The 408,423-nt window shown below is 41.2% G+C and carries 361 protein-coding genes, 3 tRNA genes, 1 other RNA gene, 8 pseudogenes, 1 riboswitch and 2 other annotated features; of the genes and pseudogenes, 208 read left to right on the forward strand and 165 right to left on the reverse strand.

Annotation, left to right across the window (positions count from 1 at the left end; genetic code table 11):
• The 4 genes from LG003_RS00005 to LG003_RS00020 all read left to right on the forward strand — a co-directional run.
• On the forward strand, window positions 1-1,762 hold a 1,762-nt coding region (locus LG003_RS00005), incomplete at its 5' end, for a VENN motif pre-toxin domain-containing protein (RefSeq protein WP_262979908.1).
• The gene (locus tag LG003_RS00010) at window positions 1,752-1,991 is read left to right on the forward strand and encodes a hypothetical protein (protein ID WP_262979909.1); all 240 of its coding nucleotides are present in this window, start codon (window positions 1,752-1,754) and stop codon (window positions 1,989-1,991) included. The genes LG003_RS00005 and LG003_RS00010, both read left to right, overlap by 11 nt.
• Before the next feature lie 57 nt (window positions 1,992-2,048).
• The gene (locus LG003_RS00015; protein WP_112879549.1) at window positions 2,049-2,246 is read left to right on the forward strand and encodes a polymorphic toxin type 25 domain-containing protein; all 198 of its coding nucleotides are present in this window, start codon (window positions 2,049-2,051) and stop codon (window positions 2,244-2,246) included.
• A gap of 2 nt (window positions 2,247-2,248) precedes the next feature.
• A complete protein-coding gene (locus LG003_RS00020; RefSeq protein ID WP_112879550.1) occupies window positions 2,249-2,638 on the forward strand; it encodes a hypothetical protein in 390 nt (129 codons plus the stop codon).
• A gap of 93 nt (window positions 2,639-2,731) precedes the next feature.
• Here the strand turns inward: LG003_RS00020 and LG003_RS00025 are convergent, their stop codons facing one another.
• Both LG003_RS00025 and pvcA read right to left on the reverse strand, forming a co-directional pair.
• Complete coding sequence (locus LG003_RS00025) at window positions 2,732-3,577, reverse strand: TauD/TfdA family dioxygenase (protein ID WP_112879551.1); 846 nt, start codon at window positions 3,575-3,577, stop codon at window positions 2,732-2,734.
• Between the two features lie 12 nt (window positions 3,578-3,589).
• Window positions 3,590-4,567 carry an L-tyrosine isonitrile synthase gene (gene pvcA, locus LG003_RS00030; RefSeq protein ID WP_112879563.1) on the reverse strand — a complete coding sequence of 326 codons (978 nt, stop codon included), beginning with the start codon at window positions 4,565-4,567 and terminating at the stop codon, window positions 3,590-3,592.
• A 439-nt stretch (window positions 4,568-5,006) separates the two neighbouring features.
• Here pvcA and LG003_RS00035 point away from each other — a divergent pair, with 439 nt between their 5' ends.
• A complete protein-coding gene (locus LG003_RS00035) occupies window positions 5,007-5,135 on the forward strand; it encodes a hypothetical protein (protein ID WP_262979910.1) in 129 nt (42 codons plus the stop codon).
• A gap of 100 nt (window positions 5,136-5,235) precedes the next feature.
• Here LG003_RS00035 and mfd read toward each other — a convergent pair whose 3' ends face one another.
• Window positions 5,236-8,682 carry a transcription-repair coupling factor gene (gene mfd / locus LG003_RS00040; RefSeq protein WP_262979911.1) on the reverse strand — a complete coding sequence of 1,149 codons (3,447 nt, stop codon included), beginning with the start codon at window positions 8,680-8,682 and terminating at the stop codon, window positions 5,236-5,238.
• 197 nt (window positions 8,683-8,879) lie between these two features.
• Here mfd and lolC point away from each other — a divergent pair, with 197 nt between their 5' ends.
• The 5 genes from lolC (at window position 8,880) to pepT (ending at window position 14,290) form a co-directional block, all read left to right on the forward strand.
• A complete protein-coding gene (lolC, locus tag LG003_RS00045; protein WP_262979912.1) occupies window positions 8,880-10,082 on the forward strand; it encodes a lipoprotein-releasing ABC transporter permease subunit LolC in 1,203 nt (400 codons plus the stop codon).
• A complete protein-coding gene (gene lolD, locus LG003_RS00050; protein WP_112879554.1) occupies window positions 10,075-10,779 on the forward strand; it encodes a lipoprotein-releasing ABC transporter ATP-binding protein LolD in 705 nt (234 codons plus the stop codon). Before lolC ends, lolD begins: the two co-directional genes overlap by 8 nt.
• Window positions 10,779-12,026, forward strand: a complete 1,248-nt coding sequence (lolE, locus tag LG003_RS00055) for a lipoprotein-releasing ABC transporter permease subunit LolE (protein WP_262979913.1) — start codon at window positions 10,779-10,781, stop codon at window positions 12,024-12,026. Before lolD ends, lolE begins: the two co-directional genes overlap by 1 nt.
• Window positions 12,027-12,117: 91 nt before the next feature.
• Window positions 12,118-12,969 carry a Sir2 family NAD+-dependent deacetylase gene (cobB, locus tag LG003_RS00060; protein ID WP_112879556.1) on the forward strand — a complete coding sequence of 284 codons (852 nt, stop codon included), beginning with the start codon at window positions 12,118-12,120 and terminating at the stop codon, window positions 12,967-12,969.
• Between the two features lie 55 nt (window positions 12,970-13,024).
• A complete protein-coding gene (gene pepT, locus LG003_RS00065; RefSeq protein ID WP_112879558.1) occupies window positions 13,025-14,290 on the forward strand; it encodes a peptidase T in 1,266 nt (421 codons plus the stop codon).
• A 265-nt stretch (window positions 14,291-14,555) separates the two neighbouring features.
• On the opposite strand, the gene LG003_RS00070 is transcribed toward pepT, so the two are convergent.
• The 8 genes from LG003_RS00070 to rluE form a co-directional block, all read right to left on the reverse strand.
• Window positions 14,556-15,677 (reverse strand): ribosomal protein uL16 3-hydroxylase, encoded by a 1,122-nt coding sequence (locus tag LG003_RS00070; RefSeq protein WP_112879559.1) that lies wholly within the window; start codon window positions 15,675-15,677, stop codon window positions 14,556-14,558.
• Between the two features lie 83 nt (window positions 15,678-15,760).
• Window positions 15,761-17,224, reverse strand: a complete 1,464-nt coding sequence (gene phoQ / locus LG003_RS00075; protein WP_262979914.1) for a two-component system sensor histidine kinase PhoQ — start codon at window positions 17,222-17,224, stop codon at window positions 15,761-15,763.
• Window positions 17,225-17,243: 19 nt separating this feature from the next.
• The gene (gene phoP, locus LG003_RS00080; protein WP_011147027.1) at window positions 17,244-17,912 is read right to left on the reverse strand and encodes a two-component system response regulator PhoP; all 669 of its coding nucleotides are present in this window, start codon (window positions 17,910-17,912) and stop codon (window positions 17,244-17,246) included.
• A gap of 243 nt (window positions 17,913-18,155) precedes the next feature.
• A complete protein-coding gene (purB, locus tag LG003_RS00085) occupies window positions 18,156-19,526 on the reverse strand; it encodes an adenylosuccinate lyase (RefSeq protein ID WP_112879560.1) in 1,371 nt (456 codons plus the stop codon).
• A 23-nt stretch (window positions 19,527-19,549) separates the two neighbouring features.
• On the reverse strand, window positions 19,550-20,176 hold the full coding sequence (gene hflD / locus LG003_RS00090; RefSeq protein WP_112879561.1) for a high frequency lysogenization protein HflD: 627 nt from the start codon (window positions 20,174-20,176) through the stop codon (window positions 19,550-19,552).
• 2 nt (window positions 20,177-20,178) lie between these two features.
• On the reverse strand, window positions 20,179-21,282 hold the full coding sequence (gene mnmA, locus LG003_RS00095) for a tRNA 2-thiouridine(34) synthase MnmA (protein WP_262979915.1): 1,104 nt from the start codon (window positions 21,280-21,282) through the stop codon (window positions 20,179-20,181).
• 84 nt (window positions 21,283-21,366) lie between these two features.
• Window positions 21,367-21,816: an NUDIX hydrolase gene (locus tag LG003_RS00100; protein ID WP_262979916.1), complete on the reverse strand. Its 450-nt coding sequence runs from the start codon at window positions 21,814-21,816 to the stop codon at window positions 21,367-21,369.
• Window positions 21,809-22,438: a 23S rRNA pseudouridine(2457) synthase RluE gene (gene rluE / locus LG003_RS00105; protein ID WP_112877756.1), complete on the reverse strand. Its 630-nt coding sequence runs from the start codon at window positions 22,436-22,438 to the stop codon at window positions 21,809-21,811. Before rluE ends, LG003_RS00100 begins: the two co-directional genes overlap by 8 nt.
• Window positions 22,439-22,577: 139 nt before the next feature.
• Between rluE and icd the strand changes: the two genes are divergently transcribed.
• From icd to LG003_RS00125, 4 genes are all read left to right on the forward strand, one after another.
• Window positions 22,578-23,831, forward strand: coding sequence for an NADP-dependent isocitrate dehydrogenase (gene icd / locus LG003_RS00110; RefSeq protein ID WP_112877755.1), 1,254 nt, complete (start codon window positions 22,578-22,580; stop codon window positions 23,829-23,831).
• 467 nt (window positions 23,832-24,298) lie between these two features.
• Window positions 24,299-24,694 carry a hypothetical protein gene (locus tag LG003_RS00115; RefSeq protein WP_112877754.1) on the forward strand — a complete coding sequence of 132 codons (396 nt, stop codon included), beginning with the start codon at window positions 24,299-24,301 and terminating at the stop codon, window positions 24,692-24,694.
• Between the two features lie 2,543 nt (window positions 24,695-27,237).
• The gene (locus LG003_RS00120; RefSeq protein WP_112877753.1) at window positions 27,238-28,701 is read left to right on the forward strand and encodes an alanine/glycine:cation symporter family protein; all 1,464 of its coding nucleotides are present in this window, start codon (window positions 27,238-27,240) and stop codon (window positions 28,699-28,701) included.
• 376 nt (window positions 28,702-29,077) lie between these two features.
• Window positions 29,078-29,896 (forward strand): N-acetylmuramoyl-L-alanine amidase, encoded by an 819-nt coding sequence (locus LG003_RS00125; protein WP_112877768.1) that lies wholly within the window; start codon window positions 29,078-29,080, stop codon window positions 29,894-29,896.
• Window positions 29,897-30,366: 470 nt separating this feature from the next.
• Here the strand turns inward: LG003_RS00125 and LG003_RS00130 are convergent, their stop codons facing one another.
• The gene (locus LG003_RS00130) at window positions 30,367-30,795 is read right to left on the reverse strand and encodes a DUF805 domain-containing protein (protein WP_112877752.1); all 429 of its coding nucleotides are present in this window, start codon (window positions 30,793-30,795) and stop codon (window positions 30,367-30,369) included.
• A 136-nt stretch (window positions 30,796-30,931) separates the two neighbouring features.
• Between LG003_RS00130 and LG003_RS00135 the strand changes: the two genes are divergently transcribed.
• The 3 genes from LG003_RS00135 (at window position 30,932) to yddG (ending at window position 32,561) form a co-directional block, all read left to right on the forward strand.
• Window positions 30,932-31,081: a hypothetical protein gene (locus LG003_RS00135; protein ID WP_262979917.1), complete on the forward strand. Its 150-nt coding sequence runs from the start codon at window positions 30,932-30,934 to the stop codon at window positions 31,079-31,081.
• A gap of 71 nt (window positions 31,082-31,152) precedes the next feature.
• On the forward strand, window positions 31,153-31,647 hold the full coding sequence (locus tag LG003_RS00140; protein WP_112877751.1) for a DUF2165 family protein: 495 nt from the start codon (window positions 31,153-31,155) through the stop codon (window positions 31,645-31,647).
• Window positions 31,648-31,655: 8 nt separating this feature from the next.
• Complete coding sequence (gene yddG, locus LG003_RS00145) at window positions 31,656-32,561, forward strand: aromatic amino acid DMT transporter YddG (RefSeq protein WP_315903367.1); 906 nt, start codon at window positions 31,656-31,658, stop codon at window positions 32,559-32,561.
• A 115-nt stretch (window positions 32,562-32,676) separates the two neighbouring features.
• On the opposite strand, the gene LG003_RS00150 is transcribed toward yddG, so the two are convergent.
• Window positions 32,677-33,060: a helix-turn-helix domain-containing protein gene (locus LG003_RS00150; RefSeq protein ID WP_262979918.1), complete on the reverse strand. Its 384-nt coding sequence runs from the start codon at window positions 33,058-33,060 to the stop codon at window positions 32,677-32,679.
• A 316-nt stretch (window positions 33,061-33,376) separates the two neighbouring features.
• On the opposite strand from LG003_RS00150, the gene LG003_RS23595 reads away from it, so the two are divergent.
• On the forward strand, window positions 33,377-33,520 hold the full coding sequence (locus LG003_RS23595; RefSeq protein WP_112877748.1) for a PhoP/PhoQ regulator MgrB: 144 nt from the start codon (window positions 33,377-33,379) through the stop codon (window positions 33,518-33,520).
• Between the two features lie 169 nt (window positions 33,521-33,689).
• Window positions 33,690-35,069, forward strand: a complete 1,380-nt coding sequence (locus LG003_RS00160) for an amino acid permease (protein ID WP_112877747.1) — start codon at window positions 33,690-33,692, stop codon at window positions 35,067-35,069.
• A gap of 147 nt (window positions 35,070-35,216) precedes the next feature.
• Here LG003_RS00160 and pagP read toward each other — a convergent pair whose 3' ends face one another.
• On the reverse strand, window positions 35,217-35,840 hold the full coding sequence (gene pagP / locus LG003_RS00165) for a lipid IV(A) palmitoyltransferase PagP (protein ID WP_112877746.1): 624 nt from the start codon (window positions 35,838-35,840) through the stop codon (window positions 35,217-35,219).
• Between the two features lie 600 nt (window positions 35,841-36,440).
• On the opposite strand from pagP, the gene cspE reads away from it, so the two are divergent.
• Both cspE and thiD read left to right on the forward strand, forming a co-directional pair.
• Window positions 36,441-36,650, forward strand: coding sequence for a transcription antiterminator/RNA stability regulator CspE (gene cspE / locus LG003_RS00170; RefSeq protein ID WP_036781809.1), 210 nt, complete (start codon window positions 36,441-36,443; stop codon window positions 36,648-36,650).
• 114 nt (window positions 36,651-36,764) lie between these two features.
• A riboswitch (TPP riboswitch) is annotated at window positions 36,765-36,857 on the forward strand.
• 164 nt (window positions 36,858-37,021) lie between these two features.
• On the forward strand, window positions 37,022-37,822 hold the full coding sequence (gene thiD / locus LG003_RS00175) for a bifunctional hydroxymethylpyrimidine kinase/phosphomethylpyrimidine kinase (RefSeq protein ID WP_167405256.1): 801 nt from the start codon (window positions 37,022-37,024) through the stop codon (window positions 37,820-37,822).
• A 258-nt stretch (window positions 37,823-38,080) separates the two neighbouring features.
• On the opposite strand, the gene fbaB is transcribed toward thiD, so the two are convergent.
• From fbaB to LG003_RS00215, 8 genes are all read right to left on the reverse strand, one after another.
• A complete protein-coding gene (fbaB, locus tag LG003_RS00180; protein ID WP_112877745.1) occupies window positions 38,081-39,130 on the reverse strand; it encodes a class I fructose-bisphosphate aldolase in 1,050 nt (349 codons plus the stop codon).
• A gap of 2,017 nt (window positions 39,131-41,147) precedes the next feature.
• Window positions 41,148-42,524 carry a prephenate-dependent tRNA uridine(34) hydroxylase TrhP gene (gene trhP / locus LG003_RS00185; RefSeq protein WP_262977844.1) on the reverse strand — a complete coding sequence of 459 codons (1,377 nt, stop codon included), beginning with the start codon at window positions 42,522-42,524 and terminating at the stop codon, window positions 41,148-41,150.
• Window positions 42,525-42,722: 198 nt separating this feature from the next.
• Entirely contained in the window at window positions 42,723-43,067 is a 345-nt protein-coding gene (locus tag LG003_RS00190; RefSeq protein WP_011146999.1) for a YegP family protein, read from the reverse strand.
• A 97-nt stretch (window positions 43,068-43,164) separates the two neighbouring features.
• Window positions 43,165-43,869, reverse strand: coding sequence for an envelope stress response regulator BaeR (gene baeR / locus LG003_RS00195; RefSeq protein WP_262979919.1), 705 nt, complete (start codon window positions 43,867-43,869; stop codon window positions 43,165-43,167).
• The gene (baeS, locus tag LG003_RS00200) at window positions 43,866-45,254 is read right to left on the reverse strand and encodes an envelope stress sensor histidine kinase BaeS (RefSeq protein ID WP_112877742.1); all 1,389 of its coding nucleotides are present in this window, start codon (window positions 45,252-45,254) and stop codon (window positions 43,866-43,868) included. The genes baeR and baeS overlap by 4 nt, the downstream gene beginning before the upstream one ends.
• A complete protein-coding gene (gene mdtC, locus LG003_RS00205; RefSeq protein WP_262979920.1) occupies window positions 45,251-48,337 on the reverse strand; it encodes a multidrug efflux RND transporter permease subunit MdtC in 3,087 nt (1,028 codons plus the stop codon). The genes baeS and mdtC overlap by 4 nt, the downstream gene beginning before the upstream one ends.
• Entirely contained in the window at window positions 48,334-51,480 is a 3,147-nt protein-coding gene (locus LG003_RS00210; RefSeq protein ID WP_262979921.1) for an MdtB/MuxB family multidrug efflux RND transporter permease subunit, read from the reverse strand. The genes mdtC and LG003_RS00210 overlap by 4 nt, the downstream gene beginning before the upstream one ends.
• Window positions 51,480-52,685, reverse strand: a complete 1,206-nt coding sequence (locus LG003_RS00215; protein ID WP_112877739.1) for an MdtA/MuxA family multidrug efflux RND transporter periplasmic adaptor subunit — start codon at window positions 52,683-52,685, stop codon at window positions 51,480-51,482. The genes LG003_RS00210 and LG003_RS00215 overlap by 1 nt, the downstream gene beginning before the upstream one ends.
• A 477-nt stretch (window positions 52,686-53,162) precedes the next feature.
• On the opposite strand from LG003_RS00215, the gene LG003_RS00220 reads away from it, so the two are divergent.
• From LG003_RS00220 to LG003_RS00230, 3 genes are all read left to right on the forward strand, one after another.
• Window positions 53,163-54,092, forward strand: a complete 930-nt coding sequence (locus LG003_RS00220) for a nucleoside hydrolase (protein WP_262979922.1) — start codon at window positions 53,163-53,165, stop codon at window positions 54,090-54,092.
• Window positions 54,093-54,117: 25 nt separating this feature from the next.
• Window positions 54,118-55,107: an adenosine deaminase gene (gene add / locus LG003_RS00225; RefSeq protein WP_262979923.1), complete on the forward strand. Its 990-nt coding sequence runs from the start codon at window positions 54,118-54,120 to the stop codon at window positions 55,105-55,107.
• Between the two features lie 143 nt (window positions 55,108-55,250).
• Window positions 55,251-55,859: a Crp/Fnr family transcriptional regulator gene (locus LG003_RS00230; RefSeq protein WP_262979924.1), complete on the forward strand. Its 609-nt coding sequence runs from the start codon at window positions 55,251-55,253 to the stop codon at window positions 55,857-55,859.
• A gap of 85 nt (window positions 55,860-55,944) precedes the next feature.
• On the opposite strand, the gene LG003_RS00235 is transcribed toward LG003_RS00230, so the two are convergent.
• From LG003_RS00235 to LG003_RS00250, 4 genes are read right to left on the reverse strand one after another with little or no spacing between them, the layout of a single operon-like run.
• Window positions 55,945-57,477 (reverse strand): asparagine synthetase B family protein, encoded by a 1,533-nt coding sequence (locus LG003_RS00235; protein WP_112877735.1) that lies wholly within the window; start codon window positions 57,475-57,477, stop codon window positions 55,945-55,947.
• A 35-nt stretch (window positions 57,478-57,512) separates the two neighbouring features.
• Window positions 57,513-58,868, reverse strand: coding sequence for a 3-phosphoshikimate 1-carboxyvinyltransferase (gene aroA, locus LG003_RS00240; RefSeq protein ID WP_262979925.1), 1,356 nt, complete (start codon window positions 58,866-58,868; stop codon window positions 57,513-57,515).
• 27 nt (window positions 58,869-58,895) lie between these two features.
• Entirely contained in the window at window positions 58,896-60,200 is a 1,305-nt protein-coding gene (locus LG003_RS00245; protein WP_262979926.1) for a 3-phosphoshikimate 1-carboxyvinyltransferase, read from the reverse strand.
• Between the two features lie 50 nt (window positions 60,201-60,250).
• On the reverse strand, window positions 60,251-60,649 hold the full coding sequence (locus tag LG003_RS00250; RefSeq protein WP_112877732.1) for a RidA family protein: 399 nt from the start codon (window positions 60,647-60,649) through the stop codon (window positions 60,251-60,253).
• Window positions 60,650-61,100: 451 nt separating this feature from the next.
• Between LG003_RS00250 and LG003_RS00255 the strand changes: the two genes are divergently transcribed.
• Entirely contained in the window at window positions 61,101-62,339 is a 1,239-nt protein-coding gene (locus LG003_RS00255; protein ID WP_262979927.1) for an ATP-grasp domain-containing protein, read from the forward strand.
• Between the two features lie 15 nt (window positions 62,340-62,354).
• Window positions 62,355-63,200, forward strand: a complete 846-nt coding sequence (locus LG003_RS00260; protein WP_262979928.1) for a DMT family transporter — start codon at window positions 62,355-62,357, stop codon at window positions 63,198-63,200.
• A 258-nt stretch (window positions 63,201-63,458) separates the two neighbouring features.
• On the opposite strand, the gene ppx is transcribed toward LG003_RS00260, so the two are convergent.
• From ppx to purM, 5 genes are all read right to left on the reverse strand, one after another.
• The gene (gene ppx / locus LG003_RS00265) at window positions 63,459-64,991 is read right to left on the reverse strand and encodes an exopolyphosphatase (RefSeq protein WP_112877728.1); all 1,533 of its coding nucleotides are present in this window, start codon (window positions 64,989-64,991) and stop codon (window positions 63,459-63,461) included.
• A gap of 3 nt (window positions 64,992-64,994) precedes the next feature.
• Window positions 64,995-67,064, reverse strand: coding sequence for a polyphosphate kinase 1 (gene ppk1 / locus LG003_RS00270; RefSeq protein ID WP_262979929.1), 2,070 nt, complete (start codon window positions 67,062-67,064; stop codon window positions 64,995-64,997).
• Between the two features lie 63 nt (window positions 67,065-67,127).
• The gene (gene speG / locus LG003_RS00275) at window positions 67,128-67,697 is read right to left on the reverse strand and encodes a spermidine N1-acetyltransferase (protein WP_262979930.1); all 570 of its coding nucleotides are present in this window, start codon (window positions 67,695-67,697) and stop codon (window positions 67,128-67,130) included.
• 225 nt (window positions 67,698-67,922) lie between these two features.
• Window positions 67,923-68,561, reverse strand: a complete 639-nt coding sequence (gene purN / locus LG003_RS00280; RefSeq protein ID WP_112877725.1) for a phosphoribosylglycinamide formyltransferase — start codon at window positions 68,559-68,561, stop codon at window positions 67,923-67,925.
• Window positions 68,558-69,598, reverse strand: a complete 1,041-nt coding sequence (gene purM, locus LG003_RS00285) for a phosphoribosylformylglycinamidine cyclo-ligase (protein ID WP_112877724.1) — start codon at window positions 69,596-69,598, stop codon at window positions 68,558-68,560. The genes purN and purM overlap by 4 nt, the downstream gene beginning before the upstream one ends.
• 226 nt (window positions 69,599-69,824) lie before the next feature.
• Between purM and upp the strand changes: the two genes are divergently transcribed.
• Entirely contained in the window at window positions 69,825-70,451 is a 627-nt protein-coding gene (gene upp, locus LG003_RS00290) for a uracil phosphoribosyltransferase (protein WP_011146979.1), read from the forward strand.
• Window positions 70,452-70,518: 67 nt separating this feature from the next.
• Complete coding sequence (gene uraA / locus LG003_RS00295) at window positions 70,519-71,811, forward strand: uracil permease (protein ID WP_262979931.1); 1,293 nt, start codon at window positions 70,519-70,521, stop codon at window positions 71,809-71,811.
• Window positions 71,812-71,888: 77 nt separating this feature from the next.
• On the opposite strand, the gene LG003_RS00300 is transcribed toward uraA, so the two are convergent.
• The 8 genes from LG003_RS00300 to LG003_RS00335 form a co-directional block, all read right to left on the reverse strand.
• Entirely contained in the window at window positions 71,889-72,248 is a 360-nt protein-coding gene (locus LG003_RS00300; protein WP_262979932.1) for a type II toxin-antitoxin system PemK/MazF family toxin, read from the reverse strand.
• Entirely contained in the window at window positions 72,248-72,496 is a 249-nt protein-coding gene (locus LG003_RS00305) for an AbrB/MazE/SpoVT family DNA-binding domain-containing protein (protein WP_262979933.1), read from the reverse strand. Before LG003_RS00305 ends, LG003_RS00300 begins: the two co-directional genes overlap by 1 nt.
• A 160-nt stretch (window positions 72,497-72,656) precedes the next feature.
• Window positions 72,657-73,061 (reverse strand): hypothetical protein, encoded by a 405-nt coding sequence (locus LG003_RS00310; protein WP_262979934.1) that lies wholly within the window; start codon window positions 73,059-73,061, stop codon window positions 72,657-72,659.
• Window positions 73,058-73,366: a hypothetical protein gene (locus LG003_RS00315; protein ID WP_146747895.1), complete on the reverse strand. Its 309-nt coding sequence runs from the start codon at window positions 73,364-73,366 to the stop codon at window positions 73,058-73,060. The genes LG003_RS00310 and LG003_RS00315 overlap by 4 nt, the downstream gene beginning before the upstream one ends.
• A 243-nt stretch (window positions 73,367-73,609) precedes the next feature.
• Window positions 73,610-74,917: a 6-phospho-beta-glucosidase gene (locus tag LG003_RS00320; protein WP_112877719.1), complete on the reverse strand. Its 1,308-nt coding sequence runs from the start codon at window positions 74,915-74,917 to the stop codon at window positions 73,610-73,612.
• Window positions 74,914-75,237 (reverse strand): PTS lactose/cellobiose transporter subunit IIA, encoded by a 324-nt coding sequence (locus LG003_RS00325; RefSeq protein WP_112877717.1) that lies wholly within the window; start codon window positions 75,235-75,237, stop codon window positions 74,914-74,916. Before LG003_RS00325 ends, LG003_RS00320 begins: the two co-directional genes overlap by 4 nt.
• Before the next feature lie 18 nt (window positions 75,238-75,255).
• Window positions 75,256-76,584 (reverse strand): PTS sugar transporter subunit IIC, encoded by a 1,329-nt coding sequence (locus LG003_RS00330; protein WP_262979935.1) that lies wholly within the window; start codon window positions 76,582-76,584, stop codon window positions 75,256-75,258.
• 29 nt (window positions 76,585-76,613) lie between these two features.
• Window positions 76,614-76,919 (reverse strand): PTS sugar transporter subunit IIB, encoded by a 306-nt coding sequence (locus tag LG003_RS00335; protein ID WP_112877714.1) that lies wholly within the window; start codon window positions 76,917-76,919, stop codon window positions 76,614-76,616.
• Window positions 76,920-77,290: 371 nt separating this feature from the next.
• On the opposite strand from LG003_RS00335, the gene LG003_RS00340 reads away from it, so the two are divergent.
• The 3 genes from LG003_RS00340 to hda all read left to right on the forward strand — a co-directional run bounded on the left by LG003_RS00340 (window position 77,291) and on the right by hda (window position 79,567).
• Window positions 77,291-77,968: a DUF2384 domain-containing protein gene (locus LG003_RS00340; protein ID WP_112877712.1), complete on the forward strand. Its 678-nt coding sequence runs from the start codon at window positions 77,291-77,293 to the stop codon at window positions 77,966-77,968.
• 66 nt (window positions 77,969-78,034) lie between these two features.
• Window positions 78,035-78,625 (forward strand): RES family NAD+ phosphorylase, encoded by a 591-nt coding sequence (locus LG003_RS00345; protein WP_262979936.1) that lies wholly within the window; start codon window positions 78,035-78,037, stop codon window positions 78,623-78,625.
• Between the two features lie 234 nt (window positions 78,626-78,859).
• Window positions 78,860-79,567 carry a DnaA inactivator Hda gene (hda, locus tag LG003_RS00350; protein WP_011146972.1) on the forward strand — a complete coding sequence of 236 codons (708 nt, stop codon included), beginning with the start codon at window positions 78,860-78,862 and terminating at the stop codon, window positions 79,565-79,567.
• 39 nt (window positions 79,568-79,606) lie between these two features.
• Here hda and arsC read toward each other — a convergent pair whose 3' ends face one another.
• The gene (arsC, locus tag LG003_RS00355; RefSeq protein WP_112877710.1) at window positions 79,607-79,963 is read right to left on the reverse strand and encodes an arsenate reductase (glutaredoxin); all 357 of its coding nucleotides are present in this window, start codon (window positions 79,961-79,963) and stop codon (window positions 79,607-79,609) included.
• A 9-nt stretch (window positions 79,964-79,972) separates the two neighbouring features.
• A complete protein-coding gene (gene bepA / locus LG003_RS00360; protein WP_112877708.1) occupies window positions 79,973-81,436 on the reverse strand; it encodes a beta-barrel assembly-enhancing protease in 1,464 nt (487 codons plus the stop codon).
• 128 nt (window positions 81,437-81,564) lie between these two features.
• Here bepA and LG003_RS00365 point away from each other — a divergent pair, with 128 nt between their 5' ends.
• The gene (locus LG003_RS00365) at window positions 81,565-82,644 is read left to right on the forward strand and encodes an AI-2E family transporter (RefSeq protein ID WP_112877706.1); all 1,080 of its coding nucleotides are present in this window, start codon (window positions 81,565-81,567) and stop codon (window positions 82,642-82,644) included.
• Window positions 82,645-82,770: 126 nt separating this feature from the next.
• Here LG003_RS00365 and bcp read toward each other — a convergent pair whose 3' ends face one another.
• Both bcp and LG003_RS00375 read right to left on the reverse strand, forming a co-directional pair.
• The gene (gene bcp / locus LG003_RS00370) at window positions 82,771-83,241 is read right to left on the reverse strand and encodes a thioredoxin-dependent thiol peroxidase (protein WP_112877704.1); all 471 of its coding nucleotides are present in this window, start codon (window positions 83,239-83,241) and stop codon (window positions 82,771-82,773) included.
• 26 nt (window positions 83,242-83,267) lie between these two features.
• Complete coding sequence (locus tag LG003_RS00375) at window positions 83,268-83,810, reverse strand: glycine cleavage system transcriptional repressor (RefSeq protein WP_112877702.1); 543 nt, start codon at window positions 83,808-83,810, stop codon at window positions 83,268-83,270.
• A 258-nt stretch (window positions 83,811-84,068) separates the two neighbouring features.
• Here LG003_RS00375 and dapA point away from each other — a divergent pair, with 258 nt between their 5' ends.
• From dapA to LG003_RS00425, 10 genes are all read left to right on the forward strand, one after another.
• Window positions 84,069-84,968: a 4-hydroxy-tetrahydrodipicolinate synthase gene (dapA, locus tag LG003_RS00380; RefSeq protein ID WP_112877700.1), complete on the forward strand. Its 900-nt coding sequence runs from the start codon at window positions 84,069-84,071 to the stop codon at window positions 84,966-84,968.
• Between the two features lie 16 nt (window positions 84,969-84,984).
• A complete protein-coding gene (gene bamC, locus LG003_RS00385) occupies window positions 84,985-86,034 on the forward strand; it encodes an outer membrane protein assembly factor BamC (protein ID WP_112877698.1) in 1,050 nt (349 codons plus the stop codon).
• A 476-nt stretch (window positions 86,035-86,510) separates the two neighbouring features.
• Window positions 86,511-86,954, forward strand: coding sequence for a type III secretion system chaperone (locus LG003_RS00390; protein WP_158537769.1), 444 nt, complete (start codon window positions 86,511-86,513; stop codon window positions 86,952-86,954).
• On the forward strand, window positions 86,941-88,107 hold the full coding sequence (locus LG003_RS00395) for a VopS family T3SS effector adenosine monophosphate-protein transferase (RefSeq protein WP_112877694.1): 1,167 nt from the start codon (window positions 86,941-86,943) through the stop codon (window positions 88,105-88,107). The genes LG003_RS00390 and LG003_RS00395 overlap by 14 nt, the downstream gene beginning before the upstream one ends.
• 431 nt (window positions 88,108-88,538) lie before the next feature.
• Window positions 88,539-89,252 carry a phosphoribosylaminoimidazolesuccinocarboxamide synthase gene (gene purC, locus LG003_RS00400; protein ID WP_262979937.1) on the forward strand — a complete coding sequence of 238 codons (714 nt, stop codon included), beginning with the start codon at window positions 88,539-88,541 and terminating at the stop codon, window positions 89,250-89,252.
• 752 nt (window positions 89,253-90,004) lie between these two features.
• Window positions 90,005-91,720 carry an ABC transporter ATP-binding protein gene (locus LG003_RS00405; RefSeq protein WP_262979938.1) on the forward strand — a complete coding sequence of 572 codons (1,716 nt, stop codon included), beginning with the start codon at window positions 90,005-90,007 and terminating at the stop codon, window positions 91,718-91,720.
• Window positions 91,717-93,369 (forward strand): ATP-binding cassette domain-containing protein, encoded by a 1,653-nt coding sequence (locus LG003_RS00410; RefSeq protein WP_112877690.1) that lies wholly within the window; start codon window positions 91,717-91,719, stop codon window positions 93,367-93,369. Before LG003_RS00405 ends, LG003_RS00410 begins: the two co-directional genes overlap by 4 nt.
• A 242-nt stretch (window positions 93,370-93,611) precedes the next feature.
• A complete protein-coding gene (locus LG003_RS00415) occupies window positions 93,612-93,812 on the forward strand; it encodes a hypothetical protein (protein WP_262979939.1) in 201 nt (66 codons plus the stop codon).
• Window positions 93,805-94,524 carry a nucleotidyl transferase AbiEii/AbiGii toxin family protein gene (locus tag LG003_RS00420; protein WP_262979940.1) on the forward strand — a complete coding sequence of 240 codons (720 nt, stop codon included), beginning with the start codon at window positions 93,805-93,807 and terminating at the stop codon, window positions 94,522-94,524. The genes LG003_RS00415 and LG003_RS00420 overlap by 8 nt, the downstream gene beginning before the upstream one ends.
• Before the next feature lie 71 nt (window positions 94,525-94,595).
• Window positions 94,596-95,771: an alpha/beta hydrolase gene (locus LG003_RS00425; RefSeq protein WP_262979941.1), complete on the forward strand. Its 1,176-nt coding sequence runs from the start codon at window positions 94,596-94,598 to the stop codon at window positions 95,769-95,771.
• A 13-nt stretch (window positions 95,772-95,784) separates the two neighbouring features.
• Here the strand turns inward: LG003_RS00425 and LG003_RS00430 are convergent, their stop codons facing one another.
• The 8 genes from LG003_RS00430 to LG003_RS00465 all read right to left on the reverse strand — a co-directional run bounded on the left by LG003_RS00430 (window position 95,785) and on the right by LG003_RS00465 (window position 106,860).
• Window positions 95,785-96,015 (reverse strand): phosphopantetheine-binding protein, encoded by a 231-nt coding sequence (locus LG003_RS00430; RefSeq protein WP_262979942.1) that lies wholly within the window; start codon window positions 96,013-96,015, stop codon window positions 95,785-95,787.
• A gap of 34 nt (window positions 96,016-96,049) precedes the next feature.
• Window positions 96,050-97,273 (reverse strand): ABC transporter permease, encoded by a 1,224-nt coding sequence (locus LG003_RS00435; protein WP_262979943.1) that lies wholly within the window; start codon window positions 97,271-97,273, stop codon window positions 96,050-96,052.
• A gap of 2 nt (window positions 97,274-97,275) precedes the next feature.
• Window positions 97,276-97,941, reverse strand: coding sequence for an ABC transporter ATP-binding protein (locus tag LG003_RS00440; protein WP_262979944.1), 666 nt, complete (start codon window positions 97,939-97,941; stop codon window positions 97,276-97,278).
• Complete coding sequence (locus tag LG003_RS00445) at window positions 97,925-99,082, reverse strand: efflux RND transporter periplasmic adaptor subunit (protein ID WP_262979945.1); 1,158 nt, start codon at window positions 99,080-99,082, stop codon at window positions 97,925-97,927. Before LG003_RS00445 ends, LG003_RS00440 begins: the two co-directional genes overlap by 17 nt.
• Before the next feature lie 24 nt (window positions 99,083-99,106).
• Window positions 99,107-103,498 (reverse strand): condensation domain-containing protein, encoded by a 4,392-nt coding sequence (locus LG003_RS00450; protein WP_262979946.1) that lies wholly within the window; start codon window positions 103,496-103,498, stop codon window positions 99,107-99,109.
• A gap of 17 nt (window positions 103,499-103,515) precedes the next feature.
• Window positions 103,516-104,010 carry a hypothetical protein gene (locus tag LG003_RS00455; RefSeq protein ID WP_112877677.1) on the reverse strand — a complete coding sequence of 165 codons (495 nt, stop codon included), beginning with the start codon at window positions 104,008-104,010 and terminating at the stop codon, window positions 103,516-103,518.
• Entirely contained in the window at window positions 104,007-105,017 is a 1,011-nt protein-coding gene (locus LG003_RS00460) for a hypothetical protein (protein ID WP_112877675.1), read from the reverse strand. Before LG003_RS00460 ends, LG003_RS00455 begins: the two co-directional genes overlap by 4 nt.
• Window positions 105,018-105,795: 778 nt before the next feature.
• On the reverse strand, window positions 105,796-106,860 hold the full coding sequence (locus LG003_RS00465) for a radical SAM protein (RefSeq protein ID WP_262979947.1): 1,065 nt from the start codon (window positions 106,858-106,860) through the stop codon (window positions 105,796-105,798).
• Between the two features lie 253 nt (window positions 106,861-107,113).
• Here LG003_RS00465 and LG003_RS00470 point away from each other — a divergent pair, with 253 nt between their 5' ends.
• From LG003_RS00470 to LG003_RS00490, 5 genes and pseudogenes are all read left to right on the forward strand, one after another.
• A complete protein-coding gene (locus tag LG003_RS00470) occupies window positions 107,114-108,748 on the forward strand; it encodes a (2,3-dihydroxybenzoyl)adenylate synthase (protein WP_112877671.1) in 1,635 nt (544 codons plus the stop codon).
• A 22-nt stretch (window positions 108,749-108,770) separates the two neighbouring features.
• Window positions 108,771-109,391 (forward strand): annotated as a pseudogene (locus LG003_RS00475) (isochorismatase family protein); the annotation flags it as partial.
• 70 nt (window positions 109,392-109,461) lie between these two features.
• Window positions 109,462-110,232: a 2,3-dihydro-2,3-dihydroxybenzoate dehydrogenase gene (gene dhbA / locus LG003_RS00480; protein ID WP_262979948.1), complete on the forward strand. Its 771-nt coding sequence runs from the start codon at window positions 109,462-109,464 to the stop codon at window positions 110,230-110,232.
• A gap of 103 nt (window positions 110,233-110,335) precedes the next feature.
• Window positions 110,336-110,788: a DUF441 domain-containing protein gene (locus tag LG003_RS00485; RefSeq protein ID WP_011146947.1), complete on the forward strand. Its 453-nt coding sequence runs from the start codon at window positions 110,336-110,338 to the stop codon at window positions 110,786-110,788.
• A gap of 5 nt (window positions 110,789-110,793) precedes the next feature.
• Window positions 110,794-112,857: a tRNA(Met) cytidine acetyltransferase TmcA gene (locus LG003_RS00490; RefSeq protein ID WP_262979949.1), complete on the forward strand. Its 2,064-nt coding sequence runs from the start codon at window positions 110,794-110,796 to the stop codon at window positions 112,855-112,857.
• On the opposite strand, the gene LG003_RS00495 is transcribed toward LG003_RS00490, so the two are convergent.
• The 5 genes from LG003_RS00495 to LG003_RS00515 all read right to left on the reverse strand — a co-directional run bounded on the left by LG003_RS00495 (window position 112,808) and on the right by LG003_RS00515 (window position 116,029).
• A complete protein-coding gene (locus LG003_RS00495; protein ID WP_112877663.1) occupies window positions 112,808-112,996 on the reverse strand; it encodes a YpfN family protein in 189 nt (62 codons plus the stop codon). The two genes, LG003_RS00490 and LG003_RS00495, sit on opposite strands and share 50 nt — an antisense overlap.
• A complete protein-coding gene (locus tag LG003_RS00500) occupies window positions 112,984-113,673 on the reverse strand; it encodes a M15 family metallopeptidase (protein WP_112877661.1) in 690 nt (229 codons plus the stop codon). The genes LG003_RS00495 and LG003_RS00500 overlap by 13 nt, the downstream gene beginning before the upstream one ends.
• Window positions 113,670-114,797: a succinyl-diaminopimelate desuccinylase gene (gene dapE / locus LG003_RS00505; RefSeq protein ID WP_112877659.1), complete on the reverse strand. Its 1,128-nt coding sequence runs from the start codon at window positions 114,795-114,797 to the stop codon at window positions 113,670-113,672. Before dapE ends, LG003_RS00500 begins: the two co-directional genes overlap by 4 nt.
• A 1-nt stretch (window position 114,798) precedes the next feature.
• Entirely contained in the window at window positions 114,799-115,182 is a 384-nt protein-coding gene (locus tag LG003_RS00510; RefSeq protein WP_112896356.1) for an ArsC family reductase, read from the reverse strand.
• A gap of 211 nt (window positions 115,183-115,393) precedes the next feature.
• Entirely contained in the window at window positions 115,394-116,029 is a 636-nt protein-coding gene (locus LG003_RS00515; RefSeq protein WP_011146941.1) for a response regulator, read from the reverse strand.
• 584 nt (window positions 116,030-116,613) lie between these two features.
• Between LG003_RS00515 and maeB the strand changes: the two genes are divergently transcribed.
• The 5 genes from maeB (at window position 116,614) to LG003_RS00540 (ending at window position 125,428) form a co-directional block, all read left to right on the forward strand.
• Complete coding sequence (gene maeB, locus LG003_RS00520) at window positions 116,614-118,893, forward strand: NADP-dependent oxaloacetate-decarboxylating malate dehydrogenase (protein WP_112877657.1); 2,280 nt, start codon at window positions 116,614-116,616, stop codon at window positions 118,891-118,893.
• Between the two features lie 99 nt (window positions 118,894-118,992).
• The gene (locus tag LG003_RS00525; RefSeq protein WP_262979950.1) at window positions 118,993-119,868 is read left to right on the forward strand and encodes a ChaN family lipoprotein; all 876 of its coding nucleotides are present in this window, start codon (window positions 118,993-118,995) and stop codon (window positions 119,866-119,868) included.
• Between the two features lie 153 nt (window positions 119,869-120,021).
• Window positions 120,022-120,822 carry an energy transducer TonB gene (locus tag LG003_RS00530; protein WP_112877655.1) on the forward strand — a complete coding sequence of 267 codons (801 nt, stop codon included), beginning with the start codon at window positions 120,022-120,024 and terminating at the stop codon, window positions 120,820-120,822.
• A gap of 79 nt (window positions 120,823-120,901) precedes the next feature.
• A complete protein-coding gene (locus LG003_RS00535) occupies window positions 120,902-123,010 on the forward strand; it encodes a S9 family peptidase (protein ID WP_390894085.1) in 2,109 nt (702 codons plus the stop codon).
• Between the two features lie 129 nt (window positions 123,011-123,139).
• Window positions 123,140-125,428 carry a TonB-dependent receptor domain-containing protein gene (locus LG003_RS00540; protein WP_262979951.1) on the forward strand — a complete coding sequence of 763 codons (2,289 nt, stop codon included), beginning with the start codon at window positions 123,140-123,142 and terminating at the stop codon, window positions 125,426-125,428.
• 33 nt (window positions 125,429-125,461) lie between these two features.
• On the opposite strand, the gene xseA is transcribed toward LG003_RS00540, so the two are convergent.
• The gene (xseA, locus tag LG003_RS00545; RefSeq protein WP_262979952.1) at window positions 125,462-126,835 is read right to left on the reverse strand and encodes an exodeoxyribonuclease VII large subunit; all 1,374 of its coding nucleotides are present in this window, start codon (window positions 126,833-126,835) and stop codon (window positions 125,462-125,464) included.
• Between the two features lie 172 nt (window positions 126,836-127,007).
• Between xseA and guaB the strand changes: the two genes are divergently transcribed.
• The 9 genes and pseudogenes from guaB to LG003_RS00590 all read left to right on the forward strand — a co-directional run.
• Window positions 127,008-128,474, forward strand: a complete 1,467-nt coding sequence (gene guaB, locus LG003_RS00550; protein WP_262979953.1) for an IMP dehydrogenase — start codon at window positions 127,008-127,010, stop codon at window positions 128,472-128,474.
• Window positions 128,475-128,548: 74 nt separating this feature from the next.
• Window positions 128,549-130,126, forward strand: coding sequence for a glutamine-hydrolyzing GMP synthase (guaA, locus tag LG003_RS00555; protein ID WP_262979954.1), 1,578 nt, complete (start codon window positions 128,549-128,551; stop codon window positions 130,124-130,126).
• Entirely contained in the window at window positions 130,113-130,361 is a 249-nt protein-coding gene (locus LG003_RS00560) for a helix-turn-helix domain-containing protein (RefSeq protein WP_262979955.1), read from the forward strand. Before guaA ends, LG003_RS00560 begins: the two co-directional genes overlap by 14 nt.
• Before the next feature lie 9 nt (window positions 130,362-130,370).
• Window positions 130,371-131,549 (forward strand): Eco57I restriction-modification methylase domain-containing protein, encoded by a 1,179-nt coding sequence (locus tag LG003_RS00565; protein ID WP_262979956.1) that lies wholly within the window; start codon window positions 130,371-130,373, stop codon window positions 131,547-131,549.
• Window positions 131,546-132,013: a TaqI-like C-terminal specificity domain-containing protein gene (locus tag LG003_RS00570; protein WP_262979957.1), complete on the forward strand. Its 468-nt coding sequence runs from the start codon at window positions 131,546-131,548 to the stop codon at window positions 132,011-132,013. The genes LG003_RS00565 and LG003_RS00570 overlap by 4 nt, the downstream gene beginning before the upstream one ends.
• Window positions 132,014-132,496, forward strand: a pseudogene (locus tag LG003_RS00575) (PaeR7I family type II restriction endonuclease).
• A gap of 750 nt (window positions 132,497-133,246) precedes the next feature.
• Complete coding sequence (locus LG003_RS00580; protein ID WP_112875898.1) at window positions 133,247-133,558, forward strand: type II toxin-antitoxin system RelE/ParE family toxin; 312 nt, start codon at window positions 133,247-133,249, stop codon at window positions 133,556-133,558.
• Window positions 133,559-133,560: 2 nt separating this feature from the next.
• On the forward strand, window positions 133,561-133,851 hold the full coding sequence (locus LG003_RS00585) for a helix-turn-helix domain-containing protein (RefSeq protein WP_112875692.1): 291 nt from the start codon (window positions 133,561-133,563) through the stop codon (window positions 133,849-133,851).
• 166 nt (window positions 133,852-134,017) lie between these two features.
• Window positions 134,018-134,167 (forward strand): annotated as a pseudogene (locus LG003_RS00590) (phage tail protein); the annotation flags it as partial.
• 6 nt (window positions 134,168-134,173) lie between these two features.
• Here LG003_RS00590 and LG003_RS00595 read toward each other — a convergent pair.
• Window positions 134,174-134,338 (reverse strand): hypothetical protein, encoded by a 165-nt coding sequence (locus LG003_RS00595; protein WP_158537742.1) that lies wholly within the window; start codon window positions 134,336-134,338, stop codon window positions 134,174-134,176.
• Window positions 134,339-134,430: 92 nt separating this feature from the next.
• Entirely contained in the window at window positions 134,431-134,682 is a 252-nt protein-coding gene (locus tag LG003_RS00600) for a hypothetical protein (RefSeq protein WP_240000658.1), read from the reverse strand.
• Window positions 134,683-134,961: 279 nt separating this feature from the next.
• Between LG003_RS00600 and rlmA the strand changes: the two genes are divergently transcribed.
• Complete coding sequence (gene rlmA, locus LG003_RS00605) at window positions 134,962-135,780, forward strand: 23S rRNA (guanine(745)-N(1))-methyltransferase (protein ID WP_262979958.1); 819 nt, start codon at window positions 134,962-134,964, stop codon at window positions 135,778-135,780.
• Between the two features lie 57 nt (window positions 135,781-135,837).
• Here rlmA and mntP read toward each other — a convergent pair whose 3' ends face one another.
• From mntP to pabB, 8 genes and pseudogenes are all read right to left on the reverse strand, one after another.
• Window positions 135,838-136,419, reverse strand: a complete 582-nt coding sequence (mntP, locus tag LG003_RS00610; protein ID WP_146747879.1) for a manganese efflux pump MntP — start codon at window positions 136,417-136,419, stop codon at window positions 135,838-135,840.
• A gap of 424 nt (window positions 136,420-136,843) precedes the next feature.
• Window positions 136,844-137,302 (reverse strand): DUF986 family protein, encoded by a 459-nt coding sequence (locus tag LG003_RS00615; protein WP_112875695.1) that lies wholly within the window; start codon window positions 137,300-137,302, stop codon window positions 136,844-136,846.
• A 66-nt stretch (window positions 137,303-137,368) separates the two neighbouring features.
• Window positions 137,369-138,235: a PTS mannose transporter subunit IID gene (locus LG003_RS00620; protein ID WP_192880952.1), complete on the reverse strand. Its 867-nt coding sequence runs from the start codon at window positions 138,233-138,235 to the stop codon at window positions 137,369-137,371.
• A 13-nt stretch (window positions 138,236-138,248) separates the two neighbouring features.
• Window positions 138,249-139,049, reverse strand: a complete 801-nt coding sequence (locus LG003_RS00625; RefSeq protein ID WP_112894000.1) for a PTS mannose/fructose/sorbose transporter subunit IIC — start codon at window positions 139,047-139,049, stop codon at window positions 138,249-138,251.
• Between the two features lie 75 nt (window positions 139,050-139,124).
• Entirely contained in the window at window positions 139,125-140,108 is a 984-nt protein-coding gene (gene manX, locus LG003_RS00630; RefSeq protein WP_262979959.1) for a PTS mannose transporter subunit IIAB, read from the reverse strand.
• Between the two features lie 497 nt (window positions 140,109-140,605).
• Window positions 140,606-141,970, reverse strand: coding sequence for an L-serine ammonia-lyase (locus LG003_RS00635; RefSeq protein WP_112875699.1), 1,365 nt, complete (start codon window positions 141,968-141,970; stop codon window positions 140,606-140,608).
• A 171-nt stretch (window positions 141,971-142,141) separates the two neighbouring features.
• Window positions 142,142-142,705 (reverse strand): CoA pyrophosphatase, encoded by a 564-nt coding sequence (locus tag LG003_RS00640; RefSeq protein WP_112875700.1) that lies wholly within the window; start codon window positions 142,703-142,705, stop codon window positions 142,142-142,144.
• Window positions 142,702-144,074, reverse strand: a pseudogene (gene pabB / locus LG003_RS00645) (aminodeoxychorismate synthase component 1). Before pabB ends, LG003_RS00640 begins: the two are co-directional and overlap by 4 nt.
• Before the next feature lie 264 nt (window positions 144,075-144,338).
• Here pabB and LG003_RS00650 point away from each other — a divergent pair.
• The 3 genes from LG003_RS00650 (at window position 144,339) to pip (ending at window position 146,027) form a co-directional block, all read left to right on the forward strand.
• Entirely contained in the window at window positions 144,339-144,524 is a 186-nt protein-coding gene (locus LG003_RS00650) for a YoaH family protein (protein ID WP_112875701.1), read from the forward strand.
• A gap of 101 nt (window positions 144,525-144,625) precedes the next feature.
• The gene (gene yebF / locus LG003_RS00655; RefSeq protein WP_112875702.1) at window positions 144,626-145,000 is read left to right on the forward strand and encodes a protein YebF; all 375 of its coding nucleotides are present in this window, start codon (window positions 144,626-144,628) and stop codon (window positions 144,998-145,000) included.
• A 73-nt stretch (window positions 145,001-145,073) separates the two neighbouring features.
• Window positions 145,074-146,027, forward strand: coding sequence for a prolyl aminopeptidase (gene pip, locus LG003_RS00660; RefSeq protein ID WP_262979960.1), 954 nt, complete (start codon window positions 145,074-145,076; stop codon window positions 146,025-146,027).
• A 174-nt stretch (window positions 146,028-146,201) separates the two neighbouring features.
• Here the strand turns inward: pip and LG003_RS00665 are convergent, their stop codons facing one another.
• The gene (locus tag LG003_RS00665; RefSeq protein WP_262979961.1) at window positions 146,202-146,432 is read right to left on the reverse strand and encodes a DNA polymerase III subunit theta; all 231 of its coding nucleotides are present in this window, start codon (window positions 146,430-146,432) and stop codon (window positions 146,202-146,204) included.
• 313 nt (window positions 146,433-146,745) lie between these two features.
• Between LG003_RS00665 and ftnA the strand changes: the two genes are divergently transcribed.
• The 4 genes from ftnA to LG003_RS00685 all read left to right on the forward strand — a co-directional run bounded on the left by ftnA (window position 146,746) and on the right by LG003_RS00685 (window position 149,469).
• Window positions 146,746-147,249, forward strand: a complete 504-nt coding sequence (gene ftnA, locus LG003_RS00670) for a non-heme ferritin (protein ID WP_112875705.1) — start codon at window positions 146,746-146,748, stop codon at window positions 147,247-147,249.
• 319 nt (window positions 147,250-147,568) lie between these two features.
• Entirely contained in the window at window positions 147,569-147,955 is a 387-nt protein-coding gene (yobA, locus tag LG003_RS00675; protein ID WP_112875706.1) for a CopC domain-containing protein YobA, read from the forward strand.
• A gap of 2 nt (window positions 147,956-147,957) precedes the next feature.
• On the forward strand, window positions 147,958-148,851 hold the full coding sequence (gene copD, locus LG003_RS00680) for a copper homeostasis membrane protein CopD (protein ID WP_112875707.1): 894 nt from the start codon (window positions 147,958-147,960) through the stop codon (window positions 148,849-148,851).
• A 276-nt stretch (window positions 148,852-149,127) separates the two neighbouring features.
• Window positions 149,128-149,469 (forward strand): YebY family protein, encoded by a 342-nt coding sequence (locus LG003_RS00685; protein WP_262979962.1) that lies wholly within the window; start codon window positions 149,128-149,130, stop codon window positions 149,467-149,469.
• A gap of 226 nt (window positions 149,470-149,695) precedes the next feature.
• On the opposite strand, the gene LG003_RS00690 is transcribed toward LG003_RS00685, so the two are convergent.
• Window positions 149,696-149,938, reverse strand: coding sequence for a DUF1480 family protein (locus LG003_RS00690; protein WP_112875709.1), 243 nt, complete (start codon window positions 149,936-149,938; stop codon window positions 149,696-149,698).
• Between the two features lie 667 nt (window positions 149,939-150,605).
• Between LG003_RS00690 and LG003_RS00695 the strand changes: the two genes are divergently transcribed.
• From LG003_RS00695 to htpX, 4 genes are all read left to right on the forward strand, one after another.
• A complete protein-coding gene (locus tag LG003_RS00695; RefSeq protein WP_112875710.1) occupies window positions 150,606-151,103 on the forward strand; it encodes a GAF domain-containing protein in 498 nt (165 codons plus the stop codon).
• A gap of 95 nt (window positions 151,104-151,198) precedes the next feature.
• Window positions 151,199-151,903 carry an RNA chaperone ProQ gene (gene proQ, locus LG003_RS00700; RefSeq protein ID WP_112875711.1) on the forward strand — a complete coding sequence of 235 codons (705 nt, stop codon included), beginning with the start codon at window positions 151,199-151,201 and terminating at the stop codon, window positions 151,901-151,903.
• A 19-nt stretch (window positions 151,904-151,922) separates the two neighbouring features.
• On the forward strand, window positions 151,923-153,974 hold the full coding sequence (prc, locus tag LG003_RS00705; protein WP_262979963.1) for a carboxy terminal-processing peptidase: 2,052 nt from the start codon (window positions 151,923-151,925) through the stop codon (window positions 153,972-153,974).
• Window positions 153,975-154,316: 342 nt separating this feature from the next.
• The gene (htpX, locus tag LG003_RS00710) at window positions 154,317-155,204 is read left to right on the forward strand and encodes a protease HtpX (protein ID WP_262979964.1); all 888 of its coding nucleotides are present in this window, start codon (window positions 154,317-154,319) and stop codon (window positions 155,202-155,204) included.
• A gap of 65 nt (window positions 155,205-155,269) precedes the next feature.
• Here the strand turns inward: htpX and LG003_RS00715 are convergent, their stop codons facing one another.
• The 3 genes from LG003_RS00715 to hxpB all read right to left on the reverse strand — a co-directional run bounded on the left by LG003_RS00715 (window position 155,270) and on the right by hxpB (window position 158,286).
• Window positions 155,270-156,661: an L-cystine transporter gene (locus tag LG003_RS00715; protein WP_262979965.1), complete on the reverse strand. Its 1,392-nt coding sequence runs from the start codon at window positions 156,659-156,661 to the stop codon at window positions 155,270-155,272.
• A gap of 187 nt (window positions 156,662-156,848) precedes the next feature.
• On the reverse strand, window positions 156,849-157,397 hold the full coding sequence (locus LG003_RS00720; RefSeq protein WP_262979966.1) for a metal-dependent hydrolase: 549 nt from the start codon (window positions 157,395-157,397) through the stop codon (window positions 156,849-156,851).
• Window positions 157,398-157,620: 223 nt separating this feature from the next.
• Window positions 157,621-158,286, reverse strand: coding sequence for a hexitol phosphatase HxpB (hxpB, locus tag LG003_RS00725; RefSeq protein ID WP_112875716.1), 666 nt, complete (start codon window positions 158,284-158,286; stop codon window positions 157,621-157,623).
• 186 nt (window positions 158,287-158,472) lie between these two features.
• Here hxpB and LG003_RS00730 point away from each other — a divergent pair, with 186 nt between their 5' ends.
• The gene (locus LG003_RS00730) at window positions 158,473-159,015 is read left to right on the forward strand and encodes a YniB family protein (RefSeq protein ID WP_262979967.1); all 543 of its coding nucleotides are present in this window, start codon (window positions 158,473-158,475) and stop codon (window positions 159,013-159,015) included.
• 55 nt (window positions 159,016-159,070) lie between these two features.
• Here LG003_RS00730 and LG003_RS00735 read toward each other — a convergent pair whose 3' ends face one another.
• The 5 genes from LG003_RS00735 to LG003_RS00755 form a co-directional block, all read right to left on the reverse strand.
• The gene (locus tag LG003_RS00735; RefSeq protein ID WP_112875718.1) at window positions 159,071-159,940 is read right to left on the reverse strand and encodes a fructosamine kinase family protein; all 870 of its coding nucleotides are present in this window, start codon (window positions 159,938-159,940) and stop codon (window positions 159,071-159,073) included.
• 118 nt (window positions 159,941-160,058) lie between these two features.
• Entirely contained in the window at window positions 160,059-160,946 is an 888-nt protein-coding gene (locus tag LG003_RS00740) for a metal ABC transporter permease (protein WP_262979968.1), read from the reverse strand.
• Window positions 160,943-161,821, reverse strand: coding sequence for a metal ABC transporter permease (locus LG003_RS00745; protein ID WP_112875720.1), 879 nt, complete (start codon window positions 161,819-161,821; stop codon window positions 160,943-160,945). The genes LG003_RS00740 and LG003_RS00745 overlap by 4 nt, the downstream gene beginning before the upstream one ends.
• Entirely contained in the window at window positions 161,818-162,714 is an 897-nt protein-coding gene (locus LG003_RS00750) for a manganese/iron ABC transporter ATP-binding protein (protein ID WP_112893985.1), read from the reverse strand. Before LG003_RS00750 ends, LG003_RS00745 begins: the two co-directional genes overlap by 4 nt.
• Window positions 162,711-163,631, reverse strand: a complete 921-nt coding sequence (locus tag LG003_RS00755) for a metal ABC transporter substrate-binding protein (RefSeq protein WP_315903368.1) — start codon at window positions 163,629-163,631, stop codon at window positions 162,711-162,713. Before LG003_RS00755 ends, LG003_RS00750 begins: the two co-directional genes overlap by 4 nt.
• 238 nt (window positions 163,632-163,869) lie before the next feature.
• On the opposite strand from LG003_RS00755, the gene LG003_RS00760 reads away from it, so the two are divergent.
• The 20 genes from LG003_RS00760 (at window position 163,870) to LG003_RS00850 (ending at window position 183,151) form a co-directional block, all read left to right on the forward strand.
• A complete protein-coding gene (locus tag LG003_RS00760) occupies window positions 163,870-164,502 on the forward strand; it encodes a transglycosylase SLT domain-containing protein (RefSeq protein ID WP_112875900.1) in 633 nt (210 codons plus the stop codon).
• Window positions 164,503-164,523: 21 nt separating this feature from the next.
• The gene (locus LG003_RS23305) at window positions 164,524-164,637 is read left to right on the forward strand and encodes an AMP-binding protein (protein ID WP_112875723.1); all 114 of its coding nucleotides are present in this window, start codon (window positions 164,524-164,526) and stop codon (window positions 164,635-164,637) included.
• Between the two features lie 444 nt (window positions 164,638-165,081).
• The gene (gene thrS, locus LG003_RS00765; RefSeq protein WP_112875724.1) at window positions 165,082-167,010 is read left to right on the forward strand and encodes a threonine--tRNA ligase; all 1,929 of its coding nucleotides are present in this window, start codon (window positions 165,082-165,084) and stop codon (window positions 167,008-167,010) included.
• Between the two features lie 3 nt (window positions 167,011-167,013).
• Window positions 167,014-167,553 (forward strand): translation initiation factor IF-3, encoded by a 540-nt coding sequence (gene infC / locus LG003_RS00770; RefSeq protein ID WP_112875725.1) that lies wholly within the window; start codon window positions 167,014-167,016, stop codon window positions 167,551-167,553.
• 97 nt (window positions 167,554-167,650) lie between these two features.
• The gene (gene rpmI / locus LG003_RS00775; protein ID WP_011146889.1) at window positions 167,651-167,848 is read left to right on the forward strand and encodes a 50S ribosomal protein L35; all 198 of its coding nucleotides are present in this window, start codon (window positions 167,651-167,653) and stop codon (window positions 167,846-167,848) included.
• 41 nt (window positions 167,849-167,889) lie between these two features.
• Window positions 167,890-168,246, forward strand: a complete 357-nt coding sequence (rplT, locus tag LG003_RS00780) for a 50S ribosomal protein L20 (RefSeq protein WP_011146888.1) — start codon at window positions 167,890-167,892, stop codon at window positions 168,244-168,246.
• A gap of 104 nt (window positions 168,247-168,350) precedes the next feature.
• Window positions 168,351-168,475 (forward strand) — a sequence feature (Phe leader region).
• Between the two features lie 212 nt (window positions 168,476-168,687).
• Complete coding sequence (gene pheS, locus LG003_RS00785; RefSeq protein WP_262979969.1) at window positions 168,688-169,671, forward strand: phenylalanine--tRNA ligase subunit alpha; 984 nt, start codon at window positions 168,688-168,690, stop codon at window positions 169,669-169,671.
• A 15-nt stretch (window positions 169,672-169,686) separates the two neighbouring features.
• Window positions 169,687-172,074: a phenylalanine--tRNA ligase subunit beta gene (gene pheT / locus LG003_RS00790; protein WP_262979970.1), complete on the forward strand. Its 2,388-nt coding sequence runs from the start codon at window positions 169,687-169,689 to the stop codon at window positions 172,072-172,074.
• 4 nt (window positions 172,075-172,078) lie between these two features.
• Window positions 172,079-172,375, forward strand: coding sequence for an integration host factor subunit alpha (ihfA, locus tag LG003_RS00795; RefSeq protein ID WP_011146885.1), 297 nt, complete (start codon window positions 172,079-172,081; stop codon window positions 172,373-172,375).
• 65 nt (window positions 172,376-172,440) lie between these two features.
• Window positions 172,441-173,448 (forward strand): vitamin B12 ABC transporter permease BtuC, encoded by a 1,008-nt coding sequence (gene btuC / locus LG003_RS00800; protein ID WP_262979971.1) that lies wholly within the window; start codon window positions 172,441-172,443, stop codon window positions 173,446-173,448.
• A gap of 34 nt (window positions 173,449-173,482) precedes the next feature.
• Window positions 173,483-174,235 (forward strand): vitamin B12 ABC transporter ATP-binding protein BtuD, encoded by a 753-nt coding sequence (btuD, locus tag LG003_RS00805; protein ID WP_112875901.1) that lies wholly within the window; start codon window positions 173,483-173,485, stop codon window positions 174,233-174,235.
• Window positions 174,236-174,372: 137 nt separating this feature from the next.
• Window positions 174,373-175,518, forward strand: a complete 1,146-nt coding sequence (arnB, locus tag LG003_RS00810) for a UDP-4-amino-4-deoxy-L-arabinose aminotransferase (RefSeq protein ID WP_262979972.1) — start codon at window positions 174,373-174,375, stop codon at window positions 175,516-175,518.
• The gene (gene arnC, locus LG003_RS00815; RefSeq protein ID WP_262979973.1) at window positions 175,519-176,496 is read left to right on the forward strand and encodes an undecaprenyl-phosphate 4-deoxy-4-formamido-L-arabinose transferase; all 978 of its coding nucleotides are present in this window, start codon (window positions 175,519-175,521) and stop codon (window positions 176,494-176,496) included.
• Window positions 176,497-178,479: a bifunctional UDP-4-amino-4-deoxy-L-arabinose formyltransferase/UDP-glucuronic acid oxidase ArnA gene (gene arnA / locus LG003_RS00820; RefSeq protein ID WP_262979974.1), complete on the forward strand. Its 1,983-nt coding sequence runs from the start codon at window positions 176,497-176,499 to the stop codon at window positions 178,477-178,479.
• The gene (arnD, locus tag LG003_RS00825) at window positions 178,479-179,372 is read left to right on the forward strand and encodes a 4-deoxy-4-formamido-L-arabinose-phosphoundecaprenol deformylase (protein WP_112875732.1); all 894 of its coding nucleotides are present in this window, start codon (window positions 178,479-178,481) and stop codon (window positions 179,370-179,372) included. The genes arnA and arnD overlap by 1 nt, the downstream gene beginning before the upstream one ends.
• A gap of 7 nt (window positions 179,373-179,379) precedes the next feature.
• Entirely contained in the window at window positions 179,380-181,041 is a 1,662-nt protein-coding gene (gene arnT / locus LG003_RS00830) for a lipid IV(A) 4-amino-4-deoxy-L-arabinosyltransferase (protein WP_112875733.1), read from the forward strand.
• Complete coding sequence (gene arnE, locus LG003_RS00835) at window positions 181,038-181,379, forward strand: 4-amino-4-deoxy-L-arabinose-phosphoundecaprenol flippase subunit ArnE (RefSeq protein WP_112875734.1); 342 nt, start codon at window positions 181,038-181,040, stop codon at window positions 181,377-181,379. Before arnT ends, arnE begins: the two co-directional genes overlap by 4 nt.
• Window positions 181,376-181,756 carry a 4-amino-4-deoxy-L-arabinose-phosphoundecaprenol flippase subunit ArnF gene (arnF, locus tag LG003_RS00840; protein ID WP_112875735.1) on the forward strand — a complete coding sequence of 127 codons (381 nt, stop codon included), beginning with the start codon at window positions 181,376-181,378 and terminating at the stop codon, window positions 181,754-181,756. Before arnE ends, arnF begins: the two co-directional genes overlap by 4 nt.
• 105 nt (window positions 181,757-181,861) lie before the next feature.
• Window positions 181,862-182,347 (forward strand): C40 family peptidase, encoded by a 486-nt coding sequence (locus tag LG003_RS00845; protein WP_112875736.1) that lies wholly within the window; start codon window positions 181,862-181,864, stop codon window positions 182,345-182,347.
• Window positions 182,348-182,938: 591 nt separating this feature from the next.
• Window positions 182,939-183,151, forward strand: a complete 213-nt coding sequence (locus LG003_RS00850) for a hypothetical protein (protein WP_240000661.1) — start codon at window positions 182,939-182,941, stop codon at window positions 183,149-183,151.
• 349 nt (window positions 183,152-183,500) lie between these two features.
• Here the strand turns inward: LG003_RS00850 and LG003_RS00855 are convergent, their stop codons facing one another.
• The gene (locus tag LG003_RS00855) at window positions 183,501-183,917 is read right to left on the reverse strand and encodes a flagellar protein FlhE (protein WP_240000662.1); all 417 of its coding nucleotides are present in this window, start codon (window positions 183,915-183,917) and stop codon (window positions 183,501-183,503) included.
• 315 nt (window positions 183,918-184,232) lie between these two features.
• Between LG003_RS00855 and LG003_RS00860 the strand changes: the two genes are divergently transcribed.
• Genes LG003_RS00860 through LG003_RS00875 form a run of 4 tightly spaced genes read left to right on the forward strand, consistent with a single transcriptional unit; the run spans window position 184,233 to window position 188,924 of the window.
• Window positions 184,233-184,976 carry an ABC transporter ATP-binding protein gene (locus LG003_RS00860; protein ID WP_240000663.1) on the forward strand — a complete coding sequence of 248 codons (744 nt, stop codon included), beginning with the start codon at window positions 184,233-184,235 and terminating at the stop codon, window positions 184,974-184,976.
• Window positions 184,969-186,183 carry an ABC transporter permease gene (locus LG003_RS00865; RefSeq protein WP_112875738.1) on the forward strand — a complete coding sequence of 405 codons (1,215 nt, stop codon included), beginning with the start codon at window positions 184,969-184,971 and terminating at the stop codon, window positions 186,181-186,183. The genes LG003_RS00860 and LG003_RS00865 overlap by 8 nt, the downstream gene beginning before the upstream one ends.
• Window positions 186,176-187,654, forward strand: coding sequence for a TolC family protein (locus LG003_RS00870; RefSeq protein ID WP_112875739.1), 1,479 nt, complete (start codon window positions 186,176-186,178; stop codon window positions 187,652-187,654). Before LG003_RS00865 ends, LG003_RS00870 begins: the two co-directional genes overlap by 8 nt.
• Window positions 187,638-188,924 (forward strand): efflux RND transporter periplasmic adaptor subunit, encoded by a 1,287-nt coding sequence (locus LG003_RS00875; protein WP_262979975.1) that lies wholly within the window; start codon window positions 187,638-187,640, stop codon window positions 188,922-188,924. Before LG003_RS00870 ends, LG003_RS00875 begins: the two co-directional genes overlap by 17 nt.
• Window positions 188,925-189,008: 84 nt before the next feature.
• Here the strand turns inward: LG003_RS00875 and LG003_RS00880 are convergent, their stop codons facing one another.
• The 3 genes from LG003_RS00880 to LG003_RS00890 all read right to left on the reverse strand — a co-directional run bounded on the left by LG003_RS00880 (window position 189,009) and on the right by LG003_RS00890 (window position 194,911).
• Window positions 189,009-190,808, reverse strand: coding sequence for a formyltransferase family protein (locus LG003_RS00880; protein ID WP_262979976.1), 1,800 nt, complete (start codon window positions 190,806-190,808; stop codon window positions 189,009-189,011).
• Between the two features lie 108 nt (window positions 190,809-190,916).
• Window positions 190,917-192,116, reverse strand: coding sequence for an MFS transporter (locus tag LG003_RS00885; protein ID WP_112875742.1), 1,200 nt, complete (start codon window positions 192,114-192,116; stop codon window positions 190,917-190,919).
• A 44-nt stretch (window positions 192,117-192,160) separates the two neighbouring features.
• Window positions 192,161-194,911, reverse strand: a complete 2,751-nt coding sequence (locus tag LG003_RS00890; protein WP_262979977.1) for a non-ribosomal peptide synthetase — start codon at window positions 194,909-194,911, stop codon at window positions 192,161-192,163.
• 408 nt (window positions 194,912-195,319) lie between these two features.
• Between LG003_RS00890 and LG003_RS00895 the strand changes: the two genes are divergently transcribed.
• From LG003_RS00895 to LG003_RS00905, 3 genes are all read left to right on the forward strand, one after another.
• Window positions 195,320-196,207, forward strand: a complete 888-nt coding sequence (locus tag LG003_RS00895) for a LysR family transcriptional regulator (RefSeq protein WP_262979978.1) — start codon at window positions 195,320-195,322, stop codon at window positions 196,205-196,207.
• Window positions 196,208-196,379: 172 nt separating this feature from the next.
• Complete coding sequence (locus tag LG003_RS00900) at window positions 196,380-196,835, forward strand: hypothetical protein (RefSeq protein WP_112875745.1); 456 nt, start codon at window positions 196,380-196,382, stop codon at window positions 196,833-196,835.
• Between the two features lie 611 nt (window positions 196,836-197,446).
• Window positions 197,447-197,851, forward strand: a complete 405-nt coding sequence (locus tag LG003_RS00905) for a hypothetical protein (protein WP_262979979.1) — start codon at window positions 197,447-197,449, stop codon at window positions 197,849-197,851.
• Between the two features lie 678 nt (window positions 197,852-198,529).
• Here LG003_RS00905 and LG003_RS00910 read toward each other — a convergent pair.
• A complete protein-coding gene (locus LG003_RS00910) occupies window positions 198,530-198,895 on the reverse strand; it encodes a helix-turn-helix domain-containing protein (RefSeq protein WP_112875747.1) in 366 nt (121 codons plus the stop codon).
• Window positions 198,896-199,158: 263 nt separating this feature from the next.
• On the opposite strand from LG003_RS00910, the gene LG003_RS00915 reads away from it, so the two are divergent.
• Entirely contained in the window at window positions 199,159-199,773 is a 615-nt protein-coding gene (locus tag LG003_RS00915) for a hypothetical protein (RefSeq protein ID WP_112875748.1), read from the forward strand.
• Between the two features lie 49 nt (window positions 199,774-199,822).
• Here LG003_RS00915 and LG003_RS00920 read toward each other — a convergent pair whose 3' ends face one another.
• The 8 genes from LG003_RS00920 to ppsR all read right to left on the reverse strand — a co-directional run bounded on the left by LG003_RS00920 (window position 199,823) and on the right by ppsR (window position 208,090).
• Complete coding sequence (locus LG003_RS00920) at window positions 199,823-200,617, reverse strand: heme ABC transporter ATP-binding protein (protein ID WP_112875749.1); 795 nt, start codon at window positions 200,615-200,617, stop codon at window positions 199,823-199,825.
• On the reverse strand, window positions 200,617-201,624 hold the full coding sequence (locus LG003_RS00925) for a FecCD family ABC transporter permease (protein ID WP_112875750.1): 1,008 nt from the start codon (window positions 201,622-201,624) through the stop codon (window positions 200,617-200,619). The genes LG003_RS00920 and LG003_RS00925 overlap by 1 nt, the downstream gene beginning before the upstream one ends.
• Complete coding sequence (locus LG003_RS00930) at window positions 201,621-202,439, reverse strand: heme/hemin ABC transporter substrate-binding protein (RefSeq protein ID WP_262979980.1); 819 nt, start codon at window positions 202,437-202,439, stop codon at window positions 201,621-201,623. Before LG003_RS00930 ends, LG003_RS00925 begins: the two co-directional genes overlap by 4 nt.
• Window positions 202,436-203,509 carry a hemin-degrading factor gene (locus tag LG003_RS00935; protein WP_112875752.1) on the reverse strand — a complete coding sequence of 358 codons (1,074 nt, stop codon included), beginning with the start codon at window positions 203,507-203,509 and terminating at the stop codon, window positions 202,436-202,438. Before LG003_RS00935 ends, LG003_RS00930 begins: the two co-directional genes overlap by 4 nt.
• 30 nt (window positions 203,510-203,539) lie before the next feature.
• The gene (locus LG003_RS00940; protein WP_262979981.1) at window positions 203,540-205,561 is read right to left on the reverse strand and encodes a TonB-dependent hemoglobin/transferrin/lactoferrin family receptor; all 2,022 of its coding nucleotides are present in this window, start codon (window positions 205,559-205,561) and stop codon (window positions 203,540-203,542) included.
• A gap of 89 nt (window positions 205,562-205,650) precedes the next feature.
• A complete protein-coding gene (gene hemP / locus LG003_RS00945) occupies window positions 205,651-205,848 on the reverse strand; it encodes a hemin uptake protein HemP (RefSeq protein WP_112875754.1) in 198 nt (65 codons plus the stop codon).
• 172 nt (window positions 205,849-206,020) lie between these two features.
• The gene (locus LG003_RS00950; RefSeq protein WP_112875755.1) at window positions 206,021-207,067 is read right to left on the reverse strand and encodes a 3-deoxy-7-phosphoheptulonate synthase; all 1,047 of its coding nucleotides are present in this window, start codon (window positions 207,065-207,067) and stop codon (window positions 206,021-206,023) included.
• Window positions 207,068-207,208: 141 nt separating this feature from the next.
• Complete coding sequence (gene ppsR, locus LG003_RS00955; protein WP_112875756.1) at window positions 207,209-208,090, reverse strand: posphoenolpyruvate synthetase regulatory kinase/phosphorylase PpsR; 882 nt, start codon at window positions 208,088-208,090, stop codon at window positions 207,209-207,211.
• Between the two features lie 340 nt (window positions 208,091-208,430).
• On the opposite strand from ppsR, the gene ppsA reads away from it, so the two are divergent.
• Window positions 208,431-210,809 carry a phosphoenolpyruvate synthase gene (ppsA, locus tag LG003_RS00960; RefSeq protein WP_112875757.1) on the forward strand — a complete coding sequence of 793 codons (2,379 nt, stop codon included), beginning with the start codon at window positions 208,431-208,433 and terminating at the stop codon, window positions 210,807-210,809.
• 444 nt (window positions 210,810-211,253) lie between these two features.
• Here ppsA and ydiK read toward each other — a convergent pair whose 3' ends face one another.
• Window positions 211,254-212,363, reverse strand: a complete 1,110-nt coding sequence (ydiK, locus tag LG003_RS00970) for an AI-2E family transporter YdiK (RefSeq protein WP_112875758.1) — start codon at window positions 212,361-212,363, stop codon at window positions 211,254-211,256.
• Between the two features lie 223 nt (window positions 212,364-212,586).
• Here ydiK and ydiJ point away from each other — a divergent pair, with 223 nt between their 5' ends.
• Window positions 212,587-215,646 (forward strand): D-2-hydroxyglutarate dehydrogenase YdiJ, encoded by a 3,060-nt coding sequence (gene ydiJ, locus LG003_RS00975; protein WP_262979982.1) that lies wholly within the window; start codon window positions 212,587-212,589, stop codon window positions 215,644-215,646.
• A complete protein-coding gene (locus LG003_RS00980) occupies window positions 215,643-216,059 on the forward strand; it encodes a hotdog fold thioesterase (protein WP_112893949.1) in 417 nt (138 codons plus the stop codon). Before ydiJ ends, LG003_RS00980 begins: the two co-directional genes overlap by 4 nt.
• Window positions 216,060-216,484: 425 nt before the next feature.
• On the opposite strand, the gene LG003_RS00985 is transcribed toward LG003_RS00980, so the two are convergent.
• Entirely contained in the window at window positions 216,485-216,643 is a 159-nt protein-coding gene (locus tag LG003_RS00985) for a Hok/Gef family protein (RefSeq protein WP_112875903.1), read from the reverse strand.
• An 883-nt stretch (window positions 216,644-217,526) separates the two neighbouring features.
• Here LG003_RS00985 and sufA point away from each other — a divergent pair.
• From sufA to LG003_RS01020, 7 genes are all read left to right on the forward strand, one after another.
• Window positions 217,527-217,895 carry a Fe-S cluster assembly scaffold SufA gene (gene sufA / locus LG003_RS00990; protein WP_262979983.1) on the forward strand — a complete coding sequence of 123 codons (369 nt, stop codon included), beginning with the start codon at window positions 217,527-217,529 and terminating at the stop codon, window positions 217,893-217,895.
• Between the two features lie 12 nt (window positions 217,896-217,907).
• The gene (gene sufB / locus LG003_RS00995) at window positions 217,908-219,404 is read left to right on the forward strand and encodes a Fe-S cluster assembly protein SufB (RefSeq protein WP_262979984.1); all 1,497 of its coding nucleotides are present in this window, start codon (window positions 217,908-217,910) and stop codon (window positions 219,402-219,404) included.
• 57 nt (window positions 219,405-219,461) lie between these two features.
• Window positions 219,462-220,208 carry a Fe-S cluster assembly ATPase SufC gene (gene sufC / locus LG003_RS01000; protein ID WP_262979985.1) on the forward strand — a complete coding sequence of 249 codons (747 nt, stop codon included), beginning with the start codon at window positions 219,462-219,464 and terminating at the stop codon, window positions 220,206-220,208.
• Complete coding sequence (sufD, locus tag LG003_RS01005) at window positions 220,183-221,496, forward strand: Fe-S cluster assembly protein SufD (RefSeq protein WP_262979986.1); 1,314 nt, start codon at window positions 220,183-220,185, stop codon at window positions 221,494-221,496. Before sufC ends, sufD begins: the two co-directional genes overlap by 26 nt.
• The gene (gene sufS, locus LG003_RS01010) at window positions 221,493-222,731 is read left to right on the forward strand and encodes a cysteine desulfurase SufS (RefSeq protein ID WP_262979987.1); all 1,239 of its coding nucleotides are present in this window, start codon (window positions 221,493-221,495) and stop codon (window positions 222,729-222,731) included. Before sufD ends, sufS begins: the two co-directional genes overlap by 4 nt.
• Window positions 222,732-222,768: 37 nt before the next feature.
• A complete protein-coding gene (sufE, locus tag LG003_RS01015; RefSeq protein ID WP_112875766.1) occupies window positions 222,769-223,185 on the forward strand; it encodes a cysteine desulfuration protein SufE in 417 nt (138 codons plus the stop codon).
• Between the two features lie 239 nt (window positions 223,186-223,424).
• Complete coding sequence (locus LG003_RS01020) at window positions 223,425-224,501, forward strand: L,D-transpeptidase family protein (protein ID WP_262979988.1); 1,077 nt, start codon at window positions 223,425-223,427, stop codon at window positions 224,499-224,501.
• 109 nt (window positions 224,502-224,610) lie between these two features.
• Here LG003_RS01020 and LG003_RS01025 read toward each other — a convergent pair whose 3' ends face one another.
• Window positions 224,611-224,847 carry a major outer membrane lipoprotein gene (locus LG003_RS01025; RefSeq protein WP_036805405.1) on the reverse strand — a complete coding sequence of 79 codons (237 nt, stop codon included), beginning with the start codon at window positions 224,845-224,847 and terminating at the stop codon, window positions 224,611-224,613.
• Window positions 224,848-225,287: 440 nt separating this feature from the next.
• Between LG003_RS01025 and LG003_RS01030 the strand changes: the two genes are divergently transcribed.
• A complete protein-coding gene (locus LG003_RS01030; protein WP_262979989.1) occupies window positions 225,288-226,139 on the forward strand; it encodes an enoyl-CoA hydratase-related protein in 852 nt (283 codons plus the stop codon).
• 282 nt (window positions 226,140-226,421) lie between these two features.
• Here LG003_RS01030 and pykF read toward each other — a convergent pair whose 3' ends face one another.
• The 4 genes from pykF to LG003_RS01050 all read right to left on the reverse strand — a co-directional run bounded on the left by pykF (window position 226,422) and on the right by LG003_RS01050 (window position 230,147).
• Window positions 226,422-227,831, reverse strand: coding sequence for a pyruvate kinase PykF (pykF, locus tag LG003_RS01035; protein ID WP_262979990.1), 1,410 nt, complete (start codon window positions 227,829-227,831; stop codon window positions 226,422-226,424).
• A gap of 588 nt (window positions 227,832-228,419) precedes the next feature.
• Window positions 228,420-228,496 (reverse strand) — tRNA-Val (locus tag LG003_RS01040).
• A gap of 29 nt (window positions 228,497-228,525) precedes the next feature.
• Window positions 228,526-228,602 (reverse strand) — tRNA-Val (locus LG003_RS01045).
• Between the two features lie 171 nt (window positions 228,603-228,773).
• Complete coding sequence (locus tag LG003_RS01050) at window positions 228,774-230,147, reverse strand: MATE family efflux transporter (RefSeq protein WP_112875770.1); 1,374 nt, start codon at window positions 230,145-230,147, stop codon at window positions 228,774-228,776.
• A gap of 225 nt (window positions 230,148-230,372) precedes the next feature.
• On the opposite strand from LG003_RS01050, the gene LG003_RS01055 reads away from it, so the two are divergent.
• Together LG003_RS01055 and LG003_RS01060 are read left to right on the forward strand one after the other, a co-directional pair.
• Window positions 230,373-231,050, forward strand: coding sequence for a riboflavin synthase subunit alpha (locus LG003_RS01055; RefSeq protein ID WP_112875771.1), 678 nt, complete (start codon window positions 230,373-230,375; stop codon window positions 231,048-231,050).
• A gap of 532 nt (window positions 231,051-231,582) precedes the next feature.
• Window positions 231,583-232,560, forward strand: coding sequence for a leucyl aminopeptidase (locus tag LG003_RS01060; RefSeq protein ID WP_262979991.1), 978 nt, complete (start codon window positions 231,583-231,585; stop codon window positions 232,558-232,560).
• Window positions 232,561-232,809: 249 nt separating this feature from the next.
• On the opposite strand, the gene cfa is transcribed toward LG003_RS01060, so the two are convergent.
• The gene (gene cfa / locus LG003_RS01065) at window positions 232,810-233,961 is read right to left on the reverse strand and encodes a cyclopropane fatty acyl phospholipid synthase (protein WP_112875773.1); all 1,152 of its coding nucleotides are present in this window, start codon (window positions 233,959-233,961) and stop codon (window positions 232,810-232,812) included.
• A 296-nt stretch (window positions 233,962-234,257) separates the two neighbouring features.
• Complete coding sequence (punC, locus tag LG003_RS01070; protein ID WP_112875774.1) at window positions 234,258-235,454, reverse strand: purine nucleoside transporter PunC; 1,197 nt, start codon at window positions 235,452-235,454, stop codon at window positions 234,258-234,260.
• A 148-nt stretch (window positions 235,455-235,602) separates the two neighbouring features.
• On the opposite strand from punC, the gene punR reads away from it, so the two are divergent.
• Window positions 235,603-236,511 (forward strand): DNA-binding transcriptional activator PunR, encoded by a 909-nt coding sequence (gene punR / locus LG003_RS01075; protein WP_112893934.1) that lies wholly within the window; start codon window positions 235,603-235,605, stop codon window positions 236,509-236,511.
• Window positions 236,512-236,517: 6 nt separating this feature from the next.
• On the opposite strand, the gene purR is transcribed toward punR, so the two are convergent.
• Window positions 236,518-237,543, reverse strand: coding sequence for an HTH-type transcriptional repressor PurR (purR, locus tag LG003_RS01080; protein ID WP_262979992.1), 1,026 nt, complete (start codon window positions 237,541-237,543; stop codon window positions 236,518-236,520).
• Between the two features lie 185 nt (window positions 237,544-237,728).
• Complete coding sequence (locus tag LG003_RS01085) at window positions 237,729-238,004, reverse strand: hypothetical protein (RefSeq protein WP_262979993.1); 276 nt, start codon at window positions 238,002-238,004, stop codon at window positions 237,729-237,731.
• 155 nt (window positions 238,005-238,159) lie between these two features.
• Between LG003_RS01085 and LG003_RS01090 the strand changes: the two genes are divergently transcribed.
• Window positions 238,160-238,510 carry a Grx4 family monothiol glutaredoxin gene (locus LG003_RS01090; protein WP_112875778.1) on the forward strand — a complete coding sequence of 117 codons (351 nt, stop codon included), beginning with the start codon at window positions 238,160-238,162 and terminating at the stop codon, window positions 238,508-238,510.
• 227 nt (window positions 238,511-238,737) lie between these two features.
• Here LG003_RS01090 and rnt read toward each other — a convergent pair whose 3' ends face one another.
• Together rnt and gloA are read right to left on the reverse strand one after the other, a co-directional pair.
• Window positions 238,738-239,391 (reverse strand): ribonuclease T, encoded by a 654-nt coding sequence (gene rnt, locus LG003_RS01095; RefSeq protein WP_112875779.1) that lies wholly within the window; start codon window positions 239,389-239,391, stop codon window positions 238,738-238,740.
• Window positions 239,391-239,804, reverse strand: a complete 414-nt coding sequence (gene gloA, locus LG003_RS01100; RefSeq protein WP_112875780.1) for a lactoylglutathione lyase — start codon at window positions 239,802-239,804, stop codon at window positions 239,391-239,393. The genes rnt and gloA overlap by 1 nt, the downstream gene beginning before the upstream one ends.
• A gap of 172 nt (window positions 239,805-239,976) precedes the next feature.
• On the opposite strand from gloA, the gene LG003_RS01105 reads away from it, so the two are divergent.
• Window positions 239,977-240,216: a DUF1289 domain-containing protein gene (locus LG003_RS01105; protein WP_112875781.1), complete on the forward strand. Its 240-nt coding sequence runs from the start codon at window positions 239,977-239,979 to the stop codon at window positions 240,214-240,216.
• Between the two features lie 556 nt (window positions 240,217-240,772).
• Entirely contained in the window at window positions 240,773-241,204 is a 432-nt protein-coding gene (gene slyA / locus LG003_RS01110) for a transcriptional regulator SlyA (RefSeq protein ID WP_112875782.1), read from the forward strand.
• Window positions 241,205-241,288: 84 nt separating this feature from the next.
• On the opposite strand, the gene LG003_RS01115 is transcribed toward slyA, so the two are convergent.
• On the reverse strand, window positions 241,289-241,759 hold the full coding sequence (locus LG003_RS01115) for an outer membrane lipoprotein (RefSeq protein ID WP_112893930.1): 471 nt from the start codon (window positions 241,757-241,759) through the stop codon (window positions 241,289-241,291).
• 347 nt (window positions 241,760-242,106) lie between these two features.
• On the opposite strand from LG003_RS01115, the gene anmK reads away from it, so the two are divergent.
• The 3 genes from anmK (at window position 242,107) to tyrS (ending at window position 245,316) form a co-directional block, all read left to right on the forward strand.
• Window positions 242,107-243,219, forward strand: a complete 1,113-nt coding sequence (gene anmK, locus LG003_RS01120) for an anhydro-N-acetylmuramic acid kinase (protein ID WP_112875904.1) — start codon at window positions 242,107-242,109, stop codon at window positions 243,217-243,219.
• Window positions 243,220-243,268: 49 nt separating this feature from the next.
• On the forward strand, window positions 243,269-243,922 hold the full coding sequence (pdxH, locus tag LG003_RS01125) for a pyridoxamine 5'-phosphate oxidase (protein WP_112875784.1): 654 nt from the start codon (window positions 243,269-243,271) through the stop codon (window positions 243,920-243,922).
• Between the two features lie 119 nt (window positions 243,923-244,041).
• Entirely contained in the window at window positions 244,042-245,316 is a 1,275-nt protein-coding gene (gene tyrS, locus LG003_RS01130) for a tyrosine--tRNA ligase (RefSeq protein ID WP_112875785.1), read from the forward strand.
• A 26-nt stretch (window positions 245,317-245,342) separates the two neighbouring features.
• On the opposite strand, the gene LG003_RS01135 is transcribed toward tyrS, so the two are convergent.
• Entirely contained in the window at window positions 245,343-245,540 is a 198-nt protein-coding gene (locus LG003_RS01135) for a hypothetical protein (RefSeq protein WP_112875786.1), read from the reverse strand.
• Between the two features lies 1 nt (window position 245,541).
• Between LG003_RS01135 and pdxY the strand changes: the two genes are divergently transcribed.
• Window positions 245,542-246,405, forward strand: a complete 864-nt coding sequence (gene pdxY / locus LG003_RS01140) for a pyridoxal kinase PdxY (RefSeq protein WP_262979994.1) — start codon at window positions 245,542-245,544, stop codon at window positions 246,403-246,405.
• A gap of 46 nt (window positions 246,406-246,451) precedes the next feature.
• Here pdxY and gstA read toward each other — a convergent pair whose 3' ends face one another.
• From gstA to pspF, 9 genes are all read right to left on the reverse strand, one after another.
• Window positions 246,452-247,057: a glutathione transferase GstA gene (gene gstA / locus LG003_RS01145; protein WP_262979995.1), complete on the reverse strand. Its 606-nt coding sequence runs from the start codon at window positions 247,055-247,057 to the stop codon at window positions 246,452-246,454.
• Window positions 247,058-247,568: 511 nt separating this feature from the next.
• Window positions 247,569-248,327 (reverse strand): hypothetical protein, encoded by a 759-nt coding sequence (locus LG003_RS01150; protein WP_112875789.1) that lies wholly within the window; start codon window positions 248,325-248,327, stop codon window positions 247,569-247,571.
• A 543-nt stretch (window positions 248,328-248,870) separates the two neighbouring features.
• Complete coding sequence (gene fabI, locus LG003_RS01155; protein WP_011146814.1) at window positions 248,871-249,659, reverse strand: enoyl-ACP reductase FabI; 789 nt, start codon at window positions 249,657-249,659, stop codon at window positions 248,871-248,873.
• Between the two features lie 174 nt (window positions 249,660-249,833).
• Complete coding sequence (gene sapF, locus LG003_RS01160; protein WP_112875790.1) at window positions 249,834-250,643, reverse strand: putrescine export ABC transporter ATP-binding protein SapF; 810 nt, start codon at window positions 250,641-250,643, stop codon at window positions 249,834-249,836.
• Window positions 250,644-251,636 (reverse strand): putrescine export ABC transporter ATP-binding protein SapD, encoded by a 993-nt coding sequence (gene sapD, locus LG003_RS01165; RefSeq protein ID WP_112893926.1) that lies wholly within the window; start codon window positions 251,634-251,636, stop codon window positions 250,644-250,646. It lies immediately after the preceding gene.
• The gene (gene sapC, locus LG003_RS01170) at window positions 251,636-252,526 is read right to left on the reverse strand and encodes a putrescine export ABC transporter permease SapC (protein WP_262979996.1); all 891 of its coding nucleotides are present in this window, start codon (window positions 252,524-252,526) and stop codon (window positions 251,636-251,638) included. The genes sapD and sapC overlap by 1 nt, the downstream gene beginning before the upstream one ends.
• Complete coding sequence (gene sapB, locus LG003_RS01175; protein ID WP_112875793.1) at window positions 252,513-253,478, reverse strand: putrescine export ABC transporter permease SapB; 966 nt, start codon at window positions 253,476-253,478, stop codon at window positions 252,513-252,515. The genes sapC and sapB overlap by 14 nt, the downstream gene beginning before the upstream one ends.
• Complete coding sequence (sapA, locus tag LG003_RS01180) at window positions 253,475-255,139, reverse strand: ABC transporter substrate-binding protein SapA (protein WP_262979997.1); 1,665 nt, start codon at window positions 255,137-255,139, stop codon at window positions 253,475-253,477. The genes sapB and sapA overlap by 4 nt, the downstream gene beginning before the upstream one ends.
• A 256-nt stretch (window positions 255,140-255,395) precedes the next feature.
• Window positions 255,396-256,397, reverse strand: coding sequence for a phage shock protein operon transcriptional activator (pspF, locus tag LG003_RS01185; protein ID WP_112893924.1), 1,002 nt, complete (start codon window positions 256,395-256,397; stop codon window positions 255,396-255,398).
• A 181-nt stretch (window positions 256,398-256,578) separates the two neighbouring features.
• Between pspF and pspA the strand changes: the two genes are divergently transcribed.
• The 7 genes from pspA to tyrR all read left to right on the forward strand — a co-directional run bounded on the left by pspA (window position 256,579) and on the right by tyrR (window position 262,426).
• The gene (gene pspA, locus LG003_RS01190) at window positions 256,579-257,253 is read left to right on the forward strand and encodes a phage shock protein PspA (RefSeq protein WP_228901936.1); all 675 of its coding nucleotides are present in this window, start codon (window positions 256,579-256,581) and stop codon (window positions 257,251-257,253) included.
• Between the two features lie 37 nt (window positions 257,254-257,290).
• On the forward strand, window positions 257,291-257,509 hold the full coding sequence (gene pspB, locus LG003_RS01195) for an envelope stress response membrane protein PspB (RefSeq protein ID WP_011146806.1): 219 nt from the start codon (window positions 257,291-257,293) through the stop codon (window positions 257,507-257,509).
• The gene (pspC, locus tag LG003_RS01200) at window positions 257,509-257,862 is read left to right on the forward strand and encodes an envelope stress response membrane protein PspC (RefSeq protein ID WP_112875796.1); all 354 of its coding nucleotides are present in this window, start codon (window positions 257,509-257,511) and stop codon (window positions 257,860-257,862) included. The genes pspB and pspC overlap by 1 nt, the downstream gene beginning before the upstream one ends.
• A 41-nt stretch (window positions 257,863-257,903) precedes the next feature.
• Window positions 257,904-258,035 carry a hypothetical protein gene (locus LG003_RS01205; protein WP_255566824.1) on the forward strand — a complete coding sequence of 44 codons (132 nt, stop codon included), beginning with the start codon at window positions 257,904-257,906 and terminating at the stop codon, window positions 258,033-258,035.
• 92 nt (window positions 258,036-258,127) lie between these two features.
• Entirely contained in the window at window positions 258,128-259,525 is a 1,398-nt protein-coding gene (locus LG003_RS01210) for a YcjX family GTP-binding protein (RefSeq protein ID WP_112875906.1), read from the forward strand.
• Entirely contained in the window at window positions 259,522-260,586 is a 1,065-nt protein-coding gene (locus tag LG003_RS01215; RefSeq protein ID WP_112875797.1) for a YcjF family protein, read from the forward strand. Before LG003_RS01210 ends, LG003_RS01215 begins: the two co-directional genes overlap by 4 nt.
• Window positions 260,587-260,842: 256 nt before the next feature.
• Window positions 260,843-262,426 carry a transcriptional regulator TyrR gene (gene tyrR, locus LG003_RS01220; RefSeq protein ID WP_112875798.1) on the forward strand — a complete coding sequence of 528 codons (1,584 nt, stop codon included), beginning with the start codon at window positions 260,843-260,845 and terminating at the stop codon, window positions 262,424-262,426.
• Window positions 262,427-262,468: 42 nt separating this feature from the next.
• Here tyrR and tpx read toward each other — a convergent pair whose 3' ends face one another.
• The gene (tpx, locus tag LG003_RS01225) at window positions 262,469-262,972 is read right to left on the reverse strand and encodes a thiol peroxidase (protein ID WP_112875799.1); all 504 of its coding nucleotides are present in this window, start codon (window positions 262,970-262,972) and stop codon (window positions 262,469-262,471) included.
• Window positions 262,973-263,145: 173 nt separating this feature from the next.
• Here tpx and LG003_RS01230 point away from each other — a divergent pair, with 173 nt between their 5' ends.
• On the forward strand, window positions 263,146-264,768 hold the full coding sequence (locus LG003_RS01230) for a peptide ABC transporter substrate-binding protein (protein ID WP_262979998.1): 1,623 nt from the start codon (window positions 263,146-263,148) through the stop codon (window positions 264,766-264,768).
• Between the two features lie 16 nt (window positions 264,769-264,784).
• A complete protein-coding gene (gene zntB / locus LG003_RS01235) occupies window positions 264,785-265,768 on the forward strand; it encodes a zinc transporter ZntB (protein ID WP_262979999.1) in 984 nt (327 codons plus the stop codon).
• Between the two features lie 476 nt (window positions 265,769-266,244).
• Here the strand turns inward: zntB and ttcA are convergent, their stop codons facing one another.
• The 4 genes from ttcA to LG003_RS01255 form a co-directional block, all read right to left on the reverse strand.
• A complete protein-coding gene (gene ttcA / locus LG003_RS01240) occupies window positions 266,245-267,174 on the reverse strand; it encodes a tRNA 2-thiocytidine(32) synthetase TtcA (RefSeq protein WP_262980047.1) in 930 nt (309 codons plus the stop codon).
• Between the two features lie 1,392 nt (window positions 267,175-268,566).
• Entirely contained in the window at window positions 268,567-268,971 is a 405-nt protein-coding gene (locus tag LG003_RS01245) for a hypothetical protein (protein ID WP_112875802.1), read from the reverse strand.
• Between the two features lie 371 nt (window positions 268,972-269,342).
• On the reverse strand, window positions 269,343-269,750 hold the full coding sequence (locus tag LG003_RS01250) for a hypothetical protein (RefSeq protein ID WP_262980000.1): 408 nt from the start codon (window positions 269,748-269,750) through the stop codon (window positions 269,343-269,345).
• A 1-nt stretch (window position 269,751) separates the two neighbouring features.
• Window positions 269,752-270,753 carry a hypothetical protein gene (locus LG003_RS01255; RefSeq protein WP_262980001.1) on the reverse strand — a complete coding sequence of 334 codons (1,002 nt, stop codon included), beginning with the start codon at window positions 270,751-270,753 and terminating at the stop codon, window positions 269,752-269,754.
• 378 nt (window positions 270,754-271,131) lie between these two features.
• Here LG003_RS01255 and tssD (LG003_RS01260) point away from each other — a divergent pair, with 378 nt between their 5' ends.
• Window positions 271,132-271,371, forward strand: coding sequence for a type VI secretion system tube protein TssD (tssD, locus tag LG003_RS01260; protein ID WP_112875805.1), 240 nt, complete (start codon window positions 271,132-271,134; stop codon window positions 271,369-271,371).
• A 46-nt stretch (window positions 271,372-271,417) separates the two neighbouring features.
• On the opposite strand, the gene LG003_RS01265 is transcribed toward tssD (LG003_RS01260), so the two are convergent.
• From LG003_RS01265 to LG003_RS01275, 3 genes are all read right to left on the reverse strand, one after another.
• Complete coding sequence (locus tag LG003_RS01265) at window positions 271,418-271,831, reverse strand: hypothetical protein (protein ID WP_112875806.1); 414 nt, start codon at window positions 271,829-271,831, stop codon at window positions 271,418-271,420.
• A 314-nt stretch (window positions 271,832-272,145) separates the two neighbouring features.
• Window positions 272,146-272,565 (reverse strand): hypothetical protein, encoded by a 420-nt coding sequence (locus LG003_RS01270; RefSeq protein ID WP_262980002.1) that lies wholly within the window; start codon window positions 272,563-272,565, stop codon window positions 272,146-272,148.
• A 1-nt stretch (window position 272,566) separates the two neighbouring features.
• Window positions 272,567-273,568, reverse strand: coding sequence for a hypothetical protein (locus LG003_RS01275; protein WP_262980003.1), 1,002 nt, complete (start codon window positions 273,566-273,568; stop codon window positions 272,567-272,569).
• A gap of 378 nt (window positions 273,569-273,946) precedes the next feature.
• On the opposite strand from LG003_RS01275, the pseudogene tssD (LG003_RS01280) reads away from it, so the two are divergent.
• Window positions 273,947-274,215, forward strand: a pseudogene (gene tssD, locus LG003_RS01280) (type VI secretion system tube protein TssD); the annotation flags it as partial.
• Between the two features lie 197 nt (window positions 274,216-274,412).
• On the opposite strand, the gene LG003_RS01285 reads toward tssD (LG003_RS01280), so the two are convergent.
• Together LG003_RS01285 and LG003_RS01290 are read right to left on the reverse strand one after the other, a co-directional pair.
• Window positions 274,413-274,649: a hypothetical protein gene (locus LG003_RS01285; protein ID WP_112875809.1), complete on the reverse strand. Its 237-nt coding sequence runs from the start codon at window positions 274,647-274,649 to the stop codon at window positions 274,413-274,415.
• A 469-nt stretch (window positions 274,650-275,118) separates the two neighbouring features.
• Window positions 275,119-276,006, reverse strand: a complete 888-nt coding sequence (locus LG003_RS01290) for a hypothetical protein (protein ID WP_146748303.1) — start codon at window positions 276,004-276,006, stop codon at window positions 275,119-275,121.
• Window positions 276,007-276,511: 505 nt separating this feature from the next.
• Between LG003_RS01290 and LG003_RS01295 the strand changes: the two genes are divergently transcribed.
• From LG003_RS01295 to LG003_RS01305, 3 genes are all read left to right on the forward strand, one after another.
• Window positions 276,512-276,991 carry an Hcp family type VI secretion system effector gene (locus tag LG003_RS01295; protein ID WP_112875811.1) on the forward strand — a complete coding sequence of 160 codons (480 nt, stop codon included), beginning with the start codon at window positions 276,512-276,514 and terminating at the stop codon, window positions 276,989-276,991.
• Between the two features lie 767 nt (window positions 276,992-277,758).
• Window positions 277,759-278,091: a DMT family transporter gene (locus LG003_RS01300; protein ID WP_049581354.1), complete on the forward strand. Its 333-nt coding sequence runs from the start codon at window positions 277,759-277,761 to the stop codon at window positions 278,089-278,091.
• 53 nt (window positions 278,092-278,144) lie between these two features.
• Window positions 278,145-278,447, forward strand: coding sequence for a putative hemolysin (locus tag LG003_RS01305; RefSeq protein ID WP_112875812.1), 303 nt, complete (start codon window positions 278,145-278,147; stop codon window positions 278,445-278,447).
• A gap of 246 nt (window positions 278,448-278,693) precedes the next feature.
• Here LG003_RS01305 and dsbB read toward each other — a convergent pair whose 3' ends face one another.
• Both dsbB and nhaB read right to left on the reverse strand, forming a co-directional pair.
• Window positions 278,694-279,203: a disulfide bond formation protein DsbB gene (gene dsbB / locus LG003_RS01310; protein ID WP_112875813.1), complete on the reverse strand. Its 510-nt coding sequence runs from the start codon at window positions 279,201-279,203 to the stop codon at window positions 278,694-278,696.
• 153 nt (window positions 279,204-279,356) lie between these two features.
• Entirely contained in the window at window positions 279,357-280,904 is a 1,548-nt protein-coding gene (gene nhaB, locus LG003_RS01315) for a sodium/proton antiporter NhaB (RefSeq protein ID WP_112875814.1), read from the reverse strand.
• Between the two features lie 347 nt (window positions 280,905-281,251).
• Between nhaB and fadR the strand changes: the two genes are divergently transcribed.
• From fadR to LG003_RS01335, 4 genes are all read left to right on the forward strand, one after another.
• Window positions 281,252-281,971 carry a fatty acid metabolism transcriptional regulator FadR gene (gene fadR, locus LG003_RS01320; RefSeq protein ID WP_112875815.1) on the forward strand — a complete coding sequence of 240 codons (720 nt, stop codon included), beginning with the start codon at window positions 281,252-281,254 and terminating at the stop codon, window positions 281,969-281,971.
• A 523-nt stretch (window positions 281,972-282,494) separates the two neighbouring features.
• A complete protein-coding gene (locus LG003_RS01325; RefSeq protein WP_112875816.1) occupies window positions 282,495-283,805 on the forward strand; it encodes a D-amino acid dehydrogenase in 1,311 nt (436 codons plus the stop codon).
• Between the two features lie 6 nt (window positions 283,806-283,811).
• Window positions 283,812-284,936, forward strand: a complete 1,125-nt coding sequence (gene dadX, locus LG003_RS01330) for a catabolic alanine racemase DadX (RefSeq protein ID WP_262980004.1) — start codon at window positions 283,812-283,814, stop codon at window positions 284,934-284,936.
• Between the two features lie 325 nt (window positions 284,937-285,261).
• Complete coding sequence (locus tag LG003_RS01335) at window positions 285,262-286,014, forward strand: MipA/OmpV family protein (RefSeq protein ID WP_262980005.1); 753 nt, start codon at window positions 285,262-285,264, stop codon at window positions 286,012-286,014.
• Window positions 286,015-286,094: 80 nt separating this feature from the next.
• On the opposite strand, the gene LG003_RS01340 is transcribed toward LG003_RS01335, so the two are convergent.
• Window positions 286,095-286,973 carry a D-hexose-6-phosphate mutarotase gene (locus LG003_RS01340; RefSeq protein ID WP_112875819.1) on the reverse strand — a complete coding sequence of 293 codons (879 nt, stop codon included), beginning with the start codon at window positions 286,971-286,973 and terminating at the stop codon, window positions 286,095-286,097.
• Between the two features lie 128 nt (window positions 286,974-287,101).
• Window positions 287,102-288,097 (reverse strand): glyceraldehyde-3-phosphate dehydrogenase, encoded by a 996-nt coding sequence (gapA, locus tag LG003_RS01345; RefSeq protein ID WP_112875820.1) that lies wholly within the window; start codon window positions 288,095-288,097, stop codon window positions 287,102-287,104.
• Window positions 288,098-288,565: 468 nt separating this feature from the next.
• Here gapA and msrB point away from each other — a divergent pair, with 468 nt between their 5' ends.
• Window positions 288,566-288,976 carry a peptide-methionine (R)-S-oxide reductase MsrB gene (gene msrB / locus LG003_RS01350; protein WP_112875821.1) on the forward strand — a complete coding sequence of 137 codons (411 nt, stop codon included), beginning with the start codon at window positions 288,566-288,568 and terminating at the stop codon, window positions 288,974-288,976.
• An 82-nt stretch (window positions 288,977-289,058) separates the two neighbouring features.
• Window positions 289,059-289,328, forward strand: a complete 270-nt coding sequence (locus tag LG003_RS01355; protein WP_112875822.1) for a YeaC family protein — start codon at window positions 289,059-289,061, stop codon at window positions 289,326-289,328.
• A gap of 63 nt (window positions 289,329-289,391) precedes the next feature.
• Here the strand turns inward: LG003_RS01355 and pncA are convergent, their stop codons facing one another.
• The 3 genes from pncA to sppA all read right to left on the reverse strand — a co-directional run bounded on the left by pncA (window position 289,392) and on the right by sppA (window position 293,176).
• On the reverse strand, window positions 289,392-290,030 hold the full coding sequence (gene pncA / locus LG003_RS01360; RefSeq protein ID WP_112875823.1) for a bifunctional nicotinamidase/pyrazinamidase: 639 nt from the start codon (window positions 290,028-290,030) through the stop codon (window positions 289,392-289,394).
• A 12-nt stretch (window positions 290,031-290,042) separates the two neighbouring features.
• The gene (gene ansA / locus LG003_RS01365; RefSeq protein WP_262980006.1) at window positions 290,043-291,062 is read right to left on the reverse strand and encodes an asparaginase; all 1,020 of its coding nucleotides are present in this window, start codon (window positions 291,060-291,062) and stop codon (window positions 290,043-290,045) included.
• A 248-nt stretch (window positions 291,063-291,310) separates the two neighbouring features.
• Window positions 291,311-293,176, reverse strand: coding sequence for a signal peptide peptidase SppA (gene sppA / locus LG003_RS01370; RefSeq protein ID WP_262980007.1), 1,866 nt, complete (start codon window positions 293,174-293,176; stop codon window positions 291,311-291,313).
• Between the two features lie 170 nt (window positions 293,177-293,346).
• Here sppA and LG003_RS01375 point away from each other — a divergent pair, with 170 nt between their 5' ends.
• The 3 genes from LG003_RS01375 to LG003_RS01385 are packed head-to-tail and all read left to right on the forward strand — an operon-like array spanning window position 293,347 to window position 296,888.
• A complete protein-coding gene (locus LG003_RS01375) occupies window positions 293,347-293,898 on the forward strand; it encodes an NAD(P)H nitroreductase (RefSeq protein ID WP_262980008.1) in 552 nt (183 codons plus the stop codon).
• A gap of 12 nt (window positions 293,899-293,910) precedes the next feature.
• Window positions 293,911-294,954 (forward strand): selenide, water dikinase SelD, encoded by a 1,044-nt coding sequence (gene selD / locus LG003_RS01380; protein WP_262980009.1) that lies wholly within the window; start codon window positions 293,911-293,913, stop codon window positions 294,952-294,954.
• Window positions 294,955-294,959: 5 nt separating this feature from the next.
• Entirely contained in the window at window positions 294,960-296,888 is a 1,929-nt protein-coding gene (locus tag LG003_RS01385) for a DNA topoisomerase III (protein WP_262980010.1), read from the forward strand.
• A 59-nt stretch (window positions 296,889-296,947) separates the two neighbouring features.
• Here LG003_RS01385 and xthA read toward each other — a convergent pair whose 3' ends face one another.
• On the reverse strand, window positions 296,948-297,754 hold the full coding sequence (gene xthA, locus LG003_RS01390) for an exodeoxyribonuclease III (RefSeq protein ID WP_112875829.1): 807 nt from the start codon (window positions 297,752-297,754) through the stop codon (window positions 296,948-296,950).
• Between the two features lie 502 nt (window positions 297,755-298,256).
• Between xthA and LG003_RS01395 the strand changes: the two genes are divergently transcribed.
• Window positions 298,257-299,120 (forward strand): helix-turn-helix domain-containing protein, encoded by an 864-nt coding sequence (locus LG003_RS01395; protein WP_112875830.1) that lies wholly within the window; start codon window positions 298,257-298,259, stop codon window positions 299,118-299,120.
• A 395-nt stretch (window positions 299,121-299,515) separates the two neighbouring features.
• Here LG003_RS01395 and LG003_RS01400 read toward each other — a convergent pair whose 3' ends face one another.
• A complete protein-coding gene (locus tag LG003_RS01400) occupies window positions 299,516-300,472 on the reverse strand; it encodes a hypothetical protein (protein WP_112875831.1) in 957 nt (318 codons plus the stop codon).
• A gap of 346 nt (window positions 300,473-300,818) precedes the next feature.
• Entirely contained in the window at window positions 300,819-301,301 is a 483-nt protein-coding gene (locus LG003_RS01405) for a winged helix-turn-helix domain-containing protein (protein WP_240000664.1), read from the reverse strand.
• A 681-nt stretch (window positions 301,302-301,982) separates the two neighbouring features.
• On the opposite strand from LG003_RS01405, the gene LG003_RS01410 reads away from it, so the two are divergent.
• The 18 genes from LG003_RS01410 (at window position 301,983) to LG003_RS01495 (ending at window position 324,268) form a co-directional block, all read left to right on the forward strand.
• Window positions 301,983-302,432, forward strand: a complete 450-nt coding sequence (locus tag LG003_RS01410) for a phage tail protein (RefSeq protein ID WP_112875832.1) — start codon at window positions 301,983-301,985, stop codon at window positions 302,430-302,432.
• 68 nt (window positions 302,433-302,500) lie between these two features.
• Window positions 302,501-303,634: a phage tail sheath family protein gene (locus tag LG003_RS01415; RefSeq protein ID WP_112875833.1), complete on the forward strand. Its 1,134-nt coding sequence runs from the start codon at window positions 302,501-302,503 to the stop codon at window positions 303,632-303,634.
• 11 nt (window positions 303,635-303,645) lie between these two features.
• A complete protein-coding gene (locus tag LG003_RS01420; RefSeq protein WP_112875834.1) occupies window positions 303,646-305,031 on the forward strand; it encodes a phage tail sheath family protein in 1,386 nt (461 codons plus the stop codon).
• Between the two features lie 48 nt (window positions 305,032-305,079).
• Window positions 305,080-306,255, forward strand: coding sequence for a phage tail sheath family protein (locus LG003_RS01425; protein ID WP_112875835.1), 1,176 nt, complete (start codon window positions 305,080-305,082; stop codon window positions 306,253-306,255).
• Window positions 306,256-306,268: 13 nt separating this feature from the next.
• Complete coding sequence (locus LG003_RS01430) at window positions 306,269-306,727, forward strand: phage tail protein (protein ID WP_112875836.1); 459 nt, start codon at window positions 306,269-306,271, stop codon at window positions 306,725-306,727.
• Window positions 306,724-306,903: a DUF5908 family protein gene (locus LG003_RS01435; RefSeq protein ID WP_112875837.1), complete on the forward strand. Its 180-nt coding sequence runs from the start codon at window positions 306,724-306,726 to the stop codon at window positions 306,901-306,903. Before LG003_RS01430 ends, LG003_RS01435 begins: the two co-directional genes overlap by 4 nt.
• A complete protein-coding gene (locus LG003_RS01440) occupies window positions 306,890-307,573 on the forward strand; it encodes a CIS tube protein (RefSeq protein ID WP_262980011.1) in 684 nt (227 codons plus the stop codon). The genes LG003_RS01435 and LG003_RS01440 overlap by 14 nt, the downstream gene beginning before the upstream one ends.
• Window positions 307,570-309,171, forward strand: a complete 1,602-nt coding sequence (locus LG003_RS01445) for a phage baseplate assembly protein V (protein WP_262980012.1) — start codon at window positions 307,570-307,572, stop codon at window positions 309,169-309,171. The genes LG003_RS01440 and LG003_RS01445 overlap by 4 nt, the downstream gene beginning before the upstream one ends.
• A gap of 12 nt (window positions 309,172-309,183) precedes the next feature.
• Window positions 309,184-309,600 (forward strand): GPW/gp25 family protein, encoded by a 417-nt coding sequence (locus LG003_RS01450; RefSeq protein WP_112875840.1) that lies wholly within the window; start codon window positions 309,184-309,186, stop codon window positions 309,598-309,600.
• Window positions 309,597-310,013, forward strand: coding sequence for a hypothetical protein (locus LG003_RS01455; RefSeq protein WP_112875841.1), 417 nt, complete (start codon window positions 309,597-309,599; stop codon window positions 310,011-310,013). The genes LG003_RS01450 and LG003_RS01455 overlap by 4 nt, the downstream gene beginning before the upstream one ends.
• Before the next feature lie 70 nt (window positions 310,014-310,083).
• Window positions 310,084-312,846: a hypothetical protein gene (locus LG003_RS01460; protein ID WP_262980013.1), complete on the forward strand. Its 2,763-nt coding sequence runs from the start codon at window positions 310,084-310,086 to the stop codon at window positions 312,844-312,846.
• Window positions 312,812-315,724 carry a hypothetical protein gene (locus LG003_RS01465; protein WP_112875843.1) on the forward strand — a complete coding sequence of 971 codons (2,913 nt, stop codon included), beginning with the start codon at window positions 312,812-312,814 and terminating at the stop codon, window positions 315,722-315,724. Before LG003_RS01460 ends, LG003_RS01465 begins: the two co-directional genes overlap by 35 nt.
• 221 nt (window positions 315,725-315,945) lie before the next feature.
• Entirely contained in the window at window positions 315,946-316,941 is a 996-nt protein-coding gene (locus tag LG003_RS01470; RefSeq protein WP_262980014.1) for a tail fiber protein, read from the forward strand.
• Between the two features lie 224 nt (window positions 316,942-317,165).
• On the forward strand, window positions 317,166-319,052 hold the full coding sequence (locus tag LG003_RS01475) for a contractile injection system tape measure protein (RefSeq protein ID WP_262980015.1): 1,887 nt from the start codon (window positions 317,166-317,168) through the stop codon (window positions 319,050-319,052).
• 9 nt (window positions 319,053-319,061) lie between these two features.
• A complete protein-coding gene (locus LG003_RS01480) occupies window positions 319,062-321,146 on the forward strand; it encodes an ATP-binding protein (RefSeq protein ID WP_262980016.1) in 2,085 nt (694 codons plus the stop codon).
• Between the two features lie 24 nt (window positions 321,147-321,170).
• On the forward strand, window positions 321,171-322,088 hold the full coding sequence (locus LG003_RS01485) for a DUF4255 domain-containing protein (RefSeq protein ID WP_262980017.1): 918 nt from the start codon (window positions 321,171-321,173) through the stop codon (window positions 322,086-322,088).
• A 131-nt stretch (window positions 322,089-322,219) separates the two neighbouring features.
• Window positions 322,220-323,122, forward strand: coding sequence for a cycle-inhibiting factor (locus tag LG003_RS01490; protein WP_262980018.1), 903 nt, complete (start codon window positions 322,220-322,222; stop codon window positions 323,120-323,122).
• Window positions 323,123-323,248: 126 nt separating this feature from the next.
• On the forward strand, window positions 323,249-324,268 hold the full coding sequence (locus LG003_RS01495) for a cytotoxic necrotizing factor Rho-activating domain-containing protein (protein ID WP_112875849.1): 1,020 nt from the start codon (window positions 323,249-323,251) through the stop codon (window positions 324,266-324,268).
• A 21-nt stretch (window positions 324,269-324,289) separates the two neighbouring features.
• On the opposite strand, the gene LG003_RS01500 is transcribed toward LG003_RS01495, so the two are convergent.
• Window positions 324,290-324,439, reverse strand: coding sequence for a hypothetical protein (locus LG003_RS01500; protein WP_262980019.1), 150 nt, complete (start codon window positions 324,437-324,439; stop codon window positions 324,290-324,292).
• Between the two features lie 109 nt (window positions 324,440-324,548).
• On the opposite strand from LG003_RS01500, the gene LG003_RS01505 reads away from it, so the two are divergent.
• The 4 genes and pseudogenes from LG003_RS01505 to LG003_RS01515 form a co-directional block, all read left to right on the forward strand.
• Window positions 324,549-325,517: a hypothetical protein gene (locus LG003_RS01505; RefSeq protein ID WP_112875850.1), complete on the forward strand. Its 969-nt coding sequence runs from the start codon at window positions 324,549-324,551 to the stop codon at window positions 325,515-325,517.
• A 46-nt stretch (window positions 325,518-325,563) separates the two neighbouring features.
• Window positions 325,564-326,499 carry a YwqJ-related putative deaminase gene (locus LG003_RS01510; RefSeq protein WP_112875851.1) on the forward strand — a complete coding sequence of 312 codons (936 nt, stop codon included), beginning with the start codon at window positions 325,564-325,566 and terminating at the stop codon, window positions 326,497-326,499.
• Between the two features lie 62 nt (window positions 326,500-326,561).
• Window positions 326,562-326,689 (forward strand): annotated as a pseudogene (locus LG003_RS23310) (RNA-guided endonuclease TnpB family protein); the annotation flags it as partial.
• Window positions 326,685-326,838, forward strand: a pseudogene (locus LG003_RS01515) (RNA-guided endonuclease InsQ/TnpB family protein); the annotation flags it as partial. The pseudogenes LG003_RS23310 and LG003_RS01515, both read left to right, overlap by 5 nt.
• 93 nt (window positions 326,839-326,931) lie before the next feature.
• Here the strand turns inward: LG003_RS01515 and LG003_RS01520 are convergent.
• The 11 genes from LG003_RS01520 to LG003_RS01570 form a co-directional block, all read right to left on the reverse strand.
• The gene (locus tag LG003_RS01520; protein ID WP_262980020.1) at window positions 326,932-328,317 is read right to left on the reverse strand and encodes a GntP family permease; all 1,386 of its coding nucleotides are present in this window, start codon (window positions 328,315-328,317) and stop codon (window positions 326,932-326,934) included.
• A gap of 2 nt (window positions 328,318-328,319) precedes the next feature.
• Window positions 328,320-329,285, reverse strand: coding sequence for a D-erythronate dehydrogenase (gene denD / locus LG003_RS01525; protein ID WP_262980021.1), 966 nt, complete (start codon window positions 329,283-329,285; stop codon window positions 328,320-328,322).
• A gap of 65 nt (window positions 329,286-329,350) precedes the next feature.
• Complete coding sequence (locus LG003_RS01530) at window positions 329,351-330,118, reverse strand: DeoR/GlpR family DNA-binding transcription regulator (protein ID WP_112875854.1); 768 nt, start codon at window positions 330,116-330,118, stop codon at window positions 329,351-329,353.
• A 12-nt stretch (window positions 330,119-330,130) separates the two neighbouring features.
• Complete coding sequence (gene otnI / locus LG003_RS01535; RefSeq protein WP_262980022.1) at window positions 330,131-330,910, reverse strand: 2-oxo-tetronate isomerase; 780 nt, start codon at window positions 330,908-330,910, stop codon at window positions 330,131-330,133.
• Window positions 330,911-330,928: 18 nt separating this feature from the next.
• A complete protein-coding gene (gene otnC, locus LG003_RS01540; RefSeq protein WP_112875856.1) occupies window positions 330,929-331,570 on the reverse strand; it encodes a 3-oxo-tetronate 4-phosphate decarboxylase in 642 nt (213 codons plus the stop codon).
• Window positions 331,563-332,840 carry a 3-oxo-tetronate kinase gene (gene otnK / locus LG003_RS01545; RefSeq protein WP_262980023.1) on the reverse strand — a complete coding sequence of 426 codons (1,278 nt, stop codon included), beginning with the start codon at window positions 332,838-332,840 and terminating at the stop codon, window positions 331,563-331,565. The genes otnC and otnK overlap by 8 nt, the downstream gene beginning before the upstream one ends.
• Complete coding sequence (gene ltnD, locus LG003_RS01550) at window positions 332,840-333,745, reverse strand: L-threonate dehydrogenase (RefSeq protein WP_262980024.1); 906 nt, start codon at window positions 333,743-333,745, stop codon at window positions 332,840-332,842. Before ltnD ends, otnK begins: the two co-directional genes overlap by 1 nt.
• Before the next feature lie 391 nt (window positions 333,746-334,136).
• Window positions 334,137-334,272: non-coding RNA, RtT sRNA (locus LG003_RS01555), on the reverse strand.
• Between the two features lie 43 nt (window positions 334,273-334,315).
• A tRNA-Tyr gene (locus LG003_RS01560) sits at window positions 334,316-334,400 on the reverse strand.
• 250 nt (window positions 334,401-334,650) lie between these two features.
• The gene (purU, locus tag LG003_RS01565; RefSeq protein ID WP_112875859.1) at window positions 334,651-335,499 is read right to left on the reverse strand and encodes a formyltetrahydrofolate deformylase; all 849 of its coding nucleotides are present in this window, start codon (window positions 335,497-335,499) and stop codon (window positions 334,651-334,653) included.
• A 45-nt stretch (window positions 335,500-335,544) separates the two neighbouring features.
• Window positions 335,545-336,024: a YchJ family protein gene (locus LG003_RS01570; protein WP_112875860.1), complete on the reverse strand. Its 480-nt coding sequence runs from the start codon at window positions 336,022-336,024 to the stop codon at window positions 335,545-335,547.
• 157 nt (window positions 336,025-336,181) lie between these two features.
• Between LG003_RS01570 and rssB the strand changes: the two genes are divergently transcribed.
• The 4 genes from rssB to LG003_RS01590 all read left to right on the forward strand — a co-directional run bounded on the left by rssB (window position 336,182) and on the right by LG003_RS01590 (window position 340,939).
• Entirely contained in the window at window positions 336,182-337,207 is a 1,026-nt protein-coding gene (gene rssB / locus LG003_RS01575) for a two-component system response regulator RssB (RefSeq protein ID WP_112875861.1), read from the forward strand.
• A 393-nt stretch (window positions 337,208-337,600) separates the two neighbouring features.
• Window positions 337,601-338,548 carry a UTP--glucose-1-phosphate uridylyltransferase GalU gene (gene galU / locus LG003_RS01580; protein ID WP_112875862.1) on the forward strand — a complete coding sequence of 316 codons (948 nt, stop codon included), beginning with the start codon at window positions 337,601-337,603 and terminating at the stop codon, window positions 338,546-338,548.
• A gap of 25 nt (window positions 338,549-338,573) precedes the next feature.
• Window positions 338,574-339,917, forward strand: coding sequence for a UDP-glucose dehydrogenase family protein (locus LG003_RS01585; protein WP_262980025.1), 1,344 nt, complete (start codon window positions 338,574-338,576; stop codon window positions 339,915-339,917).
• 8 nt (window positions 339,918-339,925) lie between these two features.
• On the forward strand, window positions 339,926-340,939 hold the full coding sequence (locus LG003_RS01590; protein WP_112875864.1) for an NAD-dependent epimerase: 1,014 nt from the start codon (window positions 339,926-339,928) through the stop codon (window positions 340,937-340,939).
• Window positions 340,940-341,237: 298 nt separating this feature from the next.
• On the opposite strand, the gene hns is transcribed toward LG003_RS01590, so the two are convergent.
• Window positions 341,238-341,642, reverse strand: a complete 405-nt coding sequence (gene hns / locus LG003_RS01595; protein ID WP_112875865.1) for a histone-like nucleoid-structuring protein H-NS — start codon at window positions 341,640-341,642, stop codon at window positions 341,238-341,240.
• 644 nt (window positions 341,643-342,286) lie between these two features.
• Between hns and LG003_RS01600 the strand changes: the two genes are divergently transcribed.
• The gene (locus LG003_RS01600) at window positions 342,287-342,892 is read left to right on the forward strand and encodes a thymidine kinase (protein ID WP_112875866.1); all 606 of its coding nucleotides are present in this window, start codon (window positions 342,287-342,289) and stop codon (window positions 342,890-342,892) included.
• Between the two features lie 130 nt (window positions 342,893-343,022).
• On the opposite strand, the gene adhE is transcribed toward LG003_RS01600, so the two are convergent.
• Entirely contained in the window at window positions 343,023-345,656 is a 2,634-nt protein-coding gene (gene adhE / locus LG003_RS01605; protein WP_112875867.1) for a bifunctional acetaldehyde-CoA/alcohol dehydrogenase, read from the reverse strand.
• Between the two features lie 411 nt (window positions 345,657-346,067).
• Here adhE and LG003_RS01610 point away from each other — a divergent pair, with 411 nt between their 5' ends.
• From LG003_RS01610 to oppF, 7 genes are all read left to right on the forward strand, one after another.
• Window positions 346,068-346,712: a YchE family NAAT transporter gene (locus LG003_RS01610; protein ID WP_112875868.1), complete on the forward strand. Its 645-nt coding sequence runs from the start codon at window positions 346,068-346,070 to the stop codon at window positions 346,710-346,712.
• Between the two features lie 554 nt (window positions 346,713-347,266).
• The gene (locus tag LG003_RS01615; protein ID WP_112875869.1) at window positions 347,267-348,904 is read left to right on the forward strand and encodes an ABC transporter substrate-binding protein; all 1,638 of its coding nucleotides are present in this window, start codon (window positions 347,267-347,269) and stop codon (window positions 348,902-348,904) included.
• 138 nt (window positions 348,905-349,042) lie between these two features.
• On the forward strand, window positions 349,043-350,683 hold the full coding sequence (gene oppA / locus LG003_RS01620) for an oligopeptide ABC transporter substrate-binding protein OppA (protein WP_112875870.1): 1,641 nt from the start codon (window positions 349,043-349,045) through the stop codon (window positions 350,681-350,683).
• A gap of 85 nt (window positions 350,684-350,768) precedes the next feature.
• A complete protein-coding gene (gene oppB / locus LG003_RS01625) occupies window positions 350,769-351,689 on the forward strand; it encodes an oligopeptide ABC transporter permease OppB (RefSeq protein ID WP_112875871.1) in 921 nt (306 codons plus the stop codon).
• 14 nt (window positions 351,690-351,703) lie between these two features.
• On the forward strand, window positions 351,704-352,612 hold the full coding sequence (gene oppC / locus LG003_RS01630; protein WP_112875872.1) for an oligopeptide ABC transporter permease OppC: 909 nt from the start codon (window positions 351,704-351,706) through the stop codon (window positions 352,610-352,612).
• 9 nt (window positions 352,613-352,621) lie between these two features.
• The gene (oppD, locus tag LG003_RS01635; RefSeq protein WP_112875873.1) at window positions 352,622-353,620 is read left to right on the forward strand and encodes an ABC transporter ATP-binding protein; all 999 of its coding nucleotides are present in this window, start codon (window positions 352,622-352,624) and stop codon (window positions 353,618-353,620) included.
• Complete coding sequence (gene oppF, locus LG003_RS01640) at window positions 353,617-354,618, forward strand: murein tripeptide/oligopeptide ABC transporter ATP binding protein OppF (protein WP_112875874.1); 1,002 nt, start codon at window positions 353,617-353,619, stop codon at window positions 354,616-354,618. Before oppD ends, oppF begins: the two co-directional genes overlap by 4 nt.
• A gap of 178 nt (window positions 354,619-354,796) precedes the next feature.
• Here the strand turns inward: oppF and LG003_RS01645 are convergent, their stop codons facing one another.
• Window positions 354,797-355,126, reverse strand: a complete 330-nt coding sequence (locus tag LG003_RS01645) for an HI1450 family dsDNA-mimic protein (RefSeq protein WP_112875875.1) — start codon at window positions 355,124-355,126, stop codon at window positions 354,797-354,799.
• Window positions 355,127-355,237: 111 nt separating this feature from the next.
• On the reverse strand, window positions 355,238-356,698 hold the full coding sequence (gene cls / locus LG003_RS01650; protein WP_112875876.1) for a cardiolipin synthase: 1,461 nt from the start codon (window positions 356,696-356,698) through the stop codon (window positions 355,238-355,240).
• A 371-nt stretch (window positions 356,699-357,069) separates the two neighbouring features.
• Here cls and LG003_RS01655 point away from each other — a divergent pair, with 371 nt between their 5' ends.
• Window positions 357,070-357,252, forward strand: coding sequence for a YciY family protein (locus LG003_RS01655; RefSeq protein WP_112875877.1), 183 nt, complete (start codon window positions 357,070-357,072; stop codon window positions 357,250-357,252).
• Between the two features lie 102 nt (window positions 357,253-357,354).
• Entirely contained in the window at window positions 357,355-358,035 is a 681-nt protein-coding gene (gene tonB / locus LG003_RS01660) for a TonB system transport protein TonB (protein WP_112875878.1), read from the forward strand.
• Window positions 358,036-358,096: 61 nt separating this feature from the next.
• Here the strand turns inward: tonB and yciA are convergent, their stop codons facing one another.
• Window positions 358,097-358,528, reverse strand: coding sequence for an acyl-CoA thioester hydrolase YciA (yciA, locus tag LG003_RS01665; RefSeq protein ID WP_112875879.1), 432 nt, complete (start codon window positions 358,526-358,528; stop codon window positions 358,097-358,099).
• Between the two features lie 77 nt (window positions 358,529-358,605).
• Entirely contained in the window at window positions 358,606-359,142 is a 537-nt protein-coding gene (locus LG003_RS01670) for a septation protein A (RefSeq protein ID WP_112875880.1), read from the reverse strand.
• Window positions 359,143-359,491: 349 nt separating this feature from the next.
• Here LG003_RS01670 and LG003_RS01675 point away from each other — a divergent pair, with 349 nt between their 5' ends.
• The 4 genes from LG003_RS01675 (at window position 359,492) to LG003_RS01690 (ending at window position 363,683) form a co-directional block, all read left to right on the forward strand.
• Window positions 359,492-361,222: a SulP family inorganic anion transporter gene (locus tag LG003_RS01675; RefSeq protein ID WP_262980026.1), complete on the forward strand. Its 1,731-nt coding sequence runs from the start codon at window positions 359,492-359,494 to the stop codon at window positions 361,220-361,222.
• A 16-nt stretch (window positions 361,223-361,238) separates the two neighbouring features.
• On the forward strand, window positions 361,239-361,541 hold the full coding sequence (locus tag LG003_RS01680; RefSeq protein WP_445260522.1) for an HVO_A0114 family putative DNA-binding protein: 303 nt from the start codon (window positions 361,239-361,241) through the stop codon (window positions 361,539-361,541).
• 409 nt (window positions 361,542-361,950) lie between these two features.
• On the forward strand, window positions 361,951-362,502 hold the full coding sequence (locus LG003_RS01685) for an Ail/Lom family outer membrane beta-barrel protein (protein ID WP_112875883.1): 552 nt from the start codon (window positions 361,951-361,953) through the stop codon (window positions 362,500-362,502).
• A 605-nt stretch (window positions 362,503-363,107) separates the two neighbouring features.
• Window positions 363,108-363,683 carry an Ail/Lom family outer membrane beta-barrel protein gene (locus LG003_RS01690; RefSeq protein ID WP_262980027.1) on the forward strand — a complete coding sequence of 192 codons (576 nt, stop codon included), beginning with the start codon at window positions 363,108-363,110 and terminating at the stop codon, window positions 363,681-363,683.
• Between the two features lie 286 nt (window positions 363,684-363,969).
• On the opposite strand, the gene LG003_RS01695 is transcribed toward LG003_RS01690, so the two are convergent.
• Window positions 363,970-364,740: a YciC family protein gene (locus tag LG003_RS01695; protein ID WP_262980028.1), complete on the reverse strand. Its 771-nt coding sequence runs from the start codon at window positions 364,738-364,740 to the stop codon at window positions 363,970-363,972.
• A gap of 438 nt (window positions 364,741-365,178) precedes the next feature.
• Between LG003_RS01695 and ompW the strand changes: the two genes are divergently transcribed.
• Window positions 365,179-365,820: an outer membrane protein OmpW gene (gene ompW, locus LG003_RS01700; RefSeq protein ID WP_112875886.1), complete on the forward strand. Its 642-nt coding sequence runs from the start codon at window positions 365,179-365,181 to the stop codon at window positions 365,818-365,820.
• Between the two features lie 93 nt (window positions 365,821-365,913).
• On the opposite strand, the gene trpA is transcribed toward ompW, so the two are convergent.
• From trpA to LG003_RS01730, 6 genes are read right to left on the reverse strand one after another with little or no spacing between them, the layout of a single operon-like run.
• A complete protein-coding gene (gene trpA / locus LG003_RS01705; RefSeq protein WP_262980029.1) occupies window positions 365,914-366,720 on the reverse strand; it encodes a tryptophan synthase subunit alpha in 807 nt (268 codons plus the stop codon).
• Window positions 366,720-367,910 (reverse strand): tryptophan synthase subunit beta, encoded by a 1,191-nt coding sequence (gene trpB / locus LG003_RS01710; RefSeq protein ID WP_262980030.1) that lies wholly within the window; start codon window positions 367,908-367,910, stop codon window positions 366,720-366,722. Before trpB ends, trpA begins: the two co-directional genes overlap by 1 nt.
• Window positions 367,911-367,968: 58 nt before the next feature.
• Window positions 367,969-369,333 (reverse strand): bifunctional indole-3-glycerol-phosphate synthase TrpC/phosphoribosylanthranilate isomerase TrpF, encoded by a 1,365-nt coding sequence (trpCF, locus tag LG003_RS01715; protein WP_262980031.1) that lies wholly within the window; start codon window positions 369,331-369,333, stop codon window positions 367,969-367,971.
• A gap of 2 nt (window positions 369,334-369,335) precedes the next feature.
• The gene (gene trpD / locus LG003_RS01720; RefSeq protein WP_262980032.1) at window positions 369,336-370,334 is read right to left on the reverse strand and encodes an anthranilate phosphoribosyltransferase; all 999 of its coding nucleotides are present in this window, start codon (window positions 370,332-370,334) and stop codon (window positions 369,336-369,338) included.
• A 13-nt stretch (window positions 370,335-370,347) separates the two neighbouring features.
• On the reverse strand, window positions 370,348-370,926 hold the full coding sequence (locus tag LG003_RS01725; protein ID WP_262980033.1) for a glutamine amidotransferase-related protein: 579 nt from the start codon (window positions 370,924-370,926) through the stop codon (window positions 370,348-370,350).
• Window positions 370,926-372,500, reverse strand: a complete 1,575-nt coding sequence (locus tag LG003_RS01730; protein ID WP_262980034.1) for an anthranilate synthase component 1 — start codon at window positions 372,498-372,500, stop codon at window positions 370,926-370,928. Before LG003_RS01730 ends, LG003_RS01725 begins: the two co-directional genes overlap by 1 nt.
• Before the next feature lie 28 nt (window positions 372,501-372,528).
• Window positions 372,529-372,629, reverse strand: a sequence feature (Trp leader region).
• Window positions 372,630-373,421: 792 nt separating this feature from the next.
• On the opposite strand from LG003_RS01730, the gene LG003_RS01735 reads away from it, so the two are divergent.
• The 8 genes from LG003_RS01735 (at window position 373,422) to rluB (ending at window position 388,792) form a co-directional block, all read left to right on the forward strand.
• The gene (locus tag LG003_RS01735) at window positions 373,422-375,056 is read left to right on the forward strand and encodes a glycoside hydrolase family 18 protein (protein ID WP_262980035.1); all 1,635 of its coding nucleotides are present in this window, start codon (window positions 373,422-373,424) and stop codon (window positions 375,054-375,056) included.
• Window positions 375,057-375,152: 96 nt separating this feature from the next.
• Entirely contained in the window at window positions 375,153-378,674 is a 3,522-nt protein-coding gene (locus LG003_RS01740) for a Tc toxin subunit A (RefSeq protein ID WP_112875893.1), read from the forward strand.
• On the forward strand, window positions 378,667-382,758 hold the full coding sequence (locus LG003_RS01745) for a Tc toxin subunit A-related protein (RefSeq protein ID WP_262980036.1): 4,092 nt from the start codon (window positions 378,667-378,669) through the stop codon (window positions 382,756-382,758). The genes LG003_RS01740 and LG003_RS01745 overlap by 8 nt, the downstream gene beginning before the upstream one ends.
• A 127-nt stretch (window positions 382,759-382,885) precedes the next feature.
• A complete protein-coding gene (locus LG003_RS01750) occupies window positions 382,886-384,754 on the forward strand; it encodes a glycoside hydrolase family 18 protein (protein ID WP_112875895.1) in 1,869 nt (622 codons plus the stop codon).
• Between the two features lie 201 nt (window positions 384,755-384,955).
• Window positions 384,956-385,816, forward strand: a complete 861-nt coding sequence (rnm, locus tag LG003_RS01755; protein ID WP_112875896.1) for an RNase RNM — start codon at window positions 384,956-384,958, stop codon at window positions 385,814-385,816.
• Window positions 385,817-385,845: 29 nt separating this feature from the next.
• The gene (locus LG003_RS01760; RefSeq protein ID WP_112875897.1) at window positions 385,846-386,466 is read left to right on the forward strand and encodes an L-threonylcarbamoyladenylate synthase; all 621 of its coding nucleotides are present in this window, start codon (window positions 385,846-385,848) and stop codon (window positions 386,464-386,466) included.
• Window positions 386,467-386,909: 443 nt separating this feature from the next.
• Window positions 386,910-387,497: a C2 family cysteine protease gene (locus LG003_RS01765; protein WP_262980037.1), complete on the forward strand. Its 588-nt coding sequence runs from the start codon at window positions 386,910-386,912 to the stop codon at window positions 387,495-387,497.
• A 362-nt stretch (window positions 387,498-387,859) separates the two neighbouring features.
• The gene (rluB, locus tag LG003_RS01770) at window positions 387,860-388,792 is read left to right on the forward strand and encodes a 23S rRNA pseudouridine(2605) synthase RluB (protein ID WP_112879405.1); all 933 of its coding nucleotides are present in this window, start codon (window positions 387,860-387,862) and stop codon (window positions 388,790-388,792) included.
• A 36-nt stretch (window positions 388,793-388,828) separates the two neighbouring features.
• On the opposite strand, the gene cobO is transcribed toward rluB, so the two are convergent.
• The gene (gene cobO, locus LG003_RS01775; protein WP_370446080.1) at window positions 388,829-389,425 is read right to left on the reverse strand and encodes a cob(I)yrinic acid a,c-diamide adenosyltransferase; all 597 of its coding nucleotides are present in this window, start codon (window positions 389,423-389,425) and stop codon (window positions 388,829-388,831) included.
• Window positions 389,425-390,189 carry a YciK family oxidoreductase gene (locus LG003_RS01780; RefSeq protein ID WP_262980038.1) on the reverse strand — a complete coding sequence of 255 codons (765 nt, stop codon included), beginning with the start codon at window positions 390,187-390,189 and terminating at the stop codon, window positions 389,425-389,427. The genes cobO and LG003_RS01780 overlap by 1 nt, the downstream gene beginning before the upstream one ends.
• A gap of 297 nt (window positions 390,190-390,486) precedes the next feature.
• Between LG003_RS01780 and catA the strand changes: the two genes are divergently transcribed.
• A complete protein-coding gene (gene catA, locus LG003_RS01785; protein WP_262980039.1) occupies window positions 390,487-391,125 on the forward strand; it encodes a type A chloramphenicol O-acetyltransferase in 639 nt (212 codons plus the stop codon).
• Window positions 391,126-392,046: 921 nt separating this feature from the next.
• Window positions 392,047-393,093, forward strand: coding sequence for a protease SohB (gene sohB, locus LG003_RS01790; RefSeq protein ID WP_112879402.1), 1,047 nt, complete (start codon window positions 392,047-392,049; stop codon window positions 393,091-393,093).
• A 165-nt stretch (window positions 393,094-393,258) separates the two neighbouring features.
• On the opposite strand, the gene LG003_RS01795 is transcribed toward sohB, so the two are convergent.
• Complete coding sequence (locus tag LG003_RS01795) at window positions 393,259-393,438, reverse strand: hypothetical protein (RefSeq protein WP_262980040.1); 180 nt, start codon at window positions 393,436-393,438, stop codon at window positions 393,259-393,261.
• Window positions 393,439-393,496: 58 nt separating this feature from the next.
• Here LG003_RS01795 and LG003_RS01800 point away from each other — a divergent pair, with 58 nt between their 5' ends.
• The gene (locus LG003_RS01800) at window positions 393,497-394,327 is read left to right on the forward strand and encodes an alpha/beta fold hydrolase (RefSeq protein ID WP_112879401.1); all 831 of its coding nucleotides are present in this window, start codon (window positions 393,497-393,499) and stop codon (window positions 394,325-394,327) included.
• Between the two features lie 103 nt (window positions 394,328-394,430).
• Here the strand turns inward: LG003_RS01800 and LG003_RS01805 are convergent.
• Window positions 394,431-394,630: pseudogene (locus LG003_RS01805) on the reverse strand (DUF2498 family protein); the annotation flags it as partial.
• A gap of 351 nt (window positions 394,631-394,981) precedes the next feature.
• Between LG003_RS01805 and topA the strand changes: the two are divergent.
• Window positions 394,982-397,582, forward strand: a complete 2,601-nt coding sequence (gene topA, locus LG003_RS01810; RefSeq protein ID WP_112879400.1) for a type I DNA topoisomerase — start codon at window positions 394,982-394,984, stop codon at window positions 397,580-397,582.
• A 304-nt stretch (window positions 397,583-397,886) separates the two neighbouring features.
• Window positions 397,887-398,861: an HTH-type transcriptional regulator CysB gene (gene cysB, locus LG003_RS01815; RefSeq protein WP_112879399.1), complete on the forward strand. Its 975-nt coding sequence runs from the start codon at window positions 397,887-397,889 to the stop codon at window positions 398,859-398,861.
• A gap of 49 nt (window positions 398,862-398,910) precedes the next feature.
• Here the strand turns inward: cysB and LG003_RS01820 are convergent, their stop codons facing one another.
• Window positions 398,911-399,738, reverse strand: a complete 828-nt coding sequence (locus tag LG003_RS01820) for a hypothetical protein (RefSeq protein WP_112879398.1) — start codon at window positions 399,736-399,738, stop codon at window positions 398,911-398,913.
• Between the two features lie 266 nt (window positions 399,739-400,004).
• Between LG003_RS01820 and acnA the strand changes: the two genes are divergently transcribed.
• A complete protein-coding gene (gene acnA / locus LG003_RS01825; protein ID WP_262980041.1) occupies window positions 400,005-402,680 on the forward strand; it encodes an aconitate hydratase AcnA in 2,676 nt (891 codons plus the stop codon).
• 195 nt (window positions 402,681-402,875) lie between these two features.
• On the opposite strand, the gene ribA is transcribed toward acnA, so the two are convergent.
• Window positions 402,876-403,472 (reverse strand): GTP cyclohydrolase II, encoded by a 597-nt coding sequence (gene ribA, locus LG003_RS01830; RefSeq protein WP_112879396.1) that lies wholly within the window; start codon window positions 403,470-403,472, stop codon window positions 402,876-402,878.
• A gap of 637 nt (window positions 403,473-404,109) precedes the next feature.
• On the opposite strand from ribA, the gene LG003_RS01835 reads away from it, so the two are divergent.
• The 6 genes from LG003_RS01835 to LG003_RS01860 all read left to right on the forward strand — a co-directional run bounded on the left by LG003_RS01835 (window position 404,110) and on the right by LG003_RS01860 (window position 408,214).
• Complete coding sequence (locus LG003_RS01835; RefSeq protein WP_112879395.1) at window positions 404,110-404,421, forward strand: LapA family protein; 312 nt, start codon at window positions 404,110-404,112, stop codon at window positions 404,419-404,421.
• Between the two features lie 6 nt (window positions 404,422-404,427).
• Window positions 404,428-405,597 (forward strand): lipopolysaccharide assembly protein LapB, encoded by a 1,170-nt coding sequence (lapB, locus tag LG003_RS01840; RefSeq protein WP_112879394.1) that lies wholly within the window; start codon window positions 404,428-404,430, stop codon window positions 405,595-405,597.
• A gap of 44 nt (window positions 405,598-405,641) precedes the next feature.
• The gene (gene pyrF / locus LG003_RS01845) at window positions 405,642-406,388 is read left to right on the forward strand and encodes an orotidine-5'-phosphate decarboxylase (protein WP_262980042.1); all 747 of its coding nucleotides are present in this window, start codon (window positions 405,642-405,644) and stop codon (window positions 406,386-406,388) included.
• The gene (yciH, locus tag LG003_RS01850; protein WP_112879392.1) at window positions 406,378-406,704 is read left to right on the forward strand and encodes a stress response translation initiation inhibitor YciH; all 327 of its coding nucleotides are present in this window, start codon (window positions 406,378-406,380) and stop codon (window positions 406,702-406,704) included. Before pyrF ends, yciH begins: the two co-directional genes overlap by 11 nt.
• A 400-nt stretch (window positions 406,705-407,104) precedes the next feature.
• Entirely contained in the window at window positions 407,105-407,710 is a 606-nt protein-coding gene (locus LG003_RS01855) for a TetR/AcrR family transcriptional regulator (protein ID WP_112879391.1), read from the forward strand.
• Window positions 407,711-407,734: 24 nt separating this feature from the next.
• Window positions 407,735-408,214: a nuclear transport factor 2 family protein gene (locus tag LG003_RS01860; protein ID WP_112879390.1), complete on the forward strand. Its 480-nt coding sequence runs from the start codon at window positions 407,735-407,737 to the stop codon at window positions 408,212-408,214.
• The last annotated feature ends 209 nt before the right edge of the window (window positions 408,215-408,423 follow it).

The raw sequence follows: 408,423 nt of genomic DNA on the forward strand, positions 1-408,423 counted from the left end.
GACCGGGCTGTTTGCCGGCAAAGGCGGCTATCAGGTTAACGTCGGCGACCACACCCAACTGGACGGTGCGGTGATAGCGAGTCAAGCTGACAAAGCCAAAAACACCCTCAACACCGGAACACTGGGTTTTAAAGATATTCAAAATAAAGCGGACTTTACTGTCGAACAGCAGAGTGCGGGCGTCAGCCTCGGTCAACCAACCACCGGTCAGGTGCTGAATAATCTGGCGGTCAATGCGCTGACAGGCTCAAATAATCAGGGCCATGACAGCAGTATCACGCATGCCGCGGTCAGTGACGGCAACCTGATTATTCGGGACAAAGCGCACCAAACGCAGGATATCGCGAACTTAAGCCGTGATACCGATAATGCGGCCAATGTCTTGAGTCCGATATTTGATAAGGAAAAAGAACAGCAGCGGCTGAAACAGGCGCAACTGATTGGCGAACTCAGCGCCCAGATGACCGAGATAGCCGGGACGGAAGGGAAAATTATCGCCACCCAGGCGGCGAAAGCGAAACTCAATCATATCAGTGAACAGGACAAAGCCGATGCCAGAGAAAAGTTGGTTAACCGGGGCAATAAACACCCAACGCCGGCGGATATCAACCAACAAATTTATGACACGGCTTACACGCAAGCGCTGAATGACTCCGGCCTGGGGACCGGCGGCAAATATCAGAAAGCGTTACAGGCGGCCACGGCAGCGATTCAGGGCCTGGCGGGGAATAATCTCGGTCAGGCGCTGGCCGGCGGCGCGTCGCCGTATCTGGCCGGGGTGATAAAAGCGCTGACCACCGACCCACAAACCCATCAGGTGGATATCGCCACCAATACGCTGGCCCATGCGATTTTAGGCGCGGTAGCGGCGGAAGTCAGTGGTAACAACGCTTTGGCGGGAGCAGCCGGTGCCGCTTCCGGTGAACTGGCCGCACAGGTACTGATTAAGCAACTTTATGGCGACGGGGCCAAAGTCAGTGAGTTAACGGAGGAGCAGAAGCAAACTATCAGCACCCTTTCTACCCTGGCAGCCGGGCTGGCAGGCGGCATTGCCGGTGACTCTACCGGGAGCGCCGTTACCGGGGCCCAGGCAGGGAAGAATGCGACGGACAATAATGCACTGAGTTTGCCAAAAGGGATGGCGGATTACGGTCGGTCAGCATCAAGTCTGGCTACCGCTATGTCAAATAAAGGTCAATCCTCTCAAGAGATTTCAGCGGCATTGTCAAAACATGCCAAAGGGGATCACCCGGAAGGACAAGATCCAGTAAGAGGGTTGGTAACGGCATGGGGAGTTGGTGCTTCTGCTGTAGGAGGGACTATAGTTGCCCCTATTGCTGGGGCTGCGGCAGTAATTGGTGGCGGCATTTTAGGAGGAGCAACAGATGCCACCAAACAGCTTTTAACGTTGAAGCCAGGAGAAAATTATAGTGCAACAGATACACTGATAGCGGTAGGAACAGGCGCATTAACTCAAGGTAAAGGAACACTATTTAGCACTCTTGTTAATACAGGAGGCGCTTATTTAGGAAGTAAAGTTAAAGGAGAAGATCCTACAACCTCAATGTTAAGTAATGCAGTTGGTACTGTAATTGGTAATAAAGTGGGGGGTAAGTTTACCAATGCAATGCTTTCTAAAGGTTATTCTAATAAAGCTTCCGAGGTTGGTGGGACAATTATCGGAAATTATGCTGGAACTGCAACAGATTACATTGCAGAAGAAGGAGCAAAGAAAACACAAGGAAGAAAAAATGGACAATAAAAGGGGCATTATTTTTAGACTAAAACAATTTATCTATCTAGTATTGGGGTGGGGAATGATTTTTTCAGTATGTTGTATGATTAGTATTCCTTTAACGTACCTTATTATCTTTTTTAAAGAAGGGTATTTTCTTTTAGATATTCAACCAGCTATTAATGGATTAAAATTCAGTATAAAAGTAGGCGGTAGTGGTGGGGCAATATTTGGATTTTTTATTTATTTAGTCTAATACAAGAATTTTGCAAGAAAATTTCTTCATTAAACAAAAACAAGGAGGAGAAATAAAATGTCTATTGTGGAAAATAATGCTCTTGGCGATGGTTCATTTGGAATATCAGCAGGAAAAGATGGAATAGGTGTATCACTTGGTGTAGGGCCTTCAATTGGCTGGGGTGGTATTTCAAGGGAAACTCCATTAGGTGAAACAGACATGAATGGCAAAGTTGGCACTGAAATATATAAACATGAGTTTAAGGATAAATGAGCATGATTGTATATATTCCGTTTATTTTGATGGTTTTGAGTCTGTTGGGGTTTCTTGCCTGCTTCATCTATTTTGGCTTGAGCAGAAAAGTTTCACTAAGAAGTGTAAAATCTCCATTGCTATTTTTTGATTTTTGTTTTTTTAATAAAAACAAACTTGCTAATTTTTCCATGATGATATTATTTATTGTTTATATATCTGGAATTTGGTTTGAATTTATTAAAAATGGAAGCTTAATTTCCTTTACTGGCTATTTTATTGGAGTATTTGCAATTCTTGTTTTTTTTATTCATTGCAGATTTTTCTCAAAAATAAAATTTGCACATAGAAATAATATTGAATTCATAAAAGAGTTTGTTTTTGAAATTGAAATAAGTGGTGGATTCGATTAATAAATGCAATTTTCCGTAAAGATAGTCATTTGACTTCCAATATATTGCAGTGGAAGTCAAATAATCTTTCTGGTTCTTCGTTGTATAATAATACTATGATCTTAACGCCTGATTATTAAATACCGGATTAGATTGAATATGGATTCTCTGTAAATGCCGTTCTGATTTGGAAGTAAATCCTTCACGTCCATGTAGCAGAGAGAAATTATCCACAATCACCAGATCACCTTTTTTCCATGCATGAGCATATAAATGGCGCTTATCATATAATATATTGATAAAATCTTGTTGAAATTCTGCTACTTGATCAGGGCTGATATTATGATATTCAATAGCATGTTTATTTAGGAATTTTTCTCCATCTACTGCCGGTTCGTTATATCTGATAACGAATCCGTTTCTGTCCGGATGTTCTTCCACTAAAGGAGAGTGAACTTCCCCACCATAATGAGTGACTTTATTAATGCGGTAAGTAATCGATATATTCTTCCACTGTTCTAATTGCTGTTGAGTAGCATTAGCAACAACACGACGAGTATTGACAAAGGTTGTCCTGCCCCCTTGGTCGCTTTCAGGTGCGTGGGCGCAATGGAACATAATAAATTCGGGAATTGTTGGTTTATACATGCCATCCCAGTGCAACGGCATATAGCTGTTATCAAAAACGTGATCGGTAGCATCTTGATGTTCACGAACATCTAAAATAGCACCAAACGGCCACATCATTATTTCTCCCCAATTACGGGCATATTCTTCATATTTTTCGTGATCAGATAAATCAGATTTAAAACCACGTAATATAAGCAGATGGTGTTTTCTAGCCAGTTCTTTCAGTTGTTCCACTGATAAAGTATCAATATGTTGATCGGAAAATTGAGGCGTAATTTTTAAACCAAAAGGGGTTATTTCTTCTGTCTGAAAGCTATTTAATTCTGTCATCGCTATTTTCCTTCAAATTACATAGTGACTGGGTTTTCCATGAATATTTACTAATTTTCCGCCCATCATCTGAACTTCTTTATGTTTCATAAGTATAAATTGCCCATTTACATTGGCTGCGACACCATGCCAAGGGGTTAACCAATCATCCCGGGTTGGCATCATATGAATACCAAATTTAATACTGTCTGCTGGCTGAGGATGAATAGATAAACGTATGGCTTTTGGAAAATGAGTATCTAATAAACTTCCCCACGCCCAACTTCGTTGAATAACACCGATGGCTCTTTGTTTGGCATCTTTTTGTAGGGCATTATTTGATCCGGTATAGCCGGGTAATAAGCTGTCTTCATATAAGAAACGGGTGACTGCGCGATATAGTTGTAATCCATCACTATTTTGCAACAGTTCATCTTTGATAGATTCTTCCGAACGGGCATAATGTCTGACTAACATCTGTCTCTGTAAATTGAAATCATCACTATGTTCGCAGAGTTCTTTATCGTCGTTAAGGTTAAATGTGCTTAAATTGATAGCACCCACTTCATGAAGTAATTGTTTAATATCTTCATGATATTGACTGATAACATTATCACTGACACGAATCAGATCACCAAAGACATGACCATCAGAGCAAATAATAATGCGAGCGCCTGGCGGATAATAAAGCTGAATACGCTGGCAAAGAGAATTAAGAAAAATCAAAGACAAGCGTTCTGCCATATCAGGGGAAGTACCAAGTACTTTATTTCTGTTTGGTGACTTGGTTGGGAATGCCGGTAAAATGAATTCGATAGGTTTATTATTCCTGATGAAGTATTCAATTCTAGGTAATTGTACAGATTTAATAATATTTTCTTCTTTAACGGAATCTCTCCCTAGATCAGTAAGACGCCTGCGATATTGCAACAGTTCGTGCAGAATCTGCATAGAAATATTATTAAAGGAAATACTCTCGGAAGTAATATTATTATCGGTAACACTTTGCATCATTATGGTTTCCATACTTGTTGTCATATCTATTCTTTGATTTCTTTAAAAATAGATAAACAGCATTTTCACTAATTGGTATAGGCGAAGTGTAGAATAATGCAATTAAAAAATAATATAATATTTGAGAATATCTAATAATCTATTTAACAATAAACAATATGTTTGAATATGATTTATATAGTTAATCAATATATTTGATTGATTGTTACATTAAGGTACTGTTTGGCAAGACTATTAGGATATAAGGGATCTGGTACGACCACTATAGTAAAATATCCTTAAAACTAAATTAGTGTAGGTAAAATGGATCGGTTGATAATTTCATATTGGCAATTTTTTCTGAAATTTATCTTAAATAAAGTGGGTAAGGCCTTTTCCTTTACTTACTAATATATTTATGAAAATTATAAAACCTAGTATTTTATAAGGAAAAATTATGACTTTAATGAAAGAAGAGATCATTAAAGTAAAAGGTAAATTACTGCATGAGGTTGATAATAAAGGCTATTATTATAATTATGATCATATCCGGTTATTATTTTACGAAAACCAAGTTTACCCTTAATTACCTATGCTCCCGGGGATTCACTCCCATGCCATCGCGATGCATCTTCAAATCTACTCCCCCACAGACTGACAATCAATCATAGGGGAAGTGAAGTGACTTAAGAGCAGATTGGATGATGTTCAAAAGTATCAAGTAATTGCTGAATGAATTCTAGGCGTGTCGTTCTTTCGTTCAGGTCAGTAATGAATTTCAGTTTAGCGGGGCCGTCCAAGCGATAAATTTCAGGTTGTTTTTGTAACAGGCCGATAAGATAAGTTGGATCAACTTTATTTTCCTCACTAAACTCGATAAACCCTCCTTTTTCATGGGCTTCTATTCGTTTAATACCTAATTTCTGAGCTAACAGGCGAATGGCTGCTGATTGTAATAAGTGGCGCCCCGGATCAGGTAATATGCCGAACCGGTCTATCAATTCAACCTTCAATTCTGCTAATTCTGATGCGTTTTTGGCGCTGGCAATACGTTTATAAAAAGACAAACGCATATTGACATCAGGAATATAATCATCAGGTAACAAAATAGGCATCCGCAATTCAACGTCAGTTTGACTATTGCTTAAGTCTTCAAGTGAAGGTTCACGACCTGCTTTTAATGCATTGACTGCACTTTCCAGTAGCTCCATATAGAGTGTGAAGCCAATAGTTGTCATCTGACCACTTTGTTCTTCACCGAGAAGTTCACCGGCTCCGCGGATCTCAAGGTCATGAGTTGCCAGTGCAAAACCCGCACCTAAATCTTCAAGGGAGGCGATAGCTTCCAGACGTTTGTGTGCATCGGCTGTCATTGCTTTCGGATGTGGTGTCAGCAGGTAAGCATAAGCCTGATGGTGAGAACGTCCGACACGCCCCCGCAATTGATGCAGTTGGGCTAGGCCAAAATGGTCAGCACGTTCAATAATGATGGTATTGGCGCTTGGAATATCGATGCCTGTCTCAATAATGGTGGTACAAATCAGAACATTAAATCGTTGATGATGGAAATCGGTCATCACCCGTTCCAAATCCCGTTCACGCATCTGCCCATGCCCAATGGCGATCCGTGCTTCTGGTACTAATTCTTCAAGACGCAGCTTCGCTTTCTCAATATTTTCAACATCATTATAGAGGTAGTAGACTTGACCACCGCGCAAAACTTCACGCAGTATGGCTTCTCGTACCACCAAACTGTCATACTCGCGCACGAAAGTTTTGACGGCCAGACGGCGAGCGGGCGGGGTCGAAATAATTGAGAGATCCCGCATACTACTCATTGCCATATTGAGCGTTCGTGGAATTGGGGTTGCGGTGAGGGTCAGAATATCGACATCGGCACGCATGGCTTTGATCTGCTCTTTGTGGCGAACACCAAACCGGTGCTCTTCATCGACAATTAACAAACCAAGGTCTTTCCAGCGCAAGTCGCTTTGTAGCAGTTTATGTGTACCAATAATAATATCGACTTTACCTTCGGCTGCCATTTCAACGATTTGTTGCTGTTCCTTGGCGCTGCGGAAACGGGATATCATCTCAATACGTACAGGCCAATTAGCAAAACGGTCGCGGAAATTATCAAAATGTTGCTGAGCCAGCAGTGTTGTCGGAACCAGGACTGCCACTTGCTTGTCATTATGGACTGCCAGAAATGCGGAGCGCATTGCAACTTCGGTTTTGCCAAAGCCTACATCACCGCAAATTAAGCGATCCATAGCGACTGGCTGACACATATCATTCAGAACTGCGTTAATTGCCTGTTCCTGATCTGGAGTCGTTTCAAATGGAAAGCTTTGACAGAATAATTGATATTGTTCCCAATCATGTTTAAACGCAAATCCTGGTTTTACGGCGCGGTGAGCATAAATGTCAAGCAACTCCGCAGCCACATCGCGTACTTTTTCGGCAGCTTTCTGGCGGGCTTTGTTCCATGCCTCTCCGCCCAATTTATGTAATGGGGCATTTTCATCAGCACCACCTGCGTAGCGGCTGATCAAATGCAGGGAAGAGACCGGAACATAAAGTTTGTCGTTACCAGCATAACTTAAGATCAGATATTCAGCTTTGATACCACCTGCTTCTAGCGTAGTTAGCCCTTGGTAACGGCCAACGCCATGTTCCAAATGGACCACTGGCTGGCTGGGGCGTAATTCTGCAAGGTTACGGATCAGGGTATCGGTGTTAATCGTGCGGCGGGTATCTTGACGGCGGCGAACAACACGTTCACCAAGCATGTCGCTTTCACAGATTAGAGCCAGCTCATTCTTTGTATCGATAAAACCATGTTCAGCGGCACCAATCATCAAAAAGTGACCTGGCTGTTGTGCTTGATGCAATTTGCTGATTTTAATGGGTTTAATCTTTATTCGTGACAATAATTCCTGTAACGTTTCTTTCCGTCCTTCACTCTCAACAGAGAAAATAACGCGGCCACTGAATTGTTCAAGGAAACGGCGAAGCTTATCCAGAGGTGCTTTATTTTGCGCAACAACGGAGAGATCAGGCAGCAGTTGATAATCAAGATTTACGTGACTCGCTTTTTTGCTCAATTCTTCTGCTTTAAGTTGAATGCGGGGCCAGTTTTTTAGCGCTGAGAATAAATTATCAGCCGGAAGCCAAAGCTCTTCTGGGGGTAAGAGAGGGCGCATTGGGTCAATTTTACGGCTCTCAAAGCGTTGTTGGATGTCCTGCCAAAAACGTTCAGCGGAATGGTTTATTTCTTGACTGATAAGCAAGGTGTTGTCGGGTAGATAATCAAACAATGAAGGCAAGGGTTGGCTAAAAAACAACGGTTGCCAGTATTCTATCCCGGCCGGTAACGTACCTTTACTGACTTGCTGATAAATATGCTCATTGTCACGACGGACTTCAAAACGTTCCCGCCACTGGCTGCGAAACAGTTCAATAGTCTCTTTATCTGTTGGGAATTCATGAGCAGGCAGTAGGTTGATTTGTTTAACCTCAGTCAGCGTACGTTGGCTGTCAACATCGAAAATGCGTAAGCTATCGATTTCATCATCGAAAAAATCAATACGATAGGGATGCTCACTTCCCATTGGGAAAAGATCAAGTAATGAGCCACGAGTAGCAAATTCGCCGTGTTCAAGAACTTGTTCGACACTACGATAGCCAGCTTGTTCTAATTCAGTACGGAGTTTATCTCGTGAGAGCCTCTGATCTTTGTGCATGACTAGTGCATGCCCGTTAAGGTACTCATGAGGGCAAACCCGTTGCATTAAGGTATTTATCGGCAGGATTAAAACACCTTTGGTCATCGTCGGCAGACGGTAAAGTGTAGACAGACGGTTGGAAATGATTTCCTGATGAGGAGAGAAGCTGTCATATGGCAGTGTTTCCCAATCGGAAAGGAGATCAACAGAGCAGTCGGTAAACTGATGGATTTCATCATGCAGACGTAAGGCGTTTTGCATATCCTTGGTTATCAGTACGACAGGGCCTGGATGGCGTTCGACAATTTCAGCACACTCTACAGCGCAAGCAGCACCAGTAAGTTGGCCTAATTGACGGTTATCACCGCGACGTTCGGGAAGTTTATAACGATATTTTGAGGACATAGGCGTAAATGTGTTCTCTATGATTCAGTCCATTCCCAACAGGCTTTCGACACATAATGGTCTTCGAGTAAACACGCTGGCTGGTTGAGAGAAAATAAAAAAACCACAGAATCTGGATGTTGGTGGTTCCATAAAATATAACTACCCTTTATTATCCCCGAACACTTTGCTTTGGCAACAGGGGCGTAACAGATTTCATGTTTCAATCTGTCTCATTATTTATAGGTTTGCGGTATATGCGTGGTCGGGCGGCTGATAAATTTGGTCGGTTTGTTTCCTGGCTGTCAGCAATTGGCATTACTCTCGGTGTTGCCGCATTAATTACAGTATTGTCCGTGATGAATGGTTTTGAGCGTTCGCTGGAAACCAGTATTCTTGGCTTTATGCCACAGGCGGTTGTGACGTCGGTAAATGGCTCGCTAGACCCAAAAACACATCCTGCCAGTGAACTTGCGGATCTAAAGCAGGTTAACAGGATTACGCCATTGGTGATGGGTGATGTGGTATTGCAAAGCGCCCGGAATGTCGGTGTTGGTGTAATGTTGGGTATCGCTTTTGATGAATATGAACCGCTGACTGAATATTTAACCGGCGCTTATCGTCATCAACTTGCACCCGGTAGCTACAATGCTATTTTGGGCGAAAGAGTCGCCGGGGAGCTTGGAGTAAAACGCGGTGATCGCATTCGCCTGATGGTACCTGGCGCAAGTCAGTTGACACCAATGGGGCGTATTCCCAGTCAGCGTCTATTTACTGTTATTGGCACTTTTGCGTCTAATAGCGAAGTCGATGGCACACAGATTCTGGTTAATCAGCAAGATGCTGCCCGTCTGATGCGCTATCCGCCAGGTCACATTACTGGCTGGCGTCTCTATCTCTCAGAACCATTGGCTGTAGATAGTTTGAGCTTACAAACCCTACCAGAAGGGTTGTTGTGGAAGGATTGGCGCGAACGTAAAGGTGAGTTTTTCCAAGCGGTCAGGATGGAAAAAAATATGATGGGCTTATTGTTAAGCCTGATTATTGCCGTGGCTGCATTCAATATCATCACTTCGCTTGGTTTACTGGTAATGGAAAAACAGGGAGAAGTGGCGATTTTGCAGACACAGGGACTGGTACGTCGTCAGGTTATGGCGATTTTTATGATCCAGGGAGCGGGAGCCGGGATCATCGGCACTTTACTGGGAACTGGGCTTGGTGTTCTGCTTTCCAGTCAGCTTAATAACTTAATGCCACTTATTGGCTTATTGACCTCAGGTGTTGAGTTGCCTGTTGCCATTGAGCCGCTACAGGTTGCTACAATCGCAATTTCAGCGATGGCGATTGCCCTATTGTCTACGTTATATCCTTCCTGGCGTGCTGCTGCCATCCAACCTGCTGAGGCTTTGCGTTATGAATAATCAACCACTATTGTTGTGTAATAATCTGTGTAAAAAATACCAGGAAGGTCAAGTACTGACTGAAGTGCTGAAAAATGTCACTTTTGCTATCAATCAGAGTGAAATGATGGCGATTGTGGGAAGTTCCGGCTCAGGTAAGAGTACGCTTCTGCATTTGCTTGGTGGGTTGGATACACCGACTTCTGGTGAAGTCCTTTTTAAAGGGCGCTCGTTGAATAAAATGTCCTCCGGAGCCAGGGCAGAACTGCGAAATCATGAATTGGGCTTTATTTATCAGTTTCACCATCTGTTGCCAGATTTTAATGCGATCGAGAATGTCGCTATGCCACTGTTAATTGGCGGTAAAAATCGCAGTCAGGTACAGAAGAAAGCATTCGAAATGCTGGCGGCTGTTGGTTTGGAGAAGCGCGCTCATCACCGTCCATCAGAATTGTCAGGGGGGGAACGCCAGCGTGTGGCAATTGCCAGAGCGTTGGTTAATGAACCTTCTTTAGTTTTAGCGGATGAACCTACCGGTAACCTCGATTTACGTAATGCAGATAGTATCTTTGCATTACTGGGTGAGCTTAACCGGCAGCAAGGCACGGCATTTCTGGTTGTCACCCATGATTTGAATCTTGCCGGCAGATTAAATCGTCAGGTGGAGATGCGTGATGGTTATTTACAGGATGAATTGACCGTGACGGGAGCGTTGTAATGGCGAATTTGCCTCTCTCTTTGATCACTGCCTTGCGATTTAGTCGCGGGCGTCGCCGGGGCGGTATGGTCTCTCTGATTTCTGTGATTTCTACGCTAGGGATTATGCTTGGTGTCGCTGTTCTCATTATTGGTCTAAGTGCCATGAATGGTTTTGAACGAGAATTGAGAAACCGCATCCTTTCTGTTGTTCCTCATGGTGAAATTTATACGGTTCATCAGCCTTTTGAACAGTGGCAGCCTGCATTGGAACGGGTAAAAAACACTATCGGTGTGGTTGCTGCTTCACCTTATATTACTTTCACTGGATTGATGGAAAAAGGCGTCAGCTTGCATGCGGTTCAGGTGAAAGGGGTTGATTTAACCACTGAGGCTCAGGTCAGCTCATTACCTCAATTTGTACAAGATAATGCTTGGCAAAATTTTCAGGCGGGTCATCAACAGGTCATTCTGGGGCAGGGAGTCGCTAATGCCTTGAAGGTTAAACAGGGTGACTGGCTGACTGTTATGATCCCGAACAATGATCCCGAAATGAAATTGTTGCAACCAAAACGGATTCGTTTACAAGTTAGCGGAATTTTTCGATTGAGTGGTTTGCTTGATCATAGTTTGGCTTTGGTCCCTTTGGCCGATGCTCAACAATATTTGGATTATGGGCAAGGGATCACTGGCATTGCGATCAAGGTTGATGATGTGTTTGCCGCTGATCAACGAGTAAGGCTTGCCGGGGAAGCATCACAGGAATATGTCTATATCAGCAGTTGGATAAGAAATTATGGCTATATGTATCATGATATTCAGATGGTACGTAGCATTATGTATCTGGCGATGATTCTGGTGATTGGCGTGGCGTGTTTTAATATCGTTTCTACCCTGATTATGGCGGTAAAAGATAAAAGCAGTGATATTGCTATCCTGCGAACCCTCGGCGCTAAGGATAGGCAAATTAGAGCAGTTTTTCTCTGGTATGGGTTACTGACGGGGATGACGGGCAGTATTGCCGGTGCTATAGCTGGCGTGTTGGCATCACTGAATCTGACGGCGCTTATTCATGGGCTGGAAAAGCTGATCGGGCATCAATTTCTTTCCGGTGATGTTTACTTCATTGATTTCCTGCCATCTGAGTTACATGGCATGGATGTTCTGTATGTTCTGGCGACGGCTCTGATTCTGAGTTTATTAGCCAGTTGGTATCCGGCGAGACGAGCAAGTAGACTTGATCCGGCACGAATTTTAAGTGGAAAATAATTAATCTATTATTGGCATGAGCTAATCAAAACGTTATGGTATAAAAAATAGAAACCTAAGCAATATTTAAGAAATCTTGAAGGAAATCAGTATGCGAATTTGTCGTCGGCTTAGTCGGCTTGGTCGGCTTCGTAAGGTTAAGCGTTTGAGACAGCAGAGATTTCGTAGCCGGATTTTTTATAGGGATAATCGTTTGGCGATTAATATGAAAAAACCTTACATCGTGGTATTGACAGGAGCCGGTATTTCGGCTGAATCGGGTATTCGGACTTTCCGCTCCTCTGATGGGTTGTGGGAAGAACATCGGGTGGAAGATGTTGCTACACCTGAGGGATTTCAGAAGGATCCAGAATTGGTGCAGGCATTTTATAATGCCCGGCGTCATCAACTTCAGCAATCAGAAATAAAACCGAACGCAGCGCATTATGCTTTAGCCGCGCTGGAGCATGAGCTTGGCGATAATTTTTTGTTGATTACTCAGAATATCGATAATCTTCATGAGCGGGCGGGCAGCTATCGCACGGTGCATATGCATGGTGAGTTGTTCAAAATTCGTTGTTGCCAATCTGGGCAATTGTTTGAGTGGACAGACGATTTGACGATAGATGAACGTTGCCATTGTTGTCAGTTCCCCTCGCCATTGCGTCCACATGTTGTTTGGTTTGGTGAAATGCCTTTGGAGATGGAACGGATTTATTCTGCACTGGCTCAGGCAGATATTTTTATCGCTATCGGCACCTCTGGTCATGTTTATCCTGCGGCTGGATTTGTACATGAAGCTAAACTGGCAGGGGCGCACACGGTAGAGCTGAACCTGGAACCGAGTCAAGTAGAAAGTTTATTTGATGAAAAGCATTATGGACCAGCCAGTAAGATAGTAGATGAGTATGCTCGAAGGTTAATTGAGAGTATTAAAGAATTTAAAGCTGATTTGACGCAATAATTATTGTGTTTCTCTTCCTCATAATGGGTAACAAAATCCCCGGGGGAAGAGAATAATGGACAGATTACTAGAACGTTTTTTTAAATACATATCTTTTGATACTCAGTCAAAGCCGTCAGCAAAGACGATTCCCAGTAGTCATGGGCAGCTCGAACTCGCCAAAGCGCTGAAACAGGAGTTGATCGAATTAGGTTTTTCTAATGTGGTACAGGATGCTCATGGCTGTGTTATGGCAACATTACCTGCCAATACATCTTGGCCTGTACCTGCTATCGGTTTTATTGCTCACCTTGATACTTCACCTGATTTTTCTGGAAAAAATATAAGTCCACAAATGTTGGAAAATTATCGAGGTGGTGAAATTGCTCTGGGTGCGGGTAATGAAGTGTTATCGCCGGTTATGTTTCCTATCTTGCATAATATGTTGGGGAAAACCTTGATTACCACCGATGGTAAAACGCTGCTTGGTGCCGATGATAAAGCGGGTATTGCAGAAATCATTACTGCAATGGTTCGTCTGAAAAATAGCAATATCTTACATGGTGATATTCGAATTGCGTTTACGCCTGATGAGGAGATAGGTAAGGGAGCACGCTATTTTGATATTAATTCATTTGATGCTGAGTGGGCATACACCGTAGATGGTGGTGGTGTAGGTGAACTGGCATTTGAAAATTTCAATGCAGCGGTAGTAACCGTTAAGATTGTTGGTAATAATGTTCACTCTGGTAGTGCTAAAAATGTGATGATCAATGCCTTATCACTGGCGATCCATATCCATCAAGCATTGCCATCGGAAGAGACACCGGAACATACCGATGGATATGAAGGTTTCTATCATTTGCAACGTATTAAAGGCACGGTTGAGTGTGCTGAAATGCACTATATCATTCGTGATTTTGATCGGAATAACTTCGAAAAACGTAAAAAGAAGATGATTAAAATTGCTGAAAAAGTCGGTGAGGGGCTGCATCCGGGTTGTTATATCGAACTGACTATCGATGACAATTATTACAATATGCATGATGAAGTTATCAAATATCCGCATGTTATTGAGATTGCCAAACAAGCAATGCTGGATTGTAATATTGAACCCGTTATTAAACCGATTCGTGGTGGTACTAATGGCGCACAATTGTCGTTTCGTGGTTTACCTTGCCCGAATATATTCATGGGGGGGTATAATTATCATGGCAAACATGAATTTGTTTCGTTGGAAGGAATGGAGCAGGCTGTAAGTGTTGTCATACGTATTGCTGAATTAACCGCACTGTTGTCTAAAAAGTCGGAAATGAGTCAGGCGTTTTGCAGCACTAGTTAATTTGATCGGATATTAACGGCAAATCCGGGCGCTACAAGTTCTTAACAAACTGTGCGGAATTCTCCTTCCTGAATGCTAATTGAGAGCGAAGCGAACTTAAGAAGCCCCACTATAATCACTTGTGATTTAGTGGGGAGAGTTAGTCACCAGGCCGTGAGTTAATAACGAGTTTAGACGTTGAACAAATTAATGGCCTTTGATAACTATATTGAAATCAACATTATTGAAATCAACCTTATTGAAATTAACCTCTTGAGGTGAGGTATCAATCATTAAAGTACCAGTAACCACTATTGACCAATGCAGTGAGCAGTCTGATAAAACGAGCATCATCTATCGCTTCACCAAGCATTTCTGCATTAATTTCATAATGGCAGCAAAGAACATCAGCCGCTTTAATATGAGGTGTATCTATTAATTCACCGTTAACAAAGCACTGATCACCAACCCGGATAACCCGTAATCCGTTAAGGCGGTGGAGATTTTCACCTTGTTTCATTAATTCATAAATTTCATCACTTTCATAAGGTGGCTCTGGTGGAGCAATATCAAGTTCATGCCGTGACTGAGAGATGAATTCACCAAACCATTGCTGGAAAGTGTCAGGCTGTGCTAATAACTCGTTCATCATGGTGTGTAGCGCTGATAGTTCATGCGGTTGGACCAACGCTGGATTTTCTCGGAAAGTCAGATCGGGATCGCTATAACGATAGCTGCCTAAATCACTAGCCAGCACATAATCGGCGAAGCTACTGAACAGTTCACGGGAATTGGGGGCGCGGAAACCAACTGAATAATTTAGTGAATCTTCGATGGAATAACCTTCATGAGGAAATCCTGGTGGGATATAGAGAATATCACCTGGTTCCATCTCTTCGTCAATAACGGCATTAAAGGGATCGACCTGTAATAGATCGGGGTGAGGGCAGCGTTGTTCCATTGGTAGCTTTTTCCCAACGCGCCAGCGACGGCGGCCCATTCCTTGAATGATAAACACATCGTATTGATCTAGATGCGGACCAACACCACCACCGGGAACGGAGAAGGAGACCATCAGATCATCTATCCGCCAGTCAGATAATACGCGGAATGGTTGCATTAATGCGGCGGAAGGATGGTGCCAGTGATTAACCGCTTGTACCAGCAGCGACCACTCTTTTTCACCTAAATGATCGTAACTTTCGAATGGACCATGAGAGACATCCCAACGGCCATTTTTCTGGCTGACCAGACGGCAGTCAACTTCATTTTCCATAGCCAGCCCCGCGAGTTCATCGGGAGTGAGGGGATCAATGAATTGACGGAAGCCTTGTTTAATCAGTAAAGGCCGTTTTTGCCAATGATTATGCAAAAATGCCTGCCAGTCCAGATTCAACTGATAGTCCATAGTGACATCCTGAGTGTGAAGTGAATTTCAAGGTATTATAACGAATAGTTAAACTCAGTATCAGACTACACTGGCATATTTAACTAATCATCGTCATTAATTTGCTGGCATCGGAACATAACGCAAATTCTGGCACCACCAAGTGGACTGTCACTGATACTGATATCGCCTTTATATTGTTCGATAATTTCAGAAGCAATTGACAATCCAAGCCCTTGACCAGGCTTCAAAGTATCAACACGTTGACCTCGCTGGAAAATCATGTCCCATTTTTCAATTGGCACCCCTGGACCATCGTCATCGACAATAATCATTACCGAATCGTGATCAATCGTCACAGAGATCTCAACAAATTTAAGGCAGTACTTACAGGCGTTTTCCAACACATTACCCATGACTTCCATAAAATCATTTTTCTCACCAAGCCAAGTGATCTCCGGTGAGACATCTAACGTGAGACTGACACCTTTACGCTGATAGACTTTTGTTAAAGCGCTGCACAGGCTATCTAGTAAAGCAGGAACAGAAGAGACTTTCCGCATAATAGTGCTGTGTTCACTGCGCATACTGGCACGATGCAGATAATAGCCTATCTGCTGAGAAATACGGCTAATTTGCTCAAGCATGATAGGTTCTGCCTGTTGAATAGTCATTTGTTTGCTGTCACGCAAAGAACGGAGAGTTGATTGTAAAACAGCCAGTGGCGTTTTCAAGCTGTGTGTCAGATCAGCCAGTGTTGTTCGGTATTTTGTATAGCGATTGCGTTCATTATTGAGCAACACATTAAGGTTACGAACTAGCCCCCGCAGCTCTGTCGGTGGATTTTCATCCAGTTTTTCCCGTTCACCTTTTTCTAATGAACTGATCTGATGAATAAGCGATTTAATTGGCCGTAAACTCCAGTGTGCTGCCAGCCAGATTAATGGGATAACCAGAATAAGATTGGCAATCAATACATAACCGAACCATTCCCACACCAGAACCGATTTTTGTAAATCCTGTGGAATGGTATCGATGACTACAATCGTTAACGCTGGCAAATGAGCTGTCGCACTATATCTGTTGACAGAAACGGAGTGAGTTAGCTCATTATCTTCATTTTCGTCAAGTGAATTAAGTTTACCTAATTGTCCTTGTGTGTTAGCCGAGTTTTTTAGCAAATCCCGGCTGCTTTTTAGATCAGTATCCAGTTCATATAAACCGTCTTCTTTTAACCATTCACTAGGAATAGAGTTTTCGACTTTTGGGATATGGTGTTGACGCCAGAGGATGGTACCTTTGTTGTTATAAATCAGAACCAATGATGGGTTATTCAGTGTGAAATTGGGGGGTACTGAAATATCCAGCTGATTGTTATTCCACTGAGCAAGGCTGAAAAATAGATTACTCTGACTGCGTAGCAGTGTATAAGCGGTTTTATCAAAACTGACCAGGTAACCGACAATGGCAACAATACCGTAAGACATGGTAAGAGCAAGAATAACCGCAGCTGTTGCCATTAAAAACCGGGTACGGAGTGAGAAAGGCTGCTTTTTGTGCTTAAGCACTTTTTTACCCATGAAAGTTTTACACATCAAAGCGATAGCCTTGGCCCCGGACAGTCACGATAGCTTCATAAGGCCAAATATCTAATATTTTTTTTCTTAGTCGGCCGATTAAGACATCGATGGAGTGACCTTCGCGTAGTTCAGCATCGGGATATAATTGACGCATTAATGACTCTTTAGTGACAACTTTGTCACTATTACACATCAGTATTTCAATGATTCGGTATTCAAACGCCGTTAGTTTGACGCTCTCCCCGTAAACTGTAAATTCCTTGCGTGACAGATCAATTTTGAAAGGTGGGAATTCAATAATCTGAGAAACCAGCCCATTATTACGGCGTAGGAGTGCCTGCATACGGGCAATAATTTCCTCAAGATGAAAGGGCTTGGTAACATAATCATCTGCTCCTGCATCAAGAACCGTGACTTTTTCTTGCCAGCTTTCGCGGGCGGTCAAAACAAGAATGGGGAGTTTTTCATCTTTTTGGCGCCAGCGACGGATCAAACTCAAACCATCTTCTCCGGGCAAACCAAGATCAACAATGGCAATATCGGGTTCGCTCTCGACCAGATAGTAATCGGCTTCTTTGGCGTTTGCAGCGGCATCAACTAGATGACCGGTGTCGCGAAGCTGTACCGTTAAATGGTGACGCAGTAACATGTTGTCTTCAACGATCAATATCCGCATGGAATAATCCTTCTCAACTCCAGCAGGCAGTTATTGTAATAATCAATTCATTCGGACTGTTATATAGACAAAACTGCCGGTAAAAAATTCAATGTCATGGTTCTGGCTGAATATGTTAGATACATGGATCTGTAACAGCAAGACGTTAAGTGGAAATAGAGAATATAACTTTAAAGTATGTTTGGGATTGGTTTATATAAGAGTAGCAACAGACGGATGTTTTATCCGTCTGTTGAATATCAACTACTTCAATTCATCAACCAGTGTAATTGCACGGCCAATATAATTTGCCGGCGTCATGGCTTTCAGTCGTATTTTCTCTTCTTCCGGTAAATCCAGCCCATCGATAAAGGTTTTCATTCCTTCACTATTGACGCGTTTGCCACGGGTAAGTTCTTTGAGTTTTTCATAAGGCTTTTCGATACCATAGCGACGCATTACTGTCTGGATAGGTTCAGCAAGCACTTCCCAGTTTTGATCTAGCTCATCCAGTAAGTGCTGCTCATTGACTTCCAACTTATTTAAGCCTTTCATCGTAGCTTGATAAGCGATCAGAGCATATCCCAGGCCAACACCAAGGTTACGTAATACGGTTGAATCAGTCAGATCTCGTTGCCAGCGGGAAATCGGTAACTTGCTTGCCAGATGACCAAATACCGCATTTGCCAGCCCCAAATTGCCTTCCGAGTTTTCAAAATCAATTGGATTGACTTTGTGTGGCATAGTGGAAGAACCGATTTCACCGGCAACTGTTTTCTGTTTGAAATGGTTAAGTGCGATGTAACCCCAAATGTCACGGTCAAAATCGATCAGAATCGTGTTGAAACGGGCGATGGTATCGAACAATTCAGCAATATAATCATGGGGTTCGATTTGGGTCGTGTATGGATTCCATGTGATGCCGAGTGAAGTCACAAAAGTTTCACTAAACTGATGCCAATCAACCTGTGGGTAAGCGGCTATATGGGCATTATAGTTACCCACGGCGCCATTAATTTTGCCGAGTATTTCGGATTGTTCCAGTTGACGATACTGGCGTTCCATTCGGTGAGCAACATTGGCAAACTCTTTACCAACCGTGGAAGGTGTGGCTGGTTGGCCGTGAGTGCGAGATAACAGGGGTAAGTCTCGATATTCACTCGCCATTTTTTTGATGGTATCAATCATCTGGCGCCATTGAGGTAAAAGTACTTCTTCACGGGCTGTTTGTAGCATCAGCGCATAAGCTAGATTGTTAATATCTTCAGAAGTACAGGCAAAGTGAATAAACTCAGAAACTTGATGTAGTGCAGGAATATGCGCAACTTTCTCTTTCAGAAAATATTCCACTGCTTTGACATCGTGGTTAGTGGTGCGTTCGATAGTTTTAATACGCATTGCATCCTGTTCATTGAAATTTGCGATGATTTCATTCAGGTAAGCGTTTGCGTCTGTATCAAAAGCGGGAACTTCTTTAATTTCAGCACATTCTGCCAGTTTTTGCAGCCAACGTACTTCAACCTGCACGCGGAATTTCAGTAAGCCAAACTCACTAAAAATGGTACGTAATGCGCTGACTTTATCGCCGTAACGGCCATCGATTGGAGAAACAGCAGTCAGTGAGGATAATTCCATTGGTAGCAACTCCCGGATTTTATTTAACAATGAGAAAGAATATCTTTCGCCTGTTGGATCAGGCGTTGACGAGAAAACATTAATTGCAAGCGACCGCCGCCAACTTGTTGCCATAAGACCGCGCAACGGACGCCAGCCAGTAGAATAGTCCGGACTTTCGCTTGTACAAGTGGATTGCGCAGAATATCAGGGGAACCAGTCACTTGGATACGTGGACCTAATGGGCTGATAACATCGACATAAATACCGGCCAACGCGTTGAACATCCCTTCTGACATGGGTTCGAAATATGCCTGTTGACGTTCTAGTAAACTGATACGGTTACCCAATGCATCGGAAGCTGCCTGATTTTTAATTAGCCGGCGCTCCAATGCTATCAGACTCAAGATATAGCGGGTAAGATCGGCAGAAATACCATTGTTAGAACTATTAAACATCCCTAGCATTGCGTTCAGCCCAATTTTCAGATTGCGTTCATGATTGCCGAACACATCTAAAACAGATGCCGGGTTGGTGTTTAAAATGCTGTTAACCATAGTGGCAACAGCATCAGTATCACACTGGTTTTCATGAGAAAGTTGTTGTACCAAGCGACTTGACTGGCAAATTCCCGCCAGCGCTAGTGTAATGTTGTAATAATTCTTTGCCACAATTACTCCTGCAAACGTTGTTCGATCACTCCACCGCCAAGACAAACTTCACCCTGATAAAAGACGGCTGATTGGCCGGGGGTGACTGCGGCGACAGGGTTAGCAAAACGGACTGCTATTTTATCTTCGTTTATGGGGGTGACAGTGCAAGGAATATCTTGCTGACGATAACGTGTTTTGACGACGCAATGGATTTCTTCAGTTAATGTCTGTCTGTCAACCCAGTGAAGTTGCTGAGCAATAAGGCCGGTAGACATTAAACGGGGGTGTTCATGCCCTTGTGCCACGATCAGGATGTTGTTCTGAACGTCTTTATCTATGACATACCACGGCTCTTCGCTGCCTTCTTTCGTTCCACCGATTCCCAGACCTTTACGTTGACCCAGCGTGTGGTACATCAGCCCCTGATGTTCACCAAGGGATTCTCCATCTACTGTCATAATCGGGCCAGGTTTGGCTGGTAAATAACGGCCAAGGAAGTCACGGAATTTGCGCTCGCCAATAAAACAGATACCGGTGGAATCTTTTTTCTTTGCCGTCACCAGACCAATTTTTTCAGCGATACGACGGACCTCCGGTTTTTCCAGTTCACCGACCGGAAATAGGCTTTGAGCAATTTGCTGGTGGCTCAACGTGTATAAGAAGTAGCTTTGGTCTTTATTACTATCCAGCCCCCGTAATAATTGGCTTTTACCGTTAATATCTCTGCGGCGAACATAATGACCTGTTGCGATGTAATCCGCGCCTAAATCCTCAGCAGCAAATTCCAGAAATGCTTTAAACTTAATTTCTTTGTTGCATAGAATATCTGGGTTAGGTGTTCTGCCTGCTCTATATTCAGAGAGAAAATGTTCGAAAACATTATCCCAATATTCGGCAGCAAAATTGACGGTATGAAGTTCGATGCCTAAATTATCACAAACGGATTGGGCATCAGCCAGATCAGTCGTGGCTGAACAGTACTCTTCATCATCATCTTCTTCCCAATTCTTCATGAACAAGCCAGCCACTTGATAACCTTGCTGTTGTAGCAAATAGGCGGAAACGGAGGAATCTACACCGCCGGACATGCCGACAATGACTTTTTTCTGGCTGTTATCTGACATGGGAATCTCACTGGAGAAAAAAACAAGCGCCGTACTTTAACACGTTGCAAATCGGGGTGCATCAAACGTATCACTGTTTTGTTATTAAATAAACGGAGAAACATAACTATCCAGTAGGGTGAGAGGATGCTTTTCGTTTTGCAGGTAACAGCGAATACTTTCTGCGACGAGTGGAGAACGAAGATAATGGCTACTGAATATTTGCTCTGCTGTAACCCAATGGCAACAGTCAATATCATGGTCTTGTGGATGGGTTACTGTTTGTTGTTCCATTTCAACTAGAAACAGAAAACGGATAAAGGAGGTGCCGTCTGGTGCAACCCACTGATGAACTTTCAGCAGTGCTTGCGGCTTAGCCTGAATACCGGTTTCTTCCCATAATTCGCGTTCCGCCGCTTGTAACAATGTTTCACCAGCCTCAAGATGACCAGCGGGTTGATTCCATACTGCTTTGCCATTAATTGTCTCTTCAACTACCAGGAATTTATTCTGGGCATGGACAACACAGGCAACTGTGATGTGGGGGCTAAACAAAATTGATCTCCTTCCATTCACCGGGTTTCATCTTGCCTAATTGTAAGTTTCCCATACTAGAACGAATCAGCCGAAGTGTAGGAAAACCGATATGTGCTGTCATTCTGCGCACTTGACGATTTCGGCCTTCATAAAGTGTTATTTTTAACCAGCTTACCGGAATATTTTTACGTTCACGAATCGGTGGATGGCGATTCCAGAGCCATGTCGGTTCATGAACTAACTCGACACCTGCGGGTAGGGTAGGCCCATCTTTTAATATGATGCCATTGCGTAACTTATTGAGAGAGATTTCATCTGGAACGCCTTCAACTTGCACATAATAAACTTTGGCTGTTTTTTTATTCGGTTGGGTTAGCTGTGCTTGAAGTTTACCGTCATTCGTCAGAATTAATAATCCTTCACTGTCACGATCTAAACGCCCGGCAGCATACACATTAGGGAACGGGATAAAATCTTTTAACGTTGTTCTGCCCATTTCATCAGTGAATTGGGGTAAAACATCATAGGGTTTGTTAAATATCAACACTCGACGAGGTACTGTTGGTTTTTTGACAGAATGCGATATTTTTCTTTGGCTGAATCGGTTAAGTTTGTGTTTTTTAATAGCGAAATTTGTCATCATAGATCACTGAATAAAATGGAAGGGGTATTATACATTAGTCTGCTATCAATTGGCGTTCGCAGAATATTCAAGTAGTATTGACACGTCCCTTACAAAAAATTAACAAGGTATTACGCTTACTTGAAAGGAGAGGTTAATGGAAAGCAAAGTAGTTATTCCGGCGGAAGGTAAAAAAATAACAGTCGACGCTAAAGGTAAACTGATTGTTCCGAATAACCCGGTCATCCCTTATATCGAAGGGGATGGGATTGGTGTCGATGTTACCCCTGCAATGTTGAAAGTTGTTGATGCAGCGGTTCAGAAAGCTTATCAGGGTGAGCGTAAAATTTCCTGGATGGAAATCTACACCGGTGAAAAATCGACTCATGTATACGGTAAAGATGTTTGGTTGCCGGATGAAACGTTGGATCTGATCCGTGAATATCGCGTCGCCATTAAAGGTCCTCTGACGACGCCGGTTGGTGGCGGTATTCGTTCTCTGAACGTAGCATTGCGCCAGCAATTAGATCTGTATGTTTGCCTTCGTCCTATTCGTTATTACCAGGGAACGCCAAGCCCGGTCAAACAACCTGAATTGACCGATATGGTTATTTTCCGTGAAAACGCGGAAGATATTTACGCTGGTATTGAATGGAAAGCGGGGTCTGCCGAAGCGGATAAAGTGATTAAATTCCTGCAAGAAGAGATGGGCGTCAATAAAATCCGTTTCCCACAGCAATGTGGTATCGGTGTGAAACCCTGTTCTGAAGAGGGTACTAAACGCTTAGTTCGTGCTGCCATCGAATACGCAATTGATAATGACCGTGAATCTGTCACTCTGGTTCACAAAGGCAACATTATGAAGTTCACCGAAGGTGCTTTCAAAGACTGGGGTTATCAGCTTGCTCGTGAAGAGTTCGGCGGTGAACTGTTGGATGGCGGTCCTTGGGTGAAAATTAAAAATCCGAAAAACGGTAAAGAGATCATTGTCAAAGATGTTATCGCAGATGCGTTTCTACAACAGATTCTGTTGCGCCCTGCCGAATATGATGTTATCGCCTGTATGAACCTGAATGGTGACTATATTTCTGATGCACTAGCTGCTCAGGTTGGTGGTATTGGTATCGCTCCGGGAGCAAACATCGGTGATGAATGTGCTCTGTTTGAAGCAACTCATGGTACAGCACCTAAATATGCCGGTCAGGATAAGGTGAATCCAGGTTCTGTGATTCTTTCCGCTGAAATGATGCTGCGTCACATGGGGTGGACAGAAGCCGCAGATCTGATCGTTAAAGGTATGGAAGGCGCGATTGCCGCGAAGACCGTGACTTATGATTTCGAACGTCTGATGGAAGGTGCTAAGTTGCTGAAATGTAGCGAATTTGGTGACGCGATTATCCAGCATATGTAATCTTATCATCTTGCAAAAACTTCACGGTAGCTAATGCTTCCGTGAGGTTTTCTAACTGCTATAGAGGGTCACTTCACTACGGAGCTTTCTGTATAACTGCCATAAAGGCAATTTTATGTATTTTTTTTCCTAAATAGAGCTTTAGCTGGTTTTTTTATCCTATTTTCAGGTGGTTATCTGTCGTTTTTACCTTTTTATGCTTTATAGCCTTAATTGGAAAATCTCAAGTACTTAAAGGTATATACCCAATGGATTTCAAGATGGATCGCGACGGCAAGGGAGCGAATCCCCGGGAGCATAGGTAACTATGTGACCGGGGTGAGTGAGTGCAGCCAACAAAGAGGCAACTTGAAAGATGACGGGTATATATTGTTGTTTTATTAAGCGTAAAATTTTGCAAGTCATGTATGGCAGAGTGTATACTGAGGTTAATATTCGTTCTGTCTGATAGGGAGAGGGGGTAAAAGATGAGTAGCTCAGATGATAAAAAAATAGAGTTTAGTACGAGTGATGTACTGAATGCTCTCTTACATCGCGGGCAGAATATGCAACATCTTGCAACTCAGGAAAGTGTGGATAATCTGCGCCGTGAGACCGAGGTTAACTTTGCATCACTTGATAAACGCTTTGAATCTATTGATAAACGCTTTGAATCTATTGATAAGCGATTCGAATTAATAGATAGACGCTTCGAATCTATTGATAAACGTTTTGATGTTATGGATAAGCGTTTTGAATCCATAGATAAGCGTTTTGATAAACTTGAAGGTAAATTTGATCGACTTCAATGGTTTATTGTTGCTGCGGCGCTGGCGTTGCTATTCAAAGAATATATTTTTAAGGCGGTGGCTGTTATCCAGTAACTTGCAACCTCTTGCAAGCAAGTTACTGCTAACTCATTCTTCTATCCATTATTTCCTCCCTTTTTCATTGCCTTTTGCTACGGTGTTTTCCAGCTCATACTGAAATGGTCTGAGCTATGCTGAATTCCTTTGCTCGGATGATCAACTTTTGGGGCAGTGCAGAACCGCGCGAAAGCTCGTTTAAAGCTTGAATATAAGGCAGCGTGGAGGCATATCATGGATCCGTATTGGATCCTACTTCTCATTGGCTAAATGCTGCTCGTGCTAGTTCTCATCGAGTGCAATTCGCAATCTTCTAAATTTGTAGAGAATTGCGAACTTATGGCAAATATTTGGCCATTTTTTTCCAATAATCCGATGAGAGTTTTCATGCCAACCAAAGTAGGAGACTTAAGATTTCTATCTTGAGAAGGAGTTGGATGATTAGCTTGGTTTGATGAACGATAAGTAGATATGAGAAGTTAAAACTGGATAGTTAATTTAATAGCGTGTAAAAATCTTTATTATTGGTGTATTTAGGCAAAACCGCTAACGGGAGTTTGTTCTCCCGCTGGTTTTATAACTGTAAATAAAGTACTTACTGTATAATATTTGAAATATTATTATTTAGTTATTGTTTTTCCTTATTAAGAATTTTTTCATATTCCTCCCAAACGACAGATAATGGTGAACTTAAACAACAAATGGATATTGAACCTCCTGATGGAGGGTGATATTCATATTTAGATCTCCCACGATAGACTCTTATAGGTAAATTGTTATCAGTGGGATTCTTCCTTTTTCTTCTTAACATCATTCATAACCTCAACGTATATTGTTTAAATTATGCATTTAGAATAAAAGTGAGATATTTATACAATATTAACTTCATAAACATATTTTTTTTGTAAAAGATAACAAATGAAAATATTAGCAGTAGATAATAAAAGATCCAGTTTTATGTTGCATATGAGAGAAGTTTTTTCATATTTTTCACAATATAGTTTTAATATGAAATAATATTTTAATGGAATTAAAACATAATGTTAATATAATGTAAAGTAAAAGTTGGTTTTAACTATGTATAGTTGGGTTAAGCCTGTTGTTTTTATAGTCTAATGAGATGGCGATTTATCATGTAACTGTGTTGAGAGGATTTTGATGTTTATACCCGTTATCTTTCAAGTTGCTTCTTTGTTGGCTGCACTCGCTCACCCCGGTCACATAGTTCGCTATGCTCCCGGGGATTTACTTCCTTGCCGTCGCGATGCATCTTGAAATCCATAGGATATATAGGTATTCAATGAGTTATTGTAACAAAATGATAGGCGTGATTTGGGTTAAACTGTCTCTAACTGACCATCACGGTAAATTGTCAAAGTTAAGCCTTGCGTTTTTGTGATTTATCCAAGACATCTGTGCTTGTAGTATCCGGTCTTAGGGAAATTTAAAGTGGTAATATCATTGTAATGATTTTAGTTTGCAGTGTACCCGATTTTACTTAGAATTCTGTTGCTCATTCAGCAAATTTTCTACAAATTTTGTTAAAGGTTTGGCCTATCTGGCAGGTAATCAAAGTACTGCTCGATCTTTTATAAAAAAGGATCTTATTATCTCGGTTTTATTGTTGTTTTATTTTAATCCGCTTGTGGAAATATTAGACAATCATCTTATAGAGAATAAAATAATGAGAACGATTAGATATATATTTGAATATATTCAGAGAATAGATAAATAAGTAGAAATGTATTCGTTATAATAAAATAAAGAAGTAGTGAACATTCGTTAAAAACTTTTAATGTTAATGATAACTTAACACAAATAGCTAAGAGAAAAATATCATTTGTTCTTGTGACTGAGGAAGCCTACAGATAAATGTCAGATATAGGTTGAGATGTTTATTCGTTTTTTGCATGTTATGTTATTTATTGGGATGATATTTTCTACATTGAGTATACGTGTTGGTATTTCATTGTGATCCGATAAGAGAGTTTTTTTATCTTTTTGATTTTTAATGTTTTATGTGATAAATGTCACTATGCGAAATTTTCTAAATTAATGAGGTTTTTTTTGTTAAAGCTGATAATCTGCTCACAAAATTAATCACAATATCTTATTTTTGAATTTTTTTTCTTGATATTAATGGGTTGTTGATTTAATTAACAAGCGGTTCATTGGTAGAACTTCTTTTACTTGTGTGAGGGCTAGAGTAACGGGTTTCATATATGCAGTTGTTGTGAATCACTGATAGGAGGCATAGCCAAAAGTGTATGAAGTGACTGACGGGCAATAGTCGATTGAATGACATATCTATTAACTATCAGTCAAAAACAGTACACCAAACATTCATTTAATCTGATGGATAATGTAAAAAGGTCAGTAAACATTACACATTAATTTCAAACTTGTGTTACATTCATAGCGTTTTTCTGACCAGTATCTCTGTGTTTTTTTATACAGCATTGTGTTACTTGTTAATTATAAAGGCATATTAAGCGCAATGAATTCTGCCGGATACGATTTTATGGTCAGACTGGGTTTACTAATTTAAGGGGAAAAATATCTTGACGGAACTAATTAGCTTTTTTAACAGTATCCTTTGGGGCTCCGTATTGATTTATCTTCTTCTTGGGGCTGGTATTTACTTCACTATACGCACAGGTTTTATACAGATTCGTCATTTTGGGCACATGTTTTCAGTATTGAAAAACAGTAAAAAATCTGACAGTGCGGGTATTTCATCATTCCAGGCTCTGTGTACCAGCTTAGCTGCACGGGTTGGTACCGGTAACCTTACTGGTGTGGCAATCGCCTTAACGGCTGGTGGGCCTGGTGCCATTTTTTGGATGTGGATGGTTGCTCTGATTGGAATGGCAACCTCTTTTATTGAGAGTACACTTGCCCAGCTGTACAAGACAAAAGACGATAAGGGGAATTACCGCGGTGGTCCGGCCTACTATATGGAAAAGGGGCTTGGAGTACGCTGGATGGGCGTTATGTTCTCCATATTTCTTATTATTGCTTTTGGTCTGGTATTTAATGCTGTTCAGGCAAATTCCATTGTTCAGGCTGCTGCTTTTGCATTTAATTTTGATCCTTTGTATGTCGGCATCGGTTTGGTGATTCTTAGCGGGGCCATTATTTTTGGTGGCTTGCGCTCTATTGCTCGGGTTGCAGAATTAGTTGTCCCTTTTATGGCGATAGCTTATCTGATTTTGGCGTTCTGGGTCGTCGGGCATAACTTTGAACGAATGCCGGAAGTGTTTGCATTGATTTTCAAAAGCGCATTCGGTTTGCAGGAAGCAGTTGCAGGAACCGTTGGTTATGGTGTTGCTCAGGCGATGACACAAGGTGTTCAACGCGGGTTGTTTTCAAATGAAGCCGGGATGGGGTCAGCACCCAATGCTGCTGCTTCTGCTTCTCCATATCCTCCTCATCCAGCATCTCAGGGTTATGTGCAAATGCTGGGTGTTTTTATGGATACTCTGGTTATCTGTAGCGCTACTGCTGTTATCATCCTGTCATCGGGTGTGCTTGATGGCAATATTTCAGGAATAAGTGGAATAGAATTGACTCAGCGGGCATTGTCTTCCGCTGTCGGTGATTGGGGATCTGAATTTATTGCACTGGCTATCTTCTTTTTCGCATTCACATCAATCATTGCGAATTATGCTTATGCTGAAAGCAATATCGTATTCCTTGAACGTAATCATACTGCGGGCTTGATGATCTTACGTCTGGCGGCGTTGGGTATGGTAATGTTTGGTGCGTTGGCTGAATTGCCTTTAGTTTGGAAAATGGCTGATTTGTCTATGGCATTGATGGCAATTACCAATCTGACCGCTATCTTGTTGCTTTCTGGCGTCGCATTTAAACTCGCAAAAGATTACAACCAACAGAGACGTGTCGGTAAGTTACCGACATTTGATATTAATCAGTATCCTGAAATTCAGAAAAAGGTCGAAGTCGGTATTTGGGAAGAAACGGCAAATCTTGCTAAATCGAACCAAGCGGCTGGTCACAAGTGAAATGCTAGAACAAAGTATATACCCTATGGATTTCAAGATGGATCGCGACGGCAAGGGAGAGAATCCCCGGGAGCATAGGTAACTATGTGACCGGGGTGAGCGAGTGCAGCCAACAAAGAGGCAACTTGAAAGATGACGGGTATAGTTAGTACTATTTAACAACATAGCGGCTAATAGCCTTTCACGTTTCATTTGTTATTTTTGCCTTATTTCCATCTAAGTTATGGGAATAAGGCATCTTCATTTGTGCTTTATGTCAAGAACAAAACCGATAGTTTTATGAAAAAATCATGTAAAATATAAATTTTATTTTGTATTCATTTGATTTCTTTGTGTTATTATATTGCTTTCAATTAATAGGTGGGACAGGGAAATGATGAAGAAGATCATATTGGTTGGCTTATTTATGCTATTGGCGGGGTGTTCCAACCTGGAAGATCGGGGCGCTTATAAAGTTGATAGCTCTTTTCCTTCGCAAGGTCAAAATGACAGAGTAAGGTTTTTGGTGTTCCACTATACCGCTGTTGATGATAAAGATTCTTTACGTATACTCACTCAGGGTGGTGTTAGTGCTCATTATTTGATCCCATCGTTACCGAATTATGTGAGAGGAAAGCCTGTTATTCTACAACTGGTTCCTGAAGATAAGAGGGCATGGCATGCTGGTGTTAGTGGATGGAATGGTCGGAAAGACTTGAATGACACTTCGATTGGCATTGAAATTGTTAATAAAGGATTTACGGAAATGCTACTTGAGAAAGAGTGGTATCCGTTTAATGAGCAACAGATCGATCTATTAACGCGTTTGGCGAAAGATATTATTCAACGCTATGGCATTGAACCTATTAATGTCGTTGGTCACAGTGATATTGCACCTTTGAGAAAATATGATCCAGGCAAACTTTTCCCTTGGAAGAATTTGGCAGAGCAAGGTATTGGTGCATGGCCTGAAGATGCAACCGTTGAAAAATATATGGCTGGCAGAAAATGGCATGATGGTGCTTCTGTTGAGTTAATCCAGAAGACATTGGCTAAATATGGCTACACCATTCCACAAACGGGTGTGCTTGATGAAGATACCCGTAAGACCATCAGTGCATTCCAGATGCATTTCAGGCCAGATGACATCAGTGGTAATCCTGATGCACAAACTGAATCAATAGCTCTGGCTCTGGTTGAGAAATATAAAAAATAGTTTTCACTATCTTGTGAGATCGTGCCATAGAAAGAACTTTATTGGAGTGACTTTTATGGCATGGTTTTTCTCATAAACTCTATAAATTTTCATGATCTATTCTTCGAACTTTTCTTCACTTTGTTTTAACTGTAGTAACAGCCTTACCTCGGCAGTTGTTGATCATATCTTTCCAACTGTTGCTATTTTAACGCACGATTGCTTTCGATATATACCCAATGGATTTCAAGATGCATCGCGACGGCAAAGGAGTGAATCCCCGGGAGATGTTACCGGGATGAGCGAGTGCAGCCAACATGAAAGATAACGGGTATAGTAGATTGTGGTGAGAAATAGCAATAGAAGTAAGGTGATGGCTAAGTAATAAAATATCCAATGTATATAAATAATCGTCGCTTTATTTTATAATGACTATTACTATTTTAAGTAATAGTCAGATTAAATGAAATTTTTGCGATATGGAGAAAATATTACTCTTTATTATGATTTTTTCCTCCTGGCAGAATAAATGCAAGAATAATCCCAATTAGGCTGATAAAGGGTGAATACATTATTATTTTGTCGGGAAAATAGTTTGGTAACACACTGCACAGGTAAATAAAAATAGAGATTAGCCAGCCATATAACCCCACGTCATTGAATCTGTAAGCTGTTTTTATGATTAAATAGTAAACCGTAGCGAAGGAGCACATTGCCCATAGGCCAATAGAGATCATATACAACCACACTGATAACTCATATTTCATGTGGGTGGCATAATTGTTTTCTGCTAGGTAACCAGAGAGAAAGATTAATATTCCGAAAATAATCGCTATTTTAATAAAACTAATAATATAATCTTTTCTACTCAATTTTTGGCTGAAATAGCTTTTTATTGAACCAGCTAGAGAATCGTTCATAAATAATAGTCAGGTAAATAATAATGGATCAGATAATAACTGATCTAATGATAGTATGAACAGAAAAATATCAGTCAGATTTTAGATGAAAATATTTTAAACGTAATTCTATGATTAAATATGTGGAAATAGGGTGATGATTGTTAGATTATATGATATAGCCGTTATCTTTCAAGTTGCCTCTTTGTTGGCTGCACTCACTTATCCCGGTCACTCCGGTCACTCCGGTCACATAGTTATCTATGCTCCCGGGGATTCGCTCCCTTGCCGTCGCGATGCACCTTGAAATCCATAGGGTATAGTTTGTGTTCTTTATGATCTTTTCGGCGCTAAAACCATTCTTTGAGGACTTGACAAATGATTATTCGCTTATCTAAGACTTTGATGATTTTTGCAATAGCTTTGTTTGCGACATTAGCGGCTTTTGGCAATATCACAGACTATGCGACTAATTTCGCATTTGTACAGCACGTATTTATGATGGATACCATTTTCCCAGATACGACTATTACCTATCGTGCAATTCATTCACCAGTGCTACATCACATTGGCTATATTATGATTATTTCTTTAGAAAGTTTAATGGCAGTGTTATGTTGGATTGGCGGTATCTATTTACTGGCGAATTTAAAATCTAATGCTGCCATTTTTAATAAAAAGAAAGCTGTTGCAATAGCGGGTCTGACCTTGGGATTCTTGACTTGGCAGGTGGCATTTATGTCAATTGGTGGTGAATGGTTTGGGATGTGGATGTCTAAACAGTGGAATGGTGTATCTAGTGCTTTCCATTTTTTTATCACTATCATTCTGGTACTGATTTATTTGATTCAGTATGACAGAGAACTAGAATAAGAATAAATATGGGGATAGATGTGAAAGCAAGGATAGAACAACACAAAGCGACCCTGTACGGAATATTGGCGATTGTATTGTGGAGTACAATCGTTGGGTTGATAAGAAGTGTGAGTGAAGATTTTGGGCCTGTAGGTGGCGCAGCGCTGATTTATACAGTTGGATCGATTTTTCTGATTCTGCTAATCGGCTTCCCAAAAATTAGCGCCTTTCCCAGAATCTATTTGTGGCTTGGGAGTCTATTGTTTGTCAGTTATGAAATCTGTTTATCGCTTGCATTAGGTTTTGCCAATAATCGTGCTCAAGCAATTGAATTGGGTATGGTTAACTACCTGTGGCCAGGTTTTACTGTTTTACTTGCCGTGATTATTAATAAGCAGAATGTGAACTGGTGGTTATATCCTAGTTTATTATTGTCTATTCTGGGGATCGGTTGGGTGATGAGTGGTAATAATGGCTGGTCACTCAGACAGATGGTAGGAAATATCCAGAGCAATCCATTAAGTTATGGTTTGGCTTTTGCGGGGGCAATTATTTGGGCGGTGTATTGTAACATTACAAAAATAATGGCGGCAGGTAAGAATGGCATGTCGTTGTTTTTTATCCTGACGGCTTTCGCATTATGGGTGCAATATTTCTTCACATCACCTCCTGAAATGGCGATAAGTCTGCGTAGTGTCAGCATATTATTGTTTGCTGGCGCGGTTATGGGGGTGGCGAATGCCGCCTGGACCTTTGCGATCATCAGAGGACATGTTGCATTATTGGCTACACTATCTTATTTCACGCCGATTATATCGACGGCTTTTTCATCATTGCTTCTTAGCACCGCACTCTCTTTTTCATTCTGGCAAGGGGTGCTAATGGTTACCATAGGATCAATTATCTGTTGGTTAGCGACTAAAGCCAGATGATACCTGTTAAGTGAAGGTATCAAGGATGAGTGTGAGATGGCGTCCTTTGTGGCAACGCCATCGTTGTTTATTCCTAAATATTTGAGGGGGCATTTAAGGTTCTCTGGTTACCGTGTCACGAACAGTTAGTCGTGAAATGAAGAGGTAATTTAATTTCGAGCTCAATCTCTGGATTCTGCCGGAAATCATAGGGAGTTATGCCATACTCTTTGCGGAACATATAAGTGAAATGAGACTGAGAGCCAAAGCCGAAATCTAAGGCGATATCAAAAATAGGCAAAGCGCTGTTTCTTAAAAGATGAACAGCGCCGGCCAGGCGTCGCTGGCGGATATATTTACCAAGAGAAATTCCGGTGACTTCCTTGAATATTTTCTGCATGTGCCAAAGCGAGTAACCGGAGTAAGTTGCCAGTTCTTCCAGATGGATTACCCGGCCAAGGTGATTCTCAATCCATTTGCTGAGAGCACATACAAGTGCTAAGTGATTATCCTGTGGCATTAACAATTTTGTTCTGGTTGAAAGTGAAAGGAAGTATACACAACTTTTTCTAAAGATGACAAAGCCTTGACATAACGATTTAAATTGTAACTGAATGTGACAATTGATTTTTTTGTTATAATGAATAGAATCCACATGGTTAGTATTTGTTTAAATGCGTTCTGATTACATTGTTAGCATGCATACTGTTGCCGGTTCGATTTTTTCACAATGAAAGCACAGGATGAATATTTTTCTTGTTTCATTGTTGTAAAATATCATTTTTCAACTTTATTCTTAACGTATTGCGTTCTGACCGAACTTGAAGGAAATAGAATTGGACATAAAAAAAACCATTGCAATCTTAGTATTACTTGGAATATGTCTGTTCTTGTACCTGTTAGCTTTGGATAGCTATTGTGATCAGGGGGAACAGTTTGATTCAGGTATTTGTTCTGTGACTCGATATCTGCCTTTCTGATTAGTTGTTGATACTCATCAGCCATTTTCCCATCATATATCTGTGCTAACATATGTCTTCGATATCCACCCTTTAAAGCTAGTGTTTTGTTTGCTTTGAATAAAGCAGATAAGGGGAAGCGGTTGTTTTCCCACTAATAACAAGATAGAAGTTGTATCAAGAGGACAAGATGGCAGGACAATCGCAGCGGTCAACACTTAAACGCGGTTTAAAAAACCGGCATATTCAACTTATTGCTTTGGGGGGGTCTGTCGGGACTGGGTTGTTTCTCGGTATTGCACAAACTATAAAAATGGCAGGTCCCTCCGTAATTTTAGGATACGCTATCGCAGGCTTTATTGCATTTCTGATTATGCGTCAGCTAGGAGAGATGGTAGTCGAGGAGCCAGTAGCGGGGTCGTTTAGTCATTTTGCGTATAAATATTGGGGCGATTTTCCCGGGTTTTTATCAGGCTGGAATTATTGGGCGATGTTTACTCTGGTCGGAATGGCTGAATTAACGGCTGTGGGAATGTACATCCACTATTGGTGGCCTGATATTCCAACCTGGGTTTCTGCAACCGTCTTCTTTGTTTTAATCAATACGGTAAATTTAATTAATGTCCGGTTATATGGTGAAACAGAATTTTGGTTTTCCATCATTAAAGTGACCGCAATTATCTGTATGATTGTTTTTGGTTCTTACCTGTTAGTCAGCGGAAATGGCGGGCCTCAGGCCAGCATTACTAACCTTTGGCAGCATGGTGGCTTTATGCCTAATGGGATCTTCAGCCTTATTATGGCAATGGCTGTAATCATGTTCTCTTTTGGTGGATTGGAACTGGTGGGTATTACCGCAGCAGAAGCGGAAAATCCACGTATCAGCATTCCTAAGGCCACCAATCAGGTGGTATACAGAATATTGATTTTCTATATTGGTTCTCTGACTGTGTTATTGTCGCTTTATCCGTGGGGCAATGTCGTTGAAGGTGAAAGCCCATTTGTTATGATTTTTCATAACCTGGATAGTTTCTGGGTGGCTAACATTCTGAATATTGTTGTCCTAACAGCCGCATTGTCCGTTTATAACAGCGGTGTGTATTGCAACAGTCGGATGCTGTATGGTTTAGCAAAACAAGGCAATGCTCCTGGAATGTTGACAAAAGTTAATGAAAGTGGTGTTCCTATCAGAGCCATTGTCATGTCTGCTTTGGCAACATCCATTGGCGTATTGATTAATTATGTGATGCCGGGCAAAGCATTTGAGTTATTAATGGCGTTAGTGGTAACAACGTTGGTGATTAATTGGGTCATGATCTGTATGGCGCATTTAAAATTCCGGGCAGAAAAAGTTAAACAGGGGATAGAGCCGTCATTTAAGGCGTTTTGGTATCCATTTGGTAATTATCTGTGTCTGGTTTTCCTTGCTTTTATACTTGTCATTATTTTGATGATGGATAGCATCCGTATTTCAGTTATCTTGATGCCATTCTGGGTGGGGGTGTTATGGATCGGGTTTTTAATGTCCCATTCTCGCCGTAATAAAATGAAAACAGAGGATCAGGGATAATATCTATACCCTATGGATTTCAAGATGCATCGCGACGGCAAGGGAGTGCAGCCAACAAAGAGGCAACTTGAAAGATAACGGGTATACTTGGATTATCACTATAAAAATACCAGGCTGATGTCACGCAGCCTGGTATTTTTTATCCGGTTACCACTGCCAACGTAACCAGGCGAAGAGTACATTACCGTTGTTATATGTGCCGGGAATATACGTTCCTTGAAACGATAACCGATCATATTCTATGGAGAATAACGGTAATGGGAGTGGAATAGGGACATAATAATAATCATGACGAGCTGTAACGCTCAGAGTGAAACCAATTCCCATTCGGAAACCATCTAAATCACCGGGTATCCACATCTTCTGAAATCCATAGCCAACGATGGGTTCCAAACGGTTATGAGAATCCATAAAAGCCATTGCATAAAGGGAATGCCAATCGTTGTCTTCGTCGTAACGATATTTACCATAGCCGAAACCCCAGGGCCGCTCATTATATTTATCGGTTTTCTCTTTATCGTAGGTATGTCTGTTATGCCAAGTAATTACCGGCAGATAAAGTTCATTGTTGGGTGCATCCCAGGTGAGAGCGACATTATTGTTGAATTTTTCCCATAAACTGCTCGAATTGTTGCCATAACTGATCGGAGTGTGAGATTCAGTGGTTGCTAATGATTTGTTAGCAGTATCTGCCGTTGTTGCAAACACTGTCCCTGATGAGACTAAAAGAGTGGCTGATAGGGTACAGGCTGCGGTTAAATCAAATTTCATTATTTATTGCTCCAATTTCCCGACAACATAAATTGGGAAGATCCTTTGTATCACGTAAAATATGACAAACGTCTAAATTCAGGAATTCTACTCTTGCTATTTTCAATAAAAGTTAAACAAAAAATTAATATTAAGATGTAATAGGTATTAACTGGGTATATTTAATACTAATATTTTAGTTAACTAATATTGGGAATGTGTTGATTTTTTCTTTCACTCAAACAGTAGAGATTGGTCTCTATGACCGTACTATAGATATAAAAAATCTAATAATAAGACAGGCAAAATAAATTAGGATTATTTATGTTATCTGGGGTTTTGTTGAGTGGATAAACTGTAAGCTAATTAGGATAACCTTGGTTTTTCAAATTTTTGCAGCTATGTTAAACAATAATTGTTGTTAAGAATTTTAAATATGTGCGTTAGCTCCATAGCTGATAAAAAATGGCTTGCCATCATATTAAGAATATGTGATAAATCGTTCGGGTAAACGAGGTATGGTTCTGTTATACAGCTCTGTTAATAGCAGCAACTTGCTCTAGTTTTTATGTTGCGCCGAACGGCGAATTAGAATTAAGTGATCCGAAGGAAATTCTTAAAATGGCAAAAATCACTGGTACTGTAAAGTGGTTCAACGAATCTAAAGGTTTTGGTTTTATTACTCCGGCTGATGGTAGCAAAGATGTGTTTGTACATTTTAGCGCTATTCAGAGCGAGGGTTTCAAGACTCTGGCCGAAGGTCAAAAAGTTGAGTTTGAAATTCAGGACGGTCAGAAAGGTCCTTCTGCGGCAAACGTTACTACAGCATAACTTCTTTTTGTCAATCATTTTGGATTGACGAAGTAAATTTGTTGTCTGTTTGATTTTTTATTGGCAACAATGATATACCGATATCACCCTGTTAGTTATCTGATAGGGTGTTTTTGTTTTGACTCGGGGTGCTCTTCACAGAGCTGAGATGAACCCGTAATACCTGATCTGGATAATGCCAGCGTAGGGAAGTCGAGGTGTCTTTTCCTGATATACCCTATGGATTTCAAGATGCATCGCGCGGCAAGGGAGTGAATCCCCGGGAGCATAGGTAACTATGTGACCGGGGTGAGCGAGTGCCGCCAACAAAGAGGCAACTTGAAAGATAACGGATATACTTGCTTTCCTTTTGCTGGTTGGAAGGGGTACCTATGATGAGAATCAATTCACTGACAATTGCCGGTACTGATCCTAGTGGCGGTGCTGGCATTCAAGCCGACTTAAAAACTTTCTCCGCACTTGGTGCTTATGGCACAACAGTAATGACCGCGCTTGTTGCGCAAAACACCTGTGGTGTGCAATCTGTTTATGATATCGATCCTACTTTTGTTGCGGCACAGCTTGAATCTGTGTTGTCAGATATCAGAATTGATAGCGCTAAGATAGGCATGTTATCCAATGCGGCCAATGTTGCCGTCGTTGCCGACACAATAAGCCGTTATGCCGTTCCTTATGTTGTATTGGATACGGTAATGATTGCGAAAAGTGGCGATCCGTTGTTGGCGCCGGAAGCGGTTTCCGAGGTTGTTGAACGATTGTTACCGAAGGTTTCGTTGATTACCCCAAATTTGCCGGAAGCCGCAGCGATATTGAAATGCTCTGTAGCAAAAACCGAAATGGACATGCAAAAACAAGGGCGTGAACTATTATCGCTAGGATGCGAAGCCGTTTTACTGAAAGGCGGGCACCTTACAGAACATGAAAGCCCTGATTGGCTATTTACTGTTGAGGGAGAATGGCGTTTTACTGCACCCAGAATCAATACTCGTCATACTCATGGAACAGGATGTACGCTCTCCGCTGCACTGGCTGCTTTGCGTCCGCGTTATTCGAATTGGCAGACAACACTGCCTGTTGCCAAAGCATACCTCCAGGCGGCGTTAGAACAGGCGGACTCGTTAGATGTAGGAAAAGGAATCGGGCCTGTGCACCATTTTCATCAGTGGTGGTGAGAGTAGCTGATTGGTGTTTTCAGGATTTGGTGAGAAAGTGATAATGAATTAGGTGATTATGCTGTGAGAACAGGATAACTCAACGTTGGTAGCGACTTACTATCTATACCCTATGGATTTCAAGATGCATCGCGACGGCAAGGGAGCGAATTCCCGGGAGCATAGATAACTATGTGACCGGGGTGAGCGAGTGCAGCCAACAAAGAGGCAACTTGAAAGATAACGGGTATATTCATTATCACCGGCGACAAGCTTTATTTACGCGATAGTCACTTGCTTATCCAGATAGACATCTTGAACCGCATTAATCAGCTCAATACCCTCTTTCATGGATTTTTTGAAAGCTTTACGGCCGAGGATTAACCCCATGCCGCCTGCGCGTTTATTAATGACGGCAGTACGAACGGAGTCACTTAAATCATTATTACCGGATGCACCACCTGAGTTAATCATACCGGCGCGACCCATGTAGCAGTTAGCTATCTGATAACGGACCAGATCGATAGGATGATCGGTAGTCAAATTAGTGTAAACACGTTTATCGGTATGACCAAAGCCAATCGCCGTATAGCCGCTGTTATTTTCGGCCATTTTTTGTTTAACGATATCGGCACCGATAGTGGCTGCTAAATGGTTAGCCTGGCCTGTGAGGTCTGCACTGGAGTGATAATCTACCCCCTCTTTTTTGAAGGCAGAATTACGTAGGTAGGCCCACAATACCGTTACCATGCCCAATTCATGCGCCCGTTTAAAGGCGGCTGAAATTTCCTCAATTTGACGCCGTGATTCGATAGAGCCAAAGTAAATTGTTGCTCCAACGGCAACAGCACCCATCTCGAATGCTTGTTCAACACTAGCATATAAAGTTTGATCATATTGAGCGGGATAGCTCAGTGTTTCATTGTGGTTCAGTTTAACCAGAAATGGGATCTTATGAGCATAACGACGAGAAACAGCGGATAACACGCCATAAGTAGAGGCAACACAGTTACAGCCGGCTTCAATAGCCAGTTCAACGATATTTTTTGGATCGAAATAGAGCGGGTTTGCTGCAAAAGAAGCGGCAGCAGAATGTTCTACACCTTGATCCACCGGCAAAATAGACAAATAACCCGTACCTGCAAGGCGACCATGATTTAACAATGTTTGCATGGAGCGCAGAACCGTATTGGGTCGGTTATTGTCGATCATTACGCGATCAACAAAGTCGGCGCCTGGCAGATAAAGATTTTCACTCGGAATGGTATTGCAACGATGTTGCAATAAACTGTCCGCATCTTTGCCTAACAACTTAGCGATATCAGTCATGTCTTACTCCAGTTATGAAAAGATGCTATCGATTGTCATTTATCCTTTTTAGGATAACAAGTTATATTGGGAGGGAAGTGGTAGTGGATCGCTTCAGGTAGGATTTTAAAGAGAATTTTATTACCAGGAAAGTGGCTATTTAGTGTAAGAGTGACATAACCATTCTTTAGATGATTGATATGGGTGTGAAATAGTTAGCTATGCTCCCGGGGATTCACTCCCTTGCCGTCGTGATGCATCTTGAAATCCATAGGGTATATACCCGTTATCTTTCAAGTTGCCTCTTTGTTGGCTGCACTCGCTCACCCCAGTCACATAGTTATCTATGCTCCCGGGGATTCACTCCCTTGCCGTCGCGATGCATCTTGAAATCCATAGGGTATATATATGGATATTTTTCTTTCAATTATGATCAGATTGTCTGAATTACTTTAAATTCATATAAGTAACGGTTATTATTTGTAATAAATAACCTATTGATTAATATTGAATTATAATATTATTTCTATAACTTAATTAACCGATAAATAAGAGTGTTATTTATAGCTTTCTCTTTCTATCGTTAAACTGATTATTTTATTATATGAGTTTTTTGTAAAGATTTAATATGTTTTTATATCGTTTAAATAAGTTTTATACCCGTTATCTTTCAAGTTGCCTCTTTGTTGGTTGCACTCACTCACCCCGGTCACATAGTTATCTATGCTCCCGGGGATTCACTCCCTTGCCGTCGCGATGCATCTTGAAATCCATGGGGTATATAAGGCTGAGTATTCATATTTTTTGAACGCTATTAGATATAAATTTTATTGATTTTAATTATTTATGTGAATAATTTTTTATTTTGTCAATTTATTTATAACTATGTTGCGCCATTATATGGTAAATAGCCATTTTTGACGTCAATATTTTTAAATTTATATAATCCTGTAAGCAACAGTCAATATAGTTATTTATTCTTTCGTAAAAGTGATAATAATACAAAATAATAATTATACTAAATTTTTAGTTTTGATTGTATTCATCAATCAATTAGCTGATTGAGAAATACATCAATATAGTTTGATTTTTTCACGGACGAAAAATTTCTCATGTTTCTATTGCGAATGGTGATATTTTGGTTTTCTTCCATTTACCAAAAGTAATTTATTATTACGTTTTCTCTTTAGTAACTTGTTTGCAAACGATTTTTTATAAAGTCATTGGACCTGTTGATGTAAGCTGAGTTTGATAGATGAAAGTTGACTGTTTATTACTGTTATTTGCTAAGCTGATTTTTCTTGATGTTATTGTTAGATGATATTTTTCACGCTGATCCGGTGTAAAAATGCGTTTCTATTGTCTTTTGGTTTACTAAGCAGCTCCTATTGCGGGATTAAACTTCATTTCTATGAGGGGGTAACAGGTACTGCGCTGTCGTTTATCAGCTTTGGGGTGATTTGGCTATTTTACCCTTATTTATATTGTGGGTATATGAAACAAAAGCCGTTTTTTTGGGTTATTAAGTCGATATAGTCAGATAAATGTTGAACTAATAGTTTTAACAATAAGTAAATTGTAATTATCTGTTTTCATAATCTTTACCTGATTAATTCTATCAAATTGTATAATATTTGGTCTAAATATGATGGGTTTCCTGAATTATTAAACAGTGGAAAATTTTAATTACATTTCTTTAGATAGTGTGATATTTCAATAAGTAGAAATATTTTCTTATTAATATTCAGGGTATCAGAAACACATGAATATAAACATTCATTGATTTAATAGTTAAATTTATCTATTTAATTAATCGTGTGAATGAATTCTGTAACTTGTTGATTTTATTTCCCGGAGCGAAAAAGAAAAGGCCAGCTCAAGGGAGATTGAGCCGGCCAAGGAGGTGGTTCCTAGTCTTACTGTAAAACTTTTTTAATTTTTTATTTTTCACCAACAATACTACGGTAAATAAAATAGTATTGATGTGATCTGTTTCTAAAAAAAGAAATATATCATCGTGAAGAGGGGATATTGATGATTATTTGTCTGAGTCTCGGTTCGTTTGAGGATATTGAGAATTAATACCATTTAGATTACGTATTAATAAGGCGTAATTAATATCAATTTGTTTAGGAATTGGTAAATAGGCAATATACCCATCCCCAGGCGCAACTTCCATTGGTTGGCCTTTTTTATCCTGCATTGCTTCCAGTGTAAACTGGATATTGCCTGATGGTGTCATTAATTCGAGACGGTCTCCGATCATGAATTTATTCTTGACAGCAACTTCAGCCAATCCGTTGACTCGCTCACCTGTAAATTCACCAACAAATTGTTGGGTATCGGATATCGAGTAACCGTATTCATAAGTCTGATAGGCATCATGGGTATGACGGCGCAAAAATCCTTCGGTATAGCCGCGATGAGCAAGTCCTTCTAACGTTGTTAGCAGCGTTGGATCAAAAGGTTTCCCTGCAACGGCATCATCAATGGCTCGGCGGTAAACTTGTGCTGTGCGAGCGCAGTAATAGAAGGATTTTGTTCGTCCTTCGATTTTCAGAGAGTGAACGCCCATTTTAGTTAATCGCTCAACATGTTCAACTGCACGTAAGTCTTTGGAATTCATGATGTAAGTACCATGTTCATCTTCGAAAGCTGACATATATTCACCAGGGCGTTTTGCTTCTTCGAACGTAAATACTTTATCTGTTGGAGTGCCTTTTCCCAATGTTGGCTCGATACTTTTTGTCGGTATCGGTTCATGCATATGCACAATATTACCGATATCATCTTCTTTGCCTTCTTGGACATGATATTCCCAACGGCAGGCATTAGTGCAGGTTCCCTGATTGGGATCTCGTTTATTAATATAGCCGGATAATAGGCAACGACCGGAATAAGCCATACACAACGCGCCATGTACGAAAACTTCCAGTTCCATATCGGGAACCTGCTGGCGAATCTCGTTAATTTCATCCAGTGAAAGTTCACGGGAAAGAATGACCCGTGTTAGTCCCATTTGTTGCCAGAATTTTACTGTCGCCCAGTTAACCGCGTTAGCTTGAACGGAAAGATGAATTTCCATTTCAGGAAAAGCTTCACGAACCATCATAATCAGTCCGGGATCAGACATAATGAGGGCATCAGGTCCCATATCAATGACAGGCTTTAGATCACGGATAAAAGTTTTCAATTTGGCATTGTGAGGAGCAATATTGACCACAACGTAAAAACGCTTACCAAGTTCATGAGCTTCTTTAATGCCGAGTGCCAGATTTTCGTGATTAAATTCATTATTGCGAACACGCAGGCTGTAACGTGGTTGACCAGCATATACGGCATCTGCGCCATAGGCAAAAGCATAGCGCATATTTTTCAGTGAACCGGCAGGGGAAAGTAATTCTGGAGTAAACATGGTTAAAAAATTCTCGGTTTGAGTTGAGATGAGTTTTCACTATAAAAAGTAAGGATAAGGCCGGGGATTCTAACGCTTAATTTGTTGGGGATACAAATTTATTAGCACGAAACGTTCTGTTCTGTTGATCGATGAAGAGCGCCTTATCAATTGACGATAGTTTTCAACTGATAAGGTGCGGTTTATCATGAAAAAATATTATTCTGACTTTGTCAGATCTCGAACATTGACGCTAGAGCCATGTTTAATTGCAGATTGAATGCCTTTTTTGACTGCCACTTCGTTATCGTAAGACTCGCTGATGCCGATAACTTGGTAGTTTCTCGCTTTCAGCACGAAATAGGACTTGCCAGATTTGTTTTCTCTGATTTCGAAGTTTTTTTCTGCCGGTGAATTTGCTTGGACAGAACGAATTCCTTTATTCGCTGCTGCCTTGGTAGTATACATTTCACTGGTAAGGATAACTTCACCGTTCGATGCTTTTAAATTGAAGTAATACTGCTTGTTTTTTGTTCTCTTAAGATCATAATGACCTACAGCCATAAGAAATTCCTCCAATTAAAGGTAAGTATTTTTAATATAGCTGAATTTCTGACCGGTGAAAGGTTGAAAGAAATTTAATTCAGTTAAAGTGTGACAGTTATAACAAACGGCATATATCCGCTTCCCATCGGTAACCAAGTCCATAAATAGAACGAATGAATGTTTTACTGTTATCCAATTGTTCCAGTTTACGGCGTAAATTTTTAATGTGGCTATCAATGGTACGGTCTGTCACGATTCGGTGATCGTCATATAGATTATTCAATAGCTTATCGCGGGAAAATACTTGCCCAGGGCGACTTGCCATCGTTTTTAATAACCGGAATTCAACTGGGGTCAAATCCAATATTTTATCGCGGTAACGTGCTTGGAAACAGGCTTCGTCAATTTGTAGATCGCTTTGCTTGACAATATCTTGCGGTCGGTAACAGCGACGAAGAATTGTTTTAACTCGCGCGACAATTTCACGCGGGCTGTAAGGTTTACAAATATAATCATCTGCCCCGATTTCCAATCCAAGTAAACGGTCAATTTCTTCCGTCTTGGCGGTGACCATAATAATCGGTACGTCAGAGAAGCGGCGAATTTCCCGACAAATAGAGATGCCATCACAACCTGGAAGCATTAAATCCAGCAAAATAATATCTGGATTGTGTTGCTGTACATGGGAGACCGCTTCATCACCTCGCAGTAGCCATTGGGTTTCGTAATCAGCCGCCCGCAAGTAATCAACCAGCAATTGCCCAAGCTTTGGCTCATCTTCAACAATCAAAACAGTATAATGCCCAAATTTTGTACTCATAACGTTTCGTCGTCGAGGGATTCAGTTAGCGGCAATTCTACGATAATTCTCAGGCCGCCTAAAGGTGAGGGTTCGGCATGGATCGTACCGTTATGTGCTTCAACGATGTTATTGCAAATGGCTAACCCAAGTCCTGATCCACCACTGGCACGGTTTCGTGAGGATTCACTGCGGTAGAATCGTTCAAAAACCTGTTGGCATTGCTCTGGTGACAAGCCGGGCTTGCTGTCCTCCCAATTCAGAATGAAGTGGTTATCGTCAGAACAACCTTTAATGATCAATTTTCCATTATCAGCGGTATAGCGAAGACTATTTTCCAGTAAATTATGAAATAGCTGAGTCAATCTGCTTGGGTCAGCAAACACCATAATAATTTCAGGAAGTTTAACATCCACTTGGATTTGTTTATCAAGGAAACGTCCATGATAAGATGCGATAGCAACCTGAATTAACTCACTGATGTTGATAAATTCTTTCCGGTATGCCAGCGCCCCGCGATCGGATAGAGATAGCTGGTGTAGATCATCAACCAGTTTGGTCAATGTGGTAATTTCAGCCAATAACGAATTGAGTGTTTCTGGCGTTGGTTTGTGAACACCATCCTGTAACGCTTCTAATTCACCACGCAATATAGAAAGAGGAGTGCGCAGTTCATGAGAAATATCCGCCATATAATCGCGACGCATCTGCTCGTTTTTTTCCAGGGTACTGGCGAGCTGGTTAAAATTGTGGGCAAGCTGACCAATTTCATCTTTACTTGATGGTGTGACTCGGGCACTGAAATCACCGGCTGCCAGTTTATGCGTCCCTTCAACCAAACGTTTAACGGGTTTTAACATACCGCGGGATAATAATAGCGTGGCTATCATTGCTAGCAAGGTAGATAAACCGGCAATTATCCAGCTTGTCAGTTGTTGTTGGCGATCAAAACTGATATCCGCTTGACGGGTAATTTTATCTGATGTGCTAACAATGACCCAGCCAACGACTTGATGATGATAGATGATCGGTTTGCGATAAGTCTCTGACGGGATTTTACCTTCGTGACCGACCAGCGGTTTCATGTCACTGTCCACCACCCAAAATTGAGTTCGCCAACCGCGAGGTGGTGGACCTTGATGGCTTTCACTGGTTTGCTCAATGGAGCGGATGATTTGAAAAATTACCCGGTCATTCCTTTTTAAGAATTTCCAGCTGCCATATTGTTGATATTGTTCGGCCAGTGCTTCGGCTAACATGGCAGTACGTAACTGGATATTTTGTTTTATATAACCAATAAAACCATACTGGAAGCTGCTTCTTACGCCCCAGTGCATGGTGATGAGTACTAGCATGCAAGTGGCGAAAATGGCCATAAACAGTTTACCACTGATGCTAAGTTTCATGATTGCTCCATAATTTGCCTGGTGGTACGCCGTTGTTGCCATTTTTCCCTTAGTCGATCAAAACAGAGATAGACAACCGGTGTGGTATACAGTGTTAAAAGCTGGCTCATAACCAAACCACCCACAATGGTTATTCCTAAGGGTTGGCGTAATTCCGTACCGTCGCCACTACTCAAAACCAGTGGCAGGGCACCAAACAAGGCGGCCAGTGTGGTCATCAGAATCGGACGGAAACGTAACAGGCTGGCTTGGAATATCGCATCACGGGCGTGAATATTATCGTTACGTTGAGCTTCAATAGCAAAGTCCACCATAATAATGGCGTTCTTTTTCACGATACCAATCAATAACATGATGCCTATTAATGCTATCAGGCTGAATGGTGTGTCAAACAGTTCCAATGCCAGCAGGGCACCAATACCGGCGGAAGGCAGGGTAGAGAGAATAGTCAATGGATGGATATAACTTTCATACAGGATCCCTAGCACCAGATAGACGGTAATAATGGCAGCCAGAATCAAGAATAATTGTGATTTCAGGGTTTCCTGGAAAATCTGGGCGGTGCCTGCAAAAGTGCCACGAACCGTTGAAGGTACGCCAAGTTCGGTTATGGTTCTTTCAATCGCATTGATAGCATCAGAGAGGGTATAGCCTTCGGATATATTGAAAGCAATGGTTGAAGCAGCAGAAAGCCCCTGATGATTTACACTGAGTGGCGCGTTAGCCGGTTGCCAGTGAGCAAAATAGGAGAGCGGAATGGCTTTTCCTTGATTGTTAATCACAAACATTTTTTCCAGTGCGCTGACATCCTGTGTATATTCTGGTGCAACTTCCATCACCACCTTGTACTGATTAAGTGGTTGATAAATAGTGGATATTTGTCGCTGACCAAAAGCATTATTTAGCAAATTATTGGCTTCACTGACATTAATGCCCAGACGAGACATGGTATCGCGGTCATAGATTATTGCCATTTCAGCTCCTTTATCCTCCTTATCTGAATTCACGTCGACCAGTTGTGGCAATTGCCCTAATGCTTTACGTATAACAGGCTCCCATTTGCGAAGATCATTCAAATCATCTGCCAGCAATGTGAATTGATAGCTGGCATTAGCCTGGCGGCCGCCAGCCCTGATATCCTGTACCGGAATGAGAAATAGATTTGCTCCCGGCTCATTAGCAAGTTTAATTCTCAGGCGTGAAATAACCTGTTCAGCGCTTTCTGAACGCTCTTTCAATGGTTTCAGAGAGATAAACATAAAGCCATTATTTACCCGTCCACCACCGGTAAAACCGATAACGCTGTCTACCGTAGGATCTGCATTGATTGTCTGCATGAAATTTTTCATTTTTTCACGCATAGATTGGAAAGAGATACTTTGATCTGCCCGAACAAACCCTAGCAACCGACCGGTATCCTGCTCTGGGAAGAAAGTTTTAGGGATATTGATATAGAGCCAAACATTTAGGGCAATGATGCCAGCCAAAATTAACAATACCCAACGGCTATGATTAAGAACCCACATCAGGGAGCGTCCGTAAATTTGCTGAATTTTCAGTAGAACTTTACCGAATCCTCGTATTTTCTTCTGTGCTTTGGGGCGCTGAGATTTTAGTAAATGAGCGCACATCATTGGCGTTAGTGTTAGAGAAACTAATAGTGAGATGCTGATTGATGTGGTTAGGGTAATGGCAAATTCACGGAACAGCCGACCAACCAATCCATCCATGAGCAGAAGGGGGATAAAGACTGCTACCAGCGAAATACTCATCGAGAGGACCGTAAAACCCACTTCCCGGACACCCTGTAGGGCCGCTTGCATAGGTTTTATGCCTGCTTCAAGGTGGCGGGAAATATTCTCCAGTACCACAATCGCATCATCTACCACAAATCCTGTGGCAACCGTTAGCGCCATTAAGGAAAGATTGTTCAAACTGAAACCGCACAGATACATAGCGGTAAATGTGCCAATGAGTGAAACAGGTACCGCAATGGCAGGGATCAATGTTGCGCGACCAGAACGCAAGAACAGGAATACCACCAGAATGACCAGCCCGATAGCAATCACCAATGCTCGTTCTACTTCCACTATTGAAGCACGAATAGTTGGTGTGCGGTCTTGAGCAACTTTAAGTTGAATACTGGCAGGAATAGATTCACGTAATGCAGGTAATTGTTCACGGATACGGTTTACTGTGGCGATAATATTCGCGCCAGCCTCACGGCGAATGATCAACAAAATAGCTGGTTTACCGCCAGACATTCCGGCTGCTCTGACATTCTGAACAGAATCTTTTACATTTGCTACATCCTGCAATCGCACTGGTGAATTGTTGTTGTAGTGAACGATGATCGGGCGATAGTTTTCGGCTGTTTTTAACTCATCATTCGTTTGAATTTGCCAGTGTTGCTGATCGGAATCCACATATCCTTGTGGGCGGCGAACATTGGCATTGCTGATAGCTTTGCGTACCGCATCCAGCGAAACCCCCTGATGAAACAGGGCGCCAGGATTCAATTCAACTCTGACTGCGGGTAATGAACTTCCGCCAACAGAGACTTCACTGACACCTTCAACTTGGGCGATTTTCTGAGCCAGTTGTGTAGACGCAAAATCATAAAGCTGCCCCTGATTATAGGTATCGGAAGTCAATGTGAGGATCATGATTGGGGCATCAGACGGGTTGACTTTGTAATAATGCGGCCTGCTCGGCATACCGGAAGGCAACAGACTTTGAGCGGCATTCAGCGCTGCCTGTACATCCCGTGCTGCACTGTTAATATCACGATTGAGATCAAATTCAAGCGTGATATTGGTATTGCCAAGGGAGCTACTGGACGTCATTTCATTGACTCCGGCAATTCGTCCTAAGGCGTGCTCCAGTGGAGTCGCAACCGATGAGGCCATTGTTTCCGGCGAGGCGCCCGGTAATGAGGCGTAAACGGAGATCACCGGAAAATCCACTTGTGGTAAAGGAGAAACCGGCAACAGGGTAAATCCCAATACCCCACATAGGGTTATGGCTAAACTCAATAGCGTGGTGGCAACAGGGCGTTGGATAAATAAGGCAAAAAATTTCACCGCGGCTCCTGATGATCAATAGATGAGGTGTTTGAAACTGAGAGCTGGCGATTGCGGCGATAGTGGGCCAGACGGTCAAACAGTAAATAGATCACTGGCGTAGTAAACAGTGTCAGGATCTGGCTCATAATCAATCCACCTACCATACAGATACCCAGAGGACGACGTAATTCAGCGCCTACACCGGTGCTAAGCATCAAGGGGAGTGCTCCAAGTAATGCGGCCATTGTGGTCATCAGAATCGGACGGAAGCGCAATAAGCACGCTTGATAAATGGCTTCGTAAGGCGATAATCCCTGTTCACGCTCCGCTGACAGCGCAAAATCGATCATCATGATGGCGTTTTTCTTCACAATACCTATCAACAAGATAATGCCGATGATCGCAATGACATCCAGTTCATGACCTGCCATCATCAGCGCTAATAGTGCACCCACTCCCGCTGTCGGTAATGTGGAGAGGATTGTCACCGGATGGATGAAGCTTTCATACAGTATGCCTAGCACGATATACATGGCGATAATGGCCGCCGCGATTAGCCACAATGTATTGCCCAGCGCACTTTCAAATGCCAGTGTTGTTCCCTGGAATTGTGTGGAAATGTCTTTGGGCATTTTGATCAATTGTGCGGCATCACGAACAGCATTGACCGCCTGTTCGAGAGAAGCATCCTCGGCAACGTTGAAAGAAAATGTTGCTGAGGGAAATTGAGCCAGATGATTGATTGCCAGTGGGCCAAATCTTTGTTCAATAGTTGCAATAGTTCTGAGAGGTACGACATGGCCGTCAGTTCCGTTAAGGCGGATGTTATCAAATGCTGCCAGCCCTGGAGTCGATGTCACATCATGTTCCAAGATGATCCGATACTGATTAGCCTGCGTATAAATGGTTGAAATCAGCCGCTGGCCGAACGCGTTATAGAGTGCGTTATCTATAGCGGCCATTGAGATGCCCAATCGGCTGGCAATGTCTCGGTCTACTTTAACGTAGGCGATCAGCCCCTGATCTTGCCAGTCACTGCTGATATCAACTAGCTCTGCTCTCTGCTTTAGTTCAGCCAGCAATTTTGGCACCCAGATACTCAGTTCATCCAGAGAGGTTGCCTGCAAAGTGAATTGGTATTGGGTACGGGTAACCTGAGTGTCAATTGTCAAATCCTGCATCGGTTGCAGATAGAGCTTTATGCCGGGTATAGCGGCAACTTTTTCCTGCAAACGCGGAATAATGTCAACGATTCTGTCATCACGCTGATTGAGTGGTTTTAGTGTGATTTGCAGTCGCCCGTTATTCAATGTTGGGTTACTGCCATCAACGCCTACAAAAGTGGTGACATTTTCTACTGCCGGGTCTTGCAGTAATAAGGATGAAACCTGCTGTTGTTTATTCACCATTGCAGCAAAGGAAATGGATTGCGGCGCTTCCAGTGTTCCCTGAATCAGCCCATTATCCTGTGATGGAAAAAATCCTTTTGGAATCATCAGATAGAGCAGAGCAGTTAGCACCAATGTGCTTAGGGCGATGCTAAAGGTGATCCACGGATGGTTCAGTGCTCTTTTTAGCCATACAGCATAACCGGCAATCATTTGTTTAAAAAAGCGTTCACTGGCTTGTTCAAAACGATTGTGTTTTGTCTGTGATTCCGGTTTCAATATTCGAGCGCACATCATGGGGGTTAATGTCAGTGAGACAATAGCTGAAATCAGAATTGCCACGGCCAAGGTAATTGCAAACTCACGAAACAGGCGGCCAACGATATCGCCCATAAAAAGCAGCGGGATCAGTACCGCAATCAAAGAGAAAGTCAGGGAGATAATGGTAAAACCGATTTCACCCGCACCTTTTAATGCTGCTGTCATCGGTTTCTCGCCTTGTTCTATATAACGGGAGATATTTTCAATGACCACAATGGCATCGTCTACGACAAAACCGGTGGCAATGGTGAGCGCCATTAGCGTCAGATTATTGACGGAGAAACCGCAGAAATACATCACTGCGAATGTACCGATCAGTGAAAGAGGAACGGCGATACTGGGGATAAGTGTTGCGATACCGTTACGTAAAAACAGATAAATCACCATAACAACCAGTGCAATTGCCAGTAACAGCTCAAACTGAACATCTTTCACTGAGGCACGAATGGTTGTCGTGCGGTCGGTCAGGATTTTCATATCGACGAACTTTGGCAAGCTGCTGATAAGTTCCGGCAACATCTGACGAATGTTATCCGTAGTTTCAATCACATTGGCGCCTGGCTGGCGCTGAACATTAATCACAATGGCTTGTTTGTTATTTGACCATGCACCTAGTTTGGTGTTTTCAGCGCCTTGTTCAATGGTTGCGACATCTTGTAACCGTACCGGTGAGCCGTTTTTATAGGCAATGATCAAGTTGCGGTAATCATTTACTGACTTCATCTGATCGTTGGCCGAAAGCGTGACAGAGCGAGTCGGGCCATCAAGGCTACCTTTGGCGGAGTTAACGTTAGCATTGTTGATAGCGGTGCGGATCGTTTCGCTATCCAATCCCTGTGCAGCGACCGCTTGGGCGTTTAGCTTCACTCTGACGGCTGGTCGCTGGCCGCCGGCGAGTGTCACCAATCCTACACCGTTGACCTGTGAAATTTTCTGTGCAATACGGGTTTCCACCATATCCTGAATCTGTGTCATCGGCATTGCATCGGAGGTGACTGCTAGCATTAGAATCGGTGGATCAGCGGGATTAACTTTGCTGTAGATAGGGGGATAAGGCAGGTCATTCGGCAATAAATTACTGGCTGCATTGATAGCCGCCTGCACTTCCTGTTCGGCGACATCTAACGGCAAAGTTAGCTGGAATTGTAATGTGATAACGGAAGCCCCGCCGGAACTTTGAGATGCCATCTGTTTAAGGCCAGACATCTGTCCGAGTTGGCGCTCCAGTGGTGCGGTGACTGCCGAAGTCATCACATCGGGGCTTGCACCGGGGTAGAGTGTGACCACCTGAATGGTGGGATAGTCCACTTCTGGTAATGCAGACACGGGCAACATGCGATAGCCGATAATACCTGCCAGTAGGATTGCTGCCATAAACAGCGTGGTGGCAACAGGTCGCAAGATGAACAGGCGTGATGGTCCGCCTCCTGGGATTGGGGAGCTTACCTGCATCAGGAATTCTCCGTTTTATCGTGTTTTTGTGGTTGAGGCATATTTGCCATCGGTGTGACAATATCCACCTTAGCGCCATCTGTCAGGCGATCGATACCATCAGTGACCACTTTATCACCTGCTGCTAAGCCGGTACTGATAACAACGCGTTTTGTATCCTGCAATTTGACCGTGACCAGATGTTTGCTGACTTTATTCTCTTTACCTAACATCCAGACAAAATTCCCTTCATTACCCATTTGCAGGGCAGCATTTGGGATCACCACTGCGTTTTCCAGTGTATCGACTTTAATACGGACATTAACAAACTGATTTGGGAATAAGATGCTATCTTGATTGGAAAAACGGGCTTTCAGCTTAATTGTGCCGGTAGCGGCATCAATTTGATTATCAATGCTCAACAGTTTTCCTTCGGCAAGTTGTTGCTGGTTATTGCGATCCCAGGCACTAACAGCGACGTTATGATTCGTTTTCTGAGCTTGTAAAACAGCATTGATATCGTTTTCAGGGAGTGAAAATAGCACATCTACTGGATCGGTTTGGGTAATAACCACGATAGGAGAGCTGTTACCACTGGAAATAAAATTTCCTACATCGATCTGCTTCAAGCCCACTTTACCGGAAATGGGAGCGGTAATACGGCTGTAAGTGAGTTGAAGTTTTGCGCTATCAATTGCTGCTTGATCAACTTTCAGACTGGCTTCGTGTTGGCGGACAAGTGCACGTTGATTATCCATTTCTTGTTGGGAAATCAGGTGAGTGTTTGCCAATTTTTGGTAGCGATTGAGATCCTGACGGGCATTCGCCAATATTGCTTCATCTTTAGCAAGCTGGCCTTTGGCTTGTGCTAGTTGAACCTGAAAAGGGCGTGGATCAATTTCTGCCAGTAAATCCCCTTGTTTAATTTGTTGTCCTTCCTGAAAGTGCAAAGCGATAAGCTGACCTTCAACCCGGCTGGTTACCGTGGCAGTATTGGCTGCCTGAATGGTGCCAAGCCCGGCCAGAAAGCGAGGGACTGCCTGCTCTTTTGCTGTGGCAACCTGTACAGGGGGTAAAGGGGAATGTCTTAAACCAGAGGATTGATCAGATGGGCTAGATTGTTGAGGGGTTTTAAGTTGGTACCAGAAAAATATAGCGGCAGCAATGGCAATAGCGGCCAGTGCTGCACGGAAAAGGAGGGTACGGTGTTTATTATTTTGATTCATTTCTTCGACATTCTCTCAAACGCAAGGCCAAGGTATTGCTTGATTATGTCCGACTGAAATATCGGTTTAATCACATGCTATTAGTTTAGACAGTGAGGATAGGCTAAAAAATGGAGAAAATGTGGAAAATATGTCAAGGAAGCGCTTTTTAAGGCAAATTAAGGCGTTTTTTGTCAGTTTTTTCGAGCCGGCTCCAGAAATTATGCAAATGATGCTGCCTCTGTTATACCCAATGGATTTCAAGATGCATCGCGACGGCAAGGGAGTGAATCCCCGGGAGCATAGCAAATTATGTGACTGGGGCTATTTAGCACATATTTCTGCGAATTGTTTATTGACGGTACATTGTGAAATAGGGCACATATTGGTTATCTATCTCTGTGCACATTGTTTTTTAATTCTGGAAAAAGGTCATGTGACTTTTTTTTAGCGTAACTTATAGACTAATGTAAGGAATATGATAAAGGGAAATAGGCTATGAGACATTTCATTATTGATACAGATACGGCTTCCGATGATGCAGTTGCATTACTGATGGCGCTCCGTGAACCCTCAGTTTTTATTGAAGGTATTACTATTGTTTCAGGTAATTGTGCTGTTACTCAGTGCAGGAAAAATGCATTGGTTAGTATTGAAAAAGTAGGAACATATATTCCTCCGGTATATGAAGGGATGAGTAAACCATTATTTAGAGAGCACTATGCTTCATATCATATTCATGGAAAAGATGGTATGGGTAATATGAATTTACCCGAGTCTTCGTTAATAGTAGAAGATAAACATGCAGTAGATGCAATTGTTGATATCGTGAAAAAATTTCCTGGTGAGATAGAGATAATCGCTTTGGGGCCATTAACAAATATAGCAATGGCTGTCTTAAAAGAGCCGGATTTATATAAATTTGTTAAAGTGATTTATATTATGGGAGGTTCTGGATTGAAGCCAGGTAATATTACGCCATTAGCTGAATTCAATATCTATTCTGATGCTGAAGCAGCACATATAGTATTGAATTCTGGATTGCCTCTTATGTTTTGTGGATGGGAGTTAGGTATGGAGGAGGCTTTTATTAATGAATTCGATATGGATAAATTAAATTCTTTAGGTGATCTTGGTCAGTTTGCAGTGAGCTGTAATAGAACATTGATTGAATTCAATGCGGGAAGAACGAATAGAAAAGGATTTGATCTGCCTGATCCTATAACAATGGCTATTGCTTTATATCCGAATGAAGTGATTGAGGATAAATTAGAGGTGTATGGTTATGTTGAATATCAAAGCGCACGTTCATATGGGCATTTAGTGATTGATTCAACCGATCTTCTCAATCATCCTCATAATATGAGTGTGGTGACTAAAATCAAGGGTAAGGTATTTAAGAATAAACTATTTACATTATTATCGTAATTTTAGTCATATAGGCGAATAAAAGATGAATTTTAATCCTGATTTACTGAGAAAGGTAGAATTACATACGCATCTTGATTGTGGGTTGAGTTATCATTTCGTTAAAAAGCTTATTCCTGATATTACCCATAAGTCATTTTGTGAAAAATATATTGCCCCTGAAAAATGTCATGATTTAGGTGATTTTTTAAATAAAATCATTCCTTCACTGGATTTACTACAAAAAATGGACGTAATCGCTGATGCTGTAGAAGATCTTTTCATACAATTAAAAAGCGATAATGTAGTTTATGCTGAAATTAGATTTGCACCTTTACTTCATCTTCGCTTAGGATTAAATGAGCGCGATATTGTAGAAATTGTTTTGGAGGCAATGAAAAATTCTTCAGTCAAATATGGTATAGCAGCAGGTTTAATATTATGTACATTGCGGCATTTTTCAGAAGATCAAAGTTTGAAAACCGCATATCTTGTCAATGAATATTCTAATTACGGTGTTGTTGCTCTCGATCTTGCTGCCGATGAGGCAAGATATCCACTTAATGCGCATTTGAATGCGTTTAGAATAGTGTTAGAAAATGGTGGAAATGTTATTGCGCATGCAGGAGAAGCGAAAGGGGCTGAAAGTGTGTGCGAGACTATCAATAAATTAAATATTTCTCGTATAGGTCATGGTGTCAGAAGTGTTGAAGATCGAGATGTTATTGATCTCCTTATAGAGAGAAATATACATTTAGAAATATGCCCGACGTGTAATATTATTTGCGATATTTATGATATCTATGAAAACCATCCAGTTAATTTTTTAAAAGAGATTGGTGTCAATATTGGGATTAATACGGATGCCCGGACAGTGGCAAATATCACCTTGTGTGAAGAATATTTGAAGATTAATCGATACTTTGGTTGGCAATATAGTGATTTTATTGAAACAAATTTGAATGCATTACAGGCTTCATTTTCTAGTAATGAATTGAAAAGTCGATTGGAAAAGGAAATAATGAAATTGTCGTAGTGAAAAATTGCATTCTATTTATCTTTTTATATAATTGGAAAAATTATATTAAATCTGTATTAGATATGTATCGGGATAAAGAGAATAAATTGAAATATTATATTGATAAATATCATCTAGATAGCATTTTTCCAGCAGAGTTTATGACAAAGTTAGATGTGGTTGAAGTGAAGAAAAATAGCTATCTTACACATCAGTCATCAATTTTTACTCATCTCTATATTTTAGTTGAGGGTAAACTAAAGGTTGAGTTTTATAATATTAATGGAAAATTTTCTGTTTTTGCCTTTGCTACTCCTCTTTTTCTTATTGGAGATTTAGAACTTTTTCATTCCCAAGGCGATAACATAATTAATACTGTCTTTGCTCAGGAGCGATCAGTACTGCTATCAATTCCGTTAGAGACGGTAAGAATATTTGGATTAACAGATGCTGTATTTCTTCAATTTGTTTGTAAACAACTCAGTAATAAGCTTTTTGAGTCTTCTTTGTTTCGAATGGGAATGTTTTTAACTGTTGAGGATAAGTTAAAGCGATTTCTTTACTATCATTCGAAAAGAAATGGAACTGTGTTGGTATTAGAGAAAAGGGAAGATTTAGCATCTGTTTTAGGTGTTTCAGTCAGGCAATTAAATAGAGCTATTAAGAGTTTAAATGAAAAAGGAATAATTGTATCAAAGAATAAGAGAGTTGAAATTATTGATTATGATTTTTTAAAAAAGGATATTGAGTTTCAATTTGATGCCAAGTGATGAAAATAAAAAATTCTATTTTTTATTTCCAAATAGCTGCATTATTAACAGAATAAACAATGCAGCAATCAATATAATGGTTAAATTATGATATGAAATTAAAGTAACCCGATTCTGAAAAATCTTTGCCAGATTCTTTGAAACGCTCTTTCGGTAGTGGATAACCCAAAGAGAGATATTTTTCAGCGAAATATAATGAACTTTGATGGGTTAACCCGATAGAATTAAGGTTGTCAACCATGCTTCTCGGTAGATTGCATTTAATATCTTTAACGTAATCAACGATAGTATTTTTTACACCACTGCCATCTGGCATTCTTATTTTTGGTCTGTCAATGATATATTCGGGTATTTTTCCTCTGAATGCTTCGCGTAAAATATGTTTTTCTATCCCATTATTGAGTTTGTAAGAAAAATCCAAGCTTAAAACATAAGGCACTAGTGCTGAATCCATAAAGGGAACTCTTGCTTCAACAGTATTTCTCATGCTTGCCCGATCAACTCTTTGTAAATCAGTCCTATAAAGATTATTTAATCGATATAGGGAGAGGTGATGGGGGTCGGGGTATGTTTTAAATAAATCGTAACCAGCAAAAATTTCATCACTACCTTCTCCACATAAAGCAATTTTAAAGCCAAGGCGGTTAGCAATATAATAGCCAAAGTGAGCAATAGTTGAATCAATCGCATCGATTTGTTCGAAAAATTCACCATAATAGATAGCATCTTGTATATTATTGATTAATTCTTCCTGAGTAAATGTATATATAATATGCTTTATATTATTCTCAGAACAATATCTTTGGGCAATTTCAATGTCTTTTGAACCCGGTAATCCAAATGAAATCGCCGTAATATCGTGGTGATATTTTTTTGCAAGATAAAGTACGATGGTACTGTCTATGCCGCCGCTAAACATAATTGACACAGGTAGGTCTGTGTCAACTCGCTTTCTGACGGCATTATCTAACAGTGAATAGACTTTTTCTTTTGCCTGTTCGAAGTTATCGCTGCTTGCTGGGATAGTTGTGTCGTAGCTAATATATTTCTCACTAGTAAATCCGTCGAAAATTGAACCGGGTTCAACAGGTTTAATTTCTGAGTTAAACTCGATCAATGATTTTATTTCTGATGCTACATACCAGTTACCCTCTTTTTGGGTGTAATAGAGAGGTTTTATACCGACGTGATCTCTGCCTAATAAGAATTTATTATTCTTATTATCAAATAGAATAAAACTAAACATGCCATCTAATTTTTTAATAAATGACTTGCCATAGCAAATGTAGGCAATTAGAGCAACTTCTGCATCGCCACCATTTTTAAATTGATAACCTTGTTTAATTAATTCATTTCGAAGAGATTTGTAATTATAAATTTGACCATTCAGAACAAGATGAAGATCATGTTCCTGATTTGATATGGGTTGATAGGCTGAATCGCGTTCGACAATAGCAAGCCTATTGGTTGCGATTGAAAAGTTATTTCTGACAATCTTCTCATTAAATCGAGATGGATCGCCACGATGTGCTATTTTTGACATTATCGTCTGTAGCTTATTCTCAATATCATCAATAAGCCTATTTTCTGTATTAAAAACACCACCAATTCCACACATAGTGAATTCCTTCGGTTAAGAGTTATCAATGATATTTAAACGTCTTCTGGTATAGGGCCAGAATATTTTAATTCGTTCACATTGGCGCCTAATGTGGATATTTCGGCGAAATATTCTGGATAGGTCTGACCAACATGATATGGCTCACTGATAATGAGGGGCTCATCACAATGTAAACCTATTGTTGTGAGTGCCATGATTAATCCATGATCGTAATGACCATCAACAATAATGCCGCCTTTATATCCATATGGATTGCCATAAATAATTAATTGGTCTAGCTTCTCTTCTGATCTAATCCCTATTTTGTCTAATTCCCGTCGAAAATCAGAAATTCTGTCTGATTCTTTATAGCGGATATGTTCAATGTTATAGAAAACGCTTTTACCGTCGGCAAACGCAGCTAATGCAGCAAGTGCTGGTACCGCATCTGGTGCCAGTGAACCATCGAAATCCTGCGCTTTTAGGATTCCGCCAGATCGAATATTGAGACAATCATCCCTGATGAAGCTGATTTTCGTTCCACTGTTAATTAAATAATCCACCACCGCGCCATTACCTAATTCTTCCTCAAAGAAACCGTTTAGGGTGACATCAGAATTCAGTGAGGCACAAAGTGCAAGGATTGCCGCCGTGCTGGCTGGATCAGCGCCGACGCTAAATTCTGATGGAATAAATCGATTTTTTCCTGTCGTAAAGAAATTGCGGAATTTATCATCATATTCGATATTAATGCCCGCTTTGCGCAAATTATTAATTGTCGTGTGAACCATCGATGGTGCGGTAATTGTATCGATGACTTTTATTTGCAGATCTCGTTCACTAATGGCACCTAAGTAAAGTAGTCCACTCAGGAATTGAGAGCTCTTTCTGCATGAAATTTCAGTGTAACTACCGATGTTTCTATCTGATTTCATGCTTATCGGCAAAAGTGAATCAGGCCCAACAGAGGTGCACTGAATATTGAGTAATTTTAATGCATTGACCATTTCTGATTGTGATCGTGTACCCAGGGAGTAACTGTATTCTGTAATAAATTCAGTATCAGGTAAATAACCGGCTACTCCCATTAATAGCCTTAATACAACGCCAGAATTACCTGGGTTAAAGATGATTTTTTTATCAATTTTTCTGATATCTATGCCTTCTACGATTGTCCTTGTAATATCACTATTAAATGATGCCCCTAAACGGGAACAGTTTAATTTCATTGCTGTTGTATTGTTCCCTGATGCCATGTTATTTATTTTACTTGTACCTTCCGTTAATGATGCAGTCAGAATGGCGCGAGTTGAAGAACTTTTGGAGGCAGGTAAGGTTATTGAGCCATTTAATGATTTTGTTTTGTTTATTTCGATAAATGGCGGATGATTGTTACCATAATAATTCATATTTTTGTCTCGCTTTTATACTGTTAGCTAACTTATTTTAGCTCCGAGAGAACTTAAGGATTGGATAAATCCAGGAAAACCATCATCTAATTTATGTATATGATTAACCGTTGTTCGTTCTCTTGCCCCTAGTGATGCAATAATATTGGATGCGCAAATCCGATGATCATAATAACTGAATATTTCGACGCCTCCGTTTAATGGTCCGTTACCGTTGATCCTTATTTTGTTGAAAGCCCCAGTATCATTAAAAATTAAATAACTTTTCCCGCCCATCATGCGTATATTTTCGTTGATAATAAATGCGCGTTGACATTTATGATTGTTTATAGCATTAAGACCGGAAAATGTAATATTTCCATTGCCATTAATCGCTGCCGCGATAATGTTAGTAGCAACGGAAGGAAGTTCATTTAAGTAGATTTCATCTGTAATGGTGTTATGTTCCTCCTCCAGGCTGATATTAAGTTGATTCTTAATTGGGTTATAGTTTAAATTCATACCAAATTTTTTATATATGTCAAATAATACTCTTTCGTTAATGGTATTCCCCAAATAATAACTTCTGATGGTGACTTTGCTTGGTCGATTAATACTTAATATTGACGAAGCAATGTAGCTTAGTGATGTGAAATCAGAGGGGATGCTAATAGTAATATCCCTTGGTTGATATTCAGTTGAAATAAATGTGCTGCCTATTCGAGTGATTTGACTTCCCAATAACGCCATCATGTTAATTGTTATATCGACATATCCATTCTTAGTTTCGCCATTGTTGTTAATGATAATACTTTTCCCTTTCATAAATGGTGAAACAAGAAGAGAGAATGATAGGAATTGAGTACTCTTATTGAAGTTTAATGGCGATTGTGATGGATATATTCTTCTGGAAATAATGACAATATTTTCTTCTCGCTTTTCTGCAAATACATTCAGGTATGAAAAAAATGATTCATCATACAGACTTTCTCTGTTAAACAGTGAATCATTGCATTTTATATAAACTTCCTTTTCTGTTAGTGACGCTAAAGCGACACTGATTCTAAATAACATGCCAGAACCATTAGCATTAATGATCCCATTACAATGATAGATTGGATGTGCTCCTTTCAATATGATGTGGTTTTCACTTCTGTCCAGAATTTGCAGACCAAATTGTTGTAAAGCAATAAGGAGATCTTCGGTTTCGGTACACCACGATATATTATTTACGGTTGTTGTTTCTTCATTCAATAGTGCTAATAGTAGCGCTCTTTGGATATGAGGCTTAGATGATGGTATGACTATTTCCCCGTTAAGAGTGGAGCCGGGGAGCACGCTAATTTTATTCATGCCAAGCCTCCAGGTAGATCAATTACCATTGGTATTATTCTTTAATTTAACTATTTGCTATCGATAGCAATAGTTGTAATTTCAACGTAATGTTCTGGCTTTACCATCGATTTAACGGCAATAGTCGTATTGACCGGGCGTATATCGCCAAATTTCTCATTAAATGCTCGACAATAATCATCAAAATGTTGGAAATCTGTTAAATGTGTTACTGTGCTGACAACGTCAGTCAGTTCTGCATCAAGCTCTTTTAAATATTTCTCAATTTTTTCTATGATAAATAGAGTTTGCTCGTAAGCATTTTCCCCCATAACATTTCCATCACCATCTGAAGCGACACATCCTGCAATAAATATCTGATTGCCAACTCTTTTTCCTCTTGAGTATCCCATTTTATTTTCCCACGGAGAGGGGCTGAATACTGTTTTTCTAATTTCATGAGATGACATAAATACTCCTATAAATGAAAATATATAAGAAGAAGATTTGGGAACAATAAATTAATTTAAACAATTTATTCCGTTAACTAAAAAATATCCGTAAATCAATGTAGTATTAATAAAAGTATATAAAGTCTGATATGTCAAATAAAGTTGATTATTAAATTAGAATAATTGGGTGTTTTTTTATTTTAAAAATGAATAACTATTTTATTTTTGGCGAAAAAATTATTTTTATGAAAAAATTCTTTTTATTATTTAATTGGTTATGTATTAAATAGCTGAATCTGGTTGTATTCTGGCGGTTTTTTTATTTGAAAGTCATCTTAGTTGGAACTATACATGATGATTAGGTTGTCTTAATTTTAATGAAACTTTTTATTATTAAGTAAAATTAGATGATTTCAGGAATGAAGAAAGCGTCATAAATTAATAAATATCAACTAACGATGGGGTCGATATGCGTGTTTTTATTTTTATTGAAGCAAGACCGGTTGAATGCTCGGCAATTGATTATATTAGAGATTTGGGATTTTCTCCTGTGTTATTGACTTCAATGGAATCAATGAATAAAGGATTATATGATGATTTAAGAAAGGAATTATTTGATAATATTTATTATGTTGATACGAGAAATAGTACAGATATCATTAATTTAATTAAAGATAACCGTATTCCTGTTGCTGCAATTTTAGGTTGCTATGATGATTTTATGATTGTGGCGTCTGAAGTAGCGTTAGAATTCGGTTTACCTCACCCGGATATAGATGGTTTGAGGAATGCATTTAGTAAGAAGAATGTCAGGGATATCTTAGCACAACATGGTTATGAGCAACCTGCTTACGAGGTTTTTTCTTATAATAATATTCCAGAAAATCCTAAGGTTCCTTTTCCGTTTGTGGTTAAGCCACTTCGTGATGCAGGGGCTTATGGGGTATCACTTTGTAAATCTCAAGATGATTACCACCATGTGGTTTTAGAAATTTCATCTAATGGCACAATGTCAATGCTCGGTAAAGTTAATGAAGAGTTCTTGATAGAAGAGTTCCTGCAAGGAAATTTTTATGGGGCAGAATTAATTTATAGTCATGATGAATGGCATTTACTTGGTATCAATAGAATTTTCGTTTCTCCTGATGATGACCTGTGTATGATCGGCTTATCTCATCCTGCTGAACTGTCTGAATTTGAGTTTGCAATGGCTTGTAAGTTTGTTAAGGAGTGGGTAGCCGCTTTGGGATTACGGGGTGGTGCAATAAATGTAGAATTTATTTATACCTCTCGTGGGCCCGTATTAGTTGAAATCAATTTGCGCATAGCGGGTGCTAGAGCGGCTCAACAGATCTTCATGACTTCTGGGATTAATATGGTCAAATACTTGGTCGATTTTGTTTGTGGTATCGAAAGTTCTATATCACCAGCGTCGGAAATCGTTTATCCATTTGTCGCTGATGCATTTGTTTTTTATCGTGGTGAGGGGGTTGTCAATGATATCAGAATAGATGCTGATATCCCTTATTTCATTTCCGCAGGGTTTAAAAAAACGCCTTTTACTATTTTATCGAAAAGTAAAAATTCATCAAAAAATAAAAACTTTGGTTCTATTGTCGGTTATGTTCTGGCTTATGGTAATAGTTGTGAGGAAGCGATGGAAAATGCGACACGTATTGCTAACTGCGTACAGTTAAAAACAAATTAATAAGAGATTATCATTATGGCTATTCTGATGGGGTTGATTTCAGCATTGTGTTGGGGAAGTACTGATTTTTTGGCAGGGCAAGTCGCAAGAAAAGTCGGCGTTGCTAAATCTTTATTCTACAGTCAGCTATTTGGTTTTTTTGTTTTATCGTTGTTGCTGTTTTTTTATTTTGAGATGTCGTTTGTTAATGCAAGCCTTTTTCAACTGACCATCTGTGTTGTTGCTTCGGTTTGCAATTTAATGGCAATGGTGTTTCTGCTTAAAGCATTATCAATCGGCAAAGCCTCGATTGTCGCGCCGATTGTTTCGCTTTATGGTGCCGTTACCACGATTTTGTCACTGATAAATGGGAAACCAATGACCGCTTTGGTTTTGTTTAGTCTATTTATTTGTGTTGTTGGGGCCTGTCTAACCAGTATACCGAAATCAAAAGATGGACAACGAGAATCATCTGGTTCAATTTTCTTTGCACTTTTGTCTTCACTGATGTTTGGTTTAGGCTTCTGGTTGCAAGGGGAATTTGCTGTTAGAGATCTGGGTGTTATCAATGCATTATGGGTTTACTATTTAACCGCTGTGGTTGTTTTATTTCTCACTCTATTAAAAAAAGGAAATTTATCATTACCGCCGATTTCAATTATTGCTCTGGTTTTTTCAATTAGTTTCTTTAGTCTGATCGGGTTTGCTTCATTAGCTTACGGTTCTGCAACGGGACATGTTGCTGTTGTTACTGTTCTGAGTTCATTGGCAAGTGGAATCACCGCTTTATTAGGCTTTTTTATTCGTGGAGAACGGTTAAGTCGAATTCAGTGGATTGGTATTGTGATAATAATAGCGGGTGTCGTTCTTTTGAAATTATGACATTTATAATAGCTTGTTTCCCCGAAGAATTCGGGGGAACAGTGAGGTAATGATATTGATTAATGATAATCTGCAATAAGTTGATTATTTCATTTGATGATTTTCACCTTTCTCTATTATGACCTTTTTATTTTGTTGATGATGTTCTAATGCCGCTATGGATGAGTAAATGAAACGGCCAAATAAAATCAGAAAGCTGATAAGTAAAACCAATTTAATTATCTGAGATCGCTTCTTTTTTTTCATGGTTTGGTATCTTTATATTGATTCCTCGGCTATTTCTAATTGCCAACCCGTAACGTTATGCCAGTAACCTTGCTCTTTTTCCAGATCAAGCTGCATCAGGGTGTTTTCTGATAAATAATTGTAAGGCAGGTAGAGCGCCCAATGACTATCATCAGTAACCAGTCTGAGTGATTCAGGGATGGTTGTGGATTGGCGTTGATTATTGAGTAAAGTTGCCAGACGTAGGATTTGAATTAATGGCAGATACTGTTTTTTCTTGAATAAATTGAATCTTGGCAAATCATCCAGTTTTATTGTCTTACGATGACAGCGAACCAAGGTTGCCAGCAGTAATTGCTGTTCCTGATTAAAGCCGGGTAAGTTGGTGTTTTGCAGAATATAGGCAGAGTGTCGCTGTAATCCGCTTAAGTTAATACTTAATCCAACTTCGTGTAACATTGCCGCCCAGTGTAAAATCGCTTCGAGTTGAGGTTGCACTAGTTTAGGGTTTTGGATTGCCCACTGTTGGTAAAGTGTTTCAGTCGTATTAAGTACACGCTTTGCCTGTTCTCTGTCGATATTATAGTGTTCAGCCAGGCTTTTTGCGGTTCTCTGGCGGATATCTTGATGACGGAAACGGCCTTCCATTTCATATAAAACGCCTTCACGTAGCGCACCATCTGAGAGTTGTAATGCTTTTATATGCAGGGTATCGAATATACCGCATAAGATTGCTAAACCAGGAATAAAGAAGTGTTTACGATCATCCGATAGTCCGGGTAAGTCGAAGGTTTTTAATTTCTTGAATTTGAGTATTTCTTTGACCAACATCTCCAGCCGTTCAGGGGTGATTAATCCGTCCTTTTCCCCCATTGCGACCAGTACTTCATACACCGCTTTAATGGTCCCGGATGCCCCAAGTGCTGAATTCCAGCCAGTGATGCGGTACTGCCATGAGAGATTTTCCAATTTTTGTGCAGCTTCAAGCCGCGCTCGGCGGAATTTTTCTGCGCTAATTTCGTCATCGGGAAAGAATTGGTGGGCGAAACTAATGCATCCCATTCGGCGGCTTTCTACTAATAATGGTTCAAAATTTTCACCAATTACCAGTTCAGTGGAGCCGCCGCCAATATCAATCACCAGTTTACGGTTTTTTTCTGGTTGTGTATGTTCTACCCCCATATAGATCAGACGAGCTTCTTCATGGCCGGAAATAATTTCAATCGGGTAGGGGATAACGTCTTTAGCGCGTTTGATAAATTCTTTGGCATTGCTGGCTTCACGTAAGCTGTGAGTGCCCACCAGACAAACGTTATCAGCAGGAAAGCCTTGTAACCGTTCAGCAAATAAAGCCAGACAGGCAAGACCGCGTGTTATTGCTTCTTCGCTTAATAGATTGTTGTTATCAAGACCGTCGGCAAGATGGACCCGTTGTTTTAAGCGACCTAAAATCTGAAATGCGTCGTTAACAATTCGGGCAATAATCATATGAAAACTGTTTGAACCCAGATCAATAGCCGCAATTTCTATTGGCCTGGGCGTCGGCTTGTCATGTGTTAGCGGCATAAATTAAGCTCTTGGTTCAGGTTGTTCGAGGGCTTTTATATAGTCATAAATAGCGAGTTGTGCCCGGATTTTCCGCTTATTACCCCGTGGCACATAACTATTGCTCAGCTCTTTATCGACGTAACGGGCTTTTACCGTATCGTTGAATTGTAATTCGAGAATGTCCAGTACCCGTTGTTTCAATTGTGGATCAAGTAGGCAAACCGCAACTTCAATTCGGTAGTCGATATTACGGGTCATCCAGTCAGCAGACGAGAGAAAGACTTTTTCGTCTCCGTCATTAGTGAATACGTAAACCCGATCGTGTTCGAGAAAACGGTCAACGATACTGGTGATCTGAATATTTTCGCTAAATCCTGGTTGGTTGGGCACCAGTGAGCACATACCACGTATCAGTAGGCGTATTTTTACCCCTGCCTCCGAAGCGTCATATAGGCGGTCCACCAGCTCTTTATCAACCAGATTATTAATCTTTAACGTAATACCTGCGGGCTTATTCGTTCTGGCGTTGGCGATTTCCTGTGAAATAAGCTGGTTGAGCATTGCGCGGGAATTTTGCGGCGAAACCATCAGATTTTCAAATTTGACCGGGCGGTAGGGATTCTCAATAAAGTTGAATACCCGGCGCACTTCGTTAGTAATTTTGGGATTTGCTGTCAGCAAGGAGTAGTCGGTGTAGAGGCGAGCGGTTTTTTCATTAAAATTGCCGGTACCAATATGGGCATAGCGAACAATTTCTTCACCTTCCAGACGGGAAATAAAAAACAGTTTTGCGTGAATTTTTAGTCCCGGTGCTGAGAAAATAACATGTACACCCGCTTCGGTTAGCCGTTTGGCCCAATGAATATTGGCTTCTTCATCAAATCGAGCCTGTAATTCAACCACGACGGTCACTTTTTTACCGTTATGGGCAGCATGGATCATGGAATCAATAATGCGGGAGTCTTTTGCTACCCGATAAATATTGATCTTGATGGAAAGTACACTTGGGTCGAAAGAAGCCTGACGTAATAATTCCAGCACATGTTCAAAGGTGTGGTAGGGATAATAGAGCAGCACATCTTGTTCACGAATCGCATCAAAACCATTACGGAAATTATCAAACCAAGTGTGCCGTAATCTCGGTAAAGGTTTATTGAGTAAGTTTCTCTTCCCCTCATTGGGGAATTTAATGAAATCTTTAAAATTGTGATAGCGTCCGCCGGCAATCACCGAATCATTGTTTGACAAGCCAAGTTTGCTACGCAGTAACCCCACCATTTCATCTGGCATTTCTCGTTGATAAACGAATCTTACTGGTTCCGCTGTCAGCCGTTGTTTCAGCGTGGATGACATTAGTTCGAGCAAGCTTGATTCCATCTCTGTTGCTAAATCATATTCAGAATCACGGGTCATTTTCATTGAATAGGCGTTCAGTGAATCATAATCGAAAAAGCCTTTGAAAATTTCATCAAGACAATAACGCATAATATTGTCTAGCAGGATCATTGATTTGCGGCGGTGTGGCATTTCAGGCGGCAAGTTAACAAAACGTGGCACCTTATCTGACGGAATTTCCAATAGTGCATATTGAATATTCTGGCCGTGAACAATTTCAACTGCCAGATAAGTGTAGTCATCTTTTAGAAATTCAACCAGGTTGGTTTCTGGATTGATCAGAATTGGCGTAATGTGTGGCCGCAGATGTTGACGAAAATATTGACGTAACCAGATTTGTTGATTTGGTGAAATTTGTCGTTCATTGATGAGAAAAATTTGATTGCGAGCTATTTCTAGTAGCAATTCATTATAGAGCACATCAAATTCTTGATCGGTTTTAGCCACTTTAGCTTGAATTTTTTTCAACACATTTCGAGCGCTGGTGGCTGATCCTCGTTCTTCATTGATTAATATTCGCCGTTTCACATCAGCAAAACGGACTTTGTAAAATTCATCCAGATTATTGGAGTAAATACCAAGGAACCGCATCCGTTCTATTAATGGATTGCTCTTATCCGCTGCTTCTTGAAGCACACGTTCGTTGAATGATAACCAACTCAGTTCTTTCTCGGTATAGAGCCTGTCTTGGGACATTGTTACTCCAGGTGTTGAGGTAAAAGTATTGAAACTTTGAATACGACGGGGCGTCGTTTGTCGCTATCTTATCGGCAGTAGCTGTTGACTCATTTTTTCATCTTCCTTAGATGCAAAATATTGATGTTGGAAAACGCACATGCGAATGGCTGTGCGGTAACTGCCATTAATAAAGAATTCATCTATTAATTCGCCCTCAGTATAGAAACCTAGTTTATTATAGATGTGAATGGCTTTAACATTCTCTTTATCAACAATCAGGTAGAGTTTATACAGATTAAGTACGGAAAATGCATATTCCATTGCCAGTTTTGCCGCTTTGGTTGCATGGCCTTGGCCCTGATAGGCGGGATCGATAATAATCTGAAATTCTGACCGGCGGTGGATATAGTCGATTTCGACTAATTCAACCAAACCCACTTTGGCGTCAGAACTTGCGATAATAAACCGGCGCTCGCTCTGGTCGTGAATATGTTTGTCATAGAGATCGCACAGTTCAACGAAAGCTTCATAAGGTTCTTCGAACCAGTAACGCATGACGCTAGCATTGTTATCTAATTGATGGATAAAAGGCAGATCTTCCCGCTCAAGGGGGCGTAACCTAACAGGTGGAGTATGAGAACCACCAGACATTTGACACCTCAGTGTTTTTAATAAAAAAGGAGCATATACCCGTCATCTTTCAAGTTGCCTCTTTGTTGGTTGCACTCGCTCACCCCAGTCACATAGTTACCTATGCTCCCGGGGATTCTCTCCCTTGCCGTCGCGATGCATCTTGAAATCCATAGGGTATAATTAATAATAGTTCGCAGTGCTGGATATGTTACCACAGCACTGTAATTAGTCGTTAATAATAGATTATTCTGCGGCATAGCCTTCTGGAGGGAGGATCTTTCCATCCAGATACGCTTTGCCATTAACCATATTTAGGCGCCCTTCGATAAACCAGTTGATAACTAATGGATAGATGTTGTGTTCCTGAGTCTGAACCCGTTTAACAACCTCATTTTCCTGATCTCCGGCAAAAATAGGAACTTTAGCTTGCAAGATCACCGGGCCGCCATCCAACTCTTCTGTTACAAAATGGACGGAAGTGCCGTGTTCTGTATCTCCATTTGCTATCGCTTTGCGGTGAGTATGCAGACCAGGATATTTGGGTAACAGAGAAGGATGAATATTTAACAGCCGGCCAAGATAGTGCTGAACAAAATCTGGCGTCAGAATACGCATATAACCCGCGAGGACCAGCAAGTCTGGTTGATACTGATCAATCACGTGTTTTAGCGCTTCATCATAAGCCTGACGATCTACATAGTTTTTCGGGCTAATGACATGGGTGGGAATATCTGCCTGTTTAGCGCGTAACAGACCGTAAGCATTTGCGGTATTACTCAATACCGCGCAAACCTGCCCATTGATTCTGTTCTGCTGGCAGGCGTCAATCACCGCCTGGAGATTGCTGCCGCTGCCAGAGATGAGTACAACGATATTTTTCATTTAATGATAACCTGTTGTTCACCCTCTTTCAGTGTCGCGATAGTGCCGATTTGCCAGGCTTTTTCACCGGCAGCAGTGAGTAATTCAATCGCGTGTTCAACGGCTGTTGGTGGTAATGCAATCACCATTCCAACACCACAGTTGAATGTACGGTACATTTCATGACGGCTGACATTGCCTGTCTGTTGCAGCCAGTTAAATATGGCCGGCCATTGCCAACTGGATTCGTTAATCTGTGCTTGGGTATTTTCAGGCAGAACACGCGGAATATTTTCCCAGAAACCGCCACCGGTTAGATGAGCAATAGCGTGAATATCAACCTGTTCAATCAAGGATAAAAGGGATTTCACATAAATTTTTGTCGGGGCGAGTAGGTGATCTGCCAATGATTTACCTTCAAGCTCTGTTGCTTCTGGATCGGTGTTGTTGACGGCCAGAATTTTGCGTATCAGAGAATAGCCGTTTGAGTGAGGGCCACTGGCGGCGAGGGCAATCAAGGCATCACCCGCCTGAACTTTACTGCCATCAATGATTTCTGATTTTTCAACCACGCCGACGCAGAAGCCGGCAACATCATAATCTTCACCGTGGTACATCCCCGGCATTTCTGCGGTTTCACCACCAACCAGAGCACAGCCGGATAATTGACAGCCTTCTGCGATACCGCTGATAACGCTGGCAGCCGTATCAACATCCAGTTTCCCGGTTGCATAGTAATCAAGGAAAAACAGGGGTTCTGCACCTTGAACAACCAGGTCATTGACACACATTGCAACTAAGTCAATGCCGATAGTGTCATGACGTTTGAGATCCATTGCCAGACGCAACTTGGTGCCGACACCATCAGTACCAGAAACCAGAATTGGCTCGCGGTATTTTTGTGGTAATGCACATAAAGCGCCAAACCCACCTAAACCGCCCATAACTTCTGGACGACGGGTCTGTTTTACAACACCTTTAATACGGTTGACTAAGGCATTACCGGCGTCGATATCGACACCGGCATCTTTATAACTGAGAGAGGTTTTGTTGGTCACTCGAAGCCCCCAAGGCGGTTGCGTTTGATAAATTAAGACAGAATAGTAGCAATTCTAACAGTCTAAGCAAACGTTTGCGAGACTCTTGTTTCGGATCTCTGTTCTCGGTAATTAGGGCTATGTTTGATGAAAATCAACGGATTGGTGGTGGTGTTATGGGTAAAAGGCGGTATAATCTCGCCGTTTTTTTGTCTGCTGGCGACATGACATACAGTAGGAGAGGTCCATGAAGATCGTTGAGGTGAATCACCCACTTGTTAAACATAAACTCGGCCTGATGCGAGCGCATGATATCAGCACCAAACGCTTTCGTGAACTGGCCGCAGAAATTGGAAGCCTTCTGACTTATGAAGCAACCGCTGATTTAGAAACAGAAAAAGTCACTATTGATGGCTGGTGTGGTCCGGTGGTAGTTGAGCAGATTAAAGGTAAAAAAATAACTGTCGTACCTATTTTGCGTGCGGGATTGGGGATGATGGATGGTGTATTGGAGAATGTTCCCAGTGCCCGGATCAGCGTCGTAGGGGTTTATCGTAATGAAGAAACCTTAGAACCTGTCCCTTATTTTCAGAAATTGGCTTCCAATATTGATGAACGTATGGCGCTGTTGGTTGACCCCATGTTGGCAACCGGTGGTTCCATGATTGCAACTATCGATTTACTGAAAAAAGCAGGCTGCCAGTCGATTAAAGTGCTAGTTTTGGTGGCTGCTCCTGAAGGTATTGCCGCGCTGGAAAAAGCCCATCCTGATGTGGAACTGTATACAGCTTCTATTGATGAGAGACTCAATGAACAGGGATACATTGTGCCTGGCTTGGGGGATGCAGGCGATAAAATATTTGGTACGAAATAATAAGTTAGCCGACTTTTGAGTCGGCTTTTTTTGGTTTTGACGCGATAATATTAAGAGGATAAATAAGATGACCCGTCGCACTATTGGAGTAGATGAGCGGCCTCCTTTTTTACAGACCATTCCACTCAGCTTCCAACATCTTTTTGCTATGTTTGGTGCGACGGTATTGGTGCCGATTTTGTTTAAAATCAACCCGGCGACAGTTCTGCTATTTAATGGTATCGGTACATTGTTGTATCTGGTGATTTGCAAAGGAAAGGTTCCGGCGTATTTGGGATCGAGCTTTGCTTTTATTTCACCGGTCTTATTGTTGTTGCCTCTGGGATATGAATTAGCCTTGGGTGGTTTTATTATATGTGGCGTGCTGTTTTGTCTGGTTTCACTGATGGTTAAGGTGGCAGGGCGAAGTTGGATTAATGCGCTGTTTCCACCTGCGGCAATGGGGGCGATTGTTGCTGTTATCGGTCTGGAACTTGCTGGTGTTGCGGCTGATATGGCGGGTTTGCGTCCGGCGGAAGGTGCCGATGTTGATTCAACAACATTGACCATTTCTCTGGTAACACTGGCGGTAACCGTTCTTGGTTCAGTTATGTTCCGTGGATTCTTGGCTATCATCCCGATTCTCATTGGCGTGTTGGTAGGTTATGCGTTGGCGTTCCTGATGGGCGTAGTTGATCTGACGCCGGTACGTGAAGCGCCGTGGTTTGCATTGCCAACTTTTTATACACCACGTTTTGAATGGTTCGCTATTATGACTATCTTGCCTGCGGCGCTGGTTGTCATAGCTGAACATGTTGGTCATTTAGTTGTGACGGCGAATATTGTGAAGAAAGATTTGCTAAAAGAGCCGGGTTTGCACCGTTCTATGTTTGCAAATGGTTTTTCAACCGTGATTTCCGGTTTCTTTGGTTCAACGCCAAATACGACTTATGGCGAGAATATTGGTGTCATGGCAATTACCAAAGTTTACAGCACCTGGGTTATTGGCGGTGCCGCGGTGCTGGCGATTTTGCTCTCCTGCGTCGGTAAATTGGCGGCAGCAATTCAGGCCGTACCAGTTCCGGTCATGGGAGGTGTCTCGCTGTTGCTTTATGGCGTTATTGGCGCATCAGGTATTCGAGTGCTGATTGATTCAAAAGTAGATTACAACAAAGCACAAAATCTTATCCTGACTTCCGTGATTCTTATCATCGGCGTCAGTGGGGCGAAAATTAATATCGGTGTTGCTGAACTTAAAGGCATGGCGCTGGCAACGATCGTAGGTATCAGTATGAGTTTGATTTTCCGTCTGGTCACGGTTTTCCGTCCCGAAGAACGATATATTGAATCTTCCGTTGAATCTGTTAAGCACGGTAAATAATAGGGCAATAAACTTGGGCTGATTTGCCCGCTTTGAGTAGTTTTCATTATGAAAAGGCGGGGATGATGGTCATTATTTTATTCGTAAGGGAGGCAGGAAAGCAAATGTTCGCCATCAATGAGAGGAATGAGTTTTAGCAGAACTTCATCGTGAAGTCCAGGTTCTGACTCAGTGATGAATTTCACTTTGCATTGCCGCCAATCTAGAGTTTGGATCAAAGTTGTTGCTACTATGCAAGGTTGTTCCAGATTAGTGACAGGTACTTCTGTAGGTGCTCCTCTTATACTGGTGCTAATAGGACAACAGATAACTAATCCAGTTAGTCGGTTATAGGTTTCATGCGATAATATGAGTGTTGGGCGATATTTGCCAATTTCTTTGCCTTTTGTTGGTTCGAAATCAAGCCAGCAAATATCTCCACGTTTAAGAACAAACATCAGTAATTGAGTTCCTTGTGATTCGGAGCTGCCAGTTCATCAGCATGCGCAGTATAAGCGGATAAGTCATTTAATAAATCAGACTCGGTTAATCGTTTCTTGACGGCTTTTTGAATAATTAATCCTTCTTCACTGATATTAATGTTTACGATATCACCTGCTTCAAAATTAGGTATCTTTTTCAGATTTCCCGATAATCGCAGAGCAATACTGTTTCCCCATTTTTGCAAAACTGCTTGAGTGCGCATATCTATGCCTCCATAAATGTCTCTTTATGTCTAGTAAGTAACATTATAACCGTATGAGTATCTACTAAGTAGATACAAAAGGAAGTCATTATCTAGGGTATCAGATTTGTTTATTGTGGAGTAAAAAAGGAGCGAAAAGCTCCCTTTAAAGTTTATCGGACTACGACCAGTTTCGTTTTCCATTGAGATACTGAATAGTACCCTTTCTTTCGGATTTTTTTAGGGCGCTGTAAGCAGATCTCATTCGTTCAGCTTTTTTAGCTACCGCTTTTTCGAGTTCAAGCTTTTCTTTTTCAGCTTGTTCGATATGTATGACATAACCCCTCCCGTTTGGATCTAACTTATCTATCATGGTAAAGCCGTTTTGTGTCACAAATCGATTAATATACCGCTTATAGACCCTGTTCAGTCGCTCATCCGCAGCTAGTAAAATGTATCCACTAGGGCTGACCGCATTATAGTGCTCATTAATCAGCCTTTCAACTGTGTACATAATCTCTATCATCTGATTATGGTTATTTGTAGGATGCCTCTCAAATAGCGTGTTATTGTTTATACCCGTCATCTTTCAAGTTGCCTCTTTGTTGGCTGCACTCGCTCACCCCGGTCACATAGTTTGCTATGCTCCCGGGGATTCACTCCCTTGCCGTCGCGATGCATCTTGAAATCAATAGGATATAAATTGTTTTTTGCATCAAATGAAACTTCAAAAAAATTATTTATATCGAAGCTGTAATTTTCAGGCAAAACGACAGAAGAATCTCTCTTTGAAATAATCTCCATTATAATCAAGGTATATTCCACGCCAGATACCTCAAAATCTGCGATATGGGCTTCGCCATATCCCAGGTTTTCTATTTTAAAAGGCATAGAATTTCTCAAAATTTAAATGTGTTGAAACTGTTATTTTCAATATTCTTCAATCAATTGATTTCAGCGCAGTATAATACAAAATCTCTTATTCAAACTTAATGTGAAAGATAAATGCGTGCGGCGCCGCAAAAAAAAGAGGTTACAAAGTTAGTTAGCGATATCTATTAGTCAGAAGTAACAGATATCGCTTTAATTTTATGCTTGTTCTGATTTCAAATTAACTAATCAGGTACCGCTTATTCATTGAAATTGCGGTAGATAATCACGGTTTATTGTTAATACGTCATCCAATAGTGGTGAAGCAATGTCTATATCGGCAACCAGTGGGTTGGTGATCAGTGCCAACAGTGCAGCATTGCGATCACCATGAATCGCTGCTTTGATCGTTAAGCGTTCATAGGTTTTTATCTGTTGTGTCAGAGCATACATACTGTCAGGTAGGCGGCCGAACGTCAGCGGGTGGGCGCCTTCTGCATTAATAATACAGTTGGTTTCAATGACAGCATCGTCCGGTAAACCTCGAATAGCACCGTGATTTGTGGTATTGACTACCAATTGGCTATCGAGATTGTTATGAATGGCGCAAATCAGATCCAATGCAACCTCAGAATAGAATGCACCACCGCGGAAACTGAGTTGTTCTGGCTTGTGATCGAGTTCTGGATCAGCATACAGTTCAAATAGTTCCTGTTCTACTTTCATGACCTGTTCTGCTCGTGTGCCTTGTTCGAACGCAGCCTCGCGCTCTTCCTGTAACATATTGCGGGCTTGGTAGAAGTAGCGGTGATAAGGGCAGGGGATTGCGCCTAGAGCCTTGAGCAGTGGTGGAGGCCAGGGCGCCTCTTGAATATTATTCATGGTTAAGACTGCGCCATTGCATAGCATATCAAGTACCTGTTGAGTTTTATCCTGACCTGCAACCAGTACTTGATGTACCCAGACCATATGATTCAGCCCGGCAAAGCGTAACTGCACATCCTGATAAGGGCGTTGTAGCATATTAGCTATCATGTGGTGCATTGTGACCGGGACATTACATAGGCCGATAATTTTTGCTTTGCTATAGCGGGAAATCGCTTCGGTAACGATCCCGGCTGGATTGGTGAAGTTAATAATCCATGCGTCTGGTGCAAGTTTTTCAACTTTATGGGCAATATCCAGCAAAACGGGGATGGTACGTAATGCTTTGGCAAAGCCGCCTACGCCGGTAGTTTCCTGACCGATCAAGCCATATTTTAGCCCCAGACGCTCGTCCGCAGCGCGAGCCGGAAGCTGGCCGACACGCAGTTGAGTTAAAATAAAATTGGCACCGCGAATGGCGTTATCTGGTGTGAAATGGACGCTGACAATAACGTGTTCCATGCCGTGACGAGCTAACATACGGCGAGTAAGCGCGGCGATAATTTCTACTTTCTGTTTTCCACCGTCAATGTCAACCAATGCCAGTTCAGATAGTGGAATATTTTTTTGGTGTTGAATAAGCCCTTCGACTAATTCAGGTGTGTAGCTGCTACCGCCACCAATAACGGCTATTTTGATTCGTTTCATACCTTTTCCTCTTGCGATGGTATTCGACGATAGAGTTCAATCATATCGCTGGCAAGATCTTGAATAACCATTGCGTTCATTAAATGATCTTGCGCATGGACGGTGATGAGATTGACAGGTAATTTACCGCAGCCTTCATCCAATCCGATGAGGGTAGTTTGAATCGTGTGTGCTTCTTTGATTGCCTGTTGGGATTCTGCCATCAGTGTTTGTGCTGTTTGAAAGTCACCGTTTCTGGCATGTTGTAATGCCATTAGTGCATGACTGCGTGCGCTTCCGGCATGAACCAGCAGTTCTACAATAGTTTTGTCTAAATCCATGTGTAAATCCTCCGAAAATTAGGGTTGGGATTGAGTTTCTACACCGGTGGATGCTGTGTTTTCTCGCTGTTTATCTTCTTCGTTGACCAACTGTTTTTCAAAAATTTTGAAGAAGGGATACCAGATAAAGAGGTCGATTATCGTGAGTATGATCACTAGCACTGCCGCACGATAATCCCAGGCGGCGGAAATCATTGCGCCGAATGGCGCCGGTGTAGTCCAGGGCGAAATAGCGACCATTTTATGCACCAGGTCAAGATGCAGGACGCTGTAGGACAATACTGCATTGACCAATGGCACAACCAGTAATGGAATGAATAAGGTTGGATTCATCACAATCGGTGAGCCAAACAGTAGTGGTTCGTTAATATTGAATATGGACGGAACCACGCTCAGTTTTCCGATAGTACGCAAATGCATAGAACGGCTGCGCAGATAAAGAATCGCCAGAACCAGTGTAGAACCAGAGCCACCAATACAGATATAAAACGACCAGTAAGGGTCAGTAAAAATGTGTGTTGTAGCAGTACCTTGAGCCATTAATGTTGCATTGGCAGCAATATTTGCCATAAAAATAGGGGCCATCAAGCCAGTGACAATATTAGCGCCATGAATACCGGCAAACCACAGTAGGTTAGTAATGAGTAGTGCCAATATAATGGCAGGTAGAGTATCACCGACGGAAATGAGTGGGTGGAACATCTGCATTATGGCTGCGGGAATAAGTAGATTGAATTCACTCTGTAATAGCAAGCTGGCGGGATAAACTGTCAGCAAGATACCTATGACTGGGTACAGAAGTTCAAAAGAACGGGCGATTGCTGGTGGCACTTGTGTTGGCATTCTGATGGTAATGTTATATTTTTTTAGTAAACGCGTTAGTTCAACTGACCAGATAGCGCAAATTAATGCGGTAAATACACCTGCGCCACCGAGGAAATCGAGTGCTATTTTGTTTTCTATTTGTGGTGCTGCTGCTAGCAAAAACGCCATTAGTGACAGTAAAGCCGAAGTTAACCCGTCCAGACCGTAGGATTTAGCTAAACTGTAGGCGGTACCGACCGAAACAAAGACACTCATTAATCCCATCGTCATAAAGTAAGGCATTGTGATGGTGTCCCAGTGAGTTTTGGCAAAGGACAACCAAGCTTGGCCGAATGAGGATGCAGTCTGTAAATCGAAGGGTGGGTTTGCCACAATTAACATTATGCTGCCGATGATCAAAAATGGCATGGCTGAGATAAAGCCGTCACGCATTGCTGTAATATGCCGCTGGTTACCGATTCGCCCGGCAAACGGGATAATGTGGTTTTCTAAAACACGCATAAAAGAGGTATAGAGACTCATGAGGGTACTCCGCGTGATGATGAAATTGCTTATTCCAACAGGCTTAATGCCTTATCGAGAACCTTATCACCACGAAGAGTGCCATAATCCATCATGTCAATAACGTCTATTGGTTTACCAAGTGGTTTGGCGATAGCGGAAAAATGGGCCAATTGATACCTCACCTGTGGGCCGAGTAAAACAACGTCAGCGTCGGCTATCATGTGTTCTAATTCAACCGTGGGAACAGCCTTGATCTCGATGTCCAATGCCCGTTTTATCACTTCTGCCTGCATGCGTTGTACCAGCATGCTGGTGGACATACCGGCAGCACAACACAATAGGATTTTTTTCATTGTTCAATCTCCAGTTTGTTATATCGTTTCTTATGGGATAAGTGGTTGATGAGAGCTTTCACTTTTTATTAAGACTAGCAACTTATGTTAAATATGTTGCGATTTTGTTCGCATATTAATCAAGAATAGTTTAAGGAATAGCGATAGAATGTGATCTTCGTTTGGATTGTACATAGTGTGAAAATGTCAAGTTATGTAGGACGTTGCAGCGAGATTTCTCACTTATGGAATGAGGGTGAGTGCTTGTTTATACCTTGTATGGTTATCGGCTATGGATCGTTAATCTTTGCCTTTTTCATAAATACGCCATATCATCCATATAACTAATATATGCAAAATACGAACTCAAGTAGATACAATATGGAGGCAGTATGATTACTAAATCCCAAACTAAGTCGAAGCATGTCAGCTTTAACTTTCTTTCAATGGATACCATTGAGTTGTCAAACAATAAGGATGTTGCTAAGCATATCAATTTGTCTGATATTCCCGTTGATGAGGCAGATCAATATGTTGTCGTGAAATTGCCAAGATCAATTGATTATTATGATATTAAGCTTGCAATAGCTAGCGCGGTAACTGCTGTCACTACATTCAATAAGCACAAACATTTGCCTTTGGTGACTGAACCATCTGAAAGTGAATTTGCTTACCGTAATGAAGCACGCCTCGAAAAATTAAAAAATCAGATCCTTACTGATTCAAAGTGGCTAACTGCAAGTGAACTTAGCAGATTAACCGGATCTAAATCGATTAATTCCAGCGCTGCGGCAAATCGGTTGAAAAAGTCGAAAAAAATATTCGCATTGCCCATTAATGGTAAAGATCTATTCCCGTTGTATGCTCTAGACGAAGGCGGCCAGCCGTTACCTGTGATAAAAAATGTTATTGAGCTGTTTAAGAACAAAACGCCCTGGTCAATAGCTATTTGGTTTGGTACACCAAATAGTTGGCTCAGTAATAAAAAGCCAAAGGATCTTTTATTAACTCAACTTGATGATGTTTATATGGCAGCCAAAGAAGAAGTTGAAGGGCCACGTCATGGTTGATGATGAAAAGGAGCTTCAAGAAAATATACCATTTCCTCCAGAGAATACAGGAGTTAAGGTTCAAAAGTGGAAAGCTGGTACACCTATGAACGTATTCATAGAATTAAGTTTAAAGGGATTGAATTTAATCCTGGCATTGGCAATGCTCGTTTTAGCCCGTTCAAAAATAATGGAATTTTCATTCCGACAATCTATGGTGGTGAAAATATAGGAGTAGCTATTATGGAGACGATTTTACATGATATTCCATTGAATTGCTCCGGTATACCTGTTTATCTTGGTAAACTAGATGACTTAGTGCGTAGCCAAATTATTCCGAGAAAAAATATCAAGTATGTGGATATCAATCCACGAATACTGAAGAAGTGGGGAATTATTCAGTGCCAGCTAGTAGAATCAGAAGCATCGGATTATCATATTACTCGGAGATGGGCAGCCCAAATTTATCATGATAATCCTGATGCTCAAGCAATTCGATGGTCTTCTAAGCAGCACGGTGGCAAAGCGATAATAATTTTTGGGGATCGAGTAAAAGAAGGCGATTTGAGTGTGTCTATTGAATCTGAGCCAGCAGCTACTTCTAAAGAAGTTAACGAAAAACTTAAAGACCTTGCCGATGAGATGGAGTTAGTTCTGGTGCCTAAAAATATTACATAAATATCCGCTGATTTTCATCATTAGGGTAGTTTTTAAGTCGTTCGATTAAACTATTATTTTACAAGTGGTTGCGGGCTGTTCTGTGTTATGACGAAATATTATGCTCTTCTGGGGCTGAAATGGATTTAACTTATTGAATCCTAAAAATAGTTTTTTTATTCTTTACCTATACAGTTCATTTACAACTATTTTCTGTGATAAACTTGTTGGCGTTTATTACCAGCTCTGTTTGAGGTGCTTCTGAACACACCATCGCAGCTTTCGTTACCTTTGTATCTTCCCGATGATGAAACTTTTGCCAGTTTCTTTCCGGGGGAAAATGCCACCCTGTTAGCTGCAATCAAATTGGCCATTAATCAGCCGCATGGCAGCTATATTTATTTCTGGTCCCGTGACAGTGGGGGCCGAAGTCATTTGTTGCATGCCGCCTGTGCTGAGTTGTCCCTGAAAGATGAAGCTGTGGGCTATGTTCCGCTGGATAAACGTGCCTATTTTATCCCTGAGGTGCTTGATGGCATGGAACACTTATCACTGGTTTGTATTGATAATATTGAGAGTATTGCTGGTGATGAAGAGTGGGAAATGGCAATTTTCAATCTTTATAATCGCATCCTGGAGATCGGTCGCACATGTTTGCTTATTAGCGGCGATCGCCCACCTCGCCAGATTAATCTTAAGTTACCTGATTTGGCTTCTCGTCTGGATTGGGGGCAAATTTATAAATTACAACCGCTTTCTGATGATGAGAAATTACAAGCCTTGCAATTGCGAGCGAAGTTACGCGGCTTTGAATTGCCAGAAGATGTAGGGCGCTTTTTATTGAAAAGATTAGACAGAGAAATGCGGACTCTGTTTATGGCATTGAATCAGTTAGATCACGCTTCGATAGTGGCCCAGCGCAAGCTGACGATTCCATTTGTGAAGGATATTTTGCACCTTTAAAGATGATGGTGATGTCACCATCATCATATCTATTCTTAATCAATTAAGAATTTCTTTTACTTTTTCCGGTGGGCGCCCAAGTCTGGCTTTATCACCGCAAACCACGATTGGGCGTTCAATCAGTTTAGGGTTGGCAATTATCGTTTTCAGTAAATCATGCTGAGTAAGTTTTTCATCAGCCAAATTCAACTCCTTGTATAGATCTTCTTTTGTTCTCATCAATTGGCGTGCATCATGAAAACCAAGCTGTTCTAGCAGAACGGATAATTGCTCTACAGTGAGAGGAACCTCCAGATAAAGAATAATCTGTGGCTTAATTCCTCGTTCTTCAATAAGTGCCAAAGTTTCACGGCTTTTTGAGCAGCGGGGATTATGATAAATTGTCACCTGTTGCATGAGAATTCCTTAACGTTTGTATTGACTGTAACGCTGTTGTAGCTGGCGTAATTGATCGATACGAGCATCATAACGTGCTTGATCGTAACTACCTAATTTTACCAGTGCGCTGGCACTACTGAGGTATTTGATGGCATTGCCAAACTGACCGCGAAGTGCCATTTCTTCAGCATGCGCTGATAATTCTTCATGGCGTTTTCCTTGTTTGGCGGCAGCTTCGGCTATCAGGCGCCAACCGTTGGGATCATCTGGATTATTGAATGTATAGCGATGGAGCAGTTTTAAAGCCTGTTGATATTGTTTTGCGTGAATAAGTGCATTAGCGAGATTGATTTGCAATACCAAATTGTCCTTTTGTTTCTGCAAAGCGTTCTGTAACCGGGTGATAGCCTGAGCAATTCGGTTCTGTTCAATGTCGATATCAGTCATTGTGTCAATGTACCAGACATTATCCGGTTGTTTTGCTAACAGTGGTTCTAGAATAGCCCGTGCCTCAGTGTATTTTTTATCTTGAGAAAGCAAGATTGCTCGGCCATAAGCGGCGGCAAGTTGCTCTTTAGCTGTGCCTCTCCGATAATTTTCTAAAATTTGCTCAAGATAGTCGCGTTGCTCGGTGGTGTACATGCCCATAACACGAACTCTGGCGAACAGAAAATCTTGAGATTGTGGAATGTTCTGGGCCGGGTATTGATTAGCGCGGTTACGTGCATCAGCAAGGCGGCTGTCAGGTAACGGGTGGGTGAGTAGCATTTCTGGTGGCTTAGAACTGTAACGGGTTTGATCTACCATGATTTGCATAAAATCTGGCATACCTTGAGGATCAAAGCCAGCTTTACGTAATGTCTGCATGCCAATACGATCAGCTTCTTGTTCATTGGATTGAGTAAAACTGATCATACCTTGTTGTATACCGGCAATAGTGCCGCTGAGGGCTGCCATCCCTGCTTGTGGGCTAGCCATTAGCAAAAGAATAGAACCCAACGTACCTGCCCAGGCTAGCGGTGCTGTACGTTGCTGATCTTCCATCATTCGCGCTAGGTGGCGTTGAGTAACGTGGGAAATTTCGTGAGCCATTACGGAGGCAAGCTCGCTTTCATTACGACTATAACGAAAAAGTGCAGCATGGAGTACTACATTACCGCCAAAGAAAGCATAAGCGTTGATATTCGGGTTATCAATCAGATAGAAATGGAAAGGCGTTTTAACTGAGTCTGCATGAGCCACTAGCCTTTGTCCAAGGGCATTAATGTATTGTGTCAATAATGGGTCATAAATCAGCGGAGCGTTGTCACGCATTTGGCGAGCGTAGAAATCGCCCATTGCCAGTTCCTGATTGATGCTCAGGATTGAACCTGCCGTGGTACCGATATCCGGCAATGAATCTTCAATGGAGGCGCTGAGAACAGGGGAGCTTGTTAGCAATAATGTACTGATTAATATTGCTGTCAGAGATTGATTAGACATTATTTTCATAAAACAAAAATGCTCTCATTTGACCATCGTTTTAGATAATGCGTGTATGATAAACAAGGGTACCTTAAAAATTAATCAATTTTTAAGAAAAATAGAAATATGAATATTGCTATCAAGGAGCCTGGTCAATGCTGGATATGATTATACAGTGGTATCGCCGTCGGTTTACTGATCCGCAAGTTATTGCGTTATTTGTTATCTTGTTGGCAGGGTTTTGCATTATTTATTTCTTACATGGCATTTTGACACCTTTGCTGGTGGCGATTGTTCTTGCCTATTTGTTGGAATGGCCAACGGCTAAACTTGAAAGACTGGGATGTTCGCGCACAGTGGCTGTTTGTATTGTGCTGATTATTTTTTCCAGTATTAGTTTGTTGGTCATCTTGATTGTGGCGCCAACTGTATGGCAGCAGGGAATTAATCTGTTGTCAGATATACCCAATATGCTTAATCGGTTTAATGAATATGCCCAGACATTACCAGCCCGTTATCCGGCTTTGGTTGATGCTGGCATCATTGATATGATGGCCGAAAATTTGCGCAGTAAGATTTCAACTGCTGGAGAGTCTGTAGTGAAATTTTCGGTGGCTTCACTGATTGGTTTGTTAACGCTGGCTATCTATCTGATTCTTGTGCCACTGATGGCCTTCTTCTTGCTAAAAGATAAAAACCAGATGTTGCAAGCATTGCAACGGGTCCTGCCACGTAACCGCATTTTGGCCGGGCAGGTATGGCGCGAGATGAACCAGCAAATCACTAACTATATTCGGGGTAAAGTCACCGAGATGGTGATCGTCGGTATTTGTACCTACGCGGTGTTTGCATTTCTTGGATTGGATTATTCATTGCTGCTTTCTGTTTTGGTTGGGCTGTCAGTGTTAATTCCTTATGTGGGTGCGTTGATTGTCACGATTCCTGTTGTACTGGTTGCGCTATTTCAATGGGGAGTCGGAACAGATTTCTGGACTTTGATTATTGCCTATTTGGTTGTTCAGGGGCTGGATGGTAACTTGCTGGTGCCGATTTTATTCTCTGAAGCCGTAAACTTGCACCCGTTGGTAATCATTCTTTCTGTGATTACTTTTGGTGGTTTGTGGGGATTTTGGGGCGTATTTTTTGCTATTCCGCTGGCGACGCTGATTAAAGCGGTGATCCAGGCCTGGCCGGAAGATATAGTTATAATAGAAGACGATGAAATAAAAGAGTAAATTTATTTTTAATGATGCGGGTACCCGTTATTAGAGGAAGCACGGGTTGGTGATATCCCTCCCGTACTTGCCCCTGGCATCTTGAGCTGTTAAATGAGCGTGATTAAATTTTGAGTCATTTTCTATTTAAGGGTGCAGTTTCAGATAATCCACCACGATTTGGTGGTGATCACTGGTCTTAAATTTATCAAAAACGTACTCGATATTACCGTTGGTATCAATCAGGAAACTGATACGGTGGATACCATCGTAGGTTTTTCCCATAAATTGTTTCTTGCCCCAGACACCAAACTGTTCAGCAACTTGGTGATCCTCGTCGGACAACAATGTGAAGTTCAGCATTTCTTTCTCCACAAAGCGTGACAATTTACTTGGGTTATCTGTGCTAATGCCTAGCACTTCAACACCTGATTCCTTTAATGTATCCATTTCATCGCGCAGACCACAGGCTTGTACAGTACAACCAGGAGTCATTGCTTTAGGGTAAAAATAGACTAAAACACGCTGGCCTTCGAAATCAGATAAATTGATTGTTTCTCCATCTTGGTCAGGAAGGCTGAACTGAGGGGCCTTATCACCGGCTTTCAATGGGTTCATCCCGTATTCTCCGTTTAATCTTTCAACTAAAGTGGTTCAAGAATACTAATACTGCCTTGTGCATTTAGATCTGTACATAACTTATTAAACGCCTGCTTAATAATTATGCCGTCATCCTCTAGGCTGTGGGCGGTAATCTGGATCTGCAACCGAGCAGGGATATCGCCTTCTGGTGGATGTGTTTTTGATACCAGTTCAGCAATATTAAAATCCTGTGTAGTAAACAGATTGGTAAACTGCTCAACAATACCGGATGAATCATCAACATCAACCTTAACGGAAACCGTGGAAGGAAATGTTGTGTGGGTATCGCACTTTGTGCGTTTCATTACAATAAGAAGATCGAGCTCGGCCCCTTTCTGTGGCAGTGAGGATTCAATCATTGTGATAGCGTTCCAACTACCGGAAAGTAGCATAATGAAGGTGAATTCCTCGCCAAACATGGCTAATCGGCTGTCTTCAATGTTACAACCACACTCACTCACAAGACGAGTAATGGTGTTGACGATACCAGAACGGTCAGCGCCTAAAGCGGTTATAACGAGAAAATGTTGTTCTGATTGTGGCAAAGTCACTTTTCCTTCTCTGCTGTGGTTTCGTTAAGGTAAACATAAAAAGGCTATGCTGCCAAGGTCAATTGCATCAAAGTTGCTCTATTGTATTCCCATTCTCTATCATTGAATTTCAATAAATTACTTTGGTTATCACTTCTTTTTAACAGAGGTTATCTGGTATTAACAAAATTCATTGAAATCCTGTGTTAAATAGTTTCCTTCTGAATGACTAAAAAGTACCATGGAGTTCTTGTTTGTATAGGGGGTTATGTAATGTCTAGCGGGAGATTTGAATTTACAGGTAGCATTGTTGCGCTGGTAACACCAATGGATGCGAGTGGTCAGGTTGATAAGGCCAGTTTGAAAAAGTTAATCGATTACCATGTTGCTAGTGGGACATCAGCGATAGTCTCGGTAGGGACAACCGGAGAATCTGCTACATTGAGTCATGATGAACACGGTGATGTTGTTTTGACAACCGTAGAATTGGCTGATGGGCGTATTCCGGTTATTGCCGGAACAGGTGCAAATGCGACTGCTGAGGCAATATCCCTAACGAAACGTTTTGAAAACAGTGGCGTTGTTGGTTGCCTAACGGTAACGCCTTATTATAATAAGCCGTCGCAGGAAGGTTTATATCAGCATTTTAAAACGATTGCTGAAAATACGGATTTACCACAAATTTTGTATAATGTGCCTTCTCGTACCGGGTGTGATCTGCTGCCATCAACTGTAGCGCGTTTGGCGAAGATTAAAAATATTGTCGCAATTAAAGAAGCTACAGGGAACTTAAATCGCGTTAGTCAAATCCAAGAATTGGTTAATGATGATAGTTTCATCTTATTGAGTGGTGATGATACAAGTGGGTTGGATTTTATTCAGCTTGGTGGCAAAGGGGTTATTTCTGTTACTGCAAACATTGCAGCGCCTGATGTTGCTAAGTTTTGTGAATTGGCATTAAACGGCCAGTTTGCAGAGGCGCGTAAGTTAAATAACCGTCTGATGGATTTACACCGTCAGCTATTTGTTGAACCTAACCCGATTCCAGTTAAATGGGGATGTCACAAATTGGGTTTGATTGCTGATGACACCGTGCGTCTGCCGATGACGCCATTGACGGATGCAGGAAAAGTCTCAGTTGAAAAAGCCTTGAAAATGGCCGGATTATTGTAAAATTTAGGGAATTTTAATGGCAATATTGTTGCAAAAATCGAAGGTGATGAAGGTTGCTGGTATGTCACTTGTCATGTTATTGGCAGCTTGTTCCAGCGACCAGAGCTATAAGCGCCAAGTCAATGATGATGAGACATATCTTGAAACACCTCCCCGGAAGGCGTTGAAAGTTCCTGCGGGTATGGTATTGCCATTGCAGAATGGTGAATATGATATTCCAGCAATAGCCTCTAAAGGGCAGGTTGGGAAAGCGCTTGATATTCGCCCGCCATCTCAGGCGCTAGCCCTATTGAGTGGTTCCCGTACTGAAAACAGTGTAAAGAGCAGTAAGTTGCTACTTGAAAGCACTCCTGAGAATAGTCATCTGTGGTCACAGATTAACAATGTGCTATTGAAAAAAGGTTTCCAAGTTAGCCAACGTGATGATGCTAGCCAGACATTGACAACCGATTGGATCGATTGGCCGCGAGCAGATGAAAATGTTCCATATCAGACTCGTCATCGTATTAGTGTTGCACGCCAGAGCTATCAGATTGAATTATCCGTGACTAATGAAGGGCTGAGACAAGGTGATCATCAGATAACTGATCCTCTTGAAATCCAACGTTATAACGCACTGATGCTCAATGAATTAATTGAAGGTGTAAATCAGCAGCGTGAACGTATTAGCGATGACTCTGTGGCGCGTAATCTAGGTTCATTGGACGTACAGAGTGGTGGTGATACATCTGGATTACCTCAGATGATTGTTCGGGCGCCATATAATATTGTTTGGGATAGATTACCGGCAGCACTGGAAAAAGTAGGTATGAAAGTGGGTAGCCGCAGCCGTTCAACGGGTTCTATTACTGTAACTTATAAAAGCCTCAGTTCATCTAGTTGGAAATCAATGGGTGTTAATGAACCATCCATTAGTGAAGGTGATTACAAATTACAGGTTGGTGATTTGAATAACCGGAGCAGCTTACAGTTTATTAGTGATAAAGGTAAGCCGTTGACCCAATCACAAAATGATGAATTGGTAGCGGCGTTGAAGGCTGCTTTCAGCCAGACCACAGGATTATAGGTCTAATAAAGGGGGGTGAAAAGCCCCTCAGATTATTGACAAAGCGCTGGCCGTTTGGTGAGCGCTTTGATTTGATTATAAATTTATATAAAAAACGAGTTTGACGCGCGATTAAGAAGCCCCCCAGCGCAATTTCTCCACGAAAGGATACCTCTGAAAAGTTGGCGCCTAAATATTATCTAGTCTATGGAATTGATTCGATTGTCAATTTTGCATTTATCTATGGTAAAGCTGTTATACCCTATGGATTTCAAGATGCATCGCGACGGCAAGGGAGCGAATCCCCAGGAGCATAGCTAACTATGTGACTGGGGTGAGTGAGTGCAGCCAACAAAGAGGCAACTTGAAAGATAACGGGTATATAACTGCTTAATATTGGTTGCCAATATACAAAAGATAGACTAGATCTGACAGCCATCATATTGCTGAAAGCTTAAAATCCTATCATCAAAATGATTGGGTTTCCTTTCTCCACTATGAATGATTATCTCACTAATATATTAATGACCGAACTGGCAGCCAAATTGGGTATGAATGGACTCTCTTTTGATGAAGAGGGAAATTGCTTCTTACTCATCGATAACGCTATGCCTGTTATTTTGCGTCGCCAAGAAGAATATTTAGTCATTATTGGCCAGATAGATATGGTACTTCCAGATTCAGCCGATGCTGACACTCTTCGTTATTTGCTCAATATAGCACTTAATCCATTAAATAATCAGTTACCTAGTGTTGGTTGGCATCAAGAGCTTGGGGTCGTTGCGTATAGAATATTACCCTTGCTACATCTAACGGCCAATAAGTTGGAACATGAATTGTCTGAATTTATTACTTGGGCAAATACATTTCCATCGTCACTATCACAGAAAAATACCTTGCCGTCGTCTTATGACAGGAGAATAATTTATGATCGAATTTAAAAATCTTACCGCATTACAACATGCCTCATCACAAATACAAGAGCAGGTTCGTAACGAAGGTAAATTGCAAATTGCTGGCCATGAATACCATATTAATGCAGACCTGCAACAGGTTTTGCGTACGCATCCAAAAAGCAATCAACTTGCCCGTTTCTTTGAGGGGGTAAGTAAATTTTTCTTGCATGGCAGTAGTGCCTCAGTGGCTAAAGAGGTGACTAAAACCCTCTTTTCTACCGAAGGAGCACAACAGCAGCGTCTACAGAGCACAGATTCGGTTAGCCATGCTCGTATGTTGTTTAAGGATGGCAGTTTACGGACACTAGAACAAGTACTAGAGAAATTAAGAACAGTAGATACACATAAAATGACAGAAGACATGTTGGCTGAACATACGCTTTTGCTACAGCGTACTATGTCAGAGTCGCTACAAAATACAGAAACCGGTAAAAAATTACAGGATCTGATGGGACATCAGGCAACAGCTCAATTGACCAACAAATTGGTTGCCCCTAAGCAGGAGTTTGTCAGTCTTGAACAATTGCGTAAGCAACCTTCGGCTGCTAATGCTGTTGCCAGTCTTGAGCCAGTTTTGATGATGGAAGAGAAGCACTTGCTGGCAGCTCAACATCATCAAGAAGTAATAAGAGGCCAAGATCTTAATCAGGGCATTTATGCAGAAATTCTTCCTGAAGAGTCTTATAACCCAAATAAGCTAACTGATAATGTTGACCGCGCTGCCGCCTGGATCCTTAAGGCATCCAGTTCAAAGGGGAACGAATGGAGTAACTTCACCGCGCTACTCAAGGAGTATACCCATAATGGAAAAGATCTCACTGATAGCCAAGTTCTTAAGGAGCTTCATCATAGACTGGTTCCAAACATAGAGCGTGATTATCGTGGTCCAGCAATTAGCGGTGGGAGCCTTCCTTCCAGTGTAGGCGGTGCAGCAATGCTGGCACATCATTTAGAGACATTGGATAAGGAAGATCCCCAGATTGGGAAACAGCTCTTTGCTGCTGTCGTCGGTTTTCACGGTTTCACTGATGGTAATGGTAGGATGGGACGTCTCCTCTATGCACTGACAGAACTGAGAGCGGGTCAATTTTCGCCCCTTTCTCTCCAGACAGAAAATGTTTTGCACGGGATCAAGTGAAAATAGGCCTGCGTATGCAGGCCAGCTTATTGACCTGGCGCTGTGTTAAGTGTCCCCTTCATGTAATTTCTCCCTGAGACTCAGGAAATTCAAGTTAATATCGCTTACTACCGTTGGTTACCATACTGCTAAGGTATTCACAATATTTTGGCTTTGTAACTGCTTAGAAATTTAGAAATGCAGAATTGATTAATTTTTTTATTAGCTTTATTTACGGATGGACTTTTGGGGTAAGTTTTTTGACGGTTATCAGCTTGCCTTGAGACTGATTAGGGAAGAGAGGAAGTTTTTTAGCATGATGTTTGGCTTTTTTTTAGACTGTTCAGATAACTATAGAAAAAATCAGCCCCTTGGGCAGGATTTTATCGACAATCTGTTTTATTATTTATTTATGGTATTTATACAGTAGTAATATCTCTGGAGTATATAAGATGCAAAAAAAAGCTGAGTTGTATCGTGGAAAGGCAAAAACGGTGTACACCACGGATGATCCTGATTTGTTAGTGTTGGAGTTCCGTAATGATACATCAGCATTGGATGGAGAGCGTATTGAACAGTTTGATCGTAAGGGGATGGTGAATAATAAATTTAACCATTTCATTATGAGCAAATTGGCAGAAGCAGGGATTCCGACGCAAATGGAACGACTGTTATCGGACACTGAGGTATTAGTTAAAAAGCTGGATATGGTGCCGGTTGAATGTGTTGTGCGTAATCGGGCTGCGGGTTCGTTGGTCAGACGCCTTGGTGTTGAGGAAGGTCTGGTATTGAATCCACCTCTGTTCGATCTGTTTCTGAAAAATGATGCTAAGCACGATCCAATGGTGAATGAGTCCTATTGTGAAACTTTTGGCTGGGTTAGCAAAGAGCATCTGGCTGAAATGAAAAAGTTAAGTTACAAGGCCAATGAAGTATTGAGCAAATTGTTTGATGATGCGGGTTTGATTTTGGTTGACTTTAAACTGGAATTTGGTTTGTTCAGAGGGCAGATAGTTCTAGGGGATGAATTCTCTCCTGATGGTAGCCGTTTGTGGGACAAAGAGACGTTGAACAAAATGGATAAAGATCGCTTCCGTCAAAGCCTTGGTGGCTTGATTGAAGCGTATGAGGAAGTCGCGCGCCGTATCGGTGTTCTTTTGGACTAATTGCGCAAACGATTACTTGGGCCGAAAGGCCCTTTTATTGGTACCAGTGATTCTGGTTGTGATTTTTTCGCTGGCCTTTTATGATCAAATATTATCTGACAATATGAGTAGTTAATATGAATTAATTTGATATAGAATAGCCCCCTGCGTTGTAGTAATGAATTGTTTAAATTACGGGCAATTTAAGGTACGTTAATATTGAATAGGAATTCATTTATATAGTCGCTATATATTTGTAAAAATCATTATAATTCATTGGAATTATTGCTATTTTTCACTCTATTTATGATTTATCGTTTGGAATAAGTTATTTATTGTTCATTATTCATATTGAGAATGTATCTGACAATTAGGTTATTAAATGACCTGATATACCCTATAGATTTCAAGATGCATCGCGACGGCAAGGGAGTGAATCCCCGGGAGCATAGGTAACGATGTGACCGGGGTGAGCGAGTGCAGCCAACAAAGAGGCAACTTGAAAGATAACGGGTATAAAGGTATTGACATCGTAGAATAAGGTATCAAGTTTATTTTTCGGCTATTTTCTTGTGATAGCGTTTATAAACATTTCAATCAGATCGTGATAAATGCGGGTATTTTGCGATAATTGCATTTTGCTAAATGTGAACCAGATCTTGCTGTTGTGATTGATCTGTTATTAATAACCTTGATGTTGGCTGCATATACAGATGTTGCAAATAACATCGCTAATTTTAATGAGGTGCCATAACCTAAAGATGAAAAGCGTGATGTCAAAGAATTTAACTGTATGGCGGATATTGCTACAGAGTGCCATACCATTTAAGGGGACAGTTGTATGTGCGTTTTTGGCCTTAGCCGTTACATTATCATGCGATCTAAGCGGTCCTTATATTATCAGGAATTATGTTGATAAGGCGACATCAGGAACGACTGTTGATCAACTCATCATGTTGGCCATCATTTATGTTTTTATTGCGTCGATTGGTGTTATCGGTAGTCTGGTAACCAGTTACATGAACACCAAGGCCGGTTGGGGCATTGCTGATACCATTAGATATAAGCTCTTTCACCATGTGATGACGGTTTTACCTGTATTGGAAATAGAACGACGATCACAGGGCGAGTTGCTGGAAAATATCGAAGGTAATGCTGATATTATAGGAAAAACGATTTCTAAAGCAGGTTTTAAGGCCATTGCTAATTTAGCGCTGACATTAGGGACATTGGTCATTATATTCAGTGTTATGCCTCAGGCTGGTATTGCCATAGGGGTTGTCGTCATACTGGTGGCGTATGTGCTGATTCAGTTAACCAGACTTTCTGTCCGTCGTTGGCTAATTGCGCGAAATGAAAAAGCCCGGATTTTTGGTTTTGTCGGTGATTCATTACATGCAATGGATGATTTACAGCCATTGTCGCAGGCACATTGGCCTGCCGTTGCGTTTCGTAGGAAGCTGTCAATGTTGCTTAAATTTGAACGCAGCGCTTATATTGGTGGCAGGGTTTTTTGGCCAATTACTCAGCTCTTCTTTGCACTCTGTTTCGGTATAGGTTTTGGTTTTGGGCTTCAATTACTTGGTGAAAATAGCTTAAGCATCGGTACATTAACGATGGTTTATCTCTACGTTGATAAACTTCGGGAGCCGGTGGAGGATATGTCATCAGAAATAGAGCTGATACAGAAATTATTTGCTGCGTTGTCACTTTCGGCAAAAATGTTAAGTGAAGGTACCCCTGATAAATCATTAGATAATTTATTGCCTGATGGTCCTCTCTCTATTCATTTCGATAATGTTGATTTCAGTTATAACGGAGAAGAAACGCAGGTTTTGCATGGTGTTAATTTTTACGTCGCTCCGGGGAGTAAAATTGGCATCATTGGTAGAACGGGAGCGGGAAAAAGTACCATTCTTAATTTGATGTGTGGATTTGCGCGACCTGATTCAGGAAGAGTGACAATTGGCAATGTCGATGTCTCAACGATTAAACCGGAAGAATTTGCAAAAAAGATTGCTGTTCTTAGTCAACGTACTCATCTGTTTTCTGCAACGCTACGGGAAAATTTAACGCTTTTCAGTAATGAAATATCTGACGATCAAATTTGGGAGGTTCTCCAGGAATTAGATGCGCTTGAATGGGTTAGGGCATTACCTGATGGCCTTGATACACAGGTTGGTACTAATGGTCTGATGCTATCAGCAGGAGAAATTCAAATGATAGCGGGTGCCAGAGTGATGCTACAGCATTGCTCGTTAGTGATTATTGATGAAGGAACTTCTCAACTTGATCCCCGAACGGAAAAGAGTTGGCTGAAATTGCTTGAAAAGTTAAGCCACAATTGCACTGTCGTGATGGTTGCACATCGCCTTCACACGCTTTCGGTTGTTGATGAAATTATCATTATCGATGATGGGCGGATTCAACAACGAATCCCTGAAACAGAAATCGCAATGTTAACGAGTAATCATGGGCTCATGGTATGACTATATCCAATGTATCAACTAAACTTAAAATGTTACCGGCCTTGACTGAACTGATAAAAAAGTTTGCTCCTCTCTATTTCGTTACCATGTTTGTGTGGACACTGATGCATGGTTTTCCTCTGTTGATTGGTTACCAAATCAGCAAATTACTTGATAGAGCGATGAATGAGCCAACTAACCCTGTCGTCTGGTGGTTGCTTGCCTCTGCGATTGCCACAATGGTCTTGCGATCGCTGTTTTTGTTCCTGGGATTAACCTTTGACTTTACGTTAATCTTCAAAGTCAGTGCTTACCTGAAAGAGCGGGTTTTGTGGGGAGTGAGCCATTGTTCCCGTAATCAGAGACAGACTTTTTCTCAAGGCGATATTCTGAACCGTATTCGTGATGATAGTGATGAAATTGCGGAATTTCTGAGTTGGACCTCTGATTTTATTTACCGCGCATTACTTTTAATTATCGCATTAGTTGTGCTTATCAACACTGACATAATAACCACACTTGCTCTTATGCCTATGATTGTGGGCCTTTGGGTCGGGGCGATACTTAAACGCAAGGTAGGGAATTTACAGAAGAGTAAACGTCAATCGCAAGGGGATATTGCTGGCAAGATTACTGACGTCTTAACGGGGATACGCGACCTGCGCCTTGGCAACAAAATGGAGGGGCAGATTGAGAATCTATCACGGAAATTTGTCAATCGACGGGCGATTCAAGCCAAACATCAGGTATTTACTGACCTTCTTTCTGGGCTGTTCAAAAATATTGTCATACTTGGAACGTCGGCTGTTTTACTGATAGTCAGTAAACGGATCGTTGATGGCAGTTTTACTGTAGGGAATCTGGCACTATTTTTAACCTATATCGGTTGGATCAGTGAACAGATACTCTTCTTTGGTCGGTCGGTTGCCTATTATAAAAATGCTGATGTGTGTTATGGACGAATCAGACAGTTTCTGGCAAATAAAGTAGATAAAAAAGAGACCAAAGAATATGAGCAAGGTGAAATTCTGCATAAACTGAGCGTTAATCATCTGACATATTCAAAAAACCAACCCCCTGTTTCGTTTGAAGCAACAGCTAATCAGGTTATTGGCATTGTTGGTGATATAGGTTCGGGTAAAACCACCTTTTTGCGTTATCTGATTGGTCTGGAAAAATCCAGTTCTGGCAGTGTACTGTGGAATAACCGAGAGGTTCTGGGAAATGAAAATTGGTGGCGGAATCCACGTATCGGATATGCCAGACAGAAAGCGGGTTTTTTTGGTGGCACCGTCAGACAAAACCTCGCGTTGGGTGATAAGGATATTGATGATGATGTCATGGTACAGGCGTTGGAGGCGGTAGGTTTAACGCCCGGCTCATATGAATTGCCAGAGGGACTTGATACCGTCATTAATTCTGGCAGTGCCGGTCAATTATCTGGCGGCCAGCGTCAACGTTTGGCATTGGCCAGGATGCTATGTCGTCCCGCTGACGTTTATATTGTTGATAACTGCGATTCGTCATTAGATACGGATACAGCCCGTCGTTTATGGACTGTTTTACCTAAGCGCTGGCCAGGTTTATGGATTGTTGTTTCACAGAATGCTGATCTTCTCGCTAAGGCGGACCATATTGTTACCGTTCAACAGCGGAGAGAGTTAGCATAATCTACTTGATATCCACTCCTGGCTAAGTTGGTAGGAGTGGGTTTCAATAATGAAATGGTATATACTTTTTTATATCAAACGAGGAGGGATTATGGGTAAACAGGCTGTTTTTACTATGAAACTTGAATCAGATCTGCATGACTACTTCGTGGTTGCTACTGCGATGAACATGTGGGCATTTGCAATATGGTTGAGTTGGCAGTTCACTCTGCTATATTGTAAATATGAAAAGAGAGGTTGTTATGGTGAAAATTGCTGATTATCCACAAATGAAAAATTGTGCCTGGTATCTGGTTGAGGATACGGAGCTAACTGATCGTGATGCGCTTGCGTTTTACGAACGCAATTGGAAATATGTCGAAGAAGATAAGCTTGAACCTCAAGAGCGTCAGTTGATTGAACGACTCATCCATGAACAGGGGCATGGTTTTTTGAATGTCTAATTTTCGTCTTGAGCATCATAATCGTATTGCGAAAGTATTAAGTTCTTTATCACATGGATTTCTTGATGGCGCAAATTGCTATTTTGCAGGGGGTACTGCAATAGTTATGATGCTTTCTGAATATAGGGAATCGGTCGATATTGATTTTTTGTGTTCTTCACGTGAAGGTTACAGTAAGCTTCGTTCAGCCCTTTATGGGACAGATTTTTCCCCACTTTTTACATCACCTATGCCCACCATTGGAGAGATTAAAAAAGATCAATATGGTATTAGAGGACGCATCAATGTTGATGGTGTTCCTATTAGGCTTGAATTTGTTAGTGAATCCCGACTGGATCTCTCGTTTGGCTCCCGTATTCTTGGTGTGCCAACGCTAGGTAAAGTAGATCTATTGGCAGCTAAACTCCTGGCTAACGCTGATCGTGGCCTTGATAAAGCTTCGCAGAGTAAAGATCTCATCGATCTCAGCATGATGCAGTCCGAATGGGGATGTATCCCCGTTGAAGCTTGGAATAAAGCGCGCTCTGCATATGGTATTACGGTTGATAAAGCTTACGATTCTGCCATTCAAATGCTGAATAATAATCAAGCTTATTTTGATAGGTGCATGAAGAATTTGGTTATTTCTGCTGAAAATCAGGAGAAGATAGTTAATACCCTGAAGTTGGAATTTGTTCCTCCTGAGCTAGATAGTTATTATCGCGATTATTAATCTAAGATAGTACTAGTATGAAGCAGAGCTAAATGAATTTTAAGTAAATATGGTCAGATTTGAGTAATTACATGCTTATTAAGAATTTAATTGTCACATTGGAAGGTGAAATACAGATATTAATAACCACATTGCTTAATGAGCAATGGGAAGCAGCCAGGGAATTAATGAATGAATCATTGCGTATGGCTGCTGATGATTTAGCTTTAACTGTATTGGCAGACAGTTTGTATAACTCAGATATCGATATTATTTATCAGCAGCAAGGTGCTTGTCATTTACGGCTAAATACTCTCAATGGAAAGTTTAATCTTTATATTGGGATTAAAGATCGGCAAATTGATTCTCTCACGTTATCTCGATGCCCAATACCTGATGCGTATGCAAAACAGGGTATTTTTATCGAAAAAACGTTAAAGACGTTTGGTCTTAGAGATGTCCCGGATGGTTTGGTATGTTTGCCATCACCATATAATGATGCCAAAGCACTTGTACTATTGCTTGCGGGTTCTGGTCCGCATTCGATGGATTATGATGTTGGGCCTAATCCACTGTTTCGTATGTTGGCACATGAATTAAGTCAATATGGAATTGCGAGTGTACGTTTTGACAAACGTTATTACCGTATCCGGCAGAGAAATATGAACCCTGAGGTTGTCGATCTCAATACGGAAATTGTTGATGATGCTTGTAATATTCTGACTGGTTTGATGGGACATGTTGAATTTCACGATGTGCCAGTATTTCTGGTTGGGCACAGTTTCGGCGGATATGTCAGCCCATTAATTGCAAAGAACTTACAGCAAAAATCGGGTTTAAATGTTACGGGTATTGCGATGTTGGCGGCGCCTTTCCGTAATTTACTCCGGGTGATTTTATCCCAATTACCTAGTGGGAAAGAGCAAGATACAGTATCTCTTGAGCGCTTTTTGTCAGTGCCGGATAGTTATCTCAAACAGATTGAGAATTATCATGCATTTGACTGCTTAAACAGCTTGCCTGCAATGCCGTTATTTTTTGCCCAGGGAGATCAGGATTTCCAGATTTTGCATAATGTTGATTTCACGATGTGGAAAACTGCACTGCAAAATAATAGGCAGGCAGAGTTCAAACTCTACACTGGATTGAATCATATTTTATTGCCTACAACAGGATGTGATGGTGGAGAGGATTATTTGCAACCAGGTCAGATACCGGAGCAGGTAATTGCGGATCTGTCTGCGTGGATCATCCACCATTCATCATGAAATAATGAAAGCGCTATTTATCTTTTGCCAGCAGTTTGACCCAATCGTTAATTGTCGGCCATCGCGCTAAATCTGCAAAGTTGACTGGATACCCCGCACATTTTAGCTGATCAACCAGCATCAGCATTTTTATCGAATCGAAACCGATATCAAAAAGATTTTCATCCTCCGGTATTATTTCTGCTTCCGGGTGAAGCGCTCTGATTTCTCGATGTAAAATTTCATAGATAAGCTGATTTTTCATTGTGTCTCCAAAAAGTTTTATGAAACAAAACAAGTTACAATTCTCTGATACCTTCGATTGGCGCTGATGCGGCTGCGCGATGTGATGGATATACACCAAATACTACGGTAATAAAGCAGGCTGCGAGGGAAGCGAGTAAAAAGGAGTAGAAAGAGAAACCAACCGCAATATCAAATAGTAATAAAATTCTGAAACCGATAAATGAGAATAACAATCCTAATAATGTTCCCAATAGTGAAATTAAAAATGCTTCGGTAAGAAACTGGTAAAAAATATCGGAATAACTTGCCCCTACAGCAAGCCGTATACCAATTTCTCTTCTACGTTCTTTAACACTGATTAAAATCGTATTCATCACACTGACGCCCGCAACAAAGAGGGTCACTGATGATATTGACAGTAGGAAAAGATTAATTTTTGACTGGGTCTCATGCAACGTTTTCAACAACTCGGTGGTATTACGTACCTCATAGCTTTGTTGATGTTTAAACCGTGACAACCGTTGTTCAAGAGCGTATTTAACCGGCTCAATATGAGAGGCATCTTTGGCTTTCAACACCATACCGCCAGGAGGTGTATGGCCGAACAGCCGTACCAAATAGCTGTTGCCTGGCAAAAATGCGGCATCATCGACGCCTGCATCCATGCCTTCGCCTTTCTGTGTCAGGATACCGATAACTTGCATTGAGATATCGTTGATCTTGATGCTCTGCTCAAATGCGGTTTCTTTTTGTGGAAAGAGTCGCTCGGCCAGAGATGCTCCCAAAACCACGACATTTGCCAAGGCAGCATCGTCTTGTGGTGTGTAAAAACGTCCACGATCAATCACCAGATTACGGATAATCGCGATATTTGCATTAGCGCCAATCAATTGAGCATCAGCAGAGCCTTGTGGCGAAACTATTGTTCCTGGCGCAGTATAAAATAGAGTGCTGTGGCTAATATGGGGGTTACCTGAAAGTGACGTTATATCCTCTTGCGTCAGATAATTATTATGGGAATCGAAAGCGCCGTTTTTTTGTCCCTTGTATTTTACTGAAATGATATTACTTCCCATTGAAGAAACCATCTTAACAATATGATGCTTGGTTTCTGTACCAATTGCTTGCATGATCACAATCGAAGCTACCCCGATGGCAATGCATAATAGAGTTAAGAAGACTCGTGTTTTATGAGCGGTAAGAGAGCGTACCGCCATTTTGAGGTTGAACAGGATAACGGTTAAATAAGCATTAAATCTTAAGGTTATTTTACTCATGCTCATTGAGCCACCAAACAACCACTGTCCAGATATAGCCGGCGTTTGGCATATTCAGCAACAACTTGGTCATGTGTTACTAGAATGATGCCGCATCCATTATGATGTAATTCAGTAAAAAGCTGCATGAGGTTGGTCGCATTAGTGGTATCTAACGCGCCGGTAGGTTCATCAGCAATAATAAACTTTGGATTGTTGATCAAAGCGCGAGCGACAGCAACGCGTTGCTGTTCTCCCCCTGATAGATAGCGCGGGTATTTATCTAATAAATTGTCAAGCTGGAGACGATCGATTAAGTAACGGAAATGTTCTCTGTCATAATTGAAGTTTCTTTTTAAGTAGTACATGGGCATCAAGATATTTTCATCAATACGGTAGTTTTCCAGCAGGTTATAATTTTGAAAGACAAAGCCAAAATATTTTCGCCGTAAAAGCGCCAATGAATGAATCTTTTGCTGAGTTACCGTGAGATCGTTAATAAGATATTCTCCCGCACTGGCGATATCCAAAAGCCCTATTATATTCAATAAGGTACTTTTCCCTGAACCGGAGCGACCAAGAATAGCAACATAATCATTCTGGTCTATGGTTAAGCAAATATCTTTCAGGACAAGATGCTGTTTACTCTCATTGCCGTAGGTTTTGCAGATATTATTTAGCGTTATCATTGTTACTACCTCCAAGATTATTTTGTTTGGAAAGTACAATGATCTGCTCGTTATTCTGCAATCCGCTGACAACGACTGAACGTCTTCCATTGTTATGACCGATCAATAATTTTCTTACTACGATGTTTCCATCTTTCATTTCACGTAAAAAATAGGTAGTTAGATCATCGTTCAAAGGTTGATGCCGTTTATTATTCAGTATGTCACTGGGTATGGTCACTACGCCGGTGCTTTCGTGGGTCACAATAGTGACATCCGCACTCATACTGGGTTTGAGCAGGAAATTATCATTAGGGACATCAAATAGCACGGTATAATAAACGGCATTATTAATGAGATCGGGCTTATACATAATCTTCTTAACATTACCGTGCCATATATGCTGATTTGTACTATAGATCTTGAAGGAAGCTTTTTGCCCCGTCACGATTTGGTTAATATCTGCTTCGGAAACTTTTGCATAAACAGTCATATTTTTGAGGTCGGCAATTTGCATGAGAACCGGTGTCTGTTGATTGACATTTAGCGTTTGCCCGGGGTCAACATGAATTGCAGTCACTACGCCAGCAATCGGCGAATAGATTTGGGTATAACTGAGGCTGACTTCTTCACTATGCAAAATATGTTCATTTTGCCTGATGTCTGCTTGGAGGCTTTCAATTCTGGCCTGGCTTTTTTTGACGCCAAAAGCAGCCTCATCCAGTAGCTGCTGGCTGGTTGCGGAGTGCAGGTTAAGCTCTCTTTGGCGCTTTTCCGTGATGACCAGAAGCTGATAAGCATATTGTTCCTCCTGCAACATGGCTCGCAATTTTTCTAATCGCGCTCGGCTTGCCTCAACTTTAGTACGATAAAAAGTATCATCAATGCTAGCGACCAGCTTACCTGCTTCAACGCTATCCCCGACTTCAACATATAACTTGGTTAACTGGCCTGAGATTTGGCTACCAACATTGACCTGACTGGTTGGTTGTACAACACCGGCAGCATTTACCGTAGTAATAACATCACCTAACGTTCCGGTGATGATTTGTTCTGTCATCACCGTAGATGTCTCTTTTTGGCTAAAGTTGTTATAAGCCACGGCAAGAAAAGCGATCATGATGATGGTGATAACAACCCATTTCTTTTTTTTGACCAGCACAATCAGCATCCATTTTACTATTTGTTATCGTTCCATATTGCCAGGCATCAGGTCATGCTGAGTGCCTATGCAATCCAATAAATCAATCAAAAACAGCCCCATGTCGCTGATGATATCTTCAGAGAAAATATCATCATCGTAGAGCCATTCCAGACCTATCCCAGTTGGCAAATTGATCAGTTCGAGCGCGATATCTCCTTTAGGCTTGAGTCCCTTGATTTTTTCTTTGGTGCAACGGGTTTCACCAAGATATAAACCGGTTTCAAACCCTATTTGAGAAGAGAAATAATAAGTGACTTCCGGCAATTGCATACCGTGGTGGTGATGGAGATGTTGTTTCAAATAGGCCAGTGAGACATTGGAATGAGTATTCGCGTCTGCCAGAAAATCGCGGACATACCTGGATACGTTAATCAGCGAAGTTTCCGCAGTAACGTAGGGCAGCAGTAGAGTGGTTGCGAAGCTACCAACACTGTCAAACGGTATGGGAGGAGCGCGGTTGGCACAAGGAATACCTATGATAATCTCATCTTTATTGAGTAATGAGTTAATGGTCATCAGAAATGCGCCAATCACAATATGTTCCAGAGTCACCGCATATTTTTTCTGCGTGCTGGATAGTGCGGCAATTAATTGTGGAGACAACGGCATTGAATAACGTCGGCCTCGGGCCCTAAGATGAGCTTCCGATGAATCATTATCTTGTCGGGCAACCGAAAGGACGTTGAACAATTTTTCTGTCCAAAAATTTAATGTTTCGTCTGACATGTGCTGATTAATGAGATTAATGCTTGTTTCCGTCGTGGCTTCAATCTTTGGTACATTATCTGCGTAAGCGGAAGATAATTTTTGCAACACATGAGCAATCGACATCCCGTCACAGAATGCATGATGAAAATTTAATAAAAGGTAGTGCTTATGTTCTGCTATTTTTAACAACTTAAAATATACCGGTGGATTATCCTGTAACGCCATCGGTTTAAATGCCATATCATTTAAGATCTTGCGGAATGAAATCTCAATATTGATGCCGGTAGCATGAGTTAAATCGATATATTCGAAAGGCAGATTCTCTTCAATAACAGGTGAAAGGGTTAAAGAGAGTTGCCCATCTATTATGGTGACTCTTTGGCAGAGGGCAGGGAAATATTGCATGATATACAGCAAAGCGTAACGTAATTTCTTTAAATCAATCTCGCCGGTCAGATGATAATATAGTGGGATATTATGAGCGCCGGAACGATTAGAGATAGTATCGATGATCCAATAATACTGGTCGTGTTGTTCTGTCAGGCAAGTGTTATTTTTATCGATTAAAACCGGTATTTGCCCTTGTTGAATGACAGATTGTAATAGATAACCTAATCTAGGGGCGTGATAGAAATCTTCCAGGTGAATAGAACAATTAAAACGTTGCTGGATCTTGTTAATTAATAATAATGCCTTAAGCGAAGTACCACCTGCGTCAAAGAAATTAGTCTCTTCATCAACAATGCCATCGCTATCGCCAAAAACTTCCCGCCATAAAGTAAAAAATATTTCTCGTTTTTCGCCTTTAATCTGCGAAATATTATCTTCTTTATTCAACTCTGATATTGTAACAGAATTGTTGGGTGATGATAATTCGACAATAAAAGGTACCTGCAATTTTGGATAACATCCACGCAAAAATGAGACGATTTCGTGACGTGTGATTGAGCATGATCTATCAGGTATAAATATATTAATATATTGGTACCCCGTTTCATTTTCTTTTATCGTTAAATGAATGTCATCAATATTAATCGCCGCTGTAAGTAATTTTTGCATTTCATCCAGATCGACACGTTTCCCGTCAATTTTATGCTCTTTATCCAGACGGCCAATGAAATTTAAATTACCTTGGGCATCGTAAAATCCACGGTCTCCGGTTAAATAATAGATTTCTCCATCGTTCAACTGTAAGAATTTACGTGAAGTTGACTGATTATCGTTAATATATCCGGTACAGATAGAATCGCCACGGATGCATATTTCTCCACTACTGCCATTAATGATCTTATTAGTTCCATATTCCCGAATAACGATAGTGGTATTTGCTAGCGCTTTACCAATGATATTACCGGGTTGAAATTTATCATCTATTTTGTGACTGCTAGCCACAACGCAACATTCTGTTGGGCCATAAGAGTTAATCAAGGAGATACCGCATCCTACTTTTTCCAACCAATGATGAATGGCTTTATCCATTGCTAGATCGCCACCGATAATTGTCATTCTAATCGAAGGTGCGAGTTCTTTAATGGCTGAATGTAGGAAAAAGACAATTTGATGCCAATAATTGGTAGGAAAATTAACTATAGTGACCGATTGTGCATGGCAGAATGAAAATAGTGTCTCCAGTTCAACGATCATATTATCATTGGCAATGGCTAATGTAGCGCCTTGATAAAAACATCCGAACACCTCTTCAATATAAGCATCGAAGACGGGTGTGCTGAAATTGAGAATAACGTCATCTTGTTTAATATCATACTGCTCTGTCATTGCCGCCAAATAGGCATAAAGCCCCTTAAACGTTATCGGTACTGCTTTCGGTACACCTGTGGTGCCTGATGTGAAAAAGATATAGGCTTCGTCTTCTTGAGTTGTGGGACGTTTTATATCATGCCCCAGAAATATCTCGGAAGGGCGAGTTTCTATATCTTCGATAAAGAGAATGTGCGTATTATTAACACCGTTTACTTTTTCATGGTAATGACGAGCAGTGATTAATAAAGAAATATTCAGGCTACTTAATATATTATTTATCTCTTCTTGCCCAAATGTCATATTGATTGGGACAAAACATAATCCCGCAGTATGGATGGATAATATAGATAATAAGGAATCCACCCCTCTGGGCAATAATACGGCTACCCTTCGGTTTTGTAGTGGGCAGGATAATAACAATTGACTGAAAGTGGATAATTTGCGGTAAAGTTCACGGTAATTAAGGCAATGCACGGCGTTTATTTCTGCTTGATCCCCATAAATGACTGATTTTTTGTCCGGTGACACTGCAAATATTTGTGCTATTCGACCAATAATATTCTCTTTGATAGGGTGATTAACGACAATATTTTCTGGGTTATCTAGGCTAGATATAATATTATCCGTTGGTTCAATTTCTTTATATTTCCCCCAATATGTCTCAACCGTTTCATTAATATTTTCTGCAATCGTACTATAAATACGTAAATAATCGTCGATCAGAGTATGGGCGGCAAAATGACTATACAGGCGGCTCCCCACATCCAATTCAACTAATGCTGATTTCCCATCAGGAGAAAACCGGATGTTAATACCATAATTATTGACTGCGCCGGAAGTCATACAACCGCGAATGGCGCGATTATCTTTCATAAGATCATGTTCAAGCTCATGTAGCAGATTAACATAGGGAGCGGCAGTAAATTGATCTGCTCGACTGATTGCTTCATCATTTAAATCATTTATATCAATACGGCTATGTTTGCTATGCAGACTAATTTGCAACTGCATTGCTACGAGGATCTGTTTTATTGTTGCCTGCGGGGCCAAAGAAACCATCAGAGGCAAGGTGTTCATTGCCGGGCGATAATAGCGGTACTCTCCTTTATCATGTCGGTTAGAGAAGGGTAAATTGATGATACTTGTTGATAAGCAACCTCGTTTGGTCATTTGCAGACATAGAGCCAGTATCATCATTAATTTATCATTAAAGGTAAAACCACCGTTATTTGCGGTGAGCGGCCGGCTTACTTTAATTGCTTTTGAGGGAAATAGGCGTTTACGGGCATAATCCTCTAATTTGGGCAGTTGGTTGAGGTAATTATTCCAATACTCTTTGTTGTTGGCATAATGCACGTTTGCTTTATATTTAACTTCGTCAAGGTAAGCCTGATAGGTAAAAATAGGCGCTGATGTTGGGTGGAATGTTTGTTGTTCATAGCAAGACAAAACATCATGAATCAACTGACCTATGCCCCAATAATCTGTGGCAATATGGTGAGCGATGATTCCCCAGAAATAGCACCCAACATCATTAAAGTAAAGATAATGCCTTATCGTCACACCCTTTTCAGGCGCTAGCGGTTGAGTTGTTCTCTTTGCAAAATCCGCTTTTGCCGCTGGTTCTACTATTGGCTCTGACAGTTTTATTGGTATCACTTCGACCAGTGTAGATCCCTTCTCCTGAAAAATATTGTGTTCAGCAATACGGTAACGTAAGGAAAAACCATCATTGAAGTGATGAATGGTTATAATGGCCTGCTTCAATCTTGCCAAACTAATATTATCACTGAAACTGACGAATTCACCGACATTGAAGACAGACTTATCGTCAGCAACAGTGTTAGCAATAGCTAAACGGAGCTGTGTATAATTCAACGGCCAATAATTGTCACTATATTCCATTATTTTACGGCTCCACGCTATATTTTACCTTGTAACTCGCCCTTTATTTTTTCAAAAATAGATTCATCTATGCATAACCCAATATTACCTTCTGAGCTAAAGCAGATCAGAGGGCGTTTACTTACACGTAGAATAAAATATTTGTTTTGTCCCTTGTGGTAGTATCCAGACGAATAATGGATAATATGTATACCATTACTTCGACTAAAATCTTCCAAGGAAACGCCTTCTTCCTGGTGTAATGAGGAAATAACCCATTCGTGTGAATATACCCCGGACTTCATCAATAATTTTCCTTCCTTGACCACGGCTTTATTTGATAACAGTTGATAGCCTATAAATAAGGTAATGATGACAAAGAGCGTTGTCGCAATACTTGCCGCCAGCTTATTGGGATTGCTGTTACTGAGCCAGTATGGTACAGGCAGAAAAACTAAAGCGATCAGGACGAGCATAGCGACATTCATTAATATGACTTTGAAGTCTGGATTTAATCCCACGATATTATTCATGCTGCTGCCATTCCTAAAGATAATTCGGTAAAGAGATGAATCACTTCTTTGCGTTCTTCGCGGGTTGCGGGCAGATTGATATAACCACATTTTTGCGCCGCAAACAGACAAGCGGTGATTTCCCTTCTGACAGCTTCTTTGACCAGTGTATCCACCATTTCTTGGTTGTTATAGAGTCTGGCGAGATGAAGAGAAGCCGTGCCGGTTGAAAGATCGCTATGATCAATTTTGGGTAAATAATTTGCCATACATACAGTAACCGCTACTTGTACCGCTAGGCTCAAGTAAGCTGCTACGTTAACTGCCGCCGCCGCGTTCACCGCTGCGACAACTCGGGTGCCAACAGCTACGTTAACCGCCGCAACGACATTTGCCCCTACCACAAGGCGAGCAATCTCAATACTGGTATCATCTTCACGGTTTAAGGGTTCCAGAATTTCCTTCAGCCGGATAAGAGGAGGAGTGTCTGTATCTTGGAGCTGATAGGATTCGATGTGTTCTTTAAAATGCGCGACAAGACTGGCATCTTGATTGAGATGGTGATTGATTCGGCTTCTCAGACTTGAGCCCCTTTCGTTTAAACCATAGGTTTTTAAGTGGGAAAAGAGCGCTTCATAGTCGTTGGTTTTTACCGCATTCATTAAGTCTTTGTCATAAGTGATGAATAGCAGTAATTCCTCTGCGGAACCGGGGCTAACGATATCTTTGTCCATGCCAAATTCAGCCAGCACTTTTTCCGGTGATTCCCGGTATTCTAATGCTAAATTGGGCTGTTGCTGTAGGGTTTCCCAGAATCGGTTATAGGTGATGATCTCTTCCCAAACTTCAACCGGGAGTTTGGCGTTTGACATTGACAGCCTTAGCTTATTTTCTTCAACCTCCCCCGGAGAGAGTAATGAACGTGGCACGCCAAACAGGCGGTTGCTATCAGTGCTAGCGTTGACGGTGGGTATGACACTGCCAATAGCTGCACCGGCAGCCACGCCAATAAATGTACGTCTTTTCATAATTCGTTCCTTTATAAGTTAACGGAATTCTTTTTTTATTGAGCGTTATACCCGTCATCTTTCAAGTTGCCTCTTTGTTGGCTGCACTCACTCACCCCGGTCACATAGTTATCTATGCTCCCGGGGATTCGCTCCCTTGCCGCCGCGATGCATCTTGAAATCCATACGGTATATATAAGATAATATGTAACCTTTCCTTATTAAGCTTCTTCATTACTGAGATAATTTCATGAAATAATTATCTAACTGATATTTCTTGCCTGCGATATTAATTGTAAGTATATATTGTGATTACCATAACAGTATTTGGGTATAGCATCTAATACTCAATGGGAAAACATAGAATAATTTACCCTCCGTTCGACTAAAGGTTAGACGGTACTAACTATTAGCTGGATGGTGACATTTTGCAATAGATTAGTTGATTAAATTTATATTTTGAGCGTTTAGACTAAATATATCTTGCGACAAAATGTCCTTATTTAGAGTCCGATCACAAAATAACAAGTAAAAATATTCCTAAAGAAGAATAAAGTATTTCCTTTCCTTGATTACCACTATATTCAATAAAAATTTGCTAGCCGGAAAAGGAGTGTTTTCGCAATATTCGTTAGTAGTAACATTAAAGCTCCAACTCGATCCTGTTATACCCGTTATCTTTCAAGTTGCCTCTTTGTTGGCTGCACTCGCTCACCTCGGTCACATAGTTATCTATGTTCCCGGGGATTCACTCCCTTGCCGTCGCGATCTATCTTGAAATCCATAGGGTATATATTTTTCATTCCTCAGTTAAATTAATGGCATTTTTTTCTGCTGAGTAGTAGATGAGATCCAGCCGTTCTTTAGCGTTAAATTTCTTTATTACCGGAATAATTTCTTTGTGATAATTATCTAACAGATTCCGGCGTGTCCTTTCGTCTTTATGCAAATAAGCACAAGCTTGGCAAGGATGAACGATTTTTTCCAGATCAATGCTGCTATTCTGTGGGCGATATTTTTTTAGGATCTTGTACGGCCCCTCAATTCTTAACCATACTTTCATAAAGTCTTCTTCCTGACCTTTAAAAAGCTGAGATACATCGCCTCCTTGCAAACGGCCAAGTTTCATTTCGGGGATATGCTCTAATGTCAGCCCACAGCAAGCGGAAATTTCACCGTGTGGTGTCAGTACAATATTTTCAAAGACCTGATCGCACCCTTTTGCCAGTTGCTGATCCCGGTTTGGAACATCTTTTCGTTCTTCGCTGGTGTCATAGAACGGCATCCAGGTATTTCGCTGTAAGTTAATTTTGTTTTTTTCTTTCAGTCGCTTAATAACAGGATTCTGGGTGATTTGCGTTGCAATGGCGGAATCAAAGGTATCCTGTTCTACTGTAATCAGTGTTGTAATATTTTGTTCGGCCAATGCTTCTGCCGCGGTCACTACGCTGTCAAGGGGAATCCATTCACTGTGATCTTTCCCTGTACTGATGTTCATCTCTGTGATGCCAGCATCTATTAAGTCTTGGGCGATTTTTTGCGCCTTTTCTCTATTTTTTCCCCAATAACCGTTAGTCACGCAACGAGTTAATAAGCCGTGATCTGAGGCAAAGCGAATGGCTTCAATCAGATCTTTACCTAGCAGGAAACACTCCCCACCACTGAAAACAACTAACTTTAGCCCTGGAAAATTAGCTTTTGAGTGTGCAATAAATTGTTTAATTTCATCCAGGCTTAAACGCGCTTTTACCGAGGGGTTACATTCAAAACAACATTCTTTGCAAGCAGCATTGCAAGTATATGTTGTGATCACGGTAGCAGTGTTCGGATATTGTTCCCAATATCCAGGAGGAAAGCATGACATAATTTACCCCTGTTGGATTAAAGGTTATACGTTACTAACTATTAGCAATATGATTTTATTTTGCAATATATTAGGTAATTAAATTTGTATTTTGAGTGCTTGCACGAAGTATAATTTGTTACGAAATGAATTTATTTAGAAGCAGCTCACAAAATAGGGTTAGAAATATTTCTGGTTGAGGATAAAGTAAATAGGTATAAACAGTAATCGACGATTTTTCAAGGTATTGAATATTATTGTAAGGAATAAAATCATGTCTATTGAATTTACACCCTGGCCGGTTGAATTAGCAGAACGTTATCGTGAAAAGGGGTATTGGCTTGGTAAACCCTTGACTGACATACTTTATAAACAATGTCAGAGACAACCTGAAGCAATAGCTATTATCTGTGGTGACCGTAAATTTAGTTATCATCAACTTGATCAACAATCATCTGCATTAGCTAAAAATTTAACGTCAGTGGGAATAAAGAGAGGTGATACTGCTATCGTACAATTGCCAAATATAGCTGAATTTTATATTACATTTTTTGCGCTACTGAAAATGGGGGTAGTACCTATTAATGCATTATTTAGCCATAATAAATTAGAGTTACTTGCTTATGCGCAACAAATTGATCCAAGTCTAATTGTATTTTCGTCAGAGCATTCACTTTTACAGAATAATGATTTCCTGGAGCAATTAAAAACACATTGTCCACGGTTAAGGAATATCGTCGTTGATGGTGGCAAAATACAATATACTAATGAATTATATACCAATGAATTAAAGCCGTGGTTAGAGCCAATAAATTTACCTTTGAATTTTGAGGCGACACGTTCAGATGAAGTCGCTTTTTTTCAACTTTCAGGCGGGAGTACAGGGACACCTAAATTAATTCCAAGGACGCATGACGATTACTATTATAGTGTGAGACGCAGTGTTGAAATTTGTGAGTTGACACAACAGACCCGTTATCTTTGTGCTTTGCCGGCGCAACATAATTATCCATTGAGTTCTCCGGGGGCGCTTGGCGTATTTTATGCTGGTGGTTGTGTCATATTAGCAACAGATCCTGGACCTACGACCTGCTTTCCACTCATACGTGAACATAAAGTAACAATGACCTCACTGGTGCCATCGGCTGTTGCGTTATGGATTCAGACGATGAGGAAATACGAATATTCACTAGAAAGTCTTCGGCTATTACAAGTCGGTGGAGCAAAGTTAAGTGAAAGTGTGGCGCGAGTGATACCGAAATTTTTTTCATGTAAGTTGCAACAGATTTTTGGTATGGCCGAAGGGTTGGTATGTTATACCCGGCTTAATGACGATGATGAACGTATATTTACCACTCAGGGGCGCCCAATGAGTGAAGATGATGAGATACGTATCGTTGATGATCAAGGCAATATCCAAGCGCCAGGTTCGGCGGGTATGTTAATCATTCGTGGGCCATATACATTCCGGGGATATTATAAAAGTCCAGAGCACAATGCGAAGGTGTTCGATAAAGAAGGTTTTTATTATTCCGGTGATTTAGCCTATATGACGAAAGAGGGTTATGTGTGTATTGTCGGACGTGAGAAAGATCAAATTAATCGCGGTGGTGAAAAAATTGCTTCGGAAGAAATTGAATCTTTGTTACTCAAACATGAAGGTGTTATCCATAGCGCTTTGGTTTCGATGCCTGACCCTCTGATGGGAGAAAAAAGTTGTGCTTTTATTGTAGTGGCTGATCCGAATATAAACACGTTGCAACTGAGGAAATATTTAAGAGGTATGGGGATTGCTGAATATAAATTGCCTGATCGTTTCGAGATTATTGATGTTATGCCTGTTACACCAGTCGGAAAGATTGATAAATTATTATTAAGAAAAATCATTCGAGACAAATTAGAAAGCTAATTAATGACATGAAGGTATTAAAATGACCATTCCATCATTGAAAAATTATACACTACCTCAGCCAAAAGATTTTCCAAGCAATAAAGCATCTTGGTTATTCGAACCCCATAGGGCAATTTTACTTATTCATGATATGCAGGATTATTTCTTGCAGTTTTTCGGTGATAATAGCTCTCTAATCAATAAATTAATTGAAAATATCCATTTGTTGAGAATGTTTTGTAAAGAAAAAGAGATTCCCATTATATATACAGCACAACCTAAAGTACAAAGTGATGAAGAGCGTGCATTACTTAATGATATATGGGGGGCTGGCTTGAATAGATCACCCCATTTACAGAATATTAGCCGTGCGTTGGCCCCTAATAATGATGATATTGTAATAGTTAAGTGGCGTTATAGTGCATTTCAACGCTCTTCGTTAGAAAAAAATATAAAAGACTTAGGTCGGAATCAATTAATTATTTGTGGGGTGTATGGACATATTGGTTGCATGATTACTGCGGTTGATGCATTTATGAGAGATATCAAGCCTTTTTTAGTGGGTGATGCGATAGCTGATTTTACGCTTGAAGATCACCTCATGGCTTTAAAATATGTTGCCGAAAAATCAGGAATGGTTGTGAGTACTGAGGAAATAATTTCATCAGTAAATTTCGATAAATAGAATTTATAAAAAATGCGTAATAAATCGCTATCAAAGAAGAAATAAAATGAGAAATAAACAGAATTTACAAATGGATTTTAACCATAAAACCGTCTGGGTAACTGGGGCGGCACGTGGCATTGGTGAACAAATTGCCCGTGATTTTACCGCGCTTGGCGCTGACGTAATAGGTTTCGATCGCGTATTTGAGCAAGATAATTTGTCTTATAAATGTATACAACTCGATATCAGTGATCCAGAAAAGGTCGAAATGATTTGTTCCCAACAACTGTCTATCTCAGCCAAATTAGATATTCTGGTTAATGCTGCCGGTATATTGCAATTGGGAAATATTGATGAGCTAAATATTAGTGACTGGCATCGTTGTATTAATGTTAATGCTTCTGGGGCTTTTTATCTATTTCGTACAGTGATTCCCCATTTTAAACGTCAGCGCAGTGGCACTATTATCAGCGTCAGCTCTAATGCGGCACATGTTCCACGTATGCAAATGGCGGCTTATTGTGCATCAAAATCAGCACTGACAAGTTTAACGCATTGTGTTGGGTTGGAACTCGCGCCGTTTGGTGTACGTTGTAATGTTGTATCCCCTGGTTCGACAGATACACCTATGCAGCGTTCCATGTGGAAAACTGATGATGATGAAAAAAATATGATTAACGGGTATCCTGAGCAATATAAATTAGGTATTCCCCTCGGAAAGATTGCAAATGTTAATGAAATTTCACACACCGTACTTTTCTTGTCTTCTGATTTGGCAAGCCATATAACGCTACAGGATATTGTGGTCGATGGTGGTGCGACGTTAGCTTGTTAATTGTTTGAATTGATACGAAAATACCCGTCATTTCTGTAACATAAGGAAAAATTACCCTAGCCTAAATAGGATTAGGCTGTTGTAGGGTATTGAAATCAAATCTATGAGCCATCTCGATCCTACTTTACTGGTGCTGCTAGTGTTGGCCGCACTGGGCATCATCAGCCACAACATGACCGTCACGCTTGCAATGCTGCTCTTGCTGGTTATCCGTATAACGCCACTGAATCATTTTTTCCCGTGGGTGGAAAAATATGGGCTGACTATTGGTGTACTTATTTTGACTGTGGGAGTCATGGCGCCTATCGCCAGTGGAAAAATTACGGTACAAGCTGTCCTCAACTCGTTTATGAATTGGAAATCGTTACTCGCGATAGTGATAGGTGTATTAGTGTCATGGTTGGGTAGCCGGGGGGTTTCATTGATGTCTAATCAGCCATCGACAGTCGCTGGTTTGCTGGTGGGGACGGTATTGGGTGTTGCCCTGTTTAAAGGTGTTCCTGTGGGGCCGCTGATTGCTGCGGGGATTTTGTCATTATTGATTGGTAAATCATAGCCGTTATGTTGCCGGAACTGAGTGTGATACAGACAGAAATGCAGCAGCAAGGGTTACGTCGTTTGTTGGTGTTGAGTGGAAATGATCATTGGTGCTATTTGCAGGCTAATGAATTACAGCAGAGATTTATTGGTGATTGGTTATGGATCTCTTATCGTAAACAGCATGCTGTGCTGCCAGAAAAGGCGGCCAGTTTATTAGGCCAGGAATATCTGCATGGAATATTTGATGCTACCGCAGGTTTTAATGCGGAAGCACTGGCGATATTGGCAGGCACATTGAAAGCGGGAAGTTGGTTGGTGATGATGGTTCCATCTTGGTACCAATGGCATTATCAACCAGATAAGGATAGCGCGCGTTGGAACGAACAGTTAGATGCTATGCCAACGCCGCATTTTGTTCAGCATATTCAGCAGCAAATTGTTAGCGATCCCCAAGTTTTGCTATGGCGGCAAAATGATCCCTTATGCATCCCTGAATTTCCACAATCTGAATTTCCACAATATAGTGCGTGGCAACTGCCTGATGGCAACCCAACGGCCAGCCAACATGCCATTTTGACTCGACTTTTGCGGGCAAATCAGGGGGTATGGGTCATTACTGCGCCAAGAGGGCGAGGTAAATCGACACTTGCAGGTATGTTAATGCAGCAATGGCAAGGAAATTGCTGGTTAACTGCACCAGCAAAAGCGGCAACCGAAGTTATTAGGTGTTATGCGGAGGAAAAGGGAAAATTCTGGGCCGTAGATAATTTGCTGAAATATTGTAGACAAAATAGCGTGTCAGATATTGATTGGTTGCTTATCGATGAAGCCGCTGCTATTCCAATGCCTCAATTATCTGAGTTGATCAGCTATTTTCCCCGAATATTGTTGACCACAACTGTGCAAGGATATGAAGGTACAGGACGCGGATTTTTACTTAAATTTTGTGTTGGAATCCCTGATAGTCATATTCTAAACCTGACGGCTCCTGTGCGTTGGGCTGAAAATGATCCGCTGGAAAACTGGTTGGAAAAAGCTTTACTGTTTGAGGATGCAATTCCTGTCAACAATTCTGATAAGGCTATCAGTTATCACGTTTGTCATCAGCAACAATGGATTAAACAACCTGAATTGCTGAGGCAGTTTTACGGCATATTGACCAGCGCTCACTACAAAACTTCACCTTTAGATTTACGGCGTTTACTTGATGCCAAAGGCATGCAATTTGTTGCGGCTTTTGGAAATAATGCCTTAATGGGGGCTTTGTGGATGGTTGAAGAGGGTGGATTGGCGCTTGAGTTAGCCCATGAAATATGGGCAGGCAGGCGTCGTCCAAGAGGAAATTTGGTTGCTCAATCGTTAGCTGCCCATAGCGGTTTACCGCAGGCGGCGGTTTTGAAATCTCAACGGATCAGCAGGGTTGCTGTACAGGCTAATAATCGCAGACAAGGTATTGCTCAGGGAATGATCGCGTATCAACGGGAAAGGGCAGAAAAACAGGGAGTGGATTTTATTTCCGTTAGCTTTGGTTATACCGCGGAGCTTTGGGCATTATGGCAGAAATGTGGCTTCCAATTAGTGCGAATGGGAACTCATTTAGAAGCCAGCAGCGGTTGTTATACGGCAATGGCTATTTTTCCCCTGAGTGAACAAGGGATTGTGCTGGGGATTCAAGCTGAGCAACAGCTTGCCCGTGATGCACATTGGCTGGAATCGCAGATTGGATTTAGCTTGCCTGTTGATTACCAAACTGACCATCATCTCAATCAGCATGATTGGCAGGAACTGTCAGGTTTTGCATTTGCTCACCGACCATTTTCTGCTTCATTACCGGCCTTGCAACGATTGTTGCTGAACAGTGATTTGCCGTTGATTGCGCTAAGAAATCATCTCCAGCAAGAAATGAGTGTTGAGCAATGCATCACCGTATTAAAGTTGAGTGGATATAAGGCATTAATGCGACTCTGGCGGCAAGAAACCGCACAGGCGTTGTCAAGTCTCAATCGGAAACTTACCAGAGAGTGGCAAGAGTGGACTATGGCTTTTTCTGTGGCCAATCATCTTCATCATCCCACTTGCTATTAAGATCCCGATGAGGAGGTAGTTCCGGTTTATTGTCCAGAAATTTTTTAACATCCAGTCGGCGTAACTCTTTAATGGCATTGAGAAGAACGCCAACTAATAAAACTAAAATAATCCACCAGTAATCAGCTAACCATTGCATGAGGTTGTCTCCTGCGCAACATGGAGGTAATTTTCAAATACATAAGGTAAGTTAGTAGATAACCAGTCAATGCCGGCGATGTCATGCTGTTGCCATACATCCAGTAACATCTGCTGAGTCAGCAATTTTTCCAATTGCTTGGCTAATGGTTGGTAGCTGATATGCCACGGTTCATCAGCGACACTGCCACGGTTACCGACAAAAGGACGGTAAAAACCGAAATGAGCCATATTCTCGGTCAACCAATGAGTTAATGGTGCGAAATAACCACCATTTTCATATTCCCAAGGTTCGAGTAATAACGTCTGGTTATCCGGTAGCATCGTTGGATCATAGATATCCAAATCTGTTCCCCAATGATGACGGCTGGCGCCGGGCAGGGCGGACCAACGAAGAATTGCCTTACAGCGTTCTCCTTCTGATAATTGGGTGATGTCCATGGGTTGGCTGTTTTCATCCAACACCGGGCGTTCACCACGGAATTTTCCATTCCAGATAGCTTGCTGACGTTGAAAATCACGGAACGTGCTGGCCGGTTGCAGATGAATTCCGGCCTTTTCAGCGGCTTGTTGCATGGAAAGAAAAGCATTGGCGGCTTCTGGTTGTAATCGGTGATTGCCAAAGAGAGAAATCAAGTGGCCAGTAGCCAGGCCGGTTAACATATTTGCTGTGATCACTGGATTAATTGCTCCATAACACGTTGATAAATCCGGCTGAGTTGTTGCAGATCGGCGGCGCTAACGGACTCATTAACTTTATGAATTGTTGAGTTCAGTGGCCCCAGTTCGACAACTTGAGCACCCATCGGAGCAATAAATCGCCCATCGGATGTACCACCACTGGTAGATAATTCAGGTTGATAGCCGCAATATTGGTCTATTGCTTGAATGACGGCATTGACTAACTCACCTTTGGCTGTTAGGAAAGGCTGACCTGCCAGTATCCACTCAATCGTGTAATTGAGATTGTGATTTTTGAGGATAGTTTCAACCTGTTCACGGATTTGGCTGTCAGTCAGTTCTGTACTGAAACGGAAATTGAATTGAACTTGCACATTCCCAGGGATCACGTTATGACTGCCTGTTCCCGCGTGGATATTGGCAATTTGCATACTGGTCGCCGGGAAAAATTCATTCCCTTTATCCCAATGTGTATTGATCAATGTCTGTAAAGCAGGAAGGAGACGGTGGATTGGGTTATCAGCTAAATGCGGATAGGCAACGTGGCCTTGAATACCGTGAACAGTGAGATTCGCAGTAAGGGAACCTCGACGGCCGTTTTTCACCATATCGCCAAGATGATGCTGGCTAGAAGGTTCACCTATCAGGCAATAATCCAAACGTTCATTGCGGGACATCAAGGTTTCAACCACTTTAATGGTGCCGTGGGTGGCTTTCGCTTCCTCGTCTGAAGTAATAAGAAAGGCCAGACGTCCATTATGGTTGGGATAGGCGGCAACGAAACGTTCAGCCGCGACAATCATGGCAGCTAATGAGCCTTTCATATCTGCCGCACCCCGGCCATATAGCATGCCATTACGGATAGTTGGCTCAAATGGGGGATATTCCCACTGAGATTCATCGCCCGCAGGGACGACATCGGTGTGCCCGGCAAAGGCTAATGTCGGGCCTATGCCGCGATAGGCCCAAAAATTGTTTGTATCGCCAAAGGGCATTCGTTCAATGGTAAAGCCAATTGCTTGCAAATGAGCGATCATAATATTTTGGCAACCTTTATCGTCCGGGCTGATAGAGGGTTGTCTGATGAGTTGTTGTGCAAGTTCAATTACAGGGCAAGTCATTTCAGAGTGCCTCAGCAAAAAATTGCTGATACTCATCCACTTTATAGCCTAATAGGCAATCACCTTTTGCAGAAATTAATAGTGGACGTTTGATAATAGCGGGTTGTTCCAACATCAACGCTTTTGCTGCGTCAGCATTATTAATTGTTGTTCGTTGTTGATCGGTCAGTTTACGCCAGGTTGTACCACGGGTGTTAATTAATGATTCCCAACCCAGTTTGTCAATAAATGACTGCAAAAGTGTTGCATTGAGTCCATCAACACGATAATCATGAAACAGGTAAGTAATTTCCTGTTCTTCCAGCCAACGACGGGCTTTTTTTATCGTGTCACAATTCTTGATCCCATAGAGAGTAAAAGCGGGTTGAGAAGATTTATCCAATATCATTTAACAGATCCTTAAAAAAATTTAAATACCTAAACATAATGCTGGAAAATGCCTGTTTTATCTAGATGATATCCTGATTTTTATTATCGGAGATACCAAAACAGGAGACTCAATTTTATTGGCCTGTTCTCATAGGGGGTATTTGCTACATAACAGCGATAAGAGCCGACCCTCGGTAATAAGCTCAAGGAGCGGCTCGGAAGAAGTATTAGGCTACTCCATTTTTCCTATGTTGCAAATACATGATTGTTGCAGCCAGACGGGAACGTACATTCAGTTTTTTTAACAAGTTTCTGATGTGTACCTTCACTGTCTCTTCAGAAATAAATAAGACATCAGCAACTTCCTTATTGGTCATGCCACTGGAAACTTCTTTTAATACATCTAACTCACGTTTGGTCAATTCAGATAAAGGATCAACATGTTTATGACGGTTAGCGAGATGTTGGTATATTTTTTCACTAAATACAGTTTGTCCACGAGCAGCATGGCGAATACTGCTTAATAACGAATCTAAGTCGCTATCTTTAAGCAAGTAGCCATTAGCTCCTGCGTCAATGGCTGCGTAAACATCATTTCGATCATCTGAAACGGATAATACCAGTACATAGGAATTGATCCCTTTTCTACGGATAGATTTAATCGTGTCCACGCCTGAAAGGCCATTCATATTGAGATCTATCATAATGACATCAGGTTTCAGCTTGCATGCAATATTTATTGCTTCTTCACCATTGTCAGCTTCCGCTGTTACGGTAAGCGCCCGATCGAGCTCTACAATCTGTTTCAAGCCATGGCGAATGAGAGGGTGGTCATCAACTATCATCACTGAATGGTTATACATTTTCCTTCTCCCTTAAATAAGTAAAGCCACGAAATGCAGACTTTGAATTTGATTAAAAGGCAGTAATGAATGGGTCTGCCCTAAATTAAATTGCTATGAAAAAATTTTATCAAAACCGATTGATTTACAAAGTTGATAGCTCTGTAAGTCCAGAAAGCACATCCTGATATAAAAATATAAATAGCGCAAATTAGTTTGATAAGTAAAAAAAGAAGATGAGTAATTTTCACAAAAAATACATAATTTAACTTCTTTTAATGGTGTTAAAAATCAATATGTTAAATGTATGATTATTAGATTTGTTTTCTTTTATAAAATTTATTTTAATTGAATTTATATTGAGAGTTTTTCCGAGTTATAGTTATTATTGTTACTATAACTTCAATGATATTGTATAAATGGTAATGTTTCTTTCTTTATTTTCCTATATTAAGTAGGGCATTAGTGGATAAATTGGGTAGTATTTTTCATGAACAAAAAAGTGCTACTTTATTGATAAGATGCTGTCAATGTTATGATTTGACACACAGTACCTATTATACTGCTCCTGCTTTTACTCCAGATTGTATATAAAGGATCCGACGATGGATGAAAAATTAAAACAGAGTGCATTGGATTTTCACCAGTTTCCACAACCAGGGAAAATCACGATTACTCCTACTAAGCCTCTGATAACTCAGCGAGATTTGGCCTTAGCTTATTCACCAGGTGTTGCTGCGCCTTGCCTGGAAATTGCAGAAGATCCATTAGCGGCTTACAAATATACTGCGCGTGGCAATCTTGTGGCAGTGATATCTAATGGTAGTGCGGTCTTAGGATTGGGGAATATTGGTGCACTGGCAGGTAAGCCAGTGATGGAAGGAAAAGGTGTCCTATTTAAAAAGTTCTCAGGTATTGATGTATTTGATATTGAAGTTGATGAGTCTGATCCTGACAAATTGATTGATATCATTGCGGCACTGGAGCCGACGTTTGGGGGAATTAACCTCGAAGATATCAAAGCACCGGAATGTTTCTATATTGAGAAAAAACTTCGGGAAAAAATGAACATTCCGGTATTCCATGATGACCAGCATGGCACAGCGATAATTTGTACTGCTGCTGTTTTGAATGGCTTGCGGATTATGAAAAAAGAGATTTCAGCGGTTCGCTTAGTCGTTTCTGGTGCCGGTGCTGCCTCTATTGCTTGTATGAACTTGCTGGTTGCGCTTGGGTTGCAACGCAAGAATATCGTGGTATGTGACTCTAAAGGGGTGATTTATCGTGGTCGCGATAAAAATATGGAAGAAACTAAAGCTGCCTATGCGATTGAAGACAATGGCAGCCGCACATTAGGTGATGTTATCCCTGGTGCAGATATTTTCCTCGGATGTTCCGGTCCTGGCGTGTTGACTCAAGACATGGTGAAAATGATGGCTAAAGATCCCCTCATCATGGCATTGGCAAACCCTGAACCAGAAATTTTGCCGCCATTGGCAAAACAAGTTCGCCCTGATGCAATCATTTGTACTGGTCGTTCTGATTATCCGAATCAGGTTAATAATGTGCTCTGTTTCCCGTTTATTTTCCGTGGTGCGCTGGATGTTGGTGCAACAACCATTAACGAGGAGATGAAGCTCGCCTGTGTTCATGCGATTGCGGATTTAGCGCTGGCGGAACAGAGTGAAGAAGTGGCTTCCGCTTATGATGATCAGGATCTGTTTTTTGGCCCGGAATATATTATTCCTAAACCATTTGATCCGCGCCTGATTGTAAAAATTGCCCCGGCAGTTGCCAAAGCAGCAATGGATTCCGGCGTAGCAACCCGCCCGATTAAAGACTTTGGCGCGTATATCGAGAAGCTGAATGAGTTTGTCTATAAAACAAACTTGTTTATGAAACCTATTTTTTCTCAGGCTAAGAAAGCGAAAAAGCGTATCGTTTTGGCCGAAGGGGAAGAAGTACGTGTATTGCATGCGACTCAGGAGCTGATCTCTCTTGAGCTGGCTTACCCGATTCTAATTGGTCGCCCCAGTGTTATCGAAATGCGTATCCAGAAACTGGGATTGCATATTGAAGCGGGTAAAGATTTTGAAGTCGTCAATAATGAGAATGATCCGCGCTTCAAAAAATACTGGCAGGAATATCATCACATTATGAAACGTCGAGGTGTTTCTGCTGAACAAGCTCGTCGTGCAGTTATCGGTAATCCCACCCTGATTGGGGCGATTATGGTACTGCGTGGTGAAGCTGATGGCCTGATTTGTGGCACCGTTGGCAGTTACAGTGAACATTACGATGTCGTGAGAAATGTGTTTGGTTTCCGTGATGGGGTTCATACTGCTGGTGCAATGAATGCATTGATGTTGCCAAGTGGTAATACTTTTATTGCGGATACTTATGTCAATAATGATCCAACGCCTGAACAATTGGCCGAGATTACCCTTATGGCCGCAGAGACAATCCGCCGTTTCGGTATTGAACCAAAAGTTGCTTTGCTTTCTCATTCAAGTTTTGGTTCCACAGATTGCCTCTCAGCACAGAAGATGCGCCAGACGCTGGAATTGGTGAATAAAATGTCACCTTCGCTTGAAATTGATGGTGAAATGCATGGTGATGCCGCATTGGTTGAAAGTATTCGCCGTGACATTATGCCAGATAGCCCATTGAAAGGGGCTGCCAATCTGTTAATTATGCCGAATATGGAATCTGCCCGTATCAGTTATAACTTGCTACGTGTCACCAGTTCTGAAGGCGTTACCGTTGGCCCAGTTCTGATGGGGGTTTCCAAACCGGTACACATTCTGACACCAATTTCTTCTGTACGTCGTATCGTTAATATGGTCGCTCTGGCGGCAGTTGAAGCGCAAACTCATCCGCTGTAATACCCATCGCCCCTGTTTCCTATAGGCAGGGGCGGTTTGTTGTAAACGATTCTTATTATCTATATGATGCGCAAAACATTAATATGGATAATGGGCATAATGAAATTTCTCACGGTTGTAAAATCTTTTCTGATTATCTGTGGCTTACTGGTCTTATCTGGGTGTGTATTTGTACAACAGAAACCAACTCTCCAAGCGCTTTCACCGGAACTGACTCAACAAGGGGCTATTATCGATCTTAAAACAGGTCATGCCCTGACCCCTGAGGAATTGATCAATCGGCTGGCATCACATCAGCGGGTAGTTGTGGGTGAAAAACATGATAATCCATATCATCATCAGATAGAGCTTTGGTTGGTTCAGCAACTTCCGCTTAAAAGAGAGCAGGGTTCAGTCCTGTTAGAGATGATTAATCCTGATCAGCAGCAAAAAGTGAATAAGGTTAAGAGTTGGTTGCAAACTAAGCCTATCGTACGTGAAAGTCGCATAAAAGAGCTTCTTGCATGGCAAGATGGGTGGCGGTGGGAGTTGTATGGAGGATTGGTCATGGAGCTTATGTATCAGCCTTATCCGTTGCTGTCTGCAAACTTAGATCGCAGTGAAATTAAAGCAGTTTACAGTAACCCTCCGACCCTCCAGGGGAATATTTCTGTTGCTGAAAATGTTAAAGCGCAGATTAAAGCGGTGATTAAAGATGTTCACGGTGGTGAAATAACGGAACAACAGTTATCTGCCATGACAGCTATTCAGCAAATGCGGGATCGCAGAATGGCGGAACAGTTACTTAAAGCGCCGGCTCCTGCCACACTGATTGCGGGTGGATATCATGCAACAAAAGTAATAGGTGTTCCTCTGCATGTTAAAGACTTATCTCCCCAAGAGGATCTTGTTGTGTTGATCATCGCTGAAAAAAGCAATGTACTGGATAGCCAATATGCTGATTATGTCTGGTATACACCAGTAAAAAAACCGTAGATATTTTAAACAAATGGTAATCTTTTCCCCGTATATAAGGGGCCTTGGCACAGGGATGTGCTCAAGTTAACGATACAGGGAAAAATAATTTTCATTAGCATATGAAATTAATTATCATTACTAAATGATAATTAAAATTATGCGCTATCATCCATGTTGACGCTGACACACCCGGCCTTTCAAACGGGGCATTTTAAAAAATGGCTCATTTCTGCTATTGCTGCTCACCTCATTTTGGTTGGTTGGATTATCTACCAGCCAGACGAAATTGCTATTGATGAACTGATGCCGCCGCCGGCGGTGATGATGGAGCTTTCATTGTTAACAGAAGCGACACATCGGGTACAAAAACAGCCTATCGGTATTGAACAGCAACTTGCTGTTGCCAGCCGGCAGCAGGAAAGCGAGATTAATGAGATTAAGACGCCTGAGCTTATTAAAGATGAACAGGCGCAGATTCTGGTGCATAAACCTAAAAAACAGAAAAAACACCATGAGGAGCTTGAAAAAACACCACCGGTGAAGCGCCAGCAGGTAGAAGAGCAAGAGAGTGAAAAATCTCAAAGTAGTGCTGCTATGGTGAGCAGTACGGCTATATCTACGAATGTTACTTCGCGGGTTGCTGCTTCTTATGACAGTGATTCAAAGGCTATCGCTGATGCGGATGCACTATGGCGAGCCGAAGTTATCGGGCATTTGAACCGCTATAAACGCTATCCAGAGGATGCACAGAGAAGAAATCGCACGGGTCGGCCTACAGTCAGATTCACTATTGATAAACAGGGCTATGTTACTAACAGTGACTTAGTTCGTCGTTCAGGAACTCATTCTTTAGACAGGGAAGCGAAGCAAGTTCTGGCAAGAGCGCAACCGTTGCCAGCTCCCCCCGATACCGTTTTAAGCGGTAATGGAATTACGATAGAACTTCCGATTGATTTTAGTTTAACTAATTAATACTTTGAGCGACTTAAGGACAGCAAATATGTTAAGGCAGCAAGCGCGGTTTGCCCTGAAAACTAAAGGGCTGTTATTGATGTTTTTATTAAGCGGCTGGTTGAATCCTGTCGCCGCAGAGGAAGAAATTATGCCACCAAAGGCAATGAAACAACCACACCATATAACTACCCACGGTGATACTCGTATAGATGATTATTACTGGATGCGGGATGATAATCGTAAAGATCAAAAAGTCATTGATTATCTGACAGCCGAAAATAAATATACCGAACAGATGCTAAAACCCGGTGAACAGCTACGGGATACGTTATACGAAGAAATGGTTGGCAGGGTGAAGCAGGATGATCAATCGGTACCCTATACTTATAATGGGTATATTTATCGGACAACCTATGAAACGGGCAAAGATTTCCCGATTTATCAGCGTAAACCTGTTGATGGCTCATCAGATTGGCAGGTATTGGTCGATGGTAATGAAAGAGCTAAAGGGCACGAATATTACCAACTGAGTAATTTTGCCATCTCTCTGGATAATAAACGTATTGCGATTGCGGAAGATACGCAAGGGCGCCGTAATTATCAGATATCTTTTAAAGATATTGCGGATAAACAGTGGAATAACGATGTAATAAAAAATACTTCTGGCAACATGGTTTGGGCTAATGACAATAATACGTTGTTTTATGTGCGCAGACATTCACAGACCTTATTGCCATATCAGGTATTTCGTCACCAATATGGTAGCAATACCAGCGAAGATCAGAAAATATATCAGGAAGACGATGAGCGTTTTTATTTAAACGTGTCTAAAAGCACTTCCCGTGATTATATTATGTTGTCGATAACCAGTAATTCGACTTCTGAATATTTGCTGATTGATGCCAATAAACCCCAAGCTGAACTTCAGGTATTTTCTCCTCGTCAGGAAGGCAGAGAGTATTATATTGACCATTTCCGCGATCACTTCTACATCCGGTCAAATCATGAGAATGAAACTTATGGGCTTTATCAGACGGATGCCATTAATACACCGTGGAAAATAGTCATTGCTCCGCAACAAGATAGTGATCTTGAAGATTTCGACCTGTTTAATGACTGGTTGGTTGTACAGGAGCGAACAAAAGGATTGCCGACAATTCGTCAGATTAATTGGCAAACACAGCAAGAAAAACAGATTAAGTTTGACGATCCAAGTTATATGGCATGGATTGATTACAACCCCGATCCTAATACTGATTTTGTCCGTTATGGTTATTCATCCATGACGACACCAAGCTCAACATTCCAATGGAATATGAGAACAGGCGAGCGGGAATTACTTAAGCAGCAGGAAGTAAAAGGTTTTGATAAACATCATTATGAGAGCCAGCGTATTTGGGTGAAGGCCCGTGATGGCATTGAAGTTCCGGTATCTCTGGTATATCGCAAATCACTGTTTAAAAAAGGTCATAACCCAATACTGATTTATGGATATGGGGCTTATGGTATCAGCATGGACCCTTCATTTAGTTCACCACGATTGAGTTTATTAGATCGGGGCTTTGTTTACGCCTTGGTGCATGTGCGTGGTGGCGGTGAATTGGGTAAGAAATGGTATCTACAAGGTAAAGTCGAAAATAAAATGAATAGTTTTAATGACTTTATTGATGTGACTAAAGCACTGATTGCTCAGAAATATGGTGACAGTAAACGTGTTTATGCGATGGGAGGGAGTGCGGGTGGTTTGCTAATGGGCGCTGTGATTAATCAGGCACCGGAATTATATCGCGGTGTGGTTGCTCAAGTTCCATTTGTTGATGCCGTAACAACCATGCTTGATCCTTCTATTCCGCTGACCGTAGGAGAATATGAGGAGTGGGGTAATCCTGAAAATAAAGAAGATTATTTCCGGATTAAATCATATAGTCCGTATGACAATATAAAACATCAACGTTATCCAAACTTATTGGTTACGAGTGGATTTTATGATTCCCAAGTGCAATATTGGGAACCGACTAAATGGGTAGCAAAATTACGGGATATGAAGGAAGATAACTCTATTTTGTTATTAGAAACCAATATGAGTGCCGGGCATGGTGGTAAATCGGGCCGATTTAATCGATTAAAAGATACTGCACTGGATTACAGTTTTATTTTGATGCTGGATGATGCTAATAAATATTTTCCACAATTAAAAGATAACTGAAATAAATTATAAATAGTATAAGTTTGTTATTTAAAGCACTGATAAATCATTATCAGTGCTAAACATTTTTATTTTCTAAAGACGGGCATGTGAGCAAATATTGATTTGTATGCATTTGGGATGATTGAAATGAAAATAATGACAAAGATAGCAGGGGCTGGTGTGATTTTCATTGGGCTTCAAGGGTTTGCTTATGGCGAGGAAAAGCAAGAGAAAAAATCAGATAAGGTGATGAAATTCAGTAGCCTTAAGGTTTCTGGTTCACAGGATGATGCGGAAGTGAGGGCAATGGAAAGGCCCGGTTCATACAGTTCTAAAGGAGAAGATACAAAACTTCAATCAACGGATAGTATATTACGTAGTATGCCTGGGACCTATACGCAAATAGATCCGGGGCAGGGAACCGTGAGTGTGAATATTCGTGGATTAAGTGGATTTGGGAGAGTAAATATGATGGTTGATGGTGTTAGCCAGAGTTTTTATGGTACATCACCTACCAGCGTAACCCACGGTAATAGTCTTCAGAGTCAGTTTGGTTCATTAATTGATCCTAACTTTATTGTCGGTGTGGATATTAGCCGGGGACAATCTGATGGTTCAGATAGTGTCAACGCATTAGCAGGTAGTGCTAATTTCCGTACGATTGGTATTGATGATGTGATATTCAGTGGTAATACACTGGGAATACGTACAAAAATGCTCTATGGCGATAATGGCATTGGTCATAATGGCATGATAGCCGTCGCTGGTAAAACTCAGGTTTTTAGTTCTGAAGGATCAGTTGGCGCTATGTTGGCCGTCAGTGGACATTCAATTGATGCAAATTATAAAAATGGGGATGGAATATCAAGTGATGAATTTGGTACCAATAAATATTTTAAACAGAAACCAAATTCGCAATTAATGAAATTAAATATTAAGTCAAATGAATTTCATGATATGGAATTAAGTGGTCGATTGTATCACAATAAATTTACCCATCGTCATATTGATAGCGAGGATTTTTATCTGAAATACAACTATAAGCCATTCAGTGAATTGGTTGATATGAAATTGTTAGTTAGCACTAGTGGAAGTGATCAAATATATAATACTGCACTTAATGCATTGACAAAAAGCAAAACTAAAAATAAGTCAAACGCTATTAATCTCAGTAACATCAGCCGTTTTAATTACGGCGATACAGATTTTGATCTGATATTCGGTGGTAAGTTGATGAAAACTGAATATAGTAAGACGACTGATAGTATTTACTCTGATATAGAAGAGGAAGATGAAGAGAAAAAGAAGGAATATAAAAAGAAAGATGGCGAAGCAAAAGAAAATAATAGTTTCGCACCAAGTGGTAAACAAAATATTGCCAGTATTTATAGCGGATTGAAAATTACTCGTGATATTTACCAAGCTAATATTAATCTTAATTATATTGATTATAGTGTAAAGGGCCATAAACCAGCCTGTGAGCCACGAGTTAACTGTTTCCCGCAAGGTAAAGCCGAATTGAATTTGAAAGAGCGTGGATTTAATCCAAGCTTTCTGCTATCAGCGGAAATCATTCCTGAATTCCAGCCTTTTGTGAGTTATACTCATTCAATGAGAGCGCCGAACGTACAGGAAATCTTCTATGGCAATGAAGGTGGCCCATCAATTAATCCATTCCTGAAAGGAGAAAAATCGGATACTTATCAAATCGGCTTTAATAGTTACCGTCCAGACATGATTGTAAAAGGAGATACTTTCCGTCTGAAAGCAGCCTGGTATCATACTAAGATAAAGAATTACATCAGTAGTGATTTATATGCTCTGTGTAAAGATGGTAGGGTATGCCAATCTTCGAAATTATCAGAAGAAGATTGGAAGCATGTTGACTCAAATTTCGGTATACATATTTATAGCAATAGCATAACTCCGGTAAGAATGCGCGGCTATGAAGTCTCTGCTGATTATGATGCCGGTGTATTTTATAGCAAATTGGCTTATAGTCGACAAAAAACAAGCCAACCGACTTCTATTTCTACATCGATTTTTGGGGCAGATCCTGTATCACAATTACCTGAAAGTTTTATGACTTTGGATACAGGGGTTCGCTTATTAGGCGAAAAACTTCGTATTGGAGCGATAGTTAAATATGCCGGTAATTCCTATAAGCTAGATTCAGATCCTTATAATCAGGACAGTGATGGACGAACGGTGATGGAAAAGGAGAAAAAAATTCCAACCGTGGTCGATTTTTACAGTGATTATAAAATAAATAAAAATGTGCTACTTAAATTCTTGGTACAGAATTTGACAAACAAAAACTATTCTGAAGCACTTAATCGTATGAATAATACGGCTGCATTAATGAATGAATCCACTTCTGCTAATCAAACCGCTCGGGGCCGGACTTATATTGTCGGCGCAGAAATTCGTTTCTGACTTGTAGGAGAAATAAGTGGCAAAGGAAGGCCACTATTTCAGATTTGCAGATCGTTTTTTCCGTTCTTTTTTGATTTTTAACACTTCACTTTCAATCCAGCCATCTTGTAAACGGGTATTCAGGACATCACCAACATGTACCTGTTTGGTTTGTTTCAGTAATTTTCCATCCGATGCTTGACTGATGCTGTAACCACGGGCCAGTGTTGCCAGAGGGCTAACGGCTTCCATCCGTGAACAGGAAATGGCAAATTTTTCTCTGGAACGGCTGATTTGCCTTTCAATCGCTTGTCTTAACCGAAAATCTTGTTGCTGAATCTGTTGGCTATACTGGTGGATTTGCGAGCTAGGTTCCACGTACCAGAGCCGTTGCTGCAATTTCTCATAAGCCAGGCTGCTTTGCTTTAAGTACCGTTGCAAGCTGTCAGTGAGTCGCTGGCGTAAATTGACCAGTAAGTTTTGCTGACGCGCTAGTCGTAAATGAGGGTGTTGTTGCTGTAAACGATGAGATAACAGACTGAAAACACGTTGTTTCTGGGCAAAGAAATAATCCATTGCCATTTCCAACCGCTGTTGTTGCGACTGAATTTGACGTAATAATTCGAGCTGATTACGGCTAACTAACTCAGCGGCCGCTGATGGCGTCGGGGCGCGTAAATCTGCCACAAAATCAGCAATGGTGACATCTGTTTCATGACCGACCGCACTGACTATCGGAATATCACTGTGAAAAATGGCTCTGGCGACATGTTCATCGTTGAAACTCCATAAGTCTTCCAGCGAGCCACCACCGCGCCCAACAATCAATACATCACACTCCCGACGCTCATTAGCTAATTCAATAGCCCGGATAATCTGTAACGGTGCTTCTGTGCCCTGAACCGCTGTTGGATAAATGATGATGGGTAATGATGGATCACGGCGCTTTAAAATATTCAAAATATCATGCAGGGCTGCGCCACTGGTTGAAGTAATGACACCAAGCTGTTGAGCAGGGGATGGCAGGGGCTTCTTGTGGCTTTGGTCAAATAATCCTTCGGTATCAAGTTTTTGTTTCAATAATTCAAACTGTTGCTGTAACAGGCCATCACCGGCGGGTTGCATATTTTCAACAATAAGCTGGTAATCTCCTCTTGGTTCATAAAGCGTGATTGTCGCGCGAACCAAAACTTGCTGACCATTTTGTGGCCTGAATGTTACCCGTTGATTGCTACTGCGAAACATTGCCGCCCGCACTTGGGCACGCTCATCTTTCAGCGTGAAATACCAGTGCCCGGAGGCGGGGTGAGAGAAATTGGATATTTCAGCGCTTAGCCAAATTCTGCCCATTTCCATTTCGAGCAGTTGCCGAACCGTCTGATTGAGACGGCTGACAGAAAAAATTCCAGTATTAAAAGGTAGTGACATGTGAGAAAGATCAAATTTCAAAACAATAACTTAATATGCTGATACTAACCTTCATCATGAAGTAAGCAAGAAATTTTTTAATAAAATGCTGGAGGCAACCGATTACGTTCTGTATAATGCCGCGGCAATATTTTATTCCTTAAATTTTCAGCAGCTTGGTGAGATATTGCTTATGTTACGAATTAAAAAAGAAGCTTTAACCTTTGATGATGTTCTGTTAGTTCCTGCCCACTCTACTGTTTTACCTAACACTGCTGACCTGTCTACTCAACTGACTTCCTCCATTCGTTTGAAAGTTCCTATGTTGTCTGCCGCTATGGATACCGTCACCGAATCCGGTTTGGCTATTGCGTTGGCTCAGGAAGGTGGAATGGGTTTTATCCATAAAAATATGTCCATTGAGCGTCAGGCAGAAGAAGTTAGCCGAGTCAAAAAACATGAGAGTGGGGTAGTGACAGATCCAGTCACTGTGGCACCTAAAACAACGCTGCGTGAAGTTAAGGAATTGACAGAACGTAATGGTTTTGCGGGTTATCCGGTTGTCACTGAAGGAAATGAGTTGGTTGGTATTATTACTGGCCGTGATGTGCGTTTCGTTACCGATTTGGATCAGCCTGTTACTGCGGTAATGACGCCTAAAGAGCGTCTGGTGACAGTAAAAGAAGGTGAAGCCCGTGAAGTTGTGTTGCAAAAAATGCACGAAAAACGTGTCGAAAAAGCGCTGGTAGTTGATGAAAACTTTCATCTACTTGGCATGATCACGGTTAAAGATTTTCAGAAAGCAGAACGTAAACCGAACGCCTGTAAGGATGAACGTGGTCGTTTACGTGTTGGTGCTGCGGTTGGTGCCGGTGCTGGCAATGAAGCGCGTATTGATGCATTGGTTGCCGCCGGTGTTGATGTTCTGCTTATTGATTCCTCGCATGGTCATTCTGAAGGGGTACTGCAACGTATCCGTGAAACCCGCGCTAAATACCCGAATCTACAAATTATTGGTGGTAACGTGGCGACTGGGGAAGGCGCAAAAGCGCTGGTAGAGGCTGGCGTCAATGCGGTTAAAGTCGGTATTGGTCCCGGTTCTATCTGCACTACCCGTATTGTTACCGGTGTAGGGGTGCCACAAATTACGGCTATCTCTGATGCTGTTGAAACGTTGGAAGGCACCGGTATTCCAGTTATTGCTGATGGTGGTATTCGTTTCTCTGGCGATATTGCCAAAGCCATCGCCGCAGGAGCGTCATGTGTTATGGTGGGCTCTATGCTGGCAGGGACAGAAGAATCACCAGGAGAAATTGAGCTCTACCAGGGGCGTTCATTTAAATCTTATCGCGGCATGGGATCATTGGGGGCGATGTCCAAAGGTTCTTCTGATCGATATTTCCAAACTGATAATGCCGCAGACAAGCTGGTACCGGAAGGTATTGAAGGCCGTGTAGCCTATAAAGGTTTGCTGAAAAACATTGTCCATCAGCAAATGGGAGGCTTGCGTTCCTGTATGGGGCTGACTGGCTGTGCAACTATTGATGAATTGAGAACCAAAGCAGAATTTGTTCGCATTAGTAATGCCGGTATTCAGGAAAGCCACGTTCACGATGTCACCATTATCAAAGAGTCTCCAAACTACCGGTTAGGTTTGTAATCCATATTTATTGTGGCCCATATAAGGGCCACTTATCTTTTATTTGTTACTTGTTTTTTTGGAATTCACCGCACATGACAACTAATATCCATCAACACCGCATTCTTATCCTTGATTTTGGTTCGCAATATACTCAATTGATTGCTCGCCGTATCCGTGAAATCGGGGTTTATTGTGAACTTTGGGCATGGGATGTCACTGAACAGCAAATCCGCGAATTCAACCCAAGCGGTATTATTCTTTCCGGTGGTCCGGAAAGTACCACAGCACAAGGAAGTCCACGTGCACCTGAATATGTTTTTAACGCTGGCGTTCCGGTTCTGGGCGTTTGCTATGGTATGCAAACGATGTCAGTACAGTTTGGTGGTAAGGTAGAAGATTCTACTGAGCGTGAATTTGGTTATGCCCAGGTTGAGATTAAAGCGGAGAGTGCATTATTCCGTGGGATTCAAGATTCATTAAATGAGCAAGGTAAACCATTATTGGATGTATGGATGAGTCACGGTGATAAAGTTACTGCAATTCCCGAGGACTTTGTCACTATCGCCAGCACTGATACCTGTCCATTTGCCATCATAGCAAATGAAGAAAAACGTTTTTATGGCGTGCAATTCCACCCGGAAGTCACCCATACCCATCAGGGGCAGCGTATATTGGAACGTTTTGTACTGGATGTATGCCAATGTGAAGCGCTGTGGACACCTGCTTCTATTATCGAAGATACCGTTGTACGCCTGCGTGAACAGGTTGGTGAAGATCACGTTATTTTGGGGCTGTCCGGTGGTGTTGATTCCTCTGTCACCGCATTGTTACTGCATCGCGCAATTGGTAACCGCCTGACCTGTGTATTTGTTGATAATGGTTTACTGCGTTTGAATGAAGCTGAGCAGGTGATGGAAATGTTTGCCGGTAAATTTGGGCTGAATATTATTCATGTCCCAGCAGAAGACTGCTTCCTTACTGCACTGGCTGGCATCAATGATCCTGAAGAGAAGCGTAAAACAATTGGTCGTGTATTTGTTGAAGTCTTTGATGAAGAGGCGAGCAAACAGGCTCAGGTTAAATGGCTGGCACAGGGCACTATATATCCGGATGTCATCGAATCAGCAGCATCTGCGACAGGCAAAGCACACGTTATCAAATCTCATCATAACGTAGGTGGTTTGCCGGAAGAGATGAAATTGGGTTTGGTGGAACCGCTGAAAGAGTTATTCAAAGATGAAGTGCGTAAGATTGGCTTGGAATTGGGATTGCCTTATGACATGTTGAACCGTCATCCATTCCCAGGCCCTGGCTTGGGTGTTCGTGTACTGGGTGAAGTGAAGAAAGAGTACTGCGATCTGCTGCGTCTGGCTGATGCTATTTTCATCGAAGAGCTGCACAAGGCTGATTTGTACAATAAAGTCAGCCAGGCGTTTACCGTATTCTTGCCAGTTCGCTCCGTGGGCGTGATGGGGGATGGTCGTAAATATGACTGGGTTGTTTCGTTACGGGCAGTAGAAACGATTGATTTTATGACCGCACATTGGGCGCATTTGCCATACGATTTCTTGGGCCGGGTTTCTAACCGGATCATCAATGAAGTCAATGGGATATCGAGAGTTGTCTATGATGTCAGTGGTAAACCACCGGCGACTATTGAGTGGGAATGATCCCGCGTCCGGCATAGACCGGCACCTGGACCTGCAGCGCGACGCGCTCAAGCAGGCCGGGCTTGCAGCAGCCCGCGCACGTGGCCGCAAACCGAAGCTAGACGACCAGCAGGAGCGCGAGATCAAAGCCCTGTTGCGCGATCCCGATATTCAGGTGGCCGAGGTAGCCCGCCGTTATGGCGTGTCCCGAACCACACTTTACAAGCACGTCGGCGTCATCACGCCGCGCCAATGAGGATTTGGGATGACCCAACAACTAGATGCCGCAGACAGCGTGCGCAGCATGGTTACTCCTAGAGCTGTTGCAGTGCCTGTATGTCCCGTCACGGTAGCGACTGAGGCTTTGGCGACGGAGGGCGGGCTCGAAGCCCGAGGGGCCATTTTCACGCGCTCTGAGGTGGTGGATTTCATTCTCGACTTGGTTGGTTACACAGAGGATCAACCGCTTCACGAAAAGCGGCTTTTGGAGCCGTCATTTGGTGGTGGCGACTTTCTGTTGCCGATCATTGAGCGGCTACTGAGTGCATGGCGGGCAGCAAGGCCGAGCGGTTCCGCGCTCGACGAACTAACCGATGCAATCCGGGCGGTGGAACTGCACTACGAGACCTTTAAGAGCACCAAAGCTGCCGTTGTTGCACTGCTCAGGCGGCAAGGGATCGCTGCGAATGCTGCGGCAACGTTGGCTAGTTACTGGCTGTCGCAAGGCGATTTCCTGCTGGCACCGCTGGAGGGGCAATTCGATTTTGTGGTTGGCAACCCACCCTATGTCCGTCAGGAGTTGATTCCGGCGCCGCTGCTTGCCGAATATCGCGGTCGTTACCTGACGATGTATGACCGGGCAGATATTTACATTCCCTTCATCGAGCGGTCTCTGTCGGTTTTGTCGGATGGTGGCAGCCTAGGCTTCATCTGCGCTGATCGCTGGATGAAAAACCGCTATGGCGGGCCACTGCGCAGCCTCGTAGCCGAGCGGTTCCACCTGAAAGTCTATGTCGACATGGCGGATACACCTGCCTTCCACTCCGATGTGATTGCCTACCCAGCAATCACTATCATCAGCCGTGAAGTGCCGGGGTCAACGCGCATCGCTTACCGCCCGGCTATTGACCGGGCGACGCTGACCGCATTGGCAGGTTTGCTCAAAGCACCCTCGCTGCCGAAGGAAGTCGGCCCGGTGCGTGAACTTGCCCAAGTGACCAACGGTTCGGAGCCGTGGTTGCTGGAGTCATTCGACCAGATGGCGGTTATTCGCCGTCTGGAGGGGGACTTTCCCCTGCTGGAAGAGGCAGGGTGTAAGGTCGGGATCGGTGTTGCGACTGGCGCGGTCTGGGTGTTATCAACCCCTTTGCTGAGCAGGGCGGACTGGTCGATCTTGACGAGTATCCCCGTCTGCGGCGCTACCTTGAGGTTCGACGAGAGGTGATCGCTGGGCGTCACTGTGCGCAGAAAGCTCCGGCCAACTGGTATCGCACAATTGACCGCATCACGCCGTCGTTGGCTGCGAGGCCAAAGCTCCTGATTCCAGATATCAAGGGACAGGCGCATATCGTCTATGAAGATGGTGAACTGTATCCTCATCACAACCTCTACTACGTCACGTCAGACGACTGGGATTTACGGGCCTTGCAGGCTGTTCTGCTATCCGCTGTCACTCGTCTGTTTGTGGCGACCTATTCAACGAAAATGCGAGGTGGATTCCTACGCTTCCAAGCGCAGTACCTGCGCCGTATTCGCATTCCGCACTGGGCTGAAGTGCCAGAACCGCTGCGCCGTGAGTTAGCCGAGGCTGCTATCAAACGGGACTTGCAAGCTTGCAACCGGGCTGTGTTCAGGCTCTACGACCTAAGCCAAGAAGAACGATCTGCCCTCGGGGGAAATGGAGAATAAATGGCGCTCGATCTCGTCGACTACGAACAGAAAGCCCGCGAAGCCGTGAAGGAGTTTTGGGGCAACCGCGAAGCAGCAAGACAAAAATAAATAGAGTCGGGCAAGGCTGACCAAGGTGAACGTGCAGGAGTCACCGCTGGCAAGAACATGGACGGGTTCTTGGCTTTGGTGCTCTACAAGGGACAATTGATCGCAGCCATCGAACTGAAAAGCCAAGTAGGCCCCTCGTTCGGAAACAACTTCAATAATCGAACTGAGGAAGCAATCGGGACGGCTCATGATTGATGGACAGCCTTCCGTGAAGAAGCTTTCGGCAAGCAACCGCGTCCATTTGTAGGGGGGATGATGATGGTTGAGGATGCGCTGGAGTCTCTCTTCAATCACGTTGCGGCCTCGGTTCGGTTTATCAAGTCGCTAGAGGCGAGGATAAAAGCTAAAGTGACACAGGCGAAACACGGTGGTTGGGACGAAAGTATTAGGTAAGCACAACCGTTCTAGCCGCGATGGCATCGCACGGAACTTGGCTACCAAACCGTGCACTTTGAAAGGAGGGAGACACCAAATGAAAGACAGATCGCCACGGCCTCGGAACAGGATGCGAGTAAGATGCAACCGATGTAGGGCGCAAATTAACCCCTTGATTAGAACGTGGTATTTTTCATGGTCTTGTGAGTTCCTGTTGTTGCAATATGCTGATTTATATGTGTTTTTATTCGTAATTTATAAGAGTGGAAAGTTCTCAGAGTCTATAGACATCGGTTGAAGCCTAAACTAAAAACACCAATAAAATTAAAGCGTTTTTTGGTGTTTTTATTTGTGATATGCACTGTGGATGTTCACTTTAGGTTTTTGTTAAGACTAGGTTTTTTCAGCTTTATTTTGTCCAGAATCTGGACTGGGTTTAATGACAACAAATGGGCTATGTGCACAAATTCCACGACATCTATACCCGTTATCTTTCAAGTTGCCTCTTTGTTGGCTGCACTCGCTCACCTCAGTCACATAGTTAGCTATGCTCCCGAGGATTCGCTCCCTTGCCGTCGCGATGTATCTTGAAATCCATAGGGTATATATCAGCATTGTTTTTTTAGTTGCTCATTCTAACCCTAAGCAAAGGAGGGTAAAAAACACCTACTATTAAAGCAGTTTATATCAATAGACATTTATGCGTCATTGACTTACTGTGTGATGGGGCATATGATGATTTCACATACACTTATGACGTACTTAAATATGATATTCATTGAAACTGATATTTTTACTGAGGACTGTAAAGAGTTATTAAGTGGCGATGAATATCGTGAGTTTCAGCAATATCTTGCAGATAATCCCACGGCTGGAGATGTTATCCAGCGTACTGGCGGGTTGCGTAAAGTCAGGTGGGTCTCTCGTGGTAAGGGAAAGCGTGGTGGTGTACGTATTATTTATTACGACAAAGTGGATGTTTCACATATCCGATTGTTGTTGATTTATAAAAAAGGCGCAAAAGACGATCTGAGTGAATCAGAGAAGAATATCCTGAGAGACTTAAATGAGAGGTGGTAAAGATGGATAGTAAATTATTTGCCAGGCTGACTGAAAGTATGACACAGATGAATGAGATTATTAATGGTGAACGTGTGCCCTCTCGTGAAATTAATGTTGAGGCGATAAAAGTAAAGAATATTCGCCAAGCGACAGGCTTAAGTCAAACTGGTTTTGCTAAGTTGATTTCCGTTAATGTTGGGACTTTACGCAATTGGGAGCAAGGAAGACGTGAACCAACCGGGCCAGCAAAAGCATTGCTGAAAGCAATAGAAAAAGATCCTATTCATGTTTTAAAAGCGTTGTCTATGTAAATTAATTATTCGTAAGGTATCAAACCTCGTCTCAAGCGGGGTTTTTTCATATCTAGCCACTTAACTTTGGTTTTTTTATTTTTAACCAATCTGCTCCGACAGGTTTTTTTATAAGTGAAACATGGCAATAAAAGAATTTAAGTGGTGAACTCAGGTACAGAATAGTCCTGCTGGTGAGTTTGTTCACAATGTAAGAAAAGTGCAATTTGGTGACGGATATTCCCAAGTTGCCGTGAATGGTATTAATCCTGTGTCTCAGAAATGGCCTTTCACTTATGCAGGGCATAAAAATAAAGTAATTTCTAGTGTTTTTTAACAGGCATTATTGTTGTTCAAAATAGCCTGATGGGATAGCTATTAATTCGGTTGGCAAGACCATTGCATATAATACCGTTACCGGTGACTCTTTGGCCCATATATCGTCTCTTTCCCTATAGATATACCCGTCATCTTTCAAGTTGCCTCTTTGTTGGCTGCGCTCGCTCACCCCGGTCACATAGTTTGCTATGCTCCCGGGGATTCACTCCCTTGCCGTCGCGATGCATCTTGAAATCAATAGGGTATCCTTGATTAGATTGCTTAGCTATTTTGGGATGTTTTCCGGTGACTCTTTGGCTCATATATCGTCTCTTTCCCTGTAGATAATATAATTTCATCATTGAATTGCTTTAATACGGCAGCAAAGTCCGCACGAACCTTATCCAGATCATCTGCTAAAGCGTCAGCGTCACTTTTCTGTGGGATGAAATAAAAATAGTTTGTATTGGGCATAATATCGAATTTCGGGGAAATTGATCTTAATTTATTAAAATATTGTATGAAAATGTTCATTATATTACCTGCGTTATTAGTTGTTTTTATTAGTTAAATGATTCATTAGCAATAATATTTTATTGGCTTTTGATTGAAGAATCATACCTGATAAATAGATTTATTCCATAGAAATATTGCGAGACGCTTCAAAGAAAGGACTGAAAATAATAGAATACAATTTCATTCAAGATAATGATTAATTGTTCATATAAAATGATTAATTAGCATGATTTACGACGAAAAGTATCAGAATATGCTATAGTGCTGGCTGGTTTTTGCTTATATTTTTGGAATCTTATGTCTTATCAATGCCCCTTATGTCATCAATCTTTATTGCTCACTCGACAACAATGGCGCTGTGAGAATAATCATCAGTTTGATTGTGCTAAAGAAGGGTATGTTAATTTGATGCCCGTTCAGCATAAAAAATCCAAGGAACCGGGGGATAGCCCAGAGATGATGCAATCAAGAAGAGCATTTTTGGATTCAGGGCATTATCAACCATTACAACAACGGGTTTCGGAATTACTGGAAAAGTATCTGCCAGAAAATGCAGGAAGTTTGCTGGATATAGGATGCGGTGAAGGTTATTACACCGCTGCGGTTGAAGCACAGTTAGGCAAGAGACGTAATCTTAAAATCTATGGGTTAGATGTTGCTAAGATCGCGGTTCGTTATGGCGCTAAGCGCTATCCTGCTGTCAGCTTTTGTGTTGCGTCGAGTCATCGTTTGCCATTTGCCGATAAATCGCTTGCCGGGGTGTTAAGAATTTATGCACCTTGTAAAGCGGAGGAATTGGCAAGGGTGGTTAAGCCACAGGGAATTGTTTTGACAGTTACTCCCGGTCCTCGCCATCTTTATCAGCTCAAAGAGTTGATTTATCAAAATATTCATCTTCATCCATTGAAGGCAGAACCATTGGAAGGATTTGAATTGATAACCGATGAATCGTTATCTTACCCAATGAAATTAGATGGCGTGCAAGCGTATCATTTATTACAGATGACACCATTTGCCTGGCGAGCAATAGAAGATGTGAAAAAAGAATTGGCAGATAGAGCGCTGCTTGAATGTGAAACTGATTTTATACTGCGGGTCTATCAACGCCTTAATTGATCAAGATTTCAGCCCAAAATATAGTGTTTAACAGATAGATATTTTGGGCTGGTAGAGTTATTTCGCGTACATAAATAATTCGAGATGTTCAAATAAGATATTGAAGCCAATTGCAATCAGAATCAGTCCACCAATAAGCTCAGCGCATTTGCCTAGCAGTGGGCCAATATAACGGCCAATTAATATTCCCAATGTTGCCATAATCATTGTCACCATTCCGATAGCCATCGCAGTGTGTACGATATTGACTTCAAGGAACGCGAGCCCAATACCAATTGCCATTGCATCCAGGCTGGTGGCAATGGCTGTTGTTATCAACACTATTGAGTTATTGCGGCAGGGTGATTCACACTTTTTTTCCTGATTTGCTTTAAAACTCTCTGTTATCATTCTACAACCTAGAACAAATAACAGAGTGAAAGCAATCCAGTGATCCCACTCCATAATATACTGGCTGGCGTAAAGCCCTATCGACCAGCCAATCAATGGGGTACAGGCTTCTACTAAGCCAAATATCAAACCTGTACGGATTGCTTCACGAAAATGTGGTCTATGTAGTGCGGCCCCTTTACAAATTGCAGCAGCAAAGGCATCCATTGAGAGTGCTAAAGCCAGGATAAGGGTTGCGTACATATTCATTAATATAGCCTCGGTTGGGTGTTTCCATATACATATAATCCACCCCCAACCAATGATGGTGTTATATGCAATGGTCTTGCCAACCGAATTAATAGCTATCCCATTAGGCTATTTTTTTGCTATTTTGAGCAACAATAATGCCTGTTAGGATAGCAATAAGGCTACCCGCACCACGTTTATTTTGTAACGAGCGTGTTGATACGGGCTTTTCAGAGAAATTAACTAAATCGTTTCTCTGAAACAGGCTACTCCCCATGACAATTTAAAAGATAGCACAATAATTCAAAAAGGGAAAATAATATTATTTTTAGGGTTAAGGCACGATATTGATAATAATTATCATTATCTGTTTTATAGGGAAAATAAAAGTCAGCGTAAGGCTGACTGTTTATTATTTGCTTTTTTATTTATTATTTTTTCTTATCTATCTGTTTTCGATGAGAAATTTATAAATTCTTTCCAAATCATCAATTTGGCTTACTGATATATATAATTTCTTGTTTTCTAAACCAATAACCAGAATGCCATCTTCAGATAAATTCATAGTTTTTATCCGGTTATAGGAAATAAAGGTATTTACATAGAAGAAACCGTTATTTTTAAAAAATAATTTAGGCGAACGTATATAGGCAATATAAATAGTCATCAAGATAGTAAACAGCAATAAATATGTGGTTAAACGGCTACCATAAGCAGTAATATTATTATAAACAACAATAAGTATCAGGATAATAAAGATGAGTGCATCAATTTTATGTTTTCTTTTTAGCTTTATTTGTAAGTAAGTTTTCCCTTTTAGAAAATTAACCACGAATTCGTCATAAACAGCAAAAGCTAGCATTAGTACGATTAAACCAGCTAATACTATATCATTAAGGCTCATTCCTTATCCTTGCATTGTTATGAAAAAGAAAATATGGGGAGGAGTTCCTCCCCGAATGATATTGTACTAGAGACCAAGGAAACCAAATCTGGCGCCAATAATTCCCAGAATAAAGAAACCAATAATGATCCACAGGGCATTGACTTTATGTCGTAATAACCACATACAAGCAAATGTCAGCAAAAGTGGTACCAAGCCTGGCATCAATTGATCGAGGATATTTTGAACCGTGGTTATTGTCTTTTCACCTGTCTGTTGGTTAGGAATTTCTGATACAACCAGCGGGATATTGACTTTCGTCCATTTATTAACTAATGCCCCCATAACAAATAGACCAAGGATTGACGCTCCTTCCGTCATTTTTTGCAAGAAGCCACCACCCATATCTTGAACGATATTGATCCCTTTCTTATAACCATAAGAGATACCTGAATAGAGAACTAATAGGCGTACTAGATTGAATAAGAAGAAGAACAAGACAGGCCCAAGCCAGCTACCACTCATTGCCAGGCCAGCACCCAAAGCAGCAAATACTGGGCGGACTGTCCCCCAGAAAATAGGGTCACCAACACCGGCCAATGGCCCCATCAGACCGACTTTGATACCGTTAATCGCACCATCATCAATCGTTGCGCCATTAGCACGCTGTTCCTCCATTGCCAGCGTGACACCCAGTACAGGTGCGACGACGTAAGGGTGAGTGTTAAAGAATTCAAGGTGGCGTTTGAGTGCCTGTTTACGCTCATCGGTATTTTCTGGATACAAACGACGAAGAGCTGGCACCATAGAGAAACAGAAACCCAAAGCCTGCATACGTTCAAAGTTCCATGAACCTTGAAATACATTAGAACGGAGAAATACACCACGGATATCACTGGGTGTCAGTTTTTTCTGGTCTGCTGTCTGAGCAGTCGTTTTTGTTGTATCTAACATGTTGCTCATCCTTTTAATCTAATTCGTTATCAAGGTCGTTATTGGTGTGTCCAGGGGTAGCCACTACCTGAGATTTGTTATATTTAGGGCTTAGCTGGATGTACAGCACAGCCATAACAATACCAATAATGCCTAATGCAACCAGGTTAAAATCAGTGAATGCCGCTGTGACGAAACCGAGATAGAAGAAGGGCATTAGGTAACCGGCACGCATCATGTTGATAACCATTGCGTAACCCACAACGACGATCATACCCCCAGCAATGTTCAAGCCATCTGTTACCACTTTTGGAATAGAAGCAAGTAACTGCTGGACTTCGTTGGTACCAACCGATAGTGCAACGATCAGGGCAGGGATGGCGATACGCATAGCCTGGAGCAGTAATGCGGATAGATGGATCAAGCTAATCGCACGCAGGCTGCCACGTTCTGCCGCGTTGTCAGCAGCATGCTGAAAGGCGACTGTGATGGTACGTACAATGATAGTCAGCACTTGCCCTGCTGCTGCCAGTGGAATGGCCAAAGCGATACCTTCACCGATATCACGACCACCCGCGATGACCAGAATCGTTGAGATGATTGATGCTAAGGCCGCATCCGGGGCAATTGCAGCACCGATATTCATCCAGCCAAGAGCGATCATCTCTAGCGTACCACCGATAATGATACCGGTTGTCATGTCACCAAGAATGATCCCGATTAAGGTGCAGGCCACGAGTGGGCGGTGGAATTGAAATTCATCAAGAATGGAATCCATTCCGGCTATACAAGCTACGATGAATATCAATGCAATTTGAACAACGGTAATTTCCATTGTTTGTCTCCTGTAACCAAATTAAATTTGGTGAGAAATTTTTGTCATTGAGTGATTTTTGTCGTTGAGTAATAGTTAAATTGCTCTGTTCTGATTTTCGTTTTTAACCTTCTGGAGTAGATCCATCATTTGTAAGCGGCTGTCACTGGCAACCTTACGGGCTTCAAGTTCAATGCCTCGTTCATTTAGTTTTTGGAAAGCTGCAATATCGGTTTCATCAACGGATATTGCGTTGTTAACTTGCGTTTTTCCCTGACGGAAAGCCATTCCACCAATGTTGACAGAAGTGATATCGACACCATCTTCGATTAAACGCAAAACATCTGTTGGGTTTGTAAACAGTAACATGACACGTTCATTGGCATATTTCGGGTTGTTATAAACGCGAACACATTTTGCAACATCAACAACGTGAGCACTGAGCCCCGGTGGAGCAACTTGTTTTAGCAAGGTGGTACGGACAGTATCAGCAGCAACTTCATCGCTGACGACAATGATCCGTTTGACATTGGTTTCTTTTGTCCAACGTGTAGCAACCTGACCATGAATGAGGCGGTCATCAATTCGAGCCAGTGCAATTTTCATATGACTACCGGTTGATGGTGCAAATGAAGGTGCCGCAACGGATGCCACGGGCTTGGCTGGTTCAGCTTTTTGAGGTTCTTCTGTTTTCAGGGCCCGGATGCCTTCTTTCCCGGTTTCCAGAGCAACAGAAACCAGTTCTGCCAGAGATGGGTCATCATCTCGACACATAAAGGTTTCAACCAGCATTGGAACGTTAACTCCGGTGATGATCTCATAATTCTCTTTATCTACGGCGATACGGCTAGCCGCATTGAATGGACTTCCTCCCCATGTATCGACAAGAAACAGTACACCTTGCGCTGTATTAAGCGTTTCCAGTTTACTGTTGTATTTTTCAAATAAGGTATCGGCATTTTCACCAGGAACGAAGTCAATGTAAGAAACATTTTCTTGCTCTCCAATTAACATCTCTGCGGTACGAAGCAGTTGCTCAGCCGCAGCCCCGTGTGTGCCAATCATAATGGCTATACTCACCTGTTTTCCCCTCTGTTAACAATATAAACGCAGGATTATTACAAAGTTACTGCAATAATTTTGATGAATCATTCCTCCAATAAAAATCTTATTTGTATGAATAGTGACCTTTTATCAATATGATACCTAAATATTTGACTTGATTTAGACTTTATCTCTTATTGACTGAAAAAATCGGCTGTTAGATTAACATTAGAAATACCAGAGGAAAATTGCTGTCAGTCAGAAAAAATGAAATAGATAAAAATGTTAACCACAAAACAATTTAATAAGCTAAAAATCGCAAAATTAATTTATAATTATCTATAATTTGCTTATTGTTAGATATTTATTCTGTTTTCGATAACATCTTATTAGTTTAAAATGGAAAACATATTCATCTTTTTAGATCAAAAGATGATCATTCCACGTTTTGGTCAAAAAATATCCCAACCATAGGGTAGGGATATTTTCATTACAGAAGCATTTACTGATTAAAAAATAAGTTATTTATTTGATTAATCACACTGAACCTTAATTGCTAACCCACCGCGGGATGTTTCACGATATTTAGCGTTCATGTCTTTACCTGTTTCGTACATGGTTTCAATAACTTTATCGAGAGAAACGCGCGGTTCACTGGTACGGCGCAAAGCCATGCGTGCAGCATTGATTGCTTTTACTGACGCAATGGCATTTCGTTCAATACAAGGTACTTGTACCTGGCCTGCTACCGGGTCACAGGTAAGGCCGAGGTTATGTTCCATACCGATTTCAGCCGCAACACAGACCTGTTCAGCGCTGCCACCGAGCAGTTCAGCAAGGCCGGCTGCTGCCATCGAGCAGGCAACGCCTACTTCCCCTTGGCAACCCACTTCAGCTCCAGATATCGATGCATTCATTTTATATAGGATGCCAATAGCGCCAGAAGCCAGGAAATAGCGGATATAGAGCTCTGGTGTTACAGGTTCAATGCAATGGTTGTAATAAGCGAGTACGGCAGGAACAATGCCACAAGCGCCATTGGTTGGTGCGGTAACAACACGCCCACCCGCCGCATTTTCTTCATTGACTGCCAAGGCAAACATATTCACCAAATCCACGACATTCATTGGATCATTAGATAAATTATTTGATGAGGTTAGCATACGATGTAATGCCGCTGCCCGGCGTGGTACACGCAGTGGACCAGGTAAAACCCCTTCGGTGTTCAAACCACGTTCAATACAAGCCTGCATGGTATCCCAGACATCGGCAAAATAGGCATTAATTTCTTCTTTGCTGTGGAGATCCAGTTCGTTTTTCATCATTAAACCGGAAATAGATAACCCGGTTTTATTACAATTCATCAGTAATTCTTTTGCTGAATTGAATGGATATGAAACTGGTTTTGTATCCTGAGAGGGTTTACCAAAGTGTTCTTCATCAACAATAAAACCACCACCAATCGAGTAGTAGGTTTTGCTATAAACTTTTTTGTCCCCCGAGAATGCGTGAATTTGCATGCCGTTTTCATGTAATGACAGATTATCACTTCGGAAAACCATGCCGCTATCACGTGGGAAATCGACTTCATGTAAACCGTTGGCTAGTTTAATACGTTGTGTTTGCTCTACATCACGAATAAAACCGGGGATCGAATCAATATCAACGGTGGCGGGTAAATTACCTGCCAGACCCATGATAATGGCGATATCCGTATGATGACCCTTGCCGGTTAATGAGAGTGAGCCGTAAACATCGACGGCTACACGCGTGATAGAAGGCATTAATCCCTGGTTTACCAGATCGTCGACAAACTGTTTGCCGGCTTTCATCGGGCCAACCGTATGAGAGCTAGATGGGCCAATACCGACCTTAAACATGTCGAAAACGCTAATCACGCCAGACTCCTTAAAAAAGATAGAGATATAGTTATATATATTGAGGTACGCTACTTTACTGTGATTTAGTAGTGTTGATAAGGGAGTTTACAGGTTTTTTTGAATTATGATAGCAACAGCGATAAAGATGAGTAAAAAAAATACAAATTTGTTATCCTTAAATGATTTGGATCAAACTTGAATTTGTTGAGCTAATTGATGAATTATTGTCGCTGTCAATCCCCAAATGAGATGCTGCTGATACCAGTAAAAATAGATACGATGCCGCTGACCACGGCGACTAACGTCAAGATAATGATAACTCGAAAGTGAAAGCGCTTCAGATAGAGGAACTTCGAATATTTTGGCAACTTCCGCCGGGTTGCTGTGGAGGGATAATCCGGGAGGCAATAATCCGACAATAGGCGTCACCAGATAGCCACTGATGCTATTTAAAGGAGCGAGTTGTCCCAGAACCTGAACTTTCTGATGAGGTATGTTAACTTCTTCTTCCGCTTCTCGTAGTGCTGTCGCGATTATTGATTTATCTTTAGGATCAGCAGCCCCCCCTGGAAAGGCGACTTGACCGGCATGTGATCGTAAAGTGGCGGAGCGTCGGGTCAATAATAACGTTGGCTTCGGTTTGCAGATGATTGGTAATAACACCGCAGCATGGCGGTTGTTATCTGAAAGCCGTTTAGGTGGTGGTGGAAGTTGTAACTGAAATCTGTTAACGAAATCAGACAGTGATATCATATTACTTTTATTTTCCCTAGTTGCGGCAAGATACGATTCAACTTATCAAATGTTTCCTGATACTCTTTTTCAGCAATGCTGTCGGCAACGATTCCGCCACCGGTCCAGCAATATATTTTTTCTTTCTCAGTTAAGAGGGTACGAATGTTGATATTGCTGTCCATTGTGCCACAGAAACTAATATAGCCAATTGAACCACAATATCCATGTCGGCGGTGAGGTTCAAGCTCTTCTATTATTTCCATTGCTCTGATTTTAGGCGCTCCGGTAATAGAACCACCGGGAAAGCAGGCACGTAATAAATCCGTAGCATGTTGTTCATTTGGCAGTGTTGCGGTGATTGTGCTAACCAGATGATGAACGGCAGGGAATTGTTCAACTACAAATAATTCAGGAACTTTAACTGACCCCGGTGTGGCTACCCGGTCAATATCATTACGCAATAAATCGACGATCATCAAATTTTCAGCCTGATCTTTTTTCGAGGCTGCCAGTTTTACAGCTTGCAATATGTCCTTTTCTGTATCACTTAAGCGCGGTAATGTTCCCTTAATCGGGCGAGTTTGAATTTGTTTATTTTCCAGGAGTAAAAAACGTTCAGGAGAGACGCTGATAACGCTGTTTTCCGGTAAACGAATAAAGGCGGAAAAAGGTGCGCGGTTGTTCTCATTAAGTTTTATGAATGCTTGCCATTCATCTCCTTGGTAATCAGCGCAAAATCGTTGTGCCAGGTTAACTTGATAACAGTCACCACTTAACAGATAGTGATGAATACAGTTAATTTTCTCATGATATTGTTTGGCACTCATATTTGATTGCCCCTCACTGGTCAACGTAAAAGCCATTTTTGGCGAAACTGGGTGAGAAGTAAGCCAGTTCAGACGCGTGTCAACATCACTGTAGCTGAATAAAATCACCTCTTTTTTGTGATGATCAACAATTAGCGCCCAGTCATAAATACCTATTGCCATATCTGGAAATGACAGCTCATTTTTGGCTTGTGATGGTAACTCTTCAATATAACGCCCAAGATCATATCCCCATAGACCTAGCGTACCGCCCTGAAATGGCAAATCAGGATCAAGCTTTGCTGTAATATTTAATTTCTCTAGTTGTCTTTTTTTAGCAGGTAAAAGGGATCTTCCTCAGTAATATAGCTATTGCCGTCTTCATTTATTTCAGTTGATTTATTATGACTGAGCAGTGTTATCCGTGGTTCTGCAACCAAAATATCGAACCGGTTATGGGGATGGTTGGCAGCACCAGAATGGAACAGCATCGCCCAAGACTGATTTGAAATCGGCGCGAAATAGTTGATGGCAGCGTCTGGTTGATAGGGTAATTGCCGTTTTTGTAGTGAAATGCTCATTATATACCCGTTATCTTTCAAGTTGCCTCTTTGTTGGCTGCACTCGCTCACCCCGGTCACATAGTTTGCTATGCTCCCGGGGATTCACTCCCTTGCCGTCGCGATGCATCTTGAAATCCATTGGGTATAGTGTTGGTTTAGCAATTGTAATGCAAAAGTTAGTCTTGATTTTAATCCTTACAGATTAACATAGAAATCCATTCCTTACTTGAGTTAAAAATCGCTATACTCTTCGGCATAGATCACTTTATAGAGGTTATTATCATGTTTTCAGAGATGCCAACTTTATCCCATGAGGAACAGCAACGAGCGGTAGAAAAAATTCAGCAATTGATGGTTGAAGGAATGAGCAGTGGCGAAGCGATTGCGTTGGTTGCACAAGAACTTCGTGAGCGGCATCGAGGAAAAGAGCAGGTTAATGTGGTGTTTGATGATGAAAAATCAACATAATTAAATTATTTATTTAACAATAATCACACATTTATTTTACCTGACATGTTAGGTTAGCTCCATATTTAATCTCTTACTTTGAGATATTAACGGGAGGTAGTATGAAAGCATGTCATATCATTAACAGAGTTGGCCTATCAGGTGCTGCACTTTTGCTCACGGTTTCATTCACAGTATCTGCTGTGTCGGAGAACAAACGTGTTGATAAATTTATTTCTTGTGACAATTTAACTAAATCGCAAATTGCCGCTCAAGTAAAGCGTGATTTTCTGCAAAACCGCATTAACCATTGGTCAGAAGATAGAAAGCAATTGGGAACGTCTAAACCAGTGGTATGGGTAAAAGCGGAAAATATCACTGGCGATAAAGATGTATTAAAAATTCCGCTGACTGTTCGTGGTTCTAAGCGTGACAAAGATTACCGAGTTGTCGTTGATTGTCAGCAAAATACGATTAGCTATAGCGAATTGAAATGACATTTTCTGATAGTTATCTCTACCCGTCATTAGACGGATACTAGATTTGGTGTTAGCCAGTAAAGGAAATGTTATGTCAGAATTGAGAAAATTATATCCGGCTTGTGAAGCTTATCGTTCGGGGTATTTGGATACAGGCGACGGTCATCAAATTTATTGGGAATTGTGTGGTAATCCTGTAGGTAAGCCAGCTGTATTTATTCATGGTGGGCCGGGGGGTGGTATTGCCTCTTATCATCGTCGGTTATTCGACCCGAAGAAATATCATGTCATGTTATTTGATCAGCGTGGTTGTGGGCGTTCAAGACCTCATGCCAGTTTGGAAAATAATACCACTTGGCATTTAGTTGAAGATATTGAGCGCTTACGTCAATTGATGGGAGTAGAAAAATGGCTGGTATTTGGTGGTTCGTGGGGTTCAACTTTATCTTTAGTTTACGCCCAGACTCATCCCCAACACGTTTCTGAATTAATTCTTCGGGGAATTTTCTTGCTGAGACCACAAGAGTTGCACTGGTATTATCAGGATGGTGCTTCTAATTTCTTCCCTGACAAATGGCAACGAACGGTATCTATTTTATCGGAAAGTGAACGAAAGGATGTGATCAGAGCATATAATAAGCGGCTGACTAGTAATGATCTTCGGGTGCAATTAGAAGCCGCGCGTCTCTGGAGTTTATGGGAAGGAGAGACGGTAACATTGCTTCCTTCAAATAATGTAGAGTGTTTTACGGAAGATGAGTTTGCTTTGGCATTTGCTCGGATTGAGAACCACTATTTTATCAATGAGGGTTTTATGAATGAGGAGCAGCAACTGTTGAATAATATTGACGTTATACGGGATATTCCGGCAGTTATCATTCATGGCCGATATGATATGGCTTGCCGGGTGCAAAATGCTTGGGATCTGGCGCAGGCATGGCCGGAAGCGGAATTACATATCATTGAAGGAGCAGGGCATTCATTTGATGAGCCGGGTATTTTACATCAGCTTATTAGTGCAACAGATAGGTTTGCAGATCAGTAATTGGATATACCCGTTATCTTTCAAGTTGCCTCTTTGTTGGCTGCACTCACTCACCCCGGTCACATAGTTCTCTATGCTCCCGGGGATTCGTTCCCTTGCCGCCGCGATCCATCTTGAAATCCATAGGGTATATAACCACCGGTTATCCGGTGGTTACCCATTCTTACTGGATGATCAGCGGCCTTTTGGCTCGTAGGGTAAATTGGAAAATTGTTTGGAAAATTGGCGATAATGCACTAAACGTTGTTGAAAATATTGCCGCAGATGTTCGGGTTGTTCTTGTTCAACTGTATCAGGAAGTACCGGCATATTGTAACGTTCCTTAAAGGCTACACCAGAAGCTGCCAAATCAACATTCACTTTGTCCATATTCTCTGTAGAAAGTTCGGCCAGATTATGTTTCATCAGTGTCTCTCTCATTCACAAAGTGATAAAACTAATCCAAGCAGGTTTTTCTGGCAAGGGCTGAATTGATTATTTTATAAATATAAATAATATTCATTATCATTAAATATCAAAATTCCTTGATGAAGATTATTTTGTAAATGTGATTCATTTTCATTTAAATATATTAAATGAGATTCATTTTCATTTTTTTATTAAAAAATATATTGATATTTCAATGTGATACTTATTTTTGATTTATTTTTATTATTGGGTTTTATTATTTTCATTTAATTGGCATAATATAGTTCAATTAATAACTGGAGTATCTATTATGTTAAATCAAGAAATGGTTAATAAATTAAATGAGCAGATGAATCTGGAGTTCTATTCTGCGAATTTATATCTGCAAATGAGTGCATGGTGTAGTGAACAAGGGTTACCAGGTGCCGCTGCGTTTTTTAAATCGCACTCTCAGGAAGAGATGCAACATATGCATCGCTTGTTTGAGTATCTGAGTGATACAGGCGCAATGCCACGTTTGGGGCAAATTGATGCACCTTCGGCCGATTATGAATCTATATCTCATGTACTCAATAGAACTTATGAACACGAGAAATTTATTACTGCCGAAATTAATAAACTGGCTCATTTGGCGATAACCGCGCAGGATTATTCTACTTTTAACTTTCTGCAATGGTATGTAGCAGAACAGCATGAAGAAGAGAAATTGTTTAAATCTATCCTTGATAAACTGGATATGGTTGGTGAGGATGGTAAAGCACTTTTCTTATTAGATAAGGATCTGAAAGGTCTGGCTGCTGCAAATCCTGTCTAATGAAATGGAATTAATTAGCCGCAGTAGTCGCAATAACTTTAGGTATTTAAAGTCAATACTGCGGTTTTCCTTTATTTTTGCGCGATAGTTCACAAGACGAAATTCTTATTGTAAGTTATCGCAGATAAAATAATTCTTTTGATATAAAATGATGACAATTTATATCCTATGGATTTCAAGATGCATCGCGACGGCAAGGGAGCGAATCCCCGGGAGCATAGGTAACTATGTGACCGGGGTGAGTGAGTGTAGCCAACAAAGAGGCAACTTGAAAGATGACGGGTATATAGAGATTCATTTGAAAATTAAGAGGTTATTGATGACCATTAGCACAATCCGCTCTTTTGGCCGAAAATTATCTGCTTTAATTGTCCTTTTTGTTGCCATATCTTGCCAGCAAGCTTTGGCTCATGCGCATTTAACAGAACAAATTCCGGCAGAAGATACTACAGTAGAAAATACACCGCAGGTGATCACGCTAAGCTTTTCTGAAGGTATTGAGCTGAGTTTTAGTAAAATAAAAGTGATTGGCCCGGAAAATAAACCCATTAAAACGGGAAAATTGAAGCTTGATCCGGTAACTAATACGAAACTTATTCTTCCTATCGAAGATAAACTGACGACAGGGAGATATGATGTTAACTGGAGCGTGGTCTCTGTTGATGGGCATAAGACTAAAGGTGTCTATAGCTTTACAGTGAAATAATTATGTCTCTAGCGACGCTGTATATTCTTTGTCGCTTCACTCATTTCGTGGCAGTTATGTTAGTGTTTGGTTTTAGCATATTTACTGCCATATTGGTTCCTGAGCGTTTATCTGTTCTGATTGATGTGCGCCTTCGTGTAGGGGTAATTATCAGTACAGTTGTGACATTAGTAACAACAATGGGATGGTTGGCAATTCAATCGGGAATAATGGGTGATGGTTGGCAGGATATTTGTAATCTAGAAATCTGGTTGGCAGTATTGGAAACAACTTTTGGTAAAGTTTGGCAATGGCAAATACTGGTTTCAATAGTTGCTACAGGGTTTTTGTTTATCAGTAAACAAAAAGCCAGAAATATTTTGATGTTAATCAGTTCTGCTGTTTTACTCTCCTGCCATGCCTTTATAGGCCATTCGGTAATGCATGATGGGATAACAGGTGTTTTTTCTCAGATTAATCAGGTAATTCACTTAGTGAGTGTTGGATACTGGTTTGGTGGATTATGGCCGTTTTTGTTATGTTTGCAATTTTTACGGATACAAAATGAATTGGCTATAGGGTTGGATAAACAGATTATGATCTCTATGATGCGTTTTTCCACATATGGTCACGTTGCTGTAACCCTAATTATCATTACTGGTATTATAAGCGGCTTAATTTTGCTACCGAACTGGCCGAAATATAGCGGTAGTGAATATCAATCCATGCTATGGCTGAAGATAGCATTGGTGGTGGGTATGGTGATGCTTGCATTAATTAACCGCTATATCTTGGTTCCTAAACTGAAGCAGCCTGGCCGCTATCAATTGTTAATTATCAATAGTTGGGTTGAAATTATTCTTGGAGCATTAGTTCTATTATGTGTTGCTGTTTTTGCTACTTATCAACCGATTTGATTTTCTTAATTAATTATCTGTCTCAATAGGTGCTGTTGGTATATACCCGTTATCTTTCAAATTGCCTCTTTGTTGGCTGCACTCACTCACCCCGGTCACATAGTTATCTATGCTCCCGGGGATTCGCTCCCTTGCCGTCGCAATGCATCTTGAAATCCATAGGGTATAGTCTATTCTTGACACTAAAATATAGTGAATATGGAAAAAATGGGAGTGTATAGATAGTGTGTGAAAAGATCCATTTCGCTCGCTTTTATATCTACATTGGTAACTATTATGAAACGTTTACTTTTATTATTTTCCTTGTTTTGTCTCTCTTTTCAAAATGTTGCTGCACCGATTGAAACGGTGAGTGAGCTACAATTTGGTGATAAATGGGCATTTACACGGGAAGAGGTGATGTTGGATTGCCGAGCAAATAAGGCTCTGTTTGTGATTAATCCAAGTACGTTAGTGCAATACCCATTGAATGATATAGCCACGGATATGATGAAGGTGGGGAAAGTGAATGCTAAGTCTTTGGATATTATTCTATTGGATGATAGCAAAAATCCGACTCAAAAAATGAGTATAGAGCCATTCCAACAAGCAGCTTTAGCATTGTGCGATAAAAGATAATGTCATTGAGTAAGCGATAGCGTCTATTTTGGCTTAATGGAAGATGTTGTTTTTGATTATTTATTATCCAAAAAGTTGGTAAAATGCAAGTATGTCAGCTACTCTTTAAATTGTAAGTTGTTTTTCGTCTCAATGACACTTTTAGCGCACGGCTCTTAAGAGCCATTTTCCCTAGGCCGAGTAGAGGAGTCAACTCGGCCTCTTTTTGTCACAATTTTTGTGGACATCAGACCACCCTCATAACCCATGCATGTTTTTGTCTATCATAATGCTTTCGGTAGAGAAGAATGTGTTTATCGTTTAGTAAGGCGGGAATACTGGTATGTTCATCCCATCCATCCAACTGCATACAAAGTTCGTGGTCGGAATTACAAGGAATACTAATGGTGATATCGTCCTCTTGGGAAGGTGAAGAGAGAATAGCATCATCAATTTCGTAGCTGGAAATTCTTAATTTTGTCTGGTTCATGATCGCTCCTTAACTTTTAGATAACAGGTAAGACCAGTAGGGCCATCATTGAGAATAGATCAAATAGCTGAGATTTCCAGTAATAATATTTTCTGTGCTGGATAATCGGTAGATGATATTGCTGTTATAATGATCTGTTCTAAAACTTACTCTTGTCATATTGCTTTTTTTATCTCTGTTATTCTTTGACCTTTTATACATTCAGTAGGAAATATTTATTTGGTGTGGTAATAAGGACTCAAAGTGTTGGTGATGGTGTGGTAAATGCAATAATTCTATGGATAACTTGTTTGAATGTTTGGTTTTTTTACTACACCACTAGTCAATTCTCAAATGAAAGGGGCTAATGAGCGATACTGTTATCAGATAATTGATCTTTATAATTGTGTAAAAACTCAATTTGATTTTATTGTATGAGGGCATAGAGGCACTAACAGTGAATCATATTCATACTGGTTGTACCTCTGATAATGTTTTGGTGAAGTAGTGTGATATCTCACTAGCCTTTGCAAGTATTCAATAAATATAATTAAAGAATATCTTATTAAAGACAGTAAAAAATTTACGTCAGTGTGACAGACTGTTAACCTTATTGTTATGGGCACTTGATGTTTTTTTGATATAAAAATAGAGATGCGTTTTGTGAATTTCATCGGATAGGTCAATTATGAATAAAAATGAGTTCTATCGGGAGCTTACGGGAGACCTAAAAGCTCTGTTGTCTGGTGAGTATGACTTAATAGCGACGCTGGCTAATACCAGTGCATTGTTGTATGAACGTTTGCATGACGTTAACTGGGTTGGCTTTTACCTGATTGATGGTAATACGTTGGTGTTAGGGCCATTTCAGGGAAAAGTTGCTTGTGTCAGAATACCTGTTGGCAAGGGGGTATGCGGAACGGCTGTATTGAAAAAGCGTATCCAGCGTGTTGATGATGTTCATGCGTTCCCTGGTCATATCGCCTGTGATGTTGCTAGTAACGCTGAAATTGTGTTGCCGTTGATCGTAAGCGATAGAATTATTGGTGTATTGGATATTGATAGTACGGTCTTTAATAGGTTCGACGAGAAAGACGAATTTGGCTTACAAGCCCTTATTGATGGGCTTTGTGCTCATTTAGAACAGTGCGTTGTGCCGAAATATGTTGAATTGAATGTAACTTAACATATGGATAACGTGGCATTTATCAGCAACGCTATTATAATGACGCCAGTTCATGCCTATGCTGGTTGGCAAAACCGTTGTAATCAGGAAATTTCATGGAAAATCAACCTAAGTTGAATAGTAGTAAAGAGATTATTGCTTTTTTAGCTGAGCGTTTCCCGCTCTGTTTCGTAGCCGAAGGTGAAGCTCGTCCTTTAAAGATCGGTATTTTTCAAGATATCGTTGAACGTATTCAGGACGAAGAGTGTTTAAGTAAAACACAATTGCGTTCCGCCTTGCGTCTGTACACATCAAGTTGGCGTTACCTGTATGGTGTGAAAGAAGGTGCGCAGCGTGTTGACCTTGATGGTAATTCATGCGGTGAATTGGAAGCGGAACACATTGAGCACGCTCTTCAGCAACTGACTGAAGCTAAAGCACGGGTTCAGGCACAGCGTGCAGAGCAAAGAGCTAAAAAACGTGAAGCTGAAAATGTGGCTGCTGGTGAAAAAAATGAACGGCCCACAGCCAAGAAACCAGCTCCTCGTCGCCGCGCTAATAATACTGAGGGGGAAAAACGGCAGCCACCACGCCAGCAAAAGCGCCCTCAGCAAGCACGTAAACCCGTTGCTAAACCTGTTCAACCTGTACCGATTCAGATTGTCGATGTTTCATCGCTGAAAATTGGTCAGGAAATTAAAGTAAGAGTGGGTAAAAGTTCAGTGGATGCTTCTGTGCTTGAAGTCGCCAAAGATGGTGTACGGGTACAATTGCCTTCCGGTTTGGCAATGATTGTACGCGCAGAACATTTACAGTTCTGATACGGAGGCCGACCTGGGCATGAACAAATTCGTCAAACTGGCTTTTGTCTTAGGTGTTTCAATTTTTGGTACTTGTTATGCAAATACAAACAGTCCAGTGGCTGTTCCTGTTGGTATTGAACAATTACCTATATTGAAGCAAGAGCCTCAGCATTCAACAGTTAGCGAGCGGGTAACATCCCGCTTCACTCGTTCTCATTATCGCCAATTTGATTTAGATGGTGATTTTTCGGCAAAAATATTTGACCGCTATCTTAATATACTGGATTACAGCCATAACATATTATTAGCGTCAGATGTTGCTCAGTATGCCGATAAGAAAAAGTTGTTAGGCAAGGAGTTGGAAAATGGGAATCTGGAAATTCCGTATGACTTGTTTAATTTGTTACAGAAACGTCGCTTTGAGCGTTATCAGTACGCTTTATCGCGTCTTGAACAACCAATGAATTTTGATGGTAACGATACAATTGATGTTGATCGTTCCAAAGCCCCTTGGCCACAGAGTGTGGAAGAGCTAAATAAACTTTGGGATGCTAAAGTTAAATATGATTGGCTCAACCTCAAGCTCAGCGGCAAAGAGGACAAGAAAATCAAAGAGATGCTCACCAAACGCTATCAATCCGCGTTAAAACGTCTGACACAAAGCCAGAGTGAAGATGTTTTCCAATTGATTATGACTGCGTTTGCCCGTGAAATTGATCCTCATACTAATTATCTTTCACCACGCAATACTGAACAGTTTAACTCAGAAATGAGTCTTTCCCTGGAAGGGATTGGTGCTGTTTTGCAAATAGATGATGACTACACGGTCATAAATTCTTTGGTTGCTGGTGGACCTGCCGCCAAAAGCAAAGCATTAAACGTGGGTGATAAGATTATCGGTGTTGCCCAGTCAGGAAAGTCTATGGTGGATATTATTGGCTGGCGTCTGGATGATGTGGTTGCGCTGATTAAAGGTCCTAAAGGGAGTAAAGTGCGGCTTGAGGTTATTTCTGATACCAAAGGAGCAAAACCGCGTACTGTTATTTTAACTCGCGAACAGATCCGTTTGGAAGATCGGGCTGTGAAGATGTCAGTTAAGACAATGGGTCAGGAAAAAGTGGGCGTGCTTGATATCCCGGGTTTTTATGTTGGTTTGACTGATAATGTTAAAACTCAATTACAAAAACTGACCAAACAGCATGTCAGTGCTATTGTCATTGATTTGCGTAGCAATGGTGGTGGTGCGCTGACAGAAGCGGTTTCTTTATCAGGCTTGTTTCTCCCAAGTGGCCCGATTGTCCAGGTTAGAGATAATAATGGGAAAATTCGTCAGGATTCTGATACTGATGAAGTGGTGTACTATAAAGGACCTTTGGTTGTTCTGGTAGACCATTTTAGTGCTTCTGCTTCTGAAATTTTTGCCGCAGCAATGCAGGATTATGGGCGAGCGTTGATTGTTGGTGAACCGACTTTTGGTAAAGGTACAGTTCAGCAATATCGTTCTTTGAGTCGTATTTACGATCAAATGATGCGTCCTGATTGGCCATCACTGGGATCTGTTCAATATACGATTCAGAAGTTTTATCGTGTCAATGGCGGTAGTACTCAGCGTAAAGGGGTTACTCCTGATATCGTAATGCCTACGGGGGTTGATCCGGCAGAAACCGGGGAAAGTTTCGAAGATAATGCTTTGCCTTGGGATAGCATTCCTCCTGCCCATTATACAGGGTCTAAAATTATTGCTGCATTGGTTCCTCAGTTGAATGTTGCTCACAATGCCCGCATTACAACTGATCCAGAATTCAAGTATATCAATGAGGATATTGCTCACTATAAAGCGCTGAAAGAGCATAAAAATATTGTTTCTCTGAACTATGTACAAAGAGAGAAAGAGAATAAAGAAGCGGATGCTCTGAAGTTGAATCGCATAAATGATCGCTTTAAACGCGAGGGTAAAAAACCGTTAACTTCACTGGATGATTTGCCTAAAGATTATCAGGGGCCGGATCCCTATCTTGATGAGTCAGTGAAGATTGCACTTGATTTAGCGCACCAACCTGCTGAGAAAATGTTGGCTAAGTCTAAGTAAAATAATGGGTTAAAGCCTGTTAATGATTAATGCCCAATATCGTTCGCTTGGGATGTTTTGAGTGAATGGTATATTGGGCTACCAGTAATATAAACAGTCTCTTGAAGGTGTTTTTTCTTTTCAGGAAGGATGAATTATTTCACATTTTCTCAGTATTACCAGGTATTGGCGTATTTTGTTTAACCAATTGGTGTTAGGCTAATGTGGTTTTTTTCATGATTTTGTAAAGTTATGTTGGTTTTATCGCTTAACAGGCTAAAAGCCTTGAATATAGTAAGAACAGCCTTATTTATAGAGTAGTTCTGAAAGTGCATTGATTATTAATAAAGGAAGCCGGTTTTTATGATGCGAATTGTTTTGTTCCTCCTCACTAACCTCGCTGTTATGTTGGTGTTCGGGATAATACTTTCTTTGACAGGAATTCAGGGGAGTAGTGTACAAGGTTTGATGATTATGGCTGGTCTGTTCGGATTCGGTGGGGCGTTTGTTTCCCTGTTGATGTCCAAATGGATGGCCCTGCGTTCTGTGGGTGCCCAGGTCATAGAACAGCCAGTAAATGAAGTTGAACATTGGTTAGTTGAAACTGTTCGCCGTCAAGCGGAACAAGTCAATATTGCCATGCCCCAGGTTGCGATTTATGCCGCGCCTGATATTAACGCATTCGCTACCGGAGCGCGTCGTAATGCTTCTCTGGTTGCTGTCAGCACCGGTCTATTGGATAACATGAGTAGGGCAGAAGCAGAAGCTGTTATTGCTCATGAGATTAGTCATATTGCTAATGGTGATATGGTGACGATGACCTTGTTGCAAGGGATAGTAAATACTTTCGTTATCTTTATTTCCCGTCTACTGGCTCAAGCTGTATCAAGTTTCCTGTCTGGCAACAGTGATGAGGAAGAGAGTAACTCCTCGGGCAATCCTATTGTTTACATGGTTGTTTCAATGGTGTTGGAAATAGTATTTGGTATTCTGGCGAGCATTATCACAATGTGGTTCTCACGTTATCGCGAATTCCATGCAGATGCAGGTTCTGCCAAGTTGGTCGGTCGTGAGAAAATGATCGCTGCTTTACAGCGCCTGAAAACCAGTTATGAACCGCAGGAAGAAGGCAGTATGATGGCGTTCTGTATTAATGGTAAGTCAAAAACATTCAGTGAGCTGTTCATGTCTCACCCACCATTGGACAAACGTATTGAAGCACTGCGTAGTGGACAGTACCTGAATAAATAATATTGTGAATAAAATAAAAAGCCGGGGAATCAATTCCGGCTTTTTTACAGTTTTTGAAGTTTAAATTATAGCTGACTTAATTCAACGTGTTCTTCCTGATCGAAGATAGTTTTATCAGTTTGTCCCATCAGTTGGCTGGTAATAGTGCCAGCAGTCATTGAACCACTTACATTCAGTGCCGTACGGCCCATATCAATGAGAGGCTCAACAGAAATCAATAAAGCAATCAACGTTACAGGTAGTCCCATTGCGGGTAAGACAATCAGTGCTGCAAACGTAGCACCGCCGCCCACACCAGCAACGCCAGCAGAGCTGATAGTGACAATGCCAATGAGTGTTGCAATCCACATTGGGTCGAGTGGGTTTATGCCTACTGTTGGAGCAACCATTGCGGCCAACATGGCGGGATAAATTCCGGCACAGCCATTCTGACCAATTGTTGCTCCAAAAGATGCTGAAAAGCTGGCGATTGATTCTGGTACGCCAATACGGAGTGTCTGGGTTTCGACATTCAGTGGAATACTGGCAGCACTGGAACGGCTGGTGAATGCAAAAGTCAACACTGGCCAAGTTTTTTTGAAAAATCTAAGTGGATTGATGCCGAAGAGAGAAAGTAGAAACCCATGAGCAACAAATACTAGTGCTAGTGCAATGTAGGATGCGATAACAAAGGTTCCCAGTTTTGCAATTTCATGGATATTAGAGTTGGCGACAACTTTGGTCATCAGGGCCATAACACCATACGGCGTTAAGCGCATAACCAGACGAACCAGTTTCATTACCCATGCCTGTATAGTGTCGATAGCGACTAATATGCGTTCACCCTTCTCATGATCATCTTTCAACATTTGCAGGGCCGCGATACCTAAGAAGGTTGCGAAAATAACAACGCTGATAACAGAAGTTGGGTTAGCGCCGGTTAAATCTGCGAACGGATTTTTAGGAATAAAAGATAAAATCAATTGTGGTACAGATAAATCAGAGACTTTGCTGACATAGTTGTTTTCGATAGCAGACAGACGTGTTGTTTCTTGGGGACCTTGAATCAGACCTTCAGCAGTCAGGCCGAACAGGTTGATAATCATGATACCGATAAGCGCTGCAATCATTGTAGTGAATAACAACGTTCCGATAGTCAGAAAGCTGATTTTTCCCAGAGAAGATGCTTTGTGTAGTTTGGCGACTGCACTCAAAATAGAGGCAAATATCAGAGGCATAATGACCATTTGTAGAAGTTGTACGTAGCCATTACCTACAATGTTGAACCATGATATGGATTCCTTCACTATGGTATTATCAGAACCATAAACCAGTTGCAGTGCTAAGCCAAAAGTAATGCCAATGGCAAGGCCCGCAAAAACCTTTTTCGACAGATTCCATTGCCGTGAACTGGCTTTTGACAATAGCAAAAGCAGTGCTACGAAGACGAGCACATTCGAAATGAGTGGTAAATTCATCCCCAAACTCCAGAATTCAATTTAGTTAAGTCATAAGCTGTATCGAATCGTGTAGGTTTGCAAACGAACACATTACAACAAGCAGTTGGGGAATATAGTACCAGATTAAACTATTCTCATTTATAACTATATAGAATTTAATATAATTAATGTGACTTTTAAGATTTATTTTTAGTCAATTAGAGCATTAGAAATAGAGATCTTTGATGCGATTTATATAAAAAAGTATAGAATATTCAATATTTTCTGGTAGAAAAATGGCAATGACAATTAATAAGGCAGAAATAAACCTTTCTGCTTTCTTATTTCCTTGCTTGCCAAGCACAGGTAGACAGAAACGTATTTTGATTGGCCATAATAACGGCACACCAGCAGGTGTTAGCATATCTGCAACCAGATGGCTCAAATAGCCAACAATCATGGCATGGAAAAAATCAGTTGGAATTAGCCACTCTTCGGGTATTTTTAGCCAAAATAAAGTAATCCCTAATATGAGAGCAAGTAAACTGTGAGTAAAGCCTCTATGACCGCAGAGTTTGGCAATAGGAATGGAGATAAATCTGAATAATCTACCCAGGGTTGAATTAGGGTGATCGATGTCGGGTAACAAGGCAGTAAGCAGTACCCCTGGTAGCATATGCAACCAGTCTCCATAAGCTATCTCTGGTGTTATCTCTAGCTTATGTGCCAAGATGATGCTGGCAACTGAAAATAAAAGATGCCCTTCTGCGGTCATAAATTCCTCTGACTAATAACTGTCTATCCATACAGTCGGCGAAGTATAGAGGGTTTTATGTGGGTAAGATAGAGGGTGAAAAGCAAAAATATCTTATTTATTAATATATGACGTTAATATTTAATTAGATTTTTATTTGACAGAATAAGACATAAGCGCTACGACTACTATGTGAACAATAAGAAGCTGCCATTGGCATAAATGATGGCAGCTAAAGTTATAATCAGGTGATGTTCATGACAGTGAGTTGCTCGAGAGAATGTAGTTTAATATCTGCGAGAACCCAACTTGGGTCATCAAAGTGATGAGCGGATGGCACAACGATTGAACGCATTCTTGCAGCTTTTGTTGCTATCATTCCATTGAATGAATCTTCCAGGGCCACACAATTTATCGGAGCGACATCCAATTGCTCAGCAGCGCGCAAATAAACTTCGGGATTGGGTTTACTATGAGGTAAGTTGGCAGCAGAAACGACAGTATCAAAATAGTGATTAAGGCTGAACATTTCGAGTACTTGTTCCAACATATATTGTGGAGAAGCTGAGGCTAGGCCGATTTTTAGTCCTTGTTTGCGGCAAAGGTTTAAAGCATATTCAACACCTGGGAGTAAAGGACGGTTTTCTTTTACCAAATCGATAACATGGTCGGTAATTCGCTGTTCCACGTCTGATTTTGATGCCCCTTGCCAGGGAGAAGCCTGATACCAAAGTTCCACAACTTGGTCAATTCGCAATCCAAGAGTATCTGGTAGTTTTTCTGCTAAAGAGAAATCCAGACCTAATTCACTAAATACTTCTTTTTCTCCTTGGGTCCAATAGGGTTCAGAGTCAATCAGTAAGCCGTCCATATCGAAAATGGCTGCTTTTATTGGTAAATGAAAAGACATTTAAGTATCTCTCTTTGGTCAGACAGTTAGCGAAAGCTGATTGTAACAATCTCAGTAGGTGAAATCTTTTCCTGATCGGGAACATGGTAAGAAATGCTTAGTTAATTAAATATAAAGTTAAATTTGGTGATTGATGGGCTATGATTAGCCAAAAATAAAATCTGCTTATTGTTATGAGGGGTATCGATGACTTACCAAAAAGCCGGATACATCGCTATTATTAAGCGAGTTTTAGGTTGGGTGATTTTTGTTCCGGCACTTTTATCGACCATTGTTTCTGTGATTAATCTTGCCTGGCTGCACGGTATTAAAGGTGATGGTATCAATGCTGTTTTGAATGATTTCCTGAAAATGATGGCTGAAATGGTGCGTTTTAATACCCCATTTCTGGATTTCTTCTGGAAAAACTCACCAACACCTGATCGTCTGGCTGGTTTTACCGGATCAACGCTTGGTTTCCTGATTATCTATTTTCTTATTTTTTTCGGCCTTGCTATGAGTGCGTCAGGTCAACGGATATACAGACAAGTGAAGTTTATACGAGAAAACATTGAAGATCAGCTTATTATTGAAAAAGCTAAAGGCAATGATGGCCTGACGAGAGAACAGATTGAATTAAAAATTAAACTTCCTCGTCATACACTGTTCAGTCAGATTTATATCTTATATATTTCACCGGTAATTATCGGTGCAATTTTTTATTTTCTATTGAAAATATTAGGCTGGTAGATTCTCCGGTTGGCTATAGCTGCGGAATAAGTATTTTCGCAGCCTGATTACCCATCTATTGGCTATTTTCAGTCAAAATATTATCGAGAATATTTTGAACCGCAATAAGATTATCACCACCAAATAGATTACTCCGGTTAAGCAAATAATAGAGCTGATACACAGGTTGCCGTTCAATAAAGTTGGCAGGGAGTGGCCATATGCTCTGATAGCCATCAAAAATTTGCATTGGTAAGTCAGGGTATAACGGTAACATAGCGAAATCACATTCACGATCTCCCCAATAACAGGCTGGGTCGAAGGCAACGGCTTGGTCATCTAGTGAAGCACAATTAGCTGGCCAGAGATCGCCATGTAACAGAGAGGGTTGTGGCTGATGGTGTTGAAGTTTGTTACTTATAGCTTGAACGATATTATCAATATCACCAAATATCATGTTTTTTTCTGCTGCGATTTGTAATTGCCAACCAACCCGCTTTTCCGCATAAAATTGGTGCCAACGTCGTTGCCAGCCATTAGGTTGTGGAGTTGTTGCCAGCATATTGTCAAAGTCAAAGCCGAATTGAGGTTGCTCACTCCATTGATGAAGTTTTGCCAGTTGTTGACCGAAGCAATAGGCACTGTGAGGGTCGAAAGATTTTAAAGGCAGAAATTCAAGCAATAGAAAGCTATGGTCACGGGTGTTGCCAATACCATAAACAGTTGGAACACGGATAGTTTGGCTGCGTGCCAGGAGTTCAAGCTGTTCTGATTCTGCTTTGAAGACAGGGAGCATCTCGCGCAGATTTGATTTGACAAAAACTTGTCGTTTTCCATGTGTGACTCGCCAAGCTTGGTGGATGTCCCCTCCGGCTAACTCAGTTTTATCGTGAATTTCAGCAACACCGAAATGTTCGTTTAACAAACGATTTACTGTCTGCCACATGGTTCACCTCTCTATGTCGTCAATTACTTTATGAACAATTATAGTCAGAGAAAACATATGATCAGGTAAAAAAGATGATTAACAGGGTTATATCTCAAAACAGATATAACCCTTTTTGTTATTGATTGGGTTCGTTAGAGATTTGTAGGGCTGCTTGATACGTTTTACGTTTGGATTTTGTTCTTACAAGTTTTATCTGACTGTAAGCCAGTGCCAGTGTAAAGAAGATAGCCTGAACAATAACAATGCATGGCCCCGTTGCACCATCAATGTGGAAACTGACCAGAGTACCCAGGACACAGGAACTGACTGATGCAATGATAGCGACAATTAACATTCGGTCAAAACTGCGGCATAACATGAAAGCGATGATTCCCGGTGATATCAACATTGCGATAACCAAAATCATTCCCACGGCTTGCAGGGAAGCGACAATGGTCATTGACAATAGACAAAGTAAACCGTAATGCAAAAGCTTAACAGGTAATCCCACTACGCGTGCTTGGTTTGGATCGAAGCAGTAAAGCATGAAGTCTTTGCGCTTTAGCAGTACTACCGCCATAGTGATACAGGTAATCCATAATGTTTGATTCAATTCATCTTTAGTGATCCCTAGAATATTTCCGAACAGAATATGAGTGAGATGTTGGTTAGTGTCTATTCGGGCAAAAAGAACTAAACCAAAGGCAAACATGCCTGAAAAGACAATTCCCATGACAGTATCTTCTTTTATCCGGCTATGTTCTTTCAAATATCCTGTTGCAACAGCACAAAAGATACCGGAAAAGAATGCGCCAATAGCCAGCGGTATACCAGCAGCGAAAGCTAGTACAATGCCTGGTAATACAGCGTGAGAGATGGCATCACCCATTAACGACCAGCCCTTAAGAACCAGATAACAAGAGAGTATTGCACATACCGCGCCTGTTACAATAGCAGCAAATACCGCCCGTTGCATAAATGGAAACATAAACGGCTCAGTGATTAACTGTGTCAACTCATTCATAATTGTGTTGTCTCCTGAGCCAAGGCTGAGGATTCTTTTCTGGCACGTATACGTGAAGCGAATAGCCCATGCTTTGGTGCAAAGAAGAATGCGAGTAGGAAAATAACGGTTTGCAGCGTGACAATGACACCACCAGTAGCGCCGTTAAGGAAAAAGCTTAGGTAAGCGCCAAATGCACTGGTCAGGGAACCAATAGTAACGGCAATGATCAGCAGGTGCTTAAAACGATCTGTTAATAAGTAAGCTGTTGCGCCTGGAGTGACAACCATTGCAATCACCAGAATAGCGCCGACAGTTTGTAAAGCTGCGACAGTACAAGCACTCAACAAAGTAAAAAAAATGATTTTCATCCGCAAGGGGGATAAGCCGATAGAGCGAGCATGCGTTTCATCAAAAAATACAATTAGCAAATCTTTCCAGATAAACATGAGCACGATAAATGAAATCGCAATAATGATTTCAACTTGGAGAACATCTTCATCAGCGATGCCAAGGATATTGCCGAAAATAATGGTTTGTACGTTAACCGATGTAGGATTGAGGGAAACGATTAATAAGCCGACCGCAAAGAAAGTGGAAAAAATGAACCCGATTACTGCATCTTCACGTAAGCGAGTGATATGACGAACTAAAGTCATAGACAGAGCTGCCAGCATTCCGGTAAAAAAAGCACCACCTGCATAAGGAAGACCTAGCGCATAAGCACCAGCGACGCCAGGCACAACTGAGTGAGAGAGCGCGTCTCCCATCAATGACCAGCCTTTTAACATCAGGTAGGAAGAAAGGAAGGCACAGACGGCACCGACGATGGCACTAACCCAGATGGCTTTTACCATGTAATTGTAGTGAAAAGGTTGCAGCAAAAGCTCTGTCATGATTGACGCTTCTCCTTATGCTGACCTTGCCTTGGCGGAACATGATGATCATGACCATAAAATACGGCTGCGCGTTCATCATCAGTAATAACAGTCAAGGAGCGTGGATCATCATCATCATGTAATTCCGGACCGGATAGATTAATATGACGAAGTACTCCACCAAAAGTCATCTCTAAATTTTTTTGGGTGAACGTTGTTTCTGTTGGGCCACTTGCTAGAACCGTTCGGTTGATTAGGATAACATGATCGCAGAATTCAGGCACGCTACCGAGGTTATGTGTAGAAACCAGAACCAGATGGCCCTCATCACGTAAATCACACAACAGGTCAATGATGGCATTCTCTGTTTTTACATCAACACCAGTAAAAGGTTCATCTAGTAATAGAACTTTACCTTCCTGAGCCAGAGCCCTTGCAAGAAAAACCCGTTTTTTTTGTCCGCCTGAGAGTTCGCCAATCTGTCGGTTGCGTAGGGCCGTTAAACCGACACGTTCAAGTGCTTTATCAACAGCTTGGTGATCTCTTTTACTTGGGATTCTCAGGAATCCCATTTTCCCATAGCGGCCCATCATAACGACATCAGAAACCAATACTGGAAAGTTCCAGTCGACTTCTTCTGTTTGAGGGACATATGCAATAATATTTTTCTTCAACGCATTTTTGACTGGCATATCACTCAGAGTTACTTTTCCCTGAGATGGGCTTACCAGTCCCATGATAGTCTTAAACAATGTGGATTTACCACTACCGTTAATGCCCACCAACGCACAAATAGTTCCACCGGTGATAGAAAAACTTGCATCATAAATAGCTGTGTGACCGTTGTTATAAGTCACAGTGGCGTCATCAACGACTAAATGAGGACGTTCAAACAGTATATTGCTATTCATTGATTAAATCCTTTTGCGATTGTATCTACAGTTTTGTTCAGTAAATCAATGTAAGTTGGTACCGGGCCAGTACTGCCGGAGAGTGAATCTACATAAAGAACGCCACCATAACGGGCGTCTGTTTCTTTACTGACTTGTTTTGCGGGTTTATCTGAAATTGTACTTTCGCTAAATACAACTGGGATTTTGTTTGCTCTTACAGTATCAATGACATGACGAACTTGTTGTGGTGAACCTTGTTCTTCCGCATTAATTGGCCATAGATAAACTTCCTTGAATTGGTAATCTTTAGCTAAATAACTAAAAGCCCCTTCACTGGTGACTAACCAACGTTGATCCTGTGGAATACGAGAAAGACGTTCTCTCAGTGGAGAATCCAGTTGGGCAATTTTTTCAGCATAGGCTTTGGCATTCCTATTATAAATCTCTGTATTTTCAGGATCGTATTTCACAAATGCTTGGCGAATATTCTCAATATAGATTAAAGCATTTGTGGGTGACATCCAAGCGTGAGGATTAGGGTTCCCGTTGTAAGGCCCTTCACGGATAGGTAGTGGTTCAATGCCGTCAGTAATGACAACGGCAGGTACATCTTTAAGGTTTTCAAAGAAGCGTTCAAACCAGCGTTCTAGATTTAGCCCATTCCAAAGGATCAAATCAGCATGTTGAGATTTTATAATATCTTTGGGGGTGGGTTGGTAATCATGGATTTCGGCACCAGGTTTAGTAATTGATTCAACAATCGCCGCATCACCTGCTACGTTTTGTGCAATATCTTGGATAATAGTAAAGGTCGTGACAACTTTAAATTGTTTGGCGGCGGATACCTGATGACTAAATAGAATTACAGATAAGAGAATCAACATAATTCCCAGAACAGGAGGAGAAAGTAAAAGCAGAGAAAGTTTTTTCTTCATAAATTCAAACCTTACTTGTTATAAGTATATGATAACGATTATCAATATCATTTAAGTAAAGTCAAGATGATAAAATTTGGAAACAGCGATTGTCGCAATAGTCATTCCATATGATATGAACACGAATACAGTGAAAAGTTAAGTAAAAATATTTTTAGATCGTAAACGAAATTGTATATGCTGCGCTGTAGCAAAATTTGATCCAGAGGATTATAGGGTGAAATTAAGACTGAGCTTTATGGCACTGGTCGTGCTGTTAGTCGTCGGTTGTGCTGAGAGAAATGTTCAGCAAACAAATGTTGGTAAACAGTCCGGTCAGCAACGTATGCTTAGCAATACTGCCAACGCAGCTAGAATTTCTTCTTTCCCGCCGACGCCTTTTGATACCTTTATTCAACAGGCATCCAATCGGTACGGCGTTGATGAAACTCTGATCAGAGCGATTATTCAAGTTGAATCCGGTTTTCGTCCTAATGCAGTCAGTAAATCGAATGCAATTGGTCTTATGCAAATTAAAGCATCGACAGCAGGGCGGGATGTGTATCGACAGAAAGGGCGTTCTGGTCAGCCAACAACTCGTGAGTTGAAAGATCCTAAAACTAATATTGATCTTGGCACTGCTTATATCAGTATCTTGAAGGAGCAACATCTGGCAGGTATTGATAACCCTGAGACTCTCCACTACGCCACTATTGTTGCCTACGTAAATGGTGCGGGTGCTCTTTTGCGTACTTTTAATGCAGATCGTCAATTAGCTGTCAATAAAATAAACAGCATGACACCGGATGAGTTTTATCGGTATGTTCAGGATAATCATCCAGCACCTCAGGCTCCACGCTATTTGTGGAAGGTGAAAAAGGCTTATCGTTAACAACAAGCCGCCCGTGGCAATTTGCGTCGCGAGTTCGCCAGAGCGGATAGCAACCCGCAAGTACCGGCATTAACCCCACGCCATCTGGCGTATGTGATTTATACCTCCGGCTCGACCAGCATACCAAAGGGGTGATGGTCGAACATATTTTAGTCTGTTAGAGAATAATGAGGATAAAGTCGTTTTGGTTCAGGCTTTAAATATGGTGTTGGCAGAGGGTTGTAACGAAGAGGTTCAGTAATGGCTTAAATAGACTAAAACGATCCTGTATCCGTATGATAATCTGGCATATATAACTTATGCCGGGTTTTTCTATATATGTCTTGATTAGATGGATTCGACTAATAAATGCAAATGATTTTACCCATACTAAACATCGCCGTGACCTGACTGGTTGTTGGTGGTATATTTTCGCGGTGTTTCGGTATTGAAGGTAATCACTTTTTACATTGTGTACCAATTTTAGTACCAAACTTTAATGGATTGACGAGATAATAATTTAAATCGTTATTTTAGTTGAATATCAAACTCCTTCAAGTGACCTTTCGTGTGGGTCACCACTGTAGATAAGGATTTTAAATGCCTGTTGTTACTCTTCCTGACGGTAGCCAACGCCAGTTTGATCATGCCGTTTCTGTAATGGATGTTGCCTGTGATATTGGTCCGGGTTTAGCGAAAGCATGTATTGCTGGCCGCGTAAATGGTGAGCTAGTGGATGCTTGTGAATTAATCGATTCAGATGCCAATCTTGCCATCATCACCAGTAAAGATGATGCAGGGCTGGAAATTATCCGCCATTCATGCGCTCATCTGTTAGGCCATGCAATTAAACAATTATGGCCAGATACTAAAATGGCTATCGGTCCAATTATTGATAATGGTTTTTACTATGATGTTGATCTTGGTCGTGCTCTGACGCAGGAAGATATTGAACTGCTTGAAAAGCGGATGTTGGAACTTGCCAAAAAAGACTATGACGTCATCAAGAAAAAAGTGAACTGGCAAGAAGCTCGTGATACCTTCGTTGCTCGTGGTGAGGATTATAAAGTACAAATTTTGGATGAAAACATCAGTCGAGATGATCGTCCTGGTCTCTATAATCATGAAGAATATATTGATATGTGCCGTGGCCCACATGTGCCAAATATGCGTTTCTGCCATCATTTTAAATTGCAGAAAGTCGCAGGGGCATATTGGCGTGGTGATAGCAACAATAAAATGTTGCAGCGGATATACGGTACTGCGTGGGCTGATAAGAAACAGCTCAATACTTATCTGCAACGTTTGGAAGAAGCGGCCAAACGTGACCATCGTAAAATTGGTAAACAATTAGATCTTTACCACATGCAGGAAGAAGCTCCAGGTATGGCATTCTGGCATAATGATGGTTGGACTATTTTCCGTGAGCTGGAAACTTTTGTCCGGACCAAACTGAAAGAATATCAATATCAGGAAGTTAAAGGTCCGTTTATGATGGACCGTGTCATGTGGGAGAGAACGGGTCACTGGGAAAACTACGGTGAGCATATGTTTACCACTTCTTCAGAGAACCGTGAATATTGCGTTAAGCCGATGAACTGCCCAGGGCATATTCAGATTTTTAACCAAGGCTTAAAATCTTACCGTGATTTACCGTTACGTATGGCTGAGTTCGGTAGTTGTCACCGTAATGAACCATCAGGGGCATTACATGGTTTGATGCGGGTTCGTGGTTTTACTCAGGATGATGCTCATATCTTCTGTACAGAAGAGCAAATTCACCGGGAAGTCAGCAATTGCATTAAGATGGTGTATGACGTTTACAGCACTTTTGGTTTTGAAAAGATCATAGTTAAGCTGTCAACCCGCCCGGAAAAGCGCATTGGTACTGAAGAACAATGGAATCAAGCGGAAGACGCTTTGGCGGCAGCACTACAAGAAAATGGCGTGCAATTTGAATATCAGCCAGGTGAAGGTGCCTTCTACGGACCGAAAATTGAATTTACTTTGCATGATTGTTTGGATCGTGCGTGGCAATGTGGTACTGTGCAACTCGATTTTTCACTACCAGGTCGTTTGAATGCATCCTACGTAGGTGAAAATAATGAACGTAAAGTTCCTGTAATGATTCACCGTGCGGTTCTGGGTTCACTGGAACGGTTTATCGGCATCCTAACTGAGGAGTATGCGGGTTTCTTCCCAACATGGATTGCTCCACAGCAGGTAGTGGTGATGAATATCACCGATAGCCAGGCTGATTATGTACAGGAATTAGTAAAAAAGTTTCAAGATGCTGGCATTCGTGCAAAAGCAGACTTGAGAAACGAGAAGATTGGCTTTAAAATCCGTGAACACACTCTACGTCGTGTTCCCTACATGCTTGTCTGTGGTGAAAAAGAGGTCGAATCAGGGAAAGTTTCCGTTCGTACCCGCCGTGGTAAAGATTTGGGTAGCATTGATGTTAACGAGTTCATCGAAAAACTGCTTATAGAAATACGCAGTCGTAATCTTCATCAATTGGAGGAATAAGGTATTAAAGGCGGAAAAAGAATTCAAACAGCGCGTCCTAATCGCATTAATGGAGAAATTCGCGCTTCTGAAGTTCGTTTAACAGGTTTAGATGGCGAACAGATTGGCATTGTCAGTCTGAGGGAAGCTCTTGAAAAAGCTGAGGAAGCGGGTGTTGATTTAGTTGAAATCAGCCCGAATGCCGAGCCGCCGGTTTGCCGTATTATGGATTACGGCAAGTTCCTCTATGAGAAGAGTAAGTCGATCAAAGAGCAGAAGAAAAAACAAAAAGTTATTCAGGTTAAGGAAATTAAATTCCGTCCTGGTACAGATGAAGGCGACTATCAGGTCAAACTACGCAACCTGGTTCGTTTTCTGGAAGATGGCGATAAAGCCAAAATCACCCTGCGTTTCCGTGGGCGTGAAATGGCACACCAACAGATTGGTATCGAAATGCTTAACCGCATTCGCGACGATCTGGATGAATTGGCGGTAGTCGAATCCTTCCCTTCGAAGATTGAAGGCCGTCAGATGATAATGGTGCTCGCTCCTAAGAAGAAATAGTTAGGCAATCAAGTAATAAGCTCCAGTCGGTTCATCTGGTTGGGGCTTGTTCGCCTGATTAATTCATTGTAATTCACAATGCGAAGTGGAAATTAAAATGCCAAAGATTAAAACAGTACGCGGCGCCGCTAAACGTTTTAAAAAAACTGCAAGTGGCGGTTTTAAGCGTAAGCGCGCTAACCTTCGTCACATTCTGACTAAGAAATCAACCAAGCGTAAACGTCATTTACGTCCAAAGGGCATGGTCTCCAAAGGTGATCTGGGCCTGGTTGTTGCTTGCTTGCCGTACGCATAAGCAATTTTTAGATTAGAACTCAGAGACGATAGGAGAAGTATATGGCTCGCGTAAAACGTGGTGTTGTCGCCCGTGCACGTCACAAGAAAATTTTAAAGCAAGCGAAAGGTTACTACGGTGCCCGTTCGCGCGTTTACCGTGTTGCCTTTCAGGCAGTAATTAAAGCAGGGCAGTACGCTTACCGTGACCGTCGTCAGCGTAAACGTCAGTTCCGTCAACTGTGGATTGCACGTATCAACGCTGCTGCACGTCAGAATGGTTTGTCTTACAGCCGTTTCATCGATGGTCTGAAAAAAGCCTCTATTGAAATCGACCGTAAGATCCTGGCTGACATCGCTGTGTTTGACAAAGTGGCATTTGCTGCTTTAGTTGAAAAAGCGAAGAGCGCTCTGGCATAAGTTAGAGTAGTAAGAGGGGGGCATGCTCCCTCTTTTACTTTGTTGTCAGATGTAGCTTACGAGAGAGAGTCGTTGCCAAAAAAGAGTTTTACTCTGAGAGAACTAACATTATGTCTTTAGCTTTTTTTCGCATCTTTTTTTACTTTAGCACCTGAATTCAGGGGGCTTTGCGCGTAAGAAAAGAAACGAAAAGTAGCGCCTGAGCCTCCGTTGTGGAGGCTTTTTTGTTTTTATGACAGTAAAAACAGAAATAGGTATACCCTATGGATTTCAAGGTGCTTCGCGACGGCAAGGGAGCGAATCCCCGGGAGCATAGGTAACTATGTGACCGGGGTGAGCGAGTGCAGCCAACAAAGAGGCAACTTGAAAGATAACGGGTATATATAGAGGTCATTAACGATCATTACTAGCAGGCCGTTAGGCCGAAGGAAGAGGAAAACGATGCCACATCTCGCTGAACTGGTTGCAAACGCAAGAGCAGCCATAGAAGATGCCCAGGATGTTGCTGCGTTGGATTTGGTGCGTGTTGAATATTTAGGCAAAAAAGGCCATTTAACTCTCCAAATGTCATCGCTGCGTGATCTGCCGGTCGAAGAGCGCCCAGCAGCAGGGGCGGTTATTAATCAGGCTAAGCAAGAAGTCCAGGAAGCTCTAAATATCCGTAAAGAAAAACTGGAGACTGACCTTCTGAACTTCCGTTTAGCAGCGGAAAAGATTGATGTATCATTGCCGGGTCGCCGTATGGAAAATGGTGGACTACATCCGGTTAACCGCACAATAGAGCGTATTGAGACTTTCTTTGGTGAATTAGGGTTTTCTGTAGAATCAGGCCCTGAGATTGAAGATGATTATCATAATTTCGATGCGCTGAATATTCCTGCTCACCATCCTGCACGTGCTGATCATGATACTTTCTGGTTTGATGCCAAGCGTTTGTTGCGTACTCAGACTTCAGGTGTTCAGGTTAGAACTATGCACAGTCAACAGCCGCCAATTCGCGTCATTGCACCGGGGCGCGTGTATCGTAATGACTACGATCAGACACACACGCCCATGTTCCATCAGGTGGAAGGTTTGATTATTGATCGTGATATCAGTTTTACCAACCTGAAAGGAACGTTGCACGATTTCCTGACTAACTTTTTTGAAGAAGATTTGCAGGTTCGTTTCCGACCTTCTTACTTTCCATTTACAGAACCTTCGGCGGAAGTTGATATAATGGGTAAAAACGGCAAATGGCTGGAAGTGTTGGGTTGCGGTATGGTTCATCCTAATGTATTGCATAATGTTGGCCTTGATCCTGAAATTTATTCTGGTTTTGCTTTCGGCATGGGAGTGGAGCGTCTGACAATGTTACGTTACGGTGTAACTGATTTGCGCGCGTTCTTCGAAAATAATCTGCGTTTTCTCAAACAGTTTAAATAAGGGCGGGAATATCTCATGAAATTCAGTGAACTCTGGTTACGCGAATGGGTAAATCCAGCCATTAGCAGTGAAACATTATCTGATCAAATTACCATGATAGGTCTGGAAGTTGATGGCGTTGAAGCCGTTGCCGGTCAATTTCATGGTGTGGTTGTCGGTGAAGTTGTTCAATGTGCTCAGCATCCAAATGCAGATAAGCTACGGGTAACAAAAGTGAATGTAGGCGGTGGACGACTGCTGGACATTGTTTGTGGTGCGCCAAATTGCCGCTTGGGGTTGAAAGTTGCAGTAGCAACCGTGGGTGCTGTATTACCGGGTGATTTCAAAATCAAGGCGGCAAAACTGCGAGGTGAGCCTTCTGAAGGGATGTTATGTTCTTTTTCTGAACTGGGTATTTCTGAGGATCACGACGGTATTATTGAATTGCCAATTGATGCTCCTTTAGGTGTTGATCTGCGTGAATATCTGAAGCTGGATGATAAGGTCATTGAAATTAGTGTTACGCCTAATCGCGCTGACTGCCTAAGTATTATAGGGGTTGCGCGTGATGTGGCGGTTGCTAATAAAATGCCACTATCTGAGCCACAAATTGAGGCAGTAAAACCGACAACAGATGCTATTTTCCCTATTCGTGTTGAAGCAACAGAAGCTTGTCCACGTTACCTGGGACGGGTAATTAAAAACATTAATGTGAAAGCGGCAACACCACAATGGATGCGTGAAAAATTACGTCGTGGTGGTATCCGTTCCATCGACCCGATTGTCGATGTGACTAACTATGTATTGCTTGAATTAGGCCAACCATTGCATGCGTTTGATTTGGAGCGCTTGAATGGCTCAATCACTGTGCGCATGGCGAAGCAGGATGAAAAATTGGTGCTGCTGGATGGTACAGAAGCCAATCTTTCTACTGATACCCTAGTTATTTCTGATGAAAAACAAGCTGTTGCAATGGCTGGTATTTTTGGCGGTGAACATTCAGGTGTGAATGAAGAAACGCAAAATATTTTACTTGAGTGCGCATTTTTTGCTCCTTTAGCGATTGCTGGCCGTGCTCGTCGTTATGGTTTACACACTGATGCTTCTCACCGTTATGAACGTGGAGTTGATCCTCAGTTACAACACAAAGCAATAGAGAGAACAACTCAATTGTTGATTGATATTTGTGGTGGTGAAGCCGGCCCGATTATTGATGTTACTGATGAATCTCAATTGCCTCAATCTGCGACAATCACATTGCGTCGTGAAAAACTGGATCGTTTGATTGGTCACTATATACCTGATGAACAGGTTGGTGACATCCTGACCCACTTAGGTTGCAAAGTCACTATTCAGGAAAATTGTTGGCAAGCGGTTGCACCAAGCTGGCGTTTTGATGTGGAGATTGAAGAAGATCTGGTGGAAGAGGTTGCCCGTATCTACGGTTACAACAATATTCCAGATGTACCGATGCACGCAGATCTTATCATGAAAAAACATCGTGAAGCGGATCTTTCCCTGCAACGTGTTAAAACGATGCTCGTTGATAGAGGTTATCAAGAAGCAATTACTTATAGCTTTGTTGATCCCAAAACTCAGGCACTGTTACATCCACAGCAACAAGCGTTGATGCTGCCTAACCCAATTTCAGCGGATATGTCAGCAATGCGTTTATCTCTGCTGACTGGTTTGTTAACAACGGTGGTATATAACCAGAACCGCCAGCAAAACCGTGTGCGCTTGTTTGAAACTGGCTTGTGTTTTGTTCCTGATGAAAATGCTGATCAGGGTATTCGTCAGGAGCTGATGCTAGGGGGGGTTATTACAGGAAATCGCTTTGAAGAGCATTGGTCACTGGAAAAACAGTCCGTTGATTTCTTCGATATGAAAGGCGATTTGGAAGCCGTTCTAGAGTTAACTGGAAAATTATCTAAGATTTCTTTTAGAGCAGATGTAAATCCGGCGTTGCACCCAGGTCAAAGCGCCGGGATTTATTTGGAAAATGAATACATCGGATATATTGGTGTGGTTCACCCAGAATTGGAACGCAAACTTGACTTAAATGGCTGCACCGTGGTATTCGAAGTACTCTGGAACAAGCTGGCAAGCCGCGTGGTTCCTGATGCGAAAGAGATTTCACGTTTCCCGTCAAACCGTCGTGATATTGCGATCGTGGTGCCTGAAAATGTTGCTGTAGAAGATGTTTTGGCTGAATGCAAGAAAGTTGGCGTAAATCATATAGTTGGCATAAACTTGTTTGACGTGTATTGTGGTAAAGGTGTAGCAGAGGGTCATAAGAGCCTTGCTATAAGTTTTATCTTGCAGGATACCGCGCGTACACTGGAAGAAGAAGAGATTGCTGCGACGATTAATAAATGTGTTGCAGTGCTGAAACAGCGATTCCAAGCATCCTTGAGGGACTGAACTTATGGCGCTTACTAAAGCTGAAATGTCAGAAAATCTGTTTGAGAAACTGGGAATTAGCAAGCGTGATGCTAAAGATCTGGTTGAATTATTCTTTGAAGAAGTGCGTCGTTCTTTGGAGAATGGTGAGCAGGTAAAATTGTCTGGATTTGGCAACTTTGATTTACGGGATAAAAACCAACGTCCGGGACGTAACCCTAAGACTGGTGAGGACATTCCGATTACAGCTCGCCGAGTAGTGACATTCCGTCCTGGTCAGAAGTTAAAAAGCAGGGTTGAGAAAGCCACACCTAAAGAATAATCAAAAAGGCCGCATCAATAGCGGCCTTTTTCTTAAATGATCCTCCCTCATGAGCTTGATTTACCATGCAATCCACTCATTCCATCACTGAATTAGTGACTCGTCAGAAAAGACATGATTATCGTTTTCTGGCAATTCTCACGTGTTTATTTTTACTCGTTTTTTTTCTCTCGCTTTGTGCTGGGGAAAATTGGATCTGGCCTAATAAATGGTTTTCTGAAACAGGTCAATTGTTTGTGTGGCAGTTACGTTTTCCTCGTGTATTAGCTGTCGTTGCTGTAGGTGCGAGCCTGACTGTGGCGGGTGCAGTAATGCAGGCACTGTTTGAAAATCCGTTGGCGGAACCTGGGCTATTGGGGGTCAGTAATGGTGCTGGCGTGGTGGTGGTGTTTTTGGTGTTGATGTTTCATGGCATTGCGCCGTTCTGGTTATTAAGTATTGGCGCTGTGCTCGGTGCGCTGACCGTCACAATGATATTGCTGACCTTTTCAAGAAATCGTTATCTGAATAATGCCCGTTTGTTGTTGGTAGGGGTTGCTTTTGGTGTTGTCTCTGGTGCGTTAATGACCTGGATGGTTTATTTTAGTACTAGCCTGGACTTGCGTCAGCTAATGTATTGGATGATGGGGAGTTTCAGTGGAATAGACTGGCGGCAGCAATGGTTGGTAGTCGCTTTGTTTCCTTTGATTATTTGGTTGAGCAGACAAGGAAAAGTACTTAATTTTCTTTCACTGGGAGAAACACAGGCCCAACAGCTAGGTATCTCACTTTATTATTGGCGTAATTTATTTGTTTTTGCTGTTGGGTTGTTGGTAGGGTTAAGTGTTGCACTTGCTGGAACAATTAGCTTTATTGGTTTGGTTATTCCACATATTTTGCGTTTATGCGGCCTAACAGATTATAAAACTCTACTGCCTGCCTGTGTTCTATCCGGCGGTTATGGATTATTGCTGGCTGATCTGCTATCTCGTCTTAGCTTGAATAATGCAGAAGTACCGATTGGCGTTGTGACTGCAACATTGGGTGTGCCAGTCTTCATTTGGTTATTATTGAGGGTCAGAGACTGGAGTTAAAAAAGTGAATAATGTGCAAGTGACTAATCAGTTGATGGCTCTCAATCAGGTATCAGTACGAAACCGATTAATGCCGCTGACAGCGTTGGTACAACAAGGTGAACAGATACATATCATTGGGCCGAATGGTTCAGGAAAAAGTACACTATTGGCCTGTATGGCCGGTATTTTACCCTATAGTGGTGCAATTGATTTGCAACAAAAGTGCCTTAGTCAATATAGTCACTGCCAATTAGCACGCTACAGAGCATGGCTTAGCCAGCAAATTTCTTCTGTGCCAATAATGCCGGTTTTTCAATATTTGCGACTGCATTTAGCAGCCCATCTTGTTAATTGTGACGGTGTGTTGTCAGAACTCTGTTCCTTTTTTAAGTTGGGAAAGTTTCTAGAGACACCTGTAGGCAATCTATCTGGTGGTGAATGGCAAAGGGTGCGATTAACCGGAGTTTTTTTACAAGTCTGGCCATCAATCAATTCGGAAGGCAAATTATTGCTCTTGGATGAGCCTACGAATAATCTTGATATCACTCAGGTCGCGGCACTTGATCTGTTGATAAAGAAATTCTGTGAACTCGGAGGAACCGTAGTCATGAGTGGTCATGATCTCAATCATAGCTATGATAAAGCTGATCGGATCTGGTTGCTTGCTAATGGATCACTGGTTGCGAATGGAAAGCCGGATGAGGTAATGAAAGAAAATACGCTCTCCAGAGTTTTTGCCGCTGATATCAAATGTGTGCCAGAAAAGACAGATAAATATTGGCGGGTTTTTTTGCCTGAATTATAGTCCAGCCTTATGTACGTACCTGCCGTGAATCTATTGTAATTTCCACTTAATTTGCTAAATCATACCTGTGTTTACGATTCGTTCAAATATAGTCATCTAATATATCGTTATATTATGAATGAATTGGACTGTGTTTTATGGATAGTTTTCTTCCATTTTCTCGTCCTGCGATGGGTGATGAAGAAATTCAGGCAGTAGAGAAAGTTCTTCGTTCGGGGTGGATTACAACAGGCCCGCAAAATCATCAATTGGAACAGGACTTTTGCCGCATGTTTGGTTGCAAACATGCGGTTGCTTTGGCCTCGGCGACGGCGGGTATGCATCTGACACTAATGGCACTGGGAATTGGCCCTGGTGATGAAGTGATTACACCGTCTCAAACTTGGGTTTCCACAATAAATATGATCTGTTTGCTTGGTGCTGAACCAATCATGATTGATGTTGATCGTCATACTTTAATGGTTGACGCGCAGACAGTGAAAAAGGCGATTACTTCCAGAACCAAAGCGATTATTCCGGTTCACTATGCCGGTGCGCCTTGTGATTTAGATATATTGCGTGGAATTGCTCAGGAGGCGGGTATTCCATTGATTGAAGACGCTGCTCATGCATTAGGAACCCGTTATAAGAATGAATGGATTGGTGAGCATGGCACCGCGATTTTCTCTTTTCATGCCATAAAAAATGCCACTTGTGCAGAAGGGGGGTTAATTGCTACTGATAACAATGAACTTGTTGAACGAATTCGATGTCTAAAGTTTCATGGATTGGGTATTGATGCTTTTGATCGTCAGACTCAAGGCAGGAGACCACAGGCGGAAGTTGTAGAACCGGGTTACAAATATAATTTATCTGATATTCACGCTGCGATTGCTGTCGTGCAATTAAGTAAATTGGAATCAATGAATATTCGCCGCCGGCAAATTGTCGCTCGTTATTCAGCGGCATTAAAAGATTCGCCTTTGCAGATGTTAAGTGTGCCCGATTATGAGCATATTCATGCACATCATCTATTTATGGTGCGGGTTAATAAGGATGTTTGTGGCATTGATCGCGACACATTAATGGAACGTTTGAAAAATAAGAATATTGGCACAGGTTTGCATTTCAGAGCTGCACATACACAAAAATATTATCGGGATCGGTATCCGCAGTTGTCATTACCTGAATCAGAATGGAATTCAGTAACACTCTGTTCATTGCCACTCTTTCCTGATATGAGTGATGATGATGTAGATCGTGTCATTGATGCTTTACAAGAAATTATTTCGGAGCACAGATAAGTGTCATTTGAACAAATTAAAAAAGTTTCTGTGGTTATTCCAATTTATAACGAAGAAGAAAGTTTGCCTCTTTTATTGGAAAGAACCTTAGCAACCTGTAAACAATTGACTCAGGAATATGAGCTTATTCTGGTTGATGATGGTAGTAGTGATAAATCTGCGGAAATTCTGATTCAGGCCGCGGAACAACCTGAAAGTCATATTATCGCAATTTTACTTAATCGTAATTATGGTCAGCATTCAGCGATTATGGCGGGGTTTAATCAGGTCAATGGCGATTTAGTTATTACGCTTGATGCTGATTTACAGAATCCGCCAGAAGAGATCCCCCGTCTTGTTAAAACAGCTGAACAAGGTTATGACGTTGTGGGTACTCGCCGAGCTAATCGGCAGGATTCTCTGTTCCGTAAAACAGCTTCAAAAATCATCAATGCGATGATTACTAAGGCAACAGGCCGTTCTATGGGTGATTATGGCTGTATGCTCCGTGCCTATCGTCGCCATATTGTTGAAGCCATGTTGCAGTGCCATGAGCGCAGCACCTTTATTCCTATTCTGGCAAACACTTTTGCCCGTAAAACCATTGAGATTGATGTCGCTCATGCAGAGCGTGAATTTGGTGATTCCAAATATAGTTTCATGAAGCTGATTAATCTGATGTATGACTTGCTAACCTGCCTGACAACAGCACCTTTGCGTTTACTGAGCGTGGTAGGAAGTGTGATTGCAGTTTCTGGTTTTTTGCTGGCTGTATTATTGATGGTTTTACGTCTGATTTTCGGTGCCATATGGGCAGCAGAAGGGGTATTTACTCTGTTTGCTCTCCTTTTCATATTTATTGGCGCGCAGTTCGTCGCGATGGGCTTATTAGGTGAATACATAGGCCGTATCTATAACGATGTTCGTGCACGCCCACGTTATTTTATTCAAAAAGTGGTCGGAGATAAAAAGACCAACGACAACCAGGAAGAGTACTAAATGAAAGCAATTGTATTTGCCTATCATGATATCGGCTGTGTCGGGATCAATGCTTTAATTAAAGCGGGTTTTGATATTCAGGCGGTATTTACCCATACAGATGATCCTAATGAAAACCATTTTTTCTCTTCTGTTGCCCGTTTAAGTGCAGATTTGGCCCTGCCGGTTTTTGCGCCAGAGAATGTTAACCATCCTCTTTGGATTGAACGTATCCGGGAACTGAAACCTGATGTGATTTTCTCTTTTTATTACCGAGATATGTTGAGTGAAGATATTTTATCGCTGGCGAGCACAGGTGCATTCAATCTGCACGGTTCACTGTTGCCAAAATACCGTGGCCGTGCCCCGATTAACTGGGCGATTTTGAATGGTGAAGTGGAAACAGGTGTAACCCTGCATAAAATGGTGTTGAAACCTGATGCAGGGGATATTATTGCTCAGCATAAGGTTGCTATTGCAGAGACAGATACCGCGTTGACTTTGCACGGTAAAATTCGTGAAGCAGCGGAAAAACTGTTTAATCAAGTATTACCGCAGATCAAAGCGGGAATTTATCCTGCCATACCTCAAGATGAAAGTCAGGCAACTTACTTTGGGCGTCGTACTGCCGCGGATGGTGAGATTGACTGGCGCAAATCAGCCACTGAAATTAACAATCTTGTCAGGGCAGTAACTGAGCCATATCCTGGGGCATTTACTTTCTTAGGTGAGCGTAAGATTACTATCTGGCGTGCCTGCCCGTTGAATGAGGCGCATGACAAACAGCCGGGAACAGTATTATCGGTAGATCCGTTAATTATTGCCTGTGGAAAAGGTACGTTAGAAATTATCAATGGGCAAAGTGAATCGGGTTTGTATGTTCAGGGCTATCGCTTGGCAGTAGATATGAGCATGGTGACTGATATCCGTGTTGGCCCAAAGGCAACCACTCAAATTAACCACCGGAAATGTGTATTAATTCTCGGTGTGAATGGCTTCATCGGTAATCATCTAACAGAACGTCTATTACGTGATGGCAACTATGATATTTATGGTATGGATATCGGTTCTTCCGCCATTGAGCGTTTTATTGGTAATCCGCGTTTTCACTTCATTGAAGGTGATATCAATATCCATACTGAATGGATTGAATATCACATTAAAAAGTGTGATGTCGTTTTGCCATTGGTAGCCATTGCGACTCCAATTGAATATACCCGTAATCCGTTGCGTGTATTTGAATTGGATTTTGAAGAGAATCTAAAGATTGTCCGTTATTGCGTTAAATACAATAAAAGAATTATATTCCCGTCCACATCAGAAGTTTATGGAATGTGTGATGATAAAGAATTTGATGAAGATGACTCTCGTCTGATTGTTGGTCCAATCAATAAACAACGTTGGATCTATTCTGTATCAAAACAATTGCTGGATCGTGTTATCTGGGCATATGGTGAGAAAGAGGGGCTCAAATTCACACTATTTCGTCCATTTAACTGGATGGGGCCACGTTTGGATAATTTGAACTCCGCACGTATTGGCAGTTCCAGAGCGATCACACAATTAATATTGAACTTAGTTGAAGGCTCACCGATCAAACTAGTAGATGGTGGCGAACAGAAACGCTGTTTTACTGATATTAATGATGGTATTGAGGCGCTGTTCCGTATTATTGAAAACCGAGATGGGCTATGTGACGGTCAAATTATCAATATTGGTAATCCAACTAATGAAGCCAGTATTCGCCAATTGGCAGAAATATTACTTGATAGCTTTGAAAACCATGAATTGAGAGATCATTTTCCTCCGTTTGCTGGATTTAAAAAGATTGAAAGTGGCAGTTACTACGGTAAAGGTTATCAGGATGTTGAACACCGTAAGCCAAGTATTAAAAATGCGGAGCGGTTACTAGGTTGGAAACCAACCATTGACATGAAACAGACGATAAATGAAACACTGGATTTCTTCTTGCGTGGTGAAGTGGAAGAATTAGGGAAAAATTAATGAAACAAATTGGCTTGAGAGTTGATGTGGATACTTATCGAGGAACCGTTGAAGGAGTACCGAAACTGCTCAAAATTTTGGCAAAACATCAGATTCAGGCCAGTTTTTTCTTTAGTGTTGGGCCGGATAATATGGGGCGCCATTTGTGGCGTCTTTTACGGCCAAAATTCTTATGGAAAATGTTGAGGTCAAATGCAGCATCTCTGTATGGTCTTGATATTTTACTGGCGGGGACTGCATGGCCGGGTAAGAAGATTGCTAAAGATTTAGGCTACTTGATGAAACAAACGCTGAATGCAGGCCATGAAGTGGGTCTGCATGCCTGGGATCATCAGCGTTGGCAGGCGAAAGTTGGCCGTTGGTCTGAAGCTCAGTTAACAGAGCAGGTTAAATTGGGAGTGGATGCATTGGTTCAGGCAATCGGCCAACGGGTAACGTGTTCTGCTGTTGCGGGTTGGCGGGCTGATGAACGCGTACTCGCGGTAAAGCAACAGTTTGGTTTTGACTACAACAGCGATTGTCGGGGAACTCATCCATTCAGACCCATCTTGCCTGATGGTACTCTTGGTACCGTACAAATTCCGGTGACGTTGCCAACTTATGACGAAGTGATAGGAATTCAGGTTAAAGATGAAGATTTTAACCAGTTTATCTTTGATAAAATGAAAAACAGCCAGGGAGTTCCGGTATATACCATCCATACGGAAGTTGAAGGGATGTCCAAGTCCACAGAATTTGCAACGCTGTTGGAAATGGTTCATCAGGAAAACATACAATTTTGTGCATTGAGTCATCTGCTGCCTGAAAATATACAGCGACTTCCTGTTGGGAGAATTGTTCGTTCTGAATTTCCCGGTAGAGAAGGGTGGTTAGGATGCCAACAAGAGGCTTAACTTATCTATGTTAAATAACCGGGCGTGTAAGGTTGGGGCCTTTTTGATGGCTCTTTTTTTTATCCTTACCTATTTATTACCCCTGAATGGCCGCCTATTATGGCAGCCTGATGAAACCCGTTATGCAGAAATCAGTCGTGAAATGCTGCAACGAGGAGACTGGATTGTTCCGTATTTGCTGGATATTCGTTATTTTGAAAAGCCTGTAGCGGGTTATTGGATTAATAATATTAGCCAATGGATTTTTGGTGATAATAATTTTGCTGTCCGTTTTGGATCGGTTTTCTGTATTTTTATCAGCGCAATTTTATTATATCGACTTGCTATGATGATGTGGCATAACCGGCATATTGCTTTTGCTACTAGCCTTATCTACATCTCAATGTTTCTGGTATTTGCCATTGGCACTTATAGCGTACTCGATCCGATGTTTTCTTTGTGGGTAACGGCTGCCATGATGTGTAGCTTCTGGGGGGTAAAAACAGACTGTACCAGACGGCGAATAATGGCATATTTGGTGCTCGGTTTGTGCTGTGGTATGGGTTTTATGACTAAAGGGTTTCTGGCATTGGCTGTTCCGGTCATTGTGATGTTGCCCATTGTCATTTATCAGAAGCGGGTCCTGCAAATAGTCTGCTTTGGCCCACTTGCCATTATTTCGGCGATAGCAATCAGTTTACCGTGGGTGATTGCAATTGCCCTACGTGAGCCTGATTACTGGCACTATTTCTTCTGGGTTGAACATATTAAGCGTTTTTCTTCCGATGATGCACAGCATATTGCACCGTTCTGGTATTACATACCCATTCTTATTCTTGGTGTGATCCCGTGGTTGGGATTATTACCTGGGGCGGTGATGAAAAGTTGGAAAGAAAGAAAATCCAATCCTGAAATGTTTTTTCTACTTTGCTGGTTTGTCGTGCCATTGTTATTTTTCAGTATTGCGAAGGGAAAATTGCCAACTTATATCCTGCCCTGTATGGCGCCATTGGCAATGATGATGGCTAAATTTGGTGTCGATTGCGTTAAAAATGGCAAGATGGAGTTACTTAAGATCAATGGAATGGTTAACGTATTTCTTGGTCTGCTGGCGGTAATAGTTCTGTTTGCTATGGAAGTAGTGACAAAACACTCTTTATATCAGCCATCAGAATGGCTTAAATGGGTTTTAGCGATTGTTGCTTTTGGTATTTGGGGAATTATCGGTTATCTGTGTTTTGCGTTGAATGGGAAATACTGGTTATGGGCGGCATTTTGCTCCATTGTTGTCAGTTTAGTGATAGGTAATGCTTTGCCTGAAAATACCGTTAATTCCAAATTACCGCAGAACTTTATTAAGTTACACCATCAGGAACTTGCAGACAGTCGCTATATCCTGTCGGAAAGTGTTGGTCTTGCGACCAGTGTCGCTTGGGAGATGAAGCGTAGTGATATTTATATGTTTGAACGTTGGGGAGAGCTGGAATATGGGTTGAATTATCCAGATAGCCAATATCGATATATCAGCTATAAAGATTTTCCGCAATGGTTAGCGAAAGCGCGTAAAGAAGGGCGGGTATCAGTACTCTTTCATTTATATAAAAATGAAAAATTACCTGATTTGCCAAAGGCAGATCAAATTAGTCGCAATTATCGCTTTGCTATTTTGGTTTATGAGAAGCGACCATGATAAGTTTCACTTTATTGTTGCTGATTAGCTTACTGACATGTGCTGGTCAGTTATGTCAGAAACAGGCTGTGATGTGTTGGCGCAGTGATGTTTATCAGCGGGCATCTGCGCTGAAATGGTTAATAGGGGCTGTGATTCTATTGGCTGTTGGCATGTTATTTTGGCTTCGTCTATTGCAGATATTGCCGTTAGGAATTGCTTATCCAATGTTGAGTATAAATTTTATTCTGGTCACTTTGGCGGGGAAATTTTTCTATCAGGAAAAAGCGGGCATAAAACATTGGAGTGGGGTTGTGTTTATCATGTTGGGAATTTTGCTGATGAGTTTGAATGAATGAAAGGTTATATTTGGGGATTGGTTAGTGTATTACTGGTGACAATAGCCCAGTTATTACTGAAATGGGGTGTTGTCAATTTGCCAGCGTTGAATCTTGGTTTGCATTGGTTTGATATTGAGTGGCTATGGAGTCATCACCATTCTCTGGTGGCGGTAATGGCTGGTCTGGCTGGATATCTATTATCTATGTTGTGTTGGTTATTTACGCTAAAATATTTACCATTAAATAAAGCCTATCCGTTAATAAGCTTAAGTTATGTCTTTGTCTATTTAATGGTGGCTTTATTGCCTTGGTTTAATGAAACCATCACATTATTGAAAACTGCGGGCGTGATTTTTATTTTATATGGTGTCTGGTTGATTAGCCGTCCAGAATGAAGAAGGGAAAAACTATTTAACTGTTTTACTTAAAGTACAGACTTGTTTTTTTATTGAGTTCCGGATAGAGTCACCTTGTTTTGCTGATTTTATGAGGAGGGGTTAATGATAATAAGAATAAAAGAGTTACTCTTATTGTTCAGTCTGTTACTTATTGGCTGTTCCAGTCATGCCCCCAGGACTCCGGCTCCGGTGTTAAAGACGGCGCTTTCTGATCCAATCATGGTGATTGCTCAGCTTAAGGAGCAGCTTAATCAATGGCGTGGTACACCATATCATTATGGTGGAATGGATCGTCGGGGGGTAGATTGTTCTGGTTTTGTTTACCGTACTTTCAGTGATCGGTTTGATATTCAATTACCTCGTACTACCGGTGGGCAAATAAAATTAGGGACTCGCATTGATAAAAGCGATTTAATGCCGGGTGATTTGGTCTTTTTCAAAACAGCTAGTGGCGAACATGGGTTACATGTTGGCATTTATGATGCCAATAACCAGTTTATTCATGCATCAACCCATAAAGGTGTTACTCGTTCATCTATGAATAATGTTTACTGGAAAAAAGCTTTTTGGCAAGCTCGGAGAATTTAAGTCCGCTTTTATCCGCGAATTGTAAAAATTATTCTTATTAAGATAGCAGTTTTATTTAAATCTCAGCAATTAATATCAGTAATTTTAATTTTATTAATTGAATTTTAACCATCGAAAACAATAATTATTTTATGACAATAAATCATCCATATTATATTTAACTTGGTCAGGTAATACCTGATTTTGATTTAAGGTATATTTATTTAAAAAGGTTAAAAATAAACAACCAGTCCCTTAATATACAAGGAGCTGGTTAGGATATCTATTATATACCCGTTATCTTTCAAGTTGCCTCTTTGTTGGCTGCACTCGCTCACTCCGGTCACATAGTTTGCTATGCTCCCGGGGATTCACTCCCTTGCCGTCGCGATGCATTTTGAAATCTATAGGGTATAGTATTGTTTCGTTATTTCTATTGTGGCACTATTAGAACTTTTAGTAATATTTTTTTGTATGAATTGTTGGATTAAAATATTTATTGTCTTATGGTTATATCTTTAAATGTATTATTTTCATATTTTCATATTTTCATATTTTCATATTTTCAATAAGTTTTATGTTCAAAAATAAAATACCATCAATGCTAGCTATGTGCTTGATGCAATCAATAATGTTATCGCTGATGATCCCCAATACCGAACGTTGATTGATGCCCGGAATTCGCCCGACTATACCGGAAAGGTGACTGAATTTGGTGTTTTTCTGCCTGATAGTATTCATTATGATGGCAAAACCCAGACATGGTTTGCCCAACAGGAGTGGAAATTGATTTTATCTGGTTATAAAGGGGTTGAACTACCATAGGATTAACCATCCGAGAGATATTAAGATGGCGGCTGAGGCCGCTATTTTGATATTTGGCAAGAATAATACAGTGCTGAGTATTCTTGTATGCCTTTTCGGCATAAAGGCAGACATATTATAAGCGTCTATTTTATATGCCATAATGGCATCCTGTTTATATGGACTAAAAATGCAGATGAGATCGTGACTATTAATACAACAGAATGCAAAGAGACCCATTTAGTTACAAGAACTTCCATAGAGATTCAGGAAATCATCCAGCAATTTTCTTAAATCCTACCAATATTCAAAGCAAATCAGAATTGCCGCCCATAATGCTGGCGGCAATCTTTAGCGAGTTATTGAAGTGTTATTGCCAACTGACAGTAATTTCTCCGGTTTGACCTGCTATCGGCATAACGTTACCGTTTCCAACCTTTAAGGCGAAAAGGAACTGTTGTGCCGGGCTTCTCTGATTAAATTTGTCTGTCGACATTCTTCGTGTGCGTGATATGTCTATGCAATTGTTGGTGTTTCCCTGACAAAGATGAACCGATAAATTTTGAGGCCATCCAACAACATTCCAAGTCCAAGATACATTGGTAATTTTTCCTGTTGCAGGAGGAGAACCGACAATAGGAACGTTAACAGTTTCTAAGAAATTTTTAGAATATAGTGTGGGCAAAACAACTGAAGAGTGATAGCTGCCACTTGCCGCAGGTACTGTTTGTGAAAACATGGCTAACAATAGAGCACTACCAATGCCAAAGATTTTTTTTAATTTCATAGCCATTACCCCAATATCTAATAATTTTCTATTGCGAGAACTTAGATATACATTTTGATCTCGCGCCCTGTATTTCCTGAATTTTTATAAAAGCATGTACGCAATGCCAAAGTAGGCAGGAGTAATTTGGGTGGATTAACACCAAAAAGCAATGGGGAATTTGAATTTATGTTAAGTTAATCTAATATATTTTGCTGTTCGATGCTTTTGCCAGTCACTTAGACCGTAATCTTTTACAACAGGATTTTCCCATGATATAAAATCGGCTAAACAATCAAGTGGAGTCAGTGATACGTTTAATGGATGTCAAAAACGATGAATAAATTAGACATGACAATCACAACTTCTCCATGTCAGGAAGCCCTGATTTACATGGAAAATGTTTGTCGATCTTATCGTATGGGGGAAAAATATTACCCAGTACTTGATGAGATATCATTCACCATCATGTGCGGACAAAGTTGTGCGATTGTCGGCGCTTCCGGCTCGGGTAAAAGTACTCTACTCAATATTCTTGGTTTACTGGATCAACCCTCTTCTGGATATTTTCAGTTTAGGGACGTTAATATAACAAATGTTACTCCTAATGAGCGGGCGAAAATAAGAAATCAGGAAATTGGTTTCGTGTTTCAGAGTTTTAATTTACTTCCCAGAATGCAGGCGTTGGATAATGTGGCGCTACCATTATTATATCGTGGATATTCTCGTTCTCTAGCTCGGCAGGAAGCGAAATACCAGCTTGAGTTGGTTGGTCTGGCTGGGCGTATTTACCATCGTCCGGCTGATCTTTCCGGGGGACAGCGGCAACGTGTTGCCATTGCCAGAGCCTTGGTTGGTAAGCCTTCTCTGATTCTGGCAGATGAGCCGACAGGCAATCTCGATAGTGCGACGGCACGAGATATCATGGCACTTCTTCTGTCGTTGAACCGCGAGCAAGGCGTTACGCTTGTCATGGTTACGCATGATGAAGCCATAGCCAAAAACATGCAGCGCTGTCTATATGTTAACAACGGGCGGCTTTCCGAAACCGATCTGTGGTTGGATAGCCTCGATGCTTAATGTGAATTCTGGTCGCTACGGTTTTTCCTTCACGCAAGCACTGCGAGAATCACTGGGTAGCCTGCGTCTGCTAGGAAGGCGCTCCTTGCTTGCTTTACTTGGTATTGCAGTCGGATGTGCTTCGGTCATTGCACTTTTAAACATCGGTCATAACGCTGTTAATGAAGCTATCAGCACTTTTAAAAGTATGGGAAGCAATATTTTGGTTGCTCATTTTGCTTTCATTCCCGGCGTTGATGTCAAACCCGCGCCATCTACGCTGGATACTCAGGCGCTGACTCGTACAATACCGACTATCACACATGCTGCGCCCATCACGTTACATTCGACTCGTGTACGCTTTCACGGGAAAGGAATCGATACGAATATTACCGGTACATCCTCTGATCTGGCTGCGGTGTTGGATTTACAAATCGAGCAAGGACGTTTTCTATCGGACTATGATCGCCAAACGACCTATGCTGTGCTTGGAGCGGATATTGCCAAACAATTAAAAGTAGCCAATCAACCTATTCGAATAGGCAGTCAATTGCAAATTGGGGAATATCTGTTTGAAGTGATAGGAATTCTCGCTGCTCAGGGGCCGAACCCTTTACTCCCCGGCTCGATTGATCATTCCATCATATTGCCCATTGAAGCAATGCGACGGTTGCGGCCTGCGCCAGAAATTGGGAGCGTCATTGCCAGAGTACGTGACACAACAACGTTAAGCAGTGACGCGGTGTCGTTACGTGACTACCTTGTCTCATTATCAAAAGGTCGTCGTGTCGAAGTTGAAATCCCGAAACAATTGCTTGATGGATTGACGCGTCAGGCAAGAACATTTTCCTATTTGCTCGCGGGCTTAGGGGGAATTTCGTTGCTGGTGGGAGGAGTGGGCGTGATGAATGTCATGCTGATGAATGTTTCGGAACGCAGGCGTGAAATTGGTGTTCGTATGGCTTTGGGAGCTCGGCCTGTTGATATTGGTATGCTGTTTATGTTGGAGGCTGCCATTCTGTCCATTGCCGGTGCAATGGTTGGTTCATTGCTGGGGGTTGCGGCAGGGTACCTATTTGTAAAATTTTCGGGCTGGGTATTTACGTTATCCCTATTCTCTTTGCCTCTGGGTATCGCTAGTTCATTAGTGATTGGTCTGTTTTTCGGTATCAATCCGGCATTAGCGGCTGCCAGATTACAACCTGTAGAGGCACTTCGTGATGATTAGCCGAGTTTTTCAACGTGCTATTGGCATTATCATTGCCCTGATAATAGATGCATCCGTCAAACCAGCGTTAGCGGAGCCGTTGAATCCATCACAGGCAACCATGCCTGCAACGGATACAATTTCGCTTAATCAGCAAACTATTGGTCTGACACTCAGCGATGCAATCTATTTAGGGTTACGAAACAATCGTTCGATTCGCAGTGCTTATCTGGATCGAATTGCACAGAAATTCGATTTACGCGTTGCTGAAGATCGTTTTACGCCCAAGTTACTGATTAATAGCCGTTATATTGCCGCTCGTAATCAAAGCGATCGCTATCGCCAAAGCGAGATTACACCCACATCTACGCTGCTTGGAGAATATGGTACTCGTTTCAGTCTGTCTTGGACGAATCGGACGACATGGGCAGACAATGCAGGCCGTAGCCGTAATGATGGTGTTTCATTCTCAGTTATTCAGCCTTTGTTGCGTGGTGCCGGTAAAGATGTGGCTACAGCACCTGTGCGTCTTGCTCAATTAATGGAACAGACAAATCGTTTGAACCTAAAAGCGACGGTATCCCAGACTATCACGCAAGTTATTATGGCTTATCGTGAATTGTTGCGTGCTCAAGAACAATTACAAATCGCACGTGATGCTCTTGAACGTTCGCGTCAATTGCTGGAAGTTAACAAAGCCATGATCTCCGCAGGCAGAATGGCTGCTTTTGAGATTGTCCAGACAGAGGCTGATGTTGCAATGCAGGAACTGTCTGCGGAGGAAGCAGCTAATCAATTGGATACCAGTCGTTTAGAATTGCTGCGATTGCTCGCCTTAGACTTACAAACTCAGGTGAAGGCGACTGATAGATTGGAAGCTAAACGCGTAGACATTAACTTGCTCCAAGCCCAACATTTGGCACAAGAGCAACAGCCATCGTATCTCACGCAATTGATTACCGCGGAGCAGGCTGCAATTAACCTGACCGTTGCCCGTAATGAACGCTTATGGGATGTCTCTTTAGTGGGTAGTGCCAGTCAAGTACGTGATCGAACAGGGTCAAACCGTTCCCGTAATTGGGAAAATTACGCCGGTGTTCAGGTAGAGATACCCATTGGTGATTTGAGTCAGCGTCAGGCGGAAGTACGGGCGCGGGTTGATGTTCAGAACCAGGATATTCGTCTTGCTGAGGCAAAACAGTCACTGGAACGTAATGTGGGTAATGCGGTACGCGATATTGGTACGCGTTGGCGTCAATATGAGATCGCACAGCGTGCCAGGGATCTATCCCTGCGCAAGTTAGAAATTGAACGTGAAAAATTGACGGTGGGCCGCTCCAGTAACTTTCAAGTCTTGAGCTTTGAAACCGATTTGCGTAATGCAGAGAATGTTCGTCTCAATGCGTTGATCACCTACTTAAATGCACAAGCGGAGTTGGACGAAACATTGGGTACTACGTTAGGGAGTTGGGATATTGCACTTAACGACTAAGATCAGAGAACTTGCCCGTTCCAAATATAAGACTCGTTGGCTCGTGACACTTGCTGTTGCATTAGTCATTGGGGCTACCGTTGCTTATGTTTTCCTTTCTTCTTCAACTGATACATCATCACCACAACAGTGGGTACATGTTGAACCTCAACGACTGGAAAATCGTCTTGGATTAGTTGGCCGTATTCAGGCTGCAACCAGTTTGACGATTGCCGCACCATTTGATGGTGTTATTGCTGAAGTGATGGTTACTGAAGGCCAGCGCGTTAAGCGTGGGCAACCGCTGTTGAGCCTTGATACGACGCAGTTGGATATTCAACTGCGGCAGGCGCTCACAGAACTGTTGAAAGCCCAGAAAACCGTACAAGATTTGATAGGGTGGGAAAACAGTCCGGATGTCGCTAGGGTACGTAGAACTTTAACGAATGCCCAGTTAAGTTTGAGCGATACCGAACGTAAGCTAATTGATACCCGGGCTTTGTTCGAGCGTGGCATTGTTCCCCGTATGGAGGTTGATACACTGGAACAGCAGGTCAGAGTTCAACAGCTCGATCTTGCCGCCGCTAAAGTGGAACTGAGTGTTGCCCTCGATAAAGGCACAGGGGAGAATCGCCAGATTGCTGATATGGAATTAGCTAATGCCCAATCGCGTTATCAGGCGCTTCAGGCCCAGCAAGCCCAACGTGAATTGATTTCTCCTTTTGATGGCATTGTTATTCGTCCCCAGATACCGGAATCAGATAAAGGGGTATTTATTCAAAAGGGGACGCGTGTCACTCAGGGAACGCCTCTGTTAGGGGTAATCAATTTGGAGCAAATTCAGGCGGTAGCGCGTATTGAAGAGGCTGACCTTTATCAGGTGTATGAAGGAATGCCGGTTGAGATCACCGGTGATGGTTTTGCTGGGCTATCTCTACGAGGGCAAATTAAGACAATTGGTGTACAAGGAAGTTCAAAGGAGATGCAGGGAGCGGGTGTAACCTATGATCTATTAGTGGCTATTGATCCTCTCACTCCCGAACAGCGGCAGCGTATCCGGCTGAGTATGAGTGCGAAACTGGCTATTGTCACCTATCGCAATGAACGTGGATTGGCCTTGCCAGCCGAGGCATTACATACCGGCCCAGATGGACGAACTTTCGTCACTTATCGCCGTGAATTAAACGCACAAACCCAGCAGATTGTCGTGACACCGGGGCAGGCCGTTCCTCAAGGTGTGGAGGTGATCGGGTTGGAGGCAGGCTATGTTGAAGTTCCTGCGCGGAAATAACTGATTCAACCTCATTGATCTTTTGCGACACCCTCGCATTGGGCGAGGGTTTACAGCAGTTTTTTCTAATTTTGGGGCAATATTTCACCGTGAAAATTCATATATTGGAAGTTCATTTGCCACAATATTTAAATTTTTCGAGTTTGCGATTACATTAGAAAATAGCGCCAAATCAGATGCCACATGTTCAATATTATTTACTGCAACTAATTTGCTGTTATATATGAAGCGGAAATTTCCTTTATTTTGATCAATCTGTAATGTCATTATTTCTCCGATAATTGCATGTTCCTGTATGGCATCTTTGTTCGTTAGATCTTCACTGTAACCGGAGATGATGGAAATACCAATCGGCCACGGGCGATTGGTATGTAACAGATTGATTGCACGCAATACAGGTTGTCTGGTGACCATATCGCGGGGATAAACCCTATGTTGTTCAAGCAATTGTTGTTCAGACGATATTGAATTTAAAATCTCTGTAAGACGTTGTTGTAAATTGATATGGACCTCCATTGGGACGATCATGGCGAAAAAGGAGGTCCATTTTGAAGAATGAACAACATCTCCTGCTTGCGCCCATCCGACTTGAAATTGAGTATCATTTGATGTGTGAGCCAAATAGATAAACCAAGCGCATATAATATGTTGAACGAGCTCAGTTGAAATAAGAGAGCTATGATTGAGTACTGTTTTCCATTCAGACACATGCCAATCCGGTATTTTATCTATCGTTGCCCGCAATTTAAAAGGCAGCATTGGTGTTGAAAAACGCTCTAGTCTTTTTTGCCAAAATAGCTCTTGTTCGGTAAGTTGTTCATGTATATCTGTTAACGTCTTAATATCTGATCTTTCAATTGTGGGGAGTTGATCACCAATTTCAAGTTTGCATTGATTGGCTAAGGTGAGAGCATTTATTGGGTTGCCACGGCTATTAACAAACGAAATACGTATATCTTCACTACTTGTGGTCATTAGCCAATGGTCCTCGCTAATACCCAACAATGTACCTGGTTTATGATCGGAACGTGTATACATCACCTGTAATGTACCTATCGATACCAGGCGATCTCTCAGCAGAACTTTAGGTAATGTTAGTGGATTAGGATAGTAAACTCCGAAAGTTAAAGATCTGACCAAAGATGACAATTCCTGAGCTTTTTTATTCCACAATAGACAACCCGCAGCGTCTGGGCGGCGACGTCTTGAGAAAAAACTGCGGTTATCGGGATCTTGCTGTCGGCGGGGTATGTCACCGTTCTCTAGGTTGTTTAATAGTTCGGTAAATCCTTCGGCAGCGGCCTGATAACATTTAAGATTCAGTGAAAGTGCGGTGTCGGTATTTTTAATATCAACATGACGCTGCACAACAATATCGCCACTATCGACCATAGATCCGATTAAATGCCAGGTAATAGCATACCGAGACTCACCGGCAAGGATAGCCCAAGAAGTGGCATGGGTGCCGGCATAGCGTGGCAGAGGAGCGTCGTGGTAGTTGAAAGCACCTCGGGAGAACTGATTGATTAATAGAGCAGGGAGAATAACTGGATTGACTATGGAAAAAAGCCAGCATATTGACTGAGTTTTGGAGAGCGTCAGGAGATCTTCTAGTGCTTCAACACAGTGTATATTTTGAGAAGTTGCCCATTCGGAAAACAGAGATTCTGTGGGAAAAATAGCCACAATTATGTACCCGGCCGCTTGAAGTTGTTGGGTACAACGTATCGCAAGTGTTGTACCACCGATGACGACACAAGACCGAGTTTCTCCAGTGGAGTGGTTTACAATTTTGCACTTTTCAACTTCTAGTGTGTTATTGGTTAGTATGTTATCGGTGCTATTTTTTTTCTCTTGCGTTGAAGATGTGAATTCGCCGGGCATGTTATCCCCTTTATTGTTATTGAGTGAAGGGTTTGTTTGAGAGTAAGTAAAGTTCATAGGCTTAATTGCCTTGAACTGCATTTAAACACAGACAAACCCCGATATTGCTCACTTACCTTTGATTCCTTTATGAGGGAAGCCATAGTTGCCTGAATTCCAGACGATCAACAAAGCTAGCACTAACAGAACAAGTAAGGTCCACGGGAACGAGCTGGCGCCAAGTGTTTCAAGTAATATCCCGCCAATAATGCCCCCGGCTGCAATGGCTAAATTCCATAAGGTAACAAGAATCGACTGAGCAACGTCTGCACCTTCCCCGGCAGATTCGGCCAATGCAGTTTGAAGTAGGGCGGCGGCACCGCCGAAGGTTAGCCCCCATAAGATCACGGCAAGAAAAACAAAGACAGGAAGAGTACCGATAACACCAAGTATGAGAGAGGCGAATGTAAATAGGGCAAGACTTATCAGCACCAACGAACGTAACATTTTGTCAATTAACAGCCCTGTCATCCATATTCCAAGCAACGACGCCATACCAAAGGCTAGCAACACAAGATCAATTCTGGCAGTAAGCCCCGCCTGTGTCACAAAAGGCAATACATAGGTATAAAGAATACTGTGCGCCAGTACCCAACAAATAAGAACGCTTAATACCGGCCGTACTCCCGGAATAATGATAACTTTTTTGATTGGTATACGTTTTTCGGCAGCACGTCCTGGGTAGTCAGGGACTTTCAACATGACCCATGCGATGACGACCAATGTTAGAATAGACATCAAACCAAAAGTTGTACGCCAGCCAACAATTCCACCAATGAATGTTCCTAATGGCACGCCAAGGGAGAGTGCCAGTGGTGCCCCGACACCAGCTACAGCCAATGCACGTCCTTTTAAATGATCAGGTACCATCCGTCGCGCATAGCCGACCAACATTCCCCAGATTAAGCCGCCTGCCATACCTGAAAGAAGTCTGGCCGCAAGTGCCACTATATAGTTAGATGTTAACGCGGTGAGCGTATTAAAGACTAATAAACCCGTAAGTGCCATCAAGAGTAATCGGCGACGGCGCCAACCTTGTGTTGCTGTCGTCAGTGGAATCGCTGCGACAAGTGAGCCAATTGCGTAGAGTGTAACGAATTGACCAGCTAATGCTTCGGAAACGGCCAAGCTGTTACTTATTTGGGATAGAATGCCCGCCGGGAATGTTTCTGTGAGAAGCGCAAGGAATCCCGTCATTGCTAACGCGAGTAGAGCAACGAGAGGAAAGTTGGTACTGCCCGCATGAGTGGCAGTTTTTTCTTTAATCATGGAACCCCCTTAAATAATTTTCATTGTGTTATTTACAGAAGCAATCAACTCAAAAATCGAGCTAATTCGTTAACACCTGATTCCTTAAGTACCTCGAAATGATCAATGTTAAGATTGATGTTTTCTGGGGGATGTTTTAGGTATGGTGTTGCTTCTTCGATAAAAGAAACGGCATCATCACGTGCATTAAACACCGTAATTGGCGCCTTGATGATTCGTTCTTGCAGTTCTGCTGCTGAATATTTCTGTCCGTAGGTTTGAATAACTATCCTGGTAATTCGAGCAATTAACATAGGGTCCAGATTTGGGTAGTGCTTATGAACAACAGAGACAAAGCTTTGCTCATCGATAATGTTAGCCAGGCATTTATTCAAAGCTGAACTGTGAGAAGTGCCCGCAAATACAGAGAATAATAGTGATATCAACTCGCTGTTCTGGTAAGTAGACCCGTTTTCTATTCCCGTGGAATTAACGTGATATTTTATCTTCGAGAGCCCAGGCGCGATTAGAACCACCTTTTCGACACGTTCTCCCGCTCGTTCTAATTGGTAAGCCGCTTCGAAAGCCAATACAGAGCCAAAAGAATATCCCCATAGCGTATATGGGCCAGTGGGTTGTAATTTTTTGATTTCTGTTATGTCTTGAGTCACCATTTCGGCTATGGTGGAGTATGGAACCTCTCCTTCATTAATTCCGTAAGCCTGGATGCCATAAAATGATCGATCAGTACATATCTGTGTAGCCAGCAGGTGTAAATTCATTGGGTATCCACCCAATCCTGGCCAGCAAAAGACAGGTAATCCAGTATCTTTTTCCTGTAAACAGGCCAATCGTGAAGATAATCTGGTTGCTTCACCTTCAACGATTTTTGCCAATTGTTTAACTGTTGCAGCCTCAAATAGAGTATGGAGAGGTAGCGATAAAGCAAATTCTTCATTTAAACGTTGTATCAGATGGACGGCTATCAGAGAATTTCCGCCTAAAGCAAAGAAGTCATCTTCGGTAGATATGCGTTCTCGCGTTAGTACTTCTTCCCATATCTTTACAATCTGTGTTTCTGTCGAGGTGCTTGGGAGTACCTGTGGACTGTGTGATACTGTGCTGACTAGTACTTGCAATGTGTCGAAATCGATTTTTCCACTGGAAGTTAGCGGCATGGTATCCAGGAACAAAAATCTGTCAGGTAACATATAGTCCGGTAATGTTTTGCTGAGTTCACTCCGCAGAATTGAAGTAATGTCATACTTTGCTTGCTGGCGTATTGTTTCATCGGCTAATTCAATACAGGCGGTTAATTGTATCGAACGGTGTTGAGGGTCTTTTTCCGCCAAAATTGCAGCGTGTTTCACTTGATCGATAACTTCCATTGCATTTTTTATTTCCTCTAATTCGACCCGCATCCCTCTCACTTTAATTTGATTATCTTTCCGGCCAGCAAAGTGGGCATTACCCTCTTTATCCCAATAAGCCAGATCTCCGGTTCTATAAAGCCGGGTTTTTTGCGTATTTGGTGGTATTGCAATTTCAAGAAAGTGCTTTTCTGTGAGATCCTGACGATTCAGATATCCTCTTGCGACTTGAGTACCTGCAATATAAATCTCTCCAATTTCATATTCTGAGGCGAGCTGATAGTGGTGATCGAGAATAAAAAATTCCGTATTGGATACCGGCTTACCAATAGGGACTGAATTAACTTCGTCAGATATTGGGCAGTGATTAACAAGGAAAACTGAAGCATTAATTGTACATTCCGCCGGGCCATACATATTAATCAGTAGACAGTTTGGTAGTATATGGATACATTGAGTGGCGAGTTTTCTTGATAAGCTCTCTGCTCCGATGAATATTTGCTGAAGGGCATGGCATTCCCGGAATTTGTGATTATCGATCAGTGCTTGTAATAGCGTGGGAACACACTGTAACGTGGTCACATTGTGGCGAATAATCAGGTCAATGAGTTGGGGAATATTCCTGTGTGTTCCAGATGAGCTAATAACAACCCGACTACCACAACTGACTGATAATATTTCCCATTGAGCTGCATCAAAGCTGATGGGCGTTTTCTGAATAATTGTTTTTTCAATGTTTAAATCGCATTTTTCATTTAACCAACACATTTGGTTAACGATACTGCGGTGCTCAATCATTACACCTTTCGGTTTCCCTGTACTTCCAGAGGTATAAATGACATAAGCCAAGCTATCCGGGCTAAGGTAGTCATAGAGGATGTTGCTGGTAATGGCACTGGATTCTAATGATTTCTCTACGTCTTCAAGAGTCACGATATGGATATTTTCTGCAACCAACCTGACTAATTTTTCCTTTAATTTTTCTTGGGTAAATATCATTTTCAGATTGCTATCGTGGATCATGTAACGAAGTCGTTCCTCTGGATAATCATGAGACAATGGCAGATACGCACCACCGGCAAAAAGAGTTCCCCAAACTCCGATCATCTGCTCAATCGACGGTTCAACAAATATACCGACGCAATCACCCGCTAAACATCCCAGGTTTTGCAGATAGCAGGCCAGATGTACACTGCCAATTGCCATTTCCAAATAACTGAGTCGCTCTTCACCGTGAATGATTGCTGTAGCCCAGGGAGTTGATCTGACGTGTGAAAAGAGTAATCCCGGTAGGCACTCTTTTCGTTGAAAACTCGCTGGTAACTTAATGTTATTTAACGTTGTCCAATTTTCATTTGCCGGTTGAGCGCTGGAGATATCATATTTTCGATACTGTCCTGTTTTTAATATATTGCGCCATTTGATTATTGGGAGAGTTGATTGCATCTTATTTTATACCTTTATTTAAGGAGAGAAGCCAAAAGGAGAGCGTATCGGCTTCTTCTTTAACTATCTGATATTTCTGTGGAATAAAATTAAAATATTCCAACTTAGAAAAATCATTTCCTAGTCTTATAAATCCTTCCTTTAAGAAGGGGCTATTCAATATTATTAACTATCATGTTTGTTCTTTTTCCACTCTGACGTTTATTTATTAAATACTTGGGATAAATTATCTTTATCGACTTGATGATTCTTGTATTTAGCAAACCTGAGTTATCTATTTTTTTATTAATAAATATGTAGATATAAGATAATTTCTCCTAACGCCTATACTACTTGCTACCATAGACCAGTGAACAGTAGGATGATGTTCAAAACACTTATGACCAATCTGTCAGCAATGGGGGAAATATGGATAGTTTAGGGTCATTGAACGTGTTCGTTCGGGCTGCTGATGCCCGTAGCTTCACAGTTGCAGGTCAACAACTTGGCATCTCTTCGTCGGCGGTTAGTAAGGCTATTGTTCGGTTAGAAGAGCGTCTGGGAATACGCCTTTTCCATCGATCTACGCGAACCGTCACATTAACGCCTGAAGGGACACTATTCTTTGAACGGTGCAAGCGAATTCTTGATGAGGTTGAGGCTGCTGAAACTGAACTATCTCAGATGCAGAAAATGCCAAGTGGAAAGTTAAAGATTAGCCTACCGTCAGTGGGTATGCTGTTTATGCCGAAATTTGCTGCTTTTAATCGCCTTTATCCAGAGATTAAACTTGATATAAGTTGCTCCGATCGAATAGTGGATGTTATTGAAGAGGGATTTGATGCTGTACTCCGAACCGGTGATCCACGTGATTCCAGATTAATGTCTAGGATGCTAGGTTCTTACCGTCAGGTTATTGTCGGCTCTCCTGCCTATTTTGCGGCCACAGGTTTTCCAGAAGAACCCGAAGATCTTGTTAGCCATCAGTGCTTATTATATCGTTTTCCAACAAATGGGAAATTAAACGTATGGCCTTTGAATCGTGATGGTAAAAAAATTGAGCTTAACTTACCGTGCAATATGGTGACGGATAGTTTAGAACCGCAAGTCTGTTTTGCCGAGCATGGTCTTGGGATAGCTTGTGTGCCGAATATCGCCGTTTACCGACAGTTGAAAGAAGGCTCTTTGGTCACTGTTTTGGATAAATATAACGAAAGTTCCACAATTTTTCGTATACTTTGGCCATCAAGCCGTCATTTATCCCCTAAGGTCAGAGTATTTGTAGATTTTATGGCGGAGAACCTCTTACCTTTTTAAATAAGTTCTGCAAAGTGGTCTAGTATTATAGATACGTAAAGTGAAAATTTACTTTATGGGATTGGCGCATATATCGTGCGCTCCAATAACGTTATAGAAGAAAAAGATAGAAGAGAAAGTTGTATTAAAACGCAGTAAGCCATTTTAAACAACATAAAGGAGAGTATCTAACATGTTAGTACGCAAGTCGTTGTTGGCCCTGTTTGCAACTGCTTCCCTAACTGCCGCAGGTGTTGCTTATGCAGGTCCGCCCGTAACAGTGACATTTAAGCATCTTGGTGTTTCTGGTAGCGCGGATGCTGTTTATACCATCATTACTAATAATGAATCCGGTACATACGTGAATGCAACACCTAAACCTAGTTCAAGCGTAGGGCCAGGAGAAGTTAATAGTTATCAGGTTCAAAGCCCAATTTCACCTGACGCAAACTACGCGATGGTGCGATATAAGATAGGTTTTAAAACCTGCGAATTTATGACTACTTTTGTGAACACATATGTTAATGGCGTTAAAATTCCGAAATGGAATAAAGGAGCAACGTCCGGTAGTGGGGCTGTTTGTAATGCAACCATCACCTATACTAATTATCTTACCTACGCATGGTCAGTTGAATTTACTATGAAGTAGTGAACAGTGATTTTTAATGGCCGATCGGATTTCAATGCGAAACAGAGTTCCCCCGTTATCTATTGTATCGGCCATATAATCGCAGATATTACTTTGCTTTGAAGTGAACATCTCATGACTAATTCTGCTTAGTGAATTGATGTTCAGTTAAGTATATGCATAGTAGGATCTCGCTCTACTGCTATGACTCTGTAAATTTTTGATTATCTGTCCGTTATATTTTTATCTTGCATTTTCTGTTGATTATATAATTACTAACCACTACTATTAGGAGGGTTTTTTCTTTACTGTATATTTAGTGTAAATAACACAATATATGAGTTATGTTAGCACTAGATTAAAAATAAAAAAACATACGGTAATTTAATTTGTTATTATAAATTAGTGTTGAATGTTTATTTTTTTTAGTTTTGATTTTCTTTGGTATTTTATTGACGTACTATTGGTTCTACACTATTTTTAAAGTTAGAAAGTGTTTTAATTTTTTATAATTTTATGGATTATGATGGTTGAATATGGATGTTCAGTAAATTAGTTGAGTTCTCCGGTTTAATATAAATTTTCATATTTATAACTTGGTGTGAATTTAATCTTATAAGGAATAATATATTATGATTGATCAAAACAATTCTAATGATATAGTTGCCCCTAATATATCGATTTCTGATGTAACTATATCCTCTATTCAAATTGCTCCAGAAATAGCTAGAAACAATGTTCATGTTGTCATTGTTGATGATAAAGGTACTTCACGGGATTTTCTTCTGGATAACTCTGCTGGTGGTTATCAAGGGAATGGTAGTTTAATAACTTTGATTCTTGCACATCTTAATTCAAAAAAAGTCACTATTAGAACTACCGGATATGAATATAATAACCATGGATATATCAATGGCGTATTAATTAAGGGAACAGGAGGTAATTCAGGTAGTTCAGGAGGTAGTTCAGGAGGTAGTTCAGGAGGTAATTCAGGAGGTAATTCAGGAGGTGGAACGGGAGGCAGAACCGGGGGATGATAAGGACGGTAAAAATTAGGAATGATAGGAATGAGAATTCTTATAGAAAATATTATTGGCTATTATTTACGTTAAAGGTATTAAAATCCTATCCCATTATGTTATTTTATTTGCCATTTTAAACTTGGGTAGTGTTTAAGATTTTTGCAAAATAACGTCTATTGGGGTAAATAGTGAGTTGGAATTAATTATAAATAAAAACCCTGATGTTCAGTCTTCAGGGTTTTTACTTTTTAACAATTGAACATACCCTAAATTTTAGGAACAGTGTTTTAATATTTATGATCGGTTTTTTTAGTGTTTTTTACCTGCTTGTTGACAGTGAAAATGATCTTATTGATTGAATAAAGAATACTGTATATTATAGTTATGATTTGTATGAAAATATTTTTGTTTTTTAATTATATTAATCAGTTTATTTATCGTGGATTATAAAATCGAATGGATTTTATTGTCATTTAATAAAGTTATTATCCGAAATCACTTATGCTGGTATATGTGGTAATTGTTCTTCATTTCTAGTGAATAAAACGGGACTAGCCAATAGTTATCTTGAAAATCCTTATTTGGTTTTTTGATCTATTATAGTGTTAGTGAATTCAAATAGTATAAGAGTTAAATGGTCAATAAAATATTGACCATTAGGGAATACTATCAGTAAGGTTATTAAGAAATCGATTATTGCTTATGACCTAAGAAGTACTTTAATTCAGGGAGATTGCCATTTTCTCTGAATCTGGCAGGCGTGGTATTAAAGTGCTTTTTGAAGATCCGGGTAAATGTTGCCTGAGAACTGAAACCATACTGTAAGGCGATATCAAGGATTGGTAGGTTTTCTTCACGCAGAGATCTTGCTGCTTCGTGTAAACGCCGCTTACGAACATATTCACCCAAGGTATAGCCTTTCACTTCTTTAAACACTCTTTGTAGATGCCACTTTGAATAACCGCTTCTGTCAGCAATGGTCGCTATTTTTATACCTTCGTTACGTTGGAGCTGAGTTTCGAGCCATCTGACAATATCATTCACTACACTTTCTGACATTTTCACCTCCCACTGATAGTGGGCTAGTTGCTAAAATATTAGATTTCGTTAGTTATTTCTATAAGGATAATAACTATAGTTATTAATGAGTGTATTTTAAAATAAATCCGGGATATCTATAGGCAAAAAATGCTATTTATAATTGATAATTATTATCATTTATGCAAATTTCCTTTGTTTTAATAATAAGTAGCATCAAATGATCTTCACTAATTTATTCAAAACAGTATCATCGTTCGTCATTTAATTTAATGGAGGTTGTAATGCAATCGGACTTGGCTTTTTTAACTAAAAAGTTGGCATTTTTTGTTCTTTATGCTCTGATTTTAGCCATGATCATAGGCTTACTCTTTATTGATGTTATCTATTTGCAGAATGCAGTGAAGGAGAACTCATTAACTGAAATTGCTCAGGAAAGTATACTGTTTGTTATTTCTGCTGTATTTCTGCTGGAAGCGAAAAAGAATAGTCAATTACGTCCTGCATTAGTTTTGATATCAGGTTTTTTTGCTTGTTTATTGATAAGAGAGCTGGATGCTATATTTGATGAAATATTTCATGGTGCCTGGGCGTGGATTGCTATTCCGTTAGCGCTAATTTGTATTTTTTACTCTGCTTATAAAGGTAGGGATACGTTGGCTGGGCTTGTTCATTTTACGCGCCATCAAAGTTACAGCATGATGGTTGCAGGTATTTTGTGTGTACTCGTTTTTTCCCGTTTGTTTGGTATGGGAGAATTATGGAAAGGTTTGATGCTTGAACATTTTGATCGAACAGCAAAAAATATGGTTGAGGAAGGATGTGAACTTCTGGGTTATTGCTTGTGCTTGATTTCAACTTTCTGGTATCTGCCTGATGCAATAAAGTTTCGTAAGTAAAGAGTAAGACAGGCAATTGGCTGAAATAATTTGCCTGTCAAATTTACTGTTATTGCCTCAAATAAATCTGAGGCTGTTGAGTCTCAGGATGGCGGGTAATGCCAAGATCTGCTTGATACCATTTTCTCAGAGTGTGATCATTTAGTACTTCTTCTGGTGTACCCGCAGCGACTAACTTCCCTTTATGTAATAGAAAGATTTTATCTGCATAGAGAGCAGCAAGATTCAAATCATGTAGAACACAGCACATAGCCATAGGCTGTTTCCGTGTCAGTCGGTAAAGCAGGCGTAAAGTATGTTGCTGGTGGTAGAGATCCAAGGCCGATGTTGGTTCATCAAGAAACAAGCAACACTCTGTCGGTGTTGGATGCCAAAGTTGGGCAAGGACACGAGCGAGTTGTACTCTTTGCTGCTCACCACCAGAGAGTTGCCGGTAGTCACGGTGACGTAATTCCTGGCAATCCGTTTGTTCAATAACGGTATCAATTGCTGTCTGTTTATGATGAATACCATGAGGAGAGCGCCCCATAGCGATCACTTCTTCCACACTGAAAGGGAAGGAGAGTGAGCTATGTTGACGCATGACGGCACGAGTGCGCGCTAATTGTTCCGCAGGCCATTGCTCAATGGGTATTCCATGTAAATAACATTGCCCATGTTCAGGTTTTATATATCCCGTTAATAGTCGCAATAATGTGGATTTCCCAGCGCCATTTGGCCCAATGATGGCGACAATCTCGCCTTTATTTACCGAGAGCGAAACATTATCAATAATTTTCTGGTTGCCAATTGAATAGCTTAAATTCTGTGCTTGCAGAGAAATATTATTTTTTATGGCATCCATTATGTGCGGCTCCCCGGCCCTGGTTGTTTGAGTATCAACCATAGAAAATATGGGCCGCCGATTAAACCAGTAATTAGGCCAACGGGTATTTCTGCTGGTGAGACTAATGTTCTTGCCAGTGTATCTGCGGTAAGCAGAAGAGAAGCTCCGCCTAAAGCAGCACCGGGAAGTAGCCAATTATGATCACCACCAAATCTCATTCTGATCAAATGTGGGACAACTAGTCCAACAAATCCAATAACACCACTTAATGCAACAGCGCTGCCAATAAGCAGGGCGCTGAGTAGTAATAACTGGAATTTAGTGCGTTGGACATTTATACCAAGATAGTGGGCCTCTTCATCTCCTAATTGCAGCAGATTCAGTTTACGGGCCTGACTGAATGTTAGGATAATAGCGGGAATAATTAAAGAAGCTGTAATTGCCAACGTCGGCCACTCTATCTGGCTGAGTGAACCCATCATCCATAAAGAGAATTGTCGTAGCTGTTGATCGTCACTGATATAGCTCAGGACACCAATAGCAGACATACAAAGGGCATTGATAGCAATCCCGGCGAGTAATAAGCGGGCCAGATTTCCGTAGTTATATTTATTGAGTGAAAAAATCAGTAATGAAATTAACAGGCTGCCAATAAAAGCGGCGATAATATGTCCATACACAGCGATGACAGATGGCAGGCTAACTGGCAGAACAATTGCCATTGCAACCATCAATGCGGCTCCACTGCTAATACCTAGTAGGCCAGGATCAGCGAGTGGATTGCGAAATAACCCTTGCATTACAGCCCCGGAAGTCGCTAAAGCACAGCCAACCAGTATGGCTAATAGCACCCTTGGTAATCTGATATTCAGCCAGATTTGCCACTGGGGATCACTAATGGAAGATTCCCATAATGTCTTGAAAGATAATGATAATGCGCCAATATTGGCAGAACCAATAGCCAACCCGGACAGTAACAAACAAAGAAACGCCAAGCCCAAACCCGGAGACTTCATACGGCTCATTGAGTCTTCTCCGCCGCCTGTCTGAGTTGTTTCATCACTAAGGGGGTTTCGAGGCCAAAACCGAGTAGCCCCATATCATCTACAATTAAAACCCGTTGTTTTTGACCGGCAGGGGTGTGTTTCAATCCGGGTAATTGCCAGATTTTATCCAAACCGCCCATTGATTTAATACCATCTTCCGTCACTAATAACAGATCTGGTGCGCTGGCAATAACACCTTCCTGGGAAAGTGGGCGGTAATTGTTGAAACCTTGCATGGCATTAGTGGCACCAACAGCGCGAATCATTTTGTCCGCTGCGGTTTTTTGGCCGGCAGCCATTGGCATGATACCTCCGTGACTCATCACAAACAGAATACGAGTCGGCAAGGTAGTTGTTGGTATTTCTGCCAGTGCTTTTTGATATTGTTGAATCAGTTGTGCACCGCGTTCAGTCTGATTGACCGCCTTAGCGACGGTCTTAATTTTTTCAGGAACGGCTTCTAACGCTGCTTTTCCGGTTATCTGAATCACTTCTACACCAGAATCCTGGAGCTGCTTAAGTGCCAGTGAAGGTTTTGCCAACTCACTGGTTAGCACCAGTGTCGGATTCATAGAGAGAATGCCTTCAGGGTTAAGCATTCTCATATAGCCGACATCGGGTAAGGCAAGCAATTCGGTTGGTTTCTGGCTGGTGCTGTCTCTGGCGACAACTTTTTCACCTTCACCAAGTGCAAAAACAATTTCAGATACATCGCCACCGATAGTGACGATCCGTTCAGTGGAAAAAGCACTGAACGATACCGTAAGGACAAATGTCAGAAGCCATTGTTTCATGCTACACGCTCTTCCTGTATTGATTGCAGTTTTGGCAGAGCAGCCACTTGCTCACGCCACTGAGTTTGTTCAGGAGTGCCTTCTGTACGCTGACCAAACAGTTGAGCAATCTGATTGCCATTAGCATCAAATAACTCCAGGCTGGTGACAAAACCATCCTCTGTTGGTTTACGGGTTACCCAGCTTTCAGCAATAGCACTCTCTATTAAATGTAGTGTGAAATTGCGGTTAAAGATATTAATCCATTTCTGATCTGAGTTTTCTTCCTGATGTGGCATCAGACGTTCCAGCTTTCCGGTGAAAATTTGTACGCAACCATGATTACTGACGAAGATCATGATCTCATTCTGATCGTTATAAGCGGCGTTGATAAGTTCATTCAGTGCAGAATTTCCCACCTTGTAAGCCAGATCATCCTGTACCGCATTGAAAACTTGTTGACGGCTCAGATTATGGTTTTTAAGTAACGTGAAGAATTGATGAACGTTAGTCATTGCTCGCCATTCTTTATCAAGCTGTGCTTTCAATTCATTTGTTAGAGTTGAATAGGTGATTTCTTCTATAGGTTTGATGACCAGTGTGGGGTTGTCTTCTGCCTGATATTTTTCTATCAGTGCTTCCCAGGCTGTTATATCAGTATTACCTGTTGCATAAACTTTATGCAATGCGTCACCCTGATGATCAAAAAATTGAATGCTGTGGCGCACACCATTTTTTGCGGGTTCAACCAGATAAAATATACTACTCCAATGTCCAAAGAATATCCTCAAGTCGAGTTCACGAGGGTTCAGGACCAGCCCAGCGTGGCTGCTGAAATGGGTATTTTCATACCGGCCAATTTGTTCATGAACAGCAAAATCATTGCGGGTGATCGCCTTAATTTCACCAACAACAGCTAACTCTTCCAGTAAAGTTGGGGCGTCAACATTAAGGCGTTTGGCATCGATACCAACACGGCTATGTAATAATTCACCTTCACTGACATTCAGATAGGCTGCCAGATCACGGGCATATTTGGCTTTGTTATCGGATTTGGCTTGTAGATAACGTTCATAAAGTGAATAATTCACAATTTAACTCCTTGAAATACATGTATTTAATTACCACTGGTAACTGACTAACAGTTTGGCATTGCGGCCATCCTGCGGTGTTCCCTGTGGTGAGTAGTATTCTTTATCAAAAGCATTGCCTAAAACTGCTGTAGTAGTCACACCTTTGAGCATTCCTTCACCTTGATAGCTGACATAGAAATCATTAATGCCATAGCCTGCCTGTTGTTTAGGATCTCTACCTCTAGCATCTTTACCTTTGAAGTCAGTATGCTTGGTGAATTGACCTACCCAGCCGACAGAGAAACCGGTTTGTGCAATAGGGATTTCCAGTATGCTGGTGATAGTATCTGGGCTGAGGTTATCAAGAGATCCACCGCTTTTTTCATCTTTACCTTCTGTGCGGTTGTAAGCCAGCTCCCAAGAGAACAGATTGGATTCATAGTTTATGGAAGCATCCCATCCCCAAATCTTGGCGCTAGATATATTAACAGATGTTGTGTTCCTTCCTCGGTTGACTACATCTGACTTAATATAATCTTTGGCTTTAGTATCAAAGTAACTCGCTTTAAATTTCAGCTCGTCGTTATCTGCTAGTAGATCATTGAAACGTAATCCAAAACCAGATTCCCACGTTTCGTTGCTTTCTGGACGGAGATTTGGATTAGGGGTCCAGAAGTTTCCAGGATAGTGCATAGAATCACTGTACATTTCCCCCATCGTCGGTGCACGGAAAGCTTGAGAATAAGAGGTAAACAGCATCGACCAGTCAGTTGGTGTAATACTAATAGCTCCTTTGGAAGACCATTTATCAGCGCTGACGTCCTTATATTTAGAATTCGTTCCTTTATAGTTGTCATAGCGAGTACCGACGACAATAGAGACTGGCAGGTCGCGCAGCGTTATCTCATCTTGCAACCAACCGGAATAAAAGCGGATATCAGCATCAGGGAAGCTATCAGTGTTACCTTTTGGGGTCTGTCTCTGTTTGTAAGTTTCACCACCGTAAGTAAATTGATGTGCCAGAGGGCTGTCTGTCCACAGGCGGGAGCGGTTTTCCAATTTTACGCCATAGGTTTTCTGTTTACGGCCTTCGAAACCCTTCTCTTTAGTACGGGCATCAATAGTGATATCGGAATAATAAAGGTCAGTTTTGGCATTTAACCAATCATATTCTGCTGGATTTAATTGGTAGCTGAGTTGGGCGTCACGTTGAGTTGTCGTGCGATCAGTCCATGATTTAGGTTTATTATTTTTACTAGTAAGAGATTGCGGATTTTTAGGCTGATTAGCCTCATTACGGTAATAGCGTAATTGGCTGCTTAAGGACTGGTTGTCATCAATTTTCCAACTGCCTTTTGCCATCAGGTTACTGATAAATTCGTCATTATCGGCAACCACACCACCACCGTGACGGATGTTACCTGAATCACGGGTACTGAAGGCAAATACACCATCCAGGGATTCTGATTTCGCGAACGTTGCACCACCAAAGCCCATACTATGGTCACCCGTTGCACCGCGGGCAAAAACGCGGAATCCGTGATCTTGACCAGCTTGCAGAAGATTTGCGGCATCGACAGTTTGATAAGCGATCACACCGCCTAAGGCACCACTGCCGTAGAGTAGGGCGGAAGGGCCGCGTACAACTTCGACTTGTTTAATGAGTGCTGGGTCTAGGAACGTGCCATTGATATGACCGGTATCGGTACCTTGGCGAATACCGTCAATCAACGTCAAAACACCTTTTGGACCATAACCACGCAGACTAACATCTTGCCCATTAGCACGGTTTGTACCGGCTATATTAATACCGGGTATTTTTTTGATGAGGTCGTTAGCATTACCGGCTGTCTGACTTTGTGGTGACTTACTCTTTATCACAGTTACCATCATGGGAGCGTCGAAACTATCCCTTTCATTACCTGTTGCATAAACAGTTATCACCTCGCGGGATGATTTATCACTGTCGGCATCGAGCGATTTTGTTGCCGCATAAGCAGCCGGAATACTACTGATAATTGCCAAGCTTAATGCTGATAGTTTGAGTGTTGATCTTGCAGATTGAGACATCAGGCGAATCTCCATAATAATATTTTATGAGTTATGGATATAGCTGGCTGCCCCGATACGCGATCCGGGTGGCTGGCTGAGTTATTATTTTATTTAGTTAGTATCAGCTTACCGGCTTTAGTTTGGCGCAATTGGTAGAATTCTCCTTGGTGACGAATTCTGGTAATTCCTAGCTCACCTAATAGTTGTTTACTGTCAATGTAGCCAATTTCTACAATTTCAGCAGGATAGGTGTTGCATTGTTTTTCAAGTGTAATACAAGAATGTTGGTGACATATTTTAGTCATAAAACCACTTTGCGAATACTAACTATTATCATAGTGAGAATTATTATCGTTATATAAAGAGGTGACTTCAAGCAATATTTTTGGTGGTCAGGAGCAACATATTAATGAAATTTAATTAATGTGTTGTCAGTTAGCCTCTTATGAATGAAAAAGGCTAACTCGGAATAAGGATTTAGAAACGGTAACTTACTGCTTCGGCGAGAATGTCAATAAGCTGTTCTGTATCTTGCCAGTTTAGACAAGGATCTGTGATCGATTGACCGTAATTTAGCGGTTGCCCCTGAATGACTTGCTGGGTGCCTTCAACCAGAAAACTTTCAACCATCACACCGACAATAGCGGTAGAACCCTCTTGAATCTGGTGGCCCACCTCTTTTGCTATAGTCAGTTGGCGTTTATGAATTTTTTGACAATTACCATGACTGAAATCGATAACTAAATGTTCTGGTAAATTAAATTCACGTAGTTGAGTACAAGCTGTAGCAATATCTTTAGCACTGTAATTAGGTTGTTTGCCTCCACGCATAATAATGTGGCCGTATGGGTTGCCTTCGGTTTGATAGATGGTCATCTGGCCGTGCTTATCTGGCGAGAGAAATGTGTGACAGGCACTGGCTGCACGGATTGCATCTATGGCGATACGGATGTTGCCATCCGTTCCATTTTTAAAGCCAACTGGACAGGAGAGGGCAGATGCCATTTCTCGGTGAATCTGGCTTTCTGTTGTTCTGGCTCCGATCGCGCCCCAACTGATCAGATCGGCAATATATTGGCCGGTCACCATATCCAGAAACTCGGTTGCCGTAGGTAAACCCAACTCATTGACGTCAACCAATAATTTCCGGGCCAAAGTAATGCCCCGATTTACCTGGCAAGAACCGTCGAGATAGGGATCTGAAATTAAACCTTTCCAGCCCACCACTGTGCGTGGTTTCTCAAAATAGGTGCGCATAATAATTTCCAGTCTGTGCTGGTATTTTTCACGCAATCTGTTCAGTCGCTGAGCATAATCTAAAGCGGCATCAATATCATGAATAGAGCAAGGACCGATGATTACCATAAGCCGTGGATCGTTCCCGCAAAGAATATCGGCAATACGTTTCCGTGACGCTGTCACATTGTTGACGATTTTTTCGGATACGGGAAATTGAATTGCAAGAGTTTGAGGTGTTACCAAACTGTCGACACGGTGAGTCCTTAAACCATCTGTTTTGTACATATATTTTCTCGAAGTTCGTTTCACATTAGCAGGCATATCTATAGGTAATTGAAATTACAATAAACGAAAACGACTAAGTTAAACAAATGATATAATTAATCATATGATAAATTTTTTTCCATTATTCCTATTGATATATTTTTAAAACATTCGGCGGTTTAGCTTCATCATATCGATTATTTTGGTTGAGATTTCTTCAACAGAATAATTGGTGGTGTTAAGATAATTAATCTTATTCTTACGGAATAAAGCTTCAACTTCGGAAATTTCTATTCTACATTGCCTCAATGATGCATAACGGCTATTTTCTCGACGTTCTTCCCTAATAGCTGCCAGCCGTTCAGGGCTTATAGTTAAACCGAATAACTTATGTTGAAATTGTTTTAATGTCGCAGGTAATTGTAAATTGTCCATATCATCCGCAGTAAAAGGATAATTTGCAGCCTGAATACCAAATTGCATGGCTAAATAGAGGCTAGTGGGTGTTTTCCCACAGCGGGATACGCCCAATAGGATAACCTGTGCCTGGTCAAGATTACGTAAAGAGATACCATCATCATGTGCCAGGGCATAATCAATAGCAGCTATACGTGCATCGTACTGGCTGAGATTCTTCTCAGTCAGGCCGTGAGTGCGATTAAGTTCGGGTTTGGGTTCCAACCCGGTTTCTTGCTGTAATGGCGCTACCAGTGTTTGTACAATGTCCTGACAAAATCCTTCGCTGCTGGTAATAATATTTTTCACTCCAGAAGAGATAATAGAATAGAAAACTAAAGGTCTTATACGCGTATCCTGATATATCTGATTTATTTGTTGCTTTATTTCTTCTGCACGGGTTTCACTGGCAACAAAAGGAAGAGTATAAGAAGTTATTTTGATGGGAAATTGTGATAAGACAGCATGGCCCAATACTTCTGCGGTAATTGCCGTGCCATCTGAAATAAAAAAGACAGTGCGTTCAACACTTTCAACACTATTACGACCATTACGTTTCGCTGATGTTTCTAATCTGAATTTTGCCATGATATTTATAGTGACCTTTTATCTTTCCAATCGTTTAGTTAAATGAAACCGAGTTTCGATTTTCTGCAAAGTATACCTAAGAAAAAAATAATGTGTTGGGTTGATCGATTCACCTTTCTATGTGTGCGAAAACATTGTGTTAGTCTATTTATGACTGCGCTATGCAGTGCCAATTTTCCGATTTGTATACCCTATGGATTTCAAGATGCATCGCGACGGCAAGGGAGCGAATCCCCGGGAGCATAGATAACGATGTGACTGGGGTGAGTGAGTGCAGCCAACAAAGAGGCAACTTGAAAGATAACGGGTATCTCTCACGAATGCTAAAAGGATTGTTTTAATGCCCAATAATGACCTCACTCCGCGTAATGTGCTTTGGTATAACCAATTAGGTATGCATGATATTGACCGGGTTGGTGGTAAAAACGCCTCCCTGGGAGAAATGATCACTCACCTGTCAGAGTTGGGGGTTTCTGTCCCGAATGGTTTCGCCACGACAGCACAGGCATTTAATGATTTCTTGGAACAAAGTGGTGTCAATCAGCGTATTTATGACTTGCTGGATGAAACGGATGTTGATGATGTCAATCAACTGGCTAAAGCCGGTGCACAAATTCGCCAATGGGTGATTGATACACCATTTACGCCACAACTAGAAAAAGATATTCAGGATGCTTATCAACAGTTGTCTGAAGGAGAGCCTGAAGCCTCTTTTGCTGTACGTTCTTCGGCAACGGCTGAGGATATGCCTGACGCCTCTTTTGCCGGGCAGCAGGAAACCTTTCTAAACGTGCAAGGCATTGATACTGTGATGGTTGCCATCAAACATGTGTTTGCTTCATTGTTTAATGATCGCGCTATTTCCTATCGTGTCCATCAGGGATATGACCATCGGGGGGTTGCATTATCAGCGGGTGTACAACGCATGGTGCGTTCTGATCTCGCCTCTTCCGGTGTGATGTTCACTATTGATACTGAATCAGGGTTTGATCAGGTTGTTTTTATTACCTCTGCTTACGGATTGGGTGAGATGGTTGTTCAGGGCGCTGTGAATCCGGATGAGTTCTATGTTCATAAATCAACCCTGAATAAGGGTAAACCAGCAATTGTGCGACGTAATCTGGGTTCTAAAAAACTGCATATGATCTATGCTGACAATAAAGAACATGGCAAGCAGGTACGTATCGAAGATGTACCTGCATCACAACGCAATCGTTTCTCTTTAGCTGATGAAGAAGTTGAGGCATTGGCGCGTCAGGCGTTACTAATTGAAAAACATTATGGCCGACCAATGGATATTGAATGGGCTAAAGATGGTCATAACGGCAAGTTATACATTGTTCAGGCGCGTCCTGAGACTGTCCGCTCAAATCAGCAGGTTATGGAACGTTACCAACTGAATGAACAAGGTCAGGTATTGGTGGAAGGACGTGCCATAGGCCATCGTATTGGTGCAGGTCGAGTAAAAGTTATTCACAACTTGAATGAAATGGATCGCATCCAACCGGGTGATGTTCTGGTTACTGATATGACCGATCCGGATTGGGAGCCTATTATGAAAAAAGCTGCTGCGATTGTGACTAACCGCGGTGGCCGGACCTGTCATGCAGCGATTATTGCCCGTGAATTGGGCATTCCCGCAGTTGTTGGATGTGGTGATGCAACGGAACGTTTGAAAGAGAATCAGTCGGTGACAGTGTCCTGTGCGGAAGGTGATACGGGTTTTGTTTATCAAAATCAACTGAATTTTACTGTACAAAGTTCTCAAGTCGATCAGTTACCAGAGCTTGATGTAAAAATTATGCTAAACGTCGGCAATCCAGATCGTGCATTTGATTTTGCCCGTTTGCCGAATGATGGTGTAGGTCTTGCTCGTTTGGAATTTATTATCAATCGGATGATTGGTGTACATCCCCGAGCATTACTGGAGTTTGATCAGCAAACTCCTGAGTTGCAGCAAGAGATAAAATCGCTGATGGCAGGTTATGACAACCCGGTTGAGTTCTATGTTGGGCGCTTGACGGAGGGGATTGCCACTCTGGCGGCTGCATTCTGGCCGAAACGGGTTATTGTCCGTTTGTCTGATTTTAAATCCAATGAATATGCCAATCTGGTTGGTGGTGACATTTATGAACCTGATGAAGAGAACCCTATGCTAGGTTTCCGTGGTGCAGGGCGTTATGTTTCTGACAGTTTCCGTCGCTGTTTTGCATTGGAGTGCGAAGCCGTTAAACGTGTACGTAATGATATGGAGTTGACCAACGTTGAAATTATGATCCCGTTTGTTCGTACGGTAGCGCAGGCTGAAGCAGTGATTGCTGAATTGGCATCCCAAGGGTTGAAGCGCGGTGAAAACGGATTGAAAGTCATTATGATGTGCGAGATTCCGTCCAACGCAATTCTGGCAGAACAGTTCCTTGAACATTTTGATGGCTTCTCTATTGGTTCTAATGATATGACTCAACTGACTCTTGGTTTGGATCGGGATTCTGGGGTGGTATCTGAACTATTTGATGAACGTAATGATGCGGTCAAAGCGCTGCTCTCATTGGCTATTCAAGCGGCTAAGCGTCAAAACAAGTATGTGGGAATTTGTGGTCAGGGGCCTTCAGACCATCAGGATTTTGCTCATTGGTTGATGGAAGAAGGGATTGATAGCCTGTCATTAAATCCAGATACCGTTGTAAAAACTTGGTTAGGATTAGCGAAAGTGAGTTAATTGAGAATAATACTCAATTGAAACTAAAGGCCCGTCAAAATAATGGCGGGTTTTTTAACAACTAGAGTCGTTAATTATCGTTCTAAGGGAAAGTATAAAAATAGCAAAAAAAAAAGCCTATCATGGGCGTGATAGGCAAGGACTACACACAGCAATATAGGTGTTTCTAACAAGTAGAACCATCAAAAGGAGAAATAAACGTCTCGTTCATAGCCCACTTATATTAATTTAGTTAAATAGTTTATTCATTAAGAATTGTCCTAATTTACGTATTATTTACGGCTATAATGAGCCAAATTTAACGATTTTTTAACAATTACTTTACAATAATGATATTTAATAAATCAGCACCTCAGAAGAATGATAAGTTTTATTGAGATTATGATTTAGCGAAAGAGCTAACTCTCTTTCGCTATATAAGTCAGAATTAATTATCATACAAATTTATTCTGAAAATTTCTGTTCCAGATATTTTTCAGTTTCGGCTAAATCATTTTTAGGTTCTGGGACTTCATTCATCCATGCGATTAATAAACGATAAGCAACTGCTAATACAACGGGGCCGATAAATAAGCCAATCATGCCAAATGAGAGTATTCCACCAATAACGCCTATTAATATTAGCACCATAGGTAAATCTGCGCCCAGACGGATTAAAAATGGGCGAAGAAACCCATCCATTGTCGTTACGATACCGCTCCAGACCAGTAGCACGGTTCCCCAGGTTGTATCACCTGTCCAATAAAGCCAGGCAACAGCGGGAACTAAAATCAGTAATGGGCCGAGTTGAGCGACACAACAGACAAACATGAGTACTGTCAGTAATGTAGCATAAGGAATGCCTGAAACAGCCAAGCCAAGACCACCGATAATGGCTTGAACCAATGCGGTAACCACCACTCCAAGCGCTACGGCACGGATGGATTGTGCTGCTAACAGGATGGCGGCATCTCCGCGTTTATTTGCCAAGCGAATGGCAAAATGGCGAATGCTCATCGTCACCTGTTCTCCTTTTAGATATAAGAGCACGCTGAATAGCACCATCAAACCGAGATGGAATACGAAACGCCCGGCATTTGCTGCTTGAGTAAAGAACCAGGTTGCTGCTTCTCCAACATAAGGCTGGACTTTAGCTATCAGAACATTTCCACCATCAGTAATGAGTGAGTTCCAACCGCTGTATAGTTTATCGCCAACCAGAGGGATGTTATTCAGCCAGGTCATTGTCGGTATCTGAAAATGAGAGGGGGATTTAGCCCATTGGATTAATGGCGCGCTGTTTTCCAATAAACTACTAACCAGTAATGCGATAGGGATCACAAATAATAGGATTAACAGTAGCGTCATGATGGAGACAGCAATCCAGCGCTTACCCCACAAACTGTTCTGTAGTTTTTCTAATAATGGCCAGGTGGCGATGACAACCATGCCTGCCCAGACAAAACCAAAGATAAAAGGTTTTATCACCCAAAAACTGGTAACGATTAACAATGATAGGAAAATTAAAGTAAATAATAGTTTGGGGAGGTCGTAATGCGGTTGAGATTTGTCCATAAGTTAATTTCTCTCAGGGATTTAGTGGCGCTAAAGATAATGAATAAATAGGATGTTATCTACAGGTTACTCAAAATAGGTGAATATTATGATAAGGTAAACGCTTGCCTTCTCAGACAAATCAGTTAACGGTGGTAAATGGTTACGGCTGATTAAGGCATTGATTCAAAGATAGTATAAATAAAGCAATGTGGACACTCATTTTAAAAGGGTCAAAACGATAATGATCCCACGCATATCACAAGCACCGCACGTCAGTGAGGTCGCACAGAAGTTCTTGGATACATTAAAGGAACAAGGATTTACCGGAGATGTTGCCAGTAGTTATGCCGATCGTCTGACAATGGCGACAGATAACAGTATCTATCAACTCTTACCACAGGCTGTCGTTTTTCCTCGATCCAGTGCCGATGTGGTTTTACTGGCTCGTGTCGCAGGTGAAAAAGAATATCAGAATTTGACATTTACTCCACGCGGTGGCGGTACAGGCACAAACGGCCAGGCGCTTAATGACGGCATTGTGGTGGATATGTCCCGTTATATGAATCGCATTCTTGAGATTAACCCGGAGCAAGGTTGGGTCAGAGTTGAAGCGGGTGTGATTAAAGACCAACTGAATCAATATTTGCGTCCATATGGTTATTTCTTTTCACCGGAGCTTTCAACCAGTAACCGTGCAACATTGGGCGGTATGATTAATACTGACGCATCCGGTCAGGGCTCATTAGTCTATGGTAAAACTTCTGATCATGTTCTTAGCCTACGGGCAGTTCTATTAGGGGGGGAATTACTTGACACCCGCGCTATGGATATAGTCCAGGCGGAATCGATTGCGCAAGAGGATTCTGTTACCGGTCGCATTTATAACACGGTGCTTAGTCGTTGCCGTGAACAACGTGAACTTATCGTTGAAAAATTCCCCAAACTTAATCGCTTTCTGACCGGTTATGATTTGCGCCATGTTTTCAGTGACGATATGCGGAAATTTGACTTAGGTCGTATCTTAACCGGTTCAGAAGGAACGCTAGCTTTTATTACCGAAGCGGTTTTGGATATTACTCCGCTGCCAAAAGTTAGGCGATTGGTGAATGTGAAATATGATTCATTTGATTCTGCACTGCGTAATGCCCTTTTTATGGTGGAGGCAAAGGCATTATCGGTTGAAACCGTGGATTCCAAGGTGCTGAATTTGGCGCGTGAGGATATCGTCTGGCATTCAGTTAAGGAATTGATCTCTGATGTTCCGAACAAAGATATGCAGGGGTTGAATATTGTTGAATTCAGTGGCGATGATCAACCTTTGATAGACCGGCAAGTAGAAACACTTTGTCAGCGCCTTGATGAACTGATGGATAGCAAGCAAGCTGGGGTTATTGGTTATCAAATTTGCCGAGAGTTAGCTGATATTGAGCGTATTTATGCCATGCGCAAGAAAGCGGTTGGCTTGTTGGGTAACAGTAAAGGTGCGGCGAAACCCATTCCTTTTGTGGAAGATACGTGTGTGCCGCCACAGCATCTTGCTGATTATATTGCGGAATTCCGGCAACTATTGGATAGCCATCATCTCAATTATGGTATGTTTGGTCATGTGGATGCGGGGGTGCTGCATGTTCGGCCAGCGTTGGATATGTGTGATCCTCAGCAGGAAATACTCATGAAACAGATTTCTGATGCAATTGTCAGTCTTACGGCACGTTATGGTGGTTTGCTGTGGGGAGAGCATGGTAAAGGATTTCGTGCTGAATACAGCCCGGCATTTTTCGGTAGCATCTTGTATGAAGAATTACGCCGGATTAAGGCTGCTTTTGACCCGGATAACCGCTTGAATCCGGGTAAAATTTGTCCGCCGATGGGGATTGATGCTCCTATGATGAAGGTCGATGCTGTTAAGCGAGGAACTTATGACCGGACAATTCCGGTAAATGTCAGGAATACATTCCGTGGCGCTATGGAGTGTAATGGGAATGGGCTCTGTTTTAATTTCGATGTAAAAAGCCCGATGTGTCCATCAATGAAAGTGAGTCAGCAACGTATCCATTCGCCGAAAGGACGCGCAACACTGGTGCGTGAATGGCTGCGCCTTTTGACGGAACAGGGGGTGGAGCCGACGCTACTGAAACAAGGATTAGAGCAAAAACGACCAAGTTTGCGTGGGTTGATTGAAAAGACTCGCAATAGCTGGCAGGCATGGCGTGGGGAGTATGACTTTTCTCACGAAGTGAAAGAGGCAATGTCGGGTTGTCTGGCATGCAAAGCTTGCTCAACACAGTGCCCGATTAAAATTGATGTTCCGTCATTTCGTGCACGTTTTCTTGAGTTATATCACGGCCGCTATTTTCGCCCTTTACGTGATCATATCGTGGCGAGTGCGGAAAGCAGTACGCCATTAATGGCTAAGGTCCCTCGGGTCTTTAATTTCTTCCTGAAACAATCGTGGATGCAAGAATTGAGTTGCCGGACTATCGGCATGGTGGATTTACCCTTGTTATCCAGCCCGACGCTGCACCAACAACTGGCGGGTCATTATGCACTTTCGACCACACTGGAACAGCTTGAAAAAATGGAACAAGTTCATCGTAACGAACACGTATTGATCGTTCAGGACCCGTTCACGAGTTATTACGATGCAAAAGTTGTGGCTGATTTTGCCTATTTGGTAGAAAAATTGGGATATAAACCCGTATTGCTGCCATTTTCTCCAAACGGTAAAGCACAACATATCAAAGGCTTCTTATCCCGTTTTGCTAAAACGGCCAAAAAGACGTCAGATTTTCTGAACCGGGTTGCTGAGTTGGGTATTCCTATGGTCGGTATCGATCCAGCGCTGGTACTGTGCTACCGGGACGAATATAAAGAAATTTTGGGAGAACAGCGTGGGAAGTTTGAGGTTCAGCTTGTTCATGAATGGTTGATTAATACCTTACCAGAGAAAAGTGGCCATGAAGAAAGATCCGGTGATAAATGGTATCTATTTGGACATTGTACCGAAGTGACTATGCTACCGGGCAGTAGTCAACAGTGGGAAAAAATTTTCCATCGGTTGGGTAGCAAGCTGGATAATATCAGTGTAGGCTGCTGTGGCATGGCCGGAACCTATGGTCATGAAAACAAAAACATAGAACACTCTATTGGTATCTATAAGTTATCCTGGCAACCTGCCTTACAGAAATTCCCATTGGAGCGCTGTCTAAGTTCCGGTTATTCCTGCCGCAGTCAGGTTAAGAGGATAGAAGGGCAAGTACTTAAGCATCCGTTGCAAGCTTTATTGGAGATAATCCCATGATTTGGAAACGTGATATTGGACTGGATAGCCTGAATCAAGTAAATAGCCAATGTATGATGGGCCATCTGGGCATAAAAATCACGCATATCGGTGATGACTATATTGAAGGCACAATGCCGGTTGATTATCGCACGCGTCAGCCATTTGGTTTATTGCATGGCGGGGCATCTGTTGTGCTGGCAGAATCACTCGGTTCTTTAGCTGGGTATCTCTGTTCCGAAGGTGAGAAAAAAGTTGTTGGGCTGGAAATCAATGCTAATCATATTCGCTCGGTTCGTAGTGGTGAAGTGAAAGGCGTATGTAAACCTATTCATATTGGCCGCAATCACCAGGTGTGGCGAATTGATATTTTTGATGAGCGGCAACATTTGTGCTGTACCTCTCGGTTAACCACATCAGTTTTGCCTGGATAAAATATAAAACAAAAGTAGAAGTAGGTTATTATGTGAAATAACCTACTATTTAAGTGAAAAAGTTATTTTTTAAGATAATTTACTTGAGTTGCGATAACCTTTAAGAAGTATATATATTTATAGAGCTTATCGATATTTTTATAATATTATGGGTTATTTGAGTTGATTGTATATGTTCTATAAGTTTAAATGTCTAATGGAATAGAAGTGGTGAATGATATTAAAAGAATTAATATTGGGATAGGAAAAAATCTAATTGAAAATTTTTATTTAAATCTGTAAACGCCAGTATATATCAATTAATGCTAAAATTTCAGTAGTTTTAATTAATGTCTAATTCCACTGAAATATAAAGGGTGCCTGAGAACTAAAGCCATAACAACATCTAAAAGGGCGGGAGTAAAAACCTCCCGCCTGAGGTTGCCTTACCTGTTGCTGGATTCGTAAGCCATAATTGCCGCAACCTCTGTATTACCTCGTTTGACATGGAGCTTACAGAGTGAACCCCTTGTTATCCATGTGAACAGGAGTAATGTCACACAAATAATGATCAAACTAAATATTGCGATTTTTTGCGGCTTCATCACCTTCTCTCCTTGCTTTTTGTCAGGTAAGAGGCTAGCCTTATGTTGTTCAGCATTAGGAGTAGCCTCATTTCGATTTATAGTCGGATGGGGCTTTTCTCTTCCTGCCTGGAATATAATGCTCAAGACAGAAAGTCTCAAGCACCCGGAGGCAGTATACTTTTATTGATATAAGATGCAACATCTTGAAAATATTTATTATAGTCAAGTAATACCTTTGAATTAAATTAACCAGTCAGTATAGCTATTAATAAAAAATAAAGGAATGTTGGAAGTGGAATATATATACCCTATGGATTTCAAGATGCATCGCGACGGCAAGGGAGCGAATCCCCGGGAGCATAGGTAACTATGTGACCGGGGTAAGTGAGTGCAGCCAACAAAGAGGCAACTTGAAAGATAACGGGTATAGATAAAATTGTTTCTTAATGCGTTTAATTAATTGCCTCAATTAAACAGAAATTCTATTTGCATATATTATCATCATAATGGCAACCTTCATTCTGTACTTTCGGTTAACTATATCAGTTTTGTCTGACTGGCTTTTATTTTTATACTGGGGATGGAGCCATTCTCCTGTGTCTCTGAAAGCTCGCATTAATAATGCTTTTGATGAACTTTTTGTGCTTTTGTCTTACGCCAATAAGTACAAAATAGCACAATTGATCAAACTAATAATTTATAGATAAAACAGTAAATTAAAGATATACCTTCATATGAAATGAACATAAATCATCGCATTTGTATAAAATTCGATCTGCTTAAGGTATATCCTCTTAAAACAAATGGTTGAAGTGATAAAGGTTATCATTACCATTATACGGGAGTAGAGTTCTCCGATAACGGCGGCAAAAATGACCATAGAACAAATGTGAGGTCAACTATGACAAATAGTGTTGAAACCTTTTCTCTGAATGAAACTGCATGGCAAGGAATCACCATCACCGCGAGAGCAGCAGAGCAGATCCTAAAGTTGATGCAGCAAAACCCACAAAGCAAAGGATTATATCTGGGGGTTAAGCAATCGGGATGTGCCGGCTTTGGCTATGTGTTTGAGATGGTTAACGATCCGGCACCTGATGATCTGAGGTATGAAAATGAAGGTGCATGTCTATATGTTCCTCTGAAAGCCATGCCATTTATTGATGGTACTGAAGTGGATTTTGTTCGTGAAGGTTTAAATCAGATATTTAAATTCAATAATCCAAAAGCACAACATGCCTGTGGGTGTGGTGAAAGCTTTGGTATATAAGTGTACCAATATATGTCTCAGAGCAATGTAGAAATCAGTGATGATGTGCAGACTTGGCTTAGCGATCATCGTTATAAAGAAGGCTTCTTTACTCAGGTAGCGACGGATGAGTTAGCTAAAGGTTTGAGTGAAGAGGTTGTGCGGGCCATTTCCGCAAAACGCAATGAGCCCGTATGGATGCTTGAATTTCGGCTGGAGGCTTATCGCCATTGGCTAGGAATGGAAGAGCCTCATTGGTTGAAAGCCCATTATCCCAATCTTGATTACCAAGACTACAGTTACTATTCAGCACCTTCATGCGGTGCTTGTGGTGATAGTTGCAATTCACAATCTGGTGCTGTTCAAGGGACAGGAGCGGAGCAAGCTAATAGCTATTTAACCGCAGAAATTGAAGAAGCATTTGATAAGTTGGGTGTTCCTGTACGGGAAGGTGAAGCTGTTGCGGTAGATGCTATTTTTGACTCCGTTTCTGTTTCAACGACCTATCGGGATAAGTTAGCGAAAGAAGGGATTATTTTCTGCTCATTTAGTGAAGCGATACAGGAATATCCCGGATTGGTCCGTAAATACCTCGGCAGTGTGGTTGCAAGCCATGATAACTTTTTTGCCGCGTTGAATGCCGCGGTGGCTTCTGATGGTACTTTTGTTTATGTGCCAAAAGGCGTTCGATGCCCAATGGAACTGTCCACCTATTTCCGTATCAACGCTGCGAAAACGGGACAATTTGAGCGCACTATCCTGATTGCTGATGAAGGCAGTTATGTCAGCTATATAGAAGGATGCTCTGCACCGGTGCGTGATAGCTATCAGCTTCATGCCGCTGTTGTCGAAGTGATTATCCATAAAGATGCCGAAGTAAAATATTCCACGGTACAAAACTGGTTTTCCGGTGGTGATAGTGCCGGGGGGATTCTCAACTTTGTCACTAAAAGAGCATTATGTGAAGGCGAAAATGCCAAAATGTCTTGGACTCAATCGGAAACAGGTTCCGCAATTACTTGGAAATATCCCAGTGTGATCCTGAAAGGGGATAACTCGATTGGCGAGTTTTTCTCCGTTGCGCTGACTAACGGTACTCAACAGGCAGATACCGGTACCAAGATGATCCACATTGGCCGTAATACCAAATCGACCATTATTTCAAAGGGCATTTCTGCTGGTCGTAGTCAGAACAGTTATCGTGGGCTGGTTAAAATATTACCGGGAGCAGAAAACGCTCGTAACTATACCCAATGTGACTCCATGTTGATTGGTACTGAATGTGGCGCGCATACATTCCCTTATGTAGAAGTACAGAACAATACGGCGCAACTGGAGCATGAAGCGACAACCTCCCGCATTGGTGAAGATCAATTGTTCTATTGCTTGCAACGTGGCATCAGTGAAGATGATGCGATTTCCATGATTGTTAATGGATTCTGTAAGGATGTGTTCTCTGAACTTCCCCTGGAATTTGCTGTTGAAGCACAAAAATTGCTGGCGATCAGCCTTGAACACAGCGTCGGATGAATTTTCTCGGTTTCCCTTTTTTATGACAGAACGTTAAGTCGTTCGAAGGCATGTAATATGTTAAGTATTAAAAATTTACGAGTCAGTGTTGAAGGTAATGAAATCTTAAAAGGATTAAATCTTGAAGTTAAACCGGGTGAAATTCATGCCATTATGGGGCCAAATGGTTCCGGTAAAAGTACATTATCAGCAACGTTAGCTGGCCGTGAAGAGTATGAAATCGATGATGGTGAAATCACCTTTAAAGGCAAAGATTTACTTGGATTTGAGCCAGAAGAGCGAGCCGGCGAGGGGATTTTCCTGGCGTTTCAATATCCGGTAGAAATTCCGGGTGTCAGTAATCAATTTTTCCTGCAAACCGCAGTGAACGCTGTTCGCCAATATCGCTATCAGGAGCCGCTGGATCGCTTTGATTTTGCCGATCTTATCGAAGAAAAAATTGAATTGTTGGATATGCCGCCGGATTTGCTGACACGTTCAGTCAATGTCGGCTTTTCCGGTGGTGAGAAAAAGCGTAATGATATTCTGCAAATGGCCGCGCTGGAACCGACACTCTGTATTCTGGATGAGACAGATTCAGGGCTGGATATTGATGCATTGAAAATTGTGGCTAATGGTGTGAATTCTCTACGTGATCCAAATCGTTCATTCATTATTGTGACCCATTACCAACGTATTTTGGATTATGTGAAACCTGATTTTGTGCATGTGCTTTATCAGGGAAGAATAATTAAATCCGGTGATTTCAGTCTGGCGAAAAAGTTGGAGGAGCAAGGTTATGGCTGGCTTATTGACCAACAGTGAAAAAGCTGAAAAGGTGCGGCAGGTTGCAGAACGTAATCAGCAAGCATTAGCACGTTTTGCTGATTTGTACCACAGCCGTCATGGTGAGGATTCATCTCATGCCAGTTTGCATTGGCAGAAAGCCATTAAAACCGGTTTTCCTCAATTCAGACATGAAGATTGGCGTTATACGCCGTTGGATAAATTGTTAAATCAGCAATACAGCAGCAAAACTTGGGAATTGACAGTAGCACAATGCGAACAACTGGCGATTCCAATGGATTGTTGGCGTGTCGTTATGGTGGATGGTTGTTTTTCACCTTTACTGAGTTCCTGTGAATTTGGGCCATATCAGCTCAGTTTACTGGATAACAAAAGTGGGCTTCCGGCACCGATACAGGGTGAGATTTTTCTGCATTTGACAGAGAGTTTGGCTCAACAACCTTTGGTTATTACATTAAAGGCTGGGCAAGTGGCAGAAAAGCCGCTGTACCTGCTGAATATAACCAGTGGTCACAGTAGTGAAGCATTGAATAGCAGTCATTACCGCTACCACATTGCCGTAGGCACGAATACGAGTGCCAGCGTGATTGAACATTTCGTCAGTATTGATAGACAACAACCTCATATGACAGGAAGCCGATTAACTGCGGAAGTGGGGGATAATGCCCATTTCGCCCATATAAAACTGGGGGTTGAGAACAGTGCAAGCTATCACTTTGCCCATAACGATATTGTGATTGGTCGTGATGCTCAAGTAAAAAGCACCAGCTTTTTATTAGGCTCAGGGCTTGGCCGACACAATACCAGTGTTAAGTTGAATGGCGAAGGGGCCAATCTGTCGTTGAACAGCTTACTGTTGCCACAAGGAAAAGAGGTCGCTGATACTCGTACTTATTTGGAACATAATAAGGGGCATTGTGAAAGCCACCAGTTGCATAAAACCATTGTGATGGATCAGAGCAAAGTGGTATTTAACGGCATGATTAAAGTGGCTCCTCATGCATTGAAAACTGACGGACAAATGACCAATAACAATTTGTTGTTGGGCAAACAGGCAGAAGTGGATACCAAACCCCAACTGGAAATTTACGCTGATGATGTGAAATGCAGTCATGGTGCAACCGTTGGTCGGATAGATGAAGAACAACTGTTTTATCTGCAATCACGCGGTATCGAACGACGTGATGTAGAGCATATGATGGTATTTGCTTTTGCTGCTGAGCTAACTGAATCTATTGAAGATGAATCCCTGAAGGCCGTTGTTATGAAACATATTAAGCACCGTTTAGAGAGAGTGGAAAGATGACTTTTTCTGTAAAAAAGGTGCGGCAAGATTTCCCGGTGTTAACTCAACGGGTTAATGGGCATCCATTGGTTTATCTTGATAGTGCTGCCAGCACTCAGAAGCCGGTTTCGGTTATTGAACGAGAAAGTGAATTTTATTTGCACCAGTATGCGGCAGTTCACCGGGGAATTCATACCCTGAGCTCTGCGGCTACTCGGATGGTTGAAAATGTGCGCTACCAGATGGCGCAATTTATTCATGCTCAAAGTCATGAAGAGATTGTCTTCGTTAAAGGTACGACAGAAGGGATTAACCTGATTGCTAACAGTTATGGCCGCAAGTTTATCAATAATGGCGATAATATTGTTATTACTGAAATGGAACATCACGCCAATATTGTTCCGTGGTATATGCTGGCAGAACAGATTGGGTTTGAAATTAGAGTATGGCCATTGAATGAGAATGGCGAGTTGGATCAAGTCGTCTTAGCCTCTTTGATTGATTCACGGACTAAATTACTCTCTTTTACTCACCTCTCTAATGTGCTTGGTACAGTGAATCCTGTACGTCAAATCATAAAACAGGCAAGAAAACTAGCTAATGAGCAGGGGAGTCGGTTACCTATTCTGGTCGATGGCGCTCAGGCTATTATGCATCAGCAAGTTGATGTGCAGGATCTGGACTGCGATTTCTATGTTTTTTCTAGTCACAAATTATATGGTCCAACAGGCATTGGTGTGCTTTATGGGCGTAAATCCCTGCTGGATGCTATGCCACCTTGGGAAGGGGGTGGCGCGATGATAAAACAGGTTAGCCTGCAAAAGGGGATAACCTATGCAGAACCACCGTGGCGATTTGAAGCGGGAACCCCAAATATTACGGGAATTATTGGGCTTGGTGCTGCTGTCGATTATGTCACTTCACTTGGGCTGGATGAAATTCAGCAACATGAACAGGCACTGATGGATTATGCAATGGCACGGCTGAAAGAGGTCAGAACCCTGAAATGGTATGGTCCTGAGCAACGTCAGGGGGTTATTGCTTTCAACCTTGGCCGACATCATGCTTATGATGTGGGAAGTTTCCTTGATCAATATGGAATAGCGATCCGTACCGGGCATCATTGTGCCCTTCCTTTGATGGAACATTATCACGTTTCCAGCATGTGTAGGGCCTCATTGGCGATTTATACTACGCAAGAAGATATTGATGCGCTTGTTGTTGCATTGCAGAGAATAGAATTGCTACTGGGTTGAACTAGTTATAGATCAAAAGAGTGATAAGGAAAAAGTCATGGCAAGTTGGCCCGACACAAATAAGTTGTTACGTAATTTTTCCCGTTGCCAGAATTGGGAAGAAAGATATCTCTATATGATTGAATTGGGGGCGAGGTTGCCTCCTCTTACTGATGAACAACGCCAACCTGAGAATTTAATCGCAGGTTGCCAGAGTCAGGTGTGGATACTGCTAAGAACAAATCACCAAAATAAAGTGGAATTTATTGGTGATAGTGATGCCGCTATTGTTAAAGGGTTGGTTGCGATTGTCTTTATCTTGTTTCAGGATAAAACACCCCAGGAGATTCTGGATTTGGATGTAACTGAATATTTTGGCAAATTATCTTTGGAGCAACATCTGACTCTCTCACGCACGCAGGGGTTACATGCGATGATATGTGCTATCCGAAACAGGGCAAGTAAAATGGTTTAAATACCAGTCTTACGCGTTTCTATAGCTACTGATAATATATACGGCCAATAAGGCTTCAACCTTTTATACCCGTTATCTTTCAAGTTGCCTCTTTGTTGGCTGCACTCGCTCACCCCGGTCACATAGTTCGCTATGCTCCCGGGGATTCGCTCCCTTGCCGTCGCGATGCATCTTGAAATCCATAGGGTATATACTTAAATTTATTCGATAACATTCAGAAGTCATTCCAGGAAGCAAGCATGAAACGAGTTTTAACGTTTATTAGCGTGTTATTGTTAAGTGGGTTAGCTAACACCGTTAGCGCCACAGAATATATTTTGCCAGCGGCGGCCAATAGCCGTTTAATTGGCGAAAATACGACATTGGTCGTACCCGATGATGGACGTTCTTTAGAGGCCATTGCTGCCGAATATGAAATTGGTTTACTGGCAATGCTGGAAGCTAATCCAGGTACCGACCCTTATTTGCCTGCTCAGGGTTCTGAACTGATTATTCCATCACAAATGTTGTTGCCTGATACACCGAGGCAGGGGATTGTGATTAACCTAGCAGAACTCAGACTCTACTATTTCCCTAAAGAGAAAAACAAAGTCATCGTTTATCCTATTGGTATTGGGCAACTCGGTCGTAATACGCCAGTGATGACAACATCTGTTAGTCAGCTAATTAAAGATCCAACTTGGACGCCGACTAAGAATATCCGTAAACATTATGCTGAACAGGGGGTTATCTTACCTGCGGTTGTTCCTGCTGGCCCGGAAAACCCAATGGGCGCATTTGCGTTGCGCTTAGCTGCCGGGCGCGGAGAATACTTGATCCACGGCACTAATGCTGATTTTGGTATTGGTATGCGGGTGAGTTCGGGCTGTATTCGTTTGCGTCCTGATGATATTGAAGCGCTATTCAATGCTGTTCCCCGTGGAACACGAGTACAGATTATCAATGAGGCGGTTAAGTATTCTGTAGAACCAAATGGTAAGCGTTATATTGAAGTACATCAGCCATTGTCTAAAAAAGAGGATGATGATCCACAGACATTACCTATTGTCCGCTCAGCCAATTTGAACAAGTTCATTGATAATAGCAAGACAGATAAGAATATTGTTGAACAAGCGATGGTACGTCGTTCTGGTATGCCGGTGCTGGTAAGTAAAGGCATAGAGTCTGAAACACAACAGGAGTTGCGAGAAGAGAATATCGTACAGGTGGAAGATGATGATGTTAAAGGTGTAGAACAAGCGGTGAATAAAGATGTATCTGAACCGTTTAAATTACCACCGTTATATCAACCTGGGCCAATCTATCGGGAAAATTAATATTTTATTGCGGACAAAGAAGCCTGCAAATATTTATCTAACAGAATCCGATGATAAAAAATGGCGCACAGATGGACTGTGCGCCATTTTTGTACATAATTACAAAAAATTATTTTTTGTAGGAACGAACTTGATTATCCAGACGCTGATTCGCACGAGCTGCATCGTCTTTAGCGGCTTGAATGTCAGTACGTACTGCGTTCACGTCATTGCTCAGTTGATCAACTTTTGCATTCAGAGTCTGAATATCAGAAGTCAGTTGGTCAACCTTAGCAGTGCTTGAACAACCAGCCAACAGAGTAGAAGCCAGAACTACTGCACCCAGTACAATTTTAGTACGATTCATTATAATACCCTCTAGATTTAAGTTAATCTCCAAGTAGCCATGTAAGTATTACACAAAGTTTTTTAGAAAGAGAATAAATTTTTATCATGAAAACCAATTATTTCAATTTTTCTCTTTAGTGAGCAGATAATTTTCATCTAAATGTAAAAAAACAAAACCGTTGAGTAACATTTTAATCAAAAAAAGCCTATTCCGTGAGGGAATGATATTCTTCGAAATAATTTTAGTTAAAAATTCTTATAAATAAAAAATACAACATTTTGGACATCTTGCATCTATTGAACCATCGGGACATCTATTTAATGAAGCCATTTTTTATACATAAATTTAGGGTTTCTCTTAAAACAAATTTGTTAACTGAATCTTATTGTAGATGAATAACTTGACAATGTTCAGGTTGAATCCTAGGCTCAAATTCAAACTGGTAAGAGGAGTTTGTTATGTTAACTGATCAATCTAACGAATATTTTAACATCAGCATTGACAACGGAGTCGCCCATTTACAACTCAGTCGTCCTGAAAAGGCAAATAGTTTGGCGCTTGGGTTTTGGAAACGATTTCCTGAAACAGTAGAGCAACTCAGTCGTTCAGGTAAAGTGCGGGCAATGGTGATTTCTGCACAGGGAAACACATTTTGTGGCGGGCTTGATCTGCAAATTTTTGCCTCTAGCAAAGAGGCTAATACGGCGAATCCGAATGAACGGGAAGCGATGCAGTTCAGCTTATTGCAAATGCAGGAGGCGATAAGCATATTGGAACGTGCCCGATTCCCCATTATTGCCGCAGTACAAGGCGCTTGTCTTGGTGCAGGTTTTGATTTAATTGCTGCGTGCGATTTTTGTTTTGCTGCTGAAAATGCGAAGTTTCGTATAGAAGAAACCAATATTGGTATGATGGCTGACTTAGGTATTCTTCAACGTTTGCAACATTTGATCCCTGGTGGTGTGGCTCGCTATCTTGCTCTGACTGGGGATACGCTGAGCGCGGTTCAGGCTCATGATTTGGGGCTGGTGGTAAAGGTGTTCCCTTCTACGGAAACACTAATCGAAGGCGCTCTCGCGACTGCTCGGCGTATTGCTGATCGGCCTCCAGTGGCTATTAACGGGGTTAAACGGGCTATGCTTTATAGCCGTGATCATGGTGTCTATGAATCGTTGCAACAAACAGCACTTTTGCAAGCTTCGATTTTTAGTCGTCAAGATATCCTGTGCTCGATTCAAGCGAAAACGACGGGAACAAAAGGTGAGTTCCAGAACTTAAGCGAAGTCGGTAAAGCTTTCGATGAGCCATGATCAAGGCAAAGATGTTGATGATATGTAAAGAGGGTTCTCCACAAATGATGTAGTGCTGGAAAATATTATCATTGTTGAGAGTTAAGCCGTTTTTTGACCACGAGAAAACAGAGAATGGCATTATTACTAATATTAACTAGCATAAAATGAAAAGAAATCTGTGAGTATGATGATTGGGAAAGTAATTTGGTATTGCGACATATTGGCGGAGAAAATCAGATATTCAATATCCTGAAACACCGCTATATTTACGGTGTTTCAGAAATAAAGCGACCTATTAAATTAAAGTACGTGAACAGACGATGTATTGGTTGTGCCGCTTGGAACTAGGGCGCCAGATACCATAACCACGATTTCACCTTTCTTCGCCAGGCCACTTGCTAACGCCGCTTCTTTACCAATGCGGTAGAAATCATCGGTAGAGGCGATTTCTTTAACAATTTGGGTAAAAACACCCTTAACAAGTAGTAATTGGCGGGCAGTCACTTCATTAGTGGTTAATGCCAAAATAGGGGCTCCAGGGAAGTACTTACGAATGGATTTGGCAGACTTACCGCCATAGGTTGCGACCACAATCAGAGGGGCTTCCAGTTTTTCTGCTGTTTCAACAGCGCCACGACACACCGCTTCGGTTACGCGCAGGTTACGGCAATGGACGGCTTCGATACGGCTTGGCATAACGCGGTCTGTACGTTCACAAATCGTTGCCATGATAGTCACTGCTTCTATTGGATATTTGCCTTTTGCACTTTCACCAGAAAGCATAACCGCATCAGTACCATCCAAAATAGCGTTAGCGACGTCACCAGCTTCCGCACGGGTAGGGCGCGGGTTTTTAATCATGGAATCGAGCATTTGAGTTGCAGTGATAACAACTTTGCGAGCGATATTACATTTTTGAATCATCTTCTTCTGGGCGAAGATCACTTCTTCAACTGGAATTTCAACGCCCAGATCACCACGAGCAACCATGATCCCGTCAGAAACTTCCAGAATTTCATCAAAATTGTTCAGACCTTCTTGATTTTCAATCTTAGAGATGATTTGAATATTTTCACCGCCGTGCGCTTTCAGATGTTCACGGATTTTCAGAACATCGGAGCGTTTGCGGATAAAAGAAGCGGCGACGAAATCAACACCTTGTTGGCAACCAAAGATCAAATCTTGCTTATCTTTTTCAGCCAGGGCAGGCAGGCTGATGGAAATACCTGGCAGATTAACACCTTTATTTTCCCCCAAGTCACCGTTATTCAAAACTTGGCAAATGACCTCTGACTTAGTGACCTCTTTAACTGTCATGCCGATCAAGCCGTCATCAACTAGCACGGTATTACCGGGAGCCAGATCCGCAGGGAAGCCATTGTAAGTGACAGCAACACGGTCTTTATTACCGATAACGGAAGTGTCAGTAGTAAAAGTGAAGGTCTGACCTGCGGTTAGAGAGACATCGTTACCGCCTTCCAGTTTCATAGTTCGGATTTCAGGGCCTTTAGTATCCAGCAAAATAGCGGCTTGTTTACCTATCTTAGTCATAACTGAACGGATATTTTGAATACGCTGGCCGTGCTCTTCATAGTCTCCGTGTGAAAAGTTGAGGCGCATAACATTCATGCCAGCATTCAACAGTTCGGCTAGTTTTTCTTCGGATTCTGTTTTTGGTCCGATAGTACAAACAATTTTAGTTTTTTTCATGACAATCTATCTACAGGTTTTAATTGGATAAAATAGTGAATCGCCAACTTTATGGTTTGCGCAGATACCATGTGGTGTTGAACGTTGCGCAACATCATTAAGAACAAGTGGCGGGGAAGACATGCGGTGTTTTTCGTGTGAGGTTAGGCACATGTAATTATGCGAGCTTATACATACGATAATCTGTAACTTTTCCGTGTTCGGCAAATCAATAAGCTGAAACCATTCAACTCTAAATTGCGCCGTATTATAGAGACTTATTTCTGTGAAATGAATCAAAAAATGATTATACCCGTCATCTTTCAAGTTGCCTCTTTGTTGGCTGCACTCGCTCACCCCGGTCACATAGTTTGCTATGCTCCCGGGGATTCACTCCCTTGCCGTCGCGATGCATCTTGAAATCCATAGGGTATATATGAATTAATTATAACGGTAAACAGGAAAAATGATGCAGATCTTAACAGAGAAGAGTTATCGCGCATTGCTCAAACTGTCTGTAAACAAACAACAGTGTATTTTGACGTGGGAAATAAATTAAGCAAAACCAAGAGAAGAGATAATAAAAAAAAGAAGATCCATCTGTAGACTTGGTGCGTCCGAGTGGACTCGAACCACCGACCCCCACCATGTCAAGGTGGTGCTCTAACCAACTGAGCTACGGACGCACTGTAAACCGATGTAATCACTACGCAATTGGTGCGTCCGAGTGGACTCGAACCACCGACCCCCACCATGTCAAGGTGGTGCTCTAACCAACTGAGCTACGGACGCAATCTAAATTGCATTGGTGACAACGGGGACGAATATTAACGGTGAGCTAGCCTTCTGGCAAGGGGAATAATACAAATTATTGCTCAACTGTTCGTATTTGCATCTGTCACAGTGAGTTTGTCGTTTATTCCAACAGTTAAGTATTCATCCCCGGCTTTATAGTAAAGTAAATTAGCGGGTTGAATGTTGTAAAATTACCTCATCTGGTTGTTTTTGTGTCCATGAAATACGGGCAAATATCATTACTGCTGATGCAGTCAGGCCAATAATAAAGCCGATCCAGAACCCTTGTGGCCCCATAGCGGGTACAATATAGTCGGTTAATCCCAAGATATAACCGCTTGGTAGCCCCAGAATCCAGAAAGCGATAAAAGTGATATAAAAGATAGAACGCGTATCTTTATATCCACGTAAAACACCAGCCCCTACCACTTGTATGGCATCAGATAATTGGTAAAGCGCGGCAAATAGCATCAGATGTGATGCCATGGTGATAACTTCAGGATTGTCGTTATACATCAAGGCGATCGGCTCTCGCAGAATGATAGAAAAAGTTGCGGTTAAACAAGCAAATACCAAACCAACCATAATTCCGGTATAGGCTGATATCCGGGCATTCTCGATAGATTTTTTCCCCAAATTATAGCCAACGCGGATAGTGGTTGCTGCGGCCAAAGATATTGGGAACATAAACATTAATGAACTAAAATTTTGTGCAATTTGGTGCCCTGCAACAGCAGTAACGCCTAAAGGAGAGATCAGTAATGCCACTATGGCAAATAATGTAATTTCGAAAAATACTGCCATCGCAATAGGTAAGCCGAGAGCTGAAATGCGTTTCAAAATATGCCATTCTGGTGCGGCGAAGCGATGTTTAGGGCGGATATCCCTTTGTGATGATGCACGTTTCACATACCAACGCATTAGTAGGAACATGACCCAGTAAACGCTGGCGGTAGCAACACCACAGCCGACACCACCTAAAGCGGGCGCGCCAAATTTACCATAAATGAATATGTAGTTAATCGGAATATTAATCAATAATCCTAAAAAACTAATTACCATGCCTGGTTTGGTTTTCGATAAACCTTCACATTGATTACGCAGTACCTGATAAAACAGATAGCCCGGCGCACCCCACATTATTGCGTGGATAAATCCAACCGCTTTTTCTGCCAAAAGTGGATCTATATTGTGTTGCCTGTCAATCAGGAACTTGCTGTTGTATAGAATAGCAATAATGATAATGGAGAGAAAAATCGCCAGCCAGAATCCTTGCTGAGTTTGGTTAGCAATGAGATTCCTGCGACCAGAACCGTTCATTTGCGCAATAATGGGTGTTAAAGCTAATAGTAAGCCGTAACCAAATAAGATAACGGGCAGCCAGATCGAGGTGCCAACAGCAACCGCGGACATATCTGTTGCACTGACGCTACCCGCCATAACGGTGTCCACAACCCCCATTGCAGTTTGTGAAAATTGAGCAATAATGACGGGAATCCCAAGAGCGAGCAAACTACGCGCTTCTTTTAAATACTTCTGCACGCATTACACCTTTTTTATTAAAGTAGAAAATATTAAGAAAGACATCTGTATATAAGAAACGATTTTCGAAAAATCAACCGATTACTAACCGGAGTATTGTATCTATTTAATACTATATTGCAATAATAATGCTGAGTTTATATTCAAATGATCAGGTGGTATTTATCAATGACAACTTGATATAAACTAATTAATAATTATACACAGTCATTAAGAGGTTCTTCTATGTTTACGGGCATCGTTCAGGGAAAAGCACCCTTGGTTGCTATTGATGAAAAAAGTAATTTTCGGACTCATGTTGTTAAATTCCCGGCTGAATTATTGCCAGGTATTGAAACAGGGGCGTCAGTTGCCAATAACGGTTGTTGTCTGACGGTAACCAAAATAGAAGGCGATGAGATTAGTTTCGACTTGATGAAAGAGACTCTACGTCTGACTAATCTTGGTGATTTACAGCCAGGGGATTATGTGAACCTGGAGCGGGCGGCTAAATTTGGGGATGAAATTGGTGGACATTTGATGTCCGGTCATATCATCACGGTTGCTGAGATAGCTAAAATTTTCACTTCAGAAAATAATCATCAAATATGGTTCCGTATCCATGATAAGCAATTAATGAAATATATCTTGCATAAAGGATTTATCGGCATCGACGGAATTAGCCTGACAATTGGCGATGTGGTTAATAATCGTTTTTGTGTTCACCTTATTCCTGAAACACTGGAACGTACGACATTAGGTAAGAAACGTCTTGGTCAGAGGGTTAATATTGAGATTGATTCACAAACTCAAGCGATTGTTGATACTGTGGAGCGTGTTCTTGCTCAGAAAGAGCGGGAACAGGTTGTCTCTCAGCAACCGGAGACATTCATGGAAGAATGCGCAATAAATGAGGAGCGATAGGCGGACTCCGATTGTCGCTTTCGAACAGAATTAACCGTGTGCTAAAAGGGAGCATTGAACCCATCGATGCTCCTTTTTGTGATTTGTGTTGCAGTATTTTGTATATTATGTTAACTAATATAATTAATATTGTTATTATTGCGTTAATGCCCTTTCTCGTAAAGTGCAGGTTAATCCCCGTGATGATATTTTTAGAGGCTACTTTTTTATGGAAAACCCGATTGAGTTAGATGAATGGCTTGAAGAACCAACACACGATGATGCTGTTGAAATGATGAATGCACAAGCTGTTGTACCTTTTGGTACCGCACTTTGGCCTTAACGGTTTTTTATAATTAAGGTTCTTTATATACCCAATGGATTTCAAGATGCATCGCGACGGCAAGGGAGTGAATCCCCGGGCGCATAGGTAACTATGTGACCGGGGTGAGCGAGTGCAGCCAACAAAGAGGCAACTTGAAAGATAACGGGTATAATAAATAGATAAGTAAGGGGAGTCGCCCCTTACTTAAAAATAAACAGGATTGTCCTCATGGATAAAAGTCTTGAGAATATGTATCGTTGTTTATCATATCATCCTGCGATTTCGGATAAAGTAAGAAATGATGAATGTATAAAAATATTTATCGGATCTGATACTGAGCATAGCGATATTGCGCAAAAGATGCATGTGCATAAGAAGAGTTTCGATGTAAAGTCTGATTTTGCTTTTTTAGAAAAAACATCACCGAACGATGTAAAACAAAAAATATCTGATTGTGATTTGTTTATTTTTCTTTACGCATCATCAACATTAAAGAATGCATCTCCACAAGGGCCAGAATATCTAACCAAAATAAGAAGCTTTATTACTGAATCATGGAAGAAATCTGTATTGTTTAAAGATTATGGCCCGCATTTCATTGAAGCATTCAGCGAGCCACCAGCATCAATAACAGAAAGGAACAAAAAACTTATTGAATTATCAAGTCGATCACAGAAGATTCAATATACAGATAATAAAGGGAACTCGATTGTAGGTTATTTAGAAAAAGACCATAAGTGGACTTCCATTGATGGCAGTGGAAATATTGATGTTATTCCTGGGGAAATAGCAAGCCATATAAAGAGCCTTAACGGTAGTGTCAGCTTTAGTGGTACTTTTTTGAGTACGGCCCCCTTTGCCATAAAGTATGGGGTTGTCAATGATATGATGACTATAAATATAAAAGAGGGTGAAATTATTGGGTTTGATTGCGAAAATGATGAATTTAGTCGGGATTTTAATTTATACCTAAACCATAATCACGGAAACCGAATTGTTGAAGAGTTTGGTATTGGGACTAACATGGGTGTGAAAGCGCTTTATGGCAGAAATGCTGGTTTTGAAGAACGACATCCTGGTTTACATCTTGGTTTGGGTGGTGGTGTAAAAGGGAGTCATCATTTAGATTTGATATTTTCTGGTGGAAAAATAGCATTTGATCAAACAGTCTTCTTTGATAATGGTTATGTGAATGATTTCCGTTAGTGAAAAACAGAGCGATCTTTTTAAAGTTAGCATAGGAATTTCCCTTTTAATATTTAGAGTTAAACATGGATATGTTTGTTACATTGACTATACCCAATGGATTTCAAGATGCATCGCGACGGCAAGGGAGAGAATCCCCGGGAGCATAGCAAACTATGTGACCGGGGTGAGCGAGTGCAGCCAACAAAGAGGCAACTTGAAAGATAACGGGTATAAAAGCTACAGTGGAAACCTGTAGCTTTTGGTTAATTATCGGGCTACTCGTAACCCGCCTTCAATACCTTTTAGACTGAATATGATCTGCCACAATTGGATATCGCGAGCACGAAATGCACCTGCACAGGCATTCAGATAATAGCTAAACATGCGTTTAAATGTTGGACTATAGTTATTTTCTATTTCAGGCCAGCAGGCAATAAATCTTTCATGCCAGGTCATCAATGTGCGGTCATAATCTGCGCCAAAGTTATGCCAATCTTCCATAACAAAACGGCTTTTGCTGGTGTGGGCTATTTGCTCAATAGAAGGCAGGCAGCCATTAGGAAAAATATATTTGCTGATCCACGGGTCAGCACTGACTTTAGCTTTGTTGGAACCAATAGTATGTAGCAGGAATAAGCCATCAGGTTTTAGGTTTCTTTGAACAACGTCGAAGTAAGTTGCATAATTTTTAGGTCCAACGTGTTCAAACATACCGACAGAAACAATTTTGTCGAACTGTTCATGTAAATCCCGATAGTCTTTCAAAATGATCTTTACATCTAGATTCTTACATTGTTTCTGTGCATATTTCTGTTGTTCGGCTGAAACAGTGATACCTGTTACGGAAACACCATAATTTTTAGCCGCATAAGCCGATAGCCCACCCCAACCACAGCCAATATCCAGCAGAGTCATACCTGGAGAGAGTGCTAATTTCTCGCAGATGAGTTTCAACTTATCAAGCTGAGCTTGTTCCAGTGTTTTAGCTTGTTTCCAGTATCCGCAGGAATATTGCATATAAGGGTCAAGCATACGGGTAAAAAGATCATTTCCTAAATCATAATGTTGATGACCGACAATCCATGACCGTTTTGGCGTTTGCAGATTACGTAAGCGGGTTATTGCGATTCTCAGCGTGTCTTTGAAATTATTAGGCATTTTATTTTCTAATCCAGCGAGTAAAACGCGATAAAAGAAAATATCCAACCGCTCACAATCCCACCAGCCATCCATATAACTTTCACCTAATCCCATCGAACCTTGTTGTAAAACTCTTTTATAGAAATTAGGGTTTTTTATCTGGATATCATAAGGATTGTGACCATTAATTTGAATACCGGTTTCTTCTAGCATCTCATTGGTAATTCTCTGCCAGGAGTTAATGGCTGTTTTCGGGTTTTCAATACAGGGTGAACTCATATACTCTCCAACGTTAGGGTGATGGAATATTGAGGAGCTCGTTTTAGCTAGCAAAGCAGGATGCTAAGACGCAAAATGCAAAAAATAACAAAGAATCAAAGTAAAAAACCTTAAAGATGACTAATCCATGAGTTTAATGGGGGCAGTCATTGCTCCTGAAAACCTCAAATTCCAAGTTATTTATAATAGGGAACATCTTGAGTATAAAAGCGTAAAATTGTTTTATCAATTAATAAATAAAGGCTGCGATTAATTGGTAATTAGCAGCCTTTATTGAGATAATAATTTGATTAATATCAAGAATTTTGTTCAATTATGTGAATGTGGCGATCAGCGTTTTTTTTCCACTGCATAAAATATCCTAATGTCATTGGAACAACGGTAGAAACCATGACAGTGGTTGTGGATATGAGAGGATTGATGATAAATGCTGATACAATTAGGCTGGCAATAAAACAGAGCCCTAATTGAAGCGTGTTTTGTAATGCAGTAGCTTTCCCACTGTCTTGTGGATAAGCGGATAAAGCGTTTGCTACTGCAATTGGGTATAACGCACCATTCATTGCAGCCATAAAGCAAAAAGGTACCAAAATGGTGAATAGAGTTGGCTCGCTAAATTTTGCAATTAAATAGAGCACAATCATACTGACAGCATAGCCAATTAACAGATAAGGGAAAATAATATCACTTTTTATTTTGGCTAAAATACTGCGGCATCCATAACCTCCAACGATAAAGGCCAGTGTTTGAGGGATATAACTCAGACCGATGTCATCTGGGGTATATCCCATCTCACCGAGAATCGAAGGTGAGCCTGTTAACCAAGCAAAAAAGCCGGCGCTGCATGATGCAAATATCAGAACATTGCCACTAAATAGCGGTGATTTTAATAGCGTAAGGAAAGAGACATTATTTGTTTGCGCTTGAGTTTCACGGTTTTTGCGATTTTCTTGCAAGAACAGAGTAAAAAACAACAGTAATAATGTAATTGTCAGTAAGACTAGGAAAATCATGCGCCAGCCGCCATGTTGTAACAGCCAAGCTCCCATCAAGGGCGCCAGGGCAGGGGAGAGCGCAACCAGAGGCATAATCGTTGCAAAAACACGTTTGGTACGATTGGCCTCATAACGATCAATAACTAATGCTTGCCATGAGACTGCGGCTGAACAAACACCTATGGCTTGGATAAAACGCAAAACTAAAAGTTGGGTAGCGTCTGTTACCCACATCATCCCCAGACAGCCAATAGAAAACAGGGATAGTCCGGTGATGATAATCGGCTTTCTGCCAAAGCGATCTGAAAGAGGTCCCCACAAAAGTTGAGCGAAGGCGAAACCTGCAAGAAAGATGCTTAGGCTGGCACTGATTGCTTCTGCCGATGTATCTAATTCTTGTTGCATAGTGCCGAATGCTGGCAGATACATATCAATGGCCAGATAACCTAGCATACTCAAGCCTGCAAGGTAGAACATGAACTGACTTGAGTTTTTCATTTGATTACTCTCTTTGAATGTCATGATTGAAATAATTTGCAGTGATTGGATAGATAACAATATTGACACATATTCTATATGTCGTGATTTTTACTTGTGAAATGGTAATATTTGCATAGTGCTGTGAAAAAAATTGAAAGGTAAAATTATGTGGTCAGAATATTCACTTGAAGTTGTGGATGCGGTTGCCAGAACAGGCAGTTTTAGTGCCGCTGCATCGGAGCTTCACCGTGTCCCTTCTGCGATCAGTTATACCGTAAGACAACTGGAAGAGTGGCTTGCTGTTTCGTTGTTTGAGCGTCGTCATCGGGATGTAGAATTAACTGAGGCAGGCGCTATTTTTATCAAAGAAGCTCGCTCTGTTATCAAAAAAATGATTGATACTCGTCACCAGTGTCAACAAGTTGCAAACGGCTGGAGAGGGCAATTTAGTATTGCTATTGATCTCGTTGTCAAACCAGAACGTAGTCGCCAGCTTATTCTTGATTTCTACCACCATTTTCCTGATATAGAACTTTTTATTCATCAGGAAGTGTTTAATGGTGTGTGGGATGCGCTGGTGAATAGTCAAGTTGATGTTGCAATTGGTGCAACCCGGGCGGCTCCAGTCGGAGAAAGGTATAGTTTCCGAGATATGGGGTTTATGCCCTGGTTATGTGTGGTTAGCGCTGACCATGCGCTAACCCAGTTGCCGGGTCCGTTATCTGATGATCAAATGCGGCCTTATCCAAGTTTGTGTCTTGAAGATACATCCCGTAATTTACCGAAGCGTGACACTTGGAATCTGGATAATCAGCGCCGGTTGGTGGTTCCTGATTGGGAGTCCGGTCTGTCTTGTCTAAACGAAGGGTTATGTGTAGGAATGGTGCCTAAGCATAGGGCAATGCCGCTTATTCGGCAGAATAAACTAACCGTGCTGGAACTGGAACAGCCTTTACCAGACAGTCCATGTTGTTTGGCATGGGTTCAAAACAGCCATTCTCCAGCATTAAGTTGGCTGCTTGACTATCTTGGCGATAGTGAAACTCTTAATGCTGAATGGCTTCAAGATGAATAAAACGAATTAACGACGATAGTCGATAAATGGACCATCCACGACAGAACGTCGCTCAACCAAACGTGGATGTACTTCAATAGTTTGTGCATCTTCACGTTTATTGATTATTCTGTCCAGTAACATGGAAAAGGCCATCTGCCCCAGTCGTTCTTTTGGTTGATGAATGGTGGTCAATGCCGGAGAGAAATAACGAGCGTTGCGTATATTGTCATAACCGATGACAGAAATATCCTGTGGGACGCGTAATCCTAATTCATCAGCAGCACAAATCGCCCCCATAGCCATAACATCTCCGCCGCAGAAAACCGCAGTCGGGCGCTGTTTTTGATTCAAGATTTGATGCATGGCTTTATAGCCCGATTCTGGTTCAAAATCCCCCTGAATAACCCATTCTTCTCTGATCGGAATGTTGGCTTCTTTTAACGCCTTTAAGAATCCTTGATGACGACCACCACCGGTATTTCGTGCCAGAGGGCCGGGGATCGCGCCAATATCACGATGACCACGTTCGATAAGATAACGACCAGCTAGATAACCGCCGTGGAATGCATTATCAATAATAGTATCGGTGAAATCACTTCTGGCCTGTCCCCAATCCATGACGACCATTGGAATATTGTGATAATCTTCCAACATTCCCAACAACTGTTCCGGGTATTCTGAACACATAATTAGCAGTCCATCCACACGTTTTTGTGCCAGCATGGCTAGATAGGCTTTCTGTTTATCAATGTTATTGTGTGAGTTACATAAAATCAGCGTATAGCCTTTGCTATAACAACTGTTTTCAACAGCCTCAATGACTTCAGCAAAATAGGGGGCTTCACTGGACGTTGCCAGTAATCCGATCGATTTTGTGTGGTTAACTTTCAGACTGCGGGCAACGGCACTGGGTGAATAATTCAGTGCCTTAATAGCAGTCCAAACAGCAGCTTTAGTATCTTCAGCGACGAAGCGGGTTTTATTAATAACATGGGATACGGTGGTGGTTGAGACGCCAGCGTGCTTAGCCACATCTTTGATCGTTGCCATGAGGTGAAAGACTCCTGACCTTTTGGTCTAAATTTAAAACGCTTTGTTAATCGCTTGCTAGCCCTTTACATAGAAGGACTAGCAATAAGTTAGCGATAAATCCTGGATTTTGTCTGATCTGGCTCAAAAGTGAAAGCAATAATCAGTGTTATAAAATGTGTGGTAATCGCTATTTATACTTTTCCTTATGTAAGGGCAATTAACCATCTCAATAGACTGGTTTTTGTCGTTATAAACTTTTTATTCTGAGGAGGCTCTATGAATACCGATTTGAAGCTTGGTTTATTTACTGCTGTCAGCACGTTGGTGATGATTGCCATTTTTGCCGCTCTTTGCTTGATCTTTGCCTGATGTTTTGAACGGGTTAGATGATTTAAAAATTGGGCTTTACGTTGAAAGGAAATTGGGCAGATAGCCTCTTTATCTGCTCTTTGTTTTTCTGCCGCTATTGTGTCTGTCATCTTAACAACCTCTACAATAAATAACCGTGAAAATCATGTCATCTGTGTCAGGATACGAAGAGATCAGGATACATATTAGTGAGAGAAAATGGTATTCTCCGCAATATTGTGACGATGTTGGTTATCAACAGACTGTTGGTTTAAAGGAAATAAAAATGACGACTACTATAGAGAAGATTGAGCGCCAAATTAAAGAAAACCCGATTTTATTGTATATGAAAGGTTCTCCTAAATTGCCAAATTGTGGCTTTTCTGCGCAGGCGGTTCAGGCTTTATCTGCGTGTGGTGAACGTTTTGCTTACGTAGATATTTTGCAAAATCCAGATATTCGTGCAGAATTGCCAAAATATGCTAATTGGCCAACTTTTCCTCAGCTTTGGGTGGAAGGTGAGTTGATAGGTGGATGCGATATTATCATTGAAATGTATCAGCGTGGTGAGTTACAAACATTAATCAAAGAAACTGCTGATAAATATCGTTCTCAGGACGAAAACGCGACAGAGTAATTTTTTAATTACTTATATACCCTATGGATTTCAAGATGCATCGCGACGGCAAGGGAGTGAATCCCCGGGAGCATAGGTAACTATGTGACCGTGGTGAGCGAGTGCAGCCAACAAAGAGGCAACTTGAAAGATGACGGGTATAGATTATTATGCTATCCCCCCATATGTTGATATATGGGGGGTATTATTGTTTAGATTTGATTATATTAATCTAGCCATTCGGCTATTTATCCAGTTTTTTCTGCGGTTGTTGCTAATGGCCAGCCACCAAGTTGTTTCCAACGGTTGACCATTTCACAGAATAATTCAGCGGTACGATCAGTATCATATAAAGCACTGTGAGCCTGATTATTATCGAATGGGATGCCGGCTGTGATGCAGGCTTTTGCTAAGATTGTTTGTCCTAACACCAGACCACCTAAAGCAGCGGTGTCAAAAGTTGCAAACGGATGAAACGGATTTCGTTTTAGTCCAGTGCGTTCCGCGGCAGCCATAACAAAGCTGTGATCGAAGTTAGCATTGTGAGCAACGATAATTGCCCGATTACAATGATTATTTTTTATCCCTTTACGAACCATTTTAAAAATAGCGTGTAGAGCTTCATATTCGCTCACTGCCCCACGTAGCGGATTTAATGGATCAATGCCGGTGAATTCTAGGGCTGCTGGTTCAAGATTGGCTCCTTCAAATGGCTCAATATGGAAGTGAAGTGATTCGCCAGGCGTTAGCCAACCTTCACCATCCATCTCCAGTGTAACGGCGGCAATTTCAAGTAATGCATCTGTTTTGGCATTAAAACCGCCAGTTTCAACATCAATAACAACAGGGTAATAACCTCTAAAACGTCCACTAAGGACGTTTGGCTCTTTTTTGTCAGACATCAGATTGAGTTACCCAGAGCGTTGCTGGCATTTTTGTTTTCAATAAGTTCAATTTTGTAGCCATCTGGATCTTCAACGAAAGCAATAATGGTTGTTCCGCCTTTTACAGGACCCGCTTCACGGGTAATGTTACCACCTGCTTTGCGAATAGATTCGCAAGTGGTTGCGACATTATCAACACCTAATGCGATGTGACCAAAGGCATTTCCCATTTCGTAATGGTCAACTCCCCAATTATAGGTCAACTCGATTACTGCTCCTTCGCTTTCATCAGCGTAGCCAACGAAGGCGAGTGAGTATTTATATTCGGTGTTTTCACTGGTGCGCAACAGGCGCATTCCTAACACTTCAGTGTAAAAATTAATGGAGCGTTGTAGGTCACCAACACGGATCATGGTATGGAGTAAACGCATAATTACCTCTAATTTAATGGTTTTACCAATATTTTTGTGCGGTAGATCGCACAAAAACCACTAACTATAACGTGTCTTACGGTTACAGTTCAATTTGTCCATAATTATAATTTATTCTTATCTAGGTTTATAATTAAATATAGTATGTGAATTGTATAGGAAACGGGATGTGATGGCTGAGCAACTAGAGTTTTTTGCTATTCCCAGTCCTTGTCGAGGAATTTGTCAGGCGAATGAGCGGGGTTTTTGTCTGGGGTGTTATCGTAGCCGGGAAGAAAGATTTAATTGGATGAAAATGTCAGATGGGCAAAAGCGTGAAGTATTGCGACTGTGCCGGCAAAGATATTTACGTGCATTGAGAGCACAAAATCAGATAGATGAAGAACCACCTGAGCAGCCATCACTGTTTTAATTATCGATTTTTGAGGTTATTGGGATTAACAATTCAATGATTTACTTATATAGGGTTATATTTTTGGCAAAGTTATAAATGTTCTACTATAATTTTAAGTATTTTGTTTGTTATTTTTTTATTTCTTGATTAACGGAAAGGCTAAGTGAGCTTATTTGATGTTTTCATAACTTTATGTTTTAAATGGAATTTTAAGCTTGATTGTGTGATAAATGTAAAATAAAAACAACATTAATGTAAAAATAGATAGCTTAGCATTTAGATGACAGCTATTCTTATAGTACTTTGAATAAAGTATTGAATGATATTTATTGGTTTCTGTTTGTTTGTATTCGTAGTTCTGATAGTTTTTATGGTAAAAATATTGTATGTTGATTGTTTGTTCTGAGTTTAAATTAAGTTTAGTTATTCTTGGTTATAGTTACCTGAATTAGTTAGTTACTAAGAATTTACTGTGATTATACAGAAGTTATATATACTTTTTTAAGGCTAGTTAGCCTGATTTAGAAAAATTTGGCTGTTATGTTTAGTAGGCTAGTTATTTAAGGAGGGACAATTGGAATCTACATTGGGATCAGATCTGGCACGGTTAGTTCGTATTTGGCGTGCTTTAATTGACTATCGTTTAAAGCCGTTAGAATTAACTCAGACTCATTGGGTAACGTTATACAATATTAGCCGGTTACCTCAGGAGCAATCTCAGATACAGTTGGCGAAAGCTATCGGTATCGAGCAACCATCTTTAGTCAGGACATTAGATCAGCTTGAGGAAAAAAAACTTATCACCCGGCATACTTGTGCCAATGATCGTCGTGCAAAGAGAATCAAGCTAACTGAAGATTCTGCATCGGTTATTAGGGAGTTAGATGGTGTTATTGAATCCACAAGAAATGAGATTCTGGGAGGTATTTCACGCGAGGAACTTGCTTTTCTTTCCACTTTAGTTCAGAAGTTAGAGCAAAATATTATCCAATTACAAAATAGATAGTAATGACGATATCCATGAAATGCTAACCGGATGAAAGAAGACCGCGACTTACTAAAATGAAGTCACGGTTTTCTTATCTATATCTTATTGTCGAGGTGAAACAGTAATATTACTACCTTGGCCTGCGATTCTTACACGTTGGCCTTTATGAAAGAGTGTTTTGCCTTGTTTTTGAACAACAATGATGCTTTCACCACTGTCACGACGAATTTCGAGTTCTACACCTTTAGTTGTGTTAAGAGCTCCCTGAACATTTTGGCCCGCGACACCACCGGCAATCGCACCCGCGGCAGTTGCTAATGTGTTGCCGCTGCCACCACCAATAGTATTACCAACAAGGCCTCCTAGAACTGCACCACCAATCGCGCCTAATACATTCTCATTGCTGCTCGCCTGAATATTGATAGGACGAACAGAAACAACTGTGCCGTAAGAGACAGTTTGGACCTGCTTAGCTTGTCCAGCAGTGTAGGTATCACCAGAAAGAGAATCGGTGTTGACACAGCCTGATAATGAAGCAACGGCAACCGCGCTAACTAAAAAGTGCTTAAACATAGTAACTCCTAATTTCGATGCCTGACTGCGGAAATCTGATAGCTCACTGGGCAATCAGGCTAACAACCGGCATTGGCAATAAGTAATAAAAAGTTTATTCAAATAGAATATCAGTACATTAGCAATCTAGTGCTAAACATATATTAAACGTCAATAGAGATTTTTAAAAGAAATAGCTATTAATGAAAAATTCAGCATTTTTTGTGAAGTTGTTTCCAAAACTCAGGTTTTATTCCTTCGTTTGTCTATTAGTCATATACAGCCAAAACCACTGCGCTTTATAGTTATTGGCATGGTTTCTGATTTTATCAAGACAGATTCTAAGCAGGAAGGCAAATTAAATGGTTATGAAGTCAGGTCGTTATATTGGTGTAATGTCGGGTACAAGTCTGGATGGCGTTGATGTGGTGCTTGCCGCAATCAATGATAAAGTTGTTGCTCAGCAAGCCAGTTATTCGCATCCATTCCCATACGAATTAAAACAGAAAATTCTCGCAGTCTGTCAAGGGCAGCAAACGACATTATCGGCAATCGGTCGGTTGGATTATGAACTTGGTTCTTTATTCGCTGAAGCTGTACAAGGCTTACTGATTAAAACAGGGTTAACTACAAGTGATATTACTGCTGTGGGATGTCATGGGCAAACCGTTTGGCATGAGCCAGATAGTCATACGCCTTTCACTATGCAACTTGGCGACAATAACCGTATTGCAGCTTTGACTGGGATAACTGTGGTTGGCGATTTTCGTCGGAGGGATATGGCATATGGTGGGCAGGGAGCGCCATTAGTTCCAGTTTTTCATTTCGCCGTATTAGGCCATTCGACAGAACGAAGGATAATTCTCAATATCGGTGGTATTGCCAATATAACGACGCTATTACCTGGATCACCTGTCAAAGGGTATGACACAGGTCCGGGTAATATGCTGATGGATAGTTGGGTATGGCGTCATCAGAAAAAACCTTATGATAAAGATGCGCAATGGGCACGAGAAGGTGTTGTTAATAACAAATTGCTCGGACAAATGCTTTCTGATCACTATTTTTCACGACCAGCCCCTAAAAGCACAGGTCGGGAGTATTTCAATATGAGTTGGTTGGAGGCGCAATTAGTTAACTTTCCTGACATATCTCCTGTCGATGTTCAGGCAACGCTGGCCGAGCTGACAGCAGCGTCTGTATCACAGCAAATTATGTTGAGTGGTGGATGTGAACGTCTGTTGGTTTGTGGTGGTGGCGCACGTAACCCGCAGATAATGAGTCGACTTTCTGCCTTATTACCGGGGACGGAGGTTTGCCCGACAGATAAATATGGCCTAAGCGGTGATGATATGGAAGCACTGGCATTTGCTTGGTTAGCATTCCGTACAATGTCAGGTGTGCCAGGGAATTTACCCTCTGTTACCGGTGCGAGTACTGAAACTATTTTAGGAGCGATTTATCCTGTTATTAATCAATAACAATGATAAGCTATTGGGTATTTAGTGAGTCATAAACAGAGCTACGTTAATGTCAGAACATAATGAATTTGATGTTGCAGAATTACGCCGTGAATATATTCGTGGTGGGTTAAGACGTAAGGATTTGACTGAAGAGCCCATCGAACTTTTTGAGCGTTGGCTTAATCAAGCATGTGACGCTAAGTTGAGTGATCCCACAGCAATGTCTATAGCGACGGTCGATGAGAATGGTCAACCGTATCAACGTATTGTGTTATTGAAGCATTTTGATACAAATAGTCTGATTTTTTATACAAATTTAGGCAGCCGGAAAGCGAAACATTTGGCGCACAATAATAAAATCAGCCTCCATTTCCCTTGGTATCCTTTGGAAAGGCAAGTCTCTTTTCTTGGTAAAGCGGAACGTCTTTCTCCTGTTGAGGTGGTGAAATATTTCCATAGCCGTCCTAGAGATAGCCAGATTGCTGCATGGGCATCACAACAATCTTCCCGTATTTCCGCACGCGGTGTTTTAGAAGGGAAGTTCCTTGAATTGAAACAGAAATTCTTGAATGGTGAGGTGCCTTTGCCTAGCTTTTGGGGGGGATTCAAAGTGACCTTTGATTCTGTTGAATTTTGGCAAGGTGGTGCAAACCGGCTCCATGATCGGTTTATTTATCAACGGCAAGGCGATAGCTGGCATGTTGACAGGCTTGCACCATAAATCGTGGATTATCATTTTTAATACTAGCACTTATAGTATTGGCGTTTTATCCTATGCCGCACTCTTTTTAAATCGCGATTTATACAACAGACAAAATACACAAATTAATGGAGTCATTAATGTCTAGCAATAACCTGATAAAACAACTGCAAGAGCGGGGCCTCATTGCCCAGGTGACGGATGAGAATGCGTTAGCGGAGAGACTGGCGCAGGGCCCTGTCTCCCTCTATTGTGGTTTCGATCCGACCGCTGACAGCTTGCATTTGGGGCATCTGGTTCCCTTGCTGTGTTTAAAACGATTCCAGCTAGCCGGGCATAAACCCGTGGCGTTAGTTGGTGGAGCGACGGGTTTGATTGGTGATCCAAGTTTCAAAGCCACTGAACGTAAATTGAATACTGAAGCTACCGTTAAAGAGTGGGTGGAGAAAATTCGTAGACAAGTTTCACCTTTCCTCGATTTTGATTGTGGCGAAAATAGCGCTAAAACAGCCAATAATTATGATTGGTTTGGCAACATGGATGTTCTGACTTTCCTGCGTGATATCGGCAAACATTTCTCAGTTAATCAGATGATTAACAAAGAGGCGGTTAAACAGCGTTTGAACCGTGATGATGTGGGTATCTCTTTCACTGAGTTTTCTTATAATCTACTGCAATCCTATGATTTTGCTCGCCTGAATGAAGTACATGGTGTTGAGTTACAGATTGGTGGTTCTGACCAGTGGGGGAATATTACTTCTGGTATTGATCTAACGCGTCGTATCAACCAGAAACAAGTATTTGGCATGACCGTTCCATTGATCACGAAATCTGATGGCACTAAATTTGGTAAGACAGAAGGTGGCGCTGTTTGGTTAGATCCGAAGAAAACCAGTCCATACAAATTCTATCAATTCTGGATTAACACTGCGGATGCTGATGTTTATCGCTTCCTGAAATTCTTTACCTTTATGAATCTTGAAGATATTGATGCTTTGGAAGAAGAAGATAAAAATAGCGGTAAAGCTCCTCGTGCTCAGTACGTGTTGGCAGAACAAGTTACCGGTATGGTGCATGGTGAAGAGGGGTTAGCAGCCGCTAAACGGATTACAGAAAGTTTATTCTCTGGAGCTGCTGCTGATTTGACCGAAGCGGATTTTGCTCAATTGGCGCAGGATGGTATGCCGGTAATTGAGTTGGAAAAAGGCGCAGATTTGCAACAAGCTTTGGTTAATGCCGGGTTGGTACCTTCTCGTGGTCAGGCGCGTACGATGATCAGTTCCAACGCTGTCGCAATTAATGGTGAAAAACAATCTGAACCTGAATATCTGTTTACTGACAGTAACCGTCTGTTTGATCGTTACACCCTGCTGCGTCGTGGTAAAAAACACGATTGTTTGATCTGCTGGAAATAACTCATATTATATATACCCTATGTATTTCAAGATGCATCGAGACGGCAAGGGAGCGAATCCCCGGGAGCATAGATAACGATGTGACCGGTGTGAGCGAGTGCAGCCAACAAAGAGGCAACTTGAAAGATGACGGGTATATGATGGGGCAATGATAATGTTGCCCTTTCTCTTACTATGACTTTAATCTTATAAACAGAAGCCAGAATAAAAATATAGGCCGTCATTGTGAAAAATATCCTTTCAATTCAATCTCATGTTGTTTTTGGTCACGCTGGCAACAGCGCTGCGGAATTCCCTATGCGTCGGATGGGGGTAAACGTATGGCCGTTGAATACAGTACAGTTTTCAAATCACACCCAATATGCTCAATGGAAAGGGTGTGTTATGCCAGCTAACCATCTTACAGAAATCGTTCAGGGCATAGAAGAAATTGAACAGCTCAAATCTTGTCATGCAGTACTGAGTGGATATATCGGTTCAGCGGAGCAAGGGGGCCATATTATCGATATAGTAAAACGGGTAAAAGCGGTGAATCCTGATGCTTGGTATTTCTGTGATCCCGTTATGGGGCACCCAGAAAAAGGTTGTATTGTTGTGCCTGGGGTGGCTGAATTTTTGTGTAAAGATGCACTTCCTGTAAGTGATATCATTGCGCCAAATTTGCTGGAGCTTGAAACACTCAGTATGCAGAAAGTGACTAATGTAGAACAGGCTGTTGTGGCTGCTCGAACACTATGTGATAAAGGGCCGGATATTGTACTGGTTAAACACCTTAGTCGCGCTGGTTATCGGACTGATCGTTTTGAAATGCTATTAGTGACTAAAGAACATAGCTGGCATGTAAGTCGGCCTTTGGTGGATTTTGGCGAACGCCAGCCAGTTGGTGTGGGTGATTTAACCAGCGGCTTGTTATTGGTTAATCTATTAAAAGGCGAGCCTTTACAAACTGCCCTCGAACATGTCGCTGCTGCGGTTTATGAAGTGATGGTAACAACCAAAGATATGGGCGAATACGAATTACAAATTGTGGCTGCTCAGGACAGAATGGTGGCGCCTGGTCATAAATTCTGTGCGACACAATTGGATTAAGATATTTAACCGTTCCACGGACATTGCGTGGAACGGTTTTTTATTTTTAAATTAACCCTTCAGCTTTCAGGGCATCACGAACATTTGGACGTTCTGCAATCCTCTCTTGATAAGCTTTAAGATGAACCAGATCAGATAGATCCAATTGCACTAAAGGTGCCCAGTTACTGAGCGTGAATAAGTAAGCGTCAGCAACAGTAAAATGCTCCCCGGCAATGTATGGCTGTTTTGCTAATACTTCATCTATATACTTGAATCTTCTAAGTAGATTATTAATAGCAACAGGACGATAATTTTCTGGTGTTCCTGGCATGAACAGGGGTGAGAATCCTTTATGGATTTCACTGGAAATATGGCTAAGCCATTCAAGTTGATGATATCGTTCCATTGTTCCGGCTGGTGCAATTAATTTTTTGTCCGGTTTCTGGTCGGCAATATATTGGACAATAACAGCTCCTTCGGTGAGGATCTCATTGTTATCTAGCAGGAGAGTTGGTATCTGGCCTTTTGGGTTGATTGCGAAAAAATCGTCGCCGTTCTCCGTTTTTTTAGTTTTCAGATCAACTTTAATCACGCTGAAATCAAGTCCTGCTTCACGAAGTATGATGTGGGGTGATAGAGAACAAGCTCCAGGTTGGTAATAAAGTTTCATGTATAGCTCCTTAAAAATTTTCGGTAATATACCCGTTATCTTTCAAGTTGCTTCTTTGTTGGCTGAACTCGCTCACACCGGTCACATAGTTTGCTATGCTCCCGGGGATTCGCTCCCTTGCCGTCGCGATGCATCTTGAAATCCATAGGGTATAGATATAATAGGACAAAGGAACTCAGTAAGGCATTGTCATAGCCTTGATACATACTACCACGGCATATGGAAATATGTTATAGCAAATTAATGATTGAATAGATATCCGATGGTCTGATCATATCGTGATTAGTGCTTTCTTATGCACTTGATTATATGAGTGGTTATCTGGTTTTTTATCGTTATTTTGGGGTAAATTGGTTGCATTAATAGAGAAATTTAAGGAGAGTTCTGGATGAAATTACTTGTCCAAAACTGCCCCGTATTTTGTGTTATATAGCATATTTTACAACTGATGATATTATACGGAATAAATAATAGAGATTATTGATAGTTGCAAAAATTCATTTTATATTGATTATAACATAATTAATATATTATTTTTTCTAAATGATTTGTAATCATAGGAAAATAAATTGAATTTATTTGTAAAATCACTAAAATAGATCATGCATTGCCTATAGTTTCTTGTAAAAATATCTTTTTTATTCTCTTTATTAAAGTTTTCGACTAATTCATTGTAAATATTATTAATTGCTCTGATTTGTCCATTAAGTTTATTGACTGAATTATTTATATTTCTAAGGCTAAATGAAACATCTGATATATTTAAAGTGATTTCTTCCATCAATAAAGAGAGTTTATATATTTGTTTTTTATCTTCTCCATCGGGAATACTCTTTAATAATTGTTGTATTTTTATATGTGTTTTTTCTGCGAAGTTTTTCTTGCTTTCAAAATTAATTTGAGACATTTCAAATAGTTGTGGTAATTTTGAGATGAAATCGTTTAGCTTACTAAAATCTGATTCAATTTCTTTCAATGCATGATCGACCCTGGCAATATAACCATGACCTAAATATCCACTGCTAAGTGAACCTAAATAAGTTGTTGCTTTGTGTATATTTTTAATGATTCTATCAATATCTTGTTCATCGGAATTATATGCATATTCATAATCTTCCAGCGCTGATGGCCAGTGATATAATGATTCACTAAACTTATTCCAAGAAGTTGCAATTTCTTGAGATAGATCATGATTTTTCAGGCATTCTGGCAATTTTATATTGGTAATTGATTTAAACATATTGGATATAATTAAAAAATCATTTTTCATTTTATTCACCTTGCTAAAATAATAAATATCATTAAATTGTATAAAAGTATGAAATATAATATTAAACCTAAAAGATTAAAATGATAATAAAAATAAAATATTGCATTAATAATCAATTATATGAAATTAAGTTGTTGATTATATTAAAGGACATATTACTGATTAGTGCAAGGAAACGAGATAATATTTTTTATTTCGGTAAAACAATTATACCCTATGGATTTCAAGTTGCATCGCGACGGCAAGGGAATGAATCCCCGGGAGCATAGATAACTATGTGGCCGGGGTGAGTGAGTGCAGCCAACAAAGAGGCAGCTTGAAAGATGACGGGTATATAAGGTAATATCGTTTAACTATTTAATTACAAAGGTTTTAATAATTCTCTCCAATTGTTTTTTATATTTTAATTTAAAATTAATTTTTACCTATTAGTGATGATTTAATGAAGTGATTAATCTATTATTTTATTGATAATAAAAGGCCCGAAAAACTAGCTTTTCGGGCCTTGTTTTGTGAGTTGAAATTTACTGATTATTAATCAGATTATTTCAATTCCAGTTCATTCATTGCGGCAATGCTGAAACCACCGTCAACATGCAGGATTTCACCGGTAATACCGCCGGACAGATCCGAGCACAAGAATGCCGCAGCGTTACCAACATCTTCAGTTGTTACAGTGCGGCGAATTGGGTTAACGGATTCACAGTGAGCCAGCATTTTACGGAAATCTTTGATGCCAGACGCAGCCAAAGTACGGATAGGCCCGGCAGAGATACCGTTAACACGAATACCTTCAGCGCCCATGGCGTTAGCCATATAACGGACGTTAGCTTCCAGAGATGCTTTTGCCAGACCCATTACATTATAGTTAGGGATTGAGCGCTCTGCTCCTAAGTAGGTGAGAGTTAGTAAAGCAGAATTTGGGTTCAGCATTTCACGGCAAGTTTTTGCCATAGCAACAAAGCTGTAAGAGCTGATGTCGTGCGCGATTCTAAAACCTTCGCGGGTAACGGAACTGACATAGTTACCATCCAGTTGATCAGCAGGTGCAAAGCCAATGGAGTGAACAAAACCATCGAATTTTGGCCAAATTTTACTCAGCTCGGTGAACAGGACTTCAATGCTTTCGTCTTCAGCTACATCGCAAGGCAGAACGATAGTAGAATTTAGGGAAGCAGCAAATTCTTCAACACGAGGTTTCAACTTGTCATTTTGATAAGTGAAAGCCAGCTCAGCTCCCTGGTCATGCATTGCTTTTGCAACACCATAAGCGATGGAGAGTTTACTGGCGACGCCAGTGATCAGAATGCGCTTGCCGGTCATAAAACCCATAACAGTATCCTTGTGTGATAACGCCGGTAATGATATTCATGGATTAAAATTGCTCACAGAGACAATATCAATATGACGTTTTATTGTTAATAAACCCAGTAATTCTATCACGCTAGAGAGAAATATGCTGTATTTTGCGTTCTGCTCCGAGCAGTGATTATCGTTTTCTATATGTTAAGGAATATCCTGCCGCCAGGCATCAGCGGTGAGTGCTTCACCAAAATGGCTAGCGATTAAACGGCGGGTCATATCGTGCAGAGGAGAAGCCAACACTTCTGCTGTATTTCCCCGCTCAACAACTTCCCCTTGATGCATGACCAGCACCTGATCGCTGATATGTTTCATCATGCCAAGATGCTGGGTGACATAGAGGTAAGAAATACCTTGTTTTTCCTGTAATTCCAACATCAGATTAATGATTTGAGATCGCATAGACATATCGAGTGATGCTAATGCCTCATCAGCAATAATAATCTGAGGTTGTAATATCAATGCGCGCGCCAGTGCTACCCGCTGTTTCTGGCCTGAGGCTAACATATGTGGATAATAATTGGCATGGTCCGGTAACAGGCCAACTTGTCGCAATGTCTGGTTGATCCGTTTTTCCCGCTCCATTGTATTGAGCGCTGTATTAAGCAGAAGGGGAATATCAAGAATTTGACCAATACGCTGACGAGGATTTAGCGACGTACTTGGGTCCTGAAATATCATGCGAATGCGTTGGCTGCGATAACTGTAATCACCGTAAGTGAGTTTATGGCCTTCGATCATGATTTCACCGGCAGTTGGCTCGATGACGCCTGAAAGCATTTTTGCCAGTGTTGATTTTCCAGAACCGTTTTCACCAATAATCGCCAGTGTCTGTTTAGCTTTTAAGGTAAAACTAACGGGTTTTACCGCATTGAGATGTTGACGATGAAAAAAACCCGTTCGATAGCGAAAAGTTTTAGCCAAGTTCCTGACTTCTAGCAGAGTATTAATCAATTACTGTTCCTCCAGATTCAGTGGAAAGTGGCAGGCAAAAGCGTGGTTTTTAATCACCCGCAACCGCGGTGTTTCAATACACGTTTTTTGCGCATAAGGACAACGCGGACCTAAACGGCAGCCGATGGGTAAGTGCTCAAGGGATGGAATAGCGCCTGATAAGGTGTTTAACCTGCTTTTATGGGGCAAAGAGCTACCAAAATCAGGGATAGCGCGGCTTAACGCTTGTGTGTAAGGGTGGTGTGGTGTTACCAGTAATTCATCGGGAACGGCGCTTTCGACCGTTTGACCACAGTACAGAACATTAATGCGATCCACCAATTTGCTCATGACTTGCAAGTCATGACTTATCAGTAAAATGGTGGTGTTGTTGTTCTGATTCAATCGTGCTAACAGACGGAAAATCTGAGCTTGTGTGGTTGGTTCCATCGCATTGGTTGGTTCATCTGCAATCAGCAGGCGTGGTTGGTTAGCCAATGCGATAGCAATCATGACCTTTTGGCACTCTCCCTCCGTTAACTCGCAAGGGAAGCTACTCATAATGTCTTTATGATCTTTAATTCCCACACGGTGGAGTAATTCAATAGCCCGGCGTTTTCGCCATTTGAAACGTTGCCACCAACGGCCTTTGTATGTCCAGCAGGGAATGGCTTGAATGAGTTGACGACCAATATTTTCAGAAGGATCAAGACAGGATTGTGGCTCCTGAAAAATCATTGAGATATTGTGGCCGATTACTTTTCGGCGCTGACGTGGAGTCAGACGGAGCAGGTCAATATCATCGAAGCGAAAACGGTCAGCCGTCACTTTGAGATTATCTTTAGTGACTCCGCTTATTGCTTTGGCAATCAAGCTTTTACCTGAGCCGGATTCACCAACCAGACCACGTATTTCGCCTTCTGTCAGTGACATACTGACGCGATCAACCGCTTTAACTGGCCCTTTGGCAGTCATAAATTCAATAGTGAGATTGCGAATGTCGAGTAATGGCATTATTCCACCCCGGAATTAATTGCTCGGTGTAATCCATCACCTAATAAATTGACTAACAAGACACAGAACATAATTGCCGCGCCGGGCAACATAACGGTCCAGGGCGCAACATAGATTAGCTCCAGTGAATCGCCCAACATGGCTCCCCATTCGGGTGAGGGAAGCTGGGCGCCAAGATCAAGAAAACCAAGTGAAGCGATATCAAGTATGGCGATAGAAAGGGCACGTGTTAGCTCGTTGACCAAGGCGGCGGTAATGTTTGGTAATACGGCATACCATAGAATGTGGTAATTAGAGGCACCATCCAGGCGAGCGGCAATAACATATTCTTTATCTAGCTCATCGTGAACGGTGCTGTAAACTGTGCGAACGATACGTGGCAATAGCGCCAACCAAATAGCGATTATTGCATGCTGCAAACTGGCGCCCACAAAGGCGACGACAATGATTGCCAACAATAGTGATGGGATAGAGAGTAATGTATCGAGAATATGATTGAGCACCGCGGATTTCAGTCCTCGTGTCATGCCTGCCAGACAGCCAATAATCAGACCACATAAAGCGGCTGCTAAAGTGACTAACAGAGCTGAACCGAATGTAGAGGCTGTACCTATTAGTAATCGGCTGAGAATGTCGCGTCCAAGATCGTCGGTACCTAGAAAAAATGCGATATTACCGTGATATGACCATGAAGGTGGCAGCAACTGATGACCAAGAAATTGTTGATCGAGCTTATAGGGGGCCAGATAGCTACCAAACAGACTTAGGGCGATCAGAATCAGCACCCCATAAAACCCCATCATTGCCAACATGTCAGAATAGAAAAAGCGCCAGATGACCTTTATCGGTGACGGCATTTTCTTTTCACGATAAAAATTATCTAAGGGCATACCATTCCTTATGCTTCAGAGGGTTAGCCATTGCGCCAATAATATCAGACAGAACATTGACAAAAATCACCAGTGTGCCAATCACCATAACACTGGCAGAAATGGCGGAATAATCTTGCTGACGAATGGCACTGACCAACCAATGACCAAGTCCCGGCCAGTTAAATACGAGTTCTGTCATCATTGCCAGTGTCAGCATGGTGGAAAATTGTAATCCTAGTTTCGGAATGATAGGGGGCAACGCATTGTGTAATACATGACGACGGATAATTGTCAGCCTTGATAAACCACGGGTTGCGGCGGCTTTAATATAGTTTTCACCAAAAACTTCTTCTGTGCTGTTCCTCATCAACCGGATAACTTCGGTTGTCGGTGCAACGGCGAGTGTAATAACGGGTAGCAGCAAGTGTTGCATGGCACTAATGATCATCTCATTACGATAGGGTGATTTTGATAACCAGGCATCAATTAATGAGAAACCTGTTACAGGTTCAATCTGATATAGCAGATTAAAGCGCCCGGAGACGGGTAGCCAGCCGAGATAAAGAGAGAAAAATAGAGTCAGTAATAATGCTAGCCAAAAAATCGGGATGGAAAATCCGACTAAAGCAATGGAGATGATAACAGTATCTGCTGGTTTGTTACGCCATACTCCCGCAATAATCCCGAGTGGGATGCCGACTAGTAAGGCGGTAGAGAAAGCCAGAATACAGAGCTCCATTGTGGCGGGGAACACTTCCCGTAGTTGTCCGCTGATAAGTTCACCATTAATGCTGGATACGCCAAAATCCCATAGTAATAAGCTGTTGAAATAGAATATATAAGCATCAAATAGGGATGCCCCGCTGAGTGGAGCATTGGGGGTAAAGTAACTTAGGCTAAAGCTTATCAGTGACAGGAAAAACAGGGTAATAATCAGCAATAGCAGACGACGGAGAGTGTAAATAATCATTTGTCACCCTTCTGATTCATTCGATTAGTCTCTTTTTCCCGATAAACGCCAGCGAAAGAGGTATTACCAAATGGGCTGAGTACCAGCCCTTTAATATCATGACGGTAGGCCTGTAAATGCAGAGAATAGGCTAATGGTAATATAGGTAATTGCTGCTCAAGGACTTGTTGAGCCGCATGATAATACTTAATTCGGGATAATAATTGCTGGTTAATCAAAGCTTCCCGCAAAATTTTATCAAACGTTGGTTCACACCAATGGCTGAAATTTGTCTGTGAAGCGATAGCAGCACAACTTAACAGTGGACGGAAAAAACTGTCTGGGTCATTACTGTCAGTTGACCAACCTGATAATGTCATATCGTGAGATTTATCCATCAGTTTGGTTTCCTGAAAGCGGCCCTCAACAGGTTTGATACTCATGATAATACCAACTTGTGCTAAATCGGCCTGAATCAGTTCTGCCATTTTGAGTGGACTTGGATTATATGATTGAGAGGCGGAAGGTACCCATAAGCTCAATTGCAAGCCATTTAATCCGAGGTCATTAAGCATTTTACGGGATTTTTCTGGGTTGTATTCCGTAATTTCAGTTTGATTATCATAAGCCCATGACGCCCGAGGTAAAATTGATGAGGCTGTTTCCGCCGTACCATAATAGATGGATTGCATCAGCCGTTGGTTATTAATAGCGTAAGCAATGGCTTGCCGGACCTGTAGCTTATCAAGTGGTGGCTTGCTGGTATTGAAAGCCAGATAAGCGATATTCATTCCTGGGCGTAAAGTCAGACGCAGGCGAGGATCATCTCGTAAAACTGTAAGCTGACTGGCAGCGGGATACGCTAATACATCACATTCACCGGTTAAAAGTTTAGACATCCTGCCGGTGCCGCCGGCGCCGACGTCAATAACTATCTGACGCATTTGTGGTTTGCCTTTCCAGTATTTATCATGACGAACCAGACGAATAAATTGTCTGGTCCGATGATCTTCCAACATAAACGGGCCTGTGCCGACAGGTTTCCAGTCAATTTGTTCATGGCGATTCATTTGATGCAATTGTTGCCCATATTCTTGTGAAAGTATTGGGGCATAGTGGGTTGCCAAATGCCAAAGAAAAGAAGCATCTGGTTCGTTCAAGCGAAACTCCACCGTATATTCATTAAGTTTACGGATACTTTGAATAGAATCGGCCAGTTGGAGGCTGTCAAAATAGGGATAATGCCCGCCATTGACGTTGTGATAATAGTGTTGCTTATCAAACAGACGCTTAAAGCTGAAAATGACGTCATCAGCATTCATGTTACGGGTCGGAGTAAACCAGTCTGTTGATTGAAATGAGACATTATGGCGCAAATAAAAACGGTAGGTAGCACCATTATCCAGTATTTCCCAATGGGAGGCTAATTCAGGGAGTAAACGATAAGTATAGGGGTCTACATCTAGTAGGCGCTCATAGAGTTGTGCTGCCAGTGTATCGACAGTTAAGCCGCTGCTAGCCAGTTGGGGATTAAAGGTATTCAGATTGCCATTAACGCAATAAATAAGCCCTTGTTGCTGAATGTCAGTCGGAACGTGGGGATTTTTTTCAGGCATAGCTATTGTTTCTGCAATAGCAGGAGCTGAAAGGGATAATATGATCCAATAAATCAAACTGCGCATATAAGGCATCTGTTATTAATTAGAATTGACACATTGTATCTCAATTCGCTCTTGAGCCCAAAAAAACGCTGCGGGGATGATAATGAGAAAAATTCTCAATAAAGTGCTTTACAAAACGTATTGATAACCATTATCATCTGTATCGCACTTCCGGGGAACAGTTTTTGTATCTCAGGAAAGGCACGACATTGCTCACATTGCTTCCAGTGTTTTTTAGCCAGCTCGGGTGCTGGCTTTTTTTTATCTGTAATCCGGATCACTTATCGCCGACGTTGATATCATGTTTCTTCATTAAGCCTCGTAATTGATAATAGGTCAGTCGTAGTTTCTCTGCTGCTTTTCTTTGGTTAAATCTGCTCTCTTTTAATGATAATGCTATTAATTGTCGTTCGCTATCATGTTGCCACTGTTTCAAATTAACTGGTAGTGAAGGCAGAAGTTGTGAAGATAAATCATTACTATCATCATTGGCTATAAAATGTGGTGTGGAGGCGAATGGGTTAATAATAATATTATCAAGTTGAGCAGAATTTTCGCCGTGACGATAAACCGATCGTTCCACAACATTTTTCAGTTCACGAATATTACCGGGCCACGTGTAATCCTGTAACTGTTGTCTTGCTTGGTCAGTGAACCCGGGAAATAGTGGTAAATCAAGTTCGCGGCACATCTGAATAGCAAAATGCTGCGCTAACAACATGATATCCTGCTGTCTTTGCCGCAATGGTGGGATTTTAACCACATCGAAAGCCAGCCTATCGAGCAAATCAGCGCGGAATTGCCCCTTAGCTGCCATTGCGGGCAGATTATCATTGGTCGCGCATATCAGTCGAGCATCAACTTGTAATGATTGGCTGCCGCCAACGCGTTCAAGATGCCCATATTCAATGACACGCAACAGCTTTTCTTGAACTTGCATTGGTGCGGTTGCCAATTCATCAAGAAATAGTGTTCCTCCATCAGCACGTTCAAATCTTCCTTGGTGCCTCTTTTGCGCACCGGTAAATGCGCCAGCTTCATGACCAAATAACTCTGAATCTAATAAATTTTCATTCAGAGCCGCGCAGTTTAGGGAGATAAATGGGCCTTGCCAGCGGGGAGATAAATAATGCAAACGGCGGGCAATCAGCTCTTTGCCGGTTCCGCGTTCCCCAATAACGATAACGGGTTTGTTTAATTTTGCCAGCGCGGATACCTGCTCCAGAATTTCAATAAAGCTGTTTGCTTCACCCAATAGGTTTTCTGTGGCGTCATTCATGGTTATTTTCACCGATAATTGGTTATTTTAGCCACTTTATTACGTTGTGATAAAAAGTTAAATAAAAAAATTTCTTTATATTTCATGGAAATAAAGTAAATGAAAAGTTGGCATGACTCTTGATAGGATAGAAGTGACATGAATAGTATTAACCAACCTTAACCAAAGAGGATAATTTGTTATGGGTATTTTCTCTCGTTTTGCTGATATCGTGAATGCCAATATCTCTTCATTACTGGATAAAGCGGAAGATCCGCAGAAAATGATTCGTCTAATGATTCAGGAAATGGAAGACACTTTAGTTGAAATTCGCTCAACTTCCGCCCGTGCTTTGGCAGAGAAAAAGCAGTTATCTCGCCGCATTACCGCAGGTGAACAACAAATGCACGACTGGCAGGAAAAAGCGGAACTGGCGTTGAATAAAGAGAGAGAAGATTTGGCACGGGCAGCCCTGCTTGAAAAGCAGAAAGTGGCTGCTTTAGTGGATACATTGAAACATGAATTAACCATACTGGAAGAGACACTTGAGAGAATGAAAGGGGAGATTGTTGAGCTTGAAAACAAACTTAGCGAAACCCGAGTAAGACAGCAGGCATTGGCTTTGCGTCATCAGGCGGCCGCCTCTTCCCGACAGGTTCGTCATCAGCTAGACAGCGGTAAAATTGATCAGGCAATGGCTCGCTTCGAACAATTTGAACGCCGTATCGATCATATGGAAGCGGAAGCAGAAGCCGTGGGCATGGGAAAACAAAAATCGCTGGATCAACAGTTTGCTGAATTAAAAGCAGACGATGAAATCAGTGCGCAGTTAGCGGCAATGAAGGCTAAAATAAATGCTAATAAAGAACAACATTAAGTGTTGGCGCACTCAACTAACCATTTAAGGAAAAGTGATGGGCTCTATATTTCTTGGCATTCCGCTGACTATTTTTGTACTTTTTGTGTTACCCATCTGGTTGTGGTTGCATTATAACAGCCGGAATTCAAACCAAAGCCAGTTAGATCAGAATGAAATTCAGCGTCTGGCAGAGCGGGTACAACATATGCAGGCACGAATCAAAACATTGGAAGATATTCTGGATGCGGAACATCCTGATTGGAGGCAATCATAATGTCGAATGGTAACCGCCGGAAACTGTATCGAATACCCGAAAAGGGCAAAATTAAAGGTGTTTGTGCTGGGTTGGCCTATTATTTTGATGTACCAGTACGTTTGATTCGTGTCATCGCGGTATTGTCACTCTTCTTTGGCCTGTTTGGTTTTGTGGTTGTTGCTTATATTGTACTGGTTTTCGTCCTTGATCCGGCACCTACGGGTTATATCGAAGAGGACCATTTTTCAGTACAAAACTTGCTGAATGAAATCGATTATCAATTGAAATCGGGAGAGATTCGTCTGCGCCAAATGGAGCGTTATATCACCTCAGAAACGTTCAGCGTTCGCAGTCGTTTCAGGCAGCTTTGATAATAATTAAGGGAGGCCTTGGGCTAATTGTGGGGTCATTAGTGTTGAAACGAACTCATGAAGCGGCGGAACACGATAATTGGTTCTGGGAACAAGTGAAACAGGGCCTCAATGAAGCCGATGATCCTAACACGGTTTGGGTTTCTCATAAGTTGGCTAAACAAGAGATGTAGCGTCAGCGTGAAGCCCTGCCAGCACGAGTTGCAGGAAAAGTTAAATGATGCAACGGGTATTGCCTGATCGTCATATTTATCACAGGAGAGACATGAAACGGCTACAAAATGAATTAACTGCGTTGGTTAATCGTGGGATGGATCGCCATTTACGGTTAGCTGTAACAGGATTAAGTCATAGTGGTAAAACAGCGTTTATCACATCTTTGGTTAATCAGTTACTTAACCTCCATAGCGGTGCCCGGTTGCCGCTATTTTCTGCTGTGCGTGACGGTCGCTTGTTGGGTGTAAAACGGGTTCCACAACGTGATTTGGGCGTTCCTCGCTTTACTTATGATGAAGGGTTGACCGCACTTTACAGCACACCGCCAGCCTGGCCGACTCCGACGCGGGGTGTCAGTGAAATCCGTCTGGCACTTCGTTACCGTTCTGGGGATTCTCTGCTGCGCCATTTTAAAGAAACTGCCACGTTATATCTGGAAATTGTGGATTATCCCGGCGAATGGCTGTTGGATCTACCGATGTTGGCGCAAAGTTATTTAACATGGTCACACCAGATGAATAGCTTATTGCAGGGACAAAGAGCTGTATGGGCAAAACCTTGGTTGGAACTTTGTAAACAGTGCGATCCACTGGCACCCGCAGATGAGAATCTGTTGGCTGCTATTGCTCAGGCTTATACGGAATATTTGGCTAAATGCAAAGAGCAAGGTTTACATTTTATTCAGCCGGGGAGATTTGTTCTGCCCGGTGATATGATGGGTGCTCCGGCTTTACAATTTTTCCCGTGGCCGGATATCAACAATATCACTGAGTCACGATTTGCTCAGGCAGATAGACACACGAATATCGGTATGCTGCGTCAGCGCTTTGAATATTACTGCCAGTCGGTGGTGAAAGGGTTTTATAAAGCGCATTTTCTACGTTTTGATCGGCAGATTGTGTTGATAGATTGTTTACAGCCATTAAACCGTGGACCACAAGCATTTAATGATATGCGTTTGGCGCTGACACAATTAATGCAGAGTTTTCATTATGGTAAACGCACTCTCTTCCGCCGCCTGTTTTCCCCTTGCATTGATAAATTAATGTTTGCTGCCAGTAAAGCCGATCACGTTACCGCAGATCAGCATGCTAATTTGGTTTCTTTACTCCAGCAATTGATTCAGGAAGCCAGACAAAATGCGGTTTTTGAAGGTATCAGCATGGATTGTGTTGGCCTGGCGTCGGTACGAGCGACAGAAAGTGGCGTGATTGAACACAATGGTGAAAGTATTCCGGCGTTGAAAGGATATCGGCTTACAGATGGTAAACCGCTGACATTTTTTCCCGGAGAGGTGCCACGGCGTTTACCTGAGGATAACTTCTGGCAAAAACAGGGTTTCTCTTTCGAAGAGTTTAGCCCTTGTCCGGTAAATGTTGATACACCATTGCCTCATATCCGGTTGGATACCGTGCTGGAATTTTTAGTGGGAGATAAAGTGAAATGACGGAACCCTTGAAGCCAAGAATTGACTTTGCAGAATCCTTATCGGGGCCACAAGAGCCGGTTTTAAAGCCTGCTCAGATCTTTAATGAAAAAGACACAGCGAATTTTTGTCCTGCTTCACCGGAACTTGAGGCTGAAGAACGCGAAGGTCAGGTAGAAGGGATAGTTAATGCAGCACTGAAACCTAAGCGTAGTTGCTGGCGTAGAATGGTATATGGTTCTCTGATGTTATTGGGGGTGAGTGCTGTTGCTCAGTTTGTGCAGTGGATTTATCAATCATGGCAGCAACAGGATTGGAGTGCATTAGGTGTAGCGGCAGCCGGGGGCATGATTGTCTTTGCGGGAATAGGTTCTCTTGTCAATGAGTGGCATCGTCTTTATCGGCTAAGAATGCGGTCTGAGGAACGCGATACGGCAAGAGCGTTATTGCAGCATCATGGCGTGGGTAAAGGGCGGGAATTTTGTGAGAAGTTGGCAAGTCAGGCGGGTATCGAACAGCATAATCCGGCGTTACAGCGCTGGCGGGCCGCTTTACATGATACACATAATGATCGTGAAGTGGTGGTGTTGTACAGTAAATGGGTTCAACCTGTTTTGGACTCTCAAGTCAAGGCTGAAATCAGCCGCTGTGCTGCGGAATCGGCATTAATGATAGCAGTTAGCCCGTTGGCCATTGTCGATATGGCATTTATTGCCTGGCGTAATATCCGGCTAATTAATCGTATTGCAGCTCTATATGGTATTGAACTGGGATATTTCAGTCGTATTCGGCTCTTCCGTCTTGTTCTACTGAATATTGTTTTTTCTGGTGCTTCAGAAGTGGTGCGGGAAGTGGGTATGGATTGGTTATCGCAGGATATCGCTGCGCGTCTTTCTGTCAGAGCCGCTCAAGGGATCGGTGTAGGTTTACTGACCGCCCGGTTGGGTATTAAAGCGATGGAATTATGTAGGCCATTACCTTGGATAGAAGGTGATAAACCTAAATTAGGAGATTTCCGTCGTCAGCTAATCACTCAACTTAAGAATATCCTGCCAAATAAGTCTAAGAATATAGTTAATTAAATGATATATACTTTAATTCTATATGAACGCACAAAATATCCAGATAATGACAATATTTTACGTTATTTTATTAATTTGTTTTATAATCAATCTTAGGATTTGTTTATTTTAGTGAAAGTTTCAAATACTGTGTTATTTGCGACATTAAAAAACTGGAGTCTGGTCAATTTTTACTGACAGAATGCTTCATATGCATAATTGTAGAGAGTAGTATTTTAAAAAATTATATGCATTAGTGTAAATAAGGTCAAAACAGATGCGCTTAGAAGTTGCTTGCCATGATCGAATTGGGCTGACCCGTGAACTGCTCGATCTACTGGTATTAGAGAATATTGATTTAAAAGGGATAGAAATATCTCAAATCGGCCGGATTTACCTTAATTTTTCACAAGTTGATTTCAATGTATTTCGTAAATTGATGGCAGAAATTCGCCGTATTAATGGTGTTATTGATGTTCGTACCGTCTCTTTTATGCCTTCAGAAAGAGAACACAAAGCGATGTGTGCACTGTTGGAATCCTTGCCTGAGCCTGTTTTTTCAGTTGATCTGAAAGGAAATATTGAGCTTGCTAACTCCGCGGTGTTTAAGCTGTTTGGTGTTAGTGAGGAACAAACTTATCAAAAACCTATTGGGCAGTTTATCAGCGGTTATAACTTTTCGCGCTGGTTTGAAAATAAAAATATCCAGCAACGAGTGGAAAGGATAACTCTCAAAGGTCTGGACTACCTGATGGATATTACTCCTATTCAGCTGATGGATGAAAAGCAGAAAATGCAATGTGTTGGCACAGTGATTATGCTCAAATCTGCCGCTCGAATAGGGAATCAGCTGAAAAAACTGACTGTCAATGATGGTAGTGAGTTTAAGGCGATTATCGCTGTTAGCCCAAAAATGACTCAGATTATTGAGCAGGCCCGTAAAATGGCGATGCTGGATGCGCCACTGTTGCTGATTGGTGAGACAGGAACTGGCAAAGATATTCTGGCAAAAGCCTGTCATTTTCACAGCTTACGCGGAAAACAGCCCTTTTTGGGGTTGAACTGCGCATCGATGCCGGATGATGTAGTAGAAAGTGAACTGTTTGGCTATGCTGCCGGCGCTTATCCGAATGCGATTGAAGGAAAGAAAGGTTTCTTCGAGCAGGCTAATGGAGGCACTGTTTTACTGGATGAAATCGGTGAAATGTCGCCACAGATGCAAATTAAGCTACTGCGTTTTCTGAATGATGGTACTTTCCGCCGAGTAGGGGAAGAAAATGAAGTCAAAGTGAATGTCAGAGTTATCTGTGCTACACAAAAAAATCTGGTTGAATTGGTGCAGCGAGGGGAATTTCGCGAAGATCTCTATTATCGTCTTAATGTGTTGGCGATTACACTCCCGCCGTTGCGTGATCGTAAAGCAGATATTATGCCGCTGGTGGAGTATTTTATTGAGCGTTTTTCTGAAGAACAGGGAGTACTGAAACCGAAATTGTCCCCTGAACTTCCCCACTTTCTGACGAGTTACAGTTGGCCCGGTAACGTAAGGCAGTTACAAAATGCCATCTATCGGGCGCTGACTCAGCTTGAAAATATGGAGCTGACGCCGCGGGATATACAACTGCCAGAGTTTGAAACAGAGGTTTCTTTTAGTGAAGATGTGTTCAATGGTTCTCTGGATGAAATCAGTAAACGTTTTGAACGTTCGGTGTTAACGCGTCTTTATCGGCACTATCCCAGCACGCGTAAACTGGCTAAACGTCTTGGGGTATCGCATACTGCGATTGCCAATAAATTGAGAGAATATGGTCTGAGTAGCAGGAAGCATGCTACTGAATATGAGCCGGATGGTGATGAATAAAATAATGCCCACCGGAAGTGGGCATTATACAAATCATGGGATTTATTTCAGTGCGGCCAGTGCGCTATCGTAATCTGGCTCATTAGTGATTTCATCAACCAGTTGGCTATAAATCACGTTATCGCTTTCATCAAGCACAATGACTGCACGGGCTGTGAGACCACTCAGAGGACTATCGCTGATGGCAACGCCATAATCTTCACTGAAAGTACCGCCACGCAGGGTAGACAGCGTGACGACATTTGATAACCCTTCCGCGCCACAGAAACGGGACTGAGCAAAAGGCAGGTCGGCAGAAATGCACAGTACGACGGTATTTTCCAAATCATTCGCTACCTGATTAAATTTACGTACTGATGCCGCACAAACACCGGTATCGATACTTGGGAAAATATTCAGCACCTTACTTTTTCCGGCATAGTGGCTAAGAGAGACATCGGAGAGATCTTTGGCTGTCAGAGTAAAATCTTTCGCTTTTTCCCCTGATTTTGGGAACTGGCCGCTTACGGCGATATCATTGCCTTGAAATTTTACTGTTTGTGTCATAGCTTTCTTCCTCTGATAAATGAACCACGATTGCCCAGTGTAGAAGAATATTTGGCGCTTGCCCATCAAAAATAGTGCTTGTGAGAGTAAAATTGTCTGATTGTGTCATTTCGACAATGGCTTATAATTTAGTATTGGGATATTTATTTTATAACAGGGCAGATTATTATCTTATGCGTTATTTGAATCTGATTTCTTGTGCACTACTTATCAATAGTTCTCTTATCTCCGTTTCTGCTTTCGCTGCAGAAGTTCCTGCTGGCACTCAGCTTAATGACAAACAGGAATTGGTGCGTCATCTAAAAGACGAACCGGCGTCCTTAGACCCGATGAATGCCGTGGGTTTGACAGAAGCGCAAGTTCAGCGTGATCTGTTTGAAGGGTTGGTGAATCAGGATGCGTATGGCAAGGCCATTCCCGGCGTCGCAACAGCGTGGAAAACCGCAGACAACAAAACTTGGTTTTTTACCTTGCGTTCTGATGCTCGTTGGTCAAACGGCGAACCCGTTACTGCGACAGATTTTGTGTATAGTTGGCAGCGGTTGGTCACGCCGGCTAATACCTCTTCTTTTGCTTGGTTTGCCGCACTAGCGGGTATCGAGAATGCTCAGGGAATTATTGATGGTAAATTAATTCCGGCAAAACTGGGTGTTGAGGCCATTGATAAGCACACATTAAAGGTGACATTAAACCGGCCTGTGCCTTATTTTCCCAATCTGACGGCGAATTTCAGTCTCTATCCGGTAAATAAGAAAATAGTAGAAAAATATGGGAAAGAGTGGATAAAAGTTGGTCATTTGGTGGGGAATGGCGCTTTCAAATTACATGATCGAATTGTTAATGAAAAAATCGTTCTGACACCAAACCCTTATTACTGGGATCATAAAAAAACCGTCCTGACCAAAGTCACATTTGTACCAATTAATCAGGAATCACACGCGACTAAACGTTATCTAGCGGATGATTTGGATATCACCGAATCTTTTCCGAAAAATATGTATAAAAAATTGCAGCATGAATTACCTGGGCAAGTCTATACGCCGGATCAGTTGGGGACCTATTATTACGCTTTTAACACCCAACGTGCGCCAACGAATAATGCCAGAGTGCGTAAAGCGCTTTCTATGACAATTGACCGTAAAGTCATTGCGGAAAAAGTCTTGGCGACAGGAGAGAAACCTGCCTGGCATTTTACGCCGGATGTGACCGCGGGTTTCCATCCTGTGCTTAGTGACATGGAACAACATACACAGGCAGAACTGGACCAACAGGCTAAAGTTTTGTTACAAGCGGCGGGTTACGGGCCGAACAATCCACTGAAACTTTCTCTGCTCTATAATAATTCCGAAAACCATCAGAAAATTGCGATTGCTATTGCCTCTATGTGGAAGAAAAAACTGGGGGTGCAAGTAAGTTTGATGAATCAGGAATGGAAAACTTATATTGATAGCCGTAACACGGGTAATTTTGATGTTATTCGTGCATCTTGGGTGGGTGATTATAACGAACCTTCTACATTTCTAAGCCTGTTAACGTCAACGCATAGTGGCAATATTGCGAAATTCCATCAGGCAAATTATGACAAATTACTAAAATCTGCTAGTTTGCGAACAGATGATGCTTTAAGAAACGATGACTATAACAAAGCGGAGCAAATGATTGCTGAACAGGCGCCTATTGCACCGATTTATCAATACACTAACGGCAGGTTGATAAAACCTTGGTTAAAAGGATACCCGATCACCAATCCTGAAGACGTGGCATATAGCCATACTATGTACATAATTAAGCACTAAGGGTAAGGAGCTGGATGTGGAGACCATTTATGGTTCATCATTGAAAGAGGCTGATGCAGTCTATGCTTGTCAGTTTGATGGTCAAGGCGGCATGACATCGATTGATATGAATGGATTAGCCACACCAGCTCAACCTTTCTGGCAACATCTGGATTACCATAATCCCAAGAGTTACCGCTGGATAATGGACACGGATTTGTTACCAGAAACTGTCAAAAAGGGGCTGGCAGGAGAGAGTTTTAGGCCGAAAATAGTTCGTACCGGTAATGGGACGATGATCACGTTACGAACAATTAATAGCAATAAAAGTGAACGTCCTGATCAACTAGTCACATTCCGTATTTATATTAATGCTGAAATTATCGTTTCCAGTCGCCATCGTAAAGTTCATTCACTTGAGCAGGTACTGAGTGATTTACAGAATGGGATAGGCGCGAAAACGACCGGGCACTGGTTGGTTGAAATAGCTGATGCAATAACCGATGAAGTGGGTAATTTTATTGAAGATCTTCATGACAACCTTATTGAGCTTGAGAATATGATTCTTGAGCAACGGATACCGGGGCGGGGTGGGTTGGCTTTACTGCGTAAGCAATTGATTATTCTGCGCCGTTATATGGCTCCTCAAAGAGATGTATTTGCTCGTCTTGCCAATGAAAGATTACTCTGGATGAGTGATGAAGATCGTCATCGAATGCAGGAAATAGCTGACCGCTTGGGAAGAGAGTTGGATGATTTGGATGGTTGTATTGCTCGCACAGCGATTATTTCAGATGAAATTACATCTATGATGGCGGATGCGATGAACCGTCGTACTTATACTATGTCATTATTTGCCATGATTTTTTTACCGACAACATTCCTGACTGGATTATTTGGTGTCAACCTTGGCGGTATTCCTGGTAATGAAAACCATCTGGGTTTTAGTATTTTTTGTTTGCTGTTATTGGGATTGATTATATTTGTTGCCTGGTGGTTAAAAAGAAGTAAATGGCTATGAAAATTAAATAGTTATTTGGAGATATGAAACATAACTACGGAGAAGTGTTACTAAAACTAGCCCTTAATTTGAGATATATCAATATTCACCAGTCGTCATTGAGGCATGATAACTCTCGCAGGTGAAAACAACGTTAAGCGATGAATGTTGTTCTCCGTAATTGTAGTTTTTCTCACATAAGTCTTTATACAGAATAATTGCCCATTCTTGTGCCGATATTAATTTCTAATGTCGGCTTTTTTTATTTTTCATTTGTTGCTTTAGGAAAATAAATAAAAATCAAGACGAAAGTGAAAGAGAAGCAGAAATTAACGCTCTGAGATATATCCAGAGCGGTATGGTTAAGAATATACCCGTCATCTTTCAAGTTGCCTCTTTGTTGGCTGCACTCGCTCACCCCGGTCACATAGTTACCTATGCTCCCGGGGATTCACTCCCTTGCCGTCGCGATGCATCTTGAAATCCATAGGGTATAACTATTTGACTTCAATGATATCCAGCCGTTCTGATTGATAATCGGGTTGATCTTCTATATCAACAACGGGTTGTATGGGTAATTCTTCGCGGTCAAAAGCGAGATCGCCACCATCAATCACTTCGTTGCCGTGAGTGATATTTTTAAAATTGAATAGATTAAAATCGCTGAGATGCGATGGAACGACATTTTGTACCGCACGAAACATGGTTTCAATTCTGCCCGGATAACGCTTATCCCATTCCCGTAACATATCCTTGATAACTTGACGTTGCAGGTTGGGTTGTGAACCACAGAGATTACAAGGAATGATTGGGAATGCTTTGGCGGTTGCATAGCGCTCAATATCTTTCTCACGGCAATAGGCAAGAGGGCGAATGACAATATGTTTACCATCATCACTCATCAACTTTGGCGGCATACCTTTTAGTTTGCCACCGTAAAACATGTTGAGAAATAAAGTTTGCAAAATATCATCACGATGATGGCCTAATGCAATTTTCGTTGCGCCCAACTCAGTGGCTGTACGATATAAGATGCCACGGCGTAGACGCGAACAGAGTGAACACGTTGTTTTACCTTCGGGTATTTTCTCTTTCACTATGCCATAAGTATTTTCTTCGACAATTTTATATTCGACACCCAGTTCATCCAGATAAGCGGGAAGGATATGCTCAGGAAAACCAGGTTGTTTCTGATCCAGATTAACTGCAACAAGTGAAAAATTAACCGGAGCACTTTTTTGCAGATTTTGCAGGATAGATAGCAGGGTATAGCTGTCTTTACCACCAGAAAGGCAGACCATAATACGATCGCCTTCCTCAATCATATTGAAATCAGCGATTGCTTGACCGACATCACGGCGTAAACGCTTCTGTAATTTGTTCAGATTATATTGTTGTTTCTGATCCACCACGGACACTCTGTAGATAATGTTTAAATGGGATTTAGGGGGTGGAGTATACCATTTTTATTACCTGACACCTTAAAAGAGTTTGCGATAGATTCCGCTCGTTTTTACCTGTTAATGCTAATGAATTGATAGCTTTTTCTGTTGTCGAAGATGAAGAGCGTGCATACTCTGGATTCTATTGGTAACCGGTGTCAGAATGGAGATGAAAATCAAATTATGGTGTTGCAATTCAATCATGGTTTAACTGTTATTTAGATCGAGCTTCTTGATTTAGTACAATGAATAAAGTTTTTGAATCAAGGCTATTATTGTTGCTGTAAAACTAGGGATAGCTGGTTGTTAAATTTGTTGAACTAGGGGTTCAATCGAACTATTATCACGTTAGATGATATAAATTTATATCATGTTAAATGACATCAATTTGATAAAAAACCAGTGAGCCATGTACCCATGACAAATGGGGTTGTTATTATGTGAACCTTTATTGGTATCTGCTGAATAAGAGAGGGGGAGATGATGAAAAGATTTATTTGTGATGAATTCGAATGGGTTTGACCATTAAAATAGTAAAATATACAGGTAATGGACAGGTTAAGCGAAAAGCGGAGCAGAGCCTCCGCTCATTTTTTTACCGATTAGCAATTGGTAAAAAATAAAGCAATTTGAAATTGATCATAAACACCCAAAAAACGGTCCAGTTTTACACCTGCTGATAAATAAGGTCCTTTTTCTATATATGATTCAATAATTTCATCCATCTTACTCTGATTTGTTTTATAAATAACTATTGATACAACTAAGAAAATAAAATATAAAAAATAAGCATGATGACAAGAGTTGATCTTTTCATGCTATTGGTATTTTAATTAATAGGATGTGTTTTATGTATTCGTCAAACACTTGTATAACAAGATAAGTATACTGCTTAAGGTGAATGAAAATATAGAAATAGAAAACAAAAAATAATATATAATCATTATTGAAGAAAGTTTTTTAGGTATACTCTTTGCAAACTCATATGCTTCTTCCGGTATGGAATTACCTATATAAGCACGAGATATTATAGTCTTTCTTCTAGTTATTATCTGGTAGAAGAAACAGGATAGATAATAACTGCCAAAAAACCAGAAAACGATATTATATATATAATTTGTGGTATAAAAAATCCTTTTTGTGTATATTTTTCTCTGATTTATTCGAAGGATGATTTCTTTATCCCATAAAAAAAGAATAAAAATAGTAGCAAAAACAGACTAACTAAAAATAAAGAAATCATGAGAAAGTTAATTGTATTAATTAAGATATTCATGTTATTCACTTACTATTTTGTCGATTAAAAACTCTCCTGCGGTGCTTCCGGCAACTCCACCTACTACACTACCGACAGCCACGCATATCCATTTAGCACGATTAATAATCTTTTTGAATTAAGATTATTATTGTTGATATGAGAGAAAATGCTGCACCTATATAAGTGGTAATGATGCATGTTTTCATCCAATTCGTTAAACTGGAGGGTAGATTTTGAATAAAGTTATAAGATTCTTGGTGCATATATTTACTATCAGGCTGATTTATCTTCATTTTTTTTCCAGTTAACAACCTGTAGAAGAACAAAACGACGTGAATCTGATCACGCATCCTTCCGAAGCGTTGTATCATTATGCCTGTTGGTAAATAAAGTCCTTCTTCTATATATAATTCAATAATTTTATCCATCTTTTTTTGATTTATTTTGTAAATGGCTATTGATATAATCAAAAATAAAAGAGATAAAAAAAGACATATTGTCATTATCAAATCTAACATGTTCATAATTAATTTCCTATAAACAAATCTACAATAAATTCCTCGGTTTTCTCAAATCCATAGCTGCCTGTAGCCTTTCTAATTAAGAATTCTTCTGAAAAATTCCTAATTAAAGAACGGCAAGATATATTTGTCATATGTAAGAAATACTATCCAAATAGTGAAAAATAATAAACTGATTAAGAGATAATAACAATAAGAGGAATTATCCTGTGCATATTAATCTCCGGGAAAAGATTTGCCCATTTATTTTCTATTTTTATTCCCAATATGACCTCCAAATCTTATCGCGTATTTTTAGTTAGGTTTAAATTTAAATGTATTTTTCAAATAAGAACATTGCCATTGATATAAAGAGGAATATTCCACCTATATAGTTAAACGTATTTTTGAAATAAGTATATTGCCATTGATATAATGAAGGATGCAACACTTATATTGATGGTAATGAAACATGATTTTATCCAGTGAGTTAAATTGGGGGGTAAATTTTGAATAAAATCGTAAGACTCTTTTGGCATATATTTACTATTAGGTTTATTTATTCTTATTCTTTTTCCTGTTAATAATCTATAGAAAAATGCGGCAGTATAAAATTGACCGTGAATACCCATAAAATGCCCTATATATGCTCCTGATGATAAACAAAACCCTTTTTCCATATATAATTCAATAATTTTATCCATCTTTTTTTGATTTATTTTGTAAATAGCTGCTGATATAATGAAAAAACCAATAAAAGAAGCGCAAGAAATAAGTAAAATGATAAAAGTGACTCTATTCATATTAAAACCCCATTGAATATTCAACAATAAATTCGAGGAACAATTCTCCTCCTTTGCTGCCAATATAACCACCGGCAAGACCGCCGCCTGCCATGCAAAGTCCGGCAGTTAAGCCATCAGTTACAGCACCAAGAGCAACACATGCTGCGCCCGCGGCAATTCCACCAGCATACGCAAAACCTGCTCCTCCTCCTGTCCTACCAGCAAATTTACTATATTCCTTGATAGCCACTTTTTCACATTTCCCTGTTTGCCCATAATTACAGGCATCAATAACCTGCCCGGTGGTATCAATAAAATCCAGGCCAATGGCAATTCGGCCACCATATTTCATCCATTTGACCATTTTGGCACTGCGGGTAACTATATGACTATATCCCTTTATTGCGCCAACCCCGACTTTATCCCATTGGTGAGCAATGGCTTTGGTTGATAACTTTAGCGCGTGTTTTAAATTAGGATGTTGGTCGATTTTCAAAGAGAGTCGGCCAACTTTATTCAATAATCCCTTTAGGTTACCCATAATCAGTTGTCTTTCTACATAAAACTCGGGACTGGCATATTTTCGGTTTAGCCCATTTAGCCGATATTCTTTTTGATAAAGTTCCTGTAAATTTTTCAAATTTTTTTTAATTTGGGAGAAATAAGTGTCACCCAGAGATGAAGCGGTACCAACCAAAGTTCCTCCCTGATCCAGCACATAGTGAAACAGACCAAAATGACGATGCAAAAATGCCGCGTATTCATTGGGTAAAGTTGAAATGGATTGGTTGACGTCATACTGAGATTGCTTTAATAGCTGTATTATGTGTGGCGGATTATAGGAATCTGGATCTGCAACCAGCAGGATTTGTCCCGGTTTCAGGGATCGGTAATTTGCATTTAATGCCATAAAATAGCGGGCCGCTTCGCTATTTGAATGGCTGAATAACAGACTTGCTTGAAAACTCAATCCTCCAGGTTGCTGTACGACACAGAAACCGGGTTGAATGTTCCTTTTCATAATACTCTATTTGTTCCTGTGGTAGCTTTTAACATGTTGGTTCAACGTTAGGTAACATAACTTAATCAGATAATCGGATTATCTTCAATATGTAGATAAATGGGTTGCTAATCTTTACGGAGTGAGAATTCATGGGAGGTATGATGTATAAATTCAATTTGATTTTGTTTGTTGATATTGATTAATTTACGGTTTTTTCTATGCTAAAGGATAGTAATAGTGGAAGAGATTTATTTATATATTTGGTCTGACTACAAGCCTCCAATATTTACATTTATATAAGATACTTAACGATTCATTACAATTATTTTATTGAAATCAAAGGAAAATAGCTCAGAATAAGAAATTTAATATAAGGTAAATCAATTAAGGTGTAGTATGGAAAATATGATTTATGTGACGATAAAAGGCGAAAATCAAGGGCTTATTTCTCAAGGATGTTCAACTTTAGATTCTATTGGTAATCGGTATCAGAATGGATTTGAAAATAAAATTATGGTGTTGCAATTTAATCATGGGCTGACAGTTGCTCAGCATGTCAATTATCAGCAGGTAAACTTCATTAAATTATTAGATAAATCTTCTCCATTGCTAATGATAGCGGATGCTAACACGTAAAAAACTGGAACTGATATTCAATGTTTATTGAAACTCTTAAATAGGTTTAGCACGAGTAATAATCTTTTTGAATTAAGATTATTATTGTTGATATGAGAAAAAATGCTATACCTATATAAGTGGTAATGATATATATTTTTATCCAATGCGTTAAGCTGGAGGGTAGATTTTGAATAAAGTCATAAGATTCTTGGTGCATATATTTGCTATCAGGATGATTTGTTTTCATTTTTTTTCCAGTTAACAACCTGTAGAAGAACATAACGACTTGAAACTGATCACGCATCCTTCCGAAGCGTTGTATTGTTATTCCTATTGGTAAATAAAATCCTTCTTCTATATATAATTCAATAATTTTATCCATCTTTTTTTGATTTATTTTGTAAATGGCTATTGATATAATCAAAAATAAAAGAGATAAGGAAAGACATATTGTCATTATCAAATCTAACATGTTCATAATTAATTTCCTATAAACAAATCTACAATAAATTCCTCGGTTTTCTCAAATCCATAGCTGCCTATAGCTTTTCTAATTAAGCATTCTTCTGAAAAATTCCTAATTAAAAAACGGCAAGATATATTTATCATATGTAAGAAATACTATCCCAATAGCGAAAGATAATAAACTGATTAAGAGATAATAACAATAAGAGTAATTGTCCTGTGCATATTAATCTCCGGGAAAATATTTAATAGAAGATTTACCCATTGCATTCTCCATTTTTATTCCTAATGTGATCTCCAAGTTTTAGTACGTATTTTTAGTTGAATTCAGTTGAAAATATAAGAGTATTTATGACATAAAGCCGTTACTGTTGATATAAAGAAGAATATAAAACTTATATTAATGGTAATGAAATATATTTTTATCCAATGAGTTAAACTGGAAGGTAAATTTTGAATGAAATCATAAGATTCTTGATACATGTATTTACTGTCAGGTTTATTTATTCTCATTCTTTTTCCCGTCAATAACATGTAGAAAAATGTAGCAACCTGAAACTGACCATAAACACCGATAAAACGACCAATGTTCACGCCTGTTGATAACAAAAGCCCTTTTCCTATATATAATTCAATAATTTTATCCATCTTTTTCTGATTTATTTTGTAAATGGCTATTGATATAATGAGAAAAAGGTTGAAAGAGATAAAAGAAATAACCAAGATGATAAAAGTGACTCTATTCATATTAAAAGCCCATTGAATATTCAACAATAAGTTCGAGGAACCATTCTCCACCTTTACTACCGGCATAACCACCAGCAAGGCCGCCGCCCGCCATGCAAAGTCCGGCAGTTAAGCCATCAGTTGCAGCCCCAAGAGCAATACATGCTGTTCCTGCTGCTAGACCGCTATAATATCCTATACCCATCCCGCCACCTGTTCTGCCAACAAATTTACTATATTCCTTGATAGCCACTTTTTCACATTTCCCTGTTTGCTCATAATTACAGGCATCAATAACCTGCCCGGTGGTATCAATAAAATCCAGGCCAATGGCAATTCGGCCACCATATTTCATCCATTTGACCATTTTGGCACTGCGGGTAACTATATGACTATATCCCTTTATTGCGCCAACCCCGACTTTATCCCATTGGTGAGTAATGGCTTTGGTTGATAACTTTAGCGCGTGTTTTAAATTAGGATGTTGGTCGATTTTCAAAGAGAGTCGGCCAACTTTATTCAATAATCTCTTTAGGTTACCCATAATCAGTTGTCTTTCTACATAAAACTCGGGACTGGCATATTTTCGGTTTAGCCCATTTAGCCGATATTCTTTTTGATAAAGTTCCTGTAAATTTTTCAAATTTTTTTTAATTTGGGAGAAATAAGTGTCACCCATAGATGAAGCGGTACCAACCAAAGTTCCTCCCTGATCCAGCACATAGTGAAACAGACCAAAATGACGATGCAAAAATGCCGCGTATTCATTGGGTAAAGTTGAAATGGATTGGTTGACGTCATACTGAGATTGCTTTAATAGCTGTATTATGTGTGGCGGATTATAGGAATCTGGATCTGCAACCAGCAGGATTTGTCCCGGTTTCAGGGATCGGTAATTTGAATTTAATGCCATAAAATAGCGGGCCGCTTCGCTATTTGAATGGCTGAATAACAGACTTGCTTGAAAACTCAATCCTCCAGGTTGCTGTACGACACAGAAACCGGGTTGAATGTTTCTTTTCATAATACTCTATTTGTTCCTGTGGTAGCTTTTAACATGTTGGCCCGACGTTAGATGACATAACTTAATCAGATAATCGGATTATCTTCAATATGTAGATAAATGGGTTGCTAATCTCTACAGAGTGAGAATTCATAGGAGGTATGATGTATAAATTCAATCTGATTTTGTCTATTAATATTGATTAATTTACGGTTTTTTCTGTGCTAAAGGATAGTAATAGCAGAGAGAATTTTTTATTATCTTTGGCCTGACTACGAGCCTTCAATATTTACATTTATATAAGATACTTAACGATTCATTACAATTATCTTATTGAAATCAAAGGAAAATAACTCAGAATGGGGAGTTGAACATAAGGTAAATTAATTAAGGTGTAATATGGAAAATATGATTTATGTGACGATAAAAGGTGAATCTCAGGGGCTTATTTCTCAAGGATGTTCAACCTTGGATTCTATTGGTAAACCGGTATCAGAATGGACATGAAAATAAAATTATGGTGTTGCAATTCAATCATGGTCTGACAGTTGCTCAGCATGTCAATTATCAGCCGGTAAACTTCATTAAATTATTAGATAAATCTTCTCCATTGCTAATGATAGCGGATGCTAACACGTGAAAAACTGGAACTGATATTCAATGTTTATTGAAACTCTTAAATAGGTTTAGCACGATTAATAATCTTTTTGAATTAAGATTATTATTGTTGATATGAGAGAAAATGCTCCACCTATATAAGTGGTAATGATATATATTTTTATCCAATGTGTTAAGCTGGAGGGTAGATTTTGAATAAAATCATAAGATTCTTGGTGCATATATTTGTTATCAGGATGATTTGTTTTCATTTTTTTCCAGTTAACAACCTGTAGAAAAACATAACGACTTGAAACTGATCACGCATCTTTCCGAAGCGTTGTATTGTTATTCCTATTGGTAAATAAAATCCTTCTTCTATATATAATTCAATGATCTTGTCCATCTTTCTTTGGTTTATTTTATAAATGGCTATTGATACAACTAAGAAAATAATAAATAAAATATAAAAAATAAGCATGATGGCAATAGTTGATCTGTTCATGTTAATTTCCTATTGGTATTTTAATTAATAGGGTGTGTTTTATGTATTCGTTAAATACTTGTATAACAAGATAAGTATACTGCTTAAGGTGAATGAAAATATGGAAATAGAAAATAAATAATAATATATAATTATTATTGAAGCAAGTTTTTTAGGTATACTGTTTGCAAACTCATATGCTTCTTCCGGTATGGAATTACCTATATAAGCACGAGATATTATAGTCTTTTTTTTGGTTATTATTTGGTAAAAGAAACAGGACAAATAATAACTACCATAAAAACCAGAAAACGATATTACATATATAATTTGTGGTATAAAAAATCCTTTTTGTGTATATTTTTCTCTGATTTCTGCGAAGAATGCTTTCTTTATCCCATAAAAAAAGAATAAAAATAGTAGCAAAAACAGACTAACTAAAAATAAAGAAATCATGAGAAAGTTAATTGTATTAATTAGGATACTCATGTTATTCACTTACTATTTTATCGATTAAAAACTCTCCTGCGGTGCTTCCAGCAACTCCACCTACTACACTACCGACAGCTACGCATATCCATCCAACGGCGCCTCCGGCAGGAGCTGATGCTATACCCAATGCTAGACAAATTTCACCTGCTGCTGTTCCAGCACCTATTCCCCCTATAATTCCTCCTCCAGTTCTCCCAGCAAATTTACTATATTCTTTGATAGCTACTTTCTCACATTTCCCTGTTTGCCCATAATTACAGGCATCAATAACTTGCCCGGTGGTATCAGTAAAATCTAAACCGATTGCAACCCAGCCACCATATTTCATCCATTTAACCATTTTTTCACTTTGCATAATTGTTTGACTATATCCCTTTATTGCGCCAACTCCGACTTTATCCCATTGATGAGCAATGGCTTTAGTTGATAACTTTAGCGCATGCTTTAGATTAGGATGTTGGTCGATTTTCAAAGAGAGTCGGCCAACTTTATTCAATAATCCCTTTAGGTTACCCATAATCAATTGTCTTTCTACATAAAACTCGGGACTGACATATTTTCGGTTTAGCCCATTTAGCCGATATTCTTTTTGATAAAGCTTCTGTAATTTTGACAGATTTTTTTTAATTTGGGAGAAATAAGAGTTACCCAGAGATGAAGCGGTACCAACCAAAGTTCCTCCCTGATCCAGCACATAGTGAAACAGACCAAAATGACGATGCAAAAATGCCGCGTATTCATTGGGTAAACTTGAAATGGATCGGTTTACTTCATACTGAGATTGCTTTAATAGCTGTATTATGTGTGGCGGATTATAGGAATCTGGATCTGCAACCAGCAGGATTTGTCCCGGTTGCAGGAATCGGTAATTTGCATTTAATGCCATAAAATACCGGGCCGCTTCGCTATTTGAATGGCTGAATAACAGACTTGCCTGAAAACTCAATCCTCCAGGTTGCTGTACGACACAGAAACCGGGTTGAATGTTTCTTTTCATAATACTCTATTTGTTCCTGTGGTAGCTTTTAACATGTTGGCCTGACGTTAGATGACATAACTTAATCAGATAATCGGATTATCTTCAACATATAGCAAACGGGTTTCTAATCTCTACGGAGTAAGAATTTATAGGGGGTTAAGTGATGTATAAATTCAATCTGGTTTTGTCTGGTAATATTGATTAATTTACGTTTTTTTCTTTACTAAAGGATAGAAATAGTGATGAAAATTTTTTATTATCTTTGGCCTGACTACGAGCCTTCAATATTTACATTTATATAAGATACTTAACGATTCATTACAATTCTCTTATTGAAATCGAAGAAAAATAACTCAAAATGGGGAATTGAACATAAGGTAAATTAATTAAGGTAAGTTAATTAAGGTGTAATATGGCAAATATGATTTATGTGACGATAAAAGGTGAATCTCAGGGGCTTATTTCTCAAGGATGTTCAACTTTAGATTCTATTGGTAACCGGTATCAGAATGGATTTGAAAATAAAATTATGGTGTTGCAATTCAATCATGGACTGACAGTTGCTCAGCATGTCAATTATCAGCCGGTAAACTTTATTAAATTATTAGATAAATCTTCCCCATTGCTAATGATAGCGGCTGCTAACCGTGAAAAGCTGGAACTGACATTTGATATTTATCGGACCTCTTCAATAGGTTCACAAGAACTTTTTTATTCTATCTTGCTCACTGGGACAAGAATTTGTGATTTAAATGTTAATTATCCGCATGTTATTAATGATAATAATGGTCAGCCGGAGGAGGTTGTTTCAGTTCAGTATGCTAATATTACTTGTCGACATCATATGGCGGGAACATCAGGATATCTCATTTGGGATGAGATGGTTTATTGATAAATACAGTTTATACGCTTATATTTTTGTTGGAATGTAAGTGTATTTTTCAAATAACTACATTGCCATTGATATAAAAAAGCGTGTCCCACCTATATTAATGGTAATGAAATATATTTTTATTCAATGAATTAAACTGGAAGATAAACTTTGCATAAAACTGTAAGATTATTGGTGCATGTATTTATTATCAGGTTAATTTTTTCCAGTTAATAGCATGTATATAATTCAATGATTTTATTGATGTTACGCTAATTTATCTTGTAAATAGCGACTAATCCTCTGGGTTGTTGTACGATACAGAAACTGGGTTGAATGTTTCTTTTCATATACTCTATTTGCTTCCGTAGTGGTGTTTAACATGTTGACTCAACGTTGGACAACGTAACTTTCTTATCATTTCATCACCATCATTGCTTAATCAAATGATAAGATTATTTTTATCTTATAAATGTACACGTTTTTAATTCTACAGTGCTATGTTTTCTTACAAATCCTAAAGGTTATCGTACGAATGATTCTGATCTAAATCTCAAAGCTGGAACCTATCGTTAGCACTTTTCCATATTCTCTGTAAAATCTCCCCAGCGATTTTCCTGCCTGAGCGGTACTTCTTGAACTGGGGGTAAATAAGGTTTGAATTGGATTTAAGGAACGAAATATATCAATTTTGTTACGTTACACCTTAAAGCGTTTGTGATAGATTCAATCCGTTTTTGTCTATTAATTTTGGTCGCTTTGTTTTTTCTACTATAGAGAGTAAGGATATGAATGGATTTGTATATTTAGCAATGGCAATTGTTGCTGAGGTTATAGCAACGGCTTCGTTAAAAGCCTCTGATGGGTTCAGTAAATTATTCCCGTCTATACTGGTCATTGTTGGATACGGCATCGCTTTCTGGGGGCTATCCCAGGTGGTCAAAGTTGTGCCACTAGGAATTGCTTACGCCATATGGTCTGGCTTGGGTATTGTGCTGGTTTCTGTTGCCGCGATATTTTTATATCAGCAGAAGCTGGATTGGGCGGCTATTTTAGGTATGGCTCTTATTGTTGCCGGTGTGATGGTAATAAATCTGCTTTCTAACAGCAGTGCACATTAATTAACAATTAACGGTGTTCCTGTTTTCCCTGAATCGTTTTCTGGAGAAAAAATATGTTAAATGCCAGTAATAAGAAAGGATTCCAGATAGTCTTATTAGGCGTGTTCTTGGGCATTGCTGTATTAGCGGGTTGCAGTAGCCAGGCAGGGAAAACATCTACCCTATATCAAGGGATACAATACTCTCAATCGGAAGTTGTTCTTAGAGATAATGTTAGAGCAATCTGTCTTTATGCAGGTGGTCTGCCTGCATTAGCAATACAATTAAATGGGGCGCAAATACCTGTTTGCCAGTTGGCAAATGGTAAGCGTTGTGATGAAAGGGCATTATTGCAGGGTTCCTGTGCATCAATTTGAGGTAGAAATTAAGCAAGCAGGAACATGCCGTTCGGATATCCGGTTATAGGCAACCTTAGGCATGATTCTGCGACTATACCCGTTATCTTTCAAGTTGCCTCTTTGTTGGCTGCACTCGTTCACCCCGGTCACATAGTTTGCTATGCTCCCGGGGATTCACTCCCTTGCCGTCTCGATGCATCTTGAAATCCATAGGGTATATATTTGATTCATAAGACAATCATTTTCACCTGTCTGAGTTGGTAGTTATTTACGAATAAAAAATTGGCTGATTAATACGAGCGTAGCAATAACCAGATAAGCGGCAAAAATACCCACCAGCCATTGTGGCATCTCTAATGTCAGGAATTGCCACTGTCTTACTGAACAATCACCTGTAGCTTCGAATACAGAAGGAAGCCATTGGTTTAACGCCAACCATGAAGGGAAGTTTACGAAGAAATCACAGGTATTAAATGGAGAAGGGTGCAACTGCATCATAGTATGTTCCCATGCGAGTTGCAGGCCACTCCAGGCACTGTAGGCCCACAAAATAATAGCCAGCCAGCGTAACGGCGTTTTTGGTGCGATTACACCTAATATCCCAGCGCCCAACACACCAAACAGAGCAACCCGTTCATAAATACACATCACGCAGGGTTGTAATTTCATCGCATGTTGAAAATATAATGCCGAGCTTTCTAGTATCAGGGCTGTCAAAATCATTAACAGCCATGCGCTTCGTCCTTGAGAACAGTGGTTCAAAAATCGCATCATTTCCGTTTTTCCATGCAGATTAAGATAAACAATTGAGCGCCTATTTTGCCGATTTACAGGTAACAAAAAAAGTCAATTAAGGTCAATCTGGCTTTTTCGAGGAAAAATAAAACCGTATTGAGCGTAATCATTGCTCAATACGGCATTGGTTGGTTATGGCAAAGCAATTAAGCCCCAATGAACCATCATGTCAGTGACTGGAATTAGCAGAAATTCTACACACAGCAAACCGACCAGCGTCATGACAATGGTATAAGGTAATGCCATTATCACCATGCGGCCATAAGATAAACGAATCAATGGTGATAATGTCGAAGTCAACAAGAACAGAAATGCGGCTTGTCCGTTAGGTGTTGCAACGGAAGGCAGGTTAGTGCCGGTATTAATCGCAACAGCCAGATATTCAAATTGTTTATGTGAAATCAGGCCCTCTTGCATAGCAGCTCTTGCTTCATTGATATAAACCGTACCGACAAACACGTTATCTGATACTGATGAAAGCAGGCCATTAAACAGATAGAACAGGGAAAGTTGAGAAGTTTCAGAAACCTGTAATACGAACTGAATAAATGGCGTAAACAGTTGCTGGTCAACAATGACTGCAACGATAGAAAAGAATACAGTCAGTAATGCCGTGAACGGTAGTGCCTCTTCAAATGCTTTACCCAGTGCATGTTCTTCGGTAATACCACAGAACGACGTGGTTAGAATGATGACTGAAAGGCCAATTAGACCAACTTCTGCCAGATGAAATGCCAGCGCGACAATGAGCCATATACCTATTAGCGCTTGAGCAATAAGCTGTGCTTTTTCTTTACGTGTTCGTTTTGCGCTGGTTTTTTTATCGTAATCTTCCAATACCTGTCGGACGCGTTCTGGCAATTCTGTACCATAACCGAACAATTTAAAGTGTTCGACCAGAAAACAGACTAGCAGCCCGCAGAGAAAGACAGGTAGGGTAATTGGCGCCATGCGAATAAAGAAGGTGACAAAATCCCAATTAACGTTTTTGGCGATAATCAGATTTTGTGGTTCTCCTACCATCGTCATTACACCACCGAGTGCAGTACCTATACCTGCATGCATCATCAGACTGCGCAAAAAAGCGCGAAACTGTTCAAGAGTTTGTTTCTTTTTTGCTATATCAGCATCATTTTCATATTTAGCGTTAATTACATCATGCTGATCCGTAATGAAGTTGTTGTAGATAGAGTAGAAACCAAGGGAAACACTAATAACTACCGCGATAACGGTCAGGGCATCAAGAAATGCTGACAGGAATGCGCTGGCTAGGCAGAATGCTAAGGCAAGCATACGCTTAGATTTTATGGAGAGCAGGAGTTTAGTGAAAGCAAATAATAGTAATTGCTTCATAAAGTAAATTCCTGCGACCATAAATATCAGCAACAGTACAACTTCCAAGTTATTAGCAATTTCATGACCAACTTGTTGAGGTGAGGTCATGCCGATAATGACCGCTTCAATTGCTAACAGGCCACCCGGTTGTAGCGGGTAACATTTAAGTGCCATTGCTAAAGTAAAGATAAATTCGATAACAAGCAGCCAGCCTGCGACAAATGGATTAATAAAGAAGAATATTAATGGGTTGGTGATGAGAAAGATGATGATAGCGAGCTTATACCAATCTGGCGAGTTGCCGAGAAAGTTTTTTACCGCTGTTTTTAGGATACTGGTTTCCATTGCAATTAAAGTTCCTCTAAATTCGTAAAATTGTGTTCTTTAAACAATAATACGCTTTAATACAGAATGTTTTAAGGGAAATGAGGTATAATTAAGCATTAGTACGCTTTTTTTCATGGTCGCCTTTACGCTTTCTAGACTACATATACCCAATGGATTTCAAGATGCATCGCGACGGCAAGGGAGTGAATCCCCGGGAGCATAGGTAACTATGTGACCGGGGTGAGCGAGTGCAGCCAACAAAGAGGCAACTTGAAAGATAACGGGTATAGCTATATTGAAGTTGCGTATTCTGATATAATTTCATCTATTATTAGTTGAAAAAATCACGTTGGAATAATAAAAATATGGTCATTAAGGCTCAAAGTCCCGCAGGTTTTGCGGAAGAGTATATTATTGAGAGTATATGGAACGGCCGTTTTCCTCCAGGCTCCATTCTTCCGGCAGAACGTGAATTATCTGAGTTAATTGGTGTGACAAGGACCACCCTGCGTGAAGTATTGCAGCGTTTGGCACGTGATGGATGGTTAACAATTCAGCATGGCAAACCAACAAAAGTGAATAACTTTTGGGAAACATCGGGTCTTAATATTTTAGAGACTCTGGCCCGTCTTGATCACGATCGCGTTCCTGAGTTGATTGATAACCTACTGGCGGTGAGAACGAATATTGCGGCGATATTTATTCGCACGGCTTTTAAGCATAATCCGGGGAAATCATTGGAAGTACTGGCAGAAAAAGAGCATGTGGAAGATAACTCAGATTCATTTAGTATGCTAGATTATGATATTTTCCGTGGTTTAGCTTTTGCTTCAGGTAATCCAATTTACGGCCTTATTATCAATGGGTTGAAAGGGTTATATACCCGTATAGGGCGTTATTACTTCTCTAATCCTGAGGCGCGTAAATTGGCGCTGAATTTTTATCAGCAACTGGTGATATTATGTCGTGATAAATCTTACGATAACGTCATGGAATGTGTACGTAACTATGGTAAAGATAGCGGTGTCATTTGGCACAGTATGCAAAGTACGATGCCAAGTGATTTGTCTGAAGTGCGTCGCTGATATCTCGTTAGTATTTTTACTTAATTCCAGGCCTTATCCGATCTAGTAGTTTCAAATCAAAATTATTTTGAATTGACCCGGTGCAGAATGCTTTGTACCGGGCGTTTTGTTTCTTTTTTCTCATTCAATCTCAAGCTAATCGTTAATGTCTCTATTTCAGAATGTTATTCTGATTTTTTGGTTTTTATTTGGGTTTTTATTTCGATTAATTGATGGTTATTGGTATCTTGTGGTTGTTTAATTGATTCATTTTTTTCACCGAAAAACTCAGAATAATGACTTGATATGAAATAATTAGCATGTGGTTCATATCGTCATTATTATCTTAATTTTATGATTTTAATATTAATTTTCATAAGTTGGGTATATATAAATCACAAATAAGTCTGTTGCATAAATGTAATCTAATTGTGACCTAAATCATAAATGTAGATTATTGACGTGACCGATGATTGTTCTATATTGGTTTTTTATAATCAGCATATTATGCTTGCCTAGAATTTTAAATCGTCCGGGGGCCATGATGAGAATCCTTGTTTTAGGTAGTGGTGTTATTGGTGTAACCAGTGCCTGGTATTTGGTACAGCAAGGTCATGAAGTCACTGTCATTGATCGTCAGGGAAGTGCTGCTGAAGAAACCAGTGCGGCTAATGCCGGGCAGATCTCGCCGGGATACGCGACCCCATGGGGAGCGCCGGGTATTCCATTGAAAGCGATTAAATGGATGTTTCAACGTCATGCTCCATTGGCTATTCGCCCGGATGGATCGCTGTTTCAGTTACGCTGGATGTGGCAGATGCTGCGTAATTGTGATGCAAGTCACTATGCGATAAATAAGAGCCGGATGGTACGACTGGCAGAGTACAGTCGTGACTGTATCAAACAATTGAGGGCAGATACGGGTATTCAATACGAAGGGCGGCAGGGGGGCACGCTTCAGTTATTCCGCACCAATAAGCAGTTTGATAATGCCGTGAATGACATCGCCGTTCTTGAACAGGAAGGTGTTCCTTACAATTTATTAACGGCAGATAAGCTAGCGACAGTAGAGCCGGCATTAGCACATGTCGCTTACAAACTGACGGGGGGCTTACAATTACCGAACGACGAAACGGGTGATTGTCAGCTTTTTACTAAAGAGTTGGCAAAAATGGCAGAAGCGGCAGGCGTAACGTTTCTGTTTAATAAACAGGTCAAACAGTTATTGGTGGAAGGGCATCGGATTACCGGCGTCCAGTGCGAAGATGGTGTTATGACAGCAGACAACTATGTTGTTGCAATGGGCGCTTATTCCACTGAATTACTGAAAGGTCTTGTCAAAATTCCAGTATATCCACTGAAAGGTTATTCATTAACTATGCCTATTGTCGATGCACAACGGGCTCCGGTATCTACTGCATTGGATGAAACATACAAAATTGCGATTACCCGGTTTGATAACCGTATTCGTGTGGGTGGAATGGCAGAAGTTGTCGGTTTCAATTTGAATCTGCTTAAAGCACGTTATGAAACATTGAAAATGGTGGTGCAAGACCTTTATCCAGGCGGTGGCGATATTACTCAGACTCATTTTTGGACAGGATTACGTCCAATGACACCAGATGGTACGCCAATTGTTGGTCCGACTGAATATCACAATCTCTATCTAAATACCGGGCATGGTACATTGGGATGGACAATGGCATGCGGTTCTAGTCAGTTACTGGCTGATATTATTTCGGGTAAAAAGCCTGCCATTGCATCTGATGATTTATCAGTATTTCGTTATATTAATGGTTTTAATACAAAATTGGTGCCATTTAGCCATCAATTACACACTGAACTGAGAGGCTAATATAATATGCCACGTCCGATTTCGGCAACGATCCATCTTGATGCATTGGAAAATAATTTGGCGATTATTCGTAATAGGGTCGGTAATAGTAAAATTTGGGCGGTTGTTAAAGCAAATGCTTATGGGCATGGTTTGCGTTGTATATGGCGGCATCTCGATCAGGCTGATGGATTTGCTTTACTTGATTTTGATGAAGCGATTTTATTGCGGGAGCAGGGGTGGCAGGGGCCAATCTTGCTATTGGAAGGGTTTTTCAAACCCGAAGATTTGCCAATAATTGATGAATATCAGTTGACAACGGTAGTGCACAGCCATTGGCAACTTGAAGCAATAGAAGCGGCCAATTTGAGTAGACCCATCAATATTTATCTCAAACTCAATAGCGGTATGAATCGATTGGGATTTCCTGCGGATCAATATAGCGCGGTTTTATCATTAGCAAGAGGTATCCGGCAAATTGGGAAAATAACATTAATGTCACATTTTGCGAATGCGGATAATAAGGAGATTGGCGTTACTGAACAACTTGACGTTATTAATTCGGTCAATCAGGAATTGGATATTTCTCAGTGTTTGGCTAATTCAGCTGCTTCTTTGTGGTATCCACAAACTCATAGAGATTGGGTACGTCCCGGTATCGTGCTTTATGGTGCCTCACCGAGTGGAAAGTGGAAAGATATTGCCGATATCGGGTTGAAAGCAGTGATGAGTCTGCAAAGTGAGATTATTGCTATTCAGAATCTCAAGGCAGGAGATAAAATTGGTTATGGCAGTAAATATACCGCGTCAGGCCCTATGCGAGTCGGTACCGTTGCCTGTGGTTATGCTGATGGTTATCCCCGTCGTGCAATGACAGGAACACCGATTATTGTTGATGGCGTTAAGACTCAAGTATTAGGTACAGTATCAATGGACATGTTGTCGGTGGATTTAACGCCTTGTCCGCAGGCCCAAATTGGTAGTTCTGTTGAATTGTGGGGGCAAAATTTGCCGGTGGATGATGTGGCGGAGAACTCTGGAACAATTGGCTATGAATTATTGTGCGCATTGGCAGATCGGGTCCCGGTATCTATACCCAATGGATTTCAAGATGCATCGCGACGGCAAGGGAGAGAATCCCCGGGAGCATAGCAAACTATGTGACCGGGGTGAGCGAGTGCAGCCAACAAAGAGGCAACTTGAAAGATAACGGGTATATATGTCGTTAAATACCAGGTAGCGTGTTAAATAGTCGTTAGTTTCTGGTATTATTACAGGAAATAAGTTACCGTTTTCGCTAAATTAATATATCTTTGTTTTCTATAATCTGCCTATTTTTGTCAGAATAATTAGGCGGGTACTAAACATATCGTGCTTTTTAAGGCAAAATAGGACGTTATTACTTGGAAATAAGGGAGATGATCTTTTACACTTGATATAGCTAATCGCATAATTGTTTTAAAGGAAATAGTTAATCATGATCAACAAAGCTAAAGTTTTAGCCACAGTCGTCACTTTTTGTCTTTCTTCATCTTTGGCTTATGCGGGGCAGTGGTCAATTGGTGCCTCTGTTTTGGCTGAGGCATCACCTTATAAAGGGGTAAAGAATAAAGATAAAGTGTTGTTTGTTCCAATGGTTAATTATGAAAGTGACAATTTCTATTTTCATACTTTAGCCGCTGGGTATTATTTGTGGAATGAACCAAAAGATCAGCTATCTTTAGATGTCTATTACTATCCTCAAAATTTTCGCCCAAAAGATAATGAAGATAAGCAGATGAAAAAGCTGGATCGTCGCGATGATACCATGATGGGGGGTTTTAGCTATCGTCATATTGAAGATTGGGGAACGTTGCGTAGCTCTTTTGCTGCGGATACTTTGGGTAAAAGTAAAGGCATAACGATTGACCTGGCTTATTTATATGAATTTAAAAGTGATGATTGGTCATTACAACCAGGATTAGGTGTGGTTTGGAATAGTAAAAAACAAAATCGTTATGAATATGGTATTAAAGATAGTGAATCACGCCATAGCGGACTAGAAAAATATACGCCAGATGATAGTTGGACTCCCTATCTGGAATTATCTGCTAATTATAAATTTAACCAGGAATGGTCTGTATTTATGATGGGGCGCGTTGAGCGTTTACCGAGTGAAATTAAAGATAGCCCAATGGTTAATAAGTCATATTCAAGTATTGTTTGGACAGGTGTTACATATAGTTTTTAATTACTCACGGCGATAATATCGAATAGAGACTGAATTCATGGGATAGTATTCAGTCTTTTTAATGTGAATGAGTGATATATTTATTGGTAGTCTTTCCGGCAACGGATTAACACCGAAATATGGGCTGGGCTATCATCTTTAGAGATTAGTGGCTTATTGATGCGAGCTGTTTCTACACAAATCATATTTTTATAACCTTCATTGCACATATCTTTCATACTGTTTGACAATTGGGCACCTGGATTCCAGCATACAACATCACTGTGATGATAATGGTGAATTTCAATAGTCCGTTTCAGCGATTTATCCCTTATCAAATTGAAATCTTCCGGCTCGGTATAAATGCGATCAGTGCGACCATTGAAAATAAGATGCTCTGCTGTGATGTGTTGCTCTTTGTCAGCAACCGTATCAATAAAATGTTTACCTAAACCGCTAATCGAAACCTGATTAATATCGCCTATATTTAGATAAGTGTGCAGGGCACAAGTTGCTTGATAATCACCATAGGTTTCTAGCTCCACTTCACAGGTTTCACACAGTTTGAAACGGGCAATCAAGGTAAAGTCATAAGGCCACAATTTATGGGTATATTCATTGTCTTTCAGTGTGAAAGTTAATATGACGCCATTTTCATGTTCGTTATGTGCGCTAAATTCCCAGGGAAGAATTCTGGCAAAGCCATGACTTGGTGCTCTTGAGACACCAAACCAAGGCCAACAAATAGGTATACCACCACGGATAGCGGTACCTGCTGCAAATGCGGTTTTCTTGCTCAGCCATAACCCCGGCTCTTCACCACTGGGTTGCCAGGCGATAAGGTGCGCCCCTTGTAAGCTGATTGCACCACGAACTTTAGGATGAGAGACGACTATCAGTGGAAAGCCATCTATATTTCGTTGACTAATAGCAGGAGAAATCTGTTCTGCAACCGGTAATGAAAAGATTTTATCGTTCATCCGTATAACCTTGTAGAACCAAAGCCGGGCTAATGGCAATAGCCCAAGAATAACGCATGTTGTACACAGATTGAAACAAAAGAGCTGCCGGGGGAAGGCAGCTCTTTTCAGACAAAGTAATTACTCAGTTATTTGGAGATATGAGCAATCAGATCCAGAACTTTGTTAGAGTAACCGGTTTCGTTGTCGTACCAGGAAACCAGTTTTACAAAGTTGTCGTTCAGAGCGATACCTGCTTTTGCGTCAAATACAGAAGTCAGTTTTTCGCCATTGAAATCGTTAGATACGACATCATCTTCGGTGTAACCCAGAACGCCTTTCAGTTCACCTTCAGCCGCATCTTTGATTGCATCGCAGATTTGTTGATAAGTAGCTGGTTTTTCCAGACGTACAGTCAGGTCAACAACAGATACGTTAGGAGTAGGAACGCGGAAAGCCATGCCAGTCAGCTTACCATTTAGTTCAGGGATAACTTTACCCACAGCTTTAGCTGCGCCGGTAGATGATGGGATAATATTCTGAGCAGCGCCACGACCACCACGCCAATCTTTCGCAGAAGGACCGTCAACTGTTTTCTGAGTTGCCGTTGTTGCGTGAACAGTGGTCATCAGACCTTCAACAATGCGGAATTTATCATTGATAACTTTAGCCAGCGGTGCCAGACAGTTAGTGGTACAGGAAGCATTGGAAACGATCTCCTGGCCTGCATAAGTTTTGTGATTAACTCCCATAACAAACATAGGCGTGTCATCTTTGGATGGGCCGGTCAGAACAACTTTTTTCGCACCAGCGGCAATGTGCTTACGTGCAGTTTCGTCAGTCAGGAAGATACCTGTTGCTTCTGCAACAACATCAACACCTACTTCATTCCATTTCAGGTTAGCTGGATCTCTTTCTGCTGTAACGCGGATAGCTTTGCCGTTAACAATCAGGCGGCCGTCTTTTACTTCAACAGTGCCGTTGAAGCGACCGTGAGTTGAATCGTATTTCAGCATGTAAGCCATGTATTCGGCGTCGAGCAAATCGTTGATTGCAACGATTTCGATGTCTGAACGTTCTTGTGCAGCACGGAAAACAATACGGCCAATACGACCAAAACCGTTGATACCTACTTTGATAGTCATAGTGTTCCACCAGCTATTTTTTAGTGAATTAAAAATTATTACTAAAGTTACCAAAACCTTGCCAGCCGTCAAGCGGAATCGTGTCAATAGCTGAAAAACATTAGCTTTGAGTTCATCATTTAGACGCTTGCTATAGGGTACTGGCAATCGAGCCGCCCATCATTATCAAGGTGCAGACAGATATTGAAAGTTAATTGGTTAGATATGCGAGTCACATCACAAATAGTAGGATATACCCGTTATCTTTCAAGTTGCCTCTTTGTTGGCTGCATTCACTCACCCCAGTCACATAGTTACCTATACTCCCGGGGATTCGCTCCCTTGCCGTCGCGATCCATCTTGAAATCCATAGGGTATAGACAGATTCAGTTAACCACTTAAAATAAATTCCACTGATGTAATGTTAATTTTTTGTTATTATTAATCAATTTTATTGAGAACATGAGTCTTATTATTAAGGTGGTCGTTATGACTAAGAATCCTGATGTTTCCCTTTATAAAGAACTAACTGATATTCAGCGTCACGTAACCCAGAATGCCGGGACAGAGCCGCCATTTTCAGGGAAATTGCTACATAATAAGAAAAGTGGCGTGTATCATTGTTTGTGCTGCGAGCAGCCGTTATTTATGTCCGACACTAAATTTGATTCTGGTTGTGGCTGGCCGAGTTTTTACCAGCCTGCCACTCATGATGCAGTGCAGTATCTTGATGATGATAGTCACAATATGCATCGTATTGAGGTTCGTTGCGGTCATTGTAATGCTCATTTGGGGCATGTGTTCCCTGATGGACCGCAGCCGACAGGAGAGCGTTTTTGTATCAACTCGGTTGCATTAAGCTTTACTGATGAAAATACAGGCGAAAAAACAGTAGGTTAATCGTTTTTATTATTGCGGGCATAATCTTAGTTTACGTAAAAAATCGTTTCAGCTAATTCTGGAAAATAATGAGGAAATATCAATGGAACTGGATGATCTGTTATCTGTAATGACACCAGAAATATATCAACGCTTGGTTCAGGCAGTAGAACTGGGTAAATGGCAGGATGGTGTGCCTTTAACGGTAGAGCAGAAAGAGCATAGTTTGCAAATGATTATGCTATGGCAATCAAGGCATAACCATGATCCGCAGCATATGACGATTGGTACTGATGGTCAGTTGGTGATGAAGAGTAAACAAGAACTGAAAGCGATCTTTCAGTCTAAAATGGTGGCAACATTCAAGCCATAATCTTTGGCAAATTAGATATGAAAAGGCTGAGTGTGTAAGACTCAGCCTGACCTTGGATTGATATCAGAGAAGAGCATCTTCTAGTTGATCAAGTTCTATCAATATAGCGCCTTGCTCTTTTAGCTCTTTGAAGGCTGATTGGCTATCATTTGGACTAAGGTTAACCCCTCGACAGCCATCCGTAATGACCCAGGTTTCATAACCTAATGCCAGCGCATCTAGCGCGGTAAATTTCACACAATAGTCAGTGGCAATCCCAATAATAAACAGGCGTTCAATTTGCTGTGTTTGTAACCAGTCATCAAGTCGGGTTTTATTCTGATGGCCGTTGTCAAAGAAAGCACTGTAACTATCGATCTGTGGATTTTCTCCTTTGTGGAAAATTTCAACAATTGCTTGCTTGTTTAGCTGTGGATGGAAATCAGCGCCATGCTGACTTTGAACGCAGTGTACCGGCCACCATACTTGTGGAATACCGTTTAATAGACCGATATTGCCGATCTTCTGGCCGGAATTTACGGCAAAGCTCATATGTTCAGCAGGATGCCAGTCTTGGCTGGCAATAATGCTGATATTGTGTTTCAGACAAATAGCAATCGCCTGATTTGCCGCAGCAATGACTTGTTCACTCTCTTCTACGGCTAAAGCACCGCCGGTACAGAAGTCGTTCTGTAGATCAATAAGTAATAGGGTCGTTTTCATCTCTTTCCTTGATTATTTATCAGCATAACTTAATTCACCACGTAAATTTTGTTGCATTAAATAACGAATTTTTTCATTGCCATAGGGTTGACTGAGTAAATAGTGCAACTTGGTTAAAGTTGCTTCAAAAGTCATATCGTAGCCGCTTATCACCCCCGCTTCAGCCAGAGCATGGCCCGTTGCATACCCTTCCATATTTACTCGGCCAGAAATGCATTGAGTCAAATTAACGACCACGATCCCTCTCTCTGTTGCCTGTTTTAGCTCTTTTAATAATTCAGGGTGTTGAGGTGCGTTTCCGACGCCATATGAGCGCAGGATGAGAGCCTTAACTGGTTGCATCAAAATATTATTCACAATCTGACTGGAAAGGCCGGGATAAATGGTGATTACGCCAATGGGCTGAGGGGTAATCTGATGGGTAATAAATTTACCGTGACTAGCAAAGGTGGAATCTGTATTGAAGGTTTTAATATTAATACCGGCTTCCATTAATGGAGAACAGTTTGGTGAAGTAAAAGCATCGAAACCGTCGGCATGTGCTTTGACGGTCCGGTTCCCACGAAACAGTTTATTATTGAAAAACAGGCTGACCTCGTTAACCGGGTAATTAGCGGCAAGATAAAGCGCATTCAACAAGTTTGTCTGCCCATCAGAGCGCAGTGCTTCCAATGGGATTTGTGACCCGGTGACAATGACTGGTTTACCCAGATTCTCAAACATAAAGGAGAGGGCAGATGCCGTAAATGCCATTGTATCCGTGCCATGCAGGATCACGAACCCATCATAATCATGGTAATTTTCTCGGATATCATCAGCGATAAATTGCCAGTCTTCTGGAGTCATATCAGAAGAATCGATCAATGGTTGATGTTCACGGATGGTGAATGTCGGCATCTCCGGTCGATGAAATTCGGGCATCTTTGTTAATTGGCGTTGTAAATGCCCGGAAACGGGGATGTATCCCTGAGATGAGCGTTGCATCCCAATGGTTCCACCAGTATAGACGACATAAATAGATTTCTTCTGCATGACTGTACCCCATAAAAAGATCAGCAGGATTATAGGAGTATTGCAGAATAAAAAAAGCCTGACAGGGAATCTGTCAGGCTAAATTAATCGAGTTATTACTAGAATCATGCATTGTTATACCCGTTATCTTTCAAGTTGCCTCTTTGTTGGCTGCACTCGCTCACCCCGGTCACATCGTTACCTATGCTCCCGGGGATTTACTCCCTTGCCGTCGCGATGCATCTTGAAATCCATTGGGTATAGGTTGTTTAGCGAACATCTCCGCAATTTAAACAGAATGCATAACGATTTTGTGGATCATTCAGATGGCGATAGAACTCACTCTGTTGTTTCACTTCCTGAGCTACCTGCACCAATGGAGCGGGTAGCCAGGCTTGAACTGCTTCCGGCACGATAGCCTGTGCGGTTGTTGTCAACTGGTTCATCAGCAACTCACTGAATGACATTTCAGGTTGCATCCAGTCAAGCTCAGGGTTATCCAATTTCGCCAATTCAGCCGCTTTGGTGACCGCATCATCGAAATCCCCTAATTGGTCGACCAATCCATTGGTTTTCGCATCATTACCCGTCCACACATGCCCCTGAGCAATTTTATCGACTTCTTCACGTGTTTTATGGCGTGAAGCAGCAACAAGGCCAATAAAGTTGTTATAGCCGTTCTCAATATTAAGTTGCATCAGTGCTGAGAACTCTTTGCTGAGTCCTTTAGTAACAGAAATGCCCGCGAGTGGTGTGGTAGAAACGCCATCGGTGTGGATACCAATATGTTCCAGACTGTTTTCATAAGTGGTAATGACACCGAAGATACCGATAGAACCCGTCAACGTACTTTGGTTTGCGATGATGTAATTAGCCGGGGTAGAGATCCAATAGCCACCGGACGCGGCCATTCCCCCCATAGAAACCACCACAGGTTTATTCGTTGCACGTAGCGCAGCCAGTTCAGTGCGGATAACATCAGAAGCACTCACACTGCCACCAGGGCTGTTTACCCGCAGAATAACGGCTTTGATATTATCATCCAGACGAGCTTGACGGATTTGCGCGGCGGTCGTGTCACCGCCAACCATACCTTGAGTCTGCTGCCCATCGATGATTGCACCTTGTGCGACAATAACGGCGATATTACCTTTAGATGATAACCTGCCTTCTACTAATTGCGGTGCATAATCATAAATGCTGATAGCATTGAAGTGACGGTTTTTCTCGTCCCAACCAAAGGCTTTTGTCATATCATTTTCAATGACATTGCGTGGCGCAACATAATCGACCAGTTTGTATTTAAGTGCATATTGCGCATTGTCTCCGCCAACAGCACGTAAGTTAGCAATCATCTCATCAGCGCCTGGGAATACTTGATGAACAGAAAGCTTGCGGTTGGCAGCGACAGTATTGAGGTAGTTATCCCACAGACCGTTGATCCAACGGCTATCAGCTTCGCGGGCAGCGGGAGACATATCATCACGCATAACTGGTTCAACGGCTGATTTATACGTCCCGACACGGAAAATATGCGCGGTGACTTTCAGTGAATCCAACAGGGATTTGTAATACAGGTTATTGGTTGAATAGCCATAAAGGCCAACCGTTCCTTGTGGCGATAGATAGATTTTATCGGCAAAGGTAGCCAGATAATATTGTGATTGATTATAACTATCACTGATAGCATAAACCGGTTTACCGGAAGCTTTAAACTCATTAATTGCCTTACCGATATACTGCATAGATGGCTGGTCGGTGCCGATGAAATCATCAAGTTTCAGCACCAGACCGGTGATTTTGTTATCGGTTTTTGCTTGGCGAATGCTATCAACAATATCAAACAGGGAGTTTTCCTGGAATTTATTGCTGGATGTACCAAACAACTCACGGCCTAATTGAGTCAATGGAGTACGGCTGGAGACCTGATCCACAATGATACCGGTGAGATTGACATATAATGCTCCTTGATAACTATCTGCCGTTTTGTTTGTCTGTTGGTAAATCAGAAAACCACCAACCACAATCAGAATTAGCATGATAAAAATCAGGTTTGAAATGACTTCTCGAATAAAATTTAATAGTCGCCAACTCCATTTAAATAATCTTGCGATCAACTTCCATAAAATACGCATATCATCTCCAAAAATAGGATCAAGTGAAGCTATCCTAATGATCAGGCATGTAAATGTCAGCTTCAAATAGTGGCATATTGCCTGAAAAGACGGCTTTAGGGCTTTTATTTGTTAACAAATAAACAGAAAATGTTAGCTTATACCAAAATACATTACTTAGGAGAGAAAAGATGGATGCACTAGAACTTTTGTTGAACAGACGTTCAGTATCACGTTTAACAACCCCCGCACCTCAAGGTGAAGCATTACAGCATATTCTGGCGGCGGCAATGAGAGCACCTGATCATGGCGCATTACGTCCGTGGCACTTTATTGTCATGCAGGATGAAGGAATTGAGCGATTCAGTCGATTACTCCATCAAGCAGCCATTGATAGTCAGCTTGGTGCTGAGGCGGAAGAAAAAGCGAAAAATGCGCCTTATCGTGCACCATTAATCATCACTGTTATTGCAAAAGTGGCTGAGAATTCCAAAATACCTGAATGGGAGCAGGTGGTTTCAGCTGGTTGTGCGGTGCATGCGATGCAAATGGCTGCTGTGGCTCAAGGGTTTGGTGGTATCTGGCGTACGGGTTCATGGACTGATGATAATACCGTGCGTGCCGGTTTGGGTTGTCATGAACATGACAAAATAGTGGGTTTTCTCTACCTTGGAACGCCTGCACTAAAAGCACCAAATAAGGTTACTGCGCCTGATATGACCAATTTTGTCAGCTACTTGTAACCGGGGTCTGTTATGTCAACAGAAGTTCGTCTTACCCAATACAGCCACGGTGCTGGATGCGGTTGTAAAATTTCACCAAAAGTTTTGGAAACCATTCTGCATAGTGAGCAGGAAAAATTTCTTGATCCTCACTTACTGGTTGGTAATGAAACCCGTGATGATGCTGCGGTTTATGATATTGGCAATGGTACCGGCATTATCAGTACGACAGATTTTTTCATGCCGATTGTCGATGATCCATTTGATTTTGGGCGCATTGCTGCCACAAATGCTATCAGCGATATTTATGCGATGGGCGGTAAACCTATTATGGCGATAGCTATTTTGGCATGGCCTATTGATAAATTGGCGCCGGAAATTGCCCGTAAGGTGATTGAAGGTGGCCGGGCTGCGTGTAAAGAGGCTGGGATTGTACTGGCGGGAGGGCACTCTATTGATGCGCCTGAACCTATTTTTGGTTTGGCTGTAACCGGTATCGTTAATATTGGCCGAGTGAAACAGAACAGTGCCGCGAAAGCGGGAAGCCAGCTATTTCTGACAAAGCCACTTGGAATTGGCGTATTGGCCACGGCGGAGAAAAAAGGCTTGCTGTTACCTGAACATCAGGGAATTGCGATAGAAACCATGTGCCGCTTAAATAACTTGGGGATGGATTTTGCCGAGGTGGCTGGCGTTACAGCAATGACCGATGTAACCGGGTTTGGTCTTTTAGGGCATTTAAGTGAAATTTGTGTAGGATCGGGGGTTCAGGCAACTCTCCATTTTGCAAAAGTGCCTAAACTGCCGGAAGTAGGATCCTATATTGAAAAGGGTTGTGTTCCGGGGGGAACTGGGCGTAACTTTGATAGTTACGGTCATCTTATTGGTGAAATGACAGAACTTCAGCGCAAACTGTTATGTGATCCGCAAACATCCGGTGGCCTGCTGTTGGCTGTTCTACCAGAAGCTATAGATGAAGTGAAAGCGATTGCACGATGTCATGGCATCGAACTGACCGCGATTGGTGAATTGTCTGAGCAACAGTCAGGCAGAGTACTCATTGAGGTTAATGAATAATATCCATGCGGCTTTTTATTGCAGAAAAACCAAGTCTAGCCAGGGCGATTGCCGATGTTCTACCAAAACCGCATCGCCGTGGCGATGGCTTTATCGCTTGTGGAGATAACCAGTTTGTTACTTGGTGTATTGGGCACTTACTGGAACAGGCGGAACCTGATGCCTATGACAGTCGTTTTGCTCGTTGGTCATTGGTTGATCTTCCAATCATTCCTGAAAAATGGCAGTTAAAACCGCGACCTTCTGTTGAGAAACAGCTCAACATTGTCCAGACATTGTTGGAAAAAGCCGATGAAATAGTGCATGCCGGTGACCCAGATCGGGAAGGGCAACTGTTGGTGGATGAGGTTTTGGATTTTTTGAAACTGGATGCTGTGAGGCGGAAAAATGTTCGCCGCTGCTTGATAAGTGATCTAAATCCACAAGCGGTAACCAGAGCTGTTGATCGGTTAAGAGATAACCGGGATTTTATTCCGCTATGTGTTTCAGCTCTCGCCAGAGCTAGGGCTGATTGGCTTTATGGCATTAATATGACCCGTGCTTATACCTTGCTTGGCCGCAATGCGGGGTATCAGGGGGTATTATCAGTTGGGCGAGTTCAGACGCCGGTTTTGGGTTTAGTGGTTCGCCGGGATGAAGAGATTGAGCATTTCGTACCCAAAGATTTTTTTGAGGTAAAAGCGCATATTGTTACGCCGAAAGATGAACGTTTTATCGCTATCTGGCAACCAAGTGAATCTTGTATCGATTTTTTAGATGAAGAAGGACGATTGATACACCGGCCTCTGGCTGAACATGTTGTTGCCAGAATAACCGGTCAACCAGCCTATGTGATCTCTTATCAGGATAAACGGGAATCTGAAGTCGCTCCTTTGCCCTTTTCATTATCTTCTTTGCAAATTGAAGCCGCTAAACGTTTTGGCCTAAATGCGCAGCAAGTGTTGGATATTTGTCAGCGATTGTATGAAACACATAAGCTAATTACTTATCCCCGTTCTGATTGCCGTTATTTGCCGGATGAACACTTTGCTGGTCGTCATGCAGTGCTTAATGCGATATCTATTCACGCAACAAATCTGTTGCCACAAGAGTTACTGGAAATAGATAGAAAGAATCGTTGTTGGGACGATAAAAAGGTTGATGCTCACCATGCAATTATTCCTACAGCTCGAAGTAGCCATATAAATCTGACGGATAACGAGGCTAATATTTATGGTTTGATTGCCCGACAATATTTGATGCAATTTTTCCCGGATGCCATATTCCGTAAATGTGTTATTGAATTGGAAATTGCGGGTGGAAAATTTATTGCTAAAGCCCGTTTTCTTGCTGAGGCAGGTTGGAGAACGTTACTTGGTAATAAAGAGCGTGATGAAGAGAATGACGGAACGCCATTACCCGTTGTTGCTAAAGGTGATGAATTATTGTGTGAAAGAGGAGAGGTGGTAGAGCGCCAAACCCAACCGCCAAAGCCATTTACTGATGCGTCTATCCTTTCTGCTATGACCGGAATTGCCCGTTTTGTACAGGATAAAGAGCTGAAAAAAGTCCTTCGTGCAACAGATGGGTTGGGAACGGAAGCAACGCGGGCTGGCATTATCGAACTGTTGTTTAAACGGGAGTTTCTTTATAAAAAAGGGCGTCATATTCATGCAACACCTGCGGGTAGGGCATTGATCCATGTATTGCCTGATATGGCCGCTTTACCGGATATGACCGCCCATTGGGAGTCTCGGTTAACGCAAATCAGTGAAAAACAGTTCCGCTATCAAGATTTCATGGGGCCACTTGAGGAGACATTGCAGCAATTAATTTTGCAGGCCAAACAGAACCGTAATTTAACTGCTTTTAGTGACTTACCACCACTTCCAGTGAAAGATAAAAAGGGGAAAAAAATAAAAGCAACGAAAAATGCCAAAACAGCTGCGCCATAGAGCGCAGCAATTATTACATTATTTTAAAAAAACGATTGATATTCGGTGTTAACGGAATATCAAATTTCAAATTCTGCCCAAACTGGGGCATGATCTGACGGTTTTTCCATCTCACGGATTTTGTAATCAATGCCTGTTGCGATACAGCGCTCCGCCAAGGGTTTACTTGCAAGCAGCAAATCAATCCGCAATCCGCGGTTATCATCAAACCCTTTGGATCGATAATCAAACCAGGAAAATTGGTCATTACATTCAGGATTGAGATGCCGGAATGTATCAACCAGACCCCAATTTTTCAGGCGATCCATCCAATCTCTCTCTTCTGGCAGAAAAGAACATTTACCTGTTTTTAACCAGCGTTTTTGGTTGTTTTCACCAATTCCGATATCCATATCTGTCGGGCTGATATTCATATCACCCATGATAATCACTTGTGATTGAGGGGTTAAGTTTTGCTCCAGGTAGTTTTGCAGATCCTGATAAAATTTCTCTTTTGCCGGAAATTTCACTGGATGTTCACGATTTTCTCCCTGTGGGAAATAGCCATTAATAACGGTCAATAACCCGTGTGGGGTTTCCATTTCTGCCATGATAACACGGCGTTGAGCATCTTCATCATCCCCTGGAAAACCACGATACACCGCAAGAGGCTTCTGGCGCGTTAACAGAGCAACGCCGTAATGGGCTTTCTGGCCGTAATAAAATACATGATAGCCAAGCTCCCCAACCTCTCCTAAAGGAAACGCGTCATCATGGACTTTTGTTTCCTGTAGACCGATAACGTCGGGTTGATGTTGCTCGATGATCGCAGCTAACTGATGGGGGCGGGCACGTAATCCATTAATATTAAAAGAGATAAATTTCATCTTTTACAGCCATCCAGTAAAAAGACACAGGAACAATAATAACAGATGGATCTTAAAAAGTAACTATTGACAATGGTCAGCACGAAATAGTAACGGATCCCCTAATATTATAATTTGTTGTGAAAAATATAATAATTTGTAGTGAGAAAGAGCCTCTGTTAGACCGTTTTTATCTCTAGTGTTACAAAAATTGATTACTGAAAAATGTAGAACCCTATCCTAATCTTTGATAGAAAATTGAGCTCGTTAGTAATGTTTATATTTTCTAATGGTTGATTGGTTGAGATTAATTTTTGAACCATGATAAACATGAATAATAGAGTTTATTGAGCCACCTATGTATTGAACATACGCTTTTTTTATGTGGTATATGTTTGAGAAGTATTTGTTTTTTTGTACAAAATTTATGCCTTCACAGTATCAAACTTGATTTAGCTGTCATTTGGTGAAGGCTATTTCAAAGAAATTATTTTAGCCACAAGTTATATAGGAACGGTGAATTATGTTTTTTTCTCGTAAATTAGAAGCATTCATGGCAGTGGTGGAAAATGGTTCTTTAAGTAAAGCGGCAAGAGTGATGAACCGTACAACTCCTCCAGTAGCTAAATCAATCAAAGACTTCGAAGCAACATTAGGGAAGCGCCTTTTCAAAAGGGAGAAATTTGGGATGAGTCTGACTAAAGATGGTTTAGAATTATATAATGATCTTAAAGATCTTTATTTACAAGAAAAAGAAATAACTAAAAAACATATCAGTGGTAGTATATGTAACATAGTTAATATTTATTACGATTGGGGGAAAAACAAACATCTTATTTATTTATATAAGGCAGCTGACAGAAATAGCTCACAGGTAAATATATTCCGGTTTAGTTATGATAACATTGAAGAAATAGTGGATTATGACGGCAATACGCTCATTCTGAGCTCAGAAAAGATACTAAGTGACCGTTTTCTTCTCATTCGCAAAATAAAAGGGCCTGAATTGGGAATTTGCTGCCGAAAAGAGTTATTAGATATTGCTAATGGCGATGTGATGCAATTACTAAAGAGTAATACTTGGCTATGCGATCCTGTACTTTATAAAAGTAGCTTCATTAAAAACTTGGAAGAAGAAGTTATTCAAAGTGGTGGAAAAGTAAATATGCGTCAGATGGATAATATGGGATGCTGCATGAATTTCATTTATTCCAGAGATTATATATTTATTACAGATTCTCATCCTGATGAATTGGAAGGAGGAGATGCTTTGAGTTTTGTTCCCATTGAAAAACCTGGTGCAGCAAATCAATGTTATATTTATAAGTCTAAATCACACTCAAGTGTTCTTAATCGTTTTATCGATTCAGTTAATGACATGAGTTAAAATTTATCTACGCGGAGAGGATTATTGTAAGCTCCGCGTTGTTATTATGTGGAGATAATCATAAAGATTTTTCACTGTACCTAAATGATAAATTTATATTTATACCCTATGGATTTCAAGATGCATCGCGACGGCAAGGGAGCGAATCCCCGGGAGCATAGAGAACTATGTGACCGGGGTGAGTGAGTGCAGCCAACAAAGAGGCAACTTGAAAGATAACGGGTATATAATTCTTATTTGAATATTCCGAGTGAATGTTTGGTCGTGGTGAGGAAAAATGGACTGTTCCTCGCCTTTTGGAGCAACTTGTACTACAAGCTCGACATTATCTATTCATCCTCGTCTGGTGTTTGGCACAGCCCATTGTGCATGCACAAATCTGCATGGCCTTTGCTTTACTGCTTTAGCCATGGTGTTGTGGTACTCCAAAAAATAATGTTAGCCCCCAAGTAGTTTTCAGCAAAATTAGTAAACTCCTCCTTAGTGAAGGGTTTTTTAGTTTTTGGGTTGGTGTAGGTCAGTGTTGGTTCTTGAACTGCCATTGTCACCAAATCCAGTTTGCCTTTGTAACGATTGAAAAAGGGATAAGCGTTTTTCATCTGAGCAGATTGATATGGCACGATATCGGGGCCACCGAGACCGATCTTATTTTTCGACGCGAAATTAAAAAAGCGAGACATATACTGATGATCGTTATCCCATTCACATGGCCAGAAATTAACATATTGTACTACGTAGGATTTTTTAAATACCTGGCGGGCAAATTTGATATTATCAAGTTCGGCGGCAAAATAGCGGTCACAGCTAAAACCGGTCTTATCCTGTTTCATGTCAATATCAACGGCGGTTTCTGGTAGATTAATCCCGGTAATACGACCATCAAGCTCTTTTGCCAGCTCAGAAAGCAGATCCTGATAGCGTTTGCGCAACGCTGTATTCCACTGAATAGCAACCCAACCATAACCTTGTGCTTTGCCTTCACCGGGATTATCAACTTGAGCAACTAAACCGCCTTGGTATTTTGTGCCTTGTTGGAGATAAAATGGAATATAGCGGGCATTTTTCTCAAAAAAGCGATCCTGGATCTGAATAAACAGCTTCTTTTTTATTCTGTCAAGCAACGACAAATCTTTTTCGATTGCGGAAAAATCATATTTCCCTGATGCACCCTCCAATTGTTTCCAGCTATAAACAACTTGTACACCGTCAATATCTTGACGTGCTAACAGAGGACGTAATTGATCGAGCTCATCGGATGAAGTGTAGAGATAGTTTTGTGGTTTTCCTGCGAGGGCTGCGGTTGGCAATAAACTAAAAATCAGAGTAACTGGGATGAGTTGTTTTAGCACCATTATTATTTCCATCCTTAATTGTAGGGGAATGAGCAACAGGCTTATGACCACTTAACAAGGCAGATAGTTCCATTGCTTTATGAATTTATTTAACATCACAACGTTATTTTATTGATTAATTGGTAATTATTTCCCGCCTCTTGGTACTCATTTATCTCTATAATTTGGGAATAAAATCTTATTAAAAACAAATGAGTATAATATTCATTGGGATAATAGCGACAAAGCGGCCCATAACTTGCTGAAATGAGCCGCAAAGAAGAAGTGGATAACCAGATTATATGCTGTTTAATTTAATGGACCTCCATTGACGGGGATTTAACCGTTTTGTAAATAAAAGCCATCATTATTTCTTAGCCAGAAAAGGGGCTGTATATAGGATAGTTGATATCCAGATGATTGCGGTGATAAACATAACAATCATTCTGGTGAAACGCCAATAAAATGGCTTTGGAGGTATATCGGTGGGAATAGGTAATTTAGTATTTTGGGGTTGACGATTATCTGGTTCGTTATCTTGAAATGGCAGGATAAAACGATAACCTTGTCGGTATACTGTGTGTATGGCTTCACCTAGATCACAATAGCGTAATGTGCGGCGTAACTTACAGATTAATTGCAATAAATTGGTTTCTGCTACTCCATTTTTGCGTTCAGGCCAAACCAGAGGGATAAGTTGTTCCCGGTTTAATGTATTCCCTTGTGAGGCATGTTCCCACAGTGCGAGTAGCAGGCGTTTCTCTTTTTCTGTAATGATAAATATATTTTTACCATGAATTATTTTGTTTGAGTCACAGTCTAAATAAACATCTCTAGTTATTTTCAACATAACGCATTCTCTGCCTCTGTTTAGTGTTTGTCTATTCTCTATAGCCAGGAGGGCTCAATTAGGCTTATGCCTGTTAGAATTTATATAGCTTCTGCATGAGTAATGCAAGAAAATAAATGATTTAAAAATTTTTATTTTATTTTTTCATATGGGTTATTTTTCTGTTTTTTATTAAGAAGTAAAACTAATAATAACTAACTATTAGTTTTATTTATACTTGCAATGATTCTAACTCTATTGTCCATGACGTGATGGAAGATTTAGAAATATAGATAAAATATTTTTAGGTATTATTTTTGGTTTATAAACTCGTTTTGTGAAAATTGATAAATAGGTGTCTAAAAACAATAACCCTATTAGTTGAATGATATTATTTATCATATTGAATTATAAGTAAAAATAGAGATAAAAATAATTATTTTTTATTTTTAACTTTTATTTGGCGGTATTGAGGTATTACTGTTTCGATGAATAGTTTAAAGCTCCAACAGTGTGATGTTTATCACGTATTAACTTACGTTAGTCAGTAGTCAGATCGCCTCATTCTTGAATGAGGGTTTGGATATTAAAGCACGGTGAATACACAAGTAAGGCATTAGGCATGATACCTAAGGGCGGTAGCGTACCTAAAATGATGTGTATTCTAACCCGGTTATGAATTTAACTCTTAAGGAAATAACAATGTCTACAACTGCCGATCAAATTGCTGTTCAATACCCCATTCCAACTCACCGTTTTGTCGTGACCGTTGGTGATGAGCAAATGTCTTTCCAAAGTGTATCGGGATTAGATATTAGCTATGACACCATTGAATATCGTGATGGAATTGGTAATTGGTTACAAATGCCCGGTCAGCGTCAGAGGCCAACAATTACCTTGAAGCGCGGTATTTTTAAAGGGCAATCTAAATTGTACGATTGGATTAATTCTATTTCGCTTAATCAGATAGAGAAGAAAGATATTTCTATTAGTCTCACCGATGAAACAGGTTCAAATTTGCTAATTACTTGGAATATTGCTAATGCTTTCCCAGAAAAACTGACGGCACCCAGTTTTGATGCTACCAGTAATGAAGTTGCGGTGCAGGAAATGAGTTTGAAAGCCGATCGGGTGACTGTTGAATTTCATTAATATACTGTTTGGTGTCAGGAATAATCTGACATATCAATTCAATGCAGTACTGTTTAAAGGCGAATATTATGACAATTAGTACAACTTATCCGGGTGTCTATATTGAAGAAGATGCTTCATTGGCGCTTTCTGTTCGTACAAGTGCAACGGCGGTTCCTATTTTTGCGGTTGCAGATACTAATAAATTTTTATTCACAGATGCTCATCTTCGTATCAGTAGTTGGCTGGATTATTTGACACGAAAAGGTGAGCAATTTAATCCTGATGATAAGCTTGATATTTCACTACGGGCCTATTTTATTAACGGTGGTGGATATTGCTATCTCGTGAAAATTAAAGACTTAGTAGGCCAAGTTCCAACACTGGATGATGTCACATTGTTGGTTGCTGCTGGAGAAAATATTACTACCGCTGTAGCGGAACTTTGCAAACCGGGTAAAGGATTATTTGCTATTTTTGATGGTCCAGACGTTGATATCGCGAAAGAGAAAGAAGATGGCGCTTCTAAACCTAAACACCGAAACGATACCACTAACATAAAAGAACCAGAAAATATACTCGACTCTTATCCTTCTACCCCCTATGGCGCGGTTTACTATCCTTGGCTGACCGCTGAATGGGGGGAAAATAAAACGCTTGTTGATATTCCACCCAGTGCGGTGATGGCCGGTATTTATGCCAGTGTTGATAACAACCGAGGTGTTTGGCAAGCACCTGCTAACGTAGCTATTCAAGGAGGACTACAGCCTAAATACCCGGTGACAGACGACCTGCAAGGACAATATAACCAAGGTAAGGCACTGAATATGATCCGTAACTTCCCTAAAAGCGGCACATTGGTTTGGGGAGCTCGCACGCTTGAGGACAGCGATAATTGGCGTTACATCCCGGTTCGCCGCCTGTTTAACAGTGCGGAGCGAGACATTAAAAATGCTATGAGTTTTGCGGTTTTTGAACCTAATAGCCAACCTACTTGGGAAGCTGTGCGTCGGGCTATTGATAATTATCTTTATTCTCTTTGGCAACAAGGTGGATTGGTAGGAAATAAAGCTGATCAGGCTTATTTTGTTCAAATAGGTAAAAATATCACTATGACTGATGACGAGATTAAACAGGGCAAAATGATTGTCAAAGTGGGTATGGCGGCGGTTCGTCCAGCCGAGTTTATTATCTTGCAGTTTACGCAGAGCGTCGCACAATAATTGGAGGCCATATGCCAATAACACCAACTTATCCGGGCGTCTATATTGAAGAAGATGCATCACTGGCGCTTTCTATTAGTCAAGGGAACACGGCAATCCCTGTTTTTATTGGCCGCTTCTCACCTAAGAAAACCAGCTCAACGCCACAAGTGACACGGGTTAGTAGCTGGTTGGATTTCACTAACCTATTTCATGTAGGTTGTGTTATGTCGATAGCTATCAAATCAACACCTCCATCTCCCCCTCCGCCTGTCCCTAAAAAATCTAAAAAAGTTGAAGGTGATATATCAGTTGAAAATAATGAAGTAGTTAATGACGATACAAATGGAAAAGAAGAAGAAAAAACCGATTACACTTACAAGGTGGAAGTTAACTACACGACAAGCAGTGATGCTTTAAAACTTTATTTCCAAAATGGCGGTGGACCTTGCTATATCTTGCCAATTGCTGATTCAAAAGATGCTAAAACTCTGGCTTTAATCCCTGAGTTAATTGAGCAGGCTTTAGAAATTACCTTGATCGTCTGTTCTGAACAGGATTCTGGTTATCAGAGTCAGATATATAACAGCCTGACATCTTCATTATTGAATGCCGGCTATTTCCTTATCGCTGATAACCAAGATAAAGCAACCGCCATCAGTGTTAACTCGCCTTCACAAACCGCAACGTATTATCCAGCGGTGAAAGTCTCACAGCCTATGCAAACGGAAGAGAGTCTTGTAGTTGTTTCAGGTTATCAGGATGCAGAAAAAAACAGGGTTACCAATCTGACGGAACTCAAAGAGAAAAACCCGGATGTTTATCAGCAAGCTATTTATGCAATACAAAATATAAATAGAATGATTCCCGCCAGTGCAGTGATGGCTGGTGTTTATTGTGCCATTGATACCCGTCGTGGTGTCTGGAAAGCGCCGGCTAATGTTGTTTTGAATGGCATTAGTGATGTAGAAGAACGGCTCACCGAAGATGAGCAAGGTACCATGAATCAAAAAGGTATCAATGCTATCCGCTATTTCAATAATCGAGGGTTTGTCGTGTGGGGCTCACGTACCCTGAAAGATGATGACAACTGGCGCTATATTCCGGTACGGCGTCTATTTAATGCGGCGGAACGGGATATCAAACAGGCCATGCGATTTGCCGTCTTTGAGCCCAATAGCCAACCGACTTGGGAGCGAGTAAGGTCAGCCATTGACAACTATCTCCACCAACTCTGGCAGCAAGGGGCACTGGTTGGCAATAGTCCACAGGAAGCCTATTTTGTGCAAATTGGCCAAGGTATCACCATGTCCGAGAGCGATATTAGGCAAGGAAGAATGATCGTCAAGGTTGGGATGGCGGCGGTCTGTCCGGCTGAATTTATTATCCTGCAATTTTCGCAAAAAGTAGCACAGTAACCATACTGGGGCGCGGTTTGCCGCGCCTGTCCTGTAGAGGAAACGATAATGGAAATAAAACAGCCTGGCGTCACAGTAACGGAGAACCTAATATCCCAGAAGCCAGATGATGCATTTGTTGGTATACCGGTTTTTATTGGTTATATTCCAAGAAGGGCGGGCAATAAAACCGCGGTTAAATTGAACAGCCTGACCGATTTTACCCTAACATTTCGAGAGTCAGGATTAATGTACTACTCTGTACGTCACTTTTTTGAAAATGGCGGCCAACAAACCTATGTATTGTCGCTAGACTCTCCACTGAACGATTTTCAATCATTGATCACCGCACTGCAACAGGATTGGCTTAAACAGGTGATTGCCGCAGAGAGTGCTATCACGCTGATTGTAGTCCCTGATGTTGTCCGCTTTAGTCAGATGAGTGAATCCGGTGCCAACATAGATCTTTGGCTACAGTTTTGGCAATCAGTACTCAACCTTTGCAAGAGTCGGCGCGGCATCATGGGATTGCTGGATGCCCCGGATGATCCGGTACTGGCCGCTACATGTTTAGAGCAGTTTTCCTCAAGTGATCGGCAATGGGGCGCGGTATATTGGCCGGGATTGAAAACCACATACCAAGAAAGTGGTAAACATATCATCCTTTCGCCTACCGCTGCGGTGGCGGCTGTTATCCAGCGTAATGATAATCAGCAAGATATCTGGACCGCGCCAGCCAACGTAGTGCTAGCTAAGGTAGTCAGCCCGGTACGCTCTTTTATTGAAGCTGATGCGCTCTTTAATCAGCATGGCGCTTCGTTGAATTTGGTTCGCAGCTTCCCCGGCAAAGGGATTAAAGTTTGGGGATGCCGAACTCTGGACAACATCTCAGGTTCTCCCTGGCGTTATATCCAAACTCGCCGCTTGGTCTCCTATATCGAAGCCCATCTCACCCGATTAGGCCGGGCTTTTGTTTTCGAACCTAACAACGCTATCACCTGGATGAAACTTAAAGGCCAAACTTACAACTGGTTGCATCAATTGTGGCTGAAAGGTGGACTGTTAGGTACCCAAGAGGACCGAGCGTTTGACATATTACTCGGTGTTAACGAATCAATGAGTGAAGAGGATCAGCGGGCCGGGAAAATGATCATGAAAATCAAACTGGCTCTGCTCATTCCGGCGGAATTTATTGAGCTGAGTCTGACGTTTGATACGCGTACCGGGACCACGGGATTAAATTAAACAGGGGCAAAATATGCACAATCTATATACCCCATCAGTATCACACCGTTTTATCGCCAGTTTTCTGTTTAACAATATTCCCAGTCCACTTGATATTGCTTTTCAGCGCATATCGGGGCTCAGCCGTGAACTGCAAACCACCCAACACAGCCAGGGCGGGGAAAATGCCAGAAATATTTGGCTGGCCGAGAAGATCCAGCACGGCAGTTTGGTACTGGAACGTGGTGTTATGACGATTACACCGCTGACTCTGATATTTGATCGTGTCTTGCGTGGAGAAAAAGCGGTTTATGCTGATGTGGTCATTATGTTGCTGAATGAAAGTTTTTTACCTGTGGCAAGTTGGACCGTAAGTAACGCGTTACCGGTTCGTTGGTCTACCGGTGATTTTGATGCCAATAGCAATGCTGTTTTGGTCAATTCCCTGGAGTTACGTTATCAGGATATGCGCTGGTTAGGAGTGAAAGCATGACTGTAGAAATTAAAGAACTGATTATTCAGGCTAAAGTTACCGATTCTGCGGGTGATTTATCATCTCCGCGAACATTAGCCCAAGAAGCATTGGATGACGCTCGCCTGATTGATAGGGTGAAACGGGAGGTGTTAGAGGCATTACGTGAGACAGGGGGCCATTATGAGCTTAATTGAACGCAGCCTATCCAAACTCACACTGACGGCTTTTAAAGATCGGGAAGGTAAAATCTTGGTGGGCAGTTTACCGGTGATGTATAACCCTGATGCGATCCAGCTCAATTATCAAGCCAATTATAAAAACGATGAAAGTATTACCCATGCTCACCAAAGCAACCACTATGTGTCGTCTCAGCCTGCGGGCCTATCGTTAGATCTACTGTTTGATGCCTCTATGCCCGGCAACAATACGCCGATAGAAACCCAACTGACGACCTTGAAAACCCTCTGTGCCGTTGATGCCGGTACCAAAGTTCCACACTTTCTTAAAATCAAATGGGGCAAAATGCGTTGGGAAAAAAAAGGCTATTTTGCCTGCCGGGCCAGTGGTCTTAGTATTCATTACACCTTGTTTGACCGAGATGCCACGCCGTTGCGGGCAATTGCCACTTTATCGCTGGTGGCGGATGAGAGCTTTGTTATTCAGACCACTGAACAACAGTTAAAATCGCCGCCAGCCACTGCGGTTAGTGTAACCGATATGCTCTCTCTGCCATTGATTGCACTGGGTGCTGGCGCTGCGCTAGCGGGTGGTATCGATTATCTTTCGCTGGCTTGGCAAAACGATCTGGATAATCTTGATGATTTCACGCCGGGACAAACGCTACAAGCACGGAGGAAGGCATGAAGATACCTCCGATTGCGATTAAGATAGGCGGCAAAACGCTCAATCAGTTTACGGTTATCAGCTTGTCAGTAAATTACCCTATCAATGGCATTCCTTCGGCTAATGTCACTTTGGCTATCATCGGTGATACCAACCATATTTTTGATGCCAAGGCGCAAGCTGAGTTGGCGGGTTGCCGCCCGAATCATGAACTTATTGTGCAGATACAAAAAAATGTGTTGTTTAAAGGGATCATCGTCCGGCAGACACTGAGGCTTAAAGGTCAGGACAGTCTAGTGATTCTGACGGTAAAACATCCATTGCAAAAATTAACCCATAGTTTCCGCTCGCAGCTATTCAGTAAACAGAGTGATGAGGCGATTATCAAGAAGCTATTCAGCCAAGCCGGTGTGCCTGTCACGATAAAACAGGCGCCTCAACTTAAAACGGTACATGAGCAAATGGTGCAGTTTCGTTGCAATGATTGGACATTCTTAAAAAGCCGATTTACTGCTACGAATACCTGGCTGCTCCCCGGCCATGATACCGTTACGTTGGTAACACCGGAATCACTTAATCAGTCAACCGTACACACCATTCGCCAGCGCGGTGACCACCAGAGTGTTGTGCTGTTTGAAGCCAATCTGCAATGGGATAATCAGCGCAGCCCTAAAACAGTAAGTGTGCAGTCTTGGGACATTAGCCAACAAAAATTGTCTCAGGCGATTCAGGCAAAAAATAGTGGCTTTGGTCGCGGTCAACTTGCTACGGACAGTTTGAAATCGCTGACCGATCAAGAGTGGCAATGGATTTTCAGCTATCCATTGGATAATGAACAAACCAAACAATTTACTCAAAGCATCATGGGTAATCGGCGAAGCCATAATGTATCCGGCAGTTTTGAAGTCGAAGGGGATGATCGTTATTGGCCGGGTGATGTTTTGGCGTTGACTGGCTTCGGGCAAGGGATGGATGGTCAGGCGATTATCACCGGTGTCAGCCAGACCATCAACCAGCGGCAAGGTTGGCGTACCCGGTTAACGTTAGGCGTGCAATCAGATGTAGAACAGGCTGTACCGCCGGTTAAAGAGTTACATGTTGGTATCGTGGAAAAATGCCAACCAGACAGCCAGTCTCTGGATCGTATTCCAGTTAAAGTACCAGCCTTAAGCTTAACCGGCGGCACACTTTTTGCCCGCTTAGGTAAACCTTATGCCAGTCATGAAAGCGGATTCTGTTTTTACCCTGAAGCGGGGGATGAGGTGATAATCGGTTTCTTTGAATGTGATCCCCGTTTTCCGGTGATATTAGGCGCTATGCATAATCCCAAAAACAAATCCCCGTTAGAACCGAGTGAAAAAAATCAAATAAAAACATTAGTGATTAAACAGGGGGAAAATCAGCAGGCGTTAATCTTCGATAATAAAGAGCAGACGCTCGCATTTAATAGTGGAAAAAATATTTTATCTCTGCAACAGGATAAAGATATCATGTTTAATTCTGCTAAAAATCTAATAGCTAATGCACAGGAAATTAATATCCGGGCTGAAAAATCCCTGTCAGCCGCTGGAAAATCTGGTGTTGATATTAAAGGTGCGAAAATTAATTTAACACAATAATAGGGTAGTGAAATGGCAGACAAAATATTAGCCGATATTTATGGTCGGGGTTGGGCATTTCCGCCTCAATTTTCTTCTCAGACTGGAATCATCATGGCGGAAGGGGCAGAACATGTTCGTCAGAGTATGAAAATTCTTTTTCTGACGGAGACTGGCGAGCGGATTATGCGTGAAGATTATGGTTGTGGCTTGAATGATTATCTGTTTGAAAATATCAGTGATGAATTAATGGCGCGTATTCAAACGCATATTGAAGAGCGAGTATTACGTTATGAATCCCGCGCGGAAATTACTGAAATTCAGGTGAATCAAAAAATGGATTGGCCTAATACTCTGCATATTCAGGTGAGCTATGTCCTGAGAGGTAGCGAAATTAGCCAGCAAATTGAAGGTATTCTTGAGGTTGGTGAAGGAGAGGTGATCTTATGAGCAAACAACTGGTGGTTGATGGCGACACTTTACTATTCGAACCCTTGTTCGGTAATCGGCAAGTCACCATTCTAGGGCCGGCAATCATCCGGGGCAGCGGTTACGCCAAAATCCAAGGTAAAAAGATCGTGATGGTGGGTGATGAAAAAAAGGTCCAATTTCAGGCGCAATATATTACTCCAAGCCACCCGGTGCCCGGCATGGGTGTGGTCACCATTGCTCAATTGGATGTCAGCCAGCAGGTAAATTTTTGTTGTAGCCCTGCCACGGTGATTGTTGTTGGGCAGCAATTTATTGCCCGTTTTACCCCATCACAGCCGGCAAATAACCCATCGAGTGGCCCGGATATAACAGCACCCAGTATGGGTAAAGGCCGATTTATTGCCAGTCAATATGCTGTCAGTGCTGGATAAATAACTTTTAAATAACAATGATCTCCTGAAAATATATTAAAGTTATATTCAAATAACAGGTGGTATAAATATGGGACTGACCGGATTAACGAGTAAACTTACCGCTATGGTATCGGATACTACTTTTAAACTTGATGAAAGAAGTACGCTGGATATATTAAATTGGATTCAGGAATATACGGAAAAAATCCCTTTTGATCAAGATAAAGAAAAATTCTGGCATAGCTTCTACTTTATTCAGGAAAATCATCCTCGGCAATTAGCGGATATTTACCAAAATGTGAATAAAGCCAATGGCCTTTTACCAGCGCATCAGGCTTTCTTACTGGCTTTTTTAAAACTATTAGAAACCACTAAAATATTATTCAATACCTTTCCGGCACGTCATCGTGATCTTTATTATCGGGAATTATTAGGTTTAACGCCGAGAAGTGCCCAAGCGGATCGGGTGGCGATAGGTATTACCTTGAATCCTGATCGTGTTGAATATTTTATTCCGAAAGGAACTCTCTTTGATGCCGGACATGATAGCGCTGGCAATCCATTACAGTATGTGTCCGAGTTGAATGTATTGGCAAACCAAGGAGAATTAACCGACCTGCGTTGGTATCGAAAAGAGGGGGATGGCTGGAAATCGGCAATACTACTAAATCTTGCAGATAACATTGAATTTCCTGAAAACGGTATTCGTCTTTTTAGCCCAACGCCTAATGATGTTTCGGTTCTGTCTGGCTACTTAATTACTTCGCCTTTATTTACGATGTCAGCGGGAGAGCGCACGATTAAAGTTACATTAGACAGCGAGTGGGCGGGGGATTCTAATCAAGTCACCGCTCAGATTAGCTCGGGAGATCACTGGCTTTCACTATTAGTAGAAAAAGAAAAGTCTAACCTCAAACTCAGCTTATCAGCTAACGATGACCCCATTAGCCCGCCTAATGCTTTAGATAATATGACGTTTGACGTACCGGTACTAAAACTGAGCACCAAACAGGGACCGATGTTGCCGAAGATTAAAGACATCGAGATCAACATCAACATTAACGGCAACCGTAGTATGTACTATGCGTCTGATAGCGGTATTGAACAAACGAATGCGACTAGCTTTCCTTTTGGTCAATCACCGTTATTAGGCTCTGGTTTTAATCTGGTTGCCCCTGAATGGTATAACTCCGAAAACGCGACCTTGACGATTACCCCTCAATGGGTAGGATTGCCTCAACAAAACTTTTCAAAATGGTATGAGGGATATGAGACAAAGCCCGATAATAGTGCATTTAAAGTACAGGGTTACTTAGTCACGCCTCAAAAGAGAGAAAAGCTTAATGAAGCGCAATCATTATTCAGTGGAAAGGAGAAACCACAAGGACAAAGCTTAAAATTTACCTTGCCAACGATGAATTTTCCCCTTACAGACAGCTCGAATCCCAATGATTGGCCTGCATCCGTGCGTATAGAATTGGCCGGACAGGATTTTATGCATACCCAATACTGGAAAGATCCCAAAGATAAAAATTTACCCTATACCCCACAAATCAGTGCGTTGCAGATTCAATTCAGTGCTAAAGCTAAACCTGAGCAATTTGCGGTTTATCCTCTGACGCCTTTTGGCTGGGGTGAAGCAGCAGCAGAAACGTCGGCATTCACCCATGAGGCATTCTATTTAGGTTTTACCGGAGTACTACTGGGGCAAACTTTATCTCTTTATTGGCAATTAGAAGGTATTAAGAAGCTCACTTTATCCTGGTTTTATCTCAACAAGTGCAATACTTGGAGTAAATTGGATAAATTCGTTGACGATCAAACCGGTAACCTGTTCGACCGGGGTATCTGGCGCACTTTATTGCCACAAGATGCCTCAAATCAGGCCGCCCTGATGCCGTCAGGGCGGTACTGGCTGAAAGCCGAGATAACGGATAAGACTGATCCCCAAGATTACCCACGTATTAAAGGTTTGCTGTATAACGCTACCACTGTCACCTTAGCTAACGCAGAAGCTGTTGAACAGGAACATTTTATTGATGGATTGGCCGTTGGCAGCATAAAACAGCCGGCAAACACTATTCCGGCAAACACTATTCCGGTAAACACTATTGCTGCAATCAGCGGTGTTACGCAACCTTGGGCTTCCTGGAACGGTCGCCCGCAAGAAACTGAGCAAGCCTTCTTAAAACGAATTCCTGTCCGGCTGTCCCATCGTAACCGAGTGTTGAGTTGGGGGAACATGGTCACCTTACTAAAAGATCATTTTGTTAGCCTACTTGATGTCAGACACCATTCAGGCAGTAAATTAACCACCATCCCGGCGCCGGAAAAGCAACAATTGATAGTCATCCCAGACAGCCGTTACAAGGATAACGATGATGCATTACGCCCAGCACTGAACCCGGCGCGATTGGCCGAGATGGTCGAATGGTTAAGTCGATTAAGTAGCCCTTGGGTAACCATTGAAATCAACAATCCTACTTATGTTGACGTTAATGTGGATTACCAAGTGACCTTTATCTCAGGCATTAATTCTGACTACGGCTATCACCAGCTACAACAGCAATTAAGCCGAACGTATATGCCGTGGGGAGAGAATCCGGCTATCGGTGTGACGATGGGTAACCACATTGACTACTACCAGTTATTAGCCACCATCCAACAATCCCCTTTGGTAGAACGCGTCACCAATTTAAGCATAACAATAGTTAACCGAGTTACGGGTGCCGTGGGTACAAATATCGAAGCTAATGATAATGAAGTGTTGATTTTAGTCTGGTCAGATAAACATTCCTCAAATAAGGAGTTAATCAATGAGTCATCAGGATGCTCTGTTTCCCGTTGTTAAAGACGATATTGCCTTTGATACCTTACTTGCTCAGGCTAAGGCTGTTATTGAGCAACAGTCTGGTCAATTTTGGAGTGATATGAGTGAAAGTGATCCCGGTATCACCTTATTAGAAGCCTGTTGTTATGGTGCATCGGATTTAGCTTACCGTCATTCGCTGCCGCTTTTAGATCTTCTGACGCCCAGAAAGGAGCAACAGACACCCGGCGACGGTATTTTCCCCCAGGAGTTTGGTCCGCAACAGATGCTGACTTGTGGTCCAATTACGTTGGCGGATTATCGCCGGGCGTTGCTGGACTTGCATAGTGACAACACGGTTGATGGTTACTTTTTATTTAATGATGTACTACTGGTATGTGAACCTAACGATCAACGCTATACATACTGGTATAGCAAAAAGGAACGTGAATACAGATTTACTCAAATCGCAAATTCAGATAGTAAACAGTTAACATTAAGAGGAAATTATTGGCTTTATTTGCTCCCAGGCCGGGAAACTCAGATCGATAATAAGTTGGCTCAGGAGAAACTTAACGTTTTCCTGAAAAATAATCGTAATTTAGGAGAATGGGTGAATCGGGTTATCTGGTTAGAACCTGTTGATTTACCATTGAAGATTGATATTCAGCTTGATAATGATGTTAAAGATATCGCTGACGTATTTGCTCAAATTTATATGACAGCGGAACAAACGGTGCTGGAAAAGCCGCTACGTTATACCACCCAGACAATGAAAGAGATGGGTTACAATAATGAAGAAATTTTTGACGGGCCTTATTTACATCACGGTTGGATACCTGAATTACCACCGATCAAAGATTACAGTGGTGCGACGATATTAAATTTAAGCCATTTGGTTAACCAATTATTGGCTATCAAGGGAGTTCAAAGTATTATTCGGCTGGAATTAGATGAAAATAAAGATAATAAGAAAATTATTTCTCCACTACTGCAAGATAATTGGTCTTGGCAAATTGCGAAAGGATATTATCCCAGACTATGGGGTGATGATCCCTTGGGATTGATTACCTCACCAGACAGCCCATTGACTCTTATTGCCAAAGGTGGTGTGAAAGTTGTAGTTTCTAGAGAAGAGATAAAGAAGAATATCATTACAGAACCACTGATTAATATACAACCAGAATTATTAAACTGGGGTAAGCACCGTAAAGTGTTGGATTATTATCCGGTAAGTAATAAATTACCGGCTTGTTATGGATTGCAAACTAATAAACATACCTTACAACAACTACAGTTACATCAATTTATTCTGCCTTTTGAACAAATATTAGCTAACGGTTGCGCAGAACTTGCCTTATTGCCAAAACTATTGGCTTTTAAACAACGAGGAAATAAGGTATATGGTGCACAATGGCCTTTTAAGGTTAATACTGTCAGTCAGAATGTTCATCAGGAGATAATGCCTGACTTAATTAAGAAACTGAATGATGATGTGCAAATTGATAATGATGATGGCATCCATGAACGAAATTACGCAAAAGAGCTGGCTATTCTTGAATATCTGTTAGGCTATTTTGGTACACAGCGAGCAGCCAGACCACTTATTCTCAATCGACAGGATTTTCTATCCACTCAGCGCGGTTACTTGGCTCAACAACCAGAGTTGGCCTACCATCGTAATAATATTCGCATTGATAAAGTATCCGCGCTACAAAAACGAATTGCAGCTCGGTTAGGCTTGGGAAGAAAATGTTTTAGTGAACCGCCTGATTTGGCTGATCTTCCTTTCTATTTAATTGAGCATCGCCGGTTGTTACCCGTGAAACCTGATGAGGCATTCAACAGTGAACAAACACCTGATAATCTGGAAATTAAAAATCATCCTGATTCTAAAAACCATCATTTAATTATTATTCAGCAAAGTACAGCAGGGCGGTTATTACACGGTCAGATGATTAACTTGATTATTAAAGGCGAAAACGGATTTACATTGCGGGGCCAAGTGATCACTGAGATTACAGAAAAATCATTTTATCTTGACACCCATAACAGTGTTGCTTTGGAACACAATTTAAACATAGTGCAACAGGCATTTACTGACAAAAAACTATGTTGGCAAAATAGCCCGGTGTGGTTGGAAGATATGGATTATCAACTGGTTTATGCCGATGAAATACATCAAAAAAATAAAGAAGACGATGAACTCTGGATCACATCTAGTCCCCAAAGCCCTTTTCCTGCTATGATCAAAGAAGGGGATGAAATCACACTAAAATATAAAATTACCCCTTATGAACCAGCCAAAAAAATATCTGCTGATATGAATTCTCCATCTGACTATATGCTTAAAGCGTTGGTAAAAAAATTCGATCGTATTAAGGGTAAGATATTAATTAAACGAGGTAAAAATACCAAACCTTTCCCAGAAAAGGAAAATGCATGGCGTTATCGTTGGTATTTCTCTAGTGCAGAATACGCGTATACTGATCGTTTTTCATTTGTCGTCAGCGTAGTCATTAATCGCCAGTTAATTGAGAATAACAACGTTGATCATCATGGACTGGAATCGTGGGTAAAAACTGAGATTTTAGCTGAATTTCCTGCTCATGTTTCCATGATTATTCATTGGTTATCACCGGATCATTTCAGGAATTTTGCCAGTACCTATAAGCGTTGGCAAAATAATGGTTCTGCTTTAGGGGATGAAGCATACCATATTTTAGAAGTGTTAACGTTAGGTCGTCTGCCTTCCGAATTAACAGGTATAGGGAATATGAGAATTGCCACTGAACAACAGAGAATTGAGGTCATTAGTGAATCTGAAACAGAATGGAATTCTAAATTTATTGAGAGTAATCAGTTGCTGTATGTACCAAAAGTTAAAGATAATATTTATCATGACAAAGACAAAGGTTGATTTATAAGTAAAGAGAGATGTTTGTTGTATTATTAAATTCATTATCTTTAATTATTACTATACCCAATGGATTTCAAGATGGATTGCGACGGCAAGGGAGCGAATCCCCGGGAGCATAGATAACTATGTGACCGGGGTGAGTGAGTGCAGCCAACAAAGAGACAACTTGAAAGATAACGGGTATATGTTATTAGAATAGACGAATATATAAGGTGATAAAAATGGAAAAGAAGCACGATTTGTCCAATTCAGAGAGTAATCAAGAAAATACTAATAATAAAGTAGAAAACCCCTCAGCAGATGATGTAAAAAAACGCTTTAAAGCAGGCAGTATTCCATTGCAAACTGATTATGAATATTTAATTGATATTGCTGATATTGGCCGTAAAGCAGTCGGGAAAGCGCCACAACAAAATGGACCAGGAACAGGATTGAAACTAGATAGTAATGGTACGCTTAATTTAAAAATAGGTCCTATCTCCAGTAAAGACTTTTCTCCATTAATGTTAAAAGATGATATTTTATCTGTAGATCTTGGTAGTGGTCTGATTAATAAAGACAATGGAATATCTATCGGTCAAGGTAATGGTATAGTTGTAAATATAGATGATATCGCTGTCAAGGCCGCTAATGGTATTACTGTTGATGGTAATGGTGTTTCAGTTAAAGCTGGTGATGGTATTTCGGTTAGTGGAAAGGGAGTCGAAGTTAAGGCCAAGAATAATGGCAGTATTTCCGTTGATTCAGATGGTATTGCTGTTAAATGTTGGGACGGGGGCGGTATTGTGGTAACTGATAATACTGGTCTTTATTTAAAATTAGAAGGAGGAAATACAAGTAATGCTTGGAGCGGTGTAAGTGGTTTGAGCTTGAGTAAAAATGGTGTAAAAGTTAAAGCAGGTAAAGGTATCACTGTTAATTCAGATGGTGTAGGTGTTAATGTCGAAGAAATTGCTTCAGCACTCGCTAATTTAATTATTCCCGCAGGAACAATTGTGCCATTTTATAGTAATAAACCTGTGCCTAATGGTTGGGTATTGTGTGATGGAAAAAATGGTACACCTAATTTAAATGGTGATAGTGAGAAAGGTCAAGCAAGCTGGGGTATTAGTTTGATTTCAGGTGGTAATAAAATAGAAACTAATTTTTGGCATTTAGAGTATGGAAAACATGTGAGGGCAAATGTATATTTTATGAGATATATTATGAAGTCATAAATATAAATGATGTCACTAATCAGTTAAACAATGATGATATTTTTACAACATATACCCAATGGATTTCAAGATGGATCGCGACGGCAAGGGAGCGAATCCCCGGGAGCATAGAGAACTATGTGACCGGGGTGAGTGAGTGCAGCCAAACAAAGAGGCAACTTGAAAGATAACGGGTATAGATTATTCGTATCTATTGTAGTAGTTAATTACAAGGGGAAATTAATATGGTTTTAGAGAAAAATAGGTTAAATCAGATCAATATTGCTATCGAAGCTAATAATCAACAGGTAGCTAGAAAAGTATTACATGGTTCTCTGCTTAATCAAGTCAATGTGCGTAAATTACTTAATTTATACTTTAATAAACATGTTGTTAATCAAGATATCTATTTAGAGAAATTAACGTTGAATCTTGGTGAAATTAATTCACATGACTTTAATTCATTATTTCCTACTCGGCTTAATATGGAGTTGAGTAAAGCATTGAATCGATATCATGGAGATAATAAGGAAAAAACACTCACAGAAGAACCAATAATATTCCAAAATACCCATAATCCCTCTTTATTAGATAGTAATTGTTTATCCGATATCGAGGAATTTATCCAGTACATATATCAAAAAGATATTAAATTAGATCCAGAAAAGGCAATCGAAGATAATGGGAATATTAATATCAAAACTTTAATTAACCAATTAATGGAAATGGAGATCAATTTAACATTATTATTGGCAAAAAGCTGCCTATCTGAGCATGGTTTGCAGCGACTTTTAGCTATCAGTCAACCTGCTTTATTAACTGCGATTAATCACAAATTGTTGGAGGATATAGATAAATCTCAGCATCAAGGAAAGATAATTTCTTCTTGGCAATTGGTATTGAATGCCTTGGGATATATACAGCGACATAATACGCAGAAAATACCTAAACCAGATATGAAAGTGATGTCATATATCATGGCTGAACTTGATAGCAGTATGCTTGATATTGTGCCTATTATTACATTATTTCGCCAAAATATAGTCGCTGAAAGTGCCTTATTAAATGCATGGTTGAAGCTGCTTTGGCAAATAGAATTGATTCCAAAACTGTGCAAAAAACACCTCTCCATTCAGGAATATCAAGATTTAGTTAATCGCTTTAGTTGTGAAGATCAGATTATTAGAGAACACACTTTACAACAAGCAGTCGCAGTTAATTTTTTGTTGACTGAATTATTACAGAGATTAGCGACGGAGACTCAGAAAATTTTACCGTCATTAAATCATCATCAGCTTTCATTAATAGCGGCAACAATTCAGAAGGGGGAAATCAAAACAGAAAATATTCTCCAGTTATTGCAACATCCAGCGTTATATAACCAAACAGGTACAGCTTGGTTAGCATCACTGTGGCAATTAAGTTCTGTTTCACAACTCTGTAAAAAACATCTCTCTGCTGAGGAATATCGCGATCTATCACAACGCTTTATTCCAAACAATGCAAATCAAAAATTAATTTTGCAAGATCAGCCAATATTATTAACACCAGATAACTTGTGCATTAAAGACAATAATTATAGCCAACGTCGAGCAATTAATAGACCATGTTCTGAGCCGGGTTTATTGCCGCCAGATCAAATCAGTAATGCTGGAATATTAATTCTATGGCCGATGTTACCCGTATTATTTAATCAACTAGGTCTAGTTGAAGAGAAAAATTTTATCCATCATCAAGCTCAATTTAGGGCGGTTGATTCTCTGGATTATCTTATTTGGAGAAGTGAAGAGACGCAGGTAGGAAGAAAAATATTGAATAACGTTCTGTGTGGGTTAATGATTGATGAAGAGACACAATCAATTTCTATTGAACCAGAAAAACAGTTGATAATAGAACAATGGTTAGATGCGATTATTGCTCAACTTCCGGGTTGGAAAAAACTGAGTCATAATGATGTCCGTCAACTGTTTTTACAGCGGCCGGGTGAATTACTGATAGATGAACAGGAAATAAAAATTACAATACAACATCAGCCATTTGATCTATTATTAACCGACTGGCCGTGGCCGTTAAATATCGCCAAACTTCCCTGGCTAAATCTTCCTTTGCAGATTGACTGGCAAAACATTTAAAAGGCTTATATGAACTCTTTACTTAAAAATAGCCATTATATGATGGCTGAATTACGTTGGATTTATCCCCATCTGGAACGTATCGATCTGCAATTACAACATTACTATTATCAGAATAGAGACAAATATGATTCTTTACCGGAGAGTTTTTTACTTGATGAAAATAAAATAGAGGAATATCTGATACAACCGCAAGGCTTTCCTCATTGGTTATTTGAGGAGAGTGATATTGTTGGTCATCCGAAAACCGAAGAATATTTTGTTTCTGATGCATTATCTCTATTAGTTGAGCGTTTTGAACTGACAGAGTTTGAGCGCGATGTCTTATTGCTTGGTTTATTACCCCATTTTGACAGCCGTTATCATGCATTATTTTCTGCTTTGCACGGTAATAGTAAAAAACAGTGGCCTAGTTTTTCTTTAGCAATTGAATTATTTAGTCAACGTCAAAATGATTGGCAATTACTGAAAAACAGTTTATTACCACAAACACCATTAATCAGTAACCAATTATTACGGCTTAATAACCACGAAGAACCTATTTGGTTACAAACGCAATTTTTAACTCATAGCACTGTCTGGCATTTTTTATCAGGACAACAGATAATTTTACCGCCCCTAATAATTTGTGCTTATTGGCATTCTCCTGTTTCTCACCTTTGGTATCCACCAACTCTTTATCATTCACTTGAAAAGATATTATTGAATGAAACTGATGAGGTTCGCCCTTTGGTGATACTTAGAGGAAAACAGGGCAGTGCCAGAGAATTAGCGGTCGGCAATATTATGGCGTTTCACAGAATCAGTACTTTAACCCTGGATGTAGCTCGATTACCAGCGGAAGAGAATTCAACTGTAATAGCTAATTTGCTGGCAGATGCCGTGAGAGAAGCACGGTTACATAATGCTTGTTTATTAATTCGTAATTTTTCTTTATTTATAGATGAAAAGAAAATATTGAATAACCTATTATTCGTTTTGCTGAATCAACCAAAGTTACGGGTAGTTTGTTTGGTAGAACCGGGAGATACATTAATATGGATTAAACATCTGCCAATGGTGCAAATTGAGATGCCGGTAGCTACACTGGTGGATAAAGAATCTATGTTGAGAGAATGCTTACCGGATAATATCGTTCAGAAAGTTAATATTGTTCAATTGTGCCAGCGTTTTTCATTTACCGCAGAGACCTTGCCGTTAATTCTTAAAGAAGCTTATCAATATCAAATATTACGACAACCGGAAGGTCAATTAGAAGAAATAGATTTACGTAAAGCATTAAGTTTCCGCGCTCAACAGAGTTTAGGTAAACTGGCTCGCCGGATAACACCAAAACGTAATTTTAATGATTTGGTGGTTTCAGGTGAATTAGCTCAACAATTGAAAGAGATTATTGCGGCGATTAATTACCGTGATCAGATTTTGGATACGGGTTTTCAGGAAAAAATAGGCTATGGTAGCGGTATTAGTGTACTGTTTTACGGTGAATCGGGGACGGGTAAAACGATGGCCGCAGAAGTGATTGCCGGGCATCTTGGTGTTGATTTGATTAAAGTCGATCTTTCTACGGTTGTGAATAAATATATTGGTGAAACGGAAAAAAATATTGCTCGTATTTTTGATTTGGCTGAGATGGATTCTGGGGTACTATTTTTTGATGAAGCTGATGCATTGTTTGGCAAGCGCAGTGAAACCAAAGATGCTCAGGACAGACATGCCAATATTGAAGTTTCTTATCTATTACAACGGCTGGAAGATTATCCGGGATTGGTGATTTTAGCCACTAATAATCGTAGCCATTTGGATAGCGCTTTTAATCGTCGTTTTACCTTTATTACTCATTTTACTTATCCTGATGAAGAGCTACGTAAAAAAATGTGGCAAACTATCTGGCCTGAACAACTGAAATTATCCGACGAAATTGATTTTGCACATTTGGCTAAACGAGCTGATTTGACTGGGGCTAATATCAGAAATATTGCCTTATTGGCATCAATATTAGCCGCAGACAATAATAGTGAAAAAATTGAGAATCAATATATAGAGCGGGCCATTATTCTAGAATTAAATAAGAGTGGCAGACTGGTCTTTTAAATACTTATCAAATTTGGAGTCGATATGAAAGATATCATTGAGCCTAATAATGCTATTATCGAAGTTAATAACGCATTAAAAGATATTCTATCTCGATATTTAAATAATGTTGATATTCGTTTTGATTTACCAGATATAGATTCAATTCCATCTAAACCGACAATAAGTGTATTTCTTTATGATGTACATGAAGATTTACAATTACGCTCTGCTGAACCAAAGCGTTATAATCCTGTGACTAATTTATTGTTACCGGGATGGGTAAATATTAATTATAATTATTTAATTACTTACTGGCATTCGAATAAACCATCAGTTGATGGCTGTAGCCCGGATAGCCAACCTGATAATCAGGCGGCAAAAATAATGACATCTGTTTTGAATGCATTGATTAATCATCGTCAATTACCTAAAATTCCTAGTGCTTATACTAGAGTTATCCCACCACAGGAAAATTTAAATAGCTTAGGTAATTTTTGGCAGGCGCTTGGTAATCGTCCACGTCTTTCTTTATTATATTCCATTACCGCACCGGTAAAACTTCAAGATATGACTAATACAATAGAGCCAGTTATGGAAATTTCTCATTCTGTGGACCAAAAATTGAATCCGGTTAGATCACAAATAAGTCAGGCGTTATTAGAAAAATTATGTACTGATTTGGGGGATACAGAACATGTGCGTTTTGCGCTGGCTAAAGTGAAGTTAACGATTAAACTGGACATATCTGTCACAGGCAATAATGATAATCAAGAAAATGAAAAAATTATTCTTGAGGTTTCGGGTGTTACTTGCTTAACTTATTTCCCTAAGATAAAAGAGATTCTTTCAACATGGGTAAAAAGTCATAAAGCGGTTGCTAAGGTAAATGGTATAGGTATTATTGTTGCTAAAGAAAATTCTGATGCATTAATTGGGGTGAAAAAACCATCATCTAATTAATTACTCATAATAAAATGACAAGTTAGAGAAAATAACGATATTTTTATTGATGGTTTTATATAAAAAAATCTTGTTGTTTGTGATATTTTAATCTATATATTACTTACTTATGAATCTTGGATAATAATATTATGCCAATCAGCAACTTTGCGAAAAAATTTGAAACTAGCACCAAAAAGGATAAAACACTTGAAAATATAACAACGGGTGATCATCTGGAAATAGCACCTTCAATCTGCTTGTCGGAGTCCAAGGATATATCAAAACTAAAAAAGCATAATCTGAGTTCTGTAGAATTGATAAATGGTATTATTGCATTACATAATGATCCAAAAGGAAATAAATTACTCTGGAATGATAATTGGCAAAATAAAATCGTTGATAGAGATTTGGCAGCTATATTTAAGGCGATTGATGAAACTGTTTCTGAATTAGGTGGTATTGAAATCTATCAAGAAATCGTTGGGATAAATCCTTATGATCCTACTGAGCCAGTTTGCGGTTTATCTGCCCAAAATATATTTAAATTAATGACTGAGGGGGAACATGCTGTTGATCCAGTAAAAACGGCCCAGGTAGGAAAAATAGATGGCAATGAATTTGCTGAAAGAGTTGATCAGCTCAGTGGTGCAAAAAATTATGTTGCATTGGTTAATGATCATCGACTTGGGCATATGTTTTTAATTGATATTCCATCCAATGATCAGGAAACAGTGGGATATATCTATCAGTCAGATTTGGGAGAGGGGGCATTACCGCCTCTTAAAATAGCAGATTGGTTAAGTGCTAGAGGAAAAGATCCCGTTACTCTTAATAAATTAAAGAAATTATTAAGTCATGAATTTAATCTATTATCTGAAAATGAACAACAGGAACTTATTGCCGAAATTTTTGATATACATAAAGAGATATCTGATGTTGGATTAGATAAAATTAAGAAAGATAAACGGATTGATATCTATTTAACAGAGTATAATATTAATGACTTTTATGAAAATATTGAAAAATTAAAAGCTAAATTTGATAGTTTATAATATAGCATTTGGTAAGCCAGAATGAGATCTATTATTTTAATAATTGTACTAAAAACGTTAGAATAATAATTCAGGAAAATATAAATTTTAAATATAATAAAATTAACCAGCATAGAGAGCCTATAAATGTTAAAACATGCTAATCCTCAAACAGTACCCACACAACGTACTAAAAATAGTGTTATGCAATCGCCATTATCAAGTTCTTCTGGTGGACATCTTGAACTTTCAAATAATGAGAGTGAGCCTAGGCCAGGTTATAAAAGCAGGAGAACTAAAAAGTTGAAGCAATTTCTTGCAGATAGAAGCCTTAATAAAGGGCATATTTCCCCGTTGAAGAATAAGGGGTTATTGGTAGGGAGTGAGGATGCACCAATTAACGTACCCGTTGTGGCTCATCGTCATGACAGCAACCGGGAGCTTGCACAGGCAATACCTTTGAGAAATAGTGTTTCCCGTCAGGAAAATCCTTTTCATGATGTTGTTATGGGATTTCGTGGTGATCAGGCTACATCTTTCGAATCGGGTACCGGCGTGATCGGAGTGCATTGGGGCAAAAACACGTTGGATTCCAATATTACTGGTATTAACGTGGTAAATGGCGCATCGGGAACTGTAGGAATAAGAATTGCTTTGAAGGATATTCAACATGGGCAGCCGGTTGTTGTTACGTCTGGAGGGTTGAGCGGTTGTACCATGATATATGCCGTGAAAGATGACTATTTTTTTGCTTATCATACAGGGCAGAAGCCTGGTGATAATGAATGGAAAACAGGCCGGCAGGGGGTTGTTACTACTTATGAGAGCCATAAAGCACTTTCGCCGGACAGCGAGCCGATGATGGTTGGTGAACAGAATAACGATCTGGTGAATATATTTGCAAAGTATGATCAGAGTGTCATTACCTATATGGGTAAACCGGGCGTTGTGATTGATAATACGGCAGAAAATGTTGGTGTTTTTAACTATGACGAAAAGAAGCTTGAAAAACCTGCTATTAGGGCTGGTTATAGTTATGCGCTGCTGGCCAGGGATGATAAAGGAAAGATGAATGTTAAAGTGTTGTCGGAAGATGCTATGGTTTCATCCGGCAAGAAAGGCAATACTATTGAGGTCATTAATTCACTCAAAAAACGGTTGTTATAGTTAATATATACCCTATGGATTTCAAGATGCATCGCGACGGCAAGGGAGTGAATCCCCGGGAGCATAGATAACGATGTGACCGGGGTGAGCGAGTGCAGCCAACAAAGAGGCAACTTGAAAGATGACGGGTATAAATCTGACGCTAAATGGTTTGAATAACACTATATTCATTTATGATCATCGATTTGAACATATATCTATGTCTAAATGCCAATAATATTTGGATTTATATGTTATTTATTCCTAATGTATTTATTATAAAAAATTATAAGGTGATAGTATGGGACGTGAATATAGTGAAAAAGAAAAGAAAAAAACTTCAATGCCGTTGGGGAATTCTATTGATCAGCATGAAATAGATAATAATCCGTTAGGATCAGGATTGGATCTAAATCAGATGATGAATAATACTCCTAGGGTAGCGAAAGATAATTACAGTGAAGAAAATGGCGATCTGTTTTATGGCCTTGCCGCTAAAAGGGGAAAGTATATAAGAGATGTTAATCCTAATTTTGATTCAAAGAATCCTGACAGTACGCCAATGATTATAGATTTTTATAATAACGAAGTATCTAGAGTTATTTTAAAAGACACCACGATATTACCTAAAAAATCAGAAGATTTGGTGAAAAATCCTAAAAAATATGCAAGGAATATTAAGGTTAAAGACAGTTTACAGAAAGATATTATTGAAGAACAAAAAGGAAGATATCCTTTATGGAATGATTATTTTAAAATAGGAGGTGAAAATAAGAAATTTAATATGTATAAAATATTTAAAGAAATAACTAGTAAGTATAATTCTGACTATTATCATGTTTGTTATAACAAAACATGGCTTACCTTTGAACCTAGATTACTTTGGAAAAGAGGAAGCAAGCTTGGTATAGAAATGGCAGCCCGTAATGGGAGAACAAAAATACACTTTGTTCTTGATGGCCTGAATATCGAACAGGTTGTTAATAAAACAAAAGGTTCTACTCCTCTGGAGGCTGGGCCAGGCGAGTCAGTTACCGCGTCTGAATTGCGTTATGCTTATCGCAATAGAGAGAGATTGGCGGGAAGAATTCATTTTTATCGGGATGGTAAGGAAGTTATTGCGCCGTGGGACGAAAATCCAACGTTATGGCAGAATTATATTCCTCAGGGTAGTAATCGAAATATAGCTACTCAGAGAAATGGAGGAGCAATGTCTAGATTAATAGCATTACCGAGACGAATTTTTTCACCCTTAACAGGAAGACGTTGATAATAATTTCAGGTATCCAATTTCAATCATTATAGAGAGTTTAAAAATGTTCAAAAATGATATACGTGAAAAAACAGCTAAACTTGGCAAAGGTAAAACTGAGGATGAAAGGTTATTGGATGCATTACATTTGGAACTTCCTGATGCAAAAGCAGTTATGTCGGCTTATCAAAAACAGATTCCTGAATTTGATGGTTTTAGTAAAAAAACGCAATTAATCCTTAGCTCTTCAAGGGAATTTGGACAATTGAAACCAGCGAAGCAGCATAATTTCTCAAAACCGGGTTTAAAATCGAATGGTGTCTATGATGGAAAATTTCTTTATGCAAAGAAATCCTTGGAGAATTTCGCTGCTCATGCTGGATACGAGTATAATGGTCATTATGACGATGAATTTGTCAACTTTAAGGATAATAATAGAAATTTAGCCGATGGAAAATTATTCCCGGGTATTAACCTGATTAAATGTCCGAAATTATCGATAGTGAAAGATAAAGGAGAATGGAAAATACAACAAAGTGATGAGGCCGAAGCTTATAAGATTATTGATATTGAGTCCTTTATTTCAGGGATAAGAGATATGTATGGTAGGGTAAATACACCTTTACATCCAGTAATAGAATCTTTGATCAGCAATCATATTATCAACAACGACCGTATATTACCGACGATGGCGGGTATTGCTGGTTTGCATGCAGAGGTACAGGCGCTGAATAATTTATTGATTTTAGAAGATAAAAAGGCAGGGAAAATTATTGGAAGTCGGAAAATAAGCGAATATATACGGGATATGCTGAAATCATCTATTTTCACTCAGCGATTAACAACTAAACAAGCTGGAGATAATTTTGCTGCTTGCCATAATTGTTCGGGGATATTGTCATCACCCGTCAATGTCGTTACTGGTAAGGTAACAAGTGCGGGAAGTGATTTTTCATCAACATTATCTCGATATAAAACACCGCAAGAATCTCCAATATAAAATAGTATTCTTTTTTATGCCTGAGTATTTAACCTCTCAGGCATTTTACTTACTTCTTATGAGTGCTTGACGGTGCAATCAAAATACCGAAATTACCTCCGGTAGAAGCCCGGCTGCATCGTGAAATTAACGGGGAAGTGAAAATCGCACTGCAACAGGCAAGTATTACGCCTCAATACTCTGCGCGGATCTGGCGATGTCCTTGTTGTGGTGTCGAACATGATCGTGATATCAACGTCGCTCCAGCGCAAGGGCATACTGGAATTACAGGCGGCGGGACTCGTCGTTTCTGCCCACGGAGGCCAGCGTAAATCCGTTGCATCGACGGTTGTGGCCTGAGAAGTGGGAAGTCTCGCCGTTTTTTACTGCGGGGAGCAGTCACCCTCCCACTTATAAGGAGGCTAAATGATAGTTTTGCTAATGATTTGGTATTTATAACACTAGATCCAAGATGATGACGCCACACAAGCCAATCGCCCATGCAATAGTGGTTGGTATTGACCAAACGATCATCTGTTGTTTGGCATCTTTGATTCCCATCATGCGGTTAACGACCCAGAATAGGCTGTCATTAAAATAACCGAAGAATAACGAACCCATCGTTGCTGCTTGTGCGGCAACCAACATGTTGATCCCCGGAATTTGACTAATAATTGGTGCAGAAATAGAAGCAGCGGTAATCATTGCCACAGTGCCGGAACCTTGAATTAAGCGAACCAGTGTTGCGATGATAAATGGAATCAGCACCGGTGTTAGGGGGAGATTGGCTATATATTGCGCCAGAATGGCGCCGGTACCACTTTCACGCAATACCGCGCCTAACGCACCGCCTGCTCCTGTCACTAATAAAATAATACCGGCAGCCTGTAAACCTTCTTCCAGACGGTCAATGACTTCATGTTTATTGGCTTTTGGCATCAAGGTATAAACCGCCAATAATACACTAATGGCTAAGGCAATAACTGGTGCACCAAGGAAATCGAATGTCTGAAAATAGAAGTTGTTTTCTTGTCCAGTAAAAGTTTCAGTGTTTAATAACAGGCCATTAATGGCTTTAATGAAGATCAAAACAATAGGGACAATAATCGGCAACAGGGAAAGAAATAGACTCGGTAGTGGTTTGTTCGCTTTTTCTTCTATATAGCGTTGATGAATTGTTTGTAGATCTTGAGCTTCTTCGGCTTCATCAATGGGTTGAAATTCAGGATATTTTACTGCTAACCATTTGGCATAAAATACAATGCCAATAACGCAAGGTACCGCCAGAACCATACCGGTTAACATCATGGCGCCGACATCGACACCAAAAATGCCGGCAACCCCCAATGGCCCCGGTGTTGGCGGAACAGTGTGGTGGGTAACAACCAATCCGCCGGCTAGGGCCACGCCAAGCGTTAGAAGATGACGTTTTCCCTTTTTTGCGAGAGCCTTTGCCAGTGGATAGAGAATAACAAAGGCAGAGTCGACGAAAATTGGGATACTGACGATATAACCGGTGATCGCTAATGCCCACTCTTCGCGTTTTTTACCTAACCATTTGATAAAACTGTAGGCTATCTGTTCCGCGGCGCCGGAAACTTCCAGCACCCGTCCCATCATGACCCCCAGACCGATAACAATCCCGATACTGCCCAGTGTGGAGCCAAAACCTTTAGTCATAACATCAATGGTATTTGCTGCGGTTAAGCCACCAGAGAGCCCGGCGATAGCCGCTGCGATGAGCATTGCTAATAAAGCATGAACACGGGTACGTAGTACCAGAAAGATCAACGTAAATACGGCAATACCCAGACCAATGACCGGAATGTAGCGTTCCATAATTAGCCTCCAGCTTGGGACAGGTTATTGGAGATAAAAGCACGGATTGCATCACTGAAAGTATTATCAACATGAAAACCCAGTGATAAGCCACGGTTGATATCGAAGTGACCCGGCCAACTGGCAACAATACGGTTAATGTTTTCGTCTGGTTCAAAGCGGATGAGATCCACCGCTTTCTGCCCGGCAATCTCGGCCAGTGCATCAATCATGTCCTGAACTGTGACGCTAATACCCGGTAAATTAACGGTGCGGGAAAGACCAAATTTTTCCGCCGGAATTTGAGCTGCATGTATAAAGTTGCGGATCACGGTTTCAGGGCTGGAAAGCCATAAAGTCAGATCGTGGGAAACTGGGCAGATACTGCTTTCTCCGTGCAGAGGTTCACGGATAATGCCACTGGCAAAAGAGGATGCAGCTTTGTTTGGTTTACCTGGGCGGATACTGATTGTTGGCAGACGAAGTATGCGGCCATCGACATATCCTTTGCGGGAATAGTCGTTAATCATCAATTCACACATGGCTTTCTGTGCGCCATAGGATGATTGAGGATTAACCGCACACTGATCCGTAATGGTTGATGGTAATTCTCCGCCAAATACGGCCAGGGAACTGGTGAAGATAAATTTCAATTTTGGATTTTTAGCCCGTGCAACGTTTAATAAGTTGCGAGTAACATCAAAGTTAACTTGCAAGCCGAGATCAAAATCGCTTTCAGCGTGACTACTGACAATGGCGGCGAGATGGAATAACACCGCACTGTTTTCATCGATCAGCTTTTCCGCGGCTCCTGATTGAGTTAAATCCAGCGCCAGACACTGAACGCGGGGATCATTAACGGGTGAAACAGGACATTGAATATCGGTCAATATGAGTTGGTCGAAATTTAATGTTTGATTGTTGTTTAGTAAAGCGCTGGCTAGTTGCTGACCCAGAAAACCTGCGCCACCAGTGATTATCACTTTCATTGTAACTCTCCTTGTTTAATAGCTTTGGGCTATTTGCTTATAGGGTATAGTAGGGTTCTTATCCTTTATACGCTGACGGTATGTAATATCAGATTATGTTCTCGTAATTGTTGCTGCACTTTAGGCGGAAGCTGGCTATCACAGACAATATCATCCAAACTCGAAAGCGGGCAGACCCGAAACATGCCGTATTTGCCATATTTACTGCTATCAGACACCAAAACACGTCGGCGGGCGATTTCCAATACTGCTTGTTTGACTAAAACTTTTTCTTCATGCGGCGTGGAGACACCATGCTCCAGATCCCATGAGCTGGTGCTAATAAAGGCAATATCCACATTTAAGTTGCGAAGCAACATAGCGGCGATAGGGCCAACACAGGAATGATTTCTCTTATCTACCTGCCCCCCGGTATGGAACAGATTTAATTGGGGTTTGTTCATCAGATATTGGGTAATGGAAAAATCGTTCGTGATGATAGTGAGGTTAAAACGCTCAGCTAGGACTCTGGCAATTTCAAACGTGGTGGTGCCAGCATCAAGATAGACCACTTGTCCATCTTCAACCATAGATACTGCATATTGACCAATTTCCCGCTTATGACGATGATTAAGCTGGGCTTTTTCATTCCAAGGCAATTCCTGACGTAAAACATCACTAAGTTGCACACCGCCACTGACACTAACGACTTTTCCTTCTTCCTCCAGAGTGCGGATATCCCGCCGTACTGTCATATGTGAGACGTTCATCAGTTTAACCAGTGCGCTGATAGAAATTGTCTGATATTCATGTACATAGCGATAAATAAAGTCTCTACGCTCTGATGGAAGCATATCTTCTCCTGATTATTTCTGTGCTTTGGTCAACCAATCCAGACCATCTTCGGTGTAACCAGCGGGGTGATATTCACAGCCCAACCACCCTTGATAGCCCATTTCATCCAGTTTGTTAAATAGCCACGGATAGTTCACTTCGCCGCTATCGGGTTCGTGGCGTTCAGGCACGGAGGCAATCTGGATGTGACTGAATTTTCCCCATAGACGCTCGATGGTGCGTAGCAAATCTCCTTCCATGATCTGGCAGTGATAAAGATCCAACTGGATAAAAACATTTTGACGGTCAATTTCTTTGAGTAATGTTTCAGTCTGATGTTGAGTTGTTAAAAAGTAACCCGGCATATCACGAGTATTAATTGGTTCAATTAATACGTTGATGTTATGTTCTGCCATGACATCAGCGGCATATCGAATGTTTTTGATATAACACTCACGTTGTTGTTCTGGTGTGAATTGTTCATGCAATTTCCCGGCCATAGCATGAACTTGCTTGCAATTCAGAGCCAGTGCATATTTCAGAGCTATTTGTGTACCTTCAACAAATTCTTTTTCACGGCCAGGCATAGAGGCTATTCCTCTTTCTCCTGCCGCCCAGTTTCCGGCGGGCATGTTGAATAGAGCTTGTGTTAATTGATGCTGTTTTAATAGGGCAGCAAGCTCTTCCGCTGCGACTTCATAAGGAAACAGATATTCAACGCCTTTAAATCCAGCTTTGGCTGCACGGGCAAACCGTTCTGTGAAAGGTACATCATTGAACATCATGCTCAAGTTTGCCGCGAATTTAGCCATGACGAATTCCTTGTTTGTTCACTCAGTTTTTGGGTAACGAGTTTCAAGTTCTTGTACTTGCTCTTTATTTAATGTCGTGAAGCCGTGTGGCAATAAGGTTAAATAGAGCCGTGCGGTATCTTCCAATTCCTCTGCGTTGAAAAAAGCTTGCCGTAAAGTTTTGCCGCCGACAACAGGTCCGTGGTTTGAGAGGAGGATTGCGTTGTGTTTTGCGGCCAGCTTCGCAATTTCTTCACCGATTCTTTCATCTCCTGGTGGCAGATATTTGACCAGAGGCAGTTTTCCGACCCGCATTACATAGTAGGGCGTAATGGGTGGTAGACAGTTACTTTTGTCCAGATTGGGTAGGCAGGAAAGAGCGGTTAACCAAGGGGAATGTAGATGGACCACCGCATGGCATTCGGGACGGTTGCGGTACATTGCCAAATGCATGGAAACTTCTTTTGTGGGTTTGTCACCGGATAGCCAATCACCTTCTGCATCTAGCTTACTCAGGCGATCAGCTTGCAAGTCACCAAAACTGGAGTTGGTCGGCGTGATGATAATCGTGCCATCTTCCAGTTTGGCGCTGATGTTACCTGCACCGCCACTGCTATAACCCCGGTAGAACATTGAACGAGCCCATTCGACTAACTCTGACCTTAGTGCTTGCTCACTCATGAAACATCTCCTGTACATGCAGGAAGAAATCGATATTGCCGAAGTTACCTGATTTCAATGCCAGCCAATAATTGTGTTGTCGATCGTGTACCCAAGGTACGCCAGGCGCAATAGGTGCGCCGATACTGAGTTGTTGAATGTCCAGACTTTGTACTATTTTACCGGCAGTTTCGCCGCCTGCGATAATAAAGGTATTGAATCCTAGCTGACACAGGTTTTTTACAACGCGGGCGAAGGTGTTTTCTATTGCTTCACTGGCAATAGCCGCACCATATTGCTGTTGGGTTTTCTGTAATGTTTCTGGGGATTGAGTGGCGTATAGCATGGGAGCCAGATGGTTTTCTGATTGCAGAATAACCCACGCAACCAGTTTTTCGGCATATTGTGGATCATTGATACATGAATCAATATTCAAGGATTGAGCAGGGGCCAGTTTCTGGTACAGGGCAACTTGTTTGTTGGTCATGACAGAACAACTGCCAGATAGGATCACAGTGCGTCTATTCTCGGCGGGTGGTGTTGCTCCTTCTGGTTGGCATGGCATCAATGGCTTACCAGTGTCTATGCTGGCAAGAGCAGCGCCAAGACCGGAACCACCAGTGATTAATTTCAGTTCTGATGCCGCTCTGGCAATAGGCAGTAGATCATTCATGGAGAGGGTGTCTGTTATTGCGTAGCGTATGTTTTGTTGTTGTAAATGATTTAGTCTCACGCGGATTGCTTGTTCTCCCTGGTGTACACATGCCAGATCCACCAAACCTGCTTTCCCTTGAGCTTGTTGTTCCATTAAGCGTAGCAGATTGGCATCTGCCATTGGTGTCACGGGATGGTGCTGCATACCGCTTTCATTAAGTAGTTGACCGTTGACAAATAGATGCCCATGTACAACTGTTCGCCCGTTAACGGGAAGGGCAGGGGAGATTAGCGTGATGTCTGTTTGTAGTTCATCCATCAGGGCATCAGTGACCGGCCCAATATTGCCTTTGCTGGTAGAGTCAAAAGTTGAGCAGTATTTGAAGAATATTTGTTGACAACCTGTTTTATGACGTAACCAGCGGCAGGATTTCACCGCGTTATTCACGGCTTCGTCTATCGGGCAGGAACGGCTTTTCAGGCTGATAACGATAGCATCAATATCCTGTGGAATGGCGGTATTTTCATCAGGTGTATCCAATAGCTGGACAACTCGCCAACCACTTTGTGCCATAAAACCGGCTATATCGGTTGCGCCGGTAAAGTCATCAGCGATAACGCCCAATTTAATGGTCATTATTTTTTCTCCGGCAAAGTGATACCTTTAAATGTTTTGATAACCGCGCTGTCATCCCATTGGCCAAAACCTTCATTACTGGCAGCAAGGAACATTTGATGTGCAGTGGCTGATAATGGTAATGGGAATTTCAGATCCTTACCTGTTTCTAATGCTAATCCCAGATCTTTGACAAAAATGTCTACGGAAGATTTGGCGGTGTAATCCCCTGCCAGAATGTGGGGAACGCGGTTTTCAAACATCCAAGAGTTACCAGCAGCGTGGGTTACAATGTCGTACATCAGCTCCAGGGAAATGCCAGCTTTGGCTGCCAATGCCATACTTTCAGCCGCGGCAGCAATATGTATACCAGCAAGTAATTGATGGATTGTTTTGACGGTAGAGCCTTGACCAATCTCATTTCCAACATGGTAGAGACGTTCGGTGGTGGCATCAAATACGGGTTTTAGTTGTTCAAATAATGCGGGTTCACCGGAGGCCATAACGGTGAGTTGGCCTTGTTCAGCTTTTAGTGCGCCACCTGAAATAGGTGCGTCCAGCATGTTTAGATTGTATTGGCTAAGACGATGGGCAAAATCTTTAGCCTGTTCTGCGGCAACGGTACTGTGAAGCACAATGATCGTACCGGCTCTTAACTGGTTGACTAACGGTGTTTCGCCTTCAAACAGTATGCTTTCTATTTGAGCACCATTGACGACAACAAGTAAGATAGCATCCAGCTCTGATGCCCAATTTGCGGCGTTGTTTGTCGCCGTTTTAGCGCCTGCTTGTAGTAGTTGGTCACAGGCTTTTTGGTTTAAATCAAATCCATATGTGGGAATACCCGCGCGTATTAACGCGCGGGCAATTCCCATGCCCATAGCCCCCAATCCTATAATTCCTATTTTTTGTATTGATTGGTTCATGATGGTTCCCTGGTGTTGTTGTTATAATTTGTTATTCTTTTATAATTATTTCACACATCATTTCACAAATATACGATGGTTATCACATTCGAAAGCTCGCTGCTTGAAGGTGATTTTTGTTTTAATTGATTGATTTATATGGTTTATTGTTGATTGTTGCAAAATGTTAAGCTTCACATAAAGATGTGATAAGAAATATGATTGTGGGTACATTAAGGGTTGGGTAAATGCTTTTCACTGAATTCTTTTAAAGATGTTAATTAGTCTCTGGAGCTGTTTAAGGATAGATAATTTAGGGGGATGTATAGGTAGGCTGCTTTTGGAGGAATTAAGGGGTATTGGATGTTAACTTAGGAACTTAGGTTTGTTTGCAAGGCTTGAAGGATATTTATGGTGGTGGGGGAAGGATGACTCGTCACTGCGTTCCTCGCCCTGCGGGCCAACGCGCCGCAAGCGTCGCATTGTTGTTTCGCTACGCTCAACTCGAACCTTAGCGAAGGTTCTCACCTTCCCCCGAATGAGGAGTATGTTCTTATTGGGTTTGTTTTTGTAAGGCCTGAAGGATATTTATGGTGGTGGGGGAAGGATTCGAACCTTCGAAGTCTGTGACGGCAGATTTACAGTCTGCTCCCTTTGGCCGCTCGGGAACCCCACCAGATTTTGAGAAGTATCGCTGTTGCTTACAGCGGACGGAATCATATCAGATGAACCGCTGCTGTAAAGTAGATATTTAAAAATAAGTGACTATATGTTGATTTTCCACCCTTATTGATCTTGTTGTGAGCAAATAAGCGGTCTGTTTGTTGGTGGAGGGGGAAGGATGACTCGTCACTGCGTTCCTCGCCTTGCGGGCCAATGCGTCGCAAGCGCCGCATTGTTGTTTCGCTGTCCCAATTAATTCAGCTTTAAAGAATTACAGTACGGTTGCCGTAAACAAAAACCCGCTGAGCAAGAACCCAATATAAAGCATGACTCAGAACATTTTTTTCAACATCCCGGCCCGCTCTCATCATATCTTCAGCAGTGTATGTATGGTCTATGTTAATGACCTTCTGAGTAATAATTGGGCCTTCATCTAAGTTATTATTTACATAATGCGCTGTTGCTCCGATGATTTTTACCCCTCTCTCATAAGCTTGATGATAAGGACGCGCCCCGATAAATGCAGGTAAAAAGGAGTGGTGAATGTTAATAATCTGATTTGGATAATGCTGGACAAATTCTGGTGTCAGTACTCGCATGTATTTAGCTAATACCACGTAGTCAGGTTTGTATTGGTTAATTTGTGCAATCAGTTTTTCATCGTGTTGTTCACGGGTTAAACCCTCGTGACTGATTAAATGGAAAGGAATGCCAAATTGTTCAACCAATGATTGTAATGTTGCGTGGTTGCCGATAACCGCCGCAATTTCAACATCAAGCCCGTCATAAGCGCTTTTCATGAGCAAATCCCCAAGACAATGCGCTTCTTTTGTCACCATAATGACAATACGTCGACGCCCCGAACTATTTAATTCCCGTTGAGAGCCCACCGGCAGTGCATCATCTAAATCAGCAAGAAATGTCTCATCATTGAAAATTCCTTCAAGCTCAGTACGCATAAAAAAGCGGCCAGTACGATGATCGACGAATTCATTATTCTGAACTATATTCAGTTGGTGTTTGTAGCAAATATTAGTAATTTTGGCGATCAGTCCTTTGGCATCAGGGCAAATAGTGCGTAAAATTTTCTTTTGTATATGTTGGTGCTGCATGAATGGGATTATCCTTAAATATTTTGCGTTTTCTGTTTATGGGTCTTAACCACAACATTTTTTGTATTTTTTACCCGAACCACATGGGCAGGGGCTATTACGGCCAGTTTGAGGTTTTACGCCATCAATAGGTTTTACACCATCAATATAGTACCAACGCTGGTCTATACGAAGAAAACGTGAACGCTCATGAATAAGTTGCTTATCTTGGGATTTCTGATCAAGAAAGCAAGCTGAAAATTCAACATAGGCTTCGTTATCATTTTCGCCTTTTTCAGTTGTAATGACATGTAGTCCGAGCCACTGGGTAACAATAAAACTTTGTTCTATATCTAAACGCCACTTTTCAGCCTGGCAGTCAGGATGCCAACTGGTAATTAGATAATCGGCGTTGTGCTTTACATAGGCACTGTATCGGGAACGCATCAGTGATTCGGCAGTTTGGGCAAATTTTATGTTTTGGAGATAAGGGGAACAGCAATCCGCAAAATCTATTCCACTACCACAAGGACATAGCTCTGTCAAAATAACTCCAATTGTAAAGGGTGAAATACCATTTTTATGGGTTTTCTATTGCAAAGAAACGTAAGAGAACAAATGATAGTCACTTAATTGAACTAATATGAGTGATAGTACCTAAGAAAAGGTGAAGGTCGCAATATTAAGGTAAGGGAGCGTATTTATGGAAAAGGCATTGGCAGGCAAAAAAATTCTGATTGTGGAGGATGAACCTGTTTTTTGTTCTTTGCTGGCAGGGTATTTGCGAACGTTGGGCGCTAAGGTATTAGTCGCATCTAATGGCGCTGTTGCACTACAGGTGCTAGGACGCGAAGCTCATGTTGAACTTATTTTATGTGATTTAGATATGCCGGTCATGAATGGCATTGAATTTATTGCGAAATTGACGAATGAGGGTATTAGCATTCCAGTTATTATTATTTCAGCAACTAACAAGATGGCCGAAATTGATGAAGTGCTTCGTTTGGGTGCAAAAGATGTTTTATTAAAACCAGTTTCAGATCTTAATGAGATAAAAAAATCGGTGTTGGCCTATTTACATCCTACGGTCTTTATGTCTGGTGCGATTGAACAGAATAACTTGAATAAAGATTGGTTAACCCTAAAGCATAATTCAGATGAAGCATTAAATATGCTTAAGCAGTTGCAACCCCCAGTTTCTCAAGTGATTGCCCACTGTAAAGTCAATTACCGAAAATTAAATATGATTGATAATCCAGGATTAATTCTCGATATGGCGGCGTTATCTGACAATGAATTAGCTTTTTATTGTCTAGATATTAGCCGTTCAAAAGAGTATGGTGTGATTTCAGCATTATTACTTAGAGTCATATTTAATAGTTTGTTACAAGAGCATATCATCCACCATTCCCGACGTTTACCCAATATGGAAGGCATTCTAAATAGAATTAATAAGTTACTGGAAGGTGCAGGGTTACAAGGGCAATTTCCATTGCTGCTTGGATATTATCATACAATCAATAAAACGGTTCTGCTCACTTCTGCGGGGTTACATGCCAGTATTAAGTCGGGTAATCGCCAAATCCAATTAGACAGTGGTGTTCCTCTTGGGACATTGAGAACGATTTGTTCGAACCAAGTTTGTTCTCATAGTGCTGAATGGCAATGTCGGATTTGGAATACAAATAGTCAAATAAATCTGATGCTTTCTTCAATGTATTTTGGGTGAATATTACCAAGGTGGAATTTTGTTTAAAATGGATTTTAAACATCAAGTCACGGTAATGTAATTAAGCAGAATGGTGATGTTTATCGAAGAGAATTAGCTGGTATACTCCGCCTATTATGCTTGGAAATCTATCTAATCAGGCTATTTTATTTGCCGCTCTTTAGTACAAAGAGCGGATTTAGCACTGCTCAGATAAAAGTGATAACTTTTTGAGTGGTCAGAAGGGTGAACGAAGCAGTGAACTTTTGTATGTATTGGTTCCTGCGTGCTGTTCGTGTGCGCGGTTTATTGACACAAAATAATCAGTAATAGTGATACCTTATTAAAGAATTGGCACTGATTTTGAGTTGAAGACGGATTTGTTTCAGCCAAAAAACATCGGGAGAAAGGTTAATGCCATCAGTAGAAAAACGATCAGTAGACAAACTATCAGTAGACAAAATAGTAAAGAAAGCCGTTATTCCAGTCGCAGGCTTGGGAACGAGGATGTTACCTGCTACGAAAGCAATTCCTAAAGAGATGTTACCTTTAGTAGATAAACCTCTTATTCAGTATGTTGTTAATGAATGTATTGCCGCTGGCATTAATGAAATTATCTTGGTGACTCATTCATCAAAAAATTCAATTGAAAATCATTTTGATACCAGTTTTGAGTTAGAAGCTATCCTTGAGAAAAGGGTGAAGCGTCAGTTATTGGACGAAGTTCAATCTATTTGCCCAAGTCATGTCACTATTATGCAAACTCGTCAGGGAATTGCTAAAGGATTAGGACATGCGGTGTTATGTGCCAAGCCTTTAATCGGTGATGAACCTTTTGCTGTGATACTGCCTGATGTTATTCTTGATGAATACAGTACAGATCTGACCAGATATAATCTGAGCGAGATGTTGGTTCGTTATAATGAAACGGGAGCCAGCCAGATATTAGTAGAACCTGTACCTCATGAAGATGTTTCCAGTTATGGTATTGTCGATTGCCAGGGAGAAAATCTGCAACCCGGCGACAGCAAGCTAATTAAGCGCGTAGTTGAAAAACCTCAACCTAAAGAAGCGCCGTCAAATCTTTCCATTGTTGGCCGTTATGTGTTGTCCGAGAAAATTTGGTCATTATTAGCAAAAACAGCGCCAGGTGCCGGTGATGAAATTCAACTCACTGATGCAATTGCCATGTTAATAGAAAGGGAGCCTGTGGAAGCCTATCATTTGCAGGGTGTAAGCCATGATTGCGGTAATAAGCTTGGTTATATGCAGGCGTTTGTCCAATATGGTATGAAACATCATGCTTTAGGCAAAGAGTTTACTGATTGGTTAGTGGCTTTGCAGGATCAAGCTAAAGAATAATCTTGTGGAAATTTTTAGGTATCATATGAAAGTTACAGTATTTGGTATTGGCTATGTTGGCCTGGTTCAGGCTACGGTTTTAGCTGAAGTAGGGCATGATGTCCTTTGCATTGATGTAGATGAAAATAAAGTTGAGAACCTGAAAAATGGTCAAGTCCCCATTTTTGAGCCTGGTTTAGCGCCACTGGTTAAGAAGAATTATGAAGAAGGCCGTCTGAATTTCAGCACTGATGCAAAAGCCGGTGTTGCTCACGGTAAGTTACAGTTTATTGCGGTAGGTACGCCTCCCGATGAAGATGGTTCAGCGGATTTGAAGTATGTCTCCGCCGTTGCCCGTACTATTGCGGAGTACATGGATAGCTATAAAGTTATTATTGATAAATCTACGGTTCCTGTTGGTACAGCAGATAAAGTTAATGCGGTTGTCAATGAGACTCTGCGTAAACGCAATATTGATATCCCATTTGATGTGGTTTCTAACCCGGAGTTTCTCAAAGAAGGGGCCGCTGTTGCAGATTGTATGCGCCCTGAGCGGATTATTATTGGGTGTGACAACGACAGAGTCGTTGACTTGATACGTGAGTTGTATGAGCCATTTAACCGTAATCATGATCGTATGATTGTGATGGATATCCGCAGTGCAGAACTGACTAAATATGCTGCTAACTGTATGTTGGCAACGAAAATCAGTTTTATGAATGAGATATCTAATTTAGCTGAGATGCTTGGCGCTGATATTGAGCATGTTCGTCAAGGAATGGGTTCTGATTCCCGTATTGGCTATCATTTTATCTATCCGGGCTGTGGTTATGGTGGCTCATGTTTTCCGAAAGATGTGCAGGCGTTAATTCGTACCGCAGAGCAAATTGGCTATCAACCCAAGATTCTTCTTGCTGTAGAACAAGTGAATGAGCTGCAAAAGAGTAAATTACCTTCTTTTGTCAAACGTCATTTCGGGGAGGATTTATCCGGTAAGATGTTTGCGGTCTGGGGATTATCGTTCAAACCGAATACCGATGATATGCGTGAAGCATCAAGCCGTGTTTTGATGGAAGCATTATGGCAGGCCGGAGCCAAAATACAGGCTTACGATCCTGAGGCGATGCAGGAAGCTCAGCGTATTTATGGTCAGCGTGATGATTTATTATTGATGGGGACTAAAGAAGCAGCGCTTAAGGGAGCCGATGCCTTGATCATTTGTACTGAATGGCAAAGTTTTCGTGCGCCAGATTTTGATGTCATCAAAGAGTCTCTCAAAACGCCGGTTATCTTTGATGGCCGGAATCTCTATGATCCTGAACGCCTGCAATCCCGAGGTTTTATTTATTATGGGATTGGTCGTGGTGCATCCATTAATCCGGTTATCTGAGTAATACAATGAAATTCTTAGTCACAGGTGCTGCTGGTTTTATTGGCTTTCATGTGAGCCAGAGATTATTGCAAATGGGGCATGAGGTTGTGGGTATCGACAACCTTAATGACTATTATGATGTGAGTCTCAAACAAGCACGGTTAGATCTATTATTTGATAAGTCAGGTTTTAAATTTGAAAAGCTAGATTTAGCTGACAGAATAGCCATTCCCGATCTTTTTTCGCGACACCAATTTCAGCGGGTTATCCATCTGGGAGCTCAGGCGGGTGTTCGCTATTCGTTGCAAAACCCAATGGCTTACATTGATTCGAATATAATAGGGCATATCAATATCCTGGAAGGTTGCCGTTATAATAATGTTGAGCATTTATTATATTCTTCTTCTAGTTCTGTTTATGGATTAAATAGAAAGCAACCGTTTTCTACAAATGATTCGGTTGATCATCCAGTTTCACTATATGCGGCAACGAAAAAATCAGATGAATTAATGTCTCACAGTTACTCTCATCTTTATCAGTTGCCAACGACAGGCTTGCGCTTCTTTACAGTATATGGTCCGTGGGGACGTCCTGATATGGCTTTATTTAAGTTCACCAAGGCCATGTTATCAGGGCAGCCTATTGATGTTTATAACCACGGTAATATGGTTAGAGATTTTACGTATATAGATGATATCGTTGAATCAATAATCAGATTGCAAGACATCATTCCCACACCAAATGAGAGCTGGATGGTTGAAGATGGGCAAATATCTGCCAGCTCTGCCCCTTACTGTATTTATAATATTGGTAATGGTCAACCAACTAGACTAGGTGATTTTATTGAAGCAATAGAAGAATCATTAGGCATTCTGGCTAAGAAAAATTTTATGCCCATGCAAGATGGTGATGTTCTGTCGACCTGTGCTGATTCAAGTGACATTTTCCAAAAAATAGGGTTTGCCCCAAATACATCTGTGAAGCAGGGTGTGAAGCAGTTTGTAGAGTGGTATTTGAGTTTCTATCATAAGTCTAAATAAGATAAGGAGCCATTGGCTCCTTATCTATTGAATCAACGACAGTGACCAGAGAGAAGTAAATAGTTGTGTCTGTTTGATTATTAATTTATCTAGGCATTGGCTAAGTGAGTAACTAGCCTTGCTTTACCATAAAGAAATGATACAAAAAACGGGCAACTCGACTAAATTCTTCTCAAAGATACTTATCTCGCTTATACGATAGACGTTAATTCTTTTGTCAGCTAAGTTGTTTTATAATAAAAACACCCTTCTATTTTAAAAGGGTGTTTTTAATTAAATTAACTTGAAAAACAATGGATTAGAGTAAGAAACTTTCCAGTGTTCTTCCTTCTTCTTCAATTGCTTTTTTGATAACAGCAGGTGTACGTCCTTGGCCAGTCCAAGTTTTAGTTTCACCATTTGTATCAACATATTGGTATTTAGCTGGACGTGCGGGACGTTTTGCTTTACCAGCAGATTTGCCGGAGCTCATTGTCTGAAGCAATTCGCTTGGATCAATTCCTTGGTCAAGAATCATTTTACGAACTTCTTCCAATTTACGTGTACGTTCCTCTAATTCAGCTTGTACCTGACTTTCTTCTTCACGACGTTCTTCAACAACGACGGTCAGTTTTTCAAGTATTTCATCTAAGAACTCAAGTTGGCATTCTCTTGCTTGGGCTCGTAAAGTACGGATGTTATTTAGGGTTTTTAAATCGCTCATTGTCCTGGTCTCAAATTATTAATGATGATGGCGGATGTGGATATAATAATAGAATGCTATTTTATTTTCTGCAATAGTCAATTTCTCATATTCCGATAAAATGGCTCTTTTTTTTAAACGTAATTTCTTTACAAAAGTTATATAGCGCTTTTTATACAGCTATTTCGATTGTCATTCCCCAATAACATGTTCAGGGTACCTTTAACAAAGAGGGGACATGATAATCTCTCTAATTTATAAACTAGGTATATACTAAATCGGTAAGTAATTTTAACTGTTTCTTATCATACCTGATAAAGCAGGATAATACTAAGTTAAAAAAAACTTATGACTAATCCATGAGTTATCGTTGATTTACTGTTACCGTTTTCTGGAAGTAAATCACGCACATTATTAATTTGCATACGATATGCAACAAATCAGACTGGCTTTCATTTTTTAATTTAAACATGAACATTTGTCATTCAAATGCGCTTTATTACTCGGCTGGTGTGATGGTGGTCATGAATCATTAAGACATCACTAAGCTAAATATTTCGGTATATCAACCAGTGCAGCTTACTGAGATGGATAATCACAACTCAAGTTTATGGTAAACTCATCTGACTATATGGCTTTATAAATTTTGTTAAGGGGCAGGGTTGATGGCTCAACTTTATTTTTATTACTCCGCAATGAATGCTGGAAAATCGACATCCTTGTTGCAATCCTCTTATAACTATAATGAAAGAGGGATGAAAACGCTGGTTTTTACCGCGGAAATTGACACCCGGTTTGAAAATGGAAAAGTCAATTCTCGGATTGGATTATCTTCTGATGCACTTCTATTTAGTCAACAGACAGATATTGGTGAGTTGATCAGAAATGAAAATAAGCAGGCAAAAGTGCATTGTGTGCTTATTGATGAGTGCCATTTTCTCACGAAAGCACAGATTGAACAGATATGTAAGGTGACCGACTACGATGATATTCCGGTTCTTTGTTATGGGCTGAGAACTGATTTCAGAGGCGAGCTTTTCAGTGGTAGCCAGTATCTTCTGGCGTGGGCTGATAAGTTAGTTGAATTAAAAACTATTTGCTATTGTGGACGCAAAGCGAACCGTGTATTACGTTTTGATAGCGAAGGTGCGGTCATTTATGATGGTGAACAAGTTGATATCGGTGGCAATGAAAAATATGTGTCTGTTTGCCGTAAGCACTATATGGATGCTATTAGTGAGGCGAGGAAAAACAGAAAAGACAGCATGTAATGGATAGACTTTCTGTGAAGCGGTCGGATGCTCTGTTTGAGAGTTTGTATTAAGAATAGAGCAGCGGTAAGTTAAAGGGTGCTGATATCAGCACCCTTAAGTGGTATTTAATCAGTTAATAAATTTGTTCTTATTGGCTTTTTTCTGTTGCAACGGTTTCTGTAAATTCTCGTCCATAGTATGAATCCAACAGCAATTGTTTTAGCTCAGAAATCAGCGGGTAGCGCGGATTAGCACCGGTACATTGGTCGTCGAAGGCATCTTCAGATAACTTATCAATTTTTGCCAAGAAGTCAGCTTCTTGAATGCCTGCTTCACGGATAGATGTCGGGATACCTAGCTCAGACTTGAGCTCTTTCAGCCAGGCTAACAGTTTTTCAATTTTTGTGACAGTATGGTCACCAGTAGCAGATAAACCGAGATGATCGGCAATTTCAGCGTAACGACGGCGGGCCTGTGGGCGATCATATTGACTGAATGCAGTCTGTTTGGTTGGGTTATCATTAGCGTTATAACGAATAACATTACAAATCAGCAATGCGTTAGCCAGGCCATGCGGGATATGGAACTCAGAACCCAGTTTATGCGCCATAGAGTGGCATACCCCCAAGAAAGCATTAGCAAATGCAATCCCTGCAATAGTTGCTGCATTATGAACCCGTTCACGGGCAACTGGGTTAGTGGCCCCTTCATGATAGCTGGTTGGGAGGAACTCTTTCAGTAGTTTTAGCGCTTGCAGTGCTTGTCCGTCAGAGTATTCGTTTGCTAAGACTGATACATAAGCTTCCAAAGCGTGAGTGATGGCATCTAACCCACCAAAAGCACAGAGTGATTTCGGCATATCCATGACTAGATTGGCATCAACGATAGCTATATTAGGCGTCAATTCATAATCAGCCAGTGGATATTTCTGACCGGTTGCATCATCAGTGACAACTGCAAATGGCGTCACTTCAGAACCGGTGCCGGAAGTTGTGGTAATGGCGACCATTTTCGCTTTAACCCCCATTTTGGGGAATCTATAGATGCGTTTACGGATATCCATAAACCGTAGAGCTAGCTCTTCGAAATGAGTTTCAGGGTGTTCATACATCACCCACATAATTTTGGCCGCATCCATTGGGGACCCTCCCCCCAGGGCAATAATGATGTCCGGTTTGAATGAGTGCATTTGTTCCGCACCCTTACGAACAGTGCTTAGGGTAGGGTCTGCTTCAACTTCAAAGAAAACTTCTGTTTCTATCCCATGGGATTTCAGCACATCAGTGACTTGATCAGCATAACCATGATTAAATAAGAAACGGTCTGTTACGATAAAAGCGCGTTTTGCACCGTCGGTTGCAATTTCTTCTAATGCCACAGGCAGGGAGCCGCGACGGAAGTAAATTGATTTCGGAAGTTTATGCCACAGCATATTTTCTGCTCTTTTCGCCACGGTTTTGGTATTGATGAGATGTTTGGGCCCGACATTTTCAGAGATGGAATTTCCTCCCCAAGAGCCGCAACCTAGTGTCAGAGAGGGAGCAAGCTTGAAGTTGTAGAGATCACCGATACCGCCCTGAGAAGCAGGAGTATTCACGAGAATACGAGCTGTTTTCATTTTATCGCCGAAATACTTGATTCGTGCCGCCTGATTGTCCTGATCGGTATACAAGCAGGAAGTGTGACCAATTCCGCCCATTTCAACCAATTTTTCTGCCTTTTCTACGGCATCTTCAAAGCTATTACCACGATACATAGCGAGCAGTGGAGACAATTTTTCGTGAGCAAAGGGTTCTACTTTATCAGTCAAACTCACTTCTCCAATCAAGATCTTGGTCCTTTCAGGAACATTAATGCCTGCCATTTCGGCAATTTTTGTTGCAGATTGACCAACAATTTCCGCATTTAGACTCCCGTTTTTCAGAATGATATCTTGAACAGCTTTCAGTTCCTTGCCTTGTAACAGATAACCGCCATGAGTAAAGAAACGTTTACGCACCTGATCATACACTGCATCCACCACGATAACGGATTGCTCTGAAGCGCAGATGACGCCGTTGTCAAAGGTTTTAGACATCAGAATAGATGCAACAGCACGTTTAATATCAGCTGATTCATCAATGACAACCGGGGTGTTACCGGCACCGACGCCGATTGCGGGCTTACCAGAGCTGTACGCCGCTTTTACCATACCTGGGCCACCGGTCGCCAGGATTAGATTGATGTCTTGGTGGTGCATCAATGCAGTGGAAAGTTCAACGGAGGGTTCATCAATCCAGCCAATAATATCTTTTGGCGCACCAGCGGCAACCGCAGCGGATAGAACCAATTCTGCTGCTTTAGTTGTTGCTTTTTTGGCGCGTGGGTGGGGTGAGAGAATAATACCGTTACGGGTTTTTAGGCTGATGAGGGCCTTAAAAATAGCAGTAGATGTTGGGTTGGTGGTTGGCACGATACCGCAGATTAAGCCAATAGGTTCGGCGATAGTGATGGTGCCGAATGTTTTATCCTCAGACAAAATGCCGCAGGTTTTATCATCTTTATAAGCGTTATAGATATATTCGGAAGCAAAGTGGTTTTTGATTACTTTGTCTTCGACAATGCCCATACCGGATTCTGCTACGGCTAATTTTGCTAAAGGGATACGTGCATCTGCCGCTGCAAGGGCCGCTGCGCGGAAGATTTTGTCAACTTGCTCCTGAGAAAAGTTAGCAAATTCACGTTGTGCTTTTTTTACCCTGGCAACGAGTTCGTTCAGTTCAGTAACATGAGTTACAGTCATAAAGAAGTACTCCTGAAAAATATTAAAAATCTTTTAATATCAATGAATAAGTATTTTTTAGACTATTTAACTTGGTGATTTTTTGGTAACTACAGGTTACCATTTGGTATTAAATATATATTGATCTTAATCACATAAATCCCCAAGCTGATTCCTTTCAGCTTGGGTCAGTGATAGTTATTATTGATTGGGTTGTAAATAGCGTTAAGAAGTTGAATTTTTAATCTAATAAAAATATCGGGTTAACAACTTGTTATATAAGATATTTTAAATTAAAAAATGCGTTGTGGTCGATGGAAAAGAGAACTTCGCCAGTATAAGGTGAAGAAAAAATTAAGTTTTCTATGGTTTTTGGGAGAGCAATCATGAGAATGTTTTTAACAACACAGCGTAACTCAATAGAGGTTCTTTGTGGGTGACTTACTGCTGGATCTGCCTGGTTACATTAAGTTTTTTGTTGGGCTGTTTGCACTGGTCAATCCTGTTGGTATTTTGCCGGTTTTTATCAGTATGACTCACTACCAAGCCCAATCGGCTCGTAATAGAACTAACTTTATTGCCAATATTTCTGTTGCCATCATTTTATGGACAGCTTTGCTGTTAGGTGACTCGATACTGCGTATGTTCGGCATTTCCATTGACTCTTTTCGTATTGCTGGTGGGATTTTGGTTGTGACCATCGCGATGTCGATGATTAACGGTAAACTTGGAGAGGACAAACAGAATAAGCAGGAAAAATCAGAAACAGCCGTTAGAGAAAGTGTTGGTGTTGTGCCGCTGGCATTGCCGTTAATGGCAGGTCCCGGTGCAATCAGTTCTTGTATTGTCTGGAGTTCTCGTTATCAGGGATGGCAGAATTTTATTGGTTTGATGATTACCAGCGCGTTGTTTGCGCTTTGCTGCTGGTTATTATTTCGATCTGCACCTTTAGTCGTCAAATATCTTGGGCAAACAGGCATTAACGTTATCACCCGAATTATGGGACTGCTATTGATGTCTTTGGGAATTGAACTGATTGTGACAGGGATCAGAGCGCTATTCCCAGGGTTGCTTTGATATGATTTACGATAAAAGGTGTTAGCTTTCATTCTAGTGAAATTACAAATTATAATATTCTTATCATTTTTATTATAAAGCCTATTTCATAGGCTTTTCTCCTTTCTTTTACCGGTACTTCCTGAATTTTATACAAATAACCCAATATTTTTCTAAATTATTCTTTCCTGTTAGTTCGATGTGTAACTGGTTGCTTCCACCACAGTTTTGTGATGAATGTAGGTTTTTAATTTGCATTGATTGCAATTTGTTAAAATTATGTTTATTTTCATCTTTGGTCTAGCTTTGTTTACTATTTTAGTTAAGTTTTAAGTTAATAATGCTATACATATCAATTTGTTATAATGAATTTTGGGATGTTTTATCAATTAATGTAATAAGTCGTACTAAGTTGCTTGTAAGGATGATTTTTACAATATGAGAGCGATATTTTAACAATAGATATGATAAGTTGCCTTTAATATTTAATCCGTTACTTTGGGCTAAATAATGTGAAGATACCGGCCTTGATGGGATATGTTGAATGAACAGATCCATCAAACTGGAGGTAAAAAATGAAGATCAAACAATTAAAATTACATAAGTTTATTTCCTGTATATTTTTATTATCAGCGTTTCTTGTTACCGCCGTGTCTGCCGTTGAACTTCCAGATGGTGTGAAACTTGCGGATAAACAACAAATTATTATTAATAATGGCACCGAAGTTGCCTCGCTTGATCCACATAAAGTTGAAGGAGTACCAGAAAGCAACATTATTCTTAATCTCCTGGAAGGGTTAGTGAGGACGGGTTCTGAGGGAGAAATTGTGCCAGGCGTTGCGACCCATTGGGAAAATCAGGATTCCCAAGTATGGACGTTTTATCTGCGTGATAATGCTAAATGGAGTGATGGAACGCCTGTCACTGCCCACGATTTTGTCTATAGCTGGCAACGGTTAGCTGACCCAAAAGTGGGTTCACCTTATGCTAGCTATCTTCAATATGCTTATGTTGAAAATATTAGTGATGTTCTGAGAGGTAAAAAATCTCCTGATCAGTTGGGCGTAAAGGCGTTGGATGATCATCGTTTACAGGTGACTCTGACGCATCCTGTGCCTTATTTCGTCAGTATGCTCAGCCATACGGCAATGAAACCGGTGAAAAAGGATGTGGTTGAAAAATGGGGCAATAAATGGACGCTGCCAGAAAATTATGTCGGTAATGGGGCGTATTCGTTGAAAGAGTGGGTGGTCAATGAGCGGATAGTGCTCGAACGCAACCCTAGATATTGGAATAATGCAAAAACAGTTATTGATCAAGCGACTCTCTTACCTCTTCAATCTGAAACCAGTGATATTAACCGCTATCGGAGTGGAGAGATAAATATCACCCACAGCGTCATTCCGCCGACTCTGTATCAGAAAATGAAAAAAGATATCCCCGATCAGGTTCGCGTCAGCCCTTATCTCTGTACGTTTTATTACGAAATCAACAATAAAAAACCGCCGTTTACTGATGCCAGAGTCCGCGAAGCAGTCAAGCTAACTCTTGACCGGGATATTATTGCGGGGAAAATTATGGGGCAGGGGCAAATACCGGCTTATGGTTTTACGCCAACATTTATCGGGGGCGGCGATTTTGCTAAACCAGAATGGGCTAATTGGACACAGGAGCAGCGTAATAAACGCGCGAGAGAATTGTTGGCTCAGGCCGGTTTCAATCAGGCGAATCCATTGAAGTTCACATTGTTATACAACACATCTGAGCAAAATAAACAGCAGGCTATTGCCGCCGCTTCTATGTGGAAAAAGAATCTAGGAGCGGATGTGATTTTGCAGAATCAGGAATGGAAAACTTCTCTTGAAAGCCGCCATCAAGGGAATTATGAGGTGACCAGAGCGACCTGGTGTGCTGATTACAATGAACCTACCGCATTTTTAAATATGTTGTTGTCAGACAGCAGCAATAACACGACTTTTTATCAGAATAAAAATTTTGATAGCTATCTGGAACAGGCATTAATCGCTAAGGATGCTATTGAGCGTAAGAAATTATACCAACAAGCCGAGTTTCAATTGGATAAAGACTCGGTGCTGATTCCCGTTTATTACCGGGTAAGTGTACGGCTTGTTAGCCCATCAGTGGGAGGGTTTTCAGGGAAAGACCCATTGGATTATATGGATATTAAGCGACTGTATATGATAAAAAATTAGACAATAGCTTTATTCAAAAGAGTTACTGAGACCCTGCAAACAAAATCGTTCCTTTTGTATGCAGGTGGTAATTCACCCCTTATTTCTGGGCCGTCGGCTGATAACAAATCTGACGGTATAAAATTGGAGTAGAAAAAGATGATAAACACAACGAAAAAGAAACTACTTACTGTCAGCATCAGCGCTGCACTGAGTATGATAATCGCAAGTCAGGTCTTTGCTGCAAAAGTGCCTGAAGGTGTTCAATTAGCTGATAAACAGGTTTTAGTCCGTAATAACGGCTCTGAGCCGCAATCGTTAGATCCACATAAGATTGAAGGGGTACCAGAATCACATTTGGCACGCGATCTGTTTGAAGGTGTTGTCATCGTTGGCCCGAATGGTGAAATTTTACCGGGTTCTGCGACCAGTTGGGAGAATAAAGACTTCACCGTCTGGACATTCCATATGCGTAAAGAGGCTAAGTGGTCTAATGGTGATCCTGTCACAGCGCATGATTTTGTTTACAGTTGGCAACGTTTAGCTGATCCCAATACTGCTTCTCCCTATGAAAGTTATCTCCAGTATGCCCATTTCACCAATATTGATGACATCATTAGTGGTAAAAAGAAACCAGATACTTTGGGAGTAAAGGCGTTGGATGACTATACATTGCAGCTTACATTGAGCGAAGCGGTTCCTTATCTGCCAAAACTTTTAGCTCACTCTTCAATGGCTCCGGTGCATAAAGCTACGGTAGAAAAATATGGCGAAAAATGGACTCAGCCACAGAATTTTGTCGGTAATGGGGCCTATAAACTAAAAAATTGGATAGTCAACGAACGTATTGTGATGGAGCGTAGCCCGACATACTGGGATAACAAAAATACCGTTATTGATCAGGTTACTTTCCTACCAATTTCGTCAGAGGTCACGGATGTAAACCGCTATCGCAGTGGCGAAATTGATATGACTTATGCCAATTTACCGATTGAGCTATTCCAGAAGCTGAAAAAAGAGAGCCCGAACGAGTTGCATATTAACCCATATTTATGTACTTACTACTACGAAATTAATAACGAAAAACCCCCATTTAATGATCCCCGCGTCCGTACTGCACTGAAATTGTCTATGGATCGCGATATTGTGACCAATAAAGTCAAAGCACAGGGTGATATTCCTGCTTCCGGTTATACACCGCCGTTTACTGATGGTTTTAAAGAAACAAAACCAGTGTGGTTTACTGGTTGGAGTCAGGAACAGCGCAACCAAGAAGCTAAGAAATTACTGGCCGAAGCAGGTTATAATAAAGATAATCCATTGAAATTTAACTTGCTTTATAACACCTCTGATCTGCATAAAAAAATTGCAATCGCTGTATCTTCTGTTTGGAAGAAAAATTTAGGTGCTGATGTTCGTTTAGAAAACCAAGAGTGGAAAACTTTCCTCGATACTCGACATCAGGGTAATTATGACGTAGCCCGTGCTGGCTGGTGTGCGGATTACAACGAACCTTCTTCATTCTTGAATTCAATGCTTTCTTACAGTAGTAATAACACATCTCATTATAAGAGTGATGAGTTTGATAAGCTGATGAAAGAATCTCTGAAAGTGGCGACAGATGATGAACGTGCTGCGGTTTATCAGAAAGCAGAAGCGCAGTTAGATAAAGATTCGGCTATTGTCCCCCTTTATTACTATGTGAATACCCGGTTAGTGAAGCCCTATGTTGGTGGCTATACAGGGAAAGATCCTTTGGATAATTTACACACCAAAGATTTTTATATTATCAAACACTAATCGTTGTAAAGCAGCCCGGAAAGGGCTGCTTTAGTGTCAAATTATTTTAAGGCCAGGGTTAAGGGCCAACACATAGGAACGGGCGATGATTAAGTTTATTTTACGCCGTTGTTTAGAGGCGATCCCGACACTTTTTATTCTTATTACTATTTCGTTTTTCATGATGCGGTTGGCGCCGGGCAGCCCATTTACTGGTGAGCGGAAATTGCCACCAGAAGTGATGGCAAACATTGAAGCGAAATATCATTTGAATGACCCAATTTATAAACAATATTTTGATTACTTAATTCAACTCACTAAAGGAGATTTTGGGCCTTCTTTCAAATATAAGGACTACTCGGTTAACGATCTGGTAGCAACAGCATTTCCAGTATCGGCTAAATTAGGTGCCTCGGCATTTATCATGGCGGTTGTCTTGGGGGTCAGCGCCGGGGTTATTGCTGCACTTAACCAAAATACCAAATGGGATTATACGGTTATGGGGTTCGCCATGACGGGGGTTGTTATTCCAGGTTTTGTCGTGGCGCCGTTACTGGTGTTGGGGTTCGCTATTCATCTTAAATGGCTGCCGGGAGGAGGCTGGAATGGCGGGGCGCCTAAGTATATGATTTTGCCGATGGTAGCGCTGTCTTTGGCCTATATCGCCAGTATTTCCCGTATTACCCGGAGTTCGATGATAGAAGTGCTGCACTCTAATTTTATTCGTACTGCGCGAGCCAAAGGGTTGCCATTGCGCATTATTATTTTCCGCCATGCTTTAAAACCCGCATTGTTACCGGTTATCTCTTATATGGGACCGGCTTTTGTCGGCATCATCACCGGCTCGATGGTGATTGAAACAATCTTCGGGTTACCGGGAATAGGGCAGTTGTTTGTTAATGGGGCATTGAACCGTGACTATTCGTTAGTGTTAAGTCTGACTATTTTAGTTGGCAGTTTGACTATTCTGTTCAATGCGATTGTTGATGTGCTGTACGCTGTTATCGATCCGAAGATTCGTTATTAAGATTGGAGCATGCAATGATAGTTAATAAACAAAACAGCGAAGCTTTGGAAAATTTCTCTGAGCAATTAGAAATTGAAGGCCGTAGTTTGTGGCAGGATGCACGGCGTCGTTTTATTCACAACCGGGCAGCGATTGCCAGTTTGTGTCTGTTATCTTTGATTACCTTGTTTGTGATCCTGGCGCCGATGTTAGCTCAATTTACTTATGACGATACTGACTGGGCCATGATGTCGATGCAGCCTGATTTTGAATCGGGTCACTATTTTGGTACTGATTCTTCCGGTCGTGATTTGTTGGTGCGTGTTGCCATTGGGGGGCGCATTTCGTTGATGGTTGGGGTGGCAGCCGCTTTGGTGGCGGTAGTCGTCGGAACATTATATGGATCATTATCCGGCTATATGGGCGGAAAAATAGATTCAGTCATGATGCGTCTGCTGGAAATTTTGAATTCATTTCCATTTATGTTCTTTGTGATCCTGTTGGTGACTTTCTTCGGACAGAATATTTTTCTGATATTTGTCGCTATCGGCATGGTGTCATGGTTGGATATGGCGCGTATTGTCCGCGGTCAGACACTGAGCTTGAAACGTAAGGAGTTTATTGAAGCGGCGTTGGTGTGTGGTGTGCCAACCCGTCATATTGTGCTGCGCCATATTGTCCCTAATGTATTGGGAGTGGTGGTGGTTTATGCATCTTTATTAGTGCCAAGCATGATTTTGTTTGAATCATTTCTTAGCTTTCTGGGATTGGGAACTCAAGAGCCGTTAAGCAGTTGGGGCGCATTGTTAAGTGATGGTGCGAATTCGATGGAAGTTTCCCCGTGGTTGCTGATGTTTCCTGCCGGTTTTCTGGTGGTGACACTGTTTTGTTTTAACTTTATCGGCGACGGCTTGCGTGATGCCCTCGATCCGAAAGATCGTTAAGGAGGTAACATGGACAGCGTTAAAAACCAGAAAAGTTCTGAGCCGTTGTTAATTGTTAAAGAGTTGGACGTGACTTTTAGTACCCCTGACGGGGATGTGACAGCGGTGAATAAGCTGAATTTTGATTTACGAGCGGGGGAAACTCTGGGAATTGTAGGGGAGTCTGGTTCGGGCAAATCACAAACCGCTTTTGCTTTGATGGGGCTACTTGCCAGAAACGGCAAAATTGGCGGTTCCGCTATTTTTAATGGCAGGGAAATTCTTAACCTTGAAGAAAAAAAGCTTAACCGCATGAGAGCGGAAGAGATATCAATGATATTTCAGGACCCAATGACATCTCTCAATCCCTATATGCGTATCGGCGATCAACTGACAGAAGTATTGATGTTGCATAAGCATATGAGTAAAAGTGAGGCATACCTTGAATCGATACGGATGCTGGATGCCGTCAAAATGCCAGAAGCGCTTAAGCGAATGCGGATGTATCCTCATGAATTTTCTGGTGGAATGCGTCAGCGTGTGATGATCGCAATGGCGTTGTTATGTCGACCAAAATTGTTGATTGCTGATGAACCAACGACCGCGCTTGATGTCACGGTTCAGGCTCAGATTATGACTTTACTGAATGAACTGAAACGAGAATTTAATACTGCGATTATTATGATTACTCACGATTTGGGCGTAGTTGCAGGTATTTGTGACAAAGTGTTGGTGATGTATGCGGGGAGAACAATGGAATATGGCTCGGCCCGTGAAGTATTTTATCAACCCACCCATCCTTATTCTATTGGCCTGCTTAATGCTGTTCCGCGTCTTGATGGTGATGAAGAGTCACTGACGACCATTCCCGGAAATCCGCCCAACTTATTACGGTTGCCGAAAGGATGTCCGTTCCAGCCACGCTGCCAGTTTTCAGTAGATCGTTGTATAAATTGTGAGCCAGGGTTGGAGACATTTGGCAACGGACGTTTGCGAGCTTGTTTTAAAGCACCGGGAGAATTGGTATGAGTCCGATTGAAGAAAGACGTGTGCTGCTGGAAGTAGCAGATTTGAAAGTTCACTTTGATATCAAAGATGGCAAACAGTGGTTTTGGCAACCAACAAAGACCTTGAAAGCGGTTGATGGCGTCACATTAAGGTTATACGAAGGGGAAACTCTTGGTGTGGTTGGTGAGTCTGGTTGCGGTAAGTCGACTTTTGCTCGTGCAATTATCGGATTGGTCAAATCTTCCGGTGGTTCGGTGACGTGGTTGGGAAAAAGCTTGCTGGATATGAATGATAAGCAGTGGCAGGATATTCGTAGTGATATCCAGATGATATTCCAAGATCCATTAGCATCCTTAAACCCGCGAATGACGATTGGCGATATTATCGCTGAGCCATTGCGTACCTATCATCCAAAGATGAAAGGGCCAGAAATTAAAGAGCGGGTAAAAACCATGATGATGAAGGTTGGATTACTGCCGAATCTAATTAACCGCTATCCGCATGAATTCTCTGGCGGTCAGTGCCAACGTATCGGGATTGCTCGTGCGCTTATTCTTGAACCTAAGTTGGTGATTTGCGATGAACCGGTATCTGCACTTGATGTATCCATTCAGGCTCAGGTAGTGAACCTATTGCAGGAATTACAACGGGAAATGGGGCTGTCGCTAATTTTTATCGCCCATGATTTGGCGGTGGTTAAGCACATATCTGACCGTGTACTGGTGATGTATCTCGGGCATGCGGTGGAATTGGGCACTTATGATGAGGTTTATCATAATCCACAGCACCCTTATACCAAAGCGTTGATGTCGGCAGTGCCGGTGCCTGATCCAGATAAAGAACGGGATAAGCATATTGAATTGTTGGAAGGAGAATTACCATCACCCATCAACCCGCCATCAGGATGTGTTTTTCGTACACGCTGCCCAATGGCAGATCCTGAATGTGCTAAAACACGGCCATTGATGGAAGGGAGTTTCCGCCATGCTGTGTCTTGTTTGAAGGTTGATCCGCTGTAGTTAAGATTGATCGATTGTCGTTAAGGTTAATCAATTGTAGTTATTGAGGAACTTTGTAAGACATTCAATGTGAGAGTTACTTTTGGGGTTTTATATCAGGACTCAGACCTGCATTAAAACGGGTAGCTCTCATTTTTTGCAGAAAAAAGAGCAGATCAAAATAACTGACTTTAATTTTTCACTCTTTCCACAAAATATGGTAAATCAGGTGAGATTTTTCCCGGCAAATGAGGATACGGGCAAAAACATCGTTGATCTCGGCATCTTCAGATTCTGCTAGCCCGATAATGACTTCGGCAAAAAAATCGGGGTTTGGAGTGAAATCCACGTGTTCAAGCCACTCATCAGAAGGGGGCAATAATTCTGCGCCGCCACGTATTTCGAATTGCAAGCTAAATAGCAGAATATCAGCGGGATCAAGGTTGAACGAAGCCAGTTCAAGAAAGATGTCATAGGCTTTCTCAAGGGTTTCATCTTCTGTCATTCGGTTATTGAGGTCTAAATCCATAGTTTGTGAGGATCTGTTGTCCATATTGATTTATTTGTGGGTCGTGATGAAGAATTAAAACATGATGAAGTATTGATTGATACCCCCGTCTTGTAAAGACGAGGGTATTGATCACAGTAGTGGACTAAAAAAGTAACAAATACGCTCAATAATCCGATGCCACAAAGGGCGTTGCTCCCATTCATTGATTTCCAGCAATGTGGAATGGGCGATATAATCGTATTGCACCAGCGTCAGATCATGACCAAAGTTTTCATCATCAATAACCACGGTAATTTCAAAATTTAGCCACAGGCTACGCATATCAAGATTAACGGAACCCACCATACTGAGTTGGCCATCAACTAAAACGCTTTTGGTATGTAGCAATCCATCTTCAAACTGATAAATCTTAACACCGGCGTTTAATAGTTCAGCAAAAAATGCCCGGCTTGCCCAACGAACTAAGAAGAAATTATTTCTGCGTGGAACGATAACAATAACTTCAACCCCTCGTAAAGCTGCGGTGCAAATAGCATTTGTCAGGTCATCACTGGGAACAAAATAAGGGGTAGTTAAAATCAGTTGCTTACGGGCAGAGAAAATAGCCGTCATTAAAGATTGTTGAATCAATTCCTCAGGGAATCCGGGGCCGGATGCAATAACCTGAGTTGTGTGTCCGCTGGCCTGTTCAAATGGCATGATATTGTTATCTGGTGATGGCGGAAAGATACGCTGACCTGTTTCCATTTCCCAGTCACAAGCGTAAATAACCCCCATAGTCGTGGTAACCGGCCCTTCCATTCGTACCATAATGTCGATCCATTGCCCAACGCCGGCATCTTGTTTAAAGAAGCGTGGATCGACCATATTCATACTGCCGGCATAAGAGATATAATTATCTATCAAGATAATTTTACGATGCTGGCGCAGATCCATACGGCGTAGAAATAAACGGAATATATTGACTCGCAAAGCTTCAACAAATTCAATTCCTGCCTTGCGCATGATATCCGGGTATTGGCTACGGCAATATAACCAGCTACCGGCTGAATCCACCATAATACGGCATCTGACTCCTCGGTGTGCTGCGGCCATAAGAGCATCCGTCACTTGTTCAACCAAGCCGCCGGTTTGCCAGATGTAAAACACCATATCAATACTGTGTTTGGCATTCTCAATATCTTTGATAATGGTTTTTAGTGAATGGTCATAGGTTGTCAGTAGTTGGATCTTGTTACCTTTAACACCCGCAAGCCCTTGCCGTCGTTCGCAAAGCTGGAATAGCGGTGTCGCGACTTCGCTATTTTCTGTGGCGAAGATATGACGAGATTTGCGCAATTCTTCAAGCCATACGGTTGTTGAAGGCCACATGGCTTTTGCTTGTTCAACTCTGCGTTTTCCCAAATGCAGCTCACCAAATGACAGGTAAGCGATGATTCCAACTAAGGGTAGGATATAAATAATCAGCAGCCAGGTCATGGCAGAAGTGACAGGCCGGCGTTTTATCAGAATGCGTAAAGTGATACTGGCAACAATCAGCCAATAAAAGAAAATAGCAAGCCAACTTAGGACGGAATAAAAGGTTGTCATATTCGGCAATCAATCCTGTTTTGTTCAGACATCTTTGGTGGCGTTTAACATGGTTTCCTCAAGACTCGATATATACCCGTCATCTTTCAAGTTGCCTCTTTGTTGGCTGCGCTCACTCACCCCGGTCACATAGTTTGCTATGCTCCCGGGGATTCATTCCCTTGCCGTCGCGATGCATCTTGAAATCAATAGGGTATATAAACGATCTAATTAACTTGGTGAATTTACCAAAAAATCGGCAAATATACTGCAAGCATCATACTTGATATTGGTCATTTCGCATTATTGATATAAAAAGTACTATCCAGATACGCCTTGGATATCTTTTTTAAAGGCTTATAATGAGCGTGATGTTTTTATAGGTAGGTTTTATGAAACGTAGTCGGAATGAAGTAGGGCGGTGGCGGATATTACGCCAGAATTTCAACCGCCGTCGCCGTTGGCTGGAAGGGCAGTCAAGACGTAATTTGCGTATTTATTCACTGCGTAAATTAGATGGTTATAAACAGCGTCGAGCTTTATTGTTTGTTCAGCATGGCGAATGGATACATTGAAAAAATAATATTTTTGGCCTTATATTCACGCTCACCTACAATCTTTATTGAATATGATTGCTATTTGCATTTAAACTAGCAGTCATTCGAGGATTGACTATTATGCTGCTAATCAAGAATTCCCTTATGCGCTGGATACATTGGCCAATATTGTTGTCAGTTTGTTTACACGTTTCTGTTGCTGCCGCACTTTTTTGTTCTGCAATACCGGAAAAGCAGCCTGATGCTGCACTTATGTCTGTTGCTATGATTCAGTTAGCTGCCGAGGAAGCTTCTGTTTCAGAGCCGGCAGCGCCTGAGCCTGAATCAGAGCCAGAGGAGCCGGAACCTGTTCCAGAGCCGGTAATTCCAAAACCAGAGGTGAAGAAGCCGAAACCGGAAGTGAAGAAAAAGGTTGTTAAAAAGCAATCTGAACCCGTTGAAAAGAGGGCTGAACAACCGGAAAAGCCGTTGTTTAATCAGAATGCATTGGCTAACCGTACTGATAATAATCAGAATAAACCGGTGGTTAAACCGCAGAATGGGCCAAGAGCATTAAGTAAAGCGTTACCTGTCTACCCATCCAGAGCTTCAGCATTGGGCACCGAAGGTTATGTGAAAGTCAAATATGATATTGATGGAGATGGACGGGTAAAAAATATAGAAGTGATTGGCGCTAATCCACCCAATGTTTTTGAAAGGGAAGTGAAAAAGGCGATGAGAAAATGGCGCTTTGAAAAAATACCCGCGATTGGTTATATCACAACCGTCGAATTTAAAATTACGGGTATATCTCAATCCTGATTGTCGGGGAAATGCAAATAAAAAAGGAGCATTATTAACACGCTCCTTTTTCCATTAATGTTTATTCGCTAGTACTGCTAGCGAGTTGGAACTGAGTTTTACCTTCTGGTAACCGACGTGAGGTATTATCTTCATTAACCGCAACATAAGTGAATACCGCTTCGGTTGCACGATAGCGTTGGCCGACAGGTTCAGAGGCGACTTTCTTCACCCAGACTTCGATGTTGATGGTAATCGAACTGTTACCGGTTTTGAGACAATGCGCATAGCAGCAGACGACATCACCAACGGCAACAGGTTTCAGGAAAGTAATACCATCTACTCTGACAGTGACAACACGGCCTTCCGCAATTTCTTTTGCCAGAATTGCACCACCAATATCCATTTGTGACATTAACCATCCACCAAAAATATCTCCATTGGCGTTGGTATCAGCGGGCATAGCCAGTGTGCGGAGGACTAACTCTCCGTTAGGTAATTGTTGTTGTGTCATTGAAAACTTTACTTTATTTGATGAAAAAACAATACCTGCCTACAGACGATAGCAGGCAGGTATCCATTTGAATAAGGTTACTTCTGTTCGCGTGGCAGGTGACGGTAAATATATACTACACTGAGCACGGTGAAAACCAGAGTCAGGGCAGTCAGACCAAATACTTTAAAGTTAACCCAGACATCTTGTGGTAACCAGAATGCGACATAAATATTAGCTAGCGCACAGGCTGTAAAAAACAGCGCCCATGCCATATTGAGCTTATTCCAAACAAGATCGGGTAAAATTAACTCTTTTCCTAGCATTTTCTGAATGAGTGGTTTTTTCATAAACCACTGGCTGCCTAGCAAAGCTAATGCGAATAATGCATAGATTACAGTGACTTTCCATTTAATAAATAGATCACTATGGAAAGCTAAAGTTAACGTACCGAAAACAGCAACCATGATAAACGTGATCAGGGAGGCTTTCTCTACTTTCCGGTAGATGGAATAAGTAATAGCGACAGCTAAACCGGTGGCGGCGATCAACGCCCCGGAAGCGTAGAAAATGTCATACATTTTGTATACGACAAAAAAGACGACTAGAGGTAGAAAGTCTAAAAGTTGTTTCATATTTGAACCTATTGTAATTCCGGCATTTGATTATCATCCGGTTTTAGTCATTGAATGGACTAGCAGCAACAGTATGGTTTTATACCCGTTATCTTTCAAGTTGCCTCTTTGTTGGCTGCACTCACTCACCCCGGTCATATAGTTTGCTATGCTCCCGGGGATTCGCTCCCTTGCCGTCGCGATGCATCTTGAAATCCATAGGGTATATCTATCAATAAAAAAGGTTTTTATCGATCGGTTTCGCACAATTTTACCATAAAGAGCGGCGTAATTAACTTCCGGTTGTCAGTGAACATATAACGCAGCATTATAACGAAAACCCGTTGAAAAATAAGAGGGCATAAACCAGATGCAGTGGAAAAAACTACAGCGTTGGATGCCAGGGTTGGGTAATTTTTCTCATTATCGTAAGGAATGGTTTAGTCATGATTTAAGAGCTGGGCTTTCTGTCGCCGCAGTTGCTCTGCCAGTTGCTATTGCTTACGCCGAATTGATGGGAATAAATGCAATTATTGGTCTTTATGCATGCATTTTACCCATGTTCGCTTATGCACTATTTGGTACTTCAAGACAGCTGATTGTCGGGCCAGATGCCGCAACGTGTGCCGTTATTGCAGCGGCTGTCGCGCCATTGGTTTTTGATAATGAAGATGTACGCTGGCAGCTCACGATCGTCATGACCTTAATGACCGGGATATGGTGTGTTCTCGCCAGTCATTTCCGATTAGGCGCGTTTGCTGATTTTCTTTCCAAACCGATCCTGAAAGGATTAATGAACGGTGTTGCATTGACAATCATTGTGGATCAGCTAGCTAAAGTCTTTGGTTTTGCTGGCGTTCCGGCGGGATTGATTGAACGGGTGATCGCATTACCTGTCAAGCTCATGAGTACACATTTACCGACGTTAGCAATGTCTGTTGCTATAGTATTGATTTTGCTCACGGTGCGTTTCTTGCGTCCGACTTGGCCGGGGCCTTTGTTGGCAATGGTATTAGCGACTTATATAAGCTGGCAATTTGATCTGGAAAAATATGGCATTCAGATTGTTGGCAGTGTCAGTGGTGGGGGATTACCTGTTGTGCCAATGCCCGATTTCCAGCCAGGCATTATGCGTGAGCTAGTTATCCCATCTTTGAACCTTGCTGTTATCAGTTTTGTCAGTTTCATGATGACGGCCCGTAGCTTCGCCAGTAAAAATGGTTATCAGATTGATGCAGATTGTGAACTTAGGGCCTTAGGCATTGCGAACATTGCTTCTGCTTTATCACAAGGATTTGCTGTCAGTGCTGCCAGCAGTCGTACTGCGGTTAATGATGCGATTGGTGGGAAAACGCAATTGGTCTCTGTTATTGCAGCGACTATTATTTTGCTGGTTTTGTTATTTATGACCCGTTTCCTGGCTTATATCCCATTGTCATCTCTTGGTGTAGTACTGATTTATTCAGCATCGTCACTGTTGGATTTACGGCGGATTTGGTCACTGAGGAAACGAAATCATCAGGCATTTACTTTATCACTGTTTACGTTGATTGCTGTGCTGGTGGTTGGTTTGATTAACGGTGTTGGTTTCGCTGTTCTGCTTGGTTTATTACAGTTTTTGCGAATTATATTCCGCCCGACAGATCAGCTCTTGGGGGTAAATGACCAAGGAATGATTCATTCGATTAATCATGGCAATGATATTAAACCAATAGATGGTGTGATGATGTACCGATTTAACTCGCCATTGACTTATTTCAATGTTAGCTATTTTAAAAAACGGGTACTACAGCATGTTGACAGAATTCAAAAAATTAACAAAACGCAAAAACGTCCGGGTTGGCTGGTTGTCGATGCGGCTGTTAGTTTTACCCATGATGATGTCAGTGTATTTGCTGCTATTGATGAGTTGATTAGTGAATTGAAAGTAAGAGATATCACATTGGTGCTCGCCGGTCGTCGGACAGAACTTACCCGTTGGATAAAACAGAATAAACTGCAAAGTAGCGATGACGATCTGATTGTGGCGCCCGATCTCTATTTTGCGGTACGAATGATTCAAAGTAAGCCTGAATGGTACTCTAATTACGCTAAAAGATAATAATTTAGAGCCTAAAATCTGGTTTACTTCCATGATTGCTCTTGCTCAAGTACTTAGCAGTGATAATATTGCGCTTCTGCGTCTTATAGATGAGCACAAACCAGAGACAATCGCGGAGCTGGCTAATTTATCAGGAAGGAAACCAAGCAATCTGTCAGTGACATTAAAGACGCTTAGCCAACATGGTTTTGTAACGCTGGAAAAAAGTAATAGAAGCGTAAAACCAAAGGCGCTGTTTACTGATTTTGAAATAAAAATTGAGCAGGAAATCAGTGAAAGAGTTATGTCATCTTGTGGGGCTAAAAATATAGCAGCTTGAAATAGCAAATTTAATACAACGTAAGTTAATACAACGCAAACTTGTTTATGACTTTCAGCCTCATAGTTTTATTACTGTGAGGTCTGATTGAACAATTGTTAAGCTATAGTTCATTTGTAATAGAATTATTGGTATTAGCAAATGAATACGATAAATAAAGTAGTCATATATGAAATTATATTAAAAAAATAGTTTTTAATTTTCGCACGTGTGATTATTGACCACTGCTTTTCTATTAATTTGAGATATCAGATCCTAAATCCCTGCCTTTCATTAATATTTCTTGTTAAAAAACAATGTGATTGAAGTATTACGTATTTAATACCACGTTACATTTTGTTTTTTGATAAGTATATTTTAACAAAGCAAAATCATTATTACTTGTACAATAACTATTTAGGACGTTCCAATGAAAAAGGCATTGATAGCCTCAGCGGTGGCAGTTGGTTTATCTGTATTCACATTTGCAGCAAATGCTGGAGAAAGTTCGATTTCTGGCGGCTATGCTCAGAGTCATGTGAAGGTTGATGGTGAAAAGCTTGATGAAAACCCAAAAGGTTTTAACCTGAAATATCGTTACGAGCTGGATAATAATTTTGGTGTTATTGGCTCATTCACCCTGACACATCAGGGTTATAATTACTATTATGGTAGTAGAAAGATTGGCACTGGTGATTTAGATTATTATTCTTTAATGGCAGGTCCTACATATCGCTTTAATGAGTACGTAAGTGTATATGGTTTGGTTGGTGCTGCACACGGAAAGGAAAAGGCAAAGGGTAATGCTGCTGTGTTGGGCTATGATGTTGAATATAAAGAGAGTAAGACCTCTGCTGCTTATGGTTTAGGATTGCAGTTTAACCCTATGCCAAATTGGGTTATTGATGCATCTTATGAATATTCGAAAGTAGGTGACTATAAAATAGGCACTTGGGTAATTGGTGCGGGTTATCGATTTTAAATAGTGTTTCCAATGTAGTCGTTCCTTTAAAGGGAATTCAGTCTAGTTTTTGTGATTTGAAAAATCCAATTAAGTGACTGAAGATAATAAATTAATGTTAGAACCAACTCTCTGTTAGCTTGTTAGATGGTTGATTTAAAGGCTGTCGAAATAATGAGGATAGAGAGTACGGATTTTCATCAGGGATTATTGAAACAGGATATATGTTGTGACTACTTTGCCAGTTGTAGATTTGTGTTGGTTTAGTGTCCATATATCTATTTAGTATTTAGTTGAAATTGCTAGTCCATGTTTAGCCATGTAATCTGAAGATTATTCCTTTATTAGTTATCACTATCTATTCTAGACAAAATTCCCTGTTGTAAGACAGGGAATTTTTTTGCTTTTATCTCAATAGTGAAGTGATGAAATGCTAATAAGTACAAAAAATATCCGATTAAGATGGAAAGATTATCTTGTTCAGGATGGAAAGCAGTCATTGCCTTATCTTGTTAAACGGAAACTTAACAAAAAACGGGATTGAGTTGTTTTCTATTGGTTGCTGATAAATAATTGCGCCCCATAATTAATCTTTTCTATATTTTATACAACGTTAGGGATTTTCAATGAAAAGAGCATTGGTAGCTTCAGTGGTGGCAGCAGGTTTATCTGTATTCGCATTTGCGGCAAATGCCGGTGAAAGTACGATTTCGGGTGGTTATGCTCAGAGTCATGTAAAGTTTGATAGTAAGAATTTAGCTGGTAACCCTTTTGATAGTAACCCACTTGACGGTAATCCAAAGGGCTTCAACTTGAAGTACCGCTACGAGCTGGATAGTAATTTGGGTGTTATTGGTTCATTCACGTATACCCATTTGGATAACGATTTATATATTAATAGTAGCAAGGTAGGTAAGTCTGAGCTGGATTATTATTCTCTGATGGCGGGACCTATATATCGTTTTAATGACTATGTTAGTGCATACGGTTTAATTGGTGCTGCACATGGAAAGGTTAAGGGTGAGGTTTCTGTTCTGGGTCATGACCGTGGCTATAAAAGTAATAAGACATCAGTTGCTTATGGTTTAGGATTACAGTTTAATCCTATGCCAAATTGGACTATTGATACATCCTATGAATATTCAAAACTGGATGACACTAAAGTAGGTACTTGGGTAGTTGGTGTCGGCTATCGATTCTAACCGAAATTCGCTAATTGATATTTAATTAGCTCTCCTTTCTATAAAATTCCCTGTTGAAAAAACAGGGAATTTTTTTGCATTTTAGCTCAATCCAGCTATCACTAGCTTATTCTGTTTATCCCATAGTTTTATTGCCATGGGGTTTTATACCCTTCATCTTTCAAGCTGCTGCTTTGTTGGCTATTTTCACTCACCCCAGTCACATCGTTATCCATGCTCCTGGGGATTCGTTCACTTGCCGCCGCGCTGCAACTCGAAATCTATTAGGTATATTTGAATCGCTATTTTATATTGATTTTTGTTGTGAAGAGGTAATCAGCATATACAACCGGAACAGGTAAATCAGCAAAATGGCTGAGATGAGGTTATTAAATACACCAAGAGTGATGCCTGCCATCTCACTGTGAATGAATGTTAGACGGTCAATAATAAACGCCAGCAAGAGCTTAGCGGTCAGCCATAAAAGAATTGCCGGAACCAGCAAGCGAATATTGGCAAATGCCAGTTTCCAGCTTATTTTCATGGAAGCAAAAACGCCGTGACGCTCGGTAGTCATAATCACGGGTGATAAAGCCAGTGCGATAGACAAAATAATGCCTGGTACCAACATAAGCATCAAGCCAAGTTGAATTAGCAGGGTGCAGATAAGCAGTAACAGGAACAGTTTCGGTAATTGGCTTGCTGATAAACCCATTGCCTGTAATGAAGAGATACGATTTCCCGCTGAAACCGCCGCAACCAGCGTCAATACACCACCAACCAGTAGCACGCTACCAATCATACTTGAGAAAATGGTTCCGATTCCCGCACGCATGATCATTGACTGTTGCTCTGGGGTCATTTGAGACACCAGCTCCTGAATACCGGCCTTGCCTGAGGTGGCAAACGTGAATTCTGCTTCTGTCAGCAACTTCATCTGTTCGCTGTCAGGAATAAACAGGTGCCCCAATAAGGTGGTAACCAGAGCCGCCAGAACGGCCAGGGTCAGGGTACTTAACAGTTGATTCTTGAAAAAGTTAAAACTGTCACGGTACAGGGTATTCGCCGTGATTGGCATGAAGACAGCTCCTATCAGGTTAAACAACAATGCATAGGGGGTGATTGTACCTTGTTATGGGGAAACGTGGATAGTAGAAACGAGATGATGCGGATAAATTAATGGTTAGTTGTGATTGTTGATGACAGAAAAAAATTCTTCACATTATATTTTTAAGATAAAAATAAACATAAAATTAACCTTATTAAAACATAATGGAAATATAATAAGAGGAAAGATAAAACATCTGAATGGGTATATAAACAAAAAATTTCCAACTGATTAATAATAAATAAACTTTGATTTTGATCAATTTAAAATAATTCCAAATTGAAATAATAATATTATAAATATGCGGTTTTGCTGAAATTCTTTGAAAGATGTGATCTGTCTTGGATCATGATTTCTAATATATGAGTATATTTTGATTGACTTTAAATCACAGGAATGGGATGAATAATGAAAAAAATTTCTGCATTTGTATTAGCAGCGGCAACGTTAGCACCATCATTCGCTTTTGCTCATGAAGCGGGTGACTTTATTTTCCGCGCAGGTAGTGCAACAGTCAGACCCAATACTGGCTCTGATAATGTGTTAGGTTTGGGATCTCTTAGTGCGGATAATAATACCCAGATGGGTTTGACTTTTGGTTATATGATTACCGATAATATTGGTGTTGAATTACTAGCAGGGACACCTTTCCAGAACCGAGTAAGTTTACCGGGTGTCGGGAATATTGCTAAAATAAAAAGTTTGCCGCCGACATTAATGGCGCAATACTATTTCGGTTCTAAAGAAAATCAATTTCGCCCCTATGTCGGTATTGGTCTAAACTACACGACTTTCTTTAATGAAAAGTTTAATGGTAATGATGCCGTTAAAGATGGTAATTTGCATAGTCTGGATCTGAAAGATTCTTGGGGTGTTGCCGGTCACGTTGGTCTGGATTATGAGTTAGATCAGAACTGGATGATAAATGCCTCTGTGTGGTGGGTAAATATTGAAACGGATGTGAAATTTAAAGCGGGTGACCAGCATCATAAAATCGATACCCGGATTGATCCGTGGGTATTTATGTTTAGTGCCGGTTATCACTTCTGATAAGAGCTGTGTTTGTTTGACATGGCTGTTTGCTATGAAAGGTATATAAAAATGGGGCAGGTTCTGCCCCATTTTTATACTATATTTTTTACATTACAGTTGAGTGGCAGACTTCATTTTTGATACAAATTCAGCCAGTTTTCCCAGCATTGTTTCTGGCTGAGAAAGATTTTGTTCAATAATTTTAACGACGGCCGATCCGGAAATGGCTCCCGCTGCGCCACTCGCTAATGTTCCTTTTACCTGATTAGGTTCTGAAATGCCAAATCCCTGTAACGGTGGTGCAGCATGATATTCCCGTAGTTTATTGACTAGATGATTTAACGGTTTTTCACCTCGTCTTTCTATACCGGTCACTCCTGCTCTTGATAATAAGTAGGTATATCCGCGGCCATAAGAAGCAATTTCACGTAATAGTTCATCTTCCGCGTCGGGGGGACAAATAAAAATGGGGGCAATCCCATGTTTCATGGCTGCGGTACGGAATGGCCGTGATTCTGGCATGGGAACATCTGCAACTAATACCGAATCGATATCCGTATCTTTGCAACGGCGGTAGAACTCATCTATTCCATGATGAAAAACCAGGTTGGCATACATTAATAAACCAATAGGAATATCAGGATATTTTGCCCGAATTTTTGTTAATAGTTCAAAACAGAGCGTGGGAGTCACATTTGAGGAGAAAGCCCGCAGATTAGCATTCTGAATGGTCGGGCCGTCAGCCAGCGGATCGGAAAAAGGAATACTTAACTCAAGAGCATCAGCACCACCGATAATCAGTGCATCAATAATTTTCAATGATAATTCCGGGGTTGGATCACCTAGGGTGACAAAGGGGACAAAAGCACCTTGTTTACGGTTTTCCAGTTGTTTAAATAGCTGCTCGTAACGTTCCATTAGATTTCCCCCTTGGATTTTAAAATATCGTGGACAGTAAATATGTCTTTATCACCGCGACCGGATAGGTTAACGATCAGTAATTGCTCTTTATCAGGAGCCTGATGAATCATTTTCAAAGCATAAGCCAGCGCATGAGAGGATTCGAGGGCTGGAATAATGCCTTCCTCACGGGAAAGGGCTTTGAATGCTTCTAATGCTTCATCATCGGTGATGGAAACATAGTCAGCCCGTCCAATGCTGTTCAGATAGGCATGTTGAGGGCCAACGGAAGGGAAATCCAGACCGGCGGAAATAGAATAAGACTCTTCAATCTGGCCTTCATCTGTCTGCATCATTGGCGATTTCATACCAAAATAGATACCCAATTTGCCATGTTTCAGTGGAGCGCCATGTTTACCGGTTTCGATACCGTGCCCGGCAGGTTCAATACCAATCAGGCGGACCGATGTTTCGGGAATAAATTCGGCAAACATGCCAATGGCATTGGAGCCTCCACCAACACAGGCCAACACGGCATCGGGCAGACGTCCCTCTTTTGCCAGAATCTGGGATTTGGCTTCTTCGCCGATCATACGCTGGAACTCTCGGACCATCGTCGGATAAGGATGTGGTCCAGCGGCAGTCCCTAATAAATAGTGGGCTTTATCATAGCTACCAGACCAATCACGTAACGCTTCATTGCAAGCATCTTTTAAGGTGGAGGAGCCGCTGTGAACCGGAATAACTTCGGCGCCCATCAGACGCATGCGGAAAACATTAGGGGATTGGCGCTCCACATCTTTAGCGCCCATATAAATGCGGCATTTCATATTTAAAAGTGCGCAGGTGAGGGCGGTTGCTACACCATGTTGACCCGCGCCGGTTTCTGCAATAATTTCGTTTTTGCCCATGCGTTTTGCCAATAGTGCCTGACCAAGTACCTGATTGGTTTTATGGGCACCGCCGTGTAATAGATCTTCTCGTTTCAGATAAAGGCGAGTTTTGGTGCCTTTCGTCAGATTACGGCATAAAGTTAATGCCGTTGGCCTGCCTGCATAATTTTTCAGTAGATCTTGAAATTCTTGCTGGAATTCGGGATCTTGCTGAGCGGCAATAAATGCGGCTTCTAATTGTTCAAGGGCTGGAATAAGGATCTGCGGTACAAATTGTCCACCGAAATCACCAAAATAGGGGTTAAGCTTACTCATTATTCTATTTGTCCATTGTTATTAATTGGAAAATTGTCATTAATCGGAAAATTGTTGTTTATTGGTAACAGCGTAGTCGCTGAAACACTTTATTTAATTTATGACTGCTTTTGATGCCGGGGGCGCTTTCGACGCCAGAGTTAAAGTCAAGTCCGCAACAGCCATATTTTGCTGCTTGTTGGCAATTTTCTTCATTCAATCCACCGGCGAGCATGATGTTGGCGAGTGAGTGTTTTTCAAGTAATTGCCAATCGAAACTTTGTCCGGTTCCGCCTTTGCCGTTATCAAGTAAATAACGGTCAACATTTTTGGCTTTGGTGTGAAATTCATCTTTCGACATATCAATGGCTTTCCAAATTTGACAATTTTCAGGCAATGTTTTTCGTAATTCCGCAATATAAACTTCGCCTTCGGCACCATGTAATTGCACCGCAGCCAGAGAAAGGGCACGAGCGGTATGACTGATGAATGCAGATGATTGATTTTGAAATACCCCGACATATTTGAGATTTGCTGCATTGATAATTTGTTGGGCCTGTTGGATATTAATTTTACGTGGTGAATGTTCAGCAAATATCAAACCACCATAAACAGCACCTGCCTGTAATGCCACTTTCGCATCTTGTGGTCGAGTTAATCCACAGACTTTATTTTCACCCAGAATCAGTTGACGTAATGCTAAGTCCAGATTGGGTTGGGCCATCAAAGCACTGCCAATGAGAAAGCCATTAGCATAATGGCTAAGCTCGCGAATTTGTTGATGCTGGTGGATACCCGATTCGCTAATAACAATGGTTTCTTCCGGTAACTGTGGCGCAAGTTGTTTGGTACGGTTTAAATCGATAGAAAGATCTCTCAGATCACGGTTATTAATACCAATAATTTTAGCTTTTAGTGCAACTGCTCTGGCACGCTCTTCCTCTGAGCTGATTTCAGTCAGCACGCCCATATTCAGGCTATGCGCAAGTTCAGACAGCGTAATATATTGCTGATCATCAAGAACAGAAAGCATCAGCAAAATCGCATCGGCTTGATAATAACGGGCAAGATAAACCTGATAAGGATCGATAATAAAATCTTTGCACAATACTGGTTGGTGAACGGTATCACTGATTAAACGAAGAAATTCATAGTTGCCTTGAAAATATTTTTCATCGGTTAATATAGAGATGGCAGTTGCATAGGGCTGATAAATTTTTGCTATTTGAATCGGATCAAAATCCTGGCGAATAACGCCTTTAGAAGGAGATGCCTTTTTACATTCCAGAATAAAAACGGTCTGTTCACTGTTTAGTGCCTGATAAAAATGACGGTTGCTGGCAACAACAGCATTAATAAAACTTTCCAATGGTTGTTGCTGTTTACGATTAATAAGATATTCGGCTTTATCATTAACAATTTTCTGTAAAATGGTAGCTTGCATGATTAACTCCTTGTTGCAAGTGCTATAACTCGTTCATAAGCTCGGCCACTGTGAATGGTTTCGAGAGCTTGTTGGGTGTTATGACGTAAATCTTCCTGTCCATGAATTTTCATTAACAGAGCAACGTTAGCCGCAACGGCATCAGCATGGGCTTTCTTACCCCTTCCTTGTAACAATAAACTGAGCATTTCACGATTATCCACTGGTGAACCTCCTTTTAATGCTGACATTGGATGACGTTGTAAACCAAAATCTTCAGCATTTAATTGATAATGGATAATTTCTCCATCGTTAATTTCTGCCACTTTCGTTGGTGCATGCAGTGAGACTTCATCCATGCCACCACTGTGTACAACCGCTGCCCGTTGATAGCCGAGAACCAGTAGGGTGCGGGCAATAGGTTCAACGAGTTCCGGGCTGTAGACGCCAATTAATGCTAATGGCGGACGTGCCGGGTTAATCAAAGGACCTAATATATTAAATATAGTCCGTGTTTTCAGTTGTTGACGTACCGGCATCGCATGACAGAATCCCTGATGATAATGTGGCGCAAATAGGAAACAGATGCCGATTTCATCCAGTGCGCTACGGGCACATTCCGCGCTGATGTCAAGGGCGATACCAAACGCTGCCAGCAAATCAGAAGAACCTGATTGGCTGGAAACACTGCGGTTACCATGTTTGGCAATTTTAATATGGCAAGCCGAGGCGACAAAGGCACTGGCGGTTGAAATATTGATACTGTTCGCACCATCACCGCCCGTTCCGACGATATCGCAGAAAGTGTAATCCGGCCGTGGAAATGGCAGGGCATTTGCCAATAATGCTTGGGCTGCACCGGCAATCTCCTGTGGTTGTTCACCCCGTAATTTCATGCTGATAAGTACAGCAGCGAGTTGTGGTTCACTTAATTCTCCTTGAATAATGGCGGCAAATAGTTGCTGGCTTTCTTGTTGTGTCAGTGTTTGCGCATTAAACAATTTATTGAAAATAGCTTGCATTTTCATCTCCCTTTTAATTTAGTGCCCAAACCAGAGTTTGTTCAAGCAATTTAGCGCCATGAGTTGTGAGAATTGATTCTGGGTGAAATTGAAATCCACAAACCTTATGTTTATCGTGGCGAACGGCCATAACGGTGTCGCCACAACGGGCAGAAATAGTCAGTTCAGACGGAATTCGGCTACCCATGAGAGAGTGGTAACGGGCAACGGGTAGAGGGTTTTCCAGATTAGCGAACATAGCTTGATTATCGTGTTTTGCCAGAGAAGCTTTGCCGTGTAGGATTTCATCAGCAGCAGAAATTTTTCCACCATAAGCTTCAATAATGGCTTGATGCCCAAGACAGATGCCGATCACTGGGATTTTGCCGATGACTTGTTGGAGTAATTGAGGCATACAACCTGAGTCAGATGGTTTACCCGGTCCCGGTGAAAGCATCAATAGCGGAGAGGAGAGTATTCTTAATTGCTGCATAATCATTTCAGTTGCAACCGTATTGCGATAGATAACAACTTGATGACCATGATGACGTAATTGATCGACGAGGTTATAGGTGAATGAATCCACGTTGTCGAGCAGAAGAATATTTGCCATTAGAAAGTCTCCTCTGCCTGATGAGCCTCAATAATTGCACGAATGACTGCTCTTGCTTTGTTACGAGTCTCTTCGGATTCTGCTAAAGGTTCGGAATCCAGTACGATACCTGCGCCAACCTGAATAGTGGCTATACCGTCTTCCACGTAAGCAGAGCGAATAACGATACAATTATCCATATCCCCTTTGCCGGTGAAATAACCGACAGCACCACCGTAACTGCCACGGCGTTCGCTTTCATAGTGAGCGATAAGTTGCATTGCGCGTACTTTCGGTGCGCCGGTGAGGGTACCCATATTCATACAAGCTTGATAGGCATGAAAGGTGTCTAAATCATGGCGTAATGTCCCCACGACGCGGGAGACCAGATGCATAACAAAAGAGTAGCGATCGACTTTTGTCAGATCCGCGACATAGCGGCTGCCCGGTTCACAAATGCGGGCCAGGTCATTACGAGCCAAATCGACCAGCATCAGGTGTTCGGCTAATTCTTTATGATCTGTTCGCATCTCCAGTTCGGTCCGGCTGTCAAGATCCGCATCCAGCTCGCCAGCCGCATTGCGCCCACGGGGGCGTGTGCCGGCGATCGGGTAGATTTCAATTTGGCGGTTGGATGCATCATATTTAAGCGCGCTTTCAGGAGACGCGCCAAACAGACAGAAATCTTTGTCCTGCATGAAAAACATGTAGGGACTTGGATTGTGGTACTTAAGTTTTTGATAAGCATGAAGCGGTGCCGGGCAGGGCAGAAAGAAGCGTCTTGATGGCACTACCTGAAAGATATCCCCCTGGCGGATGTATTGTTGTAATTGCGCCACCATTTCTGCATAGGTCTTGTCATCCCGATTGTATGAAACTTTCATGGTTGGCAGAGAGATTTGTTGTACTGGCTCAATGGGCTCGGTAATGAGTGCCGCTAATGTTTTCAATCGTTGCTTAAGGCGTTGCTCCTCTGCTTGAGAATCACTGAAAAGAGAGATTTGCAAACGTGCATTTTTATTTTGGTGGTCGACCACCAATAGCGTTTCTGCGAGATAAAAACAGAAATCAGGGCAGCGTTGAACGGTTTTTACTGCGGGTAATGGTTCGAATCCGGCTACCAGATCGTAGGAAAAAAGGCCGCCAACGAATATCGCTTCTGCGCTTGACGAATTGTATGGTGACGGCTCTTCCGCCAGAGAAAGCAGGGCACGCAGTGCATCAAATACGGATACTGCTTTCAGACGATTATCTTCATCTATATTGTGATTGATTGGTGGGAAAATCACTTGAAGAGTATTGTGTGTTATTTCAGATTGGATATTGCTGGAAAATTTGTTGGCCAAAATGGGTAATAAATTTCGGCCATTTTCTGTTAAAGCGTCAAAAGTAACCTGATTGCCGTTGGCACTGATGCGTAAGGCACTATCGATAATTAGCAGACTTTTTAAGTTTTTTTTGCTGTTAATTTCCGCAGATTCTAGTAATAAAGTTGCTGGTCGCTCACCGCAGAGTTGGTTGAATAGTAGCGTAGGATCAGGTTGGTAAGCGGTTTCCTGCTCAATTACTGTGATTTTTGGTTGTTTATCCGTCATTTTTTCGTCCTGTCAATAAGTTATGCATATAAAAAAACCCGCTGATTAGGCGGGTTTTGGTAATTTGGCACTGTTGATTTATGTGCGTGACCATACCGCCCTTACTGGGAAGTTATGCCACCAACGGATAGACGCCATAAATACAGCCATTTTCAGTGCCTCTTTAGTATTGATTAGATGATATACAAGACAATATCGTTTTCACTTGTGTACTAGTAAACTGGAACGAAATTGGTGTGTCAAGTATTTTTTGGCGCGTTTATTAATTTGCTGTGTTATTTCTCGAATTTGAAATGATCAACGTTACAGGTAGTGAATTTCCCACAGAATCTATTCAAGAGATAACTCTATTTTAATATTACTAGATAAAATTGAAGGTTAATTTGGCGACATTTTGTTACGGTGTAACATAAAATAATTAATAGTTAGAGATCAGATAATATCGGATACTTAATTTTAATAAAATTATTATCTTATTGTCACAAATAACTCATCATATTATTTTATGACATAGCTATGATATATATTTAGTAATATTAAGTATGTAAATCATGTTTCATGAAAAAAAGAGTTTAGTGATAGTAAAAATTGGTTAAAGAGCAGAATTAGCTGGATTTTGTTTGAGTCAATAGGCAAACGGGGAGAATAGATAATTAATTTTTATATCTGTATATGAAAAAAAGAGGTTTAACCGATATTACTGTGAGAAGTAGTATTCATAACTCTAACATATCGTGTTATTTAAAATTTAGATCTTTATAAGTTAAGACTATGTAATTATTTGTATTTAATACGTTATAGGTATGCCTGAGGAACGATTTTTAATCTGAATACTTATAGATCTCTACTTAATTCTGGCATCGGTTGCCATGATTTAACTCTCTGATGTTTAAAATAATTGTACTATTAGTGGAGTAATATATGAGTGAAAATGAACCAAAAGCAGATAGCCAATTGGTGTATGAAACTGATCCATATAAGGTTAAGGATTCGGAAGAAGGTGCGGCGCAGAAAACTTATCGGTTAAATAGTTTTGATCCTAAAACGGCCGATAGCGCATTATCCTATACCCCAACAAGACTTGCTAAAACGGTTTTTAATATTTATGAGGAGAAGGATGATTTTGGTGTTTTCTGTTATTTAACTGATTGGTCAATTTATGATGCGCGTTTTATTGACACAGCAAGCGAAGATGATTTTAAAAAGAATGGCGGCAGAGGCGCTGATTTAATGCGCCTTAAGGGTGATAAAGACAAGGGAAAGCCGTTTCAGAGAATTATCTTTAGCTTTGCAGGTATTATTGGTGACACTGGAGAGAAAAGAACAACTATCATTGCTGCTGCGGGTGAAAATGGATGGCAAATGGGGAATGCTGAACAAGATATTCTTGAGAATCACGAAGGCAAACCTATTCCAATTGATCCCTGGGCTGATGTTGCAGCCTATCTTAATTGTGGTTTTACTCAGTGGGTGGGCAATCCTGTAGACTTATATCAGCAAGATAAAGCCCAAGGGGTATTAGGAGGATTGCGCTTACTCAAAGAAGAAAACCCGGATTTGGAAATTTCTGTTAGCGTTGGCGGTTGGTCAATGAGTGGTGCTTTTTATAAAGTTTGTCGTGATGAGAAACTGCGTCAACGGTTTGTTGAGGGGGTTAAAGATTTATACACCAGATTCCCCATGCTAACCCATATTGATCTTGATTGGGAATATCCTGGTTCTGCGGGGGAAAATAATCAATTTGATAAAGATGATTATAAGTACTTTGCTGAGCTTATTAAGGATTTGAAGAGTGCAAATATCAGTAATTTGAAAGGAATTAGTATTGCAGCTTCTGCTGATGTAGAAAAAATTAAAGCAGCGAATATTCCAGAATTGATCGCTGCCGGTGTCAATGAAATCAACTTAATGACTTATGATTTCTTTACATTGGGCGATGGAAAACTTTCTCATCATACTAATCTTTATCGCAATAAGGATGACCAGTATTCTAAATATTCAGTCGATGATGCAGTTAATTATCTTATTTCTTTAAAAATTAATCCAAAATCAATCTATATTGGTTATTCGGGTTACACTCGTAATGCCAGAACTGCGGAGTTAGAGAGTAAGGATAATGAACAACTGGTTGGAAAATATACTGATGGAGCATCCACAGTAGGGAGTTTCGAATACAGCGTAATTGAATGGACAGATATTATCTATAACTATGTTGATTATGAAAATCAAATAGGTCGTAATGGTTTTACGGTTTTCCATGATCCGGTGGCGAAAGCTGATTATCTTTACAATAAAGATCTCAAAGTATTTATGTCATTAGATACACCACGCTCAGTCAGAGAAAAAGGCCGTTATGTTAAAGAAAAAGGGCTTGGTGGTTTATTTATTTGGAGCGGCGATCAAGATAATGGCTTATTAACAAATGCTGTTCATGAAGGATTGGGTCGTAAAGCAATTAAAAAAGTAATTGAAATGGAACCATTCTATTTCGAAGGTGAGCTTCCTTCTTACGATAAACCGAAAGAGAAACAGTGTGAAGCATGTAAATTAAATTGAATTTATGCTTTAAAAAATCTCACTACTTAAAATGGTTATAGTCTCTATAACTGTTCTGTTCAGGTGTTTCCGATTAATTAGGTTGGGAATAATATAATGGATAAATATAAAAGCATTTCTCGTGAAAAACAGGATATAACAAAAGTATCACCATTATTAGCTGCGGTGGCAGAAATCAAATCGTCAAAATCGCCATCAGGTTATATGTTATTAAACTCAGTAGAGAAAGAAGATAATTCCACTATCACGCTGGTTAATACACTCCAGCGTCTGGGATATCACTCAATTTTTGATATTGTAGAAGTATCAAAGCAACGATTTATTAAACGCCATAATCAATCTTTATCAGGTCATGCAGAGGTAATTTTTGATAAAGCAGTGAGTGCGGCTAATCAATTGGTACAAAGTTATCGGCAAAGACAATTGAGGGATTACGATGGCGCATCATTAACAAAAGCGAGTCATCAGGCAAGATATTTTTCTTATAGCAATAATGATGCAGATGAGAAAGAAAAATTACCTGATTACAGTAACCTATTTCCTGAGCCTTGGGATAGTTTCTGTCAGCCAAACGCTATTGAATCCCTTGACAGTCCGGTAAATTACCTGCTTGATCTTTATAAGTTTGTACAACAAATAGAGTTAGATGGCTCTAATAATGCCGTGGGGTTGGAGCAAAGGCGTGCTGATATTCCTGACTTATTACTTAATAGTGATAATCTTTACAAAGAGATCACGGCAATATCTATTGTGAATGATGTTTTGTCGAAAAGTGCCAGGGAATATATTGATCAGACAGGTCAGGCGGAAAAACCGGTTAATCAGGTTTTGGGAGAGACTCGTTTTCCCTTTACATTACCCTATAGTTTACCCTCGCAACAGATCAATAAAGGTTTGGCCGAAAAAGAGACTGAATTAGGTACAGTTATTCAGCAAGTGAATCAACAATTTCCTTGGCATATCTTAACGGAAAAACGTGATCAGGCTCTGCTTGCTTATACTCAATTAAGTAAGGAGCAAATGAGTTTACTGACAGAGAAAAGCCCATTTGCGCAAAACTTTTTATCACGCGAACAACTTATTAATAGCTATTTCAGCACAAGTACAACAGAAATATTGCCTGAACGTGATGTTGCAAAACATGCTTATATTATTCATGCTGATGAAAATATCACTGGCCCGACATTATTGAGTGATAATGTTGATAAAGCTTATGATGAAATTGTCGTTACCTGTGAAAATAAAGCTAAAGAGACGATCAAAGTTAAACTTCGTGGTGAAAATGTTCTGACCTACAATCGCATAAAAGCGAGGATGGAGCCTTTCGATAATTCATCACCATTTAGCCGACAGTTAAAGTTAACTTATGTAGAAAGTGATAATAGTGATATCGGTAATTTAGATAATGGTCCTTTCTTTGGTGAAATGACAGTTTATGCCGCGATACCCAAAGAAAGTACAAATAATACCACGGTAAATATTGAAGGCATTAATTTTCTGACCATGACTTATCGTTTTGCTATTGCTAAGCAAGGGACTGCACAATCAGAATTATTGCCAGAAGCAGAAAAATTTTTCCAAGATAACTATGGCGTTTCTGCGGATGAACGTGTGAAATTAACAGAGATTTTATCTTTTGGTCAACAAACAGGATCGAAAGTGACAGATCTCGAACACCTGTTTAGTAGTGGTGATTTCCGGCCTTTAGTGTCGCCAAATGTGGTATTTTCTAATCCTATCTTCGATAGTGGGCAAACATCAGAACACTTTCCTGCACCTTATCACTATGGTGGAATTTATATAAATGTGGGGCAATTAGACGCATTAAGCATTGTGAGAACGGACTCAGGACGGGAAATAGATGCAGTTTCTGATTTTCGTTATGATCGAATGAACCGCTTTATTCGTTTACAGCGTTGGTTAGCGTTACCTTATCATCAGCTTGATTTATTGGTAATTTCAGCAATAAAAGCTGAGACTAATAATACCGATTTGGCTATCTCTAATAATACATTAAGAGCATTAGGTTTATTCCGTCATTTATCGACACAATATAAAGTATTACCGGAGACGTTTGCCGGATGGATATATCAAATTACGCCATTTGCTATTAGCAATAATATTCCATTTTTTGATCAACTATTTAATCAGTCTAAACTTTTTGATCAGCCTTTAATTCTGGATGGGAAAGAATTTAATTATACGGAAAATCAAGGAGATGGCGCAAAAACAGTTAAACAATTATGTGCAGGGTTAGCTATTTCTTTATCCACGTTTCAAGTGATTGCGCCTATCGTTGAGAAAGCATTGAAACTCTCTTCTGGCAAATTAGTGCGTAATCTTGATGTCGTATCCAGACTTTATCGCTTGGTGACTATTCCACGATTATTTGGTTTTTCTGCGGAAGATGGATTAATTCTAGTAGATATTTTAACGGATAAAAGCGAATATCTGGCAAATATACCGGCTTTAGGAGAGAAAGATGACATCCTCAGTATTATTGCCCAAATGGAGGTTTTAACTTCTTGGCTCACTAAAACGAAACTGACACCAATTAAGCTTTCTCTATTATTAGGTAAAACTCAGCTTCCGGTCGTGCCAACAAGTGGTATGTTAACTTTTTATAAAGGAATTTCTGACGGTCTTACTGATAATGTACGTTTGCAAGTCTCTGATTTTAATCGGCAAGAAATAAATGGTACAGATTGGTGGACCATTTTGTCAGATGAAAATGGTGTTTTTGATAGGGATAATGGATTAATCAAAGATATTCCGTTGGTATGGGGAAAAACAGATGAAGAATCTCTGAGGAAAAAGATAGAAGATATTGTAGCGAATAAAATTCCAGATGATAATCAAATTAATATTGTCGTACAGATTATATTGCAAGCTAAAACCGCACAAGAAAGTCTATTATCTAGCGCTATTGCGGGTGAATATGGGGTATCAAGAGATATTGTGCCACTACAATTGCGTTGGTTAGGAAGTAGTGTTTATTCAGTGTTGAAAATGGTGTTAGATAATACATCAGAAAAAGTTGAAGATATTAAAAAAGAGTTTCTGGATTTAACCTATAGTCTGTTAATTTATACCCAATTAATTAATGCGTTGAGCATAGGTAATAATCTATTGTTATTGCGCCTGACAAATCCTAAATGGCTTGGACTAACCATAGATGAAACAACAGAAATATCATTATCTTTAGATGAAATTTTCCTATTGAATCGCTATCAAGATTTACTGGAAAATGCGACACAAAATGAAGATAAGGTTCAGGAATATTTTACTTTTGCTAACAGTGAAATTTTACCGAAGACGGAAGAGGATGATAATAATTATAAATGTGCGCAATTACTGGCTGAAATTTTAGATTGGGGTCCTGATGAAATTTATCTTGCTTGCGATAAAGGAGGATTAGAAAGAAAACGTGCGATGACCTTATCCCAAATAGATTGGATACGACGGCTACAACAATTTTCTGTGAAAACTAATTTATCCGTTGAGCCTTTATTAGGTGCTGGTGCACTTGATGTTAATTCAGATTTTGAAGCTTTCCAAAGCATCGGTGAAGCAGTAATGGCTGCATTAAAAGCGCAAGGAGATAATGAGAATGTCTAATTTAATTGAAGCAAAATTACAGGAAAATTTGCGTGATGCATTAGTTGATTATTATCTTGGTCAGATTGTTCCGCATGATACTGCTTTTCAATCCTTGCGTGAAAGAATTCAAAATGTTGATGACTTGTATGATTTTCTATTGTTAGACACTCAGGTCTCTTCCAAAGTAAAAACAGCCCGTATCGCACATATTACCCAATCTATACAACAATATATTAACCGTATTGTTTTGAATTTAGAGTCAGGTTTATCGATGACTCAGGAAGAGGCAGATAATTGGCAGGAGTTTGCTAATCGTTATGGTTATTGGGCGGCAAATCAACAACTGGCTATTTACCCGGAAGTCTATGTTGATCCCACATTACGTTTAACCAAAACAGAATTCTTTTTCCAACTTGAAAGCGCACTTAATCAGGGTAAGCTCACCGATGATGTTGCTCAGAAAGCGATATTGGGATATTTGAATAACTTCGAAGAGGTCAGTAATTTAGAGGTTATTGCTGGCTACGAAGATGGTATTGATATTGCCGATGATAAGGTCTATTTCATTGCTAAAACACGAACTCAACCTTACCGTTATTTCTGGCGAACTTTAGATGCCAAACAGCGTAATAATCAGACTGATGAACTTTATCCTACCGCCTGGAGTGAGTGGAAGCTGATTAATGTTCCTTTGGAAAATGCGTTTAACGGTATTGTTCGTCCAATTATCTTGAATAACCGATTATATATTAGTTGGTTTGAAGTCTCTGAAGAAAAACAAGATCAAGGTAATAGTATTAAGTATCGTACCAAACTTAATTTGGCTCATTTAGCGTTTGATGGTACCTGGAGTACCGGCACTACCGTTCGTGAAGATTTACTTGATCATTCTATGAAAGAGTTGATTGCGGTTCTCGATCGTACCGGAGACGTTGAACGTTTAGCGTTGGTGGCATTTGTACGTATGCAGGGTACAGGTAATGATGGAAAAGCATACGATTATGACGAAGTTTTTACCTATGTTTGTGACAATTTATTAATGGAAGCAACGGATTTGCCTAAATCCACTTCGAAGTTATCTGATCTGGATGCATATGGCGCTGCTTTAGTCTGGTTCTATTTCCGGGAACCCGCAAATGGTGGGCCGGACGAATATAAGCAATTGGTGCTTTACCCTGTTAATAATAATATGAAATGGCCGATAGCAGGGGAAAAAGAATTTGAAGGACAACTGGGTAAAATAGACGATTTCAAGCTGGATGCGACTTATGTTGACGGGACATTGAATATGTATCTTACGTCCACTTCAACGTATAAATATGATTTTAGCAGAAGCAAAAATATCCTTTATTGTATTTGGTTAGAAGATAGTCAGGGTGAACGCTGTTGGTTGAATTATAAAGTGCTTACCCCGGAAGATTATGATCCAAAGCTGAGTGTCACATTGAATCGATGCGATAGGAGTGATGTGACGGTTGTTACGGGTTTTAGTTTGCCGTCGGAAACTGGAGATATTGCAGGTAAAATTAAGCAAAAATTGAGTGTTGGGAAATTGCTCCGTGACAAGGTTCAGATTAAACAGACTAAACAAACTCAGTATTTGCAATTTCCAAAAGAAGAGCAACCAGAGGAACCATTAGAAAGTTGGTATTCTGACAAGGCGATTCGTCTAAATACCCTGTTTGCAAAAGAATTAATTAGTAAGGCGAGTCAAAAACTGGATAAAGTTCTCAGTTGGGAAACGCAAAATATTCATGAAGAGCCGATTACCGGTAATGTTTCAAAACCTATCGACCTTAAAGGGGCAAATGGTATTTATTTCTGGGAATTATTCTTCCATATGCCATTTATGGTGGCCTGGCGGTTTAATGTCGAACAGCGTTATGAAGAAGCCAGTCGCTGGATTAAGTTTATTTTTAATCCTTTTGAAAGTAATGACGAACCGGCGCTGGAACAAGATAAGCCACGTTATTGGAATAGTCGCCCGATCATTGACGAACCCAAGAGATTACGTAGTTTAATAGAACCGGCTGATCCTGATGCAATTTCTGCCAGTGAACCTATTCATTATCGTAAGGCTATTTTTAACTTCTACGTTAAGAATATTATCGATCAGGGTGACATGGAATATCGCAAGTTACAGCCTACTGCCAGAACGGTGGCACGTCTGAGCTATGCAACGGCAAGTTCATTATTAGGTGCGCGTCCTGATCTCCAATTAGCCAGTTCATGGCAGCCGATAACTCTTGAGGATGCATTATATAAGAAGAGTAGCGCAGTACGTGCATTGGAGATGATAAGTTATCCTTTGCCTTATGCCCCGGTGGTTCATGATAAAACGATTCGTGCGCTGGATAATGATCTCTTTATGAAACCGATTAATGAAGAGTTAACGGCCCTGTGGGATAAAATAGAAAGCCGGATTTACAATTTACGGCATAATTTAACGCTGGATGGTAAAGAAATTTCTATGGATCTTTATGATTCGAAAATTTCTCCTCGTGGATTAATGAATCAGCGTTATCAGCGGGTTGTTGCTGCCAGAAATGCCAGCAGAATGAATTTCAGAGTACCAAATTATCGTTTTGAACCGATGTTGGCGCGGGCGAAATCGGGTGTCGATACATTGATACAATTTGGCAGCACGTTGTTGAGTTTGTTGGAACGGAAAGATAATTTGAGTTTTGAATCATTTCAGATGGTTCAGAATAATGATCTCTACCGTTTTGCGGTTGACCTTCAGCAACAAGATATCAATATTAACCAAGCCAGTCTTGATGCGTTGCAAGTGAGTAAACAATCTGCTCAGGAGCGGTACGAACATTATAAAAGTCTTTATGATGAAAATATTTCGTCAACGGAACAGCAGGTTATTGAATTACAGGCTCAGGCATCTTCTGCTCTGTTGGCTTCACAAGTATCAAGAACAGCGGCGGCGGCACTGGATTTAGTTCCCAATATTTATGGATTGGCAGTTGGAGGTTCACATTGGGGGGCCGCTTTAAATGCTGTTGCTGAAATAGCAACCTTGAAACATCAATCCGATAGTACTAAAGCTGATAGCCTCAGTGTTTCTGAATCTTATCGCCGTCGCCGGCAAGAGTGGGAACTGCAATATAAACAGGCTGAATGGGAAGTAAAATCTATTGATCAGCAAATTAATATTCAGCAGTTGCAGGTTAGTGCCGCACGTAAGCGTTTGGCGCAAGTTGAAGCACAGCAACAACAATCTCAGGCACTGTTGGCGTATTTCTCCAGCCGTTTTACTAATGAAAGCTTATATACTTGGATGATTAGCCAGATCTCAAGCCTCTATTTGCAGGCTTATGATGCTGTTTCATCGTTGTGTTTATCCGCACAAGCCTCTTTACAATATGAACTTGGACTAGGCGAGCAGAATTTTATTGATGGCGCGAGCTGGAATGATCTCTATCAAGGGCTGTTGGTCGGTGAAAATCTGAAATTGGCGTTGCAACGTATGGAACGCACTTACGTTGAGCAAAATTCGCGTAAATTGGAAATTATCAAAACGATTTCGCTTAAATCTTTATTGGGCGAGTCTTGGGAAGATAATCTCAAAGTGCTGAAATCACATAATGCAATCACCTTTAATTTGGATGAGTTAAAACAATTTGGTACGGATTATCCGGGTTTATTTAATCGGCGGATTAAATCAGTTTCAGTGACGCTGCCTATGTTAATTGGGCCTTATGAAGATATCTGTGCCAAACTAAGTTTGTCGGGTGTGAGCAGTTATACGACAAAAGCGGATCTCAAAACCGTTGAAAAAATGTTGAAAGAAGGAATTCGTGCGGAAACGCCTTATACGGTGCGCAGTATCCAGCCTAATCAACAAATTGCTTTATCTACGGGGATTAATGACAGCGGAATGTTCACGCTTAATTTCGATGATGAACGTTTCTTACCCTTTGAGGGGGTAGGAGTAGGATCGAGTTGGAATTTCCAATTTACCAATACCTCGCAGGATTTAGAAAGTTTGACCGATATTATTCTTCATATTCGATATACCGCGCAAGAAGGATCTGCATCATTTGGTCTGGCGGTTAAAGAGTTATTAAAAAAGGAAAACCCAGATTTGTGATAACGAGAATTAAGCATTAAATGAATCAGTCACCTGAATTTAAAATGCTTACTCATTATCTTTAACATTCAAATTAGCCTCTTCTAATTATGTGGAGGCTAAATATAAATCGCATTGGAGTTTATAAATGGTAAATAAATATACTTATACCTCATCGAAATCCATGTCCGACATAAGTGATATTGTTGGTGAGCCATTAACTGCATGGAATAATCAGGCAGGCGGCCAAGTTTATAATGTTATTTTTAATAGTGGTGTTTATACCAATACTTATTGGGTTGAACGCTGGCATATTCCCGATCCTACGGCTAAAGAGGGAACACCGCATAATGCCTGGAAATATATTCGTCCAGCGACGGAAGATGAGATAAAACAGCACGGAAATCCTACCGATGGGCGCGTTGATCCAACCGAAGATATTCCTTCACCGGTTTTACAACCGGATGCTATTACAGAACAAACCTATCAACGGCCGGATGTTAATTTTAAACCTGATGGTTCTGCGGGTAACCTTTCTTATACTGCGACGCGTGTTTGTCGCCCGATGTTTAATGAATATGAAAGCGATAAATCCAGGCCAAAACTTTCTGCTTATATTACTGATTGGTGCCAATATGATGCACGTTTGGATGGTGAGGATAAAGGGGCTGGTGATCGGGGAAGAGGGTTTGATTTAAGCACTATCAAGGTCACCGCTTATGATAAGTTAATATTTAGCTTTTTGGGTATTTACGGTGATACTGGTGTGAAAGGGGATAAAATCAAAGAGGTTGCCGATGGTTGGAATAGCCAGAGTGAAATAAAAATTACTGAAGGCCATATTGTCCCTCTTGACCCTTATGGTGATTTAGGGACTGCCCGTAATGTGGGATTACCGAAAGAAAGCGCGAATACTGATATCGGTCCGGGAACATTCTTGCCTTATTATCAACAAAAGAGAGCTTCGGGTTTATTAGGTGGGTTACGTGAACTGCAAAAAACGGCGCGTTTAGCGGGTCATAAACTTGAATTAGCTTTTAGTATTGGTGGCTGGAGTATGTCCGGTTATTTCTCCGTGATGGCGGCTGATGCGGCACTGCGTCGTGTTTTTGTTGACAGTATTGTTGATTTCTTTGAGCGTTTTCCTATGTTCAGTTGTGTCGATATTGACTGGGAATATCCTGGAAGCCCGGGAGAGGAAGGTAATGTTATTAGTGATAAAGATGGAGAACATTACGCTCTGTTAATTAAAGAATTACGTGAATCTTTGGATAGTCGATTTGGGCGAGAGGATAGAAAAGAGATCTCCATTGCTTGTAGTGGTGTAAAAGCGAAATTAAAAACCTCTAATATTGCTGAATTAGTCAAGAATGGTCTGGATAATATTTACTTAATGAGTTACGACTATTTTGGTACCGGGTGGGCACCTTATATCGGCCATCATACTAATCTCTATTCGCCAAAAGATCCTGATCCATCAGATGCGTCTGATTTATCCGCGGAAGTTGCTATCAATTACCTACATCAGGAGCTTGGCATACCTTTGGAGAAAATTCATTTAGGTTATGCTAACTATGGCCGTGCGGGCAAAGGGGCAAATCTTGAAACGCGCGAATATAATAAAACTGGCGATGCATTAGGAACAATGGAAAAAGGTTCACCTGAATTCTTTGATATTGTTAATAATTATCTGGATAGTGAACACACTCTCGCTAGCGGGAAAAATGGCTTTGTGCTAATGACAGATACCAATGCTGATGCTGATTTTTTGTTTAGTGAAAAAGAGGGACACTTTATCTCATTAGATACCCCTCGCACGGTGAAGCAAAAAGCGGAATATGTCGCTAAGAATAAACTGGGAGGCATATTTTCTTGGTCAGGCGATCAGGATTGTGGCTTGTTGGCAAATGCGGCCAGAGAAGGGATGGGCTATATTGCCAAATCTAATGATGAAACCATCGACATGGGGCCACTCTATAATCCGGGTAAGCCCTATTATTTAAAATCTATTGGTTAGGTGAAGAAAAACGCCGGTTAATTTTTCTTTGCCAATAAAAAGGGATATTGCTTTTCTTATCTGTCAGTTTTTTCATTCTTAAAATAATCATGTTCAACCCGATATTCTAGGGCTGAACATGATTATTTCTGTAAAACGCGACCATTTACCGTTAAGCTATCCCATCAAGCGTTTTAAGCTATTTGGGCAGAGAAAGGGATAATGACAAATTCAGCCACTGAGTTAGTAACAATTTACGATCTGCATAGCCATACGACTGCATCGGATGGTTTACTTTCACCAGCAGAATTGGTCGAACGAGCGGTGGCAATGGGCGTTAATGTATTGGCCGTGACTGATCACGATACGACAGACGCTATTTTGCCAGCCCATGAATATATCAACCAACATGATTTGCCATTAAAGCTCATATCAGGGGTTGAGATATCCACCTTGTGGCAAAATATCGAGATTCATATTATTGGTCTGAACATTGATATTCAGTCAAATGCAATGATTGAATTACTTAATAAACAATCTGAACTCAGGAAAGAACGAGGAATTGAAATAGGTCGCAAGCTGGCAAAGGTGGGTATTTCCGATGCTTGGGCAGGAGCGAGCCGATTAGCGAATGGTGGACAAGTAACACGAGGCCATTTTGCCCGTTATTTAATTGAAATGGGCAGAGAGCCAACAATGGCGAAAATATTTAAAAAATATCTGGCAAAGGGAAAAATCGGATACGTTCCACCGCAATGGTGTACAATTGAACAAGCTATTGATGCCATTCATCAATCAGGTGGTCAAGCAGTCATTGCGCATCCGGGACGATATGATTTATCGACCAAATGGTTGAAGCGTCTGATTGCCTGGTTTAAACAACATGGTGGTGATGCAATGGAAGTTGCACAGTGCCAGCAGGCACCTAACGAGCGGCAATATCTCGGTCAGTTGTCACGGGAATATGATTTGATGGCTTCGTTAGGTTCTGATTTTCACCAGCCTTGTTCATGGATAGAGTTAGGGCGTAAATTGTGGTTACCTGGTGATGTGGTACCAATATGGCGTAACTGGTCACTGTAGGGGCAGCATAAAATTAAGAGGTAAAATTTATGAGCCAGTTTTTTTATATTCATCCAGATAATCCGCAGCCCCGCTTAATAGGGCAAAGTGTGGATGTGTTGAAAAAAGGAGGGGTGGTTGTTTACCCCACTGATTCCGGTTATGCGATTGGTTGCCATCTGGAAGATAAAGATTCGATGACTCGGATATGTCGTATTCGCCAGTTAGACAGTCATCATAATTTCACCTTAATGTGCCGGGATTTGTCGGAGATATCGACTTATGCTTATGTCGATAATTCGGCTTTTCGTCTGATTAAGAATAATACTCCGGGCAATTACACGTTTATTTTGCGAGCGACGAAAGAAGTACCTCGTCGTTTGATGAATGATAAGCGGAAAACCATCGGGTTACGTGTTCCATCTAATCCAATTGCTTTGGCGCTTCTTGAACAGGTGGGTGAACCATTGATGTCCACTAGCCTGATTTTGCCGGGCAATGATTTTGCTGAATCTGATCCTGAAGAAATTAAAGATAATTTGGGAAAACGGGTTGATCTGATTATTCACGGGGGTTATTTAGGGCAACAGCCTACCACCGTAATTGATTTAACTGAGAATACGCCGGTTGTAATACGGGAAGGGGCTGGCAATATCACGCCATTCTTATAAGCTACGCAGTAATTATTTTCAGAATCTATATAAAGCCTGTGTATTATACGCAGGCTTTATACCCGTTATCTTTCAAGTTGCCTCTTTGTTGGCCGCACTCGCTCACCCCAGTCACATAGTTACCTATGCTCCCGGGGATTCTCTCCCTTGCCGTCGCGATGCATCTTGAAATCCATAGGGTATATATTTTTGATTTTTTAATTGAATAGAAATGGTTATTGTTGTTTCGAATTATTAATGCTGACTCAATAAAATAAAATTATCATCTATTTAATAATTAAGTTGATTTTAATAACGTGATAAGGAAATATTTACCTCACCCAAGGTAAGTTTATTTGCTAATTATTTAATTATATTATTAGGTAAAAATCTTTGGGCTGGCTATTTAATATAAATAACAGCGTAAGGTTATCCATCCATTATAAAATCAAGGGATATTGAAAATGTCAGTTATTAATTTCTCCGATAAACCAGTTGATGTCGCTAATGTTCATACATGGCAGAAATCACCAGATAGAGATTTAATCGCATGTGGACGTGACGCATATGCTGAAAAATCAGTGCAAGAAGCATTGAGCGGAGATCCTGATAAAGCGGTAAAATTAAGTGAATTAAATGATATTCTGGCTGCTTGTGAACCTTTTGACTTTAAAGGCGTCACGTTATATGCAAAAGATCCGGTATTGGCCTTAATTAAAGCGTTATCAGAGAAGAATGGTTATTTATTGGATGATTCATATCCTCCTGAGCAATGGCAAAGCGGGGGAGTTGATAAGCATAACCGTATTAAAGATTTTATTGAATCCCCTAACATGTTTATTAAAGGGATAGAGATGATCGATATGGGCCAGCTTTATCTTGGTAATTGCGGCTTTGTTAGCACCATTGGGGCAATTGCATCCCATCCTGAAGGGCATAATTTGTTATTTTCTGTTATCTATCCGCCGGTTTATAACCCAACGGGGGTTTATTCGATCAGAATCATCAATCAATCGACAATGGGTTATTTATTGATTGGCGATGATCTCTAATGTGTAATTAATTGACCGTCAGAATGGCTAGTATGAAATGTGATCAGTGTTGGGTTTTTTAATCCTGATAATGGGGAATCTGTTATATTAAATGTCGGTAAATCGCGATAAGGATGGAGATATTGTTACCTTACGCCAGCCATGATGTTTTCAGTTTTCGTGTGATGGGAATTGCTGGATTAGAATCATTGTGTCTGAAATTAGTGTAGAATGCTCGGCCACGGATTAGAATGTATGAGCTATTTTCTAGCATTCTATGCTATCAAATGTATTAAAATCAGTTTGTTATGATTGAATTCTATCATAACGTATTGATTGATATATAACACGACGCCTGTGAAGGCGACAACAGAGGTTGCTCAATGAGCGGTAAGATACAGAAATCTGAAAAGTTACAGAAAATTCTCGCGCGTTCCGGTCACGGTTCCCGCCGCGAAATAGAAGGTTATATTCAACAGGGGCGCGTCAGTGTTGACGGTAAGATTGCGACTTTAGGTGATCGCCTTGAAGTTCAGCCCGCCACAAAAATCCGCCTCGATGGTCGGGTATTAAATATCAAAGAATCACAAAAAGCGGTTTGCCGTGTTTTGGCTTATTACAAACCAGAAGGTGAGCTTTGTACTCGTCATGATCCAGAAGGACGGCCAACGGTTTTTGATCGTCTGCCTAAATTGCTAGGTTCCCGCTGGATAGCGGTTGGGCGTCTGGATGTGAATACCTGTGGTTTGTTGCTATTTACCACGGATGGTGAACTGGCTAATCGCTTGATGCATCCAAGCCGTGAAGTTGAACGCGAATATGCTGTCCGTGTCTTTGGTGAAGTTGATGATGCCAAATTGAAACAACTGGCTAAAGGGATTCAACTGGAAGATGGTCCAGCTTCATTCCGTACTATCGCGTTTAAGGGGGGAGAGGGGATGAATCAATGGTATAACGTCACGCTGACAGAAGGACGTAACCGTGAAGTTCGTCGTCTTTGGGAAGCAGTTGGTGTACAGGTGAGTCGTCTTATTCGTGTGCGTTATGGGGATATTAGTTTGCCAAAAGGCTTACCACGCGGGGGATGGACGGAATTGGGTCTGGAGCAGACTAACTATTTACGCCAATTAGTGGATTTGAATGAAGAGACGGTTTCCAAAGTGGCCGTTGGGCGTGATCAACGCCGTCTTAAAGCTAACCAAATCCGCCGAGCGGTTAAACGCCATGCTCAAGTCGCATCGCGTCCATCGGCAGGTAAACGTCCGGGCAGTTCACGCCAGAATGCGGGGCGAACAACCGCACCAAAAGGTCGTTAAGTTTTCTGGGTCTCGTGTGTTATAACGGGGCCTTTTTTACCAATCGATCCCTTTTTGTGCTTTAATGCCGGCGTCAAAGGCATGTTTTACCGGGCGCATCTCTGTCACGGTATCTGCCATTTCCAATAATTCACGATGACAACCCCGGCCGGTGATAATAACGGATTGGTGTTCCGGTCGGTGGTTGAGCGCAGTAATAACTTCTTCCAGAGGAAGATAGCCATAACTCACCATATAAGTCAGTTCATCCAAGATAACTAGATCCAAATCGGGATTAGATAACATCTCTAACGCATAGCGCCATACCTGCTGGCAGGCTACAGTATCCGTTTCCCGGCTTTGAGTTTCCCAGGTAAAACCTGTTGCCATAACATGAAAATTCACTCCATGCTGTTCCAGCAGATTTTTCTCGCCATTCTCCCATTTCCCCTTGATAAACTGGATCACACCGGCGCGAAATCCATGACCTATCGCTCGGGTTACAGTGCCAAATGCCGCAGTGGTTTTGCCTTTACCATTGCCGGTAAAAACGATGAGAATACCCCGTTCTAACTGGGCGGCTTCAATACGAAAATCCACTTTTTCTTTTAGGCGTTGTTGCCTTTTTTGATGTTGGTTGTCATTGATTGTCATTATTCGGCTGGTCCTGCTTTGCGTCCGGGTTGGGCATCAAAACTGATGCCTGTTTTATGCAGACTATCGCTGCCCATAAGATAAAGATACAGTGGCATAATATCTGCCGGTGTTTTCAGTTTAGCAGAATTTTCGTTAGGGAATGCGCGGGCGCGCATATTTGTGCGTGTACCGCCGGGATTAATACAATTAACGCGTAGAGAAGTGTGCTTATATTCTGCTGCTAAAACTTGCATCATGCCTTCGGTTGCAAATTTAGAGGCGGAATAGGCTCCCCAACCACAACGACCTTCGCGGCCAACGCTCGAACTGGTAAAGATTAATGATCCGTCAGGTGACTTCAATAATAGTGGTAATAAGGCTTGCGTTAACATAAAGGTCGCATTGACGTTGACTTGCATAACATCATGCCATAATTGCACTGGCTGCTCTGCCATCGGTGCGACAGCTCCCAGTAATCCTGCATTATGCAATACGCCATCCAGATGCGGATAATGTTGCGCTAAATCGCCAGCGAATGCCTGACACTCTTCGGCTGTGGCGGTAAGCAGATCCATGGTGTAAACAGTTGCAGGGACCCCACCTGCTTGTTCAATCTCTTTTTGGACAGCTTCCAGTTTGTGTGTTGTTCTGCCAAGTAAGATCACTTGTGCACCGTAACGGGCATAGGTCAAAGCCGCTTCACGGCCAATACCCTTTCCAGCACCTGTCACCAAAATAATACGTTGTTGTAGGAGGTCATGTCTTGGTTGGTAATGTAACATTTGAAGATTTCCTGTTATTGATGGCGCGATTTGTTACCGTCGGAGGCCGTTCGGGCTATCAAAACAGAAAGTGATATATTGAGTCAAATTTGCTAAGGTTGATTGCTCAGGAGATAAACGGAGCATAGTTGCTGTGTTGGTAGTTATTTATTTTTAGCTAATGTATAATTTTTCTTCGTCAGAAACTGAGTATTTAATCCAATTTCATACCGGAGTGATTATGAGTCCAATACAAACAGAAAGAGCAGCCCTTCTAATTTAATCAATTTGTTAAATTTTACATTAGAAGGGGAAAACATGAATTACTCAAAGGTTGATATAGATCTCTGGGATAGGAAAGAGCATTTCTTGCATTACCGTAATGTTGTGCAATGCGGATTTAGTCTAACAGCAAAAATTGATATTACCCATTTGTTATCTTCGTTGGTAGAAAAACAATATAAATTCTATCCAACCATGATTTATTTAATATCAAAAGTTGTGAACTCTTATTCTGAGTTCAGAATGGCTATAAAAGATGAAGAATTAATTGTATGGGATGGTGTAAATCCTGCGTATACAATCTTTCACAAGGAAACAGAAACATTCTCAGCGATTTGGACTGAGTTCAATGCTGATCTGTCCGAGTTTATGAAAAACTATTCTGATGATTATGAAACCTATAAAGATGATCTTTGCTTTTTTTCTAAACCAGAACTACCTGAAAATCACTTTCACATATCATCAGTGCCGTGGGTAAGTTTTGATGGATTTAACTTGAACATTGCAAGTTTTATCGATTATTTTCCACCCATATTTACAATGGGAAAATTTTACCAAAATGGAAATCAAACTCAGTTGCCTTTGGCAATTCAGGTGCATCATGCTGCTTGTGACGGTTTCCATGTGGGGCGTGTTATTAATAAATTACAAGAGCTATGTAACGATTTTATTTAGTTAAAGACAACCTGAATTATTTATGGACTAAATATGCCGCGCATTTAATGCACGGCATTATAAAAAAATTCAGAGAGATATAAAAAACAGAGCAGCAGCGCTGGAGATAAAATCTCAACTAGAATAAAAACAACGGCAGATAACACCGATGATATTACTGTTTTTTTACGTTTTTTCCTGAAATAAAAAAATAACTAAATATTGCAAATAATATAAAGAAAACAGTCAATTTTACTACATTTAATAAAATGAATATCATAGTCTTTTTCTCTCATTAATGAAGTTTGGGGTATACCCTATGGATTTCAAGATGCATCGCGGCGGCAAGGGAGCGAATCCCCGGGAGCATAGATAACGATGTGACCGGGGTGAGTGAGTGCCGCCAACAAAGAGGCAACTTGAAAGATGACGGGTATATATTATTCCCGATGTCTTATCAATGTAGTCAGCGAACCATTGCATCATCTATACCCTATGGATTTCAAGATGCATCGCGACGGCAAGGGAGAGAATCCCCGGGAGCATAGGTAACTATGTGACCGGGGTGAGCGAGTGCAGCCAACAAAGAGGCAACTTGAAGGATAACGGGTATATAGCGATAACGATCTCTTTTCCCATTGTTCGATAATTTCCTGCTTCTCTTTCAGATAGTTGTAACAGTCAAGTAGTGGTAACAGCCATAGTGCTTGGTTGAAACGCCGGGTTTTTGTGATTCTGCAATCTAATCCCTCATTTTTGAACTGGTCCCCCATTTCTCTATCTAATGGTGTAGAATTAGCTACTGAGGCCGATATACTGGACGTTTTTATTTGTACATATTCGTATTTATTGAATGCGAATTAATTATAATATATTGTTTTTAAATGAAAAAAATTAAATGCATTTGTAAATTCATAGTCTAAGAAACAAAAGGTGGATTTTGTGGAGTACTTATCTCTTTACGGGTTGTTTTTAGCCAAAGTAGTTACATTGGTGTTGGCTGTTATTGCTTTGGCAATATTCGGTATTGGCATGGGAATGCGGAAATCCTCGCTAAAAGGAGAACTGAAACTCACCGACCTTGGTGAATCATATCGGGATAAACAGCGTCAAATGCAGCGGGCACGCATGACGGAAGCGGAAGGAAAAATCTGGCAGAAAGCGTTTAATAAGCAACAAAAGCTCGAATCCAAGCAGAAGAAAAGTGACGCTAAGGCAGGTCATAAAGGGTTACAGAAACCTTGTCTTTATGTGCTGGATTTTAAAGGAAGTATGGATGCACATGAAGTCGATTCATTACGTGAAGAGATTAGCGCAATTCTGGCCGTGGCAGATGCAAAAGATGAAGTGTTGTTACGTCTGGAAAGTCCTGGAGGCATGGTGCATGGCTATGGATTGGCGGCTTCTCAGCTTGCCCGTTTGCGTCAGAAAGGGATTCGCTTGACTATCGTCGTAGATAAAGTTGCTGCCAGTGGGGGCTATATGATGGCTTGTGTTGCTGATCGTGTAGTTGCTGCACCCTTTGCCATCATTGGTTCTATTGGCGTGGTCGCTCAGATTCCGAACATTCATAAGTTATTGAAGAAAAATGATATTGATGTGGAACTCCATACGGCTGGTGAATATAAACGTACACTGACTGTGTTGGGGGAAAATACAGAGCAGGGTCGGAAAAAGTTTCAGGAAGATCTGAATCAGACTCACGAACTATTCAAATCGTTTATTCATACTCATCGCCCATCACTTGACGTGGAAAGTGTGGCGACAGGCGAATATTGGTACGGCTCACAGGCGAAAGAGAAGGGATTGATTGACGAAATTGGTGTCAGCGATGATCTGTTGATTGCTCAAATAGATAACTGTGAAGTTATTGGTGTCAGTTATACACGCCGTAAACGCATGGTAGAGCGTTTCACCGGCAATGCAATGGAAAGTATTGATAAACTATTATTGCGCTGGTGGCAAAGAGGGGAGAAGCCTCTGCTTTAATTAAAATTCCGCTATTTTGAATCAATTATCTTGGCGTACCCCAAGGCGTTCTATTTCGACGTTCAGGGGTACCTTGATATATTGCTTAATTGTAGTGCTAATTGAATAGAGTGGCGCTTATTCTCACGATGTTATTCCCCTGAAAAGCCAGGTATTTTGGCCCTGTTAAAATATTACAGGTGTTACATAATTTGCTTTACATCCCCCTTCCTGCTTGTGATGAGCCGCAGGCTTTTCTACACCAATAGTTGATACTCTGGCTTTGCGTTTATGTGTTCTGTCTGGCTGATTTTCAAATAAATACAAGTCACTTTTGCACAGCGTTATTGGCATCTTTAAACGCATTATGAAAATTCCCGAAGAATGGCAACTTACAATAATATTCATAAGGAAATAAAGTATTATGGCTATTTCACAATACGATATTCATACCAGTCATGCTGTCATCTCTGTTGCTGATACGGGAGGTGATGGGTTACCGGTCCTCCTTATACACGGTAATTCGAGTTGCAAAGACGTTTTTCGCCATCAAATTAACTGTTTTGGTGACGAATACCGGATTTTAGCGATTGATTTACCAGGGCACGGTGCTTCATCAAATGCAGTGGACCCTCGCCGGACCTATTCGATACCTGGTTATGCACTTTGCATCATCGAAGTACTGGAAAAATTAGGCATCGATAAAGTTGCTGTTTTCGGATGGTCACTGGGGGGACATATCGGTTTAGAGCTGATCCCGCGATTCCCAGGGATTGTTGGGCTAATGATTTGTGGCACGCCGCCGGTTAGTCCAGGCGCAGAGAATGTCAGTCTTGGATTTAAACCAAGCCGGTTTATGGCAATATCGGGTAAGGCTTCGCTGACAGAAGAGGAGATTACGGATTATACCCTGGCGTTGTATGGAGAAAACGCACTTTGTGAGCCATTTTTGAGATCCGCAGTGGCGCGGACCGATGGTTTGGCCCGGCAGTATATGTCTGAAGCGTCGGTTTCACCGGACGTTATGGATCAACGGTTATTGGTTGAAACAAACCCAACGCCACTGGCTATCGTTAATGGCGCAGAAGATTTATTCGTTAATATTGATTACATTAACGGGATAACCTACAAAAATCTCTGGACTGGTCAGGTGTATAACTTGCTCAACTTGGGACATGGGCCATTTTGGGAAGCACCAGAGCTGTTTAATCGTTTGATGGCGGGTTTTTTCTCTGATCTCACCTTAGAAATGTAATTAATACTTGTAGTTTACTGTCAGAGCTGTTTTATACCCGGCAGATATATTTTTATATCGTTTTTATATATCTGCCTATTCGTTGCTCAATAAATTTTTGTTATTAATTTTCGAGATAATATTGTTTCGACAGGATATGCGTCAGGTGTTTGAACATATTGAAAATAGCAGTACTTTTTACTGTGGGTAAACCATTTTCCCTTAGAAAAAATTCACCATTAATACTAATACATTTCCTTTTTGCTTTACGCTACTTATATACATACCATGAATAAAATCTTCACGTTGGCGGATAATATCGCTGGCTTTTTTTAGTCATTGTTCACCTTTAATCGGTGTTGTTCTGTTCTACCTTTTTCTATCCTTAATCAAAAATAATTTGTTGCGCATCATTTTTTATCAGGTAGAGTGTGAACTTTTCATCATGCAGATGGAAGATTTTGTTTACGGTGATCGCTTCATTCATTTGCATAGATCATGGGCGGTATCTAAAATACCTTAGATAATTCAATATGTTTCGAGTTTGGGAAAATCAACTGAATAAAAATAAGTTGATATATTGAGAATCTATCGCAATATAAAAAGAGGTTTTAAATACCGTGATATGGCGCAGTGAATTCCACCATCTGAAAAGATAATTAGGTAAAGATAACTATGGGTAAAGCTCTTGTAATAGTGGAGTCCCCGGCAAAGGCCAAAACAATCAACAAATATTTGGGGAGTGACTACGTGGTGAAATCCAGCGTTGGTCATATCCGTGATTTGCCGACCAGCGGCTCAGCCAGCCAAAAGAGTTCGAGCTCATCTACCGATAAGTCTAAGAAGAAGGTTAAAAAAGATGAGAAAGCTGCATTAGTCAACCGTATGGGCGTTGATCCATACCGTGGTTGGGAAGCGAATTATCAGATTTTGCCGGGCAAAGAGAAGGTCGTGGCAGAGCTAAAATCACTGGCTGAAAAAGTTGATCATGTTTATCTCGCAACGGATCTTGACCGAGAGGGAGAAGCCATTGCATGGCACTTGCGGGAAGTGATTGGCGGTGATGGCGATCGTTTTAGCCGGGTTGTTTTTAATGAAATCACTAAAAATGCCATCAAACAGGCATTTGATAATCCGGGTGAATTAAATATTCACCGGATAAATGCTCAACAAGCTCGCCGTTTTATGGATCGAGTCGTGGGTTATATGGTTTCTCCGCTACTGTGGAAAAAGGTGGCTAGAGGGCTATCTGCCGGTCGTGTGCAATCGGTGGCGGTACGCCTTGTAGTAGAAAGAGAGCGTGAAATTAAAGCGTTTGTACCGGTAGAATATTGGCAATTACATGCTGATTTGCTGGCGAAAGGCGAAATTTCACTGCATATGGAAGTGACCCATCAGCAGGGTAAACCGTTTAAGCCGGTTAATAGTGAACAAACTCAAGCCGCCGTCTCTTTACTGGAAAAAGCCCGTTACAAAGTGATCGATCGTGAAGATCGTCCAACCTCCAGTAAACCGAGTGCGCCGTTTATCACATCTACATTGCAACAGGCGGCCAGCACGCGTTTAGGGTTTGGTGTTAAAAAGACCATGATGATGGCTCAGCGTTTGTATGAGGCCGGATATATTACTTATATGCGTACTGATTCAACTAACTTGAGTCAGGATGCGCTGGATATGGTTCGTGGTTATATCAGTGATAATTTTGGCGATAAATACCTGCCAAAAGCAGCCAATACTTACAGCAGTAAAGAGAATTCACAGGAAGCGCATGAAGCGATTCGTCCTTCCAGTGTTGATATCATGGCAGAGCAACTGAAAGATATGGATGCGGATGCACAGAAGCTGTATCAGCTAATCTGGCGTCAGTTTGTGGCTTGTCAGATGACACCGGCGAAATACGATTCCACAACATTGATGGTACAGGCAGGTGATTTTGAATTGCGGGCCAAAGGTCGTACACTGCGTTTTGATGGCTGGACAAAAGTGATGCCTGTGTTACGCAAAGGTGATGAAGACCACACGTTGCCGGTTGTTGAAATTGGTATAGAACTTGATTTGCAACAACTGATCCCAAGCCAGCATTTCACCAAACCACCGGCACGTTACAGTGAGGCATCCCTGGTTAAAGAGCTGGAGAAACGCAGTATTGGTCGCCCATCCACTTATGCTTCCATTATCTCCACGATTCAGGAGCGTGGTTATGTTCGCGTGGAGAGTCGCCGTTTTTACTCGGAGAAAATGGGAGAAATTGTTACTGATCGTCTGGAAGAAAATTTCAACGAGCTGATGAGTTATGATTTTACTGCGCGAATGGAAGATCAGCTTGATCAGGTTGCAAGTAACAAAGCCGAATGGAAAGGGATTCTGGATGAGTTTTTCACAGATTTTAGTGAACAGCTAGACGTCGCCAATAAAGAGCCGGAAGATGGCGGTATGCGGCCTAATCCGATGGTAATTACCTCTATTGAGTGCCCGACATGTCAGCGCTCTATGGGCATTCGAACGGCAACCACGGGTGTTTTCTTGGGTTGTTCTGGTTATGCGTTATCACCTAAAGAGCGTTGTAAGCAGACGATAAACCTTATCCCTGAAAATGAGATTCTTAATGTCTTGGAAGGGGATGAGGCGGAAACAAACGCATTGCGCGCCCGTCGTCGCTGTAAAAAATGTGGTACAGCGATGGACAGTTACCTTATTGATAGCCAACGTAAGTTACATGTTTGTGGTAATAACCCGGCTTGTGATGGCTACAAAGTGGAAGAGGGTGAATTTCGCATTAAGGGATATGACGGTCCTGTTATCGAATGTGATAAATGTGGCGCTGAAATGCACTTGAAAATGGGGCGTTTTGGTAAATACATGGGCTGCACCAATGAAACTTGTAAAAATACCCGCAAAATCTTGCGCAGTGGAGAAGTCGCGCCGCCAAAAGAGGATCCGGTTCCGCTACCAGAACTTCCTTGTGAAAAATCTGATGCCTATTTTGTATTGCGTGATGGTGCAGCCGGTGTATTTTTAGCAGCAAATACTTTCCCTAAATCCAGAGAAACCAGAGCGCCGTTGGTAGAAGAGTTAGCGCGTTTTAAAGAACGTTTGCCGGAGAAATTACGCTATCTGGCTGATGCGCCTGTGGCGGATGCTGAAGGTAATAAAGCAGTTATCCGTTTTAGCCGTAAGACTAAACAGCAATATGCTTCTTCAGAGAAAAATGGCAAGGCAACGGGGTGGAGTGTGTTTTATGTTGATGGGAAATGGGTTGAGAAAGACAAAAAGTAACAATTTCTGACAGAATCAATACTCTCTTTTTCTCAGAAAAGGGATTATTTTCTTCTATTAAGCCAACCTTATAGGTTGGCTTTTTTCGCCTATTGGCATTATCTTAAAATATATGAATTAGAATCCGGTTAAACATTCATTATGAATTTTTAATTATTCGTTATATAAATATATAATCGTGTTATAGTGGTTATATGCGACAACAATATTATTTCTATTCGTTATAATAAATAGCAAACAGCAATATCAGTCCAGATTTCTAAGTCATAATTGTTCACAGCGTTTATTTTGGGATGGTGTTTATATGAAATTGCAACAGCTTCGTTACATCGTGGAGGTGGTAAACCACAACCTCAATGTTTCATCTACGGCAGAAGGACTGTATACCTCTCAACCCGGGATCAGTAAGCAGGTCAGAATGCTTGAAGATGAATTAGGTATTCAGATTTTTTCCCGTAGTGGTAAACACCTGACGCATGTTACTCCCGCAGGTGAAGAGGTTGTCCGAATTTCTCGTGAAGTATTATCTAAGATTGATGCAATACGGTCAGTTGCTAGTGAACATACTTATCCGAATCGTGGTTCGCTATATATTGCTACTACTCATACACAGGCCCGTTATGCATTACCTCCTGTGATTAAAGGCTTTATTGAACGTTATCCGCAGGTCTCTTTACACATGCATCAGGGGTCGCCAACACAAATTGCTGAAGCTGTCAGTAAGGGTAGTGCTGATTTTGCTATTGCAACTGAGGCACTGCATTTATATGAAGACTTGATAATGTTGCCTTGTTACCATTGGAACAGGACGCTGGTGGTCACGTCGGATCACCCGCTGGCAGGTAAAGAGAGTGTTTCAATTGAAGAACTGGCTGAATATCAACTGGTCACTTATACATTTGGTTTTACCGGTCGTTCTGAGTTAGATGTCGCATTCGATAAAGTGGGCTTAAAGCCTAAAATTGTTTTCACTGCGACAGATGCTGATGTCATTAAAACTTATGTCCGGTTAGGATTAGGTGTGGGGGTTATTGCCAACATGGCGGTTGATCCGGTGCAGGATAATGACCTTGTTTGCATTGATATGCGTGATAAATTCAGCTACAGCACAACTAAGATTGGTTTTCGTCGCAGTAGTTTCTTGCGCAGCTACATGTATGATTTTATGTGGCGTTTTGCGCCTCACCTGACACGTGATGTTATTGATCAGGCAGTTGCTTTACGCTCAAATGAAGATATCGAAGTCATGTTCAAAGATATCAAATTACCAATCGTATAATGAAATAATTAGGGAGCTAATGTTGCGATTAGCTCCCTAATTTTGCTTATCAGATCGGTTCAAACTCACCACTGAAGAAATCATCAGAATCTTCTATTGATGTTTTTCTTTGCTTGTTAATGAAATTATCAAAACTGGTTTTAATCTCAGGATGTTCGAGTGCTTCATAGTCTAAGACCGATATTAAGGATGAATACTCAAAATCAATATTGATATTTTCATTAGAAGCACAGCTTGATAAAAAGTTTGAATTGGTGCTATCAAAATTAACTCGATAGAGTTTTAGTTTCGGAATATATACTGTCTTCTCTCCTACAATCAACGTATCGATGGCAATCGTCAGTGTCACTGTAGAATAAAAGCCTTTATTTTTCCGTATGCCTAAACGAATCGTTTCGCCTTGCTTGGTAAGAAAATTAGCGAAATCTGGCAGCATATCCGTATTTTCGAATACAACAACATTCATGATAAAATTAAGGAAACTTTTTGAAATGCTTAAACCATTTAATGAATCGGTGTAATTTTTGGATTCAACTTTGCTGGTACCCATTAGAGGTAATTTGTTAACGACTTTCGTCCAAAAATCCATATCTGTTTTATATTGCTCTCCATATTTTTCCGCGTATTTATTGACATAATTGGTTGCAATGGAGGAGAGTGCAATTAATGTTTGACTTAGGTTGTTTGTTTTCTCTATAACTTCTGGTTTATCAGATAATTGTTTGGCTATGATGAACTGAACTAAGCCATCCTTTTCATTATATTTATTGGTATTTTCTATATTAAAATAAGTGTCGTTGATGTGAAAGAACGTATTAGCTTCATTGATTTTTGCGATATGTTGCTGATTATTCGTAATTTCGTTTTTTATATCCATTATTTTGTCCTTGTTTTTTTATTGATAATTTGAATCCAATTGAATTGTTAGCGGGTTAATTCTAGCTGATTATCATTCGATTGTTTACTCGACTAAATTATCAAAATTTATTACTGAAATTCTGATAGTTACACTGAATTGATTCATTGTGCGGTAATGAGAAACAAATATTTGCTTATATGTTATGTTTAATTTGTGCCATTATCATTAACGGCTAGGCACTAAGGTGGTTTTGAGTTATGCCAGTATAAGAAGAAGGAGGAGTTATGTCGTTTGATTTAAAAAAAGTTTGTGTTTCAACACTTTCCGCTGCAAGTAAACAATATGATTATTACAGCTTACCACTGGTTGCTAAACATTTGGGTGATATTTCCCGTTTGCCCAAATCACTGAAAGTTCTTCTGGAAAATCTTCTTCGCAATATCGATGGCAATTCTGTTGTTGATGATGATTTGAAAGCAATTGTTGATTGGCAAAATACCGGCCATACAGACAGAGAAATTGCTTACCGGCCGGCACGTGTATTAATGCAGGATTTCACCGGGGTGCCTGCCGTTGTTGATTTAGCGGCCATGAGAGAAGCGGTTCAGCGCCTTGGTGGTAATGTTGAACAAGTTAATCCACTATCACCCGTTGATTTGGTTATTGACCATTCAGTTATGGTGGATAAATTCGGCACGGAAAAAGCCTTTGAACAAAATGTTCAATTAGAAATGGAACGTAACTACGAGCGTTATCTTTTTCTGCGTTGGGGGCAAAAAGCTTTTAACCGTTTTCGTGTTGTCCCGCCCGGAACCGGGATTTGCCATCAGGTAAACCTGGAATACCTGGGTAAAACGGTTTGGCATGAAATGCATAACGGACGAGAGTTGGCTTATCCTGATACCTTGGTTGGTACCGATTCTCATACCACCATGATCAATGGTCTCGGTGTTTTAGGATGGGGGGTGGGCGGTATTGAAGCTGAAGCGGCCATGTTAGGACAACCTGTTTCCATGCTTATTCCTGATGTGGTGGGTTTTAAACTTACCGGCAAGTTACGCGAAGGGATTACTGCAACAGACCTTGTACTGACAGTGACTCAGATGCTGCGTGCCCATGGTGTGGTCGGGAAATTTGTTGAATTTTATGGGGATGGGTTAGCTGATTTGCCGCTGGCAGACAGGGCAACCATTGCCAATATGTCACCGGAATATGGTGCAACTTGCGGTTTCTTCCCGGTAGATGATATTACCCTGAGCTATATGCGATTGACAGGGCGTGCAGAACAGCAGATTGAGCTGGTAGAAGCTTATTGTAAGATCCAAGGATTATGGCGAAATCCCGGTGATGAACCGGTATTTACCAGTAGTCTTGAGCTGGACATGTCGACGGTGGAAGCGAGCCTCGCTGGACCGAAACGTCCACAAGACAGGGTGGCTTTAGCGCGAGTACCTCAAGTATTTCAATCATCCGTTGATCTGGAAATGAATAAATCCCAGGGGAAAGCCATCTCAGCGCCAGTTAATCTGGATAACCAGAAGTATGAGTTAGAAGAGGGGGCTGTTGTCATTGCTGCGATTACTTCCTGTACCAACACATCTAATCCCACTGTGCTGATGGCCGCGGGGTTGTTGGCGAAAAAAGCGGTTGAGAAGGGGCTTAAACGCCAACCGTGGGTGAAAACCTCACTGGCGCCAGGCTCGAAAGTGGTGACGGATTACCTTGAACTGGCTGGCTTGATGCCGTATCTGGAGCAATTGGGCTTCAATCTGGTAGGTTATGGTTGTACAACTTGCATTGGTAACTCTGGGCCACTGCATGAATCTATTGAAGCGGCGATTAAGCAAGCTGATCTTACCGTCGGTGCGGTCCTTTCTGGCAACCGAAACTTTGAAGGCCGTATCCATCCTCTGATAAAAACTAACTGGCTAGCGTCGCCGCCGTTAGTCGTGGCGTATGCTTTATCCGGCAACATGAAAAAGGATTTGACTAAAGATCCTCTTGGTCAGGATCAACAAGGCAATGATGTCTATTTGAAGGATATCTGGCCTGATAGCAAAGAAATTGCTAAAGCGGTTGATCAAATTAAGGCTGATATGTTTCACAAAGAGTATGCGGAAGTCTTTGATGGTGATGAAACATGGCAGTCGCTGGATGTTGCGAGTTCTGCAACTTATCACTTCCAGCTTGATTCTACTTATATTCGCCACCCACCGTTCTTTAGTGAAATGACAGCAGAACCTGAAGCGATAACGGATATTCACGGCGCGAATATATTGGCTATTCTTGGGGATTCTGTAACCACAGACCATATTTCTCCGGCGGGGAATATCAAAGCTGACAGCCCGGCAGGGCGTTATCTTCAAGAACATGGGGTTGAACCTAAGGATTTTAACTCCTACGGCTCAAGGCGCGGTAATCATGAAGTCATGATGTGTGGAACGTTTGCTAATATCCGTATCCGTAATGAGATGATTTCTGGTATCGAAGGAGGATATACCCGCCATATTCCATCACAGACACAATTAGCGATTTATGATGCAGCTATGCGTTATCAGGAAGAAAAAACACCATTGGCTATCATTGCAGGCAAAGAATATGGTTCTGGTTCGAGCCGCGACTGGGCAGCGAAGGGGACTCGGTTATTGGGGGTTAGGGTGGTGATTGCGGAATCATTTGAGCGTATTCACCGTTCGAACCTGATTGGTATGGGGGTATTGCCATTGGAATTTTCTCAGGGCGTAAATCGTAAGACATTAAATCTGCGAGGTGATGAGACAATTGATATTGAAGGGATGAATGACCTCAAGCCGGGACAGATTGTTCCGGTGAAAGTGACTTATTCGGATGGGCGTCAGGAAATCATTAATGCTCAGTGTCGTATTGATACCAGAACTGAATTAGATTATTTCCACCACGGTGGTATTTTGCACTATGTTATTCGTCACATGTTGAAATAATTTTTATACCCGTTATCTTTCAAGCTGCCTCTTTGTTGGTTGCACTCGCTCACCCCGGTCACATAGTTCTCTATGCTCCCGGGGATTCACTCCCTTGCCGTCGCGATGCATCTTGAAATCCATAGGGTATACATCATACTAAAGACGGCACTGATTTATTTGAGCGCCGTTTTTTCCAGCTAGCTTACTGAGAAACTAATTTTGCTCAGGTAACAAATGACCCATTTTTTTGGCTTTGGTATCCAAATAATAAGCATTTTTAGGATTCCGGCCGGTAATTAATGGAACACGTTCTACAATATTAATACCTGTTTCGGTCATAATTTCCACTTTTTTGGGATTATTTGTCAGCAGACGAATAGCTTGAACACCGAGTAATTTATACATATCTGCACATAAGGTGAAATCACGCTCATCGGCGGCAAAACCTAACTGATGGTTAGCTTCTACAGTATCGATACCGTTATCCTGTAACGCGTAAGCACGAATTTTATTGATTAAGCCAATATTACGACCTTCTTGTCGATGATAAAGTAATACACCTCGCCCTTCTTTAGCAATTTGAGCAAGGGCGGCTTCAAGTTGAAAACCGCAATCACAACGTAGACTAAACAGGGCGTCACCGGTCAGACATTCTGAATGGATCCTGGAAAGAACAGGTTCATTGCCAGAAATAGTACCGTATACTAATGCGACATGATCTTGACCTGTGGCGATTTCTTCAAAGCCGACCATTAAAAAATCACCCCAAGGAGTGGGTAACTTGGCCTCAGCGACTCGTTTTAATTGCATTTTATTGTTCATATGTTGATTCAGACTCGTTACAAGACATAGATGTGAAAAACAATACCGGTCTGGGAAATCAGCGGACACTGCGTAAAAGATTTTCTCTGATTATAATGCGGCTATATTTTGCCATATTTACCGCAAATTATCTGTCAAAAACTTTCAAATAATCATATATAAATGGCTGTTATAACACTAACATGTTAACACTGAACAAGTTTTTAAAATGTGTATAAAAATAATCCGGTGCCAGATATGAATCCATTTACTAAACCTATTATTATCGCAACCCTGATTTTATTGTTACCACCTGTAGCTGTATTGTTGGCAGGTTGGCAATGAGAGACCGGATATGTTTTTCCTTCTAGGTATATACCCTGTTTGCTGCAAGTTTGTCGCTACTTTTAGTGGGTTTTTTTATGGTCGCGTCGTCACTCAGAAAAATGGCGGTTGATTAACGACAAAAAGGATTTGGCGGTGTCATTGCTTCTTATTTACACTTAATCGGTGGGAAGATATCGCAAAAAAGCTGAAAGACGCATTTATCATGATAAATTGCTTCCTTTATCCAGACTGGAAATGCTAATTTAATGAGCCGTTATCCAGCATAATGTCCAAGCAACAATAGATAACAGGAAAAAATGTGAAATATTTTCTGATTTTATTACTGGTATTGGTGATCTTTGTCGTTTCGATGACTCTTGGATCAAATAACGAACAGATTGTTACATTTAACTATCTGATTGCTAAAGGGAATTACTCTATATCTACACTTTTAGCTGTATTATTTGCTAGCGGTTTCGTGTTAGGTTGGGTTATCTGTGGATTATTTTATCTTCGTGCTCGTTTGTCATTAGGAAGAGCTGAACGCAAGATTAAGCGACTTGAAGCGCAACTGGAGCAACCTGCTGAACCTTCGGTTACTCATTCATCGCTTGCACTTAGCAAGGAATAAACCCCTATGTTAGAGCTGTTGTTTCTGTTGCTTCCTGTGGCCGCTGCTTATGGCTGGTATATGGGGCGCAGAAGTGCTCAACAGGATAAGCAACAAAATGCTGATCGCTTATCACGAGAATATGTTACCGGGGTTAACTTTCTCCTTTCAAACCAGCAAGATAAAGCCGTGGATCTGTTTCTTGAAATGCTTAAAGAGGACAGTTCTGCTTTTGAAGCGCATTTGACTTTGGGGAATCTATTCCGTTCCAGGGGAGAAGTAGAGCGGGCTATCCGCATTCATCAATCTCTCATGGAAAGCGCTTCTCTGACATTTGATCAGCGTTTGCTTGCGACGCAACAATTGGGCCGCGATTATATGTCTGCGGGTTTGTATGATCGTGCTGAAAATATGTTCTCTCAATTGGTGAATGAAAAAGATTTTCGACAAAATGCGTTTCAATCGCTGCTGACTATTTATCAGGCAACCAGTGATTGGAAAAAAGCCATTGATATTGCTGAGAAATTAGTCAAATCCGGCAAACATGATTTACGGGAAAAAATTGCGCATTTTTATTGTGAACTCGCTTTACAGGAGATGAGCGGTGATGATCTTGATGAGGCTATCGGTTATCTCAATAAAGCGGTTCAGGCAGATAAAAACTGCGCCAGAGTTTCTATCATGTTGGGGCGTCTGTTTATGGCCCGGCAAGAGTACAATAAAGCGGCGGATGCTTTAAAATCTGTTCTTGAGCAGGATAAACAGTTGGTGAGTGAGGTGTTACCTATTCTCCAGGAGTGTTACCAGCATCGGAATCAGCTTGATGAATGGGAAAATTTCCTGAGACGTTGTGTCGAAGAGGATTGTGGGGCAACGGCCGAGCTTTTGCTGGCTGATATTATCGAGCAGCAAGAAGGGCATGAAGTCGCGCAAACTTACATCAATCATCGATTGGAGCGTCATCCGACCATGCGCCTATTTTATCGCTTGATGGATTACCACCTGGCCGAAGCAGAAGAGGGTCGGGCGAAAGAAAGTATTATCTTGCTACGGGACATGGTTGGTGAGCAAATTCGCACCAAACCTAATTATCGCTGCCATAAGTGCGGCTTTACTTCTCATTCGCTTTATTGGCACTGTCCATCATGCCGTTCGTGGGATTCGATTAAACCGATCCGTGGATTAGATGGTCAGTGACAGTGTCACCATAATATTGCTTTGTTAGTCAAAAAGGTTAAAAAATGACATCTCATACCTTAACATCGTTCGGTAGACAGGTTAGCTCGCCTGTCATTGTTGCTTTAGATTACGACAATCAGGATGCGGCGCTGGCTTTTGCCGATAAAATTGATCCACAGGATTGCCGTCTGAAAGTAGGTAAAGAGATGTTTACCCTACATGGTCCGCAGTTTGTTAAGTTGCTGCACCAACGTGGTTTTGAAGTATTTCTGGATTTGAAATTCCATGATATTCCTAATACCACCGCCAGAGCGGTAGCTGCTGCTGCTGAGATGGGGGTTTGGATGGTAAACGTACATGCGAGTGGTGGTGCCAGAATGATGACAGCGGCGAAAGAGGCGCTGCTGCCTTATGGTCATGATGCGCCGTTATTAATTGCTGTCACGGTATTAACCAGTATGGAACAATCGGATCTGCAAGGTATTGGGATTGATATGACACCAGCGCAACAGGCTGAAAGGTTGGCAAAACTGACTCAGGCATGTGGGCTGGATGGTGTGGTTTGTTCTGCGCATGAAGCTCAGCAACTGAAAAAGGTTTGTGGTCAGCATTTTCAATTAGTTACTCCCGGAATTCGCCCGACGGGCAGTGATGTGGGTGATCAGCGCCGTATCATGACGCCAGAACAGGCGGTATTGGCTGGCGTTGATTATATGGTCATTGGCCGTCCGATTACCCGTGCCGCCGATCCTGCGGCCGCATTGCGTCAAATTAATCAATCTATTGCGGGAGTGATTAATGCAAGATAATAATTCTCGGTTGGTCTATTCCACAGACAGAGGGCGTATTCAGGAAGAAACGGTTAAATCTCAGCGTCCAAAAGGAGATGGTATTGTTCGTATTCAACGTCAAACCAGTGGTCGTAAAGGAAAAGGGGTTTGCGTGATTACCGGGATTGATGCTGATGATCAGACACTGATTAAACTGGCGGCTGAATTGAAGAAAAAATGTGGCTGTGGTGGTTCAGTAAAGGATGGCGAAATAGAAATTCAAGGTGATAAAAGGGATTTATTGAAACAATTGCTTGAAGCCAAAGGTATGACAGTTAAATTAGCTGGTGGTTGACAGAAGGGCGGATATTCGCCCTTCATTCATTTTATTTATTTGTCTAATTGTTGGTAGTGTTTTAAGATATTTATTAATAATATTCTTAAAGATTTATTATTAAAAATAACTCACAATAAAGAGATAAAATAGAATATTGTAAACATTCTATGAAAATAATATGTTGATATTGTTTTTTCCTTTTAAAAATAAATTTCTATTTTTTAATTGATATAATAAGCAAGAAATGGTAGTAGGAAATTTAATATTATTTCTTCATTTCTCTGATAAGATCATTATTAAAGGGCATTTTCGTATGGGAATGAGCAACTTTGGTGATAAAGGCGATGAACATTAATAATTACTTTTTAAATCATAGAGATAACAATTTAAATCTATTTTTTCAGTAAAGAGGTTGACTATGGAGAATGATCGTTCTACCATGAAAAACATGGAAGGTGAGCAGGCGCCCAACAACAGGGAAAACATGTTGGATGTTGTAGAGGAATTAATTTACACAAGGGGGATTGCGGCGACGGGTATCGATCTGATAACGCGCACTACCGGTTCTTCACGTAAGACAATTTATCGTTATTTTGGTACGAAAGAGGGGTTGATTGAAGAAGTTCTTCGTCGGCGAGATGAACGATGGATGAGATGGTTTACCTCATCAATAGTCGAATATAAAACACCTAAAGAGAAATTGCTGAATATTTTTTTGGTATTACAAAGATGGTTCGTAAGTGATGATTTTAGAGGATGTGCATTTATTAATACATCTGGTGAACGCCCTAATCCTGATGATCCGGTAAGAATAATTGCTAAGGAACATAAAGAGAAAGTTTTTACTTACGTGCTGTCTATTTGTGAAGAAATATCGCCGGATTCATCAGCGGATTTAGCGAGGAAGCTCTTGCTCTTAATAGAAGGCGCTATTACAACTGCGCATGTGATGAATGATACACATTATGCTTTAGAGGCGATGAATATTGCCGAGGCATTGCTGAATAAATACGATGTGAGTTAATGGAAAATTTAATTAGGAGACAATATGTCTAATACAAAAGAAATTCGCCAGCCGGTTCCGCCATTTACCCGTGAAACCGCTATTCAGAAAGTTCGCTTGGCGGAAGATGGATGGAATAGCCGTGATCCTGAAAAAGTTGCATTGGCTTATTCATTGGATACCCATTGGCGTAATCGTGCTGAATTTGTACATAGTCGTAAAGAAGCTCAGGACTTATTAGCCAGAAAATGGGCGAAAGAGCATGAATATCGATTGATTAAAGAACTTTGGGCGTTTACTGAGAATAGAATAGCGGTTCGTTATGCTTATGAATGGCATGACGATTCCGGTAACTGGTTTCGCTCATATGGTAATGAGAATTGGGAATTTAACGAAGATGGTTTGATGTACAACCGTTATGCTTGTATTAATGATCTTCCGATAAAAGAATCTGAGCGCAAATTTCATTGGCCTTTAGGTCGCCGCCCTGATGATCATCCTGGATTATCTGAGTTAGGGTTGTAATCCTTTTCAGACGACAGTCGAGACGTGGCTGATGTGCAGTACCTCCGCCGGGGCCTTCTGATTAACGGAAGAATTCAGAAGGCCTGCACCCCGATGCTCCCGGAGGCGGTGCCCAAGTTCTGCCAGCAACTCTGATTCGGTATAAAGTATTAGGAGAGCATAAAAAAGTGGGGTACTTGAATTATTTAGTGGTAAAATGGGCAACTCAA

The organism is Photorhabdus kleinii, assembly GCF_025384885.1.
Classification (GTDB): Bacteria; Pseudomonadota; Gammaproteobacteria; order Enterobacterales; family Enterobacteriaceae; genus Photorhabdus; species Photorhabdus kayaii.

Excerpts from the sequence above, each read along its gene's own strand:
- LG003_RS00010 (WP_262979909.1), top strand. The coding sequence starts at position 1,752 with ATGGACAATAAAAGGGGCATTATTTTTAGACTAAAACAATTTATCTAT.
- LG003_RS00015 (WP_112879549.1), top strand. The coding sequence starts at position 2,049 with ATGTCTATTGTGGAAAATAATGCTCTTGGCGATGGTTCATTTGGAATA.
- LG003_RS00020 (WP_112879550.1), top strand. The coding sequence starts at position 2,249 with ATGATTGTATATATTCCGTTTATTTTGATGGTTTTGAGTCTGTTGGGG.
- LG003_RS00025 (WP_112879551.1), bottom strand. The coding sequence starts at position 3,577 with ATGACAGAATTAAATAGCTTTCAGACAGAAGAAATAACCCCTTTTGGT.
- pvcA (WP_112879563.1), bottom strand. The coding sequence starts at position 4,567 with ATGCAAAGTGTTACCGATAATAATATTACTTCCGAGAGTATTTCCTTT.
- LG003_RS00035 (WP_262979910.1), top strand. The coding sequence starts at position 5,007 with ATGACTTTAATGAAAGAAGAGATCATTAAAGTAAAAGGTAAATTACTG.
- mfd (WP_262979911.1), bottom strand. The coding sequence starts at position 8,682 with ATGTCCTCAAAATATCGTTATAAACTTCCCGAACGTCGCGGTGATAAC.
- lolC (WP_262979912.1), top strand. The coding sequence starts at position 8,880 with ATGTTTCAATCTGTCTCATTATTTATAGGTTTGCGGTATATGCGTGGT.
- lolD (WP_112879554.1), top strand. The coding sequence starts at position 10,075 with ATGAATAATCAACCACTATTGTTGTGTAATAATCTGTGTAAAAAATAC.
- lolE (WP_262979913.1), top strand. The coding sequence starts at position 10,779 with ATGGCGAATTTGCCTCTCTCTTTGATCACTGCCTTGCGATTTAGTCGC.
- cobB (WP_112879556.1), top strand. The coding sequence starts at position 12,118 with ATGCGAATTTGTCGTCGGCTTAGTCGGCTTGGTCGGCTTCGTAAGGTT.
- pepT (WP_112879558.1), top strand. The coding sequence starts at position 13,025 with ATGGACAGATTACTAGAACGTTTTTTTAAATACATATCTTTTGATACT.
- LG003_RS00070 (WP_112879559.1), bottom strand. The coding sequence starts at position 15,677 with ATGGACTATCAGTTGAATCTGGACTGGCAGGCATTTTTGCATAATCAT.
- phoP (WP_011147027.1), bottom strand. The coding sequence starts at position 17,912 with ATGCGGATATTGATCGTTGAAGACAACATGTTACTGCGTCACCATTTA.
- purB (WP_112879560.1), bottom strand. The coding sequence starts at position 19,526 with ATGGAATTATCCTCACTGACTGCTGTTTCTCCAATCGATGGCCGTTAC.
- mnmA (WP_262979915.1), bottom strand. The coding sequence starts at position 21,282 with ATGTCAGATAACAGCCAGAAAAAAGTCATTGTCGGCATGTCCGGCGGT.
- rluE (WP_112877756.1), bottom strand. The coding sequence starts at position 22,438 with ATGACAAATTTCGCTATTAAAAAACACAAACTTAACCGATTCAGCCAA.
- icd (WP_112877755.1), top strand. The coding sequence starts at position 22,578 with ATGGAAAGCAAAGTAGTTATTCCGGCGGAAGGTAAAAAAATAACAGTC.
- LG003_RS00115 (WP_112877754.1), top strand. The coding sequence starts at position 24,299 with ATGAGTAGCTCAGATGATAAAAAAATAGAGTTTAGTACGAGTGATGTA.
- LG003_RS00125 (WP_112877768.1), top strand. The coding sequence starts at position 29,078 with ATGAAGAAGATCATATTGGTTGGCTTATTTATGCTATTGGCGGGGTGT.
- LG003_RS00130 (WP_112877752.1), bottom strand. The coding sequence starts at position 30,795 with ATGAACGATTCTCTAGCTGGTTCAATAAAAAGCTATTTCAGCCAAAAA.
- LG003_RS00135 (WP_262979917.1), top strand. The coding sequence starts at position 30,932 with ATGATTGTTAGATTATATGATATAGCCGTTATCTTTCAAGTTGCCTCT.
- LG003_RS00140 (WP_112877751.1), top strand. The coding sequence starts at position 31,153 with ATGATTATTCGCTTATCTAAGACTTTGATGATTTTTGCAATAGCTTTG.
- yddG (WP_315903367.1), top strand. The coding sequence starts at position 31,656 with ATGGGGATAGATGTGAAAGCAAGGATAGAACAACACAAAGCGACCCTG.
- LG003_RS00150 (WP_262979918.1), bottom strand. The coding sequence starts at position 33,060 with ATGCCACAGGATAATCACTTAGCACTTGTATGTGCTCTCAGCAAATGG.
- LG003_RS00160 (WP_112877747.1), top strand. The coding sequence starts at position 33,690 with ATGGCAGGACAATCGCAGCGGTCAACACTTAAACGCGGTTTAAAAAAC.
- pagP (WP_112877746.1), bottom strand. The coding sequence starts at position 35,840 with ATGAAATTTGATTTAACCGCAGCCTGTACCCTATCAGCCACTCTTTTA.
- cspE (WP_036781809.1), top strand. The coding sequence starts at position 36,441 with ATGGCAAAAATCACTGGTACTGTAAAGTGGTTCAACGAATCTAAAGGT.
- thiD (WP_167405256.1), top strand. The coding sequence starts at position 37,022 with ATGATGAGAATCAATTCACTGACAATTGCCGGTACTGATCCTAGTGGC.
- fbaB (WP_112877745.1), bottom strand. The coding sequence starts at position 39,130 with ATGACTGATATCGCTAAGTTGTTAGGCAAAGATGCGGACAGTTTATTG.
- trhP (WP_262977844.1), bottom strand. The coding sequence starts at position 42,524 with ATGTTTACTCCAGAATTACTTTCCCCTGCCGGTTCACTGAAAAATATG.
- LG003_RS00190 (WP_011146999.1), bottom strand. The coding sequence starts at position 43,067 with ATGGCTGTAGGTCATTATGATCTTAAGAGAACAAAAAACAAGCAGTAT.
- baeR (WP_262979919.1), bottom strand. The coding sequence starts at position 43,869 with ATGAGTACAAAATTTGGGCATTATACTGTTTTGATTGTTGAAGATGAG.
- baeS (WP_112877742.1), bottom strand. The coding sequence starts at position 45,254 with ATGAAACTTAGCATCAGTGGTAAACTGTTTATGGCCATTTTCGCCACT.
- LG003_RS00210 (WP_262979921.1), bottom strand. The coding sequence starts at position 51,480 with ATGCAGGTAAGCTCCCCAATCCCAGGAGGCGGACCATCACGCCTGTTC.
- LG003_RS00215 (WP_112877739.1), bottom strand. The coding sequence starts at position 52,685 with ATGAATCAAAATAATAAACACCGTACCCTCCTTTTCCGTGCAGCACTG.
- LG003_RS00220 (WP_262979922.1), top strand. The coding sequence starts at position 53,163 with ATGAGACATTTCATTATTGATACAGATACGGCTTCCGATGATGCAGTT.
- add (WP_262979923.1), top strand. The coding sequence starts at position 54,118 with ATGAATTTTAATCCTGATTTACTGAGAAAGGTAGAATTACATACGCAT.
- LG003_RS00230 (WP_262979924.1), top strand. The coding sequence starts at position 55,251 with ATGACAAAGTTAGATGTGGTTGAAGTGAAGAAAAATAGCTATCTTACA.
- LG003_RS00235 (WP_112877735.1), bottom strand. The coding sequence starts at position 57,477 with ATGTGTGGAATTGGTGGTGTTTTTAATACAGAAAATAGGCTTATTGAT.
- aroA (WP_262979925.1), bottom strand. The coding sequence starts at position 58,868 with ATGAATTATTATGGTAACAATCATCCGCCATTTATCGAAATAAACAAA.
- LG003_RS00245 (WP_262979926.1), bottom strand. The coding sequence starts at position 60,200 with ATGAATAAAATTAGCGTGCTCCCCGGCTCCACTCTTAACGGGGAAATA.
- LG003_RS00250 (WP_112877732.1), bottom strand. The coding sequence starts at position 60,649 with ATGTCATCTCATGAAATTAGAAAAACAGTATTCAGCCCCTCTCCGTGG.
- LG003_RS00255 (WP_262979927.1), top strand. The coding sequence starts at position 61,101 with ATGCGTGTTTTTATTTTTATTGAAGCAAGACCGGTTGAATGCTCGGCA.
- LG003_RS00260 (WP_262979928.1), top strand. The coding sequence starts at position 62,355 with ATGGCTATTCTGATGGGGTTGATTTCAGCATTGTGTTGGGGAAGTACT.
- ppx (WP_112877728.1), bottom strand. The coding sequence starts at position 64,991 with ATGCCGCTAACACATGACAAGCCGACGCCCAGGCCAATAGAAATTGCG.
- ppk1 (WP_262979929.1), bottom strand. The coding sequence starts at position 67,064 with ATGTCCCAAGACAGGCTCTATACCGAGAAAGAACTGAGTTGGTTATCA.
- speG (WP_262979930.1), bottom strand. The coding sequence starts at position 67,697 with ATGTCTGGTGGTTCTCATACTCCACCTGTTAGGTTACGCCCCCTTGAG.
- purN (WP_112877725.1), bottom strand. The coding sequence starts at position 68,561 with ATGAAAAATATCGTTGTACTCATCTCTGGCAGCGGCAGCAATCTCCAG.
- upp (WP_011146979.1), top strand. The coding sequence starts at position 69,825 with ATGAAGATCGTTGAGGTGAATCACCCACTTGTTAAACATAAACTCGGC.
- uraA (WP_262979931.1), top strand. The coding sequence starts at position 70,519 with ATGACCCGTCGCACTATTGGAGTAGATGAGCGGCCTCCTTTTTTACAG.
- LG003_RS00300 (WP_262979932.1), bottom strand. The coding sequence starts at position 72,248 with ATGTTTGTTCTTAAACGTGGAGATATTTGCTGGCTTGATTTCGAACCA.
- LG003_RS00305 (WP_262979933.1), bottom strand. The coding sequence starts at position 72,496 with ATGCGCACTCAAGCAGTTTTGCAAAAATGGGGAAACAGTATTGCTCTG.
- LG003_RS00310 (WP_262979934.1), bottom strand. The coding sequence starts at position 73,061 with ATGACGGGTATAAACAATAACACGCTATTTGAGAGGCATCCTACAAAT.
- LG003_RS00315 (WP_146747895.1), bottom strand. The coding sequence starts at position 73,366 with ATGCCTTTTAAAATAGAAAACCTGGGATATGGCGAAGCCCATATCGCA.
- LG003_RS00320 (WP_112877719.1), bottom strand. The coding sequence starts at position 74,917 with ATGAAACGAATCAAAATAGCCGTTATTGGTGGCGGTAGCAGCTACACA.
- LG003_RS00325 (WP_112877717.1), bottom strand. The coding sequence starts at position 75,237 with ATGGATTTAGACAAAACTATTGTAGAACTGCTGGTTCATGCCGGAAGC.
- LG003_RS00330 (WP_262979935.1), bottom strand. The coding sequence starts at position 76,584 with ATGAGTCTCTATACCTCTTTTATGCGTGTTTTAGAAAACCACATTATC.
- LG003_RS00335 (WP_112877714.1), bottom strand. The coding sequence starts at position 76,919 with ATGAAAAAAATCCTATTGTGTTGTGCTGCCGGTATGTCCACCAGCATG.
- LG003_RS00340 (WP_112877712.1), top strand. The coding sequence starts at position 77,291 with ATGATTACTAAATCCCAAACTAAGTCGAAGCATGTCAGCTTTAACTTT.
- arsC (WP_112877710.1), bottom strand. The coding sequence starts at position 79,963 with ATGCAACAGGTGACAATTTATCATAATCCCCGCTGCTCAAAAAGCCGT.
- bepA (WP_112877708.1), bottom strand. The coding sequence starts at position 81,436 with ATGAAAATAATGTCTAATCAATCTCTGACAGCAATATTAATCAGTACA.
- LG003_RS00365 (WP_112877706.1), top strand. The coding sequence starts at position 81,565 with ATGCTGGATATGATTATACAGTGGTATCGCCGTCGGTTTACTGATCCG.
- bcp (WP_112877704.1), bottom strand. The coding sequence starts at position 83,241 with ATGAACCCATTGAAAGCCGGTGATAAGGCCCCTCAGTTCAGCCTTCCT.
- dapA (WP_112877700.1), top strand. The coding sequence starts at position 84,069 with ATGTCTAGCGGGAGATTTGAATTTACAGGTAGCATTGTTGCGCTGGTA.
- bamC (WP_112877698.1), top strand. The coding sequence starts at position 84,985 with ATGGCAATATTGTTGCAAAAATCGAAGGTGATGAAGGTTGCTGGTATG.
- LG003_RS00390 (WP_158537769.1), top strand. The coding sequence starts at position 86,511 with ATGAATGATTATCTCACTAATATATTAATGACCGAACTGGCAGCCAAA.
- LG003_RS00395 (WP_112877694.1), top strand. The coding sequence starts at position 86,941 with ATGATCGAATTTAAAAATCTTACCGCATTACAACATGCCTCATCACAA.
- purC (WP_262979937.1), top strand. The coding sequence starts at position 88,539 with ATGCAAAAAAAAGCTGAGTTGTATCGTGGAAAGGCAAAAACGGTGTAC.
- LG003_RS00405 (WP_262979938.1), top strand. The coding sequence starts at position 90,005 with ATGTCAAAGAATTTAACTGTATGGCGGATATTGCTACAGAGTGCCATA.
- LG003_RS00410 (WP_112877690.1), top strand. The coding sequence starts at position 91,717 with ATGACTATATCCAATGTATCAACTAAACTTAAAATGTTACCGGCCTTG.
- LG003_RS00415 (WP_262979939.1), top strand. The coding sequence starts at position 93,612 with ATGGTGAAAATTGCTGATTATCCACAAATGAAAAATTGTGCCTGGTAT.
- LG003_RS00420 (WP_262979940.1), top strand. The coding sequence starts at position 93,805 with ATGTCTAATTTTCGTCTTGAGCATCATAATCGTATTGCGAAAGTATTA.
- LG003_RS00425 (WP_262979941.1), top strand. The coding sequence starts at position 94,596 with ATGCTTATTAAGAATTTAATTGTCACATTGGAAGGTGAAATACAGATA.
- LG003_RS00430 (WP_262979942.1), bottom strand. The coding sequence starts at position 96,015 with ATGAAAAATCAGCTTATCTATGAAATTTTACATCGAGAAATCAGAGCG.
- LG003_RS00435 (WP_262979943.1), bottom strand. The coding sequence starts at position 97,273 with ATGAGTAAAATAACCTTAAGATTTAATGCTTATTTAACCGTTATCCTG.
- LG003_RS00440 (WP_262979944.1), bottom strand. The coding sequence starts at position 97,941 with ATGATAACGCTAAATAATATCTGCAAAACCTACGGCAATGAGAGTAAA.
- LG003_RS00450 (WP_262979946.1), bottom strand. The coding sequence starts at position 103,498 with ATGGAATATAGTGACAATTATTGGCCGTTGAATTATACACAGCTCCGT.
- LG003_RS00455 (WP_112877677.1), bottom strand. The coding sequence starts at position 104,010 with ATGAATAATATCGTGGGATTAAATCCAGACTTCAAAGTCATATTAATG.
- LG003_RS00460 (WP_112877675.1), bottom strand. The coding sequence starts at position 105,017 with ATGAAAAGACGTACATTTATTGGCGTGGCTGCCGGTGCAGCTATTGGC.
- LG003_RS00465 (WP_262979947.1), bottom strand. The coding sequence starts at position 106,860 with ATGTCATGCTTTCCTCCTGGATATTGGGAACAATATCCGAACACTGCT.
- LG003_RS00470 (WP_112877671.1), top strand. The coding sequence starts at position 107,114 with ATGTCTATTGAATTTACACCCTGGCCGGTTGAATTAGCAGAACGTTAT.
- dhbA (WP_262979948.1), top strand. The coding sequence starts at position 109,462 with ATGAGAAATAAACAGAATTTACAAATGGATTTTAACCATAAAACCGTC.
- LG003_RS00485 (WP_011146947.1), top strand. The coding sequence starts at position 110,336 with ATGAGCCATCTCGATCCTACTTTACTGGTGCTGCTAGTGTTGGCCGCA.
- LG003_RS00490 (WP_262979949.1), top strand. The coding sequence starts at position 110,794 with ATGTTGCCGGAACTGAGTGTGATACAGACAGAAATGCAGCAGCAAGGG.
- LG003_RS00495 (WP_112877663.1), bottom strand. The coding sequence starts at position 112,996 with ATGCAATGGTTAGCTGATTACTGGTGGATTATTTTAGTTTTATTAGTT.
- dapE (WP_112877659.1), bottom strand. The coding sequence starts at position 114,797 with ATGACTTGCCCTGTAATTGAACTTGCACAACAACTCATCAGACAACCC.
- LG003_RS00515 (WP_011146941.1), bottom strand. The coding sequence starts at position 116,029 with ATGTATAACCATTCAGTGATGATAGTTGATGACCACCCTCTCATTCGC.
- maeB (WP_112877657.1), top strand. The coding sequence starts at position 116,614 with ATGGATGAAAAATTAAAACAGAGTGCATTGGATTTTCACCAGTTTCCA.
- LG003_RS00525 (WP_262979950.1), top strand. The coding sequence starts at position 118,993 with ATGAAATTTCTCACGGTTGTAAAATCTTTTCTGATTATCTGTGGCTTA.
- LG003_RS00530 (WP_112877655.1), top strand. The coding sequence starts at position 120,022 with ATGTTGACGCTGACACACCCGGCCTTTCAAACGGGGCATTTTAAAAAA.
- LG003_RS00535 (WP_390894085.1), top strand. The coding sequence starts at position 120,902 with ATGTTTTTATTAAGCGGCTGGTTGAATCCTGTCGCCGCAGAGGAAGAA.
- LG003_RS00540 (WP_262979951.1), top strand. The coding sequence starts at position 123,140 with ATGAAAATAATGACAAAGATAGCAGGGGCTGGTGTGATTTTCATTGGG.
- xseA (WP_262979952.1), bottom strand. The coding sequence starts at position 126,835 with ATGTCACTACCTTTTAATACTGGAATTTTTTCTGTCAGCCGTCTCAAT.
- guaB (WP_262979953.1), top strand. The coding sequence starts at position 127,008 with ATGTTACGAATTAAAAAAGAAGCTTTAACCTTTGATGATGTTCTGTTA.
- guaA (WP_262979954.1), top strand. The coding sequence starts at position 128,549 with ATGACAACTAATATCCATCAACACCGCATTCTTATCCTTGATTTTGGT.
- LG003_RS00565 (WP_262979956.1), top strand. The coding sequence starts at position 130,371 with ATGACCCAACAACTAGATGCCGCAGACAGCGTGCGCAGCATGGTTACT.
- LG003_RS00580 (WP_112875898.1), top strand. The coding sequence starts at position 133,247 with ATGATATTCATTGAAACTGATATTTTTACTGAGGACTGTAAAGAGTTA.
- LG003_RS00585 (WP_112875692.1), top strand. The coding sequence starts at position 133,561 with ATGGATAGTAAATTATTTGCCAGGCTGACTGAAAGTATGACACAGATG.
- LG003_RS00600 (WP_240000658.1), bottom strand. The coding sequence starts at position 134,682 with ATGAACATTTTCATACAATATTTTAATAAATTAAGATCAATTTCCCCG.
- rlmA (WP_262979958.1), top strand. The coding sequence starts at position 134,962 with ATGTCTTATCAATGCCCCTTATGTCATCAATCTTTATTGCTCACTCGA.
- mntP (WP_146747879.1), bottom strand. The coding sequence starts at position 136,419 with ATGAATATGTACGCAACCCTTATCCTGGCTTTAGCACTCTCAATGGAT.
- LG003_RS00615 (WP_112875695.1), bottom strand. The coding sequence starts at position 137,302 with ATGAGCCTTAATGATATAGTATTAGCTGGTTTAATCGTACTAATGCTA.
- LG003_RS00620 (WP_192880952.1), bottom strand. The coding sequence starts at position 138,235 with ATGTTAGATACAACAAAAACGACTGCTCAGACAGCAGACCAGAAAAAA.
- LG003_RS00625 (WP_112894000.1), bottom strand. The coding sequence starts at position 139,049 with ATGGAAATTACCGTTGTTCAAATTGCATTGATATTCATCGTAGCTTGT.
- LG003_RS00640 (WP_112875700.1), bottom strand. The coding sequence starts at position 142,705 with ATGATATCACTGTCTGATTTCGTTAACAGATTTCAGTTACAACTTCCA.
- LG003_RS00650 (WP_112875701.1), top strand. The coding sequence starts at position 144,339 with ATGTTTTCAGAGATGCCAACTTTATCCCATGAGGAACAGCAACGAGCG.
- yebF (WP_112875702.1), top strand. The coding sequence starts at position 144,626 with ATGAAAGCATGTCATATCATTAACAGAGTTGGCCTATCAGGTGCTGCA.
- pip (WP_262979960.1), top strand. The coding sequence starts at position 145,074 with ATGTCAGAATTGAGAAAATTATATCCGGCTTGTGAAGCTTATCGTTCG.
- LG003_RS00665 (WP_262979961.1), bottom strand. The coding sequence starts at position 146,432 with ATGAAACATAATCTGGCCGAACTTTCTACAGAGAATATGGACAAAGTG.
- ftnA (WP_112875705.1), top strand. The coding sequence starts at position 146,746 with ATGTTAAATCAAGAAATGGTTAATAAATTAAATGAGCAGATGAATCTG.
- yobA (WP_112875706.1), top strand. The coding sequence starts at position 147,569 with ATGACCATTAGCACAATCCGCTCTTTTGGCCGAAAATTATCTGCTTTA.
- copD (WP_112875707.1), top strand. The coding sequence starts at position 147,958 with ATGTCTCTAGCGACGCTGTATATTCTTTGTCGCTTCACTCATTTCGTG.
- LG003_RS00685 (WP_262979962.1), top strand. The coding sequence starts at position 149,128 with ATGAAACGTTTACTTTTATTATTTTCCTTGTTTTGTCTCTCTTTTCAA.
- LG003_RS00690 (WP_112875709.1), bottom strand. The coding sequence starts at position 149,938 with ATGAACCAGACAAAATTAAGAATTTCCAGCTACGAAATTGATGATGCT.
- LG003_RS00695 (WP_112875710.1), top strand. The coding sequence starts at position 150,606 with ATGAATAAAAATGAGTTCTATCGGGAGCTTACGGGAGACCTAAAAGCT.
- proQ (WP_112875711.1), top strand. The coding sequence starts at position 151,199 with ATGGAAAATCAACCTAAGTTGAATAGTAGTAAAGAGATTATTGCTTTT.
- prc (WP_262979963.1), top strand. The coding sequence starts at position 151,923 with ATGAACAAATTCGTCAAACTGGCTTTTGTCTTAGGTGTTTCAATTTTT.
- htpX (WP_262979964.1), top strand. The coding sequence starts at position 154,317 with ATGATGCGAATTGTTTTGTTCCTCCTCACTAACCTCGCTGTTATGTTG.
- LG003_RS00715 (WP_262979965.1), bottom strand. The coding sequence starts at position 156,661 with ATGAATTTACCACTCATTTCGAATGTGCTCGTCTTCGTAGCACTGCTT.
- LG003_RS00720 (WP_262979966.1), bottom strand. The coding sequence starts at position 157,397 with ATGACCGCAGAAGGGCATCTTTTATTTTCAGTTGCCAGCATCATCTTG.
- hxpB (WP_112875716.1), bottom strand. The coding sequence starts at position 158,286 with ATGTCTTTTCATTTACCAATAAAAGCAGCCATTTTCGATATGGACGGC.
- LG003_RS00730 (WP_262979967.1), top strand. The coding sequence starts at position 158,473 with ATGACTTACCAAAAAGCCGGATACATCGCTATTATTAAGCGAGTTTTA.
- LG003_RS00735 (WP_112875718.1), bottom strand. The coding sequence starts at position 159,940 with ATGTGGCAGACAGTAAATCGTTTGTTAAACGAACATTTCGGTGTTGCT.
- LG003_RS00740 (WP_262979968.1), bottom strand. The coding sequence starts at position 160,946 with ATGAATGAGTTGACACAGTTAATCACTGAGCCGTTTATGTTTCCATTT.
- LG003_RS00745 (WP_112875720.1), bottom strand. The coding sequence starts at position 161,821 with ATGACAGAGCTTTTGCTGCAACCTTTTCACTACAATTACATGGTAAAA.
- LG003_RS00750 (WP_112893985.1), bottom strand. The coding sequence starts at position 162,714 with ATGAATAGCAATATACTGTTTGAACGTCCTCATTTAGTCGTTGATGAC.
- LG003_RS00755 (WP_315903368.1), bottom strand. The coding sequence starts at position 163,631 with ATGAAGAAAAAACTTTCTCTGCTTTTACTTTCTCCTCCTGTTCTGGGA.
- LG003_RS00760 (WP_112875900.1), top strand. The coding sequence starts at position 163,870 with ATGGCACTGGTCGTGCTGTTAGTCGTCGGTTGTGCTGAGAGAAATGTT.
- thrS (WP_112875724.1), top strand. The coding sequence starts at position 165,082 with ATGCCTGTTGTTACTCTTCCTGACGGTAGCCAACGCCAGTTTGATCAT.
- rpmI (WP_011146889.1), top strand. The coding sequence starts at position 167,651 with ATGCCAAAGATTAAAACAGTACGCGGCGCCGCTAAACGTTTTAAAAAA.
- rplT (WP_011146888.1), top strand. The coding sequence starts at position 167,890 with ATGGCTCGCGTAAAACGTGGTGTTGTCGCCCGTGCACGTCACAAGAAA.
- pheS (WP_262979969.1), top strand. The coding sequence starts at position 168,688 with ATGCCACATCTCGCTGAACTGGTTGCAAACGCAAGAGCAGCCATAGAA.
- pheT (WP_262979970.1), top strand. The coding sequence starts at position 169,687 with ATGAAATTCAGTGAACTCTGGTTACGCGAATGGGTAAATCCAGCCATT.
- ihfA (WP_011146885.1), top strand. The coding sequence starts at position 172,079 with ATGGCGCTTACTAAAGCTGAAATGTCAGAAAATCTGTTTGAGAAACTG.
- btuC (WP_262979971.1), top strand. The coding sequence starts at position 172,441 with ATGCAATCCACTCATTCCATCACTGAATTAGTGACTCGTCAGAAAAGA.
- btuD (WP_112875901.1), top strand. The coding sequence starts at position 173,483 with ATGGCTCTCAATCAGGTATCAGTACGAAACCGATTAATGCCGCTGACA.
- arnB (WP_262979972.1), top strand. The coding sequence starts at position 174,373 with ATGGATAGTTTTCTTCCATTTTCTCGTCCTGCGATGGGTGATGAAGAA.
- arnA (WP_262979974.1), top strand. The coding sequence starts at position 176,497 with ATGAAAGCAATTGTATTTGCCTATCATGATATCGGCTGTGTCGGGATC.
- arnD (WP_112875732.1), top strand. The coding sequence starts at position 178,479 with ATGAAACAAATTGGCTTGAGAGTTGATGTGGATACTTATCGAGGAACC.
- arnT (WP_112875733.1), top strand. The coding sequence starts at position 179,380 with ATGTTAAATAACCGGGCGTGTAAGGTTGGGGCCTTTTTGATGGCTCTT.
- arnE (WP_112875734.1), top strand. The coding sequence starts at position 181,038 with ATGATAAGTTTCACTTTATTGTTGCTGATTAGCTTACTGACATGTGCT.
- arnF (WP_112875735.1), top strand. The coding sequence starts at position 181,376 with ATGAAAGGTTATATTTGGGGATTGGTTAGTGTATTACTGGTGACAATA.
- LG003_RS00845 (WP_112875736.1), top strand. The coding sequence starts at position 181,862 with ATGATAATAAGAATAAAAGAGTTACTCTTATTGTTCAGTCTGTTACTT.
- LG003_RS00855 (WP_240000662.1), bottom strand. The coding sequence starts at position 183,917 with ATGAAATTAAAAAAAATCTTTGGCATTGGTAGTGCTCTATTGTTAGCC.
- LG003_RS00860 (WP_240000663.1), top strand. The coding sequence starts at position 184,233 with ATGAATAAATTAGACATGACAATCACAACTTCTCCATGTCAGGAAGCC.
- LG003_RS00865 (WP_112875738.1), top strand. The coding sequence starts at position 184,969 with ATGCTTAATGTGAATTCTGGTCGCTACGGTTTTTCCTTCACGCAAGCA.
- LG003_RS00870 (WP_112875739.1), top strand. The coding sequence starts at position 186,176 with ATGATTAGCCGAGTTTTTCAACGTGCTATTGGCATTATCATTGCCCTG.
- LG003_RS00880 (WP_262979976.1), bottom strand. The coding sequence starts at position 190,808 with ATGCCCGGCGAATTCACATCTTCAACGCAAGAGAAAAAAAATAGCACC.
- LG003_RS00885 (WP_112875742.1), bottom strand. The coding sequence starts at position 192,116 with ATGATTAAAGAAAAAACTGCCACTCATGCGGGCAGTACCAACTTTCCT.
- LG003_RS00890 (WP_262979977.1), bottom strand. The coding sequence starts at position 194,911 with ATGCAATCAACTCTCCCAATAATCAAATGGCGCAATATATTAAAAACA.
- LG003_RS00895 (WP_262979978.1), top strand. The coding sequence starts at position 195,320 with ATGGATAGTTTAGGGTCATTGAACGTGTTCGTTCGGGCTGCTGATGCC.
- LG003_RS00900 (WP_112875745.1), top strand. The coding sequence starts at position 196,380 with ATGTTAGTACGCAAGTCGTTGTTGGCCCTGTTTGCAACTGCTTCCCTA.
- LG003_RS00905 (WP_262979979.1), top strand. The coding sequence starts at position 197,447 with ATGATTGATCAAAACAATTCTAATGATATAGTTGCCCCTAATATATCG.
- LG003_RS00910 (WP_112875747.1), bottom strand. The coding sequence starts at position 198,895 with ATGTCAGAAAGTGTAGTGAATGATATTGTCAGATGGCTCGAAACTCAG.
- LG003_RS00915 (WP_112875748.1), top strand. The coding sequence starts at position 199,159 with ATGCAATCGGACTTGGCTTTTTTAACTAAAAAGTTGGCATTTTTTGTT.
- LG003_RS00920 (WP_112875749.1), bottom strand. The coding sequence starts at position 200,617 with ATGGATGCCATAAAAAATAATATTTCTCTGCAAGCACAGAATTTAAGC.
- LG003_RS00925 (WP_112875750.1), bottom strand. The coding sequence starts at position 201,624 with ATGAGCCGTATGAAGTCTCCGGGTTTGGGCTTGGCGTTTCTTTGTTTG.
- LG003_RS00930 (WP_262979980.1), bottom strand. The coding sequence starts at position 202,439 with ATGAAACAATGGCTTCTGACATTTGTCCTTACGGTATCGTTCAGTGCT.
- LG003_RS00940 (WP_262979981.1), bottom strand. The coding sequence starts at position 205,561 with ATGTCTCAATCTGCAAGATCAACACTCAAACTATCAGCATTAAGCTTG.
- hemP (WP_112875754.1), bottom strand. The coding sequence starts at position 205,848 with ATGACTAAAATATGTCACCAACATTCTTGTATTACACTTGAAAAACAA.
- LG003_RS00950 (WP_112875755.1), bottom strand. The coding sequence starts at position 207,067 with ATGTACAAAACAGATGGTTTAAGGACTCACCGTGTCGACAGTTTGGTA.
- ppsR (WP_112875756.1), bottom strand. The coding sequence starts at position 208,090 with ATGGCAAAATTCAGATTAGAAACATCAGCGAAACGTAATGGTCGTAAT.
- ppsA (WP_112875757.1), top strand. The coding sequence starts at position 208,431 with ATGCCCAATAATGACCTCACTCCGCGTAATGTGCTTTGGTATAACCAA.
- ydiK (WP_112875758.1), bottom strand. The coding sequence starts at position 212,363 with ATGGACAAATCTCAACCGCATTACGACCTCCCCAAACTATTATTTACT.
- ydiJ (WP_262979982.1), top strand. The coding sequence starts at position 212,587 with ATGATCCCACGCATATCACAAGCACCGCACGTCAGTGAGGTCGCACAG.
- LG003_RS00980 (WP_112893949.1), top strand. The coding sequence starts at position 215,643 with ATGATTTGGAAACGTGATATTGGACTGGATAGCCTGAATCAAGTAAAT.
- LG003_RS00985 (WP_112875903.1), bottom strand. The coding sequence starts at position 216,643 with ATGAAGCCGCAAAAAATCGCAATATTTAGTTTGATCATTATTTGTGTG.
- sufA (WP_262979983.1), top strand. The coding sequence starts at position 217,527 with ATGACAAATAGTGTTGAAACCTTTTCTCTGAATGAAACTGCATGGCAA.
- sufB (WP_262979984.1), top strand. The coding sequence starts at position 217,908 with ATGTCTCAGAGCAATGTAGAAATCAGTGATGATGTGCAGACTTGGCTT.
- sufC (WP_262979985.1), top strand. The coding sequence starts at position 219,462 with ATGTTAAGTATTAAAAATTTACGAGTCAGTGTTGAAGGTAATGAAATC.
- sufD (WP_262979986.1), top strand. The coding sequence starts at position 220,183 with ATGGCTGGCTTATTGACCAACAGTGAAAAAGCTGAAAAGGTGCGGCAG.
- sufS (WP_262979987.1), top strand. The coding sequence starts at position 221,493 with ATGACTTTTTCTGTAAAAAAGGTGCGGCAAGATTTCCCGGTGTTAACT.
- sufE (WP_112875766.1), top strand. The coding sequence starts at position 222,769 with ATGGCAAGTTGGCCCGACACAAATAAGTTGTTACGTAATTTTTCCCGT.
- LG003_RS01020 (WP_262979988.1), top strand. The coding sequence starts at position 223,425 with ATGAAACGAGTTTTAACGTTTATTAGCGTGTTATTGTTAAGTGGGTTA.
- LG003_RS01025 (WP_036805405.1), bottom strand. The coding sequence starts at position 224,847 with ATGAATCGTACTAAAATTGTACTGGGTGCAGTAGTTCTGGCTTCTACT.
- LG003_RS01030 (WP_262979989.1), top strand. The coding sequence starts at position 225,288 with ATGTTAACTGATCAATCTAACGAATATTTTAACATCAGCATTGACAAC.
- pykF (WP_262979990.1), bottom strand. The coding sequence starts at position 227,831 with ATGAAAAAAACTAAAATTGTTTGTACTATCGGACCAAAAACAGAATCC.
- LG003_RS01055 (WP_112875771.1), top strand. The coding sequence starts at position 230,373 with ATGTTTACGGGCATCGTTCAGGGAAAAGCACCCTTGGTTGCTATTGAT.
- LG003_RS01060 (WP_262979991.1), top strand. The coding sequence starts at position 231,583 with ATGGATAAAAGTCTTGAGAATATGTATCGTTGTTTATCATATCATCCT.
- cfa (WP_112875773.1), bottom strand. The coding sequence starts at position 233,961 with ATGAGTTCACCCTGTATTGAAAACCCGAAAACAGCCATTAACTCCTGG.
- punC (WP_112875774.1), bottom strand. The coding sequence starts at position 235,454 with ATGAAAAACTCAAGTCAGTTCATGTTCTACCTTGCAGGCTTGAGTATG.
- punR (WP_112893934.1), top strand. The coding sequence starts at position 235,603 with ATGTGGTCAGAATATTCACTTGAAGTTGTGGATGCGGTTGCCAGAACA.
- purR (WP_262979992.1), bottom strand. The coding sequence starts at position 237,543 with ATGGCAACGATCAAAGATGTGGCTAAGCACGCTGGCGTCTCAACCACC.
- LG003_RS01085 (WP_262979993.1), bottom strand. The coding sequence starts at position 238,004 with ATGACAGACACAATAGCGGCAGAAAAACAAAGAGCAGATAAAGAGGCT.
- LG003_RS01090 (WP_112875778.1), top strand. The coding sequence starts at position 238,160 with ATGACGACTACTATAGAGAAGATTGAGCGCCAAATTAAAGAAAACCCG.
- rnt (WP_112875779.1), bottom strand. The coding sequence starts at position 239,391 with ATGTCTGACAAAAAAGAGCCAAACGTCCTTAGTGGACGTTTTAGAGGT.
- gloA (WP_112875780.1), bottom strand. The coding sequence starts at position 239,804 with ATGCGTTTACTCCATACCATGATCCGTGTTGGTGACCTACAACGCTCC.
- LG003_RS01105 (WP_112875781.1), top strand. The coding sequence starts at position 239,977 with ATGGCTGAGCAACTAGAGTTTTTTGCTATTCCCAGTCCTTGTCGAGGA.
- LG003_RS01115 (WP_112893930.1), bottom strand. The coding sequence starts at position 241,759 with ATGTTTAAGCACTTTTTAGTTAGCGCGGTTGCCGTTGCTTCATTATCA.
- anmK (WP_112875904.1), top strand. The coding sequence starts at position 242,107 with ATGAAGTCAGGTCGTTATATTGGTGTAATGTCGGGTACAAGTCTGGAT.
- pdxH (WP_112875784.1), top strand. The coding sequence starts at position 243,269 with ATGTCAGAACATAATGAATTTGATGTTGCAGAATTACGCCGTGAATAT.
- tyrS (WP_112875785.1), top strand. The coding sequence starts at position 244,042 with ATGTCTAGCAATAACCTGATAAAACAACTGCAAGAGCGGGGCCTCATT.
- LG003_RS01135 (WP_112875786.1), bottom strand. The coding sequence starts at position 245,540 with ATGACGGCCTATATTTTTATTCTGGCTTCTGTTTATAAGATTAAAGTC.
- gstA (WP_262979995.1), bottom strand. The coding sequence starts at position 247,057 with ATGAAACTTTATTACCAACCTGGAGCTTGTTCTCTATCACCCCACATC.
- LG003_RS01150 (WP_112875789.1), bottom strand. The coding sequence starts at position 248,327 with ATGAAAAATGATTTTTTAATTATATCCAATATGTTTAAATCAATTACC.
- fabI (WP_011146814.1), bottom strand. The coding sequence starts at position 249,659 with ATGGGTTTTATGACCGGCAAGCGCATTCTGATCACTGGCGTCGCCAGT.
- sapD (WP_112893926.1), bottom strand. The coding sequence starts at position 251,636 with ATGCCATTACTCGACATTCGCAATCTCACTATTGAATTTATGACTGCC.
- sapC (WP_262979996.1), bottom strand. The coding sequence starts at position 252,526 with ATGCCCTTAGATAATTTTTATCGTGAAAAGAAAATGCCGTCACCGATA.
- sapB (WP_112875793.1), bottom strand. The coding sequence starts at position 253,478 with ATGATTATTTACACTCTCCGTCGTCTGCTATTGCTGATTATTACCCTG.
- sapA (WP_262979997.1), bottom strand. The coding sequence starts at position 255,139 with ATGCGCAGTTTGATTTATTGGATCATATTATCCCTTTCAGCTCCTGCT.
- pspF (WP_112893924.1), bottom strand. The coding sequence starts at position 256,397 with ATGAATGACGCCACAGAAAACCTATTGGGTGAAGCAAACAGCTTTATT.
- pspA (WP_228901936.1), top strand. The coding sequence starts at position 256,579 with ATGGGTATTTTCTCTCGTTTTGCTGATATCGTGAATGCCAATATCTCT.
- pspB (WP_011146806.1), top strand. The coding sequence starts at position 257,291 with ATGGGCTCTATATTTCTTGGCATTCCGCTGACTATTTTTGTACTTTTT.
- pspC (WP_112875796.1), top strand. The coding sequence starts at position 257,509 with ATGTCGAATGGTAACCGCCGGAAACTGTATCGAATACCCGAAAAGGGC.
- LG003_RS01210 (WP_112875906.1), top strand. The coding sequence starts at position 258,128 with ATGAAACGGCTACAAAATGAATTAACTGCGTTGGTTAATCGTGGGATG.
- LG003_RS01215 (WP_112875797.1), top strand. The coding sequence starts at position 259,522 with ATGACGGAACCCTTGAAGCCAAGAATTGACTTTGCAGAATCCTTATCG.
- tyrR (WP_112875798.1), top strand. The coding sequence starts at position 260,843 with ATGCGCTTAGAAGTTGCTTGCCATGATCGAATTGGGCTGACCCGTGAA.
- tpx (WP_112875799.1), bottom strand. The coding sequence starts at position 262,972 with ATGACACAAACAGTAAAATTTCAAGGCAATGATATCGCCGTAAGCGGC.
- LG003_RS01230 (WP_262979998.1), top strand. The coding sequence starts at position 263,146 with ATGCGTTATTTGAATCTGATTTCTTGTGCACTACTTATCAATAGTTCT.
- LG003_RS01245 (WP_112875802.1), bottom strand. The coding sequence starts at position 268,971 with ATGAACATGTTAGATTTGATAATGACAATATGTCTTTTTTTATCTCTT.
- LG003_RS01250 (WP_262980000.1), bottom strand. The coding sequence starts at position 269,750 with ATGAATAGAGTCACTTTTATCATTTTACTTATTTCTTGCGCTTCTTTT.
- LG003_RS01255 (WP_262980001.1), bottom strand. The coding sequence starts at position 270,753 with ATGAAAAGGAACATTCAACCCGGTTTCTGTGTCGTACAGCAACCTGGA.
- tssD (WP_112875805.1), top strand. The coding sequence starts at position 271,132 with ATGGAAAATATGATTTATGTGACGATAAAAGGCGAAAATCAAGGGCTT.
- LG003_RS01265 (WP_112875806.1), bottom strand. The coding sequence starts at position 271,831 with ATGAACATGTTAGATTTGATAATGACAATATGTCTTTCCTTATCTCTT.
- LG003_RS01270 (WP_262980002.1), bottom strand. The coding sequence starts at position 272,565 with ATGAATAGAGTCACTTTTATCATCTTGGTTATTTCTTTTATCTCTTTC.
- LG003_RS01275 (WP_262980003.1), bottom strand. The coding sequence starts at position 273,568 with ATGAAAAGAAACATTCAACCCGGTTTCTGTGTCGTACAGCAACCTGGA.
- LG003_RS01285 (WP_112875809.1), bottom strand. The coding sequence starts at position 274,649 with ATGAACAGATCAACTATTGCCATCATGCTTATTTTTTATATTTTATTT.
- LG003_RS01290 (WP_146748303.1), bottom strand. The coding sequence starts at position 276,006 with ATGGCATTAAATGCAAATTACCGATTCCTGCAACCGGGACAAATCCTG.
- LG003_RS01295 (WP_112875811.1), top strand. The coding sequence starts at position 276,512 with ATGGCAAATATGATTTATGTGACGATAAAAGGTGAATCTCAGGGGCTT.
- LG003_RS01300 (WP_049581354.1), top strand. The coding sequence starts at position 277,759 with ATGAATGGATTTGTATATTTAGCAATGGCAATTGTTGCTGAGGTTATA.
- LG003_RS01305 (WP_112875812.1), top strand. The coding sequence starts at position 278,145 with ATGTTAAATGCCAGTAATAAGAAAGGATTCCAGATAGTCTTATTAGGC.
- dsbB (WP_112875813.1), bottom strand. The coding sequence starts at position 279,203 with ATGATGCGATTTTTGAACCACTGTTCTCAAGGACGAAGCGCATGGCTG.
- nhaB (WP_112875814.1), bottom strand. The coding sequence starts at position 280,904 with ATGGAAACCAGTATCCTAAAAACAGCGGTAAAAAACTTTCTCGGCAAC.
- fadR (WP_112875815.1), top strand. The coding sequence starts at position 281,252 with ATGGTCATTAAGGCTCAAAGTCCCGCAGGTTTTGCGGAAGAGTATATT.
- LG003_RS01325 (WP_112875816.1), top strand. The coding sequence starts at position 282,495 with ATGAGAATCCTTGTTTTAGGTAGTGGTGTTATTGGTGTAACCAGTGCC.
- dadX (WP_262980004.1), top strand. The coding sequence starts at position 283,812 with ATGCCACGTCCGATTTCGGCAACGATCCATCTTGATGCATTGGAAAAT.
- LG003_RS01335 (WP_262980005.1), top strand. The coding sequence starts at position 285,262 with ATGATCAACAAAGCTAAAGTTTTAGCCACAGTCGTCACTTTTTGTCTT.
- LG003_RS01340 (WP_112875819.1), bottom strand. The coding sequence starts at position 286,973 with ATGAACGATAAAATCTTTTCATTACCGGTTGCAGAACAGATTTCTCCT.
- gapA (WP_112875820.1), bottom strand. The coding sequence starts at position 288,097 with ATGACTATCAAAGTAGGTATCAACGGTTTTGGTCGTATTGGCCGTATT.
- msrB (WP_112875821.1), top strand. The coding sequence starts at position 288,566 with ATGACTAAGAATCCTGATGTTTCCCTTTATAAAGAACTAACTGATATT.
- LG003_RS01355 (WP_112875822.1), top strand. The coding sequence starts at position 289,059 with ATGGAACTGGATGATCTGTTATCTGTAATGACACCAGAAATATATCAA.
- pncA (WP_112875823.1), bottom strand. The coding sequence starts at position 290,030 with ATGAAAACGACCCTATTACTTATTGATCTACAGAACGACTTCTGTACC.
- ansA (WP_262980006.1), bottom strand. The coding sequence starts at position 291,062 with ATGCAGAAGAAATCTATTTATGTCGTCTATACTGGTGGAACCATTGGG.
- sppA (WP_262980007.1), bottom strand. The coding sequence starts at position 293,176 with ATGCGTATTTTATGGAAGTTGATCGCAAGATTATTTAAATGGAGTTGG.
- LG003_RS01375 (WP_262980008.1), top strand. The coding sequence starts at position 293,347 with ATGGATGCACTAGAACTTTTGTTGAACAGACGTTCAGTATCACGTTTA.
- selD (WP_262980009.1), top strand. The coding sequence starts at position 293,911 with ATGTCAACAGAAGTTCGTCTTACCCAATACAGCCACGGTGCTGGATGC.
- LG003_RS01385 (WP_262980010.1), top strand. The coding sequence starts at position 294,960 with ATGCGGCTTTTTATTGCAGAAAAACCAAGTCTAGCCAGGGCGATTGCC.
- xthA (WP_112875829.1), bottom strand. The coding sequence starts at position 297,754 with ATGAAATTTATCTCTTTTAATATTAATGGATTACGTGCCCGCCCCCAT.
- LG003_RS01395 (WP_112875830.1), top strand. The coding sequence starts at position 298,257 with ATGTTTTTTTCTCGTAAATTAGAAGCATTCATGGCAGTGGTGGAAAAT.
- LG003_RS01400 (WP_112875831.1), bottom strand. The coding sequence starts at position 300,472 with ATGGTGCTAAAACAACTCATCCCAGTTACTCTGATTTTTAGTTTATTG.
- LG003_RS01405 (WP_240000664.1), bottom strand. The coding sequence starts at position 301,301 with ATGTTGAAAATAACTAGAGATGTTTATTTAGACTGTGACTCAAACAAA.
- LG003_RS01410 (WP_112875832.1), top strand. The coding sequence starts at position 301,983 with ATGTCTACAACTGCCGATCAAATTGCTGTTCAATACCCCATTCCAACT.
- LG003_RS01415 (WP_112875833.1), top strand. The coding sequence starts at position 302,501 with ATGACAATTAGTACAACTTATCCGGGTGTCTATATTGAAGAAGATGCT.
- LG003_RS01420 (WP_112875834.1), top strand. The coding sequence starts at position 303,646 with ATGCCAATAACACCAACTTATCCGGGCGTCTATATTGAAGAAGATGCA.
- LG003_RS01425 (WP_112875835.1), top strand. The coding sequence starts at position 305,080 with ATGGAAATAAAACAGCCTGGCGTCACAGTAACGGAGAACCTAATATCC.
- LG003_RS01430 (WP_112875836.1), top strand. The coding sequence starts at position 306,269 with ATGCACAATCTATATACCCCATCAGTATCACACCGTTTTATCGCCAGT.
- LG003_RS01435 (WP_112875837.1), top strand. The coding sequence starts at position 306,724 with ATGACTGTAGAAATTAAAGAACTGATTATTCAGGCTAAAGTTACCGAT.
- LG003_RS01440 (WP_262980011.1), top strand. The coding sequence starts at position 306,890 with ATGAGCTTAATTGAACGCAGCCTATCCAAACTCACACTGACGGCTTTT.
- LG003_RS01445 (WP_262980012.1), top strand. The coding sequence starts at position 307,570 with ATGAAGATACCTCCGATTGCGATTAAGATAGGCGGCAAAACGCTCAAT.
- LG003_RS01450 (WP_112875840.1), top strand. The coding sequence starts at position 309,184 with ATGGCAGACAAAATATTAGCCGATATTTATGGTCGGGGTTGGGCATTT.
- LG003_RS01455 (WP_112875841.1), top strand. The coding sequence starts at position 309,597 with ATGAGCAAACAACTGGTGGTTGATGGCGACACTTTACTATTCGAACCC.
- LG003_RS01460 (WP_262980013.1), top strand. The coding sequence starts at position 310,084 with ATGGGACTGACCGGATTAACGAGTAAACTTACCGCTATGGTATCGGAT.
- LG003_RS01465 (WP_112875843.1), top strand. The coding sequence starts at position 312,812 with ATGAGTCATCAGGATGCTCTGTTTCCCGTTGTTAAAGACGATATTGCC.
- LG003_RS01470 (WP_262980014.1), top strand. The coding sequence starts at position 315,946 with ATGGAAAAGAAGCACGATTTGTCCAATTCAGAGAGTAATCAAGAAAAT.
- LG003_RS01475 (WP_262980015.1), top strand. The coding sequence starts at position 317,166 with ATGGTTTTAGAGAAAAATAGGTTAAATCAGATCAATATTGCTATCGAA.
- LG003_RS01480 (WP_262980016.1), top strand. The coding sequence starts at position 319,062 with ATGAACTCTTTACTTAAAAATAGCCATTATATGATGGCTGAATTACGT.
- LG003_RS01485 (WP_262980017.1), top strand. The coding sequence starts at position 321,171 with ATGAAAGATATCATTGAGCCTAATAATGCTATTATCGAAGTTAATAAC.
- LG003_RS01490 (WP_262980018.1), top strand. The coding sequence starts at position 322,220 with ATGCCAATCAGCAACTTTGCGAAAAAATTTGAAACTAGCACCAAAAAG.
- LG003_RS01495 (WP_112875849.1), top strand. The coding sequence starts at position 323,249 with ATGTTAAAACATGCTAATCCTCAAACAGTACCCACACAACGTACTAAA.
- LG003_RS01500 (WP_262980019.1), bottom strand. The coding sequence starts at position 324,439 with ATGAATATAGTGTTATTCAAACCATTTAGCGTCAGATTTATACCCGTC.
- LG003_RS01505 (WP_112875850.1), top strand. The coding sequence starts at position 324,549 with ATGGGACGTGAATATAGTGAAAAAGAAAAGAAAAAAACTTCAATGCCG.
- LG003_RS01510 (WP_112875851.1), top strand. The coding sequence starts at position 325,564 with ATGTTCAAAAATGATATACGTGAAAAAACAGCTAAACTTGGCAAAGGT.
- LG003_RS01520 (WP_262980020.1), bottom strand. The coding sequence starts at position 328,317 with ATGGAACGCTACATTCCGGTCATTGGTCTGGGTATTGCCGTATTTACG.
- denD (WP_262980021.1), bottom strand. The coding sequence starts at position 329,285 with ATGAAAGTGATAATCACTGGTGGCGCAGGTTTTCTGGGTCAGCAACTA.
- LG003_RS01530 (WP_112875854.1), bottom strand. The coding sequence starts at position 330,118 with ATGCTTCCATCAGAGCGTAGAGACTTTATTTATCGCTATGTACATGAA.
- otnI (WP_262980022.1), bottom strand. The coding sequence starts at position 330,910 with ATGGCTAAATTCGCGGCAAACTTGAGCATGATGTTCAATGATGTACCT.
- otnC (WP_112875856.1), bottom strand. The coding sequence starts at position 331,570 with ATGAGTGAGCAAGCACTAAGGTCAGAGTTAGTCGAATGGGCTCGTTCA.
- otnK (WP_262980023.1), bottom strand. The coding sequence starts at position 332,840 with ATGACCATTAAATTGGGCGTTATCGCTGATGACTTTACCGGCGCAACC.
- ltnD (WP_262980024.1), bottom strand. The coding sequence starts at position 333,745 with ATGAACCAATCAATACAAAAAATAGGAATTATAGGATTGGGGGCTATG.
- purU (WP_112875859.1), bottom strand. The coding sequence starts at position 335,499 with ATGCAGCACCAACATATACAAAAGAAAATTTTACGCACTATTTGCCCT.
- rssB (WP_112875861.1), top strand. The coding sequence starts at position 336,182 with ATGGAAAAGGCATTGGCAGGCAAAAAAATTCTGATTGTGGAGGATGAA.
- galU (WP_112875862.1), top strand. The coding sequence starts at position 337,601 with ATGCCATCAGTAGAAAAACGATCAGTAGACAAACTATCAGTAGACAAA.
- LG003_RS01585 (WP_262980025.1), top strand. The coding sequence starts at position 338,574 with ATGAAAGTTACAGTATTTGGTATTGGCTATGTTGGCCTGGTTCAGGCT.
- LG003_RS01590 (WP_112875864.1), top strand. The coding sequence starts at position 339,926 with ATGAAATTCTTAGTCACAGGTGCTGCTGGTTTTATTGGCTTTCATGTG.
- hns (WP_112875865.1), bottom strand. The coding sequence starts at position 341,642 with ATGAGCGATTTAAAAACCCTAAATAACATCCGTACTTTACGAGCCCAA.
- LG003_RS01600 (WP_112875866.1), top strand. The coding sequence starts at position 342,287 with ATGGCTCAACTTTATTTTTATTACTCCGCAATGAATGCTGGAAAATCG.
- adhE (WP_112875867.1), bottom strand. The coding sequence starts at position 345,656 with ATGACTGTAACTCATGTTACTGAACTGAACGAACTCGTTGCCAGGGTA.
- LG003_RS01615 (WP_112875869.1), top strand. The coding sequence starts at position 347,267 with ATGAAGATCAAACAATTAAAATTACATAAGTTTATTTCCTGTATATTT.
- oppA (WP_112875870.1), top strand. The coding sequence starts at position 349,043 with ATGATAAACACAACGAAAAAGAAACTACTTACTGTCAGCATCAGCGCT.
- oppB (WP_112875871.1), top strand. The coding sequence starts at position 350,769 with ATGATTAAGTTTATTTTACGCCGTTGTTTAGAGGCGATCCCGACACTT.
- oppC (WP_112875872.1), top strand. The coding sequence starts at position 351,704 with ATGATAGTTAATAAACAAAACAGCGAAGCTTTGGAAAATTTCTCTGAG.
- oppD (WP_112875873.1), top strand. The coding sequence starts at position 352,622 with ATGGACAGCGTTAAAAACCAGAAAAGTTCTGAGCCGTTGTTAATTGTT.
- oppF (WP_112875874.1), top strand. The coding sequence starts at position 353,617 with ATGAGTCCGATTGAAGAAAGACGTGTGCTGCTGGAAGTAGCAGATTTG.
- LG003_RS01645 (WP_112875875.1), bottom strand. The coding sequence starts at position 355,126 with ATGGATTTAGACCTCAATAACCGAATGACAGAAGATGAAACCCTTGAG.
- cls (WP_112875876.1), bottom strand. The coding sequence starts at position 356,698 with ATGACAACCTTTTATTCCGTCCTAAGTTGGCTTGCTATTTTCTTTTAT.
- LG003_RS01655 (WP_112875877.1), top strand. The coding sequence starts at position 357,070 with ATGAAACGTAGTCGGAATGAAGTAGGGCGGTGGCGGATATTACGCCAG.
- tonB (WP_112875878.1), top strand. The coding sequence starts at position 357,355 with ATGCTGCTAATCAAGAATTCCCTTATGCGCTGGATACATTGGCCAATA.
- yciA (WP_112875879.1), bottom strand. The coding sequence starts at position 358,528 with ATGACACAACAACAATTACCTAACGGAGAGTTAGTCCTCCGCACACTG.
- LG003_RS01670 (WP_112875880.1), bottom strand. The coding sequence starts at position 359,142 with ATGAAACAACTTTTAGACTTTCTACCTCTAGTCGTCTTTTTTGTCGTA.
- LG003_RS01675 (WP_262980026.1), top strand. The coding sequence starts at position 359,492 with ATGCAGTGGAAAAAACTACAGCGTTGGATGCCAGGGTTGGGTAATTTT.
- LG003_RS01685 (WP_112875883.1), top strand. The coding sequence starts at position 361,951 with ATGAAAAAGGCATTGATAGCCTCAGCGGTGGCAGTTGGTTTATCTGTA.
- LG003_RS01690 (WP_262980027.1), top strand. The coding sequence starts at position 363,108 with ATGAAAAGAGCATTGGTAGCTTCAGTGGTGGCAGCAGGTTTATCTGTA.
- LG003_RS01695 (WP_262980028.1), bottom strand. The coding sequence starts at position 364,740 with ATGCCAATCACGGCGAATACCCTGTACCGTGACAGTTTTAACTTTTTC.
- ompW (WP_112875886.1), top strand. The coding sequence starts at position 365,179 with ATGAAAAAAATTTCTGCATTTGTATTAGCAGCGGCAACGTTAGCACCA.
- trpA (WP_262980029.1), bottom strand. The coding sequence starts at position 366,720 with ATGGAACGTTACGAGCAGCTATTTAAACAACTGGAAAACCGTAAACAA.
- trpB (WP_262980030.1), bottom strand. The coding sequence starts at position 367,910 with ATGAGTAAGCTTAACCCCTATTTTGGTGATTTCGGTGGACAATTTGTA.
- trpCF (WP_262980031.1), bottom strand. The coding sequence starts at position 369,333 with ATGCAAGCTACCATTTTACAGAAAATTGTTAATGATAAAGCCGAATAT.
- trpD (WP_262980032.1), bottom strand. The coding sequence starts at position 370,334 with ATGCAAGCTATTTTCAATAAATTGTTTAATGCGCAAACACTGACACAA.
- LG003_RS01725 (WP_262980033.1), bottom strand. The coding sequence starts at position 370,926 with ATGGCAAATATTCTTCTGCTCGACAACGTGGATTCATTCACCTATAAC.
- LG003_RS01730 (WP_262980034.1), bottom strand. The coding sequence starts at position 372,500 with ATGACGGATAAACAACCAAAAATCACAGTAATTGAGCAGGAAACCGCT.
- LG003_RS01735 (WP_262980035.1), top strand. The coding sequence starts at position 373,422 with ATGAGTGAAAATGAACCAAAAGCAGATAGCCAATTGGTGTATGAAACT.
- LG003_RS01740 (WP_112875893.1), top strand. The coding sequence starts at position 375,153 with ATGGATAAATATAAAAGCATTTCTCGTGAAAAACAGGATATAACAAAA.
- LG003_RS01745 (WP_262980036.1), top strand. The coding sequence starts at position 378,667 with ATGTCTAATTTAATTGAAGCAAAATTACAGGAAAATTTGCGTGATGCA.
- LG003_RS01750 (WP_112875895.1), top strand. The coding sequence starts at position 382,886 with ATGGTAAATAAATATACTTATACCTCATCGAAATCCATGTCCGACATA.
- rnm (WP_112875896.1), top strand. The coding sequence starts at position 384,956 with ATGACAAATTCAGCCACTGAGTTAGTAACAATTTACGATCTGCATAGC.
- LG003_RS01760 (WP_112875897.1), top strand. The coding sequence starts at position 385,846 with ATGAGCCAGTTTTTTTATATTCATCCAGATAATCCGCAGCCCCGCTTA.
- LG003_RS01765 (WP_262980037.1), top strand. The coding sequence starts at position 386,910 with ATGTCAGTTATTAATTTCTCCGATAAACCAGTTGATGTCGCTAATGTT.
- rluB (WP_112879405.1), top strand. The coding sequence starts at position 387,860 with ATGAGCGGTAAGATACAGAAATCTGAAAAGTTACAGAAAATTCTCGCG.
- cobO (WP_370446080.1), bottom strand. The coding sequence starts at position 389,425 with ATGACAATCAATGACAACCAACATCAAAAAAGGCAACAACGCCTAAAA.
- LG003_RS01780 (WP_262980038.1), bottom strand. The coding sequence starts at position 390,189 with ATGTTACATTACCAACCAAGACATGACCTCCTACAACAACGTATTATT.
- catA (WP_262980039.1), top strand. The coding sequence starts at position 390,487 with ATGAATTACTCAAAGGTTGATATAGATCTCTGGGATAGGAAAGAGCAT.
- LG003_RS01795 (WP_262980040.1), bottom strand. The coding sequence starts at position 393,438 with ATGCGTTTAAAGATGCCAATAACGCTGTGCAAAAGTGACTTGTATTTA.
- LG003_RS01800 (WP_112879401.1), top strand. The coding sequence starts at position 393,497 with ATGGCTATTTCACAATACGATATTCATACCAGTCATGCTGTCATCTCT.
- topA (WP_112879400.1), top strand. The coding sequence starts at position 394,982 with ATGGGTAAAGCTCTTGTAATAGTGGAGTCCCCGGCAAAGGCCAAAACA.
- cysB (WP_112879399.1), top strand. The coding sequence starts at position 397,887 with ATGAAATTGCAACAGCTTCGTTACATCGTGGAGGTGGTAAACCACAAC.
- LG003_RS01820 (WP_112879398.1), bottom strand. The coding sequence starts at position 399,738 with ATGGATATAAAAAACGAAATTACGAATAATCAGCAACATATCGCAAAA.
- acnA (WP_262980041.1), top strand. The coding sequence starts at position 400,005 with ATGTCGTTTGATTTAAAAAAAGTTTGTGTTTCAACACTTTCCGCTGCA.
- ribA (WP_112879396.1), bottom strand. The coding sequence starts at position 403,472 with ATGCAATTAAAACGAGTCGCTGAGGCCAAGTTACCCACTCCTTGGGGT.
- lapB (WP_112879394.1), top strand. The coding sequence starts at position 404,428 with ATGTTAGAGCTGTTGTTTCTGTTGCTTCCTGTGGCCGCTGCTTATGGC.
- pyrF (WP_262980042.1), top strand. The coding sequence starts at position 405,642 with ATGACATCTCATACCTTAACATCGTTCGGTAGACAGGTTAGCTCGCCT.
- yciH (WP_112879392.1), top strand. The coding sequence starts at position 406,378 with ATGCAAGATAATAATTCTCGGTTGGTCTATTCCACAGACAGAGGGCGT.
- LG003_RS01855 (WP_112879391.1), top strand. The coding sequence starts at position 407,105 with ATGGAGAATGATCGTTCTACCATGAAAAACATGGAAGGTGAGCAGGCG.
- LG003_RS01860 (WP_112879390.1), top strand. The coding sequence starts at position 407,735 with ATGTCTAATACAAAAGAAATTCGCCAGCCGGTTCCGCCATTTACCCGT.